The organism is Streptomyces sp. NPDC057249 (assembly GCF_042669245.1).
Taxonomy (GTDB): domain Bacteria; phylum Actinomycetota; class Actinomycetes; order Streptomycetales; family Streptomycetaceae; genus Streptomyces.
Window position 1 is genome coordinate 55,858 of the sequence record NZ_JBHUXS010000001.1, and the last position, 450,915, is coordinate 506,772.

Below are 450,915 nucleotides of genomic sequence, written 5' to 3' on the forward strand. Positions count from 1 at the left end.
ACGTCACCATCACCATCACCCGGAGCCGAGCATGACTGCATTTTCCACCGAAGGGCAGAGCGACCCGACCGTACAGCCGGTGCCCGCCTCCGTGGTCGAGCAGGTGGACGCGGCGGACATCACCCTCTCCAACCCCAAACTCGCCGTGCTCTCCCTCGGGGCCAACCTGGGCAACCGCCTGGAGACGCTCCAGGGCGCCATCGACGCCCTGGAGGACACGCCCGGCCTCCGGGTCAAGGCGGTCTCCCCGGTGTACGAGACGGAGCCCTGGGGCGTCGCCCCGGGCTCCCAGCCCTCGTACTTCAACGCGGTGATCGTCGTGAAGACGACGCTGCCCCCGTCCTCGCTCCTGGAGCGCGGCCAGGCCATCGAGGAAGCCTTCGAACGGGTCCGCGAGGAGCGCTGGGGGCCGCGCACCATCGACGTCGACATCGTCTCGTACGCGGACGTCGTCTCCGACGACCCCGTGCTCACCCTCCCCCACCCCCGGGCCCGCGAGCGCGCCTTCGTCCTGGCCCCCTGGCACGACGTGGACCCCGAGGCCCAGCTGCCCGGCGCGGGCCCGGTCGCCGATCTGCTGACCGGTGTGGGGCGCGACGGCGTGCTTCCCCGGGCCGACCTGGAACTCCGGCTGCCCGAGTAGTCGTTAGGCTCACAGGACACAGCACGACGATCACGACGATCACGACGGACACAGGCGGCGAAGGGCGGCTCACCCGGTGAAGCAACTACGGCTCGGGGTCCTGGCCGGCCTCTTCGCCGCCGCCGGAGTCCTGTCCTGGGGCGCCGCCCGCCTCTGGGACTCCCTGGGCACGCTGCCGAGCGTCCCGCTCTTCGCGCCCGTCGTCCTCGCGCTGATCGCCGTCGTCCTGCTGGCCACGGCGCTGTCCATCCGCGCCCGTCTGCGCGCCCAGCGCGAACGCCGCCCCGGCGCCAAGGGCGTCGAGCCCCTGATGGCCGCCCGCGCCCTGGTCTTCGCCCAGGCGAGCGCCCTGGTCGTCGCCCTGGTCTCCGGCATGTACGCCGGCACGGCCGTCTTCCTGCTCGGCTCCCTCGACAACCCGCCCCGCCGCGACCAGGCGATCTACGCCGGCTTCGCGGTCCTGGCCGGCATCGCGGTCATCGCCGCCGCCCTCTTCCTGGAACACGTCTGCAAGCTCCCGGACGACAAGGACGACAACAAGCCGGACGCGGCGGCGGCGTAGGAGGCCGCCACCGGGTCCGGCTCGCGGACGGGCCGGGGGGGTCAGCGCGCCATGATGAGGCTCATGGCCTCGGCACGCGTCGCGGGGTCGCGCAGCTGCCCGCGGACCGCGGAGGTCAGCGTCTTCGCCCCGGGCTTGCGGATGCCGCGCATCGACATGCACATGTGCTCGCACTCGATGACGACGATGACGCCGCGCGGCTCCAGGATCTCCATCAGGGACTCGGCGATCTGCGTGGTCAGCCGCTCCTGCACCTGCGGCCGGCGGGCGTAGACGTCCACCAGACGGGCCAGCTTCGACAGGCCGGTGATCTTGCCGGTGGTTGCCGGGATGTACCCGACGTGCGCCACGCCGCGGAACGGGACCAGGTGGTGTTCACACGTACTGAACACTTCGATGTCCTTGACCAGCACCATCTCGTCGTGGCCCAGGTCGAACGTGGTCGTCAGGACGTCCTCGGGCCGCTGGTACAGGCCGGCGAATATCTCCTTGTACGCCCGCGCCACCCGCCCCGGCGTCTCCTTCAGGCCCTCGCGGTCGGGGTCCTCGCCCACGGCCAGCAGCAGCTCCCGGATGGCGGCCTCGGCACGCTTCTCGTCGAATGCGCCGATCGGCCCCTGGGGGTCCAGCGTCACCGGGTCGGTCATGTGTGCCTCGTTCCTTGAGCTGTCACTGCGGGGGCATCCGCGCAGGTGTACGGAAAATGCCGCGCCCCCAACAGGCTAGAACCTGGGGGGCGCGGCATCCATTCCGGGCCCGGCGGGACCCCCGTGACGGGGGACACACCGGGTCGGTGACTAGCTCTCGGGACGGTCCTCGGGGAGGGCCTCCGTGCTCGGGACGGTGTCCGTGACCGAGCCGGCGGCCGTGCTCGCGCCGTTGGTGAGGGCGAGCTCCTTCGGGGAGAGGACCGGCGGACGGGTGGACGGGGTGCGCCGGGCGGAGCCGGTCCACGCGGGGCGGGCCGGGCGCTTGACGATCGGGGCGAAGATCTCGGCGATCTCCTCCTTGCCCAGCGTCTCCTTCTCCAGGAGGCGGAGGACCAGGGTGTCCAGCACGTCACGGTTCTCGACGAGGATCTCCCACGCGTCGTTGTGGGCGGTCTCGATGAGCTTCTTGACCTCTTCGTCCACCAGCGCGGCGACCTCTTCCGAGTAGTCGCGCTGATGGCCCATCTCGCGGCCCACGAACGGTTCGGTGTTGTCGCCGCCGAACTTGATCGCGCCGAGCCGCTCGGTCATGCCGTACTGCGTGACCATCGCGCGGGCCGTCGCCGTGGCCTTCTCGATGTCGTTCGCGGCGCCGGTGGTCGGGTCGTGGAAGACCAGCTCCTCGGCCGCGCGCCCGCCCAGCATGTACGCGAGCTGGTCGAGCATCTCGTTGCGCGTCGTGGAGTACTTGTCCTCCTCCGGGAGCACCATCGTGTAACCGAGGGCGCGGCCGCGGGAGAGGATCGTGATCTTGTGGACCGGGTCCGACTGGGGGGAGGCCGCCGCGACCAGGGCGTGTCCGCCCTCGTGGTACGCGGTGATCTTCTTCTCCTTCTCGGACATGATCCGGGTCCGCTTCTGCGGGCCCGCCACGACACGGTCGATGGCCTCGTCCAGCATGGCGTTGTCGATGAGCTTCTGGTTGCTGCGCGCCGTCAGGAGCGCGGCCTCGTTCAGCACGTTCGACAGGTCGGCACCGGTGAAGCCGGGCGTGCGGCGGGCGACGGCGCCGAGGTCGACGTCCGGGGCGACCGGCTTGCCCTTCTGGTGGACCTTCAGGATCTCCAGGCGGCCCTGCATGTCCGGCCGGTCGACCGCGATCTGCCGGTCGAAGCGGCCCGGGCGCAGCAGCGCCGGGTCGAGGATGTCCGGGCGGTTCGTGGCGGCGATCAGGATGACGCCGCCCTTCACGTCGAAGCCGTCCATCTCCACGAGCAGCTGGTTGAGCGTCTGCTCGCGCTCGTCGTGACCGCCGCCCATGCCGGCGCCGCGGTGGCGGCCGACGGCGTCGATCTCGTCGACGAAGACGATCGCCGGGGCGTTGGCCTTGGCCTGCTCGAAGAGGTCGCGCACCCGGGAGGCGCCGACACCGACGAACATCTCCACGAAGTCGGAGCCGGAGATCGAGTAGAACGGGACGCCCGCCTCGCCGGCGACGGCGCGCGCGAGCAGGGTCTTGCCCGTACCGGGAGGCCCGTAGAGCAGGACGCCCTTGGGGATCTTGGCGCCGACGGCCTGGAACTTGGCCGGCTCCTGGAGGAACTCCTTGATCTCGTGGAGCTCCTCGACCGCCTCGTCCGAGCCCGCCACGTCGGCGAACGTCGTCTTCGGGGTGTCCTTGGTGATCAGCTTGGCCTTGGACTTGCCGAACTGCATGACCTTGGAGCCGCCGCCCTGCATCTGATTCATCAGGAACAGGAAGACGACCACGATGAGGACGAACGGCAGCAGCGAGAAGAGGATCGAGACGAACGGGGACTGCTTCGAGGGCGAGACGGTGTACCCGTCCTTGATGTCGCCGCTCTCGTACTTCTTCTGGAGCATGTCGGCGAGCTGGACGCCCTGGTTGCCGATGTAGCTCGCCTGGAACTTGCTGCCGGACTCGTCGGCCAGCTTCTGGCCGTCCTTCAGTTCGATCTTGATGATGTGATCGTCACCGGTGGTGAGCTTGGCCTGGTCCACCTGGTTCTTGCTGATCGCCTGGATCACCTGTCCGGTGTCCACCGTCTTGTAGCCGCCGCCCGAGCCGACGACATTCATCAACACGACCACGGCGAGGACGGCCAGCACGATCCACATGACCGGCCCACGGAAGTATCGCTTCACGTCCATCCATACGAGGCGAAGACGCCCCGTCCCTCCTGCCCGTAGGTAAATGCTGCTGTGAGTAAAGACTGTTCTTCGGACGGTACCCCAGCATGGTCACCGGCGTCCGCCTCGGACGTCCGGCAATCCCGCCTCGAAGGCTCAACGGCGGGCGGCCCCCAAGGGTTCCCGGCGGGCCCGGCGGCGGGTCCGCGGGCCCTCAGCCTCCGTATACGTGCGGGGCGAGGGTCCCGACGAAGGGGAGGTTGCGGTACTTCTCCGCGTAGTCCAGCCCGTAACCGACGACGAACTCGTTGGGAATGTCGAAGCCGACCCACTTGCAGTCGAGCGCGACCTTGGCCGCGTCGGGCTTGCGCAGCAGGGTGCAGATCTCCAGCGAGGCGGGCTCGCGCGAGCCCAGGTTCGACATCAGCCAGGACAGCGTCAGGCCGGAGTCGATGATGTCCTCGACGATCAGGACGTGCTTGCCCTTGATGTCGGTGTCCAGGTCCTTGAGAATCCGGACCACACCGGAGGACTGGGTGCCCGCGCCGTACGAGGAGACGGCCATCCAGTCCATGGTGACGGGGGTGGACAGCGCGCGCGCCAGGTCCGCCATGACCATGACGGCGCCCTTGAGGACCCCGACGAGGAGCAGGTCCTTGCCGGCGTACTCCGCGTCGATCTTCGCGGCCAGCTCCACGAGCTTCGCGTCGATCTCTTCCTTGGTGAGGAGCACCGACTGGAGGTCGGTGCCCATGTCCTTCTCGTTCACCCGCGTCTCTTTCTGTGCCTGCCGGGTCCGGGGGTGGAGTCCCGGGCCTGCGCGGCCGCTCGCCCTGCTCGTCAGCCGCTCGTGCGTCAGCTCTGCCGGATGACCAGTCTGCCACCCTGCCGCAGGGCTTCGACGCGGCCGGGGAGGTTGATGGCCTGCTGGCCGCGCCAGCCGGTGACCAGGCGGTCCACTTCCTCGATGTGCCGGGCGAAGAGCGAACCGGCCGGGGACCCCGCCTCTATGGCGGCCCGGCGCAGCACCCGGCGGCGTACGGCGGGGGGCAGCGCGTACAGCTTGGCGCACTCCAGCCGGCCGGCGTCGTCGCGTACGTCACGCTCGGCGGCGGCGGCCCAGGTGTCGAGGGCGTCGGCGTCGTCGCGGGAGAGCTGGGCCGTACGGGCCAGGGCTTCGACCACGCCCTTGCCGAGGGCCTTCTCCAGGGCCGGCAGGCCCTCGTGGCGCAGCCGGGAGCGGGTGTAGGCGGGGTCGATGTTGTGGGGGTCGTCCCAGACGGGCAGGGACTGGGCGAGGCAGGCGGTGCGGGCGGTCTGGCGGTCGAGCTGGAGGAAGGGCCGGCGGTAGCGGCCGGCCGGGCCGGTGGTGGCGGCCATGCCGGACAGGGAGCGGATGCCGGAGCCGCGGGCGAGGCCCAGCAGGACGGTCTCGGCCTGGTCGTCGCGGGTGTGGCCGAGGAGGACGGCGGCGGCGCCGTGGCGTTCGGCGGCGGCGTCCAGCGCGGCGTAGCGGGCGTCGCGGGCGGCGGCCTCGGGACCGCCCTCGCGGCCGACGCGGACGGCGACGGCCTCGGCGGGGCCGAGGTCCATGGCGGCGAGCCGGGCGGCGACCTCGGCGGCGCGGGTGTCGGAGCCGTCCTGGAGGCCGTGGTCGACGGTGATGCCGCCGGCCCGGACGGGGAGTTTGCGGGCCTCGAAGGCGAGGGCGGAGGCGAGCGCCATGGAGTCGGCGCCGCCGGAGCAGGCCACGAGCACCAGCGGGGCGTCGGGGCGGTCGGGGAGCGTGCCGAGGCGGCCGGCCGGGGCGAGCGCGGGGTGCGGGGCGTGCCCGGCGCGTTCGGTCTGTTCGGCGTGTTCGGCGATGACGTCGTGGAGTACGCGGCGGACCGCCAGGCGTATCGCCGCGACCGCAGGATGGGGACCCATGTCCGGTGCCCTTCGTGAGGTTCTTGAGGGGTGTCTCTCGGAGTGCCGGGACGGGAAGGAGTGCCGTCACTCAGAGTGCGTCGATGGTGACAGAGCAATGCCGTTCATCGAGCATTGCACGCCTTCCCATGCCCCTACGGTCCCTCGGATGGGTGATTACCGGCGCGTTGCCTTCGTTCCGGGGTCCTTGATCACGACTCTGCCTTACGGTGCACCCTCGCGATCCAGTCCGCGGGGCGGGCGATCTCCGCCTTGGTGGGGAGGGTGTTGGGCGAGGTCCACACCCGGTTGAAGCCGTCCATGCCGACCTCCTCCACGACGGCGCGCACGAAGCGTTCGCCGTCCCGGTACTGGCGGAGTTTGGCGTCGAGACCGAGCAGCTTGCGCAGGGCCTGGTCGAGGCGGCTCGCGCCGCGGGCGCGGCGCTGCTGGAACTTCTCGCGGATCTCGGCGACGGAGGACACCACCTCGGGGCCGACGCCGTCCATCACGTAGTCGGCGTGGCCTTCGAGGAGGGACATCACGGCGGTGAGGCGGCCGAGGATCTCGCGCTGGGCGGGGGTCTGGACGAGCTCGACCAGGCTGCGACCGCCGTCCTCGCCGGACTCGCCGTCGGGCCGGCCGCCGGCGAGGGACTGGGCGGCCTCGCGCAGCCGCTCCAGGAAGGTCATCGGGTCGACGTCGGTCTCGTCCAGGAAGGACTGGATCTCGCCCTGGAGGTGGTCGCGGAGCCAGGGCACCGCGGTGAACTGGGTGCGGTGGGTCTCCTCGTGGAGGGCGACCCAGAGCCGGAAGTCGTGCGGGTCGGCGTCCAGCTCGCGTTCGACGTGGACGATGTTCGGCGCGACGAGCAGGAGGCGGCCGCCGCCGTCGGCGGAGGCGGGGAGCTCGCGGGTGGCGGGGGCGAAGGTCTCGTACTGGCCGAGGACGCGGGAGGCGAGGAAGGACAGCAGCATCCCGACCTCGACGCCGGTGACCTTGGAGCCGACCGCGCCGAGCACGGCGCCGCCCGCTCCGCCGGTGCGCCGTTCCTCCATCTTCTCCAGGAGGGGGCGCAGCAGTTCGCGGAAGCCGGCCACGTTGGCCTTGATCCAGCCGGCGCGGTCCACGACGAGGACGGGGGTGTCCTCCGGCACCGTTCCCTCGGGGATCATCCGGGTGAAGGCGCGGACGTGCTCCTCCGCCGCCTTGGCGTGCCTGCGCAGCTCCGCGACGACCTCGCGGGCCTCCTCGCGGCTGATCTCGGGACCCGGCCGCACAAGCCGGGTCGCGGTCGCGACCGCGAGGTTCCAGTCGACCATCCCTGCACCACCGATGCTCGTCATGCGTCAACCGTACGTGCTCTGCCCTTGGTGCGGTGAGGTGTTGGCGCGGTCAGCGCCTGCCGGCGCCGAGTGCGGTGGCGAGTGCGTCGAGGGCCTTCTGGGCCTCGGCGGGGGCGGTGGTGCCGGAGGCGAGGAAGGCGAAGGCGAGGAGCCGGCCCCGGGTGTCCACGACCGTGCCGGCCAGGCTGTTGACGCCGGTGAGGGTGCCGGTCTTGGCGCGGATGAAGCCGGTGCCGCCCGTCTTGCTGGTGTAGCGGCTGCTGAGCGTGCCGCTGAAGCCGGCCACGGGGAGGCCGGTGAGGACGGGGCGCAGTTCGGGGTGGGCGGGGTCGGCCGCCCGGGCGAGGAGGCCGGCGAGCAGGGCGGCGGTCACCTTGTCCCGGCGGTCGAGCCCGCTGCCGTCGGCGATGTTCACGCCCTTGAGGGGCAGTCGGAGCTTCTTGAGGCGGGCGGTGACGGCCCGTCGGCCGCCCTTGAAGTCGGCGGGCTGTCCGGCGGCGATGGCGGTCTGCCGGGCCAGGGCCTCGGCGATGTCGTTGTCGCTGTTGGTCAGGGCGCGCTCGACCAGGGCGGAGAGCGGGGCGGAGAGGTGGGTGGCGACCGTGTGGGACTTCTTGGCGGGGTGGCCGGGGGCGGGGGCGCCCTTGGTGGTGACGCCGGCGTCGTCCAGGTATCCGGCGAAGGCGCGGGCGGCGTCGCCGGCCGGGTCCTCGCTGCGCGGGGCGGGGCCCTTGGCGGAGCCGTCCTGGCGGCCCTCGTTCAGCATCAGGGCGCTCATGGGCGCGATGTTCTCGTTGGGGCCGATCGGGTGGTGGGTGGGCCCCGAGTAGGCGGAGGTGTCGTAGCGGAGGCGTACGGAGGGGGCCTTGGCGGTCTTGAGGGCGCGGGCGGTCTCGGTGGCCAGGGCGCGCAGGGCGGCCTTGTCGAGGGTGGGGTCGCCGCCGCCGACGAGGGTGACGGTGCGCAGGTCGTCGGAGGCGCGGACGGTGGTGGGGATGCGGTGGGCGGGGCCGAGGGCGCCGAGGGCGGCGGTGGTGGTGGCGATCTTGACGGTGGAGGCGGGCGTCATGGGGGCGTCGGCGCCCTTGCCGTAGAGCCGTTCGCCGGTGGCGGTGTCGATGACGACGGCTGCGCGGCGGGTGCCCAGCGCGTCGTTCTCCAGCAGCGGGTCCAGGACGGCGCGCAGGTCCCGGGTGGCGCCGGCCGGGGCGTGCTCGGGGCCGGTGCCGGCGGCGGGCAGGGCGGCGAGGACGGCGGGGGCGCTGGGGGCGGGGGCGGGGCCCTCGGGGCGGCCGCCGTCGTGATGTGCGCCACCTGTGCGTTCGGCGGCGGCCGCCCGGTCCCGCTCGGCCTTACGCTGACCCGAGTCCCAGGGTCCGGCGGCAAGGACGGCGCCGGCCGCGAGGGCCAGTCCGACGACGGCGGACACGGCCGTGAACTGCCAGTCGTTCACTCGGCCGCGTACGCCCCGACGGGCCGCGATACTGCCGCCGGGCGTGCCGGGCGGTTCGGTCGACGGTCTTTCCACCGGCTCGGCCACCGTTGACCAGCCCCTTTCGCGAGCACACATCTGCGTGAGGGACACTTAACCACCAGTCGTATGTGTTGATCATGGAGGAGCCACCCGTGGAGTTCGACGTCGTTATCGAGATCCCGAAGGGTTCGCGCAACAAGTACGAGGTGGATCACGAGACCGGCCGGATTCGTCTGGACCGTCGGCTCTTCACCTCGACCAGCTACCCGGCGGACTACGGCTTCGTCGAGGACACCCTCGGTGAGGACGGCGACCCGCTGGACGCGCTGGTGATCCTGGAGGAGCCGACGTTCCCGGGCTGCCTCATCAAGTGCCGCGCGATCGGCATGTTCCGGATGACCGACGAGGCCGGCGGCGACGACAAGCTGCTGTGCGTCCCGGCGTCCGACCCCCGGGTGGAGCACCTGCAGGACATCCAGCACGTGTCGGAGTTCGACCGCCTGGAGATCCAGCACTTCTTCGAGGTCTACAAGGACCTGGAGCCGGGCAAGTCCGTCGAGGGCGCCGACTGGGTCGGCCGCGCCGAGGCCGAGGCCGAGATCGTCGCCTCCCGCAAGCGCCTTGAGGCGCAGGGCGGCGCGCACTGACGTTCCGCTTCGTGTCAGCGGGTCCGAGAACGGGCGGTACACCCAGGTGGGTGTGCCGCCCGTTCCGTGTGCCCTCCCTTGGGCGTGGCCATACTGGGCAGGAGTGCGGCCGAGGACGCGCAGCCGAAGGAGGAGCGAGGTCGAGTGGTGGCGGAACCGGGCGGACCCGATGACGAGAAGCCCCAGTCCGACGAGGCGCACAGCGCCTTCTCGCGGCCTGCCGGGACCGAACCGGCGGCGCCGCCGGAGGAGGACCACCCGACGTCGGAGTTCGCCCTTCCGGAGGGGGTGACGCCCGAGCCGCCGGCCCCGGGCCCGGGTGCCGCCACGGGTTCCGCTTCCGGCTCCGAGACGACCGGTTCGGCGTTCGCCCCGCCGAGCACGTACAGCTTCCGGGACTCCCCGCCGGCGTTCACCCCGGCGTACGGGGTGCCGATGGTCCGGCTGACCAAGGAGGCGCCCTGGCAGGACCGGATGCGCACGATGCTGCGGATGCCGGTCGCCGAGCGCCCGGCGCCGGAGCCGGTCCAGCGGCACGACGAGGCGGGCCCGGCGGTGCCGCGCGTGCTCGACCTGACGCTGCGTATCGGGGAGCTGCTGCTGGCGGGCGGGGAGGGCGCCGAGGACGTCGAGGCGGCCATGTTCGCGGTGATGCGGAGCTACGGGCTCGACCGCTGCGAGCCGACCGTGACGTTCACCCTGCTGTCGATCTCGCACCAGCCGTCGCTGGTGGACGACCCGGTGACGGCGAGCCGTACGGTACGCCGCCGGGGCACCGACTACACACGGCTGGCGGCGGTCTTCCGGCTGATCGACGACATCACCACGGCCGACGACGAGGTGTCGCTGGAGGAGGCGTACCGGCGACTCGCGGAGATCCGGCGCAACCGGCACCCGTATCCCGGCTGGGTGCTCACCCTGGCCGCCGGCGGGCTGGCCGGGGCGGCGTCCGTGCTGGTCGGCGGTGGTCCGCTGGTGTTCGTGGTCGCGGCGCTCGGGGCGATGCTCGGTGACCGGCTGGCCTGGCTCTGTGCGGGGCGCGGGCTGCCGGAGTTCTACCAGTTCGCGATCGCGGCGATGCCGCCCGCCGCGATGGGCGTGGCGCTGACGCTGACGCACTGGTCGGACGTACGGCCGTCCGCGGTGATCACCGGTGGGCTGTTCGCGCTGCTGCCGGGGCGGGCGCTGGTGGCGGGCGTGCAGGACGGCCTGACCGGGTACTACATCACCGCCTCGGCGCGGCTCCTGGAGGTCATGTACTTCTTCATCGCGATCGTCACCGGGGTGCTGCTGGCCCTGTACGGGGGGCTCCAGCTGGGCGCCGAGCTGGACCCGGACGCGCGGCTCATCACGCACGACCGGCCGGTGATCCAGATCCTGGCGTCGATGGTGCTGACCCTGTCCTTCGCGATCCTGCTCCAGCAGGCGCGGGCGACGGTGCTCGCGGTGACCCTGAACGGCGGAGTGGCCTGGATCGTCTTCGGGGCGATGGCCCGGACGGGCGAGCTGTCGGCGGTGGCCGCGACGGCCGCGGCGGCCGGGCTCGTCGGACTGTTCGGGCAGCTGTTCTCGCGGTACCGCTACACGTCGTCGCTGCCGTACATCACGGCGGCGATCGGGCCGCTGCTGCCCGGTTCGGCGACGTACTTCGGTCTGCTGGGCGTCGCGCAGAACCACTTGTCGCAGGGGCTCGCCTCGCTGTCCACGGCGGTGGCGACGGCGCTGGCCATCGCCATCGGGGTGAACCTGGGGAGCGAGATCTCCCGGCTGTTCATGCGGGTGCCGGGTGCGGTCGGCGGGGCGAACCGCCGCGCGGCCAAGCGGACGCGCGGCTTCTGACCAGGCCCCAGGGCGCTCAGCGCTTGGCGTGGCGTCCGCGGCGGCCGGCGGACGGGTCCTGCGGGGGCACTTCGCCGTTCCCGGCGGCGGGGCCCTCCTTCCTGGCCTTGCTCCGGGCGCGCAGGAACTCGATGGCGATCGGGATCACCGAGATCAGCACGATCAGGACGAGCATCGCCTCGATGTTCTTGTGCACGAACTCGACGTTGCCGAGGGCGGCGCCGAGCAGGGTGACGCCGACGCCCCACAGGATGCCGCCGATCACGTTGAACACGATGAACGAGCGGTAGTTCATCCGGCTGACGCCCGCGATGATCGGGGTGAAGGTCCGCACGATCGGCACGAAGCGGGCCAGGATCAGCGACTTCGGGCCGTGCTTCTCGAAGAACTCGTGGGCCTTCTCGACGTTCTCCTGCTTGAAGAGGCGGGAGTCGGGCCGGTTGAAGAGCGAGGGGCCGACCTTGCGGCCGAAGAGGTACCCCACCTGGTCGCCGATGATCGCGGCCAGCGCGACCAGGACGCAGACCAGCCAGAGCGGGGTGTGCAGCTTGTCGGTCGTGACCAGCAGGCCCGTGGTGAACAGCAGGGAGTCACCGGGCAGGAAGAAGCCGATGAGCAGCCCGGATTCGGCGAAGACGATGACGAGCACGCCGATCAGGCCGAACTGCCCGATGAGATGGTCCGGGTCCAGCCAGCTCGGGCCGAGCGCAAGCGAATTCAAGGGTCCGGGCTCCAGGATGAGGTCGATGGGCGGCTGCGTGGCCGCCCCAAGCTATCAACGCCTTGGGACGGCCTCGGGTTCCACCCGCCTCCGGGACCGTTTACGCCCGGCGGCGGGCGTTCGCCTCGATGGCGTCGCGCAGGTGCTCGGCGAGCCCCGGCCGCATGGAGTCGTAGAACGCCTTGAACTGCGGATCGGCGACGTACATCCCGCCGAGGTTCCGGTGCATCTCGTAGCCGCACTCGTAGAACCAGGTGGAGATGTGGAGCCGGTGCTCCTCCGCGAGGTCCGTGGCGCGCTCCCCGCCGGCGGGCTCACCGGCCTCCATCAGCGCCGTGTAGCGCTCGCTCCAGGAGTCGACCTCGGCCTTCATCCGCTGCCAGTCCTCCTTGGTGTACCGGGCGGCCCGGCGCTGCGACTCGGCGTAGCTGTCGGTGGAGCCCCAGCGGCGCTCGGCCTCCTCGGCGTACTGGTCCGGGTCCTTGTCACCGAAGACCTCGAACTTCTCCTCGGGGGTGAGGTTGATGCCCATCCTGCGTGCCTCCATCGCTGTCTCTACGGCGGCGGCCATCCGCTGGAGCTCCGCGATCCGGTGCGACAGCAGCGCGTGCTGGCGGCGCAGGTGCTCCTGCGGGTCCGCGTCCGGGTCGTCGAGCAGGGCCGCGATCTCCTCCAGCGGGAAGCCCAGCTCCCGGTAGAAGAGGATCTGCTGCAGCCGGTCCAGGTCGGCGTCGTCGTAGCGCCGGTGGCCCGCGTGGCTGCGCCCGCCCGGTGAGAGCAGGCCGATGGAGTCGTAGTGGTGCAGGGTGCGCACCGTGACCCCGGCGTAGCCGGCGACCTGTCCCACGGAGTGCTCCATGGCTCCCCGCTCCTTCCTGTGTGGGTACGCGTACGAGCCTCGGCCCTCACGCGGCGTGAGGTGCAAGTCCCGCCTGCCACCCGCACCTTTTGAACGGTTTTGAGGCTTTCGCATCGCTATGGTGTGCCGATGCCGACCGATTCCGCCGTCGCCGCCGAGCCCGCCCCCGCCCGCCGGCTGCTCGCCCTCATCGTGCCCGCCCTGGCCGTGGGCGTGGTCTCGGCCCTGGTCCTGCTCGGGGTCAGCCTGCTCGCGGAGCGGCTCCAGGACGTGCTGTGGGAGACGCTGCCCGACGCGCTGTCGGTGGGGCGGTACTCCTCGCTGTGGATGATCGTGATGCTCACGGCCACCGGCCTGGTGACCGGCCTGGTCCTGCGCGCCGTCCCCGGCCGGGGCGGCCCGGACCCGGCGACCATGGGCCTGGTCGACCCTCCCCTGCCGCCCTACGTGGTGCCCGGCCTCCTCGTGGTCACCGTCCTGGCCCTGGCCGGCGGCGTCAGCCTCGGCCCGGAGAACCCGATCACCGCGGCCAACATCGCCCTGGCCGCCTGGGCGGGCCGCCGGGTCGCGCCCGGCGCACCCGGTGAGCTGTGGCTCGCGCTCGCCGCCGCCGGCACCATCGGCGCCCTCTTCGGCACCCCGGTCGCCGCCGCCCTGATCCTCACCGAGACGCTGGCCGCCGCGCCCGGCTCCGGGGCGCTCTGGGACAAGCTGTTCGGGCCGCTCGCGGCCGGGGCCGCCGGATCGCTCACCATGACGCTGGCCGAGCACCCCAGCTTCGACCTGTCGCTGCCCCCGTATGCGCACACCGGCTGGGGCGACCTGCTCGCCGCCCTCGTGATCGCCTCCGCCGGGGCGGTCCTCGGCCTCGCGGCGGTGTACGCGTTCCCCTTCGTCCACCGCTTCTTCCGGGCCCTGCCGCATCCGGTGCTCGCCCTGACCCTGGGCGGTCTCGCGCTCGGCCTGCTCGGGGCGCTGGGCGGCCACCTCACGCTCTTCAAGGGGCTGGACGAGGTGAAGACGCTCGCCGCCGATCCGGACGGCTGGTCGGCCGCCGAGTTCGGGACGATGGCGGTGGTGAAGGCCGCCGCCCTGGTGATCGCCGCGACCTGCGGGTTCCGGGGCGGCCGGATCTTCCCGGCGGTGTTCGTGGGCGTGGCGCTCGGCCTGTGCGCCCATGCGCTGGTGGACGCGGTGCCGGTGGCGCTCGCGGTGACGTGCGGGGTGCTGGGCGTGGTGCTGGCCGTCACCCGGCAAGGCTGGCTGAGCCTGTTCACGGCGGCGGTCCTGGGCTTCGACACCGCCCTGATCCCGGTGCTGTGCGTGGCCTCGCTGCCCGCCTGGCTGCTGGTGACCGGCCGGCCGCTGATGCAGCTGCGCGAGGACGGCACGCCGCTGCGCTGATCCGTACGGACCAGCACGGGGTGTCGGCCGCCGAGGCCGTCCGTATCGTCGGATTCGTCCGGTCTCGCGGGCGCGAGCCGAGAAGGGCAGGTCCGTGATGCCGCTCCACCGGGGCTCCGCGCACGAGGGCGAACCGTCGGCCGCGCACAGCAAGCTGGCGCTCAACCCGTTCTACGGGGTCGCCGACCCGGTCGCCGGCATGGAGGCCGCACCGCCCCGGCACCGGATGCCGGACGGACCGCTGCCGCCCCACACCGCGTACGGGCTCGTCCACGACGAGCTGATGCTGGACGGCAACTCGCGGCTCAACCTCGCCACCTTCGTCACCACCTGGATGGAACCCCAGGCCGCGGTGCTGATGGGCGAGTGCCGCGACAAGAACATGATCGACAAGGACGAGTACCCGCGCACCGCCGAGCTGGAGCGGCGCTGCGTGTCGATGCTCGCGGACCTCTGGCACGCGCCCGACCCCTCGGCGGCCGTCGGCTGTTCCACGACCGGGTCCAGCGAGGCGTGCATGCTCGCCGCGATGGCGCTGAAACGCCGCTGGGCGGCCAGGAACGCCGACCGCTACCCGGCGAGCGCCAGACCCAATCTCGTGATGGGGGTGAACGTGCAGGTGTGCTGGGAGAAGTTCTGCACGTTCTGGGAGGTCGAACCGCGCCTCGTCCCCATGGAGGGCGACCGCTTCCACCTCGACCCGCAGGCCGCCGTGGAGCTGTGCGACGAGAACACCATCGGTGTCGTCGGCGTCCTCGGCTCCACCTTCGACGGCAGCTACGAGCCGATCGCGGAGCTGTGCGCGGCGCTGGACGGCCTCCAGGAGCGCACCGGTCTCGACATCCCCGTCCACGTCGACGGGGCCTCCGGCGCCATGGTCGCGCCGTTCCTCGACGAGGACCTGGTGTGGGACTTCCGGCTGCCCCGGGTCTCCTCCATCAACACCTCCGGCCACAAGTACGGCCTGGTCTACCCGGGCGTCGGCTGGGCGCTGTGGCGCTCGCCCGCCGAGCTGCCCGAGGAGCTGGTCTTCCGGGTGAACTACCTGGGCGGCGACATGCCCACCTTCGCGCTGAACTTCTCCCGGCCCGGCGCCCAGGTGGTCGCGCAGTACTACACCTTCCTGAGGCTGGGCCGGGACGGCTACCGGGCCGTGCAGCAGGCGGCCCGGGACGTGGCGACCGGGCTGGCCGCGAAGATCGAGGAGCTGGGCGACTTCCGGCTGCTCACCCGGGGCGACCAGCTCCCCGTCTTCGCGCTGACGACCAAGCCGGAGGTGACGGCGTACGACGTCTTCGACGTGTCCCGGCGACTGCGCGAACGCGGCTGGCTGGTGCCCGCGTACACCTTCCCGGCCGACCGGGAGGACCTCTCGGTGCTCCGGATCGTGTGCCGCAACGGCTTCTCATCGGACCTGGCGGAACTGCTCCTGGAGGACCTGCGCCTCCTCATGCCCGAACTCCGTGCCCAGCCGCACCCGCTGACCCGGGACCAGAACGCGGCGACCTCCTTCCACCACTGAGACGGCGGCGGGCCTCAGCGGCTGAGGGCCGCGAACCGCCGTACTGCCAGCGGGAAGAAGACCAGGAGCAGCGCCAGCGGCCACACCACCGCGAGCAGTCCGGCGTGGCCGGCCGCCCAGGAGCCGCCGTCGGCGCCCGGGTTGCCGAGCAGGTCGCGCACCGCCGTCGCGGTGGCCGAGAGCGGATTCCACTCGACGGCGGAGCCCAGCCATCCGGGCATGGTCTCCGGCGCCGCGAACACCGTGGAGAGGAAGCCGACGGGCCAGACCAGGATCTGCACCGCCTGCACCTTCTCCGGCCGCCCGGCGGCCAGCGCCAGCAGGATGCCGAGCCACAGCATCGCGAACCGCAGCAGCAGAAGCAGCCCCGCCGCCCCCAGCACGGCGCCCACCCCCTCGTGCCACCGCCAGCCGACCGCGTAACCCGCCGCCCCCGTCACCAGCAGCCCGGCGGCCGACTGGAGCATGTCCGCGAGGGCCCGGCCGACCAGCACCGCCCCGGACGCCATCGGCATCGAGCGGAACCGGTCCACGACGCCCTTCTCCAGGTCGCGGGTGACCGCGAGCATGGTCGACTCCAGGCCGAAGGCCATGGTCAGCGCCAGCATGCCCGGCACCAGGTACTCGGCCGTGCTGCCCTCGACGCCGCGCCCGCCGCCGACCAGATAGGTGAACATCAGCAGCAGCATCACCGGGAACACCAGGCCCACCACCACCTGCGCCGGCTGCCGGGCCCAGCGGGCCAGTTCGCGCCGGGTCATCGTCCAGGAGTCGGACACCGCCCACATCGCCGCGCTCACGCCGCCACCTTCCTCTCGTCGCCGCTGCCCGTCAGGGCCAGGAAGACCTCGTCCAGCGTCGGCCGGCGCACCGCGATGTCCTCCGCCTCGATGCCCGCGTCCGCCAGCGCCCGCACCGCTCCGGTGAGCGCCGCCATCCGGTCCGCCGCCGGCGCTCCGACCGTCCGCCGGTCCGGGTCCGTCACCCGGCCGCCGTCGAGCAGGGCGGCCGCGCGCGCCAGCTGGGCGGCGTCGCGTACGACGACGTCGATGCGGTCGCCGCCGACCCGGGCCTTCAGCTCGTCGGCCGTGCCCTCGGCGGCGACCCGGCCGCCGTCGACCAGCGAGATCCGGTCCGCGAGCCGGTCGGCCTCCTCCAGATACTGCGTGGTCAGCAGGACGGTCGTGCCGCCGCCGACCAGCGAGCGCACCGCGGCCCACACCTCGGCCCGCCCGCGCGGGTCGAGCCCGGTCGTCGGCTCGTCCAGGAACAGCACCTCGGGATCGGTGATCAGCGAGGCCGCCAGGTCCAGCCGCCGGCGCATGCCCCCGCTGTAGTCGCGTACCGGTTTGCGGCCGGTGTCCGCGAGGCCGAACCGGTCGAGCAGGGCGTCCGCCCGCGCCCCGGCCCGGCGCGCGCCCAGGTGGTACAGCCGGCCGAACATCTCCAGGTTCTGCCGGCCGGACAGCTCCTCGTCGAGGGCCGGGTGCTGGCCGAGCAGCCCGATCCGGCGGCGCACCTCGGCCGGCCGCCGCCGTACGTCGTACCCCGCGACCTCGGCCCGGCCCTCGTCGTACCGCAGCAGCGTCGACAGGATGCGCACCGCCGTCGACTTCCCGGCCCCGTTCGGCCCGAGCACCGCGTGCACGGTCGAGCGGCCGACCGTCAGATCCAGTCCGTCCAGAGCGTAGGTCCCTCCGTAGCGCTTGCGCATTCCCTCGACCACGATCGCGTCCCGCAATCCAACACACCCCCGGCAGTCCAGTAATCAAACTTGACTAGTAGGTCGAAGGTAAACGACCCCGGGTCATTCGTCAAACTTGATTAGCGGGCGTCGCCCGGGTCCTGGACCCCGGTCGCGTACGGGTTCTCCTCACCCTCGGCCAGTACGCCGACGAACGGGTCGCCCTCACCCGCGAAGACGTACGCCCCGCCCTCGATGCGTGCGATGAGACCGCGCGTCCACTCCGCGCCCGCGTCCGCCGAGTGCACCCAGAAGTTCATGACCTCGCCGATGTGGCCCAGCTGCTCCGGGCCGCCCTCGGGGAGGTAGTGCTCGGTGACGGCGTCCCGCCAGGCCGCGAGGTTCTCGAGACGCTCCCGGAGCAGGGCCACCGCCTCCGCGCGCTCCAGGTCCACGATGAAGCCGATGCCCGCCGAGAGGACGTCCATCTTCTGGTCGTAGGAGGTAAGCGAGGCGCGCAGCAGGGCGAAGTACTCCTCGGTGCCGCGCTCCGTGATCTCGTACTCGATGCGCGGCGGGCCGCCCACCGTGCTCGGGGCCACCTCGTGGGCCAGGAGCATCTCCTGCTTCGCGAGCTGCTTCAGCGCGTGGTAGACGGAGCCGGGCTTGGCGTTGGACCACTCATGGGCGCCCCAGTACTCCAGGTCGTTGCGGACCTGGTAGCCGTGGGCCCGGCCGTGCTGGCGCACGGCGCCGAGGACCAGCAGCCGGATCGCGGACATGCCCTCCACCTCTCTGGTCAACCCGACCAGCGTAGCGGGCGGTGCCGGGCGAGGTCAGAAGGGGAAGACGCTGCGGCCGTGCTGGACGGAGATCCACTTCTGGGTGGTGAACGCGTCCACCGCGGCGTCCCCGTTCATCCGCCCCAGACCGGAGTCCTTCTCGCCGCCGAACGCGATGCCCGGGTCGTCGTGCACCGTGGAGTCGTTGACGTGGAACATCCCGCTGCGGATGCGCTGGGCGAACCGGACGCCCCGCCCGGTGCGCGCGGTGTGCACGGCGCCGCTGAGGCCGTACGGGCTGTCGTTGACGATGCGGACGGCCTCGTCCTCGCCGTCGAACGGGACGAGCAGGGCGACCGGGCCGAAGATCTCCTGGTGGAGGAGAGGGGAGCCCGCGGGCAGGCCGGTGAGCACGGTCGGTTCGACCAGGTTGCCGCGCACCCGCCCGTGCACCGGCGCCTCGGCGCCCTCGGCGATCGCCTGGTCCACCAGGGCGGCCAGCGAGTCGGCGTGGAAGGTGTTGATGACCGGGCCGATGCTGGTGTCCGGTTCGCGCGGGTCGCCGGTCTTCAGGCCGGCCACGCGGGCGCAGAACTTCTCCGTGAACTCGGCGGCCACCGGCCGGTCCACCAGGATGCGGTTGGCGGCCATGCAGACCTGGCCGGAGTAGATGAACCGGCTGAAGACGGCGGCGTCGACCGCGTAGTCGACGTCCGCGTCGTCCAGCACCACCAGGGCGCTGTTGCCGCTGAGTTCGAGGACGGTCCGCTTGAAGAGGGCGCCCGCGGTGGCGGCGACGTGGCGGCCGACCCGGTCCGACCCGGCGAAGGAGATCACCTGGGGCACGGGGTGTTCGATGAACGCGTCGCCTATCTCCGCGATGTCGGTGACCACCACGTTGAGCAGCCCGGCCGGAAGCCCCGCCTCCGCGAAGATCCGCGCGACGAGCCCGCCGCCGACGACCGGCGAGTTCTGGTTGGCCTTGACGACGACCGCGTTGCCGAGGGCCAGGGCCGGCGCGACCGACTTCATCGTCACCAGGAGCGGGAAGTTGAAGGGGCTGATGACGCCGACGACCCCGACGGGCAGCCGGTAGAGCAGGTTCTCCCGGCCGTCCGCGGCGGAGGGCAGGATGCGGCCCTCCGGGGAGAGCGCCTGCCGGGCGGCCTCGCGCAGAAACTCCTGGGTGAGGCTCAGCTCGTACGCGGCCTTGGCGCGGGTACCGCCCAGCTCGTCGATGATCGCCTCGGTGATCTCGTCGGCCAGCTCCTCGGTGACCCGCAGCGCGCGCTCCAGGACGTCCCGGCGGCGGTACGGGCTCGTCGCCGCCCACTCCCCCTGCGCACGCTCGGCGGCGCGGTAGGCGCTGTCCACCTCGGCGGCGGTGGCGATGGTGATCGCGGCGAGCTTCTCACCGTTGTACGGATTGAAATCGATGATGTCCCAGGAGCCGGTGCCCGTCCGCCATTCACCGTCGATGTACTGGCCGGCCAGCTCTTGGAAGAAGGACATGCGATCCCTTAACTCAGGTGCAGACTCCTGTAGGAGCGCCATCGTACTGAAAATTCAGGAGAGTTGGAGAAGTCCTCGCAGCAGGTCACGACTCTCCTCCGGGCCCGGACTCTCCGCGTGGAGCCGCGTCATCGCCTTTTCGTACTGGGCGACTTCTTCGTCCTTGTCCAGATAGAGCGCACTTGTCAGCTGCTCCAGATACACGATGTCCGACAGATCGGATTCCGGGAATCGCAGCATGGTGAAGGAGCCGCTCTCGCCGGCGTGCCCGCCGAAACTGAACGGCATCACCTGAAGCGTGACGTTCGGCTGTTCCGACATATCGATCAGATGCCGCAATTGCGCGCGCATCACTTCGCGTCCGCCGTACGGGCGGCGCAGCGCCGCCTCGTCCAGCACGGCGTGGAACCGGGGCGCCCGTTCGGAGACGAGGACCTTCTGCCGCTCCAGGCGCAGGGCGACGCGGCGCTCGATCTCGGCGGACGGCGCGCCGCGCATGCCCCGGGAGACGACCGCGTGGGCGTAGTCCTCGGTCTGGAGCAGCCCGTGCACGAACTGCACCTCGTAGATCCGGATGAGCGAGGCCGCACCCTCCAGGCCGACGTACGTCTGGAACCAGCCGGGCAATACGTCCCCGTAACTGTGCCACCAGCCCGCCACATTGGCCTCACGGGCCAGGGCGAGCAGGGAGTCGCGCTCCGCCTCGTCCGTGACGCCGTAGAGCGTGAGCAGATCCTCGACGTCCCTGGCCTTGAAGCTCACCCGTCCCAACTCCATGCGGCTGATCTTCGATTCGGAGGCCCGGATCGAGTAGCCGGCCGCCTCGCGCGTGATGCCTCGCGAGTCACGCAGTCTCCTGAGCTGAGAGCCCAGCAGGATGCGCCGCACCACGGACCCACTCGACTCGCCTGCCGCCACTGGTCCAACCCTCCCCATCGCTTCCTGGCATCGGAGCTCCCCCTGAACCCCAAGAGCCGGATTCTGCCATCAAAACGCTTCGCCCCGTACTCATTCGATTACGGAAATGGGAAGAGCTTGGGAAGACGCCGAAACCGGGGTGGGGAAGAAATGAGCAAGAACCGGACGGCGTCGGACAGGTCCGGCGCGTGCACGTGCATCTGCCCTTGCATCTGCTGTGCGCATTCGGAACCATGGAGCCCGCGCACCTGCGTTCTCGTTCGTGTTGTGCCGCTGTCGCCGGTACGCAGTACCGGTCCAGCCGCGATTCCCGGGAGTGCCTCGCATGGGGACGAATGGATCGACGATGCTCGAGCCGTTACGGCAGGGGCTTCCCCCCATCGATCCCTCGGCCGTCTCCGGGTCGGCCACCTGCACCCTTCCGCCGCACTACGAAGCGGTCGGCGGCGCGCGGCAGTTCACCCGGGCGACGCTGGGCGGATGGGGTCTGAGCGAGCGTTTCGACGACGTCGCTCTCGTCGTCTCCGAACTGGTCACCAACGCCCTGCGGCACGCCCTGCCGGCCGACGCCCCGCGCGACCCCCAGGAGCCGCCCGTACGGCTGCACCTGATGCGCTGGACCTCGCGGCTGGTGTGCGCGGTGCGCGACCCGAGCCACGCGAGTCCGGTCGCCTCCGAGGCGGCGGACTCCGCCGAGTCGGGGCGGGGGCTGTTCCTGGTGGAGTCGTTCAGCGACTGCTGGGGGTGGCACCCCTCCCCCGCGCTGACCGCCGAGAGCACGCCGGGCGCGACGGCTTCCCGAGGCAAGGTCGTCTGGGCACTGTTCAGACTGACCGACCCGGTGTGACGGGGGCGGTGCGACCGGCCGGCGCACCGCGTGGCACACCGCCCGAGGGCTGAACACCGCTGGATTCCTGCGGTGTTCGGCCCTCTGTGGTGTACGGGGCGAGGTGTACGGGAACGCTCCCGCCGGCCGTCAGCCCACGAGGTGGTCGAACTCGCCGTCCTTGACGCCGAGCAGCAACGCCTCTATCTCGGCCGGCGTGTACACCAGCGCCGGCCCGTCCGGGTGCCGCGAATTACGCATCGCCACATCTCCGTCGGGCAGTTTCGCGAACTCCACACAGGACCCCTGGGAGTTGCTGTGTCTGCTCTTCTGCCAGACGACTCCGCGAAGCTCTGTGGCCGCCATGCCGTTGTACACGTGGTGCACAGGACGCTCCCCGAGTTGCAAGGTGCAAGTGTCAACTGTCCCGGATCATAGCTGTGTTCAATTTCTGGTGCATGAGCGGATGCACGGGCAGATGCACGTGCACGCGGGGTGTCGCCGCGATTACAGCTCCTGTGGTGAGAGACGTGTGAACGGCCTCTCCGGCTCCCGATTCCGGGAGTTGACTTCCCCACATGCCTTGCGACCCACTGGTAGCTTGGATGGCCATTCGTCTTGCAGGGGGAATTCGACATGTACAAACTCGCACGTACCGGCGCAGTCCTCGCCACCGGTCTGCTGACCGCGCTGGCGCTCACCGGTTGCGGAAGCGACGGCGACAAGGGCGACTCGGGCAAGGACACGGAGACGAGCGCGAGCCCCACGGCGGACGCGAGCAGCGACGCGCCCTCGGGGACGGACGGCGGCACCGGCGGCGGCTCCGCCGGCGACGCGAAGGCGCTGGAGGGCGCCTGGGCGGGCAAGACCGACGGCAAGGCGGTGGTGCTGTCGGTCGTCGCCGGGAAGGCCGTCGTCGTCGCCGAGTCCCACGTCTGCACGGGCACCGTGACGGACATGGGCAAGCCGATGCTGGAGCTGAAGTGCGCCGACGGGGACACCGCCCGGACCATGGGGTCCGTCGAGTCCAACGACGGCAAGACCGTCGTGATCTCGTGGGACGCCGGAGCGAAGGACACCCTGGCGAAGACCGACTCGGACTCGCTGGAGGGCATCCCCGACCTCCCCGACCTCGCGGACCTGCCGACGCCGTGACGGCGTGACGCCGTGACGCGGCAGGGTCACGAGGCCAGCCCCCGCGAGAAGTCCTCCAGCGCGTCGAGGAGCAGCGCGACGTTGTTGCGGACGAGTCCGGCACCGGCGGGCGGAGGCGCCCCGGTCTCCGCCTCCGCCGCCTCCGCCTCGCGCGCCCGGCACTCCGCCTCCCAGCGCTCCAGCGCCTCCCGCACCGGCGTCCAGTCCGGCACCCGCCGCTCCCGCACCGCCTTGGCGCCCCGGTCGGTGGCCCGGCGCAGCGCGTCGGCGAGCGCGGCGGCCCCCGGCACGGGCGTGGCGCCGCTGCGCGGGATGTGGGCCTCCAGGAGCATCGCGACCCGGCCCAGCTGGGCCAGGGCGTGCTGGGTGGCGTCGGCGGCGGCGTGCGAGAGGCCCCGGTGCCGCACCGGTTCGTGCCGGGCCGTCGCCACCGCCTCCTGCCAGGCGACCCGGGCCTCGCGGGTGGCGAGCAGGGCCTGCCGCACCTCGCCCGGTCCGCGTTCGGCGGGGTCCGCGTACTGGTCGACGACCGCCGCCGCGTACCGGCCGTCCGCCTTCAGCCAGTCGCCCAGCCGGGTGCGCAGGCGCGGGGTCTCCCAGGCCGGGTAGACGGCGTACGAGATCATCGCCAGCAGCCCGCCGCCGAGGGTCAGGAGCACCCGCTCGAACACGGTCTGGCCCAGGTCGTCGCCGGCCATGCCGAGCAGGAAGACGACGTACGCGCCGACGCACGCCTGGGCGACCGCGTAGCCGGTCCGCATCAGCAGGTACATCAGCAGGGCGCAGACCACGGCGAGGGCGGCGAGCGGTCCGGTGCCCGGGTGCCCGGCCTCCACGATCGCGGAGGCGAGGGACACACCGACCAGGGTGCCGCCGAACCGGGCGACCGCGCGGGAGTACGTCTGGGAGAACTCCGGCCGCATCACCATCACCGCCGCCATGGGCGCCCAGTAGCCGTGGCCGAGCGGCAGCAGGCGGCCCAGGAGGTAGCCGACCCCGGCGACGGCGGCGAGCCGGATCGCGTGCCGCAGGATCGGGGAGCCGCGGTGCGCCTCGCGGCGCATCGCCCTGAGGATGACCGGGGCGAGGCGCAGCAGCCCGGGGCGCGGGTGGTGCTCGGCGGGCAGCCGACTGTCCTTGATGGCGTCGGCGGCCTCCTCGGCCCCGACCCGTTCCCCCTTGGTGCCGTCGCCCTCGGCCGCCTCGATGACGTCGGAGAGCAGGGCGGTGAGCCGGTCGGCGGCGCGCAGCGGCGGGCCGGTGAGCAGGGCCCCGGTGTCGGGGGTCCGCAGCGCGGCGACGGCCGGCGCGGGCAGCTTGACCGGATCGCCCTTGCGGATCGCCCGGGCGGCCGCGTCGAGCAGCGATCCGGCGGCGGCCAGCAGCTCACGGACGCGGTCGCGCTCGGGGCCCTCGGGGGGCACGCCCATGGCCGGGTCGGCGAGCGAGGCCAGCACCGGCCTGATGCGCTCGGCGACCCCGCGTGAGCCGTGCAGTTCGGCGGGGCGGCGGCGGGCCTCGCGGGCGGTGACGGCGGCGGCCCGGCGGGCGAGCATCAGCGGCACCGGGTCGAAGTGGGCGACCGGGTCGTGGCGCAGCCGTCGGGCGTAGTCGGCCTCGGCGGCCAGCGCGTCGGCGAGCGCGTCGCGCTGGGCGCCCCATCTGCGGATCGGGAAGAGCACGATCAGCGCCGCCTGGACGACCCCGCCGAACATGATCATCGCGCCGTGCAGGGCCGCCTGCGCGACGGAGGTCGGCAGCGTGATCGTGACGAGCATGATCGCGACGTTGGACGCGGCGATGATGCCCCCGGTCGGGCCCGCCGCCCAGGCGAGCCCGGCGAGGAAGGTCCAGGCGACCAGGAGGAGCAGGAAGAGCGGGAGATGGGAGCCCGTCACATAGCCGAGGAAGGTGGAGACGCCGAGGCTGACGCCGGATACCAGGGCGAGCACGGGGCGCGGGCGCCAGCTGCGCTGGAAGGTGGCGATCGCCGCCTGGAACGCGCCGAACGCGGAGCTGGCGGCGACCACCGGACCGAACAGCGCCAGGCCGACCCCGATGACCAGGGCCAGCCCGGCCGCGCCGCGCACCGCGATCAGCGGTTCGAGGCGCCGCCGCTCGATCTTCAGGCCGGAGCGGGCGGTCTCCTTCAGCGCCCGGAGCCAGCTCATGTGCCGAGCCTAACCGGAATCGCCGTTTTGCCCGACTTGTGGGGGATGAGGGTCTGCCCGGTGGTCACTCAGCCCCTGATGCCCCGCGTCTCCCCGCTCATCCGGGCCCGGTCCGCCGCCGCCGTGCCGTGCGTCCAGCCGTCCAGGTCCGTCGCGCCCCTGACCCGGGTGGTCGTGGTGCGGGGGAACATCTGCTCGGCGGTCTCGGTGACCGCCAGGTCACGGGCGGCCAGCACCGGGAGCAGCCCGGCACCGACGGCCGCGCCGGCCTCCGCGCCGCTCTCCGCGTCGGCCTCGGCGGTGGCGCGGGCGGTGCCGTCGGCGAGGCGGCTGCCCAGGCGCTGGGCGTAGGCCATCAGGAAGGACTGCCGGAACGTCTTGGTCCGCTTGCGTCCGCCGGCCCGCTGGCCCGCCTCGGCGCGGGTCATCGCGGCCGTGCCCTGCACGAGGAGCGAGGTGTGGAGGAGTTCGACGGCCTCCAGGTCCGCCTCGAAGCCGACGACCGTGGTGAAGCCCAGGTCGCTGTTCCACACCGCCCGGCACCGGTTGGCCGAGGCCACCGCGTCGAGCAGGATCGCCTTGGCCGTCTCGTACGGGGCGTCCACGCCGATCCGGCAGGCGCCGGGGGTGCGGTCGCCGTGCGTACGGGCGGCGAGCAGGGCCTCGTCGATGCTGTGCCGGGCCATCAGCTCCTGCGCCTTGGTGGTCAGCGCCTCCGCCTCCTCCGGGTAGCCGGTCGCCTCGGCCTTCGCGAGCAGGGCGCGGATGCGGGTCAGCATCCGGGGCTCCCCCGCGGCGGGCGGCCGGGTCAGGGCCTCGCGCGCCGCGCCCGGCGGGGGCCCGACGGGCTCGACGGCCGGGAGGGTGAGCAGCAGGCGGTAGAGGGCGAGGAGCGCGGAGGCGTACGAGAACCGGTCGGGCCGGCCCGTGGGCGGCACCGCCGGCAGCTCGTCCAGCTGGGACCGCCAGCGCGGTGGCAGCTGCGGGTAGCGGCGGACCTCCGAGGCGATGAGCCCGGCGGCCAGGCCGGCCGCGTGCTCGTCCAGCTCGCGGCGGACGAGGCGGACGACGTCGGCGGGCAGCCAGCCCCGCTCCCAGGCGCGGCGGACGAACTCCTCGCCCCGGCGCACCAGCTCCGCGTCGGCCTGCGGGGCGGCGGCGAGCAGCGAGGCGCCGGTGTCGAGACCGGCGTCGCCCTCCGTGTAGAGGGCGGCCGCGAACGCCTGGTCGATCACCGATTCCATGGGGCCAGGGTAGGCGTGCGCCGCCTGCGGACCGCCGTCCACAGGCTGTGGATATCGAACGCGCGCACGAACCACCGGTCCCCGGCCACTGTCAGTGCCGGGTGCCAGACTCGGCCGTATGACCGAACGCTGGGCGCTGGCCGTCACGGAGGGCGGGGGCGCGCGCCTCGCCCCGCTGGACCGCTCCGGCCGGCCGGCGGGCCCGGTCCTGACCGAGCCGGACCTCGCGGAGGCGATCCGCTCCCGGCCGGACGTCGCCCGCTGGGTGTGGCGCTCGACGGCCGAGGTCTACCCCCGACTGCTGGCCGCCGGGGTGCGGGTCGAGCGGGCCTACGACGTGGAGGCCGCCGAATCCCTGCTCCTCGGCCATGAGGGCCGGCTCGGCGAGCCCCGCTCGGCCGCCGCCGCGCTCGCCCGGCTGCGGGGCGGCCCGGTGCCGCCCGATCCGCCGCCCCGGTCGGCGGAGCCCGGCTCCCAGTCCTCCCTGTTCGAGCCGCCCTCCGGCCCGGAGCTGCCGTTCGACGCGCTGACCGAGGTGTACGCGGCGCAGCTCGCGCGCCACGACGCGACGGACCGGCCGGACCGGATGCGGCTGCTGACGGCCGCCGAGTCGGCGGGGATGCTGGTCGCCGCCGAGATGAACCGGACGGGCCTGCCCTGGCGGGCCGGCGTCCACCGCGAGGTGCTGCGCGAACTGCTCGGCGAGCGGTACGCGGGCGGCGGCGAGCCCCGTCGCCTCGCCGAGCTGGCCGACGAGGTGTCCGCCGCCTTCGGCCGCCGGGTGCGCCCGGACCTGCCGGCCGATGTGGTGCGGGCGTTCGCCCAGGCCGGGATCAAGGTCCGCTCGACGCGCCGCTGGGAACTGGAGTCGCTGGACCACCCGGCGGTCCGGCCGCTCGTCCAGTACAAGAAGCTGTACCGGATCTGGACCGCGCACGGGTGGAGCTGGCTCCAGGACTGGGTGCGCGACGGCCGCTTCCGCCCCGAGTACCAGCCGGGCGGCACGGTCACCGGGCGCTGGACGACCAACGGCGGCGGGGCGCTCCAGATCCCCAAGGTGATCCGGCGGGCCGTCGTCGCGGACGACGGGTGGCGGCTCGTCGTCGCGGACGCCGCCCAGATGGAGCCGAGGGTGCTGGCCGCGATCTCCCGCGACCCGGGCCTGATGGAGGTCGCGGGCCACGACGGCGACCTCTACACCGCGCTGTCCGACCGCGCCTTCCACGGCGACCGCGACCACGCCAAGATCGCGCTGCTCGGTGCCGTCTACGGGCAGACGTCCGGGGACGGCCTGAAGAATCTGGCGGCCCTGCGCCGCAGGTTCCCGCGCGCGGTCGCCTATGTGGACGACGCCGCGAAGGCGGGCGAGGAGGGGCGTCTCGTACGGACGTGGCTCGGCCGGACCAGTCCGCCGGCGGCCGGGCACGGGGAGGACGGGGAGGCGGGCATCCCGCAGGAGGAGGACGGGGCCCGGGCGGAGTACACGCCCGGATACGCCTCGTCGGACGCACGGGCGCGCGGCCGGTTCACCCGGAACTTCGTGGTGCAGGGCAGCGCGGCGGAGTGGGCGCTGCTGCTCCTGGCCGCCCTGCGCCGGGCGGTCGCCGCCGCCGGGCTCCGGGCCGAGCTGGTCTTCTTCCAGCACGACGAGGTGATCGTGCACTGCCCGCTCGCGGAGACGGACGCGGTCGTGGCGGCGATCCGGGAGGCCGCCGAGGTGGCCGGGCGGACGGCTTTCGGGGACACACCGGTGCGCTTCCCGTTCACCACGGCGGTGGTGGAGCGCTACTCGGACGCGAAGTGACGGCCTCGGAACGGCGGCCGGAACGGCCCGAGCCGAACCCCCTCCGGCCCGGGCCGTGCGCCGCACGCGCCCCGGGGAGAGAGCCCGGGGCGCGTGGGCGCGGCGGTTACGGCCGCTCCGCCGGTCTGCTGTCTACCCGCGTTCCCACAACGCGGGGACATTCGGCGGCTCCCAGCCGGTCAGGGCGGTGTGAGCCTGCAGACAGCGGTAGGCGACCCCGCCGTATGTGACGCGGTCTCCCGCGGTGTAGGACGTCCCGGCCGCCCAGGTGCCGCCCGGTTCGGTCGGCGGGTCGGTCGGGTCGGTGGGGGGATCGGTCGGGTCCGTGGGGTCCTGGGCGACGTCGAGGACGAAGTCGAAGGTGCCCTCCTTGCCGGAGCCGACCGCCCGGACGTTCATCAGGAGCGCCGCGTCGTACAGCATGTCGGTGTTGTTGCGCGGCTCACCCGGGAAGTACAGCTGGGTGGTGAGGATGCCCGAGCCGGGGGCCTGGGCCTTCACGTGGATGTGCCGGGTACGGCCGGGGTAGAGGCCGGGCACGATCGTGGTGAGCGTGAACGCGCCGTTCCGGTCGGTGAACTGGTGGCCGCGGAAGGCATAACCGCTCATGTCGTACTCACCGTTGGTGTCGGCCTGCCAGAAGTCGAGCAGCACGCCGGGGATGGGGCGGCACTCGCGCCCGAAGACGTAACCGCTGACGGTGAGCGGGACGCCGGGCGTCGACGCGGTCACCAGGCTGGTGCGGAGCGGCGAGTTGGGCTTGAAGTACGGGCCCTCCATCTGGTCGTGCGTCGGCTCGTCGCCGTCGTCGCAGTCCGGGGTCGGGGCGAGCGGCCGGCCGGTGTTCCCGGCGTCGCGCGCCAGCGCCACCCCGCCGCCGGCGAACAGCGGTACGGCGGTGGCCACGAGCGCCGCCTTGAGGAGGGACTTGCGGCTGATCGCCGGGCCGCCGGCGGCTTCGGCGGTGGGCTCGGGTGCGGAGGACTCGGGGGTCGCGGGGGGCATGGCTGACGGACTCCTCGGGATGGTGGGGAAGGGCACGTGCGCGGTGCGGGGGCCCGGGGCGGCGTCGCCCCGGGCCCGTTCCTCGATCGCCTGAGGGGCGGGGGGTGTTCCGGTGTTACACGGCCTGCCAGAGGGCCGGGACGTTCGGCGGGGTCCAGCCGGGCTGCGCCAGGTGGCCCTGCAGGCAGCGGTAGCTCGCCGAGCCGTACGTCACGACGTCACCGGCCGCGTAGGCGGTGCCGGCCGCCCAGGTGCCGCCGGGGTTGGTCGGCGGGTCGGTCGGGTCGGGCGGGGTGGTGGAGCCGTTGGTGACCAGGGTCAGCCCGTACGCCTGGAGCGCCGGGTTCAGCGGCTGGAAGTACGTCACACCACCCTGCGAGCAGTTGCCGGTGCCGCCGGAGGTGACGCCCTGGGCCTGGCTGCCCGAGATGAACGAGCCGCCGGAGTCGCCGGGTTCGGCGCAGACGTTGGTCCGGGTCACCCCGGAGACGGTGCCCTCCTGGTAGGTGACGCTGCTGTTGCGCTGCTGGACCGTGCCGCAGTGCCAGCCGGTGGTGGAGCCGGACCGGCAGACCGACGAGCCCTCGATCGCCTCGGTGGAGCCGGTGACCGTCACGTCGCCGTTGCCGTAGCCGTTGACCAGCGGGCGCGGGGTCCAGTTGGTGTTGGTGGCGACCCAGGAGTAGTCGCGGCCGGGGAAGGTGGAGCCCTGGAAGGAGCCCTGGGCCTGCTGGTTGTAGCCGCTGGTGGAGACGCCCGGCGTGCCGCAGTGCCCGGCGCTGACGAAGCCGCCCTGGGTGCCGCGTTTGACGGGGAAGCCGATGGAGCAGCGGCCCGAGCCGTTCATGTAGTACGCGTCACCGCCGCGCAGGTCCGTGAAGGTGCGGGGCTGCTCGGTGGAGTGCGCGATCTTCACCAGGCTGCGGGAGACGCCTGCCTCGGCGAGCAGGGCCTCGGCGGCGGACGCCTTCGCGGCCTGGACCACGACGCGGTTGGCACTGACGTCCACGTACCAGGCGGGGACGTCCTTCGGAGCGGTGCGCAGTGCGACCCGGTCCAGCGCGGCCTTGGCGTCGTCCAGCTCGGCCAGGCTGTGGTCGACGACCTCGGCGCGGGCGCCGGCCTTCGCGATGCGGGCGGCGTCCGAGGCGTCGGTGGTGGAGACCGTCAGCGTGCCGACGTCACCGGAGATGCGGGCGCCGGCGAAGTCGTCGCCGAGCGAGTACCGCAGCCCGGCGGTGACGGCGGTGGCCCGCGCCTCGTTGGCTATGCGGTCGCGGGCCTCGGAGGCGGTCAGCCCGAGGTCGCGCTGCATGGCCTTCAGCAGTCCGGGCGAGAGCTGCGCGGCGTCCGTCGTGACGGCGGGGGCGTGGGAGGCGGGGTCGGCCGACGCGGTGCCGGTCAGCCCGGCGAGGGCGAGCGCGCCGACGGCCGCGGTGGCGGTACACGCGGCGAGGGCCCGCCTGCGGAGCATGGATCTCTCCACGGAACTCTCCTTGTTCTGGGGATCGCTTCGGGGGAAGCGGTGCGGGGGAATTCGCCGCCAAGGTAGCCGCGTACACGTCAGCTCCAGGAGATCCCGTCCGCCCCATCGCACCGCGTTATGGGGCACCGCGCCCGGGCCCGAACTCCCCCTGCGCACGGGGCCCGAGTAGGTTCCCCTCATGCGAATAGGCCGACTGCTGGGCAGTGGACGCAACGCGGACGTGTACGAGCTGGACGAGGCGTGGGTGCTGCGGCGTTACCGCGACGGGATGGACGCCTCACGGGAACTGCCCGTCATGTCCTACCTGTCCGCCTCCGGCTATCCGGTGCCCCGGCTGGGTCCGCAGCCCCCGTCGGCCGGCCCCGGCGATCTGGTCCTCCAGCGCCTGCACGGTCCGACCATGCTGGAGTCCCTGATGTCCGGGGCGACGGGCGCCGAGGAGGGCGCCGGCCTCCTGGCGGGACTCCTCGCCGAACTGCACTCCGTCCCGGCCCGGCTCTCGCCCGACCCCGAGGACCGGGTGCTCCACCTGGACCTCCACCCGGACAACGTGGTGCTGACGGCGGACGGGCCCGTGGTCATCGACTGGAGCAACACCGAGGAGGGCCCGCCCGCCCTGGACCGGGCCATGTCGGCGCTGATCCTGGCGCAGGTGGCGGTGGACGGGGCCCACCCGGCGGCGGACGGGGCCCGGGAACTGGTGACCGCCCTGGTGCCGCGCCTGGCCGCCGACGACGGCATCCCCGGCCCCCGCCTCGCCGACGCGGCCGCCCGGCGCACCCTCAACCCGACCATGAGCCCGGCCGAGACGGCCCTGGTCGGCGAGGCGGCGGCCCTGGTCACCGCGCTGGCGGGGCGGTGACCGGCCCGGTGGATCAGAGCGCCCGGGTGCGCAGGGCGAGCCGGGCGGGCAGCACGGCGCAGACCACCGCGAGCGCCGCGCTCACCGCCACCACGAGCCCGACCGCCTCCCACGGCACGACGACCACCGCCGGTACGTCGAGCCGGCCGAGCGCGGCCCGCACGCCCAGCAGGTTCAGCGCGGCCACCGCCGCGCCGAGCACCGCACCCACCGCGACCACGGCCAGCGCCTCCGCCCCGGCCAGCCGCAGCACCTGCGCCTCGGTCGCCCCGGCGAGGCGCAGCACGGTGAAGTCGCGGACCCGGTCCGCCGTGGCCATGACCTGGGTGTTGGCAAGGGTGATGCCCGTGTAGACCAGGGCGATCGCGAGGATCATCAGGAGGCCGGTCCGGGTGCTGCCGCCGCCCGGCCCGGGTATCGCGGCCCACTCCTCCCGGGTCAGCACCTCGGTGCCGGTCGCCCGCCCGGCCGCGCGCAGCCCACGCTCGACGGCCTGCCGGTCGGCCCCGGCGCGTACGGCGATCCCGACGCGGTCGACGGGGGCTCCGGCCGCGTTGCGCGGGGTGAGGTAGACGCCGTTGTCGCCGGTGCCGACGGCGAGCACGGCCGCGACGCGGAGGGTGACCTCGCGGCCGTCGCCGAGCCGGACCCGGACGCGGGAGCCGACCTCGTGGGTCTCCCACTCCTCGTTGACGACGATCGAGCGGTCGTCCAGGTCGGCGAACCGGCCGGCGACCACGGGCAGCGCGGACACCGCGGCGAAGTCGGCCGGGTCGACGGCCCGGGCGTCGGAGCGGATGAGGGCGGTGCCCTCTTCCAGCACGGTGACGGAGGTGGCACGCGAGGCGCTGACCCGGACGCCCGGGAGGCGGCGGGCCCGGTCCGTGAACTCCTCGGACACACCCGCGCGTTCGTCCTCGGCCACGAAGTCCGCCGTGACCTGGCCGCGCGCCTCCGCCGCCTTGGCCGCGTCGATCGTCGCCTTGGTGCCCATCAGCGACGCGGCCAGGGCGACGGTGACGAGCACGGGCGCGGCGACGGCGGCCGTCCGGCGCAGCCCGGCCGAGGCGTTCTCCCGGACCAGGAGGCCGGTGGCGCCCGGCAGCCGGGCGGGCAGCCACGCCAGGAGGCGGATCGCGGGGCGCACGAGGACGGGCGCGAACAGGGCGCACCCGGTGATCAGGAGCATCGGCTGCGTGGTGTACGTCTTGCGCTTGAGGAGCCCCGCCGGGTCCTGGACGAGCCCGAGCACCACCAGCACCGCCCCGGTGAGCAGGACGGCGGCGCCCAGCACCACCCGCACCGGCGGCATCGTGCCGCTGTCCACGGCGGCCTCGCGCAGGGCCTCGGCCGGGCGCACCCGTCCGGCGCGGTGCGCGGCGGCGACCGCTCCGGCGAGGGCGACGGCGAGGCCCGTCCAGAAGGCGGTGTGCAGCGGCCAGTTCAGGTCCCCGATGGCGAACCAGGCCGGGGCGAGGCCCTGTCGGACCATCCAGGACGCGAGCCGGGGCGCCCCGGAGAGGCCCAGCCGGCAGCCTGCCGCCGAGGCGAGGGCGCCGACGAGCGCGGCCTCCGCGTACACCAGGCGGCGTACCTGGCCGGGCGTCGCGCCCGCCATGCGCAGCAGGCCGAACTCGCGGCGGCGCTGGGCCACGGCGAAGGAGAACGTCGAGGCGACGACGAACACGGAGACGAAGGTGGTGATGCCGGCGGCCGTGCCCAGCAGGGCGTTGACCGAGACCAGGGCCTCGGCGTCCCGGTCCGGGTCGGGGTCGGCGCGGCGCCGGTCGTCGCCGGTGAGAACGTCCAGGCCGGAGCCGGCGCCCACGGCCGCGCGGACCTTCGCCGGGTCGGCGTGCACCACGACGGCGTCGATGTCCGGGGAGAGCCGGGCGGCGTCCGCCCCGGTGAAGAACACGGCGCGCTCGAAGGAGACGGGGCGCACGGTCCCGGTCACCGTCCAACGCCCCTTGCCCGCAGGTGTGGTGAGGGCGATCCGGTCCCCGACGGCCCCCGCGCCCGCCGCGACCACGACCTCGCCGGACGCGGCGGGCGGACGGCCGGAGAGCAGCCGGTACGGGGTCGCGGCGGCGACGGCCCAGGGGTGCCCGGCCGCCTCACCGGACCCGCTCCCCGCCGACACCGGGAACGTGCGGTCCACCGCCGTGCGCCCCAGCCCCGCCAGCCGCTCGGCCACCTCCGCCGGGACGGGCCGGGGATCGGTGAGCTTCTGCGTACGGACGCCGATCGACGTGCGTACCCGCACCTGGTCCGCGCCCCGCACCACCACCGGCGCGGCGGCGAACCGCTCCGGCGCCTCGTCCGGGCCAGCGAAGGTGGCGGCGAGGGCCAGCCCGGTGGTGGCGATGATCCCCACGCCGAGGGCCAGCGCGAGGAAGGAGCCGGCGAGGGTGACCCAGCGGGTCCGGAGGCCCTGGAGCACGAGCTTCAGCATGGGACGGCCCCCAGTCGCGTCATCCGGGCCGCGATCTCCTCGGCCGCCGGGGCGTGCAGCTCGTCGCGCACTCGGCCGTCCGCGAGGAACAGGACCCGGTCCGCGTAGGAGGCGGCGACCGGGTCGTGCGTCACCATGATCACGGTCTGGCCGTCGTCCGCCATGCTCCGGAGCAGCGTCAGCACCTCGCGGCCGGTCGCGGAGTCCAGCGCGCCGGTCGGCTCGTCGCCGAACAGCACGTCGGGCCGGGTGACCAGGGCGCGGGCCAGCGCCACCCGCTGCTGCTGCCCGCCCGACAGCTCGCCGGGGCGGTGCCCGGCGCGCCCGCCGAGACCCACCCGGTCCAGGACCGTGAGGACGTCGGCGCGCTTCGGGCGGCGGCCCGCGAGCCTGAGCGGCAGCGCCACGTTCTGCTCGGCGGTCAGGGCGGGGAGGAGGTTGAACGCCTGGAAGACGAAGCCGATGCGGCTGCGCCGGAGCAGGGTCAGCCGCCGCTCGCTCAGCCCGGTCAGCTCCGTGTCGCCGAGGAAGACCTGGCCGGCGGTGGGCCGGTCGAGGCCGGCGGTGCACTGGAGCAGGGTGGACTTGCCGGAGCCGGAGGGGCCCATGACGGCGGTGAAGGAGCCCCGGGGGATGTCCAGGCTGACCGCGTCGAGCGCGGTGACGGCACCGGATCTGCCGGCGTAGGACCGGGTGACCGAGCGGAGTCGTACGGCTGCGTGATTCATGCTCCCAGCCAACCGCCGCCGCCCGTCCGGCACATCGCAGCGGTTTCCACTTCTGAGGTGGAGACAGCTCCACCTCAGAAGTGGAAACCGCTGGGTGGTCCGGGTCCGCGCGCGCCGCCTACCTTTTCCCCATGTTCTCGTCCCCCGACCTCCACCAGGCCATGCGGCAGCGGCGGTACGTGTGCGGCCCCTGGCCGTGGCGGGCGGCGCTCTATCTGCTGACGGGCGCGTTCACCGGCGTCCTGACGCTCGTCGTCCTCCTGCTGCTCGCGGTCGCCGGTGGCGCGCTCGCCGTGGTGCTCGTCGGACTCCCGCTCCTGCTCACCCTGGCCCTCTCCGGCATCCCGCTCGCCGCCCTGGAGCGCCGCAGGCTGCGGCTGGTGGACCCCCGCCCGCTCGAGCCGGTCCACGGCGAACCGGACGGCACCGGGCTCATAGCCTGGCTGCGGACCCGGCTGCGGGAGTGGGCGACCTGGCGGGAGCTGGCGTACGCGCTGCTCACCGCGGTCGTCCTGTGGCCGCTCGAAGCGGTGACCGTGGGCGCGGCGCTCACGATATGCGGCGGGCTGATCTCGACGCCCGTGGTGCTGGCCGTGAGCGGCGGCGAGGAGGTCCGGGTGCTGAAGCTGTGGCTCGCCCACTCCTATCCGGCCGCCTTCGGGGCGCTGCTCGCCGGGCTGGTGCTGCTCCCGGTGTTCGCGTATCCGGTGGGGGTGCTGGCGGCCTGGCGCGCGGCGCTGACCCGGGCGCTGCTCTCGGACTCCGGGGCCGGGGCACGGCTGCGAGAGCTGGACCGGTCGCGCAGCCGGCTGGTGGACGCCTTCGAGGCGGAGCGGCGGCGCATCGAGCGCGATCTGCACGACGGGGCGCAGCAACGGCTGGTGGCCCTGTCGATGACGCTCGGGCTGGCCCGGCTGGAGGGCCCGGACGAGCCCCTGGACGGGCTGCTGGCGAAGGCGCACGGCGAGGCGGACACCGCGCTGGTGGAGATCCGCGAGCTGATCCGGGGCATACACCCCCAGGTCCTCACCGACCGGGGGCTCAGCGCGGCCGTGGAGGACGTCGCGGACCGCTCGGTGGTGCCGGTCGATGTGGAGCTGGACCTGCCGGAGCGGCTGCCGGGCGCCGTGGAGAGCGGGGTGTACTTCGCGGTGTGCGAGGCGCTGGCGAACGCGGCCAAGCACAGCGGGGCGGAGCGGGTCCGGGTGTCCGGGCGGGTGGCGCGAGGGCGGCTGGTGGTGGAGGTGGCGGACGACGGGCGGGGCGGCGCTTCGGCCGGGGCCGGGACGGGGCTCCAGGGGGTGGCCGACCGTCTCTCGGTGCTGGACGGCCGTTTGGTACTGTCCAGTCCCCCCGGCGGGCCCACGGTGTTCCGCCTGGAAGTCCCCGTGCCGGGTGCGAGCGAGAGGCCCTGAACGTGCGGATCGTACTGGCCGAGGACAGCGTGCTCCTGCGGGAAGGACTCGTCGGTCTCCTCGAACGCTTCGGCCACCAGGTGGTGGCGGGTGCGGGCACGGCGGACGAGCTGATCGCGGCCGTCGCCGAGCACGGCCCGGACATCGTGGTGACCGATGTCCGCATGCCGCCCGGCTTCTCCGACGAGGGCCTGCGCGCCGCGCTCGTACTGCGCGCGGAGCGGCCCGGGTTGCCGGTGCTCGTGCTCAGCCAGTACGTGCAGCGCGCCTACGCGGAGGAGCTGCTCGACTCGGCGGACGGGAGGGGCGTCGGCTACCTCCTCAAGGAACGCATCGGCCACGTCGAGGAGTTCGTGGACGCCCTCGCCCGGGTCGCCGCCGGGGACACCGTCGTCGACCCGGAGGTGGTCCGGCAGCTGATCCGGCACCGGCGGGACCCGCTGTCCCGGCTGACCGCGCGCGAGCTGGAGGTGCTGGCCCTGATGGCGGAGGGCAAGTCCAACGCCTCGGTGGCGGCGGCCCTTTCGGTGAGCGAGGGCACGGTCAGCAAGCACTTCGGCTCCATCCTCGGCAAGCTGGACCTGTCCGTGGACGACACCACCAATCGCCGGGTGCTCGCGGTGCTGGCGTACCTCAGGGGCTGACGGGGGCGGACCTCCCGGAGACTCCCGGGGCCCGCGCTTCCGGCAGTGGGCCCCGCCCCCCGCGCGCCCGTCAACGGGCCGCCGGCACGTCCGAGAGCGCCTGGCGGGCGAAGGCCACCACGTGGGCGCGCAGGTCGAGCCCTCCGGCCTCCTCCGCGTCGGGGCCGATGATCAGGCGGGCCAGCTGCGGCACCGCGTTGGGCCAGGCGGCGAGGCCGATCAGGCTCAGCAGGCAGGCCGCGACCTGCGGCGACGCCTCGGTGCCGAAGCTCTCCGCGAGGGCGGCGATCTTCTCCTCGTAACGGCCCCGGCGGCCCTCCTCGTTGGGCAGGACGCCGTCGCGGTAGTGCAGGCCCTCCCAGAAGAAGAGGCGGACGAGGACCGGGTTGTCGCGGTGGAAGTCGTACACCCGGCCCACGTACTCGGCGGGATCGTCACCGCCCTTGAGCGGGACGGCCGCGGCCAGTTCGTCCAGCGCGCGTCCCACGACGGCGTCGAACAGCTTCTGCTTGTTGCCGAAGTAGCCGTAGATCCGTTCCTTGTTCACGCCGGCCAGCTCCGCGATGCGGTCGACGCGGGCTCCGGCAATGCCGTGAGCCGCGAATTCCTCCTTCGCCGCAGCGAGGAGCCGTTCCTTGGTGGAGGTCGTGTCCGAGGCCATGGCCCCAGCGTAGAACGGCTCACCACCGATGCCAACCAACTGGATGGTTGACATCCAACTGGTTGGTTGGGAAGGTGGGTAACGCCACCGAGGGCGGCACCGCCCTCCCGCCTCCGCACCGGCCCGGAAGGGACTCCCATGACCACCGCCACCCGCCCCGCCACCGCCGCGCAGCCGGCCGCGCTCCCCTCCGTCCACATGCGCGCACTGCTCACCTGGATCGCGGTGTTCGCCGCCCTGACCGTGGTGCAGTTGCTCGTCGGCCCGTACGTCAAGGGGTTCCCGATGCTCCTGCGCACCCTGGTGATCACCGGGATCGTCGTTCCGGCGGTCGTCTACGCGCTGGTGCCGAACCTCCTGAAGGCCCGCGCCGCCGTTCTGCGCCGCCGCGGCTGAGGCGCGGAGCGGTGGGGCGATACCGGCTCGCCGCCCGCAGGTCGTAGCCGTACGGGCAGCACGGCGGGCTCGACAGAGACGTCGCAGGCAGAGGTCGCCGAACCGGGCGACCCGGAAGCCCACGGCGTCCGGAGGGGCGAAGAGCGCGAAGCCGGGCACCGCCTCAACCTCCGCAAGCGCTTCGAATGGGGGCGCCCCGTCGCTGGGCCTGCTCGCTGCGCCGGCCGGCGTGGGGAGTGCCGAGGCCGTGGCGCTCGTCGCCTGCCACCCCACCCGGTACGCACCCACCCGGCGGCCCTGGGCCCGGCCCGGGAGCGGCCCGAACTCCATTGCGGGGACGGAAGTCCGTCCAGCATGATCACCCCCGTGACCGCCACCGAAACGCCGTCCGCCGCCCCGTCCCGCCCTCTCGCACTGATCACCGGAGTCGGCCGCACAGTGGGCATCGGCGCCGGCATCGCGCGTCAACTCGCCTCTTCCGGCTGGGACATCGCGTTCACCTACTGGACGCCCTACGACCGGCGCATGACCTGGGGCGAGGAGCGCGGCGCGACCGCGGCCATCGAGGCATCGCTCTCCGCGCACGGCGCCCGCACCGCCGCGATCGAGGCCGACCTGATCGATCCGGACACCCCCGCCCACGTCTTCGACGAGGCGGAACGGCGGATCGGGCCGGTCACCGCGCTGGTGCTGAGCCACGCCGAATCGGTGGACTCCGGACTCCTCGACACCACCCTCGCGAGTTTCGACCGCCACTTCGCGGTGAACGCGCGCGCCACCTGGCTGCTCATCCGGGAGTACGCGCTGCGCTTCCGCGCCCCCGTCGGGACGGGCCGGATCATCGCCCTCACCAGCGACCACACCGTCGGCAACCTGCCGTACGGGGCCAGCAAGGGCGCCCTGGACCGCATCACCCTGGCCGCCGCGCGCGAACTGGCGCACCTCGGGGTCACCGCCAACGTCATCAACCCGGGTCCCGTGGACACCGGGTGGATGAACGAGGAGCTGGCGGAGCTGATCCGGCGGGACACCCCACTGGGCCGCCTGGGCACCCCGCAGGACACCGCGCACCTGGTCGACTTCCTGTGCTCACCGCAGGGCCAGTGGGTCAACGGCCAGCTGCTCAAGAGCAACGGCGGCTCGGCGTAGGCCCCTTCCCCCTCCGGACTCCCCCTTGTCGCGCGCCCACCCGGTTACTAGGGTCGCCTCCGTATCGAAGCGCTTCGACAGACGTGCCTCGACGCCTCCCTCCGGCAGCACGCGCGACGTACAGGAACGGATGCCATGCCAGTCCGAGACCAGACGGGCACGACCGTCAGCAACCCGGTGATCCCCGGGTTCCACCCCGACCCCAGCGTCTGCCGCGTGGGCGACGACTACTACCTGGTGTGCTCCAGCTTCGAGTACTTCCCGGGCATCCCGCTCTTCCACAGCCGCGACCTGGTCCACTGGACGCAGATCGGCAACGTCCTCGACCGCCCCGAGCAGCTTCACCTCACCCCGGGGACCCGGGCCTCCGGCGGCATCTACGCGCCGACGCTCCGGCACCACGACGGCCGGTTCTGGCTCGTCGTCACCAATGTCGAGGTGGGCAACCTGCTGTTCACCGCCACCGACCCGGCCGGCCCCTGGTCCGACCCGGTGCCGCTGCCCGGTGTGCCCGGCATCGACCCGGACCTGGCCTGGGACGAGGACGGCAGCTGCTGGTGCACGGTGGCCGGGGTCTCCCAGGTCCGCATCGACCCGCACACCGGCGAGACCTTCGGCGAACCGCGCCGCGTCTGGTCCGGGGCGCCCGGGGCGAAGGCGCCGGAGGCCCCGCACCTCTACCGGATCGGCGACCACTGGTACCTGGTCATCGCGGAGGGCGGCACCGAGCGGGGCCACGCGGTCTCCGTCGCGCGCGGACCCTCGCCCGCCGGGCCGTTCGAGCCCTGCCCGGACAACCCGGTCCTCACCCACCGGGGCCGCGAGCACCCCGTCCAGAACACCGGCCACGGCGACCTGGTGCAGGGGCCGGACGGCACCTGGTGGCTGGTGCTCCTCGGCGTGCGGCCGGGCGGCGGCACCCCCGGCTGGCACGTCCTCGGCCGGGAGACCTTCCTCGCCCCGGTGACCTGGGTCGACGGGTGGCCGGTCGTCGGCGAGGTCGGCACCGAACTCCCCGCTCCGCCCTGGCCGCTGGTGCCCGCGCCCCCGGCCCCGGCCCGGGACGACTTCGACCTGGCCGAGCCGCGCCCGTACTGGATCTCGCCGCGCCGCTCCACCGCCGGGCGGGCCGGGACGCAGGAGCGGCCCGGCTGGCTGACCCTGCACGGGAGCGGCTCGACGCTGGACGACCCGGACGCGGTGTTCACCGGCCGCCGCCAGCAGCACCTGGCGTGCCGGGCGCGCACGCTGGCGGACGCGGCGGACGGCCGCGGCGGACTCGCGGTCCGGCTCGACGAGGCGCACCACTACGCGGTCGAGGCGGGCGGTGGCGAGATCCGGCTCATCGCCCGGATCGGCCCGCTCCGCACGGTGGTCGCGTCCCGCCCGGCGCCCGCCGGACCGGTGGTGCTCGGGATCGACATCGTGCCCACCCGCGCCCCGCTCGACCCGTGCACGGGACCGGACACGGTGTCCCTGGGCTTCGAGGAGCCGGACGGCACGTTCACCGTGCTCGGCTCCCTCGACGGGCGCTACCTCTCCACGGAGGTGACCGGCGGCTTCACGGGCCGGGTGATCGGCCTGTACGCGGCGAGCGGCACGGTCCACTTCGACTGGTTCGCGTACGAGCCCCTGGACGGCTAGGCCGCCGAGGTGGCCCCCACGACGGGCGCCTCCGGCAGGGCGTTCAGGAGGTCCCGGAGCAGGTCGATCGTCTCGTCCTCCGCGTCGGTCCCCAGCTCCTCGTTCAGCCGGTTCAGCCGGTCCGCCGCCTCGATGACGGCGGACCGGTCGCCGCGTGCCGCGTGCGCCCGGAAGAGGTCCCGGGTGAGCAGTTCGCTCTCCGGGGACGCGACCAGGCCGCGGGTGGCCGCCGCGACCGCGCCGGTGAGGTCACCGGCCGCCAGGCACCGCTCCGCCAGCTCGTGGGCGACGTCCACGACCGACGACACGATGTCGTGGAACATGGTGTCCGCCCAGAGGTAGTTGCGCGGGTTGGTCCCCGCGAACGGGGTGCCCCGGACCAGCGAGAGCGCCCGCGCCAGCGCGGTGTCGGCGGCGGCGCCCCGGGCGTGCATGCCCTCCTGGTACAGCTCCTGGAAGTCCAGCCAGTCGCACCGCACGTACGGGGCGAAGGCGTACCGCCCGTCCGTCACGAACGGCAGGTAGGACTGGCCGCCCGTCCAGGCGCGCAGCTTGCTCACGTTGGAGTTGCGCAGCGAGTGCCCGACCTCCCGGCCCGGCCAGATCGCCTCGTCCAGGGCCCGGTGCTCCAGGCCCGGGTGCAGGACGAGCCAGGCGGCCATCTCGGTCAGCCGGCCACGGCGGTTGGACTCGACGGGGCCTTCGGCCGACTCCATCTCGACCGGCCCGAGCACCCGGATGTACGGGTGGGCGGGCGTCGGTGCCGGAGCGGTGATCGTTTCCTCCACGGGGACGGCGTGCATCGGATTCCCGTCCTTCCCGGCGGCCTCCGGTTCCGGGGCGGCCATGACGGCGAGCGTGAGTCGTGGGTCCTGCGGCCGGGCCCAGTCGGGCGTCGGCTCGTCCATGGGCCGCTCGGTGACCGCCATCAGTTCCAGCAGGGCCGCGTACTGGGCGGGTTCGAGGCGTTGCAGCATCACTTCGAGGTCCGTCCCCGGGATCGTGACGACGACGCCGGGCGCGGCGTCGACGCTCCAGGTCTCCGGCAGTCCGAGTCCGGCGTCGGCGCTCGTCACGGCGGCCAGCGAGGTGCGCGGCTGCGCCGCCGTCAGTTCGAGCAGGTCGAGCGCGGCCGGGTCCGAGCCGGTGAGCGGCAGGGCGCACAGCACGATCTGCGGCGCCCAGGCGTCGGCCCCGGTCCCCAGGAGCCGTGCCTGGCGCAGGCTCTCCGCCCCGCTCTCCGCCAGCGCCCGCCGCTGCGCCTCGTCGTGGCCGCGGAGGCCGGTGACGGCGGCGGCCAGGGTCGCGTGGTGCACGACGCGGCCCGGGAACGCCTCCGTCAGCTCCTCTCCGAAGCCGACCAGCCGGACCGTGTGCTCGGCGTGCAGCGAGTCGGACGCCAGCTCCACGGCCAGCGCCAGCAGCACGGCCCGTACGTCCTCCGTCTCGCCGTCGAGCCGGAGCATCCCGATCCGCTCCAGGTCGACCAGCACCGGGAACCCCTCGAAGCTGGTGCCCAGGCTGATCAGCGCGGGATACGGGAGGGCGGTGGCCGACGCCCCCTCGGCCGGCAGCAGCGCGTCCGAGCCCTTCGGGCACCACCAGATCTCGTCCCCGCTCACCACGGGGACGAACGGCGCCACGGGGGCGGCCGGTTCGCACAGGTGGAGTGCGGCCCCGTCCGGCGTGACGACGACGGCGTCCAGCTGCGGCAGCGGGGTCCCGTCGGGTGCCAGCGCGGTGGAGAGCGTGCGCAGGGCGCGGTCCAGCAGACCGAGGCCCTCCGGCACGTCCGCCGAGGCGGCCCGCATGTCCCTTTCCAGTACGGCGGCATCGCCCTCGGGCAACGCGATGCGGCGCCGGGGGCGCCGGCGACGCTGCTGCACGATGCGGCGGGTACCGAGGACACCGAGGACCCCGGCGGCGAGCAGGGCGCCGATTCCGGCGCCGGTACGGGCGGAGAACCCGGTGTCCTCCTCGCCGGAGGCGGTACCGGCCGGGCCGGCCGTCTCGGGCTTCTCCTGCCCGGGCCCGGGCGCCGGCTTCGCCGACTCGGCGGGGGCGGGCTTGGCACTCTCGGCCGGCTCGGCGGGCTTGGGCTTCGCCGTCTCGGCGGGCTTCGCGGGCTTGGCGGGCGCGGGCTCGGCGCTCTCGGCCGGCTGCGGTTTGGCCGACTCGGCGGGCTTGGCAGGCGCGGGCTTCGCCGACTCGGCGGGCTTGGCGGGTGTGGCGGGCGCGGGCTTCGCCGACTCCGCCGGCTTCGCGGGCGCGGGCTTCGCCGGCTCGGCGGGCTTGGGCGGTGCGGGGCGGGCCGTCTCCGCCGGGTCCGGCTTACCGGTCTCCGCGGGCTTCGGCTTGGCCGGCTCCGCTGGCCGGGGCTGCGCCGGGTCCGTGTCCTGCGGTCCCGACGCGGGCAGCTTCAGCTGCTGGCCCGGGATGATCAGGTCCGGGTTGGTGAACGTGCCGCCGCCCGGCAGCTCCGCACCCCGGTTGAGGTCGAAGATCTCCCCGTAGCGCGCCGGGTCGCCGAGTTCGCGGTCCGCGATGGCGCCCAGCGAGTCGCCGGGGCGCACGGTCGCCGTCTCGCCGGAGGACGCCGCCGCCTCGTGGACGGCCCCCGTGCCGGCCGGCATCCGCAGCTTCCAGCCGGGCTGGAGGAAGCCCTGGGCGTGGAAGACCGTGCCGTCCGTCATCACCCGGCCCTCGTTGAGCGTGGCGATCTCCTGCCAGCGGTTGCCGTCGCCCAGCCGGTCCTCCGCGATGCTCCACAGGCTCTCGGCGGGCCGCACGTCCCGCACGGTGTACGAGTCGGCCGAGGCGGTCTGCCGCGTGGTGCGGGCGTCGGAGGCGTGCGCGGTGTCCGTGCTGCCGGTGTGGGCGTACGACTGGGTGACGGAGACCGGCGCGGCGGCCGGTGCGGCGAGGGCCGATCCGGCCGTCGGCAGGAGCACCAGGATGGAACCGATCAGCGTCGCGGCGGCCCGCCGGCTCGCCCCGAGACCGCTCAGCGGGCGGACCGTACGGCCGCGCAGCTGGGCCGGGAGCTCGAGGAGGACGGAGAAGGCGAAGCCCGCCCAGCCCACCCAGCCGGCGGCGGCGAGCAGGAGCAGGAAGGCTCCCCCGGTGTCCTGCCGGGAGAACAGGTGGGTCAGGTCCTCGATCCCGTTGTCGAGGACGACGCCGGTCGCCCACCAGAGCAGCACCGGCAGCCCGGCGAGCAGCGCCGCCAGGACGACGAGGCTCAGCAGGGCCCGTATCAGATTGCCAACCGTACGCACCGCGATCACGACCCTTCGGGGGCGACGACACCGTGGATGAGCGTGGCGTGCCCCTCCCCGTGGACGGACATGGAGGAAATGCCGACGACCGTGAGGAAGCGCGTCTCGTACGTGTCGGTCACGGTGACCGTCACCCGCTTCCCGTCGGCCGACACCGTCGCGCTGCCCTGCGCCCCGGCCGCCGAGAGGTACGCCGCGGCGGCGGCCCGGGCGGCGGCGGGCTGGGCGACGACGGCCTTGCCCGGAATGGCCTGGGCCGGATCGATGGCCTGGCCGCCGGCCCGGGCGGCCTCCATCGCGATGGCGTCGGCCCGCTCCGTGGCGCGCAGCTTGCCGCCGCCGTCCACGGTGATCCCGATGACGGCGAGGAGCGCCACGGTGATGATGGCGCTGTAGACGGCGATGCCGCCCCGGTCGTCGTACGTACGCATCAGTCGCGCTCCCGGTACGCGTCGACCGCCGAGGTGAACGTCGACGTGAGGGTGTGGCTGCCGGGGGCGCCCGGCAGCATCAGGTCGGACAGCGGAACGGTGCACGCGACCGTCACGCGGACCGTTCCGACGGTGCCCAGGGGGGCGTTGAGCCCCGACGCGTCCACGCTGACGCGCGTACCGGAGCAGGTGAGGCCCTGGTCCGCCAGCGTCTCCTGCGCGGCGGCGAGGGCGTTGCTCCGCGCGGCCCCGGCGGTGCGCGAGATGGACGCCTCGCGGGCCGCGTCCTCGGCGGCGGCGTCCACCTTGTTCCCGGCGGTCACCACCCGGCCGCCCGCGAGGGCCAGGCAGAGGAAGATAATCATCAACGGCGTGACGATCGCGGCCTGGATCGCCTCGCTCCCCCGGTCGTCCCAGTTCACTTCATCCCCCGGTCGTCCAGCGCTCCACGGGCCCGGACGCGCTCTGTGTGATCGTCAGCCCGGGCACCCCGGGCAGCAGCGACGGCGCGCGCCCGGTGACCTGGACGCGGATGCGCTCCGCCGTACTGCCGCCCGTGGAGACGGACGGGCCGAGCAGCGTGTTGCCCGCGATCCGGCCGAGCACGGCCTGCGCGCGCTCCGCACCGGCGCCCGGGCCCGACTCGTAGACCCGGGCGGCCGCCACACCCTCGCGCGCGGCGGTCAGCGCCACGTTGCGCGCGTAGTACCAGAGCGACACCTGCACCACGGCGATCGTCAGCAGGATGATGAAAGGGAAGACGATCGCCATCTGGACCGAGGTGTCGCCGCGGTCGTCCAGCCGGCGGCGCGCGACGACCGCGGGCTTCATCAGATGCCCGCCAGCTTGCCGTTGTACCTGGAGATGACCGTCGCGATGGTGCCGGCGATGAGCAGCGCGCCCGTCACGGCGGCGACCCAGATGATCACCGTGGTGATGGAGACGTCACCGCGGTCCGGGTCCTTGGCGCCCTGCTCCACGCGGTCCGCCAGTACGGCCAGGACCATGGTCAGGGACACAGCGGCCCGGTTCGTGAGCTTGCTGATCGCGTTCATGCTGCGAGCCTCCTCGTTCCTTCTCTTCGTGTGCGTCGACTCCCTTGTGGGGAGACGCGGTTGGGGGTGACGGCGGTTCGGTCCGTAGGCGGTTGTTACCGCTGTTACGTGGCCATGATGTTGATCACCGCGGGGAAGGCGACCATCAGCATCACGAGCACGGCGAGGAGCGCCCCGGGGGCGGTCATCTTCTCGCTGTTCTCGTTCGCCTCGGCGGCCTGCTTGGCGAGCAGTTCGGTCCGCAGGGACTTGGACCGGGCCCGCAGCGTCGTGTAGACGGCGGCGCCGTCGTGCGCCGACATCCGCATGATCTCGGCGACGTCCTCCAGGACCGGCAGGTCCAGCTCCTGGGTCAGCCGGACCAGCGCCTCCCACGGCGGGACCTTGTCCACGCGGGCCCGCATCATCGCCTCCTGGAGCCGGGTGAAGGCCCAGCCCCGGCCTACGGCGGCGGCCCGCTCCAGGGCCTCCGTCGGCCCGGAGTCGGCGGCCCGCTTGAGCGCGACCAGGTCCAGATAGGCGGCGATCGCGTGCGAGAACTCCTCGCGCGCCCGCGCCGCCTGGTCCCGTACGGACAGGTCCGGGATGAACCAGAGCAGCACGCCGAGCACCAGACCCACCACGACCGGCAGGTAGAACGGCACGCCGAGCCCCATCAGCGACCAGGCGCCGACGACGAACGGCGGGATGAGCAGCCCCCCGCCCGCCAGCGCCGCCTTGAGCAGCAGGAACCGCTCGGGCGTCTGTCCGACCAGCGCCAGGTCCTTGCGCGGGACAGTGACCCCGGGCACGCCCTGGAGGTGTTCCAGCAGCCAGGCGCCCCACGCGTCGTCGCGGCTGGCCGGGCCCGCCTCCTCCGCCTGTTCCGGGGCGGTGGCGTTCAGGCGGCGCAGGCTGGACGCCAGGTCGGGCTGCGGGCCGACCAGTTCACGGATGAGCAGGGCGAGGCCACCGCCCACGGCGAGGCCCGCGAAGATCGCGGCCGGGGGTATCACGACTGGGCCTCCTGGAGCGGTTCGGGCGGTTCCGGCAGCTTGACCCGGCTGCGCGGATCGGCGATCAGGAACCGGGCCACCGGACGGTGGTCGGCCAGCGCGCGCATCCAGATCAGCACCCCGGCGAACGCCGCCGTCAGCAGACCCAGGACGAGCTGGCCGAGAAGGGTGCCGTAGGGCGCGGTGTAGCTGGGGACGAGGAAGCCCGCGCCGACCACGCAGAGCGTGATGATGGTCATCCACCGCACGGTGGTGCGCGGCTTGGCCCGGTCCGCCTCGATCTGACGGCGCTTGCCGACCTCTTCGCGTACCGCTTCGGACAGGTCCTCCAGTGCCTGCGCGAGGCCGGGGCCCCGGTCCGACGCGCAGAGCATCAGCGCGGCGAGGACCTTGTCCGCGGTGACGTCGTCCAGCGCGTCGGCGAACGACTCCAGCGCCTCGGCGGGGCGCCAGCCCACCTGGAGGCGGTCGGCGAGGTCGGCGATCTCGTGCTCCAGCTCGGCGGGCGCGCCGCGCCGGCTGGCGATCATCGCCTGCTCCAGGCCCATGCCGAGCCGCAGCACATCGGACAGGCGCTGGGTCCACTCGCCGAGCGCCTCCAGCTTGTCGATGCGCACGGTGGCGTTCTTCGTGGGCGAGAGCAGCCAGGGCACCCCGACCACGGCGGCGCCGACGAGCAGCCCGCCGGTGAAGACGCCGGTGATCACCCAGACGGCCAGGCCGACGACACCGCCCGCCGCCCAGCGGGTCCGGCGCCGCATGGCCGCGTCGTGCTCCACGCCGCCGCCGAGCCCCTTGCGCGAGCGGCGGACCGGGCGCGGGGCCGTCGTACCGACCAGTCCCACGACCAGGCCCACCAGGCCGCCGGCGACGGCGAGTCCGGCGAGCACCCACATCAGCATCAGGTTCATCCGGCCATCACCTGGAGATCCAGCGGGCGCTGCCAGGAGCCGCGCGGGTTGTCCAGCAGGTGTACGGGGAAGCCGACCCGGACCAGGTCCTCCAGGCAGGAGGGGTGCATGTGCGGGACGGCCCTCGGCTCGCCGGGGCGCGGTGCGAAGATCCGGTTGGTGGCGGGGCGGCCGTTCTCGCCCATGCCGGTGACCTCCAGGACGTGCGAGACGAAGCGGTGGCGCTTGCCCTCGATGCGGGTCTCGTCGCGCATCGAGACGAAGACGATGAAGTCGAGCCCGTTGGCGGCCTGACGGTAGGCCAGCTGCTCGGTCATGTTGTCCTGGGCCAGCAGGTACAGCTCGGCGATGCGGTCGAAGACGATCTCGGGGCGGCGGGCGTGGATGGTGCAGAGGTTGCCGCCCTTGCCGTTGGTCATCGCCTGCATCATGGCGACGATCTCCTGGCCGCGGACCTCGCCGACGACGACGCGGGACAGCGACATGCGCAGCGCGCGGTGGATGAGGTCGAGCAGGGTGATCTCGCCCGCGCCCCGGCCGTCGGCGCCGCGTTCGCCGTTGGACTCCCGGGACTCCATCGGCACGACCTGGCGGTGGAAGCCGTTCGTGTGCGCGAAGAGCTCGAACTCGGTCTCGATGGTGGCGAAGCGCTCGTCCGGGTCGATCTCCTTGAGCAGGGCGCGCAGCAGCGAGGTCTTCCCGACCGCCTGCTCGCCCGTGATCATGATGTTCTTCTCGGCGCGCACGGCGGCGGCGAGGAAGGCCGCCAGGGTCTCGTCGATGGCGCCGAGCCGGATCATGCCGTCGAGGTCCACGTCCTTGACGCGGTGCCTGCGGATGGTCACGAACGTCTTCGGGGTGACCCCGGTGACGGCCTGGAGGCGGGAGCCGTCGGCGAGGCGCAGCGCGAGGAACGGGTCGGCGGTGGAGAGGGTGCGTTCGCTCTGGCCGGTGCGGCGCGCCAGGTCCCGCAGCATCTCCTGGAGTTCCTCGTCGGAGTCGGCGACCGGCGCGACCCGGACCCGCCCGCTGTCCCCGTAGTCGAGCCAGACCTCGTCGTACCCGTTGATCAGGATGTTCTCGACGCGCTCGTCGTCCAGGTAGGGCTGGAGCCGGCCGGCCCGGAAGAGCATGTCGTACACGGCGGAGGCGAGGGCGGCGTCCTCGGCCTGGGTGGTGCTCGCCCCGCGCTCGACGGCGATGGCGTCGGACCAGACGGCGACGGCCTCGTTGATCAGCGCCCGGCCACGCTGGGCCTGGGACTCCGGGCTCATCCGGGCCGACGCCTTGATCTCCTGGGCGAGCCGGTCCGCGACCCGCTTCTTGATCTCGCCGGCGACCCGGTGGTCCACGGTGGCCTGCGGGAGGCGCGCCTCGCCGATCGCCCGGACCGAGGAGACTCCGGCGGCGGACCGCTGCCCGTCGCGGGGGTCGGTCCGGGGCGGCACGGGCGGGCCGAACTCGCCGCGCTTGAACGCGACGGTGGGCTCGGCGGCCGGGCCGGGACGCATCACGGGGTCGGGGTGCAGCGGGTTAGCGCGCATGGGCCATGTCCCCCTCTCCGTACGGTCCCTGCGGGTTGTACGGGCCCTGGTTGTACGGGCCCGGCGCGCGGGGTGCGAGGCGGTCGCGGCGCAGGGCCACCCGCTCGCGCAGCGGTCCGGAGGCCGCGCGGGCGGCGCGCATCAGGTCGGAGCGGTCGAATCGGCTGCCGCCGTCCACCCCGTCGGACAGCACCTCGGCCTGCTTGGGCCGCCAGGGGATGGTGGCGAGCACCGGCACTCCGAGCGCCTTCTCGACCTCGCCCGACTTGTAGGGCCCGCCCTCGACCAGCAGGACGGCGAGCGCGTCGGCGCCCGTGCCGCCGGGCCCGGCCAGCGACTTGCGCAGCGCCTCCACGCGGACCTGGGCGCTCTGGACCCCGCGCAGGGTGTTGCGGACGACCATCACCACGACGTCCGCCCGCTTGGCGAGCACCGCCGAGGCGCCGAACGCGCCGCGCCGGCCGAGGTCGACCAGGACGTCGTGCTGGTGGTCCTCGATCCGGGCGAACAGTTCGGCGAGGCTCCCCCAGGCGGGGTCGAGCCCGGCGGCCTGCGCGGGGTCGGTGATCCCGGGCAGCAGGAGCCGGCTGCTGCTGTTGTCCTCGGAGATGTCGACCAGCTGCCGCCAGAACGCCTCGACCAGTTCGTCCTTCCGCTGCGCCACCGCGAGGTTGCGCAGCCCGTAGCGGGCGTCCATCCGGCCCTGGAGGGCGCCCGCGAGGACGGCCCCGCCGTCGGGGTCGCACTCGGCGAGGATCAGCCGGCGCCCGGGGTCCAGGGGCCAGGCGAGCAGCAGGGCGAGCGCCGCACTGGTCACCCCCGGCGCCCCGGTCCCGCCGGCCAGCGCGATCACGGACATCAGGAACCGCTCCCGGTCTTCACGACGATCGCCACCCGGCCGGTGGCGGCCCGCGCCGCGAGGGCCGGTCCGTCGGTCGCCGGGACGGCCACGTCGATGGTGGCGACCCCGGTGGCGTCGGCCGGGTCGCCGACCGCGACGACGGTGGCCGCGATGGTCTGCGGCGGGGCGTCGGACATCTCGTCGTTCTCGCCCGGGGTGCTGACGATGAGCACCTTGCGCCCGGGGTACAGCCCGGAGGTGGGCCGCTGGGAGGGCTTCGTGGCGACGCCGACGAGGGTGTCCCCCTGCTTGAGGAGGCTGGTGCCGGTGTACTGGTCGCGGGCGAGGAGGGCGCCCGGGGTGAGCGCGACCGCCGCCCGCTTGCCGACGACGCTGCCCCGGTCCGCCGCCTTGACGGGCTTGAGGGCCGGGTCGAGGGATATGGAGACCTCGGTGAGGTCGCCGTCCTCGATGACCTCGCCGGCCGCCACCTCGTGGCTGACGGCGAGCACGTCGGTGCGCTCCCCGGTCGCCGTGAACAGCAGGGCGCCGGAGAGCCCGCCGACCGCGATCAGGGCGAGGGACAGCGCGATGAGCGCCGGGCGGCGCCGTCGCTGCTTCAGTGCCCGCGGGGGTGCCACCGGGGTGGGGCCGGGGGTGCCGGGCGCACCGCCCAGGTGGGGCGGTGCGGCGGTCTTGGTCCTGCTCAATGGGTGCCTCCAGCAGTGCTTTCGCTGAGCGCGCTCGTCATCGGGCGGTGGTGCGTCCCGGTCGTCAGCCGACGACCTGGAGTTCGCCGATGGCCACGGTGGTGGCGGACTCCCGGGTCTCGGTCAGGTCGCCGCTCTCACCGCCGCCCTCCCAGTGGATGGTCCACGTGGACGTGGCGGTGACCTTGAACTTGTTTCCGGCCTCGCCGCGCGAGGTGTGGCGGTAGACGTGCCCGCAGTCGGGGGACTCCCGCTTGCCGTACGACGCCCGGTAGGGCTCGCCGGGCTTCGTGCAGGTGACGGAGGAGCCGTCGCCCATGTTCCACACGACCTTGGACACCTTGGCGGTGGCGGTGACCGTGACGGACCCGGCGGTGACGGTCTTGACCTGCGGGCCGGTGGTGTTCGGGTGCGGCTTGTTCCACATCCAGACCGGCAGGCCGACCAGCCCGGTGCGGCCCGGCTCCGGCGCGATGCCGATGTCGGCGCCCTTGAGGGTCATCTGGGCGACGGCGCGCTCGGCCAGCTCGGCCGGGGTCGGCCCGGCGTCCTCGCCGATCTCGCCGTTGGGGAAGAACGTGTCCCGGGGGACGAAGGTGCCGGCGCCCTCGTACGGGAAGTCCGGGCAGGACGTGGGGTGGTAGATGTCGCCCTCGTCGGGCTTGTGGTTGCCCCACATCATGTAGTCGTCGGCCGGCGGCTGCGGGTCGAGCAGGACCCAGTAGCACGCCTCGTTCCAGAAGCCGAGCCCCGGCACGTAGCAGGGGATCTCCTGGCCGCTCTCCCGGTGGCACTTCCGGCCGCCCCCGGAACCGCCGCCCGTGCCACCGGAACCGCCGTCGTCCCCGGGCTCGCCCGGGTCCTCGGCCGTGATGTCGCAGACCTGGGTACCGGGCGGGCACTTCACGCCACCGTCGGCCACGGCGGCCTGTGTCCCGGCCAGGGCCAGGGCCCCGGCGGCCAGGGCGACGAGCACGCCGCGCGCGTACCGCGCCGGGGTCAGCATGTCCGGTCCTTGTCGATCGTGTAGTCGTTGATCCGCCAGCCGCCCTTGCCGCCCTTGGCGGTGGTGGCCCGGACGGTCCAGGGGCGGCGGTTGTCCTCCTTCGCCCCTGCAATCGGCTTGCCCGTCGAACGCCGCACCACGATGCCCGTCATGTCGACGCAGTCGGTGATCGTCGCGGTGTGGACCGGGGAGGTCACATCGACGGCCGAGACCTTCGGTGACGTGTCGGGCCCGCCCTTGAAGGCGATGCCCGTCTCCTTGTAGTACGTGAAGGAGTCGATGATCTTCGCGGAGGCGTCGCCGGTCGTGTAGTCGCTCAGCTTCACGTCCTTCATGCTGCCCGTGGAGTACGCCTTGACCTGCGCGTCCCACATCCCCCGGTACGCCGCCAGGGCGCCGCGCTCGGCCGCCGCGCGCTGCTTCGCGCCGTCGTCCGCGGTGGCGCTCGCCGTCGGCCCGGCGGGCTTCTCGTCGTCCTTCGCGCCACAGCCCGTGGCCAGTACGAGGAGGCAGGCCGCCATCCCCGAACAGGCCATCAGGCCGGTCTTCTTCCCGCGTGCCATCGGACCCCCCTGGTCATGCGCCGTGGTGCCGCATCGTCGTCTGCGTCCGGAAAGTGATGTGCCGTCATTCTGCATCACGACTTCGGCTCGAAAGGGCGCCGTTCTGTCACAGCTGTGTCCGACTGCCGTGACAGGACGACCGGTTGACGGTCCAGGTGTGAGCAGAATCTGATCACTTCACCCGTCACACACGTAACGACCCGCCAACGGCCCGCCGTGCGCGCCGAGTCGGCCGGCCAAGACCTTGTCCGCGTCGCCGCCGGGGCGGCACCCACCCTTGTCCCGGCCGCGCCGCCGCGCGGTCAAGGGGGTGGACAAGGGGTGAGGCGCACCATCAGCCGTGTTCCACAGCACGTCCAGGGGGAGACGATCCAATGCACACTGACGCACCACCGCGTAACAGAAGCGAAGGGCTTGTGGGCCGCCTCAACACCGAGTGGGCGGACCTGAGCCACGACGAGACGCTCCGGGCCCATCTGCGCCACTGGTACGGCGACCCGGCGCTCACCGGCCCGCAGTCCGTGCTCGACACGCTGCGCGCCTGCCGGACCTCCGACGCCCAGGACCGCGTCCTGCTGCCGCTGCTCAGGGCGGCCGTCACGGGCGGCCCCGGCGCCCAGCTCGCCGCCCGCACCGTGGTGCAGACGATGCTCCCGAAGGCGATCCGCATCGCCCGCAGCCAGCTGCGCCCGCAGTACGACTGGGAGGAGACGGTCTCCCTCACGGTCGGCGCGCTCTACGAGGTCGTCCGGACCTACCCCGTCCACCGCCGCCCCCGGCGCATCGCGGCCAACCTCTCCCTGGAGACCCTGCGCCTCACGCGCCGCCTGATCGGGCACGACACGTCCGCCGTGCCCCTGGACCCGGACAGCGCGGCCGGGATCTCCGCGACCGGCCCCTGCCCCGCGTCCCAGGCCGAACTGACCCTGCTCCTCGCGCGGGCCGCCGACCTCCGGCTGCTCGCCGAGGACGAACCGGGGCGCGCGGCGGGCTGGGACGCCCGGGCCGAACTGGTCGAACTCCTCGTCTGGGCGCTGGAGTCGGGCGCCCTCGATGTGGAGGACGCCCGCCTCATCACCGGCTACTACCGGGACCGCCCGGCCGGCCGGCCGGTCACCCCGCGCCCTTCCGCGCGGGACGGCGCCCGGCAGCGTCAGCGGCGCAGCAGGGCGGTCCGCCGGCTCGCGGTCGCCGCCTCCGGAAGGCTCGCGGCGCCCGACGGGTTCGCCCCCTCCGGCAGGCCTGCGGCCTCTGACAGGTTCGCGACAGCGAAGTGACGATCCAGTGACACAAGTCACCCAGGATGGTGGCTCGTTGACGTCACATCCGTACGGCCGGATCCACCTGCCCCATGCACACCCGATGCTGCGGACCGCTCAGGGAGACATGCGATGAAGCGCGGCCTCAGGCTGGCGAACAAGAAGCAGAAGACCACCGGACAGGCACCGGCGAAGCCGAGGGCCACGCGTACCTCGCGTTATGCCCCGGCGCCCCAGGCGGTGCCCGCCGAGACCACCGGTGAGGAGGAGACCGACGAGCTGGACGAGGCGGCCACCGGCTGGCAGCAGACCACCGTCAAGATGGCGGGGCTGACCAAGCTGGTCACCGTCGGTGTCTGGATGCTGGTCATCGCCGGACCGCTGCTGGGCTTCTTCGCGGTCGCGCTGGCCAGCTCCTCGCAGGCGACGACGTCGACCGGCAAACAGGGCCGGACCGAGTCCGCCCCGTCGGCCACCGGCCCCTCGGGGTTCGCCGAGCTGTACGTGGCGGCGTACCTGGCGGCGGGCGAAGGCACGGAGGAGGACCTGCTTCCGTACTACTCCGAGCCCGTGACCCTCGCCAACGAGCCCGGCTCGCGCTCCGCGTCGAACGTCGTCACCGTGGCGGCCCGGCAGGCCGAGCGGGGCTACTGGTCGGTGACGGTCGCGGCCCGGATCTCGGCGAAGGACAAGGCCGGCAAGATGACGGACCGGGGCATGCATTACTACCGGGTCGGCGTGCAGGTCTCGGGTACGCCGGACGCGGGCGGCACGATCGATCCGTCGGAGGCCGCCGCGACGCCGGCCGCCCCGGCTGCCTCCGGGCCGGCCTCGTCCCCGGCGCCGTCCTCGCCCGCCGCCCAGGCGTCGCCGCGGCCGAGCGGCTCGGCGACGGCGCCGGCCCCCCGGGGCCCGGCCGCGCTCTACGCGGCGACCTCGCTGCCCGCCGAGGTCAACGCACCGGCCTCCGCCCAGCACGGCGACCTGGCCTACGGATCGGACCGGGGCGTCAGCGCCGACAACCCCGTGACCGACACCGTGAGCCGCTTCCTCGCGGCCTACCTGACCGGACAGGGCGAGCTCAACCGCTACGTGTCCCCCGGCCTCCAGGTCGCGGCGATCACGCCCGCCCCGTACGAGTCCACGCTGGTCACCGCAGTCCGGGACGACCAGGCGGCCGACGACGACGAAGCGGACGCGGTCCCCGAGGACGGCACGCAGCGGCACGTACTGGTCTCCGTGAGCGCCACGACCGGCGGCCAGGACTACCTGCTGAGCTACGCACTCACCCTGACCACCCGGGACGGGCGCTGGGAGGTGGCGTCGATCGACACCGCCCCGGTGCTGTCCCCGGACCAGACCGGACCGGTCGCCGACGACGCCGGACCCGCACCGGACGCCTCGTCGGACGAGTCCTGAGACGCCTCGACGGACGCCGTCGGGGAGCGACGCACCACCCAGCTGATCACACGAGGGGAAAAGACAGTGAGTTACGCAGAGCACACCGACATGGTGCAACTGGCCGTGGACGGCGACGTCTTCGACTGGGTCAAGGGCACCCTCCGCAACGTCAAGACCCTGGCCGTCACGGCCGCCACCGTCATGGCGATCGTCGGCACGGTCATGGCGTACGTGAAGACGAAGTCCTGGGCGGGCACCCTGACCGCCGCCATCCTGGGGGCCGTCGTCGTCTTCGCCGTCGGCAACATGGACGCGCTCAGCAACATGGTCGACAGCGAGGTGCCCGACGCCCCGAAGGACGCGATCTCGGTGGTCCAGCCCTATGAGCAGCCGGACACCGCGGTGAGCCGGGCCGACCTGCTGTGAGCAACGGGCAGCCGTCCGACGGGAAGCCGCTGATCGGGCGTTCGTACACCCGAGCACGCAAACACCCTCTCGTCATCGGCAAGCTCCCCGGCGGCGGACGGATACCCGGCGGCCCGTACACGATCACCCAGATCGTGACCATGGTGGGGGTCTTCGCACTCCTGCTGGGCCTGCGGGATCTGTGGGCGTTCTTCGGACTCGGGAACGCCCTGGTGCTGGTCGTCGTCCCGTGGGGACTCGCGTGGCTGATGCGGTACGCCCGGATGGACGGCCGTGACCCCGCGCGGGCCCTGCTCGGACTGCTGGCCTACGGCACCTCGCCACCGGGGGGCCGGCTGGCCGGCCGCCCGCAACGGACCTTCAAGACCAAGCTGGTGACGGGACGGGTGACCGTCAACGTGCGGCTTCCCGAGGAGCCCGCGCCGGTCCCCGCCCCCGAGGCCCGCCCGGTACGGCTCGTCACCCCGACGGGCCGTACCGGTGGGCCCACTGCCGAGGCGGCACCGCCCGCGACCGGCACCGCGCCGGCCCGGCCCCGCACCCGCCTCCAGGAACTGCTCGACGAAGCAGAGCGGCAGCACTGAACCGAAGGATGGATGAACTGCCATGCGTCTTCCCGTGCGCCACATCAGCGGCCATCTGATCTGGACCACCAACGCGACGGTGTGGGCCGTGTGGCGGGTCGATTCCGACAACTACAGCCACGCCTCCAAGGCCGCCAAGCACGAACGGCTCAACGCCCTGGAGTCCCTGTTCAAGGCGATCAAGGGCGAGGCCCTGCTGCTCAGCCTCTGCCCGCAGGTGGACGCGGCCAGCGTGGTCACCCGCATGACGGCGGGTGTCGACCTGGACGCGTCCCCGGAGTACGTGGACCTGTCCCTGCGGGTCCTGGACGAGCTGGAGGAGATGGAACTCTCGGGGCGGGTCGACTTCCTGGCCGTCCCGATGAAGCACACCGACTTCAAGCAGGGCGCGTTCGCGGTCCTGTCGTCCGCCCACTACGAGGTCATGAACACCCTCGGGCTGCCCACCACCCCGGTCGGCAAGGCCGAGGAGGAGCGCCGCCTCGAACAGGCCCGGCACCTCGCGGCGACCTGGCCGACCGCCATCCGGCTCCGGCCCGCCACCGAGGGCGAGATCCTGTGGATATACGGCCACTGCGCCCGCCGGGGCCTGGCCGAGCCGCTGCTCCCGGAGCACGACGAGCCGCGCTCGGTGGTGGGCCGCGGACGCCCCGTGGCCGCGTACAGCGAGGTGATCCTGGACGAGGGCGGTCGCGGCGACGGCATCCAGGAGCGGCGCGGCGTCCCGCTCAACCCCTTCCGGCACCGGTACGTGAAGTCGAGCACCGAATTCGGCGACAGCTACCAGTCGTTCTCGATCCTGGCCGAGATGCCGGACTCCTTCGCGTTCCCCGGCAGCGAGTACCTGGCCGCCCTGGACGACTTCGGGTTCCCGGTGGACTGGGCGGTCCGGCTGCACATCGAGCAGGGCGCCAAGGCCGAGCCGAAGTCCCGCCGGCAGGCCCGCGAACTCGCCCACCAGCGCGGTGAGTACGACGGGGAGACGGCGGGCGTCCCGGCCAGCCTGGACAAGGCGAGCACCGCGCTCAACGAGTACCGCTCCCGGCTCACCTCGTCCTCGACGGAGGTCGAGATCAGGGCGAGCGTCGTCACCTGCGTGTGGGGCGGGACCCCGGAGGAGACCGAGGAGAAGGCCGCCGCGCTGATCAACCACTTCGGCGGCAACGACTACACGCTCGTCCGCCCGATCGGTGAGCAGACGTCCCTCTTCCACAGCATGCTCCCGGGCACGCCCACGCCCCGGGTGATGAACGACTACGCCCAGTTCCTGCTGGCCAAGGACTTCGCGATGTCCCTGCCGTTCTGCGGACAGGCGCTCGGCGACGACGGCGGCTCGCTCTTCGGCCTCCAGCTCAACGGCGGCGGCGCCCGCCCGGTCCTGGTCGACTTCAGCCTGGGCCCGCGCATGAACGCCTCGGCGTCCGCCGTCTTCATCGGCGAGCTGGGCTCCGGCAAGTCGGTCGCCATGAAGACCGCGATGTACTCGATCCTGACGACCGGCCGCCGCGTCGGACGCTCCCGCAGCCGCGGCCGGGCGCTGGCCATCGACCGTACGCCGCAACAGGAATGGGCCCGGTTCGCCCGCGCCTGCCCCGGCGAGACCCAGGTGATCACCGTCGACGAGGACGCCTCGGTGTCGCTGGACCCGCTGCGCGTCTTCAAGGGCCCGCGCGCCGCCCGTTACACCGAGTCCTTCCTGACCCCGCTGCTGGACATCGCCTCGATGTCCACTGAGGGCGTGACGCTCGCGGACGCCATCGACGCCACGCACAAGTCGCCCGAGCCCAGCATGCGGCTGCTCCTGGAGACCCTGACGGAGCGCGCCCAGACGCCCGACCCGCAGGACCCGGACGACCACAACGTCCGGGCGTCGGCGAGCGAACTGGCCCGGAAGCTGCGCTCGCTGGCCAAGAAGGACCTGGGCCGGGTGATCTTCGACCCGACCCTGCCGATCGTGGAGATCACCGACGCCGACACGATCATCTTCTCCGCCGCCAACATCGGTCTGCCCAAGAAGACCGAGCTGGAGGGCCACCGGCTGTCCAGCCTGGAGGTCGAGAAGAAGTTCGGCTGGCGCCTGATGTATCTGGTGGCGGCCCTCTGCCGCGAGATCGCCTTCGCCGACCCGGAGGAGTTCGTCGGCGTCTTCCTGGACGAGTGCTGGTGGCTGACCTCGTCCGCCGAAGGCACGGAACTGCTCCTGGAGATCATCAACGACGGCCGCAAGCACGGCTGCGGCGCCTTCGCCGGCTCCCACGACCCGTACGACGTCGGCCCGGCCAACTCCGAGTACGGCGAGAAGATCCGGGGCCTGGTCTCGCACCGGTTCCTCTTCCGCCACCGCAACCGCCAGCTGGCCGCGCGCGGGCTGGAGTTCCTGGGCCTGGACGGCACCGATCCGGAGCTGCTGAAGCTGGTCACCGAGAACCTGTCACCGATCAACGTCTCGGACGACGAACGACTCCTGCGCTCCGGTGAGTGCCTCTACTACGACCTGAAGAAGCGGATCGGCGGCATGAAGGTCCTGATCCCGGCGGACGAGCACGCGGCCGAGGCCATCCACACGACACCGGGCCGCGCCACCCTGGACGAGCCCGCCGAGGCCATCGAGGCGGCCGACGCCATGGAAGCGGTGGAGGCGCAGCGCATATGACCGCACTCACGGGGGTGATCCAGCAGCGCCGCCACTGGCTGCGGCTGCTGGTGCTGGTCGGCGTGCCGATCGTGCTCATGCTGGTGTTCTCGCACCACGCCTGGGCGGACGGCGGCAAGTGCAACCCGAAGGACGAAGTCCCGGACCTCTTCTGCAAGCCGCCGGAGCCGAAGGACAGCGGCAAGGTCCTCGGCATCTTCGACGTCGTCGACAAGAACGGCGTCCCGATCAGCGCCTACGGTCTCAACGTCGACCAGGGCGGCATGCTCGACGTCATCAGCAAGATCATCGCGTTCCTGATCGGCGTCGGCTTCAACGTCCTGCGGACCGTCATCGGCTTCGCCTGCTGGCTGGTCGACTGGGCGCTGGACTTCGGCCTGGCCAAGGATCTGCTCGCCCCGGTCTCCGACGTCGCCGAGACGATCAGGGCGCAGGTGATCGACAGCCTGGGCCTGAAGATCCTCTTCCTGACGATCGTCGCGGTCTACGCCGGCTACCTGATCCTGTTCAAGCAGCGGTCCAAGGGCTGGATCGAGATTTGCACGTCGCTCGTCATCGCCTCCATCGCGACCGTGACCCTGGCCAGCCCGGGCCTCGTCCTGATGGGCCAGAAGGACCAGAACGGCAACCTGGACAACAGCGGTGTCCTCGGCAAGACCAGGCAGTTCTCCCTGTACATCGCGGACGTGATGCTTGAGGACAGGTGCGCGAAGGACGGGGTGTCCCCGGCCGAGAAGGATCCCGGTGCCCCCGTCTCCACGTGCGACGGCCAGGGGGAGGGCAAGTCCGACAGCGATTCGGTGAGCAAGCCCATCACCGACGGCCTCGTCGACGCCTTCATCCAGCGCCCCGTCTGGCTGCTGTACACCCACAAGCCCATCGACGGGGCGTGCAGCGCCGCGTACGGCAGGGCCACGCTCGCCCGTTACAACTTCAACCGGCTCGTGCTGCCTCGGATGATCGAGGAGATGCAGGAGAAGGAGAAGAACAAGGGCTGGCTGAAGAAGCTCGGTGACGCGTTCAGCGACTCGTTCTCCCTCGACGGACTGAAGAACAACCTGCTGCTCGCCACGGGTAACCCCTGGGCGATCTACACCGTGGCCAAGAACGAACAGAAGGAGGCCGTCGAGGAGTTCAAGAAGGAGGCGACGAAGAGCGAGACGTGGAAGACCTACATCAGCGGTGAGAACGGGTCCGACATCGCGACGGACCCCATCGTCAACACGGCGTGCGGCGACAAGGTGCCCATGGACGACCAGCAGATCTCCGCCTCGCTGGACAACCTGATCAGCGTCTGGTTCATCGCACTCGCCGCGATCATCGTCGTGGTGCTGGTGGTGGCGGTCTCCTGCACCTTCCTGGCCTCACAGATCTGGATGGCGCTGGAAGTCATCCGGGCCCAGCCGGCCATGGTCGCCGGCATCCTGCCGGGCGGCGGGCGGCAAGTGATGTGGAAGTGGGTATCGGGGGTCGTACGCGTCATCCTGGCCATCTTCCTGTCGGTGATGTTCCTGGCCTTCTTCCTGATCATGGTCATCGCCCTGCTGAACGCGAACACCGGCGACACCATGACGGTCAAGTTCCTGACCATCGACTTCCTCGCCGTGGCCTTCCTGGTCTTCCGGAAGAAGATCACCGCGGCCGCGAAGAACGTCTCGGCCAACTTCGGCCAGAAGATGGCGGCCAAGACCGGAGGAGAAGCCAGCACCTTCCAAGGGGCCACCAACGGCGCTCCGTCGGCACTGGACCAGTTCAAGAAGGACGGGGCCACGCTCAGCAAGGTCGGCGGAAGGGCGCGTGACCTCTGGAGGGGCAAGGTGCCCGGCGAAGAGGGTGGCAGCGACGGCTCCGTCGGTGACGGCGGCGCGGGTGGCGGCGGCGGAGGAGGCCGCTCCGCCAGGCCGAAGAAGAAGCTCAAGGACCGGGTCCAGGGCGCCGTCAAGCTGGGCACCACCGTCGCGGCGGCCGTCGGCTCCGGCGGTACGAGCGCTGCGGTCCAGGCCACCGCCAAGGCCGCCCTCAAGGCCCGCCTCAAGAAGGCGGCGCAGAACCGGCTCCAGAAGAACCGCGTCGGCCGGGCCACCCTGACGGCCGCCCGCGCCGGCCGGTACCTGAAGAACGACGCCCCGGTCACCCGGAGCAGGTTCCGCAACGCGGTGGCCGCCGAGCGGCGCAACCTCGCGGACAACACCCCGCCGAGCGACGGCGACCGCCGCCGCGACTCGCAGCGGGACGCCGCCCGCCGGATGCGCCGGACCAGGAGCCGGCAGCGCAGCGACAGCCAGCGGCTGAACCGCACGGTCAACGACCGGCGCAACGCGCAGCGCAGCGCGCGGCGCTCCTCCGGCCGGGGCGGACGCCGCACACCACGCGGAGGAGGCGGCGGAGGTAACGGCAGGTGAGCGCAGCCGCCAAGGCCGAGCCGATGAGCAGTGGCAAGAAGTGGGCCATCGGCTTGGCCGTCACCGCCTTCGCCCCCTGGATCTTCTTCATCATCGCCGTCTTCATCGCGGCGAGCATGCTGCCGGGGGGCATGGCGAGCGAGGAACGCGTGCCCATCCAGGTCAGCTGTGTCAAGGTCTCCGGCATCCCCAAGCCGACCTGCGAGGCGTATCTGTCGGCGGAGGAGCAGATCAAGAAGGTCCGCCCCAAGTGCAAGAACCTCAGCTGGACGCTGCTGGCGGGCATCGGCAAGATCGAGTCCCACCACGGCACGTTCATGGGCCGCAAGGTCATCGACGAGTACGGGGACGAGTACGGCAACGTGGAGCCGCCCGTGATCGGCCCGGTCCTGGACGGCAGCAACAACACCCAGCGGATCTACGACACCGACAACGGCAAGTACGACAACGACACCACGTACGACCGGGCCGTCGGCCCCACCCAGTTCATCCCGCAGACCTGGGAGAGCGTCGCCCAGGACGGCGACGACGACGGCGACACCGACCCGCAGAACGTCTTCGACTCGGCGCTGAGCACGGCGGCGCTCCTCTGCGGCAAGGGCGCCGTCGACATGGCCGACCCGAAGACCGAGCACGACGCGGTCTTCCGCTACAACCACTCGGAGCAGTACGTCACCGACGTACTGAACGCCAAGGCGGAGTACGACGCCCTGGGCGACATCTCCGGGCCGATCAACGCCTCCGGAAAGGCCAAGCAGATCATCAAGGCCGCCAAGTCGCAGAAGGGCCAGCCCTATTCGTGGGGCGGCGGGGACACCCTGGGCCCCGGGTACGGCATCTGCTGCTCCCCGGGCGGCTACTCCGGGCGGGGCATCAAGGGCTTCGACTGCTCGGGTCTGACCGAGTACGCCTACGGGAGGGTGGGCATCATGATCGGGACCACCGCACAGGCGCAGCACGACAGCGGGAAGGTGCGGGTCACCCACCAGCGGAACCTGAAGGGCGCGCAGCCGGGCGACCTGCTGTTCTTCTCGGACAACCCGGGGAGCGGGAAAGGGATATTCCACGTGTCCATCTATCTGGGCGGCAACCGGCAGATAGAGGCGCCGAAACCGAACGACGTCGTCAAGGAGTCCGACGTCCGGATGGGTTCGCTCGACAGCATCGGACACCTGAAGTGACCGGCGCGGAGCGCTCCGGCCTGGTGATGCTCGCCATGGCGGCGGTGCTGTCGGTGGTCGGCGTCATACTGCTCTGGCCCGACATGAGCGGAGGCCGGGCCCCGGTGGCGCGCCCCCCGGCCACCTCGCCGGCCCCGTCCCCCACGACGGCCGCCCCCTCGCCCGCGGCCACCGCCACGGCCGGGCCGAAGCCCAGCCCCTCCCGCACCACCGAGGCGCCCTCGGCGTCCCCGTCCCCCTCTGCCTCCGCCTCCAAGGACGGCGACGCCCTGGCGGGGCCGGTCAGCGACGCGGCCCTGCTGAACGCGCTGCGGCTGAGCCGCCGGGCGGACATCCCGCCCAGGCTGGAGGAACGCCTGGTGGACCTCGGCGGGAAGGTCCTGCTCGCCGACGTCACCGGCACGGGCCGCAAGGCGTTCCCGGACTACTTCAAGGGCGCGTCGGCCACGGACCGCTGGCGCGACTGCCGCATCCGCGCGGGCGTCGGGGAACGCTACGACAACCGCGCCGACGCGGCCCTCATCCACCTGGTGTGGGCCGGTACGAGCCCGGAGGGCGAACGCGACGACCGCCGCCCGGCGACGGTCCTGCTGGTGCGGGACGTGGACGGCACGTGGGCACCGCAGGTACGGGAGGAGGAGAGCTGAGGGCGGGGGCAGCAGCCCGCCGCTACCGCGAGAAGCGCCCCATGGCCCGGCGGTACGTGCCCATGCCCAGCAGCAGGGGCTTGGACGGAGCGGACGGGCGGCGCGCGCCTTCGGCCGCGTCGGCGACGGCCGAGGAGGAACGCCCGGCCACGAAGACGGTGGCGGGATGGCCGTTCACCAGGATCTCGTGCGCGGCGTCGACGACGAAGCCCGCCGCGCCCAGCCCGTCACGGTACGCGTCCGCTCCCCGGCGCGAGCTGAGCAGCACCAGTCGCCCGGTCTCCGGGCGCAGGACCCGCGCGAGCGACTTCGCGACGGCGCGGGCGAACTCCTCGGGCGGGAACGGCAGTTCCTCGTGCTCCCCCCAGGGCGGATCGGTCACGACGACGTCGACCGCCCCGTCCGGAATGGACGGGAGAGTCAGGGCGTCCTCGGAGAGAAACCGCACACGCTCGTCCCGTGCCGGCTCGCCCGGAAATCCGCCCCGGTGCGCGTCGATATCCGTATCGGAATAAATGATCTCGCGGGCCGGCATGTCGAGGCGGGCCCATACGAAGGACCCGCTGCCGGCGAATGGGTCGAGATAAACGTCCTGCGGTCCCGGCTGCGAAGCGAGGACGAGCATGGAGGACAGTTCGTGCGAAACGGCCCCGGGGCTCTTCTTCGGCCGCGCCGTTTTCGGGAGCCTTGCGCAGAACAGCAGCTCTCGCATGTCGAGCCGGCCGACCACCCAGTACTCCTGGCACATGCCCCGGGGCTCGACCCGGAGCCCCGTGCGCGAGGAGACCATTCCCTCGATGTCCGCGCGGGCAGCGGGCGCGATGGAGGAGAGCTCGCCGTCGATGTGCGCCATGAGCCGGAACCCGGGGGTGCGCGCGGGCAGCGCGGGGAAAGCCTCCCTGCCCAGCAGGGAGGACAGCCGGCGGGCGCTCTGATCGACATCCTTTCGCGGTGTCGCCGCAATGACGATGAACGCGTTCTTCGCGAACGGAATTTTCGCCACTTGTTCCGCACTCGACGTGGAGTCGAAAATGGCCGCGCTGTCATCCTGATAATGCACGCTGAAGTCGTCGACGAAATTGGAGAGGGCGTCGACGACCAGTTCGCTGGTACCGGCCGGGTACTGAATGAAATAGCGCACCCAGTTACACTACCCGACCCGGGAGAGAGCCGCGCCGCTCGCTCCCTCCCGGGCCGGAGGCGCTCATGAACGGGATTCGGCCTCGTCCTCGGCGAACAGACCACGGGCGGCCGCGACCGCCGCGGCTCCGAGCGCGGCGAAGGTCTGCTCGGCGGACAGGGTGTCGTCGGTCGCGACGAACAGCGCCGCCGCCCGCAGGGAGCGCACATCGGCGAGCGCGAACAGCACCGCCGCCTCCATCTCCGTGGCCAGGACCCCGGCCGCGCGCAGCCCCGCCCATCGGCCGCGCCAGTACTCGGCCAGCGGGAAGCCCTCCGGCTTCTCCGCGTAGTAGGCGTCCTTGCAGTGCGTACGGCCCACGAAGTGCTTGAAGCCGCTCTCCTCCGCGGCGCCCACGATCGCTCTCAGCAGACCGAAGTCGGGCACTGCGGGGTATTCCGCGGGGAGGTACTGGTGACTGGCGCCCTCGTCCCGGACGCAACCGGTGGAGATCACCACGTGTCCGGCGTTGATGTGCCGCTGGATGGAGCCGCACGTCCCCACGCGCACGAACCGGCCGACACCCAGTTGAGCCAGCTCCTCGACCGCGATGGCGGTGCTCGGCCCCCCGATGCCCGTCGAGCACACGAGGAGGGGCCTCCCCTCGAACTCCGTCTCCGCCACGACGTAACCGCGCCGCTGCCACTGCCCGGTGACCTTGCCCAGATGCGCGGCGAGCGGAGGTACCCGGTCGGGGTCGCCCGTGAGGATGGCGGCGTCGGCGACGGAGTCGATCTCTCCCAGATGGTGCAGGTGCATCAGATGCTCCCGGATTCGCGAGGGGTGCCTTCTCCAGGAGAGGCGAAGGGGCTGACCATGGCCAGTGCGGCGTCTTCAAGCGTGCTCCACGGATAGGCGGCCGCGTTGGCGGTACCCGCCTCACGCAGGGCAGAAACCCGCGCCGGGTCGGCCAGGACGTCCGCCAGCGCCTCGCCGATGACCTGAGGAGCCACGTGGTGGAGCCGCTGGCCGAGGCGGCCGATGCCCACATCGGCGGCGGGCAGCAGCACGCCCCCCTTGCCGACCGCGTCACCCATGATCGCCTCGTCGTCGGTGTGCAGCAGCGGCACCCCGCACGCCTGGCCCTCGATGATCACCTGCTCCACGTCGCCGCTGTGCGGCACGTTGAGCAGGACGTCGCAGACGTTGATCCGGTCCACGTACGAGAAGCTCGCGGGGAGGACCGGGAGTCCGCCCGGGCCTTCACCCCGGGAGCCCGGGCCGCTGGTCCGGACCCCGCGTTGTTCGTCGTACCCGTCCGTCGAGGGGAACAGCAGTCGGTCACCGACGCCGTAGCGCCTGCCGAGCTCGCGCAGGTCCCAGTGCCCCTGCGGCAGACAGTGCAGGTAGAGCCGCAGGTCCCGGCCGGGCAGCAGGCGGACCGCCTCGGCGAAGCCGGCCACCGCCCGCGCCACCTGCTTGCGTTCGGTGTTGGTGGCGAACACGCCCACCACCGAGGCGTCGGCCAGCCCCGCGTGGGCGCGCAGCGCCTCGCGGTCGGTGGCGGGCCGGAACTCCTGTGGATCCACGCCCGGGGGGGCGTAGCCGGCCACGGCGATGCCTTCGCTCTCCAGGTAGGCGGCGCCCGTGCGGGACGTGGCCCACACCGCCGCGCAGGAGCGCTGCGCGTCCAGGTAGGTGCTGCTCACCGGCAGGCCGTCGAAGCACACATAGCTGACGGTGGGGCCGGTCCAGCCGGCCTGTCTGAACAGCTCGACGCATTCCAGCGCGTTGTAGGCGTCCATGTTGAGCAGCAGCACGTCCGGCCGGACCGTCCGGAAGAACTCGGGAAGTGTGTCGGTCCACCTCCCGCCCTGCTCGGCGGGCCAGACCGCGTAGGGCAGACCCGCCGGAATGTCGCTGGAACGTGCCTTGATCCCGTAGCAGGCCACGTCGTGACCGCCGCGTACCAGGCCCGCCGCGATGTGCGACGTGGTGCGGCCGAACCCGCTGGTCAGCGTGGGGGAGTCGGCGAAAATCGCGACCGTCATGCCGTCACCACCGGGGGAGGGCGTCGAGGCCCAGCTTGTTCACGACGTACTGCTCGTTCTTCCGCGCGCCGGCTTCCTTCTCCTTGGCGTGGTCAAGCCCTCGCCCCCGGTCATTGACCGGTGTGTGGTTCTGGTGGAAGACCCCGACCGCCGGGTCGTAGACCATGCGCGCGCCCGCCTGTGCCGCGCGGCCGGCGAACTCCACCTCGTGGAACCCCCAGCCCGTCATCCGGGCGTCGAACGGCTGGTCGTGCTCGTCCGTGCTGAGCGTCGTCACGAGCTCACGGCTGTAGCTCAGACTGGCGCCCCAGAACGCCGTCCAGAGCACGCCCTCCCTGGCCCCGCCGTCGGCACCGGCCAGGTGGGCGCGGCGGCAGGTGCTCAGCTCCCAGGTCATCTCGTCACCCTCGAACTTGGCGCCCGCCACCACGGTCGGGCCGGACCCGGTGTGCCAGGCCACGTGGCGCCGTACGAAGTCGGGGCGTACCCGGACGTCGTCCACCTGGATGAAGACGGCGGTTTCCGGGTCGGAGCCCGCGATGCACTCGTTCCAGCGCCGGGCGCTCAGGTAATCGGCCTCGTGCTCACGGCGCAGCACCCGCACGCGGAAGGGAAGCTTCCCGGCCGCCTCCTCCAGCGCCTCCGCGGTGCCGTCCGTGCCGCCGTCGTCCAGGACGGTGAACTCCAGACGGTCCATGGGCCAGTCCTGGGCGCTCAGGTCGTCGGCCAGCGCGAGGATCTTCGCGCGCTGGTTGTAGGTCATCGTGAAGACGGTGACGAGGGGCTGCGTGGTCACAGGCATCAGAGCTTTCCTTGCGTGGTGCTGTCGTTCAGAGCACGGACGAACCGGCGGGCCGCGTGCTCGGCATCGCGTCGCACCGGATGGACGAAGGGGACGTCGCCGCGCTGATGGGCCTTGGCCACGGACGAAGCGGCGTGGTACGGCCGGTAGCGGTTGAACGCGGTCATGTGGGCGGGGTAGTCGGAGCCGCGCAGCCCCAGCGCGTCCACCAGGGTGGGCAGCAGGACCTCTTGCAGCGTGAATGATCTGCCCGGCTCCTGGTTCCGCGCGACGAACTCACGCAGGCGCGGATACCAAGGGCTGTCGAGCAGGGTGTGGACGTACCGGGGCGTGAACACCTGACCGGGGCTGAACGCCTCGTTCGTGTGTTCCATACCGAGGATGTCGAGGAGTTCCGGCAGCTCCGGGCGGAGGCTCCGGTACGGGCGCCAGCGCGAGGTCCGCGGGGTCTTGCGGGCGAATCGCGGGGCCAGGTAGTCGTTGTCGGCCATGGCGGACGCCAGGAAGTCCTCGAAGCCCTCGTTGACGAAGGCCATGTCGGACTCGACGTTGACCACGTGGTCGTAGTCCCGGTCGGCCGCCCACTCGAGCATGTCGAAGAAGAACGGGGTCACCTTGGCGTACAGCAGTGGCCTGCTGCACTCCATCCGCTCGACGTCCACGGGGGCCCGCCGGCCGACGGCACCCGCGGGCCCCGAGTCGTACCAGTAGATGTCGGCGGCGGGGCAGAACCGCCTGATCCCGCGCACCAGATCGTCGGCGTACTCGTCCGGAGCGTGGTCCAGGACCACGAAGCACAGTCGGCCGGCCACGTCAGCCCGCCTCGGGGGACGGCGCCATCAGGCGCGCCGCCGTGACGAGTTCGGCAAGACCGCTGTCGAGCGTGTGGCGGGTGGTGAAACCAAGGCTGCGGATCTTCTCGTAGGACACGCCGTAGTCCCGCTGGTCCGCGTCCTTGCCGAACTCCTCGAACCGGAGGTCGTAGGGCACCATGCGCTGGATGCGCCGGGCCAGTTCGGCCTTGGTGCAGTTCATGCTCTCGTGCCCGACGTTGAAGACCTCGTCCGCCATCGCCTTCCAGGAGTCCAGGGCGAACGCGATGGACAGGGCCATGTCGTGGACATGGATGAAGGTGCGCCGGAACCCGCCCTCGTAGACCGTGATGCCTCCGCCGTGGACGGCCTGCTGGACGAAGTCGTTGGGGAGGAGGTCGAAGCGCATCCGAGGGCTGACACCGAACGCGGTGGCATACCGGTAGACCACGCAGTTCCCCGCGCCCAGCACCAGCTCCTCACCCTCCAGCTTGGTGCTGCCGTACAGACTCAGAGGGGCGGTGGGCGTCGTCTCCGTGCACATCTCGGACGGGATCGCCCCGTAGACGCTGCCGGTCGACGCGAAGACCAGACGCTGGTCGGGCCGGCGCAGATCGAGCAGCAGCTTCGTGCCGTTGACGTTGGTGTTCACCGCGCGCTCCGGCTCGCGCAGGCAAGCCGGATATCCGACCACGGCGGCCAGGTGGACGATGGCGTCCACACCCTCCAGGGCAGACGCGAGAACGGTCGCGTCGCAGGCATCGCCGTGGACGAACTCGAAGCCGGGGCGCGGGACGCACGGCAGCAGACCCTGTCCGCCGACGTGCAGTTCGTCCAGTACGCGCACCTGGTGGCCCTGGTCGAGCAGAACCGGAACCAGTGCGGACCCGACGTACCCGGCTCCCCCCGTGACAAGTATGTGCATGATCTCCTCTTCGGATGAATCCCTACTGGGCCGACAACGGCGCTTCGGGGTGTTCCAGCAACACCGTCCTGATGAGCTCCCCGCTGGGGAGCCCGTACTCGTGCACCACTTCCAGGTCCACGTTGAAGGGCTCCAGTTCCAGGTAGAAGCCGTTGCCGTACAGATCGCGCGGGGTGTGCTTCCCCGTGGGCTTGTCGATGTTGCGCCGCTCCCCGGCGGGGATGTCCGCCTGCCCGTCCGTGATCAGCACGTAGCGGTAGCGGGTGAGCTTGCCCAGGACGGCCGCGACGTGCTCGAAGGACATCAGGTAGAGCGCCATCGAGATCACGCACAGGTCGCCGTCCGGCAGCTCGTCCTCGACGAGGTCCCGGACCATGAACTCGTGGCGCTCGTCCGCGTACTGCGCACGGTTGTGCTCGATCAGGCGGTCGTAGATGTCCACACCGATGTAATGCGTGTCCCCCAGATCGGTCTCCGAGGCCAGCTTGTGGTCACCGCAGGCCAGATCGACGATCCGGCGGATCTCCGGGTGACTGCGGACGAAGGAGGCCAGGAACTCGCGGTACGGCAGGGTGAGTTCCGACGGGGAGTCCGAGTAGTAGCGCGCGCCCTCGGGCGACCGCCCCCACTGGTTGTTCTCGTACACCCACCCGTAGAGCTGCTCCCGGTACGCACGGCTGTTGCCGGGCAGGGGAGCGGGAGGGGTCACCATGTCAGCCATTGAGCACCTCACGCAGGCAGTCGGCCACGTAGGCCGCGTCGTTCGCGGGCATGTCGGGGTAGATCGGCGGGCAGATGTGAGCGGGGCAGATCCGGTCGGCACCGGGGAAGGGACCGGCCGCGTACGAGCGGAAGGCGTCCTGCAGATGGCAGGGCGTCTGGTAGACGTAGCCGCCGAGAGCGATGCCGAACTTCTCGTCGAGACGGCGCTGCACGTCCTGCGGACGGTGCCGCTCCAGCTCGACGATGTACTTGTACCTGTTGTGGACCGCGCCGTCGGGCGGAGTGAGCAGCCGGACCCCTTCGATCCCGGCCAGCCGCTCGTCGTACACCGCGGCCACCGCGTTGCGTCCGGCGATCATCTCGTCCAGCCGGCGCAGCTGGACGCGGCCGACGATGGCCTGCATCTCGGTCAGGCGCCAGTTGTACCCCGTCGTGGACATCGTTCCGTCGGGGTTCTTGGCGTGATCGCGGAGCAGCCGTGCCGTGTCGCGTATCCGCTCGTCGTCGGTGGCGATGAGACCGCCCTCGCCGCTCGTCATGACCTTGGTGCTGAACAGCGAGAAGGCGGCGGCGACGCCGAAGGTACCGGCACGGCGGCCCCGGTAGGAGGCTCCCGCGGCGTGCGCCGCGTCCTCGACGAGCGGCACGCCCCGTTCCTCGCAGAGCCGGGCCAGGTCGACGGTCCGCGGCGACACGAGACCGCCGATGTGCACCGTGACCACGGCACGCGTGCGCGGCCCGATCCTGGCCTCCACGTCCTCCACGCTCACGGACATGTCGTCCGACGTGTCCGCGAAGACGGGCACGGCGCCCGCGCGCAGCACGGACACGACGGTGGCCCCGAACGTATTGGTCGGCACCACCACCTCGCCGCCCTCCACACCGACAGCGCGCAGCGCGATCTCCAGCGCGGCGGTCCCACTGGCGACCGAGACCGCGTGCCGGGTTCCGGTGTACGCGGCGAAATCCGTCTCCAGCGCCTCACCGTGCGCCGACATGGTCAGGTGCCGCTGATCGCGGAAGAGCCGGCCGACCTCATCGGTGATGTACTGGATATCAGCTTCGTGGAAGCTGTAGCTGAAGGACGGTATGCACTTTTCTGACACAGCTGACCGGCCCCCCGGGAACCATGGGTTAGTAGATCTGGATGTATGCGGGTCCCGAATACTCACGGAATATCGAGCATCGTGCCGACCGTGGGATTCACTTGTTCCTGGAGTGACAGGTAGCGATAGAAGACTTCTTCGTCGATACCCCACTCCTTCAGGCGCAGCGGCGAGAACTGGGTGTCGTACCGGTAGTCACCGGACAGGTCGTAGGCCCAGATGGCCACGGGAACGAATTCCGGTTGCAATTGCGCGATGTAGTCCCGGGTCGCCTCGTAGTCCGCCAGCTCGGTCACACCTCCGATGAGGAGGTAGGTGACCACCTTGATGCCGCGGTCGCGGAGCAGGCGGACGGCCTTCTCGATGCGTTGCAGATCGGTGCGCTTGTTGAACGACTTGAGCAGGTCCCGGGTGATGCCCTCGACACCGATCTTCACCCGTTCGACGCCCAGTTCCACGAGCTGGTCGGCGATCTGCGGGGTGATCATGTCGACCCGTGTGTCGATGGTGTAGGACTTGCGCACGCCGGCCTCGCGCAACGCGTCCGAAAGCGCGGCGAGCCGCTTCCGGGGGGCGTAGGTGAAGGTCAGGTCCGTCAGGTAGACGCCCTGCTCGGGGCGGCGCGCGATGTCCGCGACCACGGTGTCGAGGTCCACGAACCTGACCCGTTCGTCGAGTTCGCCGTACAGCTGCTGCACGAGGCAGAAGGAGCACGGGAACCGGCAGCCGAACGAGGTCATGACGAAGTCCGTCTGCTGCTCGGCGGGGTAGAGCCGGCCGAGGTTCGGCACGACGTTCAACGGAATGGGCCGCGGCGGCACGTAGCCGGTGGGGCGCTTCCGGATGATGTCGACGATCTGCTCGGAGGGCTCGCCCCCGAGTACGCAGTCGAAGTCGTCCTGGAACCGCTGCCTGTCCAAGGTGAAGAAATGGCCCACCCCGACCGTGTAGACGCCCAGCTGTCTGAAAAGCTTGGAGTAGTGGGCAGCGATGAAGGGATTGCCCCAGTCCTTGGTGGCGATCAGCGGCTCGCCTCCGAGAATGACGACCGCCTTCGGGTTGAAGGACATGACGATCTCGGCGACCTCGCCGTAGAGGCTTCCCTTTCCGTCCACGGCGTCCACGAACGGCTGGTAGTTCTGGAACATCCACTTCATGGACCAGTACCGCTTGCCGGGTGTGTGGTCGGCGTTGTAGACCACGTGTGAGACACCGGCCTCTTCGAGAAAGGCCGAAAGATAGGTCAGCGAGGGCGCCGCACGATTGTTGTGGCTTCCGCAGAAGCGGTAGTACGGCGGGGCGAGAAGGACAACATCGACCTCGTCCATGCAGGTTCCCTTCGGCCTGGATGGGTTGGATCTAATCGACGAGCTGATTTTCGACGCGCAGCCACTCGGTCATCTCCGCGATGCCGTCACGAGGCGCTCGCTCGGGCTTCCACCCCAGCAGCTTCCGCGCCTTGCGGATGTCGCTGATGTACACGTCCTGGTCACCGGTGCGCCGCGGTTCGTACGTGGCCGGCACGCCCCGGCCCGCCAGTTCGGCGAGCAGCGGGCCGAACTCCCCCCACACCGATACGGAGAACTCGGGGCCCCCGCCGATGTTGAACACCTCGCCGAGGCCCTGCCCGTCTGCCAGCACCCGGCGCATGGCGGCGACCAGGTCGTCGATGTGCAGCAGGTCGCGCACCTGGAGGCCGTCGCCGTAGATGGTGACCGGGTTGCCCAGCAGCGTGGACTTGACCAGCCAGCTGACCCAGCCCTGGTCCACCGTGCCGTTCTGCCACTTGCCGTAGATGCAGGACATGCGGAACACGGTGGTGGCCAGGCCGTAGGTGTACGCGTAGTCCTGTACGTACAGGTCCGCCGCCAGTTTGGACACGCCGTAGGGGGTCGTGGCCAGGGTCGGGAAGTCCTCGGCGATGCCGTCCGGGTGCTCGGGGAGGACGTAGCGGGTCTCGGTCCGCTCCGTACGGAGCCGCTCAAGGCTCCCGTACACCTTGTTGGTGGAGGTGAAGAGGACCCGTGCGTCGGCCGCGTGCTTGCGTACGGCTTCCAGGACGTTGAGGGTGCCCCGGGCATTGATCTCGAAGTCGACCGCCGGATGGGCCACCGAGTCGGTGACGGCCACCTGGGCGGCCAGATGGGCCACGGCCTGCGGGCGGCAGTCGGCCACCACGGCGGCCAGCCCCTCCGCGTCGCGGACGTCCACCGGGCGGAAGTCGACCCGTTCGGCCGCGACGGGGTCCTCCAGCAGCGCCTGGAGGTTACGGAGGCTGCCGCGACGGGAGAGGTTGTCGACCACCGTCACCTCGTGGCCGGCCCGGACCAGCGCCGCCGTCAGGTTGCAGCCGATGAAACCGGCGCCGCCCGTGACAAGTGCCCTCATGACTGCTTCCCCTTCTCCTGGTGAGTCGCGAGGATCAGCTCGCGCTCGAAGAGCACGCCGAAGTCGTTGTCGTCGGTGTGCTGGGCCGCCGCTTCGACGCACGTCTCGGCGCCGCCCTCGACGGCCGCCAGTCGCAAGCTCTGGATGGCCGCGTACCGGACACGTCCCGCGCCGTCGGTGCGCAGGGAGCGGGCGACCTCGCCCAGCGCGGCGGCAGCGCGCCGCTTGCGTGCCTGTGCACCCAGGGCCGCCACGGCCTCGGCGCGCACGACATCCTGCGGGTGCTGGCGTGAGACGGCGACGATGTCCGCGGTCGCCGCGTCGACCCGCTCGCTGTCGTCCCCGTTCTCCGCGAGCATGCCCCAGCACCAGACGGCGGCACGCGCCGTTCGGTAGTCCTCGTGGGCCAGCCGGTCCGTGACGGCGCGCAGCAGCGCGGGGCGGCCTTCGGCGCTGCCGATCTCGCCGAGGAAGTACACCGCGTCGCGTGCCACCGCCTCGTTGCCGTCGGCCACACACTGCTCCAGCAGGTCGAGAGCCCTCTCCCGGCCTTCCCGGGTGCCGGACAGGCCGAGGGCCAGCGCGGCGAACGGAAGCGACTCGTCCGGGATCGCGCCCGGCCGGGCGAGCGTCCGGATCAGCTCCGGGACGGCCGTCCCCCCGAGCCTGGCGAGCGACCAGGCGCACTCGTCCCGCGCGTAGAAGGACGGGTCGGCGAGCCCGCGCACCAGATACGGGACCGACTCCGGGTAGTCCAGGCGGCCCAAGGCCCCGGCCATGCGCCACCGCACGTCGAAGTCCCAGTACTCCAGCAGGTAGCGCCCGAGCAGGGGCACCGTCGCCCGCACCTGCGGCTCGCGCCACAGACTGCCCAGCGTCATGCCGGCCGACATGGCCTCCGGCCATGCGACGAAGTCACCTTCCAGGGCCCGCACGGCCTCGCGCACCCGGTCCTCGGTGCTCCGCCCGTCCGGAGCGAGGAACTGCCGGTCGTTGCGCAGCTCGTGGCCGTAGTGGTAGACCCGCGCTCCCGGCTCGAACCGGATCCAGCGGCTTCCCTCCGGCAGGATCTGCTTGGTCCAGTGGTGGTCCTCGAGCTCGATGACGCTCTCGTCGAACGGCTGCTTCTCCCACGACGCGATGCTGAAGGCGGAGTTCGCGTTCCAGAAGTCGGAGTCCCTCGTCTCGGAACGCGGCTGGATGTCCGAGAAGATGTCCAGGTCGCGCTTGTCGAGGAACTTGGCGTTGACCGGGTAGATCTGTCCGCCGTACACCCCGAGGACGTCCGGGCTCCGCAGCGGCCGGATCAGGTTCTCCAGCCACCGCTCGTCGGACGGAATGGCGTGGGCGCTCACCACCACCACGTGATCCCCAGTGCACGCCTCGATCGACCGGTTGAGCGCCGCACCGGGCTTGTAGTCCGTGATGTCGACCAGCTTGTCGGCGTACGGCGCCGCGATGGCGCGGGAGTCGTCGGTGGAGCTGTTGTCCACGGCAACGATCTCCACGGGCACCGAGCACCGCTGGGCACGGATCGCGCGCAGCACGGCGCCGAGATGTACCGCCTCGTTCCGGAACCGGACGATGACACTGAGCTTCTGCATGGTCGTGCTCACTTCCTGACCGCTTCGGCCAGAGCGTCGGCCACAAGGTCGATGTCGGTGTCGGGCATTCCGGCGTACGTGGGGAGCCAGAAGGCCCGGCTGGCGATTTCCTGGGCGACGGGGCAGTCGGCGGTGTAAGGGGCGAGCACCGGTTGCTCGTGCAGTGGGGGCCAGACGGCACGGGCGTCGACACCGCGCGAGCGCAGGTGGTCCAGGACCGCGGGCCGCCGCTCCGCCGTCGTCGTGACGGTGTGCAACCAGCAGGAATATTCGGCCCAGGACGCGGTCGGACGAGGGGCGTAGACCGACGCATCGATGCGCTCCGTGTAGCGGCGCGCGACGTCCCTCCGGGCTCCGATGAGCTCGTCCCACCGATCGAGCTGTCCCAGTCCCAGCGAGGCGGTGAGGCTGGTCATCCGGAAATTGCGGCCCACGACCTCATGGACGTAGGGCTTCTTCGGCGTCATGCCGTGATTGGCCAATAGGCGCATCACTGACAGGAGTTCGTCCGAGTCGGTGCCGACGCTGCCGCCTTCACCGGTCGTGATCGCCTTGTTCGCGTGAAAGCTGAAGACGGAGGCGTCGCCCTGCCCTCCGACCAGTGAGCCCTTGTACCGCGCGCCGTGTGCCTCGGCGGCGTCCTGGATCACCGGGACGCCGATGTCGCGCAGCGCGTCGTAATCCGCGGGGTGCCCCAGCACGTCCACGGCGATGACCGCCTTGGTACGCCCTGTCAGGGCGGCCCGCACCGCCTGTGGCGAGATCGTCCAGGTCTCCGGGTCGATGTCGACCAGGACCGGCACGGCCCCCACGGCGAGCACGGTGGTCGCCGGGGCCGCGAAGGTGAAGGCGGGGACGATGACCTCGTCACCCGGTCCGACACCGAGGGCGCGCAGAGCGAGTTCGAGAGCCAGAGTCCCGTTGGCGACGGCGATCGTGTGCCGGCGCCCGACCCGGGTGGACAAGCCTTCCTCGAAGCGGCTGACGATGCCACCCGTCCCCGAGATCCATCCGTCCTCGAGTGCTTGCTGTACGTAGGAGCGCTCGAGTGCGCTGAGGTTCGGCCGCGCCAGCGGCACCTTGACGGGCGGGAGGGTTACGGGGCGCATACTCATCCGAGCCGCTCTATTCGCTCGGAGCCGTGCCCATGCTGCTCGGCGAACCAGGCGACCGTGTCCTTCAGACCCACTTCCGCGGATACCCCGGGTGCCCAGTCGAGAAGTTCGGCGGCCCGGGAGATATCGGGCCGGCGCTGCTCGGGATCGTCTTCGGGCCGCTCCACAAAGGTGATCGTCGTGTCGGAACCACAGATCTGGCGCACGAGTTCGGCGAGCTCCAGAACCGTCATCTCCTGCGGGTTGCCCAGATTGACGGGGCCCGCGCTGCCCGAATCGAGCAGCCTGACCAGCCCCTCCACGAGATCGGACACATAGCAGACGGAGCGTGACTGCGCCCCCGTACCGGCGACGGTGATCGGCTCGTTCGCGAGCGCCTGCCGGACGAACGTGGGGATCGCGCGACCGTCGTGGGCGCGCATGTGAGGGCCGTACGTATTGAAGATGCGGGCGATCGCGGTGTCCACGCCCCGGGTGCGGTGGTAGGCCATCACCGCTGCTTCGGCGAACCGCTTCGCCTCGTCGTACACCGAGCGCGGCCCGATGGGGTTGACGTTGCCCCAGTAGCCCTCGTGCTGCGGATGGATCAGCGGGTCACCGTACACCTCACTGGTCGAGGCCAGGAGGTAACGCGCTCCCTTCCGCTCGGCCAGGTCCAGTGTGTTGAACGTGCCCAGTGACCCGGAACGGAGTGTTTCCAGGGGAAGCCGGAGATAGTCGACCGGACTCGCCGGCGAGGCGAAATGCAATACGGCGTGCACGTCGCCGTCGATGTCGAAGGGCTCGCTCACGTCCTGCCTGAGAAGACTGAACTCCGGCAGGGCGGAAAGGCCGGCGACGTTCGCTTCGTTGCCTGTCGAAAAATTGTCCAGACAGATGACTTCACATCCGTCCGCCAGCAGTCGGCGGCACATATGAGAGCCAAGAAAGCCGGCTCCGCCGGCCACGACGATACGTCTCCGCACCTATCCCCCTAAGTACAGACGCTGAACAGACGACAAGTGACGCGGGAATCGACGTCCCGGGCTTCAACCCGCCCGTCGCTTCCGGCGCCACCGCCTATGCCTCCGGACTATCGCACTGGCTCTCAAGAGGTGTCAACGACGTACTTCACACCACCGGTTGCCCCGTCACTGCCGCAACTGTGCCGCTCGGGCGCCATCTTGACTATCCGTCGCCTCGTGGCTCCGGGCGTCGTCCACACACTCCCGGACGTGCGAAGCGCATCAACATCCCATCGCACCAAGGGAATCAAGGGGCTCCCTCTTCCTGCCATCGCAAACGCAATGTCACTCACGCTCCGGCGCGGCGACTCGAACCAAAGCAGCACACGGGGCAGCCGACCGCCACGGGCGCCGCCAGGTGGCGCCCGCCCCGTCCGCGACCGAAGCCGCATCCACGAGCCGGCGGACGGGCCGGAGGAACTATGTCTGGTTTACGGCGATCCACACATGAAATGCACAGGGCCTACTCATCCGGGAACGAGCAGATAGGAGAGAACCCGAAACGTCCGGGCCCGGACCGTTGCACCGCATTGCAGACCCGGATACGACCACGGGAGCGAACGGCCTCGGTATCGATGGGCCGGAAACGCGTCAATAGCACGTGTGCGTGCCGCGCCACCTCGAGATGCGGTTGCAGCGCTATGGGCTGTCCCACGATGCCCGGCGCGAACAGCCCTTAGGGCCACGAAAGAGGAGCTCGTCCGTCGGCCGCGACACCCCCGTAAACCCGGTAGTACAGATCCCCCACGGTGATATTGGCGGTAATGGTACGCGCCTCCAGCCAACGCTCAGATGTGGATGTCCCCTGGGTTATGGCGGCCATTCCGCCCATTCGCGATGCCGCGTCGGCGACCTGGTTGGCGACGTGGGCCGCATGAGTGGCGGCCAGCCGCTGTCTGGCATTCGGTTCCAGTTCGGAGGCCTGCCCGTGACTCGCGCGACGCCAAACGTCGGCGGTGGCCTCATGCAGAAAACTGCGCGCAGCGAGCAGCTGGGCGTAGGAGTGGCCCAGAAGTTGGTGCTTCATCTGTTCGGCGTCGGGCCGCACGTGCCGGGAGGCCAAGGAGTCCAGACAGGCGAATCCGATGCCCAGGCTCACCGCACCCATCGCCCTCGGGATCAGGAAGCGGTAACGCCGCCGGGTGTGACTGCTTTGATCATCGGTGACGTCGAATGTTATCCGCTGTCGCGGTACTGGGACGGCGTCTATCGACACGGGGGCGGTACTGGCTCCGGCCAGACCCACGGGAACCCATGGCGAGCCGAGCTGACATTCCGAGCGGTGCACGAGCGCGACGGCGGTCGCGGCGGGGTGACCGCCTTCCACCGTGCAGCCCAGTGCCACCCAGGTGGCATGGGTCACTCCGCTCGCCATGTCCCAGGAACCGGACAGGATGAACCCATCCCCTGAGGGCGTGAGAGTTCCGCTGTTGGCGCCCGCGTAGGAAATCAGCGGATGCGAGCCAGACCATATCTCGTGCGCACCAGCGGGCGGCAGTTCGAAACTGAACAGTCCTCCGGCCACCCCGACGCATGCGGTCCAGCCCAGAGTGCCGTTGATGTAGGCGAGGTCCTCGATCACGGCGAGGGCAGCGGGCCCCTCCATCTCGAAACCCCCGTACTCCTCGGGGACGAGTGCGGTGAATACACCGGCCTTTTCGAGAAGGTTCAGCTGTTCCTCGAATATCGCACTGCCGCTACCGAATTCGCCCGCAGCGATAAGCTGTGGCCATATTTCGGACCATACGGAGTCAGTAGCAGAAAAAGTGCTTGACCACGGGCGCGCTCGGGTCATCGGAAGTCTCCTGACTCAGTAGCTTTCTGTGGAAGATCAGCAGAGTAGCCGATGCGGGCGGGAGGAGACGCGCCGTTTCGATTGCGCTGGATCCGGGCGTGCCGGAGCCGCAGCACCGCGTCGATGATGCGCCCGCCGCAGGCAATAGAGAGTCGCCCACTGCCACTGCGGCCCGGAGGAATGGATTCCGGTCGTCCGGACTTGACCCACAGAATGCACTTACGTTCCCACTCGCCCCGCCTGCCCAGTTCATTCAAGCCCATTCGGTGCAGGGCGCGAACCACACTCCCGGGCCCTGCACCGGCGGCGGGCTGCCGGCAGGCTGCATGACCGCCCAGTGGATGCCGATGGCCCCCGGCCCGAGCAGGCCCCCAGCACCGGTCCCGGTGCCGAGCCGCCCTGCAGCGCGAGGCAGAGAAAAGGAAAAAGCCCCAGGTCACGGCGAGTGAGTCCTGGGGCTGATCCGAGCCGCCTTCGGGATTCGAACCCGAGACCTACGCATTACGAGACCGAGAGCGATCGTACCGGGTGGTGCCGCGCCATGCTTCCTGATGACGTTTCCCCAAATCAGACCATGTGCGCCAGTCTTCCCCGTACGGCCTCGTACTGGCTCGTCCAAAGGCGTCTGTCCACCGGCCGTCCACCGGAGCGCCCCTTCGGGCAGCTTCCAGTGACCATTCAGTTGCGCATGTGGGACGAGCCGAACCGACGTGGCCCTCCGACCGAAGCGCTTGTCAGAGTCTCACAACTGCTGCTCACGCTCTCGGCGACCTCCTCGCGCGATGACGCGACCCGGCCGATGCGGGTGGTGCGGCACGCGGACGGTGACCTCGTACGGAATCGGGTCAGCGTCCCTCGGGCGCGGTGGACCACAGGCGGTCTGGGTCGTCGCGCCACTCCAACCACTTCGGATCGTTCAGGACTCCGTCGGGGTCAGGGATGCCGAGCGCTTCGAGGAAGACGACCAGATCGTGGTCGGAGTAGGCGGTGCCCAGGATCTCGTCACGGCCTCAGCGGTAAACCGTGACCCGCCGGCCGCCCACCGCCGAGGGACGATGGACGACGACCGGCGCGCTGCGCATGCGCTCCACCCCGCAGTCGGTTTCCATGCCTGGCCATCGTGCGCGCTGGCCGTCGATCACCCCGCCCGCCGGGCGGCCGGGGTCGCGCTGTGGACGTTGCGCTGGGCCAGCTCCTTCAGTTCCATCCGGGCAGCCGGGGTTCCTTCCGATCCTCTCCAGAACGGGTGGTCGGCGATCCGGGCCGACAGCTCCAGCAGACGGCGGCGGCCTTCGGTCGGGCTGGCGGCCGAGGAACCATCCGCGAGCTGCCGGTAGGTGCTGTACCAGGCGGTCTGGTCACGTAGGAGGTCAGGGGGGAAGTCGTACGGGCGCATAGCAACTATTAGATCGGATGTTCGATTACAAGGGCAATCGGCCACGCAGGCGTCTTCCGCTACCCCTCAGCGTGTGTCCCGTGCCACCGATCTTTGGTCTCGTGCCACCGAACTTTGACGGACGCGACTTTGTGTCATCGAAGTTTGATCACGCCTGCTCAGGAGCCAGTGCCGCCTCCAGGAGCTGCACGGAGGTGGCCTGCGTCTGGTCCGGTGAAGTCGTCAGTCGAGCTGGGGCGACAGGCGCCGGCAGTCTTGCCACTTCGGCGGCCGTCGCCCCGGCGTGTCCGCCCCGGAGGTCCGGAGGGGATGGTGCGGGGTCAGTCCCAGGCGGAATCGGCCAGGTTGAACTTGCCGGGCTGAGCATCCTTGTGGAACCGCAGGCCGTCGTCCCAGAGCATCAGGGGCCGGCCGGTTTCGCGGTCCTTCTGCCAGATCTCGTAGTAGTTGCCCATGTCGTAGAAGGTGACCGGTTCGGCCTTGGAGGCGATCGGGGTGAGCCAGCCGTTCTTCGAGTCGAGCCATTTACCCTTCTCGGTAGCACAGGTGACCTGGAGGTAGCCGCCCCAGTCACCATCCTTGGACCACGCCCCGTCGGCGACCCTCACCCACAACGTGGTGCCCTGGCCGTGCCACCGCTCGCCCTCGGTCAGCAGGACGTGCTCGCCCTTGCTCTCGTCCCACCGCGCAGTGGGAGCGACCTCCCGGATGCCCAGGCGGCCGCCGTCCTTGAAGCGCACTGTGGTCTCGGAGGACCGCCGGGGACGGTAGCGGGTGTCGGGCAGCTCGGCTTTGGACGTCTCGATCTCGAAGACGCTCCACGCGAACTTCCGCAGGGACTCGTTGCCCTGCTCGCTGACCTCCCGGTCGGTGCGCACGAACTCCTTGAACGCCTCCTCGTCACCGGCGGCGTCCTGGACCCGCGCCACGATCCGGCGGAGACGCTCCCCCTCGGAGCCGGCCGCGTGCACCTTCGCCGTCTCCCGCCCCTTCTCCTGCGCGGCGGGGTCGAACCCGATGCGGGGCCCCCTGTCCCCCTTGTTTCGCTGCGGCGTGAGGTAGGTCAGGATCTGCTCGTCGACGCGCCGCTTCTTCTCCTCCTGGTGGGTCGCCTCGATCTCAGCCACCTTCTGCGGGTCCAGCTCCTTCACCTCTGTCGGTGCGTTCTCGTCGGAGAAGATCATGAAGCTGCGCTTGCGCGGGTATCCCATGAAAGCCCCAATCGGTTACGAAGTGGCACGAGTCGTTACGTTACGTGTGAACAATAGGGCCGGGTTCGCGGCGCGAGCGGGGCCCGGGCGCCACCCGATCGAGTGCCCGGAGTCCAAGGTCGAGCCCGACTCGACGCGCGCCTCGGAGCGCCGCGCTGGGGGCCGAGGGGACCAGCATCGCTCAGACTTCGATGGCACGAGCTCAAGGTTCGTTGGCACAGGACACTGTCCCCTGACAGATAATCTTGACCGATTAGCAAGCGATCTTGACCGACCGTGGCGAAGCGATGGCACGCACCCTTGTTCGCCAGGAGGTACGGCCGCTCGCGAGTGCCCGATTGCGAATGAGCGACCGTACCTCTTGGCGGTCAGGCGTTCGGAGCCCGGAACGCGGTGAGACGGGCGATGCCTTCCTCGACCGACTTCCAGGAGCCGGTGAAGGTGAGGATGGCGACTGCGCTGTTGGGGAAGCCCGAGCGGTTCATGCGAGACATGAGATCGCCTTCGGCCTCACCCGCGAGCGCCTCAGCCAGACCCTGTAGACCGGGGTTGTGGCCGACCACCACGAGTTCGGCCACGTCCTCCGAGGTCTCGTTGAGGACAGCGATGATCTCACCGACGCTGGCCTCGTACAGGCGCTCCTCGTAAACGGTCCGGGGACGCTCGGCGAGTTCGGGAACGATGAGTTTCCAGGTCTCCTTGGTGCACGCCGCGGTCGACACGACGGCGAGATCGGGGGTGGCGCCGCTGCCGACGAGCCATCGACCGGTCTCCGGGGCCTCCTTCCGACCCTGATGCGACAGCGGACGCTCGTGATCGTCCCCGTCGTTCTCCTCCGACTTGGCGTGACGAACGAGCACGATCCTGCGCGTCGGATCCGTGGACACGGCGCTCTCCCTCCATGCGACAACCCGGTCGATTCGACGCTAATGAAGCCCACCCTCCAACAAGGACAGAACTCGCTCCCATCATCCGAAAGAGCTCGGATCACGAGTCGCTAGGGGAAGCCTCATCTGACGCAACACCCCCCGCGGGTCAATGGCACGTGTCAATCGGTCAAGATCGGATGACAGAGGACACCCTCAGCGTGAACCAGCCCCACCAGATGGTCCGGCGCACACTAGAGGTGGAATAACCAGGGCGTTCGTTCGATTGGCTTCCTTGCAGAGATCGCGGGAGGGGGCGCTGGTGGCTGAGCTGATGATGTTCCGGCAGGACGCGGAGGGACGGGATGTCGAGCTGGCCGGCTCGACGGTTGCGCTGGAGGTGGAGCTGCAGCGGCGGGTCGAGGCCGGCCTGGAGCAGATGCTGGGCGTCCGTTTCCTGGCCTCGGAGTATCCGACCGGGCCTTGGCACCGGGGGCGGATCGACACCCTGGGGCTCGATGAGAACGGCAGCCCGGTGGTGATCGAGTTCAAGAAGGGCTCGGACAGCGGGGTGATGTCCCAGGCTGTCTCCTACCTGTCCTGGCTGGAGTCGGCGCACCACGAGTTCGAGGCGCTCGTGCGGAAGGTGCTGGGGGCGGAGGTGGCCGAGTCCGTCGACTGGCGTCGTCCGCGGATGATCTGCGTCGCGGCGGGCTTCTCGCACCACGACCGGGTGGCGGTGCAGAGGTTGCCCGAGCGGATTGACCTGGTGCGCTACCGGATCTTCGACGGTGGCCTGCTGGGGCTGCTGCTCGTGGACTCCGCGACCGGCTTCCCGAGCGCTGCCTCGCCTCGCCGGGGCCGGGAGCGGGCCCCCGTCGTGGACAGCGTGCCGACGGCTTCGGTGGTCTCTCCGCCTGCGGGTGGAGGAGCGGTGCCGGAGTGCCTGCGGGACCTGTACGCGGAACTGGACGAGGCGCTCACGGCATGGGGCGAGGTGGAGGTGGCGTCCCTGCGGCACTACATCGCCTATCGGCGGTTGGTGAACGTGGCGTCGGTGATCTTCCGTCCGAAGCACGAGGCGATACTGGTGTACCTCAGACTCGACCCGGACACGGTCGAGTTGGAGGAGGGCTTCACCCGGGACATGCGCGGTATCGGGCACCTCGGGACCGGCGACTTGGAGGTGCGCGTCGTCTCGGCAGCCGACTTGGAGAAGGCGGCGCCGCTGATCCGGCGGGCGTTCGAGGCGGCCTGACGTAACAGGAGGGGCGGCTGGTGCATCGGTTAGTCGATGCTCCAGCCGCCCCTTTGGCGTCTGTGGGCCGCCGGCCCTGGCCTCTCTTCGCTCTCACGCTCATGCCTCCGGTCCGGCCAGCTCGAAGTCGTCCTTCGTCAGTTCGGCCCGCAGCCGCTCCTCCGCGACGTCGGCGTAGTGCGCGGACAGCTCGACGCCCACGAAGCGGCGTCCCTCGCGCAGGGCCGCGACCCCGGTGGAGCCGCTGCCGGTGAACGGGTCGAGGACGGTGCCGCCCTCGGGGCAGACCTGGACGAGCTGCTGCATGACCTCGACCGGCTTCTGGGTGATGTGAACCCGGCCCTTGCGGGGCTGGGAGGCGATGTAGTGGCCGGGCAGGTAGAGATCGCGGGTGTTGTCGAGGGAGCCCTTGACGCCCCAGATGATGAACTCCGAGTCCTGCTTCGGCCCGCCCTTGCGGGGCCGGCTGGACGGCTTGATCCACGGAATCGTGCCGCTCCAGGTCCATCCCGCCATCTGCAGGGCGTCGGAGGTGGTCGGCTCCTGTCGCCAGTCGGTGAAGACCATCGCGACCGCGTGCTCGGTCGAGGCCCGGTACGCCTCGGTGAGCAGTTCGGTGAGCCAGGAGCGGTAGGAGCGCTGGTCACGGTTCTCACCCGGGAAGTTGGCGAGGTCGTGCGCCGAGTTGCTCGTGACGTACTTGGCACGTGCGGTACGGCCGGTCCGGTCGGAGCTGGTGCGGCCCCCGGAGTTGTACGGCGGATCGGTGATCACCGCCTGGACGCTCTCGTCCGGGAGGGACTTCAGGACGATCAGGGCGTCGCCTCGGTGCAGCGTGTAGCTCATGGGGAGGGCCTCTCTTCGGGCGCGGCGGAGTCTGGACCTGCTCCGGACAGCGCTCAACGGCGTGCATCCGGTGCGAGGTTGCAGCGGAGGTTAACGGCGAATTCCGGCCGCGCCTAACGAGGTGGCTCCCTGCTTCGGGCCCCTGAATGGCAGTCGTTTGGCGCGGCCGGAATCCCGGTCTACTGTCTCGCCGTGCCACCGGGAAGGAGCACTGCTCCACCCCCGTTGAGCTGTGCTTATCCGTGCTGTCTCGTCCAATCGAGCAGCGTCGGAGGCATGTTGCCCATCGTCCGCGAGTGCCGTGAGGAGGCTCCTGTGCATTGCCTGAGATTACGAGCGCGGCTGGCTGCCGCGCGTGACCTGAAACCGGCGTCCTGGAGCTACCAACTCCTCTGACGCGGGCCCGCCGAGAGGCGGATGCACATCGGCGCGGTGCCGACGGCTTTGCACGAGAGGTCGGCACCGCGTCTCCTTCGAACACCGAGGAGCCGCTGCGATGCAGCATGCCCTGACACACCCGCGCCCCGACCCACCTCCGTCGTCTGGTCCGCACCGCCGTCGCGCTGAACGGCGGCGGCCGTGAAGAAGACGACGGGAGCCCTCGTCGGTCTGTGCGCCACCGGACCGCTCCTGCTGGCACTGCCGATCCTCGGCATCGGCGCCGGGACCGCCTCGGCCTCGTGCTCGACCGACAGTGCACAGGGTGTGGACGCCTCCGCCGTCGCCAAGCAGGTGAAGGCCATCCTGGACGGCGGCGACAAGGGCTCGGTCTCCGTACCGGGTCTGGACGCGCCAGCCGACCAAGTGCCCAACGCCAAGACGATCCAGGCCACGGGTGTCGCGATGAACCTCCCCGCCCGAGGGCAGGTCGTCGCCCTGGCGACCGCGCTGCAGGAGAGCGGCCTGCGGAACCTGACCTACGGCGACCGCGATTCGCTGGGCCTCTTCCAGCAGCGGCCGTCGATGGGCTGGGGCACAGCCAGCCAGATCCTCGACCCGGTGCACGCCTCGACGAAGTTCTACGAGGGGCTCAAGAAGGTCTCCGGCTGGCAGTCCCTCTCTGTCACCCAGGCCGCGCAGGCGGTACAGAAGTCGGGCTTCCCGGAGGCGTACGCCAAATGGGAGCCGCTGGCCACCGCCCTGCAGAAGGCCATCGAGCCCCTGCTGCAGAAGGCCGGCGGCGCATCGCCGAGCCCGTCGCCGTCCGGCTCTGCCGACACCGGCAGCCCCTCTCCCGATTCCGCGGGGGGTTGTTCGGCGGACGGCGACGGGACGGACTTCGGCACCATCCCGGCGGGCGCCCTGCCGGACGAGTACAAGATTCCCGCCTCCGCGCCGCCGAAGGTACAGACGGCGATCCGGTGGGCGCTCGGCCAGCTCGGCACCCCGTATCAGTGGGGCGGCACGTGCACCGACTCCCACGGCAAGAACCCGATGGGCCGCTGCGACTGCTCCTCCCTGATGCAGGGCGCGTACAAGGCCGCCGGGGTCACCCTGACGCGGACCACGTACACGCAGGTCAAGGACGGCAAGGCCGTCTCGGTCGATGCCCTCAAGCCGGGCGACCTCCTCTTCACCGAGGGGACGGCCGCCGTACCGGAACACGTCGGGATGGCGATCGGGCAGGGCCTGATCGTCCACGCCCCGCACACCGGTGACGTCGTACGGATCACCACCGTCGCGTCCTGGAAATCGCGGATTCTCGCGGCCCGCCGAGTCGTCTGACCGGCGCTCCTCCCCCTCCTCACCTCCCCTCGCACCGCTGGTTCGCCCCTCCGGGCTTTGGCGTGCGCTCATTCGAACTGGAGTTCCCGTGTATCTCGCTGAACAGGTCATACAGCTCGCCTACGACCCCGGAATCAAGCCCAACGAGGGCGGGCTCCCTGGCCTCAACGTCCTCAAGCAGGTGATGGGCTCGATCAACTTGTTCGGACTCATCGCCGTGGTCGGAGCCCTCGCCGTCAGTGCGGGCGTGTGGGCCTGGGGTCACCACTCCGGTGGTCACCAGGCCGAGGCGAACGGGAAGAAGGGCGTGCTGGTCAGCGCGGGCGCGGCCCTGCTGCTCGGTGCGGCCAACGGTGTAGTGGCGTTCTTCTCGACGCTCGGGACGCAGGTCCACTGATGGCTCAGCACTCCACCCACCCCGGCGGCGCATCTCGCGTGCGCCGCCGGGCGCTGCTCGGCACTGCCGTCCTGGCGGTGCTCGTCGCCCTCGCCGGCCTGGCCGCCTACCTCACCCGCGAGGGCCGAAGCCCCTCCGATACTGCGGCGCCACCGCCGAGTTCGCCCACGGCATCCTCGTCGACCGCGGCGCCGTCCGGGCCGCACACCCGGCCCCGCGCTCTGCCCGTTCCGCCGAAAACCCACGACCCGATCACGTACGGGAAGGCCGCCGCCGCAGCGCTGTGGTCGTACGACACCCGTGCGTACGCGCAGCCCGAGCTGCGCAAGGCGCTGCGCGGCTGGCTGACCACGGAGTCGAAGTACGCCGACCCGGCCTCCGTCGACCAGGCGGTCCCCTCGGCCGTGCTGTGGAAGGAGATGGCGGCCAACAAGCAGGTCGCCACCGCCAAGATCAACGAGGGGCACTTCCCGCACGCCTTCACCCAGGCCCTCCAGGACGACCCCGGGGCGATCACCCAGGCGTACGTCTACGCCGTCACGGTCTCCGGCAAGCAGTCGATTCGCTGGAAGGGCTCGGCTGCCGGCGGCGCGGAGAGCCGGTCCACCACCCTCGCGGTCCAGTGCCGGCCCAACCACTCCTGCGCCCTGGTCGGCGTCATGCCGTCCGTCGCGCCCTGACCCTCGCCCCAGAACGGAGGTACGACCCATGGGAGTCTGCGACTTCCCGCTGATGGACAAGGTGTGCGGCGCTGTCGACTTCGCCACCAACCCCGCCGGCACCGTCACCGACGGTCTCGGCGCGTGGATCGCGAAGTCGGCGGGCGAGCTGGCGTCCAGCGCGGCCGACCTTGCCGCCAAGGCCGTCAACAAGACGACGGCCATCGACCTCAACGCCGGGTGGTTCCGCGACAACTACGAGCTGCTGCTGCCCATCGGCCTCGCCCTGACCGTCGGCATCTTCTGCATCCAGCTCATGACCGCGGCCTGGCGCCGAGACGAACGTGCCCTCGCCAAGGCGGCGTTCGGCACCATGACCGGAGTCCTGTTCAGCTTCTCCGCCATCGCTTTCACGACCGTCGCCATCACCGTGGTGGACGCGCTGTCCGACGGCCTCTTCAAAGCCGCCAACACCTCGATCGACGACGCGATCCGTCGTGTGATCAAGGTTGATCAGATGGGGGCCATGTACGGCCTCGGCTGGGGTGTGCCCGCGCTGGTGGCCTTCGGGTGCGCGATCGGGGCCTTCCTCTACTGGGGCGTGATGGTGGCCCGCAAGGTCGGCGTCCTGATCATGGTCGCGCTCGCGGTGTTCGCCGGGGCGGGCGGCGGCTGGGAAGTCGCCAAACGGTGGCGGCGCGGCTGGATCGAGGCCACCGGCACCCTGATCGTCTCCAAGCTGTTGATGACCGTGGTCTTCCTCATCGGCGTCTCCGCCATGGGCAAGACCGACGCCAGCGACGGAATGGCGGCCCTGTCCGACGCGATGGCCGGCATCGTCGTGATGGTCCTGGTGTTGCTCTGCCCCTACGCGACGTACAAGTTCGTCCACTGGGCCAGCGACGGCGGCGGCCACGACGACATGCACCGCACCGGTGTCGCCGGCATGGCGGTCGCCGCAGGAGCCGCGAAGACCGCAGGCAGCCTCGCGCTGCGGGCCGGTACCGGCGCCCCCGCTCCGCAGGGTCCGAACCAGGTCCCCGGCGCGGGCACCGATGGCGTCGCCTCCGGCATCAACCCCTCCGGCGGCAACCTCAGCAAGGAGGGCATCGACGCCGGGCCGCCCAAGCAGCAGACCCGCTTCCGGTACGGCGAAGACCCGGACGCGAGCGGCGACAAGGGCCGGGCTCTGATCCAGCGTCCCGGGATCCCGCCGCTGATCACACGTCCTGGCGAGGACGAACCGGAAGGGTCCGAATCGGCTGCCCAAGGCGTTGCGGGCGGCTCCGGTCACCTCGCAGCCGCATCGGCTCCGGGCGGCGACATGACCTCCATGCCGCCGGCCGACCCCGGACCTTCGGCCTCGGGCACTCCGGCTTCCGGGTCCGGTCCGTCGGCCACCGGCTCCGCGACGCCGACGAACTGGGTGTATCCCACCCAGCCGCCGTCGGGTTCCTGACCCACATCCCCGGGGGCGGGCCGCACTCCACGGCCCGCCCCCGCCCCCACCAGCAGGAAGGTTTCGCCATGACGTCCAGAAGAGCGCCGCGCGCCCCGTCCTCCGCCCGCTCTCACCGTCTGGAACCACCATGTCCGGCAAGCACCAGTCCTCCACGCCCACCGTGAAGTTCCCGCACCGCAGCAGGCGCGGCGTCCTGCTCGGCCTGTCCGTCCCGCAGTTGGCCGTCGCCGGGCTCACCGGCCTTCTCCTTCTCGCCGTGATCCTCGCCCGCGGTGTGGTCGGCGCCCTCCAGCTCATCCCGCTGTGGGCCGTGATCGCCCTGCTCGTCTTCGTCCGCCACCGAGGCCGTGCTCTGGCGGACTGGGCCCCGATCGTCGTCCGGTACGCGCTGCGCCGGATGCGAGGCCAGCTCGTCTGGCTCACCCGGCCCTCTCGCCGGCCGACCCGCGAGGGCCTGCTCCACCTTCCCGGCACCGCTGCCAGCCTGCGCGTGACCACTGCTCCCGACGGCAAGTACGGCGCCGTCCACAACCCGCACACCGGGACGCTGACCGCGGTGGTCAAGGTCTCCTCCCGCGCCTACGCCCTGCTCGACCCCGGCACCCAGCAGGCCAACGTCGGCGGCTGGGGACGCGCGCTGGCAGCTCTCGCCCGTACCGGGCAGATCGCCCGCATCCAGGTGATCGAGCGCACCGTCCCCGACTCCGGCGACGCGCTGCGCCGCTACTGGGAAGAGCACGGCCGCCCCGACACCCCGATGGCCGGCGCGATCTACAACGAGCTGATCCAGAGCGCCGGTCCCGCAGCCGCCCCGCACGAGGCGTACGTCGCGGTGTCCCTGGACACCAAGGCGGCCCGTCGGCTGATCAACCAGGCTGGCGGCGGTCTCACCGGTGCCTTCAGCGTCCTCGCCCAGCTCACCTCCACGTTCGACCAGGCGGCGCGGACCGCCGGTCTCACCCCGACGGGCTGGCTCACCGCCCGCGAGATCGCCGCCGTGGTGCGCACCTCCTACGACCCGAAGGCGCTGGCGACACTCGACCGCTGGTCCACGGCCGGTCGCCCCGAGGCCGAGCCCGCCGCCGCCGGCCCCGTCGTGGTCGTCGAGAAGGCGGACCACATCGCAACCGACTCCGCCGTGCACGCCACCTACTGGGTGGAGAACTGGCCGCGCACCGAGACCAGCGCCGGCTTCCTGCACCAGCTCCTGTTCACCGGCGGGGTGCGGCGCACGCTGTCGCTCTCCTACGAGCCGAAGAACCTCGACGCCGCCCTGCGCGACGTGCAGCGCAAGAAGTCCAGCGTGATCGCCGACGCCGCCGAACGGGCCCGGCGCGGCCAGGTCGACTCCGAGGCGGACTCGATCGAGTACCAGGACATCAAGTCCCGCGAACGCCAGCTCATCGCCGGGCACGCCGACGTCGCCCTGACCGGTCTGCTGACCGTCTCGGCCGACACCGAGGACGAGCTGCGCACCGCCTGCGCCGTCGTGGAGACCGCCGCTGTCGGCGCCCAGCTCGATCTGAGGCCGCTGACCTGGCAGCAGGCCGAGGCGTTCACCGCCGCCGCCCTGCCGCTCGCGCTCGCTGCCTGACCCTTCCCTTCGAAAGAGCACCCTCATGTCCCGCACCGCCAGCCCGACCGCGCAGGACTTCGTGCCCTTCGCCACCGCCGCGCTCGACTTCCACCGGGCGCTCAACATCCCGGGCGGCCCGCTGGTCACCACCCGGGCCGAGCTGGACGCCCTGCACGCCCACCTCGTCTCGCTGTACGGGCTGCTCGACGCCCACACCGGTCGCACCGGGCAGCTCGTCGCGGTCGAGGGCGACCAGCTCCGTACCGCCCGCACCCGCATCTGGCAGGCCGCCGAGCACCTCCACGCCGCCTACCACGCGGCGCCCCGGCCGGACTCCGGCGAGATCCCCGCACCAGAGGCGTGCCAGGCCAACCTTCCGGAGGGAGCACCGGAACTGACCATCTGCCAGCGCCACCAGCGCACCGCTCATCTCGTCCGGCGGCGCACCACCCCGGCCGACCTGCACGCACCGTTCACCGGCCTCGTCCGCCGCTGACCCACCCCTCATCTGGAGAAACGCTCATGCCCCGTACCCGCGCCAGCGCCTCCCCCCTGTTCGTGCCCCGTAAGACGACACGCGCCGAACAGCGAGCCGCCCGAGCCGGTTTCACCGAAGCCCGCCGCCAGGCACGCCTCGCCGGAAACCCGCCCAAGCACCGCGCCGAGCAGACCCTCGACCCGGATCTGCGGCCCACCTACCCGCCCGCCGGTCGTCCCGGTCCGGCCTCCGCCCGCGGCGGCAAGCTCGCCCTGCCCGCCCACCGGATGACCACCGCCACAGCCAGCGGCGCGTACCCGTTCGTCGCCGAGGGCGGCCTGGGCGCCGAAGGGGTGTTCATCGGCCGCGATGTGCACGCGGAGGCGGCCTTCTGCTTCGACCCGTTCTCGCTCTACAACAGCGGCAGGGTGGAGGGCTTCACCAACCCCAACGCGGTCCTGGCCGGGATCATCGGCATGGGCAAGTCGGCGCTGGCGAAGTCGATCGCCACCCGGTCGATCGCCCACGGCTACCGGATCTACATCCCCTGCGATCCCAAGGGGGAGTGGACCGGCGTTTCGCATGCCCTCGGCGGCTACAGCATCGCCCTGGGCCCGGGGCTCCCCGGCCGGTTGAACCCGCTGGACGCTCCGGCCCGTCCCGCCTCCGTGAGCGAGGAGGACTGGTTCACGGAGGTTCGCAAGCGCCGTCTGCTGCTGCTGGCCAGCCTCGCCCGCACCGTGCTGAAGCGCGACCTGCTGCCGATGGAGCACACCGCCCTCGACCTGGCCCTGGATCTGGTCGTCGCTGACGCCGTCGCCCGGGGCACGGTGCCGCTGCTCGGCGAGATCGCGCACGTACTCGGCTCCCCCGAACGCCTCGACCACGCCCTCGGCCACCAGGCGGGGCACCTCGGTTCAGCCGCCCAGGACCTCGCCCACGCCCTGCGACGGCTCGTGCACGGCGACTTGAGCGGCATGTTCGACGCGCCGAGCACCGTGTCGTTCGACCCGACCACACCGATGCTGTCCATCGATCTCTCCCGTCTCGGCGGCTCCGGTGACGACACGGCACTGGTGCTCGCGATGACGTGCGCGAGCGCGTGGATGGAGTCAGCCCTCAGTGATCCCGATGGTGGTCGGCGCTGGGTGATCTACGACGAGGCGTGGCGGCTGATGCGGCACGTCGGGCTGCTGGAGCGGATGCAGAGCCAGTGGAAGCTCTCCCGAGGGCTGGGCATCGCGAACCTGATGGTGATCCACCGGCTCAGCGACTTGCTCTCGGCGGGCGACGCCGGTTCACGCGGCCGGGTCCTGGCCGAGGGGCTCCTCGCGGACTGCAGCACGCGCATCATCTACCGCCAGGAGCCCGACCAGCTCGCCGCCGCTGCCTCTCTGCTCGGCCTGACCGGCGTCGAGACCCAGGCGGTGTCCGCCCTGACCAAGGGCCGAGGTCTGTGGAAGGTCGCAGGCCGCTCGTTCATCACCCAGCACATCCTCCACCCGGCCGAGCGGGAGCTGTTCGACACAGACGCCCGCATGGCCGCCTAGCCCAACGACCAGCACAGCAACGGGAATCGATCATGTCTGCTTCTTCCACTCCTTCCTCCGGTGACAACCAGCCGTCGCAGGCCACCGACCCTTTGGCGTGGCGACGGCACCTCCCGGCACTGGCCTCGGCCGCCGCCGGGATCAACGAGGCGTGCGACGCCTGGGACGCGGTTTCGGACTCCCTCTGCGACGCGGACGGCTGGCCGCTGGACGACAAGGTCTACGGGGACGGGAAGGTCAAGCGGGACGCCGAAGCGTGGAAGCACGCCGAGGTGTTCCTCGACCACGGACCCGAGGTGCTGGCCGGGGTCCGCGCCGCCGCCGACGGCCCCGACTACGTCGAGGGGCCGATCAGTGACGACCTCCGTCGGATACGCGGGATCGACACCATCCTGTTCCGGGCGGAGGAACTGCGGCACGAATGGGCCGACGTCATGGCGCTTATGGACGGTTCGCAGCCGAGCGTGCTCCACCTCTACAAGGAGCATGCCGAGGAGCACCGCAACACCGAAGGCTGGCACTACTCACACGAACTCGGCTCCAAGGGACCGGCGTTGGTGCGCGTCGGCGAATACCTCGCTCACCGAGCGGACACCGAACGGCCGGCGCAGACCGAGCGGGCTCGCGTCGCCCTGACCCGCTCGACGCACAACGCCCCTGCCGGATCACCTGCTTCGCCCCAGCTCCCGCCGGCATCGCAACCGCCGGCTCCCGGTCGCTCGCGGTGATCCCTAGCACGCAGTCACGGCAGCGCCAAACTGCCCGATCACCAGATCCTCGTGGTCCACCGCGCTCCTTCAAGCTCCACGCCCCGTCGGCTCCCGCCGTGCGGCGGGACGTTCGCAACGGAGAACTCCATGCACCTCGAAACCTCGCTCCCGACCGCCGTGTCCGATCCGCGTCGCATTCAGGCTGCCCTCTGTTCCGCGCTCGGGCAGCGCGGCCTGGAGGGCACCGTCGAGTACGGCCTCAGCGACTACATCGTCCACGCCGAGCTTCCCGACGGCAGTTCGCTGATCATCTCGCCCCCGCAGGAGCCACCCTCCGAGCACCCCGAGACCCCGGAAAGCTGGATGGTCACCCGGCACCGGTCCGCCGAGCCCGCCGTCTACGAGGTGATCTACGACTCCGAGCCGGACGGTCCGCATGCGCGTCACGGCGGCAGCGTGCCGGATCTCCTCTCCGCTGTCGACGCCCGCCTGGACCAGCTTGGCGTACCGACACGCCAGGAGCAGGAACGTTCCGGCGAGGCGCGCGCCGCCACCGTGCTCCCGCCCGACTCCGCTCCATCCCGGGCGAGGGTCGCTCTCGCCTCTTCGCCGTCGGTCGGCCAGCGCGTGCTCCCGACCGGTCCGCCGCCGGAGTCTTCCGCGCGGGCCGCGCCGCCGCCGGCCAGTTCCTCATCCGCTCCCCGGCTCTGACCGACCGCGATCCAGGAGTCCTCCGTGCACCGCACCCTCAGAACTGATCCGCCCGTCGCCCGCACCTGTAACCGCACCCGCCTCGGATGGATCTGCCATGCCCAGCCACTACGACGTGCTGCCCGACCTGGCCTTCGGCCACCACCCCGTCCACGGCATCGTCGCCGCGAACCCGAAGAACCTCGCGGCCAGCACCTGGATGCTCAGGGGATTCGACTTCCATCCCGTCCCCGACCAGCCGACGTTGTACGCGCTAGCCGACCAGAACCGTGACGGACACGGCCGTACGAGCCGGGCCATCGAGCTGCTGCGCAAGGCCGGCTACCAGGTCGACGTGGACGTCGCCCTTGACCCTGCGCTGGCGCCCGAAACGGCACAGGTACGCGACCGCGGTCCGCTCGGTGAACCAGACGTCGCCTTCGCCGATCACCCGCAGCTCGGCATCGTCGCAGCCTTCGACGACCGTGTCTCCGGCCTCAGCGGGCTGGCGCTGGTGGAGGACGGCTGGCGGCACAACTCGAGCCTGGACATCTACACGCTCCCCGCGACCACCGATCGCGTCGAGGCGCTGGAGAAAGTCGCCGCCGCCACGGTGGCCCTGCACCGTTCGGGGCTCCAGGTCGCAGTGCAGCCCCGCCTCGCTCAGGAGGTGACGGCTCGGCCCCGCCCTGCTGCCACGCCGACCACCGGCCGTGAGCGCGGTCGTGGTCCCGCCCGCGCGTCTCCGTTGAGCGCCGCCGCACTCGCCGCCAGCCCGGCCCGTGCCGGAATCCCGGGCAGGGCGCCGGTCCCCGCCGCCGTCTCCACACCGGCGGTCCGGCCGGTTGACCCCCGCGTCGCGTACTCCCGCGACCGCTGATCCGACTCCTCAAGGAGGCCCTTCCATGGCAGTGAAGACGATCTGGCCTATCGACCACACCTGCGGTCACCATGCCGACCGCGACCTGTCCGACCGACCGGCTGACCGACGCGCCGGCTTCGCCGAGTGGCTCGCCAGGCAGGAGTGCACGGACTGCTGGCGCGCCTCGAACGAGGGCGACGAGCAGGACAAGGCCGCCTGGCTCAAAGCGAAGCGCGCCGAGGAGCAGACGGCGTCCGAAGCCTGGTCCGAGCAGTACCGGATGCCTCCCCTGGAGGGAACCGAGCGGGCCGTTCCCTGGGGCGTGCGCTGTCGTCACCAGATCCTGACCAACGCCTACACCGCACTGGTCACCGAAGGCACAACCAGCGAAGCGGAGTGGGCGGAGATCGAGGAGAACGCCCGTACGGTGACCCGTGCCGGGTGGTGGATAGACCAGAGGTCGTCCGAGCCCGAAGACCTCACCGAACTGCTCCGAGCCGCCACCGGGGCCGACCGGCCGACAGAGAATCCCTTCTTCTGACCGACCGGGTGCCCTGCTGCGGCGGGGCACCCGGCTGACCGCCACCGTGCGGCCTCTACCAGCGAATCTCGGCCGGACCAAACCCCGGATTTGCCGGACGCTCTGCCCACTGGCCCACCTCCAACGGGTCCTTCGCTCCCTCTGCCCCGGAGACTTCCGTGCCTACCTCGATCACCATCACGTCCGAGTTCAGCGGCAGCGTCGTTGCCAAGGGCGCTACTGATGACCTCTCCGCGCAGCTCCTCCGTCACGCCGGTTTCAAGCAGATCGACGACTGGCACGGCCGACGCCATCGCCTGCCCACCACCACTCCGCTCGCCGACCAGGTCGCCATCGCCAGCCACGCGGCCGAGATGCTTCGAGCTGCTCGCTATGACGTCACCCTTCCGCCGTCCCTCGACACGGCCCGGATGAGCCCTCCGGTGCATGCGCTGGGGCCCTACGCCGCCGGAGCCGAACTCCTCAGCATCACGGACCAGATCCGTGCGGCCGAAGACGGAGCCAGCCTTCAGCGGGCAGTCGACCACCTCCTTCACCCCGAGCACGGTGCGCTGGAGCGTGTCCGGGAGGCGCTGGAAGCAGCGGGAGAACAGGTCAACGACCTGGACGACGACGCGTATGCGCTCGCCGACCGGTTCGGCTTCGCCTCGGAGTTCGTCAGCTCGGCCCAGTCCGAACTCGTCGACTCCGAGGCCGAGCTACGCCGCGTCGGCGCCGCTTCGACGAGCTACTCCCCAGCACCGACCGCCCGTGATCACCGTGGTGCCGCTCTCGCCACTTCTCCTGCGGCGAACCAGGCCAAGGTCTCCTCGGCGTCCAGTTCCCCGTCGGCGCCTTGCTCTGCGACGGGTCACCCACCACGCGCCTCACCCCCCCGACGGTGACCCCGGCCGCCCTCTCCGCCGTCGGCCTCCAGTACGTCGCGCGCCCCCGCTCGACTCACCCGTCAAGGACCACTCACCCGAAGAGGCAAACGTGCCCGAGTACTACTCCAGCATCGGCGAGGCCGTCGGTGCGGCCATGCAGCACAACATCCGGCTCGCCCACCGCAGCGCGGCACCGGGCTCCGACAAGCCGCTGCAGGTCAGGCGCCTGCCCAGCGCTTCCGCCGATCCGTACTCGGTTCGCGGGATGATTTCTCGCCTCCACGAGGACGCCTCGCCCGATGAGGTGGCGGGCATCATCGAGGAGGTCAACGGCGCACTGGTCGGGGCTCTGCCCGAGCTGACCGAACTCGTCGCCTCTGCCGCCGACTGGACTCGCGCCCGTCTCGACTTCGACGACCCGCATCACAATCCGACTTTCGAGACGTGGACCCGACTGGCAGCCGCGTACGGGATGCTCCAAGACGTCCGTGAGCAGTTGGAAGTCGCCGAGGACGGTCTCGCTGCCTGTCCCGCAGAGCGCACGGACCCCCGGCACCATCAGATGGTCAACGTCTTGCGCAGCCGGGAGTTGCTCGACGATGTCCTCGGTGCCGAGGCTGCTCCTGTGCCGTCCGCTGCCCAGAACGTCGATTCAGACCGGCAGCGGGCGGCCCGCGCCTCGTCGCCGCACGCCGGAACATCGCCGTCGACCGGCAGCCCGCCGGCCACCGCAGCACCTCCGCCCGCGCCTCGTTCCGCCGGCCGACCCCGCTGAATCGTTCCACCTCAGACGTCCAGGAGTACCCCCATGATCTGCACGAGAGCCGAGCGCGCCCCGCCCCTGCCCGCTCGCACACCCAAGGAACCGCCGTGCCTTCCCCGCGCACCAGCGCGCCCTCGACCACCACCGGGTCGGACGCGCTCCTCTACCTCCTGTTCGGCATCCTCGGCGCCGCCATGGCCTTCGGCTCCCTGGCCTGGCTGACCGGAAATCTCACCAACACCTTGGTCGGGAGCGGGACATGGTCCCCCTTCCGCATAACGGACGCGCTGCTGCACCCGGAGGTGCTGTGGCCGGCCCTGAGCACCAGCATGCTGATGGTCGGCGCCCGCGTCGTCCCCGCCCTGTTCACCGTTGCCCTGGTCGTCACCGCTGCCGTGCTGTGGATGCGGTGGCGGGCCGGGTCCAAGTCCGGCCTCGCCCGGAAGGCGGACCTGGCGCCGCTGCTGGAAAAGGAAATCGTCGCCAAGGCGAAGAGCCTGCGCCCGAGCCTGGGCGGCCGGGAGAGTAAAAGAGGTCCTGCCCGCTGACCGCGGCATCCTGCTCGGCACCCTCGATCCCGGCCGTGCGGAGGTCCGCGCGTCCTGGGAGGACGTGATCGTTGCGATCATGGCCCCCCGTTCCGGCAAGACGTCCGGGCTGGCGATTCCCGCGATCCTCTCGGCACCGGGCCCGGTCCTGCTCACCAGTAACAAAGCCGCGAACGACGCCTTCACCACCACGGTGGACGCCCGTGCCGAGGTCGGCACGATCTGGACCCTCGATCCGCAGCAGATCGCCCACCACCCGCGTGAGATGTGGTGGGACATCCTCGCTGACGCCCGCGATCTCGCCGGGGCTAAGAGGTTGGCGGGGCACTTCGTGACCGCGAGCGTGGACGAGTCGAGCGGCTCCGACTTCTGGTCCACCGCCGCCAGCAACACCCTCGGTGCCCTCTTCCTCGCCGCCGCGTCCCACCGGCGGCCGATCACCGACGTCCTGGCCTGGCTCGCGATGCCGGCCGACCGCACCCCGGTGGACCTGCTCACCGACGCCGGCCACCATGCGGTCGCCGCCCAGCTCCAGGGCACCGTCTCCGGCGCGACCGAAACGCGCGACGGCATCTATGAGACCGCGAGGCAGTACGCGAGCTGCCTGCTCGACCCGGACGTCGCCGCCTGGGTCACTCCCAACGACGACCTTCCCGAGTTCCAGCCGTTCGCCTTCGCCACGTCCCGCGACACCTTGTACCTGCTGAGCAAGGACGGCGGCGGCAGCGCGTCCGCGATCATCGCTGCAGCGGCCGACGCCGTGATGCGCGCGGCCGTGATCGTGGCCGAGCGCTCCGGCGGGCGACTCGACCCGCCCGCCCTGTGCGTCCTCGACGAGGCAGCGAACGTCTGCCGCATCTCGGACCTCCCTGATCTCTACAGCCACCTGGGCAGCCGAGGCGTCATCCCGATGACGATCCTGCAGTCCTATCGTCAGGGCCAGCGGTGCTGGGGCGAGGCCGGTATGGATGCCCTGTACTCCGCCGCCACCATCAAGATCATCGGATCTGGCATCGACGACGCGGACTTCGCCGACCGGCTCAGCCGTCAGGTCGGCGATCACGACGTCCAGACCACCTCGGTGTCGACCAGCGAGGGCGGGAAGTCCACCTCGGTGAGCATGCGCACGGAACGGATCCTTCCGCCGGACGCCATCCGCGCCCTGCCCAAGGGCAAGGTTCTGCTGCTGGCCACCGGCATCCGGGTCGCCATGCTCAACCTCAAGCCCTGGTACAAGGAGCCCTCCGCCAAGGTGGTCGGCCCGGCTTCCGCTCGCGCCACGAAGGCCATCACCGAGCGTGCCCTCGCGAAGAGCATCGGCCAAGACGATCTTGGACTGTCGGCATGAGCGCGCCCACACCACAGCAGGGGCGGTTGGCCCACGCTCCGGTCGTCCTGCGCGGTGGCCGGTGGTGGCTTGACGGCGAGGCAGGCTCGGTCCCTGCCTCCGATCCCGCCTTCACTGCCGTCTTGGACGACTTCGCGCTGTCGATGGCCGCTGCCGACCAGGCAGTCGCCAACCTCCGCATCCGGCAGGACAAGGCGTCCTGCGCTGATCCCGGAGGCCGGTGGTGAACCCGCTGATGAGTGCCGAGCAGGCGGTCCTCGGTGCCGCACTCCTCGACCCCGAGCAGCTCACGCACCTGGAGTGGCTCGCTGCGGACCACTTCTATCGGCCCGTCCACCAGGCGCTGTTCGCCGCGCTCCGCAAGCTGCGCAACGACGGGCATCCTGCGCTCTCGGCCGCTGGTCCGTTGCCGCTGTCGTGGGTGACCGACGCGGTCGAGGAGGCCGGACAGCACGTGCGCGGGCTGACCGCGGCGTACGCCCACACCCTGATCCAGGCGTGTCCCCGAACCGAGCACGCCCCGGTGTACGGACGCATGGTGCTGGAGGGGGCGATTCACCGCACCGTCGCCCAGCACGCGATCCGTCTCCACCAGGCGGCTCGGGCCGACGCCGTCCAGGGCGAGGTCGAGGGAGCGTTGCGCACGGCGGACGTCCTGACCGGCGTACTCACCGACCTTGCGCGACGCTGGGGAACCGACCCTCGACCGGTCCCACCCACCGCTGGCCCCTCTGCCGCCACGCACATCCCGCCTCCGGCGCAGAGCGGCCAGGTCGCCGAGGACGAGCAATTCCTCCTGGCCGTCCTCGCCGAACAGCCGGGGGCCATGGGCGAGGTGGTGGCCTGGCTGCGGCCGGGAGACTTCGCCGACCCGACCCACGGGCAGCTCTACCGGTGCCTGGGCGCGCTGCACCACCGGGGCGAACCCATCGACCGGATCACCCTGCTCTGGGAGGCCCAGCGACGCGGTCTGCTGGCCGACGGCACTGTGTCGAGCGAGCAGCTGACCGCCGTCTGCGAAGGCATGGTCCCCGGAAGCGCTGACTGGTTCGGACAGCGGGTGATGCGCTCCTCCGTCACGCGCACCGCCGCCGCCTCCGCGCGAGCCATCCGGATCCTGGCCCAGGACGAGGCTCTGGGGCCCGGCCGGCTGATCAACCACGCTCTGCACGAACTCGGTCCGCTCGACGAGGTACGTGCCCGCTGGGTCACCGCGAACAGCAGTCCGGCTCCGAAGACCACGGCATCCGCTCCGTCGGCGGCCGAGCCGCCGCCCGACCGAGTGAAGGCCGCCCGCGCCCGCAGCACACCCCGCCCAGGTGCGTCACCCCCAGCCCCGGCCAGCCATCTCCCCACGCTGTCGACGGCCCGACCACCCTCGCGCGGCCACCCGTGAGGCCCCCTCCCCACCAGCCTCTTCTGCCCCTGGAACTCGTCTTGATCTATCCCATCTCCGCGCCCGCGCTGGACCTACGTCCCACGGCCCCGAGTCTCGCCGCCCCGTTGATCGGGTCTCTCTGCTCGGGGTACGGCGGCCTCGACCTGGGCGTGCAGTCCGCGCTCGGCGGCACGCTCGCCTGGCACGCCGAGGTAGACCCGAACGCCTCACGCATCCTGGCCCGCCACTGGCCCGGCGTCCCGAACCTGGGCGATATCACCGCCGTCGACTGGTCCACCGTCCCCCGGGTGTGCGTCCTGACGGCCGGCTTCCCCTGTCAAAGACGTCTCGGTCGCCGGCCGCCGGGCCGGACTCAGCGCCCAGACCCGCTCCGGGCTCTGGCTGCACGTCGCCCGTGCGGTCGCAGCCCTCCGACCCTGCCTGGTTGTGATCGAGAATGTGCGCGGCCTCCTCACCTCCCCCGCCGGTTCCCCTGGCGACGTGGAACCCTGCCCGTGGTGTCTGGGAGACACCGCAGGTCAGCCTGCTCTGCGGGCACTCGGTGCCGTACTCGGATCCCTGGCCGACCTCGGGTACGACGCGAAGTGGCTCGTGCTTCGTGCCTCCGACGTCGGGGCCCCACACCGCCGCGAGCGGACCTTCCTCGCCGCATGGCCCGCCGGGCACCCTGCTGAAGACGCCGACCAGCAACATCGGGAAGAACGGCGGCAGCCAGCATCCATCGAAGCGGAAGAGCGGGGGGCACGGTCCGAACCTGGCCGACGAGGTCGAGTGGCTGCTGCTGCCGACGCCGAAGGCGTCGGACGGGATCAAGGGCTCGCCGAACCAGCGGCACGGCAATGGCGACATGACGCTGCCCAGCGCGGCTGCGTCTCTGTTGCCGACGCCGAGGGCGAGCGACACGGGCACCCCGGGCCGCCGCCCCGGGAAGGGATGGCGGCCTCCCTTGTCGGCGGTGGTCCTGCCCCTTTGGGCGGAGGAGACGCCGGAGGCGGGGACGCGGACCGGCGATGGGGAGCGTACGGATCCGCCATCACCCGATGGGAGAGCCTCACCCGCCCGGCCCCGGCTCCCACGGACGCGGCCGGTCGGCTCCGCGCGGACTTCGTGGAGTGGATGCAGGGCCTCGACGCCGGCTGGGTCACCGCGACTCCGGGGCTCGGCCGTCCAGCGCAGCTCACCGCGCTCGGCAACGGCGTAGTCCCACAACAGGCTTTGCGCGCCTTGCAGTTGCTGGCACCACCCTTCCCCCGCTGTCCCCGCTGCGCCGACCGATAGCGCTCCACTACCGCGTTTTTCCGGCCGGACCAAACCGCTGATTCTCCGGATCCTCTCGGGCATGTCGCCGTCTCACAGATGGAGCACACCCCCATGGCCGACACCAGCCCGACCTCCCCCGGCCCCGAGCCGTACCGCGTCCCCGACGCAGACCTCGACGACCTCGCCAGCACCCTCGCCAAGACCATGGCCGAGGTCAGGCAGCACGGCGTCATCCTCGACCGCCTCGGCTCCGAGCCCGACCTCGGCGCCATCCAGCCGCCGGACGGCGCTCCGGAAGCCGAGGCGGCTGACGGGAAGAAGCTCGACGGCCCCGCCTCGGTGTTCATCCTCGCCCTGGGCGGCAAGGAGTACGCCGTCGAACTCGCTGCCCTCAGCGACTGGGTGAACTACCTCTTCCTGCCGGTGTACGGCCGGGAGATCAGCACGAGCCGTCCCTGGTGCGCGCACTGGCACGAACACCCCGAGGCCGTCGCCCGGCTCCACGCACTCTGGCTCGCCTGGCAGCAGTTCACCGACACGGAGGCCGGCCTGTCCGGCCCCTCGACCTGGCACCGCGACCACCTGGACCAGACCCTGGCGCACCTGCGTGCGCCCGACGGACCGTTCGCGGCCTGCACGACCAGCGCAACTCGCCCCAATCACCGGGTGCTGGCCACCCCGGCGCCCGAGCAGGCGGGGGTGGCGGCGTGAACGACACTCTCGACTTCGGCCTCGACGATCTCTCGCCGGTCGACGACGACTCCGAGGAAGCGATGGAGGCTCTCTGGGCTGGCGACCTGACGGTGCTGTCCCAGCACCACACCACGCCCAACGGTTCGCACAGCTTCGTCCTCGCCCACGACCGATCGGTCACCTGGGGGATACCCGGCGAGCCACAGCTTGTTGCGATCGCGGTCGCTCGGGATCTGCGGCAGTCCACGTTCACGTTCGAGACGAGTCACCACGCCACGGCGTCCTTCGCGCAGAACTGGCTGGCAGAACGCGGCTGCCCGCTCGAACGGATCGCACTGCACGGTGGCGACTACATCGAGCCCGCCGACGACCTCACCCTCCAGGTGGAACAGCAGATCCAGAAGTCGGGCACCCGCTACGAGGTCCTCGACACCTACACCTCTGACGACAACCCCAGCGAGGCGTGGACACTCGTCAACGACTCCCAGGCCACCCAGGCACCGGTTCGCCTCTTCTACGAGGAGTGGAACCACGGTGCCGGCACGTACACGATGCGCGAAGGCGCCTTCCCCGAGGTCGGCGTCGCCCAGACCTGGCTGGACGAGCGCAGCGAACCGCTGCCCGAGCCTCCGGAGTACAGCGACCACAACGGTGCTGTCGTCCGGGCCCGCATCGCCCGCATCGCCCTTTCCCGGTCCGCCGGCACCTCTCCGACACCGCAGACCGGGCTCGACGCGCCCCGCGCGTCAGCGGCGGTACCGGTCCAGCGCGCGGTCCAGGGGAGGCTGCTGTGAGCCGCGCCCGCTTCGCCTTCGCCGCGCACCCTGACGCCATCGCCGACCTGCGGGAACTCCCCTCCGAGATACGCGATTTGGCCTTGCTGGAGCTGCAGAACCTGGTCCACGGAAGCGACGACTGCTTGCCGTTGAAGGGCCGCCTGGCCGGCTTCCACAAGGTGTACGTCGACCCGGAGGTCTCTTACCGGCTGGTCATCCAGTTCCGTCAAGCGCCACCGACCTCGACCCACAAGCGCGAGATCTACCTCGTGGCGGCTGGCAGCCGGAAGGACTACGCGGTCTACCGCGCGGCCCACCTACGAACCGAGCCCCAGCAAGGGATCGGCCCGGACTCCGCCACGGAGGCCCGCGTGCAGGCCGCCCGGTCTCGCTCGACGCTCACCACCGAACGGCCGGCAACGGGCCGCGCGGCTGCCCCGTCACCAGCGCCGCCCTCGGCCACTGCTTCTCGAAAGGTCGCCCAGCGATGACCAACGACCGTACTGCGCTCACCCGTTCAGAGCTGGCGGATCTCCTCACCGAGGCCGCTCAGAACGTCGGCGGCATCCCTGCCGCCGAGTACCCGACGGCCGCCGCCCACTCCTACCTGCATCCCGTCTTGGGTCCGCTGGCCGCTGGGCCCCGCGTGATCACCGAGCTGAACGACCGGTTCGAGGGCTTCGTGGCCACCGAGCCCCGCCCTGCTGGTTCGGCGGGCCTGTTCGCTCTGGCCTCCTACGCCTCCGCGCTGGGGTGGCTCACCGAGTCGTTCGCCGAGCTGACCTCCTCGGTCGATGAGATCTGTACCCGCGTGGGCATACCCACGGAGCCACGCGCCCCGATCGTCGCTGCGCCCGGTGGTACTGAGCGGGACGACGAGTTCGACTTCGCCTTCAAAGCACTTGAGTTGGAGGCGGTCCGCAACGCAGCCGAGGCCGCCGGTCTCGCGCCGGACGACTACGTCGAGGTTCTCTCCCAGTCGCTGCTCGCCGCCGCCCGGATCACCGACGCCTGCATGGAGATCTCCAGCGGCCTGCTCGATGACGCCGATCTCCTCAGCGAAGTGAGCGACCGCCCTCGGCTCGACAACGATCCCGGGAGCCTGCCCGCTCTGGTTCGCTCCCTGCTCGCCCGGATGGAGACGACGGAGTGAACCCGTACGACGCAGACACACACCCTGGGCCTTATCTCGTCGTCGAAGTGCTCGGTGTCGGGGATGTCAGCGTGCACGCCCTCGCACATGGTCCGGAGGAGCCGCTGCACCAGGCCGCTGCACGCGTCATCGAAGCCGCAGCGGCGCTGGACGAGCGACACGAGAGCGTGCTCAACGGGGTCCAGCGCGCTCAGCGCCTACTCGAAGGCACTGGTCGCGGTGAAGTCGGCCGAGCCCAGGTCTCGTACGCGCTGCTGCGGACAGCTCTCCCGGACCTCGGAGACGGCCTGGCCCAGCAGGACCGGGCATACAGCCAGCTCGTCGAGTCCCTGTCCGCCTACCGCCAGCTTCTTTCCTCGCCCGAGCCTGCTCAACACGCGAGCAACAAGAGCCACGGTCCGGGCCAGAAGACGAGGCCCCACCGGGACGACGACTGGGCCGTCGCCGGGGAGCGCGGGCTGGTAGCCCTCGAAGCGGTTGCGGCCGGAGGTGTTCGCTTTCGCCGCAACGCGATCGGCGAGGACCCGTACATCTCGCGGGAGAAGGCCCAGTGGCAGGACCCGGCGATCTTCCCGCAGACCGTGCAGCGGCTGGTCGCCGACGGGCTACTGCATCAGGACATCACCGAGAACGTGTACCGGCCCGGCCAGCTCCTCTCACTCACTGCGCAGGGGGAAGCCGCCCTGCGGGATGGTCGCGCGACGACCTCCCGGGTGTCCGCCGCCCTCGGCCGCACCACCACGCGGACCACGTCAGGCGCGCCCTCCGACCCGGCCGCCGTGCCCATCGCCAGGACCTCCCTCGCGACCCCCCGCTCACGCTGACCTCATCCCGATAAGGACCCCGCCATGGCTACCCCCGGCCTGCCTCCCACCTTCTCCATCGCTTCCATCGACGCCCAGCGCGTCGAGGAGGCTCTCGCCCGGATCGGGCCCAAGTGGACCACCTGGACCGCGATGACCCTGGCCCAGGTAAGGGGCCCCGTGCGCGTCCGCGACGTTGCTGCGCAGCTCCCCTTCGTCAGTGAGCAGTTCGTCGGCAAAAGGCTGGCCACGATGCACGCTGACGGATTGGTGATCCGCGAGGACGACCGGCGGGGTGCGCCGTACCGGCTCAGCGCGCTCGGCACGTCTCTGGCCCCCGTCCTCCGCAGGGTCTCGGACTGGTCCCGCACCCACCTGACAAAGGAACCGATGGCCGAAGCCGAGCGTGTCGAGGACGCGCTGCGCCGCCTGCATCTTCGGCACTCAACTGCCGTGATTCAGGCCCTCGACTCGGCTGACGGCCAGATGCGGTTCGTCCACATCGCCGAGGCGGCCGGTCTGGACTACGGCCTCGCACGGCAGCGACTTGTCCGGCTTCAGGCCGATGGCCTGGTCACGCGAACGGGCTCCCGGCACGGAGACCCGTACGTGCTCACCGATGCCGGCCAGGCGTTGGGGGCCGTCTACGCGAGTGTCGAGCACTGGAGCCAGCCCTGCTCGCTGCGAGGTGGAACAGCGGCACCGCGTCCGACAGCGGCAGCCACGCGGACCCACGTCGGCATTCCGCTGGGGGCGGGAGCCGACAGCGCCCGGACCGCGGCGGCCCTACGACGGAGCGCCGCCGCGTCGAACGTCATGTTCAGCCACGCGCCTCAGCCGGAACCGCGGGTGCCGGCGGCCGTGACCGCTCAGTCGGCACCGGGCCTGGGCCGGTGACGGGGGTGAGAACTAGAGGCCACCCGCCGCCACTACGGCATCCGCGTGCGCTCCGGCGGCTCCCGCCGCTGCTGCATACGCGGATCCGTTCTCCTCCTTCGCTTCCGGAGACTCGACCATGTACGCCCCTGATGACCCGACGCGGTACCAAGAGGTACTGGTCAGCCCCATGTATCTGGCTGGTTCCAACGGGACCGGCGAGGCTGGCTTCGCGCCCGTCGCCCACTGGCCCCATCAGTACCTCGATGAGGGCCCCTGCCAGCTCCTCGTGACCTCTCCCGACCAACGGATTCGGATCGGCTGGTTCGGCGACGACTTCGAACTGTGGAAGATCAGCGCAGCCGAGGACGCCTTCTCGGCGCCTCGCTGGACGGCGACGTTCAACCACGTCACCCCGGCCGAGATGGTCGCCGGTCTCACCGCCGCACTGGTCCAGGACTACGACGAAGCCCTCGCCTCCGACACCCCCGGCCGCTTCCTGACAGGGCCAACCGTCCCCTGGAGGGACACCGTCCGGCCGCTGACCGATGCCGGCTGGAACCTTGACGGAGCTGCTGAACTCGGCACCGTCGAGATCATCGCTCCTGACGACCAAGCGGGCATCCTTGTCGATCGGCGCGGCTACGGCTTCGACCGCACGACCGTTGAGCTGTGGGCTGGCCCGCCGGGCTGGGGCACTCGTGCCGAAGCGACGTTCACGGCCCGCACCCCGTCCCACTTGATCGCCGCAACCGCCGCTGTGATGGCGGAGTCGACGCCGGTGGTCCGCGAGCGCCACCAAGTCGACCGGCGGATGCAGCACTTGGTCACCATGACTCCTGTCGCTTCGGCCACGCCGATCGCCGAGGCTCAGGTCCCGCGCGCTCCGACTCCGCTGGACGTACGCCGCACCGCGGTCACCCAGGCCGTACACCGTGCCGCGCGGGCACCACGCACGGCAGCCGACCTCCGGGTGATGGCCGCGCAGAGCCGCTCCACGGGGGCGGCGCAGAAACGGACGGGACACTCGGCGCCCGCGCCCTCTGCCCGGCTGCCGGCCAGCTCGCCGACGCCCCGGCGCGGACGCTGACTCCCACCCCAGGCCGCACTCCACTCGCGACCGTCCCCGCCCAACAGGGAGTTCCACCATGCCCACCACCACCATGCTCGACCAGGCCACGGCCATGATCGAGAACGCCTGGGGCCAACCCATCGAAGCTCTTGAGGTCCTAGGGGTCCCCGCCCCAGCGAGGACCCGCTCCTGCGCTGCGCCATGCACACCCGCGCGGCCCTGGCCATCACGGACAGCGCGGTAACCGTTCACCAGGACCGTCTTCACGCCCTGTCCCGGCGTGGGTACGTGCCTGACTTCTACGAACTCGACCGGATCACCGAAACGGCGGTCAAGCTCCGCGTCGCCCACGCGGAGAGCCGTGCGTACCTCCAGGCGATCCGGCGCGTGGTGGAGGCCCGGGAGGCCGCCGCACCCGAGGTTGCGGCACCGGCGGTTCGGCTGGCTCAGGCCGCTGTCGCCCGCTCCGGGCAGACGCGGCACGCCCCGGGGGCCGTGCCCGAACCGCCCTCTCCGGCGGCGGTCGTAGGGCCGTCAGCGCCCACAACGGGGCCCCGACGTTGAACGCTTAGCTCCAATTCTCGTCGCGGGGGCCCTCTTCGGCCCGGGGGCCCACCGCGCGGGCCAGCTCCTCCACCGTCAGCTCCACGCGCCGGCCTTCGGCGACCCGGCGCTCCACCGTCTCCTCCTCCGGCCGCCGGTCGGGCTGTGCGCCGACTCCCCACTGGCCGTCGGCGACCATCGCGATGTCGCCCACGGTCCAGGGCCGTCCGGCGGCGCGGATCTTGCGTTCCAGTCCGGCGCCGTCCCAGTGTCTGCTCGCCTCGGCCATCCCCTGCTCCCCTTCCCCGACGTGCGGTCCCTCACCGCAACCCAGGTACGACAACCGCGGTCGCAGATCCATTCCCGTCCCGCCGCCCGCTCGCTGGGTGGCCTCCAGTTCGCCCCCGGCAGACGGCATCCCCGGGAAACGACTACGCACTTCGGCATGCCGCATGCCAACGTACAGGTGTTGGGAAAAACCGCAGGTCAACGAAGGGATCGTCCAACCGTGAACACCTCCGCCACCCTCCTGCCTGCCGTCGTCCGCCCCGCCGTGGAAGACCGCCACTGGCTCTCCTCCGACCACTGCGCCGCTCCGGTGCTCGACCTCCTGGACGCTCTCGGCTGGACGATCGCCGAGACCCCGGAGGCCAACGTCCACGCGACCAGCCCGGACGGCGGCGTCTACGTCGGCTGGCTCCCCGAAGACCCCTCCGCCTGGGCGCGCGAGATCGTCTGGCGCGTCCAGGTGCTGCCCGCCGACGGCGAGGTGTGGGTCCAGGAGTTCGGCGTCCACACCCCTTCCGAGGCTGTCGCCGGATTTCTCGCTGCCCTCGTCACCCACTCCTCGCGCTGACCGCCGGACCACGGGGGCGGGCCGACGACGGCCCGCCCCCGTGCACCGCGCTCGTTCCGGCCCGTCTCGGCGGACCTGCCGCGCCCCTCTTCCTGACCGAAAGGCATAGCAATGACCATCCACTCCTACGACCTCACGAGAATCGCGAACCACATCGTCGGCTCGGGCATCGCCATGTTCGCGGCCTACGACGCCATCACGGGTTCCGGCATGGCCTCGCGCGGTATCCCCCAGGTTTGCCGCGGGGTGCTGCTGGTGTGAAGCGCCGGGATCTTCCAGGACTACCTCCGCCGCCGCGACACCCGTGTCGTCGCCTACCTGTCGGCCAACCCGAACACGCACCTCTCCAAGATCAGCGCCGCCACGGGACTGAGCCAGGAACGGGTCGCCAGCTCGCTGCAGCGTCTGCGCACCGACGGCCTGGTCGTCTCGAAGGAAGGCGCGGTTCCCCTCCCACCTCGCTACCGGCTGACCTAGTGGCTCCACCATCGGCAGCATCTCGCAGACCACACCAAGGGCCCGAAGGCCCTACGCGACCTGCTCCGCCTCGACGCCCTCTGACGATGTCCCCGCCAGTCCGGCCCCGACCGCCCATACCGCTCTCGGAGGATTCCGTGCCCCAGTATCTGACCGTCGGCCACCTGCTTCGCCAGCTCCTGGAACTCGACCCCAACCTGCCGGTCCGTCTCGCCGTCAACCCGGACTTCCCCTTCGCCCACTTCGTGGGGGCCGAGGTCGTCGTCCGCGACGGCAAGGCGTACATCGCCGATGACGGCCAGGAGGACTACCTCCCTATGGGGGCGCGCGATGCCCTCACCTGGGCCTGATCGCTCCACGGAGGCATCCATCTCGTCCCTCTCGCGCCCCGCGCCTCGTCTCGCGCTGCACGATGTCGCCGTGCGCCCCATGCCGTACGGCGTGCACAGCGCGCTTCTCCAGCGCATCTCCGCCCGCCCCGACGGCCCCCTCGACATCACCTGGCTCGCTGCCGAAACCCCCCAACTTCCCCTCGGGCGCATCCGGCTGCGCTGGGAGCCCGCCTCGCGCAGCGGCTGGGACGTCACGGCGTACCTGGGGCTGACCACGGCCGAGGTGCTCCTCGGTTCCTGGCCCGCCGCCCCGGACGACTGGCCACGCCTGGTCCGTCCGACCCTGTACGAGGTGACCGGCCTGTGCGCCGCCCTCTCATTCGCGACCGACGCCCTCGACCTCTCCAACCGGCTCTCCGGAGTCTGACCGAGGACCGCCGAAGGCCGCCCCACCACCGCTCAGGCAGGGGCGGCCTCGTCGTGCTTCGACCCGTTCGTTGCGTACGCTCGACCTGACGAAGGAGAACACCCATAGCCGACGACCAGAGGCTCTGGGGATACCCGGAGGTCGCCGCCCACCTGGGTATCAGCGTCGGCGCGACCCGCAGCCGCAAGAGCCGGGGCAGCCTGCCCTCGCCCGACGACGACAGCGTTCCGGACCGTCCCCGCTGGAGGCCGTCCACGTTCCAGAACTGGAGGCCGGTCGGCCGGGGATTTCGCAGCGACCTGCACAGCTCCGCCCGGCAGGAGACCACGCCGACCGACTGACCGAGCGGATGCTCGCCCGTAGGCTGCGGGCATGACACCCGACTCGCAGATGCCCTCGCCCCCATTCCCCTCGACCGACAACGCCGTACTCGGGTTGATCGTCGGCGGAGCCATCGAGTCGGTCCGTAGCGGCGAGGCCACCGTGGAGGAGGCCGTCCTGCATGCGGCGGTCCACGGCTGGTACGAGGGACACGTCCAGGGTGAAGACGAATGCCCGGGGTGCGACTTCCGGGGTGGGCTGGCGAAGGACAGCGCACGCGGCTGACCCTCAACTGCGCGCCGGGGGCGCCACCAATATGTCGGACGCTGTTGGTTAAGCGCCGTCTCTGACGTACAAGACCTCTTCGATCTCCGCCTCGCCCCCCTCGCCCGATGGCGTGATGTACTTGACGACGTCTCCCGCCTTGCGACCGATCAGGGTCCTGCCGAGCGGTGACGTCATTGAGATGCGGCCTTGCTGCTCGTCGGCTTCTTCCTGACCGACGATCTGGACGCGCCAGGTCTTGCCGCTGTCTGGATCAATCAGTTCGACCGTCGCGCCGAACACCACCATGTCTCCGGTCATCTGCGTCGGATCGACGATCTTCGCACGTTCAAGGGTCTGTTCGATAAAGGAGATCCTGGCGTTGATCATGCCTTTCCTCTCCTTCTCCTCATAGCTGGTGGCGTTGTTGAGGCGCGGCAGCTCTTCCTCGCGCAGGTGCTGCAGCTCTTCGCGCAGGCGCTGCGCACCCTGGGACGTCATGGGGACTTTTTCTGACATACCGCCAGCACAGACGGTCGGTTACTCCATGCACTTATGCGATTACGTGGCGAGATTGCCGCACGTGCGCAGGGCGGCACTGGCAGGAGGCGGGAGCAGCCACTTCGCCGACCTCGCGCCCTGGCGGCGTCGCACTGAGGGCCGTTGCGGCGGTGACGCAGCCGAAGTGAGCCGAGTGCGGTGAGGCCGGCGCCTCGGAACGGGAAGCAGGGCGCCGATGAGTGTCGGGGCCCGATTCACCCCATAGGGGTGAAAAGATGCGGTTATGACGAGTTCTCAGGTCTTTTTCGACATGACCGCGGACGGGGCCCCTATCGGCCGGATCAGGTTCGAGCTGTTCGCCGACGTCGTTCCCAAGACGGCGGAGAACTTCCGCGCACTGTGCACCGGCGAGAAGGGGGGCGGGGAGGACGGCAGGCACCTGCACCTCAAGGGAAGCGTTTTCCACAGCGTCGTCCCCGATTATGGGTGCCAGGGCGGAGATTTCATCCGGGGCGACGGCAGCCGCGGCGAGAGCATCTACGGGGAGAACTTCGAGGACGAGAACTTCGAGCTCAAGCACGACGCGCCCGGCATCCTGTCGATGGCCGCTCCCGGCCGGAACACCAACGACTCCCGGTTCTTCATCAGTCTCGCGCCGGCCTCGTGGCTGGACGGCAAGCAGGTCGTGTTCGGCAAAGTCGTCGGCGGCATGGAAGTGCTCAGGACCATCGAGAAATACGGCTCTTTGGGCGGCAGGACCTCTCAGAAGATCATGATCGCCGACTGCGGACAGTCCTTGTAGATCGGCCTGAAGCCGTCCCGGCCGACCGACGTATGTGCGACTGCGGCGGCGGGGGACGAATGGCAGCCCAGGCGTCCACCGGTCCAGGGCCTGCCCTGGACCGGTGGACCGGCCCTGATCCATCTCAGCGCGAAGCGATGACATGGGTGGGCCGGCTGAACGGCGGCGCGGTGCTCTCACCCCGGGGGAGAGCACCTTGCACGCGACACGCGCTTCACTGGGCGTGGTAGAAGGCGTACATGCGGCCCTTGTAGGTGATGATGCCGGGCGTGTCGAGAACCGTGGGCTGTGTCTGGCCGCCGATCGGTGCGGGCGCGCTCCAGGGGTTGAACGAGGAGTTCATTTCGGTGTCGCGCCGGCTCAGGTAGGGCTTGCCGTCCAGGTCGGTGTGCGCGCACCACAGGTCCTGGCCGTCGAAGTGCAGGACGGGACCGTTCCTGGTCTCCCCTCTCGGGCCCGGAGCCGTCTGCCATGCCGCCTCAAGCGGGTCGTGTCCCTGGGGGCTCCAGTAGGTGTGGAGTTCTGCATTGTTCTTCAGCACCGCCACCCACAGCTGGTCGCGGCTGCGGGCGATCGAGGGGGTGCCCAGGGGGTTCGCGGAGGTCACCAGACGGCGCTCGTCATCGAAGGTGCCGCTGTCGGCGCCCGCGTCCTTGCGGTGGATGTACAGCTCGTGCCCGTCCTTGAAGCAGCTCACGGCGGCCCAGAGATGATTGTGGTAATCGTCTTCGGTGTTGCTGTCGCACAGGGCCGGGCCGCGGGCACTGATCTGCCCCATTCCCCAATTGCTCCCGTTCCACCTGCCGACATCAGAGAAGGTGAAGTGGACCTGGCCGTTGCCCGAAGCGGTGGCCATGCAGTACATCATGCCTCTGCGGGCGGCCAGCGCTGGGGGCTGGTCGGTCACGGACATGGGGCCGATCCTGATCGGAGGCGTCCACGCGATGCCGTCGTAACAGCTCCACATCAAAGAACCGAACGCGGATTCGGCGTAGACGAGGTGCATCTTGTCCTCGTAGACCGTGAGGCGGGGCGCGGCCCTCGTCGTCCAGCCGAGAGGGATCGGCAGGCTCCAGGCCCCGCTTTCCTCCGGGGCATCGCCCAGAGGGCGGACGAGGCAGGAGATGCTGCCGGTGGGGTAGACGGGGGGTTCGCCGGTGTAGCGGATCCGGAGCTTGTGGTGGCCGTCGCCGTTGAAGTCCCACTCCATGTCCCGCCGCAGAGACAGAATCGCCATGTCCTCGCGGGTCAGAACGAAGGTGCGCGAGCAGGAGAGGTCGTCGTGGTTGCGCAGGGTGTCCATCAAGCCGATGAAGATCTTGGCGACCTCCCAGGCCAGGGAGAGCGAGTCGGGCACCGGGATCAGAGGGCTCATGGGGTGCTTCTCCAGCACCTCGTCGATGATGTAGACGGCGCTCTCCAGCGCGAGCTGAAGCTTGTCGTACCAGGCGGCGTTGGACTGGTCGGCCTCCCACACCTGGATGCCCGCAACGACCGTGCCGCTGGCCGGCTTGTCCAGGAACACCTTCTTGTCCCGGGAGAACTGGCGGGTCTGGCCCTTCTTGACCGCTCCGAACTCCTCGGAGACGAATGTCTGCCCCTGCCCTTCGCCGACGCCCGAGGAGGCGGCGAAGTAGATCTCGTCGCGGCCCCCGCCCTGGTCGCCGACCGCGCGTTCGACGTAGAAGCTCTCCATCTCCAACCGCACCCGCCAAGGCTCCTGCACCGCCTGGACGTCAGGCACGTCTTGGGCACCGGCAGTGTTGTTGGTGGAGGCGGGGTAGCGGGCGACGCCGGTGACGGCGAAACCGGTCTCCCGCATCGCCTCCACGAACGCCTCGTCCTCCTCCACCCGGCCTGCCGCCCAGTCCTCCCACCACAGCAGCGACACGTTCGGCGCCTCCCACGCCTCCTGCGCCAGCTTCGGCATAGCCCGCGCCAGATCAGCGATGGAATACCCCCACACGGAGGGCCGCGAAGTGATCGTAAAGGGCACGATCAGCTTCCACGGAGGAGCGCTGGTCACCGTCTCCCGGTAGGCCAGGCCCCATGCCTTGACCTCCTCGGTGTCCACGACCGTCTCCAGCGCGTCCACCAGCAGCCGCTCCAGATCGGTCAGCTCCCGGCCCTCCCGCAGCCGGTTCGCGCCGTGCAGCATCACCGCCAGCAGCAGATTCCGGGGCCGGTCGGGGGCAGCCGCGGCCAGCGCCACCCCCGCCCGCCGGCTCGAACTCTCACCCACCAGCAGTGCTTTCAGCCGGTCGATCCGCTCCTGCGACGTCGTCGTCACCGCCATGCCCGCTCCACTCCTCATACACGCACCAGCCGCCCGGACCAGCCGGACTCCGAGCCGGCGCGCAGCATCACCGCGATCTCACACACAGCCCTACCAGAAAAGCGACAAGAAGCCGCAAAGCGTGCGAATGTAATGAGCCACCATCTGCGCCACCCGTCCCAGGCCCCGGGCATCTGTGCCATGCCCCTTGATCGGGACCGGTCTGGGAGGGCGCGGGACCGGGTGGGGGATTTACTGTCGGGCGTGCGTGACAGCGCACCGCCGTGCTCGTTGCACCCCCCGCAGAGTGATCGGTCAAGTGAAAGGCAGGGCGGGCCATGAGTACGACCCACGACGAGTTCGCTGAACGGCTCGGATTCGCTTCCGGCCAGGTGGTGCAGGAGATCGGCCGGGGCGAGGACAGTGACGCCGCGCTGCGCGAGGCCATCGAGACCCGGACCGGCACCAAACTCGTCGATGACGAGCACGACGGCCTGGTCGACGCCGTCCTGTACTGGTGGCGCGCGCAAAACGGCGACCTCGCCGAGGAGCTGAACACCGCGGCCCTCTCCCTCCACGACGGCGGATTCATCTGGCTGCTCACGCCGAAGCCCGACCGCCACGGGCACATCGCGCCCAGCGACTTGGGGGAAGAGATCGTCCACGCGGGGCTCAAGCACGACACCCCTGTCTCGGCCGCACCGGACTGGACCGGAACCCGCGTCACCAGCGGGTAGTCGGCAGCCCCTCATGCCGGCGCCTCGCACGTTTCCCCGTGCCACTCCTGGCCGCTGATCATTCACCAAGCTCCGCATCTGCAACGGGGACTCTGGCAGACCCCTGGCGTCCCACACCTTCTTGTCGTTCTCGTCGCGCAGCGAGGCCGCTGCGCGACGCACCCATGCTGCCGAGCGGCCGGGCAGCATACATGGCCAGAGCGGCCCCGCCCTCACGTCCGGGACGCTTGAGACTCCGCCGTCCTGGCCCTGCCCGGCATGGTCGGTCGGCCGCCGTGTGGGTGACCCTCGAACGAGTGGTCCTCAAGCCCTTCGCCTTGATCCTCCAGCGCACCGGGAGGGGGCCTTTCACCGTGCAGCCGGTAGCGGGCGAGGCGAAACGCGCAGCCGTGCACCGCGTCAACCTGTCTCCGCGTGCACGTCATGACCCCGCAAGAGCGTGATCGACTGAGGGCCCTGGGGCAGCCCGCGAGGGTCTCGCCCTGTCTGCGACCAGAGGAGCGACCGATGCCGTTCACACTCCCCGAGCTGCCCTACCCGCAGTACGCCCTGGACCCCCACCTCTCGGCTGAGACGGTTACCTTTCACTGGGGTAGGCACCACAAGGCATATGTGGATGACTTGAACAAGGGGATCGAAGGCACGGAGTGGGAAGACGCTCCGCTTGAGGACATCGTCAAGCAGGCTTCGGGATCCCTCGCCGAGAACGCCGCGCAGCACTGGAACCACACCTTCTACTGGCACAGCCTCTCCCCGAACGGCGGAGGCGACCCCCACGGCACCCTCCAGGACGTCATCGTCACCACATGGGGGTCCTTCGAGGCGTTCAAGGAAGACTTCACCAAGGCCGCTGTCGGCCTCGCCGGCCCGGGCTGGACATGGCTGGTCCTGACACCCGAAAAGACGGTGGAGATCACCACCACCGGCGAGACCCAGACGCCGCTCACCGCGGGCGCGCACCCCCTCCTGGTGGCCGACATGTCGGAGCACGCCTACAGCACCGACTACGGCGACGCGCCCGCGAAGTACATCGACGCCTTCTTCCACCTGGCGAACTGGCGCTTCGCCAACGAAGTCCTCACCAGCAAGCGGTAAAAGGTTCACCAGCCACATCTGTTCCGGGGCCTGCGCCTGCCGTGCCCCTCACATCCCCCCAGGACGAACGGAAAGAAGCGATGCACCTCGACTCCGGTGTGTACAAGATCCACAATGGCGGCGACATGGTCGGCCGCGCCCGTAACGAGACGATGGATCTCTCGCCCAAGCCGGTCTTCAACAAGACCGATGACGAGGACGCCACCTGGACCGTCGAACCGCTTCCCAACGGGCGGTACATGCTGTACGTCAAGGAGGGGCCAGCCGCCGTCGGGGACGGGCGCCCCACCAAGGACGTGGTCTCCCTCGTCCAGGGCGGGCAGGACGCTGTGGAGTGGGAACTCCACCCCGTGGACGGCACGGATGGCCGCTACCGCATCATGAGCCCCGAAGGTGGGGTGTGGGCCGTCTCGGAACCCGGCAAGCACTGCAGGATCGGGGTGCTGCCCGCCGGAAGCGAAAACGGTGATTCCACCACGTTCACCTTCACCAGCGTCGAGTCCTAGGGCCTGTCCGGTAGGTCAGGTGACCCACATCCTTGAAGGTCACCGTACGAGCTTTCGAACCACTACCTGCGCTTAGTTCACTCTGGGTGCGCCGCCACGACTGCACTCGCTCGGCCTGCACCTGAGCACCGCCGATCACGGAGGGGCGGGCCTTCCGCTGGCGCACGGATGAGCGGTGCATACCCCAAAACAGTGAAAGACGTCCGCGGTCGTAATCGAGCTGCCTCGTTCGGGCAAAAGGATCTTTGCGCGTAGTGATCCCCGCTGACGGAGAGAGATGGGCTCGGTGAACGAAACACAGACAGCGACGGGCAAGTTTGCCAGTAGCGACCCAACCACCGTACGGACAATTTCCATCCTGGCGGAGACGCTGGGATGCGACGTCAACACCTTGCAGCCCGAGATGCTCCTGGCTGATGACCTCAACGCCGACGAGGAGAGCCTCGCCAACGTGGCGTCCATGCTGGAGATGGAGCTCGGCATTGACGAACTCTATGAGGACGTCGACGACTGGGAGACCGTCGGCGATGTCCTCGACAGCGTTCACGACCAGACAGCCTGACCACCCCGCAGCCGTGCTGTTTCGAGAACCGGAGAGTCGATGAGCCCCCGAGACACCAAGACCGCCGAAAGTATGCGCACCAGGCGAGGCAAGGCCGAAGACGGAGACCGCGCCCACCGCTCACGCCGGAAGAAGGACACCAACGCCCCCAAGCGCCCCCTGTCCGCCTACATGCTCTACTCCCAGGCGAACCGCGTGCGGGCGAAGAAGGAGAACCCGGACGCATCATTTGGGCTGATCGGGAAGATCCTGGGGAAAGAGTGGTCGGAGCTGCCCGAACAAGCTAAAGCGCAGTACCTGAAGAAGGCAGAGGACGACAAGAGGCGGTACGAGGCCGAGAAGGCGCACTACGACGTGGGGGAAAACGACGAGTGACGTGAACCCAGCGCCCACCGCGCTGGGACAAGCCGCCTCACATGAGTCCTCCGCCGCCTGAACTGCCCGGCCTCGCCACGTCAAGCCCGTGGCACGTCTGGAGTCGCGTTAGCGGAGCCAGAGTCGGATCGCTCCGATGGTGACGGTCCCCTGGAAGACATAGGCCCGCTTGTCGAACCGTGTCGCTATCGCACGGAACCTCTTGAGGGCATACACAGTGCGCTCGACTTCGTTCCTGCGCGCGTAAAGATCCCGCTTGAAACCGGCGGGTCTGCCGCCCGCACTGCCACGGCGCAGGCGGTGGGCCCGCTGGTCCCGGCGCTCGGGAATCGTGTGCCGGATCTGCCGTCGCCGCAGGTATTGTCGGTTTCGGCGGGAACTGTACGCCTTATCGCCACAGAGATAGTCCGGCCGCGTCCGTGGGCGTCCACCATCCGGTCGCGGGACACGGACGCGGTCCAGGACCGGGATCAGCTGAGGGGCGTCACCCCACTGACCCGGAGTGATCAGGACGACCAGCGGTCGGCAGCCGCCGTCGCTCGCCAGGTGGATCTTCGTCGTCAGCCCGCCGCGTGAACGGCCGAGAGCTTCGTCCGGGCGGTGTTGAGCGGGCCAGCTGTGGTTGCCAGCTTTCTGCGGCACCTGCTTTCGTGCGCCGGCGGCATGCTGTGAGCACGGCACACCGTGTAGTCCACGCTTACCACCGACCAATCGATGCGGCCTTGCGCGTCCGCATCGGCCTGGACTGCTCGCAGAATCCTGTCCCACGTTCCATCCGCCGACCACCGGCGATGCCTGTCGTATACCGTCTTCCACTTGCCGAATCGAGTCGGAAGATCCCGCCACGGGATGCCGGTTCTAAGGCGGAAAAGGATCCCATCGATCACTTGACGATGATTCTTCCAACGTCCGCCCCGGCCAACGTTCCTCGGCAAGGAGGGCCCCAGTCGATCCCATTCTTCGTTCGACAAGTCGCCCCGCCCCATGTCGACCGGAACGAACAGCACGAACAGCAGTCACGCGACTCGTCGGACAGGCCCTAGGGTGCCCTGCCCGGTTCAGCCGGCCGCCGCACGGTGAGCGCGGATTGGGCCGTGGCTGCCGGAGTGCGCACCGAAGCAGGGAAGCCGCTGCCGGTCTCCGACCGGTAGATGGAACCCCGTGCTCCGAATGCGCCCGCAGCCCCGAGCTTAGTCAGCGCATCCTCGTAGTCGGCGCCGGATGCCCGGCCGTACTCCCTATTCACCGCGCAGGCGGCCGGTGGGCCGTGGGACGTCGCTGCCGCGTGCTGTCACCGTCATGTGCCCCGTGGGGCAGCAGCCCTTTCTCCCGGCTGGCGGCCAAGATGCCGTCCAGCACCCGCCGCCCGCGTCCGCCCCGGCCAGACAGTCCCGGAACTCCGACAGCACCGAGAAATCGAACCCAGGATCCCCCCAGTTCAAGCCCGAGCGCGTACTTGTAGTCGATCCTGGCCCGCACCGCCTCCGCGGCCTGCCGGTCGGTCAGCCTCTCCACGAACTGCAACACCAGCACCAGCACCAGCCGCCCTGGCGACCAAGCCGGTTTCCCCCGCATCGGGAACAGGTCCGTGAACTGCTCGTCAGTGAACAACCGCCCCAGCTCGTCCCTGACCCGGATCGCCAGACTCCCGTTCGGGAACGCGGCCCGCGCCACCCGCACCGTCTCCGCCGGAATCTCCCCCGACCCTTCGGCTGCATCGACATCCGCACCCACCCCACACCCCAACGTCGGCGTTCAAGACCACAACCGGGGTCTCGAAGGCCGACGTCACGCGAGGGGCGGAATTAACCGACAGTGTCCGATATGCCGGTGGCGCCCCTCGCGTTCCGTCTGGTGCTCGCTTACTCCAGGTAGATGCCGGCGAATACGCCGTCGAACCCGAGCGCAGCCAAGCCTGCCTCGACACTCGGGTAGGTCGTCCCGTGCGGGCCGCCGACCAGGGCATCGAAGTCGGCGCGACTGATCTCGGGCTCGAGCCACTGGTTGCCGCACCGGCAGCGGACCCAGACGTTGCGCCCGTGGTTGATGAGCAGCCAGTCGCGTCGGGCACGGCAGGCGGAGCACATCACGGGGATGCCGCCGAGAGCGAGTTCGCGTGAGTGGCCGACGCAGCGAATTGCCCCGGGGCCTTCGGCCGACCGCGTCTCGGCCTGGAGCTGCAGCAGGGGGTCGGTACCAGTGGGGACGACGGGCAGGACGGGTGCCGGCTCCGTGATGCGGGTGGTGGTTCTGAGCACGAGCGTCATCTCCCGGTTGTCGGTCCTGTCTTCATCCGTAACAGCCGGTGGAACCGGCTGTCCATACATTTCGCGGCGTCCGCTCGGACGGTGGTCTACGTCCGGTTCGACGTGGTCAGCGACGTGGCGAGCGGCGGTTGGGGTCTTGAGCAGTCCCGAGCCGTACGGCTGCCGTCGCGTTTCGTTCACTGGTGCGGCCGCTCGGCGTGGTGGCCTGGCGGGTGGCGGCCTGCGGACGACGGGCACCGTCCCCCGGGTGTGCCGAGAGCTGGGCGATGCGCCGCAGGCGCCAGACCAGGACGTCGTTCACGTCGTCGGCGCTGTCGAGTTCGCGCATGTCGATGGCCTGGCGCAGGAGGGCTTCGGAGTCATGGCCTGCCCGCTCGGCCTGGGCGAGGGTGGCGACCAAGGCGTCGGTCCTCGCTTCCATGCCCCCTGCCCGTACGGCCTTCTCCGGCAGGACGGCGCGAAGGGTGGCTTCGTGCGTGCGGCGCTGGGCTTCTGGAAGGGCCCGACCTTGGTCATGCAGCACTCGCATCGGCGTGGCGGCGGCCTGCCGGTAGGCGGTGCGCAGGTGCGCGGCGGCTTGTCGGGAGGCGTGGGCCTGCTGGGCGTGTCCGCGGGCGGAGTGCCAGCGGGCGGCGGCGAGGGTGACGAGGACGAGGGTGGAGACGAGCATGGCGGTGGTGCCGCCGTCCTCGCCTCGGCCGAGCGCCCCGCCGGCCTGGACAATGCCTCGGGCGGCCGAGCGGAGGGCCCGGGTGTCGGCGCGTTCGGCGCGGACATGACTGCGGGTTGCCCGTTCGAAGGCGCGAGCTGCGGCGGCCAGCTCGGTGCGGGTGGTGGCCGGTGAGGTCTGGGCCACTGCGTCGAGGAGTTCTCCGACGCCGACGAGCTGGGCGGCGGCCTCGCCGTCCTCGTCGCGTTCCAGGAGAGTGACCGAGCGCTCGGCGATGACGACTGCGTTGCGTCGTTGACGGGCGGGCGATGACCAGTTCGTCCGGTCAGCGGCGACCGCGGGCGCGCTGGGCTCGGCGGCCCCGTCGGTGAGGAGTAGGCGGATCTTCGGAAGGGAGAGGCCGGGGGCCAGTTTTGAGCCGGGGTACCAGACCGGGTCTCCATCGCGGTTGCGGTCGCCAGGCAGGGCCACGTTGTAGCCGAGCGCGTCACCGGACGGTGCGTGCCGCAGCTTCACCCGTACCCCCGCTTCTCGGAGCCGCGTGAAGAACTCCTCTTCCGAATCCGCTCCCGCCACGGCTCGACGAACGGCCTCGCGGAGCGTCTCGCGCGAGGTCTCCGGGCGGCCGGTGCGCTCGGCCTTGAACTTCTCGGCGCTGCTGGGGTTCTTCGCTGCGGTTCCGTCGCCCGCGTTCAGGCGCCGCAGGCCCATCTCCTTCTCGATGCGGCGGCATTCGGCCTGGGCCTTGTTGAAGTCGTAGTTCAGGCGCGGGTTGCGCAGGTCGCCGCGTACGAGGGTGGCGACGATGTGGATGTGGTCTTCCGCATGGCGGACGGCGATCCACCGGCAGCCGTCGGGGTCTCCATCCGGGGCGATGCCGGTGGCGTGGACGATGCGCTGGGCGACGGTGTTCCACTCCTCGTCGTCCAGCCGCCGGTCCCCGGGGGCGGTGCGGACCGAGCAGTGCCAGACGTGCTTGGCGGGTGCGCGGTCGCCGACCTGCTTGACCCGCAAATCCAGGGCGGCGGTGAGCCGGGCGAGGGTGACCTTCGGGTCGGGGCCGAGGCCGGTGTCGCGGCCGGGGTCGGGAGCGAAGCCGTCCCAGGAGCCGACGAGGTGCGCGTCGGTGTGCTCCTCGCGCCGTCCGGGGCCGTACAGGTAGACGAGGAGGCCGTGGGTGCGGGAGCCGCGTCCGATGTCGGGAACCATCACAGCCGCCGGGTCACCAGGTCGTTCGCCGCGTCATCGACGCGGGCGAGAAGTCCGGTCAGCGCGCCCAGCGCGTGTTCGAGTTCACCGGCGCGCGGGTGGCCACCGCTGTTGAGGACGAAGGCGATCTGGTTGATGTTGTTGCCGATCCGGGCCAGCGCGGTGCGTAGAGCGGCGAGTTCGTCGATGGCGGTGTCGAGCTGGTCGTTGCTGTGCACGGCGGCGCGTCCGCGGGCGGCGCTCAGGCCGGCGGTGGCGAGGAAGCGGGCGACGGTGACGCCGCGCTGGGTGGCGGCGTCGGTGATCTCCGCTTTCTCGGTGTCGGAGAGGCGGGTGGTCGTCTTGCGGGCGCGCTCGCTCGAGTTGCGGCTACGGCGGCGCGGTTTGCGGTCGGGGTAGGCGGGCGTGCTCGGGCTCGGCTGCTCGCGGTGGTCGTCGCGGTCGGCTTCTCCCCCGGTGACCGGCTCCCCCTGGTGCCGGTTGCCCGGCTGGTCCCCGTGCGCCCTCGCTCGGGGACCAGCCGGGCTTCCCCCGCCCTCCTGGGCGGGGGCAAGTGCGTACGTCGGGCCGTAGGACCGTCGTACGCGATAGCTTGCTCCGCCAGGAGCCGTGGTGGGGTCACGCTGCTGTCCAGCGGAAGTGGCCGCCGGGTTGTTGGTGTTCACCGGCTCGTCTCCGGGTCCTGCTGCTGGATTTCGCGGACGAGTTCCTCGATCCAGTCCATGGCCAGGACGGGGTGGTGCAGGGTCCAGGGCCGGTCATGCTGCTCGCGTTGCACGATCCAGGTGGTGTCGGGGCCGGACTGGGCGCGGTGGAGGTGTCCGTGCTGGTGCAGGACGGTCAGCCAGGAGTCGACTTCGGTGGGCGTGGCCGGGTGAGTGCGCATCGGGTGCTCTCCGCTTCTGCTGTGGCGGGGTGTGTCGGTGACATGCGGAGTGGGTGACCGGCCGGGTTGACCGGTTCGGTCACCCACTCCGTGGAGGTTCGGTCAGGGCCGGGAGGAAGTGACCGGCTGGCGGTGCTGCTCGCGCAGCTGAGCCATCAGCGCGGTCAGGGTGTCGCTGGACAGCGGGATCTGCTGACCTCGGATCGCCTGGGCGACCACCTTGCGGGTCAGTTTGTCCTCGGCCCTGACCGCCGACCGGGCGATCGCCAGCAGCTCCTCGGTGTCCGGGTCAGGACGCCGGTCACCAGTCGACCGAGCGGCCCGGTCAGTGACCGGCGGCGAGGTGACCGGCCGGGCACTGACCGCCGCCGGGCTGTCCTGGTCATCACCGACCGGGGCCGTACTGCTGGGGCGGTCAGTGACCGTCCGGCCCTTGTCCGCCTGTCCCGACAGGTCAGGGTCACCGTGGCTGCGGTGGTGGTGGTCGGTGACCGACTGGCCGCTGGTCGCCGGGGTCGAGTCTCCGGTCACTGACCGGGCGGCGGTGTCCTCGTCGGTCGGGGACAGCGGCAGCCGGTCGGTCAGAGCGGTGACCGCCTGACCGGACTTGACCTGACCGGCCGCTGACCGCTGCTGACCGGCTCGGTCGGTCCGGGTGACCTCGATAGCGTCGCTGCGGTCGGTCTCACCGAGGTGACCGGGCTGACCGAGGTTCTGCCGGCCAGAGTCCTCGACCGGGCCCCGGGCAATGAGGATGTAGAGGTGGACCGCTCCGGCCAGTGCGAGCGGGGCGATGGTGGAGAGCACCGCGACCACCGCGTCCCCGAGCCGGAGACCGGTGCCGGCGACCGCGTCCTGGTTGATCCGCACCGCGTGGAGCGCGTTGGCCCAGATGCTGGCGGCGGTGGCCGTGCCGAAGAGCGTCCAGACGTAGAGCCGGGCGCGCAGTGGTGCGTTGCGCAGGACCAGGAGGGCTCGGATGCCGTAGGCGATGAACCCGTCGATCACCAGGGGGAACAGGTAGGTAAGGAAGCCTCGGATGTGGATGGCCACGGCCATCTGCTGCAGGGCGTCGTACGACAGCGCGCACCCCGCGCCCCCGAGCGCCACGACAGCCGCGCGGTCCCACCCGGATATGTGCGCCGTCTCCGGCGCGCTTGCGATGTTCATGCCGCCGTCCCGAAGTCGTCGCGGATCAGGCGCTCGCCGCTGGTTTCGGGGGGTGTGGTGTTCGTGGTGGGCTGGTTCAGGGTTCGGTTGCGCTCGGCCCGGCGGATCTCGCGGTACCGCTTTTTGGCGTGCTCCTCGGTGACCTTCAGAAGCCAGGCCAGGCGCTGCTCGCTCACCCCGTGGCGGTAGGCCGCGTACTCGACCGCGCGGCGTTCCGTATGGGTGAGGTGCACGTCGCGTCCGGCGATGGTGGCATTGACGCGGCTGTAGTCGAGGCGGCTGGCGAGCTTGTCGTGCAGCGGCCCGCGCTCCTCTTCCGTCAGGCCGCCACGGATCCCGTCGGTGTCACCCCCTTCGAGAGCGGCGTCCAGGCAGGTGCGCCGGACCGGGCACTGGTCGCACAGGGCCTTGGCCGTGGCGATCTTGGCGGTCTCGTCGGGTTCGGGAAAGAAGACTTCGGGGTCCACCGGGTTGTACTCGGTGCTCTGGCAGACGGCGTCGGCCTGCCAGGTCTGGTCGCCGAGCTGACGGTGCTGGGCGGGGCCGTTCATCGTGCTGGTCATGCGGGGTGCTCCGATCGCTCTCCGCGCGCAGGGGCGTCGGCGGAGAGGTGCGCTGGCGGTAGGTGCCCGGGGGGCGGCGGTGCGAGGGCGCGGTCCGGCGGGCTGGCCTGGGGAGGGTCAGGCGGCGGCGCTGTGGCGTCTGCGGTCGACGGCCTCGAACTCGACTCGGGTGGTCATCTGCGCGAGCCTGCTGGCGACTCGGTCCCCGAGGTAGGAACGCAGGTCCTTGATCGCCAGGTTGGTCGTGATCAGCGTGGGGAGTTCGTAGTTGTACCGCCGGTTGATCAGCCGGTAGGTGATCTCCTCGACCCACTCGCTGGCCTTGGCCGCGCCGAGGTCGTCGATGATCAGCAGCGGGCACCGGCTGACGGCCGCCAGCTCCCGCTCACTGTCCACCCCGGGCCGGGGGCGGAGATCGGCGTAGAGGTCGGCGGCGGTGGTCGCCCGCCAGCGCGCGCCGACCCCGCTCTGCACCAGCGCTCGGACTGCGCCGTACGCCTGGTGTGTCTTGCCCGCGCCGACGACCCCGGCCATCAGCAAGCTAGGGCCGGTGGTGACCTGTCGTCGGGCTCCTCGGCTGGGGGCAACGGCCGCGTCGGTGACCTTCCGGACCCACTCCAGGACCGTGGGGTGGTCGGCGACAGCCGCTTGATAGCGCGGGGGCACCCCGGCAAGCAGAGCGTCCAGCGGTGAGAAGGGCTCGGCGTCGTCCGGCAGCGCGGCGTCCGCCGGGTCGATGTTGCGGGCGGCCAGGATCCGGGCCATGCGCTCCAGCGTGGCTTCGTTGCCGAGGAGCTGGGGTTCGCGGTGACGGGTGTGCATCACAGCTCCTCGGCGTAGGCGGCGGAAGCGTTGGCCGGGTTGGTCCACGCCTGGTGGGCGGGCACGTTAGGCCGGATTCCCGGCCGCGCAAAACCGCCGGGGCGAGCGTTCATCGCCTCGTTGACCATGCTGGTCAGCACGCTCGGGTGCTTGGGGTTGGCCGTGAAGTTCGCCAGCCCGGCTCGGATGTGCGCCGGTGCGATGCCCTCGTCCAGGAGCTTCTTGATGATCCGGCCGAGGTGCCCGATCACGTCGCTCGGGGGGCGCTGGTCGCACCCGGCGACGTACTCCCCGACGAGGTCCTTGGCGGAGATGCCGGCTGCGGGCGCTGTGCGCCCCGTAGGGACAAGAGATCCAGGATCCAAGATCCTAGATCCAGGCGCCGAGCCTTCGGGGAGGCTTCGGGGAAGGTTCGGGGAGCCGCCAGAGGCAACCCTCTGACCTGCACTTTTAACTCCGGTCCGCCCGGGTGCGCTGCTGGCTCCATCAGCGGCGTTCTGCCGGTCGGCGCTTGGCCCGTCTGCCTGTTCCGACACCGTCGAGGAGGGTGCGGCGGGCAGATCGAGGGCTCGGGGTGCCCTCGCCGAGGTCTCAGCGAGTCCTCGGGAAGTGGTGGGCGAGCCGTTCCCCCGCCGGGAGCAGGAGCCCTTGCAGGGGGCGCACCGGTCGGCAGCCTGGTGCTGCGGGCACGAGGGCAGGCGCGACTGGCTCGGCTTGTCGATCTTCTGATGCTCGGCCCAGGTCACGATGTGGAGGTAGAGGCGGCCGTCGCATCCGGTGTATCGGCAGATCAGACCGGCATTCGCGAGCTGGTGGAGGTCGTCTTCGACGTGGACCGAGGTGTGCTCGGCGCGCAGGGGCCAGAGAAGCCCCGCGATGATCGCGGCGTTGTCCCGGTGGCGGCCATGGTCGTCGGCCTGGGTGAGCAGGCCGAAGAAGGTCCGCTCGGCCGCCACGGTCACTTCGGCGAGCGACTCGGACGTGAACGCCTCCGGCTTGACGGTTCGGATCCGGGCCATCTCAGCGGCCCCGCTCAGCGGCGACCAGGTCGCTGCGGGTCAGGGTGGCGTCGGCGAGGCAGAAGGTGTGCGGGCGCATCCAGTCCACCTCCGGCCAGACCCGCAGGATCCAGCGTGCCGCGACCCTGGCGGTCGGGCGCCCCAGCTCCAGGGTCCTTCCGGCCTCGTCCTTGACGACGGCGTGCAGATGAGGCCACGTCTGTGTCGGGTCTGTGAGGCTGACCCGGATCGTGGCCGCCCCCGGGATCATGTCGGCGAGCTGTGCGGCGAGGCGGCACGGACGGCCGTCGTCCGCGCAGGCCGGGCTTCCGCTCGGCGTGGCGAGCATGCGATACTCCGTTGTTCGAAGGAGCGCGGTGCGGCGGTCTCGTGCAAGAAGCCCTGCCGCCCGCGTGATGTGTAATTGGCACCCTCGGGGTGCCAGCCCGGCGCTTGGGAGTTGGTAGCTCCTCGGCGCCGGTTTCAGTTTCGGGGTCAGATCACGGGTCGTATGCCGGCATCCGTCCCGCCTCCTTTTCGCTGGTCATCGGCCCCATTCCGGGGCGCTGCCCGGCGTGGGACGACGAACATACGTAGACCCCGCGGACAAGTCCATCCCGTTGTCCGGAAGATCGTTTGCGGTCGTCTTACTCCGTGTCGGCCGCTCTCAGGAGGGCGATGCCGACGTGGATCCGTGCCGCCCGGCAAGCACTGCAAGCGCTTGTCGCGTGAGCGGTTATGGCATACGAATATGCACAGAGGTCCCCCAGGGCTCGGCACCGTAGAATCGGGCCTGATCAACAGGTGCGATACGGAAACGTACGTCAGTTTCGAAAATGCATCAACCCTGGCTTACAGTTGACCCCGACACCGAGCCCATCGCCATCTCGCACCAGGAGTCCCCGTGCCCCCTCGTCAGTTCGACGGCAGCCGCGTGCGTGCTGTCCGCCGACGCAGGGACATGCACCAGAGGCAGCTGGGTGAACTGGTGGGCGTCAGCGGTGCCACCGTCGCACGGTGGGAATCCGGGAAGGATTTTCCCAAGGGCGAGAAGCTGCCGGCGATCGCCAAGGCGCTCAACGAACGGCTCGACGAACTGTTCCCCCACGACGGGCCGCCGGACCTACAGCTCCTACGCTGTGACGCCGGTCTCAGCGTGGCGGAGGCCACCGAAATCATCGGGGCAAGCCGGGGGCCGGTGAGCAACGCCGAGTCCGGGCGGCGCAGGCTCAACGACAGCTATGTGAAGCCGCTGGCGGCGGCGTACAGGGTGACCGAGGAGGAGCTGCTCGCGGCGCAGGATCGCTCGTTCGGCATTCGCACCACCGCCCCACAGGGCGATCAAGAGGCCGCGCCTCGCACGATCGGAGAAAAGATCAACTTTCTCCTGCAGTACGGTTCCACCGGCGAGGAGGCGCTTTCCGACGCGGAGATCGCGCGACTCGTCAACGAGCATGCGCCGACCGCAGCCGTCACCGCCGAGGGCATCGGCGAGCTGCGCGACGGAACCGAGACCGCGGCATCGGATGAAGTGCGCGCCGGCCTGGCACACGCCTTCCAGGTCCCGGCCTGGCTGTTCGGCGATGACGCCGAACTAAGCCCCATGGTCCAGGAGTTCCTAGAGGCTGTTCGCTTCATCGGCTCGATTCACCAGGGACACATCCTCGGCCTGGCCGCACGCGGCAGCGAGATCCTCTCCCGGAGATCGATGGCCGACATCAACAGGCTCGTAGGAGAGCTGCGACACGCTCTGTCCGAGGTTCAGGACAAAGAGTAACCTCGCTAGCTAGTAACGGGCGGGTGGAAATCAGTTGCGGTACCGCCGCCTTGCGGGCGCGACCGAGGACCCCTGACCGCCTATCGCCCCTCGGCTCTGACCGGGCCAGCCCACTTCTCGGACCGGATGCACGAAGGGACTACGGCTCGGCCTCCCTGGAGGCCGAGCCGTAGTCCCTTCATACGGACGGAATCGACGCCGATCTACGAAGCGGTCAGGTCGACGTCGAACAGCTCGGACAGGGCTGCGACCGTCTGCTTCGGATCCTGGTTGTGCACTCCCGCGAGGCCGAGCTGCTCCGCTGCCTGGACGTACGCCTCGGTGTCATCGACGAAGACGCACTCTTCGGCAGGCAGGCTCATCAGCTTCAGCGTGGCCTCGAAGAGCTGTGCGTCGGGCTTACGCATCATGTGGTGCTCGCTGATGACGACGACGTCGTACAGCTTCTCCAACTCGTAGCCGGCATACAGGTCCCACGGCTCCAGGCCCACGGAATTCGACAGGATGCCGACCTTGATCCCGGCCCGGCGGGCTGCGGCGGCAGCGTCGATCAGCAGCGGCTCAGGTCGGAGGTCGCCGAAGATCCTCCCCATCAGCCCGTCCGCAGGCACATTCAGCATCCTGCCGGCGAACTCGTTCCACTCGCGCTGGGACACCACTCCGCGTTCCAGATCGCTGGTGATCCGGACGCCCTCCGGGTCCTTGTACAGGGCAGTGAGGCAGGCCCCCTGGGGAAGACCTTCACGCTGCTCGAACGCCAACACAGCGGGCAGCAGGGGGGTGGTGAGAACGCCTCCGAAATCAAGAATGAGGCCGGTACGGCGGTTGGACATGCGGGGAACTCCATTGCTGAGATTTCGGACGCCTATCCAGACCGGACAGCGTCACGGACCCGGCGTACATGGCGGTCGCAGAAGCTGCGCATCGCAGGCCAGGAAGTGCACTTACGGGGCGGAGCAAAACCTCTTTTTCCGCCTTGCCCACGGTACCAGTCGCGACCGCACGCCCGGTGGTGCCGAATCTCACGCAAGCCTTACAAGATCGCACCTCTGTGTGACAGGGCGCACACGCCGGAAACACGGATACGGCAACCCGACGCATCCCGTGCTCCAGAACTACCGCCGAGATTCCGATTCCAACTTCTGGGAGTCAAGAAGAACTTCTCGCGCTTGGTCACCGGTGATCTGCGTGTAGACCGTGCTGACTCGCACGTACCACGCAGCTTCACTTTCGGTGTCCACGAACGGCTTGTCTCTCATCAGGGTGGCCGAAGACGGCCTGACGCATTCCGCGTTAGCGGCAAGAAGGCCAGCCTTTATCCAGTACGCCTCCGCAGCAGGCTCGGGATCGGAGTGTGGGGACGCCTTGTCCTCCGCAGCAAACATCAAGTCGCATGGCACGTAGTAGCGCAGTTTCTCGCAGGCGTCTGATATATCCTGCGTCCATCGGTCCAAGCGAACATCAATGGGGACGCGAAACTGCAAAAGTTCCGTGATCCGTCGGCCGGGCGGGTACAGACTTGTTCCGGGAAAAGCTTCGACTAGATCGAACCAGAGCGGATAGATCAAGTTCAGGGTTCGGAACGTCTTCCATCGCGCAGCAGCCGCGCGGGTCGTCGGGATGCTTGCACCTACTGCGACGATAACAAAAAGAAGATTCATCCAGATCGCAGTGGCATCGACCAGAAATCGCACCGTCGATTGCCTGAGAGGGAATACTACGGCACTCCACAAGATGGCAATTCTGGCTATCGTGTGAACGAGTCCCATCCACATCGCGAAACCCATCAGACCGAGCCCGATGCGCATGCTCGTGCTCTCAGCTCGGTGTGCCGCCCTCGTCCACTGATAGCCGCATACGGCGGTGGTGACTAGCGGAAAGAAATAGAACACGGTCATGTAGACCGCGACGCCCCATTCTCCCGCATGGTCAACGAGGAAGTCCTCACTCGGCCGATCGCGTTGGACAACGGTAAAGAAGAGGATCGCGAGCAGCACCACGCCGACGGCTCCGGCCTTGTACGACGCTCGGGCGATCCACCGCGAGAACGCCACGTGCCTGGGTACGACCGCCTCAGCGGTCTTGCCGTAGCTGGTGGCGACATAGGTCAGAGCCGCCATGATCGCCGCCGTGCTGGCAAAGTGCCGGAGCAGGGCGCTGAGGTCGACCACCGGAATGCGATCGACCGCGTCCATCGCTGCTGGTGTGTATAGACACAGGGCCACTGCAAATCCTGCATAGCCGCCCCAGAGCGCCCTACGATGTGCATCGCCATATCTGACAGCCGGGAAACGCCAGATGGAGATCAGCGTCATTACTGCCGCAGTGAAGTATTTGAAGAAGTCGAACACGGAATCAGTCGATCTATAGGCGCCACACCTGTCGCCGCTCACGGGCCCTGCAGAGTGCAGACTTGGTCAGTGCGAGATTGCGGATCGTGTGGTGCTAGCGCCGACGCCGCGGCGGGGCAACCGGATGCGCCAACGAATACTCCAACAGGCTGATCACATCGTCTCCGGTAGCAGACTGGCGACGCGCCAGGCGCTTGATCAATGACGCTGAAAGCTCAGCTTGCTTCTCCTCGTGACTGTCGAAATCGACGCGCGCTTGAATGAGGGCTGATGGGTAGCGCCGAAGCACTTCTTGCCGGATGCGCTCAGGGACGTAGCGCTCGATTTCAACGGCCGTTAGAGAGGTGCCGTGATCCATCCACTCATGCGCGATCTCATGGAGGATTATGTGTTCTGTTTGATTTCTGCTTGATCGGCGACGATAGAGAATGATGGTTACCTCGGGAGTTTTCACCCGAAGGCCGCACGCTGTCCCCAGTCCCCCGTCGGGGTCGTCCAGTGGGACCAGCTGGATCTGACGCCCCAGCGCGCTTTCCATATTGCTCACCAGGGTCTCGACACTGAAGGGGGATGGTATAGGGAGATCAGCGAGCTTTTTCTCGCATTCCCTCACAAGGGCGCGACGTGAAGGGTCCCTACGCCAACGCATAGTCGCTCCATTCATGCTCACTGCGGACCCCATACCTCAACGCGCGTACGCGAGGCGCTGGCAGGCCGGATCCTGTATTCGATGCGCACGACGCCAGTACCGGCACGCGCTTTGCGCACCTAAGCGTACAAGGGGTATTACGTGATCTTGCCGGAAGGGCATGTTGCGAAGGTCACCCCCGCACCATTCGACACATTATCGTTTCAAGATCAAAGGCGGCGGGCGCACGTAACAATCCAACTTGGATTCATTCTCTGGGATGATGCGCTCCGCGCATGGTGAGCGCATCCCATCACGCGTGGCTCTGCCCAATCGAGTTGGTGTCCCGTCGCTAAGAACCCGCCTCAATCACCTAGTTGAAGGGAGAGAGGGTGAACAGAGCGCTCCGCATTGCCTATTGCGGGCTTCGCCCGTGGGACATGGACCGTCTGTACGGCGTATCCGGGTTCCACTTGCGGCCCGGGCCGTGCACAGAAGGGGCAGCGTCACTGCTCGTCAGCCACCCTTCGCAGCCAGCGGCGCGTCTGGCGCCGGTTTGCCAGCAGCACCACGTCGGTACCCGAGTTGAACTCGTTGATCTTCGCCATCACGCGGGGTCGCATCATGCGCCGGTACGTGGCGACGTACTTGATCACGCCCCAGTGAATGCGGTTATGCACCCCGTTGCCCTTGTGCCCGGCTCCGTGCCGGACCTGCCGGGAGAAGATCCCGTACAGCGCCGCCACGGTCGACACGTCCATCAAGACCACTGTGTCGCAGGCTTCGAGCCGTACCTGCAGCGTCGAGTTGTAGTTGCCGTCGATCACCCACCGCGGCTCCGCGACCAGCTCGCTCTGCACTCGGGTGAACTCGTCCATGGGCAGCGCGTTCCACTCGTCGTCGTAAAACGCGGCATCCAGGTGCGTCACCGAGGCATTGAGGATCCTCCCGAGCTGGCGGGCCACGTGGGACTTGCCGCTGCCTGCGCAGCCGACGATGGCGACCTTCTTCATGGTGCTCCAGCGTAGAGACAACAAGTGCTGGGTCGCCCGACTGTCGATGCGCACGTCGACGGGCCGGGCAGCGGGCTCTCGGCGCGCAGGCCAGCGGGGAGGCGTGAAGCGTCCAGGCCGTCGCACCGTGCGATGAGAACGCCGAGTTCATGGCGGCTGAGGGCATCTGCCCGCGGCGTGTTGTACTGCTGCGGTGCCGCGCTCCGCGAGCTCCAGCAGCGCGGCGGCCAGATCCGAGACGTGGATCGGGCAGCGGACGTCGTCGGTGAACAGGTTCCGTTGGCGGGGCCGTCGACGAGCTGGTGCACTAGGCACTCGTGCACGGAACGCGCGTCCCCGATGATCATGGATGTGCGGACGACGGCGGATGATGAGCGTTGTCACACTCCCTGGCTCCCCTGGTGATCGACGCCGTGCAGGATGGCCGCCCGGGCCGCCCAGGCCAGGATGCTCTGCCCCCGCATGGACAGGCCCAGCCGGTTCCAGTGGAAGATCACGTGGTAGCTGAGCACCTGCCGTAGGCCACGGTCCAGCGTCCCGACCTGTACGGCATGGTGAAGTTCTTGCCCTGTGCCTCGGAAGGCGCCGACCCACTCGGAGACGGGCTCCAGCAGTCCGCCGGGGCGCAGCAGGACGTCGCTGTCGGCGATGAGCAGGGGCCGGATCTCTTGGGCGCGAGTGTCGAGCCGGTCTGCTGGGACGTCGCCGACTGCCGAGCGGTGCTCTTCCGTGATGACGCGATGCCAGACGTCTCCCTGCTCGTACCACTCCAGGCCGGCGGCGCGCATCATGATCGTGCAGAGGAGGACGGACAGCTCGCGCGGCCCCACGGCCAGGTCCGCGCGGTGCCTGAGCTGCGGCGCCTCTCGGCTGTCGGTGATGAACAGGGCGTGCGCGGCCGTCATGCTCGCCTCGCCCCCGAACGCTGCGGTCTCGGGCTCGTAGATCCCGGGCCACCAGCGCACGAGGTGGCCGTCGGCCACAAGGCGGTGCAAGCCGAGTCGGTCCAGTCCCTCCGCGGTTCCGATCTTGGCGCCGATCCCCGGCCGGACGCGGAGACGCAGGCGCCAGCAGGGGTGCTTCCTGGTGTACCACCAGCCGACGATGAGGCCGGCGGTCTCCGCCTCTTGGAGCAGGGGCAGGACGTGCGCGGTGAAGGTCTCGTCGGCTTTCGTCCAGTCGGTGAAGTGGAGGTACACCTGCCACCAGTCGTCCGTGGAGGCGTGCCGGGCCAGGGCCTCCCGGCCCGCCTGGTCGTAGACCGCTAGGGCGTCGGACAGGGTCGTCGGTTCCATCCCGTGCCGGGCTGCGACTTCGGGGATCGGCGGGCCGGTGAGGGCGGCCGTGACCGCGCGGTGGATCGGGCTCGGCTCCGTCGAGATCAGTTGATCAGGAGACATGCGTCCCATCCGGTGATCGGGGCCTGCTGTGAGGCGTGGGTGGTCAGGGCGAGCGCGGTGCCGGCGGCACCGTTGATCAGGCCGGGCTCGGGAAGGCCGGGCCGGGCGCTCGCGGCGAGGGTGTCACCGAGGCTTCTCGGGAGGGCCTGGAGGCGGGGGTCGACGGCATCGGCGGCGGCGCGGGTGGCGGTCTGGTAGATGCCCGCCCAGCCGTGGCACAGGCCCGAGTCGGTGACCTGGGCGAGCTGTTCGGGGTCGGTCAACGCCCGGTACAGGGCGTCCTCGTAGAACGCCTGGACGTCGGGGGCGTGCAGGGCGAGCCCGGCGAGTTGCCCGGCTCGTGCGATTCCGGTGGTTCCGTAGCACCAGCTCGGCCGGGCGGGAGCGTCGTGGTGGGGACGCCCGAGGTCGAGGTCGCGGCGCGAGATGTGCTCGGGCCACCAGGGACCGGAGGGGCTGAGCTGGCACCAGGTGTCGAGGTGTTCGCAGATGCTCCAGATGGCTTCGCGGTGGCCGCTGACGGTGATGCCGCGGCGCATGGCCTGGGCCAGCAGAAGGAGCGGGCCGGTGATGCCGTGGGCTGCGCCGAAGTTGCCGTGGCCGCCCGGGAAGTGGGGGGATTCGCCCCGGGCCGGGTCGTGGCGGACCCACCAGCCCGGCAGGCCGCGGCCGTCGGGTGCGAGGGGGCGGGTCAGGGCGACGAGGTACTTCAGGACTCGTTCGAGGGGAAGCCCTTCGGGGTCGGTGCGCAGGAGGTAGGCCCCGATGCCGGTGAGGCCGTAGAACAGGTCGTACTCGGCGAACGTGGGCAGGTCGCCCACGCGGATGCGGGTGAGCGCGGCGTCCACGCGGCGGTGGGTCAGGTCGGTGATGTGCTGGTGCAGGGTCCGCCGCGCCGGTTCGTACAGGTGCTGGAAGGGCGGCGGGACGGTGGTGAGGACGAAGCCGAGGGCCGGGGCTCCGAGGAACAGTCCCGCGGTGTCGGCCGCGCTGATGTGGCCGGCCGCCGCGGCGGTGATCCACCGGTGGGCGGGGCGCCAGGAGCCGCCGTGACGGCTGACCGTCTCGATGTGCAGCAGGCTGATCCCGGCGGCGCCGTCGGCGAGGGACTGCACTACCCACGGCTCGTCCGGAGGCGGGGGAGCGGGTTGGGCGAGGTGGGCGGTGTACTGCTCCAGGATCGTCGCGGTGGTAGCGGCCGGCGCGGTCATCGAGCCGCCCTCCGGTGCTGGAGGGCCGCGGTTCGGACGAGCCGGATCGTGGTTTCCTCGGCGCGCGGGTCGACGCCCAGGGCCCGGACGTGGTGCTGGTGCAGGAGCGACCGGGCGACGTCGAGCGGGTCGCGCTGGTCGGTCAAGGCCGTCCGGTAGGTGTCGACGGCGGCGGCGCGAGCCCGCCACGCTTCGACAACCGCAGGGCCGCCGGGGAAGGCCGCGAGCACGGAGTTGCCGTTCGGCGCGGCGAGTTCGAGTACCTGGGCACGCAGGGCCCGGTTCAGCCGCCCCGTGCCCTGGGGGAGGTTGCGCACCAGCCACTCTTCGGCCGCCGCGGTGTCCGGCGCCAGGGGGGTGACGAGGTGCAGGGCGCTGGCCGCGGCGAGGGCCTGCGGGGCGAGCGCGTCGGTGCGCTCGGTGAGCTGAATCTGCGCGAGGGCGACGGCGGAGTCCGCGGCGAACACCCGGTGCGCGGCGTCCATGGCCGGCCCGTGGCCGAAGCGCCCGGTCTGCGGCTGGTAGGGAGCCAGGACGAGCCCGGCCGCCAGACCGGTCCCGTGCAAGCTGTCCGCCCACCTGCGGACGTGCTGGGCTGCTGCCCCGTACGCGCCGAGCGGCAGATGCAGCGTGAGGACGAGGTGCTGGTCAGCGTCCGGGCGGGCCATCTCCCGGTGCCGGGTGAACCACCAGAGGGGCGGGACGTCGCCGAACGCGGCGAGGAGGCTGGGCAGGTGGCGGCTCAGGATCTCGTCGTAGCGGCGCGGGTGGGCGTGGAGCTGCGCGAGGAGGACGTCGCCGGCGCCCGGAAGGTGCCGATCGGGGGCCGCTGACGGAGCGGTGCGCGGCCGGGGTACCTCGGCGGCCGGCTCCGAGCGGCCCAGGGAGAGCCAGATCTCGTGTGCCCGCCCGATCCAGTCGTGGGCATCTGCGTCCGGGACCTCGCGCAACTCCAGGCGCCGAACGTTGTCGAGGTGCGCGCGCAGCGCCCGGCGGTGGACCGGGTGGGACAGGTCGAGGGGGAGGCGCTGGTCGTACTCGATGATGGCGACCTGCACCGGGACCCGCAGCCGGTTCCGCCAGACGGTGAGGGCGTTCTCCCACTCCTCGGTCGTGGCTTTGCGGCCGGGCAGGTCGTCGGCCATCAGCAGCCATCGGGCCTGCGTGAGTATGGTGCGGCGGTAGCGCACCCGCGGGAGGAACGGAAGCCGGGAGCCGGCGCCGAAGTCGAACGGCTTGTAGGCGGCGAACCGTCCGTTGGCTACTTCGGCGAGAAACCGGGCGAGCGGCGGGGTCTGCGTGCCACCTTCCAGGGCGTGTAGGACCCGGACGTCGATGCGTCGGCCGGTGGAGAGCTGTACGAGGTGGAAGCTGCGCGGGTTGGCGGTGACGGCGATGTCGGCGAGCGGGATCGTCGTCTCGTCTGTCTCCTGGTGGCCGGACAGCTCGATGACGTGGGGCAGCAGCCGCGGCGTGCGGGTGACGTTCTCGTTGCGGTGGCGGCGCGGTGGGAAGACGAGCTGCGCCGTGAGGCTGTTCGGCGCTCCGTAGTACGTGGCGGCGAGCGCGTCCTGGTGCTCGGGCGGCAGGGCGTGGGCGAACCGGCCGGCCATGCTGCTGCCGGGCCGGGGGACCGCGGTGAGGAGGACGTCGAAGGCGCCGCTGGAGAGTGCCCGGGTGCTGGGGGAATGGACTTCGAAGGCGACCTCCACCCGGGGTACGAACAGCCGCTCGTCCTTCCCGGCGGCCTTCTCCAGGGCGTCGACCATGTCGTCCGTTAGCCGCAGTTCACGGCCGCCGTCGAGGAGGACTTGCTGCATCAGCGCGAGCAGCAGTTCGTCGCGGTCGGTGCGCACCTTCAGGGCGGCGCCGCGTTCGGAGCCGACGTATCCGGCGGGCAGGCCCAGGCCGCTGTCGGCGACCAGGTCCATCACCGGCACCAGGGCGCCGACGCCGTACCGGGCCCGGAAGCGGCGGTGGTAGTCGCGCCAGTGCTGGTAGCCGTAGGGCTGCGGGGTGGTGCGGTAGAGGGCCGAGACGGCTGCTTGCGCTTCCGCGATCACGGCCTGCGGGAGCTGGGTCTCGCAGTCGAGGGCGGTGTCAATGAGCAGCGGTGTCGGCGTGACGGGGGTGAGGGCGCGCATCCGCGTGGCGACGATGCTCACGCTGGTGTCGGAGAGGGTCGGCTGGTGCGCGGACAGCTCGTCGCGCAGGGCGTACAGCTCGTGGACCAGGCCCCGCACTTCGGGGATGCTGCCCGCTTGGAGCCGGTCCAGTTCGCGGCACAGGTGCTGGAAGGCGTCCACGGTGGTCATGGGCGCCCACAGGCTGGTGATGAGGAACTGCTGCTCGACCAGGCTGGCGAGAAGTGCGTCGATCTTCTCCGGAGTGGCCTGCGGAAAGCGGGCGCGCAGGTCGCCGTGGAGGCCGCTGTAGGGGACGGGGGTGCAGGCCGCGGCCATGGCGGCGGCCACCGGCCGGGCGTTGCGGACGGATATCTCGACCGGGGCCAGGAGGACGGCGTGGCCGTCGGAGGGCGGGCCCGGCGCCACGAGCCGGTCACCGCGAGCGCGGGCGGCGTTGTTGGCGACGACCGGTAACCGCTTCAGCAACGCCGGGGTGCGCTGGAGCCGGAGGACCATGTCGGTGACCCATTCGGCATCCGGCCGGATCAGCGTGCGGTGCTTGTCGCGCCATCGCGCGCTCGCGCGGGGCCCGACGGACACTGGGGCGGTGCCGGCGAACAGGCCGAGCGGGGTGGGCCGGTGCTGCCACCGAAGGAGGTAGGAGACGGTCGACAGTGCGGTGCGGCGCACCTGACGGGGCTCGGTCTGCCGGCCCCGGACGACGGCCTCGATGGCGTCGGACAGGACGGGGGTGGCCAGCTCGAGCGCGCTGCGGAAGTCCTCGCGCTGCCAGATGCGGTTCAGCCATCCGCGGGTGACGGCCACGTTGTCCAGGTCGAGGGTGCGGGGGATGTCTGCCGGCCCGGGGCTGGTGGTGGCGCGCAGCATCGCAACGCCTTGCCACAGGTATCCGGCGGCTGCTCGGGAAGCCATGAGGCCCTTCCATGAGGCGGCGCGGGAGGGGAGAGGGGCCTGTGGGCCGGGCGAAGCGCTTCGCCCGGCCCACAGGTGAGAGGGTCGGCCTGGATCAGGCCGGGTCCTCGGTGAAGGAACCGCAGGCGGAGGCACCGGTCGCGCAGGTGGTGCCGCAGCCGTCGCCCGTCGAGCACATGAGGTGGCCGTACGAGTGCTCGGCGATGACGACCTTCACGTCCAGGGGCGCGAAGTCGTCGTCCAGGTCCGCCGACGCCGCGGGCGCGACCGGGGGCGGGGCGAGAGTGGCGCTCGTCATGTTGGTGCCCTTCTTCTCGTTGGGGTGGTGCGGGATGACCTGGCTCCCGGTGTTACGCCGAGGGCCAGGAGAGCGAGACCCGGCTGTGCACCTTGTCGATGACCCGGTCCGCCGGGATCTGCTCATCGGGGGTGCCGGCCGGATAGACCCGGATGACCGGGCTGGGACCGCCGCGCCGGTTGGCCTCCCAGTCGCGGAGCACCCCGGCGACCTTGTCGGCGAACTGCTCCGCGTGCGGGCCGAGGGCGTGCACCCCGTACTCCAGGTGCTTGTTGTCCTCGGTGCGACGGGTGACGAGATAGGCGAAGGTGTCGTCCTCGACGGCCGCGAGCGCGAACCGCTTGTTCACGGGAGCGACCAGGCCCGAGTCCGAGTTCTCATCGACGGCCATGGTGCAGAAACCCGGCAGGCTGATCGCCATCGCCATCTGCAGGGTGTCGATGAGTTCCTGGATGCGGACGGAGACGCCGGTCCACAGCTCATGGCGCGGGAACGTGACGGCGTTGTCGAGCCGGTGCGGGTCGGCCGGCAGGCCGTCATCGAACTTGAGACCGATCTCCGGGGTGCCGTTGACGAGGAGGAGTTCTTCCCGGTGGGCGGTCGAGCCCTGCATCGGGACGAAGCCGCAGATCTTCGCCGACTCGCTCTCCAGGAAGAGGCCGTGCTCGCCCTTGACCTGGATGAAGGAGACCGACCGGGTCAGGCCGCGCATCCGCAGCGGGACGACGAGCCGGCCGCCCTCCTTGAGCTGCGCGGTCCAGGCCGGGGAGATGTCCCAGGCGCCAGCGGTCACCATCACGACGTCGACCTCGCCGAGGTCCGGGACGGGCTCGGCGGCGTCGGCGGTGACGACGTGCACCCGGCCGTAGCCGTGCTCGTCCAGGAGACGGCGCGCGCGGTCGGTGACGACGGGGTCGATGTCCACGGTGACGACTTCACCGTCCTCGCCGACGAGTTCGGCGAGGTAGGCCGCGTTCAGCCCGCCCGAGCCGATCTCCAGGACCCGCATCCCGGGCTTCACCTGGCCTTGCTCCAGCATCATGGCCTGGATCTGCGGGGCGGAGACGGAGCTGAGCTGCACACCGTGCTCGTCCGTCTTGGTGATCACGGCGGCGTAGGTGTCGTACGCCTTGTCCAGCGGCGTGTCGGCGGGGGTGAACTCGTGCCGGGGCACCTTGCGCATCACCGCTTCGATCTCCGGGGAGGAGATGTTGCCGTCCGCGCGCAGCTCGTCCACCACCTTGTTCCGCAGGCGGGTCGCCTCGTCGGGCTCGACGGTCGTGTTCGTCATGGACTTCCTTCGGTCGTTCGTGTTCAGGGGAGGAGGTAGGTCGGCACGGTGTGCCGGTGGGCCGGGAGGCTATTGGCGAACGCTCTCCGTTCTTGCCGGACCGCCGAAGGTTGGCGGTTTCGTGCCGGACGGCGCGCGAAGGGCTCGGCGCCGGTGGTGAGCCGCCCAGGAGTCCCGTCCGTATCACTCAGGGCCCCCGGGCGGCCCTCTAGGCGGCGTGTACAAGATCGTCCAGATTGACGACCTCGAAGTCCCGCAGTTCGCGTATGAGCTGGCTCGCCAGGAACCAGCCCAACTGGGGGTGTCCGTACGCCACGGGCGCGTCATCGTCGTCGGCGGGAAGGGGTTCCAGGCCACTGGCGGTGAGGCGGTACCGGGTGCCGACGACGCCCCAGGGCGACGTCGCCCGCGCGCGGAAGGCGATGTGCCCCCTCCGCAGGTGCGGGCACAGCTCTATGGCCGGCCGCAGGTGCTTCATGCACACCGGCGGCTGGGCCGTCCTCACCGGCTCACCAGCACGGTGGGAAGCACCTTCGGCATCCCCGGCGAGGAAGATGTAGCCCTGGTCGGTCTCGGCCGGGCAGAAGCTGACCTGGCACCGAAGCTGCTCCATCGCTTTCCGCTGCCGGGCGGGGTTGACCATGCGCCACTGCGGCTTGCCCGTCGGCTTCCCGGCCGCGTTCAGCGACTGGGAGCACCGGGCCCACAGCTCACCGCGGGGCCCGCGGTCAGCCGGGGTCTCGTCCTGGTAGGCGAGACGCACGGCGCCGAAGGCGTTCATGCTCAGCGTGAGTTCCGACTCCAGTCCGCCGTACTCGCCCTCGCGCTGGGTGATGTACGGGACGAGCCGGGGCGCCGCGCTGGTCCGCTTCACGCGGCTGCCCTCGCCACGTTGAGGGTCCGGTGCGGGGCGATGACCTGGCCGTCCGGCAGCAACTCACCGGTGTCCTCGAAGAGGAGCACTCCGTTGCACAGCAGGCTCCAGCCCTGCTCAGGCCGGTGCGCGAGGGGCCGCGCGGCCTCCCTGTCGGGAGCCTCAGCCGTGGGGCACGGCGGGTTGTGCGCACACATGGTGCTCGTCCTCTCGGGTGGGAAGTTGGGCCCTCTTCGGCGAGCTACGGTGCCGTGGGGGAACACGGTTCGGGCGCGGCCGAAGAGGGAGTCCGGTGGTGCCGCCGCGTGAAGGCGGCTATCGCTGCTTCGCTGTAGCCGTAGAAGCGTCCGAACACCGCGTCGTCCTCCCGCCAGTCGGGAGCGGGGTCGCCCCACTCGACGGTGTGGCAGGTGTCGCGGTACGGCGACCATCGAACGCGCAGGAGCGGGAAGCCGGGGTGCTCCGCGAGGAGGGCGTGCGTCTCCGTCGCGTGGGTCAAGAGGTCGAAGGACATGTATCCGCCGCGGCGCGGCCCGCCGACGGGAACCGCGAGGAGCGGCGCCCGGAAAACACGGACTGCTACGGCGTCCGCGAGGAGAGCAGGTTCGGCGAGACGGCTACGGAAGTGCTCGTAGTCGTACGCTTCGGCAGCCGGCCGAAGGGAGACGGCGGCGGAGTGGCGCGGCAGCGTTGCGGCGGCGGTCAGCATTCGACCTGCCCCTTGATGTAGCGAGCTTCGATCAGCGCTTCGATCAGGTCGGACGTCACGAAGGCCAGGCGGCGAGCGAGACCGACGGCTCGCTGGTAGTCGGCCGGCGTGCGCTCATCCCGGATGGGGCGTCCTCGCTCAACGAGCTGGACCATCTCCACGGTGGGCGGGTATCGCCCGTCCGCGACGGCGATGTCGCTGAGCTGCTTCAGGTGGCCGCGGAGGCGGTCGATGAGGGCGTCGGTCGTCGCGACGGGCGGCGGCTGGTTGCCGATCGTCGTGTCGAGGTCGTCAAAGACCGCCTCCACGTCGAGCGGCTTCCATTCCTTGATCCGTTCCAGGACGGACCTCAAACCCTCTGCATCGAGTGGGGGTGTCCACTGCGGTGTGCGGGGCTCGTCGGCTGGCGGGGGAACCACGTCGTTCTCCGGAACCAGAACGGTGAGGGACATCGGGAACTCCTGGAGAGGCCAAGCGCCGGCCGTGGGGGGTTAGAAGTGCTCGGTGGGTTCCGGGGTCCCTATGAAGACCCACACGTCCTTGCCCGCCGGGCTCACGGACACGGACGTGTCGTCGGCCAGGGCGCGCAGCAGCATCAGACCGCGCCCCTCTTCGGCCAGGGGGTCCGGAGACGCAAACACAGGCGGGCACGGGTCCTGGTCGCGGACGATGGCGGTGACACCGTCCGGCACCTTCTGGAGGAGCAGGCTGGCCATCCGGCACCCGTCGGCGTCCGCGGAGGTGTGCTGCAAGACGTTGGTGAGGAGTTCGTTGACCACGGTCAGCATGCGGTGCGCGGTGCCGGTGTCGATGCGCCACCAGCACAGGTGCGCCGCGACGATGTCCCGGACGGTTCCCAGGTCTTCGGCCCGGACGTTGAAACTCATGTCGAGTTGGCCGTCCACACTTCTGGACGTGGCTCGAACAGAAGCATCCCGCTCACGGGTGTCGACGAGTAGTTCCATCGCTGCTCCCTCCGTTCTGCCAGAACCCCTTCAGCAGGGGTGGGTTGCGGTGTGTACTGGTCTAGAACCGATCAGCAACCATTTAGGCAGAGCGCACCGAGAACGTGCAGAGCCTGATGCCGAGAGGTGAAGAGTTCGGCATCGACGACTTCGGGGACAGAACATGCCGCAGCCAATGAAGCAGCTCGATCCGGGAGCGTCCCCCCAGGAGTGGTTCGGCAGCGAGCTGCGCAGACTGCGCCTGGAACAAGGGCTGTCGGCCAAAGCGCTTGGTCGGTTAGTGCAGGTCAGCGACGACATGATCTTGTCGATCGAGAAGGGCAAGTACCCGAGCTGTCGTCGCGACGTGGTGCAGCGGCTCGATGATGCCCTCGGCACGGGTGGGCTCCTAGACCGGGCGTGGCCGATGGTCTTCGGCGACGGCGATGCCGATAAAAAGCGGGCTGATGCCGATAAGGCTTCCGCGCGCCGGGGGGAGGTGCGCGTTCAGGCGCCCACAGGCCGCATCCTGGGCAGAGACGAACCGACTCTTCGCCCTGGGAGCCATGAGCCCGTGATTCGACGCTCGTTCCTCGGAATCGGCGGCCTCGCCGCCATAGCCCCTCTCAACTTCACCAATGTCTTCGCGCCCGCCGAGCTGTCTCTCCCATCCCACATCAACCCGAGCCACGTCGACCAGGTCTTGGCCGTGGCCAACGCCCTCAGCGGCATGGACAACGAGCTGGGCGGCGGGGGCGTGGTACGTGACGTGGCCGCCCGAGCGATGCAGTGGTCGGCCGGCCTGCTGCAAGCGCAGTTCCCCGAGCACCTACGAACCGACCTGTTCGCCGCCGTATCGCGCCTCGGCATCGTGGTCGGCGCCTCTGCCTTCGACGCCTACCACCACGACGAAGCCACCAAGACGTTTCGATTCGCAGCGGATTGCGCCGAGGAGGCCGGCGACTGGCATCTGCGAGCCAAGACGTACTCGTTCCTCGCACGGCAAGCCGTATGGATCGGAGCCCCCGATGACGGCCTCACCTACGCCGAGAAGGGGCTCGTGCGCTCCGACCGCTTGACGGCGACAGAGCAGGCGATGCTTCACACGGCGCGGGCCAGGGCCTTCGGGAAGATGGGGAATGTCCGCGACACCATGGCGGCCGTCGGCGCCGCGGACGAAGCGTTCACCCGGGCCCGGCCAGCCGAGGACCCGTCGTGGATGGCCTACTACGACGAGGCGCAGCACAACGGGGACACGGCTCACGCCCTGTTCGATCTCGCGATCCTGGCCGGGCAGGACCCGGGCCGGGCCGCGCGCCGATTCGACACAGCGGTGAAGGGACACACAGACGCCTACAAGCGGTCCCGGGCGATCTCGCGGACCAAGCTGGCCTCTCTGCTCATGGCCAAGGGCGACCCGCGCAAGGCGGCGGCGCTCGGCCACGACGCCCTCGACGAGGTAGGCCGGCTCACCTCCCGGCGAGCTGCCGACGACCTGCGGCAACTCGGCCGCTTCGCCTCGAAGCATCGGAGCGTCCAGGAGGCTTCGGCGCTGCGAGATCGGATCGCCGCTACGGTTTCGGCATGACTTCTTCGGCAGCCGCACCGGCGCGTCACGTCCTGAAGCAGGCATGTTCCGCAGTCGGATTGGACTCCGACGGAGCGGAACCTCTTCGCCTGGCCGAGAACCAGATATGGCGGCTGCCTCATCAACGGGTGATCGTGCGGATCGCCAGGGAAGGACAGAGTGCTGCGGCAGCCCGCGAGGTGCGCGTCGCACGCTGGCTCGACCAGGAGAACGTCCCCGCCGTTCGTCTGGTCGACGTGGAGCAGCCGGTCGAGGCAGGCGGCAGACCCGTCACCTTCTGGGCAGAACTCCCCCCGCAGGAGCACGGCTCCGTTGAAGACGTCGCTCAGCTCCTCGCACAACTCCACTCCTTGCCCACACCAGACATCGAGTTGGGGTACCTCGACCCCTTCATCCGGGTCGACGAACGGCTGCAAGCGGCCACCACGATCTGCGTTGATGACAAGGAGTGGTTGCGCGCTCTTCACCGCGACCTCGTAGCAGCCTGGGCCGAGCGGCCGGCCGGTCTCCCCGACCGGGCTGTGCACGGCGACGCATGGCCCGGCAACATCGTCCGCACGGCCGACGGGGTCCTGATGATGGACCTGGAGCGCTTCTCGGTGGGGCCTCCGGAATGGGATCTCGTATCCACCGCCGTGCGCGCGAAGACCACTGGAGCCGTCAGCAGCCGCGAGTACGACCGATTCTGTGCGGTGTACGGACATGACGTGACTGCGTGGGAGGGCTACCCCATCCTCGCGCGTGCCCGTGAGCTGCGGATGGTGACGTACGCGGCGCAACACGCAGCCAGCAATGCGGAGTGGCGGAGCCAGGCGCAGTATCGGATCGACTGTCTGCGTGGTCGATCCGGACTGCGGCCGTGGTCGTGGAAGGGCATCCTCTGATCAAGGTGTTCGTGCACCTCATCCCTGCAAGCTCCCTGCCCTTACGAGACTGGCCGGAAGGCGCTGCGCCATCCTGCGCGGCGTACGGACTACGCAGCGAGGCCGTGCCGCTCGCTGCCGCTCGCCTCCTGGCCTCCCCCAGAGTGCCGGTGCTCCAAGCCCAGCAGCTTCAGCAGGTCGGCCGTGACCACTCGGTAGGCGTTCCCTAGGCGCAGCACCCTGACCGGGTACTCCCCCTGCTTGGCGAGCCCATACCCGGTGGACCGTCCGATCATCAGCGCCTTGTTCGAGGTGTCGAGATCGATCACCGCCGGAAGAGCGAGCAGCTCGTCGCTCGTCAGCCCCCGCCCCGCTCCTGCCGTCTTAGGTGCTGCCATGACGCTCTCCTGATGTTTACGCGTGCCGCAGTGACGCGAAAGGTGTATCACGGAGTTGCGGCAGCACCTTTTTGCTTCTTAGGGTGCCACCATGACACCTGATCAATGGGCGACAGCGTTCACCGGTCGGATCGCTCAGCGCCTACGAGACTCGCGCCGGGCCGCCGGCCTCACGATGGCCGAGGTCGCGCAGGAGTGCGCGGCCCGCGGCATGCCGGAAATCACCGAGCACTCGATCAAGAACCTGGAGTCCGGACGCAAGACGAGCGTCAGCGTGGCGGACGTCGTCATGCTTGCCGACGTACTGGACGTCCCGCCGGTCACCCTGCTGTTCCCGCTCGGTTCTTCGGCGGCGGTCGAGGTTCTGCCGGGCCGCGAGCTGTCCACCTGGGACGCGGTCGCGTGGTTCACCGGTGAGACACCTCTGGATGATGCGGCCCCCGAGGGCTCGCCCCGGGACGTGCTCGACAGCTTCCGACACCATGGCGACCTCGTTGCCGCGTCGATGTCGTCGTACGACTTGGCGCAGGAGCGGCGACGTGTGGCCAGCACCACTCTGGACCGCAGTCGCCGAGCCACGCTTCTTGAGCGGGCCGAGGGATACGAGGCGCACGCTTTCGAGGACGCCCAAGAGCTGCGCGCGTACCGAGAGCGGATGCGTCAGCGCGGCCTCACCCCTCCGGCCCTTCCTGACCGACTCGCCTTTGTCGACGAGACCGACATACGTCCCGAGGCCGGGGAGCGTGGATGAAGAAGGGCACCATCACGCGGCGGTGCCGGTGCACTGACCCCGAGACCGGCAAGGACCTCGGGGCGTCGTGCCCGAAGCTCCAGTCGCGACGGCACGGGACCTTCGGGGTGTTCCAGGAGCTGGACCCCGCCCAGGACGGCCGACGACGGCGGTTTCGTCGTGGTGGCTTCGAGACCTCCACCAAGGCCCAGGAGGAGCTGGGCAAGGTCCGCGCCCTCATGGCGATTCCCGAAGAGGACGACGCGTGGGGCAGGACGCAGATCAGCGACCTGCTGGAGGACTGCGTCAAGGAGAAGACCCCTCTGCCGGACTACGACGAGACCCGTCGCCGGTTCCAGACGGGTCAGTCGCTCAACTCGAAGACCACCGTCGGGGAGTGGCTCGACACCTGGCTGGCCGGGCGGAAACGTCTGCGCCGTGGCGGTGCGTCGCGCTACGAATGCGACATCCGCGTCCACCTCAAGCCGCACCTCGGGCACCTTCGCCTCGACAAGCTCCGAGTCCACCACATCGACAAGATGTTCGACGCCATCAACGAGCGGAACATCGAGATCCAGGAGCAGAACGCCCAGCGACGCGCGGTCGCCGACGAGCTGAAGGCCACCCCGAACAAGGGAGCCGAGAACCGGGCGCGCCGGAAGTGGTTCCGCGCACAGCTCGACGCGATGCCGCCGTTCCGTCGAGTCACCGGGCTGAACACCCAGCCTCACATCCGCGACACGCTCCGGGCCGCGCTCAACGTTGCCATCGCTCAGCAGGTCATGCCCGCCTTCAACCCGGCCGCTCACGTCGAACTGCTGCCCGGTACCAAGCCGAAGGCCCTTGTCTGGACCGAGGAGCGCATCACTCGTTGGCAGGAGACCGGTAAGCGGCCGTCGCCGGTCATGGTCTGGACCCCGGAGCAGACCGCCGTCTTCCTCGACTTCGTCGCGGGAGACCGGCTGTACTTGCTCTGGCGACTCATTGCGTTTCGCGGTACTCGGCGAGGAGAGGCGTGCGGTGTCCGCTGGGAGGACTACTCCGCGAAGCACTGCTCGCTGGCCATCGCCACGCAGCTCGTCCAAGACGGCTGGGAGGTCCACGAGGGTGCGCCCAAGACCGACAGCGGCCTCCGACTGATCGCCCTGGACGGCGAGACCAACGAGGGCCTCCTCACGCACAAGGCGCGCCAGCAGACCGAGCGCGAGGCATGGGGTGAGGGCTGGCAGAACACCGGTCGGATCTTCACCCAGGAGGACGGCTCTCTCCTCCACCCGGGCAAGGTCAGCGATCTGTTCGAGCGCCTCGTGGAGGCGGCTGGCCTTCCGCCGATCCGCCTTCATGACCTCCGGCACGTCGCTGCGACGCTGATGCTCGCGGCGGGCGTCGACATCAAGGTCGTCTCGGAGACCCTCGGCCATTCGGACACGCGGATCACGCGGGACATCTACCAGTCGGTCCTCGACGACCTGGCGCGTGACGCCGCCGAGAAGGTCGTGCAGCTCGTCCCTCATGCGCGTAAGGCGCTGGCGGCTGTTCCGGACGTCGTGCCGCAGGTAGACCCCGCGTCTCGCCTGCCGAGGATGGCGCCACCACGTAAGGACGACGCGACCCAGCAGAATCGTTCCGCCTGACGGTGGACGGAGAAGGAGCCCCGGTCAGAGGGAAGCTGACCGGGGCTCCGGCTTGTGCGCGAAGCCGCTTCACGGCCTCGCTGGGCTGCTCAGAGAGGGTCATCCACGACCGTCAACAGCGCTGCGGCGATGGCGATCAGCGCTTTCGCCTCGTCCCTGCTGTAACTGAACGCCGACGTCACCGCGTCCTTGTGAACCGCTGCGCTCGTCTGGTCCTCGACGGCGAGACGGATCCAAGCCCAGCGTTCGTCTTGCGTGCGCTGCAACCTGTCCTTACCGCCGGGCCACTTCCAGCCGCTGTGGTCCTTGATCCATTCAAGCGCGCGACGGGCCTCCAGGATCGCGCCTTCGATGTCGTCGTCCAGGAGTCGGCGCTGGGCTGCGCGCAGGAACCGGGCGGGCGTCGCGCGGGGGTCGTCCTCCAACGGGAACGGGACCTGCATCTCGAACGCGACCGCGGGGCCGAGGGCGGAGACCTGTTCGATCCAGCGGCTCTTTGCCACGCTGAAGTGCAGGACCTCCGTCGTGCTACCGGGGTAGCCGGGGGCCTGCGGAAGCGTGCCGGTGACCTCCAGTTCCATTCGGAGGTCGCCGTCGCGAGCCTCGTTGATGGCGTGGAGTTGGGCCGAGGTGAGGAGGAACTTGAGGACGGGCCGCTCGACTCCGGTCTCCGGCGTGAACGCGAGCACTTCCGTCCCCCGTCCGACGAGCGTCCGCTGGTAGGGGTTCGCGATCCCGTACAGGTCGGTCTGGAGAGCCAGGAACCTGCCGGCCTTCGTCGCACTGGGTGCCTTCACATCCAGCCCGACCTGCAGACAGATCGTGCCCATGCCCCGAAGGAGCTGGACGCTCTCCTCCCGGACGCCGAGGACGAATTCGCCGGCCTCCGCGTCGAAGCGCATCACGTTCACGACCGCCCCCTCCACCGTGATCTTCCGACCGACCGATTCTCTACCAGGTGGCGCGGTGACGACGTCGGTTTATAGGAACCCCCCAAGAGCACTCACGACGGATTACGGCCCGTGGACCGCAGATGCGCTCTTGAAGTCGCCTCCCCGTTGCCGGTCGGCCGGCCCCCGCCTGTCCACCGCTTTGCACGCCCGCTGCACGCCTGTCCACCGGTTGTCCACCGGTGGCGATCATGGTGCCCCGAGCGGGACACATCACCGCCGAGAATGGATCAAGAAAAGCACAAAGGCCCAGGTCAGAGGCTATCTGTCCTGGGCCTTTACTGAGCCGCCTTCGGGATTCGAACCCGAGACCTACGCATTACGAGTGCGTTGCTCTGGCCAACTGAGCTAAGGCGGCGCGCCCTGTTCGCACCATGATGCGATCAGCAGCGACGCCAAGTCTACACAGTTTCCGGGGGTGCTCCGAACCAGCCCGCCCCGGCACCGTTCGCGCAGGTCAGCGGCACTTCTTGCCCGCGGCCGGAGGGGCGCCCTCCAGGAGGTACGTGTTGATCGCCGTGTCGATGCAGTCGCTGCCGCGTCCGTACGCGGTGTGGCCGTCGCCCTCGTAGGTGAGCAGCGTGCCCGAGGAGAGCTGGCCGGCCAGGGACTCGGCCCAGGCGTACGGGGTGGCCGGGTCGCGGGTGGTGCCGACGACGACGATGGGGGCGGCGCCCTTCGCCTCGATGCGGTGGGCGGTGCCGGTGGCGGGGACGGGCCAGTGGGCGCAGTTCAGGGCCGCCCAGGCGAAGCCCCTGCCGAAGACCGGGGACGCCTTCTCGAAGGAGGGGAGGGCCTTCTCGACGGCCTCGGGGCCGGTGAAGGCGGGCGGGAGGTCGAGGCAGTTCACCGCGGCGTTGGCGAACATCAGATTGGTGTACTTACCGCTCGGCTCCCGCTCGTAGTAGCTGTCGGCCAGGGCCAGCAGCCCGGAGCCGTCGCCCGACTCCGCGCCGGTCAGCGCCTCGCGCAACTGGGGCCACGCCGACTCGTCGTACATCGCGGCGATGACGCCCGTCGTCGCGAGCGATTCGCCCAGCTCGCGGGACTCGCCCGTCGGGATCGGGTCCGCGTCCAGGTCGGCGAAGAGCTTCTTCAGCCGGTCCGCCGCGTCGGAGGCGGACGTGCTCCCGAGCGGGCAGTCCGCCTGCTTCACGCAGTCCTTCGCGAACGACTGGAACGCCGTCTCGAACCCCGCCGTCTGCGCCCGGTTCATCTCCACCGACGAGAGCGAGGGGTCCATCGCCCCGTCGAGGACCAGGCGGCCGGTGCGGCCCGGGAACAGCTCGGCGTAGGTCGCGCCCAGGAACGTCCCGTACGACGCCCCCACGTAGTTCAGGCGCTCGTCGCCGAGCAGGGCGCGCAGCATGTCCATGTCGCGTGCCGTCTCCACGGTCGAGACGTGCGGCAGCACCTCGCCCGAGCGCTTCTCGCAGCCCGAGGCGAACTTCTCGAAGGCGTCACCCAGCTTCGTGACCTCGCCGTCGTCGTCCGGGGTCTGGTCCACCTGCGTGTACGCGTCCATCTGCGGCCCGGTCAGGCACTCGACGGGCTCGCTGCGCGCCACCCCGCGCGGGTCGATGGCCACCATGTCGTAGCGGGCCCGCACCTGGGCGGGGTAGCCGATCCCCGCATAGCCCTGGAGGTAGCCGATGGCCGATCCGCCGGGGCCGCCCGGGTTCACCAGGAGGGAGCCGATGCGCTTGCCGGGGCCGGTCGCCTTCTTGCGCGAGACGGCCAGCTTGATCTCGCCGCCGTCCGGCTTCGCGTAGTCCAGCGGCGCCTTCATCGTCGCGCACTGGAAGCCGCTGACACCGCAGTCCCGCCAGCTGAGGCGCTGCGCGTAGTACGACTTCAGGCCGGCCGGGACGGCCGAGGGCGACGCGGAGGCCGTACCGGCGGAGGAGGCTTCCGACGACGCGTCTCCGCCGCCGCACCCGGAGACGAGCAGGCCGGCAGTGCCGAGCACGAGGGCAAGAGTGCGGAACGGGCGCCTGGTGTCCATGCCCGGAGCGTAGCCGCAGCCCCGCCGTTCACCCGATTCCTTGCTCTTTCGGGTGATTGGCTGGGGATACGGGCACCTCTCAGCCCGCGCGCAGCGCCATCGTCATCGCCTCCACCGCCAGCAGCGGCGCAACGTTCCGGTCCAGGGCGCGGCGGCAGGCCGACACCGCCTCGATCCGGCGCAGCGTGCGCTCCGGGGTGGACGCGCGTGCGACGCGGTCCAGGGCGTCCTCGGCGTCGGCGTTGGCTATCGCGATCCGCGAACCGAACTGCAGGGCGAGCACATCGCGGTAGAAGCCGGTCAGCTCGGTGAGCGCCAGATCGAGGCTGTCGCGCTGGGTGCGGGTCTTGCGGCGCTTCTGCTTGTCCTCCAGCTCCTTCATCACCCCGGCCGTGCCGCGCGGCATCCGGCCTCCGGCGGCGGCACCGAGCGCCGCCTTCATGTCCTCCGTCTCCTTCGCGTCCACCTCCTCGGACGCCTGCTTCGCGTCCTCGGTCGCGGTGTCGATCAGCTCCTGCGCCGCCTTGAGGCATCCCCCGATGTCCTCGACGCGCAGCGGCAGCTTCAGCACCGCGGCCCGGCGCGCCCTGGCCCGCTCGTCCGTGGCGAGGCGGCGCGCCCTGCCGATGTGCCCCTGGGTGGCGCGGGCGGCGGCGGCGGCCCGCTCCGGGTCGATGCCGTCCCGGCGGACCAGGACGTCGGCGACCGCGTCGACCGGCGGCGTCCGCAGGGTGAGGTGGCGGCACCGCGACCGGATGGTCGGCAGCACGTCCTCCAGCGAGGGGGCGCACAGCAGCCACACCGTGCGCGGGGCGGGCTCCTCGACCGCCTTCAGCAGAACATTGCCCGCGCCCTCGGTGAGGCGGTCGGCGTCCTCCATGACGATGACCTGCCAACGCCCGACCGCCGGCGAGAGCTGCGCGCGGCGCACCAGCTCACGGGTCTCCTTGACACCGATGGAGAGCAGGTCGGTGCGGATCACGTCGACGTCCGCGTGCGTCCCGATCAGGCTGGTGTGGCAGCCGTCGCAGAAGCCGCAGCCCGGCGCCCCGCCCAGCGCGCGGTCGGGGCTGGTGCACTGGAGCGCGGCGGCGAAGGCCCGGGCGGCGGTGGAGCGCCCGGAGCCCGGCGGTCCGGTGAACAGCCAGGCGTGCGTCATCTTGGAGCCGGGCGGCACCGGCTCCCCCGCCGCGTCGGCGGTGACCAGCACATCGGCGTCCCGGGCGGCGGCGCCCAGCTGCTCCTGCACCCGGTCCTGGCCGACCAGGTCGTCCCACACGGACATGGGGCACCGCCTTCCGCTTCGCTCGACGTGTGGCTCGCGTCGATCCGGTCTCCCATTGTGAGGGACGGGTCTGACAACGCGGACGCCGATGGCCCCGCACCCGTGGAGGGCGCGGGGCCATCGGCGTACTTCCGTCGGCGCCGGACCGGTCAGCGGCGCGGGCGTCGTCCCCGGCCGCCCGACGACTCCGGGCCCTCGTCGTCGTAACCGCCCAGCAGCTCGTCGGCCAGGCTGGGCAGGTCGTCCAGCGGGGTCTCCTCCGCCCAGTCGGGCCGGGGGCGCCGGGGCCGCTGCTGCTGCGCGTGCGGGTCGGTGATCTGCGGCAGCTCACGGGTGCGCTCGTTGTCGCCCTCCGCCGGCCGCTCGTCCCGGAAGATGCCGCGCGGCACGCGGTCGGACGGGTCGGACTCCCGTGCACCGCCACCGCGCCCGGTGTCCGGGACGGCGGGCAGCACGGTCGTCTCCTCGGAGTCCGAGAACTTCGGGATCACGGTCGTCTCGTCCTGGTCGGACGGCCACGGCCCGCCGCGACCCCGGTCGGAACCGGAGGCCGGGTCCGCAGGCGCGGGAACGGGCTGGGTGATCTCGTTCGGGTCGACGATCGGCGTGGGCACGGTCAACTCGTTGTCGGGCCCGGAGGGCTCGTCACCGCTACCGGAACCGTCGGCTTCCGAGGAACCTCCGGAGTCCTGCCGCAGCCGGGACTCCTCCTCACGGGCGGCCCGGGCGCGGGCTTCCTGCCGTGCGGCCAGCGCGCGGGCCTCCTCCTCGCGGGCGGCCCGCTCACGGGCACGCTCCTCGGCGGCCTCCGTTTCGGCCCGGGCCTTGGCCTCCGCCTCCGCCTCGGCCTGGCGACGGGCGGCCTCGGCCCGGAGCAGGGCCTCCTCGGCCTTGCGCTGCTTCTCCAGCCGCGCGGCCTCGGCCTCCTTGCGCAGGCGGGACTCCTCCTCCGCCTGCCGGCGCAGTCGAGCCTGCTCCGCTTCGTAGGCCGCTTCCTCGGCCTCGCGGCGCGCGCGCTCGGCCTCGGCGGCGCGGCGTGCCTCCTCGGCACGCTGCCGCTCCTCCTCGGCCTTGCGGGCGGCCTCCTCCTCGGCACGGCGCCTGGCCTCCTCCGCGCGCTGCCGGGCCTCCTCCGCCTGGCGTTCGGCCTCGCGGCGGCGCGCTTCCTCCTCCTCGCGCCGCTTGCGCTCCTCCTCCTCGGCGCGGAGCTTGGCGAGCTGTTCCTGCCGCTCGCGCTCCAGGCGTTCCTCCTCGGCCTTGCGCGCGGCCTCTTCCTCGGCCCTCCGCCTGGCCTCTTCCTCGGCGGCCTTGCGGGCCTCCTCGCGGGCCTTGATCTCGGCCTCCGAGAGCGGCAGGACCTGGTCGAGACGGTGGCGTACGACCGTGGTGACGGCCTCCGGTTCCTGACCGGCGTCCACCACGAGGTAGCGGGTCGGGTCGGCGGCGGCCAGGGTCAGGAAGCCGGAACGCACCCGGGCGTGGAACTCGGGCGGCTCGGACTCCAGCCGGTCGGGCGCCTCGGTGAACCGTTCCCTCGCGGTCTCGGGCGCCACGTCCAGGAGCACGGTCAGGTGCGGTACGAGGCCACTCGTCGCCCAGCGCGAGATGCGGGCGATCTCGGTGGGGGCCAGATCGCGGCCCGCGCCCTGGTAGGCGACGGACGAGTCGATGTAGCGGTCGGAGATGACGACGGCACCGCGCTCCAGGGCCGGGCGGACGACCGAGTCGACGTGCTCGGCGCGGTCGGCGGCGTACAGCAGGGCCTCGGCCCGGTTGGAGAGCCCGGCCGACGACACGTCGAGCAGGATGGACCGCAGCCGCTTCCCGATCGGGGTCGCGCCCGGCTCACGGGTGACGACGACCTCGTGGCCCTTGGCCCGGATCCACGCGGCGAGCGCCTCGACCTGGGTGGACTTGCCGGCTCCGTCGCCGCCCTCCAGGGCGATGAAGAAGCCGTTCCCGGCGGGCGCGACGGCCGGGTCGCCGCCGCGCAGCGCCTCGCGCAGATCGCGTCGCAGCGGTACGCCGGAGCGGTCGTCCGTCTTCGCGAGGACGATGACCGCGACGGGCAGCAGCAGGGCGCCGACCAGCATCAGGGTGAACGCGGCGCCGCCGTGCGCGAAGACGAAGTCGCCGATGGTCAGCCGGTGGGTGCCGATGGCCGCGGCGACCAGCGGACCGCCGACCGCGCCGAGGGCGATGAGGACCCGGACGACGGCCTGGAGGTGCTCGCCGAGCCTCGTCCGGCGGGCCTCCTCGGTCTCCTGGTCGACGAGGACATGACCGGTGTTCGCTGCGACGCCCGCCGCGTATCCGGCGAGTACGGCGAGCAGGACGACGGTCGCGGTGTCCGGGACGAGGCCCATCGCCAGGAGGGCGACGCCCGTGACGGCGGTGGCGAACGAGAGCATCCGCCGCCGCGACAGGGTGGGCAGCACCTTCCCCGCCGTACGGATGCCCACACCCGTACCGCCGGTGAGGGCGAGGACCAGCAGGGAGAGGGTGACGGGCCCGCCGCCGAGGTCGCTGGCGTGCAGCACGGCGACGGCGGCAGCGGCCGCGACGGCACCGGCGACCGCCGCGCAGGTGGCGACGATCAGCGGGACGGAACCGGTGCGCCCCTTGTCGGGGCCGTTCCCCGCCGACGGCCGGCGCAACCCCTCCAGGGGCGAACGCGGGCGAGGCGTCTGCGTACCCGGCAGTTGCAGGAAGTACAGGGTGGAGATGGAGGCGGAGAACAGCCCGGCCGCGACGTACGAGCCGAGGGCCGCCTGATGGAAGGAGAACCAGTCCAGGCCGGAACCCAGCAGGCTGCCGATCACCGTGGCGACCAGCAGGACGGCCGCGGCGAGGGGAACGGCCGCGAAGTCCGTACGCAGGGACAGCCGGCGCAGCGCGTCGAGGTGGTCCGGCAGCGGGCGCACGGCGGCGCCCTCGATCGGCGGGGCGGGCAGCAGCGCGGGCGCCGCGCTCTCCTTGGCGACGGTCCAGAGCCGTTCGGCCGCCCCGGACACGAAGACGGTGACGAGGATCATCGTGAGCGCGTTGGAGGGCGTCCAGTCGATCCACAGGGGCGCGACGACGAGCAGCAGGAGCCGCAGCCCGTCGGCGCCGATCATCAGCCACCGCCGGTCGACCGGCCCGCCCGGCGCCGTGAGCGACGTCAACGGCCCGAGGAGTACGGCTCCGAAGAGCAGGGTGGAAATGATCCGGGCCCCGAACACGGCGGCGACGGCAAAGGCCGCCCCTCGGTATCCGGTCCCGAATGAGCCCTCGAGAACCGCCGCTTGCAGCGACAGCAGCACCAGCACGAGAAGGGCGAGTGCATCGCCGGTACCGCCGACGAGCTGGGCGCTCCACAACCGCTTCAGCGGCGGAACACGCAACAGGGCTCGTACGGCGCGCTCGCGTGAGTCTGCGGCAAGTGCGTCGGAGGTGGGGCTCACGACCGTAGGCTGCTCGGCTCGCGTCATCCGCCCAGCCTAACGGGACACCCACGCCCCCCGTGCCCCCACCCGATCAAACACCCAGCCCCGCCGACGTTCGAGGCGCGGGGCCCGGGCCGGAGCCCCCGAAACCCAGCCTCGCCGGCGTTTGAGGCGCGGGGCCCGGGGCGGAGCCCCGGTTTCGGGAAGGGGCGGGTAGGGGAACAGGCCCGCCGCAGGCGCACCCACCCCACCCGAACACCCGGAAGCGCCTACTCCTCCGCCGCAGCCTTCTTGGCCGCCACAGCCTTCTTCGCCGGAGCCTTCTTCGCCGTGGTCTTCTTGGCCGCAGCCTTCTTCGTCGCCGCGGCCTTCTTCGCCGGCGCCTTCTTCGCCGCAGACTTCTTCGCCGTCTTCTTCTTCGCCGGCCCCTTCGCCCGCTTCTCCGCCAGCAACTCGTACCCCCGCTCCGGCGTGATGTCCTCGACACTGTCCCCGGTGCGCAGCGTCGCGTTCGTCTCCCCGTCGGTGACGTAAGGACCGAACCGCCCGTCCTTCACCACGACCGGAGAACCGCTCACCGGGTCCGTGCCCAGCTCCTTCAGCGGCGGCTTCGCCGCGGCGCGCCCCCGCTGCTTCGGCTGCGCGTAGATCGCGAGGGCCTCTTCGAGCGTGATGTCGAAGATCTGGTCCTCCGAGGTCAGCGACCGCGAGTCCGTGCCCTTCTTCAGGTACGGCCCGTAGCGCCCGTTCTGCGCCGTGATCTCGACGCCTTCGGCGTCCACGCCGACCACGCGCGGCAGCGACATCAGCTTGAGCGCGTCGTCCAGCGTCACCGTGTCGAGCGACATCGACTTGAACAGCGAGGCCGTCCGCGGCTTCACCGCGTTCTTGCCGGTCTTCGGCGTGCCCTCGGGCAGCACCTCGGTGACGTACGGCCCGTACCGCCCGTGCTTGGCGACGATCTGGTTCCCGCTCACGGGATCCGCGCCGAGCTCGAAGTCGCCGCTCGGCTTGGCCAGCAGTTCCTCCGCGTACTCGACGGTCAGCTCGTCGGGCGCCAGGTCGTCGGGGATGTCCCCCTTCTGATAACCCTCCGCGTCCTTCTCACCGCGCTCGATGTACGGCCCGTACTTCCCGACGCGAAGCTTGATGTCGTTGCCGACGGGGAAGGACGAGATCTCCCGGGCGTCGATCGCGCCGAGGTCGGTGACGAGCTCCTTGAGTCCGCCGAGGTGGTCGCCGTCGCCGTTGCCCGCGTCGGAGGCCGCTCCCGCCCCGGCCGCGTCGTCGCCCTCCTGCGTACCGAAGTAGAACCGCTTCAGCCACGGCACGGACTGGGCCTCACCGCGTGCGATGCGGTCGAGGTCGTCCTCCATGCGGGCCGTGAAGTCGTAGTCGACGAGCCGGCCGAAGTGCTTCTCCAGCAGGTTGACCACGGCGAACGAGAGGAACGACGGCACCAGGGCCGTGCCCTTCTTGAACACGTAGCCGCGGTCGAGGATCGTGCCGATGATCGAGGCGTACGTCGACGGGCGGCCGATCTCGCGCTCTTCGAGCTCCTTGACCAGCGACGCCTCGGTGTACCGGGCGGGCGGCTTCGTCGCGTGGCCGTCGACCGACATCTCGTCGGCGGACAGCGCGTCGCCCTCGGTGACCTGCGGCAGCCGCCGCTCGCGGTCGTCCAGCTCGGCGTTCGGGTCGTCGGCGCCCTCGACGTACGCCTTCATGAAGCCGTGGAAGGTGATCGTCTTGCCGGACGCGGAGAACTCGGCGTCCCGCCCGTCGCTCGCCCGGCCGCCGATCTTGACGGTGACCGAGTTGCCGGTCGCGTCCTTCATCTGGGAGGCGACGGTCCGCTTCCAGATCAGCTCGTACAGCCGGAACTGGTCGCCGGTGAGACCCGTCTCGGCAGGGGTGCGGAAGCGGTCGCCGGAGGGGCGGATCGCCTCGTGCGCCTCCTGCGCGTTCTTGACCTTGCCCGCGTACGTACGCGGCTTCTCGGGCAGGTAGTCGGCGCCGTACAGCTGGGTGACCTGCGCCCGGGCCGCGGCGACCGCGGTGTCCGAGAGGGTCGTGGAGTCCGTACGCATATAGGTGATGAAGCCGTTCTCGTACAGCTTCTGCGCCACCTGCATGGTGGCCTTCGCCCCGAAGCCCAGCTTCCGGCTCGCCTCCTGCTGGAGGGTCGTCGTACGGAAGGGGGCGTACGGGGAGCGGCGGTACGGCTTCGACTCGACGGACCGCACGGCGAACGCGGAGTCCGCGAGCGCGGCGGCCAGAGCCCGGGCGTTCGCCTCGTCCAGGTGCAGCGTCTGGCCGGAGGCGGACTTCAGCTGCCCGTCGGCGCCGAAGTCGCGGCCCTGGGCGATGCGGCGCCCGTCGACCGCGCTGAGCCGGGCGGTGAAGGTCGAGGGGTCCGAGGCGCCCTCCCGTCGCCCACCACCACCCTCAAGCGAAGTCGCTGCGCTCCCGCCGGCTACGCCCCGCCCGGTGGCGAAGGTCCCGGTCAGGTCCCAGTACTCGGCGGAGCGGAAGGCGATGCGCTCGCGCTCCCGCTCGACGACGAGCCGGGTGGCGACGGACTGGACGCGGCCCGCCGAGAGCTTCGGCATGACCTTCTTCCACAGGACCGGCGAGACCTCGTAGCCGTAGAGGCGGTCGAGGATGCGGCGGGTCTCCTGGGCGTCGACCATGCGCTGGTTCAGTTCGCGCGGGTTGGCGACGGCGGCGCGGATCGCGTCCTTGGTGATCTCGTGGAAGACCATCCGGTGGACGGGGACCTTGGGCCGCAGGACTTCCTGGAGGTGCCACGCGATGGCTTCGCCCTCGCGGTCCTCATCGGTGGCGAGGAAGAGTTCGTCGGACTCGGCCAGCAGCTGCTTCAGCTTCCTGACCTGGGCCTTCTTGTCGGCGTTGACGACGTAGATCGGCTCGAAGTCGTTCTCGACGTCGACGCCGAGGCGGCGCACCTCGCCGGTGTACTCGTCGGGCACCTCGGCGGCGCCGTTCGGGAGGTCGCGGATGTGCCCGACGCTCGCCTCGACAACGTATCCGGGGCCGAGATAGCCCTTGATCGTCTTCGCCTTGGCAGGGGACTCGACAATGACGAGTCGGCGGCCGCCCTGTGCGGTCTCGCTGGTCGGGGACAACTTCGCTCTTCTCTCCGGTCGACGCTCGGTGGGCATCCGGGGCAGCGCGAGGGCGCTGCCGACAGTGCTGTCGCTGCGGAGTGTGACGGTACAACCCGCCCCCGTGTCAAACGGCAAAAGCCCGCAACGGCCACTCGAACGGTAACCCGACTTCCGGCATTCCTGCCGCCCGGCCCGCTCGGTCCGCCCCGCACACGGCCGCCGCCTGCGGGTTTCGGGACCGCCCGGACCGCCCCGCGGGCGCCGGGCGCGGGGGCCGGCCGGCCCGGGCGTGTTCCCGGCCTCACCACCGGGCCCCGGAGCGACCCGCCCTCGTACACCTGTCAGGCGGACGCACTCACACGCGACCGAAGCACCACACCCCGAGGACGAGGAAAAGTACGCCGAACACAGTGACGAGTGCGGTGGAGACGACGGGGCGCACCCCGTACACCACCGGCGCACGGTTCAACACGCACGCCCCCGTCCACAGCAGCAGCGCCGCACCGAACAGTGCGAACGTCGTTCCGGCCAGGACAGCGGGCCCGCTCTCCATTCCGTACGCCTCCCTCTTCCCCTGCCACGTCTCCGATACGCGGGGAGGCTCCCACCACGGAACGTCGCGGGCGCCAACACGGGGTGAACAGCAGGACCGTCACATCACGTCGAGCGTCGCGCGCCGCCTGCTCCCCCGTTCGAACAGAGCGAGCAGTACGACGGCGAGCAGGGCGTACCCGGCGCCCGTCAGCAGCTCCGCGGCGATCCCCCGGCCGTCGAGTCCGGCCCCCACGGACAACTGACGCGCCGCGTCGGCGGCGTGAGTGAGCGGCAGTACGTCCCCGACGGCCCGCATCCAGGCCGGCAGGGTCTCCCGCGGCACGTTCGCCCCGGTCAGGAGCAGCAGGACGGAAGCGGCCACGTTCGATACGAGGAAGACGTCCCGGAACCGCAGCCCCAGCGCCCCCAGCGCCAGTCCGAAGGCGGAGCATCCGGCAGCGGCGGCGAGCAGGACCGCGCCAAGCCCCGGGAGCGCCCCAAGCGGAATGCGCAGACCGAGCAGGAGGCAGGCGGCGGAGAGCGTGAAGACGCTGATGACGAGACCGTTCAGCACATACGGGAGGGCCCGGCCGAACCAGAGCGGAGCACGGCGGCGGGGGCTGAGCAGGACCGCGCCGAGCGTCCCGTACCGCCGCTCGTTGGCGACGGCCATCGTGCCGCCGTACACACAGGCTGTGGACGAGGAGATCACGGCGTTGCCGAGCAGGTAGAAGCGGTCGTCGGCGACGCCCAGCTGCCGTCCCAGGAAGACGAAGAAGAGGAGTTGCAGCAGCGGACCGACGAGCAGGGTGCCGATGAACATGGGCGGCGTCGTCCAGTTGAAGAGCGCCCGGTACGAGAGGGCGCCACCGATCATCACGAGCCGTGCCGCGGAAACGATCCGGCGGCGCAGGCCGGGGGCGGAACCGGAATCCGGGTGGGGGACATGGGCGGGCATGCGGGCACCTCCTGGGGTGGGGCGGAAGGGAGCGCGGGCGCCGGCTCCGGCGCGCCGGGTCAGGCGAGGGCGAGGGTCGCGGCGGCCCGCGCCCGCTGTTCGACGCGTCCCAGCACGAGGACGGCGATCAGGGCGTAGAACGCCCCGAGTCCGAGGGCGGCGCCCATCGGGAGCAGCACTTCGCCCGAGCCCGCCCCGCCGGAGGTCGCCGCGTGCACCGCGCGGGAACCCCAGGTGGTGGGCAGCGCCCAGGAGACCGGACGCGTCCAGTCCGGCAGCACGGTGATGGGCACGAGCATCCCGGACAGCAGCCACACGGGGGCGTCCAGCGGGTTGGCCAGCGCGTTCGCGTTGCGCAGCAGGACGAAGGTGGCGGCGAGCAGCAGACCCATCATCCCGAGCGAGAACACACAGGCGGGGACGGCGGCCAGGAAGAGCACCGGATGCGCGAAGTCCAGCGGCACGCCGAAGAGCACCGCGCCCCAGAGCACCGTCGCGCCCATGGAGTAGGTGCCGATGACGGCGGTGGCCAGGGTGATGGGCAGCAGGACGAGGGGCAGCGGGGTGGGCGAGGCGACGAGCGTCTCCAGGGTGCCCAGCCAGCGTTGGTTCTGCACGGCCCCGCCGGACCCGAAGAGGACCGAGGACCAGATGCCCATCAACCCGGCCCCGACGGCCGCGGTCAACAGCCGGTCGGGGTCGTCGGCGGCGCGGAAGAGGTAGACGGAAAGCGTCGCGTAGACCAGGGGCACGAGGACGGCGAAGGTGACCTCCAGCGGCGAACGGCTCATGTACGACACGTGTGTCCGCACGCCGACGGCGGTCAGGCGCAGGGCCCGGGCGGCCGTCATGCGGCGACCTCGCCTTCGAGGTGGCGGTCCGTCCCGGGGCCCGGAACAACAGGTGCGGGCTCCGGGCCGGAGGGCTCGTCCGCCTCTTCCACGATCGCGATGTAGGCGTCCTCCAGCGTGGGCTCCCTGGTGACGACCCGTCCGAGGCGGACTCCGTCGAGCGCTGCCAGGACCTGGCCGTGCAGGTCGGCGCCGTGCTCCGTCTGCACGATGACGGCCTGTCGGGCACCCCGGTCCTCGGCCGCCACACCGTGCACACCGGCCACGGCGCGGATGCGTTCGAGGTGGTCCTCGCCCGCCCCGTACGCCTCGATCTCCAGGATGCCGCGTTCCCGGACACGCGACTTGAGGCGGTCCGGCGTGCCGAGTGCCCTGATCGTGCCGCCCGCGATGACGGCGATCCGGTCGCACAGCTCGTCGGCCTCCGCCATGTAATGCGTGGTCAGCAGCACCGTGGTGCCACCGGTGCGGAGGTCGGCGACGGTGCGGCGGAGGTCGCGCGCCGCCACCGGGTCCACACCGATGGACGGCTCGTCCAGGAACAGGACATCGGGGCTGTGCAGCAGGCCGCGAGCGATGTGCAGCCGCTGCCGCATGCCCCGGGAGTACCCCTCGACGCGCTCCTTCTCGCGCCCGGCGAGGCCGACCAGGTCGAGCAGCCCGGCGATCCGCCGCTTCTGGTCCCGGGGTTCGACTCCGTACAGCTCGGCGAAGTAGCGCAGGTTGTCGAGCGCGGAGAGCCGGTCGTACAGGCCCCGGTCGCCGCCGAAGACGTAGCCGATCCGGCGGCGTACGGCGACCGGGTCGGACGCCACGTCGTGCCCCAGGACCCGGGCCGTGCCGGAGGTGGGCAGCAGCAGGGTGTTGAGCATCTTGATGGTGGTCGTCTTGCCCGCGCCGTTCGGCCCGAGGAGCCCGAAGAGCTCGCCGCGTGCCACCTCGAAGGTGACCCCCCGCACGGCTTCGGTCTCGGTGCGGCGCGGACGCAGGAAGCCGGTCCGGCTGGTGTAGGTGCGGCGCAGGTTCGTCGCCTCGATCGCAAGCATGGCCCGGACGCTAGGTCCGCCGCTCCCACCCCTGCCATCGATTCGGAACCCCCCGAATCGTCCGCGCCCGCTGCTACGACACCGCGCGCAGCACGTCCTCTCCGGAGAGCAGCGCCAGAAGGGCCCGGCCGGTGTCGGTGAGCTGGTAGTAAACACTGCGGCCGATCCGGTGCCGGGTGACGACATCGGCTTCGGCGAGGGCCGACAGATGCTCGGAGACCGTGCTCGGCGCGAGCCCCAGCCGGTCGGCTATCCCGGCGGTGGTGAGCGGTCCGCCGAGCTGGCGCAGGACCGAGGCCCGGCCCCGGCCGAGCAGCAGCCCGAGCCGGTCGCCGCTGTCGCCGCGCTCCGCCGGCCGCTCGCGCAGGGCGCCCGCGCCGCGCGCCTGGAAGGACAGCGTCAGGACCTCGGGGTCGTCGGTGGAGTAGAGCCGGCAGCCCTCCGCGAAGACGAGTGGCACGAGCAGCAGCCGCCGCTCGCCGGCCCGGTACTCCGCGTCGATGTGCTTCGTCAGCTCCAGGACCGGCGGCTGCCACGTGGCCCGGCTCTCCAGACCGGTGAAGAGCGCGTCGACGCCCTCGGTGGCGAAGGTCCGCGCCCGGATCAGCACTTCGTCCTCGACCAGGCGGCGCATGACGGGCCAGTGGGCGGCCATCGCGCCCTCCCAATAGGCCGCGTACGCGTCGGCGAGCGCCGCACACGCCCCTTCGGGATCGGCGAGATACGGGCGTACGTACGGGTGGTCCTCAAGGCCCGTGTAGTGCTCGGCGATCCCCGCGCGGACGACCTCGGCCGGCGTGGCCCGGACGGCGTCGAGCTCCGCCTCGACGGCGGTGGCCCCGACCGGCCGGGGCAGCATGAAGTCGGGGAACTGGAGCGGGCCGTCGATCAGCAGCCGCAGCGCATGCGTCCGGTCGTCCTCGCGCAGCACCTCACGGGCCCGCACCACCCACTCCTCGTACGGGCGGGAGGGGTGGCGGTGCGGCATCGCGAGGTGGAGGCTGCAGAAGGCGTCCCACAGCGGGCTGATCGCGATGCGGGTGGCGCCGAGCGACGCCTCGTCCAGCTCGATCCGGATCATCCGGTCACCGCCCGCCCGGAGGCAGCGGCTCCAGGAAGCCCTCCTCGACCAGCAGCCGGATGGCCTGCGGGGTGCGGTCCCTCAGCAGCACCGGGTCCTCGTTCATCAGCTGGGCGATGGCGTCGAGGATGCGCCCGGCGGGCAGCGAGCCGTCGCAGACACCGGCGAACCCGGCACCGACCGCGTCGACCTTGGTGGCCCGGCGCATGCCACGGTTCTGACGGAGCACCACGTGCTCCGGGTCCTCCGCCCCGGGGAGCCCCACCTGCTCCTGCACCACCTCGGCGGCCAGGGTGAAGTGGGCGGCCAGGAGCGCGGCGTCGTCCTGCTCGCGCAGATAGTCCTGGCGGGCGAAGTGCGCCTCGACCGCGGGGCCGAGCGGCTGCTCCACCGCGTGCGGCCACTCCTCGATCACCACGGAGGGATTCCCGGCGGCGGCCGGGGCGGACTTCCTCAGCGTGATCCAGCCGAAGCCGACGCCCTTCGTCCGCCGCGCCTCGAACTCGTCCAGCCAGGCGTCGTACCGCGCCTCGTACTCCGCCGGGTCCGTGCGGTGGTCGCCGCTGTCGCGGAGCCACAACTCGGCGTACTGCGTGACGTCCTGCACCTCGCGCTGCACGATCCAGGCGTCGCACCCCTCCGGGACCCAGGCGCGCAGCCGGTCCTGCCACTCCTCGCCCTCGGTGTGCTCCCAGTTGGCCAGGAAGTGCGCGAAACCGCCCTCGTTGAGCCGGTCGCCGGTCTGCCGCACCAGGGTCCGGCACAGGTCGTCACCGGCCATTCCACCGTCGCGGTAGGTGAGCCGGGTGCCCGGCGAGATGACGAACGGGGGGTTGGAGACGATCAGGTCGAAGGTCTCGGCGCCGACCGGCTCGTACAGCGAGCCCTCGCGCAGATCGGCCGGGGCGGCGCCGGACAGGGCGAGGGTGAGCCGGGTGAAGGCGAGGGCACGCGGATTGAGGTCGGTCGCCGTGACCCTGGTGGCGTGCTGCGCGGCGTGCAGCGCCTGGATGCCGGAGCCCGTGCCGACGTCGAGGGCGGAGCCGACGGGCTTGCGGACGGTGATCCCGGCCAGGGTGGTGGAGGCCCCGCCGATGCCGAGGACGACGCCCTTCTCGCGCGAGCCGATCCCGCCGGCGCCCCCGACCGCGCAGCCCAGGTCGGAGACGATGAACCAGTCCTCGCCGTCCGGGCCGCCGTACGGCCGGACATCGACGGTCGCCCGCACCTCGCCGGCCGTCTCGGTCAGCCAGCCGTCCGCCACGCACTCCTTGAGCGGGAGCACCGCCGCCGCCCGCTCGGCAGGCACGGGCCGCTGGAGGAGGAAAAGGCGCACCAGCGTGGCGAGCGGCGTGTCGCCACGCGTGGCCCGCGATGCCGGCACCGTCTCGCTGCGGGCCAGCGCGGCGTAGGCGGGCGCGCCGAGCAGGTCGAGGAGCCCGTCGGCCGTGAACGCGGCCGCGAGCAGGGCCTCGCGGAGTCGGTGCGCGTGGTCCGCTGCGGGAAGGTCTGCTGCGAAGAGGCTGGTCTTACTCACGTGCCCCATTGTGACGGCTCCCACTGACAACGGCAGCGGCCCGGCCACCGCGCCGGGCGCCCCCGGGGTGGCCGGGCCGCTCACCCGGATTCCGTCCGATCCCGGCGAGCCGTGCAGACGGCCGCCCGGCTACGCCTTCTTGTCGGCGGACGCGGAGGGCGACGCTTCCTTCGACGGCTTGGCCGAGGGCTCGGAGTCGTCCGACGCGCCGGCCGAGGGAGACGCCGAGGCGGTCGGCTTCTGGCAGCCCTCCTGCTTGGCCATCGCGGTGCCGACCTCGCCGGACTGGAGCTTCTGCAGCGCCTGGTCACCGCTGGTGCTGATCTTGTTCAGCTCCTCCGCGACGCCCTTGAGGCCGTCGGCGAACTTGCCCTGGTCCTTCGTTTCCAGGTCGTCGACCTTCTCCTGAAGTTTCGCGTAGGCCGCGGAGGAGGCGTTGAGTTCCTTCACGGCCTCCTTCTGGGTGGTCTCGCCGTCGTCCACCGGCGGCGGACCCGCCGAATCGACGGCCGAGCCCAGCGCCTTGTACGCCTGCGAGATCTGCTGGAAGGCAGCGGAGTCGGTCTTCTGGACGTCGGCGGGCTTGCTGTTGTCGGAGGTCTGCTGCTGGATGGACGCGTTGGCGTTCGCGATCTTCTGCAGCTGGGGCTGAACCTGGTCGCAGACCTTCTTCGCCCAGTCGTTCACCTTGTCGTCGCTGTCGTCGCTGCAGCCCGACAGTGCCAGTACGAGTACCGCACCGCCGGACAGCGCGGCTGCAAGCTTCTTGTTCACCGGTTTGGTCCCTTCCAAGGCTCTCGGCCCCGGAACTTACACGCCGAACGCCCTCCATCCGGGTGCCAGGCGTCCGTTAAGCAGGCTTTTGCAGCCATTTGCACCAAGGGAAATGAGGGATACGCAACTCACCCGGACAGCCCTCACCGAGGGGAACGCGTGAACGATTCCTCACCCTCGCGAAAAGGCACACCGGGCGGGCGTGGCGTCAGGACGCCGTAGGGGTAAGGAAACTGACCGCGCGTCGCCCACCACCGGCACCGCCACCGCCACCGCTCAGGGAAGGACGGCGACCGGCGTCTTCGGCCAGCTCATCCGGATCACCCCGCCGTCCGCACCGGAGCGGACCTCCACGTCGTCGACGAGACCGCTGATGACCGCGAGGCCCATCTCGTCCTCGTCGTCGGCCTCGGACTCGGGCGCGTCGGGCCCTCCGCCGGAGGTGGCACCGCGCCCGGAGACGCTGCCTGGCACGGAGCCGTCAGCGCCGGGGCCCGGCACCTCGTCCCCGACCTCGATGGCGAACGTCTTCTCCTCCTCGATCAGGCGGACCATGACGGGAGCCGTGATGCCGTGGCTGCGGTGCAGCCCGACGGCACGGCTGCACGCCTCGCCCACGGCGAGGCGGACCTCGTCGAGCACGGCCTCGTCGACTCCGGCCCTGCGCGCCACGGCCGCCGCCACGAGACGGGCGGTCCTGACGTGTTCGGGCTGGGCGCTGAAGCGGAGTTCAACGGTGGCCATGCGATCCCCCTCGAACGTACGTATGTGCATGCCCGGGACGGGCCGCGGCCCGAAGCCCGGCTCGGTCTGCGAGCGTCGGCTCCCGGTCTCGGAGCGGGTCCTCCCGGACGGGTCGGAATGACCGGCCAAATAATCCGGCCACGGGCCGCCGACCGGGTGATCCCGGCGACCCGGGCACGCCCCACCGGCCACGGGGGACGGAGGCCGCCACTCGGCAGGCTCCCTGTGGAGCCGCCGCGGGCCGCCCGCCGCCGGACCGGCGCGAACCGGCCCGGCGCTGACCGGACCGGTGCCGGACCGGATGTCAGTCGGTGGCCGCGACGGCCTCGTCGACCGTGGTGTGGATCGGGAACACCTTGGTCAGGCCGGTGATCCGGAAAATCTTGAGAATGCGCTCCTGGTTGCAGACCAGGCGCAGCGAGCCCTCATGGGCCCGCACACGCTTCAGGCCGCCCACGAGCACGCCGAGGCCGGTGGAGTCGAGGAAGTCGACGCCTTCCATGTCGACAACCAGGTGGTAGCTGCCGTCATTCACCAACTCGACCAACTGCTCGCGCAGCTTGGGCGCGGTATACACATCAATCTCGCCACCGACCTCGACGACCGTACGGTCGCCACCAGGGCCGGACACATTGCGAGTCGACAAGGACAGGTCCACGGATCCTCCAGCACCTTGCTATCGAGCGGTCGCCCCTCGGTCTCCCCGACGGAGCCGGGGGACGGATCGCCAGCCGCGATGGCATTCAATCACTTACCGGCAGCCATGCACGACGCCTTCGGACCATTGTCCGCCTCGCCAGTGACACACTCGGTGCCGATGGCCAAGAATCAACGCCCCAGTCGACCCCCGGGGAGTGGGGGCTCCCGCCCCTCTCCCGACATGGTCCTCGACCGGCTCGCCGCAGGGGCGGGCCGGTCCGCGCGCATCACTCATACGGAGCACTTGCCCCCGCGAGCGGGAACCCATGCAGTCTGGCCCGACCGCATCCGTCCGGAAGTGATCGCCGCCATCCAGAAGGCCGGCATCGACCATCCCTGGGCCCATCAGGCGGCCGCCGCGGAGCACGCGCTGGACGGAACGTCCGTCGTGATCGCGACCGGAACGGCCTCCGGCAAGTCCCTGGCCTACCTCGCCCCCGTCCTCAGTGCCCTCCTGGACGGCTCCGAGGCCCCCAACGGGCGCGGCGCCACCGCTCTCTACCTCTCCCCCACGAAGGCCCTGGCGGCCGACCAGCGGCGATCGGTCAAGGCGCTCGCGGCCCCCCTGGGCAACGGGATCCGACCCGCCGTCTTCGACGGCGACACGCCGGTCGAGGAACGCGAGTGGGTGCGCCAGTACGCCAACTACGTCCTCACCAACCCCGACATGCTGCACCGGGGCATCCTCCCCTCACACCCCCGCTGGTCCTCCTTCCTGCGCTCCCTGCGCTACGTCGTCATCGACGAGTGCCACACCTACCGGGGCGTCTTCGGCTCCCACGTCGCCCAGGTGGTACGCCGGCTACGCCGCCTCTGCGCCCGCTACGGCTCCGACCCCGTCTTCCTCCTCGCGTCCGCCACCTCCGCCGAGCCCGCCCTCGCGGCCGGCCGCCTCACCGGCCTCCCCGTCACGGAGGTGGCCGACGACGCCTCCCCGCGCGGCGAACTCGTCTTCGCCCTGTGGGAGCCCCCGCTGACCGAGCTGCACGGCGAGAAGGGTGCCCCCGTACGCCGTACCGCCACGGCCGAGACCGCCGACCTGCTCACCGACCTCACCGTCCAGGGCGTCCGCTCGGTCGCCTTCGTACGCTCCCGGCGCGGCGCCGAGCTGATCTCCGTCATCGCCAAGGAACGCCTCGCCGAGGTCGACCGCACCCTGCCGTCCCGGGTCGCCGCCTACCGCGGTGGGTACCTCCCCGAGGAACGCCGCGCCCTGGAACGCGCCCTGCACTCCGGCAGCCTCCTGGGCCTCGCCGCCACCACCGCCCTCGAACTGGGCATCGACGTGTCCGGGCTGGACGCCGTCGTCATATCCGGCTACCCGGGAACGAGGGCGTCCCTCTGGCAGCAGGCGGGCCGGGCCGGGCGGGCGGGCCAGGGCGCCCTCGCCATCCTGGTGGCCCGCGACGATCCGCTGGACACCTTCCTCGTCCACCACCCCGAGGCCCTGTTCGAGCAGCCCGTGGAGTCGACCGTCCTGGACCCGGACAACCCGTACGTCCTCGCCCCCCATCTCTGCGCCGCGGCCGCGGAGCTGCCGCTCACCGAGAACGACCTCCAGCTCTTCGGCCCGGCCGCACCCGGGCTCCTCCCCCAGCTGGAGACCGCCAGGCTGCTCCGCAAACGGCCGTCCGGATGGCACTGGACCCGGCGCGAGCGAGCCGCCGACCTCACCGACATCCGGGGCGAGGGCGGCCGGCCCGTCCAGATCGTCGAGGAAGGCACCGGCCGGCTGCTGGGCACCGTGGACGAGTCCGCCGCCCACAGCGCCGTCCACGAGGGCGCCGTCCACCTCCACCAGGGCCGCTCGTACCTGGTCCGGAAGCTCGATCTGGAGGACTCCGTCGCCCTGGTCGAGCAGGCCGACCCGCCGTACTCGACCACCGCCCGCGACACCACCTCCATCGCCGTCCTGGACACCGACACCGAGATCCCCTGGGGGGACGGCCGCCTCTGCTACGGGTCCGTCGAGGTCACCAACCAGGTCGTCTCCTTCCTCCGCCGCCGGCTGATCACCGGCGAGGTCCTCGGCGAGAGCAAACTGGACCTGCCGCCCCGCACCCTGCGCACCCGCGCCGTCTGGTGGACGGTGACCGAGGACCAGCTCGACGCCGCCCGGATCAACCCCGAGATCCTCGGCGGCGCACTCCACGCCGCCGAGCACGCCTCGATCGGCATGCTGCCGCTCTTCGCCACCTGCGACCGCTGGGACATCGGCGGGGTGTCCGTCCCGCTGCACCCCGACACCCTGCTGCCCACGGTCTTCGTCTACGACGGCCACCCGGGCGGCGCCGGGTTCGCCGAGCGCGCCTTCCACACCGCCCGCGAGTGGCTTTCGGCCACCCGCCTGGCCATCGCGTCCTGCGAGTGCGACGCGGGCTGCCCGTCCTGCATCCAGTCCCCCAAGTGCGGCAACGGCAACGACCCCCTGCACAAACGAGGCGCCGTCCGACTCCTCACGGAACTCCTCCGGTCGGCGCCGGGCGAGCCGGCCGAGGACGACGGCCCGGGCCGGGGCTCAGGCTCAGGCCCACGGACGGGTACCTGAGCGCCACGGCCGGGGGGCGGGTGCCGGGACGTCTGAGGGGCGGGGCGCCATGCGGGCAACCGGGGCGCTACGGGAGCGAGGCGCTACAGGGAGCGGGGCCCTGCCGGGGCTGGCCGGGGCGCCATGGCGAAGGACCGGGCGCTGCGTCGGCAGGCTCAGGAGTAGCACCAGCAGGCTCGGGCGCTACGTCGGCGGGTCCGAGCGCTACACCGGCGGACTCGGGCGCTACACCGGCGGGCCCGAGCGCTACGGCTGCCCCCCGTCCGGGCCGCCCGGCTGGTCCTGGCCCGCCCGGCCCGGCGGCGCGCCCGCCGGTGGAACCCCCTCCGGCGGCCCCACCCGGGCCCTGGGCGGCCCTGCCCGGGACCTGACCTCCGGCGCATACGGCCCGAACCGCACCCGGGCCGTCACATCCGCGACCTCTCCCAGGACCGCGCAGCGCACCACCTCCGCCCCCTGCGCCCTGGCCACCTCCTCGGCCGACGCGCAGGCCGGTCCCACGCCTTCCAGCGCCCGGTCCGCCGCCGCCAGCGCCGCCAGGTCTGCCGCGCCCCCGGCCCGGTGCCGGGCGGCCACCACCTGTCCGAGCGCCAGAACCACCGCGAACACGGTGCACAGCGTCACCGCGGTCACCGCCGCCCACACGGTCGCCAACCCCTGATCCCCCACCGGCGCCCGAGGCCGGCCCCGCCATCGGACCGGGACTCCGATCCACCGACGCCGGCTCCGCCCCCTCACCGGTCACCCCGGCCCACCGACGGCTCCGCCCCGTCCTCGGCGGCAATGGCGGCAGCGGTGGCAGGAACCGGCGCATCCTCGGCCGCTGCCGCCGCTTCCGCCCTCAGCGTCACGGCGAGGCGCCCGGGCCCGGGCGTCGGGGCGGTCACCCTCACCCGCCACAGCGTCCCGGCCCGCTCCACCTCGACCGAAGCCCCGCCCGGCGCCGCGGAAAGAGCGGCCTCCCGTACCTGGGGCGCCGGCTCCGAACGTGCCGCGGCACGCGCGCCGGCCCGGGCCGCGTCCACACAGCGGATCTGGGCCGACGCAGCCATCAGCCCCCAGAGCAGGGCCAGGGCGAACACCGCCAGCACCGGGATCACCATGGCGGCTTCCGCCGTCACCGCTCCCCGATCGCCGGACCTCCTGCCGCCCGGCACGACACCTCGGCACCGTCCGTTCCCCCCTCGCCTCTGCCGGCCTCGCGGCCCGGCCCCCGCAGCCCTCGCCCCAGTCTCAGAACTTCGCATCGAGCGCCCCCTTCAGCAGCGACTGCAACTGGGACATCACCGCCGCACTGGTGACGACCTTGTAGAGCACGGCGGCAAACGCGCAGGCCGCGATCGTGCCCACCGCGTACTCCGACGTCGTCATTCCGCTGTCTGCCCGCGACCGTGCGAGACGGACCACGGACCGCGTCCACTTCTTGATCCTGCGCATCACTTCGAACCCCCGACACATCGGTTACATACAGAACGGCTGAACTGGTCTTACTTCCACGCTTTCCGGACTACGCCGACTGGAGCAGGCCGCCGGCCAGCCCGACGACCACGGGGGCCACCCCCACCGCCAGGAACGCGGGGAGGAAGCAGAGCCCCACAGGCGCGGTGACCAACACAGTGGCCCGCTGCGCACGCGCCACGGCCGCCCTCGCCCGCTCGGCCCGCAGTGCCTCGGCGATCCTGGCCACCGGCTCCGCCGCCGGAGCACCGGTCGAGCCCGCCCGGTCCAGGCAGCCGGCCAGGGCGGCGGCCCCCGATATCTCGCCGAACCTCCCCCAGGCGACAGTCGGGTCTCCGCCCAGCCGGATCTCCGCCACCGTCCGGGCGAGCTGATCGCCCACCGGACCCCCCAGGGACTCCCCCACCGCCTCGGCCGCCTCCACCGGCCCGGCACCGGCGGAGAGGCAGGCCGCCAGTAGGTCCGCCGCCATGGGCAGTTGTCGTGCGACCTCCGCCGTTCGGGCCCTTGCCTCGGCGGCGAGGCGCGAGGCGTCTGCGAGCCTCCTCCGCTGCCATCGCCGGGCGCCGTAGGCCGAGGCCAGTCCGACCACCCATCCCGTCGGACCGCCCACGAGGAACCACCCGGCCAGCGCGACCGCCGCCAGCACCAGCCACTCCCTGACCGGGGCGGCGAAGACGGTCCGGCCCACCCGAGGTCCGGAAGGCCGGAAGGGGCCCGTCCAGACACCGGGAACCGCCTGCCCAACCGCCAGAAGGCTCTCGCCCCGGCGCCGCACCCGCCGACCGGCCTGCCGCCGCGCCAACGGAACAACCACTCGGGCATACAGGCACAACGCCACCCCGACGGCCTCCGCCCCCTGGACGACCCCCTCGGCCGAGGGACTCATCCCGCTTCCCCCGCCCGGACGATCCGGGCGGCCCAGAGGAGACCGCACACCTCCAGCAGGCCACCGGTCACCAGGCAGACGAGGCCGGCGGTGCTGTGCAGCAACACCCGCAACGGGTCCGCGCCCAGCGCCGCACCGAGCGCCAGACCGATCACGGGAAGCAGGGCCAGCACCGTGACCGTCGACCGCGCCCCCGCGAGTTGCGCGCGCAGTTCGTCCCGCTGACGGCGTTCGGCGCGCAGGGCTCTTTCCAGCCGGTTCAGGCCCTCCGCGAGCCCGGCCCCGCTGCCCACCGCCACCCGCCAGCAGGCGGCGACTCCGGCCAGCCCGTCCAGCCCCGGTTCAACCGCCGCCTGGACGAGTGCTCGCGGCACATCGCCCCCGAACCGCGCGGCGGCCGACACCCGGATTCCGGCTTCGCCCATGACATCCGTGCCGCGCACCGCGACGAGCAGGGCCTCCCCCGGCTCGCGACCCGCCCTCAACTCGCCGACCACCGCACCGCACAGGTCCACCACTCCGTTCGCCCGGGCCTCCTCCTCCTTGCGCGACCGCATCTTCAGCAGCCATCTCCGTGCCAGGGGAACGGCGGCGGACCCCGCCAGCAGCGGCAGTACGGACTCCCCGAGCACCGCCGGCACCGCAGCCACCGGAAGACACAGCCACTCCCACCGCCCTCTCAGCCGCCCCTCGATCCGGCTGCGAGTCCTCCGCCACCTCTCCCCGCCCGGCGGCCGCTCGCCCCCGTCGGTCAGCAGCGCTCGCGCCCGGCGCAGCGGCCGTCCACGTCCGCTCACCACCAGCCACGCGGCCATCGCCGCGCACAGCGCTGCGGCATGCACCACATCCGGTACGCCGACGTCCGCCGACTCCCCGGTCACCACGCACTCCCGATGAGATCGTGCAGCCGCTCCCAGCCCCGCTCCCGCTCGAAGCCCATGGCGCCCCACCGCAGCGCCGGAACGGTCACTACCAGCCCGGCCGCATCCCGCTCCAGCACATGGATGTCCGCAATCCGCCTGCGCCCCGCCCGGTCCCGTACCAGGTGGACCACGACCGACAGAGCCGCCGCCAGCTGGCTGTGCAGCGCCAGCCGGTCCAGCCCCGCCGCGGTTCCCAGCGCCTCCAACCGGGCCGGAACGTGCCCGGCGGCATTGGCATGGACAGTCCCTGAGCCTCCCTCGTGTCCCGTGTTGAGAGCGGCCAGGAGCTCGGTGACCTCGCTTCCGCGTACCTCACCGACCACCAGCCGGTCGGGTCGCATTCGCAGGGCTTGGCGCACCAGGTCCCGAAGGGTCACCCGTCCGGCACCCTCCTGATTCGCGGGGCGCGACTCCAGCCGTACGACGTGCGGGTGGTCCGGCCGCAGCTCCGCCGAGTCCTCGGCGAGCACGATCCGCTCTCGCTCCCCCACCGCCCCCAGCAGGCTCGAAAGCAGAGTCGTCTTCCCCGCCCCCGTCCCACCGCTGATCAGGTAGGAGACCCGCGCCTCCACCAGCGCCCTCAGCACCCGGTCGCCTCCGGGCGGCACGGTCCCGGCCTCGACCAGCTCCGCCAGCGAGAAGGCCCGGGGTCTGACCACCCGCAGCGACAGGCACGTCGACCCGACCGACACCGGGGGCAGCACGGCGTGCATGCGAGTACCGTCCGGCAGCCTCGCGTCCACCCAGGGCCGGGCGTCGTCGAGCCGGCGTCCCGCCACGGCCGCGAGCCGCTGGGCCAGTCTGCGGACCGCGGCCGCGTCCGCGAAGGACACCTCGGTGAGTTCGAGTCCACCACCCCGGTCCACCCAGACCCGGTCGGGTGCGGACACCAGAACGTCCGTGACATCGGGGTCGGCGAGGAGCGGCTCCAGCACCCCGGTCCCGATCAACTCCCCTCTCAGCTCGTCCGCACGACCGAGCACCTCAGCCGTGCCGAGCAGACGTCCCTGCGCCCGCAGCGCGGCGGCGACTCCGGCCGGGGTCGGCGCAGTACCGCTGGAGGCGAGCCGTTGCCTGACCGCGTCGAGCAGCGCCTCGGTCATGGAGCGCCCCCGGCGACCGAGCCGCTGACGCTCTCCCCCGCAAGCGCCTGTTCCCAGAAGGCGGCGCAGAAACCGGCCAGCGGGCCGCGCACGTTGCCGCCGGGCGGTTCGCCGATGTCCTGCTCGGCCGACAAGCCTCTTTCCAGCGGAACCTCGCCGGCCAGCGGCAGACGCATGGCTCGGGCCACCCATGGGGCGTCGAGACCTGGGGCGTACGGGCCCCGCGCCACCACCCGCAGATCGCCGAGCACCATCCCGGCCATCGATGCCACCCGCTTCGCCGCCGCGACCGCGCGCAGCTCTCCGGGAACGACCACGAGCCCGAGGTCGAGCTGGGCCAGGGCCTCAGCCACCGCTTCGTCCACCCGGCGCGGCAGATCGACCACCACCACCCCGCCGAGCCTTCGCGCGGCGGCCAGCACCGCCCTCATGGCGGGTGGCGGGATCACCACCCAGTCGTCTCGGCCCCAGCTGAGCACCCGGAGCCCATGCAGTGAGGGCAGCGACTCCTCCAGCGCGCCCCCGCCGACCCGCCCTTTGGAATGGGCGAAATCCGGCCACCGCATGCCCTCCGCCCGCTCGCCGCCGAGCAGCACGTCGATGCCGCCGCCCAGCGGGTCCCCGTCGATGAGCATGGTCCGCTGCCCCGCTCTCGCCGCGGTCACCGCGAGGGCGCAGGCCAGTGTGGACGCACCCGCGCCGCCCCGGCCCCCGACCACCCCGACCGTGACTGCGGGCCGGCCGACGCCTTCCGACGCGTTGGCGATCTGGTCGACGAGCCAGGTCTCGGAGTCAGGCAGCCGGATCACGTACTCGGCGCCGATTTCGACGGCTCGGCGCCACACGTCCGGCGCGTCCTGGCCCCGGCCCACCACCATGACGCCCCGCCTGCGGGCCGCTCCACGGCACCGTGCGGCCGCGTCGTCGCCGACGAGGACCATGGGCGCCTGCTCCCAGCCCTCTCGATGGTCCGGCAGCGCGTGATGCACCTCCGGTTCCGCACCGGCGGCGGCACACAGCCTCAGCAGGTCGTCGAGCAGGTCCACGTCCTCGGTCACGATCAGCGGCCCGCCCCGCCGTGCGGTGACGGCCGCCCATCGGTCCTGCGCACTGGATTCAGCCACACTCTCCCCCTCCATCACTCACCTTCGCCGCGTTCGCGGCGATCTCGGAGCTCGCCCGAGAACGGCGATTCCGGTACCCGTGGAGTTCACGGGTGGAATCAAGGTGCAGCGCTTCCGGAAATGATGTGGATCTCGCTCAAAAACTGTGGACAACTCAGCGGTTGTGAATAACTTCGTAGCTCATACCGGTGACTTCCCGGTGCGACTCTTTCGCTACCCAGCGTCACAGTGCACGCTCAGGAGAGTCGGGCGCCGAGATGGCCCGGCAGAGAACAGAAGGGGGAGAAATGCCGATTCCACGCGACAAACCGCGTCCGGACATGCGACGACCCCCGCCGGGGGGGAGAGCGGGGGTCGTCCCCACGGCCGACTCGGGGGGGGGAGGAGCCGGACCGGGTTAGCACGGTCGCGAACGATCCGTGACTTCCATGGTGTACCCGAGGCCCTTCTCAGGCAAACCCACGCGCCGGGGTTTACGCCGAATGGCGGGCCCCTATGCTCTGCCGTGTGGAAAACCGCTTCTTGCCGCGCACGGCCGCCTTCTTCGACCTGGACAAGACGGTCATTGCGAAGTCCTCGACACTGACCTTCAGCAAGTCCTTCTACCACGGCGGGCTGATCAACCGCCGCGCGGTGCTGCGTACCGCGTACACACAGTTCGTGTTCCTTGCCGGGGGCGCCGATCACGACCAGATGGAGCGGATGCGCGAATATCTCTCGGCGCTCTGCAAGGGCTGGAACGTGCAGCAGGTCAAGGAACTCGTGGCCGAGACCCTGCACGAGCTGATCGACCCGATCATCTACGACGAAGCGGCAACCCTGATCGAGGAGCACCACACCGCCGGCCGCGACGTCGTGATCGTCTCGACCTCGGGCGCCGAGGTGGTCGAGCCGATCGGTGAACTGCTCGGCGCCGACCGCGTCGTCGCCACCCGCATGGTCGTCGGTGACGACGGCTGCTACACGGGCGAGGTGGAATACTACGCGTACGGCCCCACGAAAGCCGAGGCCATCAAGGCCCTCGCGGCCTCCGAGGGATACGACCTGGCGCGCTGCTACGCGTACAGCGACTCGGCCACCGACGTCCCGATGCTGGAGTCCGTCGGCCACCCCCACGCGGTCAACCCGGACCGCGCACTGCGACGGGAGGCCGCGCTGCGGGAGTGGCCGATTCTCACTTTCGACCGGCCGGTCCGCCTCAAGCAGCGTCTTTCGGCGTTCTCGCTGCCACCGCGCCCGGCCCTCATGGCCGCGGCAGCCGTGAGTGCCGCCGCGCTCACGGCAGGAGCTGTCTGGTACGCCGCCCGCCGACGAGCCGGCACGGCTTCCGCCTGACCATCCGATTGGACCAACTCGTCCGTAATTGAACGCAAAAGTAAAGAAGTGCGGCCGGCACTACCGCTGCACGGGCCCCTGGAGTACAAAGGATTCAACGGCCCGCGAGACCAAGGACATCCGCGAGGATGACCTGAATGACGCAGCAAGGCCCCACGGACCGCGCATGAAAACCCGGCACCCACGCGACGTCGACCCGTCGATTACGGGCCAGCCACACCAGGAGCGGGCAAAGACTCCGACCTGATGGGCACATATCGAGGACGCTTGGTAACTGGGCGGACGTGCCAGCGGCGGTACCGAGACCGGTACCGCCGCAACCATGCGCGCCCCCGCACGTCGACGTCGGGCCGACGTCGGGGACACAAGGCCTGCTCGCGTTACGCCGCGCCCCGCTGCAGCGCCTCGCACACCGCCGTCGATTCCCTGACGCCGAGTTCGGCGGAGCGTCCGCAGTGCCTGATCCAGGCGGCCATGCCCTCCGGTGTGCCGGACAGGTAGCCGTTGAAGGCGGTCGCGTAAGCCGCCCACCCCTGCTCGGCGTGCCCGACTTCGGCCGGGCAGATCGACTTGGGGTCGAGCCCGCTTCCGATCAGCACGATCCGCTCCGCGGTCCGTGCCACCAGGCCGTTGTGCGAACCGAAGGGGCGCAGTGCCAGCAACTCTCCGTGGACGACGGCGGCGGTCACCAGAGCGGGTGCCTCACTCCCCGAAAGGATGATCCTGCTGAGACCGTCCAGCCGGCCGGCGACCTCGTCCGCGTCCGGCAACGGGGCTTCGATCAGGGGCTCGTCCACCGGCTCCCCCGCGAGCCGGGGCCGCCCGACCGAGTCCTCCGGGGCGGCACTGCCCGCGGCCACCAGGTGAAGCCGAGCCAGTACCCGCAACGGCGACTGCCGCCAGATGGAGAGAAGCTGTCCCGCCTCCGCCGTCAGGCGAAGCGCGGCACCGACCACACGCGCCTCGTCGTCACCGCTGAAGTCGGTGCGCCGGCGCACCTCTTCGAGGTTCCAGTCGGCACCGGACAGAGCGGCCGACCCGCGCGCGCCCCGCAGAGCGGCCTCCGCGGTGACTTCGTTGCTGCGCCGGCGCATCACACGGTGGCCGTAGACGCGGTCCACGGCCTTGCGTACGGAGTCCACCGCGTCGGTCACACCCGGCAGAGCGCCGAGAGCGACGAGCGGGTCCGAGGGAGTCGTACTCATAAGTAGCGAGGCTACGCGCCTCCTGCCCGCCTACCGGCCGTGAGTGGCCTTCTTCACGAAACGATTCAACCCACAGCGATCGATCGACTACCCTAGGTGAACATGAAGATCGCTTTCGTAGGGAAGGGCGGCAGCGGAAAGACCACGCTGTCCTCGCTCTTCATCCGCCACCTCGCAGCCAATGAAGCCCACGTCGTCGCGGTGGACGCCGACATCAACCAGCACCTCGGAGCCGCACTCGGCCTCGACGAGGACGAATCAGCGGCGCTGCCCGCGATGGGCGCCCAGCTGCCTCTGATCAAGGAGTACCTGCGCGGCAGCAATCCGCGCATCGCTTCCGTCGAGACGATGATCAAGACGACACCGCCGGGCGAGGGCTCCCGCCTCCTGCGTGTGCGCGAGGACAATCCGATCTTCGACGCCTGTGCCCGTACGGTCCGGCTCGACGACGGGGACATTCGCCTGATGGCCACGGGACCGTTCACCGAATCGGACCTGGGCGTGGCGTGCTACCACTCGAAGGTCGGCGCGGTCGAGCTCTGCCTCAACCACCTCGTGGACGGCCCCGACGAGTATGTGGTGGTCGACATGACCGCCGGTTCGGACTCCTTCGCCTCGGGGATGTTCACCCGCTTCGACATGACGTTCCTCATCGCCGAGCCGACCCGCAAGGGCGTCTCCGTCTACCGCCAGTACAAGGAGTACGCGCGGGACTTCGGCGTGGATCTGAAGGTTGTCGGAAACAAGGTGCAGGGCGAGGACGACCTGGACTTCCTGCGCTCCGAGGTGGGCGACGACCTGCTGGTGACCGTCGGCCATTCCGACTGGGTGCGAGCCATGGAGAAGGGCCGCCCCGCACGCTTCGAGCTGCTCGAGGCGGACAACCGGATGGCCCTGCAGGCCCTGCAGAACGCCGCGGAGGACTCGTACGTGCGACGGGACTGGAGCCGTTACACGCGCCAGATGGTGCACTTCCACCTGCGGAACGCGGAGAGCTGGGGGAACGAGAAGACCGGCGCCGACCTCGCCGCACAGGTCGACCCCGGCTTCGTACTGGACGAGCGCTTCTTGCACGCCGAAGCCACCCAGCCCGCGTGAACGACTGAACTCCCGGGCGGGACGGCCACGGCGCCGCCGTGCCCCCGACAGGCGGACGGCGCCGGGCATGCGTCCCGCCCGGCGCCCGCAGCCACCGGATCTATCGACCGGCCGGGTTGCCCGCGGCGGCCGGGGCCTTCGAGGCCGACGGCTCCCGGCCCACGCCCGCCTCGAGGAACGCGGGCCAGCCCGCCTCGGGCGCTTGCCCGACCTTCAGCGTCCGGAGCTTCGCCAGGGTCGCCGGGTCCTGGGCGTCGAGCCAGTCCGCCAGCTGCCGGAACGAGACGCAGCGCACATCCTTCTTGGTGCAGACCGCAGCGATCGTCTGCTCGATGGCGCGCATGTACGTGCCACCGTTCCAGGACTCGAAGTGGTTGCCGATGATCAGTGGCGCGCGGTTGCCGTCATACGCGCGGTCGAACGCCTGGAGCAGGCCGTCACGCATCTGGTTTCCCCAGTACTCGTGCTTGGCGGGGTCCCCCTGAGTCGTTCCGGACTGGTTGAACATGAAGTTGTAGTCCATCGACAGCGTCTCGAAGTCGCGCCCCGGGACCGGGACCAGCTGCATGGAGAGGTCCCAGACCCCGTTCTTCTTCCGGGGCCACACCTGATCGTTGACACCACTGGAGTCATAGCGGAACCCCATGGTGCGTGCCGCCTCCACCATGTTCTTCTGCCCCTCCAAGCAGGGGGTGCGGCCGCCGACGAGTTCCTTGTCGTAGTCGAAGGGCAGTGCCTTCTCGTTCTTGAGGACCGGGTCGTTCGTCTTCCAGCCCTTCACGAATGATTTGGCCTGTCTAATCTCGCTCTTCCACTCCTCGACGGACCAGGTGCCGACACCGCCGTCCTTGCCGCAGAAGTGTCCGTTGAAGTGGGTGCCGATCTCGTTGCCGTCCTGCCAGGCCCCGCGGAGCTGGGTCAGGGTGTCGCGGATGCCCTTGGTGTCGTTGAACCCGATGTCGGAAGCGCCGGCGTTGTGCTTGGGCGGGTCGTACTCGGTCCGCTTCCCCTCCGGCAGGAGATATACGCCGCTGAGGAAGTACGTCATCGCGGCGTTGTACTTCTTGCCCACCTCGCGGAAGTGCGAGAAGAGCCGCTGACTGTCCTCACCGGCCCCGTCCCACGAGAACACCACGAACTGCGGGGGCTTCTGGCCTGTCGTCAGGCGCTCCACAGCGGGCTGCTTGGGCTGAACACCCGTGAAGGCAGTGGATCCGTCGCCGATGGCCCGGAACACACGCTTGGGCGCGGCCTCAGCACCCTTCTTCTTCTCTCCCGCAGCACCGTTCACGGCTCCGAGGCCGGAACGCTCCGCTCCGGGGCCGGCCCCCGCACACCCGGCCGCCCCCGCGACCAGTACGACGGCCATGAGACCCAGGCCGATTCCCCTCCTGGCGTCCATCGCCTTCTTCGCGGCGGCCATCATCCGCCCACCTCTTTCTCGCGGCTCAGCCTGCGCCGGGTGCCGACACGGCGCGGCCAAAGTCGCACGCACTGTCCAAGAACCAGCACGACAGGCCGAATGAAAAGCTGACTATTCACCGGAATGGGTGGCTAGAAGGCCCATTTGCTCTCAATCCTGGACACGGCTCTTTACTCTCCATTACTGTCTGTTTACCGAGAGTTGAGATATCCCGCCGCTGCATGCCATGACCCACGGCCGCGTCCTCGAATTCCACGACCGCGCTGCCCAGGAGGAGACGGGAAATATGTCTGCCTGCGTACCCACTCGCCACGAACACTCGTCCCGCAGTTCGCGCCCTTCCCGGTCCTCGGGAGTCAAGCGACCACACAGCCCGCCCCCGCCGCCGCGCGGCGGACGGTTCCGCATCTCGGGCGCCGATGTCTCCGCGTCCATCACTGTCTTCCTGCTCGCCATCCCCATGTCGCTCGGCCTTGCTGTGGCCATGGGAGCCCCTCTGGAGGCGGGCCTCATCTCCGCCGCGGTCGGCGGCATCGTCGCCGGCCTCCTCGGCGGCACCCCGCTGCAGGTCTCCGGCCCGTCCGCCGGCCTGACCGTGGTCACCGCGGAGACGATCCAGGTCTACGGCTGGCGCACCACCTGCGCCATCACGATCGGGGCCGGCCTGCTTCAGCTCGCGCTCGGCTCACTGCGGGCGGCCCGCAGCGCACTCGCCGTCAGCCCCGCCATCGTCCACGGCACGCTCGCAGGCATCGGCGTGGCCATCGCGCTCGCTCAACTGCACATCGTGCTGGGCGGTTCACCGCAGAGCTCGGCGATCTCCAACGTGCTGCACCTTCCCGATCAACTGGCACGTGTCAGTCCCGCCGCCCCGGTGATCGGCGTGCTCACCGTAGCCGTCCTCGTCCTGTGGCCGCTGCTGCCCGGACGGACCGGACGGTTCCTGCGCCGGGTTCCGGCGGCCCTGGCCTCCGTGGGTCTGGCCACAGCCGTGGCCGCGTGGGCGGCACCGTCGATCGCCCGGGTCGATCTGCCCTCCTGGAGTTCCCACGCCCTGCCCGAGATGCCGCAGGGACCGGTGCTCGGCCTGGCTACAGCCGTGTTCACGATGATGCTCGTGGCCAGCCTGGAGTCGCTGCTCGCCGCTGTCGCCGTGGACAAGCTGGCCGCCGACCGGAACCGTGCGCACTCGGCGAATGCCCCGGCGAGGTCCGAAGGGGCACCGGGCGACAAGACGGACGAGACCCGCGAGAACGGCGACCGGCCGGCCACTCCCGGGCCCCCCGCCACCGGAGCCACCACCGCCGACACCGGCTCGGACAGCACCGAGCGGCCCGCTCCACCTCTGCTCAAACGCTCCGACCTCGACCGAGAGCTACGCGCTCAAGGCATCGCCAACGCGGTATCGGGCCTGCTCGGAGGGCTCGCGGTCTCCGGTGGAGCTGTGCGCAGTTCGGCGAACGTGAGAGCCGGGGCGACCGGCCGCGCGTCCACCGTGCTGCACGGCGTATGGATCCTGGTCGCGTCCGGCCTGCTCGTCACGTTGCTGGAGCGCATCCCACTGGCCGCGCTGGGAGCGCTGGTGATGATGGTCGGCCTCAAGATGGTGAGCCTGGCCCATATCCGCAACGTCCATAAGCACCGGGAGTTCCTGGTGTACGGCGCGACCATCGCCGGGGTGCTCGTCGTCGGCGTACTCAAGGGCGTGGTCATCGGCATCGCCGTGGCAGTGGCCGTCGCCCTGCACCGCCTGGGCCGGACCCGGATCTCGGTGTCCGAACAGAACGGCCAACATCTCGTCGTCGTACGCGGCCAGTTGACCTTTCTGGCCGTCCCGCGCCTGAGCCGGGTCCTGGGGCGGCTCCCCCAGGACGCCGATGCGGTCGTGGAGCTGGACGGCTCGTTCATGGATCACGCCGCCTACGAGACGATCCAGGACTGGAGCAACGCCCATACGGCCCACGGCGGCCGGGTGGCGTTCGCCGGGAGGTCGGGCGGCAGGATCGCCGAGCCCGCCGCGGCAGCCCACTCCTGCTGCCGGCCATGGACCCCCTGGCGCAACCACCACTGCCACGACCAGCCCGAACACGCCCCTCCCACGGCAGTCGACAGCGGCGCGGACACCACCGAGCCCGAGGCCGTGGAGCGCACGTCGAGCGCCCCGGGCGTGGTCCACCCGCCGAGTGCCGCACGCACCGCCGGCACCGCCGAAGCCGCCACCGGGATCGCCGCCACCATCAGCCCGGCCCCGGGCAGTCCCGCCCCCGTCCCCGCCCCGCCTCACACCGGCCCCGGCCCCGAGATCGGCCCCGGCACCGGCGCCGGGCCCGCCGCACCGCCTGAGCCCGCCCCGGCCCTCCAGCAGCCCCCCTCTCGCACGCGGACCGAGCCACTCGCGCCCACCGCCACCGCCCCCTCCGCTCAGGCACCCCCCACCCCGCACGCCGAGCGCCCCTCTCGAACCGCCTCCGCGCAGCAGCGCGCATCCGCCGGCCGCCCCTCGCCCACAGCCCGCGATCACCGGCTGGTCAGAGGTCTCAGCTCGTTCCAGCGGGACACGGCGCCCCTGGTCCGGGGAGAGCTGGCACGACTCGCCAGGGAGGGCCAGCGCCCCTCGCAGCTCTTCATCACCTGCGCCGACTCACGCCTGGTGACGAGCATGATCACGGCCAGCGGCCCGGGTGACCTGTTCACCGTGCGGAACATCGGCAACCTGGTACCACCCCCCGACGCCGAGGAGGGCGACCACTCGGTGGGAGCCGCGATCGAGTACGCGGTGGACGTGCTCGGCGTCGAGTCCATCACCGTCTGCGGCCATTCGGACTGCGGCGCGATGAACGCGCTGCTGGACGCCCCGCCGGAAGCCCCGGACACATCGCTGTGGCGGTGGCTCCGACACGGGCTCCCCAGCCTGGCCCGGGTGGCCTCGGCCGGCGACACGCCGGTCCGGCTCTCGGGGCGGCTGCCGGCCGACGCGGTGGAGCAGCTCTGCCTGACCAACGTGGTCCAGCAGCTCGACCACCTCCGGGCCCACCCCTCGGTGGCGCGCCGGGTCGCCGGTGGCGCCCTTCAGCTCCACGGCATGTACTTCCACGTCGCCGAGGCCCAGTCGTACCTGCTGGACGAGGGAGCGAGCGCGGAGAGCGCTACGGCCGAGGTGTTCGACCCGATCGCACCGGCGCGCCCGGCCGAGCCGGCCCGTACCGACGTCTGAACCGCAGGCGCCTCGGATCCGTAAGACCAGGTGATCCCGCTTCCGTGTCGGAAGCGCCCGCACCCACGGTGTGCTCCACCGTGCCGCCGCGGCGTGGAGGCGGGATCATGCCTCTATACACGAGACACAGGTCTAAACCAATTCCCGGCAGACACTTGTCACCCGGCCTCGGGACTGATGAGCTATGCCCCGGGACACAACGGACACCCTGGGACTGGGAGAAGTCGTGAGCAACGAGAGCCTGGCCAACCTGCTTCGGGAAGAGCGGAAGTTCGCTCCGCCTGCCGAGCTGGCCGCCAACGCCAACGTCACCGCAGAGGCGTACGAGCAGGCCGAAGCGGACCGGCTGGGATTCTGGGCCGAGCAGGCCCGCCGCCTGACCTGGGCCACCGAGCCGACCGAGACCCTCGACTGGAGCAACCCGCCCTTCGCGAAGTGGTTCGCGGACGGCGAGCTCAACGTCGCGTACAACTGCGTGGACCGCCACGTCGAGGCGGGCAACGGTGACCGGGTCGCCATCCACTTCGAGGGCGAGCCCGGCGACAGCCGCGCCATCACCTACGCGGAGTTGAAGGACGAGGTCTCCCGCGCCGCCAACGCCCTCACCGAGCTCGGTGTCGGCAAGGGCGACCGGGTCGCCGTCTACCTCCCGATGATCCCCGAGGCCGCCGTCGCGATGCTGGCCTGCGCCCGCATCGGCGCCGCGCACTCGGTCGTCTTCGGCGGGTTCTCCGCCGACGCCATCGCCGCCCGCATCCAGGACGCGGACGCCAAGGTCGTCATCACGGCGGACGGCGGGTACCGCCGCGGCAAGCCCTCCGCGCTCAAGCCCGCCGTCGACGACGCCGTCTCCCGCATCGACAGCGTGGAGCACGTCCTGGTGGTCCGCCGTACGGGCCAGGACACCGCGTGGAACGAGGCCCGCGACGTCTGGTGGCACGAGATCACGGGCCGCCAGTCCGCCGAGCACACGCCCGAGGCGTTCGAGGCGGAGCAGCCGCTCTTCATCCTGTACACGTCGGGCACCACCGGGAAGCCCAAGGGCATCCTGCACACCTCCGGGGGCTACCTCACCCAGGCGGCGTACACCCACCACGCGGTCTTCGACCTCAAGCCGGAGACCGACGTCTACTGGTGCACCGCCGACATCGGCTGGGTGACCGGGCACTCCTACATCGTCTACGGCCCGCTGGCCAACGGCGCCACGCAGGTGATGTACGAGGGCACCCCCGACACCCCGCACCAGGGGCGCTTCTGGGAGATCGTCCAGAAGTACGGGGTCACGATCCTCTACACCGCGCCGACCGCGATCCGTACGTTCATGAAGTGGGGGGACGACATCCCCGCCAAGTTCGACCTGTCGTCCCTGCGCGTCCTCGGTTCGGTCGGTGAGCCGATCAACCCCGAGGCGTGGGTCTGGTACCGCAAGCACATCGGCGCCGACAAGTGCCCGATCGTGGACACCTGGTGGCAGACCGAGACCGGCACGATGATGATCTCGCCGCTGCCCGGCGTCACCGAGACCAAGCCGGGAAGCGCCCAGCGCGCCCTGCCGGGCATCTCCGCGACCGTCGTGGACGACGAGGCCAACGAGGTCCCGAACGGCGGAGGCGGATACCTGGTCCTCACCGAGCCGTGGCCGTCGATGCTCCGCACCATCTGGCGCGACGACCAGCGCTTCCTCGACACCTACTGGTCGCGCTTCGAGGGCAAGTACTTCGCCGGCGACGGTGCCAAGAAGGACGAGGACGGCGACATCTGGCTGCTCGGCCGGGTGGACGACGTCATGCTGGTGTCCGGGCACAACATCTCGACCACCGAGGTCGAGTCGGCGCTCGTCTCGCACCCGTCGGTCGCCGAGGCCGCCGTGGTCGGCGCCGCCGACGAGACGACCGGCCAGGCCATCGTCGCCTTCGTCATCCTGCGGGGCACCGCGACCGCCTCCGACGAGCTGGTGGCCCAGCTGCGCAACCACGTCGGGGCGACGCTCGGCCCCATCGCCAAGCCGAAGCGCATCATGCCGGTGGCCGAGCTGCCGAAGACCCGTTCCGGCAAGATCATGCGCCGCCTGCTGCGCGACGTGGCGGAGAACAGGGCCCTGGGCGACGTCACGACCCTGACCGACTCCTCGGTCATGGACCTGATCCAGAGCCAGCTGCCGTCGGCCCCCTCCGAGGACTGACAGCGACGGAGGACGGACAGCGACGCACGATCCGAAGGGCACCCGGCACCGCGCCGGGTGCCCTTCGGGCCCTTACGGTGAGATCACCGCTCCCAAGCATCCTTGCCTCCCCGCCCCGCGGGTACAGTGGCAGCTGATCGACAACACGATAGGAAAATCTCCACAGGGGTGCCGGGAAGTCTGGTCGGCAAGTGCATCAGCCATGCCATCGCTGCCGTACCGACCCGGAGGTCCCTCCCGTGGCCACGCCCACCCCCACGCCCCCAGGCCCGCGCCGCACCTTCCTGGGGCGGCTCCCGCTCCCCGAGCGCAACTACGTCGCCGACGCCCTCCGTACGGAGACGGTCGGGGGCGTCATCCTGCTGGTCGCCGCCGTGGCCGCGCTGGTGTGGGCCAACACCGCGGGTTCGAGCTACTCGGCCGTCAGCCACTTCCACATCGGGCCCGAGGCCCTCGGTCTGCACCTCTCCGTGGCGCACTGGGCCGCCGACGGGCTGCTCGCGATCTTCTTCTTCGTGGCGGGCGTCGAGCTCAAACGCGAACTCGTGGCAGGAGAACTGCGCGATCCCAAGGCCGCGGCGCTCCCCGTGGCCGCCGCCCTCTGCGGCATGGTGGTCCCGGCGGTGGTCTACACCCTGGTGAACGTGTTCGGCGACGGCTCGAAGGACGGCTGGGCGGTCCCCACCGCCACGGACATCGCCTTCGCGCTCGCCGTTCTCGCCGTCATCGGCACCTCGCTGCCCGCCGCGCTCCGGGCCTTCCTGCTGACGCTCGCCGTCGTGGACGACCTCTTCGCGATCCTCGTCATCGCCATCTTCTTCACCGACGACATCAACTTCCTCGCCCTCGGTGGCGCCTTCCTCGGCCTGGGCCTCTTCTATCTGCTGCTGCGCCTCGGCGTGCGCGGCTGGTACGTCTACGTGCCGCTGGCCCTGGTCATCTGGGGGCTGATGTACAACAGCGGCATCCACGCCACCATCGCCGGCGTCACCATGGGGCTGATGCTGCGCTGCACCCGGCGTGAGGGCGAGAAGCACTCCCCCGGTGAGCACATCGAGCACCTGGTGCACCCGCTGTCGGCGGGCTTCGCCGTGCCGGTCTTCGCGCTCTTCTCCGCCGGGGTCTCGCTCTCCGGGGGCGCGCTGGCCTCCGTGTTCGACCAGCCGGAGACCCTCGGGGTCGTCCTCGGCCTGGTCGCCGGCAAGACCATCGGCGTCTTCGGCGGTACCTGGCTGACCACCCGGCTCACCAGGGCCGAGCTGAACAAGGACCTGGCCTGGGCGGACGTCTTCGCGATCGCCACCCTCGCCGGTATCGGCTTCACCGTGTCCCTGCTGATCGGTGAGCTCGCGTTCGCCGGGGACGACGACATGATCAACGGGATCAAGGCGTCGGTTCTGCTCGGCTCCCTCATCGCCGCCGTACTCTCCGGTGTACTGCTCAAACTCCGGGTACGCAGATACAGGGCACTGTCCGACGCCGAGGAACTCGACGAGGACGGTTCCGGAGTGCCGGACGTCTACGAGCAGGACGATCCGGCGTACCACCTGAGGATGGCCGCGATCCATGAGGAGAAGGCGGCCGAGCACCGCCGCCGTGCCCGACTGGCGGGGGCAGCGAGCGACAGGCCGGACAGTCCGGCATGATCTGACATCGGACGTGTTGAACAGGAGAGGGAGTCAGGGATGAGCGACCCCGGCAATTACGCGGGCAGCGCCGACCGCAGTCTCGGCCAGCTGGTCGCGTCGGCGACGGCCGAACTGTCGGCGCTGGTGCACGACGAAATCGCCCTGGCCAAGGCCGAGGTGCGGCAGGACGTCAAGCGCGGCGTCATCGGCAGTGTGGCGTTCATCGTCACGGGCGTGCTGATCCTGTTCGCGATCCCGGTACTGAGCTTCGCGGCCGCGTACGGCATCCACAACCTGGGGCTGGGCCTCGCCTGGTCGTTCCTGATCGTGGGCGGCGCGTTCATCCTGCTGGGCGTTCTGCTCGCCCTCTTCGGCTACGCGAAGATCAAGAAGGTCAAGCCGCCGGAGAAGTCCATCGCCTCCGCCAAGCAAACCGCCGCCGTCCTCCAGGGCGTCAAGCCGCACCCGCGTCCCGAGCCCGCGGCCGACGCGTTCCTCCCGGTGGGCGGAAGCACCCGCTCCGACCGGGCCGTCGAAAGCGCACCGGTCCAGGACAAGGCGTCGGCTGTGGCACGCTCATCCACATGAGCGCTCCCGCACCGTCCGCCCCGGCCGGCGGCCCCGTCCGTCTCGACGGCCCCTGGACCCACCGGGACGTCGCGGCGAACGGCGCCCGCTTCCACATCGCCGAAATGGGCGAAGGGCCGCTGGTCCTCCTCCTGCACGGCTTCCCGCAGTTCTGGTGGACCTGGCGCCACCAGCTGCCCGCGCTCGCCGAGGCCGGTTTCCGGGCCGTGGCAATGGACCTGCGCGGCGTGGGCGGCAGCGACCGCACCCCCCGCGGTTACGACCCCGCCAACCTGGCGCTCGACATCACGGGCGTGGTCAGGTCCCTCGGCGAACCGGACGCCGCCCTCGTCGGCCACGACATGGGCGGCTACCTGGCCTGGACGGCCGCCGTGATGCGCCCGAAGCTGGTGCGCCGGCTGGTCGTCTCCTCGATGCCCCACCCACGGCGGTGGCGGTCCTCGATGCTCTCCGACTTCGCGCAGTCCCGGGCCGGCTCGTACATCTGGGGCTTCCAGCGGCCCTGGGTGCCGGAGCGTCAGCTCGTCGCCGACGACGCCGCCCTGGTGGGAAGGCTGATCAGTGACTGGTCGGGCCCGGGCAGGACGGAGTTCCCCGACGAGGCGACGCTTGGCGTCTACCGGCGGGCCATGACGATTCCCTCGACGGCGCACTGCTCGATCGAGCCGTACCGCTGGATGGTGCGCTCGCTGGCGCGCCCGGACGGCATCCAGTTCAACCGGCGCATGAAGCGGCCCGTTCGGGTGCCGACGCTGCACCTGCACGGTTCACTCGATCCGGCGGTCCGCACCCGCAGCTCGGCCGGGTCCGGCGAGTACGTCGAGGCGCCCTACCGTTGGCGACTTTTCGACGGTCTGGGTCACTTCCCGCACGAGGAGGACCCGGCGGGGTTCTCGGCCGAACTCATCAACTGGCTCAAGGATTCCGAGCCGGACCGCTAGCCGTTCCGGCACTTACGTCCTACGAACGGCCACGTGCCCGGCGCATAAGCCAATTGGCTGACGGATGGGCGGTTACGGACCATGAGGCACGGGCAGACGTCCGGGTATGGGCTGGACGCACGACTTCGGTGACGCAGCACGCAACCGTCGCTCGACCGCCACGGCGGTTCCGGGCATTCATGAGGGGGACGGCCTTCAGGGCCGGGTGCACGCTTTGCACGTCATGCATGATCCTCGGCTCGGCATCTCACGCATCCTCCGCCGCAGGGCCCGCTGGGTCTCGGCACGGCTGCGCCATCCCCGTAACTGACGCGCCGACGGTCCCGCGCGGGCCGTTCGGAGAACGTCAGAGCGCGCATCCCTGGCTGTCGACCTGCTGGTTGGCGGTACGGCCCCGCGTGATGTCGTCGCGGATCTCGTCCGCCGTCAGCGCGTAGCCCGTGTCCGGGTCGTCGAGCGACTTCGCGAACACGACTCCGTACACCTTGCCGTCGGGGGTCAGCAGCGGGCCGCCGGAGTTGCCCTGGCGGACCGTGGTGTAGAGCGAGTACACATCACGGCGGACCGTGCCCCGGTGGTAGATGTCGGGGCCGTTGGCGTCGATGCGGGCGCGGACCCGTGCGGAGCGCACGTCGTACGAGCCGTTCTCCGGGAAGCCCGCGACGATGGCGCTGTCGCCCGACTCCGCGTCGCTTTCGGGATCGGTGAACCGCAGGGGCTTCACATCGAGGTCCGGGACGTCCAGTACGGCGATGTCGCGCTGCCAGTCGTAGAGGACGACCTTCGCGTCGTACAGGCGTCCCTGGCCGCCGATCTGCACGGTCGGCTCGTCGACGCCGCCGACGACGTGGGCGTTGGTCATCACCCGGCGGTCGGAGAACACGAACCCGGTGCCTTCGAGGACCTTGCCGCAACTCGGGGCCGTCCCCACGACCTTCACGATGGACTGCTTGGCGCGCGCGGCGACGGGGCTGCCGACGAGCGCCGGATCGGGGGCCCTGACCTCGGTGATCGGTTCGTTGGCGAACGGGCTGAAGACCTGGGGAAAGCCGTTCTGCGCGAGGACCGAGGAAAAGTCCGTGAACCAGGTGGACGCCTGGGGCGGCATCACCCGGGAGACACCCAGCAGGACCGAGGAGTTGCGGACCTCCTTGCCCAGCGTCGGCAGCGAGGTGCCCGCCAGGGCCGAGCCGATCAGCCAGGCGACGAGCAGCATCGCCACCACGTTGACGAGGGCGCCGCCGGTCGCGTCCAGGGCGCGCGCGGGCGACCACGTGATGTGCCGGCGGAGTTTGTTCCCCAGATGGGTGGTGAACGCCTGGCCGACCGACGCGCACACGATCACGATGACGACCGCGACGACGGCCGCGGTGGAGGAGACCTCCGATCCGTCCGTCATCTGGTCCCACAGGACCGGCAGGAGGTAGACGGCGACGAGACCGCCGCCCAGGAACCCGATCACCGACAGGATGCCGACGACGAACCCCTGGCGGTAGCCGATGACCGCGAACCACACGGCTCCGGCCAGCAGCAGGATGTCCAGCACGTTCACCGTCTATAGCCTCGCAGATTCGTCACCGGGCCCGTACGTCTCCGTGGTCCGGGCGGCCCCGGTCCGGCGGAGTACGGAAGTCAGCCTGTCATGCGCGCCAGTCGAGCGGCACCTGCCTGGCTCTGTCCCACGGGCGTTCCCAGCCCGCGAAGTGCAGAATGCGGTCGATCACGCCGGCCGTGAACCCCCAGACGAGTGCCGATTCGACCAGGAATGCCGGGCCCCGGTGGCCGCTGGGGTGGACGGCCGTCGCCCGGTTGGCCGGGTCCGTGAGATCCGCCACGGGGACCGTGAAGACCCGCGCCGTCTCCCCCGGGTCGACCACACCGACCGGGCTGGGCGTCCGCCACCAGCCGAGGACCGGCGTCACCACGAAGCTGCTCACCGGGATGTAGAGACGGGGCAGCACGCCGAAGATCTGCACCCCGCGCGGATCGAGGCCGGTCTCCTCCTCGGCCTCGCGCAGAGCGGCCCTGAGCGGTCCGGTCGTCGCCTGGTCGCCGTCCTCCGGGTCGAGCGAGCCGCCGGGGAACGACGGCTGGCCGGGATGGGAGCGCAGGCTTCCGGCGCGTTCCATCAGCAGCAGCTCGGGGCCCCGCGCGCCCTCGCCGAAGAGGACGAGCACGGCCGACTGACGCCCCGCCCCGTCCTCCGGCGGCAGGAAGCGGCTGAGCTGCTGCGGCCGCACCGTGCGCGCGGCACGGGCCACGGGGTCGAGCCAGTCGGGCAGTCCCTCCTCCGAAACCGTGACCCCAGGGCCGTCCGCCCCACCGCGCTCCGTACCGGTCTCATACGTCTTCATAGGCACCCCTCCGTCTCACAACGCCCGTCGTCCCGCGATTCGTTCCGCAGCGGCGGTCCGTGTCAGTCGGCGCCCAGGGGAGGTGCCGGGCTTCCGGGATAGTCCGGCGGCGGGTTCAGCCGCTGGCCCGGCCGGCCGCCCATCTCGTACTTCAGGAGCTTGCGGGCCTTGTCCGGATCCGTCTCGCCCTCACCGTACGACGGGCACAACGGGGCGATCGGGCAGGCGCCGCAGGCGGGCTTGCGGGCATGGCAGACGCGGCGGCCGTGGAAGATGACGCGGTGCGAGAGCATGGTCCACTCGCTCTTGGGGAAGATCGCCGCGATCTCCGCCTCGACCTTCTCCGGGTCCTCCTGCTCCGTCCACTTCCAGCGCCGCACCAGACGGCCGAAGTGCGTGTCGACAGTGATTCCAGGGACCCCGAAAGCGTTGCCCAGGACGACGTTGGCCGTCTTGCGGCCGACGCCCGGCAGCTTGACGAGATCCGCGAGCCTCCCCGGCACCTCGCCGCCGAAGTCGTCGCGGAGCGCGGCGGACAGGCCGAGCAGAGACTTCGCCTTGGCCCGGAAGAAGCCGGTCGGCCGGATGAGCTCCTCCAGCCTCTCCGGAACGGCGGCGGCCATGTCCTCAGGGGTGGGGTAGGCGGCGAAGAGGGCGGGCGTGGTCTGGTTGACCCTCAGGTCGGTGGTCTGGGCGGAGAGGACCGTCGCCACGAGCAGTTCGAACGGATTCCGGAAGTCCAGCTCGGGATGGGCGTACGGGTAGACCTCGGCGAGCTCGCGGTTGATCCGGCGGGCGCGGCGGACCATGGCCAGGTGCGATTCCGGCCGGCCCGGCTTCTTCTTCGGCGCTGCGGCCCCGGGCGCCCCGGCCTCCTCCGGCTTCGCCCGCCTGGCCGATCCCGAGCCGGCGGCCCCGCCGGACCGGCTCTTCGCCGCCCCGGAGCCGCTTTCCGCCGTTTTCTTCAGCTTCTTCCCCTTGCCCGGGCCCTGTTCGCCCACAGCGGAATCACGCCCCTCCGACACCCCATCAACCCCCTTGGCCTGCGCTCTCACCGGCAATCCGGACACCCGGCCAGCCTAGAGCGCGGCACTGACATCCGCCCCGGACGCGGGTGATCCGCCCCCAATCGGCCCCCTGCCGTACCCCTCGGCACGCACGTGCGTCAAACTGGTTTGTGATTGATCGCACTGTTTTACCGTCCGGCATGATGGGGACCACGGTTCCCTGAACAGGCCGACAAGGAGAGAACTCGTGGACGACGTTCTGCGGCGCGCCCCGCTTTTCGCGGCGCTCGATGACGAGCAGGCCGCGGAGCTCCGCGCCTCGATGAGTGAGGTGACCCTCGCGCGCGGTGACGCGCTGTTCCACGAGGGTGACCCGGGCGACCGCCTCTACGTGGTCACCGAGGGCAAGGTGAAGCTCCACCGCACCTCCCCCGACGGTCGCGAGAACATGCTGGCGGTCCTCGGCCCCGGCGAGCTGATCGGTGAGCTCTCGCTCTTCGACCCGGGCCCCCGCACCGCCACCGCCACCGCGCTGACCGAGGTCAAGCTCCTCGGCCTCGGCCACGGCGACCTGCAGCCCTGGCTCAACGCGCGCCCCGAGGTGGCCACCGCCCTCCTGCGCGCCGTCGCCCGGCGCCTGCGCAAGACCAACGACCAGATGTCCGACCTGGTCTTCTCCGACGTGCCCGGCCGCGTCGCCCGCGCCCTCCTGGACCTGTCGCGCCGCTTCGGCGTCCAGTCCGAGGAAGGCATCCACGTGGTGCACGACCTGACGCAGGAGGAGCTGGCCCAGCTGGTCGGCGCGTCCCGCGAGACGGTCAACAAGGCCCTCGCCGACTTCGCCGGCCGTGGCTGGCTCCGGCTGGAGGCCCGCGCGGTGATCCTCCTGGACGTGGAGCGGCTGGCCAAGCGGTCGCGCTGATCCGCCGCCGTGAGGGGCCCCACCGGGACCGGCGGGGCCCCTCACGCATGTCAGATCAGCCCGTGCTCGGCCAGGTAGTCCAGCTGCGCCCGCACCGACAGCTCCGCGGCCGGCCACAGCGAACGGTCCACGTCCGCGTAGACATGGGCCACCACCTCGGACGAGGTCCGGTAGCCCGACTCCACCGCGGTCTCCACCTGGGCCAGCCGGTGCGCCCGGTGGGCGAGGTAGAACTCGACCGCCCCCTGCGCGTCGTCCAGCACGGGTCCGTGCCCGGGCAGCACCGTGTGGACCCCGTCGTCCACCGTCAGCGAGCGCAGCCGCCGCAGCGAGTCGAGGTAGTCCCCGAGCCGCCCGTCCGGGTGCGCCACCAGCGTCGTCCCGCGTCCGAGGATCGTGTCCCCGGTCAGCACCGCCTGATCGGCCGGCAGGTGGAACGACAGCGAGTCCGCCGTGTGGCCCGGCGTCGGCACCACGTACATCTCCAGGCCGCCGGTCGTGATGACGTCGCCCGTGCCCAGGCCCTCGTCGCCGAGCCGCAGCTCCGGGTCGAGCGCGCGCACCTTGGTCCGGGTCAGCTCGGCGAACCGCGCCGCGCCCTCCGCGTGGTCGGGGTGGCCGTGGGTGAGCAGCGTCAGCGCGACCCTGCGGCCCGCACGCTCGACGGTGTCGACGACGGCCCGCAGATGAGCCTCGTCCAGCGGGCCGGGGTCGATGACGACCGCCAGGTCCGAGTCGGGCTCGGCGACGATCCACGTGTTGGTCCCGTCCAGCGTCATGGCCGAGGGGTTCGGCGCCAGGACGTTGACCGTACGGGCCGTGGCGGGACCGGACAGCACACCGCCGCGCGGCTGTCCGGGCAGCGCCGCCGCGTCACTCATGCCGCACCGCCTTCCGTGCCGGGCGCCTCGGTGCCGTCGGACGTCTCCCCGCCGGATGCCACCCCTGCGGGTGTTCCGTCCGTGCCCTTGGTGGACACGTGCTTGGTGAATTCCTCGTGCCCGGGCCAGCTCAGCACCAGCTCGTCACCGTCCAGACGGGCCTGCGCGAGTACGGGGGTGAGGTCCTGGTCCGACGCCGCCTCCAGCGCCTGCGCGGCGGTGGCGTACGGCCGCAGCGTCCGCAGCGTCGCCACGGTCGGCGGCATCATCAGCAGCTCGCCCCGGTCGTATCCGTCGGCCGCGTCGCCCGGCGTGATCCACACCGTGCGGTCGGCCTCCGTCGAGGCGTTCCGGGTGCGCTGGCCCGCCGGGAGCGCGGCGACGAAGAACCACGTGTCGTAGCGGCGCGGCTCGAACTCCGGCGTGATCCAGCGCGCCCACGCACCGAGCAGATCCGAGCGCAGCACCAGCCCGCGCCCCTCCAGGAACGCGGCGAACGACAGCTCCCGCGCGACCAGTGCCGCGCGGTCCGCCTCCCAGTCGTCACCGGTGGTGTCGGTGACGACGGTCTCCGGCGTCGGACCGGCCAGCAGGACCCCGGCCTCCTCGTACGTCTCGCGCACCGCCGCGCAGACGATGGCCTGCGCCTCGGCCCGCGTGCCGACGCCCAGCCGGCCCGCCCAGGTCTCCAGCGCGGGCCCGGCCCAGCGGACGAGCCGGTCGTCGTCGCGCGGGTCGACGCCGCCACCCGGATAGGCGTACGCCCCTCCGGCGAAGGCCATCGAGGTGCGCCGGCGCAGCATGTGGACGGCGGGCGCGCCCGTGGTGCCGGTGGCCTCGTCCCGGAGCAGCATCACGGTGGCGGCCCGGCGGGGCACGGCGGCCGTCAGTTCGCCGGCGGCGAGGGCCCTGATCCGGCCGGGCCATTCCGGGGGGTACCACTGACCATTGGACATGGCCGGAGGCTATCCGGAACCGCGTCGATGTTCGAGGGGTCCCCGACCCGTAGGTGCCCTGTACACACGAGATCCCGCCCGGTCGCCGGGACCGGACGGGATCGGAGGACGGGGCGGATCAGGCTCCGGTCAGCTCGACCTGGATCTCGACCTCGACCGGCGCGTCCAGCGGCAGCACGGCGACACCCACGGCGCTGCGGGCGTGCACACCTTTGTCCCCGAGGACCTCGCCCAGCAGCTCGCTCGCACCGTTGATCACACCGGGCTGGCCGGTGAAGTCGGTGGCCGAGGCGACGAAGCCGACGACCTTCACGACCCGGGCGATCCGGTCCAGGTCGCCCGCGACCGACTTCACGGCGGCGAGGGCGTTCAGGGCGCAGGTCTTCGCCAGCTCCTTGGCCTCGTCGGGCGTGACCTCGGCGCCGACCTTGCCGGTCACGGCGAGCTTGCCGTCGACCATGGGCAGCTGACCGGACGTGTAGACGTACACCCCGGACTGCACGGCCGGCTGGTACGCGGCCAGCGGCGGTACGACCGCCGGGAGCGGCAGTCCGAGCTCGGCCAGCCTCGCCTCGACGGTGCCCGCCACTACTGCTTCTCCCGCTTCAGGTACGCCACGAGCTGCTCGGGGTTGTTCGGGCCGGGAACGACCTGGACCAGCTCCCAGCCGTCCTCGCCCCAGGTGTCCAGAATCTGCTTGGTCGCGTGCACGAGAAGGGGCACGGTCGCGTATTCCCACTTGGTCATGGCCCGACTGTAATGCCTGCGCGATCCAGGGCACGCGCAGCCTCGTGCGTAGCCTGCGGTGCGACTGGTTAGGCTCGAATACGTGAGCAGGTTCCAGGTCGTCAGCGGCAAGGGCGGTACCGGTAAGACCACGGTCGCCGCCGCCCTCGCGCTCGCCCTCGCGGCCGAGGGCAGGCGCACCCTCCTCGTGGAGGTCGAGGGCAGACAGGGCATCGCCCAGCTCTTCGAGGCGGATTCCCTCCCGTACGAGGAGCGCAGGATCGCCGTCGCTCCGGGCGGGGGTGAGGTCCACGCGCTCGCGATCGACGCGGAGCTGGCGCTCCTCGACTACCTCCAGATGTTCTACAAGCTCGGCAGCGCGGGCCGGGCGCTCAAGAAGCTCGGCGCGATCGACTTCGCCACCACCATCGCGCCCGGGGTGCGGGACGTCCTGCTGACGGGCAAGGCGTGCGAGGCGGTCCGCCGCAAGGACCGGCAGAACCGGTTCGTCTACGACTACGTGATCATGGACGCCCCGCCGACCGGCCGGATCACCCGCTTCCTCAACGTGAACGACGAGGTGGCCGGGCTCGCCCGGATCGGCCCGATACACAATCAGGCGCAGGCCGTGATGCGGGTGCTGAAGTCGCCGGAGACCGCGGTGCACCTGGTGACGCTGCTGGAGGAGATGCCCGTCCAGGAGACCGCGGACGGCATCGCGGAGCTGCGCGCCGCCGAGCTGCCGGTGGGCCGGGTCATCGTGAACATGGTGCGCCCCCAGCTGCTGGACGGGGACGCGCTGAACGCCACGGTGGGCGGACGGCGCAAGGAGATCGCCAAGACGCTGACATGGGCGGGCGTGACCGGCGCGGCGGGGCTCGTACGCCCGCTGGTCGAACAGGCCGCCGAGCACACCCAGCGGGTCACCCTGGAACGTGAGCAGCGCAGCGTGCTGGCCGGGCTCGGCCTGCCGGGCTACGAGCTGCCGCTGATCGGCGAGGGGGTGGACCGGGCCGGACTCGACCAGCTGGCGGCCGCACTCCGCGAGCAGGGCGCGGGCCGAGCGGCATCCGGACGAGGGGCGGGTTCATGACAGCGCGCACGAAGGCGGGGGCGGGCACGGGTGCCTCCGGCCGTACGGAGGAGTCCGCGGCGGCCCCCGTACCGGCCCTGGACACCGACGCCCTGATCGATGATCCGGACATCCGCATCATCGTCTGCTGCGGTTCCGGCGGCGTCGGGAAGACGACCACCGCCGCGGCGCTCGGGGTGCGGGCGGCGGAGCGCGGCCGCAAGGTCGTCGTCCTCACCATCGACCCGGCCCGCAGACTCGCCCAGTCCATGGGCATCGACTCGCTGGACAACGTCCCGCGCCGGGTGAAGGGCATCGAGGGCTCCGGCGAGCTGCACGCCATGATGCTCGACATGAAGCGGACGTTCGACGAGATCGTCGAGGCGCACGCGGACGGCGAGCGGGCCCGCGCGATCCTGGAGAACCCCTTCTACCAGTCCCTGTCGGCCGGCTTCGCGGGCACGCAGGAGTACATGGCCATGGAGAAGCTGGGGCAGCTCCGGGCGCGGGACGAGTGGGACCTGATCGTCGTGGACACTCCGCCGTCGCGGTCCGCGCTGGACTTCCTGGACGCCCCGAAGCGTTTGGGGTCGTTCCTGGACGGGAAGTTCATCAAGCTGCTGATGGCCCCGGCGAAGATGGGCGGCCGCGCGGGGATGAAGTTCCTCAACGTGGGCATGTCGATGATGACCGGGACGCTGGGCAAGCTGCTGGGCGGTCAGTTCCTGCGCGACGTACAGACGTTCGTCTCCGCGATGGACACCATGTTCGGGGGCTTCCGCACCCGGGCGGATGCCACGTACAAGCTCCTCCAGGCACCCGGTACGGCGTTTCTCGTCGTCGCCACGCCGGAGCGGGACGCCCTGCGCGAGGCGGCGTACTTCGTGGAACGGCTGGCCGCGGAGGACATGCCGCTGGCGGGGCTGGTGCTCAACCGGGTCCACGGCAGCGATGCCGCGCGCCTCTCGGCCGAGCAGGCGCTCGACGCCGCGGAGAAACTTGACGCGGAAAATCTTGAAACCGACGGCATTGTGGATCAGGCGGCAGGGAAGGCTGGACTTCGTGAGCCCGCCGACTCCCCCACGGACGGGCACGCACCCACCACGCACCCCGGACCCCGGCCCGACAGCACGGCGGCCGTCACAACCGAAGAACTGACCGCGGGCCTGCTCCGTCTGCATGCCGAGCGGATGCAGGTGGTCGCGCGCGAACAGGACACACGCGACCGCTTCACCGCACTGCACCCCGAGGTGGCCGTGACCGCCGTGGCCGCGCTGCCCGGAGACGTCCATGACCTCTCGGGCCTGCGAGCCATCGGGGACCGCCTCGCGACCGTTTCCGCACCGGCCGGAGCTGCCTAGCCCCTCGTCCCACGCAAGCCGTACAACGTACGAACCGACGTACAACGTACGGACCGACAGGGGCTAACCGACGGCGGCGAACGTCTCGTGCAGCTCCTCGCTGTCCTCCAGCCCGATCGCCACGGGCAGGATGCCCGAGGAGCGCTCGTACTCGCTGCGGGCGGTCTCCAGCAGCCGGCGCCAGGACGTCACCGTCGGCCGCCTGCGCAGCAGCGCGCGGCGCTCCCGCTCGGTCATCCCGCCCCACACGCCGAATTCGACGCGGTTGTCCAAGGCATCGGCCAGGCACTCGGTCCGCACCGGGCATCCGGTGCACACCGCCTTGGCCCTGTTCTGCGCTGCCCCTTGTACGAACAGTTCATCCGGATCAGTAGTGCGGCAGGCTGCCTGCGCACTCCAGTCGGTTACCCAGCCCATCCCGGCGCCGTCCTCTCCCGAATCGAGGCTCCCCCACGGCGGCAGCGGCATATTCACCGCTGCCAGTTGAGGACGTTACGGAAGGTGGCGACAGCACAACACCCCCTTCGGGCCCAATCTTGAATGGCCCGAACGGACTATGCGTATACGGCAGATCACCCAGGGGAGTGAGGTGGGGACATGCGGGACTATCCCGTCGGAATCGGGACAGTCTGCCAGAACCACATCGGACGTTCGGTGACACACGGGGCGAATTCGGGAGCGCCGGGCGTGTGGCCGGATCGTGCACGGGGGTTGATACGGAACCGGACTGCTGTGACAGTTGAGAGCAGCTTAGGCCAAGGCATATCCGTGTGTCCGGCGAATGGGAACGTAGCCGCCGCACACCGCCATGCCACCAGGTCCAGCAGCCGCGACGCGGCAACCACGCCGGATCCGAATGTCACGGTCCGGTACGCGAACGCCCCGATGGACCCCGGTTCCTTCGGAACGCTCATATCTACGGATTAGGCTGCCCCCATGCCAAAGAAGCGCTCGGGCGGGGGTCTCACCACGACCCAGCAGGCCGCCAAGTTCCTCGGTGTCGCCGCACTCTCCGGAGTCGTCCTGGCGGGCATCGCGCTGCCGGCGGCCGGAGCACTGGGCCTCGCGGCCAAGGGGACGGTCGACGGGTTCGACGAGATCCCGGCCAACCTGAAGACCCCGCCGCTGAGCCAGCGCACCAAGATCCTCGACAGCAAGGGCGGCCTGATCGCCACGGTCTACTCGCGTGACCGCACGGTGGTGCCGCTCACGAGCATCTCCCCGTACATGCAGAACGCGATCATCGCGATCGAGGACGCCCGCTTCTACGAGCACGGCGCGGTCGACCTCAAGGGCATCCTGCGCGCGCTGAACCGCAACGTGCAGGCGGGCGGTACGGCGGAAGGCGCCTCGACCCTCACCCAGCAGTACGTGAAGAACGTCTTCGTGGAGGAGGCCGGCGACGACCCGGCCAAGGTCGCCGAGGCCACCCAGCAGACGCTGGGCCGCAAGGTCCAGGAGCTGAAGTACGCGATCCAGGTCGAGGAAGAGCTCGGCAAGCGGAAGATCCTGGAGAACTACCTCAACATCACCTTCTTCGGGCAGCAGGCGTACGGCGTCGAGGCGGCCTCCCAGCGCTACTTCTCCAAGTCGGCGAAGGACCTGAAGCTGGAGGAGGCGGCGCTGCTGGCCGGGATCGTGCAGTCGCCCAGCCGCTACGACCCCATCAACGACACGGAGGAAGCGACCAAGCGCCGCAACACCGTGCTCCAGCGGATGGCGGACATCGGCAAGATCTCGCAGGAGCAGGCGGACAAGGCCAAGGACACCCCGATCAAGCTGAAGGTCAAGCGCCCGCAGAACGGCTGCATCACCGCCGTCAGCGGCGCCGGATTCTTCTGCGACTACGTCTCGAAGATCGTCAAGAGCGATCCGGCCTTCGGCAAGACCGCGAAGGACCGCGCCAAGCTCTGGGCGACCGGCGGCCTGACCATCAAGACGACCCTGGACCCGAGGTCGCAGGCCGCGTCCAACGAGGCCGCCGTCTCCCGGGTCAACAAGGACGACAAGGTCGCCGACGCGGTCGTCCAGGTCCAGCCCGGCACCGGCCGCATCCTGGCGATGGCCCAGTCCAGGCCGTACGGTCTCGACCCCTCCAAGCACCAGACCATGCTGAACCTCTCCGTCGACCACGCCATGGGCGGCAGTTACGCAGGCTTCCAGGTCGGGTCCACGTTCAAGCCGATCACCGCGGCGGCGGCGCTGGAGAAGGGCATCAGCCCGGCGCAGAGCTTCGACACGCCCTCCTCGATAACGCTCCCCGCGGACGCCTTCCGCACCTGCGAGGGCGCCCCCGCCGACAACAAGGCGTGGAGTGTGGAGAACGAGACGGAGTCCGAGAAGGGCATGTTCGACATGACCAGCGCGCTGGGCAAGTCGATCAACACCTACTTCGCCAAGCTGGAGCAGAAGACCGGTCTCTGCGAGACGCTCACGATGGCCAAGAAGGTCGGCTACGAGCGCGGCGACAACAAGCCGCTCCTGCAGATCCCCACCACCACCCTCGGCAGCCAGGAGTCGACCCCGCTGGCCATGGCCTCGGTGTACGCGACCTTCGCCAACCGCGGCACGTACTGCTCGCCGATCGCCCTCCTCTCGGTCACCAAGCCGGACGGCAAACCGATCGACGTACCGAAGTCGCAGTGCAACCGCGCGATGAGCGAGCACACGGCCGACACGATCAACCAGATGCTCAAGGGCGTCGTCGAGGACGGAACCGGTACGCAGGCCGGCCTCAGCGACCGGGACAACGCGGGCAAGACCGGCACCACCGACGAGCGCAAGAACGTCTGGTTCGTCGGCTACACGCCGAACCTGTCCACGGCGGTATGGGTCGGCAGCGACGGCGCCCGCCAGAACCAGATGACCAACATCGTCATCGGCGGCCAGTACTACGACAAGGTCTGCGGTGGCTGCCTGCCCGGTCCGATCTGGAAGACGGCGATGACCGGCGCCCTCAGTTCGTCCGAGACCCCGTCCTTCAACCCGGTCGACGTGCCGCGGGCGAAGGAGAAGGAGGACAAGGACAAGAACAAGGACCGGGACAAGAAGAAGCCGGGCGACAACAAGCCCGGCGGCGACGACAACCCGTTCCCCGGCATCAGCATCCCGCCGGACATCCTCGGCGGGAACAACGGCCACGGCCGGGGCCAGAACGACGGCGGTACCAACGGCCCCTGACCGGCCGGTACACAGACGAGGGCGGGGCGCTCCGGATCATCCGGGGCGCCCCGCCCTCGTACGTACGCGGCCCGTCCCGGCCGGCTCCGGCTTCGCTCAGCCCGCGAGGAGCTTCTTCACCGTGGCGGCCACCCGGCCGCCCTCGGCGCGCCCCGCGACCTTCGGGTTGACGATCTTCATGACGGCGCCCATCGCCCGCGGCCCCTCGGCCCCGGCGGCCTTCGCCTCGTCGACGGCGGAGGCCACGATCGCGGTCAGCTCCTCGTCGCTCAGCTGCTGCGGGAGGTACGCGTCGAGGATCGCGCCCTCCTTCTTCTCCCGCTCGGCCTGCTCGGTCCGGCCGCCCTTGGCGAAGGCGTCAGCGGCCTCACGGCGCTTCTTGGCCTCCTTGGCGATCACCTTCTGCACCTCGTCGTCGGAGAGTTCGCGGGCGGTCTTGCCGCCGACCTCTTCCTTCGTGATCGCGGTGAGGGTCAGCCGGAGCGTGGACGAGGTCAGCTCGTCACGCGCCTTCATGGCCGTGGTGAGGTCTTCCTTGAGCTTGGACTTGAGCGTGGTCATGAGGTGATTGTGGCAGGTGCGGGGCGCCCGGCGCCCGCCTGTTTTCCTGCGGGCGTACGACGTCTGCGACGATGGGCGCATGCGCGCACGCTACGGAGTACCCCTGAAAATCACGGCGGTCACCGCCGCGGCCGGCGCCGCCGGTCTCGTCTACGCGGCCGGCTTCGAGGTCCGCTCGTTCCGCCTGCGCAGGGTCACGGTCCCGGTCCTTCCGCGAGGGGCGCGACCGCTGCGCGTCCTCCAGGTTTCCGACGTGCACATGGTCAGCGGGCAGCGCAAGAAGCGCGCCTGGCTCCAGTCCCTGGCAGGTTTGCGCCCCGACTTCGTGGTGAACACCGGCGACAACCTCTCCGACCCCGAGGCCGTACCGGAGCTGCTGGACGCGCTCGGCCCGCTGATGGAGCTGCCGGGCGTATACGTGTTCGGCTCCAACGACTACTACGGCCCCAAGCCGCGCAACCCGGTCCGCTACCTCTTGGAGAAGGCGTCGGGCAAGCACGGCCTCAACGGCAATGCCCCGGCGGTCGGCGCCGTCCACAACCCGTGGGAGCCGATGCGCGACGCCTTCGACGAGGCGGGCTGGCTCAACCTGTCCAACACCCGCGGCCGCCTCAAGCTGGACGGCCTGGAGCTCGCCTTCACCGGCCTGGACGACCCGCACATCAAGCGCGACCGCTACGCCGAGGTGGCCGGCGGCCCCGAGACGGGCGCCGACCTCTCGATCGGCGTCGTCCACGCCCCCTACCTGCGCTCCCTGGACGCCTTCACCACGGACGGTTACCCCCTGATCCTCGCCGGTCACACCCACGGCGGCCAGGTCTGCATCCCCTTCTACGGCGCCCTGGTCACCAACTGCGACCTGGACACGGACCGTGTGAAGGGCCTGTCCACCCACTATTCCGGCGGCAACCGCGCCTACCTCCACGTCTCCGCGGGCTGCGGCACGAGCCGCTACGCCCCGGTCCGCGTGGCCTGCCCCCCGGAGGCGACCCTGCTCACGCTGACCCCCCGGGACGCCTGACCAGGCCGCCCCCGCCGATCACGACAAAAACCGGATTTCGTCTCCGGGCGCCAGTGGGCTAGAGTTGTCGATGTCGCCGGGAGACCGGCGGCGATCGGGGTGTAGCGCAGCTTGGCAGCGCGCTTCGTTCGGGACGAAGAGGTCGTGGGTTCAAATCCCGCCACCCCGACAGCTGAAACAACAGGTCACGGGCCTGATCCGGATTCCGGGTCAGGCCCTTCCCGTGTCTCCGGTGATCGTTTGGGAGAAATCCGGGAGAAGATCTTGGCCGGGGCTCTCCCAGAGCGTCACCGGACCCAGCCGGCTTCTGGTCGAGCGACCTACGGTCACACCGAACGCGTGCAAACGGATCGAGCGGAACGGGCTGGCCTCGTCTGCCCGTCACCCGCTCGTACGTTGTCCCCGGGCCTCGTTACCCTCGACGCCCCCCAGGGCCCCTCAGCTCGGAAAGGGCAGGATCTCCGCCGAGGTCACCGGGGACACCGATGATCCCAGCGACCTCGAGACTCTACTGACTCGCATGTACACCGAGGTACGCCCGGCAGGCCGCAACATTGCCGCATCGGACCTGGCCGGCATCGGGCCCAGCGTCACCAACGCCCTGTCGAGCCACCTGACGGCGGAGGTGCGGCACGAAGGTGCCCGGTGGGTTCAGGAGTACCGGTGCGGCGTTCCCGTAGCTCCGCCCACCGCCATGGGTCCGGCATCCGGCAGTGGGACCACCCTCACCTTCTGGCCCGACTCCGGCATCTTCGAGACCGTGGAGTGCTCGTTCACCGTGCTGGCGGAACGATTCAGGGAACTGGCCTTCCTGAACCGGGGCCTGAGCATCTCGCTGACGGATGCCCGCCGTCCGGGCGAACTCGGGTCGGACCACTTTCTCGGCGAGATACGGGACTTCGTCGTCTCCCTTGATGCCTCAGTGGGATCACCCATTCACCTGGACACCATTGCCTTCGCCTGGGAGGACTCGCGGATGGCAGGCACGGCGGAGGTGGCCCTGCGGTGGTGCACCTCCCCCGAGGAGCAGGTCCGCAGCTTCGCCAACAGCCAGCCCACCCCCTATGGCGGGACCCACGTGGTGGGCTTCCGCAAAGGGGTGGCGGACGCGATCAACGCCTACGCCCGGAAGCGGCGACTGCTGAAAGCGGCGGTCCCGATCTCACCTCGGACCGGATCGGCGAGGGACTGACGGCGGTCGTGTCAGTGAAGCTGGACCATCCCCAGTTCGAAGGCGCCACCCACGGCGTACTGGGCAACGCAGAAGTGCACACCTGCCTGCGCGAGGCCGTCCGCGGGAACCTGGGCAAGTGGCTGGAGGGACACCCGGAGCAGGCCGCAGCCATCGTCGGCAGGATGTGAGCGTCAGCGCACCACCAGCGCCGGGCATGGGTTCGAATCCCGCCACCCCGACAACCGGTAAGCGCCGGCATCTTCCTGACATGTCAGGTTCACCTGTCTGCGGCTTCCAGACGTCCACCGAGAGCGCCCAACGCCCGACGGGCCACCTCCTGCGAAGCGACGGGCCGATCGCCTTAGAACCTTTGGTTCAGGGGTGATTGGGGGTTTATCTACGCGCGGAGCTATGCCTACCGACCGATCATTCGGGCAATTCAGGCGGGTTCTCGCAGAGCTATTACCGACTGGTACCGCGAGCTGCTACAACAGGGACCGCTCACCCAACCCCCCACCCACCCCCCACACTTCGGAGGGCTGACAGGTATGTCAGTACGGAGATTCTGGGCGTCCGCATCCACTCTGCTCCTCGCCGCCGCTGCCGCTCTGGGAATCGCCCAGCCGGCTTCGGCAACCTCCTCGGCCGCCGCCGGCGGGTACGTCGCCCTGGGCGACTCGTACTCGTCCGGTGTCGGCGCGGGAAGCTATCTGTCCGACAGCGGTGACTGCCGGCGCAGCACCAAGGCGTATCCGTACCTCTGGGCGGCGGCGAACTCGCCGTCCTCGTTCACGTTCGTCGCCTGTTCGGGCGCCACCACGAGCACGGTGACCAGTGGTCAGCTCGGGGCGCTCAGTTCGTCCACCTCGCTGGTGAGCGTCACCGCCGGCGGCAATGACGTCGGGTTCGCCGATGTCATGCAGGACTGCGTGCTGTCCGGCGAGTCCGCCTGCATCTCGGCCGTGAACACGGCCGTCGGGAAGATGAACAACACCCTCCCGTCCAAGCTGGGTTCGCTGTACGCCTCCATCCACTCCAAGGCCCCGCAGGCCCATGTCGTGGTGCTGGGCTACCCGCGCTTCTACAAGATCGGCGGAAGCTGTCTCCTCGGCCTGTCCGACAAGGCGCGTACGGCCATCAACAACGCGTCCGACGTGCTGAACGGGGTCATCGCCAAGCAGGCGGCGAATGCCGGGTTCAGCTTCTCCGGGGTCGCCGACGAGTTCACCGGACACGAGCTGTGCTCCGGAGATCCGTGGCTGCACAGCGTCTCGATCCCCGTCTACAACTCGTACCACCCCAAGGCCGAGGGGCAGTCCGGCGGGTATCTGCCGGCGTTCCGCTCCGCGGCGTGACACGGGAGCGGCGCCCCGGTGCGGAACCGGGGCGCCGCTCCTCCGTCAGACCGCCGGGCGGGTGGCCTTGAGGGAGTACATCAAAGGCAGCCGCGGACGGTCCGGCGGGAAGCGGAAGAAGTCGTCCGCTCCGCGTTCCAGAACCGGGAATCGCGCGAAGAGCGAGACGTCGTGCTCATGGAGGAATTCGATCCGCAGACCGGCGGCGGCCAGCGCCGACACCACGCTGCCCACCGGATGCTGCCACTCGACACTTCGGTTGTGAACGGTCCGGGCGTCGAAGTCCGCGTACGTACCCGGCGTCTCGTCCACCCATGCCTCGCGGCTGAAGTAGTCGTGCACGATCCGCGAACCGGTCTCGTCGTCCAGGCAGTCCGTGAGCGGATGGAACTCCGCGAGGTAGAGGAAGCCACCGGGCGCCACCAGTGACGCCGCCGTCTCGGCCCAGCGGTCGATGTCGGGCAGCCAGTTCAGCGCGCCGACGCCCGTGTAGACGATGTCGTACGAGGAGTCCGGTACGGCCTGGGCCGCGTCGTACACGTCGGCGGCGACGAAGGCCGCGCGGTCGGGTCCGAGCCCCAGGTCCTGGGCGAGGGCCCGGGCGGTCTCGACGGCCGGTTCGGAGAAGTCGAGGCCGACGACCTGAGCCGCGCCGTGCCGCGCCCAGGAGAGCGTGTCGAGCCCGATGTGGCACTGCAGGTGCAGAAGCGTCCGGCCGGTCACCTCACCTACCTCGGCCAGCTCGAAGGGCCGCAGGGCGTCCTTCCCCGCGCGGAAGGAGCCCAGGTCGTAGAAGTCACTGCCTGCGTGGATGGGCACCCGTTCATCCCACATCCTGCGGTTGGCCTCGCGCCAGTCGGGCGGTATCGGAGCGGTGGACATGTGCGCGAGGTTATCCACAGGCTGCGGACGAAGCGAACGGATTGCCGGGCGTCCGGCGCAGAATGGGGTCATGACTGAGGCCACTGGTTCGCCGACGACCGCATCCGTCCCGCTGTGGGAGCAGCGCTTCCGCGCTCCCCGGGTGTCGCTGCCCGACTGGGCCGAGGACGCGCCGGACCGCGCGTTGTTCGTCTCCAACGCGACGGGGACCTACGAGCTGTACGCGTGGGACCGGGCGACCGGAGAGCAGTGCCGGGTGACCGACCGGCCGAACGGGACGACGGACGGCGTGCTGACGCCGGACGGCGATTTCGTGTGGTGGTTCGACGACACCGACGGAGACGAGTTCGGGGTGTGGATGCGCCGGCCGTTCCACGGCGGGCTGGACGCCGCGTCCGCGCCGGCCGCTCCCGGCCTCGGGCCGTCCTATCCGGCCGGGCTCGCGATCGGCCGGGACGAGACGGCGGTGATCGGCCGTTCGACGGACGAGGACGGTACGACGGTCCATGTCGTACGGCCGGGCGCGGCCCCGGTGGAGATCTACCGCCATCGCGAATCGGCCGGGGTCGGCGACCTGAGTCACGACGGGACGCTGATCGCCCTGGAGCACACCGAGCACGGGGACGCGATGCACTCCGCGCTGCGCGTGGTCCGGCCGGACGGGACGACGGTCGCGGAGCTGGACGACACCGAGGGCGGTACGAAGGAGCTGGGCCTCGCGGTCCTCGGCTTCGCGCCGGTCGACGGGGACACCCGGCTGCTGGTCGGGCACCAGCGGCGCGGACGCTGGGAGCCGATGATCTGGGACCCGGTGACGGGCACGGAGACGGACCTGGCGATCGACCTGCCGGGCGATGTGGGCGCCCAGTGGTACGCGGACGGCTCCGCGCTGCTCGTCGAGCACGGCTTCGAGGCCCGCAGCGAGCTCTGGCGGTACGAGCCCGCCGCGGCCGACGGAAAGCTGGTCCGGGTGGAGACACCGGCCGGCACGGTCTCCGGCGCCACGGCCCGCCCGGACGGGACGGTCGAATACCTCTGGTCGTCGGCGGCCGAGCCGCCCGTCGTCCGCTCCACGACCGGCGCGGTGGTGCTCGACCCGCCGGGGGCCGGGGCGCCGGGTTCGGTGCCCGTCGAGGACGTGTGGGTGGACGGACCCGGTGGTCGCATCCACGCGCTCGTCCAGCGTCCGGCCGCCCCCGCCGAGGGGCCGTTCCCGACGGTCTTCGAGATCCACGGCGGCCCCACCTGGCACGACAGCGACGCCTTCGCGGCCGGCCCGGCGGCCTGGGTCGACCACGGGTACGCGGTCGTCCGGGTCAACTACCGCGGCTCGACCGGTTACGGACGGGCGTGGACGGACGCGCTCAAGCACCGGGTCGGGCTGATCGAGCTGGAGGACATCGCGGCGGTACGGGAGTGGGCGGTGAAGTCCGGCCTCGCGGACCCGGCGAAGCTCGTCCTGGCCGGCGGCTCCTGGGGCGGCTATCTCACACTGCTCGGCCTCGGCACGCAGCCCGGCGACTGGGCCCTCGGACTGGCCGCCGTACCCGTCGCGGACTACGTCACGGCGTATCACGACGAGATGGAGGCCCTGAAGGCGATGGACCGCACGCTGCTGGGCGGGACCCCGGAGGAGGTGCCCGAGCGGTTCGAGGCGTCGTCTCCCCTGACGTACGTCGACGCGGTGCGCGCCCCGGTCTACATCTCCGCCGGGGTCAACGACCCGCGCTGCCCGATCCGCCAGGTGGAGAACTACGTGGACCGGCTGAAGGACCGGGACGCCGTGCACGAGGTCTACCGCTACGACGCGGGGCACGGCTCGCTCGTCGTGGAGGAGCGGATCAAGCAGGTGCGGCTGGAGCTCGACTTCGCCCGCCGGCACCTGTCCGGGGCACCGGCCGGGCCTGCGTAGGGGCCGGATAAAAGGCCGCCTTCCGGGTGCCCCCGCTCCGGCCGGCCGGAGCGGGGACCGTACCGTGGAGGGGTGTACCGGTTCCTGCTGACCCCGCGATGGTGGGGGATCAACCTCTTCGTCGTGCTGGCCATCCCGTTCTGCGTGTTCATGGGCACCTGGCAGCTCGGCCGCTTCGAGGACCGCGTGCACACGCACGAGGCCGCCGAGAAGCAGCCCGCGCCGGGCACCCGGTCCGCCGAACCGCTCGACGAGCTGCTGCCCGTCGACACGGAGACCTCCGGCCGGCCCGCCGTCGCGACCGGGCGGTACGCGGACCGCTTCCTGGTGCCCGGCCGCGAGCTGGACGACCGGCAGGGCTTCTACGTTCTGGACATGCTGCGGACCGACGGCGGCAAGGCCCTGCCGGTGGTGCGCGGCTGGCTGCCCGGGAAGCCCGGACAGACCCGCGTACCGCCCGCTCCGGCCGGCCGGGTCACGGTGACCGGCGACCTCCAGGCGTCGGAGAGCGCGGGCAGCGCGGGGGTCGGTGCGACGGGCGGGCTGCCGGACGGCCAGGTGGGCATCATCAGCGCTGCGTCGCTCGTCAACCTGGTGCCGTACGACGTGTACGACGCCTGGGTGACGCTTCCGAAGAGCGGGGCGGGCGGCTCCGAGAAGGCCGTGGGCGCCCCGGGGGACGCGACGACGAGCGGTGCCGCCCGGTCCGAGGCGACCGCGCTGCGCCCGGTACCGGCCGCCGCGCCGGAGGGCGGCGGGCTGGACCTCAAGGCTTTCCAGAACCTCGGCTACACGGGTGAGTGGTTCGTCTTCGCCGGGTTCGTGGTCTTCATGTGGTTCCGGCTGCTCCGGCGCGAGGCCGAGGCGGCCCGGGACGTGCGGCTCGGCCTGGTCCCCGAGGCGGAGACCTCCGCCCCGCCCGCCCCCGAGGCGGAGGCCCGCTCCAAGGCGTGAGCGGGCGGCCCGGCGGCCGCCCCGTACCCGCTCCTAGGAAGAGGGCTCCAGGACGCCCGTCCGGTAAATCGTTCCCGCGCAGGCGTTGTCGATCTTCGTCGCGGCGACCGGGGCCCCGGGCTCCGGGGTGTGCTGCACGGAGATGCTGCCCTGGGCGGGGACGGCCCCGTCGCTGCCGAACTGCGTCTCCGTACCCGTCTCGCTCTCCCCGGTACCGCCGGCCGCCACGGACCCGGCCGAACCGCCGCTGCCTGCGCCCGCCGCCCCGTCCGTCGGCGTCGGGGAGGGCGAACCACCGGTGGACGGACAGGTGTCCTTGGGGACCCAGGCGAACTGCACCTCGTAGACCGCGTCCGGCGTCAGCACGACGGTGGTCTCCTCGGTGGCGGGGTCGGGCAGACCGGACGCGGGGTCGCCCTCGGTGTGCCGGACGACCTCGATCCGGGCCGGGTCGGCAGCGCCCATCGCCTCGAAGCCCACGGTGCCGCCACTGCTCACCACGCAGTTGTCACCGGACACGTTGGCGATGCGGAACGCTCCGTACACCGTGCCGTCGGCACCCGCCGCGCCGGTGCTGGCCGACCTCACGCCGAGCTGTCCGGGGTCGCACGGGGGCATCGCGTCCACCGCGCTCCTGGAGGGATCGGCGGACGCGCCGGACGGGGCGCCGTCCTGGCCCTGGCCGCTGCTGTCGGACGGGGTCGCGGTGTCCTGCGGAATCCCCTGGCCGCCGTTCGGGTGTCCGCCGCCGCTCTCGCCGCTCCCCCCGTTGCCGGTGTCCGCGCCGCGGTCGTCGCCGTTGCCGCCCTGCGCCTGCTCGCCGTGGCCGGCGATGGCGGGGCTGGCCGTGCTGGAGCCCTCCGAGTTGGCGACGTGGACGAACGCGGGGATCGCGGTGCCGATGAGCAGCGCCGCCGCGGCGGCGCCGACTAGGGCCTGCCGCCGGCGCGCCCGGCGGGCGGGCACCGCGCGCTGCAGCCGGTCGAGGCTGCCGTCACTCGGTTCCAGGCCCTGCACGACACCGTGCATCATGCGGCGCAGCGCGTCCTCGGCGCCGTCGTCACCGCCGTCGCCGAAGGGCGAGCCCCCGCCGGACGAGTTGCCTCCGCCGAACCGTCCGGCCGGGGCCTCAAGGCCCTGGGTGTCGCCGTCGCGGTCCGCGTCCGGGGCGTTCTCCGGCCCGTGGTTCACAGTTCCGTTCCCAGTCCGGTCCAGCGGGAACCCGCGGGTGGAGCCACGCCGGTATCCGTTGCGGCCCGCGGGCCGCGGGTCCTGTTCGTGGTCGTGCTCGTGGCGGTCACCGCGCCGGTTCATACCTGCGCCTCCATCACCACGCGCAGGGCCGCGATACCGCGTGACCCGTACGCCTTCACCGAGCCCAGGGATATGCCCAGCGTCTCGGCGACCTGAGCCTCGGTCATGTCCGCGAAGTAGCGCAGGACCAGCACCTCGCGCTGGCGCCTCTGCAGGCCGCGCATCGCCTTGATCAGCGCGTCCCGCTCCAGCTGGTCGTACGCCCCCTCCTCCGCGCTCGCCATGTCCGGCATCGGCTTCGAAAGCAGCTTGAGCCCGAGGATGCGGCGGCGCAGCGCGGAGCGGGAGAGGTTGACGACGGTCTGGCGCAGATACGCGAGGGTCTTCTCGGGCTCGCGCACCCGGTTGCGCGCGGAGTGCACGCGGATGAACGCCTCCTGCACGACGTCCTCGCAGGACGCCGTGTCGTCCAGCAGCAGGGCCGCGAGGCCGAGCAGCGAACGGTAGTGGGCGCGGTAGGTTTCGGTGAGATGGTCGACGGTGGTTCCGGCTGCCACGCCCTCTTCAGCACCCTCGCGCTGCGTCGGCAGCCCCGTCTGGCGCGCGGCGGGCATGGGCGCGATCACCGGCATGCCACCGGCTGCGCGGGGCCGTCGGAGCGGTCGCACCGAAGCGCCGCGCAAGGGGCCCACCACTGTGATATCGAGAACCTCTGCCACGCCAGTTGGACACGCTTCCCCCCGTCAGGGTTGTACGCATACGGCACCGCGTTTGAGACCCTGCGACATGCCCTCATACGTACCCGTTCTTCCCCAGATGCCCCGCACATGCGCCCCGCCGCGCAAGAAGTGACCGCTTAGACGCCTGGCGCCCGACCCGCGGTTGCAACGAACCGAAAGGTCATCGTCGGTCACGGCGACTGCCCAGCTCAAGAGGTTCAGACCAGAGAGTTGCTCACAGATCGTTCACAGAAAGTACAAAACAGGTTCGATCCGGACCTCGCAACCACGTTCGGTCAGGACCGGGGGAACTCCGCGGCGACGGATTCGGCGATCTGGGCCACGTTGAGGGCGGCCCCCTTCCGGAGGTTGTCGCCGCAGACGAAGAGCTCCAGCGCCTGCGGGTCGTCCAGCGAGCGGCGGACCCGGCCGACCCAGGTCGGGTCGGTGCCGACCACGTCGGACGGGGTGGGGAAGTCACCGGCGCCCGGACTGTCGTAGAGCACCACGCCGGGAGCGGTGGCCAGGATCTCGTGGGCCCGGTCGACCGCGACGTCGTTCTCGAAGCGGGCGTGCACGGACATCGAGTGCGTGGCGACGACGGGCACGTACACGCAGGTCGCCGACACACGCAGGCTCGGCAGACCGAGGATCTTGCGGCACTCCTCGCGGATGGCCAGCTCCTCCGACGACCAGCCGTCCCCGGCGTCCGTCCCGGCCCACGGGACGACGTTGAGCGCGACCGGCGCGGCGAACGGGCCGCCGTGCGTGTCGCCCACCACGCGGCGCACGTCGCCCGGTTTCGTGCCGAGTTCGGTACCGGCGACCATCGACAGCTGTTCGCGCAGTACGGCGACCCCGTCGCGGCCGGCGCCGCTGACGGCCTGGTACGAGGAGACGACGAGCTCCCGCAGGCCGAACTCGGCGTGCAGGGCGCCGATGGCCACGATCAGCGCCAGCGTGGTGCAGTTCGGGTTCGCGACGATGCCGCGCGGTCTCATCCGTACGGCATGCGGGTTGATCTCGGGCACGACGAGCGGAACGTCGTCGTCGGCCCGGAAGGCGGCGGAGTCGTCGATGACGACGGCGCCCTTGGACGCCGCGAGCGGGGCCCAGCGCGCGGAGACGTCGGCGGGCACCAGGAACAGCGCCACGTCGATGCCCTCGAAGACGTCCTCGGTGAGTTCGAGGACCTCGCTCTCCTCACCGCGTACGACCAGCTTGCGGCCGGCCGAGCGCGGTGAGGCGACGAGTCTGACCTCGCCCCAGACGTCCGCGTGCTGCGAGAGGATCTGGAGCATGACGCCGCCGATCGCCCCGGTCGCGCCGACGACCGCGAGCGAAGGGCGGCGTGCGGTCATCGGCCGGTGCCCCCGTACACGACGGCCTCGTCGGAGTCGCTGTCGAGGCCGAAGGCGGTGTGCACGGCGCGCACGGCCTCGTTGACGTCGTCGGCGCGGGTGACCACCGAGATGCGGATCTCGGACGTCGAGATCAGCTCGATGTTGACGCCCGCGTCGGACAGCGCCTCGAAGAAGCCCGCGGTGACCCCGGGGTTCGTCTTCATACCCGCGCCGACCAGGGAGATCTTGGCGATCTGGTCGTCGTAGCGCAGCGAGTCGAAGCCGATCACGCCGCGGTTGCGCTCCAGGGCGTCGATGGCCTTGCGGCCCTCCGCCTTCGGGAGCGTGAACGAGATGTCCGTCAGGCCGGTCGACGCGGCGGAGACGTTCTGCACCACCATGTCGATGTTGACCTCGGCGTTCGCGATCGTACGGAAGATCGCGGCGGCCTCGCCCGGCTTGTCGGGCACGCCGACGACGGTGATCTTGGCCTCGGAGACGTCATGGGCGACTCCGGAGATGATCGCGTGCTCCACCTTCTGGTCCCCTTGCGGCTCGTTGCTGACCCAGGTGCCGCGCAGTCCGGAGAAGGACGAGCGGACGTGGATCGGGATGTTGTATCGGCGTGCGTACTCGACGCAGCGGTGCAGCAGCACCTTGGAGCCGGACGCGGCCAGCTCCAGCATGTCCTCGAAGGAGATCCAGTCGATCTTACGGGCCTTCTTGACGACCCGCGGGTCGGCGGTGAACACGCCGTCCACGTCGGTGTAGATCTCGCAGACCTCGGCGTCCAGCGCGGCCGCGAGCGCGACGGCCGTGGTGTCGGACCCGCCGCGGCCGAGGGTGGTGATGTCCTTCTTGTCCTGGGACACACCCTGGAACCCCGCGACGATGGCGATGTTCCCCTCGTCCAGCGCCGTGCGGATACGGCCCGGCGTCACATCGATGATGCGCGCTTTGTTGTGGACCGAGTCGGTGATGACGCCCGCCTGGCTGCCGGTGAACGACTGGGCCTCGTGGCCCAGGTTTTTGATCGCCATGGCCAGCAGCGCCATGGAGATCCGCTCTCCCGCGGTCAGCAGCATGTCGAACTCACGCCCGGCCGGTATCGGGGATACCTGCTCGGCGAGATCGATCAACTCGTCCGTCGTGTCGCCCATCGCGGACACCACGACAACCACCTGGTTGCCGTTCTTCTTGGCATCGACGATTCGCTTGGCGACGCGCTTGATGCCCTCGGCATCGGCTACGGAGGAGCCTCCGTACTTCTGCACGACAAGGCCCACGTGCGCTCCTCGCTCAGTCCATTACTGCGGTCGGCTCAGTTTAACGAGCAGTCCGGAAACGCCCCGCTGATACCACATGGTGAGATGTCCCGCTCACCACGTGATCATCGGCGTGTCGCTCCGAACCGCTCGTACCGCCCTGCTGCCCACCGGACGCGTACGCATTCCCCTTTGTGGCCCAGCCCACACATGGACCGGGCCATCGGATGGCCCGCCGTCCCGCTATTTCGCCGGGCGCAGGCCCAGCGGCCCCGCGATCTCCTCGAACATGACGCGGCCCGCCTCCTCGGCGAGGTCGTCGTCGCCGGCGTCCTGGTCGGTGTCCAGGCCGTCCAGCTCCTGGAGGGGCTGGTTGAGGCGGATGTGGGCGATCAGGGACTGGAGGGCGCGCAGGGCGGCGGAAGCGGTGGAGCCCCAGTTGGAGAAGTAGGAGAACTGCCACCACCACAGGGCCTCGGTGGTGCGGCCCTCCTCGTAGTGGGCCAGGCCGTGGCGCAGGTCGGTGACGAGGTCGGCCAGATCGTCGGAAATGCGGGCCGCGACCGGGGCCTTGCGGGGCTCGTACGGGTCGAAGACCTCGGAGTAGACGTCGATCGGCTCCAGGAGGGCCGCGAAGCGCTCGCGCAGGCCGTCCGCGTCCGGTTCGGCGCCCAGGTCGGGCTCGTAGCGCTCGTCGGGGACGATGTCCTCGTACGCGCCGAGCCGGCCGCCGGCCAGCAGGAGCTGGGAGACCTGGAGCAGGAGGACCGGAACGGCCTCTTCCGGCTCCTCGACCTTGGACACCTCGGTGACCGCGACGATGAACGTCTTGATCTGGTCGGCGATCTGGACCGCGAAATCGCCGGGGTCCTGTGTGACGGTGTTCAACGTGGCGTCAGACATCGAGGAGACCTCCCGTGTGACCGGTCGGAGACGTTGAGTAGAAGATAACCGCGCTGAACGTAAAGCCGTCGTGAGATGCGGGAACGCGAGCGTCAGACATCGAGCAGCCGCCTCCCCTCGAAGGCGCGGCCGAGCGTGACCTCGTCCGCGTACTCCAGGTCGCCGCCCACCGGCAGGCCGCTGGCGAGCCGGGTGACACGCAGGCCCATCGGCTTGACCATCCGCGCCAGATACGTCGCGGTGGCCTCGCCCTCCAGGTTGGGGTCGGTCGCCAGGATCAGCTCGGTGATGGAGCCGTCGGCGAGGCGGGCGAGGAGCTCGCGGATACGCAGGTCGTCCGGACCGACGCCCTCGATGGGGCTGATGGCCCCGCCCAGCACGTGGTAGCGCCCCCGGAACTCACGGGTCCGCTCGATCGCGACGACGTCCTTGGGCTCCTCGACCACACAGATGACCGAACGGTCGCGCCGCTGGTCGCGGCAGATCCCGCACTCCTCCTCCTGGGCCACATTGCCGCAGACCGCGCAGAAGCGGACCTTGTCCTTGACCTCCAGGAGGGCGTGCGCCAGGCGCCGCACGTCCGTCGGCTCCGCCTGCAGCACGTGGAAGGCGATCCGCTGCGCGCTCTTGGGACCGACGCCGGGCAGTCTGCCCAGTTCGTCGATGAGGTCCTGAACCACGCCTTCGTACAACGGAACGCCTTCCTGACTGAGTCGGCTGAGTCGTGGTACGTACCGTAGGAGGTACGCGCCGTCTTGGGTATGCGGCCGGTCAGAACGGCAGGCCGGGCATGCCGCCGCCCAGCCCCTGGGTCAGCGGGCCCAGCTTCTGCTGCTGGAGCTGCTGGGCGTTCTCGTTGGCCGCCTGGACCGCCGCGACGACGAGGTCCGCGAGGGTCTCGGTGTCCTCCGGGTCCACCGCCTTCGGATCGATCACCAGGGCGCGCAGCTCGCCCGAGCCGTTGACCGTCGCCTTGACCAGGCCGCCGCCCGCCTGGCCGTCGACCTCGGTCCTGGCAAGCTCTTCCTGGGCCTGGGCGAGCTCCTGCTGCATCTTCTGGGCCTGCTGCAGCAGCTGCTGCATATTGGGCTGACCACCACCGGGAATCACGGTCACTCCAGGCATTTCGACGACAAATGTTTCGGTAGGCCGAGCCTACGTGGTCCCCGGGCGGCGCGCCCCACCCGCCGAGGAGCAACTCTTTCGAGTGAGATCGGGAGAGCCGTGCCGCGGTTCCTATACCTGACCAGAGGCCGTGTACACCCGGGAATACCGCGATTTCGACCCCACGGCCCACCATTCGGCGGTAGGAAGGGCATGCGTCCCGGCACGCACGCGCCTACCCCTCCTCACGCATGGTTACGCATGGGGGACTGCCCGTCGCGTCCAGGGACCGGGAGCAGAGCAGGAATCCGCCCCGTCGTCGAGTACGCGGTCGAGAGCACGCGTCGCTATGCAGCATGCAGAGGAGTACCCCGGTGAGTCAGCCGGAGATGCAGCCCGAAGTGCCGCCCCGCAAGTCCGGCACGTCCGGCCCGGCGGGTGCGGCCGCTCCCTCCGGTACGGACTCCGAGGACCGTGCGGGACGAGCCCGTGACCTGACCGGGGCGCCGTTCCCGTTGGGCGACTGGGGAGAACCCTCCCAGCGGCTGGACGAGCTCTACCGGTGGCTGGAGGCGGACGCGCTGCGCACCGCGGACTGGTATCTGAACGACCGGATGTGGAAGCGGCGCTGCGCCAGGGCGCTGCGGATGGGCACCGCCGCCGGGGCGGTCGCGGGCGCCGCCCTGCCGCTGCTCGACCTGACCGGCGCGCTGCACGGCGCGGCCGGCTGGGGCTACCTGTCGCTGCTCCTCGGCGCCGCGTGCATGGCGTGCGACCGCTACTTCGGCCTGACCTCGGGCTGGATAAGGAACCTCGCGACCGCGCAGGCGGTGCAGCGCCGGCTTCAGGTGCTCCGGTTCGACTGGGCGTCGGAATGCGTACGGGAGGTGCTCGGCCCGACCGAGGGCACGGCGAGCGAGGCGACCGAGCGGTGCCTCGGCGTGCTGCGGCGCTTCTCCGAGGACATCACGGAGCTCGTACGGTCGGAGACCGCCGACTGGATGGTGGAGTTCCGGGCCGGGCCCGCGCCGCTGGGGATGCAGGCCCTGGTCTCCGGCGGTGCCGGGAACGGGCGCCCGGAGCCGGGTGCCGCGCCCGGACGCTTCCCGCTCCAGTCGATGGGCCGGCCGAACATGCCCCGGCAGCGGCCGCCGGAGTCCCCGCGCTGACCGTCCAACGGCCCGTGCGGGAATCCGGCGCGGCGCACCGGGACCGCGTCAGCTGAAGACGATCATCGATCCCTGGGCGAGGCTGCGGGTGGCCGCGGCGTGCAGGCCGAGCCAGACGTGGCGCTCCCGGGCGAACGGGTTGTCGTCGTACGGGACGGAGGTCGCCGGTTCCTCCAGGTCGGTGGGGGCGGCGGGCGGCAGGGGGGCGGCCGGCGGGTTCGCCGGGTCGATTCCGATGGCCGGGGCGACGAACTCCAGCTCCCGCAGCAGCCCGTGCGCGGAACCGAGCGGGCCGCCCGCCACCAACAGGTCGTCGGTGGAGACCGGCGCGGCGAAGTCGAGGGGGACGTACGCCCCCGCGTGGTCGAAGTGCCACACCAGGTGCGACTGCCGGGCCGTGGCCTCGAACATCTCCAGCAACTGCTCGTAGTCCCCGCCCAGCTCACCGACCGGCGTGACGGCGAGGCCACTGAGCTGGAGGAGGTAGGCGCGGCGCAGGAAGTGCAGGGCGTCGTAGTCGAAGCCGGCGACCGGGGCGACGTCTCCGGTCAGTCCCGGCATGTAGGCGTACACGGGGACGGGCGGCAGTCCGGCCTCGCCCAGGGCCTTGTCGTAGAGGGCGATCTCATCGGCGAAGGGGTTGTCGGGGCTGTGGCACAGCACATCGACGAGGGGGACCAGCCACAGGTCACAGGCCACGAAGTCTCGCTCTCCAACGGGGGCGTGCGGTGGTCGGGACAGCGTAATGCGACCGGCACCGCGCGCACAGTGGTCGCTCACGACCGGCCGGCGACGCGGCGGGACGGCGACGGCACCGGGGATTCAGGCGTGCCCCTCGGTCTCCCCCGCGGACGGTTCCATCCCGGCCAGGCGGTCGGCCCAGCTCAGCGCATGGCCGTTGTACCCGTCTATCGCCGCACGCAGGGCTTCGCGGTCCCGGTGCGTGATGGCGGCGACCAATTCGGCGTGGCCGTTCCACAGCCAGTCCCGCAGGTCGGCGTCGCCCCGCAGGTACGGCACGGCGAACACCCATGCCTGGACGCGCAGCCGGTGCAGGAAGTCGCTGATGTAGCCGTTGCCGATGAGCCCGCCGAGCTCGCGCCAGAAGCGCAGGTCGTAGCCGATGAGGATGTCCAGGTCACCGCTGCGCGCCGCGCGGGCGGCCTCCTCGGCCCGGCGGCGCACGGAGACGAGCGCGTCCCGGTAGTCGGTACGCCGGTCCGGAACCGGCTCGTGGAAGACGCCCCGGATGACCCCGTCCATGACCAGGGCGCGGGCCTCCACCATCGCCCGGTAGTCCTCGACCGTGAACTGGTGCACCCGAAATCCGCGGTGCTGGTCGGATTCGAGCAGGCCCTGCGCGGACAGGTCGAACAGCGCCTCGCGGACGGGCGTCGCGGACACCCCGTACTGCTCGGCGATCTGCTTGACGGTGAACTCCCGCCCCGGCAGCAGACGCCCGGCGAGCACCTCGTCGCGCAGCGCGTCCGCGATCTGCTGTCGCAGGGTGCTGCGGGTGACGGCTCCGCTCGCGCACATGGCGCCCCTCCCCCATTCGGTTCCGGGTCACCTTAGACCGGGGTCGCACCGGTCCTGCGCCCCGGAGGGCCCCGGCCGGGCGGCCCACGCCGCTATTCTCGTCCCCGTCCGGCGTGTTGTCGTACGGGGGAGGCCGCACACCATGGAGAAGCTCGGGTCCACCGATCCACAGCGCATCGGCGCCTACCGCCTGCTGGGGCGCCTCGGCGCGGGCGGGATGGGCCAGGTGTATCTGGCCCGGTCCGACCGCGGCCGTACCGTCGCGCTCAAGCTGGTACGTGAGGAACTGGCCGCACAGCAGGAATTCCGCGACCGGTTCCGCCAGGAGGTGCGGGCCGCCCGCCGGGTGGGTTCCACCTGGACCGCGCCCGTCCTGGACGCCGACACCGAGGCCGACGTCCCGTGGGTCGCCACCGGGTATGTGGCGGGGCCCTCCCTCCACGCCACCGTCTCGGGCGGCCCGGTCTCCGGCGCCTACGGCCCCCTGCCGGAGCGGTCCGTCCGTGTTCTCGGCTCGGGTCTGGCTCACGCCCTGAAGGCCATCCATACGGCCGGCCTGATCCACCGGGACCTGAAGCCCTCCAACATCCTGCTCACGATCGACGGCCCGCGCGTCATCGACTTCGGGATAGCGAGGGCCCTGGACACCGTCACCGACGGCGGTCTCACCCGCACCGGCGCCCTGGTCGGCACGCCCGGCTTCATGTCGCCGGAGCAGGTGCGGGGCGAGCGGGTGAGCGCGGCCAGCGACGTGTTCTGCCTGGGGTCGGTGCTGACGTACGCCCTGACCGGCCGGCTCCCCTTCGGCGCCGCGGCCAACGAGATGCACGCCCTGCTGTTCCGCATCGCGCAGGAGGACCCGGACCTGACCGGGGTCACGCCCGGCCTCGACGACCTGATTCGCGGGTGCCTCCACAAGGACCCGCAGGCCCGGCCGTCGACGGACGACATCCTGGCGCTCCTGGCCGACGGCGACAACAGCACGGAGCCGTGGCTTCCCGGTGCGCTCCTCGCCCAACTCGGCCGCCACGCCGTCGAACTGCTCGACTCGGAGGACCCCGAGGACGCGGTACCGGCCGACGCGGCGAGGTCGGGCAGCGGGGCCGGGCCGGCCGACGCGGCTGTGCCGGGCGGCGGGGGGCCGGCCGACGCGGCGGAACCCGGTGACGTACCGAACGACGCGGTGCCGGCCGGCGGCGCACCGACGGACGCCGTGCCGGACCCGGCCCGGGCCACGGGTCCCGCCCCGATTCCCGGAGTCGGGCAGCCGCAGGGCGCGGTCCCCCTCACCAAGCCGGGCTCCCCGGCCGACGCGGTGAGCGGCGCCCCGGCCGACGCCCCCTCCGGCGCCCCGGGTGCCCCGGCCGCCCCGGGTGCCGAGCCTGTCGCCGAGCCGGCGACCGAGGTCCTCGACGCCCCCACCGGCCCGACCGCCCCGCTCCCGTCCCCCGGGCAGCCCGAGCCCGGTTCCGTCCACGCGCTCCCCGCCACGGCCGCCGCCACGCCGCCGAGCGGGCCGCCCCCGGTCACCCCACCGCCCGGCTACGGCTACCCGCACCAGGCCGCCCAGCCGCAGCAGGTCCAGGGCTACGGCCACCCGGTGCAGCCCGGCCCCGGCCAGGGGTACGGCTATCCACAGCATCCCGGCCAGGGCCAGTCCTACGGCTACCGCCAGCAGCCGGGTCCGGACCACGGCTACCCGTACGGCTACCCGCAGCAGCCCGGCCAGGTCGCCACTCCCCCGTACGGCCCCGGCTACCCCACCGGCGCCCAGCATCCAGCCCCCGCTCCCGAGCCGGCCCGCAGGAGCAGCGGCTCGACCATCGCGCTGATCCTCGTCGCCGTCCTGGTGGCCGTTGGCGCCGGCGGGTCCGTCTACGCCCTCATGAACGACAAGGGCGGGACCCCCACGGCCAAGCCCAGCCACTCGGCCGGGCCCACCCCGTCGCAGGCCATCGACGAGTCCCCCTCTCCCGACGTCTCCCCGGACCCCTCGCCCGACGACGGCGACAACGGCGAGGCGGGCGGCGTCCCCGACGGCTACCTGGGCTCGTGGTCCGGCAGCATCGACAACAACACCGGCCACTCCACCCGTGAACTCGTCATCCGCCAGGGCGAGGTGGGCGACACGGTCCTCACCCTGACCGCCGAGGGCCCCCTCGCCGGCGGCGGCACCTACCACTGCGTCTTCGAAGCGTCCCTGACCGCCGAGGCCGTCGAAGGCGAGTCCGTCAGCATCGGCCCCTCCATCGTGACCGAGGGAGAACCTGCGGCTTCCTGCTCCCCGGGCGCTCCGACGACGCTCACCCTGCTCCCGGACGGCGGTCTGAGCCGTGAGAACACGTCGAGCGGCGAGAAGCTCACCTACACGAAGTCCGGCTGAGGCATGCGGCCCGGCGAGGTCACCGGTGCGCTCGCACTGTCGCCCCCAGCCCGGCCCCGCCGCCGGTTTCACTGGATCAGCGGCCGGAGTGACATGAGCAGGTGCTGGTGGCCCGTGTCCCCCGGCCCGTCCACCGCTGCCGCCGCTTCCTCATGGTCCTGGTGCCCGGTGATCATGGCGCGCTGGCCCTGGCCCATGAGCTGGAACCGGACCACCGGGCTGTCGAATGTGGCCAGCGCGTCCATCAGATAGGCGGGGTTGAAGCCCACGGCGATCTCGTCGGCGCCCAGGAGCGCGGCGGGCAGGCGCTGGGAGGCCACGTCGTCCTCGTACCCGGCCTGGAGCAGGACGGAGTCCCCGGTGAACGCGAACTGGAGCGGGCTGTCGCCGTCCGCCACGACGGCGACCCGCTTCACCGCCTCGACCAGCGGTTCGCGCTCGGTCACCGCCTTGACCGGTCCGCTCAGCACGAACAGCTTGTCGTGGCGCGGGAGCCGGCCGTCGAGCAGCCGGACCGTGGTGCGCATGCCTTCCCGTTCGAAGCCCGCCGAACCGCTGTCCAGGGCGAGGCGGACCGTACCGGGGCGGGTGCCGACCGAGCGGGCGATCTCGCTGAGCCGCCGGGCCGAGACGACGACGTCGGCGGTGGTGCCGTGGCCCGTGGGGCGCCAGTCGAGCGTACGGACGGCGAATCGGTAGCGGTCGGTGGCCGCGAGGGTCATCCGCTCGCCGTCGAGCGCCAGGCGGATTCCGGTGAGCGTGGGGAGGGTGTCGTCCCGGCCGGCGGCCACCGACACGTCGGCGACGGCCGCCGCGAACTCCTGCCCGTCCACCTCACCGAGTATCTCGGGCAGCGGCGGCAGCGCGGGGTAGTCGTCCAGCGGCAGGACGGACAGACCGAATCCGGCGCCGCCGCCCGTCACCGTGAACCGTGAGCCCTCGACCGCGCACTCCACCGGCCCTTCGGGCAGCACCTTGCACACGTCGAGCAGCCGGCGGCCCATGACCAGGACCTTGCCGGGCCGCTCGGTCCGCGCCGCGACCTCGATGCGGGCGGACGCCTCGTAGTCCAGGCCGGAGATGCTCAGTCTGTCGTTCGTCGCCTCCAGCAACAGCCCGCCCAGCACGGGCACGGGCGACCTGGTGGGCAGCACGCGGGCGGCCCAGGCGACGGCGTCCGCCAGCTCGCCTCGTTCGATCCGGAACTCCATCGTGCTGACCTCTCCTCGCGCGCCGACCGCCTGCGGTCCCGACACTTGCGACGTTAGAGGCGACCACTGACAACGAGGCGGGGGACGCCTCCGCCGGCACGGCCGGAGGCGCCCCCCACACGAGTGAAGTTGCCGGTGAAAGCGCTGGTCAGCAGCTCAAGTTGGAACCGGGCGTGGTGCCGAGGATCTGCACGAACGCCTGGTACTTGTCGATGCGGCTCTGGACCTGGGCGGGGTTGCCGCCGTTGCACTCGATGGAGCCGTTGATGGAGCGGATGGTCTCACCGAAGCCGGCGCCGTTCACCATGGCGTTGTGGGCGGTCATGGTGCCGGGGCCGTTCTGGGTGTTCCAGTACCAGAGGCCGGTCTTCCAGGCCACGGCGGCGTCGGTCTGTACCAGGTTCGGGTTGTGCAGCAGGTCGATGCCCAGCGCGTCGCCCGCGGCCTTGTAGTTGAAGTTCCAGCTGAGCTGGATCGGGCCGCGCCCGTAGTACGCGGCCTGGCCCGCCGGGCAGCCGTAGGGCTGGCTGCTGTCGCAGTAGTGCGGGTAGTTGGCGGTGTTCTGCTCGACGATGTACACCAGTCCGCCGGTCTCGTGGCTGACGTTGGCGAGGAAGGCCGCGGCCTCCTGCTTCTTCACGGTGTCGCTGCCGCTGTTGGCGAAGCCCGGATAGGCATCCAGCGCGGCGACCAGCCCGCTGTACGTGTAGAAGGAACTGCGGCCGGGGAACATCTGGTTGAACTGCGCCTCGCTCACCACGAAGCCCGAGGACGAGCCCGGGTCGCCCGGGTCCGTGCCGCCGCCGCTTCCGCAGGCGCCCTGGTCGGCCCAGACGTCCGAGCTGCCCGGCTTCTCGTTCTGCGTCCACCACTTGGCGGTCCAGTTGTGCCCGTTGTACGAGGCGGCGGCGCCGCCGGTGTACACGGACGAGGCGTTCCAGGCGGCCGCGCAGTCGGCGGCCGATGCGGTGGTGGCGGGGAGTACGACGAGCCCTGCGACGACCGCGCCCAGCGCGGCGAGCAGGCCCATGAGGCGTCGGAACATCTGCACACTCCTTCGGCGCGGCGCACCGGTCGTCGCGGCGCACCGCTGTGGGGGGTTGCCGCCACTCAAGCGCGGCTGGTCTGGACCTGTCAAGGTCTAGACCAAAAGACGGAACCCCTTCGACCGCAGGGCCCCGGGGACTGTCCACGATGCGCGGATCGCGCCGCCCCCGGGGCCCGCAAGGCGTCAGCAGGTCAGATGTGAACCCGGGTTGACGCCGATGACATCCGTGATGTGCTCGTACTTGGCCGCTCGGGCCTGCACCGAGCCGGGGTTGCCGCCGTTGCACTCCAGCGAGCCGTTGAGCGAGCGGATGGTCTCACCGAAGCCGGCCCCGCCGACCATGGCGTCGTGGGAGGTCATGGTTCCGGGACCGTTCTGGGTGTTCCAGTACCAGAGCGCGGTCTGCCAGGCGACGGACGGATCGCGCTCCACCAGCCAGGGGTCGTTGAGCAGATCGAGGCCCAGCGCGTCTCCGGCCGCCTTGTAGTTGAAGTTCCAGCTGAACATGATGGGCCCGCGCCCGTAGTAGGCGGACTGCCCGGCCGGACAGCCGAACGGCTGGCTGTAGTCGCACTTGATCCAGTAATTGGCCTCGTTGATCTCCTTCACATACCGCAGGCCGACCGACTCGAAGTCGGCGTGTGTCAGGAATGCCGCGGCTTCCCTGCTCCGCGTCTCCTCGGTCCCGGTGTTGGCGAAGCGGGGATACGCGTGCAGCGCGTCGATCAGGCCCTGGTAGGTGTAGAAGGGGTCACGCTCGGGGAAGATCTCGTCGAACTCCGCCTCGCTGATGACGAAGTCGGAAACCCCTCCCGTGCAGGCGCCCGCGTCCGTCCAGACGGTGGTGGCGCCCGGGTTCTCGTTCTGCGTCCACCACTTGGCCGTCCAGTTGCGGCCGTGGTGCGAGACCGTGCCGCCTGCCGTGTAGGCGGTCGAGGAGTTCCACAGGGGTGCGCACGACGTGGAGCCCGTGGTGTCCGATGCGGCCGGTGCGGCGGTGGCGGCGCCGGGCAGGAAGGCCGCCGTGGCGACGACCGCGCTCAGTACGGTCAGGATGCTCTTGATGCGGTTCAGCGCTGCTCACTCCTTCGACGAGGACGGGCATGGTGCGCCGCACACCTCGGCGGGCAGGCCGTGCGGGCATCCCTGCACCCAACCGCCGCTGGTCTGGACCTGTCAAGGTCTAGACCAGACGATCGCCTCGGGCGCGCACACGCCGGAGGGCCGGGGCTCAACCGCCGCCCCGGCCCTCCCGTGCACCCGTACGCCTAGAGGAACGAGTTGATCTCGATGGTCTCGGTACGGCCGGGGCCGACGCCGATCGCGGAGATCGGGGCGCCGGACATCTCCTCCAGCGCCTTCACGTACGCCTGCGCGTTCTTCGGCAGGTCGGCGAACGTCTTCGCCTTGGTGATGTCCTCGGACCAGCCCGGAAGCATCTCGTACACCGGCTTCGCGTGGTGGAAGTCGGTCTGGCTGTACGGGAGCTCCTCGACGCGCTTGCCGTCGATCTCGTACGCGACGCACACCGGGATCTGCTCCCAGCCGGTCAGCACGTCCAGCTTGGTGAGGAAGAAGTCGGTGAGGCCGTTGACCCGGGTCGCGTACCGCGCGATGACCGCGTCGAACCAGCCGCACCGGCGGTCACGGCCGGTGGTGACACCGCGCTCGCCGCCGATCCGCCGCAGCGCCTCGCCGTCCTCGTCGTGCAGCTCCGTCGGGAACGGGCCGGCACCGACGCGAGTCGTGTACGCCTTGAGGATGCCGATGACCCGGCTGATCTTGGTCGGACCGACGCCGGCACCGGTGCAGGCGCCGCCCGCGGTCGGATTCGAGGAGGTCACGAACGGGTACGTGCCGTGGTCGACGTCGAGCAGCGTGCCCTGGCCGCCCTCGAACAGGACGACCTTGCCCGCGTCGATGGCGTTGTTCAGGACGAGCGTCGTGTCGGCCACGTAGGGCTTGAGCTGCTCCGCGTACTGGAGCATGTCCTCGACGACCTTGCCGGCCTCGATGGCGCGCCGGTTGAAGACCTTGGCCAGAAGCTGGTTCTTCTGCTCCAGGGCCGCCTCGACCTTCTGCTCCAGGATCGACTCGTCGTAGAGGTCCTGGACGCGGATGCCGACCCGGTTGATCTTGTCGGCGTACGTCGGGCCGATACCGCGCCCGGTGGTACCGATCTTGCGCTTCCCGAGGAACCGTTCCGTCACCTTGTCGACGGTGACGTTGTACGGGGTGATCAAATGAGCGTTGCCGCTGATCAGCAGCTTCGACGTGTCCACGCCGCGGTCGTTCAGCCCACTCAGCTCGGAGAGCAGGACCGCCGGGTCGACGACGACACCATTACCGATGACCGGGGTACATCCCGGTGACAGGATGCCGGAGGGGAGGAGATGCAGTGCGTACTTCTGGTCACCGACGACCACCGTGTGGCCGGCGTTGTTGCCGCCCTGGTAGCGCACCACATAGTCCACGGATCCACCGAGGAGGTCGGTGGCCTTTCCCTTGCCCTCGTCACCCCACTGAGCACCGAGCAGCACAAGTGCGGGCACAGGCGTACACCCCTTCCGGGCGGGGCATGTCCAAGGTCAGGGGGCGTACGAAAACGCCGTACATGCCGTACGTCGTTGTACGGCACAGTCCGAACCGTCGAACCGGGTGCCCCGGAATAGACGAAACCCCTGGCGCAATAGCGCAAGGGGCTCTTGCACCAAGATGCTACCCGAGGAAGGACCGAGGTGTCGGCTGCCCAGCCCCCCGGTAACGGTGCGCCCCACCTGCTGGTGGTGATCGATCCGGTCGCCCGCCGGACGGACGGCGAGTCCGTCCGCATCGCGAAGGACGTGCTGAGCGCGGGCTCGCACGCCAAGATCTGCCTCCCGGACAGCCCCGGGGAATTCGCCCGGGCCCTGTCCCGCCGGGGCGGCCGGCGGCCGGTGGTGATCGGCGACGACCGGGCGCTGCGGCGCGCCGTGTCGCTGCTGCACCGGGAGCGGGAGCCCGCCATGAGCGCGCTGTCGCTCGTCCCCGTCGGCGCGGCGGGCGCGCTGGAACTCGCCCACTCGCTCGGCGTGCCGAACGGCGCCGTGGCGGCGGCGCGCACGGCGCTGGACGGGGCGGTGCGCCGTCTCGACCTGCTCGTCGACGACAGCGACGGCGTGGTCCTCGGCGCACTGCGCATCCCCGCGCTGAACGGAGCCCCGGGGACCGGGGCCGACCGCTCGGGCGTGTCCGCCGTCTGGGACGCCTGCCGCTCGCTGGTCCGCACCCTGGTGCGCCCCGCGCCTCCGGAACCGCCTGCCGTGCCGCCGACGCACCGGCTGCGCGTGGAGGCCGACGGCGTCGTGCTGAACGACCTCGACCGTCCGGTCGCCTCCGTGACGGTGACGTCGGGCTGCGGCGACGACGGCTTGGCCGCCGTGACGATCGACGCCCCGGACACCGCCCCGGTCACCACGGAGGCGAAGGCGGTCACCGTCTCGGGGGCGGACTTCCGCTACCGGGCGGACCTACAGGTCGCGGGACCGGTGCGGACCCGGACGTGGACGGTCCGGGCGGGGGCCTGGGGGCTCATGCTCCCGACGGGGTAGCGGGCACGGGGGCTCAGGTGCCCGCGCCGGTGCTGCCCGCCGGCAGGTCGAGGGTCTTGCGGTGCTCCTTCCAGCGGCCCATCAGCCCCTCCAGCTCCGCCTGCAGGAATTCGAAGAACGCCGCCGTCTCGGCGATCCGGGCGCCGGCCGGGGTGTGCTCGCCGAGGGTGCGCGCGCCTTCCTTGAGGGTGCGCTCCCAGCGGGTGAGGACCTGGTCCCGGCTGGCGAAGGTGGTGTACCAGATCTCGTTGTGCAGGCGGTACCGGTCGCGGCGCGAGCCCGGTTCGCGTTCGCGGCCGACCATGCTGACCTGCGTGAGGTAGTTGATCGCGCCGGATACGGCGGCGGGGCTGATCTGGAGGGCCAGGGCGAGCTCCGCCGAGGTCATGGAGGCGTCGTCGTCCGCGAGCAGGGCCGCGAAGACGCGTGAGGCCATGCGCTGCATCCCCGCCTCGGTCATCTCGGACGCGAACCGCTCCACGAACCGCGCGACCGCCTCGGCGTCCCGGTCCCCGGGGCCCCGGACCGCACCCTCGCCCGCGCTCTCCTCCGCGTTTTCGCCGCTCATCCCGCTCCTGTCCCTCCGTACGCCACCGCGTGTCACTCCTTCGAGTTTATACGGTTCCTTAACTTCACAAAGTTGTGAAAGTAGCGTACGTTCAAAATCATGACGAAGGCAATCACCGTGGCCGGACTGCGCAAGTCGTTCGGCCGGACTCAAGCGCTGGACGGGCTCGACCTGACCGTCGAGACCGGTGAGGTCCACGGCTTCCTCGGCCCGAACGGGTCGGGGAAGTCCACCACCATCCGGGTCCTGCTGGGGCTGCTCAGAGCCGACTCCGGTGCGGCCCAGCTGCTCGGCCGCGACCCCTGGCACGACGCGGTCGAGCTGCACCGGCGCGTGGCGTACGTCCCCGGGGACGTCACGCTGTGGCGCAATCTCTCCGGCGGTGAGGTGATCGACCTGTACGGGCGGCTGCGCGGCGGCCTCGACGGGGCCCGGCGCGCGGACCTCGTGGACCGCTTCGAGCTCGACCCGACGAAAAAGGGGCGGACGTACTCCAAGGGCAACCGCCAGAAGGTGGCCCTGGTCGCCGCCTTCGCGTCGGACGTCGACCTGCTGATCCTGGACGAGCCGACCAGCGGGCTCGACCCGCTGATGGAGGAGGTCTTCCAGAGCTGCGTGGCCGAAGAGCGCGAGCGCGGCCGGACGGTGCTGCTCTCCAGCCACATCCTGAGCGAGGTCGAATCGCTCTGCGACCGGGTCAGCATCATCCGCCAGGGCCGGACGGTGGAGACCGGTTCACTGACGGACATGCGTCATCTGACGCGGACGCACATCAGCGCCGAGCTGATACGCGATCCGGACGGCCTGACACGGCTCGCCGGGGTCCATGACCTCGATGTCGAAGGGCGACGGATCTCGCTCCAGGTGGACACGGACCGGCTGGACGCCGTCCTCAAGTCCCTCTCCGCGTCCGGCGTCCGCTCGCTGACGTGCACCCCGCCCACGCTGGAGGAGCTCTTCCTCCGCCACTACGCGGCGGACGCCGGGCAGTCGTCGGAGGTGGTGACGCGATGACCGCCGTGCCCCTCGCGGCGAAGGCCGGGGCGCGGCCCCGGGCGTCCACCGGGCAGCTCACCGGGACCTGGCCCCTGCTGAGGCTCGCCCTGCGGCGCGACCGCATCGTCATCCCCGTCTGGGTGCTCGTCCTCGGCGGGTCCTTCTCCTCGGTCGGTACGTCCATCTCGTCGCTCTACGAAACGCCGGCCCAGCGAGCCGAACTCGCCGCGTCGATGAACGGCAACAGCTCGGTGCGCGCGATGTACGGGCCCGTGCTCGACGACTCCGTCGGCGGGCTGGTCAGCTGGCGCATGCTCGCCTTCGGCGCGGCGCTGGCAGCGGTGATGAGTCTGGTCGTCGTCGTGCGCCATACACGCGAGGAGGAGGAGACGGGCCGCCAGGAAATGCTTTCCTCGGCGATGGTCGGGCGCCGTGCCCCGCTCACCGCCGCACTGCTCGCGGCGGTGATCGCCCAAGCCGGTCTGGCCCTGGTGATCACGGCCGGAATGGCCGGCTCGGGCGCGGGGGGCACGGGGGCGGTGGCGCTCGCGTCGGCCGTCGCCGGGGTCGGTGTGCTGTTCGCCTGCACGGCCGCGATCGCCGCACAGTTCACGGAGAGCGGGCGCCTCGCCAAGGGGGTCGCGGCGGCGGTGGTGGGTGCTGCGTTCGTCCTGAGGGCGGCGGGCGACTCGGCCACGGACGACGGCTCCTCCCTCCTCACCTGGCTCTCCCCGCTCGGCTGGGCGGAGAACGTCCGGCCGTACGCGGACGAGCGGTGGTGGGTGCTCCTGGTGATCGTCGGCGCGGCGGCGGTGCAGTGCCTCGTGGCGTACGTGCTGACCGGGCGCCGGGATGTCGGCATGAGCTTCCTGGCCGCGCGTCCGGGACCGGCGCGAGGGCGGATGTCCACCGCCTGGGGCCTCGCGATACGTCTGCAACGCGGCGCGCTCCTGGGGTGGACGGTGTCCTTCGCCGTGGTCGGCTTCGTCTTCGGTGGGCTGGCCGGCGGGGCGGCCGACCTGGTCGGGGACAACGAGAAGGCCCGGGAGATCTTCGAGCGGATGGGCGGGCAGTCCGGCCTCACCGATGCCTTCCTCGCCTCGATGGTCTCCGTGCTCGGCACGGTCGCCACTCTGTACATCGCCGCGTCGGTGCTCCGGCTGCACGGTGAGGAGACCGCCGGCCGCGCGGAACCGGTGCTCGCGGGCGGGGTCGGCCGGCTCCGGTGGGCGGGTGGCCATCTGCTCATCGCCTTCGGCGGGGCGGCCCTGATCATGGTGGTCGGCGGTTTGGGTCTGGCAGCGGGATACGGTCACGCGCTCCCGGCCGTGCTCGGCGCCTGCCTGGTGCAACTGCCCGCCGTCTGGCTGCTCGGCGGGGTCACGGCCCTGCTCCACGGGGCGATACCGAAGGCCGCGCCGGCGAGCTGGGGCGTGGTGGGGCTCTGCCTGGCGCTCGGCTGGATCGGGCCCGCCCTGGACCTGCCGCAGCCGGTGATGGACGCGTCGCCGTTCACGCACCTGCCGAAGCTGCCCGGAGCGGGGATGGAGTGGGGGCCGGTGACGCTCCTCACCGTGATGTCGGCGGCGCTGGTGGCCGCGGCCCTGGCGGCGCTGCGCCGCCGGGACCTGGTGACCTGACGCGGTGGCGGGCGAGCACGCGGGGAGGCCCGCCCGCCCACAGCCTCACACCTCGACCCGCAGCTCCTTCAGGCCCCTGATGACGTAGCCCGGGTTCCACTCGGGCTCGGCAGCCAGTCGCAGTCCGGGTGCCTTGCGCAGCAGCTCACCGAAGGAGGCGGCCAGCTCGACCCGGGCGAGCGGGGCGCCCAGGCAGAAGTGGATGCCGGCGCCGAAGGTGATGTGCGGGTTGTCCCGCCGGGCGAGGTCCAGGGTGTCCGGGGCCGCGAAGCGAGCGGGGTCCCGGTTGGCGGAGCCGAAGAGCAGCGCCACCTCGGAGCCCCGTGGGATGACCGTGCCGTCGATCTCGATGTCGTCCAGGACCCAGCGCTCGAACATCTGGAGGGGGGTGTCGTACCGCATCAGTTCTTCCAGCGCCGTGGGCAGGAGCCCGTGATCGGCGCGGAGGGCGGCCAGTTGCCCGGGGTGGCGCAGCAGCGTCCACCAGCCGTTGACCGTGGTGTTGACGGTCGCCTCGTGCCCGGCGTTCAGGAGGAGGACGCAGGTGGAGACCATCTCCTGCTCGGTCAGCCGCTCGCCCTCGTCGTGGGCGGCGACGAGGGCGGAGATGAGGTCGGTACCCGGGTGCGCGCGTCGCTCGGCGATCAGCTCGCGCAGATACGCGGAGAATTCGAGGGAGGCGCGGACGGCGGCGCGGGCGGTGTCCTCGGACGGGTTGAGCTCGAACATCCCGCAGATCGCCGCGGACCACGGCCGCAGCGGGGCCCGGTCCGACTCCGGGATACCGAGCATCTCGGCGATCACGGCGACGGGCAGCGGCTCGGCGACGGCCGCCAGCAGGTCGCCTCCGCCCTGCTCGACGAAGTCGTCCACGAGTCCGGCGGCCAGCCGCTGGACGGTGGGGACGAGCTGTTCGACGGTGCGCGGGGTGAACGCCTTGGACACCAGACGCCTGATGCGGGTGTGGTCCGGCGGTTCGAGGTCCAGCAGCCCTTGCCCGTTGAGGGTCTCGAACGGCTCGTGCTCCGGGGGCGGCGGCGTCCGGCCGAACTCCTCGTGCGTGAACCGGTGGAGGTAGGTGCGCCCCAGCCGCCGGTCACGCAGCAGGGCCGACACGTCGGCGTGGTGCGGGACGAGCCACTGGTCGGTGGCTTCGAAGTAGTGCGCCCGGCCGGTGGCCCGCAGCTCGGCGTAGGCGGGGTACGGGTCGGCGACGAACGCCGCCGACCAGGGGTCGAACGGGGCGGGGGAGGTACTGGGCTGTTCCATGGGCCGACGCTAGACCACGACGCTGAGGAAGGAGTGCTGAGGAAGGGGTGCTTTCGAAGGAGTGCTCAGGAAGGGGTGCTCAGGAAGGGGTGCTCAGGAAGGGGTGACCAGGCGGGCCTCGTAGGCGAAGACGGCGGCCTGGGTGCGGTCGCGGAGGCCGAGTTTGACGAGGATGCGGCTCACATGGGTCTTGATGGTCGACTCGGCGACGACCAGGTGCCCGGCGATCTCCGCGTTCGACAGGCCCTGGGCGATGAGGACGAGCACCTCCGTCTCGCGCTCGGTGAGGTCGCCGACCCGGGCCAGGGCCGGAGGGCGGGGAGCGGCGGCGAGTCTGGAGAACTCGGTGATCAGGCGCCGGGTCACGGTGGGGGCCAGCAGGGCCTCGCCGGCGGCGACCACACGTACGCCGTCGGCGAGCTGGCGGGCCGAGGCGTCCTTGAGGAGGAAGCCGGAGGCCCCCGCGCGCAGGGCCTGGTAGACGTATTCGTCGAGATCGAAGGTGGTGAGGACCAGGACCTTCGCGTCCTCGTCGGCGGTGACGATCTCGCGGGTCGCCTCGATGCCGTTGAGCTCCGGCATGCGGATGTCCATCAGCACCACGTCGGGGCGGAGCGCGGCGACCTGGGAGACGGCCTCGCGGCCGTTCACCGCCTCGCCGACGACCTCGATGCCCGGCATGGCGTTGAGCAGGACGGAGAAGCCCTCGCGGACCATCATCTGATCGTCGACGATCAGGACCCGGATCGGCGGGGCGGGGGGCTGCGTCGTCATACCTGCTCCTTGAAGGCACCGGGCGCACCCGGCTCCGTCCGCTGGGCCGGGATGAAGGCCGTGACCTCGTAACCGCCCTCCGCGGTGGCCTCGGCGGTCATCTCGCCGTTCAGCATCGCGACCCGTTCCCGCATCCCGGTGATGCCGTGACCGGCACCCGGCGACGGCTTCACCGGTGCGGTCGGCGGGCCGTTGACCACGCGCAGGCCCAGCCCGCCGAGGACGTAGCCGATCTCGACCCTGGCCGTGGCGCCCGGGGCGTGCCGCAGGCTGTTGCTGAGGGCTTCCTGGATGATCCGGTATGCCGACAGTTCGACGCCCTGGGGCAGTTCGCGGACCGCGCCGGTCACCGCCTTCTCGGTCACCAGGCCCGCGTCCCCGACGTTGGCGAGCAGCCGGTCGAGGTCGGCGAGGGTGGGCTGCGGCGCGTCCGGTGCCTCGTAGTCGTCGGCCCGGACGACGCCGAGGACCCGGCGCAGTTCGGTGAGCGCGGCCACGGCGTTCTCCCGGATCGTGACGAACGCCTGCTCCAGCTCCGGCGGCGGGTTCTCCACCCGGTACGGGGCCGCCTCGGCCTGGATGGCGACCACGGACATGTGGTGGGCGACCACGTCGTGGAGTTCGCGGGCGATCGTGGTGCGCTCCTCCAGCAGCGTGCGCCGGTCGCGCTCGACGGCGGTGACGGTGCGCTGCACGGTGACCTCGCGCTGCGCCTCCCGCCGGACCTGGACCATGCTCACCAGGAGCAGCGCGAATGCCGAGACGACCGTCATGCCCGCGGTGTTCGGCCCGCCGGCCCCGCCGGTGACGACGCCCTCCACGACGAGGCCGAGCAGCAGCGTGAGTGCCCACATCCAGGCGGCGGTGCGCGGCCGGGTCCTGGCCGCGACGACGAACAGCACCACCAGGTGGGAGATGAACACGCTCGGCGCCCACGGTTCGTAGCCGCCTACCACCACGTTCACCGGTACCTGGGCCATCGACATCCAGAACGCCCCGACCGGCCTGATCAGCGTCATCGCCACACAGACGGCGGGCAGCAGCCCGGACAGCAGGACGCCGGCGTTGCCGGTCACGGTGAACCCCGCCATGAAGGTGATCAGCGCGGCGCCCAGCACGGCCGCGTGCGGGGTCCACGCGGCCAGTGCCGCGAGGCGCTCCGGCAACCGCCCGGTCAGGGAGCCGTCCGTGCGCATCGGTGCCATCGGCCGGTAGGCGAAGGCGTCCTCGAAGAGGTCGTCCCAGAGGTCGTTCATCGCACGCGCGGCGAACAAAAGCTCGGGGCTTCTGGTCTTGGTCTCGGTCACGCTTCCACGGTAGGCGGGGCGGCGGACCGGGTCGTCAGCAGTGATGCGGATTCCCGGCCGTCCGTCGCAAGTACTACGCGCGCCCGCCGCGACGCCCTACCAGGCGAGCTGGGCGATCTCCTCCGCGACCACCGCGCACGCGTCGGCGGCGGGGTCGATCAAGGGGAAGTGGCCGACGTCCGGCAGCAGGGTCAGTCCCACCGTCTCGCCCTCCTTCGCCGCCGCGTCCACGAACGCCTCGGAGACGGCCGCCGGGACCGTGAGGTCCGTCGTGCCCTGGACGACCACGGTCGCGATGCCCGTGGGCAGCAGCCGCGACGGGTCCGCGTGCGCGCTCCGCTCGGCGAAGTCCGCCGCGGGCCCCAGGAGCTGCCCGATCGCCCCCGAGCACACGTCGAGCGCGACCGCCGAGCCGAAGTCCGCGATCGGTGCCAGCGCCACCACGCCCCGCAGTGCGGGCGGCCTCGGGAGCCGCCACGGGGACCCCTCCGGCAGTACGTGCCGGGCGGCGGCCCACAGGGCCAACTGCCCTCCCGCCGAGTGCCCGGTGACCACGATCCGGCGGGCGTCCGCGGCCGGCAGCTCCCGCGCCAGCAGCTCCGGCAGCGCGTCCATCGCGGCGGCCACGTCGTCGAAGGTCTCCGGCCAGCGCCCCGCGACCGGGCCGGTCCCGCGCTGCTGCGGAAGCTCGCTGCCGCGCCGGTACTCCACACTGGCCACGGCGAACCCGCGCCGCGCCAGGTAGTCCGCGAACGGCGACACATGCGCCCGGTCGTAAGGAGCCCGCCACGCGCCGCCGTGCAGCACGACCACGACCGGTGCGCCGGTGCGGCCCCCGCGCGGGGCGTAGAAGTCGACGATCTGGTCGGGATGGCCGCCGTAGGAGGCGGACGCGTCGGGGGCGACGGCCGGATGCGAGAACGCCGACTCGGTCTCGGCGGCGTCCCGCTCGCGCGCGGCAGAGTCCGACATCCTGCTCCCACCCTCCCTGTCGTCCGGCCCAACTGGCCTGACCTGCGGGGACGGTACCAGTACGGCGAACGGCCGCGCGCACCGGGAATCGGCGCCCCGGGACTCCGCGCGGGCCGGCCCCGGCACGACGGCCGGCCCGCACCACGGCGCCGTCCGGTGACCGGGGCGAGCCGGTCACCGGACGGATGCGGCAGCCTACGCCGCCGGAGCGCCCAGAACCTCCGCGAGCACCCGCGCCGCGCGTTCCGCGTCCGCGAACCCCACGTACAGCGGTGTGAAACCGAACCGCAGCACGTCGGGCCGGCGCAGATCCCCGACGACCCCGCGCGCGATCAGCTCGGCCATCACGGGCTCCGCGTCGTCGCACCGCAGCGCGACCTGGCTGCCCCGTTCCGCGTGGGCGGCCGGGGTGACCGAGGCGACCCGGCCCTCGGGGGCATACGCCTCGACGCACTCCAGGAAGAAGTCCGTCAGGGCCAGCGACTTGGCCCGGACCGCCTCGATCCCGACCCCGTCCCAGACGTCCAGGGACGCCTCCAGGGTCAGCATGGACAGGATGTCGGGCGTACCGACCCGGCCCCGCACCGCACCGTCCGCCGGGGTGTAACCGGGCGTCATCGCGAACGGGTCGGCATGCGACGTCCACCCCGGAAGGGGCGAGTCGAAGGACGCCTGGTGGCGCTCGGCGACGTAGAGGTAGGCGGGCGAGCCGGGGCCGCCGTTGAGGTACTTGTACGTGCAGCCGACCGCGAGGTCCACGCCGTGCTCGTCCAGGCCGACCGGGAGCGCCCCCGCGCTGTGGCACAGGTCCCAGACGGCGATCGCGCCCGCTGCCCGCACCGCGGCGGTCAGCCCCGGCAGGTCGTGCAGCCGGCCCGAGCGGTAGTCGACGTGGTTGAGCAGGACGGCGGCGGTCCGCGGACCGAGCGCGTCCGGCACGTCCGAGGGTGCGACCGGCACGATCCGGTGGCCGGTCATCCGGGCCGCCGAGGCGGCGATGTAGCCGTCGGTGGGGAACGTCCGCGCGTCGACCAGGATCTCGTCGCGGCCCGCCGGTGCCAGCCGGGTCGCGGCGACGAGGGCCTTGAAGACGTTCACGCTGGTCGAGTCGCCGACGACGATCTGGCCGGCCGCCGCGCCGACGATCGGGGCGATGCGGTCGCCGATCCGTTCCGGCGCCGTCCACCAGCCGCTCTCGCCCCAGGACCGGATGCGCAGCTCGCCCCACTCGCGGGTGAGGACCTCCTGCACCCGGGCGGGCACGTGGCGCGGCAGCGCGCCGAGCGAATTGCCGTCCAGGTAGACGGTCTCGTCGAGGGTGAACAGCTCGCGCAGCGGCGCGAGGGGATCGGAGGTGTCGAGCGCCTGCGCGCGCTCTCGCAGGTCAGACATGGCTGCGGGCCGTCCAGAGCTCGGGGAACACGTTCTTCGTGGCGCGCTTCTCCAGCCAGGCCACGCCGGCCGAGCCGCCGGTGCCGGTCTTGGAGCCCATGGCCCGCCGGGTCGCGAGGAGATGGTCGTTGCGCCATCGCCACACCAGCTCGCCCACATCGGTGAGCACCTCGCCGAGGCGGACCAGCTCGTCGTTCTGGTCCGGGTTGGCGTAGATCTCCGCCCAGACGGCCTCGACCTCGGGCGACGGCTCGTACTTCTGGGTCAGGTCCCGGCCGAGCACGGCCTCCGGGATCGCGTGCCCGCGCCGGGCGAGCAGGGCGAGGGCCTCGTCGTACAGGCCGGGTTCCGCGAGGGCCTTCTCCAGTTCCGCGTGGACGCGGGGCGCGCCCCGGTGCGGCACCAGCATGGACGCGGACTTGTCGCCGAGCAGGAACTCCATTCGCCGGTACATCGCCGACTGGAAACCGGAGCCCTCGCCGAGCGAGGACCGGTAGGAGTTGAACTGGGCGGGGGTGAGCTGGGCGAGCGGTGTCCAGGAGGCGTTCAGGGCCTCCAGCTCGCGCAGCGAACGCTTCAGCGCGTCCTGCGCGACGTCCAGGCGGTCCTCGCGCATCGCGTGCGCGGCGGTCTCCCACTCATGGACGATGACGGTGAACCACAGCTCCATGACCTGGGTGGTGACCAGGAAGACCATCTCGCCGGGATCGTCCGAGCGGAGGTGCTGGAGGTGGGTCAGGACATCCGCCTGGACATAGTCCTCGTACGGAGTCGTGCCCGCGAAGTCGAGGTGCGGGGTCGCCGCACCGGTGGCTTCGGGGTCGGGGTGAATCGTCGACATCGCTGTCTCCTCGACACGAGCTTCCGGGTAGCGGTCCGCCCCTTCCCTGCGGAAGTGGAGCCCCGGTCCCCTGTTCGCATACTAAACGCCTGCTCCGGACACGCGCAGGCCCCGCAGCCGCGGATGCGGAGCTGCGGGGCCTGCGGTGCGGCGTCGGCTATCCGAGGGTCTCGGCGGCGGTCGGCGAGGAATCGCGCAGGAACGTCGAGCAGCGCTCGTACTCCTCCTGCTCGCCGATGGCCTGCGCGGCCCGGGCGAGGGCGTGCAGGGCGCGGAGGAAGCCACGGTTCGGCTCGTGCTCGAACGGCACGGGGCCGTGGCCCTTCCAGCCGGCCCGGCGCAGCGCGTCGAGGCCGCGGTGGTAGCCGGTGCGGGCGTAGGCGTACGACTCGATGACCCGGCCGCCCTCGAACGCCTCGTCGGCGAGCTGCGCCCAGGCCAGCGAGGAGGTCGGGTACTTCGCGGCGACGTCGGCGGGGGCCGTGCCGGCGGCGAGCAGTTCGCGCGGCTCCGGGTCGTCGGGCAGGTGGGTCGGGGGCGGGCCCCCGAGCAGGTTCTCGTGGATCGACATGCTCCCAGTGTGCCTGGCACGGGCCCGCCGAGGACCCGGTGGGCACGAATCCCGCCCGGTCGGTGCGGCTTCGGGGCCGCCGCGGCCGTCAGCCCGCGGTGTCCGGCGGCCCGGTCTCCGGTTCGGGCTCCAGGGGCGGGCTGGTGACGCCGCAGTGGACCGCGCACTCGGGCCGCGCGGTGTCGTCCACGGGGGCGGGGGTGCGCACGGTCGCCCAGGCGATCAGCGCGCCGAGCACCAGCAGTCCGGCGCACATCGGCATCGCCCGCCGGAACGTCGCGGCGAACTCCCCGGCGTCCCGGTACGCCTCCGGCCCCATGCCGGCGAGCAGCGGCAGCGCGGCCACCGCGATGAGGCCGGCGGCGCGTGCGGCGGCGTTGTTGATGCCGCTGGCGAGCCCGGCCCGGCCCGTCTCCACGGAGGCCAGGACGGTCGCGGTGAGGGGCGCCACGACGGTGACGAGACCGGCGCCCAGGACGGCGACGGCGGGCAGTACGTCGGTCAGGTAGCCCGTGACGGAGTTCGAGCCCGGTCCCACGCGCAGCATCAGCAGCATGCCGGCGGCGGCGATCAGCGGCCCGACGGTGAGCGGTACGCGCGGCCCGATGCGCTGGCCCAGCTCACCCGAGGCGGCCGAGAACAGCAGCATCAGGAGGGTGGTCGGCAGCAGCGCGGTGCCGGCGCCCAGCGCCGAGTACCCGGCGACGACCTGGAGCTGGATCGCGGACAGGAAGAAGTAGCCGCCGAGCGCCGCGTACACGCACAGGGTGACGACGTTGACGGCGGTGAACTGGCGGGACGCGAACACCGAGGGCGGCAGCATCGGGTGGGCCCGCCGCCGTTCGAGCTGGACGAAGGCGGCGCCGAGGAGCACCCCGCCCGCCGCCGACCCGATCACGGCCGGGGAGGCGCCCTGCCCCGGCGCGTCGATCAGCGCGTACGTCACCAGGGCCAGCGCGACCGCGCCGAGGGCGGCACCCGCGACATCGAACCGCCCCTGGGCCTCCGGGTCCCGGGACTCCGGTACGTGGCGCAGCGCGACCGGCACGCAGACGGCGGCGAGCGGCAGGTTGAGCAGGAACACCCAGCGCCAGCCCGGCCCGTCGACGAGCCAGCCGCCCAGGAACGGCCCCACGGCCGCGCCGACCCCGCCGAACCCGGACCACAGCCCCACCGCGCGGGCCCGGTCGTCGGGATGGAAGCTCGCCTGGATCAGGGCCAGCGAGCCGGGTGTCAGCAGAGCGCCGCCGACCCCTTGGAGAGCGCGGGCGGCGATGAGTACGGGGGCGTTCGGGGCGAGGCCGCAGACCAGCGAGGCGGCGGCGAACCAGATGACGCCGACCACGAAGACCCGCCGCCGCCCGTAGCGGTCGCCGAGCGCCCCGCCCAGCAGGATCAGCCCCGCCAGGGTCAGCATGTAGGCGTTGACGGTCCACTGGAGCGCGGCCAGGTCGGTGCCCAGGTCGTCGCCGATGCGGGGCAGGGCGACGTTGATGACGGTGGAGTCGAGCATGGCCATGCTCGACCCGAGCACCGTCGTCAGGACGACCCACCGCCCGACGGGCGAGGCCACCCGGATCGCGGGCCCGTCCGCCTCACTCTTCTCCATGGCCTCAGCATCGTCGGCACCCGGCCGAAAGGCCACCGGGAAGACCACCGGAAAGACCTTGCCCGGCCGTTCCGTCGTCCGCCCGGAGCCCGGCGGACGACGCGAACGGCCGGACAGGGCCCGGCCCTCAGACGTCGGCCCGTACCGCCTCGACACCCCGGATCAGCGCGTCGAGCCCGGCCTCGACCTTGCTCCGCGCGCACCCCACGTTCAGCCGGACGAAGCCCTCGGCCCCGTACGTACTGCCCGGCATCACCGCGACGCGCTCCCGCTCGATCAGGACGCGCTGCAACGCCTCGTCGTCCTGGACGCCCGCGCGCCGCAGATCGATCCAGGCCAGGTACCCGGCCTGCGGCGGCTCCCACTCCAGGGCGGGGAACGCGGCGTTCAGCCGCTCGGCGACCAGGGCCAGGTTCTCCGCGACGTACGCGCGCACCGCGTCCAGCCAGGGCCCACCCTTCCGGTACGCGGCGATGTGCGCGGTCAGCGAGAGCACCGCCGGTGAGGCGAGGCCCTCCGCCGTCTCCATCCGGCGCAGGTACTCGGCCCGGTCCTCCGGCCGCCCGATCAGTCCGTACGAACCGGTCAGCGCGGGAAAGTTGAACGACTTCGAGGCCGAGCTGATCACCGCCCAGCGTGCGTCGCCGCCCACCCGGGTCCACGGCACGTGCGGACGTCCGTCGTGCACGAAGTCCGCGTGGATCTCGTCGCTGATCACGGCCACGCCATGGCGTGCGGCGAGCTCGGCCATCCCGGCGAGCTCCGCCTCCGTCCACACCCGTCCGGACGGGTTGTGCGGGGAGCAGACCACGAGGACCTTGCTGTCCGGCCGCGCGAGCTCCCGCTCCAGCGCGTCCGTGTCCCCCAGTGGTACGCCCCGCAGCTCCCGCCCGAGTCCGTGGACCGCCTTGCGGAAGCCGTCGTACGTGGGCGTGTGCAGGACCACCCCGTCGCCCTCCGCCGTCCACATCTGGAGCAGCTGCGAGAACTGGCTGAGCACGGACGGCCCGTAGACCAGGCTCCCGGTGTCGATCGCGGTGCCGTACCGCGTCGCGTACCAGTGGGCGACGGCCGACCGGAAGTCGCCCAGCCGCCAGTCCGTGTAGCCGAGGACGCCGTGTTCGAGCCGGGCCCGCAGCGCGGCCAGCACCTCGGGGGCGGTCTCGAAGTCCATGTCGGAGATGGTGAACGGCAGCAGCCCGTCCACGCCGAAGCGGTCCGCGACCCCGTCCCACTGGACGCACCAGGTGCCGCGGCGGTCGATCACGGTGTCGAAGTCGTAGGACGTACTCACAGCTGTTCCCTCGGGTCGTGCGTGACGGGTCCGGACATGCCGTGGGCCCGACACCCCGAGGGGTGACGGGCCCACGCCACACATCCGTGCCGGATTACTTCAGCTTGGTGCCGGTGGAGCGCAGGGCGGCGCACGCCTCCGTGACGCGCTTGGCCATGCCGCCCTCGGCAGACTTGCCCCAGCTGCGCGGGTCGTAGACCTTCTTGTTGCCGACCTCGCCGTCGACCTTCAGCACACCGTCGTAGTTGCGGAACACGTGGTCCACGATCGGGCGGGTGAAGGCGTACTGGGTGTCGGTGTCGAGGTTCATCTTCACGACGCCGTTCTCCAGCGCGGTGGTGATCTCCTCGACGGTGGAGCCGGAGCCGCCGTGGAAGACGAAGTCGAACGGCGACGTCTTGCCGTACTTGGCGCCGACGCCCTCCTGGAGGTCCTTGAGGAGCTCCGGGCGCAGGACGACGTTGCCCGGCTTGTAGACGCCGTGCACGTTGCCGAACGAGGCGGCCAGCAGGTAACGGCCCTTCTCGCCCAGGCCCAGCGCCTCGGCGGTGCGGAGCGCGTCGTCCACGGTCGTGTAGAGCTCGTCGTTGATCTCGTGGGTGACGCCGTCCTCCTCGCCACCGGTCGGGGTGATCTCGACCTCAAGGATGATCTTGGCGGCGGCGGCCTTGGCCAGCAGCTCCTGGCCGATGGCCAGGTTGTCGGCCAGCGTCTCGGCCGAGCCGTCCCACATGTGCGACTGGAACAGCGGGTTCAGGCCCTTGGCGACGCGCTCGGCGGAGATGTCGAGCAGCGGCCGGACGTAGCCGTCCAGCTTGTCCTTGGGGCAGTGGTCGGTGTGCAGCGCGACGGTGACGTCGTACTTGGCGGCGACGATGTGCGCGAACTCGGCGAGGGCGACGGCGCCCGTGACCATGTCCTTGTTGTACTGGCCGCCCAGGAACTCCGCGCCGCCGGTCGAGATCTGCACGATGCCGTCGCTCTCGGCCTCCGCGAAGCCGCGCAGGGCGGCGTGCAGGGTCTGGGTCGACGTCACGTTGATGGCCGGGTAGGCGAACTTGCCTGCCTTCGCCCGGTCGAGCATCTCGGCGTATGCCTCGGGGGTTGCGATGGGCATCTGTCCGCTCCTTGGGATGTGCGGGTGTGCGTTGCTGGGTCCCTGACCTGGGGGCGACGTCATCGTCGCCCCCATCTTCCCAGACTCTGGTCCCGGCTCCACCCGGCGGTGCCTCCCAGCCCGGGCGACTCCCGCGCGCAGGCGTACGCCGAAGGGTGGTCGGTTTCACGTGAAACCGACCGCCTTCGGGCAAACTGCCAGGTCAGGCGAGGCCGAGGTCCGGGACCGTGTACACGTGGACGTACGGGAGGCCCGCCTCGGCGATGGCCGGAGCGGCACCGCGCTCGACGATCACCGCCACCGCCACGACCTCGCCGCCGGCCTCGCGCACGGCCTCGACGGCGGTCAGCGGCGAGCCGCCGGTGGTCGAGGTGTCCTCGACGACGAGGCAGCGACGGCCCTTCACGTCCGCGCCCTCGATCCGGCGCTGCATCCCGTGGGCCTTCTGCGCCTTGCGGACGACAAAGGCGTCCAGCTCCTGGCCACGGGCCGCGGAGGCGTGCAGCATCGACGTGGCGACCGGGTCGGCGCCGAGCGTCAGACCGCCCACGCAGTCGTAGTCCAGCTCGGCCGTCGCGTCGAGCATGACCTGACCGACCATCGGGGCGGCCTTGCCGTCCAGCGTGATGCGGCGCAGATCGATGTACCAGTCGGCTTCCAGGCCGGAGGAGAGCGTCACCTTGCCGTGAACCACGGCCTTGTCCTTGATCTGCTGGAGCAGCTCAGCACGTACGTCAGTCATGGCTACGAGGATAAGGCGCGCGTTTTCCGCGACGGCCCGCCCGAGCCCGCCCGAGTGCCAAGCCCGCCCGAGCCCGGAGCCCGCCCGCCGGCGCCCCGCGCTCAGAGCCGGCGCCAGCTCCAGGTGGTGGCGATCTCCAGCGGCTCGATCGGGGTGACGTAGCGCGGGTCGGTGTTCAGCCCGTTCGGCGGACCCGACTGCGGCTCCACACAGACCGCCTCGTCCTGTTCGTCGTAGATCACGACCCACTCGGACCGGCTCTTCACCGTCAGCTCCAGCCGCTCCGGCCAGGTGAGGGTGACGTCGACACCGTCCGGCATCCCGAAGCAGTCGTCCCACGGGCCGGGCCGGGGCGGAATCCGGCGGCCGGTCGGCAGGTGGTTCTCGCCGCGCTCCTCCTGCCAGGCGGCGTCGAAGTCGATGCGGACCTCCTCACCGGTGTCGAGGCGGCGGCGGAACCACGGGTGCCAGCCCGCCTGGGCCGGAAAGGAGTCCCCGTACGTCTCGATGCCGAAGGCCAACGTGAGGGAGTCCTCGGCCAGTTCGAAGGTCTGGGTCACCCGGCCCGGGTACGGCCAGGGGTCGGCCAGGTCGTAATAGAACGACGCCTGCGTCCCGCTCTCCAGGGCGGTGTGCCACGCCGTGTCGCGGCCGGTGCCGTGAATGGCGTGCGGCGGAGCCGTCAGCGGCAACTGGTGGAGGACGCCGCCGTCGCGGAACTGCCCGTTCTCGGTCCGCCCGCACCACGGCACCATCGGGAAGCAGCCGTACCGCTCCCCCTGCCTCAGCAGTTCGGTACGGCCGATCCGCAGGCTGCTGATACGGCAGCCGTTGGCGGGGTTCACGGTCAACTCTGTGTCGCCGACGGAGAGCCGGACGTCCTTCTCGCTACTGCTCACGGAACGACCCTACTGGCGCCGCTACCTCCGGCGCCGCAACGCCCGGCTGACGACCACCGCCGAGGCGAGGGCCAGCGCCGCCGCCGGGGCGACCCAGCGCAGCGCCGCACCCGCCCCGCCCGGATCCGGCGAGGGGACGGGGGCGTAGCGGCCGCGCGGCGGGGCGTGGTCGACCTCCTCCGCACTGCGCCCGATCATGGTGCGCCGGGCATGCGCGGCCTCGGCCGGAGGCCCGTCCGGCACGGTGAACTCGATCCCGGCGACCGGGTCCAGCGACGACGGCGGAATCGGCGCGTCGAACAGGGACTCCCCGTCCCGCGACTCGTCCCGCGACCCGTCCCGCGACGGCTCCCCGTCCTGTTCCGCACCCCGCTCCCCCGGCTGGTCCGCACCCGGCGCCTCGTCGGGGGCCGCCTCGTGCGTCGGCAGCGACTCGTCGGCGCCGCTCACGGGACCGGAGCCGCTGAGCGGGGAGCCGGCCGAGGGCTCGGGGCCGCTCTGGTCCGCCTCCTCGGCGGCCTCTTCGAGCGCCTTCTCCACGGCCTCCCCGACCGCCAGCTCATCGGCGACGGCCTCGGCGGCACCGGGTGTCTCCGGCGTACCGGCAAAAGCCCCGTCGGCCGGGGCACCACCGCCGGACGTCCCGTCCCCCGGAACCCCGTCGCCGGCGGCCCCGCCGCCCCACGCCTCGTCGGCCGCGCCCTCGCCCTGAGCCGCCAGCGACTCCGTCACGAGCTGCTGGACGAACCGGTCGAGCAGGCGGTGCGCCGTCGACAGCGCCGCCGCCGGCTCCAGGTCCCGGAGGCGGCCGTCGCCGCTCGCCCCGCCCTCGAAGGCGATCGACGTGCCCTCGTCGCCCTCCGCCAGCCGGAGGGTCAGCGACAGCTGCGCCGAACCGCCGCCCCGGGCCTCCACGCCCTCGCCCTCCACCAGGACCGCGTGCACGGAGTCCACGTCCGGGTCGCCCGGCAACGGCGTGAGCCGCAGCGTGCCCCGGTACGTGATGGTGTGGCCGCCGGCCCGGATTCTGAGCCGGCCCGCCAGGGGGCCCGCCGACGCGTCGGCGTCCTGCTGGAACCCCGGTACGCACCGGGCGACCCGGACGGGGTCGCCCAGCGTCCGCCGCAGGGCCGGGACCGGAACCGGAACGAACACCTCATGCTCCATGGTGAACGAGCCTACTCAGCCCCGGCCGTCCCGTCAGCGCTTCCGCACCCGTGACCGCCCCCGCACCCGTGACCGCGGCCACCGCGACCAGCCGCCGCCGCACTCACCGCCCCTCCCAGTAGCGCGGGTGCACCAGCGTCGACGGCGCGAGGCCGGACAGCCGCCCGGCCTCCGCCCTGCGCCCCGCGTCCAGCAGCTCCGGCACGCTCAGGGAGCGCAGGGCCGGTGCGTCCGGGGCCAGGCCGAGCGTGGGCGTCGCGCCCGTCCCGGCCAGCAGGAAGCCCCAGCCGTGTTCCGCGTCCGCGTCGCCGCCCGCCCGGTCGGGGCCGGCCGCGAAGCCCGACTGGCGCCCGCTGATCCGATAGGGGCGCGGACGCAGCCCGGCGGCCCGCATGGAGGCGTCGACCGTCCAGTAGGTGCGCGGCCGGCCGACGGGCGGTCCCGCGTGCACGGCGAGCCGTCCGTCCGGTGCGAGGGCCTCGGCAACCAGGCCGTAGAACTCCGCCGAGTACAGCTTCGTGCCGTCGGAGATCCCGGGGTCGGGGAGGTCGGAGATCACCACGTCGTAGCGGCTGCGGGCGGTCCGCAGCCAGGTGAACGCGTCGCCGGTCACCGTCGTCACGCGGGGATCGTCCAGCGCGTGCGCGTTCAGCGCGGAGAGCGCCGGGTCCGTACGGGCCAGTCGGGTGACGGTGGGGTCCAGCTCCACCAGGGTCACGCTCCGCACGTCCGGATAGCGCAGCACCTCCCGCGCCGCCAGCCCGTCCCCGCCGCCCAGGATCAGGACCCGGGCGTGCGCCCCGTTCATCGCCGGGTGCACCAGCGCCTCGTGGTACCGGTACTCGTCGCGGGAGCTGACCCGCAGCCGCCCGTCCAGATAGAGGTCCAGGGAGCTGCGGCCGGCCCCGGTCAGCACGACCTCCTGCACATCGGTCCGTACGGCGACCCGCACCTGGTCCCCGTACACCGCGCGCCGCGCCGCCCGCTCGAAGTCGTCGGCCAGCAGCGCGGCCGTGGCCAGCACGGCGATCACCGTGACGTTGGCGGCGATCAGCAGCCACCGCGCCCTGGGGGTCACGTCCCGCCGGAAGACCCACAGCACCAATGCCCCGCCCGCCGCCGCGTTCACCGCACCGGTCAGCAGGGCGCCGGTGAGCTGGCCGAGCATCGGCAGCAGCAGGAACGGAAAGGCGAGGCCGCCGACGAGCGCGCCCACGTAGTCCGCCGCGAACAGGTCGGCGACGGCGCCGTCAGCGTCCTGCCGGTCCACCCGCTGGATCAGCGTCATCAGCAGGGGGATCTCCGCGCCGATCAGGATGCCGATCGTCAGCGAGAACCCGACCAGCGCGTACCTCGACTCGCCGAACCAGGCGAACGACGCGTAGAGCACCAGCGCCGAGAAGCCGCCCACCAGGGCGAGCGCCGCCTCGATCAGCCCGAAGCCCACCGCCGCCCGGCTGCGTAAACGTTTCGCGAGCAGCGAGCCGATCCCCATCGCGAACACCATCACGGAGAGCACGACGGATGCCTGGGTGACCGAATCGCCGATCAAGTAGGAGGCCAGCGCCACCAGTTCGAGCTCGTACACCAGTCCGCAGGCGGCACAGACGAAGACGGCGGCCAGCACGAGGTACCGGCCGGTCCTCGGACGGACGGGAAGCCGCGCCGCGCCCCCTCGCAGCGACACCTGCTGGTCGATCATGCCGCGAACGCTACGTCACCGATCGCCTGCCGCCTGTCACCCACAAGGGTGTAACTGGCGCACCTGCGGCGCGGCAGGTGTGCGTCACAGCGCCACCGCGGGTGTCCGCACGCCCACCCGGGTCCGCGTCACGACGAGCTGGCCCTCCTGCGGGTACGCGTGCCAGGTGCGCCACCGCACCTGGCCCTCGGTCCGCTGGGCGAGCATGGCGGTGAAGGCGTGCGGGCTGCCCGGAAACGTTCCGGCCAGGCCGTGCGGGTGGTCGGCGACGAGCGCCAGCAACTCCTGCGCGCGCCCGGCGAAGGAGCCCGCGTTCAGCGTCTCCACGCGGGCCGCGAACTCGTACTCCCAGCCGCCGATCCGCTTGGCGACGCCCAGCGGCAGCGGGGTGCTGCTGCCGGGCATACAGGCGACGGTCTCGGAACAGCTGCCCTGCTCCTCCTCCAGGAGCACCTGGTGGGAGGCGCCGAGCAGCCGCAGCTGCATGGTGGCGCCGGCGAGTTCGAGGTCGAGGACGGCCAGCGCCGGGAGCGGTTCGCGCCCCAGCGCCCAGGCCAGATCGGCGGCACGGGTATCGGAATAGGCCGTATGAAGGGTCGTGAGCATGGGTCGGCTCCGCAAACACGCATGGACACATGGACAGGGGACGCCCCCGCGTCGTGCGCGTGGGAGGTGGGAAGCGCCCGATCAGGTCCAACTGGGGTCCGAGGGCTGGATGTTCTCTCCACCGAGGGAATCACGAACCACGGTGCACTCACAGCGTTTTTGCCCAACTTGCCGGGGTTTCCATCCCCCTCGGGGGGCCATCCGCTCACCTGTTCACCGCAGACCCGCGGGAATCCCCAACAAAAAGGAGCCCGGCGGGACTTGGCGCGTGCACCGCGCGTCCCGCCGGGCCCCGGGGCGTGTTCGCGAACCCGCCCTCGCGGACCAACTGCCCCGTGTCAGCTGCCTCCGCCGCATCCGCCGCCGCCTCCGCCGCAGGAGGAACCCCCGCCGCACGAGGACCCCCCGCCGCAGGAGTGGCCGCCCGAGTGCCCACCGCTGCCGCAGGACGAGCCGCCGCCGCTGTCCCCGGCCCACCAGCTGCCCCCGGCGGCCGAGCCGCCCGCCGTGCCCCGCCGCCCGCTGCGCGCCGGCGCACGCCCCCGGCCGCCGGCCCCCGCCAGCATCGCGACGAGACCCGCGACCAGCACGATCAGAATCACCCCGACCAGCACACCGCCCATGACCTCACGTCCTTCCGTCCCCCGAAGCGAGACCCCCCGCTCCGCGCCCTTCCGGCGTGCAGGGGAGATGCCCCCGGCGCCGTACGGCCAAAGCAGACTTGAGCAAGTCCAGAGCTTGCGCGCAGGATGGCGGCCATGACACACGGACGACCGCTGCTCAACCGCCGCCTCGCCGAGTTCGGCACGACGATCTTCGCGGAGATGTCCGCGCTGGCCGTCCGCACCGGAGCCATCAACCTCGGCCAGGGCTTCCCGGACACCGACGGCCCCGAGGAAGTCCGCGAGGCCGCGGTGCGCGCCCTGCGGGAGGGCAAGGGCAACCAGTACCCGCCCGGCCCCGGCGTCCCCGAGCTGCGCACCGCGATCACCGGCCACCAGCAGCGGCGCTACGGCCTCGGGTACGACCCGGACACGGAGGTGCTGGTCACCGCAGGCGCCACCGAGGCCATCGCCGCCTCGCTCCTGGCGCTCCTGGAGCCCGGTGACGAGGTCATCGCGCTGGAGCCGTACTACGACTCGTACGCCGCCTGCGTCGCGATGGCGGGCGCGACGCGCGTTCCCGTCACGCTGCGGCCCGACACCTCGGCGGGCACCTACCGGCTGGATCTCGACGAACTGCGCGCGGCGGTCACCCGGCGTACCCGGCTGCTGCTGATCAACACCCCGCACAACCCCACCGGCACGGTCCTCAGCCGCGAGGAACTGCACGCGATCGCGGAGCTCGCCTGCGAGCACGACCTGCTCGTCGTCACCGACGAGGTCTACGAGCACCTGGTCTTCGAGGGCGAACACCTGCCGCTGGCCGGCTTCCCCGGCATGCGCGACCGCACGGTCACCATCTCCTCGGCCGGCAAGACGTTCTCGTACACCGGCTGGAAGATCGGCTGGGTCACCGGCAGCGCCGAGCTGGTGACGGCGGTGCGCTCAGCAAAGCAGTATCTGACGTACGTCTCCGGCGGCCCCCTCCAGTACGCCGTCGCCGAGGCGCTGCGGCTGCCCGACGGCTTCTACGAGGACCTGCGCGCGGACCTGCGCGCCAAGCGGGACCTGCTGTGCGCGGGCCTCGCCGAGGCCGGATTCGCGGTCTACCGCCCGGCCGGCACCTACTTCGTCACCACGGACATCCGCCCGCTCGACGCGACCGGCGACGGCATCGCGTTCTGCCGGGCACTGCCCGAGCGCTGCGGCGTGGTGGCCGTCCCCAACGCCGTCTTCTACGACCACCGCGACCAGGGCGCGCCCTTCGTCCGCTTCACCTTCTGCAAACGAACGGACGTGCTCCAGGAGGCCGTTTCCCGGCTGAAGCAGCTCTGACACGTCAAGAGGCCCGGCGCGAGTTCCCCCGGCCGGGCCTCTTCATGCGCGCGGAGAGGACTCAGGCGTCCGGAGCGGACTGCTCCGTGCCGTCCTCGGCCTTCTGCTCGGCCGGGGCCAGGCCCAGGCGCTCCAGCAGCCACTTGTCGAACTCGATGGAGGCGCGCACCCAGCTGACCGTCGAGGAGACGAAGTGCTCCAGGGAGACACCGGTGCCGATGAGCATCTGCGCCTCACCGATCAGGCGGACCGAGGGGCCGGCCTCCTCGCCCTCCTCGGGCTCGTGGGTGTGCGTGTAGACCTTGGGCCACAGGGTGCGGCGGTTCCAGTCGTCGATCGCGTCGAGGAGGACCGGGCGCTGGTCCGTGGCGTGCGGGCGGTCGTAGAACGTACGGACCGAGAAGACCTGCTGCTCGCCCTCGCCGCGGAACATGAAGTACGTGCGGAATTCCTCCCACGGCGCGGCGAGGTCGCCCTCGTCGTCGACGACGTACTTCAGCTCCATCTGGTCCAGCAGCTGCTTGACGAGGTCCTGGTCAGGGACGACGGGGCCCTCCGGTCCTGCCGCCTGCGGTTCGGGCTGAGCCCCGAAGTTAGGAATCGAGGACGGATCGATGCTCACCGTTACTTCCCTTCGTGCGGTTGGCTGCCATCCTCTCTTATGCCGGGCGGGGCATGGCAAGCCCGGAAGGCCCCGATCCGCCACGAGCTGATATTCAGCCGGTGGGGAACGGGGCCGGGGCGTTCCGATTACGCCGTACGGGTTCCGTTTACGGCGCCGGCGGCCTGTCTCAGCTCGCCGCGCCGACGATCAGGCCGTCCTCGAAGCGGTCCACGCGGACCGTGTCGCCGTCCTTGATCTCGCCCGCCAGGATCTCCTTGGCGAGCCGGTCGCCGATGGCCGTCTGGATGAGGCGGCGCAGCGGCCGGGCGCCGTACGCCGGGTCGTTGCCCTCCTCGGCCAGCCAGGCCAGGGCCTCCGGGGTGACGTCCAGGGTGAGCCGCCGGTCGGCCAGGCGCTTGGCGAGCCGGTCGATCTGGAGGCCCGCGATGTGCGCCAGCTCGTCGCCGGACAGCGCGGAGAAGACCACGAGGTCGTCCAGCCGGTTCAGGAACTCCGGCTTGAAGGAGGCTCGGACGACGTCCAGGACCTGGCTCTTCTTCTCCTCCGGTTTGGTCAGCGGATCGGTCAGGAACTGGCTGCCGAGGTTGGACGTCAGGATGAGGATGGTGTTCCGGAAGTCCACCGTCCGGCCCTGCCCGTCGGTGAGCCGGCCGTCGTCCAGGACCTGGAGCAGGATGTCGAAGACCTCGGGGTGGGCCTTCTCGACCTCGTCCAGCAGGACGACGGTGTACGGGCGGCGGCGGACCGCCTCGGTGAGCTGGCCGCCCTCCTCGTAACCGACGTAACCGGGCGGGGCGCCGACCAGGCGGGCGACGCTGTGCTTCTCGCTGTACTCGCTCATGTCGATGCGGACCATGGCCCGCTCGTCGTCGAAGAGGAAGTCCGCGAGAGCCTTCGCCAGCTCGGTCTTGCCGACCCCGGTCGGGCCGAGGAACAGGAACGAGCCGGTCGGGCGGTCGGGGTCGGCGATGCCGGCCCGGGTGCGGCGCACCGCGTCCGAGACGGCCTGCACGGCCTCGGTCTGCCCGATCAGGCGCTTGCCCAGCTCTGATTCCATGCGCAGCAGCTTCTGCGTCTCGCCCTCCAGGAGGCGGCCGGCCGGGATGCCGGTCCAGGCGCCCACGACATCGGCGATGTCGTCCGGCCCGACCTCTTCCTTGACCAGGGTCTCCTTGGGCTCGCGGGCGGCCTCCTGCTCGGCCTCGTCGGCCTCGGCCAGCTCGCGTTCCAGGCCGGGGATCTCCCCGTACAGCAGCTTCGACGCGGTGTCGAAGTCTCCGTCGCGCTGGGCGCGTTCGGCCTGGCCGCGCAGGTCGTCCAGGCGCTCCTTCAGCTCACCGACCCGGTTGAGGCCCTGCTTCTCCTTCTCCCAGCGGGCGTTCAGTCCGCGCAGCTCCTCCTCCTTGTCGGCGAGGTCGCGGCGCAGCTTCTCCAGGCGCTGCTTGGAGGCGGCGTCGGTCTCGTTCCTGAGGGCCAGCTCCTCCATGTGCAGGCGGTCCACGGAGCGCTGGAGCTCGTCGATCTCGACGGGCGAGGAGTCGATCTCCATGCGCAGCCGGGAGGCCGCCTCGTCCACGAGGTCGATGGCCTTGTCGGGCAGGAAGCGGGAGGTGATGTAGCGGTCGGACAGGGTCGCGGCGGCGACCAGGGACGCGTCCGCGATCTGGACCTTGTGGTGGGCCTCGTACCGCCCCTTGAGGCCGCGGAGGATCGCGATGGTGTCCTCGACGGACGGCTCGGCGACCAGCACCTGCTGGAAGCGCCGCTCCAGGGCCGGGTCCTTCTCGATCCGCTCGCGGTACTCGTCCAGCGTGGTCGCGCCGACCATCCGCAGCTCGCCGCGGGCCAGCATCGGCTTGAGCATGTTGCCCGCGTCCATCGCGGAGTCGCCGCCGGCGCCCGCGCCCACGACGGTGTGCAGCTCGTCGATGAACGTGATGATCTGGCCGTCGCTCTCCTTGATCTCGGAGAGGACGGTCTTCAGGCGCTCCTCGAACTCGCCGCGGTACTTCGCGCCCGCGACCATCGCCCCCAGGTCGAGCGAGACGAGCCGTTTGTCCTTGAGGGATTCGGGAACGTCGCCCTTCACGATGCGCTGGGCGAGCCCTTCGACCACGGCGGTCTTGCCGACCCCCGGCTCACCGATGAGCACCGGGTTGTTCTTGGTGCGCCGCGAGAGCACCTGGACGACGCGGCGGATCTCCTGGTCCCGGCCGATGACCGGGTCGAGCTTGCCCTCGCGCGCGGCGGCGGTGAAGTCCGTGCCGAATTTCTCCAGGGCCTTGTACTGGCCCTCCGGGTCGGGAGTGGTCACCCGGCGCCCTCCCCTGCTCTTCTCGAACGCGTCCAGCAGCTTCTTCGCACTGGCCCCCTGCCCGTCGAGGATCTCACCGGCCCGGCCGCCCTTCGCGGCGATCCCGATCAGCAGGTGCTCGGTGGAGACGTAGTCGTCGCCCAGCTCCTTGGCGCGCTGCGCGGCGTCCGCGATGACGGCCAGCAGCTCGCGGTTGGGCTGGGGCGGTGCGACGGTCGACCCGGTCACGCTGGGCTGCGCGGCCAGCAGCCGTTCCGTCTCGGTGCGTACGGCGATCTGGTCGGCCTCGACGGCGGCCAGCAGATCGACCAGGTTCTCGTTGTCCTCGCCCGCGAGCAGCGCCAGCAGCAGATGCCCCGGGGTCAGATCGGGGTGCCCGTCCTTCACGGCCCTGCTGGTGGCCGCGTTGATGGCGTCCCGGCTCCTGTTGGTCAGCTCGGCGTCCACGTGCGCTGTCTCCTCCTTGCGATGACGAGTCCGTTCTCACTACTGACACGATCAACGTGCACAAAGTTGAGTCTATTCCACTCAAGGTCGCGCACGCCCAGAGTTGAGCGCATTCCACTCAAGGCGAAATCGGGCCCTGGCCCCTCCTCCGAGTGAAGCGGCCACCCCTCGTACCCGCCACCGCAGCGCACATGGCCCCGCATACGCTGGGGCCATGGCAGTCGACGTACACCAGCCGAGCCCCGAGTACCTCGCGTTCTGGCGCGAGAGCCACGTGTGCACGCTCACCACGCCCCGCCCCGACGGCACGCCGCACGTGGTCCCGGTGTGCGTGACGTACGACCCCGAGGCCGGCCTCGCCCGGGTCATCACCAACAAGCACAGCCGCAAGGTGGCCAACATCCTGGCCGCGGGCCCGGAGGGCGCCCGCGTCGCGGCGTGCCAGGTGCACCGCCGCCGCTGGGCGACCCTGGAGGGCGTGGCCCGGATCAGCACGGACCCGGAGCGCGTCGCGGAGGCCGTACGCCGCCACACGGAGCGCTACGACCGGGTGCCGTCGCCCAACCCGGACCGGGTCGTCATCGAGATCACCCTGGACCGGGCGCTCGGCCGCGGCTGAACCCGCCGCCCGGCGGGAAAGCACAACGGCGCCACCGTGTTCAGGTCACGGTGGCGCCGTTGTGTGGGGGAAGTGACTGAGCGACGTGGAACGACGGGGGATCGCTCAGGCACTGTGGGGGGTGGCGGCAATGGTTTCGGGCTCGAACAGCTGATGGTCACGCTGTGCGAGGTTCACAAAGATCATGTCGTACCGGATGGCACAGCGCACCGGCTGCGGCGCGCCCCTCGGCTTGCGCAGGCAACGGTAGGCACGGACCTCACCGTCGTCCTCGCGGGCGACGACGACCGGGTCGCCGAACAGAGTGACCATCAACGAGTCACCACGGTGGGGCAGCGCCGTGACGAGATCGATGAAATGCCACCCTGACCGGTAGGCGGTCGCCATCTCACGCCGGAAGGTCCGGTCGTCCGGGGGGGTGGTCATGTCAGGCGCCCACGGTCGACACGGTGTCCGCTCCGGCGGGCGCGACGGTCCAGCCGATGTCCGACTTGGCAGGCGAGACAGTCCAGCCGATGTCCGCGGCAGAGGCGGCGCTGGTGCTGACCTGCTCAAAGCCGCTGCCGCCCAGCAAGCCTATGCCCAGGGCCGCAACGAACGATGCGGCAAGCGCCGAGCGAAGCATTCGCTTATACATAGTCGGCTTCGTCCTCACTTGTGGATTCCTCTCCCCCGCATCAAAACGATGTCTCACGGGGGCACGCGCGCACCACTGAGGAGATGCATCATGTTCCTGTATGTTCATGAACCTGGGGGGTGAAGATATGGCCACAATGAACGCGAAACCGGCACATCCTCATGGGATCACCGAACTCTGCCAGGCCGGGGAGCACCTTTACGCCAGCGCGTTGCGCCTGGGACGCATAGCGCGGGCGGACATCGGCCCCGCGCCCTGCCTCGTGGATTTCGCTCTGCTTCACCCCGACCCCGATGACCCGTCATGGCTCCGCCCAGTCCCGCCTTCGGTCGCGCTGGCCCAGCACCTTCAGCCTCTGGAACGGGAGATCCTCGAGCGCCGCAGGCATACGGTCCAGCTGACCGAGTCATTCGAGCCATTCATGGACATCAGCACGCAGGGCCCTCCCGTCACCCACGCGATCACCGTGCTGGAGGGCGTCAACCGGATCAACGCCGCACTCGACCAAGCCACGGCAGAGTGCCGCACGGAAGTTCTCACAGTCCAACCCGGTGGCGGACGCATCGAGGACCGCCTCAGCAAGTCGCTGGACCGCGGCCTCTCGGTGGTTCAGCGAGGTGTCCGGATGCGCACCCTCTACCAGCACACCGTGCGGCACAGCCCCAGCACACTCGCGTACGCGGAGCGCATGGCGGACAGCGACGTGGAGATCCGGACACTCGAGGAGCTCATCGAGCGTCTGATCGTGTTCGACCGGACGGTGGCCTTCATCCCTGCCCAGGACGACCGCCAAGTCGCCCTGGAACTGCGCCATCCCGGACTCGTCGAGTATCTGGCCAACGTGTTCGAGCAGCTCTGGACGAGGGCGGCTCCCTTGCGGGAGGAGATCAGATACGAACCGACCCGCCTGGGGATCAGCGGTGTCCAACGTTCCATAGCCCAACTGCTCGTCGAGGGTCATGTCGACGACTCGATCGCGCGGCGTCTGGGAATGAACGTGCGCACCTGCCGGGCCCATGTCGCCAAGCTCGCCGCCGCGCTCGGCAGCACCAGCCGCGCCCAACTCGGCTATCTGATCGCCCGGTCAGGAATCCTGGACCAGGATTCCTGACCGGTCGGCCCCAAAGATCCCCACCCCCCGGGCCGGGCGGGCGGGCCACGCAACGGGGGAGAGCATGGCCACGCCCTTGATCAGCCGGGGGAGTTCCCGGCTCCCCCGACACCTCCACACTGACCCGGGAACTAGGCTGACACCACCGTCATCTTGCTGCATTGCCAAAAGTGGGGGGTCACGAATGGGCAAGGACGAGGGCATATCGCACCAGGCGCACGGTGCTCTGGAACTGTGCGACGCCGGCGTCGGGACGTACACCGAAGCACTCAGAGTCGGCCGGCTGCCCCGCTCCGCTCTCGAACCCGCCCCATGCCTCATCGAGTTGGCCCTTGTCCACCCCGACCCCCAGGACGATGGCTGGATCCGGCCGGTGCCTCCGTCCGCGGCACTCGCCCATCTGCTCCAACCCGTCACGCGGGAGATCCACGAGCGCCTACGGCTCTCCGCCGCTCTGGCCGACTCCCTGGCGCCCCTGGCCTCCGTCGCCAGCACCGACCCGAACCTCGCCATCACCGTCCTCGAAGGCATCCCGCTCATCGAGGCGGCCATCCAGAACGCCACGGACGGCGCACGGAACGAGGCCCTGACCCTGCAGCCCAGCGGCACCCGGCCCGTGGACCAGCTCAAGAAGGCACTGAGCCGAGGGCTGTCCATGGCCGAACGCGGCGTGACACTGCGCCACATCTATCAGCACCCGGCCCGCTACAGCCCGGCCATCAAGACCTATCTGGACGACATGCCGTCGGCCGCCCTCCAGGTGCGCACCATCGAGCAGACGGTCGAGCGCCTTTTCGTCTTCGACCGCACCGTCGCCTTCATCCCGGCCAGCCCCAAACGCGACGTCGCCCTGGAGATCCGCCACCCCGCACTCGTCCGCTACCTGATCCAGGTGTACGAGGTGCTGTGGGCCCAGGCCAAACCGCTGACCTCCCCCCTCCAGGCGCCCGCGCACGACACCCCGATCACCGCCACTCAGCTGAGCATCGCCCGCCTCCTCATCGAGGGGAACACCGACCAGGTCGTGGCCCGCAAGCTGGCGATCAGCGTCCGCACCTGCCGCGCCCACATCGCCAAACTCATGCACACCCTCAACGCCACCAGCCGCACCCACCTCGGCGCCCTCCTCATCCAGTCCGGCGTCATGGAACCGACTCGGTGACGGCATCCCACAAACACAGCCATGACGCGGACGAACTGTGCGACGCGGCAGTGGACCTCTATGCACAGGCCCTGGCACAGGGCCGCATATCCCGGTCCGCCGCCGAGGAAGTCCCTTGCCTGGCGGCCGAGCACGCCCTGCTCACCGCCGACCCCCGCGACGACGCGTGGCTGCGCCCCGTACCGCCCACCGCGGCCCTGGCTCGGCTGCTGCATCCGCTGGCCCGGGAGATCCTGGACCAGGTGCGCACCGCTGACCGCCTCGGCAGGACCCTGGGCGCACTGAGCGCGCTCGCCCACGAGCCCCCGGATCTCGCCATCAGGGTCGTCGCCGGGCAGTCCTCCATCCAGGCGGCCATCGACGCTGCCTTGCGCGAGGCGAACGACGAAGTCCTCACCGCCCAGCCCGGCAGCACCCGCTCACCGGAGATCATCCGGGTGGCCCTGGCCAGCACGCTGCCAATCGTCAAGCGGAACGTCCGGCTGCGCCACATCTACCAGCACTCGGCGCGTTACGGCCCTGTACTCAAGGGGTATCTGGCCCAACTGCCCGGCAACCTCCTCCAGGTCCGCACGACGGAGCGCGCGATCGACCGCCTGATGATCTTCGACCGCAAGGTCGCGTACCTCCCGGCCAACCCCGACCGCAGCGCCGCCCTGGAGATCCGCCATCCTGCCCTCGTGCTCTACCTGGCGCAGCTGTACGACGTGCTCTGGGCCCTCTCCACACCCTTGGACGCCCCCCTCCCCACCGCGCTCCCCGGCGCCCCCGTCACCGCCGTCCAGCAGAGCGTCGCCCGCCTCCTGGCCGACGGCTGCACCGACCAGGCCGCCGCCGAGAAACTCGGCATCAGCGTCCGCACCTGCCGCGCCCACATCGCCAAACTCATGCACGCCCTCAACGCCACCAGCCGCACCCACCTCGGCGCCCTCCTCATCCAGTCCGGCGTCGTGGAAGGCCCCGCCGGCCCCGTGCCACCGGAATACGCGAAACGGCCCGCCACGCCGGGGGAACCGGGGTGACGGGCCGCGTGGCGCGGGGTCAGTCCTTGGGGCGCTTGGGGCGCCAGACCACCAGGGCGCTGGTCTGCTGCACGTCCTGGTACGGGACCAGGTCGCGCCGGTACGACGCGTGGACCTGGGCCTCGCGCTGCTGCATGGCCGCCGCCGCTCCGTCCACGGCCGCCGAGAGTTCGGCGACGCGCTGCTGGAGCGCCGCGACCTGGTTCTCCAGCTCGATGATGCGCTTGATGCCGGCGAGGTTGATGCCCTCGTCCTGCGACAGCTGCTGCACCGTACGCAGCAGCTCGATGTCGCGGGCCGAGTAGCGCCGGCCGCGTCCGGCCGTGCGGTCCGGGGAGACCAGGCCGAGGCGGTCGTACTGGCGCAGTGTCTGCGGATGCAGGCCCGAGAGCTGGGCCGCGATCGAGATCACGTACACCGGGGACTCGTCGGTCAGTTCGTAAGGATTACGCCGTCGGCCGTCCACCTCAAGCTCCCTTCGCCGCCTGGAACAGCTCCGCCCTCGGGTCATGCCCCGCGGTCGCCTTGCGGTATGCCTCCAGTGCGTCCCTGGCCTCGGTACCGAGGTCGGTGGGCACGGTCACCTCGACGGTGACCAAGAGGTCGCCCCGGGTGCCGTCCTTGCGGACCGCGCCCTTGCCGCGGGCCCGCATCGTACGCCCATTCGGCGTACCGGCCGGTAGCTTGAGCGTCACGGACGGGCCGCCGAGCGTCGGTACCTTCACCTCGCCGCCGAGCGCCGCCTCCGTGAAGGTGACGGGCACTGTGACGGTGAGGTTGTCGCCCTTGCGGCCGAAGACCGGGTGGGCGTCGACGTGGACCACGACGTACAGGTCGCCGGCCGGGCCGCCGCGCTCGCCCGGGGCGCCCTTGCCGCGCAGCCGGATGCGCTGCCCGTCCGAGACGCCCGCCGGGATGCGCACCTGCATGGTGTTCGAGGAGCGGGCCCGGCCGCTGCCCTTGCAGACCTCGCAGGGGTCCTGGGCGATGAGGCCGCGGCCCTTGCAGTCCACGCACGGGTCGGTGAGCGAGAAGCCGCCGCCGCTGCCGCGCGAGACCTGGCCGGTGCCGACACAGGTCGGGCACACCCTGGGCGTGCCGTTCTTGTCGCCGGTGCCGGAGCACGCCTTGCAGGGGGCCTGGCTGGACATCCGGAGCGGGACCGTGGCCCCGTCGACCGCCTCGGTGAAGCTCAGCGTCACCTCGGACTCGATGTCCTGGCCGCGCCGCGGCTGCACCCTCGTACCGGCGCCGCCGCCGCGGTTGAAGAGGCCGCCGAACACGTCGCCGAGGCCGCCGCCGCCGAAACCGCCGGCGCCGCCCTGGCCGCCGCCCGGGGCGCCTCCGAAGAGGTCCCCCAGGTCGAAGTTGAAGTTGCCCTGGGCGCCGCCGGGGCCGGCGCGGAAGCCGCCGTTGCCGAAGAGGGCGCGCGCCTCGTCGTACTCCTTGCGCCTCTTGGCGTCACCGAGGACGTCATTCGCCTCGGAGATCTCCTTGAAGCGCTCCTCCGCCTTGTCGTCGCCCTTGTTGGCGTCCGGGTGGAACTCGCGGGCGAGCTTCCGGTACGCCTTCTTGATCTCGGCGTCGGTGGCGTCCTTGGGGACGCCGAGAACCTTGTAGTAGTCCTTCTCGACGAAGTCCTTCGTACTCATCGACGTCCCTCCTTCCGGACGACCGGCCGGGAGCCCCCCGTCCGGCCGGCGCCGGGCCCGCAGGCCCTGCTGCCGACCGGACGGGAGGCCCGGGTGGCCGGGCGGTGTGCTGCCAGGTGATCGGACGGAATGTCAGACCTCCTCGCCGCCACCGCTCTCCTCGTCGTCTGCCTTCTCTTCCTTCGCGGCGGCGGGAGCCGCCCCCGGCTGGGGTTCGGCGACCGCGACCCGCGCGGGGCGGATGGTGCGCTCGCCGATCCGGTAACCGGGCTGCAGGATCGCCACGCAGGTCGTCTCCGTGACGTCCGGCGCGTAGCTGTGCATCAGGGCCTCGTGGACCGTCGGGTCGAAGGGCTCGCCCTCCTTGCCGAACTGCTGGAGGCCCAGCTTCGCGACGACCGTCTCCAGCGATTCGGCCACCGACTTGAACCCGCCCACGAGCTCGCCGTGCTCCCGGGCCCGGCCGACGTCGTCGAGGACGGGCAGCAGCTCGGACAGGAGGTTCGCGACGGCGATCTCCTTGACCGTGACCCGGTCCCGCTCCACGCGGCGGCGGTAGTTCTGGTATTCGGCCTGGAGCCGCTGGAGGTCGCCGGTGCGCTCGTTGAGCGCGCTGCGTGCCTGGTCCAGCTGCGCGGTCAGGGCCGTGGTCTCGTTCGCGTCCCCGGCCGGGGCCGCCGCCTCCTCCTCGGAGGGGGTGGCGGCCTTCGGCTCGGCGTCGTCAGAGGTGGCGCCGGAGGGGACGTCGGGCTCCTCCTCGAAGCCCGGAGTCTCCTCGGTCACGCCGCACCGCCCTTGGAGTCCTTCTCGTCGTCCACGATCTCGGCGTCGACGACGTCGTCCTGGGCCTGCTCGGCACCCGGCTGCGCGTCGGCCTGCGGGCCGCCCTCGGCCTGGGCGTTGGCGTACATCGCCTGGCCCAGCTTCTGGGAGACGGCCGCGACCTTCTCGGTGGCCGTGCGGATCTCGGCGGAGTCCTCGCCCTTGAGCTTCTCCTTCAGCTCGGTGACCGCGGTCTCCACCTCCGTCTTCACGTCGGCCGGGACCTTGTCCTCGTTGTCCTTGAGGAACTTCTCGGTCTGGTAGACGAGCTGCTCGCCCTGGTTGCGCGACTCGGCGGCCTCGCGGCGGGCGTGGTCCTCCTCCGCGTACTTCTCGGCCTCCTCACGCATCCGGTTGACCTCGTCCTTCGGCAGCGAGGAGCCGCCGGTGACGGTCATCTTCTGCTCCTTGCCGGTGCCGAGGTCCTTGGCCGTCACGTGCATGATGCCGTTGGCGTCGATGTCGAAGGAGACCTCGATCTGCGGGACCCCGCGCGGGGCCGGCGGCAGACCGGTCAGCTCGAACATCCCGAGCTTCTTGTTGTACGCCGCGATCTCGCGCTCGCCCTGGTAGACCTGGATCTGCACGGACGGCTGGTTGTCCTCGGCCGTCGTGAAGATCTCGGACCGCTTGGTCGGGATCGTGGTGTTGCGCTCGATGAGCTTGGTCATGATGCCGCCCTTGGTCTCGATACCGAGGGACAGCGGGGTGACGTCGAGGAGCAGGACGTCCTTGACCTCGCCCTTGAGGACACCGGCCTGGAGCGAGGCGCCGATGGCGACGACCTCGTCCGGGTTCACGCTCTTGTTGGCCTCCTGGCCACCGGTCAGCTCCTTGACGAGCTCGGTGACGGCCGGCATACGGGTCGAGCCACCGACGAGAACGACGTGGTCGATCTCCGAGAGCTGGATGCCCGCATCCTTGATGACGTTGTGGAACGGGGTCTTGCAGCGGTCCAGGAGGTCCGCGGTGAGCTGCTGGAACTGCGACCGCGTGAGCTTCTCGTCCAGGTGCAGCGGGCCCTCGGCCGACGCCGTGATGTACGGCAGGTTGATCGTGGTCTCCGTCGAGGAGGACAGCTCGATCTTCGCCTTCTCCGCGGCCTCGCGGAGACGCTGGAGAGCCATCTTGTCCTTGGACAGGTCCACGCCGTGGCCGTTGGCGAACTGCTTCACCAGGTAGTCGACGACGCGCTGGTCCCAGTCGTCACCACCGAGCTGGTTGTCACCATTGGTGGCCTTCACCTCGACGACGCCGTCGCCGATCTCCAGGAGGGACACGTCGAAGGTGCCGCCACCGAGGTCGAAGACGAGGATCGTCTGGTCGTCCTTGTCGAGCCCGTACGCCAGCGCGGCGGCGGTCGGCTCGTTGACGATGCGCAGGACGTTGAGGCCCGCGATCTCGCCGGCCTCCTTCGTCGCCTGGCGCTCGGAGTCGTTGAAGTACGCCGGGACGGTGATCACCGCGTCGGTGACCTTCTCGCCCAGGTACGACTCGGCGTCACGCTTGAGCTTCTGCAGGATGAAGGCGCTCATCTGCTGCGGGTTGAAGCTCTTGCCGTCGAGGTCGACCTTCCAGTCGGTGCCCATGTGGCGCTTGACGGAGCGGATGGTCCTGTCGACGTTGGTCACTGCCTGGCGCTTGGCGACCTCGCCGACCAGCACCTCGCCGTTCTTCGCGAAGGCGACGACGGACGGCGTGGTCCTGGCGCCCTCTGCGTTGGTGATGACGGTGGGCTCGCCGCCTTCGAGAACGCTGACGACGGAGTTAGTCGTGCCCAGGTCGATGCCGACCGCACGTGCCATTTTCGATTCCTCCAACTGACTACTTGAGTGGATCTGACTCAAGGATGCACGACTCCCCCGACTGAGTCAACAGACCTGAGCCTCCATGACTCAACTTAGGTGCACCCGCCCCGCGCCATCGGCGACACCTGGCGCCTCACGCGCCGCACAGCCCTCCCCCATCATGGCCGCATGGGATCGTTCTGTCACAAAATGCCGCGAGCAGCACCAAATGCGGCATTCGATCCACAGAATGCAGGCAGGTGCGAACGATGCGTACGCAGGAACAGTGGGGAAGGGGTCCCCGGCCGCGCCCCTGGCGCCCGCCCCGGCCCTCCCGCCCGGCGGCCGCGCGCGCCGCCCTGCGGGCCCTGCTGCCCGCGCCCCCTCCCCGCCCGACCGTCAAGCGCACCCTCGACCTGGCCCTCGGTTCGGCCCTGCTGCTCCTCGCCTCCCCTTTACTGGCGGCCGCCGCCCTGGCGCTGGCCGTACGCGGCCGCCGCGTGACGAGGTGCTCCACGCGCACCGGTCTGCACGGCAGCCCCTTCGTCCTGCGCTCCCTGAACACCCGGCGGCTGAAGCTGGACGCGGTCTCGCGCCTCCACCACGTAGTACGCGGCGAGCTCTCCCTCGTCGGCCCCGCGCCGCTCGCTCCGGGCGACGCACGGGCCGGCGCCGGGGGCGCCCGGCGCTGGCGCCAGGAACTGAAGCCCGGCCTGACCGGCCTGGCCCAGGTGCGGCACCGCTCGGGGATGCCGTGGGACGAGGCGGACCTCCTGGACCAGCACTACGCCGAGCACCAGGGACTGCGACTGGACCTCGCGGTCCTCGCCGAGGCCGTACGCGTACCCCTGCGCGCGGCGGCCCACACCCTCCCGTGGCCCGGCAAGGCACGCCTGAGCGACACAGATCACCGCCTGCCCGGCTACAGGACGGCGGAATAAGTGGGTAGTGTCGGCTCAGACTGATTAAGTTACTGCTTAGTAGTAGCGATACTCGTAGTCCAGGCGGTCACCGGACGACGCAGTACTCGCTGGTAACGCTGGATCGATCCCACCCTCGCAGGCCCGAGGAGCCCCCAATGCAACTCGCCGCGATCATCGTGTCGCTGGTGCTGACCGTGATCGGCGTTGCGCTCATCGCCCGAGCCGTCGCGCAGATCTACCGGTTCGTCACGCTCGGACAGCCGGTCCCGGCCGGCAGCCGCACCGACAACCCCAAGCAGCGCACGATCACCCTGGTCAGGGAATTCCTCGGCCACACCCGGATGAACCGGTGGGGGATCGTCGGCTTCGCCCACTGGTTCGTCGCCATCGGCTTCCTGACCCTGCCGCCGACGCTGCTCCAGGCGTACGGGCAGTTGTTCAAGGCCGACTGGGTGCTGCCGGTCATCGGCGCATGGCTGCCGTTCGAGCTGTACATCGAGTTCATCGGCCTGATGACGACGGTCGGCATTCTGGTGCTGATCGCCATCCGGCTGCTGAACCTCCCGTCCCGGGCAGGCCGCAAGTCCCGCTTCGCGGGCTCCAAGGCCTGGCAGGCGTACTTCGTGGAGTACGTCATCCTGATCATCGGCCTGGCGATCCTCTCCCTGCGCGGTCTCGAGGGCGCGATCCACCACGTCGACGGCTACGAGGCCGCGTACTTCGTCTCGTACCCGCTGGTCCTCGCCTTCAAGGGACTGGCCCTCGGCACCCTCCAGAACCTCATCTACTTCGTCGCCATGATCAAGATCGGCACCTCGCTGATCTGGATGATCACGGTGTCGCTCAACACCAACATGGGTGTCGCCTGGCACCGCTTCCTCGGCTTCCCGAACATCTGGTTCAAGCGGAACGCCGACGGCGCGGTGGCGCTGGGCGCGCTGCAGCCGATGACCACCGGCGGCAAGGAGATCGACTGGGAGGACCCGGCCGACGACGCCGTGTTCGGTGTCTCCCAGGTCGAGCAGTTCTCCTGGAAGGGCATCCTCGACTTCTCGACCTGCACCGAGTGCGGTCGCTGCCAGTCGCAGTGCCCCGCCTGGAACACCGGCAAGCCGCTCTCCCCGAAGCTCCTGATCATGTCCCTGCGCGACCACGCGCACGCCAAGGCCCCGTACCTGCTGGCCGGCGGCGGCAAGGACATGGAGGGCGAGGAGAAGGCGACCGAGGAGCAGCTGAAGGACGTTCCCGCCGCCGCCCTCGCGGAGGCCGAGCGCCCGCTGATCGGCACCGTCGAGGAGAACGGCGTCATCGACCCGGACGTCCTCTGGTCCTGCACCACCTGCGGTGCGTGCGTGGAGCAGTGCCCGGTCGACATCGAGCACGTCGACCACATCGTCGACATGCGCCGCTACCAGGTGATGATCGAGTCCGCGTTCCCGTCCGAGGCGGGGACCATGCTCAAAAACCTGGAGAAGAAGGGCAACCCCTGGGGGCTCGCCAAGAAGCAGCGCGTCGAGTGGACCAAGGAGGTCGACTTCGAGGTCCCGATCGTCGGCAAGGACGTCGAGGACCTCACCGAGGTCGACTACCTCTACTGGGTCGGCTGCGCCGGCGCCCTGGAGGACCGCGCCAAGAAGACCACCAAGGCCTTCGCGGAGCTGCTGCACATCGCGGGCGTCAAGTTCGCGATCATGGGCGGCGACGAGAAGTGCACCGGTGACTCGGCCCGCCGTCTCGGCAACGAGCCGCTGTTCCAGCAGCTCGGCGCGGAGAACGTGGCGATGCTGAACATGGCCTTCGGCGAGGACGACGAGGACGACTCGACCAAGAAGGCCAAGTCCGCGAAGAAGATCGTCGCGACCTGCCCGCACTGCTTCAACACGATCGCGAACGAGTACCCGCAGCTCGGCGGCGAGTACGAGGTCATCCACCACACCCAGCTGCTCCAGCACCTCGTCGACGAGGGCAAGCTGATCCCGGTGACCCCGGTCGAGGGCCTGATCACGTACCACGACCCCTGCTACCTGGGCCGTCACAACAAGATCTACACGCCCCCGCGCGAGATCATCGCGAAGGTCCCGGGCCTCCGGAACGAGGAGATGCACCGCCACAAGGAGCGCGGCTTCTGCTGCGGCGCCGGTGGTGCCCGGATGTGGATGGAGGAGCGGATCGGCAAGCGCATCAACAACGAGCGCGTCGACGAGGCCCTCTCCCTCAACCCGGACATCGTCTCCACCGCCTGCCCGTTCTGCCTGGTCATGCTGACCGACTCGGTCAACGGCAAGAAGAACGACGGCAAGGCGAAGGAGTCCGTCCAGGTGGTGGACGTGTCGCAGCTGCTGCTCGACTCCGTGAAGACCCCGGCCGACCCGGCGGGCGACCCGGAGCCGGCGGACGAACCGGAGCCGGAACCGGCGAAGTAGCCGGACCGGCGTCACGGCGCGGCGAAGCGGTCGGACCTGCCTCGGGGGCAGGACCGGCCGCTTCCGCGTTGCCCCTCCGCATGCGGGGGAAAACCCCCCGGGGTTCCCTTAGGGGATGTCACATCTACGCGTCAAAGGCCGGTACTTCCCCGGCCCCGGGCCCCCGCAACCTGCGGACCGGGTACGTTCGATGACGTGGCTGGATTCAGGATCGGACGCGGCCGGGACAACCGCACCCCGCAGCAAGGGCAACAGCAACCGCGGCAGCAGCCGTACGGCAATCAGGCACCGCCGCCGTACGGGCAGCAGCCCTGGCCGCCGTCGGGAGGACAGGGCGCCCCGCACCACGCCGCACCGGGTCACCACGCCGGCGGTGCGTACCCCGCCGGCAGCGGCTACACGGGCGCCGGCCCCGACGAGCCGGAGTACTTCACCGACCCGACGCCGTACCCGTACCCCCAGGGCCCCGACCCCGGTGACCCGTACGCGAACAACCCGGGCCACACGCAGGCGTTCCGCATCGACGAGGAGCCGTACAGCGACGGCAGCGCCTACCGCGCCGGCCACGCGCCCGCGGCACCGGCAGGCCCGCGCCTGCACTGGAAGCAGCTGCTGAGCGGCATCGTGACGCGCCCCGGCCCGACCTTCTGGCAGATGCGCGACTACGCGGTCTGGGGCCCCGCCCTGACCGTGACGTTCCTCTACGGCCTGCTGGCGCTCTTCGGCTTCGACCAGGCCCGCGAGGACGCGATCCACGCCCCGGTCTCCAGCGCCGTACCCTTCGTCATCATCACGGGCGTCTGCTTCGTGCTCGGCGGCCTCGTGCTGGGCGCGGTCACCCACACGCTGGCCCGCCAGCTCGGCGGCGACGGCGCGTGGCAGCCGACTGTGGGCCTGTCCATGCTGATCATGTCGGTCACGGACATCCCGCGCCTGGTCTTCGCGATGTTCCTGGGCGGCGAGAACTCGCTGGTCGTCATCCTCGGCTGGGTCACCTGGCTGGCCGCGGCGGCGCTCCTCACCTCGATGGTGAGCAAGTCGCACGACCTGCCGTGGCCGAAGGCCCTGGGCGCCTCGGCGATCCAGCTGCTGGCCCTGGTCTCGATCCTGAAGCTGGGAACGATCTAGACGGCCGCGCCGCACACACGTGAAAGGGCCCCGGTCACCCGGGGCCCTTTCCCACGCCGGCAGACGCCGTTCAGGAGTCGAGAACCTGCCCGCTCCGCCGTACGACGGGCTTCTCCACGCTCCACGGGAAGTTGATCCAGCGGTCGGTCTTCTTCCACACGTACTCGCACTTCACGAGCGAGTGGGACTTCTCGTAGATGACCGCGGACCGCACCTCGGCGACGTGGTCGATGCAGAAGTCGCGCACCAGCTTCAGCGTCTTGCCGGTGTCGGCGACGTCGTCCGCGATCAGGACCTTCTTGTCCGAGAAGTCGATCACGTTGGGCACGGGCGCCAGCATGACCGGCATCTCCAGGGTGGTGCCCACGCCGGTGTAGAACTCCACGTTCACCAGGTGGATGTTCTTGCAGTCCAGCGCGTACGCCAGACCGCCCGCGACGAACACCCCGCCGCGCGCGATGCTCAGCACCACGTCCGGCTCGTACCCGTCGTCGGCCACGGCCTGCGCCAGCTCCCGCACGGCGTGCCCGAAGCCGTCGTACGTCAGGTTCTCCCGCACATCGTCGGTCATCGGGACCTCACACCTGCGTCCGGTGGAAATTCATGAAGGAGCGCGACGCGGTGGGACCGCGCTGCCCCTGATATCGCGACCCGTACCGCTCGGAGCCGTAAGGGAACTCCGACGGAGAACTCAGCCGGAACATGCACAGCTGGCCGATCTTCATACCGGGCCAGAGCTTTATCGGCAGCGTCGCGAGATTCGACAGCTCCAGCGTCACGTGCCCGGAGAAGCCCGGGTCGATGAAGCCCGCCGTGGAATGCGTGACCAGCCCGAGCCGGCCGAGCGAGCTCTTCCCCTCCAGCCGCGACGCGAGATCGTCCGGCAGCGAGATGACCTCGTACGTCGACGCCAGCACGAACTCCCCGGGGTGCAGGATGAACGCGTCATCCCCCTCCGGTTCGACGGTGCGGGTCAGGTCCACCTGCTCGACGGCGGGGTCGATGTGCGGGTAGCGGTGGTTCTCGAACACCCGGAAGTAGCGGTCGAGCCGCACGTCGATACTCGACGGCTGCACCATCGACGCGTCGAATGGATCAATGCGTACGCGTCCGGCGTCGATCTCGGCGCGGATGTCCTTGTCTGAGAGAAGCACCCACCGAGGATACGCAGAACGCGCGGGCCCGCCCTCATCGGGCCGCCCGCGCGCCTGTCGTCCGTCACCCGCCGTCGCTACCGCTGCTCAAACACCACGGGCACGGCGTGCCGCAACCGCGCACACCGGGGACACCGGATGAGCCGCCCGGGCCCGATCCGCCCTGCCCCGAGCTGCTGCATCGGAAACGAGCTGGTAGCGAAAACGTGCCCTTCGGCACAGCGGACGACGGTGCGCTCCATAGAGTCCATCAAGTCCCTTCCCCATCAAGCCGTGGACGAGACCGCCACATTAGGGGATGAACAGGACCCGCCTCCACGCGGCACTCCGGACCCCCACGCTACGCCCCCAACTCCCGCCACACACACAGCCGATCGGAGACGTCTCCGCGAGGCGATCGCGATGGGGTACAGTATGCGAGGATGCGCCGCTGGATACAGCGTCCGCTCTTTTCGCGGGTGTAGTTTAATGGTAGAACATGAGCTTCCCAAGCTCAGAGCGCGAGTTCGATTCTCGTCACCCGCTCTTTTCTCAAGCCCCAGGTCAACAGCCTGGGGCTTCATTGTTGTCTAGCCCTCTCATGGTCTGTCGTGCCCTCCGCGTGCCCCAACTCGGGGATATGCCCTGCCGACAGGGCTGCCCCTGCACCACGCAGGTGGTGCAGGGGCAGCCCTGACACAGAAGGCGAGCACAACTTCGCTGTGACTCGCGCCACTTCCAACGGACGATCACTCCGCTCATGTAGCGGTGAGTGTCAGCGCACGATGGAGAGCTGCGGCCTGCGGGAGGCAGTCGTAAGAGCGGCACCGCGCCCGCCCTCCTGGGCGACGACCACCAAGCCGAAGATCAGGTCGCTGAGGTCCGCCGGCCTCAGGTCGAGATCACGAGCGACTTCCGCCAGTGGGGTGCCCTCCGCTCGAAGGGCGGCGAAGACCTTGCCCAACACCTGGGAGGTCTCCCGCGTGAGTGTGCTCTGGGGTTCCGACTTCCGGTAGCCCATGCGGCTGAGCTCGACGCAGTGCGTGCGGTACTGCCATTCGGTGGTGAGGTTGAGTTCGTGCAGGCGGTGGGCGAGTGCCATGGCGGCAACTTTCCAGCGGCGCTTCGCCTGCAGGATCCAGGCGGTGCTCGGGTTGCGAGGGGCGTGCGCCAAGACGTCTGCGGCCGGCATGAGCAGGGCGGCCGCGAAGCGGTGCGCTTCCCCTTCGGCCTGGGGCCCATGGGGGACCTGTTCCTCGCCATGCAGAACAAGGTGGCCCAGCTCGTGTGCGGCGTCGAAGCGTCCGCGTTCGGCAGTCTTCCCGGTATTCAGCAGTACGAACGGAATGCCGCGGTCCCAGAAGGAGAAGGCGTCCACTTCCGGGCAGTCCCGGGACAACGAGAACACGCGCGTGCCGTGCGCTTCGAGCAGGTGAACCATGTTGGGGATCGGGACCACTCCCAATCCCCATCGAGTGCGAACCAGTTCGGCTGCGCGCTCGGCGGGACAGTTCTCGGCACCTGCCTCGCCGGGGAACACCGGTTCATCGTCGCTGCCGAGACGACTGAATGAGGTCAGCGACGGGAGGTCTGACGCCGGTAGCTTGAAATGAGCCCGGATCCAGTCCTGCAGAATCCGGGCGAGACGACCACTACTCAGTGCGATGTCCCGTTGTGAGGCCGTCATCTTACTGAGCGCCCTGAAGCTGACCGACTCGACGGGCAGGTCGGCAACCTCTTCAGCAACGAAGAAGGACTCTGGGAACTCCAGAGCCTCGGCAAGGCTGGCCAGGGAGGCCGGGGGAGGGTAGGCCCGGCCGTTCTCGTAGTCGGACAACCGGCGGGCGGTGAGTCCGACCATCTGGGCAAGACGGGTGACGGTGAGCCCGCGGCGCTTGCGCGCCAGGACAAGCCGGGATGCGGTGGTCATGGGAGTGCCAATGGGTTGTGGGGTAGACGATCAGCGGCCCAGACGCTCGATCGGAATGTCGATACCGTCTTCGCCGTCGTCGTCGTTCGGGAACGGATTGAAGCCCTCGAAGTCGATGTAGGGGAAGATGATCCGCTCGTGCCAGCTGTCGATCTTGCCACGGCTCCCCGGGTTGGTCGGCAGCGACAGCTCGTAGTAGAGCCGCGTGCCCGTCAGGGTGTTCACATGCTGGTACAGGAGGAACCAGGTCGGGATCCCCTCGCCGACTCCCTTAGGCTCAGATTCAGCCTCGTAGCCAGGGAACATCAGCTGCCGGTTGGTCTCAACTCGACGGATGACCGCCGTGCCCTTCGAGTAGCGGGTGGCAGGGGTGAGCGCGGCGTAGCCGGTGGCCTTGTTACCGCTGGAGGCGGTGATGGCGAAGTCCTCTTCCGGCGACAGCAGGAGCGAGACGTTCTGAGGGCTCACGCTGCGCCATCCGTCAGGGATGTACGCCTCGCGCAGGAAGCGGATAGTCCTACCCCAGAAGATGTTGCCCGGGAGCGAGACCGGGTCGAGGGGCGTGCAGAAGTTGCGTTCCGCCTCAGCGCGCCGCAGCACGTTCTCGATGGTTTCGGCCGAGAGCCCCAAGTCTGCGAGACGGCTCTGGCCGCGTGAGTCCTCAACGTGCATGACTGCCATATTCAGCCCCTGACCACGGAGTACGATTTCCGGAAATCCTCCCTCATTCGAGGGAGAAAATCAAGAAGCACTGCTGGTCAGTCGACTGTCGTGCTTCGGCCATCCCCGGTCAGAGCTGATCGTGAATCGCTCTGACCGGGGACGTAACGGATCTCAGTCAGACTCGACGCGAGTCGCACGTACTCGCAGCTCACGGACCTTGGCGTCGATGCCTCCGGCGACCTCCTGCTGGCGGGCGTCGTCGGAGTGCTGGTAGATCATCGCGGCCTTCTCCGAGGACTGGCCGGCGCGGACCATCGTGTCCTTGAGCGTCGCGCCCGACTGGGTGGACAGGGTGTGGCCGGTGTGGCGGAGGTCGTAGAAGCGGAAGCCCTCCGGCAGGCCGACCTTGGTCCGAGCCCTGCGCCACTTGCGGCCGAAGGTGGACCGGCGGAAGGGGGCACCCCTCTCCCCGATGAACAGGAGTCCGTCGGGTTCCTTCTCGGCGTACCAATCGAGGTGTCGCTTCACCTCGATGTACAGGAAGGCCGGGAGGAAGACAGTTCGCCTTCCCGCGGCCGACTTGGTGTCGCCTTCAACGCGGCGACCGGTGGTCAGTTCGGGTGCAGCGTCCCGGATCTTGACCGCGAGCGGTTCGAGCGTGACGTCGGGCCGCCGAAGGGCGGCCTGCTCCTCCGGGCGCATCGGCCCGTAGGCGCCGAGGTAGACCATCAGCCGCCACCTCGGCCCCATGGCGTTGGCGAGCGCGTCGACCTGCTCGACGGTGGCCGTCGGGCGCTCCCTGGCCTTCTCGCTGCCGGCGCCCCTGATCCGGCAGGGGTTGCGGCGGATCAGCTCGTCGTCGGTCGCCGTCTCCATGATGGCCTTGAGAAGGCGATAGGACTTGGCGACGGTCGTCGCACCGGTGGCTCCCAGGCGCTCGACCCGCCACGTGCGCACCGTCGGCGGCGTAATGGCGTCCAGGTTCACCGAGGCGAATGCGGGCAGCAGGTGCAGGCGCAGGAGCCTGCGGTACAGCTCCTCCGTGGTGGCGGAGAGTCCGCGCTCCTCGATCCACTTCATGGCGTACGTCTCGAAGTTGATCGAGCCCGCGTCGGGGTCGACCCAGTGCCTGCGCTCGATGTCGGCCTGGGTGAGCGTGAGCCAGGTCTGGGCCTCGGTGCGTGTCTCGAAGGTCTCCGGGGCGGTGCGACGGCTCCCGTCCGGAGCCCAGTAGCGCGTCTGCCACCGCCCGGACGGGAGCTGACGAACGGTGCCGAATTCACGCCGCCGCTGCGGCTTGCGGGCGGCCATCAGGCGGCCTTCCCGAAGCGGGAACGCGCGTCGCCGAGAGTCGGAACGGTGCGCTCCTCGATGTACGTGGCGATGGCGCTCTCGGGGATTCGAACGGGCTTACCGAGCTTGACGTAGCGGATGCGGCGCTCCTGGATGAGTCGCCGGATGAAGCGGACGCCGGTGCCGAGGCGTTCGGCGGCCTGCTCCACGGTGAGGAGGGTGTCGGTTGTGGTCACCTCCTCCTGCGGTCGCGGGTGCTGGGCGTGGGCGTGCGGTATCGCCGAAGGGCGCAAGTGAGTGCTCCGGTTCCGGCCGGCGGATGGGGCGGCAACCCCGCGCCTGACCTCGTGTCGTTCAGGGATGGGATGGGCAGGACGGCAGCAGCGAGGGTTTGCTTCCCGCTGTGCCGGATGGAGTGGGCTGTTACGCCTCGGCGGCAGGCCCGTACTCTTCGTTGTTCTTCATGAGTTCGGTGGCGATGGCGTTGGAGACCATCACGTCAGCTTCCCGACGGATGTCCGGGTGGTCGGCGAGATAGGCGTCGAGCTGGTCGCGGGCTTTCCGCGCCTCGTGGTTGGCACGGTTGGAGGCTCTGTAGGCAGCGACGACGTTGTCGATCAGTTCCATGGCCCGGCCCATGGTCGCCAGACTGGGCGGTCCGACGAAGTTGCTGAGCGGAACGCCGAAGATCTCGGCGAAGCCGATCGCCTCGTCGAGGTTGATCCGGCGCTTGCGGTTCTCGATGCGCCAGACCGCAGACGGGTTCATGTCGAAGCCCACGTCGTTCATGTGGTCAGACAGCGTGGTGGTGCTCCAGCCGCGCTTCTCGCGTTCCAGCTTTACCCGCACAGCGGCGTTCTCCTCGCCGCTGAGGAGCACCCCCTCGGGGTTTTCCTCGTCATCCGGCATCGCTCCTCCTCCCGTTCACTTCGTGTGCCGCCGGTTGCGCGGCAGGGACAAGATTAACATCCGTTCTGCGAATCGCATAGATCTCTGCCATACGCAGAAGTCGTGGTACCGTAAAGCACCCCAGCAGACCGCACAGATCCGCTGAGGCATGCCTTCAACCACCCTCGACATGCAGAAAGCCCCCCGGTGACCCAACACCGAGGGGCTCAGCGCAAACCTCATGCCGCCCATCCCTGAACGACTGACCTGCGAGGCCGGGATTGCCGTCCCATTGGCCCGCAAGCGGAGGAGCTACGTGTCCAGTATGGACGATGCCACCCAGAGCACGCCATCCCTTCCGAACAGCACCGCCGCGTGGCCGCCGGTGGCCGTACCCGGCCGCCCCGCCAAGTCCGTGGCCCCACCCACGGAGGAACCCGATCCCGCTCCCGTGTCCGAAGGTGAGCAGGTCCTGGTGGATCTGCGGGAGCAGATTCGCCGCTACGTCGTGCTGCCGAGCGGGGAAGCGTTCACGGCGGTGACCCTGTGGGTTGCGGCAACCCATCTGCAGACGGCGTGGCAGCACGCGCCTCGGCTGGCCGTCGTGGGGCCGGCGAAGCGGTGCGGCAAGTCACGACTGCTGGACGTGATCACCGAGAGCGTTCACGATCCCCTCATCACGGTCAACGCTTCCGCCGCCGCGGTGTTCCGGTCGATCACCGATACCCCGCCCACCCTGCTGGTCGACGAGGCCGACACGCTCTTCGGCTCCGCGAAGGTCGCGGAGAAGAACGAGGAGATGCGTGGTCTGCTGAACGCGGGGCACCAGCGCAACCGCCCCACCCTCCGGGTCTCCGGACCCAACCATGAGGTCGCGAAGTTCCCCACGTTCGCCATGGCGGCCCTCGCCGGCATCGGTGACCTGCCGGACACGATCATGGACCGGTCGATCGTGATCCGTATGCGCCGCCGCAGGCCCGGCGAGAAGGTGGCGGAGTTCCGTACCTTCCGCGACACCCCTCCCCTCCACGCGCTGCGTCAGCGGCTCGTCGCCTGGCTGGCCCCGCTGCACACCGAGGCGATGGAACTGACACCAGCCATGCCGGTCGAGGACCGCGCGGCCGACACCTGGCAGCCGCTGGTAACCGTCGCCGATCTCGCCGGCGGAGCGTGGCCCGATCTTGCCCGCACAGCCTGCCGCCTCATGGCCCAACACGAAGCCGAGCACGACCAGGACCGCAGCAGCCTGGGCATCCGCCTTCTGGCAGACATCCGGCGCGCCTTCACCACCGAAGGCAACCCGCCGGCCATTCGCACCAGCCGTCTCCTCGACATCCTCAACCAGGACGACGAGACGCCTTGGGCGGAGTACACCGCCAACGGTCTGACTCCTCGGGGGCTGCAACTCCTGCTGCGGGAGTACGGCATCAGCTCGGCCACCCGTCGCTTCCACGGCAACGTCCAGGCCAAGGGCTTCGCCCGCATGCAGTTCGCCGACTCCTGGGCCCGCTACTGCCCCGAGCCCGCACTCGAGACGACGACCGGGGCCTGACCCGGCACGACCCGTCGCGACTCGTCTCCCCGCAGGTCAGCGCGGCGACGAGTCCTGGTCCGGTGACGAGTCGACTCGTCACCAGGGCCGCACTCGTACCAGTGCTGACCAGGCACGCGACGAGTTGCGACGGGTCGCCCCGCCCTCAAGGCCGCCTCGCCACATCTTGCATCCCTGGAGCATCCCCTCTTGTCCACCCCCACCCTCGCCGTAGAACCACCTGCCCCGATGCCGCTGGCCACCGCGATCAGAACCGGTGTGTCGCTGCTGGCGGTGGCTGCCTTCGCGCTGTCCTACGACGCCCTGCGTCAGATGGCCGCCGCCAGCCACATACACCGGGTGCTCACGTACGCCTTCCCGCTCGTCATCGACGGCTTCATCGCCATCGGAATCGGCGCCCTGCTCGTCCTGCGGGCCGCACCCCTGTCCGCCCGCCTCTACGTCTCCGCCCTGGTCGGAGTCGCGACCGCCACAAGCATCTGGGCCAACGTCCTGCATGCCATCCGCCTCAACCAGCAGACCCGACACACCAGCCTCGCACTGGACGACATCACCGTCGGAGTCATCTCCGCCATCGCTCCGCTCGCCCTGGCCGGGGCCGTCCACTTCTACCTCCTCGTGGCCCGGCGCCCCACAGCCACCGACCGCCACATTGACGACCGCCACGAACACGCTGCCGAGCACACGATCGCCGAGCTCACTGCGCCACCCGCCAGCAGCACCGACGACGCGCCGCAGGCACCCGCGAAGCGAGCGGCGGAGCCCCCGCAGCAGCCCTACAAGCAGGGAAGCAAGCAGCCGAGCGTTCCGCTGGAGCAGGCCGTGGCCATCGGTCACACGGCTCCCCTCGGGCGGGCCGGCCGAGCCTCGCGCCGCAACATCGAGAAGGCCATCAGGGACCAGGGATTCGGGATCTCGCGCAGCCGCCTGGACGAGGTCAAGAACCTGCTGCAGGCAGAACTCGACGACGCAGACACCGGCGCTGGCTGACCGGCTGGCCCCGCATCCCACATCGCCCCAGCCCGCTCCTCCAGCGCTTTCGCAAGGGAGGAGCGGGCCCCTTCCCTCTACTTGTAGGAGCCCACATGCACAGGCCCGTCCAGCAACCCTCGTCAGCGCACCAGCAGCCGACATCCACCCCGGCCCCAGGCGGAGCAAGGTATGGCGTTGGACCGTCCAGGGGCCGGTCCAACGCAGGTGCCTCCGCCCCGGGGGTGGCGGAGGGCATCGGACGCCAGGGGGCGCCCGAGCAGGATCAGCCCCTCGACGCCTCCAGCGCTGCCGTGTCGCCGACGCGTGCCGCCGAAACCGCCGCGCTCCACCGCGTCGCCCGCCGCCGCGACCGCAACGAGACCCAGCGCACCGCGCGCGTCGATGTCCGCTACAGCACCGAGGAGAAGGCGGACATCGTCGCCAAGGCCCGCTCGCTGAACATCGCCGCCGCCCACTACGTCGGCGCCGTCGTCATGGCCCACCTCAACGGGGACCTCGCCCTGCCCGGTCAGCGCACCTCGCTCGACGACTACGTCGACGAACTCACCGCCCTTCGTGGCGAGGTCGCCAAGATCGGCCACAACATCAACCAGATAGCCAAGAAGCTCAACTCCGGCGACCTCCCTCACTCCGGCGACACCGCCACCTTGGCCCAGGCCGAACGCACCCTCACCTCCGTCGGCACAGCCGTCCGCCACATCGCGGAGGCCACCAACCGGGCCGTCGCCACAAAGAGCCACCGATGATCGCCAAGATCAGCAGCGGCAAGAGCACGGCCGGCCTCATCCGCTACCTCTACGGACCAGGCCGCGCCAACGAACACACCGATCCCCACCTCGTCGCCTCCTGGGACGGCTACGCCCCCGACCCCGGCCGCGCCGACGACATCACGGCGACCAGGAAACAGCTCGTCGAGGACCTCGACCTACGCGTCAAGCAGGCTGACCGACTGGGCCGCGCCCCGAAGCAGCACGTGTGGCACTGCTCCCTCCGTGCGGCACCCGGCGACCGCATCCTCGACGACGCCGAGTGGGCGGACATCGCCCGCCGCGTCGTCACGGCCACCGGCATCGCACCGGCGGACGACCCGGACGGCTGCCGCTGGATCGCCGTACGCCATGCGCCCGATCACATCCACATCGCCGCCACGAAGGTCCGAGGCGACTTGCGCCCCGCGCGTCACTGGAACGACTACCTCACAGCCGACCGCGAACTCGTTTCCATCGAGAAGGAGTACGGGCTGCAGCAGGTCATCCGTGGCGACCGCACGGCCGCCAAACGGCCTCACCGCGCCGAACAGGAGAAGGCCGTGCGAAACGGCCAGGCCAAGGCTGCCCGCGAGCGCCTGCGCACCGTGGTCCGTACAGCGGCGGCTGCCGCCACCGACACCGACGAGTTCCTGGGTCTTCTCACCCGCACCAAGAACGTGCTCATCGAGGTCCTGTACTTCCCGTCGGGAGAACCACGCGGCTACAAGGTCGCCTTGGAGAACGACCGGAACGCCAAAGCCGAGCCGGTGTGGTTCTCCGGTTCCACCCTGGCGCCGGACCTCTCCCTCCCGAAGATTCAGAGCCGTCTCGCCGCAGTGGAGGTTCCAGCATCCGCCATCGAGGAGCGACACGGTCCGCACGCATGGCATCAAGCCACCGCAGCCACCGAGCGCATCCCCCACCACCTCGACCAGCCGGACGCCGAGGCCGCCCAGGCTCACTTGGCCGCCTTCGGCGAAGCGCTCGACGCCGTAGCTCTCACCGCGCCGCCGTCGATTCGTACCGAACTCCGCTCGGCAGCCTCAGCGTTCGAGCGGGCGACCCGTTCGCGCGTTCGTGCCGAGCACTACCACGCTCGTGCACTACGCGGCGCGGTCAAGGCGATGCTGCGTGAGCCGGCGCCCAAGGACGGAGCCACTTTGGCGATGTTCCTCGACGCCGCGCTCCTCGTCGTCATCGCCGCCGCACGCTGGCACGACCGACGACAGCATGAGCAACAGGTCGCCGCAGCCCACGAGAGCCTGCTCCACCTCCAGGCCGCATACGACCACTCGGCAGCCACGCCCCTACTGGTCCTCGGCCAACGGCGACCGCCCCAGACTCCTGCGGACCAATACGCCCGGCTGATTCGACAGGCTGCCCCTGCCCAAGCCGACCAGGTCCTCGCCGACCCTGCCGCGCAGGCACTCATCGCCGCGATGGCCGATGCAGAAGCTACGGGCCACGACCCCAAACGCCTGCTGCAGCAGGCAGCGGACGAGCGCGCTCTCGACGACGCCCGGTCTCCGGCCAGGACCCTGGCCTGGCGCGTTCACCGACTCTCGCAGAGGCCCGCTCCCAGTCAGCGAGCTCTGGCGGCACAGGCTCGCAGCACCGTTCTGCACTCCATGCCTCCGCCGACACCCGTGACAGCGACCCCACCCGCCGCTCCTACGTCTCGCTCTCGGCGGAGGTGACCGCCCTCGACATGAGGAGATCAGATCCTCTCTGACCGGAGCTGGGAGAGGACATGCGCAACCGGCAAGTCGTACTGGCCCCTGTCCTTCTCCCAGTGGGTGAGCACGCCAGCGGTGGCCTCCGCCAGGTCCGTGGGCAGGTCAGCCGCACGAAGCGCATCGGCGACCTCCTCCATCTCGGGTGCCCACCGCCAGGCCCGAGCCGCCACGCTCGGCAGGTACTCCGGATCCGACAGAATCGCGGAGACCATGACCTCCGCTTCGGCCGTCAGCTGCTCGCCGACCCCATGGGCGTCGGCGAGCGCGTGCGCGACGCCGGCGAGCGTACGAGCGGCCTTCTGGTAACTGGCAAAGGCCATCTTCAGAGCAGAAGCGGAACCGACCATGTCACCGACCCGGCACACGTGCAGGGCCGTGTCCGTGAGCAACGACGCGACCAGGTCAACAGCGGATCCGGGCCCTGCGATGTAGAAGCGCGCCGTACGCCCGCCGCCCGGCGGCTGACCGAAAACGGAACCGTCCACGACTACGGAGCCGGGGTGGATTCCCTCGGCGATCCGCTGTACGCGCTGAGGGCTGATGGCGTTCACATCGACGTACACCCCGTCGAAACCGTGCGCAGCTACCGCCGCGGCCACGTCCTCCGCCGCCTGCGGTGGGCAGACCGAGAGAACGACCGCGCTACGGGACAGAGCTTCCGCAAGCGAGTCACAGGCTGTTGCGCCGGCCTCCCTGGCGCGGCGCCGCGTCTCCGCGCTGCGCTCCTTCGGCACCCACAGCACCTCGTGTCCGCCGCCGACAAGCTCGGCGCTGACCGCCGCGCCCATGGCCCCAGGGTGCAAGACGGTCACGACGGTCACTGGCTGCCTCCGGCGGAATGTGATGAGGGGTGGCTCATCGACATGATCCTCTGCCGTGGGGCAGCACAGCGGAGGACTCGGCGCCTGGCTCGGACGAGCGCCCGGTCGCCGGTACGGCACGAGTTCTCTCTCACGCGGAGGCCGCGTCATGGGTACCGTGCAGAAGACGAACTCTGTACGGACAGGCTGGCGATCGCGCGCCGGAACGTCCGGCGGCCGGGAGGTGCCCAGATGCTGGAGGAAGCCGAGGAGATCGGCAAGCGCGCTCGCAGGGCGAGGCTGCGGTTGGGCATGCCGCAGGCCGACCTGGCAACGGCCCTGGGGAAGTCTCAGGGCTGGGTCTCGAAGATGGAGCGTGGCCTGATCGAGCTGGACCGGGTCGGGCTCCTCAACCAGGTGGCCGCCGAGCTGCACGTCCATCCGAACGACCTGATCGGGCGCCCGTACAGCAACTCCCCCGACGACAACCAGTGGCAGGTCGCCGCATCATCGATTCTGCGCGAACTGCGCCGCTACGACCTCGTCCCCGTCTTCGACGGGACTCCGCGACCCTCGTCGCAGCTGTGGCGTGAGGTGACCCGGCTGCACCGCCTACGGGACACCGCTTCCAACGTGGCGATTCTCCGGGTTCTCCCCGACCTGTTCCGCGAGGCGCGTGCCCTGGCAGAGGAGTCGGAGGGGCACGAACGGGAGGAGGCGTACGCCGTCTACGCCGTGTGCTGCAAGTTCGCGCACACAGCCGCCCATGCCCTCGGGCATCCCGAACTGGTCGCCATGGCGTGCGAGCGGGCCGCGTGGTCAGCCAGGCTGTCGGGGGACCCCGTGTTGCCCGCGGTCGCCGACTGGATGCGGGTCTGGGACATGTGGGCGACGGCTGACTGGACCGACGCCCTGACGCTCTCGGACAAGGCGATCACCTCGGTGGAGCAGGAGTACGACCGTGGCGAACCGCTGGCCGTACGAGCCTGGGGCACGCTGCAGCTGCGAGCTGCGGTCTCCGCCGCCCGAGCCGGCCGCGCCTCGGAGGCCGAGGACCGGATCGGTCACGCGAAAGCTGCTGCCGAGCGCATGGACGCGTACGTCGGAGCGCCGGTGTACGACAGGCATTCGCTGACCTTCTCCGCCGGGAACGTGCAGATCCACGCGATCAGCGTGGCTCTGGAGATGGGCAAGCAGGGCAAGGCCCTTGAGATAAACCGTCGTACCAGCCCAGATCTGGTCGGGTCGCTGCCCAACTCCCGTCAGGGGCACCACCACATGGATGTCGCGCGTGCCTGGCTGTGGGACGGGAACCGGATAAGGGCCCTGGCCGAGCTGGAGGCAGCCGAGCGGATCGCGCCCCAGCTCGTGCGGAATCATCCCATCGCCCGTTCGACGCTACGCAGCATCGTCTACGCGGAACGAGCAGTGACGCGGGAGAAGTTGCGACGCATGTCCGACCGCTTCCACCTGGACGGATAGGGGTCGTATTCCTCCGGCTCATATTCGAGGGTCGTCGTGTCCCTAACTTCAGAGCATGACGCGACAACCCTCTCCCCATCTCCCTTCGCAGGGAGTCGAGTTAGGTACGGCATCCCCCTTCGTTCCACGGCTCGGCGACCTCGCCACCGACAGTGCCCGTGAGGGTCGTGTCGGTGTCGTGGTCGCCCTCCCCGGTGAGGGCTCCGCCACGACCTACCACTTGCGTCCGCCCGGAGGCGGAACCCAGTGGTCCGCGCCCGCCGACGGGACGACGCTCAGGCCCGTGCCGGCGAAGGCCACGCACGCGACGCTGGCCGACCGGGACGCGGTCTACGACCGGAGGGCCCGGCAGGGCTCGGTCCCCGTCGAGTTCCACTTCGACGACGGCTCGACCCTTGACGGCGCACTCATCCTCACCACGGCGGAGCTGGAGCGGCTGTACGCGCAGACCAGCCGCCTCCTGGATGCGCACGAACGCGCTCTCGGCGGCACCCCGTGACCGGGGCTCGGCACCGCCGCGCCCGAAGCGCCGCATCCATCGCCCCGCGGCCCGACGGCGGGGACCGGCTCGCGCTCGTGTTCCTGACCGTCGTCGGCCTGGTCGGTCCGGCATGGGCGCTGCACGAGCAGGCCACTCCGCTTCTCGACGGAGCCGGCCACCGCCCCTCTGTCATCGCAGCGGACGCGAGCCCGCCCTCCGACCGCTAAGACCGCTCCGGCTCCAGAGCGATCCGTCTGCCGCGCAGCCACACCCTGTCAGCCATCTGGAACATCCACGCGTGATTCTTCAGGGAGGAATCGTGGACATCCCGTACATCGTCATCGACCAGCTCGTCCCCGAGCAGCAGCGAGTCTGGAACACCTACTTCGGTGACGCCGACCGGCCCCGCTACATCGAGGAGGGCATCTGGCGCCGCACCCAGGAGAAGGACACCGCCGGCCAGTCCGGCTGGGCAACCTCCGACGACGCCCGGCGGCGGATCATTCACTACCGCTACCGGTACGGCCTGGTGCCCACCACAGCGGCACCGGCCATCGGCTTGACCGACCTGTACCTCTACCACTCCACGTCCGCCCCGGCCGACGAGATCGACGCGCACCATGACGCGCTCCTGGACTCGCTCGCCGCCGGCGGTTGGAGAGAAGCACCTGGCGGCTTCTTGTGGACCCGCCGAGACCTGAAGTGCCGCATCACCGAACACGACGTCCATCCCCAGGACGCGGCTGTCGGCCGCACGCTGCCCCCTGGCTACCAGAGTCTGGACGTGCAGATCGCCTCAGTGGCCTATGCCCCTCCGCCCGCAGTCCGGCAACTCCCGTGGAACGTGCTGTCCACCGGCATCCGGCACAAAGACCGCCCAGGCACGCCGACGCGCATCCCGGACCTGTCCGTGCTGGCGGACCTGCGACCGTTCCAGGTGGAGATCGGCTGCGGTACGTCGGTGGAGGCGGGGATCCCGCCCCTGCACCGGCTCCACGAGATCTACCGGGTCACCGACCGCCAGGGGCACGAACCTCGCGAGCACCGCTTCACGCTCTCGCCGACGGCCGACACGCTCCTCCACGAGGTCCTGACTGAGCCGGAGGAGAAGGCGGCGGAGTTCGTCGAGATGTTCCGCGCCTGCTTCCTCGCCGAGCCCACCCCAGCGATGCGGGCACTCAAGGAGCTGAAGGACGTCGGCCACCTCGTCGGGCCTGTCATCACCAACAACTTCGATGTTCTCGCCGCCCGTGCCGGGCTCGACGAGTGCTTCATGCGCCGGTACGACCAGGCGGTGCCCGATGTCGAATGGGTCGACGGCGCCAAGGCCCTCCTCGTCGTTGGTCTGCATGCCGACCGACGCAAGGTGCAGGCTCGCGCCCGCGAGCGAGGCATGCAGGTCGTCTACCTCGACCCGGAGGGCTTCTGGCACGACGGCGAGTTCATGCCGTACCCGCTGGAAGGGCCCCAGGACGGAGACCTGGTGTGCCGCGCCACCGCCGCCGAAGCGCTACCTGCCCTCGTCAACGTCCTGAAGCAGCAGCGAGGTTGACCCACCTGCACGAAGAGGGTCGCGCCGGGTGCGGGCGCTAGCGTGACGCACCCAGCCGGCCCGGACTCACCGGGCAGGCGAGAACAGGGAAAGGAGCGTCGACCATGCGCGTATCCGTCATCGGCTGCGGTCACCTGGGCATCCCCCACGCCGCCGCCATGGCCGAGATCGGCCACGAGGTCATCGGCGTGGACCTGGACCAGGCCAAGATCGACCGCCTCAACACCGGCGAGTGCCCCATCTACGAGGAGGGCCTGCCGGAACTCCTGGCTACGCACACCGCGTCCGGGCGGCTGCGGTTCACCACCAGCCTCGCCGAGGCGGGCGAGTTCGCGGACGTCCACTTCCTCGCCGTGGGCACGCCGATCGACGCGGACGGCCGGAGCTACGACACCGGGCAGGTCTTCGGCGCCGCCCGCGCGCTGGCCCCGCACCTGACTCGCCCGACGGTGATCATCGGCAAGTCAACGGTCACCGTCGGCACCTCCCGCGACCTCGGCGCGCTTCTCGCCCGGCTCTCCCCGGCTGGGGAGGACGTGGAGGTCGTCTGGAACCCGGAGTTCCTGCGCGAGGGCCACGCCATCGATGACACCCTGCGCCCCGACCGGATCGTGGTCGGCGTCCCCTCGGCCCGTGCGGAGGACGTCGTACGCCAGGTGTACGCGCCGCTCCTGGCCGACGGCATCCCGCTGTTCGTCACCGACCCGGCTACCGCCGAGCTGATCAAGGGCGCCGCGAACGCGTATCTCGGCATGAAGATCTCGTTCATCAACGGCGTCGCCGACATGTGTGCCGCGGCGGGGGCCGACGTCCAGCAGCTGACCGAGGCCATCGGCGTGGACCCGCGCATCGGCCGCGGTGGCCTGAACGCCGGGCCGGGTTACGGCGGCGGCTGTCTCCCCAAGGACGTCCGCGCCTTCACCGCTTCCGCCCGCACCTTGGGCGCCGCCGAGGCCGCGACCCTGCTGCGCGCGGCGGAAGAGGTCAACGAATCACGCCCCACCGCCGCGCTGAAGCTCATCGAGCAGACCCTCGGCCGCCCGGTTGACGGCGTACGCGTCACCGTCTGGGGCGCCTCCTTCAAGGCCGGCACCAATGACGTACGCGAATCCCCGGCCCTGGCGATCGCCGCGCTGATGCACCAGCGCGGCGCGACCGTCACCGTCCACGACCCGCACGCCGTGCCCAGTGCGCTGCGCCGTAACCCCGAACTCGACTACGCCGACACCCTCGACGCCTCCGTCCAGGGCACCGAACTGATCGTCCTGGCCACGGAATGGCCCCACTTCCGCGAGGCCGACCCCAAGGCCCTCGCCCCATTGGTCGCGGCCCCGGTCCTCGTCGACCTCCGCAACCTCATCGACGCCGACGCCTGGCGCATGGCCGGATGGACCGTACGCCAGCTCGGACGCCCCGCACAGGAATAACCGAACCCATCGATCGGAGGTCCGACGTGGACACCCTGTGGGACAACATCGAGAAGCTCTCCGCCGTCTGCCGAGCGGCAGGCGCCCATATCCCCGACGAGGAGCTCAAGGCCCTCCAGGTCGGCAAGGTCGCCGAGGAAGCCGGCGAGGCCATGCACGCCCTCCACGGCCTGAAGGGACTCACCACCTGCGACGACGCCCACACCTGGTCCGAGGTCCAGAACGACCTGGTCGGCGCCGTCATCGCCGCCCTCCTGGCGATGCACTACATCGACCCCACAGGCGCCCGCGCCACCTTCGATGAGATCCTCCACCGCCGAACGCGAAGGGGCCGCGAGGCCGCCACTGCGGCCTGACGGCCTCCGGACGTGGCCGTCGACCGATCCAGGTGAGCGCGGTCGACGGCCACATCAGACGCACAAGTTGCGGCAGGCACGTGCTCCCAGCGCGGTAGAACTCTCCCTACTCCATCAAGGCGCCTCGCTCCGCTCGCCGTGCGCTCCCCGGCTACGCCGGTCGCGCGGTTGGAGCGAGCATTGTGGTGGGGAGAAACTCGCTGTGGCTGGGGCGGTCGGCTCCCCGGGGCCAAGGCGATGCCTCCGGCGGGAGCCCTCAGACTCCGGGATGGGAGGGGCGCCGTTCGCGGGTGCCGGTCGGAGCATGGTGAGCGTCGTGGGCTCCCATCCCGACCAAGGCACAAGCGCCAGGAGCGCCGGGGCTCCCCCCGAAGATCACTCGAAACTGTCCCCGCGGGCAGTTGCGCGTGACTGCCCCGAAAAGTGGTCGGTTCGGCCGCTCATGCGCCGCTGCTTGAGGTCAGCCGTGGACGAACTCGTTCGTGCAAGCGTGAAGGCAACTTTGACTGGAGTAGGAGTGCTGGCACTTTACTGGTGGCATCAACGCAACTAGCTGGACGCCGCTACGAGAACTGCCTCGACTCGCTGCACACTCCAACCCCCATCCTGGCCGTCCTCGCCCCAAGCACCAGATTTGCTCGGTGCCGCCTGGGCAGTGCGCGGCCGGGGCGGGCTCTGCGAACCACAGCAACGGGCCCGCAGCCGAAAACCACACCCGGACGACCCCCAGATGTCTACTATGAAGTAAACAGGTTGAGAGGCTTAGGGGCAACGATGGAAGAATCCGCTTCGGAGGATGAATTGAACGCTCTCCGTCTTCCGCATTCTGGGGAGTGCTGGTGGTGCGGGGGCAAGGCAAATACACGCGAACACAAGTTCAAGCTAAGCGACTTGAAGAGAATGTCCATTGGAACCTCAGAGCCTCTCGTTTGGGGGGACGACAAGACGCTCGTCAACGTTCGGTCACTTAGAAAATCGGATCGCGTAAAATTCTCACCAAACCTTTGCTCGAGCTGCAATAATGCACGCAGCCAGAAATTTGACTACGCATACGACAAATTCAGCAATTACGTATGGTCGAAACGCGGAGCACTCTGGAATTCGCGCTATATGGACATGCGGGAAGTCTACGGGGAAGAATGGCAGAGCGAATCCCTTCACCTCGCCCGATACATCGTCAAGCATGCCGGGTGCAGGATCGCTGACGACGGGTTTGCAGTCCCTCAGGGATTTGGAAACTTCCTCGACGGCGGAGAATCGCTAAGCAACTTTCACGTATGCATGTTCAAGCACCCTGAAATATACAGAGCGCAGAAAAAGTTTTCGGGGCGGAACGGCGACCCTCTAGGTCTCTGGATCGGCCCCATGGCGGGCCGGATAAGCCGTCAGCAGCCAGCCCTCACGGCGTTCGGGAGCACGCTATCCGTCGGATATATAGGTTTCGCCTATCGCTGGTATATGCACATTCCGGAAACTGACCCTTTTTACAATTACCGCAAAGCGCGCATTCACCGACTCGACCGCATTCCGGAATTTTAGTTCGATTCTAAATTAGGTGCCTGGATGGAGCGCCATAGACGGCGCAGCGGCACGACTGCGGTGACCGATATACCTTCGGGTCAGAATGCCTGCGTGCCAGAACCCTGCCAATGGGTGCGGTAAACAGCGGTCACCGACAGAAGCTGGCGCCACATCGACCAAGGGATGCCCACTCGGTCTTCCCGCGTCATCGGCCCATTCGGGGCTAGATCACCGGTGATTCCCAAGCTCGGAGAGCGAGTTCGATTCTCGTCACCCGCTCCACGATTGAGGCCCTGGTCAATGACTGGGGCCTTCTTGTTTGCCGTTCAACAGCACTGGCCCGGAGCGTCACTCGCCAGAGACAGCCAGTGAGTGATCGCCCCGTTGTTTTCACCCGGAGCATACGACCGCAGGCGTCAAGGCTGGGTACCAGAGAGCCGAGGCAGCGCGTGCATACTCCAGTATGCTTAGACTCATGTCCTCAACGACTCGCATCACCGTCACGCTCCCCAGCGACCAGGTGGCGGAACTCCGCAAGCTCACGGACAACGTCTCCGGGTACGTGGCGGAAGCCGTAGCCCGCCAGATCCGGCACCAGCTCTTGGGCGACGACCTTCGCCGGCATGAAGAGGAGCACGGAGGCTTCAGCGACGAGGAGCTCGCCGAGGCCCGTGCGAAGATCTTCGGTGCCGTCGGCGCCTCCAAGGACGCGGACGCCGCGTGAGCGAGCGCGTCGAAACCGTCGTCCTGGACTCAGAAGGGCTCTCAGCCTGGATCGCGCAAGACCGCAAGCTCCTCGCGATGCTGCAGGTCTTCCACGACATGGGAGCCGACCTGGTGACCGGGGCGAACACCATCGTGGAAGTGACCCACTTCCGTAGCGACATGCCCCGTCTGAACTGGGCCCTGTCCCGCATCAAGGTGGTGCCGGTCACCGAGCAGGCGGCGAAAGCGGCGGCTGAGCTCCTCAAAGGCGCCGGGCTGCACGGGCACAAGTACGCCATCGCCGCCACCGTCGCCGAGGTCGCGCTCCGCCAGCCGAAACCCGTCGCCCTGCTGACCTCCGACAGCGACGACATGACCAAGCTCTGCAACAGCCAGGTTCGCATCATCCCTCTCTGATCAGCCCGCCCAGACCACGCGGCGCACTGCCGGCCCTCGTGCCCCATCCGTGCCCAGCAGAGCGGACAATAGCGGTCAGATACGGCTCCCAGAGACCGGAAGTCATCCACCTGCCCGTTCCGAAATAGCAGGTCAGAGCCCCTCCAACAGCGTAAGAACCGCTGATTCCCAAGCTCAGAGCGCGAGTTCGATTCTCGTCACCCGCTCCACGCAGTACCTACGAAAGCCCCAGGCCAGCGGCCGGGGGCTTCTTTGTTGCCGTAAGTCCCATCAGGCACCCCGCGCCCCCTCCGCACCCGACGTGCCCGTTGGCTTCCTCCAGCCGTCGCACCCCACGGGCATGTATGTCAACTATGATAGTTGCTATATACTTCAGCATATGGAGACGAAGACGTACACAACCATCGACCTGCGCAAGGGGATGGGCGAGATCCTGGACCGGACCCGGATCGCCGGCGAGGCCGCCGCCATCACCCGAAAGGGCAAGACGGTCGCCTACCTGGTGCCGGCCGAGTGGTTCGAGCAGATGGCCCGCGGGCGCGAGCCACACGAGGACCGACACGAGGCGGCCTGACCCACCCCCCACCAAGGAGCACGAACCATGCCCGCCCACGCACTCCACTTCGATGGTTACGAGGGGGAACCCCTGCGGTTGCCGCCCATGCCCGAACGCACGCCTCAGGCACTTCGGTTGGCGATTCAGGAACACACTCCGCACCTCCTCCCGGACTTTGAGGCGCACTGGAAGCGCGTCATCGGCGATGCCTTCAACATCACGCCCGTGCCGGCCTTCATGCGTCTGTGGTGGACGCAGTACGCCATCGCCCGGAATCCCGTCCTCGACTCGCACCTTCGCGATCTCGAAGCCCGGGCCGCCAAGTCCGAGGACCCCGAGGAGTCCATCCGGCTTCTGGAGGAGTACAGCCGCCTTCGGCACGAAGCCGCTGAGAGGAAGCCCGGAGAGTGATCGACGAACCACTCCGGCCGCCTTGGCAAATGGACTGGACGAAGCAGGCGCAGCACGACTTCCAGAACATGCCCGCCGAAGGCAGTGGCCTGGTCATGAGTGCCCGTGCAGAACTGATCACGGCCGAAGACCCGTACTTCCGGGGAATCGAGGCCGATGCCTCGCTCCCGCACTGGATGACCGTCCGACCTCTGGCCTCTACAAGCCCCGGCGGACCCCACATCGTGGACCTGGCCGGCGGACGGGGCTGGCTCATCTACACCTTCATGCGGCGCCACGCCGATCCCCAGATCGTCGTCACCGAAGCCTTCTGGGCCTGACGTCTGCCCACCGGAGCATCTGCAGCACAGGTGGTCCCGTTCCGTTTCCGTCACCCGCTCCAGCGCAGAACCTCAGACTGATGACCCGCCGCCGACGTGCCCCATCCGTGCCCAGCAGAGCGGACAACAGCGGTCAGATACGGCTCTCAGAGACACGGGCTCATCCACCTGCCCGCTGCAAAACCCCAGCTCAGGCGCCGTCTGGCAGCTCAAGAACCGTTGATTCCCAAACTCAGAGCGCGAGTTCGATTCTCGTCACCCGCTCTTGCATGAAGCCCCAGGCCAGTGACCCGGGGCTTCTTTGTTTGGGTCACCTTGGATGCGTCCGGTCGGCTTCGGTGGCCTCTCCCTGGATAATCGACGTATGGCATCACAGCCCAGCCTTTCCGATCTCCGTCGTGCCAAGTTCGCCCGGCGCATGCCCGCAGCGCTGTCCGAGCTCACCGGCCCCGAGCACGGCACGGTGAGCCTGCCGCTTCCCCTTGCGTGGTCGGGACTGACCACGTTCGACCTCGACCAGCCACGGCTGCGGATGAGCTACTACCGCATCGTCCTGGCCGAGGGCCAGCACGACGACCTGGTGCGGTACCTCAATCGCAGCCTCCTCGTCAGCCTGTGGCCAACACTGCGCACGCTGATCAGCCGTGATGTCCGTGAAGTCTGGGAACGCGCCTTCGACGAGCTGGCTCACAGTGCCCAGGCTGCTGCGTGAACCTCACCGACCTGCACCGTCGCCTGCTGGCTGATGTACTCGCCGTAGGTGGCGAATATCCTCTGGCGCTTACCGGTGGCTACGCTGTCCAGGCGCACGGCCTGGTCGATCGGCTTAGCCAGGACCTCGATGTCGCGACCGAAAATCCCCGGCGCATGGAGGACATCGCGACCGCCGTACGCATCGGCTTGGAGCACCGCGGGTGGCAGGTTAGTGCTCTGGAAACAGACCCGCTGTCCGCGCGCCTGATCGTCACCGACCCTGTCAGCCGTGAAGAGTGCGAGGTCGACATCCTTAAGGAAGCACTCTGGCGGCCCCCCGTACACACAGAGCACGGCTTGGTGCTCTCCCTCGAAGACGTCGTCGGCACCAAGGTCCGCGCACTGGCCGACCGGGGTCTCGCCAGGGACCTGATCGACGTACAGGCCGCCACGAACCGCTGGAGCCACGTCGAACTCGAAGAGCTCGGACGGCGTCACGCCCGCGACTCCTTCGACCTGAGCGAGCTCCAAGCGCGACTGAGTGGGGCCGACTGGATCGACGACACGGAATTCGCCGCCTACGGACTCGACGAACAAGCAATCATCGGGCTGCGCCAGTGGGCACAGGCATGGGCCACCGACATCGGCGAACGACTCCAAGAGCTGGAGACTCCGCACGAAGACTGATGGCAGCGTGGAAAACCGGACATGCTCAGCGAGATGCACGTCCGGCCCCCACCAGCGACCGTGCCCCATCCGTGCCCTTCAGAGCGGGCAACAGCGGTCACGTGCGGCATCCATAGACCACACCGACCTCGCACACCCCGGCCGAACCTGCGGGTCAGAACCACTTGCACGGCCCGAGAACCGTTGATGCCCAAGCTCAGAGCGCGAGTTCGATTCTCGTCACCCGCTCTTCGAAGGAGGGCCCCGGTCACCGGCCGGGGCCCTCCTTATGGCGAGCGCACGAGCGGCCTTCTGATAACTGCTCAAAGGACCGACCACGTCACCGACCCGGCGCACATGCAGGGCCGTGTCCGTGAACAACGACGCGACCAGGTCAACGGCGGAGCCGGACCCTGCGACATAGAACCGCGCCGTACGCCCCTCCCCCGGAGGCTGACCGAAGACGACGCCGTCGACAACTGCGGCGCCGGAACGGATTCCCTCGGCGATCCGCTGCACGCGCTGAGGACTCCCATCGCCTCGGCCCGAGCAGCAGGAGCGGCATGGCCGGGTCAGGCGACTGCGGTTCCTTCGAGTTCGACCATCTGACCGGGTAGCGCGAGTCGGGTGACCCCCAGCATCGTGGTCGTCGGGGCAGCGCCTGAAGCGCCCAGCCGTCCGGCGAGGGTGCCGTAATGCGGGAACAGCGCGTCCACGTCGGTGGTGTAGACGTTGAGGCGGACGAGGTTCGCCAACGACATGCCGGCCGCGGCGAGGACGGCTTCCAGGTTCTCCAGCGCGAGCCGGAGTTGCGCGGCGATGTCCCCGTCGTGCTCGGGCCTGCCCTCCTTGCTCATCGCGGTCTGTCCCGAGATGTACAGGGTCCGGGTCTCCCCGGAGACGACCTCGCCCTGGTTGAAGCCCATCTCGAGTGACCAGGCCACCGGGTTGACTGCTGTTCGTTCCATTGCCGCTCCATCCGTTGTCTCCGCGTGCACCGGCGACCGGGAAGCCACCGCCTGAACGCCCTTGATGCGCAAGCCTCTCGGGGAAACACGACACCTTGTGTCATGTTTTTGTAGAGTCGACACATGCGCGCGGACCGGCTGGTCTCCCTGGTGCTGCTGCTGCGGCAGCGGGGCCGGATGACTGCGGACGAACTGGCCGGTGAGCTGGAGGTCTCCGCCCGCACCGTGCTGCGTGACATCGAGGCGCTGTCCACCGCGGGAGTCCCCGTGTACGCCGACCGCGGTCGGCATGGCGGCTTCTCCCTGCTACCCGGCTTCCGCACCGAACTGACCGGTCTGAACCATGACGAGGCCCTCGCACTGCTCACCGCCGGATCGAGGCACGGCCAGAAGGTCTTCGGTCTCAGCGCCCCGCTCGCCTCCGCGATGCGCAAGGTCGTCGACGCGCTGCCCGAGGGTCATCGAGCCGCCCTGGACGACGCCGCCAAACGGTTCCTCGTCGAGCCCGAGACCGATATGCTCTCCCGCCGACTCGTGGCCGAGGACGTGGTGGGCGCGGTGATGAGCGAGGTCCGTGGCGCCGTGCTCACGGGTCGCAGGCTGCGGTTTCACTACGCCGCACCGGACAGGCAGCCTCGTTGGCACACCGTCGACCCGATCGGCATGGTCACCGTCCGCGACCGGACCTATCTGCTGGCCACCAAGTCCGGAGAGGACCGCACCTACCGACTGTCGCGGATGCTGGCAGCCGAAGAACTCTCCGAACCCGCTCAGCGTCCGGCGCAGGTCGATCTCGACCGCATCTGGCCCGAGCGCAGCGCACAGTTCCTCTCCGACGTCCATTTCTCTGTGACGGTCCGGGTCAGGCCCTCACGGCGAGAGGAACTGCTGAACACCGCTCGGGCTGTTCGCGCTGAGGAACCGGACGGCGAGAACTGGGTGCGCCTGGACGTGGTCTTCGAGGACCTGCGGCACGCGATCTGGGCGGTGTGGCAGCTCGACACCGATGCCGAAGTCCTCGCCCCCGACGCCCTGCGCACGGCCTTGCGCGACCGCATCGCCACCCTCGCCGCTCGATACGACGATCCGGAGTGAGAAGGGCCGTCTCGGCCGGCCCATCGGTTCTCCGCGCGGGATCGCTTACTCTTCATGCGCGGCGGCGGACTTCGGCTATGCGAGCATCACGAGTGCCGTGATGACGTGGAGACCCGCCGAGATGAGCGGGGCAGCGCCCAGCGCATTGCTGTAGTCGATCAGGTTGCGGTCGCCCGGTAGTCGATCCGGGCGCATGGGTGAAAATGCCCGGTTCAGGGCCCCTCCGGCAGCCCAGGAACCGCTGATTCCCGAGCTCGGAGCGCGAGTTCGACCTCGTCACCCGCTCCGTCGCAGAGGCCCAGGTCTGCGACCTGGGCCTCTGCCATCGTCCAGACCCGTTCAGAAACCGCGCACCACCTCTGCGCCGTGGACCCTTCTGCTGCGGGTCGCACTGCTCCTTCGCGGTAGCCCGCACCACCCGGTCCAGCCCACCGGCAACCTCCCGCTGACGCTCGTGGTCCGGGTGCCACTCGTTCGGCGCTGCTGGAGTGCCGACGCGTGCTTTTGGGTCCGTGCTCCGGTGATGGTTGCGCCTCAGGTCAGAACGCCGACGTGTAGGCGGCGAAGAAGGGCGTCTTCACCGGCGCACCGCCGGGGTCGAAGCACGCCACGTAGAGCCGGACGGAACCGCTGGTCCTGTCCCACGGCTTGTACAGGCCGCAATAGTCGGCGCTGCGGCCGTAAGCGGTGACGTGCGCGGTGTCCGACGGCACGGCCACCGACGGCATGGTGACGGTGAAGGGCGCTCCCGAGCCACTCAGGCTGTTGGTGGCTCCGCTGGAGTTGTAGTTGGTCAGGGCGGGCAGCGACCCGTTGTACCAGAGATACCCGAAGGACTTCGGCGGAAAGGCGGGCCCGTAGACCGCTCGCAGATAGGAGTAACTCAGCGTCCACTCGGTGTCGTACGATTTGTTGGACGCGTCGTAGCAGGCAACGATCACGGTCTGGCCCGCTGACCCCGGTGTCCAGTCGGACACCTTGCACCGTGCGCCCTGCCGCGGATCGACAGCGGTGACCTGGAGATCACCCGCGTAGCCGGACAGCCCGAGGGACGGAAGCCACGCCTTCCAGATGCCCGTCGAGCCCTTGCTCACCGCGTTGGTGGAGCCCGACGAGTTGTACTGGGTGAGTACGGTGCCGCTGCTGTCCGAGTTCAGGTAGCCGTACGAACCGGAGGGCGTGGCGGGCAGGCCGCTGCTGCTCGTGTAGAGGACCGTGAAGGTGGAGTTGTCCGGTGCACCGCTGGGGAGGTAGCAGTTCACGTACACGTCCTGACCGGAGCCCGCGGTTTTCCAGTCGGCGATCTGACACCAGTGGGCAACGCTGTTCACCGCGGTGGCGTGGGCGATGCCACCCGGTCCGCCGATCAGCGGGAAGTGCACCACGTACGAACCGAGGCCGATCTGGTCGACCTTGACGGGGTTGGCGGACGGTGAGGCCCAACTGCCCCACTGCCGGGAGGGGTCGGGCGCGTAGCCGGGGGGTGGCGTCGCGTTGTCGAGGTACGCGAAGCCCCAGCGGTCGGGTATGGCGGCGTGTGCCGGGCCGGCTGCGGGAAGGGCTGCGGCCAGAAGAGCGGCCACCATCCCCAGAACGAGCATCACGGCCCGGCCGGGTCTGCTCGACAGATGTGAGGTGCGGACGTGCATGGGCGTGCCTCCTGTTGACGAGGTCGGTACTGCCTGTGCGATCCGGTACTTGAGAGTGCGATTGCTGTCCACGTGCCGCGCAGGCTCGGGCTCAGCCCTCCTGCGGCTCCGCAGAACGCCTGTGCTTGCGCCCCGAAGGCGTGGCGGGTTCGAAATCCGATGCCCACTGTCCCAGAAGTACAGCCCGCCGGAACGCTGTCGGTCAGCCGTTTCGGTGCCCGCCTCACCTGCCGCCGGGCACAAGGGCTCGCGTAGTACGCAGCGCTAAACCAGCAGCTGCAGCCGCAGCCATGCCGACTGCTGTCCCCTCTCACCCCTTCCACCTCAGCTGCCTCTGCGCACACCGCAGCCGCCCCTGTCCGGAACTCGCCTGCACCTGGTCGACGACACATCGCCCGGCCATCGACCGGACAACCCGGAACGGCCCGGTAGCCAGTACTGCCGGCTGCCGAGCCGCACGGTCGAGGGTCTCCTCTCGGGGCGACGTCTCGTCCATCAGCGGCGCTCTTCTTGCTTGTTTAGCCAATTGGCGCAGCGAGACGCGAATGCCCTAGGGAACTACCCTTGACGTTCTTCATCCACAATGAACGGCGCCGGTGTCGCGGTTCGCGGACACCGTGGAGTTGTTCGGATTGGTAACCGATCCAGAAAGGCGGACACAGCGCCCACTCATCGACGTGACCGAGACCGGACCGGCATACGTGTAGTATTCGTCCCAATCATCCATGCTTCCAGCCGCCGCGCAGTAACTTCCGGCCGAGGCGGACGCCTCACAGCGAATGATGTTGATACGGATAGGCTTCTTCACGGAAGAGCCGAAATATGTATCGACAGTCACCGCACAATTGGTCCCACCATTGGCGGTGCTGTAATAGAGCTTGATTTCTCCGTACTTCGTCCCGCTCGAGGTGTTGACGTTGTACGTGTCGATCAGAGACCCACTACATCCGTAACCAGCCGCGCTTGCCGCTGGTGCGGTTACAATCCCTCCCCCGAGAACCACCACGAGAGATGCGAGAAAAACCCAGATTCTTTTCATTGTCGATCATTTCCTTTCCATGTATGGCGTCATGATCATTGACAACACAAGGCCACTTGTCAAGCCATGGTTTGACGCTTTTGCAGCACTTATCGATGATTTCTGCACCTGCGTTACGCAAACAAAGCAACGCTGCCCCAGATATCATTTTTATGATCTGAAATGGATGTTTTTCCGGCCCGCGAGCAACGCCCACAGAGCGTCCAGCAGCTCAGCGTCGAGACCGGGGTGCCAGTCGCCTGTCTCGCAGACGGGGACGCCCTTTCGCGCGGCTGGCGCACAACGCGCGCTTTGCCCGTGAGACTCGGCACTGTCGAATCGGCCGAAGAATCGGATGCCGGAACCCTTGACGCCGGAATCCCGGAACAATGGCGAACTCTTCGTCGCTGCCGATGGACTGATGAACCGCCGTCGCGATGAGTCCGAGGAGTTGGATACGCTTCTCCATCACGTCTGCGTCCGCTCTCCCGGCTCCTGGGGTCTGCTCTACGCACGGTCCCCCGTCATGGCCCGGGGGCGGCTGCACGTGCGCCTGGAGCCGTTCCTTTCGCCGGTCCAGCCGGTTATCGAGGACTGGCACCGATTCGACGCGGACGGCGCGTTCTCGTCGGCCTGGTTGGCCGATGGTCCCAAGTCCCTTGTTCCGGTGCCTGCCGGCTCGTGTCTGGACGCGGCTCTGGTCCGACGTGTCACCGAAGGCTGCCGGATGGGAGGGGCGGACGCCGTACTGGTGCAGGCGGGCGGGTCCGGAACCGCCAGCACCGCCTGGCGGCCGGTTGCGCCGGGCGCAGCGGCATCGGAACTGGTCGGGGTCTGTCCTCTCGTCGTCCTCGCCGCGTCGGACCGGCAGGGTGCGGTCTTGTTCTCCCGTCCCGGATACGCGCTGGTGGCGGGAACCGCAGGGTTTCTCGAGGGCGCTGTCCCGGAAGGGGTGGACGGAGGGCGAGCCCGGTTCGGGCGGTATGCCCGTGTCGTGGGCAAGTGGTGGCCGGAGGTCATGGGCATCGCGCGGTCGTTCTCCGCCCGACACATCTCCTGGGCCCGTGCGCGGGACGTTCCCGCCGGAACCGGCGTCGCTCGACAGGTGCATCTGATGCGGGGGCTCACCACGGGGTCCATCGGTGGAGCGGACTTCGCGCGCGGCTGGCCGGCCGCCCGCCGCACATCCCAGAACGACGGTGAGAGGCTGCGCGACCCGCTCCGCACCGCCCTCGATGCGGTGTTCTCACTGCTGGAGGACTACTCCATCGACCCGGATCTCAAGAGCCCCGGTGATCTGTCTGATCGGGAACTGACGGATGCGGTACGGGAGATCGTGGAGCGCACCGAGGGATTCTGATCCGTTCCAGCACGATGGGGTGGCATCGGCTCGGGTCTCAGCCCCGCAGGGTGGCGATGGCCTTCTCGATGCGCCGTTGGCGGGTTTCGGGCTTCTTCGCGCTCTCGATGGCGCGTACGTGCTCGCGCTTGCGGCTGTGGGTGAGGTCGTCGTACGCGGCGCGGGCGGCCGGGTCGTCGTCCAGGGCCCGGGCGAAGTCCGGGGGCTCGACGACGACGCGCGGCTCGGTGTCGAGCTCCAGGTCGACCTCGACCTCCTCGCCGATCTCGACACCGGCGGCCTTCCGGTTGGCGTGGCTGAGACCGAGCAGGTGGCGGCCGCGCAGGAGGGCGACCCGGCTCTTCCAGGTATGCCCGTTGAGCGTGATGGTCACCGGAGGCCGCGCGCCTCCGCCGAGCGCCGCTACCACCTCGGGCGGAACTTCCAGGCCCCGCATGGGCTCAGGTGGCTCGACGTGTGAACGGAACTTCATGGTGCTCCTCCTGTTGTACGGCCGGTCGTCCTGCCGGTTCACCGCGGTTCCGGTCCGCCCGGTTCCGCGGTGAGCCGCTCCCGCTGCCCCGCACCGGGACCATCGCCGAGTCCCGGGCGGCCGCGCCACGCGCCACGCCGTCCTGGGCGGCGGCCGGGCGGGAGGGCGGGGCTACTCGGCGTAGGGCTACTCGGCGTAGGGCTGATCGGTTCCCTGGGCGCTGTAGCCGAGGCTCCAGATGTAGCCGTCCGGGTCGGCGAAGGTGCCGCCGTACCCGCCCCACGGCAGCGCGCCGGCTGGCTTGAGGACCGTGGCCCCGGCCTGCCGGGCCTCCGCCATGATCTCGTCCACCCGCGTCTCGCTGCGCACGACGTAGGTCAGCACCAGTCCGCTGAAGCCGCTGCCTTCCTGGTCCGTGCCCACTTGCTCGGCCAGGCCCTCGCGGCTGTAGAAACCGACCGGCGACGCGCCGTCCGACGCGAAGAACACCGAGACGCCGAAGTCGCTCTGGATCTTCCAGCCGAGCCCTTCGGTGTAGAACCGCTTGGCCCGGTCCATGTCCCGGACACCGAGAAGGATCGAGCTGACGTGTGCCTTCATGTCTTACTCCTTGGGTTGCAGATGCCAGAGGGGAGAGGGCAGATGTACCGGGGGCGGTTCGGGGACGCGCTACGCGGCGGACTCCCAGGCGAACCCGTCCGGGTCGGTGAAGGCGTCGGCGGTGCTGCCGAGGACGAGGCGGTGCGAGCCGGTGCCGTCGACGGGTACGCCGAGGTCCTTCGCCAGGGCGCGGCGCTTGTACAACGCGAGCTTGACGGAGCCGGCCGGGCCGGCGGCGAACTCGGCGTACTTGCCGCCGAAGCTCTTGGCCGCGGTCAGGCCCCGGCCGACGTAGAACTGCTTGGTGGCCTTCACGTCCTCGACGCCGATCAGCAGGACGATCTGGTCGATCTCGCGGGTGTCCGGGCCGGTGTCCTTCTTCTCCGAGGTCGCGATCTTCCAGATCGTCCCGTCGGGGGCCTGGACGACGCCGCTGTAGCCCCACAGCGACTTCGCGGCGGGCTTCAGGACGGTGGCGCCGGCGTCGACGGCGGCGCCGAGGAAGCCGTCGACGATGGCCGGGCGGGACACCGTGAGCGCGAGGGTGAAGCCGCGGAATCCGGTGGAGTGGGCCTCGGACGCCCTCAGGGTGACGTACGTGTCCACGCCGAACGCGCTGTAGAAGCGGCGAGCGGCATCGAGGTCGGCCACCTCGAGGGTGACGGATGCGAGGGACGTGACGGCTGCGGTGGAAGCGGTGGTTGCCATGTCCCTCACGCTAGGGGCCGGGCCGCGGCCGGGGCTTCTCGATTCCTGACCGGACGTGCGAGCCGCTTCGCCGCGCGGGCCGGCCGGCGTTCGAACCCCCGGGTGGGAGACCCGGGGGTTCGAGGGGGTCGGGCGGCGCGCACCGTGACCGCGCGGCCGGGAGCGCTCAGGCGGCCTCCGCCTCAGTGGGCCGTCGTAGCCGGTTCCCGGTCCTCCGCGCCCGGTTCCGTCCCCGTGGCGTCGGGGGTGGTCGCCCCGATCGCCGGGACCTGCCGCAGCAGCGTCATCACCAGGACCGCCGTCACGACGATGAGAGCCGCACTCACGACGGCCGCCGTCTGGAGCCCGGTGGTGAACGCGTCCTTCGCCGTGGCCAGCAGCGAGGCACCGTCCGGGAGGCGTTCGGCGGCGGCGATCGCGGCGCCCACGGTGTCCTTGGCCTCGGCGGGTGCGTCGTCGGGGATCTCTCCGCGGTAGGCCGCGACCGCGAGCGTGCCGGTGACCGCGATGCCCAGGGCGAGGCCCAGGTCGTACGCGGTCTGGCCGGTCGCCGCGGCGGCACCCGCCTTCTCCGCGGGCGCGGCGCCGACCGCCAGGGCCGTGCCGAGGACGCTGATCGGGGCGACGCCGAACATGATCACGGTCAGGCCCAGTGAAGCGGTCAGGACGCCGTCGTACGAAGCGATCGCCACGTAGCCGGTGAGGGAGAGCAGCAGGCCGCCGGCCAGGACGTACGCCGGACGGAACCGGTGGGCGAGGACCGGGGTGAGCTGGGAGCCGGCGATCAGCCCCCCGGCTCCCGGCAACAGCCACAGTCCGGCCTCCAGCGGCGACTGTCCGGCCACGGCCTGCAGATACTGCGGAACGAGATACTCGACGCCGTTCAGGGCCGTCATCCCCACCAGCAGGGTGAGCAGCGCCCCCGTGAAGGCCCGGTCGCGGAAGAGCCGCAGGTCCAGCAGCGGTGTGGCGAGCCGGTTCTGCCGGCGTACGAACGCGGCGGTGCCGACCGTCCCGGCCGCGAGGGCGGCGGCGGGCTGCCAGGCGGAGGCGCCCGAGGCCAGGCTCTTGACGGCGTACACCAAGGGCAGGACGGCCAGCAGGAACAGGGCGACGCTCACCAGGTCGAGCCGTCCAGGGGCCGGGTCACGGTACTCGGGCAGCAGCGCGCGGGCCGTGACCAGTGCGAGCAGCATGACGGGTACGCCCATGAGGAAGACCGATCCCCACCACCAGCTCGCCAGCATCACGCCGCCGATGACCGGTCCGACGGCCAGGCCGGCCGAGAGCGCGGTCACCCACATCGCGATGGCCCTCGCGCGCTGACGCGGGTCGGTGAACATGTGGCTGATCAGGGCGAGCGTGGACGGAAGCACGGCCGAGCCGGCGATGCCGAGAAGCGCGCGGGCCGTGATCAGCACCTCCGGGTTCGGGGCGTACGCGGCGAGCAGCGAAGCCACGACGAAGCCGGCCGAGCCGGCCATCAGGAGCTTGCGACGGCCGATGCGGTCGCCGAGCGTGCCCATGATCACCAGGGTTCCGGCGGTCAGGAACCCGTAGATGTCGGTGATCCAGAGGAGTTGGGCGCCGCTGGGCCGCAGATCGGCGGTGAGGTGGGGCGTGGCCAGCCACAGTACGCCCAGGTCGGCGGTCATCAGGGTCACGGGGAGCAGCAGGACGGCCAGCCCGAGCCACTGCCGGGCACCTGCGCTTTCGGACGTTCGGGATGCGGTGTCGAAGGTCATGGGAGGACTCTGCGAGACGGTGTTTCGGGTCCGGCTCGGACGGTGTTGCGGTGGTGTTCGGGAGGGCGCGCGCGGTGCGTTCGCGGGGGGGTGCGGGGTGGCTGGGCGGTGCGGGTCGGTGGCCCGTCGGGGGCTGAGCGCGGGCCTCGGTCGGCTGGGGCACTCGCTCCCCCACGCCCCGCAGGGCACCTGCGCCTGCGCGTCCCGCCCCACGCCCGCGAGCGGGGGCGCGGGAACGACGAACACCGCAGCCACCCGGTGGGGACCGGGTGGCTGCGGTGTCTGACGGAGAGGTCAGGGCCTGCTGGGCCGATCGCGTCGGCCGAGTGCGCGGAACGGGTTCTCCGGTCGAGTCGGCCGGCCGCCCCGCGCCCGTCAGCGCGGCGGCAGGCGCGTGGTCAGGGCCTCGCCCGCTGCCGCGAGTACCGCTCGTACCCGTGCCGGGCGCTGCGCTCGTGGGACGCCGGACAGTTGGGTGGCGTGCAGCAGGTGCACCGACGCGTCGGCGATTCCGCAGAATTCGGAGACGCCGACCCGTAGTTGGACGTCCATCGCGGCGTCGAGTCCGGCCTTCGCGTACTCCGGTTCGGAGCCGCCCGCGAGGCCCAGCCAGAGCATTCGCTTCCCGGCGAGCCGGGGTCTGCTGCGGCCGTACGCGAACCCGTAGTTCCACACCCGGTCGATCCAGCCCTTCAGGACGGCCGGCGGTGCGAACCACCACACCGGGAAGACGACGAGGATGTCGTCCGCGGCGGCGATGCGGTCCATGTGGGCGTGGACTTCCGGTGAGTACTTCTTCTCCCGGTCCTCCCAGTCCGGTTCGTCGGCGGGGGTCAGCCGGGGGTCGAAGTCCTCGGCGTACAGGTCGAGCACGTCGACCGTGCCCTCCGCCTCCTCGATGCGCGCCCGCAGATGGGCGGCCACCTGGGCGGTCAGCGAATCGGGCCGGGGGTGGGCCAGGACCAGCAGGGTGTGGGGCATGGGTGTCTCCGATCTTCTCCCGTGGCCGGGTGGGTGGTCAGACGCCGAGGCCGGAGCCTCCGCTCACGTCGATGTTCTGGCCGGTCACCCAGCGGGCGTCGTCGGAGGCGAGGAAGGAGACGACGTCGGCGACATCGGCGGGCCGGCCGACCCGGTTGAAGACGGAGAAGCCGGCGGCGTGCGCCTTGGCGGCCGGGTCGGCCATCCAGGGGTGGATATCGGTCTCGATGGTGCCCGGGGAGACGGCGTTGACGGTGATGCCCCGCGAGCCGAGGGTCTGTGCCAGGGTGAGGGTCAGCACCTCGACGGCGCCCTTGGAGGCGGCGTAGGAGGTCATGCCGGGGAAGGCGACCTTGGTGACGCCGGAGGACACGTTGATGATCCGGCCCCCGTCGCGCAGGCGTTCCAGGCCCTTCTGGATGATGAAGAAGGGGGCCTTGGCATTGACCGCGAAGACCTGGTCGTAGTCGGCCTCGGAGACCTCGTGGATCCGGCCGGGTCCGGCGATGCCCGCGTTGTTGACCAAGATGTCGAGGCCGTCCGCGTGCGCGTCGAACGCCCGCCACAGCGCCTCCGCGTCACCGGGGACGCCCAGTTCGGTGCGGATCGCGAACGCGGTGCCGCCGGCGGCCTCGATGGTGGCCACGGTCTCCTTGGCGGCCGCCTCGTTGCTCGCGTAGTGGACGCCGACACGGGCTCCTTCGGAGGCCAGGCGCAGGGCGATGGCACGGCCGATGCCGCGGCTGGCGCCGGTGACGAGAGCGGTGGAGCCGGTGAGCTTGCTCATGGTGGGTTCCCTTCGGCGGAGTCGGTGACTCGTTGGTGTCGGGGACCACCGTCGGACGCGGTGCTTCGGATCGGGTTCGGGTGGTGTTACGGCCTTGTTCGGGGCGGAGTCGGCGGCGGAGTTCCCGGCGCAGCCACGACGGATTCCGCGGCGGAAACACCGCTGAACCGCGGCGGGTTACCGTGGCCCCATGCGATTCGGGGTGCTGGGGGAGACGGCCGTCTGGACCGATGCCGGGAAGCCCGTCCGCGTTCCGGAACTCAAGGTGCGGGCCCTGCTCGCGTCCCTGCTCGTCGCGCCGGGGCGGCCCGTGGCCGTGCACCGGCTCATCGACGACCTGTGGGGCGACGAGCCGCCCGGCAACCCGGCCAGGGCGCTTCAGGCCAAGGTCTCCCAGCTGCGCCGGGTCCTGGAGGAGGCCGAGCCGGGCGGGCGCGGGCTGGTGGTGTCCCGGGCCCCCGGCTACCAGCTGACCGTGACGGACGGGGCCCTCGACGCGGACCGGTTCGCCGGGCTGGCGGCCCGGGCGAGGTCCGAGCGGGACGCGCGCGCACGGGCCGGGCTCCTCGCCGACGCGCTCGCCCTGTGGCGGGGACCCGCGTTCGCGGACTTCTCCGAGGAAACGTTCACCCGGGCCGCTGCGAACCGGCTGGAGGAGGACCGGCTGACCGTCCTGGAGGACCACGCCGAGGCCCGGCTCGACAGCGGTGAACACGCCGGACTCGCCGGGGAACTGGCGGAGTTGGTCGAGCGGCACCCCCTGCGGGAACGGCTGCGGTCGGTGCAGTTGCGGGCGCTGTACCGGTCCGGGCGGCAGAGCGAGGCGCTCGCCGGGTACGAAGAGCTGCGCAGCCGGCTCGCGGAGGAGCTCGGTCTCGACACGAGCCCCGAACTGGCCGCACTGCACCAGGCGATGCTCCGGCAGGACCCGGCCCTGGGCGCCGTCCGACAGGCAACCGCGCCCGCCCCCGCCAGGACGAACATCCTCGCCCCGTTCAGCGGCCTGATCGGCCGGGAAGGCGAGGTCGCCGACCTCCGTGGACTCCTCGGCACCCGGCGGCTGGTCACCCTCACCGGCCCCGGCGGCGTCGGCAAGAGCCGGCTCGCCGTCGCCGTCGCCGAGCAGCTGCGGGGCGGCTTCCCGGACGGGGAGTGGCTGGTCGAACTCGCCGGCTCCGGTGGTGACCTGGCCGACGTCGTCGCCGCCGCCATGAAGCTGCGGGACGACGGGATCTGGGGCGTACGCCCCGAGGGGGAGCGGCGGCTCGACGCGGCGGACCGGCTCGCCGAGGTGCTGCGGGACAAGCGGATGCTGCTCGTCCTCGACAACTGCGAGCATGTGATCGACGAGGCCGCGGCGCTGGCGGAACTGCTGCTGCGGTCGGCCCACGGGCTGGTCCTGCTGACGACCAGTCAGGAGCCCTTGGCGCTCGCCGGGGAGACCCTGTGGGCCGTGCCGCCGCTCGCCCCGCGGGACGCGGTCGACCTGTTCACGGCACGGGCCGCAGCCGCCTCCCCCGGCTTCGCGCTCGGCCCGCACAACGCGGAGGCCGTCGGCGCCGTCTGCCGTCGGCTGGACGGCATTCCGCTGGCTCTGGAGCTGGCCGCGACCCGGGTGCGGGCGCTCGGTGTGCACCGGCTGCTGGAACGGCTGGACGACCGGTTCCGGCTGCTCAGCGCCGGACAGCGGGGTGCGCCCGCCCGGCAGCAGACGCTGCGCGCGGTGATCGACTGGAGCTGGGAGTTGCTGAGCGAGCCCGAGCGGGCCGTGCTGCGGCGGCTCGCCGTGGCCGCCGAGGGGTGCACGCTGGAGGCGGCCGAGGAGGTGTGCGCGGGCGACGGGGTCGACGCCGCAGACGTACCGAATCTGCTGGTGAGGCTGGTGGACCGGTCACTCGTGGCCGCCGCCGAGGCGGCCGAGGGCCCCCGGTACCGGCTGCTGGAGTCCGTCTCCGCGTACGGTGCCGAGCGGATGCGGGACGCGGGCGAGACGGAGCCGGTACGCAGGCGGCACCTCGCGTACTTCACGGCCCTGGCCGAGACCGCGGAGCCGGAACTGCGCGGACACGGGCAGGGTGCGTGGCTGGCGCGGCTGGACACCGAGAGCGCCAATCTGCGTGCGGCCCTGGACGGCGCGGTCGAGCGGCGTGAGACGGAACCCGCGCTCCGACTCGTCCACGCGCTCTCCTGGTACTGGGTCCTGCGCGGCCGGCTCGGCGAGGCCCGGCGCTCGCTGACCTCGGCGCTCGCGCTGCCCGGCGGTGACCCGGCGCTGCGGGCGAAGGCCGGCGCGTGGCGGACCGGCATCGCCATCCTGACCGGTGACGGGACGGACCGTACGGCCCGGATCGAGGCGGCCCTCGAGGCGTGCGAGCAGGTCGGTGACCCGGCGGGGACGGCGTGGGCGCGGTGGTTCCTGGCGCACGCGCTGTGCGTGACGGGCGATCTCCCGAAGGGCGAGGCGCTCACCGAGGCGGCGCTGGACGGCTTCCGGGTGAGCGGTGAACGCTGGGGCGAGGCGGCGGCGCTGGCGGACCGGTCCGTCCAGCGGCTGCTGCGGGGCGACCTGGCCGGTGCGCGGGAGGACGCGGAGCGCAGCAAGGATCTCTTCGGGGACGTCGGGGACGCGTGCGGCCGGTTGTGGTCGGTGTATCCGCTGGCGTCCGTGGCCGAGATCCACGGCGACTACGCGCGCTCGGCCCGGCTCCGGCAGGCCGGGCTGGACGACGCCGAGAAGTTCGGCCTCTCCACCCAGGCCGCGGACCTGCTGTCCGGGCTCGGGCGGACGGCGCTGCTGACCGGCGACCTCGGCAGGGCGCGGGAGTACCACGAGCGGTCCCGGCGCCTCGCCGCCGAACTGGGTTTCCGCGCGGGCGAGATCAACGCGGAGCTGGGGCTCGGTCTCGGCGCCCGCCGCGAGGGGCTCCTCGACGAGGCGGAGGCCCGGATGCGTACGGTCCTGGAGTGGCATCGCCAGGTCGGCCTCGACGGGGCGAACGCGCTGATCCTGGCCGAGCTGGGCTTCATCGCGGAGCTGCGCGGCGACGCGCGGAGCGCATCGGCCCTCCATGAGGAGGGGTACGAGACCGCCCGCGCCACCGACGACCCCCGGGCCGTCGCCCTGGCACTGGAGGGCCTCGCCGCCGCCCAAGCCCTGGCGGACCGCCCCGGGACCGCGGCGCTCCTCCTCGGCGCCGCGTCCGCCGCGCGCGCGGCCACGGGCGCACCCCTTCCGGCCGCGGAACGACTGGACGTGGACCGCACCACGGCCGCGGCGACCGCCGCGCTGGGGGCGGCGGCCTTCGCGGACGCCTTCGCGAAGGGGGAGGCGCTGTCGCCGGAGGCGGCCCACGCGCGGGCCCGGGAGTCGGGGCGAGTGCGTCGGGCCGACTGCGGCCCACAGCAACTCCCTTGATCCACAAGGCGGATGGGGTTATGGTCTACGGCAACATCGCGTGTCGGTCACCGGCTGGGTGAGGCATGGAGGTGTCGGGACATGCCTTCGGAGGCATTCCTTGTCAGTCGAGTTGAATCACACGATCGTCCACGCCCGGAACAACCGGGAATCCGCAGAGTTCTTCGCGAACCTGCTCAACCTCGAGATCACCGCCGAGTGGGGCCCCTTCATCGCGGTCGGTCTGGGTAACGGCGTCACGCTGGACTTCGCCACCGTTCCGGTGGACAGCATCACGCCGCAGCACTACGCCTTCCTGATCTCCGAGGAGGAGTTCGACGCGGCGTACGCGCAGATCAGCGAGCGCGGCATCGAGCACTACGCCGACCCCCAGCGGAAGCAGCCGGGCACGGTCAATCACAACGACGGTGGTCGCGGCGTGTACTTCATGGACCCGGCGGGTCACGCCATGGAGCTCATCACCATGCCGTACGGCGGCTGGGCCTCGTAACCGCCCGTACGGAGGACCGCGCCCCCGTGCGGGGCGCGGTCCTCGGCCGGTGCCCGTGGCACGGCCCCGTCAGACACCCCTCAACCAGCATCAGCACTGGCCGCGTGCCCGCAGGCCGGAAGGGAACCACCATGAAGTACGCACTCGTGATCTTCGAGACGGACGAGTCGCGCCGCCGCATCCAGGCCGACCGGGTCGCCTACCGCAAGGAGTACGAAGGGTGGATCGGCACGCTGGCGGCGGCCGGGAAGCTCGTCGGCGGCGACGCCCTGGAGACCGAGCACACGCGCCCCGCGACGGTGCGCACGGCGGCCGACGGGACGTCGACGGTCACCGACGGCCCCGCGCACACCGGTGAGGAGACCCTCGGCGGCTGGTTCGTGGTCGACGTGGCCGACCGCGAGGAGGCCGTCGAACTGGCCAGGAGCCTCCCCACCCCGGAGACCGTCGAGATCCGCCCGATCCTCGAATCCGCCTGACCGACACCGCGCGGTCCTCGGCCGAGGAGCGCTCCGTGACAGCCGGAGCCGTCGCACCGCCGGGGCCGGACGGCCGTGGGGCCGTGCCCCGGCGGGCGCGGTGCGTCAGCTCCGGGAGTCGTCGTCCGTCTGCCCGGCGCTCCCGGCCGCCTGCGTCTTCTCGCGCATCTTGCGCACCAGCTCCGCCTTGCGGTCGGCGGCGCCCTGGCGGTCGAGGTTGCGGTGCGGTCCGTTGTTCTGCCGTTCGGCGCGGGACAGCTTCTTGCGCTGGCCGCCGCCCTGGCCCACGGGGTTGTTGATGTTCTTGCTGTCGGTCACGGGTTCTCCCGGTGCTCTGGTGAAGTGATCTACGGATTCACGGTGGGGGACGGGGGCGGCGACGAGGCACGTCGGCCGGGCCCGTCGCACTCTCACCCGTAAACCGGTGCCTGGAAGAACATGCCGAAGACGTTACCCGGTCCGGTCGGCCCCGTACGCCATGCCTTTCGCCGCCCCGGGCGCCGCCGGCCCTCGGCGGCGCATGCCCGGGCGGCGGCGGTGTGACCGGCCCGGGTGAACGTGCTCCCGGTGCGGCGGTCGGGCTGCTTCGTTTCCGGGAAACGTTCCGCCCGGGGTCATGGAATACCTCTTCTGGCCGTCTCAGAATTTAGCGATCCGCGCCGGGAAGGTTTTTGCCGCGCCATGTGCGGGAAAATGCTGGACGCACATAATCACTCCCGGCGTGCTACTGTCGGAGTCAGTTGCAGTTTTGGTACCCAAAAACTTCAGGCGCCTCGGGCCGGCCGCAAGCCGCAGAGGGGCGCTTCGTATTTCCGGTCATTTCCGGGCAGGGCATCATCGCGGCGACACGGGGTCCGCAAAGTGCGGATTCCGGTGTACTGCCCAAAGGAGATTGACATGGCTACTGGCACCGTGAAGTGGTTCAACGCGGAAAAGGGTTTCGGCTTCATCGAGCAGGACGGTGGCGGCGCTGACGTGTTCGCCCACTTCTCGAACATCGCCGCCCAGGGCTTCCGCGAGCTGCAGGAGGGCCAGAAGGTGTCCTTCGACATCGCGCAGGGCCAGAAGGGCCCGACGGCCGAGAACATCGTTTCCGCCTGACGCTGAAGCGTACGTGCAGCTGGGGCCCGCATCCTTCGGGGTGCGGGCCCCAGCTGCTTGCTTTTCCAGAATTCCTCTCGCGCCCCACTCTCATTCTCGCCGACGCCGCCACGGATTTTTCGCAGGCCGCGTTCGCATGCCATTCGGTCCGTGCCTGTGATTCCCGCGCCGCTTTTTCGCTGCGGAATTCCTTGATGCGTGCCGTATCGAGGAAGGTTCGCCATGAACCCCACGCGCACGAACAGCCGGTCCTCCCGTACCGCCCTCCGCGGTGACGGCCGTGGGGGCCACCCCACCGCCGGGCCGATCCGCGCCCGCCGCTCCGGCCCGTCCGCCCCGGACCGCTCGGGCGGGCGGCGGCCCGCCCCCGTGCGGGGTGAGTTCGCCCTGCCCCGGACGGTCACCCCGGCGCTGCCCGCGGTCGAGGTGTTCAGCGGTCTCGACCTGCCGCGGAGCCTGCTGTCCGCGCTCACCGCGCAGGGCCTGACCACGCCGTTCCCGATCCAGGGGGCGACGCTGCCGAACTCCCTGGCGGGCCGTGACGTCCTGGGCCGCGGGCGGACCGGCTCCGGCAAGACGCTCGCCTTCGGCCTGGCCCTGCTGGCCCGCACCGCCGGTCAGCGCGCCGAGCCGCGTCAGCCGCTGGCGCTGGTCCTGGTTCCCACCCGGGAGCTCGCTCAGCAGGTCACCGACGCCCTCGCCCCGTACGCCCGGGCCGCGAAGCTGCGGATGGCCACGGTCGTCGGCGGGATGTCGATCGGCCGCCAGGCGCAGGCGCTGCGGGGCGGTACGGAGGTCGTCGTGGCCACCCCCGGCCGCCTCAAGGACCTGATCGAGCGCGGTGACTGCCGGCTGGACCGGGTCGCGATCACCGTCCTGGACGAGGCCGACCAGATGACCGACATGGGATTCATGCCGCAGGTCACCGCCCTCCTGGACCAGGTCCGGCCCGAGGGCCAGCGCATGCTCTTCTCCGCGACTCTGGACCGCAACGTCGACCGTCTGGTCCGGCGGTACCTCACCGACCCCGTCGTCCACTCGGTGGACCCGTCCCAGGGGGCGGTCACCACCATGGAGCACCACGTCCTGCACGTGCACGGAGCCGACAAGCACCGGCTGACGACGGAGATCGCGGCGCGCGAGGGCCGGGTGATCATGTTCCTGGACACCAAGCACGCGGTGGACCGCCTCACCCGGCACCTCCTCGCCAGCGGGGTCCGTGCCGCCGCGCTGCACGGCGGCAAGTCACAGCCGCAGCGCACCCGCACCCTCGCCCAGTTCAAGACCGGGGACGTCTCGGTCCTGGTGGCGACGAACGTCGCGGCGCGGGGCATCCACGTCGACCACCTGGACCTGGTCGTCAACGTCGATCCGCCGGCCGACCACAAGGACTACCTGCACCGGGGCGGGCGCACCGCCCGGGCCGGCGAGTCCGGCCGCGTCGTCACCCTCGTCACCAGCGACCAGCGCCGCGAGATGACCCGCCTCATGGCGGCCGCCGGCATCGTGCCCCGGACCACCCAGGTCCGCTCCGGCGAGGCGGCGCTCAGCCGGATCACCGGCGCCCGGACCCCCTCCGGCGTCCCGGTGACGATCACGGCGCCGGTGCCCGAGCGGCGCAAGCGCGGCACGTCCCCCGGCGGCCGGCGCAACCCGGGCACGGCGGTCCGGCGCGGGGGCGGGCGACAGTCCGTCACGAACGCGGCGGCCTGAGCAGCGCGCGATCCGAAGGCCCGCCCATCTCCGCAGGAGGCATGTTGTGACATCGGACCAGGACCAGCCCGACCCCTCGTACATCGACCCCGTCGCCGCGGCGGTGCTCGACGCCATGGACGCCGCCGGGCCACAGGTCTGCGACGACATGACGGTGGAGGTGGCCCTCTCCGTCATGGCCAGTGCCCGGACCGGCCGGCTGAGGGTCTGCGACAACGACGGCCTGCCCACCGGCCTGGTCACCCTGGCCCGGCTCTCCGTCGTCCGCGACGGCCCCGGCTACTCGGACCGGGTCCAGCTGCGCGACATCCTCGGCGAGCGGGGGACGCACGCTCCGGCGGGCGGGCAGACCACGTACCGGCGGCCGTCCGCCCTCGTCCGGGCCCTCTGAAGCGTCTCCCCGCAACCGTCCCCTTCTCCCTGTGAGGCACCGTGCGCTGTGTCATCGCCCGTTTCCCGTTCGAGCTCACCAGGAGCGGCGTCCTGGACTCCATGAAGGGCGTCAAACCCGAGGAGGTCGTCGGCGACTCCGTGACCGTCGGCCGCCGCGCCTACCCCGTCAAGCAGGTCGGTGAGGTCGTCACCCGCCAGGACCGCCGCGACTTCAGCGCCGGCGAAGTCCTCCGGGCGATGACCAGGCTCGGCTTCACCTGCCGCAGCGTCCCCCGGCCCGCCGCGACGGCCCCGGCCGTCAGCCCGCTCCAGCACGCCTCCGCGATGCTCGGCGGCCCGCCGGCCGTCTGACGGCAGGAAGCGAACCCGGGAAGGGCCCGACCGCCACGTGCCGGTCGGGCCCTTCCCGCGTGGCGGTGGGTCCCCGCGCGCGAGGTCAGCTCTCGGAGTAGGTGAAGTCGCCCATGGTCCAGGCGCTGACATCCGCGATCGCGACGCGGTACATCCCGCCCGTCTCCGGAATCCCCACCGTGCCCTGGAGAATCCGCGCCATGTGGAAGTGCAGGTACTCGGGCGGCCCCTCCCTCAGGGGCGTAGCGGTGAACACGGCGGAGAACTCGCCCAGCCGGGCCGAGTCCGTCAGGACCTCCGACACCCTTTGCCGCCACACGGCTTCGGGCGCCAGCCGGCCGGTGATGACAGCGCCACCGGCGACCACGGTCAGAGACATCTGGTTGCTGTGCTCGGACTCCACCCGCGTGGCGACGTCAACGAGCAGCTCGTCAGGCTTCGACATGAGAGCCGATCTTATGCGCGAGTCGCCCCGCCGTTCCCTGGCCGGTCGTCCTCCCGGGAGTCCGGCTCACCCTTCCCGGGGGCCGGCGTGACCGCGGAGCCTCGGCTGGCCGGTGGGGCCCTGCTCAGCCGATGCCCTCGGCAGGGTCGATTACCTCATTGGAGGGAAGCTGAAAATCTATGCTGGCCGGCGTAGACATTGCATGCCAGCGCGGTTAAGGTTTTTCTTGTACCCAGAGAGAAAGTGATCCCCGGCAGAGACGGACTGCCGGTGCTGGACGTAGTCGCAGGACGGGTAAGCAGTTGTTCACCGCAAGAGGAACGGAGGAGCCGCGCCATCAGGATCGCCCGGGGGGCGGCCTTCGGCCCGCCCGGGTACCGCAGGACATCGACAGTGAGGTGGTCTCCGGTCAAGCAACCGCGATCCCCGCACCTCCGACAGCAGCCGGGTCGGAGACGCGGATACAGAAGGCCGGTGCCGTGTTCGGGCCGGCAGGTGGTGTAGTAGTTCCTTCGGGGCCTTGGTGCCAGGTGGCGCCAAGGCCCCTCAACGCGTTCCACAAGAGAGGTGCAAGTGACAGCAGACGACTCGTACGGCCGTCTTGACGACGACGACTACCCCGCCTACACGATGGGCCGGGCCGCCGAGATGCTCGGCACGAGCCAAGGCTTCCTCCGCGCCATCGGCGAAGCCCGTCTGATCACCCCGCTGCGTTCGGAAGGCGGCCACCGCCGCTACTCCCGCTACCAGCTGCGCATCGCCGCCCGCGCCCGCGAACTGGTCGACCAGGGCACGCCCATCGAGGCCGCCTGCCGCATCGTCGTCCTGGAAGACCAGCTGGAAGAGGCGCAGCGCATCAACGCCGAGTACCGCCGCGCGGCGGAGGCGAAGGAAGCGCCGCCCGAGGACTGAGGCGGCGGGCCGCACAGACCCACGTCGAGGGCGCCCCGGCCGGGACCCCGTGGCTGAGGGCGGGCGCGGGCCGCGTCGTCACCTCGCGTCCATGCACAGCAGCCTGACGGCACACGCGCGGTGCCTGTACGGGGACGAGTACCGGCCCGCCCCCCGTGCGCGGTGGAACACCGCGAGCACTACTTCGTTCCAGCCGACGCCCGGCTGACGTCCCCTCATGACCCGTACAGGCCGACGGCGTTCGTATCTGGTCATGATCACACAAGGCGTTTAGCCTACGGACATGGTGTTCAAGCGCCTGCGGCGCATAGGCGGGGGCGGCTCTGTGCCGCTGGAGGTCGACACTCAGGTGGCGGCCGGTTTCGTACGGCCCGGCGGGCTGCTGGAGGGTGAGATCCTTCTGCGCGCCCTCGATCGCGGTGCCGAGGTGCGCGGCGTCGAGCTGAAGCTGTTCGCCGAGGTGAGGCCCTCCTACGAGGGAGGCGACACCCAGGAGACCATCTGCTGGCCCAGCGCCTCCGCGTACTTCACGCTGGCCGAGGGCGAGGAGCGCCGGGTGCCCTTCGAGCACCGGCTTCCCTGGGACGTCCCGGTGACCGAGGTCTCCGGACAGGCCGTCGGTGCCGTCCTCGGGCTCAGCACGAAGGTGCGGATCGGGGAGGACGAGGCCGTCGGCGACCACGACCTCGTCCACGTCGCCGCGCTCCCCCTGCACGAGGCGGTCTTCGACGCGTTCGCCGCCGAGGGGTACCTGTGCGACGCCTGCGAGGTCACGGACGACCGCATCCCCACGGTGGAGTACGGGCTGTATCTGACGCAGACCTTCCTGCTCGCCGACCGCGTCGGCACCGGGGGCCGGCCGGCCCGGCTGGAGCTGAGCTTCGTCACCAACCGGGTCGGCTGCGAGATCTATCTGCGCCGGGCGGCGCCCGCCCAGGACGACTGGGAGGACAAGCCGCCGGCCGGCAGCTGGGTCGCGGCCCACCACGACCTCGGGCGCGTGGACTTCGCGGCCGAGGCCCGGACGTGGATCGACCTGGTCACGAAGATGCCCGCCTCCTGACGAGTCGCGGACGGAAGGCGACCTACGGGCACTTCTCCTCGAACTTCACCGCTGTGATCTCCACCGGCTGCCCGTTCAGCTTCGTGCCCGGTGCCGGCACCTGGGTGCAGACCTTCCAGTTGCTCTCCAGCAGTACCATGCGGCCTTCGGCGGCGTCTTTCACCGTGAACGAGGTCCCGGAGTCGAACGCGTCGCGCGCGGTGTTCACCGACGTGCCCGCGAGGTCCGGCATCCGGCCGCCCGCCGCCTTCATGGGCTCCCGGTCCTCGGCCGGGCAGCTCTCCTCGGTCTTCACGGCGCCGAAGTCCAGCTCGGTGGTGGTGGGCACCGACTTGCCCGCCGCCACGTTCTGGGAGCAGACCTTCCAGTTCCGGTCGAGCAGTTGCATCCGGTCCCGGCCCGCGCTGTCGTGCGAGGTCAGCGCGTAGAAGCCCTTGGCCTGGGCCGCGTCCTGGGCGGACTGGAGGCCCATGCCGACGAAGTCGGGCACGGAGACCTTCGCGCCGGAGTCGTCATCGGCCGGCCGGGTCGTGGCCTTCGGCGCGGGCGGCTCGGCGACGGCCTTCGGCGACGCCGTCACGGTGACCGTCGCGCGGGGTGCGGGCGTGGCGCGGCCGGCGTTCTCCGTCCCGGTGCCGTCGGCGCCCGCGCTCCCCGCGACGGCTCCGGCGACGAACAGGCCGACGGCCGCCGGGACGAGGACGCGCTTGCGGGCCCAGGCCGGCAGGCCCGAGGCCGGTCCGGCCGGCTTCTCCGGGGCGGGGCCCCAGGGTTGTTGGGTGCTGTTGTTCCAGTTCATTCGTCCCCCCAAGGTGCGATTGGTGGAGGCATGACCGTATACGCGCGCTCCGACGCAAGGGGAGGCAGGGGCTCCGTAAGTGATGCATTCGTGACGGTCCATGAGCCTCTACGATCAGGGCCCTGTCGATCAGTGAGGTGAGCCGCAGTGCCCATGCCGCGTATCGGGGTCGTCATCGTGACCATGGGGACCCGCCCCCGGGAACTGGAGGCGTTGCTCGCGTCCGTGGCGAAGCAGGACGTCCCGGCCGCCCGCGTGGTGCTGGTGGGCAACGCGACCTCGCTGGACGACGTCGCGACCGATGTCGTCGGCGCGGCGGGCGTCCCCGGCGCGACCACGGTCACCAAGGTGCCGCTCACGGAGAATCTGGGCTGCCCCGGCGGCCGGAACGTCGGCCTTGAGCTGCTGCGCGACGCGGACGAGGTCGATGTGGTGGTCGAACTGGACGACGACGGGCTGCTCATCGCGACGGACGTGTTCCGCGAGGTGGGGCGGCTGTTCGCCGAGGACCCGGGGCTGGGGATCATCGGGTTCCGGGTCGCCGACGAGCACGGCAGGACCGAGCGGCGGTGGGTGCCCCGGCTGCGGGCGGGTGATCCGATGCGCGGGGGCCCGGTGACGGCGTTCCTGGGCGGCGGTCACGCGTTCTCGATGGCGATGCTCCGGCAGATCGGGCTGTGGCCCGGGGAGTTCTTCTTCGGCCACGAGGAGTCGGACCTCGCCTGGCGGGCGCTGGACGGCGGGTGGGAGATCCGCTACGTGCCGACGCTCGTCCTCCAGCATCCCCGGACGTCACCGGCCCGGCACGCCGTCTACTACCGGTTCACCGCGCGGAACCGGGTGTGGCTGGCGCGCAGACGGCTCCCGGCGCCGCTGATCCCGGTCTATCTCGGCGTGTGGATCACGCTGGCCATGCTGCGGATGCGCTCGGTGACCGGGCTGAAGGCGTGGTGGGGCGGGTTCGCCGAGGGGGTCGGGGGGCCGGCCGGGGAGCGGGCGCCGATGCGCTGGCGGACGGTGTGGCGGATGACCCGGCTGGGACGCCCGCCGGTTCTGTGAGCCGGACGGACGGTGCGCTCCGGACCGGCCGCCGCCGCTCCGGAGCGCACCGCACGGTCAGCCCGTGGTGCAGGAGACCGACGGCCAGGTCCAGGTGCCGTTGGTCTGGATGGTGACGCCGAAGTTGTTGCCGCTGCCGTTGGGCCTGGCGGTCAGCACTTGGGCGCTCGGGTAACTCGCGCTGATGTTCCAGGTGGAGAGGACCTTCTCCGGGGACGGGACGTTCATCGTCACGGTCCAGTTGCTGGAGCCGGAGACCGCCACGTTCAGGTTGTAGCGGTCGCCCCACTTCTCACCGGCGGAGAGGGTCGCGGTGCAGCCGTTGCTGCCGCCGCCCGGGGTGCCGCCGCCGTTGTCACCGCCGCCGGACGAGCTGCCCAGCGTGATGCTGGAGCTGCCGCTGCTCTGGTAGCCCTCGGTGGCCATGATCATGTAGTTGAAGCTGCCGAGGTTCATCCCGTGCTGGGCCCAGGCGTCGAAGTGGTTGCCGGTGGTGATGGTGCCCCCGGTCCGCTTGGACTGGCGGACGCTCCAGTACTGCTTGAACGTCTTGTTGCCCTCGATCGAGGGGGCGTTGGTCCGCGTCGTCTCGTAGATGTCGTACGTGCCGCCGTCGCTGGTGACCGTGCCCTTGAAGCTGCCGGTGGGCCGGTAGGTGCCCCAGTTGTCGACGATGTAGTACTCGACCAGCGGGTTCTGCGACCAGCCGTACAGGGCCAGATAGGCGTTGCCCGAGGGGTTGAACGAGCCGGAGTAGGTCACGGTGCGGCGGCCGCCCGTGCTCCAGCCCTTGCCCGCGACGAAGTTTCCGGTGTTGCGCCACGACGTCCCGTAACTGCCGCCGGAGCCCAGGTTCATGGAGACGGTGCCCTGGCTGTCGGTCCAGAACGAGTAGTAGTAGCCGTTGTTGTTCCCCGTCTGGTTCGAGGTGACGGTCGTGTCGGCGGTGGCCGTGCCGGGGAGGGCGATGGCCGCGACGACCGCGATCACCAGGGCGAAGGCGCTGCGGATGAACAGCCGTACCGGGCTGGGGGGTCTGGTGCGGCTCGTCGGATGTGCGGGGGCTGCGTGCATGGGGGATGTCCTCCTGGTCCCGTGAGCAGGTGGGCGCCGGCGGGGGCCTGCCGACGGCGCTCAGTGTTGGACCGCCCCCTGGGGGTGTCAATAGTTTCGGCATGAGTTGCGAAAGCTTCGACTGCCCCTTGAGACAAGGGAGTTGAAAGTAACCCCAGGTCATTCGATACCTCCTCGCCAGTAGCCGGGCAGAAATTCGAGCGGAAGCGAGCCGTCCTCTGATCTCTCACGCCATCCATTTCGAAAGTTTCGAAGCGTCGGGAGCGCCCTTCCGGTGCCGCCCTCTAAGGTGTGCCGGGTGGTCATCGGTGAGGGTGTACGGGCGGACACGGACAGTTCCAGCCGGGCGCCGGGGCGGCCGCCCCGGTGGCGGGTCCACCGTGTGCCGCTGATCTCCGTCGCGGCCGTGCTGCCGCTGTACGCCGTGTGGGCCGCCGTCCTGGCCACCGGCGCCGGCGACCTCGCCGCGCAGCTCGCCTGGGCCGGGTTCACCGCGCGCCACCCGGGATCGGCGTACAACCTGTCCTGGTACGGGGGGACGCACACCGCCAACTACAGCGTCTTCTCCTCGTACGTCATGGCCTTCGCCGGCGTCCGCACGGTCTCCGTCGTGTCGGGGCTCGCCGCCACCTGGCTGCTGGCCCGCGTCTTCGTCCGTACGGGCATGCACCGCCCGCTCCCGCCCGCGCTGCTCGGCGCGTTCGCCCTGTGGTGCAACGTGGCGTCGGGGCGTACGACCTTCGCGCTCGGCGTGGCCGTCGGGCTCGTCGCCTGCCGGTACGCCCACCGGCCCGTGGTGGCCGCTGCCGCCGGGGCGCTCGCCACCATGGCGAGCCCGGTGGCCGGGCTCTTCCTCGTCGTGGTGGGTGCGGCGTACCTGCTCGACCGGCGGTGGCGCACCGGCGCGGTCCTGATGGTCCCGTTCTTCGGGGTCGTCGGCGCGACGACACTGCTGTTCCCGTTCCGGGGCGAACAGCCCATGCACGCCGACCGGGTGTGGATGCCGGTCCTCGTCTGCGCGGTGCTGGCGTTCGCGGCGCCCCGGACGCGGGAGTGGCGGCTGACGCGGTACGGGGCCGTGGTGTACGCGGTCGGCGTGGTGCTGACGTTCCTCGTCGCGTCCCCGATCGGCACGAACGTCGAGCGGCTGCTCGGCCTGGTCGCCGTGCCCGTGCTGTGCGCGGCGGTCCTCGACACGGTCCGGGCCGGGGCGCGGGTGCGCACCGGGTTCCTGGCCGCCGTCCTCGTGCTCTCCGGGCTCTGGCTCGTCGACAAGACCGTGGACGACCTGCGTGTCTCCACCCCCGTGCCGGCCTGGGCGTCCCGCACCGAGGGCGTCGTCGCCGCGCTCGACCGGCTGGGCGCCGACCGGGTCCGCGTCGAGGTCGTCCCCGCGCGCAACCACCGCGAGGCCGCCGTCCTCGCCCCGCACGTCAACATGGCCCGGGGCTGGAACCGCCAGCTGGACGTCGAGCGCGGGCGCCTCTTCTACGAGGGCGAGCTCACCCCGGACCGCTACCGGGCCTGGCTCGACCGCTGGGCCGTGGGCCTCGTCGTCCTGCACCACGGACGCCCCGACGGGCCGGCCGAGGCCGAAGCCGCCCTGGTCAGGGGCGGGTTGCCGTGGCTGGACGAGGTGTGGGAGGACGACGGGTGGACGGTCTACCGGGTCCGGGAAGCCACCCCGCTCGCGCCCCCGCCCGCCACGGTCACCGGTGGCGGCGACGCGGATCTGGTCCTGCGCGTGGAGCGGGCCGGCTCGGTGACCGTACGGGTGGCGTACTCGCCGTGGCTCCGGGTGCGGGGGCCGGGCGGGGCGTGTCTGGCGCAGGACGGCGAGTGGACGCGGCTGACCGTGCGGAAGGCGGGGACGTACCGGCTGCACTCGGCGTACGGGCTCGCCCGCTTCACGAAGGGCGGCTGCTGACACCGGGCGGTCCGCGAGCCCTCGGGACGGGCCCGCGCCGGCGCCGCCCCGGTGAGATCCCGGCAACACCCGGGCAATGAAATACGGCGGAAACACACGGGGTCCCTCGCCGAAACGCGAGCCGGTCACGCTCGCAGTCGCTCCCACCGCTCCCCGCCCCGAGGAGGGACTCCCCCGTGACCCCCGTGACCGTGGCCGCAGCCGGTCTGGACACCGGCGACACCGCCTGGCTGCTCGCCGCCACCGCACTCGTTCTGCTGATGACGCCCGGGCTCGCGCTGTTCTACGGCGGCATGGTCCGCACGAAGAGCGTCCTCAACATGCTGATGATGAGCTTCGTCTCGATCGCCCTGGTCACCGTGGTCTGGCTGGTCGCGGGCTATGCGCTGGCCTTCGGCGACGACGCGTCCGGCGGGCTGGTGGGGAACCTGGACCACCTGGGCCTGGCGGACATCGGGCCGGACGCGCTGACGGGCGGGGTGCCGACCCTGCTGTTCACCACCTTCCAGCTCACCTTCGCGATCATCACGGCCGCGCTGATCAGCGGTGCGGTGGCGGACCGTACGAAGTTCGCCACGTGGCTCGTCTTCGTACCGGTGTGGACGCTGCTCGTATACGCGCCCGTCGCGCACTGGGTCTGGGGGCCCGGCGGCTGGATCAAGGAGGCGCTGGGCGCCCTGGACTTCGCCGGCGGGCTCGTGGTGGAGATCGCGTCCGGCGCGTCCGGGCTGGCGCTGGCGCTCGTGGTGGGACCGCGCATCGGGTTCCGGAAGGACGCGATGCGCCCGCACAACCTGCCGATGGTGATGCTCGGCGCCGGGCTCCTCTGGTTCGGCTGGCTCGGCTTCAACGGAGGCTCCGCGCTCGCCGCGAACGGGCTCGCCGCCGCCTCGATGCTCAACACGGTCGTCGCGGGCTGCACCGGACTGCTCGGCTGGCTCTTCGTGGAGCAGCGCCGCGACGGACACCCCACCACCTTCGGCGCGGCCTCGGGGGCGGTCGCCGGGCTGGTCGCGATCACCCCGGCCTGCGGCACGGTCTCCCTGGTGGGCGGCGCGGTGGTGGGGCTCGCGGCCGGTGCCGTCTGCTCGTACGCGGTCGCGTGGAAGTTCCGCTTCGGCTACGACGACGCGCTCGACGTCGTCGGGGTGCACTTCGCCGGGGGCGTCGTCGGCACCCTGCTGATCGGCCTGTTCGCGACCGCCACGATGACCGGCGGCCCGGAGGGCCTGCTGTACGGGGGCGGGGCGGCCCTGCTCCTGAAGCAGGCGGTGGCCGTGGTCGCGGTGGCGGCGTACACCTTCCTCGTGACATACGCGATCGGCAAGGCGATCGACCGGCTGATGGGCCTGCGGGCCAGTGCGGAGGAGGAGGTCACGGGCCTCGACCAGACGCTGCACGCGGAGAGCGCCTACGATCACGGCGCGCTGGGTCACGCGGCCCCGCAGTCGGCGCTCCCGAGGGACAGGAAGACCGCTCCATGAAGCTCATCACCGCCGTCATACGCCCGCACCGCCTGGACGAGGTGAAGACCGCGCTCCGGGAGGCCGGAGTCCAGGGGCTGACCGTCACCGAGGCCGGTGGTTACGGCCGCCAGCACGGGCACACCGAGGTGTACCGGGGTGCCGAGTACCGCGTGGACCTGGTGCCCAAGATCCGCGTCGAGGCGGTCGTGGACGACGCGGACGAGGAGGCCGCCGTCGACGCGGTCCTCCGGGCCGCCCGGACCGACCGCATCGGCGACGGGAAGGTGTGGGTCCAGCGGGTGGAGACGGTGATCCGGGTCCGCACCGGCGAGCGGGGGCCGGACGCGCTGTAGGACCCCCTCGGGCGTCAACGGCGTTTCAGCAGGCCCGCGTCCAGGGCCACCACCACCGCGCGCGTGCGGTCGTTGACGTCCAGCTTGGCGAAGACGCGCAGGAGATGGGTCTTCACCGTCGCCTCGCCGATGAACAGCCGGCGGCCGATCTCTGCGTTCGACAGGCCGTCCGCGACCGCTTCGAGCACGTCCGCCTCGCGGGCGGTCAGGGCGACCGGGGCGGGCCGCCGCATCCTGGCGACCAGGCGCTGGGCGACGCGCGGGGCGAGGACCGTCTCGCCGCGTGAGGCCGCGTGGATGGCGTCCACCAGCTGTTCGCGGGTGGCGTCCTTGAGCAGATAGCCGGTGGCGCCCGCCTCCACGCCGCGTTCGATGTCCGCGTCGGTGTCGTACGTGGTGAGGATCAGCACCCGGGTCGGGGCGGGGCCCGCGACGATCTCCGTGGTGGCGCCGACGCCGTCGAGGACCGGCATGCGCAGGTCGAGCAGGGCGACGTCCGGGCGGAGGCGTTCGACCAGGACGACCGCCTCGCGGCCGTCGCTCGCCTCGCCGACGATGTCGAGCGTCGGCTCGGAGCCGAGCAGGGCGACCAGTCCCGCCCGCATCACGGTGTGGTCGTCGGCCAGGATGATGCGCAGGGGCGCGGGGGTGGGCGTCATGGCACCTGGGGCCTCTCGTGCAGCGGGATGGTGGCGAGGACGCGGGTGCCGTCGCCGAGCGAGCTGGTGACCGTGAGCCCGCCGCCGAACTCCGCGAGGCGCCGGCGCATGCCGTCCAGGCCGAAGCCCCGGGAGTCCGCCACGACGAAGCCGCGCCCGTCGTCGGTGATCTCCAGCTCGGCGCCGCCGGGGTGGGCGGTGAGGACGACGCCCACGGTGGTGGCGGCGGCGTGTTTCCGTATGTTGGCCAGGGACTCCTGGGTGCAGCGGAGCAGGGCGACCCGGGTCGGCTGGTCGCAGTCGATGTCCGCGAGTTCGGCGGTGACCGTGAGGCCGGTGTCCTCGGTGAAGCGGTCCAGGGTGCGGCGGAGCGTCGCGGCGACGGAGCCCGCGGCGACCCCGCTGCTGGGGGCGGACCCGACGAGGACCCGGGCCTCGGCCAGGTTCTCCCGGGCCGTCTGCTCGATGGACTGCAGCTGCTGGGCGCTGCGCGCCGGGTCCGCGGTGAGCTGGGACCTGGCCGCCTCGGCGAGCACGATGATCGACGCGAAGCCCTGGGCGAGGGTGTCGTGGATCTCCCGGGCGAGGCGTTCGCGCTCCTCGGCCGCGCCCTGGCGCCGCTGGCTCTCTGCCAGTTCGAGCTGAGTGCTCTGCAACTCGGCGCGGAGGGCGGCCCGTTCGTCGCGCTGGGCCAGGGCCCTCGGGGTGAGCAGGGCCATCAGGACGGCGGCGGCCCAGACGGGGAGCGAGGAGAGGGTGTTGTGGAGGAAGACCTCCGGCTGCCCGCCCTCCCGCAGGCTCCCGCCGACCGTGATCCCCAGCGCGCCGAGCCCCGCGAAGAGGACGGCGCCCCGGGGGCTGTCCACGAAGACGATGAACTGGGCGAGCACCACGGTGTAGAGGGCGCCGAACCCGTCACCCAGCCAGGCGAGGAGCCCGAGCCCCACGACGAGCACCGACAGATAGCCGTACGGGCCCGGCACCCGGCTCCGGGGGCGCAGCCGCACCCGGGCGTAGCAGGCGGCGATGAGGCCCGTCAGCGCCAGGATGCCGAGCTTCCGGTCCCCGGGCGACCCGCCCGCCATCGTGACCAGCGTGACCAGGGCGACGAGGCCCCAGGACAGGGCCTCCCAGCCGTGGAGCACCCAGATCCAGAGCGGGTCACCGCGTCGGGGCCGTTGAAGCATGCCGGTCAGCCTACGGGGAGGGCGGGGGCGGCCTCGGGGGCGGCTGCGGGGTGACGCTTCCGGGGCCAGGCGCGCTCGCCGAGGAGCAGCAGGAGCGACGGGAGGACCATCATCCGGATCACCACGGCGTCCAGGAGGACGGCGACCGCGAGGCAGAAGCCCATCTGCTTCATCTCCGTGAGGTGCAGGAAGACGAAGGCCGCGAAGATCGTGACCATGACGAGGGCGGCGCTCGTGACGACCTTCGCCGAGCGGGCGATGCCTTCGAGGACGGCTTCCCGGGCGGTCATCCCGTGGTCCATGGCTTCCTTGATGCGGCTGACGACGAAGACCTGGTAGTCCATCGAGAGGCCGAAGAGCAGCACGAAGAGGAAGAGCGGTACGCGGGAGGCGATGGCGCCGAGCGAGTCGAAGTCCAGCAGCCCTTCGGCCCAGGTGCCCTGGAAGACCAGGACGAGCGCGCCGAGTGCGGCGGCGGCCGAGAGCAGGTTGAGGACGACGCCGATCAGGCCGATGACCGCCGAGCGGAAGGCGACCGCGGTGGTGACGAAGGTGAACAGCAGCAGGAAGCCGATCACCAGCGGCAGCTTGCCGCGTTCGTGGTGCACGTAGTCCTGCCCGCGTGCCACGTCACCGCTGACCGCCGTGTCGGCGCCGGCCAGCCGGCCGACGGTGGCGGGGATGTAGCGGTCGCGGAGGTGGTCCAGGGACGCGATGGCCTCGTCGGAGGGCGCGGGGTGCGGCACGGCCAGTTCGAGCACGGTGACGCGGCCGTCGGCGGAGGTCCGCAGGACGGGCTTCCCGGTCCGGGCGAAGAGCGGGTCGGCCTGGGCGCGCCGCCCGAGTTCGGTCAGCGCCGCCCTGGCCTCGGCCGCCCGGCCGGGGCTCGTACGGGTCACCACCTCGTGTTTGACGAGGAGTTCGGGGTACGCCGCGGTGAGCCGGTCGTACACCTGCATGGCGGGGATCGAGCGGGAGAAGGTGTCCTTGCCGGGGTCGACGAGCTTGAGGCCCAGGGCGGGTGCGGCGACGGCGAGCATGACCAGGACGGACGCGCACAGGGTGGCCGCGGGGTGGCGCTGAGCGGGGCGCAGCAGGGCGGCGAACATCCGGCCGTTCTCGGGCTTCGGGCGCTTGGCGGTGATCGGCGCCCCGCGCTTGGCCCGTCGGGCGGCCCGGTTCGCGGCGCGGCGTTCCGCGCGGTGGCCCAGCTTGACCAGGAGGGCGGGGAGCACGGTCAGCGAGCTGAGCACGGCCACGGCGACGACGAGGATCGTGCCGGTGGCCAGCGAGGAGAAGATGACGTCCGTGGCGAGGTAGAGGGTCGCGGTGCAGACGATGACCGCGAGCCCGGAGACCACCACGGCCCGGCCGGCGGTCGCCGACGCGAGTTCCACCAGTGCCTCGGGGCCGAGCCGGCCGCCCGCACGGGCCCGTTCCTCGCGTTCGCGCTTGAGGTAGAAGAGGGTGTAGTCGACGCCGACCGCGAGGCCCATGAGCAGCAGCATGTTGGTGCCGACGCCCGGGTCGGGCAGCAGGTGCGAGGCCAGCATGGACAGGCCCATGGCCGCGGCGATCGAGGAGAGCGCGAGGAGCAGCGGCACCCCGGCCATGACCACCGAGCCGAAGACGGCCAGCAGGATGACGAGCGTGACCGGCAGGGAGAGCCGTTCGGAGAGCGCGAGGTCGTCGCCGCGCTGGTCGTTGACGCCCTTGCTGATGGCCGGCGAGCCGGTCTCCTCCACGACGAGCTCCGGGTGGGCGCCGGCCACCTCGGCGGTCTCGGCGAGGAGCGGGACGACGTTCTTCTTGCCGTCCAGCTCGGGGCCCTCCATGACGACGCTCACCCGCAGGGCGGTGCCGTCCTCCGAGGGGACGGGTGCCTCCACTGCGCGTACCTCGTCCAGGGAGCGCATGCGCTCGGTGAGTTCGCGGGCCGCCTGGTCCGCCCGGGCGGTGTCCAGCGGGCCGGAGGCGGAGCGGATGAGGATGTGTTCGGTGGGCCGGCGCTGGAGGCCGCCGTCGGTGGCCATCGACTCGGCGTGACCGGCCTCGCCGACCCAGAAGTCCTTCGTGGTGGCCGCGTTGGAGCCCGCCGCGATGCCGGCGCCGAGGCAGAGGAGGACGAAGAGGAACCATCCGGTGATCGCGCGCCAGGGGTGCCGGGCGCTCCACCGGGCCAGGTGTACGGGTCGAAGTCTCATGTCCTCCATGCTGTTTCGGAGGGGGGTGCGCCCGGCAGCCTCGACCGGTGGAACGGGGGGTCCACCGGTCGGTGGACCCGCGCCGGTCCGGTGTCAGAGCCGGGCGCCGAGGCGCGTCTTCGCCTCCGGCCACTCCTCCGCGAGCAGCGAGAAGTACACCGTGTCGCGCCAACTGCCGTCCGGGCGGCGGCGATGGCGGCGCAGGACGCCCTCGTGGCGGGCGCCGAGGCGGGCGATGGCCCGCTGGGAGCGGTCGTTGAGGTGGTCGGTCTTCAGCTGGACGCGGCCCATGCCCAGGTCCTCGAAGGCGTGGGTGAGCAGGAGGAGCTTGGTCTCCGTGTTGACGGCGGTCCGCCAGTGGGCGCGGCCGTACCAGGTCCAGCCGATCTCCAGGCGCTCGTTCGCCACGTCGATGTCCATGTACGTCGTCCAGCCGACGGCCCGCCCGGTCTCCCGGTGGATCACGGCGAAGGGGAGGTACGCCGGGTCGGCGAGGAGGGCGGTCAGGGTGGCCCCCAGCTCCTCCGGGGTGCGGGGCGTGGGACCGCCCAGCCAGCGCCACACCTCGTCGTCGTCCCCGCCGGCGGCGAACAGGTCGTCCAGATGGGCGGGGGTGAGCGGTTCGACGCGGACGTGGCGGCCGGTCAGGGTCACGGGGAGGGGACGCGTGGCGGTCATGCCCGTCACCCTACCGGCGTACGCACTAGCGTCAAGTCAGTTATGCACTAGTGCGTATTACCGGCGTCCTCCGTGTCCGCCCGGCCCTCGCGCCCGGCCGCCGCGCGCATGGCCGCCGCCATCGACCTGATCTCCGGCAGCTCGTCGTACAGCGCCTGGCCGGGGCAGCGCGTCTGGTACGTGTCGCGGTGGCCGGAGATGACGTTCAGCACGGCCACCTCGCCCTCGGGGTACCGGCTCGCGTCGTTGGTCGACCGCAGCCGCACCTTGCCGCGCGGGTCCTCGCCCGGCCGCAGCTTCCACGCCGCGAGGGTCGCCAGGGCCCGTACGACGGGGGCCGGGACCTTCTCGCCGTCGCGGTAGTCGCCGAGCACCGCGATGCCCACGCTGTCGGCGTTGAAGCCCGTGGTGTGGGCGCCGCGCACCGAGCGCGTGATGCCGCCGGCCCGGCCCTCGTAGATCGTCCCGCACCGGTCGACCAGGAAGTTGTAGCCGATGTCGTCCCAGCCCCGGCCCTTGATGTGGGCCTCCTCGACGTTCCGGATCAGCTCCGGGGCCTCCGCGCAGTCGTAGTCGCTGGTCTCGCCGGTGTGGTGGACGAAGACGGCGCGGACGGCGCCCGTGTAGGCGGCACGCTCCCGGACGATGGACTCGTCCGCGTGCCAGGCCGCCCGGCTGACGATCACCGGCTGCGGCGCGGCGACCGCCCGGGTGCGGGCGGCGGTGGGCGGCGGCTCGGCCAGGACGTGGGGCACCGGGGCGTCCCGCGGCACCAGGAGAGCCAACGGGAGGACCGCGGCACCCAGCCATATTCGGTGGGGCCACATGGCTCCACCCTGCGGCCATCCCGCCCGGCCCGCAGATGAGGTGGCCGATCGGGTGAAACCGCCCCGGACGGGGAATAGCCCGGCCGCGCCCGGGTCGGCCCGCACCGGCGATATCCTGGGGGCAGCGGGCCGGTGACGGCCCCGCGCGGCGATGGGGCCCGCCGTACCCGAACCGCGGACGCGTGACGCGCCGCCAACGGTCCCTACTTGCGCAGACGCGCGCCCGCGCCCGGCGGGCGCCCCGGCAGGTAGGAGACGCATGCCCGGCACCTTCGCGAAGAACCCGCAGACCGCCGTCGTCGCCGTGGTCGCGCTCGGCGGCGCGACCGGCGCCTCCGCGCGCTACGGCGCCTCGCTGCTCTGGCCCACCGCGGCCGGCGGCTTCCCCTGGACGACCCTCGTCGTCAATGTGACCGGCTGCGCGGTCATCGGCGTGTTCATGGTGGTGATCAGCGAGGTGTGGGCGGCGCACCGGCTGGTCCGGCCGTTCTTCGGGACCGGGGTCCTCGGCGGGTTCACCACCTTCTCGACCTACGCGGTGGACGTCGAACAGCTCGTGTCGAAGGACCAAGCCGGCACCGGACTGGTCTATCTCGGAGTGACACTGCTCGCGGCCCTCGCGGCGGTGTGGAGCGCGGTGTGGCTGACGCGCCGCGCACTGGCGTGGAGGCAGGCATGACGACACCCGTGACCGAACCGGGGCTGCGGCTGACCGTGCTGGTCGGCGAGTCCGACAGCTGGCGCCACCGGCCCGTCTACACGGAGATCGTGCACCGGGCGCACGCCGCCGGTCTGGCCGGCGCCAGCGTCTTCCGGGGCATCGAGGGCTTCGGCGCCTCCTCGGTGGTCCACACCCAGCGGCTGCTCTCGCTGAGCGAGGACCTGCCGGTCGCCGTGGTGATCGTGGACGCGGAGGAGGCGGTACGGGCGTTCCTGCCGGAGATCGCCGAGCTGACCGGCGCTTGCCCGGTGACGCTGGACGCCTGCGAGATCGTCCGGAGCCCCGGGATACGGGGGGACCAGGAGTGAACTGGCTGCTCGTGATCGCCGGCGCGGCGGTCGGCGCCCCGCTGCGCTATCTGACCGACCGGGCGGTGCAGTCCCGCCACGACAGCGTCTTCCCGTGGGGCACGTTCGCCGTCAACATGACCGGCTGCCTGATCCTGGGCACGCTGACCGGCGCGGTGGCGGCCGGGGCGGCCTCCTCGCACCTTCAGCTGCTGCTCGGGACCGGGCTGTGCGGGGCGCTGACCACGTACTCCACGTTCAGCTACGAGACGCTGCGGCTCGCGGAGGACGGGGCCCGGTTCTACGCGGCGGCCAACGTCGTGGTGAGCGTCGTCGTGGGCCTCGGCGCGGCCTTCGCCGGCGTCACGCTCGCCGAGGCGCTCTGGGCCTGACCCGGCGCTCGGAGGGCGGCGCGGTGATGGTGACGGGGACGCCGGAGGGTGCCTGCGCGCCGGTGATGCGGCTCAGCTCCTCCCCGCCCGAGCGGACCTCCGCGATCCGCGGGGTGATGCCCGCGTCGGCCATCAGCCGGGTCATGTCGCGGCGCTGGCTGGGCAGCACCAGCGTGACGACGCTGCCGGACTCGCCGGCCCGGGCGGTGCGGCCGCCCCGGTGCAGGTAGTCCTTGGGGTCGGCGGGCGGATCGACGTTGACCACGAGGTCCAGGTGGTCGATGTGGATGCCGCGCGCCGCGACGTTGGTCGCCACCAGGACCGAGACGTGCCCGGTCTTGAAGCGCTCCAGGGTGCGGTTGCGCTCCGGCTGCGACTTTCCGCCGTGCAGGGCCGCCGCCCGGACCCCGCTGTTGAGCAGGTGCGCGGTCAGCTCGTCCACGGCGTGCTTGGTGTCCAGGAACATGAGCACCCGGCCGTCGCGCGCCGCGATCTCGGTCGTGGTGGCGAACTTGTCGGAGGGCCGTACGTAGAGCACGTGGTGCTCCATCGTGGTCACCGCGCCCGCGGCCGGGTCCACCGAGTGGACGACCGGGTCGTCGAGATAGCGCCGGACGAGCAGATCGACGTCGCGGTCCAGGGTCGCCGAGAACAGCATCCGCTGGCCGCCCACCGGGATCTGGTTGAGCAGCTGGGTGACCTGCGGCATGAACCCCATGTCGGCCATCTGGTCCGCCTCGTCCAGCACCGTCACCTCGACCCGGTCCAGGACGCAGTCGCCGCGCTCGATGAGGTCCTTGAGGCGGCCCGGCGTGGCGACGACGACCTCGGTGCCGCCGCGCAGCGCGGCCGTCTGGCGGCCGATCGACATCCCGCCGACCACGGTCGCCAGACGCACCCGCAGCGGCTTCGCGTACGGGGTCAGCGCGGCGGTCACCTGCTGGGCCAGCTCGCGGGTGGGGACCAGGACCAGGGCGCGCGGATGCCGGGCCTCCGCGCGGTGCCCCGCCGTGCGGGCCAGCACCGCCAGGCCGAAGGCGAGGGTCTTCCCGGAGCCGGTGCGGCCCCGGCCCAGCACATCGCGCCCGGCCAGCGAGTTCGGCAGGGTCGCCGCCTGGATCGGGAACGGCTCGGTGACGCCCTGCGCGGTCAGCGCCGCCAGCACGGCGTCGGGCAGGTCCAGGTCGGCGAAGGCCGCGACGGGGGGCAGCGCCGGGGTGACGGTCCGCGGCAGCTCGTACTCGCCCTGCCGCGCGACGGGCTTGCGGCCCTTCCCGCCGAAGCGGCGGTCGGGGGCCCCGGAGCGGCCGGCGCCCCGGGTGCGGAAGCCGCCGCCCGCGCGGGCGCCCGCACCCGGGGCGCCCTGGCCACGGGAACGGGAGGAGCGGTCGTGGGAGCGAGGTGTGCGGTCGCGGTTCAAGCGGAACCTTTTCGTCAGGGAGTGTCCGGCGTCCGCCAGCTCTTTCCGATGGTAGCCGGGGCGGGTGCGGGGCGCCGGGCCCGGAAAACACACCCCTGACAAGGACACTGACCAGCCGGTCAGTTGATGACTGCCCGGGCAGGGGCCATAATGTGCGGGTAGCCCTTCACGCATCCCCCGTCGTGAAGGGCTACACCCCTTTGTGGGCGCGCGAAGGCGGCGCGCACCGGCGTCTTCACGGGCAAGGGACTCCCCTCGTGGCCCCCTGCCCATGTTTTTTCGAGTTAACAGTGACGTAGAGTGTTTGCGCAAGCCCGCTCCGGACACCGGATGAGAATGCTCCGCTTCACGCCACCTCCGGTCGCCCGCCCCCGGGAGCGTGGTCGGGGGTTCGTTACAGTACGAGCCCGTTGACCGAATCGAGCGCCGCCCGGGGCCGGACAGGGGCCTGCGGCGGACGTGAACGTGGGGGCCGGATGGACAACGGGGAAGAGCGCGCGCCGGAGCTGCGGACGCTGCGCCAGAAGGTCGAGTACATGGTCGAGAAGACCTTCCCCGGCCGCAGGATCTCGGGCCGGTTCTTCGCCGACCTGGTCAGGGAGCGCGGCGGGTCGCTCTCCCACAGCTACTTCTCCAACATCCTGGCCGGCAAGGTGACCCAGCCGTCCGAGGAGATCCTGAAGGCGCTCGGCCTGGGCTTCGGCGTGGACTGGCGGTTCTTCAAGGAGGAGTCCGAGGTCGTGGACGACGTCGTGGCCGGCCTCCAGTTCCTCGCCAAGCGCCGGACCGGCGAGATCAGCGGGCTCGCCGGGCGCGGGCTCGACGAGGAGGGGCTGCCGCCGGAGCTGCTGCGGTTCGCGATGTCCCTGCTGCGGGACGCCGAGGAGCGCACGCCCCCGGCCGGCGGCGGACAGCAGGGCTGAGCCGTGTCCATGCGGAAGTTGCGGAGGGAGTGCGAGGAGGGGCTGGCGGAGCTGCCGCTGCCCTCGCCGTTCTCCATACCCGGCCTGGTGGCCAACATGGAGGCGGCCCGGGGCCGGACCATCGTGCTGCACGAGATGCCCGACCGGCTGGCGCGCGTCAACGCCGCCTGCGGGCTGCGCCTGAAGTCCGGGGACACCAGCTTCGTGCTGTACCGCCGGCGCCCCACCGAGTACCAGACCCAGCACGTGATCCTGCACGAGCTGTGCCACGAGTGGTTCGACCACGGCACCTCGCTCGACGCGGAACAGCTCCAGCGGCTCCTGCCCGTCTTCGACACCTCGCTCATCTCCCGGATGGTCGGCCCGGACGCGGTGATCGCCCCGGACGCCGTGCAGGCGCGCGCGCAGTACGACACCCACGACGAACGCATGGCCGAATTCGGTGCCTCGCTGATCCCCCGGATGGCCCGGGACGTCACCAGCGATGACATGGTGGGGCGGCTCGCCAACTCGCTCTCGCGTCCGGTCGCCCACCGCCGCGGCGGCCTGTTCCGGCGTACGTAGCATCCCAACCGTCCGACCGCCCTCCCCCCACCCCGAGGACTTTCCGCCGTGACCCCGCTCGACCTCGCCGGCTATCTCGTAGCGGGCCTGATGACCGCCGTCGCCCTGTGGCGCATGCCGGCCGCCCTGTGGGGTGACGAGGAGGACCGGCGCCGCCGGGCGCTGTGGGGGTGCTACGCGGGCTTCGCGCTGGCGCTCTGGACGAAGACCCGGTTCGTACGCGTCGGGCTCAACGACAGCCCGGTGACCGACCTGTCGGTCCTCATCAAGCACTACACGGCGACCATCGCGATTCTGGCCATTCTCAGTTACATCGTGGCGATCTACGGCCGGTACGCGGACGAGGGCGACATCCCCCGGCACGTGCGGTTCGCCCGGCTCATCCAGCAGGTCGCGGCCAAGGCGTCGGTCGCCACGCTGGTGCTGCTCACCGTGCTGTTCTTCACCGTGGTCGACCGCTCCACGCCCTCGGACCGCTTCGTCGCGGACCACGCCGGGCAGTGGGGCGCCACGCTGTACATGAGCGTGTTCTACCTCTACCTGGGCGCCGCGTCCGCCGTCTGCGCGTACCAGTGGGCGCTGGCCACCGGGAGCGCCCGGATGCGCCATCTGCGCGTCGGGCTCGGGATGATGACGTTCGCCATGTTCATCGGCGTCGGATACACCGTCAGCCGGACGCTGTTCCTCTGGGTCAGCGTCGTGGACCGGCCGAGCGAGTCCTTCGCGCTGGACTTCGACGAGGCCACCGAGGCCGCCCAGGTCGTCCTGTTCCTCTTCTTCGCGGTCGGCGCCTCCATCCCGGCCCTGAGCAACGTCCGCCGCCGGGCCAAGCTCTGGCGGGCGCAGGCCAGGCTGCACGGCCTCTGGTACGAGCTGATGACCGCCTTCCCGGACCAGCCCTTCGAGCCCCCGCGCCCGCTGCGGCGCGAGCTGACCCGCTTCGACACGCCCGCCGACCTGCGCGTCGACCGCTGGGCGGCGGACATCGCGGACGCGGTCGAGAAGCTGCGCCACTACGTGCCGGACACCCTGCTGCCCGCCGCGGAGGCCGCCGCCGGGGCCGGTACCGGCTCGCCGCTCGCCGACGCGTACTGGATCAAGGCGGCGCTGGCCGCCCGGGCCGCCGGGGCGCCGGCCGGGAAGGCGGCGGCCGTCTCCGCCCAGCACGCCACCGACCAGGACGGCGAGGTCGCCTGGCTGGTCCGGGTCGCCGCGGCGTACCGCACGGTCACCCCGGAACAGGCGCGCCGGGTCCTGGAGGACTCGTCCGCGGCGGGCAAGGAGCAGCCGGCATGACCACCGACACCACCGGCACCACGGCCGCCCCGGACCACGCCCTGGCACGGAGGGTGACCGACGTCCTCCAGCCCCGCAACCTGCTGCTCGTCGGCATGCTCGCCATCGGCCTCGCGGCGGCCGGCGACTGGACCGGCGTGCCCTGGGGGCTGCTCGGCGCGCTCTGCGCCGGCATCGTGCCCGCCGGGTACATCGAGTGGGAGCGGGGGCGCGGCACCTGGGGCGACCGCCATGTCGTGGACCGCACCAAGCGGGCGCCGATCTTCTTCGTGATCCTGGGCTCCATCGGCGCCGGGTCGGCGGTCATGCTGCTGGGCGGGGCGCCCACCGGCATCCTGGCCGCGATGCTCGCGCTGTGGGCGATGACGGTCGTCCTGCTCGCGGTCAACACGGTGTGGAAGATCTCCGTCGACGCCTCCGTGGCCTCGGCCGTGGTCGCCCTGCTCGCCGCCGTCCACTCGCCGTGGTGGCTCTTCGGGTACGCGATGACCGCCGCCGTCTCCTGGTCGCGGGTGGCGCTCGGCTACCACACCGTCGGCCAGGTCACGGCGGGGACGGCCCTGGGCGCGGCGACGGCCGGGGCGTTCCTGTTCGGGTGACCCCGCTCAGGGCTCCGGGTCCACGGCGTCCGGGTCGTCCCGGGTCCGCGAGGCCATGACCGCGATGTCGTCCTCGGCGTTGGGTCCGAAGCGTTCGAGCACCCGGTCCAGGAAGGTCTCCAGATCGCCGTTGTCCGGCAGGACCAGCTCCCCCAGCCGGGCGACGCACGTGTCGATGTCCTCGCCGCGCCGCTCCACGAGCCCGTCGGTGTACATGAACAGCACCGTGCCCGGGCCGCACTCCATCACCGTGGACCGGTAGCCGCCGAACCCGGTGCCGAGCGGCGGCGCCGCCGGTACGTCGCAGATCCGGGTGCCCGCCGAGCCCGGGTCCAGGAAGACCGGCGGCAGGTGGCCCGCGCTCGCCACCTCGCACAGCCCGCCGTCCGCGTTCACCACGGCGAGCAGACAGGTCGCCGCCCGGTCGATCCCGGACCGCTCCACCATCCGGTCCAGCTGTTCCAGGATGCGGTGCGGGGGCAGTTCCTCGTCGGCCAGGAGGCGCAGCAGCGAGCGGTAGTGGCTCATCGCGACGGCCGCCTCCACCCCGTGCCCCATGACGTCGCCCATCGCCTTCAGGTGGCGCCCGTCGGGCAGCGGGATGACGTCGAACCAGTCGCCGCCCACCAGGACGCTGCGGTCGGCCGGCAGATAGCGGGTGGCGACCTCGATGTGCGGGTGGGGCGGCCGAGGCTCGGAGAGCAGGGAGCGCTGGAGTTCCAGGGCGATGGTGTGCTCGTGGGTGAAGCGGCGGGCGTGGTCGAGATGGACGGCGGCCCGCCCGGCGAGCTCCCGGGCCACCACCACGTCGTCGTCCGCGAAGACGGGCGAGCCGCCGGCCCGGAGCAGGCCGAGCACACCGATCGGGGCCCCGCGCACGGAGATGGGTACCGCGACGGCCGAGTGCAGGCCCAGGTCCCGGTAGGCGTCGGCCCACTCGGCGGTGGGGGCGGAACGGTTCACCTGTTCGTCGTCCGTGAGGTTCTCGACGATGGGCTGGTTGGCCGCCAGGCAGCGCGGTACGGCGGCCTCCTCCTCGTGGTCGACGTAGTCGCCGACCGCGCCGAACCGCAGGACGCCCGGACTCAGCCCCCGTACCGCCGACATCGCCGCACGCCTCAGCCGGACGACCCCGGGCGGGCCGGGGCGGACCGGCGGGGCGACGTCCCGGGGGAAGATCTCCACGATGGCGACGTCGGCGAGCCCCGGGACGACGAGGTCGGCCAGCTCGGCGCAGGTGGTGTCCATGTCGAGGGTGGTGCCGATGCGGGTGTTCGCGCTGTCGAGGAGCGAGAGGTGGCGCTGGGCCTGGGCGAGCCGGCGCTGTTCGTCGTCGGCCATCACCTCCAGCACGATCCCGACGACGCCGGCGACCCGGCCGTCCACCTCCAGGCGGTGGTAGGCCCCGTGCCAGTAGACCCGGGCGGTCCCGGACTCGGCGGGCAGCCGGCCGCTGGAGGTGACCTCGCGGGCCCGGCCGTCCGCGAGCACGGCGCGCATCAGGTCCTCGCGGGCGTCGATGTCGGGCATGACCTCGCCGGGGCGGCGGCCGATGTGGGCGGCGGGCGGGATGCCGTTGTGGCGTACGAGGGACGGGTTGACGTACACGTAGCGCAGCTCGGTGTCGAACACGGCCACGCCCGCCGTCGTGCCGTCGAGCACGGCGGCGAGCGCCCTGACGTCGATGGACGGCGGATGGTCGGCGTGCACCGGCAAGGCGAACCTCCTGGGGGCAGGGCACGGGCCGCCTGCTGCCCGGCCCTTCATCCTCGGTCGCCCCGCCCGCTCCCGCATCCGCAGCACCGCCGGGTGGCGGGTGTCAGGGCGCGCCCGAGGCGTAGGAGCCCGGAGTGGTGCCGAACGCGTGGCGGAAGGACTGGATGAAGGCGCTCGGTCCGCTGTAGCCGCAGGCAACGGCCACCGAGGTGACCGAGCCGCCCGAGGCGAGCAGGGTCAGCGCGTGGTGCAGGCGGAGCTGGGTGCGCCACTGCGGGAAGGACATCCCGGTCTCGGCGCGGAAGAGCCGGCTCAGGGTGCGGGGCGCCGCGCCGACGGCCGCGCCCAGCTCGGTGAGGGTCCGCCCGTCCGCCGGGTCGGCCTGGAGAATACGGGCGATGTCGCGCAGCCGGGCGTCGGCCGGGGTGGGCAGGCAGACCCCGAGCGGTTCGACCCGGCGGAGCTGGTCGAGCGCGACGCGCTCCAGGTTGCGCCGGCGGCGCGCGTCGCCGGTCAGTTCGGTGTCGTCGGTCAGGCAGGCCACGACCTCGCGCAGCAGCGGGGTGACGGCGAGGACGGTCGGCCGGTCGAGCCGGAGCGGGTTGTCGGCCGGGGCGAAGCTGAGCGCCCGCAGCTCGGTCGGCCCGTACGCGAGGTGCGCGTGGACGACGCCGGCCGGAATCCAGACGGCCCGGTGCGGGGGCACCGCCCAGACGCCGAGCGGGGTGGCGACCTCCAGGACCCCGCGGGAGGGGCACACGAGCTGGTGCTCCAGGTGGTGGTGGCTCCCGATGCGCTCCTGGTGCGCGAGCGGGACCCGGGCGGGTCCGTGCAGAGTGCGGCAGGTTGGCGACACAAGGAGGCAGATTATCGCTAGCCCGCTCCGGTGCGCGGCCGGAATCCTCGAAGGGACCTTCAGCGAGGAGCGCCTTCATGACCACCCACGACGCCGCACCGGCGGGCTCCCCGCCCGCCTCAGCCGCGCCCGCCGCAGCCCCGCACGCCGCAGCCCCGCCCGTCTCCGTCGCGCCCGGCTCCGCCTGGCGGCGGATGCGGATGTGGGGCGCCGCGCACGCCGTGGACGACCTCTACCAGGGCCTGGTGCCCGCCTGCGTCCCGTACTTCGTGCTCGACCGGGGCTACAGCTACGTCGCCGCCTCCGGGCTGACCCTCGCGGCGGCCCTCGGCAGTTCGGTGCCGCAGCCGCTCATCGGGCTGGCGGTGGACCGCTACCGGCTGCCCCGGCTGGCGCCCGCCGGGCTCGCCGTCGCCGGGATCGGGCTCGGCCTGTCCGGTCTGGTGCGGCCGTACGCCGCCGTCTGGCTGCTGATCCTGCTCTCCGGGCTCGGCGTGGCGATGTTCCACCCGGCGGCGGGCAAGGCGGCCCGGGAGGCGGCGGGCGACAGCGCGTCCGCGATGAGCGTCTTCGCGGCGGGCGGCAGCGTCGGCTTCTTCCTGGCCCCGGTCCTGGCGACCCCGGCGCTCGTCGCGATGGGGGTCGGGGCCACGGCGCTGTTCATCCCGCCCGCCGTCCTGATGGCGTTCGTCCTGCTCCGGCACCGCCCGGCCGCCGCGCCGGTGCGCAGGACGGGCCGGGCGGGGCGCGACCGGTGGCGGCCGTTCCTCTTCCTCACCGGGATCGAGGTGGTGCGCTCGGTGGCGTTCTTCGGCGCGATCACCTTCATCGAGCTGTTCTGGATTCGCCACCTCCACTCCGGCCGGGGCGTCGCCGGCGCCGCGCTCGCCTGCTTCCTGGTCGGCGGGGTGGCCGGCACGCTGCTCGGCGGCCGGATCGCGGACCGCGTCGGCATGGTCCGTACGGTGCAGCTGGGCGGTCTCGCCGCCGTTCCGGCCCTGCTCGCCCTGCGGTTCACCCCGGGCACCCTGCTGCCGCTGGTCTTCGCGGTCCTGGCGGGGCTGGTGCTCAACGTGCCGTTCGCCGTCCTGGTGAAGCTGGGTCAGGACTACCTGCCGGGGCGTCCGGGTACGGCGGCCGGGGTCACGCTGGGCCTCGCCGTCAGCATCGGGGGCCTGATCGCCCCGGCGCTGGGTGCGGCGGCGCAGGCGTACGGGCCGCAGGGCGTGTTCACGATCCTGTGCGCGATCCCCGTACCGGCCGTGCTCCTCGGGCTGTTCCTCACCGAACCGGAACCGTCCCCGGGTGGCTGACCGTCCCCAGTGACGGAGGCATGCTGTACGCGACACGGGCGGCACCACCGCCGCCCGGGCGCAGCACACCGAAGGGCACCCCATGGGATCGTCACCGCAACTCGGCTCATCCGTACCGGACTTCACCCTCGCGGGCGGTGTCCTCGCCGGGGACGCCTTCGAGCGGCGCGACTACTCGCCCGCCCAGGCGCGCGGCCGGGCCCTGGTCCTCGCCTTCTACCCGGGCGACAACACCACCGTGTGCACGAAGCAGTTGTGCTCGTACTCCTCGGGCATGGAGACCTTCGAGGCACTGGACGCGGAGGTGTGGGGGATCAGTCCACAGGGTGTGGACAGCCACGAGTCGTTCGCCCGCGCCCACGGGCTGCGCATGCCGCTGCTGGCGGACCCGGGCCGGGAGACCGCCCGGGCCTTCGGCGTCGCGGCGCCCGGCATCGGGGTGCGGCGCGCGGTCTTCCTGATCGACGGCGAGGGGGTGCTGCGCTGGAAGCACGTGGCGCTGCTGGGGGCCACCTTCCAGTCCCTGGACTCCCTGGCCGACCGTCTCTCCGGCATCGTCAACACATAGAAGACTGCCGGGTTCCGGCAATGTCGCCTCGGGGGTGCGTATGGGATCATCCAGCCAGTTCTACGGAAAAGCAGCACAGGGGCCGGGGCCGGGAAGGGTGATGACGAGATGACCTTGTTTCTCGGTCTCGGCATCGTGGGGATCGCTCTGCTCGCCCTGTCGCTGATCTTCGACGGAATCCTGGAGGGCCTCTTCGGGGGCCTGCTGGAGGGCCTGTTCGGCGGGCTCGTCTCCCTTCCGGTGATCGCGGGCTTCCTGTCGATGCTGGGCTTCGGCGGCGCCATCGTGCTCGGCACGACCGGTGCGGGCACCGTCGTCGCCACCGCGGCGGGGGTCGCGGCCGGGCTGGTCGCCGCCCTGCTCACCTGGAAGTTCAGCCGCGCCCTGATGCGGGACCAGACCGACGCGACACCGCGCGGCGAGGACCTGGTCGGCACGTCGGGGTCGGTGGTCACCGCGATCCCGGTCGACGGTTACGGCGAGGTCCTGCTCCGCCTCGGCGGCCAGCTCGTGAAGCTGTCCGCGAGAAGCACGGTGCCGGTCGCGCGCGGCGCCGAGGTCTGGGTCGAGGCGTCGCTCTCCAGTACCTCGGTGTCGGTCCGTCCCGTCGAACGCTGACCGGCACGCCCGGCCCCATCACCGCTCGTCTCACGACTGCCCCCGTCAGGAGGCAGAGGGGGAAACCGCATGAGTCCCGTAATGATCGCGATCGCCGGAGTCGTCGTACTCCTCTTCCTGCTCGCCCTCGCCGTGATCACCCGTTACAAGGTGGCCGGCCCCAGCCAGGCGTTCATCATCACCGGCCGCCGCGGCAAGAAGTCCGTCGACCCGGTGACCGGCCGGACCAGCATCGACAACAGCGGCCAGAAGGTCGTCGTCGGCGGCGGCGTCTTCGTCGTGCCGTTCGTGCAGCAGAAGTTCACCCTGGACCTGTCCAGCCGGCACATCCCGGTCGCCGTGCGCGGCGCCGTCACCCTGCGCGGCGTCAAGGCGCACCTCGAAGGCGTCGCGATCGTCAAGGTCGGCGGCAGCGAGGACTCCATCCGGGCCGCCGCCCAGCGCTTCCTGCGCCAGCAGGACGGCATCGTCGGCTTCACCCAGGAAGTGCTGTCCGGCGCGCTGCGCGCCATCGTCGGCCGGATGTCCGTGGAGGACATCATCCGCGACCGCGCCGCCTTCGCGAGCCAGGTGGCGGAGGAGGCCGAGGCCAGCCTGTCCGGCCAGGGCCTGATCCTGGACGCCTTCCAGATCCAGGACATCACCACCGAGGGCTCCTACCTGGAGGACCTGGGCCGCCCCGAGGCCGCCCGCGCCAAGCAGGAGGCCGACATCGCGGAGGCCATCGCCCGCCGCGCCTCGGAGCAGGCCAGGCTGAAGGCCGCCGAGGAGATCGCGATCGCCGAGCGGACGTTCTACCTGAAGCAGGCCGAGATCAAGGCCGAGACCGAGGCGGCCGCCGCCCAGGCCGACGCCGCCGGTCCGCTCGCCGAGGCCGCCCGCCGCCAGGAGATCCTGACCGAGCAGGAGAAGGTCGCCGAGCGCCAGGCCGCGCTGACCGACCGCGAGCTCGACACCAAGGTCCGCAAGCCCGCCGACGCCGCGCGCTACCAGGCCGAGCAGGAGGCGGAGGCCCGCCGCATCGCCCAGGTCAAGGAGGCCGAGGCGGCCGCCGAGCGCGCCCGGCTCACCGGTCAGGGCGAGAAGCTGCACCGCTCCGCGCTCGCCGAGGCGGTCCGCATCGAGGGTGAGGCGGAGGCCGCCGCCATCGCGGCGCGCGGTGCGGCCGAGGCCGAGGCCATGCAGAAGAAGGCCGACGCCTTCGCGCAGTACGGCGACGCGGCCGTGCTCCAGATGCTCGTCGAGGTGCTGCCCCAGGTCGTCGCCAAGGCCGCCGAGCCGATGAGCGCGATCGACAAGATGACCGTCATCTCCACGGACGGCGCGAGCCAACTGTCCCGTACGGTCACGGACAACGTCGCCCAGGGCATGGAGCTGCTCAGCTCCACCACCGGCGTCGACCTCGCCGCGCTGCTCCAGAACCTCAAGGGCGCGGTGCCGAAGCCGGCCGCCGCCGAACCGGTGGTCCCGGCCCCGTCGGCGCCGGCCGAGAAGAACGGGAAGATCGAGATCGGCGACTGATCCGCCGCACACCCGGACTCGCGTGCCCGGCCGGTTGCGCAACCGGCCGGGCATCCGTGTGCCGGGGCCCGGGACCTCGCGGGACGGTGGCCGGAAAACGCCCCTCAGGGGTGGCGCATACCTCCGGATAAGGTAATGCGGGTCTAAAGAGATGACCAAGTGCCTCGCGCGTACCGCGCCCTCGGGAGGAAGCCATGGGAACCCACCGCACCACGCTGCCCGGAGTCGGCGTCCAGTACGACTACACGACCGAGTCGGGGCAGCACATCTCCGTGGTGGTCCACCACGACGGGCGGCGGTTCATCGGCTTCTACGACCAGGACGACCCTGATTCGTGCCTGCTCTCCGTCCCCCTGACTCCACAGGAGGCGACCGGGCTCGCGCACCTCATCGACGCGGCGCCCATCGACGCCGTACGGACCGAGGGAATCGACCTGGTCACCGAGCACATCCCGCTCGGCACCCGCTCGCCGTACGGCGGCCGGCTGCTCGGCGACACCAAGGCGCGGACCCGGACCGGCGCCTCGATCGTGGCGGTGCTGCGCACCCACAGCGCGCACCCGTCACCCGGGCCGGACTTCCGGCTGGCCATCGGCGACACGCTCGTCGCCGTCGGAACACGCGAGGGCGTCGACACGCTCTCCGAGATCATCGCGGAGGGCTGACCGTGCACGACACGACCGCACTGCTGGTGGAGCTCGGCTCCGTCATCCTGGGACTCGGCATCATCGGGCGGTTCGCCGGCCGGATAGGGCTCTCGCCGATCCCCCTCTACCTGCTGGCCGGGCTGGCCTTCGGCGAGGGCGGGCTGCTGCCGCTCGGGGCCAGCGAGGAGTTCACCGCCGTCGGCGCCGAGATCGGCGTCATCCTGCTGCTGCTCCTGCTCGGCCTCGAATACAGCGCCTCCGAGCTGGTGACCAGCCTGAAGACCCAGTACCCGTCCGGGGCCGTGGACTTCGTGCTCAACGCGACCCCGGGCGCGGTCGCCGCGCTGCTGCTCGGCTGGGGCCCGGTCGGGGCCGTCGCGCTCGCCGGTGTCACCTGGATCTCCTCCTCCGGGGTGATCGCGAAGGTCCTCGCCGACCTCGGACGCCTCGGCAACCGGGAGACCCCGGTCATCCTCGGGGTGCTCGTCATCGAGGACCTGTCGATGGCGGTCTACCTGCCGCTGCTCACCGCGATGCTCGCGGGCGTCGGGTTCGCCGGCGGCAGCATCGCCCTGCTCATCGCGCTCGGCACGGTCGGTCTGGTGCTCTACCTGGCGCTGCGGCACGGCCGGCTGATCAGCCGGGCGGTCTCCTCCGACAATCCGGAGATGCTGCTGCTCGTCGTGCTCGGGCTGACCGTCCTGGTCGCCGGGGTGGCCCAGCAGCTCCAGGTGTCGGCCGCCGTGGGCGCGTTCCTCGTCGGCATCGCGCTCTCCGGTGAGGTCGCGGAGGGCGCGCGCAAGCTGCTGACCCCGCTGCGGGACCTGTTCGCCGCCGTCTTCTTCGTGTTCTTCGGGCTCTCCACCAACCCGGCCGAGATCCCGCCGGTGCTGCTGCCGGCCGCGCTGCTCGCCGTCGTCACCGTCTTCACGAAGATCGGCACCGGCTGGTACGCGGCCCGGCGCGCCGGCATCGGACCGCGCGGGCGCTGGCGGGCGGGCGGCACGCTCGTCGCGCGCGGCGAGTTCTCCATCGTCATCGCCGGCCTGGCCGTGGCGACGGAGCCCCGCATCGGCCCCATCGCCACCGCGTACGTCCTGATCCTGGTCATCGTCGGCCCGCTCACCGCGCGCTGGACCCAGCCGGTGGTCGAACGCGTCCGGAAGTGGCGCGGCAAGGACGGGGCGTCCGCCGCCCCCGTGGGCAGCGCCCAGGTCCCCCCGGCCCGGGAAGAGGTCTCCGCCTCGTCCGAATAGGGCCGCCGCCCCGCCCGGGGCAGCCGTGCCCGCGGGGCGTCAGGACCCGCCTCGTGGGGGCGGCGTGGGGTGTCAGGCCCCCGCCTCGTCCGGACAGCGCGGGGTGTCAGGCCCCCGCCGGCAGGTCCTGCGTCCAGCCCAGCGGGTAGGCGTCGGTGCCCTCCGCCGGGGCCGCCGCCTCGCCGCCCGCGTCGGTGAACGCCCGCAGCGCGTCGATGAGTGCGGCGCGCTGCTCGGGCGCGATGCGCTCCACGATCGAGGCGACCTCCCGGCGGCGGCCGGCCGTGACCTCCTCGACCAGCCGGTGGCCCTCGGGCGTCACCCGCAGCACCGTCTCGCGGCGGTTGGCCGGGTTGACCTGGCGCTCCGCGAGGCCCGCCGCGATCAGCCGGTCCAGCATCCGCATCGCGGTCGAGGGGTTCACGCCGAGGCGTTCGGCGAGGGTGACGAGCTTGGCCTCCCCGTGCGTGGAGAGCACCACGAGCAACCGGAACTGGGGCAGCGTCACCCGGTCCTCGACCGCCGCGAGCGACCGGGCGGACACCGCGACCAGCAGCCTCGACGCGGTCAGCACCGCGCGCGTCACCGCGTCGACGTCGTCCCGGTCCGGGGCGGTCGGGGGGTCATCGGGTGCCTGTCCGTGCGCGGCCATGCCCCTTTCTACCGCGCCCGGCGCGGTTACTCGAACCGGCGGTCATCCGATACGGAAACGCCGCCCAACCGGTACCGGACCGACAGCGTCGCGCACTGGCCCCGACGTTTGGATTGTGCAACGTTTGCATAGTGACACATGAATCCGCGGCTTCGCCCGCTCCCCGGCGCCCGGCCCCGCCGACCGGCTGGCGGCGCACCGCCTTCCGGCTGCCCGTCCACATGTTCCGCATGGGGCTCGGGCCGCTCTTCGGAGGCCGGCTGCTGCTGCTCGTCCACACCGGCCGCGTCTCCGGCCTCCCCCGCCGGACCGCCATCGAGGTGGTGGAGGCGGGCACCCACGAGGGCCGGGCCTGCTGGACCGTCGCCTCGGGCTTCGGCCCCGGCGCGGACTGGTTCCGCAACCTGGAGCGCACCCCGCAGGCCACGGTGCAGGTCGGCCGCCGGTTCCACGCGGTGACCGCGCACGTGCTGACGCCCGAGGAGGGCGGCGAGCTGATGACGCGGTACGCGCCCCGCCACCCCCGGGTGGCCCGCCGGCTCTGCGCGTACATGGGCTTCGAGGTGGACGGCAGCGCGGAGGACTACCGGCGGGTCGGCGAGTCGATCCCGTTCGTCCGGCTCACCGAGGGCGCGAAGCGCTGACCCTCACGCTCGCGCCGGCTCCTCCGCGAGGTGCGGGCGGGGTGCGCCGGGCCGGTACAGGAACAGGGTGACGACGAGCCCGAGGGCGAAGAAGCCCGCGGACCACCAGTACGCGGTGGCGTAGCTCTCCAGCTGGGCCCGGGCGACGACCGGCGGGGTCGGCCGGCGGCCCACCAGGTAGTTCGTGGCGGCGCTGGTGGCGAGGGTGTTCAGCAGCGCCGTGCCGATGGAGCCGCCGACCTGCTGGCTGGTGTTGACCATCGCCGAGGCCACCCCGGCGTCCCGCGCCCCGACGCCCGCGGTGGCCAGGTTCATGGCCGTGGCGAAGACCATGCCGAGGCCGATGCCCAAACAGAGCGTCGGCGGCAGCACATGGGCGGCGTAACCGCTCGACAGGTCCAGGGCGGTGAGCCACACCATCGCGGCGGCGGCGATGCCCATCCCGGTCGGCACGATCGGTTTCGGGCCCAGCCGGGGCACCAGCACATTCGTCGTGACCATGGACGAGGCGATCATGCAGGCGACCATCGGCAGGAAGGCGAGCCCGGTGGAGACCGGCGAATAGCCCAGGCTCTTCTGCAGGTAGTACGTGAGGAAGAGGAAGACGCCGAACATCCCGCCGCCCGAGATGAACATCGCGAGGAACGACGCCGCCCGGTCCCGGTCCAGCACCACCCGCATCGGCAGCAGCGGATGCGCCGCCCTGGTCTGCCACCACGCGAACGCCGTCACCAGCACCGCGCCCGCCACCAGGAACCCCCAGGTCAGCGGCGAACTCCAGGCGTGCGACTCGGCCTGGGAGAAGCCGTAGACGATGCAGAAGAGACCGGCCGAGACCAGCAGCGTCCCCGGGATGTCGAGCCGGGGACGGTCGGCCGGCGCGCCCGCGCTCAGCAGCCGCCAGCCGCCCGTGAACGCGAGGAACGCGAAGATCAGGTTGACGTAGAGGCACCAGCGCCAGTCCAGGTACTCCGTGAGCACCCCGCCGAGCAGCAGCCCGACCGCACCGCCCGCCCCCGCGATGGCACCGTAGATCCCGAACGCCTTGGCCCGCTCCTTGGGCACGGTGAACGTCGTGGTGAGCAGGGACAGCGCCGCCGGGGCGAGCAGCGCGCCGAACAGGCCCTGGAGGGCGCGGGCCAGCACCAGGATTTCGAAGCTCGGGGCGGCGCCGCCGATCGCGGAGGCGACCGCGAAGCCGACGAGACCGGTCAGGAAGACCACCCTGCGGCCCACCAGGTCGGCGACGCGTCCGCCGAGCAGCAGCAGCGAGCCGAAGGCGAGGGCGTACGCCGTGACGATCCACTGCCGGTTGCCGTCGCTGAAACCGAGGTCCTGCTGGGCGGAGGGCAGCGCGATGTTCACGATCGTCGCGTCGAGCACCACCATCAGCTGGGCCAGGCCGATCACCCCGAGCACCCACCAGCGGTGGGAGGGGTGCTCCTCGCGGGGGTTCGCCCCGCGGGCCGCTGCTTCGCGGGAACCTGCTTCACGGGCCATGGGGCGGAACTCCCTCGCTGCGCACACCGCCGGTCCCCCGGCTGATCACGCTAGGCGGAGCCCGCCCGTCCCGCACGCGGAGCGGGGCTCAGAGCTCCTTGGCGGGCCAGTCGAGGAGCCGGGCGCCGATCACCGCGGTCTGGAGCGTGTAGCGGTGCTGGGGATCGGCCGGGTCGGAGCCGGTCAGCTGGTGGATGCGTTCCAGCCGGTACGTGAGGGCCCGGACGCTCAGCGAGAGGCGGCGGGCGGTCTCGGCGGCGACACAGCCCGCGTCGAAGTACACCGACAGCGTCCTGAGGAGCGGTTCGGCGCCGCCCCGGGCCTGCCGGAGCGGACCCAGCTCACTGCGTACGAGATCGGCCATGGCCTGCCGGTCCCGGGTCAGCACCGGATAGACCAGCAGGTCGGCGGCGTAGAGCACGGGGTCGTCCAGGTCCATCCGGTCGGCCAGGTCCAGCGCGTCCAGCGCCTCGTCGTACGACTGGACGACGCCACCGGGGCCCCGGTGGGGACGGCCGACGGCGACCCGGCCGCCGTCCGTCGCCGCGTGCGCCTGCTTCGCGAAGTAGCGCAGGACGTCGGGCTGGCTGCCGGGCGCGACGCACACCATGCGCCCGTCCTTCGTGGTGAGCAGGATCTTGCGCCCGCTGAACCGGGCCACCATCGCCGACTCCACCTGCCGGGGCACCACCTCCGTCTCGGTGTACGCCTCCGGGCCCGTCGCCACCGCCACCGCGTGGGCGCGCGAGAGGCGCAGCCCGAAGCGGGTGGCCCGCTCGGCGAGCCGGCCCAGATCGCTGCGCCCGTAGAGGAGGTCGTCGATGAACTCGCGCCGGGCGGCCTCCTCGCGGCGCACGGTGAGGCGCTGGGCGCGCTCGAAGCCGTCGGCGAAGGCGTCCACCGCCTGCTCCACCGCGGCCAGCACGCTGTCGGCGGAGGCCGCCGCGGCGGCGGGGGACGCACCGGGGGCGGGGGCGGGCCAGGCGGCGCGGGTCTCGGCGAGGTGCATGCGGACGAGGGCGCGGAGCTGGTGACCGGCCTCGGCGGCCTCCCGGCCCAGGGTGCGGCGGGCGTCCAGCTCCTCGCGGGTGAGCCGCCGGCCCGAGACGGCCGCCTCCCCGAGTATCCGTGCGTAACCCTCCAGAAAGCTGTCGGGAATCACCGGTTCCGCCACGCGTCCGCCTCCGTTTCCTGTTCCGTACGTACATCAGCCCAACGCACGGAGCCCGGTGCCGGTGCCCGGCATCGGAGACCGGCGAACGTTGCCGTGTTCCGGCAATGCGTCCGGGCGTCCCCGGATGACACGATCCTTTCAGCACCAACCGGGGGACCACGGGGGAAAACGGGGGAATCACGGGGGTGCACGGGGGATCGGGGGAAGGCCCGGATGCCGCGGTGTCATCGAGGGTGACACCGCGGCACCGGGGTCACCGACCGGTCCGCGCGGACACCGGCTCCAACGCCGGCGGAACGGACGGGGGTCGGGATCGATGCGGGAGTTCATGGACGCGACGCTGTCCTTCCCCACTGTGCTCTTCGCCGCCGCGCTGGTCGTCGTCATCGCCTTCTGGCTGCTCGTCCTGGTCGGCGCGGCCGACCACCACTCCTTCGACGCGGACCTGGACACCGATCTCGCGGGCGTCGGGGGCGTCCCGGTCACCGTCTCGGTGTCCCTGATGATCGCCGTCGGCTGGTTCTCCGCCCTGACCGGTTCGGTCCTGGTGCACCGCTCGGGCGCCACCGGACCGCTGCGCGCCGTGCTGGCCTGCGCGGTCCTCGCCGGGGCACTGCTGCTCGCCTGGGGGGCGGTGCGGCTGCTCGTCCACCACTTCCGGCGCTTGTTCCCCGACCAGCCTCCGCCATCGCGCCAGGACTTCCTGGGCCGCGTCTGCACGATCCGTACCGGCTCGGTCTCCACGGACTTCGGCCAGGCCGAGGTCACCGCGGACGACGGGACCACCGCCACCGTCCAGGTGCGCCAACTGGAGCCCGTCGACGCGGAGCTGACCTCCGGACGCTCCGGACTGCTGTACGCGTACGACGAGGCCGGGGAGTTCTTCTGGGTCTCGGCCTACGACAAGGCGCTCGACCCGGGTCCGCCGCACGGCCGTACGGCCTCCGGCCCCGCCGTCTGAGTCACCGCTCCGGCCGGCGCGGTGCGCCCGTCCGGCCTGCCCGGACGCCGTCTGCCGCCACGCCGTGTTTCACGTGAAACCGCTCATTTCCGCACCACCTGCCGCCAAGGACTGTCATGGATGCCATCTCCTTGGGCCTCGGCCTGCTCGTCGCCGTGGTCCTGCTCATCGCCGTAGCCGTGCTGCTGATCATCACCCGGCTCTTCCGCAAGGTGGAGCAGGGCAAGGCACTGATCATCTCCAAGACCAAGAAGGTCGACGTGACCTTCACCGGTGCCGTCGTCCTGCCGGTGCTGCACAAGGCCGAGTCCATGGACATCTCGGTCAAGACCATCGACATCCGGCGCACCGGGCGCGAGGGCCTGATCTGCCAGGACAACATCCGCGCCGACATCCACATCACGTTCTTCGTGCGGGTCAACAAGACCGTCGAGGACGTCAAGAAGGTCGCCCAGTCCATCGGCACCGAGCGCGCCAGCGACAAGGCCGCCATCCAGGAGTTCTTCGCGGCGAAGTTCTCCGAGGCGCTGAAGACCGTCGGCAAGCAGCTGGACTTCGTGGACCTGTACACGAAGCGCGAGGAGTTCCGCGACCGGATCATCCAGGTCATCGGTACCGACCTGAACGGCTACCACCTGGACGACGCGGCGATCGACTTCCTGGAGCAGACCCCGATGGCGCAGCTCGACGGCGCCAACATCCTGGATGCCCAGGGCATCCGGAAGATCACCGAGCTGACCGCGATCGAGCACGTCCGCACCAACGAGTTCCAGCGCACCGAGCAGAAGGAGATCACCCGGCAGGATGTCGACGCCCGGGAGACCATCCTGGAGCTGGAGCGCCGGCAGGCCGAGGCGGAGATCAAGCAGCGCCGCGAGGTCGAGACGCTGCGGGCCCGCGAGGAGGCCGTGACCGCCCGGGTCCAGGAGGAGGAGCGCCTGGGCGCCCAGGCCGCGTTCATCAGGACCGAGGAGCAGCTGGGCATCCAGCGGGAGAACCAGGCCCGGGAGATCGCCGTCGCGCAGAAGAACCGCGAGCGGGTCATCGCCGTGGAGAACGAGCGCATCGAGAAGGACCGGCTGCTGGAGGTCATCGGGCGTGAGCGCGAGACCGAGCTGAACCGCATCGCCGCGACGAAGGAGGTCGAGGCGGAGCGCCGCGAGGTCGCCGACGTCATCCGCGAGCGGATCGCGGTGGACCGTACGGTCGCCGAGCAGGAGGAGTCCATCAAGACGCTCCGGTCCGTCGAGGAGTCCGAGCGCACCCGCAAGTCGGTCATCATCGCCGCCGAGGCGGAGGCGCAGGAGCGGCTGGTCAAGGACATCAAGGCGGCCGAGGCGGCGGAGGCGGCGGCCACCCACCGGGCGGCCGAGCAGCTGACGCTCGCGGAGGCCCGGCTGAAGACCGCCGATCTGGACGCGCAGGCCAAGCTGCGGCTGGCCGAGGGCATCCAGGCGGAGACGGCGGCGCCCGGCCTCGCGGACATCCAGGTGCGGGACGCGGCAGCGGAGGTGATCGAGAAGACGGGACGCGCCGAGGCCGGGGCCACCTCCGCGCGGCTCAAGGCCGAGGCCGAAGGCGCCCGTCTCAAGGCCCTCGCGGACGCGGAAGGCACCCAGGCACAGGCATCGGCCGACGCGGCGATGATCGGCGAGAAGCTCAAGGCCGAGGCCGAGGGCGCCCGTCTCAAGGCCCTCGCGGACGCGGAGGGCACCCAGGCACAGGCATCGGCCGACGCGGCGATGATCGGCGAGAAGCTCAAGGCCGAGGCCGAAGGCGCCCGCCTCAAGGCCCTCGCGGACGCGGAAGGCACCCAGGCACAGGCGTCCGCCGACGCGGCGATGATCGGCGAGAAGCTCAAGGCCGAGGCGGCGGGGCTCACGGAGAAGGCCGCCGCGATGGCGGCGCTGGACGACGCCTCGCGCGGGCACGAGGAGTACCGGCTGCGGCTGGCCGCCGAGAAGGAGATCCGGCTCGCCGGGCTCGACGTCCAGCGGCAGGTCGCCGAGGCGCAGGCGACGGTGCTCGCCACGGGTCTGGAGAACGCGGACATCGACATCGTCGGCGGCGAGTCGGTGTTCTTCGACCGGCTGGTGTCGTCCATCTCGATGGGCAAGAGCCTGGACGGGTTCGTCTCGCACTCGGACACGGCGAAGACCCTGGCCGGTCCGTGGCTGAACGGCGACTCCTCGTTCACGGAGGACCTGACGCGGGTGCTGTCGTCGGTGTCCACGGGCGACGTGCAGAACCTGACGGTGTCGGCGCTGCTGATGCGGATGATGGCCGCGCCGTCGGCGGGGGTCGGTGCGGACCAGCTCCGCGCGCTGCTGGACCACGCGCGCTCGCTGGGCCTGGCGGACGTCCCGGTCAGCGGCCTGGCCCCGGTGGGCCTGAACGGTACGCCGGTGTCCTGAGGGGTCCGTCGCCCGAACGCCCCACCGGGCCCCGTCCGTCCTCGGTCGCCGGACGGGCCGGGTGGGGCGGACCCCTCCAGCCCGTCCGGCGGTCGAGCGCCGCACGCCACACCGCAAGGAGCCTCCAGTGGACAACGTGACCACCCCCACCGCCGGGGACTACGACGTCCTGCGGCGCCGCCTCCGCGCCCACGCCACCGAGCTCACCCGCCGGGCCACCGCCCTCAACGCCCGCCGCACCGAGGCATTCGGCGCCACCGGCCTCCAGCTCCTGGGCAGTGAGCAGATCAGGACGGACCGCCCGTCCGTCCCCCGCGACCTCGTCGCGCTCGGCGGCGAGCTGCTGTTCGGCTTCGAACGCGGCCCGGGCCGGCAGGACGCACCCGCCGTGGACGAGGCGCTCGCCCTGTACGCCGCCGACCTCGCCCCCGGCACCGGCACCCCGCTCACCGACGCCGCCTTCGTCCGCGAATTCGACGGCCTGCACCGCTACTTCCGCGCCGCCCGCCTGCTGCGGCTGCGCCGGACCGAGGGCCGCCTGCTGGCGGTCTTCCGTACCGGCGACACCGCGAAGGACATCCGGGTCCTGCGCTGGGCGCTGAACCCGGACGGCTCCCCCGGCGCGTTCCTCGACGCGCGCGGCGAGCGCGACCACGTCTTCCCGCCGTCGCACGACTTCACCTGGACGACGGCGGGCCGGGAGGCCCACGTCGCGGGCCGCCACCCGCACATCGCCATCGGCTGCGAGGCCGAGCTGTACGTGGACACGCTGGGCGGCACGCTCACCGTGAAGACCGTCAACGACACGGAGACCCCGGAGGGGATCTACGAGGAGCCGGTCACCGAACCGCTTCAGTCGCTCGCGGACGCCGAGGTCGAGTACGCGGAGCTGGGCCCGCTCGTGCTGCTGCGGGTCCGCCCGTACAAGGAGGAGGCGCCGCGCCACCTCGTCTTCAACGCGCTCCTCGGGACGGTGACCCGCCTCGACGGCATCGGTCCGGCCTGCCGGCGACTCCCCGAGGACCAGGGGATCATCTTCCCGGGCGGGTTCTACCTGACCACCGGCGAGGCCCGGACGTTCGACATCGCGCAGCCGCTCACCGACCCGGTCTTCGAAGAGGCCGTGCGCTCCCCGAACGGCGAGGACGTGCTGTACGTCTTCCGGGACCGCCAGGACGGCCGCAGCCTGCTCCTTCCGTACAACGTGATCCGCCAGGAGGTGGCCACCCCGCTCCAGGGCCGGGGCCACGCGCTGCTGGACGACGGCACGCTCGTCGTGCTGCGCGACCCGGTGGAGGGCGGCGAGGGCGGCGCGGCGCGCGTCCACCCGTTGCAGCGCTGGCGGACGCCGTACGTCTCCGACACCTACGCCGCGTCCCGCCCGGCCGGCGAAGGCCCGCTGGCCCGGGTCGGCAACGCCGACCTCGTGCGCGGGATCTCCGACTGCCTGGCCCTCGCACACGCCGCGTCCGAGACGGCGCCGACCGCCGCCGTGTACGACCGGCTGGTCGCCGACTGCGTACGGGCCGGCGACCGCTACCACTGGCTGGACGACGCCGAACTGGGCGGACTGGCCGAGCCGCTGGGCGAGCTTCGGGAGACCGCGCGCCAGGTCGTCGCGGAGTTCGAGGCGGTCCAGGCGCTGACCCGGCAGGCCGCCGACGCGCTCACCGAGACCGCCGACCGCATCACCGCCCTGGTCCGCCGGGTGCGCGGCGAGGCCCCGCGCACGGCCGCCGAGTGGGTGGACCGGCTCACCGACCTGCGCGGCGCGCACGGCCACCTGGCCACCCTCGCGGAGATGCGGTACGCGGACACCGAGCGCATCGCGGAGCTGGCCGCCGCCACCGCCGAGGACATCGAGGCGGCCGCCCGCCGCGCGGTCGCCTTCCTGGCCAGGAACGACGCGTTCGCCGGCTACCACGAGGACATCGCCCGCCTCACCGAGGAGGCCGCCGGGCTCGCCACGGTCACCGACGCCGCCGCGCTCGGGGACCGGCTGGCCGCCATGACCGACGGCCTGAGCACCGTCACGGACGTCGTCGCCGGACTCGACATCGGCGACGGGGTGGTCCGTACGTCGATCCTGGAGCGCATCGCGGAGGTCCTGGGCGCCGTCAACCGGGCCCGCGCCACGCTCGACGCCCGCCGCCGCGCCCTGGCCGACCACGAGGGGCGGGCCGAGTTCGCCGCCGAGTCCGCGCTGCTCGGACAGGCCGTCACGGCCGCGCTGGCCGCCGCCGGGACCCCGGAGTCCTGCGACGAGCAGCTGGCGAGGCTGCTGCTCCAGCTGGAGAACCTGGAGGCGCGGTTCGCGGAGTACGAGGACTTCCTGGCCGAGCTGGGCGAGCGCCGGACGGAGGTGTACGAGGCGTTCTCGGCGCGCAAACAGGGCCTTCAGGACGAGCTGGCCCGCCGCACCGAACGCCTCGCGGACTCGGCGGCGCGCGTCCTGGAGACGGTCGCCCGGCGCAGCGCCGCCCTGCCCGACGCGGACGCCGTCCACACCTACTTCGCCTCCGACCCGATGGTCGCCAAGGTCCGCCGGACCGCCGAGGAGCTGCGGGCGCTCGGGGACACCGTGCGCGCGGAGGAGCTGGACGGGCAGCTGCTCGCCGCCCGCCAGGGGGCGGGCCGGGCCCTGCGCGACCGGGACGAGCTGTACGCGGACGGCGGGTCCGTGATCCGCCTCGGCCGGCACCGGTTCGCGGTGAACACCCAGCCGTTCGAGCTGACCCTCGTGCCGCAGGACGGCACGCTCGCGTTCGCCGTCACCGGGACCGACTACCGGATGCCGGTGACCGACCCGGAGTTCGCCGCGACCCGCCCGTACTGGGACCGGACGCTCCCCTCCGAGTCCCCGGCCGTCTACCGGGGCGAATTCCTGGCCGCCCGGCTCCTCGACGAGCACGGCGCGGACCGGCTGGCCTCCCTGGACGACGGCGAACTCGCCGCGCTCGTCCGGGAGTCCGCTGCCGCCGCGTACGACGAGGGATATCAGCGCGGGGTCCACGACGAGGACGCGACGGCGATCCTGGCCGCGCTGCTGCGGCTGCACGCGGGTGCCGGGCTGCTGCGCTTCCCGCCGGCCGTCCGGGCCGCCGCCCAGCTGTACTGGGTCCATGAGGCGGACGCAGCCCGCCGGGTCTCCTGGGCGCGCCGGGCCCGCTCGCTGGCCCGCGCCCGGGAGACGTTCGGGCTCGCCCCGGCGGTCGCCGCGCTCCAGGAGGAGTGGGCGTCGGTGATCGGCACCGAGGGGGCCCGGTCCGTCGCCGCGTACCTCTTCGAGGAGCTGACCGGCGGCCCCGAGGGCTTCGTGACGGGCGCCTCCGTCCGTGCGTTCCTGGACAAGTTCCGCCACGCCACCGGCACGTCGGCGTACGACGACGACCTCGCCGCCCTCGCCGACGACCTGCCGGCCCGGCGCCAGCTCGTGGAGGGCTGGCTCACCTCGTACGCCGGGGCGAGCGGCACGGACATCGACCCGAGCGACCTCGCGGAGGCCGTCGCCGTGGAGCTGTGCCCCGAACCGCTGCTCGCCCGGTACGAGGCCGACGCGCCGCTCACCGAGACCGTCGACGGGCTCCTCGGCGTCCACCCGCGCGTCGAACGCGGCCGGCTCACCGTCCGCATCGACGAACTCCTCGCCCGCACCGAGGAGTTCCGGACCGTCGCCGTGCCCGGATTCCGCGCCTACCAGCGCCGGCGCACCGCCCTGGTCGCCGCCGAGCGGACCCGGCTGCGCCTCGACGACCACCGGCCGCGCGTGATGCCGGCGTTCGTACGCAACCGGCTGCTCGACGAGGTCTACCTGCCGCTGATCGGGGACAGCCTCGCCAAGCAGCTCTCCACCGCCGACGCCGACCGCCGTACCGACTCGCAGGGCCTGCTGCTGCTCGTATCGCCGCCCGGCTACGGCAAGACGACGCTCATGGAGTACGTCGCCGACCGGCTCGGGCTCGTCCTCGTCAAGGTCAGCGGCCCGAACCTGGGCCACGACGTGACCTCGCTCGACCCCGCGCAGGCGGGCAGCGCCACCGCACGCCAGGAGATCGAGAAGATCAACTTCGCGCTCGAAGCGGGCAACAACACGCTGCTCTACCTGGACGACATCCAGCACACCTCGCCGGAACTCCTCCAGAAGTTCATCCCGCTCTGCGACGCCACGCGCCGCGTCGAGGGGGTGCGGGACGGTGAGCCGCGCACGTACGACCTGCGGGGCAAGCGGTTCGCGGTGTGCATGGCGGGCAACCCGTACACCGAGTCCGGCGCGCGCTTCCAGGTGCCCGACATGCTCGCCAACCGGGCGGACGTGTGGAACCTGGGCGAGGTGCTGTCCGGCCGCGAGGACGTCTTCGCGCTGAGCTTCGTGGAGAACGCGCTGACCGCGAATCCGGTGCTGGCGCCGCTCGCCGGCCGCTCCCGCGAGGACCTGGCGCTGCTGCTGCGGCTCGCCGCCGACGACCCCACGGCGCGACCGGAGCAGCTCGAACACCCCTACGCACCCGCCGAGGTGGACCGGATCACCGCCGTCCTGCGCCATCTGCTGCGGGCCCGGGACACGGTCCTCGCGGTCAACGCCGCGTACATCGCCTCGGCCGCGCAGACCGACGCCACCCGCACCGAGCCGCCGTTCCGGCTCCAGGGTTCGTACCGCAACATGAACCGGATCGCGGAGCGGATCGCGCCCGTGATGAACGACGCCGAGCTGTCCGCCGTCGTGGACGACCACTACGCGGGCGAGGCGCAGACCCTGACCAGCGGCGCGGAGGCCGCGCTCCTGAAGCTCGCCGCGCTGCGGGGCACGCTCACGCCCGCGCAGGCCGAGCGGTGGGCGGCGCTCTGCGCCTCGTACGTCCGCACCCAGGCGCTCGGCGGGCCCGAGGGCGATCCGATGACCCGCGCGGTGGCCGCGCTGGGGCTGCTCGCGGACCGGATCGCGGCCGTGGAGACGGCGATCGGGCGCGCCGCCGACCCCCGCCACCTGCTGGCCAGGCCGCACGACGACCGCTGACCGTCCTCGATCAACGGAAGGGAGCAAGGCATGCTGGGACACGTGTCCTCCTTCCCCCAGCAACCCCAACCCTCTCCGTTCTCCGGCCACATGGTCGTCTGCGGAGACGACGCGCTGGCCCAGCGGCTCGCCGTGGAGCTGCGGTACGTCTACGGGGAGCGCGTCACCCTCGTCGTGCCGCCGGAGCCGGGCGCGGTCAGGCCGGACGAACCGCTGAGCGGGCGCGGGCGGGCCGCCGCGCTGTTCGGACGGATGGCGTCCGCGATGAACCGCAACGGCGGTGGGCTGCCGCACGGTTCGGACGGGGACACCAATGCCGGCGTCGAGGCGGTGCGCATCCTCCAGGCCGCCGAACCGTCCGACGAAGCGCTGGCCGAGGCGGGCATCGCCCGGGCCTCGGCGGTCGCCCTCGTCTACGACGACGACGAGCGCAACATCCGGGCCGCGCTCACCGCCCGCCGGCTCAACCCCCGTGTCCGGCTGGTGATCCGCCTCTACAACCGCAAGCTGGGCCAGCATCTGGAGACCCTGCTCGACCAGGCGGCGGCCGTCGCGTCCCCCGGGCTCGACCCGGCCGCGATCGACGCCTCCACCACGGTGCTGTCCGACGCCGACACCGCCGCGCCCGCGCTCGCGGCCACCGCGCTCGCCGGTTCGACCCGGGTGGTCCGGGCCGAGGGCCTGTTCCTGCGCGCCGCCGAGCGCACCCCGCCCCGGGGCGGCCAGGTCGCCGACCCCGGCCTGTGCACCCTGGCCCTGCTCTCCTCCACCACCCACGACCCGGCGGGCGCGGAGGGCTCCGACAGCAGCGGCGCCGAGGGGCCGCAGCTGCTGCCCGGGCCGGCGGAGATCGCCGCCGCGACCGGGCGCGGCGCGGTCGTCCTGGAGGCCGTCACCCAGTCGGGTGCGGCCGCCCCGAAGCCCCGGATGAGCGGCCGGAGCGCGCCGCTGAGCCAGTTCTTCTCGCGGCGGCTGCGCTGGTCGGCGCTGGGGGTCGGGCTCGCCGTGCTCGGGCTGGCGGTGGCGTCCTCGGTCACCACCGGCGACCATCCGCTGCACGCGGCCTACCTCACCCTGCTCGACCTGTTCGCGATGGGCGACCCGGCGATCGGTGAGCCGACCGCCCGCCAGGTGATCCAGATCCTCTCCGGCATCGCGGGCCTGATGCTGCTGCCGCTGCTGGTGGCGGGGGTCCTGGAGGCGTTCGGCTCGCTGCGCAGCGCCTCCTCGCTGCGGCGGCCCCCGCGCGGGCTCTCCGGGCACGTGGTGCTGCTCGGGCTGGGCAAGATCGGCACCCGGGTCCTGGTGCACCTGCGGGAGCTGGGCATCCCGGTGGTGTGCGTGGAGGAGGACCCGGACGCGCGCGGCATCCCCGTCGCCCGGCGGCTGCACGTGCCGGTGGTGCTCGGTGACGTCACGGACGAAGGGGTGCTCGAAGCGGCCAAGATCGGCCGCTCACGCGGGCTCCTCGCGCTGACCAGCGCCGACACGACGAACCTGGAGGCGGCGCTGTACGCGCGCTCGCTCAAGCCGAGCCTGCGGGTGACGGTGCGCCTCTTCGACGACGAGTTCGCCACGGTGGTCTACCGCACGCTGCGCACGGCGCACCCGCAGGCGATCACCCGCTCCCGCTCGGTCTCCCACCTGGCGGGCCCCTCCTTCGCGGCCGCCATGATGGGCCGGCAGATCCTGGGCGCGATCCCGGTCGAACGCAAGGTGCTGCTGTTCGCGGCGGTGGAGGTCGGCGGCCACCCCCAGCTGGAGGGCCGCACCGTGGACCAGGCGTTCCGCGAGGGCGCCTGGCGCGTCCTGGCCCTGGACGTGGCCCCGGGCTCCCTCGTCTGGAACATCCACCCCGGCTACGTGCTCCGCCCGACGGACCGCGTGATCATCGCCGCGACGCGCAGGGGGCTGGCGGAGCTGCTGGGGCGCCGCCGCCGTTCCAGCCCGACCGGCGTCTGAGGAGGGGCCGTAGGCCGTGTCCTACGGCCGCCAGCCCCGGCGGCAGAGCACCAGCCGGTACCCGTCCGGGTCCGCCACCGTGACCCCCCACTCGTTCCAGTAGGGGTTCGGCGAGGCCACCCTCGTACCGCCGCAGGTGAGCAGCCGGGCCACCAGCTCGTCCGGTACCGGGCCGTCCAGGTACAGGACGAGCAGGTCCTCCTCGGTGGGCCGGGGGTCCACGGGCCCCCGCGTGAGCTCCAGATGCCAGGAGGCGTCGGGATGCCCCACCATGAGAAGGTCATGCGTTCCGGGCTCCCGCTCCGCGTCGGCGCGGAAGAGGACCTTCAGCCCCAGCCCGTCCACCCAGAACCGCTCGGCGGCGGCGAGATCCCGGGAGGGCCGGGCGAGGCGGACGTGCGTCTCGGCGGTGAATGACACGGGTGCCCTTTCGTCGGGGCGGCGCCCTCGGCCGCGTAGCCGCAGCGTATGAGCCCGCCGGGACGCACACATCGGCCATCGGTCCTGGTCCCCGGGTCCGAGGACGAAGGAATACCGCGCCCCCGCCCTCCGTTGTACGATGCGTCCAGTTAGTTCAACGTTCAACCAATACCGACCAGGAGGCGGACGCCATGCAGTTCGGGATCTTCACCGTCGGGGACGTCACCACCGACCCCACCACCGGTACGACGCCGAGCGAGCACGAGCGGATCAAGGCCACCGTCGCCATCGCGCGGAAGGCCGAGGAGGTCGGGCTCGACGTCTTCGCGACCGGTGAGCACCACAACCCGCCGTTCGTCCCCTCGTCCCCGACCACCACGCTCGCCTACATCGCGGCGCAGACGAAGAGCATCGTCCTGTCGACCTCGACCACGCTGATCACCACCAACGACCCGGTGAAGATCGCCGAGGATTACGCGACGCTCCAGCACCTCACGGACGGCCGCATGGACCTGATGATGGGGCGCGGGAACACCGGCCCGGTGTACCCGTGGTTCGGCAAGGACATCCGCCAGGGCATCCCGCTCGCCATCGAGAACTACGCCCTGCTGCACAAGCTGTGGCGGGAGGACGTCGTGGACTGGGAGGGCAAGTTCCGCACGCCGCTCCAGTCGTTCACCGCGACCCCGCGCCCCCTGGACGGCGTGCCGCCGTTCGTCTGGCACGGCTCCATCCGCTCGCCGGAGATCGCCGAGCAGGCCGCGTACTACGGCGACGGCTTCTTCCACAACAACATCTTCTGGCCCATGGAGCACACGAAGAAGATGGTGCGGCTGTACCGGCAGCGGTACGCGCACTACGGCCACGGCACCGCCGAGCAGGCGATCGTCGGCCTCGGCGGCCAGGTGTTCATGCGGAAGAACTCGCAGGACGCGGTACGCGAGTTCCGCCCGTACTTCGACAACGCGCCGGTCTACGGCCACGGGCCCTCACTGGAGGACTTCACCCGGCAGACGCCCCTGACCGTGGGCTCCCCGCAGGAGGTCATCGAGCGGACGCTGACCTTCCGCGACGCCGTCGGCGACTACCAGCGCCAGCTGTTCCTGATGGACCACGCGGGGCTGCCGCTGAAGACCGTCCTCGAACAGCTCGACATCCTCGGCGAGGAGGTCGTCCCCGTGCTGCGCAAGGAGTTCGCCGCCCTGCGCCCGGTCGGCGTCCCCGAGACCGCCCCGCTGCACCCCGCCTACGCCGCCACGAAGGAGAGCTGACCGTGTTCGCCACCGAACCCGTGAGGATCGTCGCCGTATCGGCCGGCCTCAGCAGCCCGTCCTCGACCCGGCTGCTGGCCGACCGGCTGTCCGCCGCCGCCCGGGAGCGGATCGAGGCCGCGCAGGACCGCCCGGTCGACGTCCGGGTGATCGAGCTCCGCGACCTGGCCGCGGACATCGCGAGCCACCTGGTGTCCGGCTTCCCGCCGCCCGCCCTGGAGGACGCGCTCGCCGCGGTGACGGGCGCCGACGGGCTGATCGCGGTCACGCCGGTGTTCACCGCCTCGTACAGCGGCCTGTTCAAGTCCTTCTTCGACCTGGTCGAGAACACCGCGCTGACCGGCAAGCCCGTGCTCGTCGCCGCCACCGGCGGCACGCCCCGGCACTCGCTGGTCCTGGAGCACGCGATGCGCCCGCTCTTCGCCTACCTGCGCGCCGTCACCCTGCCGACCTCGGTCTACGCGGCGTCGGAGGACTGGGGCGCGAGCGGTGACGAGTACACCGAGGGGCTGCCCGCCCGCATCCGGCGCGCGGGCGGGGAGCTGGCCGACGCCGTCACCGGCGGCCGTGCGGTCTCCGGTGCGACCAGGACGCCCGGTCTGGACGACGAGGTCGTCCCGTTCGAACAGCAGCTCGCGGCCCTGCGCCCGGCCTGACTGTCCGGACCACCGCAAATCGCCATTTCGCCCGTTTTGACTAGAGTCGTACGGGAAGACGTGTGCGAGCGGGACCGAGCACAGCCGCAGAACCCAGCTGGAGGCAGAGATGGGCAGGATCGTGGTGGGCGTCGACGGCTCCGAGTCGTCGGTCAAGGCACTGCACTGGGCCGTGCGCCAGGCGGAGCTGACCGGTGACACGGTGGAGGCCGTCAACAGCTGGGAGTACCCCGCCACCAGCTGGGCGTCGATGATGCCGGGCCTCCCGGAGGACTTCGACCCCCAGGCCATGGCCACGGTGTCGCTCACCGAGACGCTGGAGGAGGCGCTGGGCGCCGAGGGCGCCGCCGCCGTCAGCAAGGTCGTCGTGATCGGCAACCCGGCGCAGGCCCTGCTGGACCGGTCGGAGGGCGCGAACCTGCTGGTGGTGGGTGCGCGCGGGTACAGCGGCTTCAAGGCGACCCTGCTCGGCTCGGTCAGCCTGCACGTCACCCAGCACGCCTCGTGCCCGGTGACCGTCGTCCGCGCCTGACCCCGTACGGCTGTGGGCCCCGCACCACACGTGGTGCGGGGCCCACCCGCGTCCTCACAGCTCCACGACGTCCGCCACCGCACACGCCACGTTGTCCGGCGCGCCGGCCGCCTCCGCGAGCCCGATCAGCGCGCCCACGGCGGCCTCGGGCCCGTCCGCCGCCGCCAGCACCCGCGCCAGCTCCCCGCCGTCCACGACCGCCGAGAGCCCGTCCGAGCACAGCAGGTAGCGGTCGCCGGGCAGCGCGTCCCGGACGTCCACATCGGGCCCGCCGTACGGGCCGTCACCGGAGAGCGCCCTGAGGAGCATCGCCCGCTGCGGGTGCGAGAACGCCTCCTCCTCCGTCAGCGAACCGTCGTCGACCATCGACTGGACCAGGCTGTGGTCGTGCGTGATCCGGAACAGCTCGCCCCCGCGCAGCAGGTACGCCCGCGAGTCCCCGATGTGCACCAGGCCCAGCCGCGAGCCCGTCCACATCATCGCCGTGAGCGTCGTTCCCGACTCCTCCGGCGCCCCGCCGCCCCCGCTCCCCGCCACCGCGTCCCGCACCGCGAGCGCCACCCGCTCCGCCGCGTCGTGCAGGCTGTTCAGCAGCTCGGCCGCCGGCACCGCGCCCGGTGCGAACGGCTTCAGGGCCTCGATCGCCGCCGTGCTGGCCCCCGCCCCGCCCGCGCCGAACCCGTCGGCGACCGCGAGCAGCCGGGCCCCGGCATGGACCGCGTCCTGGTTGGTCTCGCGCACCGCCCCCGTGTCGGTGCGGGCCGCGTAGCGGAAGCCGAGTGTGCCCACCGATGTCATGACGTCCTCCGTCGACAGCTGGTCGATGAGGAAGGCCGCGAGATCACGGCGGGCCGCCGTCTCCGCCTCGACCCGCGCCCAGTACGCCCGGATCGCCGCGGCGGCCGCACCGGACTCCAGCGCGATCACCTCCCTGATCCGGGCGAGCGGCATCCCGATCCGGCGCAGCCAGGCCACCAGCCGGGCCGCCCGCACCTGCGCCGGGTCGTAATACCGGTAGCCGTTCACCGGGTCGACCAGGGCCGGCGGGAGCAGGCCGAGCTCGTCGTAACGGCGCAGCGCCTTCGCGGACAGCCGGGACAGCCGGGCGAACGCCCCGATCGTCACCAGCTCCGCTCCGGGGCCCCGCCCCTGCCCGTCCTCCGTCACCGCACGCCTCCTCATACCGGGCGGACTTCCCGCCCCGGCACACCCGATCCTTGGCCTTCCCCCATGGAGAAGGTCAAGGACCGAGGACGCGCGGGCGGGCGCGGGCGTCACTCCCGCGTGTAGAAGTAGTAGTACGCGGCGAGCAGTCCGCCGAGTCCGAGGATCAGCCCGATCACCGACGCCGACAGGATGCTCGCGCCGGAGAGGCTGTAGAGGAAGCCGATCGAACCGCCGGTCAGCACCCCGTACGCGGCGGCCCGCAGCTCGCGCGGCAGCCGGTTCTGCATCCGGCCGAGGCCGAAGCAGAGCACCGCGAGAACGGCGCCGGAGACCAGTCCGAGGGCGAGCCTGGTGCCCGTGAGCACCCCGCCGCCACGGACGATGGCGGTCGCGTAGCAGCCCATGATCAGGCCGAGCGCGGCCGGGATCGCCCAGCTGAGGACCGGGCGGTGCCGGGCGGGTGTCGCATGCCTCCCGCGTGCCGGCACCGAAGCGTGTGCGGCCATGGCAGAGAGCTCCTTCCGTCACCCCCGCTTTCCCTCCAGAGCACACCTGGTCGGGCCGCCCGGCAACTCGGATGGCCCACGGCCCGGGGCGCCGCGGCGCCATCCGGGATTCCCTGGAGGGGTGCGGACGTACTTCTCGGTGGCCCTGTCGGCGGTACTGCTGGTGCTGCTGGCCGTCCTGGTGCCGCTGAGCGCGCTGTCCGCCTGGGTCGACCTGGAGATCGACGACACGGACCGTTACGTGGCCGCCGTCGCCCCGCTCGCCGACGACCCGGAGGTGCGGAGCACCGTCGCCGACCTGATCACCGACGGCGCCATGAAGCAGATCGACGTGGGGCCGCTCCAGGACACCGTCCGCGACTTCCTGCACCAGGCCGTGGAGTCCTTCACCACCACGGACGCGTTCCAGGACGCCTGGACCGCCGCCAACCGCACCGCCCACGAGACGGTCACCGCCGCGCTGGACGGGCAGAGCGGCGAGAGCGTCACGATCGACCTGGCCCCCGTCACGGAGCAGGTGAAGCGGAACCTGGTGGACAACGGGGTGCCGTTCGCCGATCAGATCCCCGTCCAGCACACCGACATCCAGCTGGTCTCCGCCGACCGCGCGGACCAGCTGCGGCAGAGCTTCCAGTGGCTGCGGACCGCGAGCGTGTGGCCGGCCGTCGGCACGGTCGTCTTCGCGCTGCTCGCCGTCGCGCTCGCCTGGATGCGCGGCGGACCCGGCCGCCGGGCCCGCGCCCTGGCCGCGCTGGCCGGCACCGCCGTGACGGGCGCGGGCTTCGCACTCGGCGCGCTGGTGCTGCGCGGGGCGCTGGCGCTGGCCCGTGACCGGGTGCTCGACGAGGTCCCGGACAGCGACACCGGCGCCGCCGCGGCCGTGTACGACGCGCTGACCTCCTCGCTGCGCACCACGGTGTGGATCGTCTTCGGCCTGGGCCTGGCCGTCGCGGTGTGCGCGGTGGCGGCCCGGATCTGGGCCCAGCGGGTGCTGCCGGCACCGGCGCCGGCGGAATGACGCGGCCGCTCCCGCCGGAGCGGCACGACTGGGAGGTGTACGGATGCGAGCCATCGCCGTCAGCGCGCTGCGGGCCGACCCGGTGCTGGTCGAACTGCCCAAGCCGGAGCCACGGCCCGGCGAGGTCCGGGTGCGGATCGAATACGCGTCGCTCAACCCGCTGGACTGGCAGGTCGCGGACGGCTCGGCCGGGGGACTCGCCCCGGCGCCCCGGGCCTTCCCGTTCGTCGTCGGCGTGGACTACGCGGGCCGCGTCGACATGATCGGCGGCGGCGACAACCGCTTCCGGGTGGGGGACCCGGTCTTCGGACGGGCGGACGTGGCCGACACGTACGGTGCCTACGGGGAGTACCTGTGCGTGCGTCAGGACTCCGCCATCACCCTCGTTCCGCGTGGCCTCGACGCCCGGGCCGCCGCCGCACTGCCGTCCGCCGGGACGGCCGCCGCGCAGATCCTGGAGGCGGTGGCGCTGCGCGGCCACGAGACCCTGCTGGTCGTCGGGGCGGCGGGCGGGATCGGCTGCTGTCTGACCCAGCTCGCCCGGGCCCGCGACGTCCGCGTCATCGCGGCGGTGCGCGGTGACGAACGGTCCAGGATGGGGTCGTTGGGCGCCGCCGCCTCGGTGGACCTCACGGCCGGCCCGCCCGCCGACGCGCTCCGGAGGGCCTGCCCGGACGGCATCGACGCGCTGGCCGACCTGGCGTCGGCGGCGCCGGACGCGTTCGCGGCGCACGCGGCGGGGGTCCGGCCGGGCGGCATCGCGCTCTCCACCCGGGGCGCCGCCGCCGGGGCCCGGCTGCCCGAGGGCGTCAGGGGCGTCGACTTCCGTCTCGACCCGAGCCCGGTCCTGCTCGACGTGCTGGCGGCGGGCGCGGCGGACGGCATCCTGCGCGTGCCGGTCGACGCCGAAGTGCCGTTGGCGGAGGCGCCGTCGGCCCTGGCGCGCAACCGGGCGGGCGGGGCGCGCGGCAAGACGGTGATCGCGCTGCACGGCTGAGACCGGCCGCCGGATGCGCGCCGGCTACTCCGCCGGGCCGGGGCCCGTTCCGCGCAGCCGGTCCATCTCGCGGCGGTCCCGCTTCGTGGGCCTCCCCGCGCCCCGGTCGCGTACCGGGACCTGGATCGCGGTCTCACGCGGTGGCGGGGGCGGGCTGTTGTCGAGGAAGCACTCGGCGGCCACGGGCGGGCCCACCCGCTTCTTCACCAGCTTCGACACGACGACGATCCGGTCCCGGCCCGCATGGCGGAGCCGTACCTCGTCACCGACCCGCACCGACTGCGCGGGCTTGGCACGTTCGCCCGCGACCTTCACATGACCCGCACGGCAGGCGGCAGCGGCCTGCGCCCGGGTCTTCGTGAGCCGGACCGACCAGATCCAGACATCGACCCGGACACTGCCCGCCGTCTGCGGAGCCTCACCCGAAACCATGCGTCCGACTGTAGGCGGTGGGCCCGGACGGTACGTCCCCGCGTCAACTCGACGCCCACGCGGTGCAGGTGACGTGGGAGGTCGGTGAACGCCCGTGCGGGGCCTCAGGACTCGGTCCGGGCTCGGTTCGCTCTCGGTTGTCCCACATGCGGGCCGTGCCGCCGAACGCCCTTATCCGGCCGCTAACCTTACGTATCCGCCCTGGCCAGGGATCAATTCCCGCAGTACGGACATTCATCGCACCCAACTCATGCGAAAGGCTCGCCCATGGGCATTCGGAGCTTGCTGCGCAAGGTGTTCGGCCGTGACCGCACGGAACAGGACGACCCGACGACGGCCACGGTCCCGCCCCAGGGCGAGCACGCGAGTGCCACGGCGCCGGAGCCGGAGCCGGACGAGGCACCCGTCAGGATCTCGGTGCCCGCCCCCGCGTCGTCCGACGAGACCACGAAGGCGTCGGACGAGGACGCCAAGGCGTCGGACCTGGTGGCCGCGGCCTTCGACAAGCCGTCCACGCCCACGGTCCCGGCCCAGGGCAAGGGCCCGGACACGGCGGCGCCGGAGGCCGAGGCCCCGGCGGCGGCCACCGCGGCGGAGGCGCCCGAGGCGGAGCCGGAGGCGCCCGCGCCCGCGCCGGCGGCCGAGGCCCCTGAGCCCGTCGCAGAGCCGGAGGCCCGCGAGGCGGCGGCGAAGGCCGAGACCCCCGAGCCCATCGCGGACCCCGAGCCTGTCGCGGCCACGGAGACCCCCGAGCCGGAGCCGGTCATCGCGAGCGAGACCCCGGAGCCGGCGCCGGTCGCCGAGCCGGAGCCCGTCGCGGCGCCCGAGCCGAAGGCGTCCGCCGAGCCGGAGGCCGAACCGGCCCCCGTCGCGACACCCGAGCCGGCCGCCGAGGCCCCCGCGCCGATCACCATCGACATGGACCCGGAGCCCGAGGCGGCCACGGCCGCCCCCGCCGCCCCCGGCAAGCCCGCGCTCACCCTCGCCAAGGTCAAGGCGCGGGCGCCCGAGCTGGCCGGGGCGTACAAGGCGGCGCAGGCCGGGCTGAAGGCGCACGGGCTGACCGGGCTGCGCGCCACCGTCTACCTGGTCCTGGACCGCTCCGGCTCCATGCGCCCGTTCTACAAGGACGGCAGCGCCCAGCACCTCGGCGACCGCACGCTCGCGCTCGCCGCGCACCTGGACGAGAGCGCCACCGTGCAGGTCGTGTTCTTCTCGACCGACATCGACGGCACCGGCACGGTGGAGCTGGACGGCCACGAGGGCCGGATCGACGCCCTCAACGCGGAGCTCGGCCGGCTCGGCCGCACGAACTACCACCGCGCGGTCGAGGAGGTCGTCGCGCACTACGAGAAGTCCGGAGCGACCGGCCCCGCACTGGTGGTCTTCCAGACGGACGGGCCCCCGGACGTCCGGCAGGCCGCCCGCCAGGCGCTCGACGCGGCGGCCCGGCTGCCGCTGTTCTTCCAGTTCGTCGCGTTCGGCGAGAAGGACGCCAAGGGCTTCGACTTCCTGCGGAAGCTGGACGCCCCGAACACCGGCTTCTTCCACGCCGGCCCCACCCCCGGCAAGGTACCGGACACCACGTTCTACCGGGAACTGCTGGCCGCGCTCCCCGCCTGGGTGGCCACGCGTTCCTGAGACGCCGGCAGACGTACGGTCACGGCGAGCCCGCCCTTGGGCCCCGGCACCGCCGTGACCGTACCGTCGTGGGCCAGCGCGATGGACCGCACGATCGACAGGCCGAGGCCCGAGCCCGGCCCCATCCGGTCCCGGCCCTCCCCCCGGCGGAACGGCTCGAACAGCCCGGGGATGTCCGCCGCGTCCACCACGGGGCCGGTGTTGCGGACCTCCAGCAGGACCCCGCCGCCGGCCGGGACCACCGAGACCCCGACGCTTCCGCCGGGCACGTTGTACGTCACCGCGTTGGCCAGCAGGTTCGCCACCAGCTGGGCCAGCAGCAGCCGGTTCCCGCGCACCGGGCAGGGCCGGGTGTCCAGCCGGACGTCCGGGCGCCGGGCCGCCTCCTCCGCCACCACCCGGGCCAGGTCCACCGGTTCCCGCTCGCTCTTGTCGAGCCCCCGCTCGCTGCGGGCCAGGACGAGCAGCCCGTCGATGAGCCGTTCGCTGCGCCGGTTGTTGTCCAGGAGCGTCTGCCGGGTGCGGACGAGGTCCTCCGGCGTGGGGTCGTCCAGGCCGACCTGGATCGCCGCGCGCTGGGTGGCCAGCGGGGTGCGCAGCTCGTGCGAGGCGTTGGCGATGAACCGCCGCTGGCTGTCGAAGGCCCGCTCCAGCCGGGCCAGCAGCGCGTCGAGGGTGTCGCCCAGCTCCTTCAGCTCGTCGTCGGGGCCACTGGAGGCGATCCGCTCGTGGAGCGTGTGGGCGGAGAGCTTGCGCGCCTTGGCGGTCATGGTGTGCACGGGCCGCAGCACCCGGCCCGCCGTCCACCAGCCGACGCCCACCGCACAGGCCGTCATCATCAGCAGCGCGGCGGCGGACCAGATGAGCAGCTGGTGGCCGGCCGCGTCGCTGACGTGGTCGGTGAGGTCGTAGACGCTCGGCGGACCGAGGCGGCGGCGGCTGACGAGCGGACCGTTGACCGCGTAGCCGGGCTGGACCACGACGGCGGTGTCCGCGATGGCGCGCGCCTGCGAGTTCGTACCGGCGCGGGAGGCCAGATTGACCGTGGCCAGCAGGGCTGTGCCGAGGACCAGGAAGACCCCGCCGTAGACGAGGGCGATCCGGGTCCTGATCGTGGAGTGCGGCAGGCGCGCCGGGCGCTTCACAGTGCGTACCCCACGCCCTGCACGGTGCGGATCACGGCCGGCTCACCGAGCTTGCTCCGCAGTTTGCTCATGCAGACCCGGACGGCACCGGAATGGGGCATCTCCCTGCTCGAACGCAGTTGAGAGCTTGGGGAAGGGTCGGCGTTGGCGTCCCAGGCCCGTTCCAGCAGCTCCTCCGCGCTGACCGTCCCGCCGTCCGCCTCAAGGAGCAGCTGGAGCACCGTGAACTCCTTCGGGGACAGGTCCAGGTCCCGCCCGTCCCGGGTCGCCGACCGCCGTACGGTGTCGAGCCGGATGCCGTACCGCTCCAGCTGCGGCGGTACGGGGCGGGCGCTGCGCCGCCGCAGGGCGCGTACGCGGGAAACCAGTTCCGGGAACTCGAACGGCTTGCCCAGATAGTCATCGGCGCCCAGGTCGAGCCCGGCGACCCGGTCCTCCATGGAACCGGCGGCCGTCAGCATCAGAATCCTGGTCCGGGAGCCGGAGGCGACGAGCCCGCGGGCCACGTCGTCACCGTGCACCCGGGGCAGATCGCGGTCCAGCACGACCACGTCGTAGTCGTGCAGCCCCAGGTACGCCTGGGCGGCATCACCGCTGTACACCGTGTCGACGGCGAAGCCCGCCCGCCGCAGCCCGGTGGCGACCAGCTCCGCGAGGATCTCCTCGTCCTCGGCGACCAGTACCCGCATCGTGATGTCCCTCGCCTCGTGCCTGCGTGTCCACTCCCTCTCAGGATGCCTTCTCGATACGTGAAGCGGAGCTCTCCGGCCGGGAAGGATCAGCGGCCCAGCGACTCCGCGTCCCCCATCACGATGACGGGCGCCATGGCCGGGTCGAGGGTGCCCAGGAGTTCCTTCATCCGGTCCTCGGTGACCGAGACACAGCCCTGGGTCGGCCCTCCGTGGTCCACGTGCACCCAGATCCCGCCGCCGCGCTCCTCGCCGAGGGGACGGGTGTGGTCGAGCGGGGAGGTGCCGGGCAGGCGGTTGTAGTCGATGGCGACGACGTAGTCGAAGGACCCCTCCAGCGGCTCACCGTGGAACCCCTCGCCCGTCACGGCGAAGTCCGGGCTCAGGTCGTACGGGAGCGCCGTGTCCGGGGGCGCGAGGCGGCCCCCCGCCGCGGTGAGCGTGAAGACCCCGACGGGTGAGCGCAGGTCGCCCTCCCAGTGCTCCCCGGTCCAGCCGTTGAGGGCGTTGTGGGCGGGCCAGGGGCCCAGCGTGGCGCGCCAGCCCGGCCCGGCGGGCCCGTCCCGGGTGTAGAGGACGGCGGTCGACCGGTTGGAGTCCACCGAGTCCCCGGTCACCACGAACGCCTGCCGCGCCGTGGCCGGGACCGCCGCCCGGGTCTTCGGTCCGAGGCCGGGCAGTTCCGTGGGCTGCGGCGAGGCCGCCGGGGCCGACGGCACGGGCGGCACCTCTCGCGAGGGCCCCCCGGCGGCGGCCCCGGGCGGCCCGGGTACGCCGTCGATCCGCGCCCGCTCGGTGGCGGCACCGCTCATGTCCGTACCGGCGAAGCCACCCGCCCCGCAGCCGGTGAGCAGCGCGAGCAGGACCAGGGAGCAGACGACGTGCGGCAGGCGCAGGGGCAGGGGTGCGCGCGAAGGGGGCACGGGCACGGAGGGCTCCTCAGCAGTGGGTGCGCCGGTGTCGGCCCAGCCAGTCATTGCCGCCCGCGTCACCGCCCAATCCGGGGCGGGGCCCATCCGGCCGTAGCCGTTCAGGTGATTCCTGTGCTTCATCGGAACCGCTCGAAGCCCTCTCGGCGTCCGTCACGCGAACAGCCCCCGGCCAGTGGCGGCCGGGGGCTGTTTCACGTGAAACAGGCCGAGCTACTTCTGCGCGTCCTTCGTCGGCGCGGCCGGCTTGCGGAGCTGGATGTTGAGCTCGCGGAGGCGGGTCTCCTCCAGGACGGTGGGCGCGCCCATCATCAGGTCCTGGGCGTTGCCGTTCAGCGGGAAGGCGATCGTCTCGCGGATGTTCGGCTCGTCGGCGAGCAGCATCACGATGCGGTCGACGCCCGGGGCGATGCCGCCGTGCGGCGGAGCGCCGAGGCGGAACGCCTTGAGCATGCCCGCGAACTCCTTCTCGACCGTCTCGCGGTCGTAGCCGGCGATCTCGAACGCCTTGATCATCAGCTCGGGCTCGTGGTTCCGGATGGCGCCGGAGGACAGCTCGATGCCGTTGCAGACGATGTCGTACTGCCAGGCGAGGATGTCCAGCGGGTCCTTCTCCTCCAGGTCCTTCAGGCCGCCCTGGGGCATCGAGAAGGGGTTGTGGGAGAAGTCGATCCGGCCGGTCTCCTCGTCCTTCTCGTACATCGGGAAGTCGACGACCCAGCAGAACCGGAAGACGCCCTCCTCGAAGTGGCCGGCCCGCTTGGCGGCCTCGACGCGGACGGCGGACATGATCTTGGAGACCTCGTCGAACTCGCCGGCGCCGAAGAAGACGGCGTGGCCCGGGACGAGCGCGAGCCGCTCGGTGAGCGTCTTGACGTCGGTCTCGGTGAGGAACTTGGCGATCGGCCCGGCCAGCGTGCCGTCCTCGCCGACGCGGACCCAGGCGAGGCCCTTGGCACCGTGCTCCACGGCGTACTCGCCGAGTCCGTCGAAGAACTTGCGGGACTGGCCCGCCGTGTCCGGCACCGGGAGGGCGCGGACGTGCTTGCCGGCGAACGCCTTGAACTCCGAGTCCGCGAAGACGTCGGAGATGTCGACCAGCTCCAGCTTGGCGCGCAGGTCCGGCTTGTCGTTGCCGTACTTCAGCATCGACTCGCGGAACGGGATGCGCGGGAACGGCGAGGTGACGTGGCGGCCGTTGCCGAACTCCTCGAAGAGCTCGGTCATCAGCTTCTCGATCGGCTGGAAGACGTCCTCCTGCTCCACGAACGACATCTCGACGTCGAGCTGGTAGAACTCGCCGGGCGAGCGGTCGGCGCGGGCGTCCTCGTCGCGGAAGCAGGGCGCGATCTGGAAGTAGCGGTCGAAGCCGGAGATCATCAGCAGCTGCTTGAACTGCTGCGGGGCCTGCGGCAGCGCGTAGAACTTGCCGGGGTTCAGCCGGGACGGGACGACGAAGTCACGGGCGCCCTCGGGGGAGGTCGCGGTGAGGATCGGGGTCGCCATCTCGTTGAAGCCGAGGGCCACCATCTTGGAGCGGATCGAGGCGATCACGGCGGAGCGCAGCATGATGTTGCGGTGCATGCGCTCGCGGCGCAGGTCCAGGAAGCGGTACTCCAGGCGCCGCTCCTCGTTCACACCGTCCTCGGCGTTGATCGTGAAGGGCAGCGGGCCGGCCTCGCCCAGCACCTCGACCTCGGAGACCTCGATCTCGATCTCGCCGGTCGGCAGGTCCGGGTTGACGTTCTCGGCGCCGCGCGCGGAGACCTTGCCGTCGATGCGGACGACGGTCTCCTTGGTGAGCTTCGCCAGGGCCTCGTTGCCCGGCGTGCCGGGGCGGGCGACGAGCTGCACGAGACCGTAGTGGTCGCGCAGATCGATGAAGAGGATGCCGCCCAGGTCTCGGCGATTGTGCAGCCAGCCGCTCAGCCGGACGTCGGTGCCGACGTCAGAGGCGCGGAGCTCGCCGCAGGTGTGGGACCTGTACCGATGCATCGTCGTTCATCCAGTCTTCGCGGTTGGGGGAGATTCAGCCCTCCCAGGCTACCGCCCGCGACCTGAGCGCTTCATTGTCATGGTCCGCATCGAGATCGTCCGTGACCCCGCACCCGCGCCCCAGGCTCGCATGCCGGTTTAAAGTGGGGCAATGCGCACCGAGGACGTGCTGGCCGCGACCGCGACCGGGCTGTGGCGCTGGGACAACGGAGCCGGGACGGTCACGCTCGACGCGGAGGCCGCCCGTCTCCTTGAGCTGCCCGCCGAGCCCGGCGTCTTCCGCGAGTCGGAGGTCCGCTCCCGCTTCCACCCCGTCGACTGGAACGAGATCGCCGGGGTGATCAGCCTCGCCGTGGCCGAGGGCACCCTGGCGGAGGCCCGGCTGCGCATCGTGGACGGCAGCGGCCGGGTCCTGCGCACCGTGCGCAGCCGCTCCAAGCCGGTCCCGGCCGGCGAGGGTCGCGAGGACTACGTGCTCATCGGCACGCTCCAGGAGGTCGCCGAGCCCCCGCCGGGCACCGTCGGGACGCACACCGCCATCACCGGCGACTGGCGGCGCTCCCGCGAGGCGTTCCTGCTGGACGCGGGTCGGGCCCTGGCGGAGGCCGGGTCCACCACGGAGGTGCTGCGGGTCGCGTACTCGCTCTCCATGCCCGGGTTCTCGCCGGACGGCCTCGCGGTCTTCGGCGTCGAGGGCGAGCGGCTGACCGTCGTCGGGCAGCACGGGCACTCCCTCAGCGACGAGGGGCCGTTCACCGAGATGCCGCTGGACACGGACTACCCGGCCGCCGAGGTCGTCCGGACGGGCCGGGCGATCTATCTGCCCACGCCCGAGGACTACCGGGCCCGCTACCCCGCCACCTGGCCGCTGGCCCAGCGGTTCGGGCGCCGCTCCTGGGCCTTCCTGCCGCTGATCGTGTCCGGCCGCACGATGGGCACCTGGATGGCCGGCTTCCGGCACCCGGTGGCGTTCTCGCCGGACGAGCGGTCGGTGCTGACGACCGTGGCCCGGATGCTCGCCCAGGCGCTGGCCCGGGCGGGCGCCGCGGACACGGAGCGGGAGCTGTCGCTGGGCCTCCAGCGCACGATGATGCCCTCGCTCGGCCCGGACATCCCCGGCATGACCGTGGCGGCGCGCTATGTGCCGACCGGCGGCGGCCTCCAGGTCGGCGGCGACTGGTACGACCTGATCCCGCTGCCCAGCGGTCGCATCGCCCTCGTGATCGGCGACGTCCAGGGCCACGACGTGCGGGCGGCGGGCCTCATGGGCCAGCTCCGGATCGCGCTGCGCGCCTACGCCTCCGAGGGCCACCGTCCCGACGCGGTGCTGGCGCGCGCCTCGCGCTTCCTCTCCGGCCTCACCGACCCCGGCGAGGACGACGAGGCCACGGCCGCGCGGTTCGCGACCTGCCTGTACGCGGAGGCCGACCCGGAGTCCGGGGTGCTGGACATCGCACGGGCCGGCCACCCCGACCCCGTGATGATGACCGCCGACGGCACCGCCGTCATCCGGCAGACCGAGGGCGGGCTGCCCCTGGGCGTGGAGGCGGACGCGGACTACCCGACAACGCGGATCGTCCTGGAGGCCGGGGAGACGATCATGCTCTGCACGGACGGGCTGATCGAGACCGGCGGCCACGACCTCTCCTCCGGCTGGACCCGGCTCCGGCCGATCCTGGAGCGGCACACCGGGGACCTGGAGAAGCTGGCGGACGCCCTGGTGCAGGCGGTGCACGGGCCCGGCTCGCACTACACGACCGGGCCGCTCGCGGACCGGCGCGAGGACGACGTCGCGGTCCTGCTGCTGCGCCGCGAGGGCACCGTCACCTCCCCGGCGGCGCCCCGGCGGACCGCGCTCTCCATCGCCCAGGCCGAACCGGAGCGGATCTCGACGGCCCGGCAGCTGCTGCGGGAGCTGCTGCACGACTGGGCGGACCCCGATCAGGTCGACGCGGCGGTGCTGCTGCTCTCCGAGGTCGCCACGAACGTCCTGGTGCACACGGACGGGGACGCGCTGATGGTCGCCCAGGCGACCGGGACGCCGGGGGAACGGTGTCTGCGGGTGGACGTGTCCGACGGCAGCGACGAGCTGCCGCACAAGCGGCGGCCGGGCGAGATGGCCTCCAGCGGCCGGGGCCTGGTGCTGATGGAGATGCTCGCGCACAAGTGGGGGGTCGATCCGCGCGGTGCGGGCAAGTCGATCTGGTTCGAGCTGAACGAGGCCGAGCACCCGGAACCGGCGTTCCCCGACCTGGACCTGGACTAGGGCCTCCCGCGCCCGTCCGGCGCGACGCGACCACCGGCGCGGAGTTCGCCGATGATGCCGAAGGCCGCCGCGCAGAGCGGGACGGCGAGCAGCATGCCGAGGATGCCCGCGACGCTCGCGCCCGCCGTCAGGGCGACGAGGATCATCGCGGGGTGCATCTGGACCGTTCGGCTCTGGATCATCGGCTGGAGGATGTGGCCCTCCAGCACCTGGACGGCGAGCACCACGCCGAGCGCCCAGAGCGCGATCGCGAACCCCCGGTCCGCGAGGGCCACCAGCACGGCCACCGCACCGGAGATGAACGCGCCGAGGTACGGGATGTAGGCGCCGACGAGCACCAGCGCGCCGAGCCCCACCGCGCCCGGCACCCGCAGGATCAGCAGCCCGACCGTGATGCAGACGGCGTCGATCAAGGCGATGAGCGTCGTCCCGCGCATGAAGCCCTCGACGGCCTCGAAGGCCCGCCGGCCCATCGCCTCGACCATGTCGCCGGTGCCGCGCGGGGCGACGGTGTGGGCGAGGTGCGCGGCCCGGTCCGCGTCGCGCAGGAAGAAGAAGGTCAGCAGCAGGGCCAGGACGCTGGTCGCGACGAGGGAGCCGATGACGCTGATGCCGGTGAGGAGCCCGCCCGCCGCGGTGGCGCCGAACTTCTCGACGAGTTTGCGGCCGCTGGTCTCCAGGTCGTTCACGTCGATGTCGTCCGCGACCTGGAAGTGGTCGACCACCCACTGCCCGGCGTCCTTCAGCGACTGGACGATCTGGTCACCGGTCTCCACGAGCGCGGCGACGACGATGTAGCCCGCACCGCCGACCACGGCGAGCAGCACCACGCAGGTGACCGCGGCGGCCAGCGAACGGTTCACCCCGTGGGCGGTCATCCGGCGGTGGACGGGCCCGAGCAGCGCCGTACCGAGCAGGGCGAGCAGCACGGGGGTGACGGCGGTCTTGAGGGCGATGCACAGCCAGACGGCGACGGCGGCGACACCGGCGACCAGCAGGACGACACCGCACCAGGCGGCGGTCCGCCGGGCACCGTCGGGCAGGAGTGGCTTCGGGGTCTGCACCCTGCCAGCCGATCACGGCCCGGCAGCCGTGTCCCGCCCGCGCCGCCGTACGAGTGACGGAGCGTCACACGGCGGCGGCGGGGGCGGAAGCGAGGGTCACATGCCGTGGACGGCCGGCACGGTGCCGAGGCGGCCGGCCTGGAAGTCCTCGAACGCCTGCTTGAGTTCGGCCTGGCTGTTCATCACGAACGGCCCGTAGTGCGCCATCGGCTCGCGGATGGGACGCCCGCCGAGCAGGACGACCTCCAGGTCCGGGGTGTGCCCGTCCTGCTTCTCGTCGGCCCGCACGGTCAGCGAGGAGCCGGCGCCGAAGACGGCGGTCTGGCCCATGTGGACCGGCCGGCGCTCCGCACCGGCGGAGCCGCGTCCGGCGAGCACGTACGCCAGGCCGTTGAAGTCCTCGCGCCACGGCAGCGTCACCTCGGCGCCGGGGCGCACGGTGGCGTGGATCATCGTGATCGGGGTGTGCGTGATGCCGGGGCCCTCGTGGCCGTCCAGCTCACCGGCGATCACGCGGAGCAGCGCGCCGCCGTCCGGGGAGGCCAGCAGTTGGACCTGGCCGCCGCGGATGTCCTGGTAGCGCGGGGCCATCATCTTGTCGGCCTTAGGCAGGTTCACCCAGAGCTGGAGGCCGTGGAACAGGCCGCCGGACATGACCAGGGACTCCGGCGGCGCCTCGATGTGGAGGAGACCCGAGCCTGCGGTCATCCACTGGGTGTCGCCGTTGCCGATGGTGCCGCCACCGCCGTGGGAGTCCTGGTGGATGAAGCTGCCGTCGATCAGGTAAGTCACGGTCTCGAAGCCGCGGTGCGGGTGCCAGGGCGTGCCCTTCGGCTCGCCCGCCGCGTACTCCACCTCACCCATCTGGTCCATCATGATGAACGGGTCAAGGTACTTGTAGTTGATGCCCGCGAAGGCGCGGCGGACGGGGAAGCCCTCCCCCTCGAAACCGCTCGGCGCCGTGGTGACGGCGAGCACGGGGCGGGCCGCGGCGTCGCCGGAAGCGGCCACCTTGGGCAGGGTCAGCGGGTTCTCGACGGTCACTGCGGGCATGGGAGCCACCTCCGGGGGACTGTTCTGCCACCAATTTAGTTGAACGGTGAACATCCTGCAAGGCGCCCGCCATTCCCGCGCGCCCCCGGACAGCCGGAAAGGGGCCCGTACCGAGAGCGGTACGGGCCCCTTTCCGGAAGCCTTCGGGCCGGTGGATCAGCCGTACATGCGGCGCATCGCGAAGTCGACCATCTGCTCGACGGCCTTCGCGTCGAAGACCATCCGGTGCTCGCCCTCCATGTCCAGGACGAAGCCGTAGCCGGTGGGCAGCAGGTCGATCACCTCGGCGCCGGTGATCACGAAGTACTTGGACTCCTTGCCCGCGTACAGCCGCAGCTCCTTGAGCGTGGTGAACATCGGGATCACGGGCTGCTGGGTGTTGTGCAGCGCGAGGAAGCCGGGATTGTCGCCCCGCGGGCAGTAGACCTTCGAGGTCGCGAAGATCTGCTGGAAGTCCTCGGCGGACAGCGAGCCGGTCGTGAAGGCCCGTACCGCGTCACCCAGCGACGGCGGCGAGGGTTCGGGGTACAGCGGCTGCTCGCCGTAGCCGCCCCCCATCGGCTGCTGCGCGCCCTGGTTCTGGTCGTAGCCGTACATGGAACAAAGAGTAATCGGCCACATCCGGGGCTCAGGGGGTTGCGTCTTATTACTGGCGGGTAGCATCATCGGAGAGGTCACCTGATAGGTCCGGGCCACCCCTCCACGGGGCGCTGCGCGCCACTGCTATTGATTACGGAGCCTTCCCATGGGGCACTACAAGTCGAATCTCCGCGACATCGAGTTCAACCTCTTCGAGGTCCTCGGGCGCGACAAGCTGTACGGCACCGGACCGTTCACGGAGATGGACGTCGACACGGCGAAGAGCATCCTCGAGGAGGTCGCCCGCCTCGCCGAGAACGAGCTCGCCGACTCCTACGCGGACGCCGACCGCAACCCGCCGGTCTTCGACCCGGAGACCAACACCGCGCCGGTCCCCGACACGTTCAAGAAGTCGTACCAGGCGTTCATGGACTCCGAGTACTGGCGCCTGGGCCTGCCGGAGGAGATCGGCGGCACCACCTCGCCGCGCTCCCTGATCTGGGGCTACGCGGAGCTGCTGCTCGGCTCGAACCCGGCCGTCTGGATGTACTCCTCGGGCCCGGCGTTCGCCGGCATCCTCTTCGAGGAGGGCAACGAGGCGCAGAAGAAGGTCGCCGAGATCGCCGTCGAGAAGCAGTGGGGCTCGACGATGGTGCTGACCGAGCCGGACGCCGGCTCCGACGTCGGCGCCGGCCGCACGAAGGCCGTCGAGCAGGAGGACGGCTCCTGGCACATCGAGGGTGTGAAGCGCTTCATCACCTCGGGCGAGCACGACATGTCGGAGAACATCCTCCACTACGTGCTGGCGCGTCCCGAGGGCGCGGGCCCGGGCACCAAGGGCCTCTCCCTCTTCCTGGTCCCGAAGTACCACTTCGACTGGACCACCGGCGAGCTGGGCGAGCGCAACGGCGTGTACGCGACGAACGTCGAGCACAAGATGGGCCTCAAGGCGTCCAACACCTGCGAGATGACGTTCGGCGACCGCCACCCCGCCAAGGGCTGGCTCATCGGCGACAAGCACGACGGCATCCGCCAGATGTTCCGCATCATCGAGTTCGCCCGCATGATGGTCGGCACGAAGGCCATCGCCACCCTCTCCACCGGCTACCTGAACGCGCTGGAGTACGCCAAGGAGCGGGTCCAGGGCACCGACCTGTCGCAGTTCATGGACAAGGCCGCGCCGAAGGTCACCATCACGCACCACCCCGACGTGCGCCGCTCGCTGATGACGCAGAAGGCGTACGCGGAGGGCATGCGCGCCCTCGTCCTCTACACCGCCTCCGTCCAGGACGCGATCCAGGAGAAGGAGGCCGCGGGCGAGGACGCCAAGGCGCTGCACGGCCTCAACGACCTGCTCCTCCCGATCGTCAAGGGCTACGGCTCCGAGAAGTCGTACGAGCAGCTGGCGCAGTCGCTCCAGACGTTCGGCGGCTCCGGGTACCTCCAGGAGTACCCGGTCGAGCAGTACATCCGCGACGCCAAGATCGACACCCTGTACGAGGGCACGACGGCCATCCAGGGCCAGGACTTCTTCTTCCGGAAGATCGTCCGCGACCAGGGCGCCTCGCTCAACGCGCTCTCCGAGGAGATCAAGAAGTTCCTCGCGGGCGCCCAGGACAACGAGGAGCTGTCCGGTGCGCTGGACAGCCTCGCGAAGGCCGCGGTGGACCTGGAGGCGATCGTCGGCACGATGATCACCGACCTCACCGCGACCGGCGAGGACGTCAAGAACATCTACAAGGTGGGCCTCAACACCACCCGCCTGCTGCTGGCCTCCGGCGACGTCGTCGTCGGGTACCTGCTGCTCAAGGGCGCGGCAGTGGCCGCCGAGAAGCTGCCGACGGCCTCCGCGAAGGACGTCGCCTTCTACCAGGGCAAGATCGCCGCGGCGAAGTTCTTCGCCGCGAACGTCCTGCCGGGCGTCGGCGCCGAGCGCGCGCTCGCCGAGTCCGTCGACAACTCCCTGATGGAGCTGGACGAGGCCGCGTTCTAGGACGCTGCGCACGATCGACGGCTGCCGCCGCCCGGACCCGCGTCCGGGCGGCGGCAGCCGCACGATGAGCCGTTCGGGCCGGGGGGCGACGGGGAATCCTTTCGGCCACGTCTGGCTACAGTGAAGAACATGAGTTCCTCCCCCCGCTTCGACCGCGGGCACACCGACGATCTGATGGCCTTCCTGATGGCCTCCCCCTCCCCGTACCACGCCGTGGCGACCGCCGCCGCGCGACTGGAGAAGGCCGGATTCCGGCAGGTGGAGGAGACCGCGGCCTGGGACGGGACCACGGGCGGCAAGTACGTCCTGCGTGGTGGGGCGATCGTCGCCTGGTACGTGCCGGAGGGCGCCGGGCCGCACACGCCGTTCCGGATCGCCGGCGCGCACACCGACTCGCCGAACCTCCGGGTCAAGCCGCTGCCCGACACCGGCGCGTACGGCTGGCGCCAGATCGCCGTCGAGATCTACGGGGGCACCCTGCTCAACACCTGGCTGGATCGCGACCTCGGTCTCGCTGGCCGGATCTCGCTCCGAGGGGGCACGGACCGGCTGGTTTCGGTCGACCGCCCGCTGCTGCGGGTGCCGCAGCTCGCCGTCCACCTGGACCGGTCGGCCAACACCGACGGGCTCAAGCTGGACCGGCAGAAGCACATGCAGCCGATCTGGGGGCTCGGGGACGTGGAGGAGGGCGACCTCATCCGGTTCGTCGCCGAGGAGGCGGGCGTCGACGCCGAGGACATCACCGGCTGGGACCTGATGCCGCACCCCGTCGAGCCGCCGGCCTACCTGGGCCGCGACCGCGAGCTGGTGGCCGGCCCGCGCATGGACAACCTGCTCTCCGTGCACGCGGCGACCGCCGCGCTGGCCGCCGTCGCCGGACAGCCCGACGCCGAGCTGCCGTACATCCCGGTGATGGCCGCCTTCGACCACGAGGAGAACGGCTCGCAGTCGGACACCGGCGCGGACGGGCCGCTGCTCGGCACGGTCCTGGAGCGCTCGGTCTTCGCCCGCGGCGGCGGTTACGAGGACCGCGCCCGCGCCTTCGCCGGCACGGTCTGCCTCTCCTCCGACACCGGCCACGCGGTCCACCCGAACTACGCGGAGCGCCACGACCCCACGCACCACCCGGTCGTCAACGGCGGACCGATCCTGAAGGTCAACGTCAACATGCGGTACGCCACCGACGGCGGCGGCCGTGCCGTGTTCGCCGCGGCCTGCGAGAAGGCGGGCGTGCCGTGGCAGACGTTCGTCTCCAACAACGCGATGCCCTGCGGCACGACGATCGGCCCGATCACCGCCGCCCGGCACGGCATCAAGACCGTCGACATCGGCGTCGCCATCCTGTCCATGCACAGCGCCCGCGAACTGTGCGGCGCGGACGACCCGTACCACCTCGCGAACGCGCTGGCCGCCTTCCTGGCCGGCTGACCGCCCGGGCGGGAGCCCGGTCACAACCTCCCGCCCGCGCATGCTCGTTACCGGGCCGGGTACGCGCTCCGTACACGGCCCGGAGGTCCCGGGCCGCCGAGGAGGCGGAACTCATGGGACTCGGAGGATGCATCATCCTCATCGGCGCGGGGGCGATCCTCGCCTTCGCGACCGACTGGCAGCTGGACACCGTCAATGTCGACCTGGTCGGCTGGATCATGATGATCGTCGGCATCATCGGCGTGCTCGTCTACGCGAGCGTCATCCGGCGCCGCCGCATGGTCGTGCCGCCCACCACGACGGTGGTCTCCGACGACGAACGGCACCTGTGACCGGGGGCGATCCGGCCACACCCCCGGAACACCACGGCGGAATCCCCGATATTCTGGGCACTTGTCCGTGACCCGGAACCGGGCGCGTCCGACCCGGAAGGGGAGCCGCTCGTGGAGTTCCGGCTGCTCGGCACCGTCTGCGTCGACACGCTGACCGGGCCGCTGCCCCTCGGCCCCGCCAAGCGCCGCAGCCTGCTCGCGGCCCTGCTGCTGCACGCCAACACCCCCGTGTCCATGGCGCGGCTGACCGACTGTCTGTGGGACGACGAGCCTCCGCTCCACGCCCGCACGGTCATCCAGGGCCATGTCTCCCGGCTGCGCGCCCTGCTGGTCGGCGCGGACGCGCAGGCGTACGGGGTGGAGCTGGCGACGCTCGGCGACGCGTACGTGCTCCGGGCGCCCGAAACCCTGCTGGACTCCCAGCGGTTCGAGGAACTGCTGATGCTGGCCCGCGAGCAGCGGGACCCCGCCGACACGGTGCTGATGCTGAAGGAGGCCCTGTCGCTCTGGCAGGGTCCCGCGCTCACCGGCACCTTCGCGAGCGCCCCGCTCCAGGCGGCCGCCCACGCGCTGGAGGAGTCCCGCCTCTCGACGGTCGAGCAGCTGGCCCGGGCGTACGGGGAGCTGGGCGAACACCACCGCGCCGCGGCGGCCCTCCGTGCGGAGGCCGTCGCCCACCCCATGCGCGAATCCCTGGCGGCGGCCCTGATGACCGCCCTCCACCGCTCCGGCCGCCAGTCCGAGGCGCTGGACTGCTTCCACCGCACCCGCCGCCTGCTCGCGGACGAACTGGGCATCGACCCCGGCCGCGAACTGGCGGACGCGTACGCGCGCATCCTGCGCGGGGAGGGGGACGCGGGCGGGCCGGTCACCGACGCCCCGCAGACCGGTCGTCCGCCGCACGGCGGGACGCCAAGCGGGAGGCAGGCGCACGGCGGGGCCGACGGGACCGCCGCGCCGCAGGCCGGTCCGCTGCTGCTTCCCGAGGCGTCCGCCTACGACGGGACCGGTGAGGCGCGGGCCGCCGCCGGGCCGGCGGCCATGGCCCCCGGCCCGTACACCGTCGCCGGCGTACCCGCGCCCGTCGCCGATCTGCTGCCGCGCGCGCCGCGCGGCTTCCACGGGCGGGGGGCCGAGCTGACCGCGCTGTCACGGGCGGCGGCCGGGGAGGCGCCCGTCTGCCTGGTCACCGGACCGGCCGGGGTCGGCAAGACCGCGCTGGCGCTGCACTGGGCGCGCCGGACCCCCGCCGCCTTCCCGGACGGGCGGCTCTTCGCGGATCTGCGCGGATTCGGGGAGGCCGCCGAGCCGACCCCGCTCGAAGTGCTGCGGGAGTTCCTGCTCGCGCTCGGCGTCGCGCCCCGCCGGGTCCCGGAGTCCGTGGCCGGCGCGGCGGCGCTGTTCCGCTCGCTCACCGACCGGCTCAGCCTGCTCGTGGTGCTGGACAACGCCCGCGACTCCGCGCAGGTCAGGCCGTTGCTGCCGGGCGGTGCGGACTGCGTCACGCTGGTCACCAGCCGGCACCGGCTCGACGGGCTGATCGCCTCCGAGGCCGCCGTGCCGGTCCCGGTGGACATACTCGAACCGCCGGACGGCACCGCGCTGCTGGCCGGGGTGCTCGGCGAGGAACGGGTCCTCGCGGAACCGGTGGCGGCCCGGCGGCTCGCCGAGCTGTGCGGCGGACTGCCCCTCGCGCTGCGGGTGACGGCGGCCCGACTGGCGGGCCGTCCGCAGTGGACGCTGGCCGCCATGGCGGGCGAACTCGCGGACGAGCGCAGCCGGCTGTCCTACCTGGACGTGGAGGACACCGGCGTGTCCGCCGCCCTGCGGCTCACGGTGCAGCAGCTGCCGCCGGACGCCGTCCACCACCTCGGCCGGCTCGGCCACCACCCGGGCAGCCACTTCGACCCGTACACCACGGCCGCGCTCGCCGGCAGCGACCCGGTCACCGCCGGGGCGGCGCTGGAACGGCTCGCCGCCGCCCATCTGGTCACGGAGGCGGGCCCCGGGCGCTGGATACTGCACGACCTGGTGCGGCTGTACGCACGGGGCCTCGACCCGGCGGCGGCGCCGGACGCGCTGACCGGCGTGCTGGACCACTACATCGCCACCGCGCTCGCCGCCGCCGACACGGCGGAACCGGGCGGCGAGCCCTGCTTCGTGCTGCCCGACGACTTCCACCCGCCCGCCGCGATCCGGGACTTCACGGACCGGGCCGAGGCGATGGGCTGGCTGGCCGCCGAGCGCGAGGACCTGACCCTGGCGGCCACGGCAGCCCGGGCCGCCGGGCTCGACGACCGCGCGTGGCGGATCATCCTGCTCCAGTGGCCGCACGTGGTGTGGCGGGTGCGGGACGGCTGGACCCCGATGCTGGACATCGCTCTGGCGGCGGCCGTCGCCCGCGAGGACCCGTACGCCGAGTCCCGAGTCCGCAACCTGCTCGGCTGGGTGCTGACGGAGGAGGGCAGGACCGGTGAGGCCGTCGCCATGCTGGAACCCTCGCCCGGACTCGCCCGGCAGGCTGGGGACCGGCTCGGCGAGGCGACGGCACTGATCAACCTGGCCATCGTGCAGGCCGAGCAGGGCGGCCTGGACCTGGCGATGGAGGGCTGCGAGCGGGCCCTCCGGCTGGCCCGGGAGGAGCCCGACGCGCACACGGAGATGCTCGCGCTCCAGCACCTGGCCCGGATGCAGCTGACGGCGGGCCGCCCGCAGGACGCCCTGGACTCCGCCCGGACCGCCTTCGGCCTGGGCCCCGAGCACGAGGAGGCGGCCCGCCGGGTACTGCTGCTGTCCGTCAGCGGCGAGGCCCACCTCGCCCTGGGCGCGGAGGAGGAGGGCGTCCGGCTCCTGGACGAGGCGGCCACGGAGGCGGAGCGCGCCGGCTACGACGAGGGCGCGCTCCGGGCCCTGGCGGCGCTGCTCCGGGTGACGGCGAGCCCGGACCACGTACGCCGCCACACCGAGGCGGCCCGCCGCCTGACCGCCGACGGATGACCCCTAGGGCCTGTCCGCGCCCTCGTCCATCCCCGCGAGGACCAGCGGCAGCCGGGCCGCTCCGCCCTCCGTGACGCGGACGGGGACGCCCCAGTCCTGCTGGTGGACGTGACAGGCCGGGTACTCGTTGGCGGGGTCGTCGTCGCAGGACGCGGCCATCGCGGAGACGTGCAGGACACCCTCGGTGACGCCGTCCGCGAGGACGAGGTCGCGGAAGAGGTCGGTGCCCGCGCCCTCGCCCTCGGCCAGCAGCCCGGGCGGGGTCGAGGAGACCAGCAGCCGCGTCGAAGGACCGTACCGGGTGTCCAGCTTCTGCCCGGCCGGCGCCTGGAAGACGACGTCGAGGCGGAGCGCACCGGGGGCGACCTCGGTGGCGGACCGCTGCGTGCGGTGGGCCCGGTCGGCGACGCGTACCGCCTCCTCGGGCAGCCGCAGCCGGGTCAGCCGGTGCCGGGCGGACTCCACGACGACGAGGTCGCCGTCCACCAGTACGGCGTCGCTGGGCTCCCGCAGGTCCGTGGCCAGGGTGGTGACCTCACCGCTCGCCGGGTCGTACCGGCGCAGGGCGTGGTTGTACGTGTCGCAGACGGCCACGGACCCGTCGGGCAGGGCGGTGACGCCGAGGGGGTGCTGGAGCAGGGCCTGCCCGGCGGCGCCGTCCCGGTGGCCGAAGTCGAAGAGGCCGGTGCCGACGGCGGTGTGCACGGCGCCCTCGCGGTCGACCCAGCGCAGTGCGGACGTCTCCGAGTCGGCGACCCACAGCCGCTCCTCGGTCGCCGCGAGCCCGGACGGCTGGGCGAACCACGCCTCCGCGCCGGGTCCGTCGACCAGACCCTCGTTGGTGGTCCCGGCGGCGACGCGTACGGTGCCGTCCTCGGGGTCGTACGTCCACAGCTGGTGCACGCCGGCCATGGCGATCCAGAGCCGGCCGCCGAACCAGGCGACGTCCCACGGCGAGGAGAGGTCCACCTCGCGGGCCGGGCCGCTGGTGGGCGCCCCCTGCCACCACTGGCGGCCGGTGCCGGCGAGGGTGGTCGTGGTCCCGGTCGTGAGGTCCAGGGCGCGGACGGCGTGGTTGACGGTGTCGGCGACCGCGATCCGCCCGTCGGGCAGCAGGGCGAGCCCCTGCGGCTCGCTGAAGCGGACCTGGTCGGGCCCGCCGTCCGCGAAGCCGCGGTCGCCGGTCCCGAAGTGCCGGCGCACGGTCTCGCCGTCCGGGTCCAGCTCGACCAGCCGGTGCCGGGTGGTGTCGGAGACCAGGAAGCCGCCGTCCGCGAGCAGCAGCGCCTTACCGGGGAACCGCAGGTGCGTGGCCACCGGCTCCGGCGCCACGTACGGCCCGTCCCCGCGCCGCAGGGTCCCCTTCGCCGCGTGCTCCGCCTCCAGCTCCTCGACCAGCTTCTCGATGGCGTGGGCGTGGCCCTCACCGGCGTGCTGGGCGACGACATAGCCCTCGGGGTCGATGACGACGAGCGTGGGCCAGGCGCGTACGGCGTACTGCTTCCAGGTGGCCAGCTCGGGGTCGTCGAGGACCGGGTGGTGGACCTCGTAGCGCTCGACCGCGTCCACGACGGCCTGGTGCTCCGCCTCGTGCACGAACTTCGGCGAGTGCACGCCGATGATCACGACGGTGTCGCGGTGCTTCTCCTCCAGCTCGCGCAGCTCGTCGAGGACATGCAGGCAGTTCACACAGCAGAAGGTCCAGAAATCGAGGATGACGATACGTCCCCGCAGGTCAGCGAGGGTGTACTGCCGGTCGCCTGTATTGAGCCAGCCGCCCTTGCCGATGAGTTCGGGGGCCCTGACGCGTGCACGTGTTGCCATGAGAACAGTCAACATCACCGTGGCGTTCCCGCATTCCACAGGTGGCTCCGGGAACCTGTGAGCCATGAGACTTCTCGTACGTGAGCGGCTGTTCGGCATCGGTGACGACTACTGGATCGAGGACACGGACGGCCGCAAGGTCTTCCTGGTCGACGGCAAGGCCATGCGGGTGCGCGACACCTTCGAGCTGAAGGACCCGCAGGGCCGCGTCCTCGTGGAGATCCGCCAGAAGCTGCTGAGTCTGCGCGACACGATGCTGATCGAGCGGGACGGCGAGCAGCTCGCCAAGGTCAAGAAGAAGCATCTGTCGCTGCTCCGCAACCACTACCGCGTGACCCTCGCGGACGGCACCGAGCTGGACGTCAGCGGCAAGATCCTGGACCGCGAGTTCGCCGTGGACTACGACGGCGAGCTGCTGGCGCAGATCTCCCGCCGCTGGCTGTCCGTCCGGGACACGTACGGCATCGACATCGTGCGGGACGACGCCGACGCGTCGCTGCTGATCGCGGTGGCGGTCTGCGTGATCGTGCTCGCGGAGAAGGAACAGGACGACTGACCGCATGCCGGCGCCCTGAGGGCCCTGTTTCACGTGAAACCGTGAAGCAGGGCCCTTCGCGTGTCAGACGGTCGGCGCGGCGAGCCCGAGCCGCCGGTCCTTCAGCGCCGGGAACTGCTCCCGGGTCGCCGCGACCCTGGCCGTGTCCAGCTCCACGGTCAGCACCTCCTCGTCCGCCCCCGCCTCCGCGAGCACCTCGCCCCAGGGGTCCACGACGAGGGAGTGGCCGGCCTGCTGGATGCCCGCGTGGGTGCCGGCGGAGCCGACGGCGAGGACGTACGACTGGTTCTCGACGGCGCGGGCCTGCGCGAGCAGCGTCCAGTGGGCGCGGCGGCGCTCCGGCCAGCCGGCCGCGACGACCAGGGTTTCGGCGCCGGCGTCGACCAGGCCCCGGAAGAGCTCCGGGAAGCGGAGGTCGTAGCAGGTGGCCAGACCGAGCGTGGTCTCCGGGAGGGAGACGGTGACCAGCTCCTCGCCGGCGCCCATCATGACCGCCTCGCCCTGGTCGAAGCCGAAGCGGTGGATCTTGCGGTAGGCGGCGGCCCGCTCACCCTCGGGGGAGAAGACGAGCGTGGTGTTGTAGAGAGTGCCGTCCTCGGCCCGTTCCACGAAAGAGCCGGCGTGCAGCCATACCCCGGCCGCGGCGGCGGCCTTGGCCATCACCTCGTGCGTCGGGCCCGCCAGCGGCTCGGCCTCCTTCTCGAAGGCCGTGTAGGCGAAGGCCCCGACCGGCCACAGTTCGGGGAGGACCACCAGGTCCGCGCCCCGTTGCGCGGCGATCAGGGATGCGGCACGTTCCCTGCGCGCATCGGCGGGTTCGTCCGGGTCTACTGCGATCTGGATGAGGGAGGCGCGCACACTACCACCGTCCTGGCATTCGAGCCGTCAACACCGGCCTACGATCGTCACACGAAAGCACTGCCGGGGTGCCTGCTCGCAGCGTAACTTAGCCACCGAACCTCATCGCCGCCGCAGCCCGCAGCCCGACCGTCCGCGCCCAGTTGCCCATGCACCGCAGAACCGCACGAGGGGTCCCGTGACCGTCCATCCCAGCCTCCAGACCTACGCCGACGCCTGGACCCACTCCATCGAGTCGATAGCCGAGCTGGTGAACCCGCTCACCGAGGGGGAGTGGAACGGCCGCACGCCCTGCCCCAACTGGTCCGTGCGCGACATCGTCTCGCACATCATCGGGGTGGAGTGCGAACAGCTCGGCGACCCGCGCCCGATCCACACCCTGCCGCGCGACCTGTTCCACGTGCAGAGCGAGTTCGCCCGCTACATGGAGATGCAGGTCGACGTCAGGCGCCACCACACCGCCCCGGAGATGACCTCCGAGCTGGAGTACACGATCATCCGCCGTTCCCGGCAGCTGCGGAACGAGACCCGGGACCCGGAGACCATGGTGCGGGCGCCGCTGGGCGCCGAACAGACCCTGGAGACGGCGCTGCGGACGCGCGCGTTCGATGTCTGGGTGCACGAACAGGACCTGCGGACGGCCCTGGGCAAGCCCGGCAACCTGGACTCCCCCGGCGCCCTGGTCGCCCGCGACCTCCTGCTGCTGGGGCTGCCGAAGGTGGTGGCCAAGCTCGCCGGCGCACCGGCCAACTCCGCCGTGGTGCTGGACGTGCACGGGCCACTGGAGTTCATGCGCACCGTGCGGATCGACGCCGAGGGGCGCGGTGCGCTGGACGTCGCCCCGTCGCTCGGGCCGGCCGTGACGCTGTCCATGGACTGGGAGACGTACGTACGGCTGGCCTGCGGCCGGGTGCGGCCCGCCGCCGTCGCGGACCGGGTCAAGGCCGAGGGCGACCAGGAGCTGGCCGACGCCATCCTGCAGCACTTCGCCGTCACCCCGTAACACCACAAGAGCCCGGCACACAGCGGCGCCCGCCCCCACGACGGGGGACGGGCGCGCCGCCGTCCGGGGCCGGGTCACGCCGGCACGTGCACCGCCTCCACCCGGCTGATCACGTGGTGATCGCGCTCGCGGCGCGCGGCCCTCGCGCGCAGCCGCAGGATCTGCGTGACGCCCAGCGCCTCCAGGACGAAGACCGACGAGAACGCCACCCGGTAGTTGTCACCGGTCGCGTCCAGCAGCACGCCGACCGCCAGCAGCGTGGTCATCGAGGCGATGAAGCCGCCCATGTTGACGATGCCGGACGCGGTGCCCTGGCGCTCCGGCGGGTTGGCCGGGCGGGAGAAGTCGAAGCCGATCATCGAGGCCGGGCCGCACGCCCCGAGCACCACGCACAGGACGACCAGCAGCCACATCGGCGCATGGTCCCCGGGGTGGAAGATCGTCGCCGCCCACAGCGCGGCCGTCGTGCCGACCGTGCCGAGGGCGAGCGGGACGCGGGCCGCGTGGTGACGGGCGATCACCTGCCCGTAGACGAGCCCCAGCGCCATGTTCGAGAGCACCACCAGGGTCAGCAGCTCACCGGCGGTCCCCCGGCCGAGCCCCTGGTCCTCGACCAGGAACGGCATGCCCCACAGCAGCAGGAACACCATCGCCGGGAACTGCGTGGTGAAGTGCACCCACATACCGAGCCGGGTCCCGGGCTCCCGCCAGGCGGCGGCGATCTGCTTGCGCACGTACGCCCCGCCGGCGTGCTGGACGGGAGGCGGCTCGTAGCCCTCGGGGTGGTCCTTGAGGAAGAGGAGGAGCAGCACCAGGACCACGACCCCGGCCAGCGAGCTGCCGACGAAGGTGGTCGTCCAGCCGAAGCCGTGCAGGGCACGGGCGATCACCAGCGTGGAGACGAGGTTGCCCGCCATCCCGAAGAGGGCGGCGACCTGGCCGATCAGCGGCCCGCGCCGGGCCGGGAACCAGCGCGTCCCCAGCCGGAGCACGCTGATGAACGTCATCGCGTCGCCGCACCCCAGCAGCGCACGGGACGCGAGCGCCGTGCCGTACGAGGGGGAGAGCGCGAAGCCGAGCTGGCCGAGGGTGAACAGGACGGCCCCGAGGGTCAGCACCCGCTTGGTGCCGAGCCGGTCGACCATCAGGCCGACGGGTATCTGCATGCCCGCGTACACGAGCAGCTGGAGGATCGAGAAGGTGGAGAGCGCCGAGGCGTTGACGTCGAACCGGTCGGCGGCGTCGAGTCCGGCGACCCCGAGGCTGGTCCGGAAGATGATGGCGACGAAGTAGACGGCGACGCCGATGCCCCAGATCCTGACGGCACGCCGGCCGCCGGGCGGGTCACCGGGCAGGGGCAGGGTGGGCGCGGCGGCGGAACTCACCGGTCCTCACCCCGGACCAACACCTTGACCCGGCCGACGTGGCGGCGCACGACCTGGGCGGCGAACTCCGCGTCACCGGACCTGATCGCGTCCAGCAGCTCGCCGTGCTCCGCGATGTTGGCGGCGATCCGGTCCGGGTGGGCCTCCATCACGGCGACGCCCATCCGCAGCTGGCGGTCGCGCAGCTGGTCGTAGAGGCGGGACAGGATCTCGTTGCCCGCGTGGCGAACGATCTCGGCGTGGAAGCAGCGGTCCTTGACCGAGACGGTGGCCAGGTCGCCGGCGTCGGAGTAGTGGCGCTGCTCCTCCAGGAGCGCTTCCAGCCGGCTGATCAGCTGCGGGGACGCGGGCACCGCCTTGCGGGCGGCGAACTCCTCGACCAGCAGCCGGGTCTCCACCACGTCCGCGATCTCCTGGGCGGAGACGGCGAGCACCAGGGCGCCCTTCTTCGGATAGAGCTTGATCAGCCCCTCGACCTCAAGGCGCAGCAGTGCCTCGCGCACCGGCGTGCGCGAGACCCCCACGGCCTCGGCGAGGCCGCCCTCGGTCAACAGGGTGCCGCCCTCGTAGCGGCGGTCCAGGACGGCGTCCTTGACGTGCGTGTAGACGCGCTCGGCGGCCGGGGGCTGCTTCGCGGGCGGGGTGAGGGGGGCGGGGCCGGGGGATGTGGAGGGTGCGGGGGCTGGCATGCGTACAGCATAGATACAACATGCACGCAAGCGTCCCGCCGTCCCACCCTGTGGACGGGGGACCGGCCGCTACCGCCCGCGCGCCAGCAGCAGCGTGGTGCTCCCGTCCTCCTCGGCGATGTCCCTGACGTGCCGGAACCCCACCTTGCGCAGGGCCGCCAGGGAGGCCGCGTTCGGTTCGGCCACGGTCGCGTACACCTGGTCCAGGTCCAGCACCTCGAAGCCGTACCCGACGATCGTCCGCGCCAGTTCGGTGCCGAGACCCCGGCCCCACACCTCGGGCGCGAGGCCGTAGATCAGCTCGTACCCCTCCACGGCCTCGGCCGGCTTGATCTCCGCGTGGCCGACCGTCCGGCCGTCCTGGCGCACGGCCCAGACGTCGAAGCCCTCGCTGCCGTAGGCGTGCGTGAAGATGCGGGAGAACGTGGTCCGGTACCGCTCCTCGGGCCAGGGCCCGTCGCCCATCCACCGGGAGACCCGGGGGTCCAGGAAGAGGGCGACGAACGCCTCCTCGTCGGCGGGCACATACGGTTCGAGGACCAGGCGTTCGCTGCGCAGGGAAGGTGTCATGCCGGGGGACGCTATCCCAGCCGCTATGCGGACGACCCGTCGTTTTCCACCAGCCGCAGCGTCGGGCGCTGGGGCGCGAACTCGCCGAGGCCGAGTGCCGCCTCGCGCCAGTGCGCGGCCAGTTCGAGCAGGCGCTCCTCGTCCTGCCGGTAGGCCGGCTCCGGCACGTCCGGCACGGTCCGCCACAGGATCGTCGCGGCGAAGCGCACCGCGTGCAGCGCGGCCGTCGTATGCGCCTCGACCCCGTCCTCGCCCAGCTGCCGCAGCGCCTCCAGGCGCTCGGCGAGGGCGAGGAGCTCGCCGTATGCCCTGACGGACTCCTGCGCACGCACGACATCGTCCACGGTTGCCTCCGGCCTCTGGGGCGCTCGGATATGACGCCGATCGTAGTCCCTGGCCGCCACGCGCCTGCGCCGCGCGAACGCCCCGCCGCCCCTGGATGTCGTAAAAAATCACCCGCGCACGGGCCCAACCAAGCGGCGCGGTCGTTCGTCTTATCAGCGCGGCGGCACCCTCATGTGGCCGCCTCCCAGGGGCATTTGGAGCGTTCAACTTGAAACTCGGCATTAAGGGCATAAGGCGCGGTCCGGTGACCGTCACGGTGGCCCTCACCACGGGCGCCCTGATCGCGGGCGGCGCGTTCGCCTCCACGGCACAGGCCACCGCGCCCAAGGCGCCCTACTTCGCCAAGGCACGGGCCGCCGCGCCCAAGGCGCCCTCGATCGTCGCCAAGGGCGGCTTCGTGATGAACAACGGCACCGGAAAGACGCTGTTCACCAAGTCCGCGGACACCCGCCGCTCCACCGGCTCGACGACGAAGATCATGACCGCGCGCGTGGTGCTGGCCCAGAAGGGCCTGAACCTGGACTCCAAGGTCACGATCCAGAAGGCGTACAGCGACTACATCGTCTCCAAGGGCGCGTCCTCGGCGCGGCTGATCGTGGGCGACAAGGTCACCGTGCGCCAGCTGCTCTACGGCCTCATGCTGCCGTCGGGCTGCGACGCCGCGTACGCGCTGGCGGACAAGTTCGGCTCCGGCAAGACGCGGGCGGCGCGGGTGAAGTCGTTCATCGGCAAGATGAACAGCACCGCCAAGGCCCTCGGTCTGAAGAACACGCACTTCGACTCGTTCGACGGCATCGGGAACGGGTCCAACTACTCGACCCCGCGCGACCTGACGAAGCTCGCCAGCAGCGCGATGAAGTACTCCACCTTCCGCACGGTCGTGAAGACGAAGTCGACCAAGCAGAAGGTCACGACGAAGAGCGGCGGCTACCGCTACATGTCGTGGACCAACACCAACAAGCTGCTGGGCACGTACAGCGGTGCGATCGGCGTGAAGACGGGCTCCGGCCCGGCGTCCAAGTACTGCCTGGTCTTCGCCGCGACCCGCAAGGGCAAGACGGTGATCGGCACGGTCCTGACCTCCTCGTCGGAGACGAACCGCACCTCGGACGCGAAGAAGCTGATGGACTACGGCTTCAAGAAGTAGCCCGCCCGGTACGCGTAGGGGCCCTGCACACCGTCGTGTGCGGGGCCCTGCGACGTCAGCCCACGGCCGGGATGAACCGCGTCCCCTCCACCCCGCCGTACCGGTCGATCTCGATCGGTGCCGCGTTCGGCTCGGTCTCGCGGTCCTTGCCCGTGGTGCCGTCCAGGACGACCGGCCGCCCGCCCACCTTCCCGTACAGGGCGCCGTGCCAGAACCCGGTGACCTTCGGCACCGACCGTCCGGAGTGGTCGGGCAGCACCCACGTGTGCCGGAACGTGGTGGCGTCGAAGACCACGATTCCGCGGTCCGCCGCCCTGTACCCGTCCTTGGAGCAGGCGACCAGCGTCCGCGCGTCGTCCAGGCACCGCCAGTCCCGGCTGTCGAAGCTCACCCGCGTCTCGCCGCTCACCGCGTCCACCACGACCGTCCGGTCGTCGAGGTTCGCACTCAGCAACGCGGGCGCGGCGTGGGCGGGCTGCCGGGCGTCGGCCACGGTCCACCGCTGCTTCCCCGTCTCCGCGTCGACGCCCAGCAGCCGGCCCTTGCCGTACCCGGTCTCCTCGCCGCCGGCGACGACGCCCTCGGCGAGGTTCAGCGCGCGGTAGTCGCCCTTCTTCCAGCGGACGGCCCCGGTGGCGGGGTCGAGGGCGTACGTGGTGTCCGCGGAGGTGACGATCGCGGTACCGGCGTCCACCCCGACGACCTGCGGCGCGAGGTTCCCGTCGGCACCGATGGCGGTGGCGGCGAGCCCGGTGGAGCTGGGATCGGGCGGGATCTCGGCCGACCACGTCTTCCTGCCGGTGCCCGTGTCGACGGCCAGCACCTCGATGACGGACCGGTCCGGCATGGTGCCCTCGCCCGGCACCTGGCGCCACCACGCGGCGTAGACGGTCCGGCCGTCGTCCGACACCAGGGGCGCGACCCGCTTGGTCCCGAAGCCGCCCATATCCGGCTCGTACTTCGTCTCCGCGTACCACCGGGAGTCGCCGGTACGGGTGTCGATCGCGACGATCCCGCCCTCGTTGTCGACGTACGCGACCCCGTCCACCAGCGTCACCGCGGGCCGCAGGGCCTCCCCGCTCGACGTGCTCGGCTGCCCGGAACCCGACAGGACGACCGCTTTCCCCTCGAAGCGCAGGGGCGGGTCGTACGCGCGCCGCGCCGACTTCTTCGCGTCCCCACCGCCCTTGGCCCCCTCGGTCGCCTTCGCGCCGGGCGCGTCCTCGCCGCCGCCGCTCCCGCAGCCGGTCAGCGACACCGCCGCCAGCACGGCCCCGGCCGCGGCGGCGCCCCACCGGCGTGCCGTCGCCGTTCCTCTCCCACTCATCGCTCCCCCTGACCCGCTCTTCACACTCTTTGCGATCACAACGACCTTAGCGGCCACGGAGTCGGGGGTCCTGGGCTCGGCGGAAAACCGGTGGAAGTCCCCCGGCCCGCCCCGCTACCGTCCAGCCGGGCCCGGCCGTTCGCGGCGCGGGCCCTCATCTGCCGTCCCCCGGAAGGGCGTTCCGTTGTACATCGCGTGAGACCTCTCCACCGCTGATCTGTCGCGCGTCGCGCCCTGTGCGCCGCGCTGCTTCCCGCTGCGGATTTCTCACACGGAAACCGGTGTACACCTGTGCTCATCCATTGGGCCGTCATGCCCACACGCCTGCCCCTCGTCCTGCGCCGCTGCCACGCCTGCGGGTCCGGCACCTTCCGGGCGCACGGCAAGTTCCGCGTCAACGCGCACCACAAGCTGCTCGACGCCTGGCTCCTCGCGCTCTGCACGGGGTGCGGCGACACCACCAAGGTCACGGTCCTGGAGCGCGCGCACGTCCGCTCCGTACGCCCTGAACTGCTGGACCGGATGCACGCCAACGATCCGGCGCTCGCGGGCGAACTGCTCCAGGACGGCGTCGTGCGGCGCCGCAACCGCATCGCCCTCGACTGGACGGGCGCGTGGCGCCTGGACACCGGGGACGCGGATCACCCGGACCGCGAGGTGGCGGAGGTGTCCGTCCGCTTCGACGCCCCCGTCCCCGTCCGACCACTGCGCCTAATCGCGGACGGTTTCGGCCTCTCCCGGGCCGAGGCGGAACGCCTGCTGGCCGAGGGCAACCTCGTCTCGCCGGCGCGCCTGACCGGGCGGACGACGACGGACTTCGGCTTTCTGCTGAAACGGTGAGGCCGCGAGGGCCGGTCTCCGCGAGGACGCCGGCCCCCGCCCTCAGTGCGCCGCCAGCCGTCCGACGAGCCCGATCGCGCGCGCCAGCAACGCGCGCTCCTCCTCGCTCAGTTCCGCGTCGATCGCGCGGGCCAGCCAGTCGGCCCGGCGGTCCCGCTCCTCCTCCAGGAGGGCGCGCCCGGCCTCCGACAGCTCGACCAGGCTCTTGCGGCCGTCGGTGGGGTGGGCGCGGCGCGTGATCAGCCCCTGGTCCATCAGCAGCCCGACCGCGCGCGCCATGGACTGCGGGCGCACCCGCTGGTGGGCGGCCAGCTCGCTGGTGGTCAGGGCGCCGTTACGGTCCAGCTCGCCGAGCACGGCCACCTGGCCGAGCGGCATCTGGTCCTCAAGCTTCACGCGGCGGGTGAGCTTGCCCATCGCTGTGCGCAGCTCGGCGGCGATGGAGGCGGATTCCGGGAGGGGCATACCGCACTTTAGCGCGGGGGTGGAATCCGGACAGAAGTCTGCACAGCAGAGCTGTTCAGCACAGCTGAACAGCAGTACTGAACAGCATTGCTGTAGAGTTTCCTTCCGCCGGGTCCCGCGCCACCGTCGTCGCAGCCGGACCGCGGCACGCGACAAGGGAAGGACTCCCATGACCGCCATCACCTCCGTCACCGGCCGCCGCGTCCTGGACAGCCGGGGCAACCCCACCGTCGAGGTGGACGTGGAACTGTCGGACGGCTCGCTCGGCCGGGCCGCGGTCCCCTCCGGGGCGTCGACCGGCGCCCGCGAGGCCGTGGAACTGCGCGACGGCGACCCGGCCCGCTGGCACGGCAAGGGCGTCGACCGGGCCGTGCGCCACGTCAACACCGAGCTCACCGAGGCCGTGACCGGCCGGGACGCGGAGGACCAGGCCGGGCTCGACGCCGCGCTCGTCGCGGCCGACGGCACCGCCACGAAGTCCCGGCTCGGCGCCAACGCGATCCTGGGCGTCTCGCTGGCCGCCGCCAAGGCCGCGGCGGCGGCGCACCGCCTGCCGCTGTACCGGTACCTGGGCGGGCCGGAGGCCCGGCTGCTGCCCGTCCCGATGATGAACATCGTCAACGGAGGCGCCCACGCCGACAATCCGCTGGACTTCCAGGAGTTCATGATCGCCCCGATCGGTGCGGAGACCTTCGCCGAGGCCGTCCGCATGGGCTCGGAGGTCTTCCACACCCTGCGCCGCGACCTGCTCGCCGCCGGCCACTCCACGGGCGTCGGTGACGAGGGCGGCTTCGCGCCTTCCCTCCGTACCGCCGAGGAGGCGCTGGACTTCGTCGTGGCGGCCGTCGAGCGCACGGGGTACCGGCCGGGGACGGACATCGGCCTGGTCATGGACCCGGCGACGTCGGAGTTCTTCCGCGACGGGGTGTACGACTACGCGGGCGAGGGCGTACGCCGCACCCCGGCCGAGCACGCGGACTACCTGGTGAAGCTGATCGACGCCTACCCCGTGGTGTCGGTCGAGGACGCGATGGCCGAGGACGACCTCGACGGCTGGCGCGAGCTGACCACCCGCGTCGGCGACCGCTGCCAGCTCACCGGCGACGACGTGTTCTGCACGAACGACGCCCTGCTCCGCGAGGGCATCGCCTCCGGGGTCGCCAACTCGATCCTGGTGAAGGTCAATCAGATCGGCACCCTGACGGAGGCGATGACCACGGTGTCCACCGCGCACCGGGCCGGCTACACCGTCGTGATGTCGCACCGCTCGGGCGAGACGGAGGACACCACGATCGCGGACCTGGCGGTCGCCACGGGATGCGGCCAGATCAAGACGGGCTCCCTGTCCCGGTCCGACCGCACCGCGAAGTACAACCAGCTGATCCGCATCGAGGAGGAGCTGGGCGCGAGCGCCCGGTACGCCGGCACGGAGGCGCTGCGCCGCCGGTAGGCCGTGCCGGAACCCTGGCGACCCCCGCCGCGGGCGCGTAGCATCCGGTCGATCCCGCCCCCATGGGCCCCATGGGGCACCGGAGTTACGCTCACACGAGCCCGCGGGGGACCAGGGTGTCAGCGCTTCCCACGATCATCGTCGTCGTCTTTCTGGCCCTGCTGGTGATCTGGATCATCTCGGCGTTCACCGGCGGGCGCGGGGGCCGCAGTTGACACACGTGCCGGTGGAGCACCTCGGCCCCACGGTCACCTGAGCCGTAAGCCCCCGCTTCCGGGGCACACGCCTCGCATGACCTCATCGCGGAGCGAAGCGAAGGGCCGGGCGGCCGTCCTGGCCGGATGCGCGCTGCTGGTGCTGACCGCCTGCGGCGGCAGCGGCGACGCGGACGCGCGGAGAGAGGGCTTCCGGACGGCCGCCCTCGCCCAGGACACCCGGCTCGTCATCACCACCCAGGGCGGCGTGCGCGTCGTCGGGGCGGACGGCGACCACGTCACGGTGGACGACTCGGTCCTCGCGCACGGCGACGACGGGGACGGGCGTACGTACACCCTCGACCTGCCGTGCGACGAGGGCGATGGGCGCGACGACCGGGCCCGGGACAACTGCGGCGGCATGCCCCTCGTACGCGTCCCCGCCGGCGTCACGCTCACCGTCCGGGCGCGCAACGCCGGGATCGACGTGAGCGATGTACGGGGCGGACTCAGCCTGAGCACCGTCAACGGCGATGTCACCGTCCAGGACTCCGGCGCGAAGGGTGCCCGCCAGCACCTGGTGACCCGGAACGGCTCGGTCCGCGCGACCGGCCTCCGGGGCACCGGCATCGACGCCGAGACGGTCAACGGCGACGTGGACGTGCGGTGCGCCACCGCCCCGGACACGCTCAGCGGCATCACCCGCAACGGCTCCGCCCGCGTCACCCTCCCGGCCGGCGCACCCGCGTACGCGACCGACGCGCACACCGTCAACGGGCGCTCGGCCACGGACGTCCCGGCGGCCGAGCCCACGGACCACGCGCACCGCCTGACCTTGCGCACCGTGAACGGCGACACGGAGGTCCGTCGGGGGTAGGGGCGCCGCTTCCGGTCAGGACAACGCGGACTTTCCCTCTTATATTTGTAAAATGCGTTGTGTGGGCATCGCGCCGTTCCTCCCCGCCCGGACGGAGGCCCCGGGGTGAGGGACCCCGGAAGGCTTGAGGCGCTGCGGCTGGCCGGGCTGACCGCGGCGGCCGATCCCGGCATGGACCGGTTCGCGCGGCTGGTCTCGCGGCTGCTGCACGTCCCGGTGTCCCTGGTCTCGCTGCTGGAGCCCGACCGGCAGGTCTTCCCCGGCATGGTCGGGCTGTCCGGCCACTGGGCGGCCCGGCGCGAGACCCCCCTCAGCCACTCCTTCTGCCAGCACGTCGTCGCGGATGCCGGCCCGCTCGTCCTCAGCGACACCCGGACGCACCCCCGTACCTGCGCCAGCCTCGCCATCCCCGATCTCGCGGTGGTCGCGTACGCCGGTATGCCGCTCACCGACGCCGACGGACGGGTACTCGGATCGCTCTGCGCCATCGACCACGAGCCCCGGGAGTGGACGGCGGACGAGCTGCACGACCTCGAAGACCTCACCGCCGCCTGCTCGATGGAGCTGCGGCTGAGGATCGCGTCGGAGCTGATCCAGCGGGACCGCGACCATGCCGGTCTGCTGCTGCGCGCCTCGGTCGAACTCGCCCACGCCCATGATCCGACCGACCTGACCCGCCGCCTCCGCCAGCTGTTCCGCGGGCCCGCCGAGCCCGCGTTCGTGGGCCTGCTGCTGGCCGACGGCCAAGGGCTGTGGCGGGTCATCGACCCGGACGACGTGCGCCCGGTGGAGAGCGCCATCGACCGTCTCGACCGGGACGCGCCCTTCCCCAGCACGCGGGCCCTGCGCGAACAACGCACCGTCTTCGTGCCGGACCGCGCGGCGCTGGTGGCCGGCTTCGGGGCCGAGGCCGTCGCCGGGTACGACTCGCTGGGCCTCCAGTCCGTCCTGTGCGTCCCGCTGCCGGACGGCCACGGCGTGCTGACGTGGTGCTGGTCCCGCCCGCACGTGATGGCACCGACCGAGGAGGCGGTCCTCACCACCGTGGCCGGATACGTGAGCCAGGCCGTGGAACGCACCCGCTTCGTCGCCAACCGGCTCAGCACCGCGGAACAGCTCCAGACCGCGATGCTGACCGAGCTGCCGGACGTGCCCGGCCTGGACATGGCCGCCCTGTACCTGCCCGCCGCCGACCAGGACATGGTGGGCGGCGACTGGTACGACGCCTATCCGCTGCCCACGGCCCTCATGCTCTCCATCGGCGACGTGATCGGCCACGACGTCCGGGCCGCCGCCGTGATGGGCCAGATCCGCAGCATGCTCCGCCAGGCGAGCCTGGACGACCCGGCCCACTCACCCGCCGCAGCCCTGCACGCCATCGACCAGGCGATCGACGTCCTGCCCCTGGGCGTGGGGGCGACGGCGGTGCACGCCCGCCTCGACCTGGACGACAACCGATGGCGCCTGACCTGGTCCAACGCCGGACACCCCGCGCCGCTGCTGTACGTCCCCGGGGCGGGCGTCACACCCCTGCCCGACCACGACCTCCTCCTGCTCGGTCTGCCGGACGCCCCGCCCCGCGAGAACCACACCCACGACCTGCCCCCGGGCAGCGTGCTCCTCCTGTACACGGACGGCCTGGTCGAACGCCGCGACGAGGACATCGACGCGTGCACCGCGCACACGGCGGCCACCCTCGCCCGCCACGCCGACAAGCCCTTGCCCCGCCTCCTCCAGGCCCTCTCCGCGGGCCTCGCGGAGATCCCGCACAGGGACGACGTGGCGGTACTCGCGTTGCGGGTCGACGGGCCCGGTGGGTGACGGTCCCGTCAGGGGCTGCCGGGGCCGGCCGCCGCCAGGGCCTCCGCCACCGCCTGCTCCAGTGACCCGTCGGTGACCCAGCGGTTCTTCCCGCCGGCCAGGGACGCGGCGGCCCGCCCGACCCATTCCGGGTCGCCGAGGAGCCGCAGCCTCCCCTCTTCGGTGAGCCGCCGCAGCAGGGCCTCCAGCCGGAGAGCGTCCACCGCCCGGTAGGGACGCGCGTGCTGGTCGAAGCGCAGCTGGTGGTCCTCGTACGGGTCGCGCAGGGTCAGGTGGAGCCACCCCCCGTCGCGGTCGGCGACCATGCCCTTCAGCGTGTACTTGCCCCTGCTGGCCGTGTTCCGGGCGTGCTTGCCCCAGGTGATCCTGATACCGGTCATGACCCTGGACCAGGGCACCAACTGCCCCTCGGCGTCGGGCTCATGCTGATGGAGCCCATCGGGACGCAATTCCACCCAATGGGTGCCGGGCCGGGTGGCGTCCCCGATCCCCCACCGCCCGTCGGTGAGTTCCAGTGGTCCCAGGTCTGCGCGGTTCACCGTCATGCGGCCATTGCATCATTCGTTCGATGCGTGCTCACGATGAACCGTTACGGGACAGTCAGCCCAGATACGGGTGCTCGCGGCCTTCCAGGTAGTGGCCGAGGCGCAGCCGCTGTGTGTGGTGCATCGGCAGCGCGTCCAGATCTCCGGGCGCGACGAAGCGCAGCTCCGTCGACTCGTCCGACAGCGTCAGCCGGCCACCGGTGACCCGGGCCGTGAAACACACGTTGAACTGCCGGCGCACCTCGCCGTCGCTGTACGCGATGACGTGCCTCGGGTCGGTGTACGTACCGACGAGCCCGGTGATCTCCACATCGAGCCCGGTCTCCTCCTTTACCTCGCGCACCGCCGTTCCGGGCAGCGAGTCCGCCATGTCCATCCCGCCCCCGGGCAGCGCCCACAATCCGTTGTCGCAACGGCGCTGAAGCAGGACGCGGCCGACATCGTCGGTGACGACCGCCGAGGCGGCGACGACGAGGCTGTTGGGCTCCGGCGCGTCCGGGTCGTCGTAGTACTCCGTACGGCCTGCCATGCGCTCAGCCTTCCTGGACGGGGGTGGCGGTGGACCAGATGGCGTCGAAAGACACCGCGTACGTCGTGAACATGCCCCCGACGCTCTGACGGCGTAGATGCCACAGGGGCGCGGCGTAGGCGCTTACACCCCAGACGTGTGCGTTGACCAAGAGCTGGTCATCCACCCGGTACAGCGAGTTGTAAAGGGTCGTCGCGTGCGTACGCACATCGATGCCGGGGACGCCGACGAGGGGGCGAAAGTGCATCAGGGCGAGGCGGCAGCGCGACTCGATGCCGTGTCCGTACCGTTCCTCCCGGCCGCGCTGACTGACGTGGTCGCTGTCCGCATCACCCAGCGCGATTCGTACGGTACAGCCGGCGGCTGCGCGCTCGCTGAGGAGATCGTTCAGCCTGGGGTACGCCTCGTGCAGATGCACGGCAGCGTAGACAAGGATGTCGATGTGCTCGCGGGCCCGGGCGAACAGTTCGATGAAGGCAGAGACAGGCACATCCGCGCGCTGATCGTAGACGGCAATGAGTTCAGGACTGGCGGCGCGGGCTGGGCGCGCCTGTCGTAACGCCGGCCAGAGCGCGTGCACGTCCTCCCCCAACTTCTCAGCCGCCTTCAGGGCGGTCCTGCGGCGCGGGACCCGGCCGAGGTTGACCCACCGTTCGACGGACTTCGGGTCGACGCCGACCGTCTCGGCGAGGCTGCCGTGGGTGAAACCGGCCGCAGCCATCGCTTCGCGTAATCGCTCGTTCCGCATGGACAGTCTCCCCCTGGGTGCCGGGACGGCGCCACGGACGTTGCCAGGGACGCTCTACCCGACGCGGGACGTCCCGATGTGGTGTTTTAGCGAGGTTTCACCGTCCCACCGACGGGTTTCAGCATCGGGGTCCGCACCTTCAACGAAGGAGGAATCCGAATGTCCCCACAACAGGCGCGCACCGAGGCGGCCACCGCTGCGGCGGAGCGCTTCGACATCCGACCACTGACTGAGGTCATGGCGCGCACGCTGCCGCAGGCCGGACTGGACCGCATGACCTCGGAGCAGGTCGAGGAAGTCATGGCCGTCACAGCGCTGACCGCGCACATCTAGAAACAGCGGCCCCGCCCCTGTTCGCCCGGCGGGGCGGGGCCGACTGCGCACAGCCACCGCGCATATCCGACGACACTGGAGACGCACATGGTCACGCTCGATCAGGTCACGATGCTGTTCTCGCAAGGCGCCCGGAGCCCGAAATCCCAGGATCTGCTGACGCTGGCCGACGTCCTTCTCGCCCACCGGCTTCCCCCCAGCCTCTTCCAGGCATACGAGGTACCCGGTGACGGCAGCCTCAAGCCGATTCCCATTTCGGCGACCTTGGCGGAGGTGCAGGACGACCGGCAGGTCATTCTTCAGTGCATCCGCAATACCGACATCGATGCGATCGATCCCGGCAAGGTGGAGACCGTGGAACATGGCCGGAATCCGGCCGTTGCGATGTACGACTTCCAGTGGGCCGATGATGCGAAACGACCCACTCATCGCGTCCACGCCCTGGATGCCGAGCAGGCACAGGAGATCGTCTTCTCCAGGATCTGCGACTTCCTCACCGACCACGCCGCGACTCCCCCTCTGGTGGCCGGCATCTCCGGCGGCGGTGACTCCAACACCCTCGTGCAGGGCACCCACCGCTACGTGGCCAAGCACGGTCTGGACCCGTCGGAAGTGGTGTGCTTCACGCTGACAATGAAGCCGATCTGGCCTGAAGCGGCTACCGAGCGGGCAGCAGCACTTTGTGCGGAGGCAGGCTTCGCGCATCGGGTGCTTCATCCCGACGAGATCGCGACGTTGCTGGGGATGAGCAAAGGCCCGGACGAGCTGTGGCGCGAACTCTCCAGCCGTTACAGTCCCGATCTGGCACATTTCTTCGCCACGTTCTTGATCAACCTCGCCGGCCGGGCGCTCTGCGAGGAGATCGGCGGGTCTCGGCTGATGGTCGGTTACAACCGCGAGGACGTCGCGGCGGAACTGTTGTTCTGCCTGATCAACGGCCGCCGTCCCATGCCGTTCCCGGTCCGCCGCACCGGTAGCACGGACGTCCTGATGCCCGTATGGGACGTCCCCAAGGGCATGCTCGACGCCTGCTACCCGCGCTTCTCGGAGGAGAATTACAGCGAACGGGTGGACTCCTCCGCCGTACGGCGGTCATCGATCTACTACATGGCCCACGGCATCGACGCCCTCGTACCCTCCATGTCGCTGTCGCTGATGACCGGCGTGAAGAAGCTGATGGACCAGTTGAGCGGCTGGGAACAGCTCACCGAGATCGAAGGAACTCCGTTGATGCACACCGGCTACGGCGACCAGGAGCACGTGAACGAGCTACTGTCGACGCTGGCGCGATACTTCCCCAGCTGGCGCCTCGACCGCTCAACGGCGAAGTAGGCTACGCGCATTCAACCGACCTAGACGCCAACGGAGTACACCGCGCATGGGCAAGGCCGCTCAGCCCCCGTCCGGAACCCGCGACTTCCTCGCAGACGATCTCCGTCGCCGTAAGCATGCGTTCGACACTCTGGCCGAGATCTTCGAACGCTACGGCTTCGACCCGCTGGAAACTCCGGCGTTCGAGAACCTTTCGGTGATCACCGGAAAGTACGGAGAGGAGGCCGCCCGCCTGATCTTCAAGATCCTCAAGCGCGGCATCCACGAGTCCAGCGGGCAGGCGGACCTTGCCCTGCGCTACGACCACACGGTTCCCCTGGCCCGCGTCATCGCGACCCATGGATCGAAGCTGCCGCAGCCCTACAAGCGCTACGCCATCGGCCCGGTGTGGCGGGCGGACCGTCCGCAGGACGGCCGCTTTCGAGAATTCGTTCAGTGCGACATCGACACGGTCGGCTCCCATTCGCCCCTGGCGGACGCCGAAATCGTCCTCGCGCTCGCGGACGGCCTCGACGCGCTCGGCGTGGAGGGCTTCACCTTCAACGTCAACTCGCGACGGGCGCTGCACGCGCTGCTAGATGTCTACGGTGTCACCCCGCAGGCGGGGACGACCGTGCTGGCCATTCTGGACAAGCTCGACAAGGTGAGCCCGGACGCCGTCGCCAAGGAGCTGGCGACCGGCGCGGCCGGGCTGCCGACGGAGACTGCCGACAGCCTCGTCACCGACGTCACCGCCGACGACCGCGACGTCATCCGTGAGCGGTTGTCCTCCACCGAGGGCGGAACAGCGGGTCTTGCCGAGATCGACACTCTCATCCAACTGGTGACCGATGCCGGCCTCCCGGCCGACCGGATCGCCTACAACCCGAGCATGGTCCGTGGGCTGGACTACTACACGGGCGTGATCTACGAAGCGACCGCCCCCTCCTACCCGGGGTCCATTTGCGCGGGTGGCCGCTACGACAAACTGGTCGCCACGCTCGGCGGCCCGGACATGCCCGCGTGCGGCGGTTCCATCGGTGTCGAGCGCATCCTCGCCATCCAGAGCCACGAGACCGCCACCCCTCGCGGACTGGACGTCGCCGTTCCCGCACTCGTCGATGAAGCCTCCGTGGCAACCCTGGCCGCGCAGTTGCGCCGAGAGGGCCTGCGCACCGGTGTCTTCCTCGGTACATCGAAGAAGCTGGCCCGCCAACTGAAGTGGGCGGCCGATCAGCACGCCCGCGTCGTCGCGATCTTGGGGCCTGACGAGATGGCTGCCGGAAACGTCACGGTACGGAACATGACGACTGGCGAGCAGACCACCGTCGCCCAAGCGGCAGTGGCAGACCATGTGCGCCGACTGCTGGCGGACCGCTAGAAGGACCCTCCATGGCGGGTCCCTCGCTCCGGGCACCGGTTCGCCGGCGCCCGGAGGTTTCGGGGCTGAAAGCCCAACGACACCCGGACGGGCACCCTGTGGTTCGCGATCGCCTCTGAACAGGCGCCCCTAAACTCCCGTCACGTCCAGAGCCGTTCCGTACAGCCGGTCCACCTTCAGCCGGATGACCACCCGGCGCTCGGCCACCAGCTGCTCAAGGAACACGCCCTCGTCCTCTGGTCGCGCGGCCGGCGGGACCATGGCGAGCAGCTCCCGCCCGACCGCGTCCCCCGGAGTGGTCGTGACCTCGGAGACCTCGGCCGTGCCCTCCGCCACGGCAAACGACCACACGTCGTCGCCCCGTACGTGCAGCGCCGCGTGCGGGTCGCGGCGCAGGTGCGAGACCTTGACCCGTTCCACGGTCGTGGAGAACCGCGCGACGCGGGCCGCCGCGTCCCAGCTGTAGAGCATGGTCGTCAGGTGCGGGTGGCCGCTGCGCTTGACGGTGGCGAGCGTGCCGAACTGCTGTTGGCTCAGCAGTTCGGACAGGGACGCGTCGGACAGGGGGCGCGGCGCGGGTCCTTGAGTCATGAACAGCTCAACGCCCGTACGCACAACGGGATTCCCCGGTCTCCGTAAGCCCCCTACAGCCGCTCGGACAGGGACGCACGAAACGCGGACCACGCGGCGGGGGTGAGTACGAGGACGGGGCCGGCTGCGCGCTTGGAGTCGCGGACGGCAACCACGCCGGGGGCATTGCGGGCGACCTCAACGCACTCCTGACCGTTGTTCCCGCCGCTGTAGCTGGACTTGACGAACTCATACGCGGGCACGCGGTCTACAGCTCCTTGAGGATTCCGTCGATAAGCACCAGCGAGTTGCGCTGTGCAAGCGCGACACGCGTCATGCGGTCGAAGAGCCGGTCGTGGCGCTCGGCATCAGTATCGCTCTCCAGCCACAGAGTGCTCGAGGTGGTATCCATGTGGACCACGTCAAGCGCCCCGGGTTCGGCAAAGGACACGATGGTGAACGCGCTCGTCATGCCCGGGTGTGCGCCCGCGAGGTATGGCATCACCTGGAGTTTCACGTTGGGGCGGTGGGCCATGTCCAGCAGGTGGCCCAGCTGCTCCCTCATCACCTGGCGGCCGCCGACGAGTTGGCGCAGCGCGCTCTCCTGCACGAGGGCCCACAGCTCCAGGGGGCGGTCGCCAGTCAGACGGGCCTGCCGGGCCATGCGGGCCTCGACGAAGGGTTCGATCTCATCCGGGTCCGCCCAGGAACCGTTGCCCACAGCCAGCGCCCGCGCGTAGTCGGCGGTTTGCAGGAGGCCGGGCACGATGGCCAGTTGCCAGGTGCGCAAGCCCGTGGCGATGTCCTCAAGCGCCACGTACTCGACCATCGCGTCGAGCCCCGGGTACTGGTTCCACCAACCGCTGGCCTTGCGGCGTTCGCGGTCGGTCTTGGCGAGTGCCAGCAGTTTGCCGACCGTGGTTTCGTCGGTCTCACCGTAGAGATGGCAGAGGGCCCTGACATCCGGGTCCCGCATGGGCACGAGTCCGCGCTCGATCTTCGCCACCTTGGCGACCGAAGCGGTAAGGGCCTCCGCCGCGTGCGCCTGGCGCAGCGAACACGCCTCCCGCATACGCAGCAGCTCGCCGCCCAAACGGCGTCCGAGCACGGTGGAGACCGTACGGCCCCGATCCGGGTTGCTACCCGCCACAGCCCACTCCCTCCCACATGGTCCGCCTCAGTCTGAAGCTCCGGTCCCTCGAACACCAATTAGGGCAGAGAATTCTCTGCGGGAAGTAGTTGCTGCCCGCGGCCAAGTTCCACTACTTTCAGTGGCGCCAACATCACGCAGAGATATCTGGCGGAAGCGCACCACCCTGCCCGCATGGGCACGGACCGGCAATGCCACCGCCCCCCCACCCCAGAGAGGCCCACCCATGTCCACACCCGCCGAGGCCCCCCAGGACAATGCCCCGCTCCACGAGGACCGCCTCGACTACGCCCCCACCGCCCGCAGCGTCACCCTCGCCCGCCGACGCGCCGCGCGGCTCGTCACCGCCTGGGGGCACCCCCACCGCGCCGCGGAAGCAGCCCTCCTCGTCTCCGAGTTGGCGACCAACGCGCTCATCCACGGCAGCCTGCGCGGGCGGCTCTTCCGGGTCCACCTCACCGTCACCGGCACTGCCACAGGCACCGCCCTCCGTATCGAGGTCAGCGACCCCCGAGGGGAACGGCTGCCCGGGCTCCGCGAGGCGGACCCGGACGAGTGCTACGGGCGCGGGCTCGTCCTCGTGGACGCCGTCGCCGATCGGTGGGGGGTCGAGCCGCGCACCGTCGGGAAGACCGTGTTCGCCGAACTCGCGCTACGGACGGCGGAGGCGGCACCGAAGGGCCCCCAGCGGCTCGGACCGGAGGCCGGTGCGGGCCCCGGTCAGGCGGCGGGCCCGACGACGATGACCCGCCGCCCACGCGTGTGACCCGCCCGGCTGTCCGCGTGCGCCTGGGCCGCCTCCTCGAGGGTGTACGACTTCTCGACGGGGATGTGGAGCCGCCCCCGCGTGATCAGGCCCACCGCCTCCGCGAGCGCGTCCGGCACGCTCCCGGCCACGCCGGAGAAGCGGACGCCGTACTCCGGCGCACCGAGATCGGCGATGGTGATCACCCTGTCCGGGTCCCCCGTCAGCCCGACGAGTTCGGGGAGCACGCCCGCGCCGGCCAAGTCGAGAGCCGCATCGACGCGGCCGAGCCCGCGCACCCGCTCCACCCAGCCCTTCCCGTACGTCGTGGCGAGCGCGCCCAGGCCGCGCAGGTAGTCCTGGTTCGCGGCGCCGCCGGTGCCGATCACCGTGATGCCGCGGTCGCGGGCGATCTGGAGCACCGCCGACCCGACTCCCCCGGAGGCCCCGCTCACCAGCAGCGTCTCGCCCGGGCGCACGCCGACCTGGCCGATGACGCGCAGAGCGGTCTCCACCACGGACGGATACCCGGCCGCCTCCTCGAACGTCAGCCCCTCGGGCATCCGGGCCCACGCCGACAGCACGGCGAACTCCGCGTAGGTGTCCGCGCCTTCGCCGAACACGCGGTCGCCGATCGCCACGCCCTCGACGCCCTCACCCACCTCGTCCACGACCCCGGCGGCATCCAGCCCGACGCCGGAGGGCAGCACGGTCGGATGGGCGCCCAGCACCTGGCCCTCACGGACCCGCCAGTCGACGGGGTTCACTCCTGCCGCCCGCACGGCGATACGTATCCGGCCGGGGCCCGCGTGGGGCTCCTCGGCATCGACGAGGCGCAGGACATCGGGGCCGCCGAACTCGGCGAAGCTCACTTTCTTCATACCGGGGACGTTAGCACTACCGGTTAGTGTTTTGAAACGGTTACGGATACGTACCTGATAGCGTGAGCGCATGACCGTGCAGTCCGGGCGCCGCGAGCGCAAGAAGGCCGCGACCCGCCAGAAGATCGCCGACACCGCCCTGCGGCTCTTCCTGGAACGCGGATACGAGGCGGTGGGCATCCGGGACATCGCCGCCGAGGCGGACGTGGCCGTCACCACGCTCTTCTCCCACTTCGCCTCGAAAGAGGCCCTGGTCTTCGAGCAGGACGCCGACTTCGAGCACCGGCTTGCGCAGGCGGTCACCGGCCGCGCACCGGACGAACCGCTCGTGGCCGCACTGCGCCGCGAGATGCACGCCATGGTGCGGCACTGCACGGCGGAGGGCGCCGCCCCCATCTGGCGGATGATCGACGGGTCGCCCTCGCTGCGGGAGTACGAGGAGTCGATGAAGCTGCGGCACGCGGAGTCACTGGCGACGGCCATCGCCGCCGACCCCCAGCTGTCCCGGACCCCGACGGCCTGCCGGACTGTCGCCAGGTTCGTGGTCGACGCGCACGCGCTGGCCCGCGAGGCGGCCGATCCGGAGGCCGCGGTGGACGAGATCTTCGGGATGATCGAGGCGGCCTGGGAGTCCACGGCCGCCCCCTGAGGGCCCTGGCCGGCGTACGGACGAGGGGCCCCGCAAGCGTCACGGGACCCCTCGTCGGTGTGCCCGCAGGCACGGAACGTACGACTCAGCCGCCCTGCCCCGCGCTGCCGATCGGGCCGACCGTCACCGGGGCGCCGGACCCGTCCGTAACGGGCAGCGAGGGCTTGCCCGGCCAGGCCAGGGTGACCGGCTTCGTCTCGTTCGGCGGGGTCACCACGAGCCCTTCGATCTTGACGCCGGAGCCGCCCGTCTCGTTGAGCGGGTAGGTGACGGCGAAGGCGATCGTCTTGCCGTTCTTGAGGACGTACGGGTCTGCGGGCGCCCCCTTGCGCTCGGCGGAGATCGTGCCCGCGTCGGTCTTGAGATCGACGCCGGCGAACCCCGCGACCATGCAGTCCCGGCCGCTGGTGTTCTTCATCTCCACCGCGACGGACCCGTCCGGATCGCCGTCGATGAAGGTGTCCTTCGCGGTGATCTCCAGCCCGGCGGTGCGGCACTCGGCGGTCCTGCCGGACTGGTCGGCTCCGGCCCCGGCGGCGGTGTCCTTCCCGCTGTCCGAACCGCCCGAAGCCGTACCGCTTGAGCCCGAACCGCCGCCGGAGGCGGACGCGGTCGCGGCCGACGACGGGTCGGTCTGCGCCGCGTCGTCGCCGTCGTTCTGGCAGGCCGTGAGCGAGAGGCCCGCGACGACGGCCAGGGCGGCGAGGGTGATCTTGTGAGCGCGCATCGTTGGGTCCTCGTATCCGTTGACAGTTCCGATCAGCAAGAACTGTCCGGGGCGGGTACCCGTTGCGCCCAACCAGTGGCTAATACGCCCTTGTTACACATGCCGAGGGGCCCGCGCAGCCTGCACGCGGGCCCCTCGTCGACGCACACCTACGCCCAGGTGATCAGCCGCTTCGGCTGCTCCAGGATCGCGGCGATGTCCGCCAGGAACTTGGAGCCCAGCTCGCCGTCGATCAGGCGGTGGTCGAACGACAGGGCCAGCGTGGTCACCTGACGGGGCTTCACCTTGCCCTTGTGGACCCAGGGCTGGAGCTTGATCGCGCCGACCGCGAGGATCGCGGACTCGCCCGGGTTGATGATCGGCGTACCGGTGTCGACGCCGAAGACGCCCACGTTGGTGATGGTCACCGTGCCGCCCGCCATCGCGGCCGGGGACGTCTTGCCGTCCCGGGCCGTGGCGACCAGCTCGCCCAGGGACGCGGCCAGCTGCGGCAGCGTCTGGTCGTGGGCGTCCTTGATGTTCGGGACGATCAGGCCGCGCGGGGTGGCGGCGGCGATGCCCAGGTTCACGTAGTGCTTCTGGACGATCTCCTGGTTCGCCTCGTCCCAGACCGCGTTGACCCCGGGGTTCCGCTTGATCGCGACCAGGAGGGCCTTGGCGATGACGAGGAGCGGGTTGACCCGCACCCCCGCCATGTCCTTGTCCTCCTTCAGCTCCGCCACGAGCTTCATCGTGCGCGTGACGTCGACGGTCACGAACTCGGTGACGTGCGGAGCGGTGAACGCGCTGCCGACCATGGCCTGCGCGATCGCCTTGCGGACGCCCTTGACCGGGATACGCGTCTCGCGGGCACCGGCCGGGACGGGAGCGGGAGCCTGGGCCGGAGCCTCGACGGACGGCTCGGGCACCGAGGGCGCTGCGGACACCGAGGGCTCCGCGGGCGTCGCCGCCGCGTGCACGTCCTCGCGGGTGATGACCCCGCCCGCGCCGGTCGGGGTGACCGTCGCCAGGTCGATGCCCAGGTCCTTCGCGAGCTTGCGGACCGGCGGCTTGGCCAGCGGACGGGCCTCCGGGAGCGCCGCCGTGCCCTGGCCGTTCAGCTCGGCCTGGACGGCGGCGGGCGCGGCGGCCGGCGGCGCGGTCTCGGCGCCCTTGCGGGCCCGCCGCTTCGTGGAGGACTCGGACACGCCGTACCCCACCAGGACGGGCTGGCGGCCCTTGGGCGCCTCGGCCTCGGGGGCGGGGGCCTCGGGCTCCGAGGGTGCGGAAGCGGCACCGGAGTCCGACCTCGGCGCCACGTCCACCGCGATGATCACCTGGCCCACGTCGACCGTGGTGCCCTCGGGGAAGCGCAGTTCGTGGACGACGCCGTCGAACGGGATCGGCAGCTCGACGGCGGCCTTCGCGGTCTCGACCTCGCAGACGACCTGGCCGTCGGTGACGGTGTCGCCGGGCTGGACGTACCACTTGAGGATCTCGGCCTCGGTCAGTCCCTCGCCCACGTCGGGCATCTTGAACTCACGGAAGCGAGCAGCGTTGGAAGTGTCGGTCATCGTGGTCACGCTCCTCTCTCCTCAGTACGCCAGCGAGCGGTCGACGGCGTCGAGCACCCGGTCCAGGCCCGGCAGGTACTCCTCCTCCAGCCGCGCCGGCGGGTACGGGGCGTGGTAGCCGCCGACCCGCAGCACGGGCGCCTCCAGGTGGTAGAAGCACCGCTCCGTGATGCGAGCGGCGATCTCGGCCCCGGAGCCGTAGAAGACGGGCGCCTCGTGGACGACGACCAGGCGGCGGGTCTTCTCGACGGACGCCTGGATGGTGTCGAAGTCGATCGGGGACATCGAGCGCAGGTCCACGACCTCGACCGACTTGCCCTCCTCCTGGGCGGCCGCGGCGGCCTCCAGGCAGACCTTGACCATCGGGCCGTACGCGGCGAGCGTGAGGTCCGTGCCGGTGCGGGCGACGGCCGCCGCGTGCAGGGCGCCCGGGATGGACTCGGTGTCGACCTCGCCCTTGTCCCAGTAGCGCCGCTTCGGCTCGAAGAAGATGACCGGGTCGTCGCTCTGGACGGCCTGCTGCATCATCCAGTACGCGTCCGACGCGTTGGACGGCGAGACCACCTTCAACCCCGCGACGTGCGCGAACAGCGCCTCGGGCGACTCGCTGTGGTGCTCGACGGCACCGATGCCGCCGCCGTACGGGATGCGCACGACGACGGGCATCTTGACCTTGCCGAGCGCGCGGGCGTGCATCTTCGCCAGCTGCGTGACGATCTGGTCGTACGCGGGGAAGACGAAGCCGTCGAACTGGATCTCGACCACGGGCCGGTAGCCGCGCAGCGCGAGGCCGATCGCCGTACCGACGATGCCGGACTCGGCGAGCGGGGTGTCGATGACGCGGTCCTCGCCGAAGTCCTTCTGCAGGCCGTCGGTGATCCGGAAGACGCCGCCGAGCTTGCCGACGTCCTCACCCATGATGAGGACCTTCGGGTCGGTGTCGAGGGCCTTGCGCAGCGACTCGTTGAGCGCCTTCGCGAGGGACATCTTTTCCACGGCCATGGTTACTTGCCCTCCTCGGCGAACGAAGCCTGGTAGGCGGCGAACTCGGCGCGCTCCTCGTCGACGAGCGGGTTCCCGTCGGCGTAGACGTGGTCGAACATCGCCATCCGGTCCGGGTCGGGCATCGCCCGTACGGCCTCGCGGACGCGCTTGCCGAGCGCCTCGCTCTCCTCGTCCAGGGCGGTGAAGAACGCCTCGTCGGCCGCGCCCTGCTTCTCCAGGTACGCGCGCAGGCGCAGGATCGGGTCCTTCGCCTCCCAGGACGCGCGCTCCTCGTCGGCCCGGTACTTCGTCGGGTCGTCCGAGGTGGTGTGCGCGCCCATGCGGTACGTGAACGCCTCGACCAGGGTCGGGCCCTCGCCGCGCCGGGCGCGCTCCAGGGCGGAGCGGGTGACGGCCAGGCAGGCCAGGACGTCGTTGCCGTCGACGCGGACGCCGGGGAAGCCGAAGCCCTGGGCGCGCTGGTAGAGCGGCACCCGGGTCTGCTTCTCGGTGGGCTCGGAGATCGCCCACTGGTTGTTCTGGCAGAAGAAGACGACCGGGGCGTTGTAGACGGCGGAGAAGGTGAACGCCTCCGCGACGTCGCCCTGGCTGGACGCGCCGTCGCCGAAGTACGCGATCACGGCCGAGTCCGCGCCGTCCTTGGCCACGCCCATGGCGTAACCGGTGGCGTGCAGGGTCTGCGAGCCGATGACGATCGTGTACAGGTGGAAGTTGTTGCTGTTCGGGTCCCAGCCGCCGTGGTTCACACCGCGGAACATCCCGAGCAGGTTGGTCGGGTCGACGCCCCGGCACCAGGCCACACCGTGCTCACGGTAGGTCGGGAAGACGTAGTCGTCGTCGCGCAGGGCCCGTCCCGAACCGATCTGGGCGGCCTCCTGGCCCAGCAGCGAGGCCCACAGGCCCAGCTCGCCCTGGCGCTGGAGGGCGGTGGCCTCGGCGTCGAAGCGGCGGGTGAGGACCATGTCCCGGTACAGGCCGCGCAGCTCTTCCGCGCTCAGGTCGATCGAGTAGTCCGGGTGCTCGACGCGTTCGCCCTCGGGCGTCAGCAGCTGTACGAGCTCGGGCGTCGAACCCTCCGGCGTCTTCGCGGGCGTTTTCGCGGCGCTGGTCCGCTTGCTGCTGCGTCGCGGTTTGCGCGCGGCAGCAGTGCTCTCCACGGTCACGTGCGTGCTCCTCCGTCGGTCCGGCCCCCGGGGTCTGCCGGGAGACCAGTGCGGCTCGCCTGTGTCCGTACCCGTGCACGGGGTGGGTGCCGCTCGGTCCGGGAAACAGGCGTGACAGGTGCCCCGGCGAGCGCCCTGTCCAAGGCACGTTACCCAGTGCTTCCCATAACTGCGAAACCCTCCCTGACCTGCGATTTTGCTTGGATATCCAAGTAAATCGAGGAATTCGGGAAGCCTCGCTGGTCACAGCACTGATCACAGCCTCGCAGGCCGCCGGAACAACGGCACGTTATCCCGCCCGGCAGCGGCAGGGAAGGGGTGAGTGTGTGAGACTGCGATTGTGCGCGAAAAAGGAAAAATCACCGTATTCCTACTCGACGATCATGAAGTGGTCCGGCGCGGGGTCCATGAGCTGCTTTCGATGGAGGACGACATCGAGGTGGTCGGCGAGGCGGGCACGGCGGCCGACGCGCTGGTGCGGATTCCGGCGGTACGCCCCGATGTGGCCGTGCTCGACGTACGGCTGCCGGACGGCAGCGGCGTCGAGGTCTGCCGCGAGATCCGGTCCCAGGACGACTCCATCCACTGCCTGATGCTGACCTCGTACGCCGACGACGAGGCCCTGTTCGACGCGATCATGGCGGGCGCGTCCGGCTATGTCCTCAAGGCGATCCGCGGCAGCGAGCTGCTGACGGCGGTACGCGACGTGGCGGAGGGGAAGTCCCTGCTGGACCCGGTCGCGACCGCGCGCGTGCTGGAGCGGCTGCGCGACGGCAAGCGCGGACGGGACGACGAGAAGCTGGCCAACCTCACGGACCAGGAGCGCAAGATCCTGGATCTGATCGGCGAAGGGCTGACCAACCGGGTGATCGGCGAGCGGCTGCACCTCGCGGAGAAGACGATCAAGAACTACGTGTCCAGCCTGCTGTCCAAGCTGGGCATGGAGCGCCGCTCGCAGGCCGCCGCCTACGTGGCCCGGCTCCAGGCCGAGAAGCGCTGAGGGACTTTGGTCCCGGCGAAACGGGGGCTGCGGCCTCTTATCCGGCCCACACGGACTGGCCGACAGTGGAGGGCATGTCCACCGAGGAACTCCACGCGATCGACCTGCTCGGCCGGGTCCCCTACGGCCGGCTGGCGACCAGCATGCGGGCCCTCCCGATGCTGACCGTGGCCCGGCACATCGTCATCGACGGGCGCGTCGTGCTGCGCATGCACAGCGGGCTCGGCCACCACGGCGCCTGCGACGGGGCGGTCGTGGCGTACGGCGCGGACAACTTCAACACCGCACCCGTCGGCACCGAGGACCTGTGGTCCGTGCAGTTCACCGGGCCCGCGCGGGTCGTGGAACCGACCCCCGTTGAGCGCGAGCGCTTCGGACCGCCGCCGGTCGAGGTCAACGGCGAGCCGTTCGCCCCCTCGTACCTCTGGCTCGAACCTCACTTCGTCACGGTGCACACTCTGGACTTCCACGCAAGCCGGCAGATCCGCAACGCAGCGTGATCTAACATCTGACGCGTGTCGCGCTCATCTGTCGCCTCCCCGCCGGTTCCGCCGGTCGGCGAGGTGCTTCGCCGTTACCCGGACGCCGGTGAGCCGCTCACCTGCACCCCGCTCGCCCAGGGCCTGCTCAACCACGGTTACCGGGTGTCCACCACGCGGGGCTCGTACTTCCTCAAGCACCACTCGGACGACACCACCCGCGACCGCGCCACCATCGTCCGCCAGCACCGCGCGACCCGGCGCCTCCAGTCACTCGGAGTGCCCGTCGCCCCGCCCGTCCGGGCCCGCGACGGCGAGACCGTCACCGAGATCGCCGGCCGCTGCTACGCCCTCCACCCCTGGGTCGACGGCCTGCACCGGGGCGGCGCCCAGCTCACCCTCGCCCAGTCGACGCGTCTCGGGACGCTCCTCGGAGCCGTACACACGGGTCTGGAGCAGGTCATGGGCGCCGAGCGCGATACGGGGACGGGCGGCGGGCATCCGCCCGGTTACGCGAGCCCCGAGGCGGCCGACACCTACGCGCTGATCGGCGACCTGCTCGCCGCCGCGCGCGGGCGCCGCAGCCGGGACGCCTTCGACGAACTCGCCGAGCACCGGCTGCGCGAGCGGCGCGTGCTGCTGGAACGGTACGCCGACCGCCGGCCGCCCGACCCGGGGGCGCCCGCGACCGGCTGGGTGCACGGCGACTTCCACCCGCTGAACGTGCTCTACCGGGGCGCCGACCCGGTCGCGATCCTCGACTGGGACCGGCTGGCCGTCCAGCCCCGGGCGGAGGAGGCGGTCCGGGCGGCGGCGATCTTCTTCGTGCAGCCGGCCGGCGCGCTGGACCTGGCGAAGGTACGCGCCTACGCCCGGGCCTACCGGCGGGCGGCCGGGGCGGACGCCGGCGAGCTGGCGGCGGCGGTGCACCGGGTCTGGTGGGAGCGGCTCAACGACTTCTGGATACTGCACTGGCGCTACTGCCTGAACGACCGGAGGGCCGACCCGCAGTTCCCCGCGGTGTCGGCCCTGGCGGTCTGGTGGACCCGTGAGTACGAGGCGGTGCGCGCGGCCTTCACGGGGTGAGCGGAGCTCAGTTGCCCTCGGCCGAACCCGCCGCTCCCGTGCCGGTGGTCCCCGCGGAGGCGCCCTGGGCGGCGCCGCCCGGGGCGCCCTCCGAACCCTCGGCCGCGCCCTCGCTGGTGCCGGCGTCGGTGCCCTCGCTCGTGCCGGTGCTGGTGCCGTCGCTGGTCCCGGTGCTGGTGCCGTCGCTGGTACCGGTGTCGCCGTTGGTCCCCGTACCACCGCTGCCGGAACCGCTGTTGCTGTTCCCGCCGGAGCCGTTGCCTCCGCTGTCACCGCCGTCCGCGCCGCCGTTGTCCGTGCCGCCCGTGCCCGGCTGGGGCGAGGAGGCGGACGGGGACTCGGCGGTCTCGCTCGGGGTGGGCGACGGCGACCAGGTGTCGTCGCCCCAGCCGCCGCCGGTGCCGTCGCCCGGCTGCTGGGTGTCGTCCTGGGTCTCGTCGGGGGTCGGCGTGGGGGAATCCTCCGTCGGCGACGGCGTGCTGGAGGTCTCCGTGGGCTGCTTCTCGTGCTTCTGGCCGCCGCTGCTCGCCGCGTTGAGCGCGATGGCCACGCCCGCGCCGATCGCGATCAGGGCGAGCACGACGAACAGCCACAGCTTGCCGCGCCCGCCGCCGCCCTGCTTGGTGCTCCCGCCGACGTAACCCCCGTCGTCCGGGTTCATCGGCGGCAGGATCGGCGCCTGCGAGGTGTCCCCGTGCTGCGGGTAGCCGCCCATGACGTGGGTGGCGCCGGTCATGCCGCCGGGTGGGGTGCCGGGCCCGTCGTTGAGGACGACCGGGCCGGTGTTCCACGTACCGGTGTGGCCGCCCTGCACCTGGAGCATCTGCAGGCCGTACTGGACCAGGCCGCGCATCTCCTCGGCGCTCTGGAAGCGGTCGTCCGGGTCCTTCGCCAGCGAGCGCATGACGAGCCCGTCCAGCTCCGGCGGCACCGAGTCCAGGATGTTCGACGGCGGGACCGGGGTGTCCTGCACGTGCTGGTACACCACGGACAGCGGCGTCTCGCCCGTGAACGGGGGCCGCAGCGCCAGCAGTTCGTACAGCAGGCAGCCGGTGGCGTACAGGTCGGAGCGGTGGTCGACGGCCTTGCCGAGCGCCTGCTCGGGGGAGAGGTACTGCGGCGTGCCCATCACCATGCCGGTCTGCGTCATCGTGGACTGCGCGCCGTGCAGCGCGCGGGCGATGCCGAAGTCCATCACCTTGACCGCGCCGGAGTTGGTGATGATCACGTTGGCGGGCTTGATGTCGCGGTGCACGATGCCGTGCTGGTGCGAGTAGGCCAGCGCCTCCAGGACCCCGGAGACGATGATCAGCGCCTGCTCCGGCGGCGGAGCCTCGGCGCTGATCAGCAGGTCGCGGATGGTGCGGCCCTCGACCAGCTCCATCACGATGTACGGGACGGTCTGGCCGGCGACGGTGTCCTCGCCGGAGTCGTACACCGCGACGACCGCGTGGTGGTTGAGCCCGGCGACCGACTGCGCCTCGCGCGTGAAGCGGGCCTTGGAGACCGGGTCCTCGGCGAGGTCGGAACGCAGCAGCTTCACCGCGACGGTGCGCCCGAGCCGGACGTCCTCCGCCGCGAACACCTCGGCCATGCCGCCCCGGCCGAGCCGGTGGGTCAGCCGGTACCGTCCGTCGCCGACGACCCCGCCGATGCCCCAGGAATCGGTGCCATCCGGAACGCCGCCGCCGTTTGCTTCGGGTTCGGGTGCCATCAGTCCTCGCCGTCGTATCTGTCCGCGTCCGTCCGCGCGTCCGCGGGGTCTCACGGTGTCTTGCTGCGTCGCCGGCTGCGCTGCCGGCCGCATTGCCCCGTCACGCTACAGCCTCGGTGGGACAGGCCGATTCGGCGCCGGACCGGCCATCCAATCGGCTGGCGCGCCGCCGACGCAAATTCCATGCGGGTCCTGTAACGCTTCCGAGACGCTTCCGGCGCGTACGGTCACGGAACGGGCACCCGGCTTGACGTGTCGTACCCCTACGGCAGACTTGGCCAGTAATTACGGATCATCGCGTGAGTCGCGCGCCGAGTTCCCGGGAGTCGCGCGCCGAGGGGGAAGCAAGTCATGAGCCACGACGGCGCACACGGTTCGCAGGGTCGGTACGCGGGCGGTTCCGTCGCTGGCGGCCGCTACCAGCTGCGCGATCTGCTCGGCGAAGGCGGGATGGCGTCCGTATACCTGGCGTACGACTCCGCTCTCGACCGCCAGGTCGCGATCAAGACACTCCACACCGAGCTGGGCCGCGAGCAGTCGTTCCGTGAGCGCTTCCGCCGCGAGGCCCAGGCCGTGGCCAAGCTCCAGCACACCAACATCGTCTCGGTGTTCGACACCGGCGAGGACGAGCTCGGCGGCGCGCTGATGCCGTACATCGTCATGGAGTACGTCGAGGGGCAGCCGCTCGGCTCCGTGCTCGCGGCGGACATCCGCGCCCAGGGCGCGATGCCGGCCGACAAGGCGCTCAAGGTGACCTCGGACGTGCTGGCCGCGCTCGACACCAGCCACGAGATGGGCCTGGTGCACCGCGACATCAAGCCGGGCAACGTCATGGTGACCAAGCGCGGTGTCGTGAAGGTCATGGACTTCGGCATCGCCCGCGCCATGCAGTCGGGCGTGACGTCGATGACGCAGACCGGCATGGTCGTCGGCACCCCGCAGTACCTCTCCCCCGAGCAGGCCCTCGGCCGCGGGGTGGACGCGCGCTCCGACCTGTACTCGGTCGGCATCATGCTCTTCCAGCTGCTCACCGGGCGCCTCCCCTTCGACGCGGACTCCCCGCTCGCCATCGCGTACGCGCATGTGCAGGAGGAGCCGGTCGCCCCGTCCACGATCAACCGCTCGCTGACCCCGGCGATGGACGCCCTCGTCGCCCGCGCGCTCAAGAAGAACCCGAACGAGCGCTTCCCGAGCGCGGCGGCCATGCAGGACGAGATCGCGCGCGTGCTGAGCGCGAGCGGCCACACCGGCGCCCCGGTGATCGTCGGCGACGGCGGCACCCCGGCCAACAGCGGCTCCGGCGTCGGCTCGGCGGTCTTCCCGCCGGTGGACCAGTCCGCACCGGCCCCGCAGAGCGTTCAGACGCCGTACCAGCCGGGCCCGTACCAGCCGCAGCCCGGCCCGTACGGCCCGGCGACCCCGGCCCCCGCCACCAACCCATCGTACGGCTACCCGCAGACGGCCGCCCCGGCGTACCAGAGCCCGGCGCCGATGCAGCACCAGACGCCCGCGCCGTACACGATCTCCCCGCAGACGGCGTCGGGCCCGGCCTCGGGCGGCGGCTCCAAGCGCAACATGCCGGTGATCATCGGCTCGATCGTCGTCGCGCTGGTCGCGATCGGCGGTCTGATCACGGTCATCGCGCTCAACGGCGACGACAAGGGCGGCGCGGAGGCCAAGGCCAGCGAGTCCCCGGCGGGTGAGCACCGCGATCCGGAGCGGAACCGGACGATCGACCCCGAGGACTGCTCGGGCGCGCGGGAGGACACGGACGACCCGAACAAGGTCGATGCCCCCAGCTTCATGTACAAGGACATCCTCTCGGTACGCGCCTGCGCGGACGCGGCGGGCTGGACGCTCAAGGTGAAGAAGGTCCCGGGCAACGCGTACGCGGAGGACCAGGTCGTCAATCAGTTCCCCTCGTCCGGAGCCGCGGTGCCGGAGACCGGCGCGCACTTCGAGCTGGAGATCGCGACGGGCGACCCCGCGTAGTCCGCGTGGTCCGCGCGGTCCGCGTGGTCCGCGCGGTCCGCGGGCGGGCCTCCGCCATCCGTACGCCTCACCCGGGATGCCGGTCGTGCCGCCGCGTGTGACGGTGACCGCATGGTTCTGGGACGGCTCCACGCGCGCTGCTCCCGGGGCGTGGCCTGTCTGGTGCTGACGGCGGCCGCGGCCCTGGGTGCCGCCGCCGCCCCGGGCGCCTCCGGGCCGGCCTCGCCCTCTCCCTCGCCCTCTCCTTCGTCCAGCGGTTCGCCGCGCGCCGGGGAGATGCAGTCGCCGCTCGCCGGGTGGCCCGCCGGGGCCGGGCGGGAGCGGCCCGGGCGGTCGGCCGCCGAGGTGGCGCGCCAGGACGCGCTGGAGGACCGGGAGCCGCGGCCCGCACCCTCCGAGTCCGCCGCCGTGCCGGTCTTCACCCCCGACCCGGACGACTTCCGCGATCCCCCGCCGGGTCGGCAGGCCCTGAGCGGGGCGGCCGTGCGGCGGCTCCAGCAGCTGTCTCTCGGAGCGGGAATCGCCCTGGTCGGGCTGGGTCTCGGCTTCCTCGCACTGCGGATGCGCCGCACCCGCTGACCGTACGCTCTCCCGTACGGCTCTCCCTCCGCCCCACCGAGGCGGAGACTTGCGGTGATCAACATACTCGGTATACATACTCAGTATGTCGATCCGTCACGGGCTTCTCGCCCTCCTGGAGCGCGGGCCGCGTTACGGCTCCCAGCTCCGCACCGAATTCGAGTCGCGCACCGGGTCCACCTGGCCGCTCAACGTCGGGCAGGTGTACACGACGCTGAGCAGGCTGGAGCGCGACGGCCTGGTCGTCCAGGACGGCGAGGACGACCAGGGCCACGCCCTCTACTCGATCAGCGACGCCGGGCGCACCGAGCTGCGCACCTGGTTCGAGACGCCGGTCGACCGCAGCAGCCCGCCCCGTGACGAACTGGCCATCAAGCTGGCCATGGCGGTCGGGGCGCCCGGCGTCGACATCAAGGCCGTCATCCAGTCCCAGCGCCACCACACGCTGAAGGCCATGCAGGACTACACCCGCCTGAAGGCGCGGTCCCTCGCCCAGGTCCCCGCCAACCGCGACGAGGTGGCGTGGCTGCTCGTCGTGGAGCAGCTGATCTTCCAGGCCGAGGCCGAGGCGCGCTGGCTGGACCACTGCGAGGCCCGGCTGATCCGCCTCGCCGAGGCCGCCGCCACGGAGCCCGAGGCGGGCCCGCCCCCGGGCCCGGCCGCCCGCACCACCACCCGGCCCACCGCCCGGTCCCGCACGCGCCGCTGAGTCCGGCGCCCTCTACATCCACCCGTTCCGAGAGGGAACCATGTCCCTGCACGTCCCGTCCCCATCCGCCCCGCCCCTGCCGGTGGACGCCCCGGTACTCGAACTCCGCTCGCTCACCCGCACCCACGGCACCGGCATCGCCGAGGTGCAGGCGCTGCGCGGTATCAGCCTGTCGGTGCACGCCGGTGAACTCGTCGCCGTCATGGGCCCGTCCGGATCGGGCAAGTCCACCCTGCTCACCCTCGCCGGCGGTCTCGACACCGCGAGCGGCGGCCAGGTGATCATCGAGGGCCAGGACATCTCCACGCTCGGCCGCAAGGGCATGGCCGCCCTGCGCCGCCGCAGCGTCGGCTACGTCTTCCAGGACTACAACCTGATCCCCGCCCTGACCGCCGCCGAGAACATCGCCCTGCCCCGCGAGCTCGACGGCGTCTCGGTCCGCAAGGCCCGCAAGGAGGCCCGCGCCGCACTGGAGGAGATGAACCTCCTGGAGATCGCGGACCGCTTCCCGGACGAGATGTCCGGCGGACAGCAGCAGCGCGTCGCCATCGCCCGCGCGCTGGTGGGGGACCGGCGCCTGGTCCTCGCCGACGAGCCGACCGGGGCGCTCGACTCGGAGACCGGCGAGGCCGTCCTCGCGCTCCTGCGCAACCGCTGCGACCAGGGCGCGGCGGGGGTGATGGTCACGCACGAACCGCGTTACGCGGCCTGGGCGGACCGGGTCGTCTTCCTCCGGGACGGCTCGATCGTGGACCAGACGCTGACGGCCGGGGCCGACTCCCTGCTGGCCGCCGGGGGAGCCGAGTGAGCGTCTTCACGGGGTGGCGCGCCGCCCTCCGGATAGCCCGCCGCGACGCGTTGCGGGCCAAGGGCCGCAGCGCCCTGGTGGTCGCGATGATCGCGCTGCCGGTCCTCGGGGTGACGGCCGCCGACATCACGTACCGCAGTGCGGACCTGAGCCCGGCCGAGCAGCTGACGTCCCGGCTCGGCGCGGCCGACGCGCTGTACAGCGACGCGGCCATGGGGCCGATCCAGCAGATGCCCGACGGCAACATGTACGACAGCGCGACCGGCGAGGCGCCCAGCGAGGAACCGGCGCCGATCGACATGCGCCGCGCCTTCCCCGAGGGCGCCCGGGCGATCAGTGAACAGTCCGTGCCCGCCACGGTCACCACCAAGTACGGGATCGCCAGCGTCGAGGTCATCGAGTACAAGACCTCGGACCGGATGGCCCGCGGGAGGATCGACCTCCTGGAGGGCACGTTCCCGCGCGGCAAGGACGAGATGGTGGCCACCGAGCCGTTCCTGGACTCGGCGGGCCTGCACGTGGGCTCCGCGATCACGGTGACGCCGTCCGGCAGGAAGTACACGATCTCCGGCGCGGTCGAACTGCCCGCCGACCTGGCGGCACAGCAGCTGTACGCCGATCCGGGCGCGGTGATCGCCCCCTGGCAGGCGATGGCCGACCACGACAAGAAGGTCCCCGAGCCCAATACGGGCTCGGCGCAGTGGCTGGTCGAGGGGCCGGGGCAGGACGGGATCGTCTGGAAGGACGTGCTGGCGGCCAACAAGGCCGGTGCCGTCGTCACCTCGCGGCAGGTCTTCGAGAACCCGCCGCCCGACTCCGAGATCCCGCTGCTCCGGTCGCACCCGGACTACAACGCGACGGGCACCGGGAGCGAGGAGACCAGCGCCGCCCTCGTCACCGTCGTCGCGATGACGATCCTGGAGATCGTGCTCCTGGCCGGGCCGGCGTTCGCCGTCGGCGCCCGCCGCTCCCGGCGTCAGCTGGGCCTGCTCGGTACGTGCGGCGGCGACCGGAGCCAGGTCCGCGCGGTGGTCCTCGGCGGCGGTCTGGTGCTCGGCGGGGCCGGCGCGGTCGCCGGTGTGGTGGTCGGGCTGCTGCTCACGGTGGTCTGCAGGCCGCTGATCGAGGGCTGGGCCGGGCACCGCTTCGGTTCCCTGGTGATCCGTCCCGGCGAACTCCTGGTCATCGCCGTGCTCGGCCTGATCACCGGAGTCCTGGCGGCGCTCGCCCCGGCGATCGTGGCGGGCCGGCAGTCCGTGCTGGAATCGCTCACCGGCCGGCGCGGGGTGCGCCGCAGCTCCCGGGTGCTGCCCGTCACGGGCGCCTGTGTGCTCGCCCTCGGCATCCTCGTCGCCGTCCTCGGGGGCACCAGCGGCGACTCCACGCTGGTCGCCGGCGGCTCGGTCGTCGCCGAGGTGGGCCTGCTCGCGTGCATTCCGGTGATCGTCGGGCTGCTGGGCCGGCTCGGCCGCAGGTTCCCGCTCTCACCCCGGATGGCACTGCGCGACGCGGCCCGCAACCGGGGCCGCACCGCTCCCGCGGTGGCCGCCGTCATGGCGGCCGTGGCAGGGTCGGTGGCCATCGCCACCTACATGGCCAGCAACCTCGCCGAGTCCGACTACGCCTACACGCCCATGCTCGCCGAGGGGACGATCTCCCTGTCGGCGGGCGACGCGGAGGCCGTCGAGCGCCTTCCGGCGGCCCGGGCCGCCGTGGAGCACAACATGGCGGTGACCGGTGGCCGGGCGGACATCTCCCGGGTGTGGGCGGGCAGCGACTGCAACGTCTACTACGAGGAAGAGGGCAACTGCGGCTCCATGACGCTGGTCAAGCCGACCGGCAAGGGCCACACCTGTCCGCTCGCCGACAAGGGCGCCAGGGCGCTGGCCTCGCGGCTCTCCGCCGATGAGCACCGCGCCATGATGCAGACGCCCGCCTGCGTGGACGTGCGCTTCACCGTCAGCAACTTCAGCTCGGACTCCGACAACATCGTCGTCGGCGACGCGGCCCTCCTCGACACGTACGTGAAGCTGCGCGACCCGGCGGCGGCCGCAGCCCTGAAGGCCGGCACCCCCGTCCTGCTCAACGAGGCGTACGCGGAGAACGGCGAGGTCACCCTCAAGGCCGTGCACCAGTACGACCCCAAGGACACGGAGAACCGCAAGCTGCACCCCGGCAAGGCCCGGAAGACCACCGACCGGCTGAAGGTGTACGTCGCGAAGCCCGAGTACGCCACCACGCCGGGCATCCGCATGATCCTCCCGCAACGGACCGCCGAACGCCTCGGCCTGCACACGCAGCCCTACGCCAGTGTGTACGCGGTAAGCCACCAGCCCACGGACGCGGAGAGCCAGCGGACGTCGGCCGCCATCGACCAGGCCGGCGGCGGACTCTGGGTGCAGTCCAATTCGGGCCCCAATGACCGGGGCAACACCATCCAGCTGATCCTCACCCTGTTCGCCGGGGTGGTCACCATGGGCGCCGCGGCGATCACGACCGGCCTGGCCAAGGCGGACGCGGAGGCCGACCTCACCACACTCAGCGCGGTGGGCGCGCCACCGCGCGTGCGGCGGTCGCTCTCCGGCTTCCAGTGCCTGGTGGTGGCGCTGACCGGGGTGCTGCTCGGAACGGCCGCGGGGCTGGTGCCCGCGGTGGCGCTGCGGCTGGTCGATCTGCGGGACGCGATGGAGCAGATGCGCGCGCAGCCCATGGAGTCCGCGTACACGCCGATCGTGCTTCCCTGGGCGACGATCGGGCTGCTGGCCGTGGCCGTTCCGCTGCTGGCGGGCGGGCTCGCGGCGGCGTTCACCCGCTCGCGGGTGGCCCTGGCGCGGCGGGCCGGCTGAGAACCGCTGAGCTGTTCGGTGCCCCCGGGGCGGTGGATCAACCGTTTCCGGGGGCACCACAGTGTTGAGCGCCGTGTGTGCGAGACAATGACGGCATGGAGATGCCGAGGAATGAACGGTCGCAGGAGCACCCCCAGGTCCTCGTAGTGGGGCAGGACGGAATGGCGATCGGCGGCGGTGACACTGACGACGAGTCGCGGGAGGTCCCGGTGACGGAGATGGTCGAGCAGCCCGCGAAGGTCATGCGGATCGGCAGCATGATCAAGCAGCTCCTGGAGGAGGTCAGGGCCGCTCCTCTCGACGAGGCGAGCCGGGTGCGCCTCAAGGAGATCCACGCCGGTTCCGTCAAGGAGCTGGAGGACGGTCTCGCGCCGGAGCTGGTGGAGGAGCTGGAGCGGCTGTCCCTGCCGTTCACCGAGGACTCGGTCCCCTCCGAGGCGGAGCTGCGGATCGCCCAGGCGCAGCTGGTGGGCTGGCTGGAGGGCCTGTTCCACGGCATCCAGACCGCGCTGTTCGCCCAGCAGATGGCGGCCCGGGCCCAGCTGGAGCAGATGCGCCGCGCCCTGCCGCCCGGCAGCGGCCCGGAGGAGGACGGCGGAATCGACCCGCACGGCCCGGTCCGCTCGGGGCCCTACCTGTAACCGACCATGGATGAGGGGCCCGACACACAGCGGTGTGCCGGGCCCCTCTCGTACGTTCGCGTTCAGGCGGCTGCCGGCGGCTGGAGCAGCACCTTGCCGATGTGGGTGCTGGACTCCATGACACGGTGGCCCTCCGCCGCGTCCGGCATCGGCACCGTACGGTCCACCACGGGCTTCACCAGGCCCTCCTCGACGAGCGGCCAGACGTGCTCGCGGACCGCCGCGACGATGGCCGCCTTCTCGGCGAGCGGGCGCCCGCGCAGCGAGGTCGCCGTGACGGCCGCCCGCTTGTTCAGCAGCATGCCGAGGTTCAGCTCGCCCTTGGCGCCGCCCTGGAGCCCGATGATCGCGAGCCGGCCGTTGACGGCGAGTGCCTGCACGTTCCGGTCGAGGTACTTCGCGCCCATGAGGTCGAGGATGACGTCGGCGCCCGCCCCGGCCGTGGTCTCGCGGATCTCCTCCACGAAGTCCTGCTCGCGGTAGTCGATCAGGATGTCCGCGCCCAGCTCCGCGCAGCGCGCCAGCTTGTCGGGGCTGCCGGCCGTCACGGCGACCCGTGCGCCGACGGCCTTGGCGAGCTGGATCGCCATCGTGCCGATGCCGCTGGACCCGCCGTGCACCAGCAGGGTCTCGGCGGGCCGGAGGTGGGCCACCATGAACACGTTGGACCAGACCGTGGCCGTCACCTCGGGCAGCGCGGCGGCCCGCACGAGGTCGAGGCCCTTGGGTACGGGGAGGAGCTGGCCTGTCGGGACGGCGACCTTCTCCGCGTAACCGCCGCCCGCGAGGAGTGCGCACACCTCGTCGCCGACGGCCCAGCCGGTGACCCCGGGCCCGAGGGCCGAGACCCGGCCGGAGCACTCCAGCCCCGGGTAGGGGGACGCTCCCGGCGGCGGGTCGTAGAAGCCCTGCCGCTGGAGCACATCGGCCCGGTTGACCGCACTGGCCACGACGTCGACGAGGACCTCGCCCTCGCCGGGGACGGGATCGGGCACCTCGGCCCACACGAGCGCCTCGGGGCCACCGGGTTCGGGGATCGTGATCGCATGCATGGCCGCGAGGCTACTCCGTGGGCGGGGCGGTCTCAGGAACGCGGCACGCCCTGGTGCGGCGGCGTCGTGGGCGGCTCGTTCGAGGCCCGGACGATGGTGATCAGTCGGTCCGTCAGCTGCAAGGGGCTCGCCGCCGGGTCGTCGTAGCCGAGGAGCCGGTGGCCCCGCAGCACGTTGACGACGAGGTCGTCGGTCTCCCGCACGTTCTTGCCGACCTCGCTCTTTATCACCGGCCGTTCGACCAGATCGAGGCCGCTGCCCTGCTGGATGAGGTCCTCCATGACCGTGCCCGCGCTGGGGCTGAGCACGGAGAGGCCGAGCAGCCGGCCCGCCGCACTGGCACTGGTGATGACGGCGTCCGCGCCCGACTGCCGCAGCAGCGGGGCGTTCTCCTCCTCGCGGACCGCGGCCACGATCTTCGCGCCCCGGTTGAGCTGGCGTGCGGTCAGCGCGACCAGCACCGCGGTGTCGTCGCGCTGGGTGGCGATGATGACCTGACGGGCCTTCTGGAGCTCGGCCCGCAGCAGCACATCGCTGCGCGTGGCGTCCCCGACGACACCCGTGAAGCCCTCGGCGTTGGCGATCTCGATCACCTTGGACGCCGGGTCCACGATGACGATCTGTTCCTTGCTCAGCCCGGTGGCGCACAGGGTCTGGATGGCCGAGCGGCCCTTCGTGCCGAACCCGACGACGACAGTGTGGTCACGCAAGTTGGTTCTCCAACGCTTCAGCCGGAAGTCCTCCCGGGTCCGCTCCGTGAGGACCTCAAGGGTGGTGCCGACCAGGATGATGAGGAAGAGCACGCGCAGCGGTGTCACGAGCACCACATTGATGAGGCGGGCCCCGTCGCTGTACGGGGTGATGTCGCCGTAGCCGGTGGTGGAGAGGGTGACCGTCGCGTAGTACACCGCGTCCAGCAGGTCGACCTTGCCGTCGGCGGCGTCGTGGTAGCCGTCCCGGTCGATCCAGACGATGAACACCGTGATGGCCAGCACCATCAGAGCCATCATCAGCCGCTTGGCCACCTGGCGGGCCGGCCCGTCCACGACCCGGCGCGGAAGCATCACACGGGTGGGAACGACCTGTTCGTCCGCCCGCCTGGCCATCGCGTCTTGGCCGGGAAGTTTCACGTGAAACACCCTTCAGTCCACGGCGTCGCCGAGGCCCACGGTAGATCGAGGATCTCCACCTCGGTGCCGGACCGTACCCCGCCCGGCTCCACGACGGCCAACCCGTCCGCGGCGGCGATCCCGCGCAGCATGGCGGGACCGTTGTAGTGCAGTGGTACGACGTGCTCCGCCCCGCCTGCGGTTCCGGGTTCTCCGGCCGACCGGTGGACCACGGGCACCAGCCGGGTGTCGTGCGGATGTCCGTGCACATCGTCGCGTACGGCCATCCGGAAGGCGTCGCCGGGGGTGCGGCCGGCCAGTCCGCCGAGCAGCGGCCCGGCCAGGGTGAGCAGTCCGGAGACGGCGGCCAGGGGGTTGCCTGGCAGCCCGACGAGCCAAGGCCCGTCGGAGGGGAGCCGGGCCAGCAGCATCGGATGGCCGGGCCGCACCGCGACCCCGTCGACCAGGAGTTCGGCCCCGATCCGGTCGAGGACGCGGTGGACGTGGTCGACGGGCCCGGCGGCGGTCCCGCCGGTCGTGATGATCAGGTCGGCCTCGGAACCGGTGAGCGCCTTCCACAGGGCCTCCGCGTCGTCACCGAGGCGCCTCGGAGGCGTGACCTCGGCGCCCAGCGCGTGCACCCAGGGGCCGATCATGGGGCCCAGCGCATCGCGGATCAGCCCGTCGTGCGGCAGCCCGGCGGTCAGCAGTTCATCGCCCAGGACCAGGACGTCGACGCGCGGACGGGCCCGGACCGGCAGCTCGTCGTAACCGGCGGCCGCAGCCAGTCCGAGCACGGCGGGCGTGACGACCGTGCCGGCGGGAAGCAGGACCTCCCCCGAGCGGCATTCCTGGCCGCGCGGCCGGATGTCCTGCCCCTGACTCACAGCCCGCTGCGCGTACAGGACGCCCTTGGCCTCGTCGGCCTGCGCGTGCTCGCTGCGGATGACGGCGGTGGCCTCGGCGGGGATACGGGCACCCGTCGCGATGCGCACGGCCGCCCCGTCGGGCAGCGGGGCGGGGGCGTCGTGCCCGGCGAGGACGCCGCCGTCCCGGATGTGCCAGGGACCGGGCCCGGCAACGGCCCACCCGTCCATGGCCGAGGTGTCGAAGGACGGCAAATCGGTGAGCGCGACCAGTGGCTCCCCCAAGATCCGCCCCAGCACCGCGTCGAACCCGATCCGCTCGGTGCGCACGGCACCGCGCCGCCCGGCCCGCGAGGCGACGGCCCGGGCCGCACGCCAGGAGACGTGGTCGCGCCGGGCCGCCCCGGCCCGGGCGCTCGTCCGCCCCCCACCGGGAGAGCCGTCGGTCCGCCCGGCGGCCTCGCCACCACCACGGCTCTCCGCCCGACGCGTGGCACCGGCGCCGCCCAGCGGGTCGTCGGGCCGACGGTCCGTCGACGCGGCGGCGTGGGCGCCCGGGGTGTCGGGGGCGGTCGGGGCGTCGGGGGCGCCCGGGGTGTCGGACCAGTCGTTGTGGAGGCTGGTGAGCCAGTCGCCGGGCTCGGGGGAGGGCTGGTCGCCCGGCGGCCCGGCGGGACTGCCGGACGGCGCGTCCGCCGGGCGGGGCACCGGTCGGCTCACCAGCGCCAGGGCCTGGGCGACAGCCCGCTCCTCGTCGGCCCGCACCTCCGCCTCGGCAGCGGCGCGCGCCTCCGCGGCGGCCCGGGGAGCGGCCCCGGGGCCGGGGTCCCCCGCAGCCCGGACGTCGTCCCCGGCACGTGGGTCGTCCCCGGCACGCGTGCCGCCCCCGGCACGGGAGTCACCCCCGACGCCGGCCTCGTCCGCGTGGGCAACGATCCCACCGGAGTCGCCGGAATCCGCGGACTCCCCGGACCTCCCGCCCCCCGCCGAACACCCGGCGCCACAGGGGCCTCCGGGGGGACCGTCACCTCCGGCGCCCGCGCGCCGGGTCACGTCGTCCCGTTCTCGTCCGCCCACCGGAGCGCGAGCGCGGCCGCCTTGCGGGCAGCCTCCGCCACTGCCTCGGGCCCCCCGCCCTCGCCGGCCGCCTTCCCCGCCGCGTAGCCGACCAGGAAGGTCGTCAGCGGCGCGGCCGGCCGGGCGACGCCATGGGCGGCGTCACGCGCGAGGTCGAGCAGGAGGCCGGTGTCGACGTCGAGGTCGATGCCGAGTTCTTCCTTGACTGCGGTGATCCATTCGTCCAGCACCGTTCCATGTTCTCTGATCCGGGCCCGGGCCGAAACAATGTCCTCCCAGGTGTCGCAATCGAACGAAGCAAGGGGACCCACCGCCACCCGGCACAGCGTCAGCTCCCGCGTGAGCAGCTTCAGCGGCAACCCGCCCAGTCCCCCGTGCTCGGCGGCCAGCAGGGCCAGTTCGCGGCGGAGCGGCTCGCCCCGGTAGACGGCGACGAGCGGCTGGTCGCGCCCGTCCGCGTCGGAGCACAGGGCACCCTCGAAGCCCTCCCGCCCCGCGGCGGCCACCAGTGCCGCGACCGTATCGGCACCCAGGAACGGCAGATCGGCGGAGAGCACGAGCACCCGGTCCGCCGAGGTGTGCCGGACCCCGGCGCCCAACGCGGCCAACGGGCCTCCGCCGGGCGGAACTTCGCGCGCCCAGGTCACCGCCCGCGCGGTGGGCCGCCGGTCCCCCACCACCACGGTGGTCCCGGCGTCGGGGCAGGACGCGAGGACCCGGTCGAGGAGCGGACGGCCGCCCACCCGCACGGCGGGCTTGTCGGCGCCGCCCAGCCGCTTGGCGGCCCCGCCGGCGAGAACGATGGCGTCGAACGCGGTCATGCCCCGAGTATGCGGGCCCGCTCGCCCCTCCGGACGGCCGGGCCCGCGTCGGCGACCGGCCCCTACACGCTCCGCAGCAGCAGCGCCGGCTGCTCCACGCAGTCCGCCACATACCGCAGGAAGCCTCCGGCGGTACCCCCGTCGCAGACCCGGTGATCGAAGGTCAGCGAGAGCTGGACGACCTGGCGCACGGCGAGCCGGCCCTCGTGCACCCACGGCTTGGGGACGATCCGGCCGACGCCCAGCATCGCGGCCTCGGGGTGGTTGATGATCGGCGTCGAGCCGTCGACCCCGAAGACCCCGTAGTTGTTGAGCGTGAACGTGCCGCCGGTCAGCTCGGCCGGTGTCAGCGAGCCCGTTCTGGCCGCCTCGGTCAGCCGGGCGATCTCGGCACCGATCGACTCCGTGGTGCGGGCGTGGGCGTCCCGTACGACGGGGACGACCAGACCCCGGTCGGTCTGCGCCGCGAAGCCGAGGTGGACCTGCGGCAGGCGGACGATCTCGCGCGCCTCCTGGTCCACCGTGGAGTTCAGCTCCGGGTGGCGGGCCAGGGCCGCCGTGCAGATGCGGGCGAGAAGCGCGAGCACCGACACCTTGGGCGCCCCTGCCCCGGCGGCACCGTTCATCGCGGCGCGCGCGGCCATCAGCTCGGTCGCGTCGGCGTCGACCCAGCAGGTGGCGTCGGGGATCTCCCGCCGGCTGCGGGAGAGCTTGTCGGCGACCGCGCCCCGGACACCGCGCAGCGCGACCCGCTCACCGGCGGGCACGGCGGGCGCGGCCTCCGGAGCGGGCGCCTCGGCGGCCGACCGGATCGCGGACTCGACGTCGGCCCGCAGGATCAGCCCGTCGGGCCCGGACCCGGCGAGCTGGCGCAGATCCAGATCGTGCTGGCGCGCGAGTCGGCGGACCAGGGGCGACACGACCGCGACCGGCCCCGGCGCGACCTCGGGCACGGGGACCGGGGCCGGGGCCGTGACCTCGACGGACGACACGGGTGCGGCGGCCGCCGCCTTCAGCCCCTCCGGCCGGACCCGTCGACGCCGCACGGGCGGCGCCCCCGTCCCGTACCCCACCAGGACGTTCCCGGACCCGGAATCCTCCGTACCGGAATCCGCGTCCGCACCGCCCCCGGTGGATTCCACGGGCGATCCGACGGCCACGGTCAGCAGCGGCGCGCCCACCGGCAGCTCGGCGCCCTCGTCGCCGAAGCGGGCGGTCACCACACCCCCGTAAGGGCAGGGCACCTCCACCATCGCCTTGGCCGTCTCGACCTCGACCACCGGCTGGTCGATGGCGACGACGTCCCCGACCTCCACCAGCCAGCGCACGATCTCGGCCTCGGTCAGCCCCTCACCGAGATCCGGAAGCCTGAACTCAAGAACCTGCGGCATCAGTTGTCCGCCTCCCACTGGAGCCGCGCGACGGCGTCGAGCACCCGGTCCACGCCGGGAAGGTGGTGCCGCTCCTGCATCGGCGGCGGGTAGGGGATGTCGAACCCGGTGACCCGCAGCACCGGCGCCTCCAGGTGGTGGAAGCACTGCTCGGTGATCCGGGCCGTGATCTCGCCGCCGGGCCCGCCGAAGCCGGTGGCCTCGTGGACGACGACCGCGCGCCCGGTCCGCCGGACGGAGGCGGCGACGGTCTCGTCGTCGAACGGCACCAGCGAGCGGAGGTCGACCACTTCGAGGTCCCAGCCCTCCTCGACCGCGGCCTGCGCGGCCTCCATGCAGACGGGCAGGGACGGCCCGTACGTGATCAGGGTCGCGCTGCGGCCCGGGCGGCGCACGACGGCCCGGCCGATGGGCTCCACGGCCGCGGGGTGCTCCGGCGACCAGTCCGCCTTCGACCAGTACAGGCGCTTCGGCTCCAGGAAGACCACCGGGTCGTCCGAGGCGATCGAGGCCCGCAGCAGCCCGTACGCGTCCTCGACCGTGGCCGGGGTGACGACATGGAGACCGGGGGTCGCCATGTAATACGCCTCCGAGGAGTCGCTGTGGTGCTCGACGCCCCCGATGCCGCCGCCGTAGGGCACCCGGACGGTGATCGGGAGCGGCATCGCGCCCCCGGTACGGTTCCGCATCTTGGCGACATGGCTGAGGAGCTGCTCGAACGCCGGGTACGCGAACGCGTCGAACTGCATCTCGACCACGGGCCGCAGCCCGTACATCGCCATGCCGACCGCCGCCCCGAGGATGCCCGCCTCGGCGAGCGGGGTGTCCGTACAGCGCTCGTCGCCGAACTCCTTCGCCAGGCCGTCGGTGATCCGGAAGACCCCGCCGAGCGTCCCGACGTCCTCCCCGAGGACGTGCACCGTGGGGTCCTCGGCCATCGAGTCGCGCAGTGCGCGCCCCAGCGCCTGCGCCATGGTGGCGGGCTTGGCCTTCGCCGTCCGCTCCCCGGCCGTCACCGCTGCCGTGGTCATCGCGCCGCTCCCCCGTCTTCCGTGCCGTGCTGGTCGTTCTCCGCGGCCAGCTCCTGCCGCAGCCGGGCCGCCTGCTCCCGCAACTGCGCCGTCTGCTCCGCGTACACATGGGTGAAGAGGTCCATCGGATCGAGCACCGGGTCCGCGTTCATCCGCTCCCGCAGCGCCGCGGCCATCCGCTCGGCGGCCGTCCGTGCCTCTTCCACCCCCTCGTCGTCGAGCAGGCCGCGCCCGGTCAGCTCGCGCTCCATGAGCTGGACGGGGTCGTGGTCCCGCCATGCCTCGACCTCGCTGTCGACGCGGTAGCGGGTGGCGTCGTCGGCATTCGTATGGGCGTCCATGCGGTACGTGACCGCCTCGACGAGCGTCGGGCCGCCGCCGCTCCTGGCCCGGGCGACCGCCTCGGAGAGCACCTGGTGCACCGCCGCCGCGTCGTTGCCGTCGACCAGCCGGCCGGGCATCCCGTACCCCACGGCCTTGTGGGCCAGGGACGGCGCCGCCGTCTGCTTGGCCAGGGGTACGGAGATGGCGAAGCCGTTGTTCTGCACGAGGAAGACCACCGGGGCCTTCCAGACCGCCGCGAAGTTCAGCGCCTCGTGGAAGTCGCCCTCACTGGTGCCGCCGTCGCCGACCATCGCCAGCGCGACCACGTCGTCGCCCTGCAGACGCGCCGCGTGGGCCAGCCCCACCGCGTGCGGCAACTGGGTGGCGAGCGGGGTGCACAGAGGGGCGATGCGGTGCGCGCGCGGGTCGTAGCCGGTGTGCCGGTCGCCCCGCAGCAGCGTCAGCGCCTCGACCGGGTCGAGGCCCCGGGCCACCGCCGCGAGCGTGTCGCGGTAACTGGGGAAGAGCCAGTCCCGCTCCTCCAGGACCAGGGCGGCGGCGACCTCGCACGCCTCCTGCCCGGTGCTCGACGGGTAGACCGCCAGCCGCCCCTGCTTCGTCAGGGCCGTCGCCTGGGCGTTGTACCGCCGCCCGCGCACCAGCTCCGCGTAGAGCCGCAGCAGCAGCTCGGGATCGGCGTCGGCCACCGCGTCCGTACCGAGGATCCGGTACGGCTCCGGGTCCGGGAGCAGCGGCGCGGGATCGGTCAGCGGCTTCCAGGCCGGGGGCGGCGTGGGCCGGTAGGCGGCCGCACCGGGCAGCTCTTGGACCGTCATGACAGGCACCTCCGAGCATCGAGGGGTGTCGACATATGGTGATATATCGAAAACGGTGTGAGGCACAGGTGTGGCGTGCCTCACCTACCGATTGTTCGGTCGCGAGCGCATTTTGGCTACAGGCACCGCCAGCCTGTGGACAAACGGTTATCCACAGCCTGGGATAGGGGCAGGTCGTCCAGGACGGGGAGGCGCGGGAACATGCCAGCTGAACAAATGGCCGACGGGGCCGAAGGGCCGGGCCAGATTCCACCGGCACGCCCGCTCGATTCCATCGACCACGCCATCCTGCGACTGCTCCAGACGGACGGACGCGCCTCGATACGGTCGGTGGCCGACCGGGTCCACGTGTCGCGCGCGAACGCGTACGCCCGGATCAACCGGCTCATCGAGGACGGGGTGATCCGGGGCTTCGGCGCACGCGTGAACCACGAGCGGGCGGGGCAGGGCGCCTCCGCTTACATCACGCTCAAGATCGTCCAGAATTCCTGGCGGACCGTCCGCGAACAGCTCCAGGCGCTGCCGGGAGCCACCCACATCGCGCTGGTCAGCGGCGATTTCGACGTTCTGCTCCTGGTGCACACACCGGACAACCGCACGCTGCGCGAGCTGGTGCTGACCCGCATCCAGTCCATTCCGGAAGTGCTGTCCACGCGCACGCTGCTGGTGTTCGAGGAAACGGACCTGGCCCCCGGCCCGGACCGCCCCACGGAGCTCGCCTGAGCGGATACGGGCAAGTCAGGACCCGTACTTCGCGAGGAAGCCGCGCACAGTGGCCCAGCGCGTGTCGTCATAGAGCAGCGCCACCCCGTGGGCGCTCTCGTCCCGCACGTAGACCAGCTTGTGCTCGGACGACTTCACGCTCTTCTCGTTCATCTCCTTCACCTCGGCGCCGAAGTCGCCGTCCAGTTCTCCGACCATGTACAGCACGGGCGAGGTCAGCTGGGGCACGGCTGCCACGGCGTTCATGTTGGAGTACTGCTCCGGGGCGGAGAGTGCGACGACGGCGTCGGGCTGCGGGTTCAGCCGGGGCGCCGCGGCGAGCACCGCGGTACCGCCCTTGGAGGCACCCATGAGCAGGAGCTTCTCGGCACCCTTGTCCCGCAGGTAGCCGGCGGCGCCGATGATCTCCGCGACCTCCGGCCCGGTCGAGTTGACCGCGAGCACGCGATAACCGGCCTTGCTCAGCTCGTCGGCCTTGTCCTTCCACTGGCAGGCCGTGCCGTCGGACTGATGCGCGAGCACGATCCCGGCGCCCGAGCCGCCGCGCGGCGCGTACGCGCCGGTTTCGGAGCCGTCCTCGCTGGTGAAGGTGATCGACGCCCGCTCGGCCTCCTCCGGCGTCAGACAGCCGAAGTCGTCCGGCTTCGCGGCCGATACGCCCCCGCCGTCGCCGTCGCCCTTGTCGCCCCCGCCGTCCGACGAACAGCCCGCCAGCGAGGCCGTGAGCAACAGTGCGGCGGCGGCACAGAGGAGTCCGGGCACCCGGAGCACAGCGGTCATGGGCGCGATCGTCGTCCGGGCCCCTGCCGTAGTCAACGGCGTTCGGGACCGGCCTTCATGCCGTCGAAGGCCAGCCGCACCACCGTGTCGGCGAGACGGTCCCCATCCGCGCCGCCGTCGGGGAGCGGGCGATACCACTCCACGAGCGAGTTCACCATCCCGAACAGCAGCCGTGTCGCGAGCCGTATGTCCACGTCAGAGCGGAGATCGCCGTCCGCGACGGCCGCCTTCAGCAGTTCGGCGACCCGCTGGTCGAACTCGCGCCGCCGCTCCAGGGCCCAGCGCTCGGTCTTCGTGTTGCCCCGCACCCGCAGCAGCAGCGTGACGTAGGGGAGTTCGGCCGTCAGCACCGCGACGGTACGGCGAGTGACGTACTCGACCCGCTCGATGGCGCGGCCCCGCGTCGCCCCCGACTCGTCGAGGATGCCGAACAGTCCGTCGAGAGCCCGGCTGACCGCCCGGCGCAGCAGCTCCTCCTTGCCCGCGACGTGGTGGTAGATGGACGACTTGGAGATTCCGGCGGCCTTGGACAGGTGCTCCATGGACGTGCCGTCGTAGCCGCGCTCGTTGAACACACGGACGGCGACGGTCAGCAGAGTCTCCGGTGTGTACGTGTCCCGCTTGGCCGTGGTCATGTCCGCGATCCTCCCCTACGAGTTGTCCACAGGTTTCGTGGGCCCCCTTGTACCGACCGATCGTTCGGTTACTCTAACTCTGTCCGCCCGTCCCTGCCCAGCTCGATGAGGAGTTGGTCCGTCATGGCCGCCGAGCTCTCCCCGCACCTGCTGTCCGAGAAGCACCGCCCCACGCTGGACCGGGCCCTCGAAGCGATCCGCACGCGTGACTACTGGTCCCCGCACCCCGAGCACCCGAAGGCGTACGGCGAGGGCGGCGCTCCGGGAAGTCTCGGCGCCGCCGAGGGCAAGGCCGCCTTCGACGCCCTCCTGGGCGGCCGGCTCGACCTGGAACAGCCGGGCACCGACGGCTGGACGGGCGGGGAGGTCTCTCCGTACGGCCCCGAGCTCGGCGTCGAGTACCCGCACGCGGATCTGGACGTGCTGCTTCCGGCGATGCGCGCGGGCATGCCGGCCTGGCGCGAGGCGGGTCCCGAGACCCGGGCCCTGGTCTGTCTGGAGATCCTTGCGCGCATCAGCGCCCGCACCCATGAGCTCGCCCACGCCGTGATGCACACCAGCGGCCAGGCGTTCATGATGGCGTTCCAGGCCGGCGGCCCGCACGCCCAGGACCGCGGCCTCGAAGCCGTCGCCTACGCCTACGAGGAACAGCTCCGCGCGCCCCGGACGGCCGACTGGTCGAAGCCGCAGGGCAAGCGCGATCCGCTCGCGCTGCACAAGACGTTCATCCCGGCGGGCCGCGGGATCTCGCTGCTCATCGGCTGCAACACCTTCCCCACGTGGAACGGTTACCCGGGCCTCTTCGCCTCGCTCGCCACGGGCAACCCGGTCCTGGTCAAGCCCCACCCCCGCGCGGTCCTCCCGCTGGCCCTCACGGTCCAGCTGGCGCGCGAGGTCCTCGCCGAGGCCGGCTTCGACCCCAACCTGGTCGCCCTGGCCGCCGAGCGCCCGGGCGAGGGCATCGCCAAGACGCTGGCGGTCCGCCCCGAGATCAAGATCATCGACTACACGGGCTCCACGGAGTTCGGCGACTGGCTGGAGACCCACGCCCGCCAGGCCCAGGTCTACACGGAGAAGGCCGGCGTCAACACGGTCGTCGTGGACTCCACGGACGACTACCGCGGCATGCTCGCCAACCTGGCGTTCTCGTTCTCCCTGTACAGCGGCCAGATGTGCACCACCCCGCAGAACGTGCTCATCCCCCGCTCCGGCATCACCACGGACGCCGGCGACAAGTCGTACGACGACGTGGTCGGTGACATCGCCGCCGCCGTCACCGGTCTCCTGGGCGACGACGCCAGGGCGAACGGCCTGCTGGGCGCCCTGGTCAACCCGGATGTGAAGGCCCGCCTGGAGTCGGCGGCCCAGCTGGGCGAGGTCGCCCTCCCGTCGCGCGAGGTGGCCAACCCGGACTTCCCGGAGGCCACCGTCCGCACCCCCGTGATCGTCAAGCTCGACGCCGCCAAGGCGGACGGCGATGCCCCCTACCTCGCGGAGTGCTTCGGCCCGGTCTCCTTCGCGGTCGCGGTCGACTCGACGGCGGACGCCCTGGAGCTGCTGCGCCGCACGATCCGCGAGAAGGGCGCGATGACGGTCGGCGCGTACACGACCTCCCCGGAGGTGGAGCGCGCGGTGGAGGACGTCTGCCTGGACGAGTCCGCCCAGCTCTCCCTGAACCTCACCGGCGGCGTGTACGTCAACCAGACGGCGGCGTTCTCCGACTACCACGGCTCAGGCGGCAACCCGGCGGCCAACGCGGCCCTCTGCGACGGCGCCTTCGTCTCCAACCGCTTCCGCACCATCGAGGTACGCCGCCAGAACTGAAACCGCCGGAAAACCCGACCTCGCCGGCGCGCATCCCTGTCTCGCCGGCGCGCACTCGTCTCGCCGGCGTGCATCCCCCTCTCGCCGGCGCGGATCCGAGCCTTCGCTTGCGTGCATCCCAGCCTCGCGGGCGCGAATCCGAGCCCTCGGCTCGCGTCCATCCCACCCTCGCGGGCACGGATCGGAGCCCTCGGCTCGCGTGCATCCCAGCCTCGCCGGCGTTTGAGGCGCGGGGTCGGGGGCGGAGCCCCGGTTTCGGGAAGGGGCGGGGAGGGGACAAGGCCCGCCGCAGGCGCCTCAACTCGCCCCGCCCCGCCCCCACCTCACCCAGGAATCACCGCATACCGCGCCACCCACGCGTGCATGGCAATCGCCGCAGCCGCCCCCGCGTTGATCGACCGCGTGGACCCGAACTGCGCGACGGAGCACACCATCTCCGCGCACCGCCGAGCCTCCTCCGTCAGCCCGGGCCCCTCCTGCCCGAACAGAAGGACACACCGCCGAGGCAGGACCGTCCGCTCCAGCGGCACCGCCCCCGGCAGGTTGTCGATCCCGACGATCGGCAGGCCCTCGGCCGCCGCCCAGGCGGTCAGACTCGCGGTGTCCGGGTGGTGCCGGACATGCTGGTAGCGGTCGGTGACCATCGCCCCGCGCCGGTTCCAGCGCCGCCGCCCGACGATGTGCACCTCCTTGGCCAGGAACGCGTTCGCGGTCCGCACGACGGACCCGATGTTGAAGTCGTGGCCCCAGTTCTCCACGGCAACGTGGAAGTCGTGGCGGCGCAGATCGAGGTCGGCGACGATCGCCTCCCGGGTCCAGTACCGGTACTGGTCGCCCACGTTGCGCCGGTCGCCGCCGGCCAGCAGCTCGGGGTCGTACCGCTCGCCCTCGGGCCAGGGCAGCGGATGCGGCCCGACACCGATCTCCGTCCCGAACCCCTCGTCGTACTGCGCGGGCTCGTCGCTCACGGGCGCGCCGTTGCCACTGGTCTCACCGGTGCTGCCGGTCTCACTGCTCACCCGACGAGGGTATGGCTCCCGTCGCCGTCGGGTTCCGGAGCCTCCCGGCCGTCGGCGGCGCCACGCGGCGCGGGCACCCGTCCCCGCCGCCGGAACAACCGCTCACGCCCGGCGCCCGCCCGCCCGCCGAGCCACACCAGGAAGGCGGTCGGCAGGAAGACGGCGTCCGCGGCGATCATGGCCATCGAGAAGAACGGCAGTCCCAGCAGGAGCGCGATCCCCGCGTGCTCACAGAGCATCGCGCCGAGCAGGAAGTTCTTCACACGCCGGTTGAAGAGGGTGAACGGGAAGGCCACCTGCACGATGACCGTGGCGTACGACAGCACCATCACCATGACGCCGCTGGAGGCCAGGAAGTCCGACAGCGCGGGCCACGGCGTGAAGTACTCCAGCTTGAGCGGGTAGTACAACGCGGTCCCGTCCTGCCAGCGCGAACCCTGGATCTTGTACCAGCCGGCCGTCGCGTAGATCAGGCAGACCTCGGCCATGATGACGACGAGGGTGGCGTTGTGGGCGAGGTTGGCGACGACATCGAGCAGGGTACGGAGCTCGTTGCGCGGCGTGTACCGGTTCACGGCCCACCACGCGCCCTGGCCGACCCACAGGCACCACAGGAGCAGCGGCAGCCATACGGTGCCGCCCAGACCGCCCGCCCCGGAAGCCCCTGCCAGGACGACCCCGAGCACCACCCACAGCGCGATCCCGGCCGGCTCCCCGGGCTCCCACCGCCCACCGGCCTCCTGGCCGGCGTCCCTCGCGGATTCGCGGCGCCTCGCCCGCCGGGCGTCCAGCGACCAGACCTGTCCGCAGCGGGTCAGCACCAGGTAGATGGCCATCAGGTGGATGACGTTGTCGCCGCCGTCACCCATGAAGATGCTGCGGTTCTGCAGCGAGAGCACTCCGGCCATGAAGACCACGGAGACGGCCCGGGTGTGCCAGCCGAGCATCAGCAGGAGGGACGAGAGCAGCGCCAGCGCGTAGACGATCTCGAACCAGAGGGCGCTGTCCGACCACATGAGGGCCGTGAACGCCTGGTTCCCGGATATCAGCTGTCGCGCCAGGTCCCAGCGCCAGGGCGCGTCGGGACCGTACATCTCGTGCCGGTGGGGCAGCTCACGGAGCAGGAACAGCAGGAAGGTGGCCGAGAAACCGATCCGGATGACGGCGCTCTGGTAAGGGCCGAGGGCCGACGCCGTGACGCGCTGGACGGCACCGGCGAGGCCGCGGGCCGGGTGGGGCGTGCTCACTGTCCCGCCTCCTCGGGCAGGTCGTCGGCGGTGACCGTCCACCAGGGCAGGACCCGGTGGGACGGGCCGGTGCTGATCTTCTCGTCGCTCCACTCGGGTGCCGCCACGGCCCGTACCTCGGACCTGACCTGGATCCTCAGGATGGTCTCGCCGTCGTCCCGGCCGCCGAGGCGCAGCATCACCAGGCGGCGGACGTACTTCTCGGACAGGGTGCCGCGCAGGCCGTTGGCCCGGTTCTTGTCGTCGTGCGATCCGACGTAGAAGTCCCAGGCGCGGCGGAGTTCGTTCTGCTGGACGTGGCTGGGCAAGAGGTTGCCGCGTATCGCCCGGCCGTCCTCGGCGGAGAGATCCCGCCACGCCGTCGTGCGGGGGCCGCTGGGGCCGGCCGTCTCGGTGCGCACCTGAACGGCCACGTTCTGTTGCAGCGGGTTGGGTGCGAAGAGCTTCCAGTTCTGTTCGAACTCGGGGTACACCCACTCGTCCACCGCCGCGCCGTGCTGCTTGGTCAGCGTGTTCGAGGGGGCGACGTGCAGGAAGACCATGGCCAGCTGCATGCAGGCGAGCACCCCGAAGGCGGCGAGCGCCACCGCGGCGACGATCTGGTACGGAAACGAGAGCCCGGCCATTCCGCCCGGCGCCGCGGGCGCCTCGACGGCGGGAACGGGTCCGCCCCCGCTGCGGGCGTCCCTGTCGTCGTCCGAATCCATCCCGCCCCGATCGCGTCGGTTATCCACAGGGTTGACACCCTACGGGCCCCGGACTCACCATTGAAGACATTGAACCGAACGATCGGTCGGTAGGGAGTCCGGGATGGCGGCAGGGACTGCGAGCCAGACAGCGCAGACGGCAGCAGGCGGCGGAGAAGGGCCCGACGCGGCCCTCCAGGCCGCTTTCGACGCGGCGGTGGCAGCCGACGAGCGCATCGAGCCGCGCGACTGGATGCCTGACGCGTACCGCGCCTCGCTGGTCAGGCAGATGGCCCAGCACGCCCACTCCGAGATCATCGGCATGCAGCCGGAGGCCAACTGGATCACCCGGGCCCCCTCGCTGCGCCGCAAGGCGATCCTCATGGCCAAGGTGCAGGACGAGGCGGGCCACGGCCTGTATCTGTACAGCGCGGCCGAGACCCTGGGCACCGGCCGCGAGGAGCTGCTCGACAAGCTCCACGCGGGTCGGCAGCGCTATTCGTCGATCTTCAACTACCCGACGCTGACCTGGGCGGACGTGGGCGCCATCGGCTGGCTCGTGGACGGCGCCGCGATCACCAACCAGGTGCCCCTCTGCCGCTGCTCCTACGGCCCCTACGCCCGCGCGATGGTCCGCATCTGCAAGGAGGAGTCGTTCCACCAGCGCCAGGGGTACGAACTGCTCCTCGCGCTGAGCAACGGCACCGCCGCACAGCACGAGATGGCCCAGGACGCGGTGAACCGCTGGTGGTGGCCCTCCCTGATGATGTTCGGCCCGCCGGACGACGCATCGGCGCACTCGGCGCAGTCGATGGCCTGGAAGATCAAGCGGCACTCCAACGACGAACTGCGGCAGCGGTTCGTGGACATCTGCGTCCCCCAGGCCGAGGCGCTCGGCCTGACCCTCCCCGACCCGGACCTCCGGTGGAACGAGGAGCGCGGCAGGCACGACTTCGGCGCCATCGACTGGACCGAGTTCCAGGAGGTCCTGAAGGGCAACGGCCCCTGCAACGAGCAGCGACTCACCCAGCGCCGCCGCGCGCACGAGGAAGGCGCCTGGGTCCGCGAAGCCGCCGCCGCCTACGCCCGCAAGCACACGCCCGGCGCGGACCCGGCCGTACGGAACGGAAAGGCGACAGCATGAGCAGCTCGACGGACTGGCCGCTGTGGGAGGTGTTCGTCCGCTCGCGGCGCGGGCTCTCCCACACCCACGCCGGCAGCCTCCACGCACCGGACGCCGAAATGGCCCTGCGCAACGCGCGCGACCTCTACACCCGGCGGTCCGAGGGGGTCTCCCTGTGGGTCGTGCCCTCCGCCCAGATCACGGCGTCCTCGCCGGACGAGAAGGACTCGTTCTTCGAACCGGCCGGTGACAAGCCCTACCGGCACCCCACGTTCTACGAGATCCCGGACGGGGTGAAGCACCTGTGACCGCGGCCCTCGCCCTGGGCGACGACGCGCTGGTGCTGTCGCACCGGCTGGGGGAGTGGGCGGGCCACGCCCCGGTGCTGGAGGAGGAGGTCGCCCTCGCCAACATCGCCCTCGACCTGCTGGGCCAGGCCCGGCTGCTGCTCTCCCTCGTGGGCGACGAGGACGAACTGGCCTACCTCCGCGAGGAGCGCGCCTTCCGCAACGTCCAGCTGGTCGAGCAGCCGAACGGCGACTTCGCCCACACCATCGCCCGGCAGCTCTACTTCTCGGTCCACCAGCAAGGGCTGTACGAACAGCTGGCGGCCGGCGACAGCCCGTTCGCGGGGATGGCGGCCAAGGCGGTCAAAGAGGTCGCCTACCACCGGGACCACGCCGAGCAGTGGACGCTGCGCCTCGGTGACGGAACGGACGAGAGCCACGAGCGGATGCAGCGGGCGGTGGACGCGCTGTGGCGCTTCACCGGTGAGCTGTTCCAGCCGGTCGAAGGGGTCGACGTCGACTGGCAGGCGCTGCACAGCCGTTGGCTGGAGACCGTCACCGACGTCCTCGGCCGGGCCGCCCTGACCGTGCCGACGGGCCCGCAGTCCGGCGCCTGGACGGCCGGCGCGGGCCGGCAGGGCATCCACACCGAGTCCTTCGGCCGGATGCTCGCCGAGATGCAGCACCTGCACCGCAGCCACCCGGGGGCGTCATGGTGACCTGGACCTCCGTCGAGGAGGAGCTGCTGAGCCTCGCGGGCTCCGTCCCCGACCCGGAGCTGCCCGTGCTGACCCTGGAGGACCTGGGTGTGGTCCGGGGCGTGGAGGTGCACGACCCGGACCACGTCACGGTCAGGCTCACGCCGACGTACACCGGCTGCCCGGCGATCGAGGCCATGTCCGCGGACATCGAGCGCGTGCTGCACGCCCACGGCGTGGCGGAGGTGGCCGTGGAGACGGTCCTGTCGCCCGCCTGGTCGACGGACGACATGAGCGCCGAAGGGCGCCGGAAGCTGGCGGAATTCGGCATAGCCCCGCCCAGGCCGCACGACACCGCGTCCAGCGGGCCGGTGCCGCTGGCCCTGTCCGTGCGCTGCCCGCACTGCGGCTCCACCGAGACGGAGCTGCTGAGCCGGTTCTCCTCCACGGCGTGCAAGGCGCTCCGGCGCTGCGTCGCCTGCCAGGAGCCGTTCGACCACTTCAAGGAGTTGTAGATGTTCCATCCGCTCCGGGTCAGCGGGATCGAGCGGCTCACGGACGATTCGGTGGCCGTCACCCTCGCCGTCCCGCCCGGCCTGCACGACACCTTCCGGCACAAACCCGGCCAGCATCTCAACGTCCGTTACACCGTGGACGGCGAGGAGGTCCGCCGCTCGTACTCGATCTGCGCGCCGGCCCCCGCGCCCTCGGCCGGTCCGGCGCTGCGGGTGGGCATCCGCCTGGTGGACGGCGGCGCGTTCTCCACCTACGCGCTCAAGGAACTGCTGGTCGGGGACACGATCGAGGCGATGCCCCCGATGGGGCGCTTTGTCCTGACGCCGCGCGCCGGCCGGTTCGCGGCGATCGTCGGCGGAAGCGGCATCACGCCGGTGCTGTCCATGGTGGCCACCCTGCTCGCCCAGGAGCCGAACGCCACGTTCTGCCTGGTCCGCAGCGACCGGACAGCCGCCTCGACGATGTTCCTGGACGAGGTCGCCGACCTGAAGGACCGCTATCCGGACCGGTTCCAGCTGGTCACCGCCCTGTCCCGGGAGGAGCAGCAGGCGGGTCTGCCCTCGGGCCGGCTGGACGGCGAACGGCTCTCCGGACTGCTGCCGGCCCTGCTGCCGGTGGCGGAGATCGACGGCTGGTTCCTGTGCGGGCCGCTGGGCCTGGTCCGGGCCGCCGAGGTCGCGCTGCACGGGCTGGGAGTGGACCGCTCCCGCGTCCACCAGGAGATCTTCCACGTCGAGGACACCCCCGCCGCTCCCACGGGACCCCGGGTCGAGACGCCCGTCGGCGGCACCCTGACGGCGACGCTCGACGGCCGCTCCGGCACCTGGCCGGTGGAAGGGGGCGAATCGCTGCTGGAGACGGTGCTGCGCAGCCGCTCGGACGCGCCGTACGCGTGCAAGGGCGGCGTCTGCGGTACCTGCCGGGCGTTCCTGGTCTCCGGCGAGGTGCGGATGGACCGCAACTACGCCTTGGAGCCGGAGGAGACGGACGCGGGCTACGTGCTGGCCTGTCAGTCCCGTCCGGTCACCGAGGAGGTGGAGCTCGACTTCGACCGCTGACGCCCCGGCGCCGGAGGGCCGGGGCGGGTCGCGTCAGGCGACGAAGGCCGGGGTGCCGTTGTCGGTGACCATCGGGCGGCCCGCGCCGTCCCAGGCGAGCATGCCGCCGTCGATGTTGACGGCGTCGATCCCCTGCTGCACCAGGTACTGGGTGACCTGGGCGGACCGGCCGCCGACCCGGCACATCACGTGCACGCGCCGGCCGTCCTCCACCGCCTCGGTCAGCTCACCGACGCGGCCCACGAAGTCGCTCATGGGGATGTGCAGGGCGCCCTCGACGTGTCCGGCCGCCCACTCGTCGTTCTCCCGGACGTCCAGTACGAGGCCGTCCGCCGGAACGGAGGCGACATCGACCGTAGGAAGCGGGCCGAAATTCATGGGTCATGCCTTCTCTCGTCAGTGCGCTCGGGGTCACCGAACCGGTGCGCTCGGAGCCACCGAAAACGCTACTGCACCAGAGCCGCGAGCTCAGCCTCCCGCTGCGAAACCTCGCCCAGCAGCTGTTCGGCGATCTGCTCCAGCAGCTGGTCCGGGTCGTCCGGGGCCATCCGCAGCATGGCGCCGATCGCGCTCTCCTCCAGTTCCTGGGCCCACTCCGTCAGGAGTTCCTTGCGCCGGGTCAGCCAGTCCAGCCGGGCGTAGAGCTCGTCGGCCTCGCTCAGCTCCTGCCGCGGCGCGGCCGGTCCCGCCGCCCACTCCTCGGCCAGTTCGTTGAGCAGGGCCTCGTCCCCGCGCCCGTAGGCGGCGTTGACGCGTGCGATGAACTCGTCCCGCCTGACCCGCTCCGCCTCGTCCTGGGCCAGGTCCGGGTGGGCCTTGCGGACCAGGTCGCGGTACAGCTTGCGGGCCTCGTCGGTGGGCCGGACCCGCTTGGGCGGGCGCACCCTCTGATCGGTCAGCATGGCCGACGCCTCGGGCGACAGGCCCTCGGAGTCCATCCAGTCGTGGAACAGCTCGTCCACGCCGGGCATGGGCATCACGACCGACCGCGCCTCCGCCGCCCTGCGCAGGTCCTCGGGGTCACCGGTCTTCGCCGCCCGCGCCTCGGCGATCTGCGCGTCGAGCTCGTCCAGCCGCGCGTACATCGGGCCCAGCCGCTGGTGGTGGAGCCGGGAGAAGTTCTCCACCTCGACCCGGAACGTCTCCACCGCGATCTCGAACTCGATCAGCGCCTGTTCGGCCGCCCGCACCGCCTGCGCGAGCCGCGCCTCGGGCCGTTGCTCTGCCCCGGACGCACCGGACTCGTCGTCCCCCGGCGCCCCGAGACCGGGCTCACCGCCCCCGGGCTCTCCGGCGTCGGGCCGTGCCTCGTCCTGCGGGTCATCGTCGTTCCGGGAGGGCACCCCGGCGGCTTCGTGGGTCACCTGCCCAGCGTATGGCCCCGGCCCGCCACCGAGGACACACGGGCACCGCCGCGGGCACCCCGCACCGGCCTCGCCGCGCCCTGCCGGACGCCACGCCCCGCTACACGCCCCGCTCGGCCGCGATCCGCCCCGCCCCGATCGCCCGCACCAGCTCCCCGTGGTCGGCCTCCGTGCGGTCCGCGTAGGTCACCGCGAAGGCCGCCACCGCCTCGTCCAACTCGTCGTTCTTGCCGCAGTAGCCCGCCAGCAGCCTCGGGTCGGCGCTGTGGGCGTGGGCGCGCGCCAGCAGCGCCCCGGTCATCCGGCCGTAGTCGTCGACCTGGTCGGCGGCCAGGGCGGCGGGGTCGACGCTGCCCTTGCGGTTCCTGAACTGCCGCACCTGGAAAGGTCGGCCTTCCACCGTCGTCCAGCCCAGCAGATGGTCACTGACGACCTGCATCCGCTTCTGCCCGAGCACCACGCGCCGGCCCTCGTGCACGGCTGCCGGCACCCCGAACCCCACGGCGGCCAGATGAGGCCCGAGCGCCGACGGCCTGGCCTCCTTCACCTGGAGCACCAGCGCCTCCCCCCGGTGGTCCAGCAGCAGCACCACGTACGAGCGGGTGCCCACGCTGCCGGTGCCGACCACCCGGAACGCCACGTCATGGATCGCGTACCGGGCCAGCAGCGGCAGCCGGTCCTCGGAGACGGTCCCCAGATAGTCCCCCAGCCCCGCCGCCACGGCCGCGGCCTCCTCGTCCGGGACCCGGCGCAGCACCGGCGGCGCGTCCACGAAACGGCGGCCACCGTCCTCGCAGTCCTCCGTGGACTTCGCCGCGAAACGGGCACTGGTGTTGTTGCGGGCCTTCTCGGAGACCCGCTCCAGGGTGCCGAGCAGATCCCGCGCGTCGGTGTGGGAGACCAGCTCCTCGTCCGCGATGGCGTTCCACGCGTCGAGCGCGGGCATCCGGGCCAGCAGCCGCACCGTCCGCCGGTAGGCCCCCACGGTGTCGTACGCGGCCTTGCGGCAGGTGTCCTCGTCGGCACCGGCCTCCCGCCCCGCGAGCACCAGCGAGGTCGCCAGGCGCTTGAGGTCCCACTCCCAGGGTCCGGGCACGGTCTCGTCGAAGTCGTTCAGGTCGATGACGAGCCCGCCCCGCGCATCGCCGTACAGCCCGAAGTTGGCCGCGTGCGCGTCGCCGCAGAGCTGGGCGGCGACCCCGGTGACCGGGGTGCCCACCAGGTCATGGGCCATCAGCCCGGCGGAGCCGCGCAGGAAGGCGAAGGGGGTGGCGGCCATCCGGCCCACCCGGATCGGCGTCAGCTCCGCCACCCGGCCCCGGTTGGATTCCTCGACCGCGCGCACCGCGTCCGGCCGCCCGGCCGGCAGGTCCAGCGTCGCGTGTGCGGACCGGGGGACCCGCGCCCGCAGCGCCTTGCCCTTCTCCTTGGGGCGCCCCTCGGCCTCCGCGTAAGCCCTGCCCGTACGGCGTGCGAAACCCGGCACGGCCGGTATGCGCGGCTCATCCGCGTCGGCGGCGAGCCCGTCCCCGGTGACCGCACCCCCACCGCCGGGTTCGACGAGTCCTACCGATGGCAGTCCCGTCCCGGTCGTTTCCATGGTGCGCAGCCTCCCCCGCCCCGCCCGGCGCAGCCGCCGAACACCTGCCCGAACATCAACTGCCGCCGACCGTACCGCCGTACCCCGGCCGCCGTCTGCCCCCGGTGGACGGCTCCGCCGGCCGGGCGCTCGGACCCTCCACGCCCCGTCACGTGAAACGGGCGTTTCACGTGAAACCAAACACACAGGAAAGGGGTCGCCCCCAACGGAAGAAGCCCCCCAGGACGATGCCTGGGGGGCTTCCTACTTGTGCGCGAGGGGGGATTTGAACCCCCACGTCCCTAAGGACACTGGCACCTGAAGCCAGCGCGTCTGCCGTTCCGCCACTCGCGCAAGAGTGGTGTTTCCAGACTCTCTCACTTTTCGGTGCGAGCGCCTGGCGACATCCGGAAGATTAGCACGCTGGACAGGGTGGATTCACATCCGTTGTTTCGCCGCCCGATCACCGGGCACTCGCCGCACGCTCGGCGGACGTCCGCGGAACGTCCGACAGGAACCGGGAACCCCCAGGGGCCGCCCCCCACTCCTCCTGAGTGCGTCCAAGGTGCGGGACACTGTGAGGAGGCCACCTCTACGATCCGTGTGAGGGGGGACACTCCTCCACAGGGCAGACAAGGGGAACCAGCCGATTTCCCGACGCGTGGATACGATCAGTAAGCAGTACAGGGACGATGACACCGGAGGAGGTGCCCCATGGGAGTGATGAAGCGTTTCGAGCAGCGTCTCGAAGGTCTGGTCAACGGCACTTTCGCCAAGGTCTTCAAGTCCGAGGTCCAGCCGGTCGAGATCGCGGGTGCCCTCCAGCGGGAGTGCGACAACAACGCCACCATCTGGAACCGTGAGCGCACCGTCGTCCCCAACGACTTCATCGTCGAGCTCAGCGCCCCCGACTACGAGCGCCTGAGCCCGTACTCCGGCCAGCTGGGCGACGAGCTCTCCGGCCTCGTCCGGGACTACGCGAAGCAGCAGCGGTACACCTTCATGGGCCCGATCAAGGTGCACCTGGAGAAGGCCGAGGACCTCGACACCGGTCTCTACCGGGTCCGCAGCCGCACGCTGGCGTCCAGCTCGTCACAGGGCCAGGCGCCGGCACAGGGCCAGAGCTACGGCGGCCAGTCGCCCCAGCAGGGGTACCCCGGCCGCGCCGCTCCGCAGAGCCCCGGCGGCGGTTACGGCTACCCTCCCACCTCCCCTCCGCCCATGCCCCCCGGCCCGCCGCCGGGCGCCGGGCGCCACGGCGGTCCCGACCGGCGTCCGCCGACGCCCACCTCCCCGCCGAACGCGCAGGTGCGGCGCTGGATCGAGATCAACGGCACCCGCCACCAGATCTCGCGCCCGACGCTGGTCATGGGCCGCAGCACCGACGCCGATGTGCGGATCGACGACCCCGGCGTCTCCCGTCGGCACTGTGAGATCAGGACCGGAACGCCCTCGACGATCCAGGATCTCGGGTCTACCAACGGCATCGTGGTAGACGGGCAGCACACCACCCGCGCTACGCTCCGCGACGGCTCGCGGATCGTCGTGGGCAGCACCACCATCGTTTACCGGCAAGCCGAAGGGTGAAGCGGGGGCAATGTCAGAGCTGACCCTGACGGTCATGCGGCTAGGTTTCCTGGCTGTTCTGTGGCTGTTCGTGATCGTGGCCGTCCAGGTCATTCGCAGCGACCTGTTCGGAACGCGCGTCACGCAGCGCGGCTCACGCCGCACCGCGACCGACGCGCGTCCGCCCCAGGGACGCCAGAACGCGGCACCGCCGCCACAGCGCCAGCAGCCCGGCCGCCAGCGCCGGGGTGCGCCGACCAAGCTGGTCGTCTCCGAGGGCACGCTCACCGGCACCACGGTGGCGCTCCAGGGGCAGACCATCACGCTGGGCCGTGCCCATGATTCAACGATCGTGCTGGACGACGACTACGCGTCCAGCAGGCATGCCAGGATCTACCCCGACCGTGACGGCCAGTGGATCGTCGAGGATCTCGGGTCCACCAACGGCACGTACCTGGACCGGACCCGCCTCACCACCCCGACGCCCGTTCCGCTGGGCGCGCCGATCCGGATCGGCAAGACCGTCATCGAGCTGCGGAAGTAGTACGACAATGAGCGAGCGGAGCGAGCGAGCCGCGGGGGTCCGGGCAACGGACCCGGCCAGGCTCCCGACCGGAGGGTGGGCAGTGTGGCTCGAGACCGGCTGTACCCCGAACCGACGGGTGAGGTGCGCATGAGTCTGTCCCTGCGCTTCGCCGCCGGATCGCACAAGGGCATGATCCGCGAGGGCAACGAGGACTCCGGCTACGCCGGCCCGCGCCTTCTCGCGATCGCCGACGGCATGGGCGGCCAGGCGGCCGGTGAGGTCGCCAGTTCCGAGGTGATCTCCACCCTCGTCCAGCTCGATGACGACGTCCCGGGCTCCGACATCCTCACCTCGCTCGGCACGGCGGTCCAGCGGGCCAACGACCAGCTGCGGATGATGGTCGAGGAGGACCCCCAGCTGGAGGGCATGGGCACCACGCTCACCGCCCTGCTGTGGACCGGCCAGCGCCTCGGCCTGGTGCACGTCGGCGACTCGCGCGCGTACCTGCTGCGCGACGGCGTGCTCACCCAGATCACGCAGGACCACACCTGGGTCCAGCGGCTGGTGGACGAGGGCCGGATCACCGAGGAGGAGGCCACCACCCACCCGCAGCGCTCCCTGCTGATGCGCGCGCTGGGCAGTGGCGACCACGTCGAACCCGACCTCTCCATCCGTGAGGTCCGGGCCGGCGACCGCTACCTGATCTGCTCCGACGGGCTCTCCGGCGTCGTCTCCCACCAGACGATGGAGGAGACGCTCGCCAGCTACCAGGGCCCGCAGGAGACCATCCAGGACCTGATCCAGCTCGCCCTGCGCGGCGGCGGACCGGACAACATCACCTGCATCGTCGCCGATGTCTTCGACGTCGACGGCAACGACACCCTGGCCGGGCAGCTCAATGACACCCCGGTCGTCGTCGGCGCGGTCGCCGAGAACCAGGCGGCCCAGCTGAACGACGGCGGTGCGATGCAGACGCCCGCGGGCCGTGCGGCCGGCCTCGGCCGTCCCGTACCGCCGCCCGCAGGCAGCTTCGGCCCGCCCGGCAGCGGCGACGACTCCGGCTACGACGGGATGCCCGAGGGGGCCTTCGGCTCGTACTCGGACGACGACTTCGTCAAGCAGGGCGGCGGCCGCAAGTGGCTCAAGCGGTCCCTGTACGTGGTGCTCGCGCTGGCCGTCGTCGGCGGCGGGCTCTACGGCGGCTACCGCTGGACCCAGACCCAGTTCTACGTCGGCGCGAAGAACGACAACGTCGCGCTGTACCGGGGCATCAGCCAGGATCTCGGCTGGCTCTCGCTCTCGAAGGTCGAGACCGACCATCCCGAGATCGAACTCAAGTACCTCCCGCCCTACCAGCGCAAGAAGGTCGAGGCGACGATCGCCGAGGGCAGCCTCGCCGACGCCCGCGAGAAGATCTCCGAGCTCTCCGTCCAGGCGTCCGCCTGCAAGAAGGACGCGGCACGTCGCGCGGCGGAGAAGGAGCACAGCGACGAGGGCCAGGCGCAGGGCACGGACACCGACGCCACCAAGGCGTCCAAGTCCGGCAAGACATCCGGTGGCGACACCAAGTCCGAGCAGACTTCCACGACTCCCACTCCTGGGCCCAGCCTCTCGGAGGAAGAGAAGAAGCTGGTCCCGCAGTGCGGTAAGAAGTAGAGCCGTAGGGGGCCTTCAGCACCATGAGCGTTGTCACCAACACGACCACGATCGGCGCGATCGACGCACCGAGCAGGCGCAACACCGAACTGATGATGATGGTCTTCGCCATCGCCATCTCGGTGTTCGCCTACGCCAACGTGGGCCTGGCCATGGACGGCACGCTGCCCTCCGGCATGTTCGGCTACGGAGCGGGGCTCATCCTGCTCGGCGGTGTGGCCCACCTCGTGGTCCGCAAGTTCGCCCGGTACGCCGACCCGCTGCTGCTGCCGCTGGCCACCCTGCTCAACGGGCTCGGGCTGGTGCTGATCTGGCGGCTCGACCAGTCGCCGAAGCTGATCAGGGACGCCGAGAGCGCCTTCGGGGTGTTCACCCCGTCCGCCCCCCGGCAGCTGATGTACTCGGCGGTCGGTGTGGCGCTGTTCGTCGGCGTACTGCTGCTGCTGAAGGACCATCGCATCCTGCAGCGCTACACGTACATCTCGATGGCGGTCGCGCTGTTCCTGCTGATCCTTCCGATGTTCTTTCCGGCCAAGTTCGGCGCGAGGATCTGGATCAACATCGCCGGCTTCTCCATCCAGCCGGGGGAGTTCGCGAAAATCATCATCGCGGTCTTCTTCGCCGGCTATCTCATGGTCAAACGGGACGCGCTGGCGCTCGCCAGCCGCCGCTTCATGGGGCTCTACCTGCCGCGCGGACGCGACCTGGGCCCCATCCTGGTCATCTGGGCGCTGTCGATCCTGATCCTGGTCTTCGAGACCGACCTCGGTACGTCGCTGCTGTTCTTCGGCCTCTTCGTGATCATGCTGTACGTCGCCACCGAGCGGACCAGCTGGATCGTCTTCGGCCTCCTGATGTCGGCGGCCGGAGCCGTGGGCGTCGCGACCTTCGAACCGCACGTCGAAGCCCGTGTGACCGCCTGGCAGGACCCGTTCAAGTGCTTCCAGACGGACGGCGCCTGCGAGCAGATCGGCAACGCCATCATGTCCTTCGGGTCGGGCGGCACGCTCGGCTCCGGCTGGGGCCAGGGCCACTCCGACCTGATCGGGTTCGCCGCCAACGCCGACTTCATCCTCGCCACCGTCGGTGACGAGCTCGGCCTGGCCGGGATGATGGCCGTCCTGCTCCTCTACGGCCTCATCGTCGAACGCGGTATCCGCACGGCGCTCGCCGCCCGCGACCCGTTCGGCAAGCTCCTGGCGGTCGGCCTCTCCGGCGCCTTCGCGATCCAGGTCTTCGTCGTCGCCGGCGGCGTCATGGGCCTGATCCCGCTCACCGGTATGACGATGCCGTTCCTCGCGGCCGGTGGTTCGTCCGTGATCGCCAACTGGGCTCTCATCGGCATCCTCATCCGCATCAGCGACACCGCCCGCCGCCCCGCGCCCGCCCCCGCGCCCTCGACCGACGCCGAGATGACCCAGGTGGTCCGCCCGTGAACAAGCCCCTGCGCCGGATCGCGATCTTCTGCGGCGTCCTGATCTTCGCCCTGCTCGCACGGACCAACTACCTGCAGTACGTGAAGGCCGACGCCCTCAACACCCGCGACGAGAACCGCCGCGTCCGCATCGAGCGGTACGCCCACGAGCGCGGCAACATCATCGTGGACGGAAAGTCGGTCACCGGGTCCGTCGAGACGAAGGGCAGCGACTTCAAGTACAAGCGGGTCTGGAAGAACGGCCCCATGTGGGCCCCCGTCACCGGCTACTCCTCGCAGGCGTTCGACGCCTCGCAGCTGGAGAAGCTGGAGGACGGCATCCTCACCGGCAACGACGACCAGCTCTTCTTCAACCGGACGATGTCGATGTTCACCGGTGAGGAGAAGACGGGTGGCAACGTCGTCACGACGCTCAACGGGGCGGCGCAGAAGGCCGCCTTCGAGGGCCTCGGCAAGAAGAAGGGCGCCGTCGCCGCCCTCGACCCGCGGACCGGCGCCATCCTGGCCCTCGCCAGCACCCCCTCGTACGACCCCTCGACCTTCGCGGGCAACAGCAAGGCCGACACCAAGGCGTGGCAGTCCCTGTTGAACGACAAGGACAAGCCGATGCTCAACCGGGCGCTGCGCGAGACCTACCCGCCCGGCTCGACGTTCAAGGTCGTCACCGCGGCCGCCGCGCTGGAGAACGGCCTCTACGACGACATCGACGAGGACACGAAGTCGCCGCTGCCCTGGCGCCTGCCGCAGTCGACCGACGACCTGCCCAACGAGGGCAACATCCCCTGCAAGAACGCCTCGCTCCGCGTGGCGCTGCGGTACTCCTGCAACACCGTCTTCGGCAAGATCAGCGATGACCTGGGCAACCAGAAGATGATCGACGAAGCCGGCAAGTTCGGCTTCAACAAGGAGATCTTCACCCCGGTCCGCTCGAACGCCAGCGTGTACCCCGAGGACAACCGCCCGCAGAACGCCATGGCTGGCATCGGCCAGGCGTCCAATCGCGCCACTCCCCTCCAGATGGCGATGGTCGCCTCCGCCGTCGCCAACGACGGCAAGCTCATGCAGCCGTACATGGTCGCCGAGCGCAAGGCGCCCAACCTGGACGTGATCTACACGCACGAGAAGGAGGAGTTCAGCAGGCCCCTCTCGGCGGAGAACGCCCAGAAGCTCCAGAAGATGATGGAGACCGTCGTCGAGGAGGGCACGGGCACGAACGCCCAGATCCCGGGCGTCAAGGTCGGCGGCAAGACCGGTACCGCCCAGAACGGTCTGAACAACAAGGGGAACCCGTACGCGTGGTTCATCTCGTACGCGATGACCGACAGCGGTTCTCCGGTGGCCGTGGCCGTCGTCGTCGAGGACAGCGGCGCCACCCGCGAGAACATCTCCGGTGGTGGCCTGGCCGCCCCGATCGCGAAGGCGGTCATGAAGGCGGTCATCGACAGCGAGAAGTGACTCCGCTCACACCCGGCCGCGAAAGCGCCTCTGCGGATACCGGTCGGATATCAGGTACCGCCTCCGGGCCGATCAGCTGATGCGCGGCCGGTAGCGTATGCGCGAACAGCACACCGCCGGACCGCACACCGGTGCGGTCAGGACTGACGGAGAGGGCTGGAACAGTTATGGAAGAGCCGCGTCGCCTCGGCGGCCGGTACGAGCTGGGCTCGGTGCTCGGCCGTGGTGGCATGGCCGAGGTCTACCTCGCCCACGACACCCGGCTCGGCCGCACCGTCGCCGTGAAGACGCTCCGGGCGGACCTCGCCCGCGACCCGTCCTTCCAGGCCCGGTTCCGCCGTGAGGCCCAGTCCGCCGCCTCGCTCAACCATCCGGCGATCGTCGCGGTGTACGACACCGGCGAGGACTACGTCGACGGGGTCTCCATCCCGTACATCGTCATGGAGTACGTCGACGGCTCGACGCTCCGCGAGCTGCTGCACTCGGGGCGCAGACTGCTGCCCGAGCGGACGCTCGAAATGACGGTGGGCATCCTCCAGGCGCTGGAGTACTCGCACCGCGCGGGCATCGTCCACCGGGACATCAAGCCGGCCAACGTCATGCTGACCCGGACGGGACAGGTCAAGGTCATGGACTTCGGCATCGCCCGTGCCATGGGCGACTCCGGCATGACGATGACCCAGACCGCGGCCGTCATCGGCACCGCCCAGTACCTCTCCCCGGAGCAGGCCAAGGGCGAGCAGGTCGACGCGCGGTCCGACCTCTACTCGACCGGCTGCCTGCTCTACGAGCTGCTGACCGTCCGGCCCCCGTTCGTCGGGGACTCCCCGGTGGCGGTGGCGTACCAGCACGTACGGGAAGAGCCGCAGCCGCCGAGCAACTTCGACCCCGAGATCACGCCCGCGATGGACGCGATCGTGCTCAAGGCCCTCACCAAGGACCCCGACTACCGCTACCAGTCGGCCGACGAGATGCGCGCCGACATCGAGGCGTGCCTCGACGGCCAGCCGGTCGCCGCGACCGCCGCGATGGGTGCGGCGGGCTACGGCGGCGGCTACCCCGGCGGGTACGACAACGACCAGCCCACCACCGCCCTGCGCGCCGCCGACCAGAACGGCGAGCGCACGTCGATGCTGCCGCCGGTCAACCCGGACGACGGCGGTTACGGCTACGACGACCGCCCCGACCGCCGCCGGCAGAAGAAGAACAACACCTCGACGATCCTCCTGGTCGTCGCGGGCATCCTGGTGCTGATCGGCGCGATCCTCATCGGCAAGGCGGTCTTCCCCGGCGACGGCGGCGACGACGGTGCGTTCGACGTGCCCAACGTGGTCGGCACCACGGTCAAGGACGCTCAGAAACTGGCCGACAACACGAACATCATTCTCAAGGTCGGCCCGAAGGAAGAGTGCAAGGAGCAGCCCAAGGGCAAGATCTGCCGCCAGACGCCTGAGGACGGGAAGATGAAGGAGCAGGAGACCCTCACGGTCTTCGTCTCCAGCGGTCCGCCGAAGGTCGAGGTGCCCGATGTGACGAACCAGTCCGAGGAGGACGCCCGCAAGAACCTGGAGGCCAAGGGCTTCACGGTCAACGTCACCTCGGTCGAGTCCGACCAGGCGGAACCCGACACCGTCCTGGAGCAGTCCCCCAAGGGCGGCGCGAAGGCCGAGGAGAACTCCGAGGTCACGCTCAAGATCGCCACGGAGAAGCTGCTCACCATGCCTCCCGTGACCGGCCGCTCCTACGACGACGCGGTGAACCAGCTGAAGGGCCTCGGCTTCACCAACATCGGCAAGGCCGAGGAGGACTCCGACAAGCCGGCGAACGAGGTGATCGGCCAGACCCCCGAGGCGAACCAGAAGGTCGGCAAGAACACCACGATCCTGCTCAAGGTGTCCAAGGGCCCGACCCAGCCCCCGACGGTCGCCGTCCCTGAGGTGCGGACGAAGAAGGTGTCCGAGGCCAAGCAGCTCCTGAACCAGGCCGGCTTCACGCAGATCCAGTTCGCCCCGAACAGCCCTCAGGACGACAACGCCACCGTCATCAACATCGACCCGCAGCCGAACACCCAGGCCGACCCGGCCACCACGGTCATCACGCTCACCACGGTGGGCGGCGGCGGCAACATCTTCGGCGGACCCAACGGCGGCGGCGGGGGCCACTGACCCGTTCCGCACCCGGTACGAACAGAGGGCCCCAGCCACCGCGAAGGCGGCCGGGGCCCTCTGCCGTGACCGCTCAGCGCAGCTCCGCCGGCTTCGTGCGGTCGCGGTCGACCTTCTCCGTACGGACCAGCTCGCCCCACACGATGTAGCGGTACTTGGACGTGTAGACCGGAGTGCAGGTCGTGAGCGTGATGTAACGGCCGGCCTTCGTCACTCCGGCGTCCTTCGGGACCGCGCCCAGCACGTCGACGTTGTACTTGGACGTCTGCGGCAGCTCGCTGAAGACCTTGTAGACGTACCAGGTGTCCTTCGTCTCGAAGACGATCGCGTCCCCGGTGCGCACCTTGTCGATGTTGTGGAACTTCGCCCCGTGCCCGTCCCGGTGGGCGGCCAGCGCGAAGTTGCCCTCCTTGGCGGAGGGGAGCGCGGATTTCACCGGATCGGTGTAGTAGCCGGCGACGCCGTCGTTGAGCGTCTCGGTGTCGGTGCCCTTCTTGACGAGCACCTCGCCGTTCTTCATCGACGGGACGTGGAGGAAGCCGATGCCGTCCTTGGTGTCCAGCGCACCGGGGCCGTCGGCCCACTTATCGCGGACGGTGTGGCCCTGCTTGGCCGCCTCGCGGTCGGCGAGCACATTCGTCCACCACAGCGAGTAGATGACGAAGAGACCGAGCACCAGACCTGCGGTGATGAGCAGTTCACCGAAGACGCTGACGGCGGTCGCGACGGGATGACGGCCGCCCTTCCGCGCGGGTGGCGCGGACTCGTCGGCCCGCTCCTGGTCCTCGGTCGTCGCTGTCATAGCACCGCCCTGTCGTCATGGCGTCCGGCCCGTTCAGTCCGCGAGCACGTCGGGTTTTCCCTCGCTGCGCGGCCGTTCGTCGACCATCTTGCCCCAGACGATCAAACGGTACGTACTCGTGAATTCCGGCGTACACGTCGTCAAGGTGATGTACCGGCCGGGTTCGGTGAAGCCGGACTGCTTCGGCACCGGCGCGATCACGGAGACGTTGGACGGCGAGGTCTGCGGCAGCACGCTCGTCATCTCGTACGTGTAGTACGCCTCCCGGGTCTCGACCACGATCGGGTCGCCGGGCTTCAGCCGGTTGATGTAGCGGAACGGTTCGCCGTGGGTGTTGCGGTGCCCGGCCAGCGCGAAGTTGCCCTCCTTGGCGGAGGGCATCGCCGTCTTCAGCGGCTTCTCGCTGTAGTGGCCGACCATGCCCCGGTCGAGGACCTTGTCCTTGCTGGTGCCCTCGGCGATCGGCGTGACGACGTCCAGCTTGGGGATGTGGATGATGGCGAAGCCCTGCCCCGGCTCGAACGCCCCCTGTTTCTCGGGGGTCTTCTCGCTCTTCGCCCAGTCGTCCTGGATCTTGTGGGTCTCCCGGCCGGCGATCCGGTCGGCGCGCACGTTCGTCCACCAGAGCTGGTAGGTGACGAACAACAGCATCAGGACGCCCAAGGTGATGAAGAGTTCGCCGATGCCCCGGCTGATGACGATCGCGGGGCTGTCCTTGGCGGCCTTGGCCGCCCGGCGCGCCTCCATGCGGGTCATGGGCTTCGCGGGCGCCGCGCTCTCCGGACCGGGGCGCGGTGCCGGGCGCCGCCGGCCGCGCCCCTTGGCGGCACGCCTGCGCTCGGCACGGCCGCCGGTGGGCGGTGGCGCGGGCGGTGGCGCAGCCGCGTCGGGTTCGCCTGCGAACTCGTCGGCGCCGGCGGTCGGCTCCGTCTCCGGGCGCGGCAGCGGCACGACCGGGTCGCCCGCATCCATGCGGGCGAAGACCTCGGTGGCCGGCTCCGCGGCCTCGGCGGCCGGGGACCGGTAAGAGGCGGCGGGGCCCGGGTCGGCCGGGAGGTACGGGTCGGGCGCGGACGGCGGTGCCGCCAGGGGCTGCTGTACGGGCTCCTGCAGGCCGTACCAGTCCCGTTGGTACCCGCCGGGGTCGTACCACTCCTGCGGCGCCTGCTGGGGGCTCTGCGGGTCGTAGGGCGCCTGCTGCCGCGGGGCCCCGGGCTCCGCCCCCGGCAAAGGGTCGTTCAACGGGTCCGCCAGCCGGTGGACCGCCGCCTCGAACGCGCCCGGGTCCTCGTACGCCCGCGGATCGTGCGGGTCGTCCTGCCCGGCCCCGGCTCCGTGGCGGGGTGGGGTCACGCGACGGCCTTGCCCACCACCGGAGCGAGCCCCGCCGACCTCTCGACGGCGCCGGTGTCCCCGCAGCGCACCAGCCAGTTGGCCAGCATCAGGTGGCCGTGCTCGGTGAGCACCGACTCCGGGTGGAACTGCACGCCCTCGACGGCCAGCTCCCGGTGGCGGAGGCCCATGATGATGCCGTCGGCGGTCCGCGCGGTGACCTCCAGCTCGGCGGGCACGGTGTCCGGTTCGGCGGCGAGCGAGTGGTAACGGGTCGCGGTGAACGGCGAGGGCAGACCGGCGAACACGCCCGTGCCCTCGTGGAGCACCGGAGACGTCTTGCCGTGCAGCAGCTCGGGGGCGCGGCCCACGACGCCGCCGTACGCCACCGCCATGGACTGCATGCCCAGGCAGACCCCGAAGACCGGGACGCCGGTCGCCGCGCAGTGCCGCACCATGTCGACGCAGACGCCCGCGTGCTCCGGGGTGCCGGGGCCGGGGGAGAGCAGGACGCCGTCGAAGCCGTCCTGCGCGTGGGCCGTGGTCACCTCGTCGTTGCGCAGCACCTCGCACTCGGCACCGAGCTGGTAGAGGTACTGGACGAGGTTGAAGACGAAGCTGTCGTAGTTGTCCACGACCAGGATGCGGGCGCTCATCGGGCGGCCCCCGCCGGCGCGCTCGCTCCGTCGACCGTCACGTCGCCGAACGGGAGCAGCGGCTCCGCCCACGGGAAGACGTACTGGAACAGCACATAGACGACCGCCAGGGCGAGCACGAGCGAAATGAACGCACGCACCCACACGTTGCCCGGCAGATGCCGCCAGATCCAGCTGTACATCCAGACCCTCCATTCGGTACCGGGTCCAGACTAAAGGGCCCGGGGCCCGGCGTGGGATGCCTGTGGAAAGCTGTGCGGCGCCTGTCGCCGTCCGCTACTTCACCGGCTCCGCGTAGTGCAGGTCCACCGTGCCCGAGTAGCCGGGAAGGGTCACCGCCTCCCGCTCGTCCACCTTCCAGCCGAGCCCGTACGCCTTCACGTACAGCAGGTAGTTCTGGATCGCCGGCGAGGCGTCGAGCGCCCGTCGCAGCGCACCGGGGTCGCCCACCGCGGTGATCTTGTACGGGGGTGAGTAGACCCGGCCCTGGAGGATCAGGGTGTTGCCGACGCAGCGCACGGCGCTGGTGGAGATCAGCCGCTGGTCCATGACCTTGACGCCCTTGGCGCCGCCCTGCCACAGGGCGTTGACGACCGCCTGGAGGTCCTGCTGGTGGATGACCAGGTCGTTGGGCTGCGGGTCGGGGTAGCCGGGGCTGGCGGTGGCGTTGGGCGGGGCGTCGTCGAGCGTGACGGAGACGGCCCGGCCGGACAGCTCGGTGGTCCCCGCGGTCCGCTCCAGTACCTTGAGCCGGGCGGCCTCCGCCTTGGTGCTGCCGTTGTCGCGCTGGGCGAGGCTGTCGATGTCCCCGCGCACGGATGCGGCGGACTCCTCCAGGGCGGCGTTCTTCTCGCTGCGCTGCTGGATGAGGTCGGAGAGCTTCAGCAGTGAGGCGTCGGTGCGGATATTGGTGCCCTTCGCCGTATTCGCGCTGGTCACGAAGATGATTCCGGCAAGGGCGAAAACGGCAGCCGTGAGCACTCTGACCGGGTGCCGGAAGGTGCGGCGGACCGGTCCGGGGGGAGAGTCGGCAGAATTGCTCAACGTACCCTTATCTCCTTCGGTGCCACGGAAGGACTACGCTAACGGACGCCCGGGGGAGGCCACATTCCCCCTCGCGCCCCGCCCCGGCGCCAGCCACCGTTCCCTGCGCGGTCACGCAGCGCATCGACAGGAGAGTTCCTCGTGCCGAAGTCACGGATCCGCAAGAAGGCCGACTTCACGCCGCCCCCGGCGAAGCAGGCGACCAACATAAAGCTGACCAGCCGGAGCTGGGTGGCGCCCGTGATGCTGGCGCTCTTCCTGATCGGGCTGGCCTGGATCGTCGTTTTCTACGTGACCGACGGCGATCTGCCGGTGGACTCGCTGGGCAACTGGAACATCGTCGTCGGCTTCGGTTTCATCGCCGGCGGCTTCGGTGTCTCCACTCAGTGGAAGTAGCCCGCGCGCCGCTTGGAACCACACGCCGGCCCCGCTCCGCAACCCCTGCCCTGAGTTACCCACAGCGTTATCCACAGGTGGGGGAAAAGGTCAGACGATCTGTGGATAACTCTCAGGCCGTTGACGCCGGTGTGACCGCGGCCGCCCCCGCCCCGAGGCGGGAAGCCCCTTGTCCCGACTGGAAAAACCCAGCTCAGGGACAAGGGGCTCAGCTGTGCCCGCGATATGCACAAGATCCGGATCATGCTGTGGAACCCTGTGGACAACTTCGGTCACAAATGGTCCACACTCGCCCGTCAGACACCCGCTAGGTGAGGGCGGCCGTTCTCGTCATCACGATCAGGACGACGGCCGCCAGCACCAGGGCGCAGGTCCCGAACTGCACCAGATCGCGCCGGTTCCGTGGGGCGTGCACCATCCCGATCCCGATCAGGACTCCGGCGATCAGTCCCCCGACGTGCGCCTGCCAGGCGATCCCGCCCCAGGGGTTGAAGGTGATGATCAGATTGAGCACGAAGATCGCGATGACCGGCCGCATGTCGTAGTTCAGCCGGCGCATCAGCACGGCGGTGGCACCCAGCAGGCCGTAGATGGCTCCCGAGGCTCCGAGCGACGGCTGGTTCGGCTCGGCGAGCCAGTACGTCAGGGCGCCGCCCGCCAGTCCGGAGAGCAGATAGAGCGCGAGGAAGCGGATACGGCCCAGCTTCGCTTCCAGCGGTCCGCCCAGCCACCAGAGGCCCAGCATGTTGAAGGCGATGTGCAACACCTCCTGGTGCAGGAACATCGACGTCACCAGCCGGTACCACTGGCCTTCCGCGATGCCTTCGGGCGGTCCTCCGAAGTAGAAGTTGGCCCGGCCGAGCAGCATCAGGCGGTCGAGCAGCGAGTCGTCGGCCAGCACGGCGACGAACACCGCGAGGTTGATCCCCAGCAGGATCTTGGTGATCAGCCGGGGGTCCGCCGCGACGACGCCCCCGGCCAGGGTGCGCGGCCGGGCGGCGGACGCGCCGTGCCCCGTACCGGACCCCTGGCGGACACAGGCCGGGCACTGGAAGCCGACCGACGCGTCGACCATGCAGTCCGGACAGATGGGCCGGTCGCAGCGGACGCACCGGACCGCCGTCTCCCGGTCCGGGTGGCGGTAGCAACGGACCGGCCCCTCCGGGGGCGGGGGCGGCCCGGACGCACCCGGCGGCTGCTGGTCCATCGGTCCCATGGCTTCCCGGTCCCCTCGGTCCTCGTCGTCGCGCGGGTGCGCACGACACCGCCCCGCGCGTCCGTTCTGTCATGAGATACGGACGGGCGGGGCGGTTGGTTCCCCGAACGTGGAATCGGAGAGTGAGCGAAGGAAAGCAGAGGGCGATCAGCGCGTCTCGATGACGACCGACTCGATGATCACGTCGTTCACCGGCCGGTCGGTACGGGCGTTGGTCGGGGTCGCCGCGATGGCGTCGACGACCTTCTTGCCGGCTTCGCCGGACACCTCGCCGAAGATCGTGTGCTTGCCGGTCAGCCAGGCCGTCGGCGCGACCGTGATGAAGAACTGCGAGCCGTTGGTGCCCGGTCCGGCGTTGGCCATGGCGAGCAGGTAGGGCTTGTTGAAGGCGAGGTCCGGGTGGAACTCGTCCTTGAACTCGTACCCCGGCCCGCCGGTGCCGTTCCCCAGCGGGTCGCCGCCCTGAATCATGAAGCCGCTGATCACGCGGTGGAAGACGGTCCCGTCGTACAGCCGGTCCGTGGACTTCGCGCCGGTCGCGGGGTGCGTCCACTCGCGCTCCCCGTTGGCGAGCTCGACGAAGTTCTTGACCGTCTTGGGAGCGTGGTTCGGCAGGAGCCGGATCTCGATGTCGCCCTGGTTGGTCTTCAAGGTGGCGTAAAGCTGCTCGGCCACGATCTGCCTTCCGTGAGTCTGCACGTGTGCTCTGCGCGTCTGCGCTGCGCGCCGGCCCGGTCCTGTCCGCGGACGGCCCGGCGTTCCGATCCTTGCACGGTCGGCGCCCACGGCGTCCGAGGCGGGAGCCGGTGGCCTCCGCGCCCCGCGGCACGGACGATGCGGCCAAGTGCGTGACGAACCGGCGCGGTCCCTGACGAACCGTGGCATGGTCGTCGGAAGGTAACGAATGACCCGGATGCCCGCCCCACATGCCGCACAGGGCCCACGCAGGCATGATCTCGAATGGGGCGGAAAGGCGGAGTACCTACCCGCCACCAAGGAGGAGGATCCCGTGACCCGCATCGACAGCGTGCGTGCCGCAACCGACTCGGCGAGGGACAGCGTGCAGCACGCCGCGGAAGTGGTGGCGCCCTACGCCGACTCGGCCAAGGACCAGGCCGTTCACTATGCGCACGAGGCCCGCACGCTGCTCGCACCGAAGGTGTCGAAGGCAGCCAAGCAGGCCCGTGTGCAGTACGGCGCGCACGTCGCCCCGCGCATCGAGCTCGCCCGCACGCACGTACCCCCCAAGGTCGACGAGGTCGCCCAGCGCGCCGCGCTCCGCACCCGTCGGGCGGCCCGCAGCGCCGCGGACTACACCGCCCCGCGCATCGAGAGCGCCCGGGCCGCCGCCCAGCCGGTGGCGGAGGAGGCCGCCGCCCGCAGCGCCGCCGCGGTGGCCGCCCTGCGCGGCCAGGTCACGGCGAAGCAGATCCGCAAGCTGGCCCGGAAGCACGAGCGGCGGACCAGGGCGGGCAAGGCGTTCAAGGGCCTAGCCGTGACCGGTGTCCTCGCGGGCGCCGGCTACGCGGTGTGGCGCTGGTGGGACAAGCAGGCCAACCCCGAGTGGCTGGTGGAACCGCCCGCCCCCACCGAGGTTGACGACCGCGCCCCGCTCTCCTCCGTCGACGGGAGCCCGCACGCCTCGACGCTCCTGGACCCCGAGGTGGAGGCCAAGCAGGCCGACGCCGAGGCGGCCGGCGAGGACGGCCCGGACGCCGGCGGCACGGACCTGGACGACCGCCCCTGACCCGCGCAGACGGGAGAGCACGCGCACCAGGACGGGCGCCGGAGGACCACGAGGTCTCCGGCGCCCGCCCGCGTATCCGGGACGCTCCCCCCGCACCCGGCTCCGTACGGTCGTTCTGTACTACCGTTCGGGCACCGGCACAGGCCGTGGAGGGGGAACGTGAGCGCGCGCATTCTGGTCGCCGAGGACGACGTGAAGCAGTCCCGTCTGATCCGGATCTATCTCGAAAGAGAAGGACACGCCGTCCAAGTGGTCGCGGATGGGCGGGCGGCGCTGGAACGGGCGCGCTCGGCCCGGCCCGACCTCATCGTCCTCGACGTGATGCTCCCCCTCGTCGACGGCCTCGACGTGTGCCGCATCCTGCGCACCGAGTCCGATGTGCCGATCCTGCTGCTCACCGCCCGGGTCGCCGAGGAGGACATGCTCCTCGGCCTCGACCTCGGCGCCGACGACTACCTCACCAAGCCGTACAGCCCGCGCGAGCTGACCGCCCGGGTGCGGGCCCTGCTCCGCCGCTCGGGCAGGGCCGCCGGTGG

The 450,915-nt window shown here is 71.3% G+C and carries 429 protein-coding genes, 4 tRNA genes and 4 pseudogenes (2 of these 437 cut by a window edge); 198 read left to right on the top strand and 239 right to left on the bottom strand.

Translation table 11 applies throughout. The annotated features are described in order from the left end of the window. The 3 genes from folB to ACFUJY_RS00270 form a co-directional block, all read left to right on the top strand. On the top strand, positions 1-35 hold the final stretch of the coding sequence (folB, locus tag ACFUJY_RS00260; protein ID WP_073966343.1) for a dihydroneopterin aldolase. The gene continues 325 nt to the left of window position 1, outside the view; only the last 35 of its 360 coding nucleotides appear in the window; its start codon lies off the left edge, out of view; the stop codon is at positions 33-35. Beyond that, positions 32-643 carry a 2-amino-4-hydroxy-6-hydroxymethyldihydropteridine diphosphokinase gene (folK, locus tag ACFUJY_RS00265; RefSeq protein ID WP_383292257.1) on the top strand — a complete coding sequence of 204 codons (612 nt, stop codon included), beginning with the start codon at positions 32-34 and terminating at the stop codon, positions 641-643. The genes folB and folK overlap by 4 nt, the downstream gene beginning before the upstream one ends. A gap of 76 nt (positions 644-719) precedes the next feature. Next, a complete protein-coding gene (locus ACFUJY_RS00270) occupies positions 720-1,205 on the top strand; it encodes a DUF3180 domain-containing protein (protein ID WP_383292260.1) in 486 nt (161 codons plus the stop codon). A 41-nt stretch (positions 1,206-1,246) separates the two neighbouring features. Here the strand turns inward: ACFUJY_RS00270 and folE are convergent, their stop codons facing one another. From folE to dacB, 6 genes are all read right to left on the bottom strand, one after another. Further along, positions 1,247-1,852: a GTP cyclohydrolase I FolE gene (folE, locus tag ACFUJY_RS00275; protein ID WP_383292263.1), complete on the bottom strand. Its 606-nt coding sequence runs from the start codon at positions 1,850-1,852 to the stop codon at positions 1,247-1,249. Positions 1,853-2,002: 150 nt separating this feature from the next. Then, entirely contained in the window at positions 2,003-4,027 is a 2,025-nt protein-coding gene (ftsH, locus tag ACFUJY_RS00280) for an ATP-dependent zinc metalloprotease FtsH (RefSeq protein WP_164403118.1), read from the bottom strand. 193 nt (positions 4,028-4,220) lie between these two features. After that, positions 4,221-4,760 (bottom strand): hypoxanthine phosphoribosyltransferase, encoded by a 540-nt coding sequence (gene hpt / locus ACFUJY_RS00285; protein WP_037777945.1) that lies wholly within the window; start codon positions 4,758-4,760, stop codon positions 4,221-4,223. Between the two features lie 101 nt (positions 4,761-4,861). Further along, complete coding sequence (gene tilS, locus ACFUJY_RS00290) at positions 4,862-5,935, bottom strand: tRNA lysidine(34) synthetase TilS (protein WP_383292266.1); 1,074 nt, start codon at positions 5,933-5,935, stop codon at positions 4,862-4,864. A 191-nt stretch (positions 5,936-6,126) separates the two neighbouring features. Next, positions 6,127-7,260: a zinc-dependent metalloprotease gene (locus ACFUJY_RS00295; RefSeq protein ID WP_383292269.1), complete on the bottom strand. Its 1,134-nt coding sequence runs from the start codon at positions 7,258-7,260 to the stop codon at positions 6,127-6,129. 49 nt (positions 7,261-7,309) lie between these two features. Beyond that, on the bottom strand, positions 7,310-8,800 hold the full coding sequence (gene dacB / locus ACFUJY_RS00300) for a D-alanyl-D-alanine carboxypeptidase/D-alanyl-D-alanine-endopeptidase (protein WP_383292272.1): 1,491 nt from the start codon (positions 8,798-8,800) through the stop codon (positions 7,310-7,312). Between the two features lie 86 nt (positions 8,801-8,886). Here dacB and ACFUJY_RS00305 point away from each other — a divergent pair, with 86 nt between their 5' ends. Both ACFUJY_RS00305 and ACFUJY_RS00310 read left to right on the top strand, forming a co-directional pair. Then, on the top strand, positions 8,887-9,381 hold the full coding sequence (locus ACFUJY_RS00305; protein ID WP_018520452.1) for an inorganic diphosphatase: 495 nt from the start codon (positions 8,887-8,889) through the stop codon (positions 9,379-9,381). Positions 9,382-9,525: 144 nt separating this feature from the next. Further along, positions 9,526-11,220, top strand: a complete 1,695-nt coding sequence (locus ACFUJY_RS00310; RefSeq protein ID WP_383292275.1) for a threonine/serine exporter ThrE family protein — start codon at positions 9,526-9,528, stop codon at positions 11,218-11,220. A 16-nt stretch (positions 11,221-11,236) separates the two neighbouring features. Here ACFUJY_RS00310 and ACFUJY_RS00315 read toward each other — a convergent pair whose 3' ends face one another. Next, positions 11,237-11,941 (bottom strand): DedA family protein, encoded by a 705-nt coding sequence (locus ACFUJY_RS00315; RefSeq protein ID WP_383292278.1) that lies wholly within the window; start codon positions 11,939-11,941, stop codon positions 11,237-11,239. Positions 11,942-12,041: 100 nt separating this feature from the next. Then, positions 12,042-12,800, bottom strand: a complete 759-nt coding sequence (locus tag ACFUJY_RS00320) for a MerR family transcriptional regulator (protein ID WP_383292281.1) — start codon at positions 12,798-12,800, stop codon at positions 12,042-12,044. Between the two features lie 129 nt (positions 12,801-12,929). Here ACFUJY_RS00320 and ACFUJY_RS00325 point away from each other — a divergent pair, with 129 nt between their 5' ends. Together ACFUJY_RS00325 and ACFUJY_RS00330 are read left to right on the top strand one after the other, a co-directional pair. Further along, entirely contained in the window at positions 12,930-14,204 is a 1,275-nt protein-coding gene (locus ACFUJY_RS00325) for an ion channel protein (RefSeq protein WP_383292284.1), read from the top strand. 97 nt (positions 14,205-14,301) lie between these two features. Next, positions 14,302-15,726 carry a glutamate decarboxylase gene (locus ACFUJY_RS00330; protein ID WP_383293828.1) on the top strand — a complete coding sequence of 475 codons (1,425 nt, stop codon included), beginning with the start codon at positions 14,302-14,304 and terminating at the stop codon, positions 15,724-15,726. A 14-nt stretch (positions 15,727-15,740) separates the two neighbouring features. Here ACFUJY_RS00330 and ACFUJY_RS00335 read toward each other — a convergent pair whose 3' ends face one another. The 5 genes from ACFUJY_RS00335 to ACFUJY_RS00355 all read right to left on the bottom strand — a co-directional run bounded on the left by ACFUJY_RS00335 (position 15,741) and on the right by ACFUJY_RS00355 (position 20,640). Beyond that, complete coding sequence (locus tag ACFUJY_RS00335) at positions 15,741-16,514, bottom strand: ABC transporter permease (RefSeq protein WP_383293831.1); 774 nt, start codon at positions 16,512-16,514, stop codon at positions 15,741-15,743. A gap of 8 nt (positions 16,515-16,522) precedes the next feature. After that, the gene (locus ACFUJY_RS00340) at positions 16,523-17,467 is read right to left on the bottom strand and encodes an ATP-binding cassette domain-containing protein (protein ID WP_383292287.1); all 945 of its coding nucleotides are present in this window, start codon (positions 17,465-17,467) and stop codon (positions 16,523-16,525) included. Between the two features lie 83 nt (positions 17,468-17,550). Continuing rightward, positions 17,551-18,192: a PadR family transcriptional regulator gene (locus ACFUJY_RS00345; protein WP_383293834.1), complete on the bottom strand. Its 642-nt coding sequence runs from the start codon at positions 18,190-18,192 to the stop codon at positions 17,551-17,553. A gap of 54 nt (positions 18,193-18,246) precedes the next feature. Further along, entirely contained in the window at positions 18,247-19,704 is a 1,458-nt protein-coding gene (locus ACFUJY_RS00350) for an aldehyde dehydrogenase family protein (protein ID WP_383292289.1), read from the bottom strand. Positions 19,705-19,758: 54 nt separating this feature from the next. Beyond that, positions 19,759-20,640, bottom strand: a complete 882-nt coding sequence (locus ACFUJY_RS00355) for a helix-turn-helix domain-containing protein (protein WP_383292292.1) — start codon at positions 20,638-20,640, stop codon at positions 19,759-19,761. 328 nt (positions 20,641-20,968) lie between these two features. Here ACFUJY_RS00355 and ACFUJY_RS00360 point away from each other — a divergent pair, with 328 nt between their 5' ends. Next, positions 20,969-21,469, top strand: coding sequence for an ATP-binding protein (locus ACFUJY_RS00360; RefSeq protein WP_383292295.1), 501 nt, complete (start codon positions 20,969-20,971; stop codon positions 21,467-21,469). Between the two features lie 129 nt (positions 21,470-21,598). On the opposite strand, the gene ACFUJY_RS00365 is transcribed toward ACFUJY_RS00360, so the two are convergent. Beyond that, the gene (locus ACFUJY_RS00365) at positions 21,599-21,835 is read right to left on the bottom strand and encodes a DUF397 domain-containing protein (RefSeq protein ID WP_018102227.1); all 237 of its coding nucleotides are present in this window, start codon (positions 21,833-21,835) and stop codon (positions 21,599-21,601) included. A 249-nt stretch (positions 21,836-22,084) separates the two neighbouring features. Here ACFUJY_RS00365 and ACFUJY_RS00370 point away from each other — a divergent pair, with 249 nt between their 5' ends. Continuing rightward, positions 22,085-22,603, top strand: a complete 519-nt coding sequence (locus ACFUJY_RS00370) for a hypothetical protein (RefSeq protein ID WP_383292299.1) — start codon at positions 22,085-22,087, stop codon at positions 22,601-22,603. 26 nt (positions 22,604-22,629) lie between these two features. On the opposite strand, the gene ACFUJY_RS00375 is transcribed toward ACFUJY_RS00370, so the two are convergent. Together ACFUJY_RS00375 and ACFUJY_RS00380 are read right to left on the bottom strand one after the other, a co-directional pair. Next, positions 22,630-24,774 (bottom strand): FUSC family protein, encoded by a 2,145-nt coding sequence (locus tag ACFUJY_RS00375; RefSeq protein ID WP_383292302.1) that lies wholly within the window; start codon positions 24,772-24,774, stop codon positions 22,630-22,632. Positions 24,775-24,842: 68 nt separating this feature from the next. Then, a complete protein-coding gene (locus tag ACFUJY_RS00380; RefSeq protein WP_383292305.1) occupies positions 24,843-26,018 on the bottom strand; it encodes a DUF2786 domain-containing protein in 1,176 nt (391 codons plus the stop codon). Between the two features lie 118 nt (positions 26,019-26,136). On the opposite strand from ACFUJY_RS00380, the gene ACFUJY_RS00385 reads away from it, so the two are divergent. Then, a complete protein-coding gene (locus ACFUJY_RS00385) occupies positions 26,137-27,822 on the top strand; it encodes a bifunctional 3'-5' exonuclease/DNA polymerase (protein WP_383292307.1) in 1,686 nt (561 codons plus the stop codon). 132 nt (positions 27,823-27,954) lie between these two features. On the opposite strand, the gene ACFUJY_RS00390 is transcribed toward ACFUJY_RS00385, so the two are convergent. Both ACFUJY_RS00390 and ACFUJY_RS00395 read right to left on the bottom strand, forming a co-directional pair. Then, positions 27,955-28,827, bottom strand: a complete 873-nt coding sequence (locus ACFUJY_RS00390) for a carbohydrate-binding protein (RefSeq protein ID WP_383292311.1) — start codon at positions 28,825-28,827, stop codon at positions 27,955-27,957. Between the two features lie 115 nt (positions 28,828-28,942). Beyond that, positions 28,943-30,301 (bottom strand): alpha-lytic protease prodomain-containing protein, encoded by a 1,359-nt coding sequence (locus tag ACFUJY_RS00395; RefSeq protein WP_383293837.1) that lies wholly within the window; start codon positions 30,299-30,301, stop codon positions 28,943-28,945. Positions 30,302-30,491: 190 nt separating this feature from the next. On the opposite strand from ACFUJY_RS00395, the gene ACFUJY_RS00400 reads away from it, so the two are divergent. Then, on the top strand, positions 30,492-31,175 hold the full coding sequence (locus tag ACFUJY_RS00400; protein WP_383292314.1) for a phosphotransferase family protein: 684 nt from the start codon (positions 30,492-30,494) through the stop codon (positions 31,173-31,175). Positions 31,176-31,188: 13 nt separating this feature from the next. On the opposite strand, the gene ACFUJY_RS00405 is transcribed toward ACFUJY_RS00400, so the two are convergent. Together ACFUJY_RS00405 and ACFUJY_RS00410 are read right to left on the bottom strand one after the other, a co-directional pair. Beyond that, positions 31,189-33,630 carry an FtsX-like permease family protein gene (locus tag ACFUJY_RS00405; protein WP_383292317.1) on the bottom strand — a complete coding sequence of 814 codons (2,442 nt, stop codon included), beginning with the start codon at positions 33,628-33,630 and terminating at the stop codon, positions 31,189-31,191. After that, entirely contained in the window at positions 33,624-34,358 is a 735-nt protein-coding gene (locus tag ACFUJY_RS00410; RefSeq protein WP_383292320.1) for an ABC transporter ATP-binding protein, read from the bottom strand. The genes ACFUJY_RS00405 and ACFUJY_RS00410 overlap by 7 nt, the downstream gene beginning before the upstream one ends. 131 nt (positions 34,359-34,489) lie before the next feature. Here ACFUJY_RS00410 and ACFUJY_RS00415 point away from each other — a divergent pair, with 131 nt between their 5' ends. Further along, a complete protein-coding gene (locus tag ACFUJY_RS00415; RefSeq protein WP_383292323.1) occupies positions 34,490-35,773 on the top strand; it encodes a sensor histidine kinase in 1,284 nt (427 codons plus the stop codon). A gap of 2 nt (positions 35,774-35,775) precedes the next feature. Next, positions 35,776-36,417 (top strand): response regulator, encoded by a 642-nt coding sequence (locus ACFUJY_RS00420; RefSeq protein ID WP_383292326.1) that lies wholly within the window; start codon positions 35,776-35,778, stop codon positions 36,415-36,417. 70 nt (positions 36,418-36,487) lie between these two features. On the opposite strand, the gene ACFUJY_RS00425 is transcribed toward ACFUJY_RS00420, so the two are convergent. After that, complete coding sequence (locus tag ACFUJY_RS00425; protein WP_383292330.1) at positions 36,488-37,078, bottom strand: TetR family transcriptional regulator; 591 nt, start codon at positions 37,076-37,078, stop codon at positions 36,488-36,490. A gap of 138 nt (positions 37,079-37,216) precedes the next feature. Between ACFUJY_RS00425 and ACFUJY_RS00430 the strand changes: the two genes are divergently transcribed. The 3 genes from ACFUJY_RS00430 to ACFUJY_RS00440 all read left to right on the top strand — a co-directional run bounded on the left by ACFUJY_RS00430 (position 37,217) and on the right by ACFUJY_RS00440 (position 40,267). Further along, a complete protein-coding gene (locus tag ACFUJY_RS00430; RefSeq protein WP_383292332.1) occupies positions 37,217-37,474 on the top strand; it encodes a hypothetical protein in 258 nt (85 codons plus the stop codon). 354 nt (positions 37,475-37,828) lie between these two features. Beyond that, positions 37,829-38,623, top strand: coding sequence for an SDR family oxidoreductase (locus ACFUJY_RS00435; protein ID WP_383292334.1), 795 nt, complete (start codon positions 37,829-37,831; stop codon positions 38,621-38,623). A 135-nt stretch (positions 38,624-38,758) separates the two neighbouring features. Beyond that, complete coding sequence (locus ACFUJY_RS00440) at positions 38,759-40,267, top strand: glycoside hydrolase family 43 protein (protein WP_383292336.1); 1,509 nt, start codon at positions 38,759-38,761, stop codon at positions 40,265-40,267. On the opposite strand, the gene ACFUJY_RS00445 is transcribed toward ACFUJY_RS00440, so the two are convergent. The 12 genes from ACFUJY_RS00445 to ACFUJY_RS00500 form a co-directional block, all read right to left on the bottom strand. Then, entirely contained in the window at positions 40,264-43,545 is a 3,282-nt protein-coding gene (locus ACFUJY_RS00445; protein WP_383292339.1) for a BTAD domain-containing putative transcriptional regulator, read from the bottom strand. The two genes, ACFUJY_RS00440 and ACFUJY_RS00445, sit on opposite strands and share 4 nt — an antisense overlap. A 5-nt stretch (positions 43,546-43,550) precedes the next feature. Beyond that, positions 43,551-43,976, bottom strand: a complete 426-nt coding sequence (locus tag ACFUJY_RS00450) for a hypothetical protein (protein WP_383292342.1) — start codon at positions 43,974-43,976, stop codon at positions 43,551-43,553. Beyond that, positions 43,976-44,398 (bottom strand): TadE/TadG family type IV pilus assembly protein, encoded by a 423-nt coding sequence (locus tag ACFUJY_RS00455; RefSeq protein WP_073966377.1) that lies wholly within the window; start codon positions 44,396-44,398, stop codon positions 43,976-43,978. Before ACFUJY_RS00455 ends, ACFUJY_RS00450 begins: the two co-directional genes overlap by 1 nt. A gap of 1 nt (position 44,399) precedes the next feature. Continuing rightward, positions 44,400-44,807: a TadE family protein gene (locus ACFUJY_RS00460; RefSeq protein ID WP_383292345.1), complete on the bottom strand. Its 408-nt coding sequence runs from the start codon at positions 44,805-44,807 to the stop codon at positions 44,400-44,402. Further along, a complete protein-coding gene (locus tag ACFUJY_RS00465) occupies positions 44,807-45,031 on the bottom strand; it encodes a hypothetical protein (protein WP_143615623.1) in 225 nt (74 codons plus the stop codon). Before ACFUJY_RS00465 ends, ACFUJY_RS00460 begins: the two co-directional genes overlap by 1 nt. 104 nt (positions 45,032-45,135) lie before the next feature. After that, the gene (locus ACFUJY_RS00470; RefSeq protein WP_383292349.1) at positions 45,136-46,026 is read right to left on the bottom strand and encodes a hypothetical protein; all 891 of its coding nucleotides are present in this window, start codon (positions 46,024-46,026) and stop codon (positions 45,136-45,138) included. Then, positions 46,023-46,937 (bottom strand): type II secretion system F family protein, encoded by a 915-nt coding sequence (locus tag ACFUJY_RS00475; protein ID WP_383292352.1) that lies wholly within the window; start codon positions 46,935-46,937, stop codon positions 46,023-46,025. Before ACFUJY_RS00475 ends, ACFUJY_RS00470 begins: the two co-directional genes overlap by 4 nt. Further along, positions 46,934-48,481, bottom strand: coding sequence for a CpaF family protein (locus ACFUJY_RS00480; protein WP_383292355.1), 1,548 nt, complete (start codon positions 48,479-48,481; stop codon positions 46,934-46,936). The genes ACFUJY_RS00475 and ACFUJY_RS00480 overlap by 4 nt, the downstream gene beginning before the upstream one ends. Beyond that, complete coding sequence (locus ACFUJY_RS00485) at positions 48,471-49,340, bottom strand: hypothetical protein (RefSeq protein WP_383292358.1); 870 nt, start codon at positions 49,338-49,340, stop codon at positions 48,471-48,473. Before ACFUJY_RS00485 ends, ACFUJY_RS00480 begins: the two co-directional genes overlap by 11 nt. Beyond that, on the bottom strand, positions 49,340-50,032 hold the full coding sequence (locus tag ACFUJY_RS00490; RefSeq protein ID WP_383292361.1) for an SAF domain-containing protein: 693 nt from the start codon (positions 50,030-50,032) through the stop codon (positions 49,340-49,342). Before ACFUJY_RS00490 ends, ACFUJY_RS00485 begins: the two co-directional genes overlap by 1 nt. A gap of 64 nt (positions 50,033-50,096) precedes the next feature. Beyond that, positions 50,097-51,038 (bottom strand): hypothetical protein, encoded by a 942-nt coding sequence (locus ACFUJY_RS00495; protein WP_383292363.1) that lies wholly within the window; start codon positions 51,036-51,038, stop codon positions 50,097-50,099. Continuing rightward, on the bottom strand, positions 51,032-51,601 hold the full coding sequence (locus tag ACFUJY_RS00500) for a hypothetical protein (protein WP_383292366.1): 570 nt from the start codon (positions 51,599-51,601) through the stop codon (positions 51,032-51,034). Before ACFUJY_RS00500 ends, ACFUJY_RS00495 begins: the two co-directional genes overlap by 7 nt. 416 nt (positions 51,602-52,017) lie before the next feature. Here ACFUJY_RS00500 and ACFUJY_RS00505 point away from each other — a divergent pair, with 416 nt between their 5' ends. The 8 genes from ACFUJY_RS00505 (at position 52,018) to ACFUJY_RS00540 (ending at position 62,154) form a co-directional block, all read left to right on the top strand. Beyond that, positions 52,018-52,878, top strand: coding sequence for a hypothetical protein (locus ACFUJY_RS00505; protein WP_383292369.1), 861 nt, complete (start codon positions 52,018-52,020; stop codon positions 52,876-52,878). A 114-nt stretch (positions 52,879-52,992) separates the two neighbouring features. Beyond that, a complete protein-coding gene (locus ACFUJY_RS00510; RefSeq protein WP_383292371.1) occupies positions 52,993-54,279 on the top strand; it encodes a conjugal transfer protein in 1,287 nt (428 codons plus the stop codon). 66 nt (positions 54,280-54,345) lie between these two features. Continuing rightward, a complete protein-coding gene (locus ACFUJY_RS00515; RefSeq protein WP_383292374.1) occupies positions 54,346-54,687 on the top strand; it encodes a hypothetical protein in 342 nt (113 codons plus the stop codon). Continuing rightward, positions 54,684-55,271 (top strand): hypothetical protein, encoded by a 588-nt coding sequence (locus tag ACFUJY_RS00520; protein WP_383292377.1) that lies wholly within the window; start codon positions 54,684-54,686, stop codon positions 55,269-55,271. Before ACFUJY_RS00515 ends, ACFUJY_RS00520 begins: the two co-directional genes overlap by 4 nt. Before the next feature lie 22 nt (positions 55,272-55,293). Further along, a complete protein-coding gene (locus ACFUJY_RS00525; RefSeq protein WP_383292380.1) occupies positions 55,294-57,924 on the top strand; it encodes an ATP-binding protein in 2,631 nt (876 codons plus the stop codon). Beyond that, positions 57,921-60,326 (top strand): hypothetical protein, encoded by a 2,406-nt coding sequence (locus tag ACFUJY_RS00530; RefSeq protein WP_383292383.1) that lies wholly within the window; start codon positions 57,921-57,923, stop codon positions 60,324-60,326. The genes ACFUJY_RS00525 and ACFUJY_RS00530 overlap by 4 nt, the downstream gene beginning before the upstream one ends. Then, positions 60,323-61,507 (top strand): C40 family peptidase, encoded by a 1,185-nt coding sequence (locus ACFUJY_RS00535; RefSeq protein ID WP_383292387.1) that lies wholly within the window; start codon positions 60,323-60,325, stop codon positions 61,505-61,507. The genes ACFUJY_RS00530 and ACFUJY_RS00535 overlap by 4 nt, the downstream gene beginning before the upstream one ends. Next, the gene (locus tag ACFUJY_RS00540; protein WP_383292390.1) at positions 61,504-62,154 is read left to right on the top strand and encodes a hypothetical protein; all 651 of its coding nucleotides are present in this window, start codon (positions 61,504-61,506) and stop codon (positions 62,152-62,154) included. The genes ACFUJY_RS00535 and ACFUJY_RS00540 overlap by 4 nt, the downstream gene beginning before the upstream one ends. 22 nt (positions 62,155-62,176) lie before the next feature. Here ACFUJY_RS00540 and ACFUJY_RS00545 read toward each other — a convergent pair whose 3' ends face one another. From ACFUJY_RS00545 to ACFUJY_RS00625, 17 genes are all read right to left on the bottom strand, one after another. Next, positions 62,177-63,295: a TRM11 family SAM-dependent methyltransferase gene (locus ACFUJY_RS00545; protein ID WP_383292392.1), complete on the bottom strand. Its 1,119-nt coding sequence runs from the start codon at positions 63,293-63,295 to the stop codon at positions 62,177-62,179. Positions 63,296-63,358: 63 nt separating this feature from the next. After that, positions 63,359-64,093, bottom strand: a complete 735-nt coding sequence (locus ACFUJY_RS00550) for a nucleoside phosphorylase (RefSeq protein WP_383292395.1) — start codon at positions 64,091-64,093, stop codon at positions 63,359-63,361. Further along, a complete protein-coding gene (locus tag ACFUJY_RS00555) occupies positions 64,093-65,325 on the bottom strand; it encodes a hypothetical protein (protein WP_383292398.1) in 1,233 nt (410 codons plus the stop codon). The genes ACFUJY_RS00550 and ACFUJY_RS00555 overlap by 1 nt, the downstream gene beginning before the upstream one ends. Positions 65,326-65,329: 4 nt before the next feature. Next, entirely contained in the window at positions 65,330-66,127 is a 798-nt protein-coding gene (locus ACFUJY_RS00560; RefSeq protein ID WP_383292401.1) for a glycosyltransferase, read from the bottom strand. Continuing rightward, positions 66,127-66,939, bottom strand: coding sequence for a hypothetical protein (locus ACFUJY_RS00565; protein ID WP_383292403.1), 813 nt, complete (start codon positions 66,937-66,939; stop codon positions 66,127-66,129). The genes ACFUJY_RS00560 and ACFUJY_RS00565 overlap by 1 nt, the downstream gene beginning before the upstream one ends. Before the next feature lies 1 nt (position 66,940). Then, complete coding sequence (locus ACFUJY_RS00570; protein ID WP_365677246.1) at positions 66,941-67,864, bottom strand: NAD(P)-dependent oxidoreductase; 924 nt, start codon at positions 67,862-67,864, stop codon at positions 66,941-66,943. Between the two features lie 22 nt (positions 67,865-67,886). Further along, positions 67,887-68,576, bottom strand: coding sequence for a hypothetical protein (locus ACFUJY_RS00575; RefSeq protein WP_383292406.1), 690 nt, complete (start codon positions 68,574-68,576; stop codon positions 67,887-67,889). Between the two features lies 1 nt (position 68,577). Beyond that, a complete protein-coding gene (locus tag ACFUJY_RS00580) occupies positions 68,578-69,693 on the bottom strand; it encodes a DegT/DnrJ/EryC1/StrS family aminotransferase (protein ID WP_383292409.1) in 1,116 nt (371 codons plus the stop codon). A gap of 62 nt (positions 69,694-69,755) precedes the next feature. After that, the gene (locus ACFUJY_RS00585; RefSeq protein ID WP_383292411.1) at positions 69,756-71,021 is read right to left on the bottom strand and encodes a B12-binding domain-containing radical SAM protein; all 1,266 of its coding nucleotides are present in this window, start codon (positions 71,019-71,021) and stop codon (positions 69,756-69,758) included. A 31-nt stretch (positions 71,022-71,052) separates the two neighbouring features. Next, positions 71,053-72,081 (bottom strand): GDP-mannose 4,6-dehydratase, encoded by a 1,029-nt coding sequence (locus tag ACFUJY_RS00590; protein ID WP_383292414.1) that lies wholly within the window; start codon positions 72,079-72,081, stop codon positions 71,053-71,055. Then, positions 72,078-73,685 (bottom strand): HEAT repeat domain-containing protein, encoded by a 1,608-nt coding sequence (locus ACFUJY_RS00595; protein WP_383292416.1) that lies wholly within the window; start codon positions 73,683-73,685, stop codon positions 72,078-72,080. Before ACFUJY_RS00595 ends, ACFUJY_RS00590 begins: the two co-directional genes overlap by 4 nt. Before the next feature lie 8 nt (positions 73,686-73,693). Continuing rightward, positions 73,694-74,800: a DegT/DnrJ/EryC1/StrS family aminotransferase gene (locus ACFUJY_RS00600; protein ID WP_383292419.1), complete on the bottom strand. Its 1,107-nt coding sequence runs from the start codon at positions 74,798-74,800 to the stop codon at positions 73,694-73,696. After that, positions 74,797-75,753, bottom strand: coding sequence for a UDP-glucuronic acid decarboxylase family protein (locus tag ACFUJY_RS00605; protein WP_383293840.1), 957 nt, complete (start codon positions 75,751-75,753; stop codon positions 74,797-74,799). The genes ACFUJY_RS00600 and ACFUJY_RS00605 overlap by 4 nt, the downstream gene beginning before the upstream one ends. Positions 75,754-76,480: 727 nt before the next feature. Then, positions 76,481-77,599 (bottom strand): hypothetical protein, encoded by a 1,119-nt coding sequence (locus tag ACFUJY_RS00610; protein ID WP_383292422.1) that lies wholly within the window; start codon positions 77,597-77,599, stop codon positions 76,481-76,483. A 1,138-nt stretch (positions 77,600-78,737) separates the two neighbouring features. After that, positions 78,738-78,995: a hypothetical protein gene (locus ACFUJY_RS00615; protein ID WP_383292425.1), complete on the bottom strand. Its 258-nt coding sequence runs from the start codon at positions 78,993-78,995 to the stop codon at positions 78,738-78,740. Positions 78,996-79,315: 320 nt separating this feature from the next. Then, positions 79,316-80,206 carry a hypothetical protein gene (locus tag ACFUJY_RS00620; protein ID WP_383292427.1) on the bottom strand — a complete coding sequence of 297 codons (891 nt, stop codon included), beginning with the start codon at positions 80,204-80,206 and terminating at the stop codon, positions 79,316-79,318. A gap of 368 nt (positions 80,207-80,574) precedes the next feature. After that, complete coding sequence (locus tag ACFUJY_RS00625) at positions 80,575-81,093, bottom strand: SixA phosphatase family protein (protein WP_383292429.1); 519 nt, start codon at positions 81,091-81,093, stop codon at positions 80,575-80,577. 301 nt (positions 81,094-81,394) lie between these two features. Between ACFUJY_RS00625 and ACFUJY_RS00630 the strand changes: the two genes are divergently transcribed. Next, positions 81,395-82,330 carry a DUF5655 domain-containing protein gene (locus ACFUJY_RS00630; RefSeq protein ID WP_383292432.1) on the top strand — a complete coding sequence of 312 codons (936 nt, stop codon included), beginning with the start codon at positions 81,395-81,397 and terminating at the stop codon, positions 82,328-82,330. Between the two features lie 99 nt (positions 82,331-82,429). On the opposite strand, the gene ACFUJY_RS00635 is transcribed toward ACFUJY_RS00630, so the two are convergent. Then, positions 82,430-83,176: a DNA-methyltransferase gene (locus ACFUJY_RS00635; protein ID WP_383292434.1), complete on the bottom strand. Its 747-nt coding sequence runs from the start codon at positions 83,174-83,176 to the stop codon at positions 82,430-82,432. 579 nt (positions 83,177-83,755) lie between these two features. Between ACFUJY_RS00635 and ACFUJY_RS00640 the strand changes: the two genes are divergently transcribed. The 25 genes and pseudogenes from ACFUJY_RS00640 (at position 83,756) to ACFUJY_RS00760 (ending at position 105,401) form a co-directional block, all read left to right on the top strand. Further along, on the top strand, positions 83,756-84,901 hold the full coding sequence (locus ACFUJY_RS00640; protein WP_376639657.1) for a C40 family peptidase: 1,146 nt from the start codon (positions 83,756-83,758) through the stop codon (positions 84,899-84,901). Positions 84,902-84,989: 88 nt separating this feature from the next. Beyond that, the gene (locus tag ACFUJY_RS00645) at positions 84,990-85,298 is read left to right on the top strand and encodes a DUF6112 family protein (RefSeq protein WP_011029048.1); all 309 of its coding nucleotides are present in this window, start codon (positions 84,990-84,992) and stop codon (positions 85,296-85,298) included. Continuing rightward, positions 85,298-85,978: a hypothetical protein gene (locus tag ACFUJY_RS00650; protein WP_383292436.1), complete on the top strand. Its 681-nt coding sequence runs from the start codon at positions 85,298-85,300 to the stop codon at positions 85,976-85,978. Before ACFUJY_RS00645 ends, ACFUJY_RS00650 begins: the two co-directional genes overlap by 1 nt. 28 nt (positions 85,979-86,006) lie before the next feature. Beyond that, on the top strand, positions 86,007-87,416 hold the full coding sequence (locus ACFUJY_RS00655) for an ATP-binding protein (protein ID WP_363202051.1): 1,410 nt from the start codon (positions 86,007-86,009) through the stop codon (positions 87,414-87,416). A 130-nt stretch (positions 87,417-87,546) separates the two neighbouring features. Then, positions 87,547-89,013, top strand: coding sequence for an SCO6880 family protein (locus ACFUJY_RS00660; protein WP_383292439.1), 1,467 nt, complete (start codon positions 87,547-87,549; stop codon positions 89,011-89,013). A gap of 25 nt (positions 89,014-89,038) precedes the next feature. Next, the gene (locus tag ACFUJY_RS00665) at positions 89,039-89,491 is read left to right on the top strand and encodes a DUF6238 family protein (RefSeq protein WP_383292442.1); all 453 of its coding nucleotides are present in this window, start codon (positions 89,039-89,041) and stop codon (positions 89,489-89,491) included. Between the two features lie 26 nt (positions 89,492-89,517). Next, positions 89,518-91,023 carry an ATP-binding protein gene (locus tag ACFUJY_RS00670; RefSeq protein ID WP_383292444.1) on the top strand — a complete coding sequence of 502 codons (1,506 nt, stop codon included), beginning with the start codon at positions 89,518-89,520 and terminating at the stop codon, positions 91,021-91,023. Between the two features lie 32 nt (positions 91,024-91,055). Next, positions 91,056-91,751, top strand: a complete 696-nt coding sequence (locus ACFUJY_RS00675; RefSeq protein ID WP_383292447.1) for a hypothetical protein — start codon at positions 91,056-91,058, stop codon at positions 91,749-91,751. 129 nt (positions 91,752-91,880) lie between these two features. Further along, positions 91,881-92,444: a hypothetical protein gene (locus tag ACFUJY_RS00680; RefSeq protein ID WP_383292450.1), complete on the top strand. Its 564-nt coding sequence runs from the start codon at positions 91,881-91,883 to the stop codon at positions 92,442-92,444. A 97-nt stretch (positions 92,445-92,541) separates the two neighbouring features. Next, positions 92,542-93,303, top strand: a complete 762-nt coding sequence (locus tag ACFUJY_RS00685; protein ID WP_383292453.1) for a hypothetical protein — start codon at positions 92,542-92,544, stop codon at positions 93,301-93,303. A 25-nt stretch (positions 93,304-93,328) separates the two neighbouring features. Continuing rightward, complete coding sequence (locus ACFUJY_RS00690; RefSeq protein WP_200717982.1) at positions 93,329-93,826, top strand: hypothetical protein; 498 nt, start codon at positions 93,329-93,331, stop codon at positions 93,824-93,826. A 158-nt stretch (positions 93,827-93,984) separates the two neighbouring features. Then, positions 93,985-94,710, top strand: coding sequence for a hypothetical protein (locus ACFUJY_RS00695; RefSeq protein ID WP_383292455.1), 726 nt, complete (start codon positions 93,985-93,987; stop codon positions 94,708-94,710). A 91-nt stretch (positions 94,711-94,801) separates the two neighbouring features. Next, positions 94,802-95,467: a hypothetical protein gene (locus ACFUJY_RS00700; RefSeq protein WP_354824963.1), complete on the top strand. Its 666-nt coding sequence runs from the start codon at positions 94,802-94,804 to the stop codon at positions 95,465-95,467. A gap of 95 nt (positions 95,468-95,562) precedes the next feature. Continuing rightward, a complete protein-coding gene (locus tag ACFUJY_RS00705; RefSeq protein ID WP_383292457.1) occupies positions 95,563-96,003 on the top strand; it encodes a hypothetical protein in 441 nt (146 codons plus the stop codon). A 79-nt stretch (positions 96,004-96,082) separates the two neighbouring features. Continuing rightward, positions 96,083-97,351 carry a type IV secretory system conjugative DNA transfer family protein gene (locus tag ACFUJY_RS00710; RefSeq protein WP_202432747.1) on the top strand — a complete coding sequence of 423 codons (1,269 nt, stop codon included), beginning with the start codon at positions 96,083-96,085 and terminating at the stop codon, positions 97,349-97,351. A gap of 223 nt (positions 97,352-97,574) precedes the next feature. Next, the gene (locus tag ACFUJY_RS00715) at positions 97,575-98,747 is read left to right on the top strand and encodes a DnaB-like helicase N-terminal domain-containing protein (RefSeq protein ID WP_383292461.1); all 1,173 of its coding nucleotides are present in this window, start codon (positions 97,575-97,577) and stop codon (positions 98,745-98,747) included. Positions 98,748-98,899: 152 nt separating this feature from the next. Further along, positions 98,900-99,001, top strand: a pseudogene (locus ACFUJY_RS00720) (DNA methyltransferase); the annotation flags it as partial. A gap of 121 nt (positions 99,002-99,122) precedes the next feature. Continuing rightward, a pseudogene (locus ACFUJY_RS00725) lies at positions 99,123-100,028 on the top strand (DNA cytosine methyltransferase); the annotation flags it as partial. 93 nt (positions 100,029-100,121) lie between these two features. After that, positions 100,122-100,721: a DUF4913 domain-containing protein gene (locus ACFUJY_RS00730; RefSeq protein ID WP_383292464.1), complete on the top strand. Its 600-nt coding sequence runs from the start codon at positions 100,122-100,124 to the stop codon at positions 100,719-100,721. After that, on the top strand, positions 100,718-101,497 hold the full coding sequence (locus ACFUJY_RS00735) for a glycosyl hydrolase (RefSeq protein WP_383292467.1): 780 nt from the start codon (positions 100,718-100,720) through the stop codon (positions 101,495-101,497). Before ACFUJY_RS00730 ends, ACFUJY_RS00735 begins: the two co-directional genes overlap by 4 nt. Continuing rightward, positions 101,494-101,970: a hypothetical protein gene (locus ACFUJY_RS00740; RefSeq protein ID WP_088576577.1), complete on the top strand. Its 477-nt coding sequence runs from the start codon at positions 101,494-101,496 to the stop codon at positions 101,968-101,970. Before ACFUJY_RS00735 ends, ACFUJY_RS00740 begins: the two co-directional genes overlap by 4 nt. Continuing rightward, entirely contained in the window at positions 101,967-102,632 is a 666-nt protein-coding gene (locus ACFUJY_RS00745) for a hypothetical protein (RefSeq protein WP_383292470.1), read from the top strand. Before ACFUJY_RS00740 ends, ACFUJY_RS00745 begins: the two co-directional genes overlap by 4 nt. 71 nt (positions 102,633-102,703) lie before the next feature. After that, a complete protein-coding gene (locus tag ACFUJY_RS00750; RefSeq protein WP_383292473.1) occupies positions 102,704-103,456 on the top strand; it encodes a large ATP-binding protein in 753 nt (250 codons plus the stop codon). A 24-nt stretch (positions 103,457-103,480) separates the two neighbouring features. Then, complete coding sequence (locus ACFUJY_RS00755; protein ID WP_383292475.1) at positions 103,481-104,332, top strand: winged helix-turn-helix transcriptional regulator; 852 nt, start codon at positions 103,481-103,483, stop codon at positions 104,330-104,332. Positions 104,333-104,450: 118 nt separating this feature from the next. Continuing rightward, entirely contained in the window at positions 104,451-105,401 is a 951-nt protein-coding gene (locus ACFUJY_RS00760) for a DUF317 domain-containing protein (protein ID WP_383292478.1), read from the top strand. A gap of 550 nt (positions 105,402-105,951) precedes the next feature. On the opposite strand, the gene ACFUJY_RS00765 is transcribed toward ACFUJY_RS00760, so the two are convergent. Further along, positions 105,952-106,215 (bottom strand): hypothetical protein, encoded by a 264-nt coding sequence (locus tag ACFUJY_RS00765; RefSeq protein ID WP_383292480.1) that lies wholly within the window; start codon positions 106,213-106,215, stop codon positions 105,952-105,954. A 219-nt stretch (positions 106,216-106,434) separates the two neighbouring features. Here ACFUJY_RS00765 and ACFUJY_RS00770 point away from each other — a divergent pair, with 219 nt between their 5' ends. The 6 genes from ACFUJY_RS00770 to ACFUJY_RS00795 all read left to right on the top strand — a co-directional run bounded on the left by ACFUJY_RS00770 (position 106,435) and on the right by ACFUJY_RS00795 (position 108,624). Beyond that, positions 106,435-106,782, top strand: a complete 348-nt coding sequence (locus ACFUJY_RS00770; RefSeq protein WP_311309655.1) for a DUF317 domain-containing protein — start codon at positions 106,435-106,437, stop codon at positions 106,780-106,782. 111 nt (positions 106,783-106,893) lie between these two features. Beyond that, entirely contained in the window at positions 106,894-107,043 is a 150-nt protein-coding gene (locus tag ACFUJY_RS00775; protein WP_383292483.1) for a hypothetical protein, read from the top strand. Between the two features lie 9 nt (positions 107,044-107,052). Beyond that, positions 107,053-107,259 carry a winged helix-turn-helix domain-containing protein gene (locus tag ACFUJY_RS00780; RefSeq protein ID WP_383293842.1) on the top strand — a complete coding sequence of 69 codons (207 nt, stop codon included), beginning with the start codon at positions 107,053-107,055 and terminating at the stop codon, positions 107,257-107,259. Between the two features lie 137 nt (positions 107,260-107,396). Further along, positions 107,397-107,609 carry a hypothetical protein gene (locus ACFUJY_RS00785; protein ID WP_383292486.1) on the top strand — a complete coding sequence of 71 codons (213 nt, stop codon included), beginning with the start codon at positions 107,397-107,399 and terminating at the stop codon, positions 107,607-107,609. 79 nt (positions 107,610-107,688) lie between these two features. Beyond that, a complete protein-coding gene (locus ACFUJY_RS00790) occupies positions 107,689-108,018 on the top strand; it encodes an esterase (protein WP_383293845.1) in 330 nt (109 codons plus the stop codon). A gap of 372 nt (positions 108,019-108,390) precedes the next feature. Next, positions 108,391-108,624 (top strand): hypothetical protein, encoded by a 234-nt coding sequence (locus ACFUJY_RS00795; RefSeq protein ID WP_383292489.1) that lies wholly within the window; start codon positions 108,391-108,393, stop codon positions 108,622-108,624. 48 nt (positions 108,625-108,672) lie between these two features. Here ACFUJY_RS00795 and ACFUJY_RS00800 read toward each other — a convergent pair whose 3' ends face one another. Further along, the gene (locus ACFUJY_RS00800; protein ID WP_383292492.1) at positions 108,673-109,104 is read right to left on the bottom strand and encodes a GreA/GreB family elongation factor; all 432 of its coding nucleotides are present in this window, start codon (positions 109,102-109,104) and stop codon (positions 108,673-108,675) included. Positions 109,105-109,387: 283 nt separating this feature from the next. On the opposite strand from ACFUJY_RS00800, the gene ACFUJY_RS00805 reads away from it, so the two are divergent. Beyond that, on the top strand, positions 109,388-109,906 hold the full coding sequence (locus tag ACFUJY_RS00805) for a peptidylprolyl isomerase (RefSeq protein WP_383292494.1): 519 nt from the start codon (positions 109,388-109,390) through the stop codon (positions 109,904-109,906). 214 nt (positions 109,907-110,120) lie between these two features. Here the strand turns inward: ACFUJY_RS00805 and ACFUJY_RS00810 are convergent, their stop codons facing one another. After that, positions 110,121-112,202: a hypothetical protein gene (locus ACFUJY_RS00810; protein ID WP_383292496.1), complete on the bottom strand. Its 2,082-nt coding sequence runs from the start codon at positions 112,200-112,202 to the stop codon at positions 110,121-110,123. Between the two features lie 317 nt (positions 112,203-112,519). On the opposite strand from ACFUJY_RS00810, the gene ACFUJY_RS00815 reads away from it, so the two are divergent. The 5 genes from ACFUJY_RS00815 to ACFUJY_RS00835 all read left to right on the top strand — a co-directional run bounded on the left by ACFUJY_RS00815 (position 112,520) and on the right by ACFUJY_RS00835 (position 115,456). Next, positions 112,520-112,918 carry a DUF3052 domain-containing protein gene (locus ACFUJY_RS00815; protein ID WP_383292499.1) on the top strand — a complete coding sequence of 133 codons (399 nt, stop codon included), beginning with the start codon at positions 112,520-112,522 and terminating at the stop codon, positions 112,916-112,918. Positions 112,919-113,425: 507 nt separating this feature from the next. Then, positions 113,426-114,013, top strand: coding sequence for a superoxide dismutase (locus ACFUJY_RS00820; protein WP_383292502.1), 588 nt, complete (start codon positions 113,426-113,428; stop codon positions 114,011-114,013). A gap of 80 nt (positions 114,014-114,093) precedes the next feature. Beyond that, on the top strand, positions 114,094-114,519 hold the full coding sequence (locus ACFUJY_RS00825; RefSeq protein WP_383292505.1) for an I66 family serine proteinase inhibitor: 426 nt from the start codon (positions 114,094-114,096) through the stop codon (positions 114,517-114,519). 286 nt (positions 114,520-114,805) lie between these two features. Further along, a complete protein-coding gene (locus ACFUJY_RS00830; protein WP_383292507.1) occupies positions 114,806-115,081 on the top strand; it encodes an acyl carrier protein in 276 nt (91 codons plus the stop codon). A gap of 72 nt (positions 115,082-115,153) precedes the next feature. Beyond that, positions 115,154-115,456, top strand: coding sequence for a non-histone chromosomal protein 6 (locus tag ACFUJY_RS00835; RefSeq protein ID WP_383292509.1), 303 nt, complete (start codon positions 115,154-115,156; stop codon positions 115,454-115,456). Between the two features lie 108 nt (positions 115,457-115,564). Here the strand turns inward: ACFUJY_RS00835 and ACFUJY_RS00840 are convergent. The 11 genes and pseudogenes from ACFUJY_RS00840 to ACFUJY_RS00890 form a co-directional block, all read right to left on the bottom strand. Next, positions 115,565-116,442 (bottom strand): IS5 family transposase gene (locus ACFUJY_RS00840; RefSeq protein ID WP_383293847.1). Its coding sequence is split into 2 segments (ribosomal slippage): positions 115,565-116,124 and positions 116,124-116,442, totalling 879 coding nucleotides; the frame shifts between segments, so codons are not numbered across the junction. Positions 116,443-116,770: 328 nt separating this feature from the next. Further along, positions 116,771-117,180, bottom strand: a pseudogene (locus ACFUJY_RS00845) (transposase); the annotation flags it as partial. Positions 117,181-117,318: 138 nt separating this feature from the next. Then, entirely contained in the window at positions 117,319-117,723 is a 405-nt protein-coding gene (locus ACFUJY_RS00850) for a hypothetical protein (RefSeq protein ID WP_383292512.1), read from the bottom strand. A gap of 106 nt (positions 117,724-117,829) precedes the next feature. Continuing rightward, on the bottom strand, positions 117,830-119,602 hold the full coding sequence (locus tag ACFUJY_RS00855) for a relaxase/mobilization nuclease domain-containing protein (RefSeq protein WP_383293850.1): 1,773 nt from the start codon (positions 119,600-119,602) through the stop codon (positions 117,830-117,832). Further along, positions 119,602-120,267, bottom strand: coding sequence for a plasmid mobilization protein (locus tag ACFUJY_RS00860; protein ID WP_383292514.1), 666 nt, complete (start codon positions 120,265-120,267; stop codon positions 119,602-119,604). The genes ACFUJY_RS00855 and ACFUJY_RS00860 overlap by 1 nt, the downstream gene beginning before the upstream one ends. Continuing rightward, positions 120,264-120,488 carry a hypothetical protein gene (locus tag ACFUJY_RS00865; RefSeq protein WP_383292517.1) on the bottom strand — a complete coding sequence of 75 codons (225 nt, stop codon included), beginning with the start codon at positions 120,486-120,488 and terminating at the stop codon, positions 120,264-120,266. Before ACFUJY_RS00865 ends, ACFUJY_RS00860 begins: the two co-directional genes overlap by 4 nt. 102 nt (positions 120,489-120,590) lie before the next feature. After that, positions 120,591-121,658, bottom strand: coding sequence for a DUF2637 domain-containing protein (locus ACFUJY_RS00870; protein ID WP_383292520.1), 1,068 nt, complete (start codon positions 121,656-121,658; stop codon positions 120,591-120,593). Further along, positions 121,655-122,221: a WhiB family transcriptional regulator gene (locus tag ACFUJY_RS00875; protein WP_383292523.1), complete on the bottom strand. Its 567-nt coding sequence runs from the start codon at positions 122,219-122,221 to the stop codon at positions 121,655-121,657. Before ACFUJY_RS00875 ends, ACFUJY_RS00870 begins: the two co-directional genes overlap by 4 nt. Positions 122,222-122,338: 117 nt before the next feature. Then, entirely contained in the window at positions 122,339-123,043 is a 705-nt protein-coding gene (locus tag ACFUJY_RS00880; RefSeq protein ID WP_383292526.1) for an ATP-binding protein, read from the bottom strand. After that, the gene (locus tag ACFUJY_RS00885; RefSeq protein WP_383292529.1) at positions 123,043-124,062 is read right to left on the bottom strand and encodes a hypothetical protein; all 1,020 of its coding nucleotides are present in this window, start codon (positions 124,060-124,062) and stop codon (positions 123,043-123,045) included. Before ACFUJY_RS00885 ends, ACFUJY_RS00880 begins: the two co-directional genes overlap by 1 nt. A 1-nt stretch (position 124,063) precedes the next feature. Beyond that, positions 124,064-124,390, bottom strand: coding sequence for a transcriptional regulator (locus tag ACFUJY_RS00890; RefSeq protein ID WP_383292532.1), 327 nt, complete (start codon positions 124,388-124,390; stop codon positions 124,064-124,066). 555 nt (positions 124,391-124,945) lie between these two features. Here ACFUJY_RS00890 and ACFUJY_RS00895 point away from each other — a divergent pair. Continuing rightward, the gene (locus ACFUJY_RS00895; protein ID WP_383292534.1) at positions 124,946-125,818 is read left to right on the top strand and encodes a helix-turn-helix domain-containing protein; all 873 of its coding nucleotides are present in this window, start codon (positions 124,946-124,948) and stop codon (positions 125,816-125,818) included. A gap of 203 nt (positions 125,819-126,021) precedes the next feature. Here ACFUJY_RS00895 and ACFUJY_RS00900 read toward each other — a convergent pair whose 3' ends face one another. From ACFUJY_RS00900 to ACFUJY_RS00970, 15 genes and pseudogenes are all read right to left on the bottom strand, one after another. Next, positions 126,022-126,651 (bottom strand): HAD-IA family hydrolase, encoded by a 630-nt coding sequence (locus ACFUJY_RS00900; RefSeq protein WP_383292537.1) that lies wholly within the window; start codon positions 126,649-126,651, stop codon positions 126,022-126,024. 282 nt (positions 126,652-126,933) lie between these two features. Further along, the gene (locus tag ACFUJY_RS00905) at positions 126,934-128,169 is read right to left on the bottom strand and encodes an MAB_1171c family putative transporter (RefSeq protein ID WP_383292539.1); all 1,236 of its coding nucleotides are present in this window, start codon (positions 128,167-128,169) and stop codon (positions 126,934-126,936) included. 94 nt (positions 128,170-128,263) lie between these two features. Further along, positions 128,264-128,707, bottom strand: coding sequence for a hypothetical protein (locus ACFUJY_RS00910; RefSeq protein WP_239105447.1), 444 nt, complete (start codon positions 128,705-128,707; stop codon positions 128,264-128,266). 596 nt (positions 128,708-129,303) lie between these two features. Further along, positions 129,304-129,810, bottom strand: coding sequence for a topology modulation protein (locus tag ACFUJY_RS00915; RefSeq protein ID WP_383293853.1), 507 nt, complete (start codon positions 129,808-129,810; stop codon positions 129,304-129,306). A gap of 9 nt (positions 129,811-129,819) precedes the next feature. Beyond that, a pseudogene (locus tag ACFUJY_RS00920) lies at positions 129,820-130,181 on the bottom strand (sugar nucleotide-binding protein); the annotation flags it as partial. 9 nt (positions 130,182-130,190) lie between these two features. Further along, positions 130,191-131,210, bottom strand: a complete 1,020-nt coding sequence (locus ACFUJY_RS00925) for a thiopeptide-type bacteriocin biosynthesis protein (protein WP_383292542.1) — start codon at positions 131,208-131,210, stop codon at positions 130,191-130,193. Continuing rightward, on the bottom strand, positions 131,192-132,421 hold the full coding sequence (locus ACFUJY_RS00930; protein ID WP_383292545.1) for a lanthionine synthetase C family protein: 1,230 nt from the start codon (positions 132,419-132,421) through the stop codon (positions 131,192-131,194). Before ACFUJY_RS00930 ends, ACFUJY_RS00925 begins: the two co-directional genes overlap by 19 nt. Continuing rightward, a complete protein-coding gene (locus ACFUJY_RS00935; RefSeq protein ID WP_383292548.1) occupies positions 132,418-135,480 on the bottom strand; it encodes a lantibiotic dehydratase in 3,063 nt (1,020 codons plus the stop codon). The genes ACFUJY_RS00930 and ACFUJY_RS00935 overlap by 4 nt, the downstream gene beginning before the upstream one ends. 94 nt (positions 135,481-135,574) lie before the next feature. Continuing rightward, entirely contained in the window at positions 135,575-135,778 is a 204-nt protein-coding gene (gene fxlA / locus ACFUJY_RS00940; RefSeq protein WP_161254880.1) for an FxLD family lanthipeptide, read from the bottom strand. 52 nt (positions 135,779-135,830) lie between these two features. Then, a complete protein-coding gene (gene fxlM, locus ACFUJY_RS00945; RefSeq protein WP_383292551.1) occupies positions 135,831-137,069 on the bottom strand; it encodes a methyltransferase, FxLD system in 1,239 nt (412 codons plus the stop codon). A 208-nt stretch (positions 137,070-137,277) separates the two neighbouring features. Beyond that, positions 137,278-137,943 (bottom strand): hypothetical protein, encoded by a 666-nt coding sequence (locus ACFUJY_RS00950; RefSeq protein ID WP_383292554.1) that lies wholly within the window; start codon positions 137,941-137,943, stop codon positions 137,278-137,280. Then, the gene (locus ACFUJY_RS00955) at positions 137,940-138,140 is read right to left on the bottom strand and encodes a DUF5999 family protein (RefSeq protein WP_317435386.1); all 201 of its coding nucleotides are present in this window, start codon (positions 138,138-138,140) and stop codon (positions 137,940-137,942) included. The genes ACFUJY_RS00950 and ACFUJY_RS00955 overlap by 4 nt, the downstream gene beginning before the upstream one ends. A 44-nt stretch (positions 138,141-138,184) precedes the next feature. Then, positions 138,185-138,652, bottom strand: coding sequence for a DUF6302 family protein (locus ACFUJY_RS00960; protein WP_383292557.1), 468 nt, complete (start codon positions 138,650-138,652; stop codon positions 138,185-138,187). Continuing rightward, positions 138,646-139,104, bottom strand: coding sequence for a DUF6415 family natural product biosynthesis protein (locus ACFUJY_RS00965; protein WP_383292560.1), 459 nt, complete (start codon positions 139,102-139,104; stop codon positions 138,646-138,648). The genes ACFUJY_RS00960 and ACFUJY_RS00965 overlap by 7 nt, the downstream gene beginning before the upstream one ends. A gap of 39 nt (positions 139,105-139,143) precedes the next feature. Beyond that, positions 139,144-139,539, bottom strand: coding sequence for an ATP-binding protein (locus ACFUJY_RS00970; RefSeq protein WP_383292563.1), 396 nt, complete (start codon positions 139,537-139,539; stop codon positions 139,144-139,146). Between the two features lie 253 nt (positions 139,540-139,792). Here ACFUJY_RS00970 and ACFUJY_RS00975 point away from each other — a divergent pair, with 253 nt between their 5' ends. Continuing rightward, positions 139,793-141,184 carry a helix-turn-helix domain-containing protein gene (locus ACFUJY_RS00975; protein WP_383292566.1) on the top strand — a complete coding sequence of 464 codons (1,392 nt, stop codon included), beginning with the start codon at positions 139,793-139,795 and terminating at the stop codon, positions 141,182-141,184. Then, complete coding sequence (locus tag ACFUJY_RS00980; RefSeq protein WP_383292569.1) at positions 141,181-142,068, top strand: phosphotransferase family protein; 888 nt, start codon at positions 141,181-141,183, stop codon at positions 142,066-142,068. Before ACFUJY_RS00975 ends, ACFUJY_RS00980 begins: the two co-directional genes overlap by 4 nt. A gap of 89 nt (positions 142,069-142,157) precedes the next feature. Here the strand turns inward: ACFUJY_RS00980 and ACFUJY_RS00985 are convergent, their stop codons facing one another. Then, the gene (locus ACFUJY_RS00985; RefSeq protein WP_383292572.1) at positions 142,158-142,445 is read right to left on the bottom strand and encodes a hypothetical protein; all 288 of its coding nucleotides are present in this window, start codon (positions 142,443-142,445) and stop codon (positions 142,158-142,160) included. Between the two features lie 91 nt (positions 142,446-142,536). Between ACFUJY_RS00985 and ACFUJY_RS00990 the strand changes: the two genes are divergently transcribed. Together ACFUJY_RS00990 and ACFUJY_RS00995 are read left to right on the top strand one after the other, a co-directional pair. After that, complete coding sequence (locus tag ACFUJY_RS00990; RefSeq protein WP_383292575.1) at positions 142,537-143,196, top strand: helix-turn-helix domain-containing protein; 660 nt, start codon at positions 142,537-142,539, stop codon at positions 143,194-143,196. Continuing rightward, entirely contained in the window at positions 143,193-144,809 is a 1,617-nt protein-coding gene (locus tag ACFUJY_RS00995) for a tyrosine-type recombinase/integrase (protein ID WP_383292578.1), read from the top strand. The genes ACFUJY_RS00990 and ACFUJY_RS00995 overlap by 4 nt, the downstream gene beginning before the upstream one ends. Positions 144,810-144,898: 89 nt before the next feature. Here ACFUJY_RS00995 and ACFUJY_RS01000 read toward each other — a convergent pair whose 3' ends face one another. The 15 genes from ACFUJY_RS01000 to ACFUJY_RS01070 form a co-directional block, all read right to left on the bottom strand. After that, on the bottom strand, positions 144,899-145,720 hold the full coding sequence (locus ACFUJY_RS01000) for a hypothetical protein (protein WP_383292580.1): 822 nt from the start codon (positions 145,718-145,720) through the stop codon (positions 144,899-144,901). A gap of 323 nt (positions 145,721-146,043) precedes the next feature. Beyond that, positions 146,044-146,117: transfer RNA gene (locus tag ACFUJY_RS01005), tRNA-Thr, on the bottom strand. A gap of 99 nt (positions 146,118-146,216) precedes the next feature. Continuing rightward, the gene (locus ACFUJY_RS01010; RefSeq protein WP_383292583.1) at positions 146,217-147,764 is read right to left on the bottom strand and encodes an alpha/beta hydrolase; all 1,548 of its coding nucleotides are present in this window, start codon (positions 147,762-147,764) and stop codon (positions 146,217-146,219) included. Positions 147,765-147,843: 79 nt separating this feature from the next. After that, complete coding sequence (locus ACFUJY_RS01015) at positions 147,844-149,049, bottom strand: DNA polymerase III subunit delta' (protein WP_018102166.1); 1,206 nt, start codon at positions 149,047-149,049, stop codon at positions 147,844-147,846. A 149-nt stretch (positions 149,050-149,198) separates the two neighbouring features. Next, positions 149,199-152,522 carry a dTMP kinase gene (gene tmk, locus ACFUJY_RS01020; protein WP_383292587.1) on the bottom strand — a complete coding sequence of 1,108 codons (3,324 nt, stop codon included), beginning with the start codon at positions 152,520-152,522 and terminating at the stop codon, positions 149,199-149,201. Positions 152,523-152,746: 224 nt separating this feature from the next. Further along, complete coding sequence (gene topA, locus ACFUJY_RS01025) at positions 152,747-155,626, bottom strand: type I DNA topoisomerase (RefSeq protein ID WP_383292590.1); 2,880 nt, start codon at positions 155,624-155,626, stop codon at positions 152,747-152,749. Between the two features lie 337 nt (positions 155,627-155,963). After that, the gene (locus tag ACFUJY_RS01030) at positions 155,964-156,161 is read right to left on the bottom strand and encodes a hypothetical protein (RefSeq protein WP_383292593.1); all 198 of its coding nucleotides are present in this window, start codon (positions 156,159-156,161) and stop codon (positions 155,964-155,966) included. A gap of 99 nt (positions 156,162-156,260) precedes the next feature. Next, positions 156,261-157,100 carry an ABC transporter permease gene (locus ACFUJY_RS01035; RefSeq protein WP_383292596.1) on the bottom strand — a complete coding sequence of 280 codons (840 nt, stop codon included), beginning with the start codon at positions 157,098-157,100 and terminating at the stop codon, positions 156,261-156,263. A gap of 59 nt (positions 157,101-157,159) precedes the next feature. Next, entirely contained in the window at positions 157,160-157,951 is a 792-nt protein-coding gene (locus ACFUJY_RS01040; RefSeq protein ID WP_383292599.1) for an ABC transporter permease, read from the bottom strand. Next, the gene (locus ACFUJY_RS01045) at positions 157,948-158,997 is read right to left on the bottom strand and encodes an ATP-binding cassette domain-containing protein (RefSeq protein WP_383292602.1); all 1,050 of its coding nucleotides are present in this window, start codon (positions 158,995-158,997) and stop codon (positions 157,948-157,950) included. The genes ACFUJY_RS01040 and ACFUJY_RS01045 overlap by 4 nt, the downstream gene beginning before the upstream one ends. 73 nt (positions 158,998-159,070) lie before the next feature. After that, the gene (locus tag ACFUJY_RS01050) at positions 159,071-160,078 is read right to left on the bottom strand and encodes a winged helix-turn-helix domain-containing protein (protein WP_383292605.1); all 1,008 of its coding nucleotides are present in this window, start codon (positions 160,076-160,078) and stop codon (positions 159,071-159,073) included. A gap of 4 nt (positions 160,079-160,082) precedes the next feature. Then, on the bottom strand, positions 160,083-161,624 hold the full coding sequence (locus ACFUJY_RS01055; RefSeq protein WP_383292608.1) for a methyltransferase: 1,542 nt from the start codon (positions 161,622-161,624) through the stop codon (positions 160,083-160,085). A gap of 120 nt (positions 161,625-161,744) precedes the next feature. Continuing rightward, positions 161,745-162,389, bottom strand: a complete 645-nt coding sequence (locus tag ACFUJY_RS01060) for a small secreted protein (RefSeq protein ID WP_383292611.1) — start codon at positions 162,387-162,389, stop codon at positions 161,745-161,747. A 276-nt stretch (positions 162,390-162,665) separates the two neighbouring features. Next, complete coding sequence (locus tag ACFUJY_RS01065) at positions 162,666-163,133, bottom strand: ATP-binding protein (protein WP_383292614.1); 468 nt, start codon at positions 163,131-163,133, stop codon at positions 162,666-162,668. Between the two features lie 304 nt (positions 163,134-163,437). Beyond that, a complete protein-coding gene (locus tag ACFUJY_RS01070; protein WP_003967428.1) occupies positions 163,438-163,791 on the bottom strand; it encodes an STAS domain-containing protein in 354 nt (117 codons plus the stop codon). Between the two features lie 78 nt (positions 163,792-163,869). Between ACFUJY_RS01070 and ACFUJY_RS01075 the strand changes: the two genes are divergently transcribed. Continuing rightward, a complete protein-coding gene (locus ACFUJY_RS01075) occupies positions 163,870-166,380 on the top strand; it encodes a DEAD/DEAH box helicase (protein WP_383292617.1) in 2,511 nt (836 codons plus the stop codon). A gap of 246 nt (positions 166,381-166,626) precedes the next feature. Here ACFUJY_RS01075 and ACFUJY_RS01080 read toward each other — a convergent pair whose 3' ends face one another. The 7 genes from ACFUJY_RS01080 to ssd form a co-directional block, all read right to left on the bottom strand. Then, entirely contained in the window at positions 166,627-167,025 is a 399-nt protein-coding gene (locus ACFUJY_RS01080) for an Rv3654c family TadE-like protein (RefSeq protein ID WP_383293856.1), read from the bottom strand. A gap of 89 nt (positions 167,026-167,114) precedes the next feature. After that, the gene (locus tag ACFUJY_RS01085; protein ID WP_383292620.1) at positions 167,115-167,501 is read right to left on the bottom strand and encodes a TadE family type IV pilus minor pilin; all 387 of its coding nucleotides are present in this window, start codon (positions 167,499-167,501) and stop codon (positions 167,115-167,117) included. A gap of 112 nt (positions 167,502-167,613) precedes the next feature. Continuing rightward, positions 167,614-167,817, bottom strand: a complete 204-nt coding sequence (locus tag ACFUJY_RS01090) for a DUF4244 domain-containing protein (protein ID WP_383292623.1) — start codon at positions 167,815-167,817, stop codon at positions 167,614-167,616. Positions 167,818-167,887: 70 nt separating this feature from the next. After that, positions 167,888-168,727 (bottom strand): type II secretion system F family protein, encoded by an 840-nt coding sequence (locus ACFUJY_RS01095; RefSeq protein ID WP_383292626.1) that lies wholly within the window; start codon positions 168,725-168,727, stop codon positions 167,888-167,890. Continuing rightward, complete coding sequence (locus tag ACFUJY_RS01100; protein ID WP_383292629.1) at positions 168,724-169,608, bottom strand: type II secretion system F family protein; 885 nt, start codon at positions 169,606-169,608, stop codon at positions 168,724-168,726. The genes ACFUJY_RS01095 and ACFUJY_RS01100 overlap by 4 nt, the downstream gene beginning before the upstream one ends. Continuing rightward, a complete protein-coding gene (locus ACFUJY_RS01105; protein WP_383292633.1) occupies positions 169,605-170,753 on the bottom strand; it encodes a TadA family conjugal transfer-associated ATPase in 1,149 nt (382 codons plus the stop codon). Before ACFUJY_RS01105 ends, ACFUJY_RS01100 begins: the two co-directional genes overlap by 4 nt. Beyond that, positions 170,750-171,811, bottom strand: coding sequence for a septum site-determining protein Ssd (gene ssd, locus ACFUJY_RS01110; RefSeq protein ID WP_383293859.1), 1,062 nt, complete (start codon positions 171,809-171,811; stop codon positions 170,750-170,752). The genes ACFUJY_RS01105 and ssd overlap by 4 nt, the downstream gene beginning before the upstream one ends. Before the next feature lie 561 nt (positions 171,812-172,372). On the opposite strand from ssd, the gene ACFUJY_RS01115 reads away from it, so the two are divergent. Next, on the top strand, positions 172,373-173,212 hold the full coding sequence (locus tag ACFUJY_RS01115; protein ID WP_383292636.1) for an HAD family hydrolase: 840 nt from the start codon (positions 172,373-172,375) through the stop codon (positions 173,210-173,212). Positions 173,213-173,592: 380 nt separating this feature from the next. Here the strand turns inward: ACFUJY_RS01115 and ACFUJY_RS01120 are convergent, their stop codons facing one another. Next, on the bottom strand, positions 173,593-174,417 hold the full coding sequence (locus tag ACFUJY_RS01120) for an oxidoreductase (protein WP_383292639.1): 825 nt from the start codon (positions 174,415-174,417) through the stop codon (positions 173,593-173,595). Between the two features lie 102 nt (positions 174,418-174,519). On the opposite strand from ACFUJY_RS01120, the gene ACFUJY_RS01125 reads away from it, so the two are divergent. Continuing rightward, entirely contained in the window at positions 174,520-175,515 is a 996-nt protein-coding gene (locus tag ACFUJY_RS01125; protein ID WP_383292642.1) for an ATP-binding protein, read from the top strand. 100 nt (positions 175,516-175,615) lie between these two features. Here ACFUJY_RS01125 and ACFUJY_RS01130 read toward each other — a convergent pair whose 3' ends face one another. Next, positions 175,616-176,941: a hypothetical protein gene (locus tag ACFUJY_RS01130; protein ID WP_383292645.1), complete on the bottom strand. Its 1,326-nt coding sequence runs from the start codon at positions 176,939-176,941 to the stop codon at positions 175,616-175,618. A 283-nt stretch (positions 176,942-177,224) separates the two neighbouring features. Here ACFUJY_RS01130 and ACFUJY_RS01135 point away from each other — a divergent pair, with 283 nt between their 5' ends. From ACFUJY_RS01135 to ACFUJY_RS01160, 6 genes are all read left to right on the top strand, one after another. Continuing rightward, positions 177,225-180,152, top strand: a complete 2,928-nt coding sequence (locus ACFUJY_RS01135; RefSeq protein WP_383292648.1) for a SulP family inorganic anion transporter — start codon at positions 177,225-177,227, stop codon at positions 180,150-180,152. A 184-nt stretch (positions 180,153-180,336) separates the two neighbouring features. Then, a complete protein-coding gene (acs, locus tag ACFUJY_RS01140; RefSeq protein ID WP_383292651.1) occupies positions 180,337-182,334 on the top strand; it encodes an acetate--CoA ligase in 1,998 nt (665 codons plus the stop codon). Positions 182,335-182,573: 239 nt separating this feature from the next. Then, positions 182,574-183,980, top strand: a complete 1,407-nt coding sequence (gene nhaA / locus ACFUJY_RS01145) for a Na+/H+ antiporter NhaA (protein WP_383292654.1) — start codon at positions 182,574-182,576, stop codon at positions 183,978-183,980. Positions 183,981-184,019: 39 nt separating this feature from the next. Then, positions 184,020-184,550 (top strand): phage holin family protein, encoded by a 531-nt coding sequence (locus ACFUJY_RS01150; RefSeq protein WP_383292657.1) that lies wholly within the window; start codon positions 184,020-184,022, stop codon positions 184,548-184,550. Further along, positions 184,547-185,491 carry an alpha/beta fold hydrolase gene (locus tag ACFUJY_RS01155; RefSeq protein WP_383292660.1) on the top strand — a complete coding sequence of 315 codons (945 nt, stop codon included), beginning with the start codon at positions 184,547-184,549 and terminating at the stop codon, positions 185,489-185,491. Before ACFUJY_RS01150 ends, ACFUJY_RS01155 begins: the two co-directional genes overlap by 4 nt. Before the next feature lie 106 nt (positions 185,492-185,597). After that, positions 185,598-185,801, top strand: coding sequence for a hypothetical protein (locus ACFUJY_RS01160; protein ID WP_073966437.1), 204 nt, complete (start codon positions 185,598-185,600; stop codon positions 185,799-185,801). 36 nt (positions 185,802-185,837) lie between these two features. On the opposite strand, the gene ACFUJY_RS01165 is transcribed toward ACFUJY_RS01160, so the two are convergent. The 3 genes from ACFUJY_RS01165 to nth form a co-directional block, all read right to left on the bottom strand. Beyond that, complete coding sequence (locus tag ACFUJY_RS01165; protein WP_383292663.1) at positions 185,838-187,043, bottom strand: MarP family serine protease; 1,206 nt, start codon at positions 187,041-187,043, stop codon at positions 185,838-185,840. Positions 187,044-187,131: 88 nt separating this feature from the next. Then, positions 187,132-187,845, bottom strand: coding sequence for an NUDIX hydrolase (locus ACFUJY_RS01170; protein ID WP_383292666.1), 714 nt, complete (start codon positions 187,843-187,845; stop codon positions 187,132-187,134). 62 nt (positions 187,846-187,907) lie between these two features. After that, a complete protein-coding gene (gene nth, locus ACFUJY_RS01175) occupies positions 187,908-188,846 on the bottom strand; it encodes an endonuclease III (RefSeq protein WP_383292668.1) in 939 nt (312 codons plus the stop codon). Positions 188,847-189,099: 253 nt separating this feature from the next. On the opposite strand from nth, the gene ACFUJY_RS01180 reads away from it, so the two are divergent. Continuing rightward, a complete protein-coding gene (locus ACFUJY_RS01180; RefSeq protein ID WP_014046869.1) occupies positions 189,100-189,774 on the top strand; it encodes a Crp/Fnr family transcriptional regulator in 675 nt (224 codons plus the stop codon). Between the two features lie 50 nt (positions 189,775-189,824). Here the strand turns inward: ACFUJY_RS01180 and ACFUJY_RS01185 are convergent, their stop codons facing one another. From ACFUJY_RS01185 to ACFUJY_RS01200, 4 genes are all read right to left on the bottom strand, one after another. Then, entirely contained in the window at positions 189,825-190,655 is an 831-nt protein-coding gene (locus ACFUJY_RS01185) for an MBL fold metallo-hydrolase (protein ID WP_383292672.1), read from the bottom strand. Next, positions 190,652-191,611, bottom strand: coding sequence for an NUDIX hydrolase (locus ACFUJY_RS01190; RefSeq protein ID WP_383292674.1), 960 nt, complete (start codon positions 191,609-191,611; stop codon positions 190,652-190,654). The genes ACFUJY_RS01185 and ACFUJY_RS01190 overlap by 4 nt, the downstream gene beginning before the upstream one ends. A gap of 118 nt (positions 191,612-191,729) precedes the next feature. Then, a complete protein-coding gene (locus tag ACFUJY_RS01195) occupies positions 191,730-192,200 on the bottom strand; it encodes a RidA family protein (RefSeq protein WP_383292676.1) in 471 nt (156 codons plus the stop codon). Beyond that, positions 192,200-192,358: a DUF4177 domain-containing protein gene (locus tag ACFUJY_RS01200; RefSeq protein WP_003991873.1), complete on the bottom strand. Its 159-nt coding sequence runs from the start codon at positions 192,356-192,358 to the stop codon at positions 192,200-192,202. Before ACFUJY_RS01200 ends, ACFUJY_RS01195 begins: the two co-directional genes overlap by 1 nt. An 82-nt stretch (positions 192,359-192,440) precedes the next feature. Here ACFUJY_RS01200 and ACFUJY_RS01205 point away from each other — a divergent pair, with 82 nt between their 5' ends. Next, on the top strand, positions 192,441-193,430 hold the full coding sequence (locus ACFUJY_RS01205; protein ID WP_383292679.1) for an ArsA family ATPase: 990 nt from the start codon (positions 192,441-192,443) through the stop codon (positions 193,428-193,430). After that, entirely contained in the window at positions 193,427-194,770 is a 1,344-nt protein-coding gene (locus ACFUJY_RS01210; RefSeq protein ID WP_383292682.1) for an ArsA family ATPase, read from the top strand. The genes ACFUJY_RS01205 and ACFUJY_RS01210 overlap by 4 nt, the downstream gene beginning before the upstream one ends. Before the next feature lie 63 nt (positions 194,771-194,833). On the opposite strand, the gene ACFUJY_RS01215 is transcribed toward ACFUJY_RS01210, so the two are convergent. Further along, positions 194,834-195,187, bottom strand: coding sequence for a WhiB family transcriptional regulator (locus ACFUJY_RS01215; protein WP_203601634.1), 354 nt, complete (start codon positions 195,185-195,187; stop codon positions 194,834-194,836). Positions 195,188-195,706: 519 nt separating this feature from the next. Here ACFUJY_RS01215 and ACFUJY_RS01220 point away from each other — a divergent pair. Continuing rightward, the gene (locus tag ACFUJY_RS01220) at positions 195,707-197,950 is read left to right on the top strand and encodes a transglycosylase domain-containing protein (RefSeq protein ID WP_383292685.1); all 2,244 of its coding nucleotides are present in this window, start codon (positions 195,707-195,709) and stop codon (positions 197,948-197,950) included. Positions 197,951-198,046: 96 nt separating this feature from the next. Here the strand turns inward: ACFUJY_RS01220 and ACFUJY_RS01225 are convergent, their stop codons facing one another. Then, the gene (locus ACFUJY_RS01225) at positions 198,047-198,511 is read right to left on the bottom strand and encodes a GatB/YqeY domain-containing protein (RefSeq protein WP_383292687.1); all 465 of its coding nucleotides are present in this window, start codon (positions 198,509-198,511) and stop codon (positions 198,047-198,049) included. A 79-nt stretch (positions 198,512-198,590) separates the two neighbouring features. Between ACFUJY_RS01225 and ACFUJY_RS01230 the strand changes: the two genes are divergently transcribed. From ACFUJY_RS01230 to ACFUJY_RS01250, 5 genes are all read left to right on the top strand, one after another. Next, a complete protein-coding gene (locus ACFUJY_RS01230; protein ID WP_383292690.1) occupies positions 198,591-199,532 on the top strand; it encodes a metallophosphoesterase in 942 nt (313 codons plus the stop codon). 95 nt (positions 199,533-199,627) lie between these two features. Next, positions 199,628-199,701, top strand: a tRNA-Pro gene (locus tag ACFUJY_RS01235). 351 nt (positions 199,702-200,052) lie between these two features. Then, positions 200,053-200,724, top strand: coding sequence for a hypothetical protein (locus tag ACFUJY_RS01240; RefSeq protein ID WP_383292693.1), 672 nt, complete (start codon positions 200,053-200,055; stop codon positions 200,722-200,724). 8 nt (positions 200,725-200,732) lie between these two features. Next, positions 200,733-200,894, top strand: a complete 162-nt coding sequence (locus ACFUJY_RS01245) for a hypothetical protein (RefSeq protein WP_383292696.1) — start codon at positions 200,733-200,735, stop codon at positions 200,892-200,894. Positions 200,895-201,254: 360 nt separating this feature from the next. Next, on the top strand, positions 201,255-202,061 hold the full coding sequence (locus ACFUJY_RS01250; RefSeq protein ID WP_383292698.1) for an SGNH/GDSL hydrolase family protein: 807 nt from the start codon (positions 201,255-201,257) through the stop codon (positions 202,059-202,061). Positions 202,062-202,106: 45 nt separating this feature from the next. On the opposite strand, the gene ACFUJY_RS01255 is transcribed toward ACFUJY_RS01250, so the two are convergent. After that, entirely contained in the window at positions 202,107-202,943 is an 837-nt protein-coding gene (locus tag ACFUJY_RS01255; RefSeq protein ID WP_383292701.1) for a class I SAM-dependent methyltransferase, read from the bottom strand. Positions 202,944-203,013: 70 nt separating this feature from the next. Between ACFUJY_RS01255 and ACFUJY_RS01260 the strand changes: the two genes are divergently transcribed. Together ACFUJY_RS01260 and ACFUJY_RS01265 are read left to right on the top strand one after the other, a co-directional pair. Then, positions 203,014-204,855, top strand: coding sequence for a prolyl oligopeptidase family serine peptidase (locus tag ACFUJY_RS01260; RefSeq protein WP_383292703.1), 1,842 nt, complete (start codon positions 203,014-203,016; stop codon positions 204,853-204,855). Between the two features lie 72 nt (positions 204,856-204,927). Beyond that, positions 204,928-205,809, top strand: a complete 882-nt coding sequence (locus tag ACFUJY_RS01265; RefSeq protein WP_383292705.1) for an SURF1 family protein — start codon at positions 204,928-204,930, stop codon at positions 205,807-205,809. A gap of 33 nt (positions 205,810-205,842) precedes the next feature. On the opposite strand, the gene ACFUJY_RS01270 is transcribed toward ACFUJY_RS01265, so the two are convergent. The 7 genes from ACFUJY_RS01270 to ACFUJY_RS01300 all read right to left on the bottom strand — a co-directional run bounded on the left by ACFUJY_RS01270 (position 205,843) and on the right by ACFUJY_RS01300 (position 212,403). After that, positions 205,843-207,000, bottom strand: coding sequence for a hypothetical protein (locus tag ACFUJY_RS01270; protein ID WP_383292708.1), 1,158 nt, complete (start codon positions 206,998-207,000; stop codon positions 205,843-205,845). A gap of 119 nt (positions 207,001-207,119) precedes the next feature. Further along, positions 207,120-207,695: a SigE family RNA polymerase sigma factor gene (locus tag ACFUJY_RS01275; RefSeq protein WP_383292711.1), complete on the bottom strand. Its 576-nt coding sequence runs from the start codon at positions 207,693-207,695 to the stop codon at positions 207,120-207,122. A 383-nt stretch (positions 207,696-208,078) separates the two neighbouring features. Continuing rightward, a complete protein-coding gene (locus ACFUJY_RS01280) occupies positions 208,079-209,143 on the bottom strand; it encodes an aspartate-semialdehyde dehydrogenase (protein ID WP_383292714.1) in 1,065 nt (354 codons plus the stop codon). Beyond that, positions 209,140-210,411, bottom strand: a complete 1,272-nt coding sequence (locus ACFUJY_RS01285) for an aspartate kinase (RefSeq protein WP_018102119.1) — start codon at positions 210,409-210,411, stop codon at positions 209,140-209,142. Before ACFUJY_RS01285 ends, ACFUJY_RS01280 begins: the two co-directional genes overlap by 4 nt. A gap of 222 nt (positions 210,412-210,633) precedes the next feature. Further along, complete coding sequence (locus ACFUJY_RS01290) at positions 210,634-211,293, bottom strand: DUF5063 domain-containing protein (RefSeq protein WP_383292718.1); 660 nt, start codon at positions 211,291-211,293, stop codon at positions 210,634-210,636. 92 nt (positions 211,294-211,385) lie between these two features. Continuing rightward, entirely contained in the window at positions 211,386-211,985 is a 600-nt protein-coding gene (recR, locus tag ACFUJY_RS01295; RefSeq protein WP_018102117.1) for a recombination mediator RecR, read from the bottom strand. A 79-nt stretch (positions 211,986-212,064) separates the two neighbouring features. Further along, on the bottom strand, positions 212,065-212,403 hold the full coding sequence (locus ACFUJY_RS01300) for a YbaB/EbfC family nucleoid-associated protein (RefSeq protein ID WP_164402752.1): 339 nt from the start codon (positions 212,401-212,403) through the stop codon (positions 212,065-212,067). Between the two features lie 383 nt (positions 212,404-212,786). Between ACFUJY_RS01300 and ACFUJY_RS01305 the strand changes: the two genes are divergently transcribed. Then, positions 212,787-213,566 carry an SLATT domain-containing protein gene (locus tag ACFUJY_RS01305; protein WP_383293861.1) on the top strand — a complete coding sequence of 260 codons (780 nt, stop codon included), beginning with the start codon at positions 212,787-212,789 and terminating at the stop codon, positions 213,564-213,566. 48 nt (positions 213,567-213,614) lie between these two features. On the opposite strand, the gene ACFUJY_RS01310 is transcribed toward ACFUJY_RS01305, so the two are convergent. Together ACFUJY_RS01310 and ACFUJY_RS01315 are read right to left on the bottom strand one after the other, a co-directional pair. Continuing rightward, a complete protein-coding gene (locus ACFUJY_RS01310) occupies positions 213,615-214,265 on the bottom strand; it encodes a hypothetical protein (protein WP_383292722.1) in 651 nt (216 codons plus the stop codon). Positions 214,266-214,388: 123 nt separating this feature from the next. Next, complete coding sequence (locus tag ACFUJY_RS01315; RefSeq protein ID WP_383292724.1) at positions 214,389-215,105, bottom strand: GntR family transcriptional regulator; 717 nt, start codon at positions 215,103-215,105, stop codon at positions 214,389-214,391. A gap of 142 nt (positions 215,106-215,247) precedes the next feature. Between ACFUJY_RS01315 and ACFUJY_RS01320 the strand changes: the two genes are divergently transcribed. Further along, entirely contained in the window at positions 215,248-217,488 is a 2,241-nt protein-coding gene (locus ACFUJY_RS01320) for a protein kinase (RefSeq protein ID WP_383292727.1), read from the top strand. A 68-nt stretch (positions 217,489-217,556) separates the two neighbouring features. On the opposite strand, the gene dnaN is transcribed toward ACFUJY_RS01320, so the two are convergent. The 4 genes from dnaN to ACFUJY_RS01340 all read right to left on the bottom strand — a co-directional run bounded on the left by dnaN (position 217,557) and on the right by ACFUJY_RS01340 (position 222,299). Further along, the gene (gene dnaN / locus ACFUJY_RS01325) at positions 217,557-218,699 is read right to left on the bottom strand and encodes a DNA polymerase III subunit beta (protein WP_383292730.1); all 1,143 of its coding nucleotides are present in this window, start codon (positions 218,697-218,699) and stop codon (positions 217,557-217,559) included. Positions 218,700-218,847: 148 nt separating this feature from the next. After that, positions 218,848-219,744, bottom strand: a complete 897-nt coding sequence (locus tag ACFUJY_RS01330) for a glycoside hydrolase family 19 protein (RefSeq protein WP_383292732.1) — start codon at positions 219,742-219,744, stop codon at positions 218,848-218,850. A gap of 186 nt (positions 219,745-219,930) precedes the next feature. Next, the gene (locus ACFUJY_RS01335) at positions 219,931-220,821 is read right to left on the bottom strand and encodes a glycoside hydrolase family 19 protein (protein WP_383293864.1); all 891 of its coding nucleotides are present in this window, start codon (positions 220,819-220,821) and stop codon (positions 219,931-219,933) included. A gap of 194 nt (positions 220,822-221,015) precedes the next feature. Next, the gene (locus tag ACFUJY_RS01340) at positions 221,016-222,299 is read right to left on the bottom strand and encodes an adenylosuccinate synthase (protein ID WP_073966464.1); all 1,284 of its coding nucleotides are present in this window, start codon (positions 222,297-222,299) and stop codon (positions 221,016-221,018) included. 186 nt (positions 222,300-222,485) lie between these two features. Here ACFUJY_RS01340 and ACFUJY_RS01345 point away from each other — a divergent pair, with 186 nt between their 5' ends. Then, the gene (locus ACFUJY_RS01345; RefSeq protein WP_383292736.1) at positions 222,486-223,337 is read left to right on the top strand and encodes a diacylglycerol kinase; all 852 of its coding nucleotides are present in this window, start codon (positions 222,486-222,488) and stop codon (positions 223,335-223,337) included. 13 nt (positions 223,338-223,350) lie between these two features. On the opposite strand, the gene ACFUJY_RS01350 is transcribed toward ACFUJY_RS01345, so the two are convergent. Next, positions 223,351-223,905, bottom strand: a complete 555-nt coding sequence (locus ACFUJY_RS01350) for a GbsR/MarR family transcriptional regulator (protein ID WP_383292739.1) — start codon at positions 223,903-223,905, stop codon at positions 223,351-223,353. A 99-nt stretch (positions 223,906-224,004) separates the two neighbouring features. On the opposite strand from ACFUJY_RS01350, the gene ACFUJY_RS01355 reads away from it, so the two are divergent. Both ACFUJY_RS01355 and ACFUJY_RS01360 read left to right on the top strand, forming a co-directional pair. Further along, positions 224,005-224,919, top strand: coding sequence for an ATP-binding cassette domain-containing protein (locus tag ACFUJY_RS01355; RefSeq protein ID WP_383292742.1), 915 nt, complete (start codon positions 224,005-224,007; stop codon positions 224,917-224,919). Next, entirely contained in the window at positions 224,916-226,541 is a 1,626-nt protein-coding gene (locus tag ACFUJY_RS01360; protein WP_383292745.1) for an ABC transporter permease, read from the top strand. The genes ACFUJY_RS01355 and ACFUJY_RS01360 overlap by 4 nt, the downstream gene beginning before the upstream one ends. 45 nt (positions 226,542-226,586) lie before the next feature. On the opposite strand, the gene ACFUJY_RS01365 is transcribed toward ACFUJY_RS01360, so the two are convergent. The 16 genes from ACFUJY_RS01365 to ACFUJY_RS01440 form a co-directional block, all read right to left on the bottom strand. Further along, the gene (locus ACFUJY_RS01365) at positions 226,587-227,810 is read right to left on the bottom strand and encodes a cytochrome P450 (protein WP_383292748.1); all 1,224 of its coding nucleotides are present in this window, start codon (positions 227,808-227,810) and stop codon (positions 226,587-226,589) included. A 93-nt stretch (positions 227,811-227,903) separates the two neighbouring features. Next, entirely contained in the window at positions 227,904-228,584 is a 681-nt protein-coding gene (locus ACFUJY_RS01370) for a response regulator (RefSeq protein ID WP_383292751.1), read from the bottom strand. Next, positions 228,581-229,840 carry a sensor histidine kinase gene (locus ACFUJY_RS01375; RefSeq protein WP_383293866.1) on the bottom strand — a complete coding sequence of 420 codons (1,260 nt, stop codon included), beginning with the start codon at positions 229,838-229,840 and terminating at the stop codon, positions 228,581-228,583. Before ACFUJY_RS01375 ends, ACFUJY_RS01370 begins: the two co-directional genes overlap by 4 nt. A gap of 147 nt (positions 229,841-229,987) precedes the next feature. Continuing rightward, the gene (locus tag ACFUJY_RS01380; protein WP_383292754.1) at positions 229,988-230,863 is read right to left on the bottom strand and encodes an alpha/beta hydrolase family protein; all 876 of its coding nucleotides are present in this window, start codon (positions 230,861-230,863) and stop codon (positions 229,988-229,990) included. Positions 230,864-231,058: 195 nt separating this feature from the next. Further along, positions 231,059-232,255, bottom strand: coding sequence for a kynureninase (gene kynU, locus ACFUJY_RS01385; RefSeq protein ID WP_383292757.1), 1,197 nt, complete (start codon positions 232,253-232,255; stop codon positions 231,059-231,061). Further along, on the bottom strand, positions 232,248-233,096 hold the full coding sequence (locus ACFUJY_RS01390) for a tryptophan 2,3-dioxygenase family protein (protein WP_383292760.1): 849 nt from the start codon (positions 233,094-233,096) through the stop codon (positions 232,248-232,250). The genes kynU and ACFUJY_RS01390 overlap by 8 nt, the downstream gene beginning before the upstream one ends. Positions 233,097-233,253: 157 nt before the next feature. After that, positions 233,254-233,667: a DUF3151 domain-containing protein gene (locus ACFUJY_RS01395; protein ID WP_073966474.1), complete on the bottom strand. Its 414-nt coding sequence runs from the start codon at positions 233,665-233,667 to the stop codon at positions 233,254-233,256. A gap of 88 nt (positions 233,668-233,755) precedes the next feature. After that, on the bottom strand, positions 233,756-235,276 hold the full coding sequence (locus tag ACFUJY_RS01400) for an MFS transporter (RefSeq protein WP_383292763.1): 1,521 nt from the start codon (positions 235,274-235,276) through the stop codon (positions 233,756-233,758). A gap of 127 nt (positions 235,277-235,403) precedes the next feature. After that, complete coding sequence (locus ACFUJY_RS01405) at positions 235,404-236,570, bottom strand: MalY/PatB family protein (RefSeq protein WP_383292766.1); 1,167 nt, start codon at positions 236,568-236,570, stop codon at positions 235,404-235,406. 94 nt (positions 236,571-236,664) lie between these two features. Next, entirely contained in the window at positions 236,665-237,687 is a 1,023-nt protein-coding gene (gene fbaA / locus ACFUJY_RS01410) for a class II fructose-bisphosphate aldolase (RefSeq protein WP_383292769.1), read from the bottom strand. Between the two features lie 202 nt (positions 237,688-237,889). Beyond that, positions 237,890-238,429 (bottom strand): orotate phosphoribosyltransferase, encoded by a 540-nt coding sequence (gene pyrE / locus ACFUJY_RS01415; RefSeq protein WP_383292772.1) that lies wholly within the window; start codon positions 238,427-238,429, stop codon positions 237,890-237,892. Positions 238,430-238,530: 101 nt separating this feature from the next. Continuing rightward, positions 238,531-239,328, bottom strand: a complete 798-nt coding sequence (locus tag ACFUJY_RS01420) for an aldose 1-epimerase (protein WP_383292775.1) — start codon at positions 239,326-239,328, stop codon at positions 238,531-238,533. A gap of 21 nt (positions 239,329-239,349) precedes the next feature. After that, positions 239,350-240,483, bottom strand: coding sequence for an SRPBCC domain-containing protein (locus ACFUJY_RS01425; protein WP_383293869.1), 1,134 nt, complete (start codon positions 240,481-240,483; stop codon positions 239,350-239,352). A 115-nt stretch (positions 240,484-240,598) separates the two neighbouring features. Beyond that, entirely contained in the window at positions 240,599-242,197 is a 1,599-nt protein-coding gene (locus ACFUJY_RS01430; protein WP_383292778.1) for a polyamine aminopropyltransferase, read from the bottom strand. Positions 242,198-242,281: 84 nt separating this feature from the next. Then, the gene (locus ACFUJY_RS01435) at positions 242,282-242,803 is read right to left on the bottom strand and encodes a DUF2617 family protein (protein WP_383292781.1); all 522 of its coding nucleotides are present in this window, start codon (positions 242,801-242,803) and stop codon (positions 242,282-242,284) included. Positions 242,804-243,141: 338 nt separating this feature from the next. After that, complete coding sequence (locus ACFUJY_RS01440; protein WP_383292784.1) at positions 243,142-243,426, bottom strand: hypothetical protein; 285 nt, start codon at positions 243,424-243,426, stop codon at positions 243,142-243,144. A 135-nt stretch (positions 243,427-243,561) separates the two neighbouring features. Between ACFUJY_RS01440 and ACFUJY_RS01445 the strand changes: the two genes are divergently transcribed. Continuing rightward, a complete protein-coding gene (locus ACFUJY_RS01445) occupies positions 243,562-244,740 on the top strand; it encodes a pyridoxal phosphate-dependent aminotransferase (protein WP_383292787.1) in 1,179 nt (392 codons plus the stop codon). Between the two features lie 61 nt (positions 244,741-244,801). Here ACFUJY_RS01445 and ACFUJY_RS01450 read toward each other — a convergent pair whose 3' ends face one another. After that, positions 244,802-245,362, bottom strand: a complete 561-nt coding sequence (locus ACFUJY_RS01450) for a YbjN domain-containing protein (RefSeq protein WP_383292790.1) — start codon at positions 245,360-245,362, stop codon at positions 244,802-244,804. 169 nt (positions 245,363-245,531) lie between these two features. Continuing rightward, the gene (gene clpB, locus ACFUJY_RS01455) at positions 245,532-248,126 is read right to left on the bottom strand and encodes an ATP-dependent chaperone ClpB (RefSeq protein ID WP_383292793.1); all 2,595 of its coding nucleotides are present in this window, start codon (positions 248,124-248,126) and stop codon (positions 245,532-245,534) included. A gap of 214 nt (positions 248,127-248,340) precedes the next feature. On the opposite strand from clpB, the gene ACFUJY_RS01460 reads away from it, so the two are divergent. After that, on the top strand, positions 248,341-248,745 hold the full coding sequence (locus tag ACFUJY_RS01460; protein WP_383292796.1) for a pyridoxamine 5'-phosphate oxidase family protein: 405 nt from the start codon (positions 248,341-248,343) through the stop codon (positions 248,743-248,745). 105 nt (positions 248,746-248,850) lie between these two features. Here the strand turns inward: ACFUJY_RS01460 and ACFUJY_RS01465 are convergent, their stop codons facing one another. Next, positions 248,851-249,171, bottom strand: a complete 321-nt coding sequence (locus ACFUJY_RS01465; RefSeq protein WP_018102083.1) for a hypothetical protein — start codon at positions 249,169-249,171, stop codon at positions 248,851-248,853. A gap of 1 nt (position 249,172) precedes the next feature. Continuing rightward, positions 249,173-249,382, bottom strand: a complete 210-nt coding sequence (locus ACFUJY_RS01470) for a hypothetical protein (RefSeq protein ID WP_383292800.1) — start codon at positions 249,380-249,382, stop codon at positions 249,173-249,175. 100 nt (positions 249,383-249,482) lie between these two features. Between ACFUJY_RS01470 and ACFUJY_RS01475 the strand changes: the two genes are divergently transcribed. The 3 genes from ACFUJY_RS01475 to ACFUJY_RS01485 all read left to right on the top strand — a co-directional run bounded on the left by ACFUJY_RS01475 (position 249,483) and on the right by ACFUJY_RS01485 (position 252,677). Beyond that, positions 249,483-250,493: a helix-turn-helix transcriptional regulator gene (locus ACFUJY_RS01475; protein ID WP_383292803.1), complete on the top strand. Its 1,011-nt coding sequence runs from the start codon at positions 249,483-249,485 to the stop codon at positions 250,491-250,493. Positions 250,494-250,677: 184 nt separating this feature from the next. Further along, the gene (locus ACFUJY_RS01480; RefSeq protein WP_383292806.1) at positions 250,678-251,655 is read left to right on the top strand and encodes a LuxR C-terminal-related transcriptional regulator; all 978 of its coding nucleotides are present in this window, start codon (positions 250,678-250,680) and stop codon (positions 251,653-251,655) included. Next, positions 251,652-252,677 carry a LuxR C-terminal-related transcriptional regulator gene (locus ACFUJY_RS01485; protein ID WP_383292809.1) on the top strand — a complete coding sequence of 342 codons (1,026 nt, stop codon included), beginning with the start codon at positions 251,652-251,654 and terminating at the stop codon, positions 252,675-252,677. Before ACFUJY_RS01480 ends, ACFUJY_RS01485 begins: the two co-directional genes overlap by 4 nt. Before the next feature lie 19 nt (positions 252,678-252,696). Here ACFUJY_RS01485 and ACFUJY_RS01490 read toward each other — a convergent pair whose 3' ends face one another. The 4 genes from ACFUJY_RS01490 to dnaK form a co-directional block, all read right to left on the bottom strand. Then, positions 252,697-253,143: a heat shock protein transcriptional repressor HspR gene (locus tag ACFUJY_RS01490; RefSeq protein ID WP_018522258.1), complete on the bottom strand. Its 447-nt coding sequence runs from the start codon at positions 253,141-253,143 to the stop codon at positions 252,697-252,699. Between the two features lies 1 nt (position 253,144). Then, positions 253,145-254,329, bottom strand: a complete 1,185-nt coding sequence (dnaJ, locus tag ACFUJY_RS01495) for a molecular chaperone DnaJ (RefSeq protein WP_383292813.1) — start codon at positions 254,327-254,329, stop codon at positions 253,145-253,147. A 132-nt stretch (positions 254,330-254,461) separates the two neighbouring features. Further along, on the bottom strand, positions 254,462-255,112 hold the full coding sequence (grpE, locus tag ACFUJY_RS01500) for a nucleotide exchange factor GrpE (RefSeq protein WP_383292816.1): 651 nt from the start codon (positions 255,110-255,112) through the stop codon (positions 254,462-254,464). Further along, positions 255,109-256,956: a molecular chaperone DnaK gene (dnaK, locus tag ACFUJY_RS01505; protein WP_164402816.1), complete on the bottom strand. Its 1,848-nt coding sequence runs from the start codon at positions 256,954-256,956 to the stop codon at positions 255,109-255,111. Before dnaK ends, grpE begins: the two co-directional genes overlap by 4 nt. A 251-nt stretch (positions 256,957-257,207) precedes the next feature. Between dnaK and ACFUJY_RS01510 the strand changes: the two genes are divergently transcribed. The 3 genes from ACFUJY_RS01510 (at position 257,208) to ACFUJY_RS01520 (ending at position 261,412) form a co-directional block, all read left to right on the top strand. Next, complete coding sequence (locus tag ACFUJY_RS01510; protein WP_383292819.1) at positions 257,208-257,879, top strand: sugar transferase; 672 nt, start codon at positions 257,208-257,210, stop codon at positions 257,877-257,879. A gap of 137 nt (positions 257,880-258,016) precedes the next feature. After that, positions 258,017-260,284 carry a (Fe-S)-binding protein gene (locus ACFUJY_RS01515; protein ID WP_383292822.1) on the top strand — a complete coding sequence of 756 codons (2,268 nt, stop codon included), beginning with the start codon at positions 258,017-258,019 and terminating at the stop codon, positions 260,282-260,284. 195 nt (positions 260,285-260,479) lie between these two features. After that, positions 260,480-261,412 carry a YIP1 family protein gene (locus ACFUJY_RS01520; RefSeq protein WP_383292825.1) on the top strand — a complete coding sequence of 311 codons (933 nt, stop codon included), beginning with the start codon at positions 260,480-260,482 and terminating at the stop codon, positions 261,410-261,412. Positions 261,413-261,482: 70 nt separating this feature from the next. On the opposite strand, the gene ACFUJY_RS01525 is transcribed toward ACFUJY_RS01520, so the two are convergent. After that, complete coding sequence (locus ACFUJY_RS01525) at positions 261,483-261,983, bottom strand: phosphoribosyltransferase (RefSeq protein WP_383292828.1); 501 nt, start codon at positions 261,981-261,983, stop codon at positions 261,483-261,485. Positions 261,984-261,990: 7 nt separating this feature from the next. Next, positions 261,991-262,566, bottom strand: a complete 576-nt coding sequence (dcd, locus tag ACFUJY_RS01530) for a dCTP deaminase (RefSeq protein ID WP_018102070.1) — start codon at positions 262,564-262,566, stop codon at positions 261,991-261,993. 454 nt (positions 262,567-263,020) lie between these two features. On the opposite strand from dcd, the gene ACFUJY_RS01535 reads away from it, so the two are divergent. Beyond that, positions 263,021-263,091: transfer RNA gene (locus ACFUJY_RS01535), tRNA-Gly, on the top strand. Positions 263,092-263,320: 229 nt separating this feature from the next. On the opposite strand, the gene ACFUJY_RS01540 is transcribed toward ACFUJY_RS01535, so the two are convergent. The 5 genes from ACFUJY_RS01540 to ACFUJY_RS01560 form a co-directional block, all read right to left on the bottom strand. Beyond that, positions 263,321-264,475 (bottom strand): helix-turn-helix domain-containing protein, encoded by a 1,155-nt coding sequence (locus ACFUJY_RS01540; protein ID WP_383292831.1) that lies wholly within the window; start codon positions 264,473-264,475, stop codon positions 263,321-263,323. A 30-nt stretch (positions 264,476-264,505) separates the two neighbouring features. Then, positions 264,506-265,147 carry a hypothetical protein gene (locus ACFUJY_RS01545; protein WP_383292834.1) on the bottom strand — a complete coding sequence of 214 codons (642 nt, stop codon included), beginning with the start codon at positions 265,145-265,147 and terminating at the stop codon, positions 264,506-264,508. A 162-nt stretch (positions 265,148-265,309) separates the two neighbouring features. Beyond that, positions 265,310-266,449, bottom strand: coding sequence for a tyrosine-type recombinase/integrase (locus tag ACFUJY_RS01550; protein WP_383292837.1), 1,140 nt, complete (start codon positions 266,447-266,449; stop codon positions 265,310-265,312). Beyond that, a complete protein-coding gene (locus ACFUJY_RS01555; RefSeq protein WP_383292839.1) occupies positions 266,449-266,667 on the bottom strand; it encodes a helix-turn-helix domain-containing protein in 219 nt (72 codons plus the stop codon). Before ACFUJY_RS01555 ends, ACFUJY_RS01550 begins: the two co-directional genes overlap by 1 nt. Before the next feature lie 187 nt (positions 266,668-266,854). Next, on the bottom strand, positions 266,855-267,340 hold the full coding sequence (locus tag ACFUJY_RS01560) for a helix-turn-helix domain-containing protein (protein WP_383292841.1): 486 nt from the start codon (positions 267,338-267,340) through the stop codon (positions 266,855-266,857). Positions 267,341-267,644: 304 nt separating this feature from the next. On the opposite strand from ACFUJY_RS01560, the gene ACFUJY_RS01565 reads away from it, so the two are divergent. The 4 genes from ACFUJY_RS01565 to ACFUJY_RS01580 all read left to right on the top strand — a co-directional run bounded on the left by ACFUJY_RS01565 (position 267,645) and on the right by ACFUJY_RS01580 (position 272,310). Next, positions 267,645-268,871, top strand: a complete 1,227-nt coding sequence (locus ACFUJY_RS01565) for a DUF3631 domain-containing protein (RefSeq protein ID WP_383292844.1) — start codon at positions 267,645-267,647, stop codon at positions 268,869-268,871. A gap of 189 nt (positions 268,872-269,060) precedes the next feature. After that, the gene (locus tag ACFUJY_RS01570; protein ID WP_383292847.1) at positions 269,061-269,861 is read left to right on the top strand and encodes a DUF2637 domain-containing protein; all 801 of its coding nucleotides are present in this window, start codon (positions 269,061-269,063) and stop codon (positions 269,859-269,861) included. A gap of 224 nt (positions 269,862-270,085) precedes the next feature. Further along, positions 270,086-270,610 (top strand): MobC family plasmid mobilization relaxosome protein, encoded by a 525-nt coding sequence (locus ACFUJY_RS01575; protein WP_383292850.1) that lies wholly within the window; start codon positions 270,086-270,088, stop codon positions 270,608-270,610. Further along, positions 270,607-272,310 carry a relaxase/mobilization nuclease domain-containing protein gene (locus ACFUJY_RS01580; RefSeq protein ID WP_383292853.1) on the top strand — a complete coding sequence of 568 codons (1,704 nt, stop codon included), beginning with the start codon at positions 270,607-270,609 and terminating at the stop codon, positions 272,308-272,310. Before ACFUJY_RS01575 ends, ACFUJY_RS01580 begins: the two co-directional genes overlap by 4 nt. 20 nt (positions 272,311-272,330) lie before the next feature. Here the strand turns inward: ACFUJY_RS01580 and ACFUJY_RS01585 are convergent, their stop codons facing one another. Next, a complete protein-coding gene (locus tag ACFUJY_RS01585) occupies positions 272,331-273,170 on the bottom strand; it encodes a DUF1932 domain-containing protein (protein WP_383292856.1) in 840 nt (279 codons plus the stop codon). Between the two features lie 231 nt (positions 273,171-273,401). Between ACFUJY_RS01585 and ACFUJY_RS01590 the strand changes: the two genes are divergently transcribed. The 12 genes from ACFUJY_RS01590 to ACFUJY_RS01645 all read left to right on the top strand — a co-directional run bounded on the left by ACFUJY_RS01590 (position 273,402) and on the right by ACFUJY_RS01645 (position 283,757). Further along, entirely contained in the window at positions 273,402-274,631 is a 1,230-nt protein-coding gene (locus ACFUJY_RS01590; protein ID WP_383292859.1) for a helix-turn-helix domain-containing protein, read from the top strand. A 283-nt stretch (positions 274,632-274,914) separates the two neighbouring features. Then, positions 274,915-275,130: a hypothetical protein gene (locus ACFUJY_RS01595; RefSeq protein WP_383292862.1), complete on the top strand. Its 216-nt coding sequence runs from the start codon at positions 274,915-274,917 to the stop codon at positions 275,128-275,130. A gap of 301 nt (positions 275,131-275,431) precedes the next feature. Beyond that, entirely contained in the window at positions 275,432-276,664 is a 1,233-nt protein-coding gene (locus ACFUJY_RS01600; RefSeq protein ID WP_383293872.1) for a hypothetical protein, read from the top strand. Between the two features lie 104 nt (positions 276,665-276,768). Continuing rightward, positions 276,769-278,091: a UDP-glucose dehydrogenase family protein gene (locus tag ACFUJY_RS01605; RefSeq protein ID WP_383292864.1), complete on the top strand. Its 1,323-nt coding sequence runs from the start codon at positions 276,769-276,771 to the stop codon at positions 278,089-278,091. 26 nt (positions 278,092-278,117) lie between these two features. Continuing rightward, positions 278,118-278,447: a MazG-like family protein gene (locus ACFUJY_RS01610; RefSeq protein ID WP_383292867.1), complete on the top strand. Its 330-nt coding sequence runs from the start codon at positions 278,118-278,120 to the stop codon at positions 278,445-278,447. Positions 278,448-280,443: 1,996 nt separating this feature from the next. Next, the gene (locus ACFUJY_RS01615; protein WP_383292870.1) at positions 280,444-280,692 is read left to right on the top strand and encodes a hypothetical protein; all 249 of its coding nucleotides are present in this window, start codon (positions 280,444-280,446) and stop codon (positions 280,690-280,692) included. Then, on the top strand, positions 280,689-281,090 hold the full coding sequence (locus ACFUJY_RS01620; protein ID WP_383292872.1) for a DNA-binding protein: 402 nt from the start codon (positions 280,689-280,691) through the stop codon (positions 281,088-281,090). The genes ACFUJY_RS01615 and ACFUJY_RS01620 overlap by 4 nt, the downstream gene beginning before the upstream one ends. Before the next feature lie 379 nt (positions 281,091-281,469). After that, positions 281,470-281,664: a type II toxin-antitoxin system Phd/YefM family antitoxin gene (locus tag ACFUJY_RS01625; RefSeq protein WP_383292875.1), complete on the top strand. Its 195-nt coding sequence runs from the start codon at positions 281,470-281,472 to the stop codon at positions 281,662-281,664. A gap of 27 nt (positions 281,665-281,691) precedes the next feature. After that, complete coding sequence (locus tag ACFUJY_RS01630; protein WP_326737202.1) at positions 281,692-282,057, top strand: hypothetical protein; 366 nt, start codon at positions 281,692-281,694, stop codon at positions 282,055-282,057. Next, positions 282,054-282,377: a hypothetical protein gene (locus ACFUJY_RS01635; protein WP_383292878.1), complete on the top strand. Its 324-nt coding sequence runs from the start codon at positions 282,054-282,056 to the stop codon at positions 282,375-282,377. The genes ACFUJY_RS01630 and ACFUJY_RS01635 overlap by 4 nt, the downstream gene beginning before the upstream one ends. A gap of 364 nt (positions 282,378-282,741) precedes the next feature. After that, the gene (locus ACFUJY_RS01640; RefSeq protein WP_383292881.1) at positions 282,742-283,089 is read left to right on the top strand and encodes a transcriptional regulator; all 348 of its coding nucleotides are present in this window, start codon (positions 282,742-282,744) and stop codon (positions 283,087-283,089) included. Beyond that, positions 283,086-283,757: a nucleotidyl transferase AbiEii/AbiGii toxin family protein gene (locus ACFUJY_RS01645; RefSeq protein WP_383292884.1), complete on the top strand. Its 672-nt coding sequence runs from the start codon at positions 283,086-283,088 to the stop codon at positions 283,755-283,757. Before ACFUJY_RS01640 ends, ACFUJY_RS01645 begins: the two co-directional genes overlap by 4 nt. Positions 283,758-284,308: 551 nt before the next feature. Here ACFUJY_RS01645 and ACFUJY_RS01650 read toward each other — a convergent pair. Beyond that, positions 284,309-284,704 (bottom strand): RidA family protein, encoded by a 396-nt coding sequence (locus ACFUJY_RS01650; RefSeq protein WP_383292886.1) that lies wholly within the window; start codon positions 284,702-284,704, stop codon positions 284,309-284,311. A gap of 123 nt (positions 284,705-284,827) precedes the next feature. Here ACFUJY_RS01650 and ACFUJY_RS01655 point away from each other — a divergent pair, with 123 nt between their 5' ends. Continuing rightward, positions 284,828-285,799, top strand: a complete 972-nt coding sequence (locus tag ACFUJY_RS01655; RefSeq protein ID WP_383292888.1) for a helix-turn-helix transcriptional regulator — start codon at positions 284,828-284,830, stop codon at positions 285,797-285,799. Between the two features lie 539 nt (positions 285,800-286,338). Here ACFUJY_RS01655 and ACFUJY_RS01660 read toward each other — a convergent pair. After that, complete coding sequence (locus ACFUJY_RS01660; protein ID WP_383292891.1) at positions 286,339-287,448, bottom strand: hypothetical protein; 1,110 nt, start codon at positions 287,446-287,448, stop codon at positions 286,339-286,341. Positions 287,449-288,022: 574 nt separating this feature from the next. Beyond that, positions 288,023-288,487, bottom strand: a complete 465-nt coding sequence (locus ACFUJY_RS01665; protein WP_383292893.1) for a hypothetical protein — start codon at positions 288,485-288,487, stop codon at positions 288,023-288,025. A 334-nt stretch (positions 288,488-288,821) separates the two neighbouring features. On the opposite strand from ACFUJY_RS01665, the gene ACFUJY_RS01670 reads away from it, so the two are divergent. Further along, positions 288,822-289,826, top strand: a complete 1,005-nt coding sequence (locus ACFUJY_RS01670; protein WP_383292896.1) for an Imm7 family immunity protein — start codon at positions 288,822-288,824, stop codon at positions 289,824-289,826. Between the two features lie 37 nt (positions 289,827-289,863). Here the strand turns inward: ACFUJY_RS01670 and ACFUJY_RS01675 are convergent, their stop codons facing one another. The 6 genes from ACFUJY_RS01675 to ACFUJY_RS01700 form a co-directional block, all read right to left on the bottom strand. Beyond that, positions 289,864-290,298 carry a YdeI/OmpD-associated family protein gene (locus ACFUJY_RS01675; RefSeq protein WP_383292899.1) on the bottom strand — a complete coding sequence of 145 codons (435 nt, stop codon included), beginning with the start codon at positions 290,296-290,298 and terminating at the stop codon, positions 289,864-289,866. A 186-nt stretch (positions 290,299-290,484) separates the two neighbouring features. Beyond that, positions 290,485-290,898, bottom strand: coding sequence for a VOC family protein (locus tag ACFUJY_RS01680; protein ID WP_383292902.1), 414 nt, complete (start codon positions 290,896-290,898; stop codon positions 290,485-290,487). A 69-nt stretch (positions 290,899-290,967) separates the two neighbouring features. After that, the gene (locus ACFUJY_RS01685; RefSeq protein ID WP_383292904.1) at positions 290,968-291,606 is read right to left on the bottom strand and encodes a glyoxalase; all 639 of its coding nucleotides are present in this window, start codon (positions 291,604-291,606) and stop codon (positions 290,968-290,970) included. 182 nt (positions 291,607-291,788) lie between these two features. Continuing rightward, positions 291,789-293,351 carry an MFS transporter gene (locus ACFUJY_RS01690; protein ID WP_383292907.1) on the bottom strand — a complete coding sequence of 521 codons (1,563 nt, stop codon included), beginning with the start codon at positions 293,349-293,351 and terminating at the stop codon, positions 291,789-291,791. A 375-nt stretch (positions 293,352-293,726) separates the two neighbouring features. Further along, positions 293,727-294,332 (bottom strand): NAD(P)H oxidoreductase, encoded by a 606-nt coding sequence (locus tag ACFUJY_RS01695; RefSeq protein WP_383292910.1) that lies wholly within the window; start codon positions 294,330-294,332, stop codon positions 293,727-293,729. A 37-nt stretch (positions 294,333-294,369) separates the two neighbouring features. Further along, complete coding sequence (locus ACFUJY_RS01700; RefSeq protein ID WP_383292913.1) at positions 294,370-295,119, bottom strand: SDR family oxidoreductase; 750 nt, start codon at positions 295,117-295,119, stop codon at positions 294,370-294,372. 190 nt (positions 295,120-295,309) lie between these two features. Here ACFUJY_RS01700 and ACFUJY_RS01705 point away from each other — a divergent pair, with 190 nt between their 5' ends. The 3 genes from ACFUJY_RS01705 (at position 295,310) to ACFUJY_RS01715 (ending at position 299,503) form a co-directional block, all read left to right on the top strand. Then, on the top strand, positions 295,310-298,534 hold the full coding sequence (locus tag ACFUJY_RS01705; RefSeq protein WP_383292915.1) for a BTAD domain-containing putative transcriptional regulator: 3,225 nt from the start codon (positions 295,310-295,312) through the stop codon (positions 298,532-298,534). 100 nt (positions 298,535-298,634) lie between these two features. Further along, entirely contained in the window at positions 298,635-299,024 is a 390-nt protein-coding gene (locus ACFUJY_RS01710) for a VOC family protein (protein WP_383292918.1), read from the top strand. Positions 299,025-299,155: 131 nt separating this feature from the next. After that, positions 299,156-299,503, top strand: a complete 348-nt coding sequence (locus tag ACFUJY_RS01715) for a YciI family protein (protein WP_383292920.1) — start codon at positions 299,156-299,158, stop codon at positions 299,501-299,503. Between the two features lie 105 nt (positions 299,504-299,608). Here ACFUJY_RS01715 and ACFUJY_RS01720 read toward each other — a convergent pair whose 3' ends face one another. After that, positions 299,609-299,821, bottom strand: coding sequence for a DUF6243 family protein (locus tag ACFUJY_RS01720; protein ID WP_383292922.1), 213 nt, complete (start codon positions 299,819-299,821; stop codon positions 299,609-299,611). A gap of 579 nt (positions 299,822-300,400) precedes the next feature. Between ACFUJY_RS01720 and ACFUJY_RS01725 the strand changes: the two genes are divergently transcribed. The 4 genes from ACFUJY_RS01725 (at position 300,401) to ACFUJY_RS01740 (ending at position 303,061) form a co-directional block, all read left to right on the top strand. Continuing rightward, a complete protein-coding gene (locus ACFUJY_RS01725) occupies positions 300,401-300,604 on the top strand; it encodes a cold-shock protein (protein ID WP_072489439.1) in 204 nt (67 codons plus the stop codon). A 222-nt stretch (positions 300,605-300,826) separates the two neighbouring features. Further along, on the top strand, positions 300,827-302,317 hold the full coding sequence (locus ACFUJY_RS01730) for a DEAD/DEAH box helicase (protein WP_383292926.1): 1,491 nt from the start codon (positions 300,827-300,829) through the stop codon (positions 302,315-302,317). 46 nt (positions 302,318-302,363) lie between these two features. After that, positions 302,364-302,708 (top strand): hypothetical protein, encoded by a 345-nt coding sequence (locus tag ACFUJY_RS01735; RefSeq protein WP_383292929.1) that lies wholly within the window; start codon positions 302,364-302,366, stop codon positions 302,706-302,708. Between the two features lie 41 nt (positions 302,709-302,749). Continuing rightward, positions 302,750-303,061: an SCO5918 family protein gene (locus ACFUJY_RS01740; RefSeq protein WP_383292932.1), complete on the top strand. Its 312-nt coding sequence runs from the start codon at positions 302,750-302,752 to the stop codon at positions 303,059-303,061. A gap of 85 nt (positions 303,062-303,146) precedes the next feature. On the opposite strand, the gene ACFUJY_RS01745 is transcribed toward ACFUJY_RS01740, so the two are convergent. After that, a complete protein-coding gene (locus ACFUJY_RS01745) occupies positions 303,147-303,506 on the bottom strand; it encodes a hypothetical protein (protein ID WP_383292935.1) in 360 nt (119 codons plus the stop codon). A 573-nt stretch (positions 303,507-304,079) separates the two neighbouring features. On the opposite strand from ACFUJY_RS01745, the gene ACFUJY_RS01750 reads away from it, so the two are divergent. Together ACFUJY_RS01750 and ACFUJY_RS01755 are read left to right on the top strand one after the other, a co-directional pair. Next, entirely contained in the window at positions 304,080-304,418 is a 339-nt protein-coding gene (locus tag ACFUJY_RS01750) for a MerR family transcriptional regulator (RefSeq protein ID WP_383292937.1), read from the top strand. 283 nt (positions 304,419-304,701) lie between these two features. Next, on the top strand, positions 304,702-305,481 hold the full coding sequence (locus tag ACFUJY_RS01755; protein WP_383292940.1) for a sporulation protein: 780 nt from the start codon (positions 304,702-304,704) through the stop codon (positions 305,479-305,481). 22 nt (positions 305,482-305,503) lie between these two features. Here ACFUJY_RS01755 and ACFUJY_RS01760 read toward each other — a convergent pair whose 3' ends face one another. After that, positions 305,504-306,280 carry a hypothetical protein gene (locus ACFUJY_RS01760; protein ID WP_383292942.1) on the bottom strand — a complete coding sequence of 259 codons (777 nt, stop codon included), beginning with the start codon at positions 306,278-306,280 and terminating at the stop codon, positions 305,504-305,506. Positions 306,281-306,427: 147 nt separating this feature from the next. Here ACFUJY_RS01760 and ACFUJY_RS01765 point away from each other — a divergent pair, with 147 nt between their 5' ends. After that, the gene (locus ACFUJY_RS01765; RefSeq protein WP_383292946.1) at positions 306,428-307,339 is read left to right on the top strand and encodes a glycosyltransferase family 2 protein; all 912 of its coding nucleotides are present in this window, start codon (positions 306,428-306,430) and stop codon (positions 307,337-307,339) included. A gap of 57 nt (positions 307,340-307,396) precedes the next feature. Here ACFUJY_RS01765 and ACFUJY_RS01770 read toward each other — a convergent pair whose 3' ends face one another. Next, on the bottom strand, positions 307,397-308,413 hold the full coding sequence (locus ACFUJY_RS01770; RefSeq protein ID WP_383292947.1) for a glycoside hydrolase family 11 protein: 1,017 nt from the start codon (positions 308,411-308,413) through the stop codon (positions 307,397-307,399). A gap of 382 nt (positions 308,414-308,795) precedes the next feature. On the opposite strand from ACFUJY_RS01770, the gene ACFUJY_RS01775 reads away from it, so the two are divergent. From ACFUJY_RS01775 to ACFUJY_RS01785, 3 genes are all read left to right on the top strand, one after another. Then, entirely contained in the window at positions 308,796-310,340 is a 1,545-nt protein-coding gene (locus tag ACFUJY_RS01775) for a hypothetical protein (protein ID WP_383293875.1), read from the top strand. A 176-nt stretch (positions 310,341-310,516) separates the two neighbouring features. Continuing rightward, positions 310,517-311,824, top strand: coding sequence for an ammonium transporter (locus ACFUJY_RS01780; protein WP_383292949.1), 1,308 nt, complete (start codon positions 310,517-310,519; stop codon positions 311,822-311,824). Then, positions 311,821-312,159, top strand: coding sequence for a P-II family nitrogen regulator (locus ACFUJY_RS01785; RefSeq protein WP_383292951.1), 339 nt, complete (start codon positions 311,821-311,823; stop codon positions 312,157-312,159). Before ACFUJY_RS01780 ends, ACFUJY_RS01785 begins: the two co-directional genes overlap by 4 nt. A gap of 14 nt (positions 312,160-312,173) precedes the next feature. On the opposite strand, the gene ACFUJY_RS01790 is transcribed toward ACFUJY_RS01785, so the two are convergent. From ACFUJY_RS01790 to ACFUJY_RS01810, 5 genes are all read right to left on the bottom strand, one after another. Then, positions 312,174-312,818, bottom strand: a complete 645-nt coding sequence (locus tag ACFUJY_RS01790; protein ID WP_383292954.1) for a response regulator — start codon at positions 312,816-312,818, stop codon at positions 312,174-312,176. Next, complete coding sequence (locus tag ACFUJY_RS01795) at positions 312,815-314,005, bottom strand: sensor histidine kinase (RefSeq protein ID WP_383292957.1); 1,191 nt, start codon at positions 314,003-314,005, stop codon at positions 312,815-312,817. Before ACFUJY_RS01795 ends, ACFUJY_RS01790 begins: the two co-directional genes overlap by 4 nt. A 5-nt stretch (positions 314,006-314,010) precedes the next feature. After that, positions 314,011-316,209, bottom strand: a complete 2,199-nt coding sequence (locus ACFUJY_RS01800; protein ID WP_383292960.1) for an MMPL family transporter — start codon at positions 316,207-316,209, stop codon at positions 314,011-314,013. Between the two features lie 93 nt (positions 316,210-316,302). Beyond that, complete coding sequence (locus ACFUJY_RS01805; RefSeq protein WP_383292962.1) at positions 316,303-316,887, bottom strand: GNAT family N-acetyltransferase; 585 nt, start codon at positions 316,885-316,887, stop codon at positions 316,303-316,305. Between the two features lie 47 nt (positions 316,888-316,934). Beyond that, on the bottom strand, positions 316,935-317,714 hold the full coding sequence (locus tag ACFUJY_RS01810) for a peptidoglycan recognition protein (RefSeq protein ID WP_383292965.1): 780 nt from the start codon (positions 317,712-317,714) through the stop codon (positions 316,935-316,937). Positions 317,715-317,973: 259 nt separating this feature from the next. On the opposite strand from ACFUJY_RS01810, the gene crcB (ACFUJY_RS01815) reads away from it, so the two are divergent. From crcB (ACFUJY_RS01815) to crcB (ACFUJY_RS01825), 3 genes are read left to right on the top strand one after another with little or no spacing between them, the layout of a single operon-like run. Further along, on the top strand, positions 317,974-318,393 hold the full coding sequence (gene crcB, locus ACFUJY_RS01815; protein ID WP_383292968.1) for a fluoride efflux transporter CrcB: 420 nt from the start codon (positions 317,974-317,976) through the stop codon (positions 318,391-318,393). Beyond that, on the top strand, positions 318,390-318,743 hold the full coding sequence (locus ACFUJY_RS01820; RefSeq protein ID WP_383292971.1) for a DUF190 domain-containing protein: 354 nt from the start codon (positions 318,390-318,392) through the stop codon (positions 318,741-318,743). The genes crcB (ACFUJY_RS01815) and ACFUJY_RS01820 overlap by 4 nt, the downstream gene beginning before the upstream one ends. Continuing rightward, entirely contained in the window at positions 318,740-319,114 is a 375-nt protein-coding gene (gene crcB, locus ACFUJY_RS01825; protein WP_383292974.1) for a fluoride efflux transporter CrcB, read from the top strand. Before ACFUJY_RS01820 ends, crcB (ACFUJY_RS01825) begins: the two co-directional genes overlap by 4 nt. Here the strand turns inward: crcB (ACFUJY_RS01825) and ACFUJY_RS01830 are convergent. After that, positions 319,086-320,534 carry a DEAD/DEAH box helicase gene (locus ACFUJY_RS01830; RefSeq protein ID WP_383292977.1) on the bottom strand — a complete coding sequence of 483 codons (1,449 nt, stop codon included), beginning with the start codon at positions 320,532-320,534 and terminating at the stop codon, positions 319,086-319,088. The genes crcB (ACFUJY_RS01825) and ACFUJY_RS01830 overlap by 29 nt on opposite strands. Positions 320,535-321,010: 476 nt before the next feature. On the opposite strand from ACFUJY_RS01830, the gene ACFUJY_RS01835 reads away from it, so the two are divergent. From ACFUJY_RS01835 to ACFUJY_RS01850, 4 genes are read left to right on the top strand one after another with little or no spacing between them, the layout of a single operon-like run. Continuing rightward, the gene (locus tag ACFUJY_RS01835; RefSeq protein WP_383292980.1) at positions 321,011-321,457 is read left to right on the top strand and encodes a hypothetical protein; all 447 of its coding nucleotides are present in this window, start codon (positions 321,011-321,013) and stop codon (positions 321,455-321,457) included. Positions 321,458-321,460: 3 nt separating this feature from the next. Beyond that, on the top strand, positions 321,461-322,021 hold the full coding sequence (locus ACFUJY_RS01840) for a toxin (RefSeq protein ID WP_383292983.1): 561 nt from the start codon (positions 321,461-321,463) through the stop codon (positions 322,019-322,021). A 48-nt stretch (positions 322,022-322,069) separates the two neighbouring features. Further along, entirely contained in the window at positions 322,070-323,317 is a 1,248-nt protein-coding gene (locus tag ACFUJY_RS01845; RefSeq protein ID WP_383292985.1) for an MAB_1171c family putative transporter, read from the top strand. Then, entirely contained in the window at positions 323,314-323,916 is a 603-nt protein-coding gene (locus ACFUJY_RS01850; protein WP_383292988.1) for a hypothetical protein, read from the top strand. The genes ACFUJY_RS01845 and ACFUJY_RS01850 overlap by 4 nt, the downstream gene beginning before the upstream one ends. Before the next feature lie 6 nt (positions 323,917-323,922). Here the strand turns inward: ACFUJY_RS01850 and ACFUJY_RS01855 are convergent, their stop codons facing one another. Together ACFUJY_RS01855 and ACFUJY_RS01860 are read right to left on the bottom strand one after the other, a co-directional pair. After that, complete coding sequence (locus ACFUJY_RS01855; protein ID WP_383292990.1) at positions 323,923-325,632, bottom strand: SpoIIE family protein phosphatase; 1,710 nt, start codon at positions 325,630-325,632, stop codon at positions 323,923-323,925. 103 nt (positions 325,633-325,735) lie between these two features. After that, positions 325,736-326,488 carry an AraC family transcriptional regulator gene (locus ACFUJY_RS01860; RefSeq protein ID WP_383292993.1) on the bottom strand — a complete coding sequence of 251 codons (753 nt, stop codon included), beginning with the start codon at positions 326,486-326,488 and terminating at the stop codon, positions 325,736-325,738. A gap of 77 nt (positions 326,489-326,565) precedes the next feature. Here ACFUJY_RS01860 and ACFUJY_RS01865 point away from each other — a divergent pair, with 77 nt between their 5' ends. The 6 genes from ACFUJY_RS01865 to ACFUJY_RS01890 all read left to right on the top strand — a co-directional run bounded on the left by ACFUJY_RS01865 (position 326,566) and on the right by ACFUJY_RS01890 (position 332,411). Further along, positions 326,566-327,801 carry an MFS transporter gene (locus ACFUJY_RS01865; protein WP_383292996.1) on the top strand — a complete coding sequence of 412 codons (1,236 nt, stop codon included), beginning with the start codon at positions 326,566-326,568 and terminating at the stop codon, positions 327,799-327,801. A gap of 82 nt (positions 327,802-327,883) precedes the next feature. Further along, on the top strand, positions 327,884-328,369 hold the full coding sequence (locus ACFUJY_RS01870) for a peroxiredoxin (protein WP_383292999.1): 486 nt from the start codon (positions 327,884-327,886) through the stop codon (positions 328,367-328,369). 108 nt (positions 328,370-328,477) lie between these two features. Then, a complete protein-coding gene (locus ACFUJY_RS01875) occupies positions 328,478-328,987 on the top strand; it encodes a hypothetical protein (RefSeq protein WP_383293002.1) in 510 nt (169 codons plus the stop codon). Between the two features lie 69 nt (positions 328,988-329,056). After that, complete coding sequence (locus ACFUJY_RS01880) at positions 329,057-330,508, top strand: flotillin family protein (RefSeq protein ID WP_383293005.1); 1,452 nt, start codon at positions 329,057-329,059, stop codon at positions 330,506-330,508. A 194-nt stretch (positions 330,509-330,702) separates the two neighbouring features. Further along, positions 330,703-331,173 (top strand): cation:proton antiporter regulatory subunit, encoded by a 471-nt coding sequence (locus tag ACFUJY_RS01885; protein ID WP_124719734.1) that lies wholly within the window; start codon positions 330,703-330,705, stop codon positions 331,171-331,173. Between the two features lie 2 nt (positions 331,174-331,175). Further along, entirely contained in the window at positions 331,176-332,411 is a 1,236-nt protein-coding gene (locus ACFUJY_RS01890) for a cation:proton antiporter (protein WP_383293008.1), read from the top strand. A 106-nt stretch (positions 332,412-332,517) separates the two neighbouring features. On the opposite strand, the gene ACFUJY_RS01895 is transcribed toward ACFUJY_RS01890, so the two are convergent. Further along, positions 332,518-333,063 carry a MarR family winged helix-turn-helix transcriptional regulator gene (locus ACFUJY_RS01895; protein ID WP_383293010.1) on the bottom strand — a complete coding sequence of 182 codons (546 nt, stop codon included), beginning with the start codon at positions 333,061-333,063 and terminating at the stop codon, positions 332,518-332,520. 131 nt (positions 333,064-333,194) lie between these two features. Here ACFUJY_RS01895 and ACFUJY_RS01900 point away from each other — a divergent pair, with 131 nt between their 5' ends. Then, a complete protein-coding gene (locus ACFUJY_RS01900) occupies positions 333,195-333,707 on the top strand; it encodes a nitroreductase family deazaflavin-dependent oxidoreductase (protein WP_383293013.1) in 513 nt (170 codons plus the stop codon). Positions 333,708-333,710: 3 nt separating this feature from the next. Here the strand turns inward: ACFUJY_RS01900 and ACFUJY_RS01905 are convergent, their stop codons facing one another. Beyond that, a complete protein-coding gene (locus ACFUJY_RS01905; RefSeq protein WP_383293015.1) occupies positions 333,711-335,207 on the bottom strand; it encodes an MFS transporter in 1,497 nt (498 codons plus the stop codon). Between the two features lie 88 nt (positions 335,208-335,295). Further along, entirely contained in the window at positions 335,296-336,381 is a 1,086-nt protein-coding gene (locus ACFUJY_RS01910; RefSeq protein WP_383293018.1) for a PucR family transcriptional regulator, read from the bottom strand. A gap of 316 nt (positions 336,382-336,697) precedes the next feature. Between ACFUJY_RS01910 and ACFUJY_RS01915 the strand changes: the two genes are divergently transcribed. The 4 genes from ACFUJY_RS01915 (at position 336,698) to ACFUJY_RS01930 (ending at position 346,732) form a co-directional block, all read left to right on the top strand. Then, on the top strand, positions 336,698-337,342 hold the full coding sequence (locus tag ACFUJY_RS01915; RefSeq protein ID WP_383293020.1) for a hypothetical protein: 645 nt from the start codon (positions 336,698-336,700) through the stop codon (positions 337,340-337,342). 116 nt (positions 337,343-337,458) lie between these two features. Continuing rightward, the gene (locus tag ACFUJY_RS01920; RefSeq protein WP_383293023.1) at positions 337,459-339,756 is read left to right on the top strand and encodes a flotillin family protein; all 2,298 of its coding nucleotides are present in this window, start codon (positions 337,459-337,461) and stop codon (positions 339,754-339,756) included. Positions 339,757-339,883: 127 nt separating this feature from the next. Then, entirely contained in the window at positions 339,884-344,770 is a 4,887-nt protein-coding gene (locus tag ACFUJY_RS01925; protein ID WP_383293026.1) for a DNA repair ATPase, read from the top strand. Positions 344,771-344,800: 30 nt separating this feature from the next. Next, positions 344,801-346,732: an NAD-binding protein gene (locus tag ACFUJY_RS01930; RefSeq protein WP_383293028.1), complete on the top strand. Its 1,932-nt coding sequence runs from the start codon at positions 344,801-344,803 to the stop codon at positions 346,730-346,732. A 21-nt stretch (positions 346,733-346,753) separates the two neighbouring features. On the opposite strand, the gene ACFUJY_RS01935 is transcribed toward ACFUJY_RS01930, so the two are convergent. Then, positions 346,754-347,152, bottom strand: coding sequence for a VOC family protein (locus ACFUJY_RS01935; RefSeq protein WP_383293031.1), 399 nt, complete (start codon positions 347,150-347,152; stop codon positions 346,754-346,756). A 191-nt stretch (positions 347,153-347,343) separates the two neighbouring features. On the opposite strand from ACFUJY_RS01935, the gene ACFUJY_RS01940 reads away from it, so the two are divergent. From ACFUJY_RS01940 to ACFUJY_RS01950, 3 genes are all read left to right on the top strand, one after another. Continuing rightward, complete coding sequence (locus ACFUJY_RS01940) at positions 347,344-348,423, top strand: LLM class flavin-dependent oxidoreductase (RefSeq protein ID WP_383293034.1); 1,080 nt, start codon at positions 347,344-347,346, stop codon at positions 348,421-348,423. Positions 348,424-348,425: 2 nt separating this feature from the next. After that, on the top strand, positions 348,426-349,079 hold the full coding sequence (locus ACFUJY_RS01945; RefSeq protein WP_383293037.1) for an FMN reductase: 654 nt from the start codon (positions 348,426-348,428) through the stop codon (positions 349,077-349,079). Between the two features lie 109 nt (positions 349,080-349,188). Beyond that, on the top strand, positions 349,189-349,611 hold the full coding sequence (locus ACFUJY_RS01950) for a universal stress protein (protein WP_383293040.1): 423 nt from the start codon (positions 349,189-349,191) through the stop codon (positions 349,609-349,611). A gap of 54 nt (positions 349,612-349,665) precedes the next feature. On the opposite strand, the gene ACFUJY_RS01955 is transcribed toward ACFUJY_RS01950, so the two are convergent. Both ACFUJY_RS01955 and ACFUJY_RS01960 read right to left on the bottom strand, forming a co-directional pair. Further along, a complete protein-coding gene (locus ACFUJY_RS01955; protein WP_383293043.1) occupies positions 349,666-350,793 on the bottom strand; it encodes a MerR family transcriptional regulator in 1,128 nt (375 codons plus the stop codon). Between the two features lie 92 nt (positions 350,794-350,885). Then, positions 350,886-351,284 carry a hypothetical protein gene (locus ACFUJY_RS01960; protein ID WP_383293046.1) on the bottom strand — a complete coding sequence of 133 codons (399 nt, stop codon included), beginning with the start codon at positions 351,282-351,284 and terminating at the stop codon, positions 350,886-350,888. A 121-nt stretch (positions 351,285-351,405) separates the two neighbouring features. On the opposite strand from ACFUJY_RS01960, the gene ACFUJY_RS01965 reads away from it, so the two are divergent. Further along, entirely contained in the window at positions 351,406-352,302 is an 897-nt protein-coding gene (locus tag ACFUJY_RS01965; RefSeq protein WP_383293048.1) for a hypothetical protein, read from the top strand. Positions 352,303-352,345: 43 nt separating this feature from the next. After that, positions 352,346-353,299, top strand: coding sequence for an NADP-dependent oxidoreductase (locus ACFUJY_RS01970; protein WP_383293051.1), 954 nt, complete (start codon positions 352,346-352,348; stop codon positions 353,297-353,299). A gap of 24 nt (positions 353,300-353,323) precedes the next feature. On the opposite strand, the gene ACFUJY_RS01975 is transcribed toward ACFUJY_RS01970, so the two are convergent. After that, positions 353,324-353,731, bottom strand: a complete 408-nt coding sequence (locus ACFUJY_RS01975; protein WP_383293054.1) for an RNA-binding S4 domain-containing protein — start codon at positions 353,729-353,731, stop codon at positions 353,324-353,326. A gap of 267 nt (positions 353,732-353,998) precedes the next feature. Here ACFUJY_RS01975 and ACFUJY_RS01980 point away from each other — a divergent pair, with 267 nt between their 5' ends. Then, entirely contained in the window at positions 353,999-355,372 is a 1,374-nt protein-coding gene (locus ACFUJY_RS01980) for a VWA domain-containing protein (protein WP_383293057.1), read from the top strand. On the opposite strand, the gene ACFUJY_RS01985 is transcribed toward ACFUJY_RS01980, so the two are convergent. The 4 genes from ACFUJY_RS01985 to aspS form a co-directional block, all read right to left on the bottom strand. Next, complete coding sequence (locus ACFUJY_RS01985) at positions 355,321-356,517, bottom strand: sensor histidine kinase (protein ID WP_383293060.1); 1,197 nt, start codon at positions 356,515-356,517, stop codon at positions 355,321-355,323. The genes ACFUJY_RS01980 and ACFUJY_RS01985 overlap by 52 nt on opposite strands. Further along, entirely contained in the window at positions 356,514-357,206 is a 693-nt protein-coding gene (locus ACFUJY_RS01990) for a response regulator transcription factor (RefSeq protein WP_383293062.1), read from the bottom strand. The genes ACFUJY_RS01985 and ACFUJY_RS01990 overlap by 4 nt, the downstream gene beginning before the upstream one ends. Positions 357,207-357,295: 89 nt before the next feature. Next, positions 357,296-358,135 carry a L,D-transpeptidase family protein gene (locus ACFUJY_RS01995; protein ID WP_383293064.1) on the bottom strand — a complete coding sequence of 280 codons (840 nt, stop codon included), beginning with the start codon at positions 358,133-358,135 and terminating at the stop codon, positions 357,296-357,298. Between the two features lie 213 nt (positions 358,136-358,348). Beyond that, on the bottom strand, positions 358,349-360,130 hold the full coding sequence (aspS, locus tag ACFUJY_RS02000) for an aspartate--tRNA ligase (protein ID WP_383293067.1): 1,782 nt from the start codon (positions 360,128-360,130) through the stop codon (positions 358,349-358,351). A 151-nt stretch (positions 360,131-360,281) separates the two neighbouring features. On the opposite strand from aspS, the gene ACFUJY_RS02005 reads away from it, so the two are divergent. Beyond that, on the top strand, positions 360,282-362,396 hold the full coding sequence (locus ACFUJY_RS02005; protein ID WP_383293070.1) for a SpoIIE family protein phosphatase: 2,115 nt from the start codon (positions 360,282-360,284) through the stop codon (positions 362,394-362,396). Here the strand turns inward: ACFUJY_RS02005 and ACFUJY_RS02010 are convergent. From ACFUJY_RS02010 to ACFUJY_RS02020, 3 genes are all read right to left on the bottom strand, one after another. Further along, positions 362,393-363,460, bottom strand: a complete 1,068-nt coding sequence (locus ACFUJY_RS02010; RefSeq protein WP_383293073.1) for an AI-2E family transporter — start codon at positions 363,458-363,460, stop codon at positions 362,393-362,395. The two genes, ACFUJY_RS02005 and ACFUJY_RS02010, sit on opposite strands and share 4 nt — an antisense overlap. Before the next feature lie 96 nt (positions 363,461-363,556). Next, positions 363,557-364,513 carry a pirin family protein gene (locus tag ACFUJY_RS02015; RefSeq protein WP_164402146.1) on the bottom strand — a complete coding sequence of 319 codons (957 nt, stop codon included), beginning with the start codon at positions 364,511-364,513 and terminating at the stop codon, positions 363,557-363,559. A gap of 156 nt (positions 364,514-364,669) precedes the next feature. Next, positions 364,670-365,110, bottom strand: coding sequence for an SseB family protein (locus ACFUJY_RS02020; RefSeq protein ID WP_136207169.1), 441 nt, complete (start codon positions 365,108-365,110; stop codon positions 364,670-364,672). Between the two features lie 148 nt (positions 365,111-365,258). On the opposite strand from ACFUJY_RS02020, the gene ACFUJY_RS02025 reads away from it, so the two are divergent. From ACFUJY_RS02025 to ACFUJY_RS02040, 4 genes are all read left to right on the top strand, one after another. Continuing rightward, complete coding sequence (locus ACFUJY_RS02025) at positions 365,259-367,085, top strand: acyl-CoA dehydrogenase (protein WP_383293077.1); 1,827 nt, start codon at positions 365,259-365,261, stop codon at positions 367,083-367,085. Positions 367,086-367,214: 129 nt separating this feature from the next. Next, on the top strand, positions 367,215-368,513 hold the full coding sequence (locus ACFUJY_RS02030) for a M18 family aminopeptidase (protein ID WP_383293080.1): 1,299 nt from the start codon (positions 367,215-367,217) through the stop codon (positions 368,511-368,513). Between the two features lie 113 nt (positions 368,514-368,626). Further along, positions 368,627-368,845: a DUF6458 family protein gene (locus ACFUJY_RS02035; RefSeq protein WP_383293082.1), complete on the top strand. Its 219-nt coding sequence runs from the start codon at positions 368,627-368,629 to the stop codon at positions 368,843-368,845. Between the two features lie 111 nt (positions 368,846-368,956). Then, a complete protein-coding gene (locus ACFUJY_RS02040) occupies positions 368,957-371,842 on the top strand; it encodes a BTAD domain-containing putative transcriptional regulator (RefSeq protein ID WP_383293085.1) in 2,886 nt (961 codons plus the stop codon). 3 nt (positions 371,843-371,845) lie between these two features. Here the strand turns inward: ACFUJY_RS02040 and ACFUJY_RS02045 are convergent, their stop codons facing one another. Continuing rightward, positions 371,846-373,666, bottom strand: a complete 1,821-nt coding sequence (locus ACFUJY_RS02045; protein ID WP_383293088.1) for an NHL domain-containing thioredoxin family protein — start codon at positions 373,664-373,666, stop codon at positions 371,846-371,848. A 64-nt stretch (positions 373,667-373,730) separates the two neighbouring features. On the opposite strand from ACFUJY_RS02045, the gene ACFUJY_RS02050 reads away from it, so the two are divergent. Then, entirely contained in the window at positions 373,731-374,222 is a 492-nt protein-coding gene (locus ACFUJY_RS02050; RefSeq protein ID WP_383293091.1) for an LURP-one-related/scramblase family protein, read from the top strand. Positions 374,223-374,285: 63 nt separating this feature from the next. On the opposite strand, the gene ACFUJY_RS02055 is transcribed toward ACFUJY_RS02050, so the two are convergent. Next, on the bottom strand, positions 374,286-375,080 hold the full coding sequence (locus ACFUJY_RS02055) for a carbon-nitrogen family hydrolase (protein WP_383293094.1): 795 nt from the start codon (positions 375,078-375,080) through the stop codon (positions 374,286-374,288). 178 nt (positions 375,081-375,258) lie between these two features. Here ACFUJY_RS02055 and ACFUJY_RS02060 point away from each other — a divergent pair, with 178 nt between their 5' ends. After that, the gene (locus tag ACFUJY_RS02060) at positions 375,259-376,083 is read left to right on the top strand and encodes a maleylpyruvate isomerase family mycothiol-dependent enzyme (RefSeq protein ID WP_383293097.1); all 825 of its coding nucleotides are present in this window, start codon (positions 375,259-375,261) and stop codon (positions 376,081-376,083) included. Positions 376,084-376,157: 74 nt separating this feature from the next. Here the strand turns inward: ACFUJY_RS02060 and ACFUJY_RS02065 are convergent, their stop codons facing one another. From ACFUJY_RS02065 to ACFUJY_RS02080, 4 genes are all read right to left on the bottom strand, one after another. Further along, entirely contained in the window at positions 376,158-377,468 is a 1,311-nt protein-coding gene (locus tag ACFUJY_RS02065; RefSeq protein ID WP_383293099.1) for a nitrate/nitrite transporter, read from the bottom strand. Next, a complete protein-coding gene (locus tag ACFUJY_RS02070) occupies positions 377,465-378,157 on the bottom strand; it encodes a GntR family transcriptional regulator (protein ID WP_383293102.1) in 693 nt (230 codons plus the stop codon). The genes ACFUJY_RS02065 and ACFUJY_RS02070 overlap by 4 nt, the downstream gene beginning before the upstream one ends. 69 nt (positions 378,158-378,226) lie before the next feature. Continuing rightward, positions 378,227-378,727, bottom strand: coding sequence for a GNAT family N-acetyltransferase (locus ACFUJY_RS02075; protein WP_383293105.1), 501 nt, complete (start codon positions 378,725-378,727; stop codon positions 378,227-378,229). Positions 378,728-378,750: 23 nt separating this feature from the next. Next, a complete protein-coding gene (locus ACFUJY_RS02080) occupies positions 378,751-379,071 on the bottom strand; it encodes a hypothetical protein (RefSeq protein WP_383293108.1) in 321 nt (106 codons plus the stop codon). A 209-nt stretch (positions 379,072-379,280) separates the two neighbouring features. On the opposite strand from ACFUJY_RS02080, the gene ACFUJY_RS02085 reads away from it, so the two are divergent. After that, positions 379,281-380,219, top strand: a complete 939-nt coding sequence (locus ACFUJY_RS02085) for a D-alanyl-D-alanine carboxypeptidase family protein (RefSeq protein ID WP_383293110.1) — start codon at positions 379,281-379,283, stop codon at positions 380,217-380,219. 55 nt (positions 380,220-380,274) lie between these two features. Here ACFUJY_RS02085 and ACFUJY_RS02090 read toward each other — a convergent pair whose 3' ends face one another. Beyond that, complete coding sequence (locus ACFUJY_RS02090; RefSeq protein WP_383293113.1) at positions 380,275-381,546, bottom strand: PQQ-binding-like beta-propeller repeat protein; 1,272 nt, start codon at positions 381,544-381,546, stop codon at positions 380,275-380,277. Between the two features lie 291 nt (positions 381,547-381,837). Between ACFUJY_RS02090 and ACFUJY_RS02095 the strand changes: the two genes are divergently transcribed. Next, positions 381,838-382,386: a DUF1062 domain-containing protein gene (locus tag ACFUJY_RS02095; protein WP_383293115.1), complete on the top strand. Its 549-nt coding sequence runs from the start codon at positions 381,838-381,840 to the stop codon at positions 382,384-382,386. A gap of 42 nt (positions 382,387-382,428) precedes the next feature. Here ACFUJY_RS02095 and ACFUJY_RS02100 read toward each other — a convergent pair whose 3' ends face one another. After that, positions 382,429-382,851, bottom strand: coding sequence for a MarR family winged helix-turn-helix transcriptional regulator (locus tag ACFUJY_RS02100; RefSeq protein WP_383293118.1), 423 nt, complete (start codon positions 382,849-382,851; stop codon positions 382,429-382,431). A 169-nt stretch (positions 382,852-383,020) separates the two neighbouring features. Between ACFUJY_RS02100 and eno the strand changes: the two genes are divergently transcribed. The 3 genes from eno (at position 383,021) to ACFUJY_RS02115 (ending at position 387,193) form a co-directional block, all read left to right on the top strand. Next, entirely contained in the window at positions 383,021-384,301 is a 1,281-nt protein-coding gene (gene eno, locus ACFUJY_RS02105) for a phosphopyruvate hydratase (RefSeq protein ID WP_383293121.1), read from the top strand. Between the two features lie 291 nt (positions 384,302-384,592). Next, positions 384,593-385,372 carry a DUF4097 family beta strand repeat-containing protein gene (locus ACFUJY_RS02110; RefSeq protein ID WP_383293124.1) on the top strand — a complete coding sequence of 260 codons (780 nt, stop codon included), beginning with the start codon at positions 384,593-384,595 and terminating at the stop codon, positions 385,370-385,372. Positions 385,373-385,477: 105 nt separating this feature from the next. Beyond that, a complete protein-coding gene (locus ACFUJY_RS02115; RefSeq protein WP_383293126.1) occupies positions 385,478-387,193 on the top strand; it encodes a GAF domain-containing SpoIIE family protein phosphatase in 1,716 nt (571 codons plus the stop codon). An 8-nt stretch (positions 387,194-387,201) separates the two neighbouring features. Here the strand turns inward: ACFUJY_RS02115 and ACFUJY_RS02120 are convergent, their stop codons facing one another. Genes ACFUJY_RS02120 through ACFUJY_RS02130 form a run of 3 tightly spaced genes read right to left on the bottom strand, consistent with a single transcriptional unit; the run spans position 387,202 to position 389,015 of the window. Next, the gene (locus ACFUJY_RS02120; RefSeq protein WP_383293129.1) at positions 387,202-387,738 is read right to left on the bottom strand and encodes a hypothetical protein; all 537 of its coding nucleotides are present in this window, start codon (positions 387,736-387,738) and stop codon (positions 387,202-387,204) included. Positions 387,739-387,793: 55 nt separating this feature from the next. Then, positions 387,794-388,267 (bottom strand): NUDIX domain-containing protein, encoded by a 474-nt coding sequence (locus ACFUJY_RS02125; protein WP_383293132.1) that lies wholly within the window; start codon positions 388,265-388,267, stop codon positions 387,794-387,796. A gap of 4 nt (positions 388,268-388,271) precedes the next feature. Further along, positions 388,272-389,015: a helix-turn-helix domain-containing protein gene (locus tag ACFUJY_RS02130; RefSeq protein WP_383293135.1), complete on the bottom strand. Its 744-nt coding sequence runs from the start codon at positions 389,013-389,015 to the stop codon at positions 388,272-388,274. 159 nt (positions 389,016-389,174) lie between these two features. On the opposite strand from ACFUJY_RS02130, the gene ACFUJY_RS02135 reads away from it, so the two are divergent. The 3 genes from ACFUJY_RS02135 to hisS all read left to right on the top strand — a co-directional run bounded on the left by ACFUJY_RS02135 (position 389,175) and on the right by hisS (position 392,040). Next, positions 389,175-389,348, top strand: a complete 174-nt coding sequence (locus tag ACFUJY_RS02135; RefSeq protein WP_383293137.1) for a hypothetical protein — start codon at positions 389,175-389,177, stop codon at positions 389,346-389,348. A gap of 87 nt (positions 389,349-389,435) precedes the next feature. Then, positions 389,436-390,680 (top strand): hypothetical protein, encoded by a 1,245-nt coding sequence (locus ACFUJY_RS02140; protein ID WP_383293139.1) that lies wholly within the window; start codon positions 389,436-389,438, stop codon positions 390,678-390,680. A gap of 46 nt (positions 390,681-390,726) precedes the next feature. After that, positions 390,727-392,040, top strand: a complete 1,314-nt coding sequence (hisS, locus tag ACFUJY_RS02145) for a histidine--tRNA ligase (protein ID WP_383293141.1) — start codon at positions 390,727-390,729, stop codon at positions 392,038-392,040. A 129-nt stretch (positions 392,041-392,169) separates the two neighbouring features. Here the strand turns inward: hisS and ACFUJY_RS02150 are convergent, their stop codons facing one another. The 3 genes from ACFUJY_RS02150 to ACFUJY_RS02160 are packed head-to-tail and all read right to left on the bottom strand — an operon-like array spanning position 392,170 to position 393,760. After that, positions 392,170-392,631 (bottom strand): TIGR03618 family F420-dependent PPOX class oxidoreductase, encoded by a 462-nt coding sequence (locus ACFUJY_RS02150; RefSeq protein WP_383293144.1) that lies wholly within the window; start codon positions 392,629-392,631, stop codon positions 392,170-392,172. 53 nt (positions 392,632-392,684) lie between these two features. Then, positions 392,685-392,873, bottom strand: coding sequence for a DUF397 domain-containing protein (locus ACFUJY_RS02155; RefSeq protein WP_383293147.1), 189 nt, complete (start codon positions 392,871-392,873; stop codon positions 392,685-392,687). Positions 392,874-392,878: 5 nt separating this feature from the next. Continuing rightward, positions 392,879-393,760 (bottom strand): helix-turn-helix domain-containing protein, encoded by an 882-nt coding sequence (locus ACFUJY_RS02160; RefSeq protein WP_383293150.1) that lies wholly within the window; start codon positions 393,758-393,760, stop codon positions 392,879-392,881. A gap of 226 nt (positions 393,761-393,986) precedes the next feature. Here ACFUJY_RS02160 and ACFUJY_RS02165 point away from each other — a divergent pair, with 226 nt between their 5' ends. Beyond that, positions 393,987-394,526 (top strand): ATP-binding protein, encoded by a 540-nt coding sequence (locus tag ACFUJY_RS02165; RefSeq protein WP_383293153.1) that lies wholly within the window; start codon positions 393,987-393,989, stop codon positions 394,524-394,526. On the opposite strand, the gene ACFUJY_RS02170 is transcribed toward ACFUJY_RS02165, so the two are convergent. Continuing rightward, the gene (locus tag ACFUJY_RS02170; RefSeq protein ID WP_383293156.1) at positions 394,481-395,386 is read right to left on the bottom strand and encodes an NADP-dependent oxidoreductase; all 906 of its coding nucleotides are present in this window, start codon (positions 395,384-395,386) and stop codon (positions 394,481-394,483) included. The genes ACFUJY_RS02165 and ACFUJY_RS02170 overlap by 46 nt on opposite strands. 70 nt (positions 395,387-395,456) lie before the next feature. Between ACFUJY_RS02170 and ACFUJY_RS02175 the strand changes: the two genes are divergently transcribed. Further along, on the top strand, positions 395,457-396,035 hold the full coding sequence (locus ACFUJY_RS02175; protein ID WP_383293159.1) for a TetR/AcrR family transcriptional regulator: 579 nt from the start codon (positions 395,457-395,459) through the stop codon (positions 396,033-396,035). Positions 396,036-396,120: 85 nt separating this feature from the next. Here the strand turns inward: ACFUJY_RS02175 and ACFUJY_RS02180 are convergent, their stop codons facing one another. The 4 genes from ACFUJY_RS02180 to pdhA (ACFUJY_RS02195) form a co-directional block, all read right to left on the bottom strand. Then, on the bottom strand, positions 396,121-396,762 hold the full coding sequence (locus ACFUJY_RS02180; RefSeq protein WP_383293162.1) for a DUF4232 domain-containing protein: 642 nt from the start codon (positions 396,760-396,762) through the stop codon (positions 396,121-396,123). A gap of 149 nt (positions 396,763-396,911) precedes the next feature. Continuing rightward, the gene (locus tag ACFUJY_RS02185; protein ID WP_383293165.1) at positions 396,912-398,324 is read right to left on the bottom strand and encodes a dihydrolipoamide acetyltransferase family protein; all 1,413 of its coding nucleotides are present in this window, start codon (positions 398,322-398,324) and stop codon (positions 396,912-396,914) included. A 12-nt stretch (positions 398,325-398,336) separates the two neighbouring features. Continuing rightward, complete coding sequence (locus tag ACFUJY_RS02190) at positions 398,337-399,317, bottom strand: alpha-ketoacid dehydrogenase subunit beta (protein WP_164400911.1); 981 nt, start codon at positions 399,315-399,317, stop codon at positions 398,337-398,339. Between the two features lie 2 nt (positions 399,318-399,319). Further along, the gene (gene pdhA, locus ACFUJY_RS02195; protein WP_365677023.1) at positions 399,320-400,483 is read right to left on the bottom strand and encodes a pyruvate dehydrogenase (acetyl-transferring) E1 component subunit alpha; all 1,164 of its coding nucleotides are present in this window, start codon (positions 400,481-400,483) and stop codon (positions 399,320-399,322) included. A gap of 340 nt (positions 400,484-400,823) precedes the next feature. Between pdhA (ACFUJY_RS02195) and ACFUJY_RS02200 the strand changes: the two genes are divergently transcribed. The 3 genes from ACFUJY_RS02200 (at position 400,824) to ACFUJY_RS02210 (ending at position 403,048) form a co-directional block, all read left to right on the top strand. After that, positions 400,824-401,483 carry a response regulator gene (locus tag ACFUJY_RS02200; protein ID WP_383293168.1) on the top strand — a complete coding sequence of 220 codons (660 nt, stop codon included), beginning with the start codon at positions 400,824-400,826 and terminating at the stop codon, positions 401,481-401,483. A gap of 74 nt (positions 401,484-401,557) precedes the next feature. Beyond that, entirely contained in the window at positions 401,558-401,983 is a 426-nt protein-coding gene (locus ACFUJY_RS02205; RefSeq protein WP_383293171.1) for a pyridoxamine 5'-phosphate oxidase family protein, read from the top strand. Positions 401,984-402,046: 63 nt separating this feature from the next. Then, a complete protein-coding gene (locus tag ACFUJY_RS02210) occupies positions 402,047-403,048 on the top strand; it encodes a phosphotransferase (protein WP_383293878.1) in 1,002 nt (333 codons plus the stop codon). A 7-nt stretch (positions 403,049-403,055) separates the two neighbouring features. Here ACFUJY_RS02210 and ACFUJY_RS02215 read toward each other — a convergent pair whose 3' ends face one another. Next, positions 403,056-404,762 carry a protein kinase gene (locus ACFUJY_RS02215; RefSeq protein WP_383293173.1) on the bottom strand — a complete coding sequence of 569 codons (1,707 nt, stop codon included), beginning with the start codon at positions 404,760-404,762 and terminating at the stop codon, positions 403,056-403,058. A 351-nt stretch (positions 404,763-405,113) separates the two neighbouring features. Here ACFUJY_RS02215 and ACFUJY_RS02220 point away from each other — a divergent pair, with 351 nt between their 5' ends. From ACFUJY_RS02220 to ACFUJY_RS02245, 6 genes are all read left to right on the top strand, one after another. Next, on the top strand, positions 405,114-406,754 hold the full coding sequence (locus tag ACFUJY_RS02220) for a protein kinase (protein ID WP_383293176.1): 1,641 nt from the start codon (positions 405,114-405,116) through the stop codon (positions 406,752-406,754). Positions 406,755-406,865: 111 nt separating this feature from the next. Continuing rightward, the gene (locus ACFUJY_RS02225) at positions 406,866-407,333 is read left to right on the top strand and encodes a hypothetical protein (protein WP_383293178.1); all 468 of its coding nucleotides are present in this window, start codon (positions 406,866-406,868) and stop codon (positions 407,331-407,333) included. 85 nt (positions 407,334-407,418) lie between these two features. Then, positions 407,419-408,042, top strand: a complete 624-nt coding sequence (locus ACFUJY_RS02230) for a PadR family transcriptional regulator (protein WP_383293181.1) — start codon at positions 407,419-407,421, stop codon at positions 408,040-408,042. A 40-nt stretch (positions 408,043-408,082) separates the two neighbouring features. Then, the gene (locus ACFUJY_RS02235) at positions 408,083-408,850 is read left to right on the top strand and encodes an ABC transporter ATP-binding protein (protein WP_383293183.1); all 768 of its coding nucleotides are present in this window, start codon (positions 408,083-408,085) and stop codon (positions 408,848-408,850) included. Further along, complete coding sequence (locus ACFUJY_RS02240) at positions 408,847-411,696, top strand: FtsX-like permease family protein (RefSeq protein WP_383293186.1); 2,850 nt, start codon at positions 408,847-408,849, stop codon at positions 411,694-411,696. The genes ACFUJY_RS02235 and ACFUJY_RS02240 overlap by 4 nt, the downstream gene beginning before the upstream one ends. Before the next feature lie 95 nt (positions 411,697-411,791). Then, a complete protein-coding gene (locus tag ACFUJY_RS02245) occupies positions 411,792-412,337 on the top strand; it encodes a bacterial proteasome activator family protein (protein ID WP_383293189.1) in 546 nt (181 codons plus the stop codon). Between the two features lie 62 nt (positions 412,338-412,399). On the opposite strand, the gene ACFUJY_RS02250 is transcribed toward ACFUJY_RS02245, so the two are convergent. The 7 genes from ACFUJY_RS02250 to pdhA (ACFUJY_RS02280) form a co-directional block, all read right to left on the bottom strand. Continuing rightward, a complete protein-coding gene (locus ACFUJY_RS02250; RefSeq protein WP_383293192.1) occupies positions 412,400-413,389 on the bottom strand; it encodes an NAD(P)H-quinone oxidoreductase in 990 nt (329 codons plus the stop codon). Between the two features lie 32 nt (positions 413,390-413,421). Further along, on the bottom strand, positions 413,422-414,495 hold the full coding sequence (locus ACFUJY_RS02255; RefSeq protein ID WP_383293880.1) for a potassium channel family protein: 1,074 nt from the start codon (positions 414,493-414,495) through the stop codon (positions 413,422-413,424). 20 nt (positions 414,496-414,515) lie between these two features. Then, a complete protein-coding gene (locus tag ACFUJY_RS02260; RefSeq protein ID WP_383293194.1) occupies positions 414,516-416,129 on the bottom strand; it encodes a molybdopterin-binding protein in 1,614 nt (537 codons plus the stop codon). A 284-nt stretch (positions 416,130-416,413) separates the two neighbouring features. Further along, positions 416,414-417,262, bottom strand: coding sequence for an NTP transferase domain-containing protein (locus tag ACFUJY_RS02265; RefSeq protein WP_383293196.1), 849 nt, complete (start codon positions 417,260-417,262; stop codon positions 416,414-416,416). 62 nt (positions 417,263-417,324) lie between these two features. Further along, positions 417,325-418,653 (bottom strand): dihydrolipoamide acetyltransferase family protein, encoded by a 1,329-nt coding sequence (locus tag ACFUJY_RS02270; protein WP_383293199.1) that lies wholly within the window; start codon positions 418,651-418,653, stop codon positions 417,325-417,327. After that, positions 418,653-419,684 carry an alpha-ketoacid dehydrogenase subunit beta gene (locus ACFUJY_RS02275; RefSeq protein WP_383293201.1) on the bottom strand — a complete coding sequence of 344 codons (1,032 nt, stop codon included), beginning with the start codon at positions 419,682-419,684 and terminating at the stop codon, positions 418,653-418,655. Before ACFUJY_RS02275 ends, ACFUJY_RS02270 begins: the two co-directional genes overlap by 1 nt. Then, positions 419,681-420,844, bottom strand: coding sequence for a pyruvate dehydrogenase (acetyl-transferring) E1 component subunit alpha (pdhA, locus tag ACFUJY_RS02280; protein ID WP_383293204.1), 1,164 nt, complete (start codon positions 420,842-420,844; stop codon positions 419,681-419,683). The genes ACFUJY_RS02275 and pdhA (ACFUJY_RS02280) overlap by 4 nt, the downstream gene beginning before the upstream one ends. Positions 420,845-421,060: 216 nt before the next feature. On the opposite strand from pdhA (ACFUJY_RS02280), the gene ACFUJY_RS02285 reads away from it, so the two are divergent. Beyond that, positions 421,061-421,567, top strand: a complete 507-nt coding sequence (locus ACFUJY_RS02285; protein ID WP_383293883.1) for an Lrp/AsnC family transcriptional regulator — start codon at positions 421,061-421,063, stop codon at positions 421,565-421,567. 15 nt (positions 421,568-421,582) lie between these two features. On the opposite strand, the gene ACFUJY_RS02290 is transcribed toward ACFUJY_RS02285, so the two are convergent. Both ACFUJY_RS02290 and ACFUJY_RS02295 read right to left on the bottom strand, forming a co-directional pair. Then, positions 421,583-422,347, bottom strand: a complete 765-nt coding sequence (locus tag ACFUJY_RS02290) for an alpha/beta hydrolase family protein (protein WP_383293207.1) — start codon at positions 422,345-422,347, stop codon at positions 421,583-421,585. Positions 422,348-422,379: 32 nt separating this feature from the next. Beyond that, entirely contained in the window at positions 422,380-422,982 is a 603-nt protein-coding gene (locus ACFUJY_RS02295) for a TetR/AcrR family transcriptional regulator (protein ID WP_383293209.1), read from the bottom strand. A 123-nt stretch (positions 422,983-423,105) separates the two neighbouring features. On the opposite strand from ACFUJY_RS02295, the gene paaN reads away from it, so the two are divergent. Continuing rightward, positions 423,106-424,806: a phenylacetic acid degradation protein PaaN gene (paaN, locus tag ACFUJY_RS02300; RefSeq protein WP_383293212.1), complete on the top strand. Its 1,701-nt coding sequence runs from the start codon at positions 423,106-423,108 to the stop codon at positions 424,804-424,806. A gap of 323 nt (positions 424,807-425,129) precedes the next feature. On the opposite strand, the gene ACFUJY_RS02305 is transcribed toward paaN, so the two are convergent. From ACFUJY_RS02305 to ACFUJY_RS02315, 3 genes are read right to left on the bottom strand one after another with little or no spacing between them, the layout of a single operon-like run. Next, the gene (locus ACFUJY_RS02305) at positions 425,130-425,825 is read right to left on the bottom strand and encodes a TrmH family RNA methyltransferase (RefSeq protein ID WP_383293215.1); all 696 of its coding nucleotides are present in this window, start codon (positions 425,823-425,825) and stop codon (positions 425,130-425,132) included. After that, on the bottom strand, positions 425,822-427,072 hold the full coding sequence (locus tag ACFUJY_RS02310) for an HTTM domain-containing protein (RefSeq protein ID WP_383293218.1): 1,251 nt from the start codon (positions 427,070-427,072) through the stop codon (positions 425,822-425,824). The genes ACFUJY_RS02305 and ACFUJY_RS02310 overlap by 4 nt, the downstream gene beginning before the upstream one ends. Further along, a complete protein-coding gene (locus tag ACFUJY_RS02315) occupies positions 427,069-427,779 on the bottom strand; it encodes a DUF5819 family protein (protein WP_383293220.1) in 711 nt (236 codons plus the stop codon). The genes ACFUJY_RS02310 and ACFUJY_RS02315 overlap by 4 nt, the downstream gene beginning before the upstream one ends. 103 nt (positions 427,780-427,882) lie before the next feature. Here ACFUJY_RS02315 and paaA point away from each other — a divergent pair, with 103 nt between their 5' ends. From paaA to ACFUJY_RS02340, 5 genes are read left to right on the top strand one after another with little or no spacing between them, the layout of a single operon-like run. Beyond that, the gene (paaA, locus tag ACFUJY_RS02320; protein ID WP_383293223.1) at positions 427,883-428,902 is read left to right on the top strand and encodes a 1,2-phenylacetyl-CoA epoxidase subunit PaaA; all 1,020 of its coding nucleotides are present in this window, start codon (positions 427,883-427,885) and stop codon (positions 428,900-428,902) included. Then, entirely contained in the window at positions 428,899-429,189 is a 291-nt protein-coding gene (paaB, locus tag ACFUJY_RS02325) for a 1,2-phenylacetyl-CoA epoxidase subunit PaaB (RefSeq protein ID WP_018101933.1), read from the top strand. Before paaA ends, paaB begins: the two co-directional genes overlap by 4 nt. Then, complete coding sequence (paaC, locus tag ACFUJY_RS02330) at positions 429,186-429,887, top strand: 1,2-phenylacetyl-CoA epoxidase subunit PaaC (protein WP_383293226.1); 702 nt, start codon at positions 429,186-429,188, stop codon at positions 429,885-429,887. Before paaB ends, paaC begins: the two co-directional genes overlap by 4 nt. Next, positions 429,881-430,381, top strand: coding sequence for a 1,2-phenylacetyl-CoA epoxidase subunit PaaD (gene paaD / locus ACFUJY_RS02335; protein ID WP_383293229.1), 501 nt, complete (start codon positions 429,881-429,883; stop codon positions 430,379-430,381). The genes paaC and paaD overlap by 7 nt, the downstream gene beginning before the upstream one ends. Continuing rightward, positions 430,382-431,440, top strand: a complete 1,059-nt coding sequence (locus ACFUJY_RS02340) for a 2Fe-2S iron-sulfur cluster-binding protein (RefSeq protein WP_383293231.1) — start codon at positions 430,382-430,384, stop codon at positions 431,438-431,440. 33 nt (positions 431,441-431,473) lie between these two features. Here ACFUJY_RS02340 and ACFUJY_RS02345 read toward each other — a convergent pair whose 3' ends face one another. The 4 genes from ACFUJY_RS02345 to ACFUJY_RS02360 all read right to left on the bottom strand — a co-directional run bounded on the left by ACFUJY_RS02345 (position 431,474) and on the right by ACFUJY_RS02360 (position 434,737). Then, entirely contained in the window at positions 431,474-431,818 is a 345-nt protein-coding gene (locus ACFUJY_RS02345) for a rhodanese-like domain-containing protein (protein WP_383293233.1), read from the bottom strand. A gap of 68 nt (positions 431,819-431,886) precedes the next feature. Next, positions 431,887-432,804 carry a hypothetical protein gene (locus tag ACFUJY_RS02350; RefSeq protein ID WP_383293236.1) on the bottom strand — a complete coding sequence of 306 codons (918 nt, stop codon included), beginning with the start codon at positions 432,802-432,804 and terminating at the stop codon, positions 431,887-431,889. 100 nt (positions 432,805-432,904) lie between these two features. Continuing rightward, on the bottom strand, positions 432,905-434,404 hold the full coding sequence (locus ACFUJY_RS02355) for a DUF2252 domain-containing protein (RefSeq protein WP_383293239.1): 1,500 nt from the start codon (positions 434,402-434,404) through the stop codon (positions 432,905-432,907). A 250-nt stretch (positions 434,405-434,654) separates the two neighbouring features. Beyond that, positions 434,655-434,737: transfer RNA gene (locus ACFUJY_RS02360), tRNA-Leu, on the bottom strand. Positions 434,738-435,097: 360 nt separating this feature from the next. On the opposite strand from ACFUJY_RS02360, the gene ACFUJY_RS02365 reads away from it, so the two are divergent. From ACFUJY_RS02365 to pknB, 6 genes are all read left to right on the top strand, one after another. Then, complete coding sequence (locus tag ACFUJY_RS02365; protein WP_383293242.1) at positions 435,098-435,970, top strand: FhaA domain-containing protein; 873 nt, start codon at positions 435,098-435,100, stop codon at positions 435,968-435,970. A 10-nt stretch (positions 435,971-435,980) separates the two neighbouring features. Further along, positions 435,981-436,493 (top strand): FHA domain-containing protein, encoded by a 513-nt coding sequence (locus ACFUJY_RS02370; protein WP_383293245.1) that lies wholly within the window; start codon positions 435,981-435,983, stop codon positions 436,491-436,493. A gap of 129 nt (positions 436,494-436,622) precedes the next feature. Next, positions 436,623-438,131: a Stp1/IreP family PP2C-type Ser/Thr phosphatase gene (locus tag ACFUJY_RS02375; RefSeq protein ID WP_383293248.1), complete on the top strand. Its 1,509-nt coding sequence runs from the start codon at positions 436,623-436,625 to the stop codon at positions 438,129-438,131. A gap of 23 nt (positions 438,132-438,154) precedes the next feature. Continuing rightward, positions 438,155-439,567 (top strand): FtsW/RodA/SpoVE family cell cycle protein, encoded by a 1,413-nt coding sequence (locus tag ACFUJY_RS02380; protein WP_383293251.1) that lies wholly within the window; start codon positions 438,155-438,157, stop codon positions 439,565-439,567. Next, complete coding sequence (locus ACFUJY_RS02385) at positions 439,564-441,021, top strand: peptidoglycan D,D-transpeptidase FtsI family protein (RefSeq protein ID WP_383293254.1); 1,458 nt, start codon at positions 439,564-439,566, stop codon at positions 441,019-441,021. Before ACFUJY_RS02380 ends, ACFUJY_RS02385 begins: the two co-directional genes overlap by 4 nt. Positions 441,022-441,188: 167 nt before the next feature. Then, complete coding sequence (pknB, locus tag ACFUJY_RS02390) at positions 441,189-443,186, top strand: Stk1 family PASTA domain-containing Ser/Thr kinase (RefSeq protein WP_383293257.1); 1,998 nt, start codon at positions 441,189-441,191, stop codon at positions 443,184-443,186. A 73-nt stretch (positions 443,187-443,259) separates the two neighbouring features. On the opposite strand, the gene ACFUJY_RS02395 is transcribed toward pknB, so the two are convergent. The 5 genes from ACFUJY_RS02395 to ACFUJY_RS02415 form a co-directional block, all read right to left on the bottom strand. Beyond that, complete coding sequence (locus ACFUJY_RS02395; protein ID WP_383293260.1) at positions 443,260-443,988, bottom strand: class E sortase; 729 nt, start codon at positions 443,986-443,988, stop codon at positions 443,260-443,262. A 33-nt stretch (positions 443,989-444,021) separates the two neighbouring features. Next, positions 444,022-445,341, bottom strand: a complete 1,320-nt coding sequence (locus tag ACFUJY_RS02400; RefSeq protein ID WP_383293262.1) for a class E sortase — start codon at positions 445,339-445,341, stop codon at positions 444,022-444,024. Continuing rightward, a complete protein-coding gene (locus ACFUJY_RS02405) occupies positions 445,338-445,976 on the bottom strand; it encodes an aminodeoxychorismate/anthranilate synthase component II (protein ID WP_383293265.1) in 639 nt (212 codons plus the stop codon). Before ACFUJY_RS02405 ends, ACFUJY_RS02400 begins: the two co-directional genes overlap by 4 nt. Further along, complete coding sequence (locus ACFUJY_RS02410; protein ID WP_073966629.1) at positions 445,973-446,158, bottom strand: hypothetical protein; 186 nt, start codon at positions 446,156-446,158, stop codon at positions 445,973-445,975. The genes ACFUJY_RS02405 and ACFUJY_RS02410 overlap by 4 nt, the downstream gene beginning before the upstream one ends. Positions 446,159-446,252: 94 nt before the next feature. Beyond that, the gene (locus tag ACFUJY_RS02415) at positions 446,253-447,020 is read right to left on the bottom strand and encodes a DUF881 domain-containing protein (protein WP_383293267.1); all 768 of its coding nucleotides are present in this window, start codon (positions 447,018-447,020) and stop codon (positions 446,253-446,255) included. 141 nt (positions 447,021-447,161) lie between these two features. Here ACFUJY_RS02415 and crgA point away from each other — a divergent pair, with 141 nt between their 5' ends. Continuing rightward, the gene (gene crgA / locus ACFUJY_RS02420; protein ID WP_164399257.1) at positions 447,162-447,416 is read left to right on the top strand and encodes a cell division protein CrgA; all 255 of its coding nucleotides are present in this window, start codon (positions 447,162-447,164) and stop codon (positions 447,414-447,416) included. A gap of 307 nt (positions 447,417-447,723) precedes the next feature. On the opposite strand, the gene ACFUJY_RS02425 is transcribed toward crgA, so the two are convergent. Both ACFUJY_RS02425 and ACFUJY_RS02430 read right to left on the bottom strand, forming a co-directional pair. Continuing rightward, complete coding sequence (locus ACFUJY_RS02425; RefSeq protein ID WP_383293886.1) at positions 447,724-448,623, bottom strand: rhomboid family intramembrane serine protease; 900 nt, start codon at positions 448,621-448,623, stop codon at positions 447,724-447,726. A gap of 156 nt (positions 448,624-448,779) precedes the next feature. Beyond that, the gene (locus ACFUJY_RS02430) at positions 448,780-449,307 is read right to left on the bottom strand and encodes a peptidylprolyl isomerase (protein ID WP_383293271.1); all 528 of its coding nucleotides are present in this window, start codon (positions 449,305-449,307) and stop codon (positions 448,780-448,782) included. A 334-nt stretch (positions 449,308-449,641) separates the two neighbouring features. Between ACFUJY_RS02430 and ACFUJY_RS02435 the strand changes: the two genes are divergently transcribed. Beyond that, positions 449,642-450,379 carry a DUF5324 family protein gene (locus tag ACFUJY_RS02435; RefSeq protein WP_383293273.1) on the top strand — a complete coding sequence of 246 codons (738 nt, stop codon included), beginning with the start codon at positions 449,642-449,644 and terminating at the stop codon, positions 450,377-450,379. A 159-nt stretch (positions 450,380-450,538) separates the two neighbouring features. Continuing rightward, positions 450,539-450,915 carry the 5' portion of a response regulator transcription factor gene (locus tag ACFUJY_RS02440; RefSeq protein ID WP_383293275.1) on the top strand. The gene runs 331 nt beyond the window's last position, so the window shows 377 of its 708 coding nt (coding positions 1-377); its start codon is at positions 450,539-450,541; its stop codon lies off the right edge, out of view.

Excerpts from the sequence above, each read along its gene's own strand:
- ACFUJY_RS02175 (WP_383293159.1), top strand. The coding sequence starts at position 395,457 with ATGACCGTGCAGTCCGGGCGCCGCGAGCGCAAGAAGGCCGCGACCCGC.
- ACFUJY_RS00460 (WP_383292345.1), bottom strand. The coding sequence starts at position 44,807 with ATGAAGCCCGCGGTCGTCGCGCGCCGCCGGCTGGACGACCGCGGCGAC.
- ACFUJY_RS01170 (WP_383292666.1), bottom strand. The coding sequence starts at position 187,845 with ATGAAGACGTATGAGACCGGTACGGAGCGCGGTGGGGCGGACGGCCCT.
- ACFUJY_RS00615 (WP_383292425.1), bottom strand. The coding sequence starts at position 78,995 with ATGCGCCCGTACGACTTCCCCCCTGACCTCCTACGTGACCAGACCGCC.
- ACFUJY_RS00955 (WP_317435386.1), bottom strand. The coding sequence starts at position 138,140 with ATGTGTGCGCACAACCCGCCGTGCCCCACGGCTGAGGCTCCCGACAGG.
- ACFUJY_RS00500 (WP_383292366.1), bottom strand. The coding sequence starts at position 51,601 with ATGGCACGCGGGAAGAAGACCGGCCTGATGGCCTGTTCGGGGATGGCG.
- ACFUJY_RS00980 (WP_383292569.1), top strand. The coding sequence starts at position 141,181 with ATGACTTCTTCGGCAGCCGCACCGGCGCGTCACGTCCTGAAGCAGGCA.
- ACFUJY_RS00985 (WP_383292572.1), bottom strand. The coding sequence starts at position 142,445 with ATGGCAGCACCTAAGACGGCAGGAGCGGGGCGGGGGCTGACGAGCGAC.
- ACFUJY_RS01045 (WP_383292602.1), bottom strand. The coding sequence starts at position 158,997 with ATGCTTGCGATCGAGGCGACGAACCTGCGCCGCACCTACACCAGCCGG.
- ACFUJY_RS02345 (WP_383293233.1), bottom strand. The coding sequence starts at position 431,818 with ATGAATTTCGGCCCGCTTCCTACGGTCGATGTCGCCTCCGTTCCGGCG.
- ACFUJY_RS00890 (WP_383292532.1), bottom strand. The coding sequence starts at position 124,390 with ATGCTCGCCACGCCGAGCGGAAGCCCGGCCTGCGCGGACGACGGCCGT.
- ACFUJY_RS02100 (WP_383293118.1), bottom strand. The coding sequence starts at position 382,851 with ATGCCCCTCCCGGAATCCGCCTCCATCGCCGCCGAGCTGCGCACAGCG.
- ACFUJY_RS01690 (WP_383292907.1), bottom strand. The coding sequence starts at position 293,351 with ATGACCTTCGACACCGCATCCCGAACGTCCGAAAGCGCAGGTGCCCGG.
- ACFUJY_RS02050 (WP_383293091.1), top strand. The coding sequence starts at position 373,731 with ATGAGACTTCTCGTACGTGAGCGGCTGTTCGGCATCGGTGACGACTAC.
- acs (WP_383292651.1), top strand. The coding sequence starts at position 180,337 with ATGCCCCGGGACACAACGGACACCCTGGGACTGGGAGAAGTCGTGAGC.
- hpt (WP_037777945.1), bottom strand. The coding sequence starts at position 4,760 with ATGGGCACCGACCTCCAGTCGGTGCTCCTCACCAAGGAAGAGATCGAC.
- ACFUJY_RS00395 (WP_383293837.1), bottom strand. The coding sequence starts at position 30,301 with ATGCTCCGCAGGCGGGCCCTCGCCGCGTGTACCGCCACCGCGGCCGTC.
- ACFUJY_RS00375 (WP_383292302.1), bottom strand. The coding sequence starts at position 24,774 with ATGAGCTGGCTCCGGGCGCTGAAGGAGACCGCCCGCTCCGGCCTGAAG.
- ACFUJY_RS01885 (WP_124719734.1), top strand. The coding sequence starts at position 330,703 with ATGGGAACCCACCGCACCACGCTGCCCGGAGTCGGCGTCCAGTACGAC.
- paaA (WP_383293223.1), top strand. The coding sequence starts at position 427,883 with ATGGCGGCAGGGACTGCGAGCCAGACAGCGCAGACGGCAGCAGGCGGC.
- ACFUJY_RS01545 (WP_383292834.1), bottom strand. The coding sequence starts at position 265,147 with ATGCACGTTGAGGACTCACGCGGCCAGAGCCGTCTCGCAGACTTGGGG.
- ACFUJY_RS01730 (WP_383292926.1), top strand. The coding sequence starts at position 300,827 with ATGAACCCCACGCGCACGAACAGCCGGTCCTCCCGTACCGCCCTCCGC.
- ACFUJY_RS00355 (WP_383292292.1), bottom strand. The coding sequence starts at position 20,640 with ATGGGGAGGGTTGGACCAGTGGCGGCAGGCGAGTCGAGTGGGTCCGTG.
- ACFUJY_RS00745 (WP_383292470.1), top strand. The coding sequence starts at position 101,967 with ATGACCAACGACCGTACTGCGCTCACCCGTTCAGAGCTGGCGGATCTC.
- ACFUJY_RS01115 (WP_383292636.1), top strand. The coding sequence starts at position 172,373 with ATGCTCTGCCGTGTGGAAAACCGCTTCTTGCCGCGCACGGCCGCCTTC.
- ACFUJY_RS00690 (WP_200717982.1), top strand. The coding sequence starts at position 93,329 with ATGGCAGTGAAGACGATCTGGCCTATCGACCACACCTGCGGTCACCAT.
- aspS (WP_383293067.1), bottom strand. The coding sequence starts at position 360,130 with ATGCATCGGTACAGGTCCCACACCTGCGGCGAGCTCCGCGCCTCTGAC.
- ACFUJY_RS00530 (WP_383292383.1), top strand. The coding sequence starts at position 57,921 with ATGACCGCACTCACGGGGGTGATCCAGCAGCGCCGCCACTGGCTGCGG.
- hisS (WP_383293141.1), top strand. The coding sequence starts at position 390,727 with ATGGGCAAGGCCGCTCAGCCCCCGTCCGGAACCCGCGACTTCCTCGCA.
- ACFUJY_RS01210 (WP_383292682.1), top strand. The coding sequence starts at position 193,427 with ATGACAGCGCGCACGAAGGCGGGGGCGGGCACGGGTGCCTCCGGCCGT.
- ACFUJY_RS00935 (WP_383292548.1), bottom strand. The coding sequence starts at position 135,480 with ATGGCTTCCCGAGCAGCCGCCGGATACCTGTGGCAAGGCGTTGCGATG.
- ACFUJY_RS01790 (WP_383292954.1), bottom strand. The coding sequence starts at position 312,818 with ATGACGCCCACCCCCGCGCCCCTGCGCATCATCCTGGCCGACGACCAC.
- ACFUJY_RS01370 (WP_383292751.1), bottom strand. The coding sequence starts at position 228,584 with ATGACGACGCAGCCCCCCGCCCCGCCGATCCGGGTCCTGATCGTCGAC.
- ACFUJY_RS02110 (WP_383293124.1), top strand. The coding sequence starts at position 384,593 with ATGACCTCATCGCGGAGCGAAGCGAAGGGCCGGGCGGCCGTCCTGGCC.
- dnaN (WP_383292730.1), bottom strand. The coding sequence starts at position 218,699 with ATGGAGTTCCGGATCGAACGAGGCGAGCTGGCGGACGCCGTCGCCTGG.
- ACFUJY_RS02165 (WP_383293153.1), top strand. The coding sequence starts at position 393,987 with ATGTCCACACCCGCCGAGGCCCCCCAGGACAATGCCCCGCTCCACGAG.
- ACFUJY_RS01760 (WP_383292942.1), bottom strand. The coding sequence starts at position 306,280 with ATGAACTGGAACAACAGCACCCAACAACCCTGGGGCCCCGCCCCGGAG.
- ACFUJY_RS01785 (WP_383292951.1), top strand. The coding sequence starts at position 311,821 with ATGAAGCTCATCACCGCCGTCATACGCCCGCACCGCCTGGACGAGGTG.
- tmk (WP_383292587.1), bottom strand. The coding sequence starts at position 152,522 with ATGACGCGAGCCGAGCAGCCTACGGTCGTGAGCCCCACCTCCGACGCA.
- ACFUJY_RS00325 (WP_383292284.1), top strand. The coding sequence starts at position 12,930 with ATGCCGACCGATTCCGCCGTCGCCGCCGAGCCCGCCCCCGCCCGCCGG.
- ACFUJY_RS02045 (WP_383293088.1), bottom strand. The coding sequence starts at position 373,666 with ATGGCAACACGTGCACGCGTCAGGGCCCCCGAACTCATCGGCAAGGGC.
- ACFUJY_RS02190 (WP_164400911.1), bottom strand. The coding sequence starts at position 399,317 with ATGGCCGTGGAAAAGATGTCCCTCGCGAAGGCGCTCAACGAGTCGCTG.
- ACFUJY_RS00810 (WP_383292496.1), bottom strand. The coding sequence starts at position 112,202 with ATGGCGGTGACGACGACGTCGCAGGAGCGGATCGACCGGCTGAAAGCA.
- ACFUJY_RS01705 (WP_383292915.1), top strand. The coding sequence starts at position 295,310 with ATGCGATTCGGGGTGCTGGGGGAGACGGCCGTCTGGACCGATGCCGGG.
- ACFUJY_RS01015 (WP_018102166.1), bottom strand. The coding sequence starts at position 149,049 with ATGTCCGTGTGGGACGACCTGGTCGGCCAGGACCGGGTGCAGGAGCAG.
- ACFUJY_RS01685 (WP_383292904.1), bottom strand. The coding sequence starts at position 291,606 with ATGGCAACCACCGCTTCCACCGCAGCCGTCACGTCCCTCGCATCCGTC.
- ACFUJY_RS01155 (WP_383292660.1), top strand. The coding sequence starts at position 184,547 with ATGAGCGCTCCCGCACCGTCCGCCCCGGCCGGCGGCCCCGTCCGTCTC.
- ACFUJY_RS01290 (WP_383292718.1), bottom strand. The coding sequence starts at position 211,293 with ATGTCTGACGCCACGTTGAACACCGTCACACAGGACCCCGGCGATTTC.
- ACFUJY_RS02315 (WP_383293220.1), bottom strand. The coding sequence starts at position 427,779 with ATGGATTCGGACGACGACAGGGACGCCCGCAGCGGGGGCGGACCCGTT.
- ACFUJY_RS01930 (WP_383293028.1), top strand. The coding sequence starts at position 344,801 with ATGCTGGGACACGTGTCCTCCTTCCCCCAGCAACCCCAACCCTCTCCG.
- ACFUJY_RS00765 (WP_383292480.1), bottom strand. The coding sequence starts at position 106,215 with ATGGCCGAGGCGAGCAGACACTGGGACGGCGCCGGACTGGAACGCAAG.
- ACFUJY_RS01605 (WP_383292864.1), top strand. The coding sequence starts at position 276,769 with ATGCGCGTATCCGTCATCGGCTGCGGTCACCTGGGCATCCCCCACGCC.
- ACFUJY_RS01565 (WP_383292844.1), top strand. The coding sequence starts at position 267,645 with ATGGACGATGCCACCCAGAGCACGCCATCCCTTCCGAACAGCACCGCC.
- ACFUJY_RS01650 (WP_383292886.1), bottom strand. The coding sequence starts at position 284,704 with ATGGAACGAACAGCAGTCAACCCGGTGGCCTGGTCACTCGAGATGGGC.
- ACFUJY_RS00350 (WP_383292289.1), bottom strand. The coding sequence starts at position 19,704 with ATGTCCTTCTTCCAAGAGCTGGCCGGCCAGTACATCGACGGTGAATGG.
- ACFUJY_RS00685 (WP_383292453.1), top strand. The coding sequence starts at position 92,542 with ATGCCCAGCCACTACGACGTGCTGCCCGACCTGGCCTTCGGCCACCAC.
- ACFUJY_RS01470 (WP_383292800.1), bottom strand. The coding sequence starts at position 249,382 with ATGTATAAGCGAATGCTTCGCTCGGCGCTTGCCGCATCGTTCGTTGCG.
- ACFUJY_RS00900 (WP_383292537.1), bottom strand. The coding sequence starts at position 126,651 with ATGTCCAACCGCCGTACCGGCCTCATTCTTGATTTCGGAGGCGTTCTC.
- ACFUJY_RS00435 (WP_383292334.1), top strand. The coding sequence starts at position 37,829 with ATGATCACCCCCGTGACCGCCACCGAAACGCCGTCCGCCGCCCCGTCC.
- ACFUJY_RS00825 (WP_383292505.1), top strand. The coding sequence starts at position 114,094 with ATGCACCTCGACTCCGGTGTGTACAAGATCCACAATGGCGGCGACATG.
- ACFUJY_RS01920 (WP_383293023.1), top strand. The coding sequence starts at position 337,459 with ATGGATGCCATCTCCTTGGGCCTCGGCCTGCTCGTCGCCGTGGTCCTG.
- ACFUJY_RS00865 (WP_383292517.1), bottom strand. The coding sequence starts at position 120,488 with ATGCGCACTCACCCGGCCACGCCCACCGAAGTCGACTCCTGGCTGACC.
- ACFUJY_RS01120 (WP_383292639.1), bottom strand. The coding sequence starts at position 174,417 with ATGAGTACGACTCCCTCGGACCCGCTCGTCGCTCTCGGCGCTCTGCCG.
- ACFUJY_RS02075 (WP_383293105.1), bottom strand. The coding sequence starts at position 378,727 with ATGACACCTTCCCTGCGCAGCGAACGCCTGGTCCTCGAACCGTATGTG.
- ACFUJY_RS00595 (WP_383292416.1), bottom strand. The coding sequence starts at position 73,685 with ATGCAGAAGCTCAGTGTCATCGTCCGGTTCCGGAACGAGGCGGTACAT.
- ACFUJY_RS02410 (WP_073966629.1), bottom strand. The coding sequence starts at position 446,158 with ATGTACAGCTGGATCTGGCGGCATCTGCCGGGCAACGTGTGGGTGCGT.
- ACFUJY_RS01040 (WP_383292599.1), bottom strand. The coding sequence starts at position 157,951 with ATGACGGCCGCCCGGGCCCTGCGCCTGACCGCCGTCGGCGTGCGGACA.
- ACFUJY_RS01035 (WP_383292596.1), bottom strand. The coding sequence starts at position 157,100 with ATGCCCGCCCATGTCCCCCACCCGGATTCCGGTTCCGCCCCCGGCCTG.
- ACFUJY_RS02375 (WP_383293248.1), top strand. The coding sequence starts at position 436,623 with ATGAGTCTGTCCCTGCGCTTCGCCGCCGGATCGCACAAGGGCATGATC.
- ACFUJY_RS01185 (WP_383292672.1), bottom strand. The coding sequence starts at position 190,655 with ATGAGTGACGCGGCGGCGCTGCCCGGACAGCCGCGCGGCGGTGTGCTG.
- ACFUJY_RS00965 (WP_383292560.1), bottom strand. The coding sequence starts at position 139,104 with ATGTCCCTCACCGTTCTGGTTCCGGAGAACGACGTGGTTCCCCCGCCA.
- ACFUJY_RS02290 (WP_383293207.1), bottom strand. The coding sequence starts at position 422,347 with ATGACCGCTGTGCTCCGGGTGCCCGGACTCCTCTGTGCCGCCGCCGCA.
- pknB (WP_383293257.1), top strand. The coding sequence starts at position 441,189 with ATGGAAGAGCCGCGTCGCCTCGGCGGCCGGTACGAGCTGGGCTCGGTG.
- ACFUJY_RS00430 (WP_383292332.1), top strand. The coding sequence starts at position 37,217 with ATGACCACCGCCACCCGCCCCGCCACCGCCGCGCAGCCGGCCGCGCTC.
- ACFUJY_RS01725 (WP_072489439.1), top strand. The coding sequence starts at position 300,401 with ATGGCTACTGGCACCGTGAAGTGGTTCAACGCGGAAAAGGGTTTCGGC.
- ACFUJY_RS00910 (WP_239105447.1), bottom strand. The coding sequence starts at position 128,707 with ATGGAAAGCGCGCTGGGGCGTCAGATCCAGCTGGTCCCACTGGACGAC.
- ACFUJY_RS01715 (WP_383292920.1), top strand. The coding sequence starts at position 299,156 with ATGAAGTACGCACTCGTGATCTTCGAGACGGACGAGTCGCGCCGCCGC.
- ACFUJY_RS01515 (WP_383292822.1), top strand. The coding sequence starts at position 258,017 with ATGCAACTCGCCGCGATCATCGTGTCGCTGGTGCTGACCGTGATCGGC.
- ACFUJY_RS00790 (WP_383293845.1), top strand. The coding sequence starts at position 107,689 with ATGCCGTACGGCGTGCACAGCGCGCTTCTCCAGCGCATCTCCGCCCGC.
- ACFUJY_RS02340 (WP_383293231.1), top strand. The coding sequence starts at position 430,382 with ATGTTCCATCCGCTCCGGGTCAGCGGGATCGAGCGGCTCACGGACGAT.
- ACFUJY_RS01460 (WP_383292796.1), top strand. The coding sequence starts at position 248,341 with ATGGCAGTCGACGTACACCAGCCGAGCCCCGAGTACCTCGCGTTCTGG.
- ACFUJY_RS01250 (WP_383292698.1), top strand. The coding sequence starts at position 201,255 with ATGTCAGTACGGAGATTCTGGGCGTCCGCATCCACTCTGCTCCTCGCC.
- kynU (WP_383292757.1), bottom strand. The coding sequence starts at position 232,255 with ATGTCTGACCTGCGAGAGCGCGCGCAGGCGCTCGACACCTCCGATCCC.
- eno (WP_383293121.1), top strand. The coding sequence starts at position 383,021 with ATGACCGCCATCACCTCCGTCACCGGCCGCCGCGTCCTGGACAGCCGG.
- ACFUJY_RS00550 (WP_383292395.1), bottom strand. The coding sequence starts at position 64,093 with ATGCACCTGCACCATCTGGGAGAGATCGACTCCGTCGCCGACGCCGCC.
- ACFUJY_RS01850 (WP_383292988.1), top strand. The coding sequence starts at position 323,314 with ATGACCACCGACACCACCGGCACCACGGCCGCCCCGGACCACGCCCTG.
- ACFUJY_RS00730 (WP_383292464.1), top strand. The coding sequence starts at position 100,122 with ATGGCCGACACCAGCCCGACCTCCCCCGGCCCCGAGCCGTACCGCGTC.
- ACFUJY_RS02255 (WP_383293880.1), bottom strand. The coding sequence starts at position 414,495 with ATGGCCAGGCGGGCGGACGAACAGGTCGTTCCCACCCGTGTGATGCTT.
- ACFUJY_RS02230 (WP_383293181.1), top strand. The coding sequence starts at position 407,419 with ATGTCGATCCGTCACGGGCTTCTCGCCCTCCTGGAGCGCGGGCCGCGT.
- ACFUJY_RS01680 (WP_383292902.1), bottom strand. The coding sequence starts at position 290,898 with ATGAAGGCACACGTCAGCTCGATCCTTCTCGGTGTCCGGGACATGGAC.
- ACFUJY_RS02270 (WP_383293199.1), bottom strand. The coding sequence starts at position 418,653 with ATGCCGCAGGTTCTTGAGTTCAGGCTTCCGGATCTCGGTGAGGGGCTG.
- ACFUJY_RS01065 (WP_383292614.1), bottom strand. The coding sequence starts at position 163,133 with ATGGCCACCGTTGAACTCCGCTTCAGCGCCCAGCCCGAACACGTCAGG.
- ACFUJY_RS00875 (WP_383292523.1), bottom strand. The coding sequence starts at position 122,221 with ATGACCAGCACGATGAACGGCCCCGCCCAGCACCGTCAGCTCGGCGAC.
- ACFUJY_RS01580 (WP_383292853.1), top strand. The coding sequence starts at position 270,607 with ATGATCGCCAAGATCAGCAGCGGCAAGAGCACGGCCGGCCTCATCCGC.
- ACFUJY_RS02170 (WP_383293156.1), bottom strand. The coding sequence starts at position 395,386 with ATGAAGAAAGTGAGCTTCGCCGAGTTCGGCGGCCCCGATGTCCTGCGC.
- ACFUJY_RS01200 (WP_003991873.1), bottom strand. The coding sequence starts at position 192,358 with ATGACCAAGTGGGAATACGCGACCGTGCCCCTTCTCGTGCACGCGACC.
- ACFUJY_RS00475 (WP_383292352.1), bottom strand. The coding sequence starts at position 46,937 with ATGAACCTGATGCTGATGTGGGTGCTCGCCGGACTCGCCGTCGCCGGC.
- ACFUJY_RS01745 (WP_383292935.1), bottom strand. The coding sequence starts at position 303,506 with ATGTCGAAGCCTGACGAGCTGCTCGTTGACGTCGCCACGCGGGTGGAG.
- ACFUJY_RS02395 (WP_383293260.1), bottom strand. The coding sequence starts at position 443,988 with ATGACAGCGACGACCGAGGACCAGGAGCGGGCCGACGAGTCCGCGCCA.
- ACFUJY_RS00370 (WP_383292299.1), top strand. The coding sequence starts at position 22,085 with ATGTACAAACTCGCACGTACCGGCGCAGTCCTCGCCACCGGTCTGCTG.
- ACFUJY_RS01390 (WP_383292760.1), bottom strand. The coding sequence starts at position 233,096 with ATGTCGACGATTCACCCCGACCCCGAAGCCACCGGTGCGGCGACCCCG.
- ACFUJY_RS01550 (WP_383292837.1), bottom strand. The coding sequence starts at position 266,449 with ATGGCCGCCCGCAAGCCGCAGCGGCGGCGTGAATTCGGCACCGTTCGT.
- ACFUJY_RS01475 (WP_383292803.1), top strand. The coding sequence starts at position 249,483 with ATGTTCATGAACCTGGGGGGTGAAGATATGGCCACAATGAACGCGAAA.
- ACFUJY_RS01980 (WP_383293057.1), top strand. The coding sequence starts at position 353,999 with ATGGGCATTCGGAGCTTGCTGCGCAAGGTGTTCGGCCGTGACCGCACG.
- ACFUJY_RS02205 (WP_383293171.1), top strand. The coding sequence starts at position 401,558 with ATGTCCACCGAGGAACTCCACGCGATCGACCTGCTCGGCCGGGTCCCC.
- ACFUJY_RS00510 (WP_383292371.1), top strand. The coding sequence starts at position 52,993 with ATGAAGCGCGGCCTCAGGCTGGCGAACAAGAAGCAGAAGACCACCGGA.
- ACFUJY_RS00425 (WP_383292330.1), bottom strand. The coding sequence starts at position 37,078 with ATGGCCTCGGACACGACCTCCACCAAGGAACGGCTCCTCGCTGCGGCG.
- ACFUJY_RS01960 (WP_383293046.1), bottom strand. The coding sequence starts at position 351,284 with ATGGCCGCACACGCTTCGGTGCCGGCACGCGGGAGGCATGCGACACCC.
- crcB (WP_383292968.1), top strand. The coding sequence starts at position 317,974 with ATGCCCGGCACCTTCGCGAAGAACCCGCAGACCGCCGTCGTCGCCGTG.
- ACFUJY_RS01630 (WP_326737202.1), top strand. The coding sequence starts at position 281,692 with ATGCCCGCCCACGCACTCCACTTCGATGGTTACGAGGGGGAACCCCTG.
- ACFUJY_RS00960 (WP_383292557.1), bottom strand. The coding sequence starts at position 138,652 with ATGCTGACCGCCGCCGCAACGCTGCCGCGCCACTCCGCCGCCGTCTCC.
- ACFUJY_RS00345 (WP_383293834.1), bottom strand. The coding sequence starts at position 18,192 with ATGTCCGCGATCCGGCTGCTGGTCCTCGGCGCCGTGCGCCAGCACGGC.
- ACFUJY_RS01915 (WP_383293020.1), top strand. The coding sequence starts at position 336,698 with ATGCGGGAGTTCATGGACGCGACGCTGTCCTTCCCCACTGTGCTCTTC.
- ACFUJY_RS01360 (WP_383292745.1), top strand. The coding sequence starts at position 224,916 with ATGACCGCCGTGCCCCTCGCGGCGAAGGCCGGGGCGCGGCCCCGGGCG.
- ACFUJY_RS02035 (WP_383293082.1), top strand. The coding sequence starts at position 368,627 with ATGGGACTCGGAGGATGCATCATCCTCATCGGCGCGGGGGCGATCCTC.
- ACFUJY_RS00885 (WP_383292529.1), bottom strand. The coding sequence starts at position 124,062 with ATGGCCCGGATCCGAACCGTCAAGCCGGAGGCGTTCACGTCCGAGTCG.
- ACFUJY_RS00820 (WP_383292502.1), top strand. The coding sequence starts at position 113,426 with ATGCCGTTCACACTCCCCGAGCTGCCCTACCCGCAGTACGCCCTGGAC.
- ACFUJY_RS00360 (WP_383292295.1), top strand. The coding sequence starts at position 20,969 with ATGCTCGAGCCGTTACGGCAGGGGCTTCCCCCCATCGATCCCTCGGCC.
- ACFUJY_RS02380 (WP_383293251.1), top strand. The coding sequence starts at position 438,155 with ATGAGCGTTGTCACCAACACGACCACGATCGGCGCGATCGACGCACCG.
- ACFUJY_RS02215 (WP_383293173.1), bottom strand. The coding sequence starts at position 404,762 with ATGGCACCCGAACCCGAAGCAAACGGCGGCGGCGTTCCGGATGGCACC.
- ACFUJY_RS01670 (WP_383292896.1), top strand. The coding sequence starts at position 288,822 with ATGCCGGAACCCTTGACGCCGGAATCCCGGAACAATGGCGAACTCTTC.
- ACFUJY_RS01305 (WP_383293861.1), top strand. The coding sequence starts at position 212,787 with ATGCAGCCCGAAGTGCCGCCCCGCAAGTCCGGCACGTCCGGCCCGGCG.
- ACFUJY_RS00670 (WP_383292444.1), top strand. The coding sequence starts at position 89,518 with ATGCCCCGTACCCGCGCCAGCGCCTCCCCCCTGTTCGTGCCCCGTAAG.
- ACFUJY_RS01105 (WP_383292633.1), bottom strand. The coding sequence starts at position 170,753 with ATGACCGAGGCGCTGCTCGACGCGGTCAGGCAACGGCTCGCCTCCAGC.
- ACFUJY_RS01590 (WP_383292859.1), top strand. The coding sequence starts at position 273,402 with ATGCTGGAGGAAGCCGAGGAGATCGGCAAGCGCGCTCGCAGGGCGAGG.
- ACFUJY_RS02275 (WP_383293201.1), bottom strand. The coding sequence starts at position 419,684 with ATGACCACGGCAGCGGTGACGGCCGGGGAGCGGACGGCGAAGGCCAAG.
- ACFUJY_RS01820 (WP_383292971.1), top strand. The coding sequence starts at position 318,390 with ATGACGACACCCGTGACCGAACCGGGGCTGCGGCTGACCGTGCTGGTC.
- ACFUJY_RS02005 (WP_383293070.1), top strand. The coding sequence starts at position 360,282 with ATGCGCACCGAGGACGTGCTGGCCGCGACCGCGACCGGGCTGTGGCGC.
- ACFUJY_RS01125 (WP_383292642.1), top strand. The coding sequence starts at position 174,520 with ATGAAGATCGCTTTCGTAGGGAAGGGCGGCAGCGGAAAGACCACGCTG.
- ACFUJY_RS00970 (WP_383292563.1), bottom strand. The coding sequence starts at position 139,539 with ATGAGTTTCAACGTCCGGGCCGAAGACCTGGGAACCGTCCGGGACATC.
- ACFUJY_RS01625 (WP_383292875.1), top strand. The coding sequence starts at position 281,470 with ATGGAGACGAAGACGTACACAACCATCGACCTGCGCAAGGGGATGGGC.
- ACFUJY_RS02235 (WP_383293183.1), top strand. The coding sequence starts at position 408,083 with ATGTCCCTGCACGTCCCGTCCCCATCCGCCCCGCCCCTGCCGGTGGAC.
- ACFUJY_RS00855 (WP_383293850.1), bottom strand. The coding sequence starts at position 119,602 with ATGGTTCCCGACATCGGACGCGGCTCCCGCACCCACGGCCTCCTCGTC.
- ACFUJY_RS01695 (WP_383292910.1), bottom strand. The coding sequence starts at position 294,332 with ATGCCCCACACCCTGCTGGTCCTGGCCCACCCCCGGCCCGATTCGCTG.
- ACFUJY_RS01055 (WP_383292608.1), bottom strand. The coding sequence starts at position 161,624 with ATGGGGCACGTGAGTAAGACCAGCCTCTTCGCAGCAGACCTTCCCGCA.
- ACFUJY_RS01665 (WP_383292893.1), bottom strand. The coding sequence starts at position 288,487 with ATGAAAAGAATCTGGGTTTTTCTCGCATCTCTCGTGGTGGTTCTCGGG.
- ACFUJY_RS00610 (WP_383292422.1), bottom strand. The coding sequence starts at position 77,599 with ATGACCCGAGCGCGCCCGTGGTCAAGCACTTTTTCTGCTACTGACTCC.
- ACFUJY_RS01865 (WP_383292996.1), top strand. The coding sequence starts at position 326,566 with ATGACCACCCACGACGCCGCACCGGCGGGCTCCCCGCCCGCCTCAGCC.
- ACFUJY_RS02025 (WP_383293077.1), top strand. The coding sequence starts at position 365,259 with ATGGGGCACTACAAGTCGAATCTCCGCGACATCGAGTTCAACCTCTTC.
- ACFUJY_RS00660 (WP_383292439.1), top strand. The coding sequence starts at position 87,547 with ATGTCCGGCAAGCACCAGTCCTCCACGCCCACCGTGAAGTTCCCGCAC.
- ACFUJY_RS02220 (WP_383293176.1), top strand. The coding sequence starts at position 405,114 with ATGAGCCACGACGGCGCACACGGTTCGCAGGGTCGGTACGCGGGCGGT.
- ACFUJY_RS00665 (WP_383292442.1), top strand. The coding sequence starts at position 89,039 with ATGTCCCGCACCGCCAGCCCGACCGCGCAGGACTTCGTGCCCTTCGCC.
- ACFUJY_RS00600 (WP_383292419.1), bottom strand. The coding sequence starts at position 74,800 with ATGAGTATGCGCCCCGTAACCCTCCCGCCCGTCAAGGTGCCGCTGGCG.
- ACFUJY_RS02135 (WP_383293137.1), top strand. The coding sequence starts at position 389,175 with ATGTCCCCACAACAGGCGCGCACCGAGGCGGCCACCGCTGCGGCGGAG.
- ACFUJY_RS01150 (WP_383292657.1), top strand. The coding sequence starts at position 184,020 with ATGAGCGACCCCGGCAATTACGCGGGCAGCGCCGACCGCAGTCTCGGC.
- ACFUJY_RS00390 (WP_383292311.1), bottom strand. The coding sequence starts at position 28,827 with ATGCCCCCCGCGACCCCCGAGTCCTCCGCACCCGAGCCCACCGCCGAA.
- ACFUJY_RS00755 (WP_383292475.1), top strand. The coding sequence starts at position 103,481 with ATGGCTACCCCCGGCCTGCCTCCCACCTTCTCCATCGCTTCCATCGAC.
- ACFUJY_RS01160 (WP_073966437.1), top strand. The coding sequence starts at position 185,598 with ATGGGCTGGACGCACGACTTCGGTGACGCAGCACGCAACCGTCGCTCG.
- ACFUJY_RS01615 (WP_383292870.1), top strand. The coding sequence starts at position 280,444 with ATGTCCTCAACGACTCGCATCACCGTCACGCTCCCCAGCGACCAGGTG.
- ACFUJY_RS02120 (WP_383293129.1), bottom strand. The coding sequence starts at position 387,738 with ATGACGGTGAACCGCGCAGACCTGGGACCACTGGAACTCACCGACGGG.
- ACFUJY_RS01380 (WP_383292754.1), bottom strand. The coding sequence starts at position 230,863 with ATGTCGGACTCTGCCGCGCGCGAGCGGGACGCCGCCGAGACCGAGTCG.
- ACFUJY_RS00880 (WP_383292526.1), bottom strand. The coding sequence starts at position 123,043 with ATGCACACCCGTCACCGCGAACCCCAGCTCCTCGGCAACGAAGCCACG.
- ACFUJY_RS02150 (WP_383293144.1), bottom strand. The coding sequence starts at position 392,631 with ATGACTCAAGGACCCGCGCCGCGCCCCCTGTCCGACGCGTCCCTGTCC.
- ACFUJY_RS00990 (WP_383292575.1), top strand. The coding sequence starts at position 142,537 with ATGACACCTGATCAATGGGCGACAGCGTTCACCGGTCGGATCGCTCAG.
- ACFUJY_RS00975 (WP_383292566.1), top strand. The coding sequence starts at position 139,793 with ATGAAGCAGCTCGATCCGGGAGCGTCCCCCCAGGAGTGGTTCGGCAGC.
- ACFUJY_RS02285 (WP_383293883.1), top strand. The coding sequence starts at position 421,061 with ATGGCCGACGGGGCCGAAGGGCCGGGCCAGATTCCACCGGCACGCCCG.
- ACFUJY_RS01435 (WP_383292781.1), bottom strand. The coding sequence starts at position 242,803 with ATGCTCACGACCCTTCATACGGCCTATTCCGATACCCGTGCCGCCGAT.
- ACFUJY_RS01130 (WP_383292645.1), bottom strand. The coding sequence starts at position 176,941 with ATGATGGCCGCCGCGAAGAAGGCGATGGACGCCAGGAGGGGAATCGGC.
- ACFUJY_RS01280 (WP_383292714.1), bottom strand. The coding sequence starts at position 209,143 with ATGACCGCACGCCGCCCTTCGCTCGCGGTCGTCGGCGCGACCGGGGCG.
- ACFUJY_RS00835 (WP_383292509.1), top strand. The coding sequence starts at position 115,154 with ATGCGCACCAGGCGAGGCAAGGCCGAAGACGGAGACCGCGCCCACCGC.
- ACFUJY_RS00465 (WP_143615623.1), bottom strand. The coding sequence starts at position 45,031 with ATGAACGCGATCAGCAAGCTCACGAACCGGGCCGCTGTGTCCCTGACC.
- ACFUJY_RS00585 (WP_383292411.1), bottom strand. The coding sequence starts at position 71,021 with ATGGACGAGGTCGATGTTGTCCTTCTCGCCCCGCCGTACTACCGCTTC.
- ACFUJY_RS01940 (WP_383293034.1), top strand. The coding sequence starts at position 347,344 with ATGCAGTTCGGGATCTTCACCGTCGGGGACGTCACCACCGACCCCACC.
- ACFUJY_RS00635 (WP_383292434.1), bottom strand. The coding sequence starts at position 83,176 with ATGAGCTACACGCTGCACCGAGGCGACGCCCTGATCGTCCTGAAGTCC.
- ACFUJY_RS02355 (WP_383293239.1), bottom strand. The coding sequence starts at position 434,404 with ATGGAAACGACCGGGACGGGACTGCCATCGGTAGGACTCGTCGAACCC.
- ACFUJY_RS01445 (WP_383292787.1), top strand. The coding sequence starts at position 243,562 with ATGACACACGGACGACCGCTGCTCAACCGCCGCCTCGCCGAGTTCGGC.
- tilS (WP_383292266.1), bottom strand. The coding sequence starts at position 5,935 with ATGGGTCCCCATCCTGCGGTCGCGGCGATACGCCTGGCGGTCCGCCGC.
- ACFUJY_RS00480 (WP_383292355.1), bottom strand. The coding sequence starts at position 48,481 with ATGCGCGCTAACCCGCTGCACCCCGACCCCGTGATGCGTCCCGGCCCG.
- ACFUJY_RS01330 (WP_383292732.1), bottom strand. The coding sequence starts at position 219,744 with ATGTTCCGACGCCTCATGGGCCTGCTCGCCGCGCTGGGCGCGGTCGTC.
- ACFUJY_RS01640 (WP_383292881.1), top strand. The coding sequence starts at position 282,742 with ATGGCATCACAGCCCAGCCTTTCCGATCTCCGTCGTGCCAAGTTCGCC.
- ACFUJY_RS01755 (WP_383292940.1), top strand. The coding sequence starts at position 304,702 with ATGGTGTTCAAGCGCCTGCGGCGCATAGGCGGGGGCGGCTCTGTGCCG.
- ACFUJY_RS00495 (WP_383292363.1), bottom strand. The coding sequence starts at position 51,038 with ATGCTGACCCCGGCGCGGTACGCGCGCGGCGTGCTCGTCGCCCTGGCC.
- ftsH (WP_164403118.1), bottom strand. The coding sequence starts at position 4,027 with ATGGACGTGAAGCGATACTTCCGTGGGCCGGTCATGTGGATCGTGCTG.
- ACFUJY_RS00560 (WP_383292401.1), bottom strand. The coding sequence starts at position 66,127 with ATGCCTGTGACCACGCAGCCCCTCGTCACCGTCTTCACGATGACCTAC.
- ACFUJY_RS00710 (WP_202432747.1), top strand. The coding sequence starts at position 96,083 with ATGGCCCCCCGTTCCGGCAAGACGTCCGGGCTGGCGATTCCCGCGATC.
- ACFUJY_RS00805 (WP_383292494.1), top strand. The coding sequence starts at position 109,388 with ATGACGAGTTCTCAGGTCTTTTTCGACATGACCGCGGACGGGGCCCCT.
- ACFUJY_RS02405 (WP_383293265.1), bottom strand. The coding sequence starts at position 445,976 with ATGAGCGCCCGCATCCTGGTCGTGGACAACTACGACAGCTTCGTCTTC.
- ACFUJY_RS01255 (WP_383292701.1), bottom strand. The coding sequence starts at position 202,943 with ATGTCCACCGCTCCGATACCGCCCGACTGGCGCGAGGCCAACCGCAGG.
- ACFUJY_RS01805 (WP_383292962.1), bottom strand. The coding sequence starts at position 316,887 with ATGACCGCCACGCGTCCCCTCCCCGTGACCCTGACCGGCCGCCACGTC.
- ACFUJY_RS01955 (WP_383293043.1), bottom strand. The coding sequence starts at position 350,793 with ATGAGGAGGCGTGCGGTGACGGAGGACGGGCAGGGGCGGGGCCCCGGA.
- ACFUJY_RS02015 (WP_164402146.1), bottom strand. The coding sequence starts at position 364,513 with ATGCCCGCAGTGACCGTCGAGAACCCGCTGACCCTGCCCAAGGTGGCC.
- ACFUJY_RS01875 (WP_383293002.1), top strand. The coding sequence starts at position 328,478 with ATGACCTTGTTTCTCGGTCTCGGCATCGTGGGGATCGCTCTGCTCGCC.
- ACFUJY_RS00485 (WP_383292358.1), bottom strand. The coding sequence starts at position 49,340 with ATGTCCGTGATCGCGCTGGCCGGCGGGACCGGGGCGCCGGGGGTGACC.
- ACFUJY_RS01655 (WP_383292888.1), top strand. The coding sequence starts at position 284,828 with ATGCGCGCGGACCGGCTGGTCTCCCTGGTGCTGCTGCTGCGGCAGCGG.
- ACFUJY_RS00295 (WP_383292269.1), bottom strand. The coding sequence starts at position 7,260 with ATGACGAGCATCGGTGGTGCAGGGATGGTCGACTGGAACCTCGCGGTC.
- ACFUJY_RS00995 (WP_383292578.1), top strand. The coding sequence starts at position 143,193 with ATGAAGAAGGGCACCATCACGCGGCGGTGCCGGTGCACTGACCCCGAG.
- ACFUJY_RS01440 (WP_383292784.1), bottom strand. The coding sequence starts at position 243,426 with ATGGGCGGTGTGCTGGTCGGGGTGATTCTGATCGTGCTGGTCGCGGGT.
- paaB (WP_018101933.1), top strand. The coding sequence starts at position 428,899 with ATGAGCAGCTCGACGGACTGGCCGCTGTGGGAGGTGTTCGTCCGCTCG.
- ACFUJY_RS01230 (WP_383292690.1), top strand. The coding sequence starts at position 198,591 with ATGCGCGCACGCTACGGAGTACCCCTGAAAATCACGGCGGTCACCGCC.
- ACFUJY_RS01355 (WP_383292742.1), top strand. The coding sequence starts at position 224,005 with ATGACGAAGGCAATCACCGTGGCCGGACTGCGCAAGTCGTTCGGCCGG.
- ACFUJY_RS00815 (WP_383292499.1), top strand. The coding sequence starts at position 112,520 with ATGAGTACGACCCACGACGAGTTCGCTGAACGGCTCGGATTCGCTTCC.
- ACFUJY_RS02020 (WP_136207169.1), bottom strand. The coding sequence starts at position 365,110 with ATGTACGGCTACGACCAGAACCAGGGCGCGCAGCAGCCGATGGGGGGC.
- ACFUJY_RS00450 (WP_383292342.1), bottom strand. The coding sequence starts at position 43,976 with ATGCGTACGTACGACGACCGGGGCGGCATCGCCGTCTACAGCGCCATC.
- ACFUJY_RS00405 (WP_383292317.1), bottom strand. The coding sequence starts at position 33,630 with ATGCTGAAGCTCGTGCTCCAGGGCCTCCGGACCCGCTGGGTCACCCTC.
- ACFUJY_RS01225 (WP_383292687.1), bottom strand. The coding sequence starts at position 198,511 with ATGACCACGCTCAAGTCCAAGCTCAAGGAAGACCTCACCACGGCCATG.
- ACFUJY_RS01480 (WP_383292806.1), top strand. The coding sequence starts at position 250,678 with ATGGGCAAGGACGAGGGCATATCGCACCAGGCGCACGGTGCTCTGGAA.
- ACFUJY_RS00775 (WP_383292483.1), top strand. The coding sequence starts at position 106,894 with ATGACCATCCACTCCTACGACCTCACGAGAATCGCGAACCACATCGTC.
- ACFUJY_RS00385 (WP_383292307.1), top strand. The coding sequence starts at position 26,137 with ATGACCGAACGCTGGGCGCTGGCCGTCACGGAGGGCGGGGGCGCGCGC.
- ACFUJY_RS00675 (WP_383292447.1), top strand. The coding sequence starts at position 91,056 with ATGTCTGCTTCTTCCACTCCTTCCTCCGGTGACAACCAGCCGTCGCAG.
- ACFUJY_RS01970 (WP_383293051.1), top strand. The coding sequence starts at position 352,346 with ATGCGAGCCATCGCCGTCAGCGCGCTGCGGGCCGACCCGGTGCTGGTC.
- fxlA (WP_161254880.1), bottom strand. The coding sequence starts at position 135,778 with ATGACGAGCGCCACTCTCGCCCCGCCCCCGGTCGCGCCCGCGGCGTCG.
- ACFUJY_RS00570 (WP_365677246.1), bottom strand. The coding sequence starts at position 67,864 with ATGCACATACTTGTCACGGGGGGAGCCGGGTACGTCGGGTCCGCACTG.
- ACFUJY_RS01220 (WP_383292685.1), top strand. The coding sequence starts at position 195,707 with ATGCCAAAGAAGCGCTCGGGCGGGGGTCTCACCACGACCCAGCAGGCC.
- dnaJ (WP_383292813.1), bottom strand. The coding sequence starts at position 254,329 with ATGAGTACGAAGGACTTCGTCGAGAAGGACTACTACAAGGTTCTCGGC.
- ACFUJY_RS01525 (WP_383292828.1), bottom strand. The coding sequence starts at position 261,983 with ATGACCGACGATGTGCGGGAGAACCTGACGTACGACGGCTTCGGGCAC.
- ACFUJY_RS01190 (WP_383292674.1), bottom strand. The coding sequence starts at position 191,611 with ATGTCCAATGGTCAGTGGTACCCCCCGGAATGGCCCGGCCGGATCAGG.
- pyrE (WP_383292772.1), bottom strand. The coding sequence starts at position 238,429 with ATGACTGACGTACGTGCTGAGCTGCTCCAGCAGATCAAGGACAAGGCC.
- ACFUJY_RS01430 (WP_383292778.1), bottom strand. The coding sequence starts at position 242,197 with ATGATCGACCAGCAGGTGTCGCTGCGAGGGGGCGCGGCGCGGCTTCCC.
- ACFUJY_RS01315 (WP_383292724.1), bottom strand. The coding sequence starts at position 215,105 with ATGTGCGCGAGCGGAGCCGTCACCCGCAGCACCCTGCGACAGCAGATC.
- dnaK (WP_164402816.1), bottom strand. The coding sequence starts at position 256,956 with ATGGCACGTGCGGTCGGCATCGACCTGGGCACGACTAACTCCGTCGTC.
- ACFUJY_RS00870 (WP_383292520.1), bottom strand. The coding sequence starts at position 121,658 with ATGAACATCGCAAGCGCGCCGGAGACGGCGCACATATCCGGGTGGGAC.
- ACFUJY_RS02265 (WP_383293196.1), bottom strand. The coding sequence starts at position 417,262 with ATGACCGCGTTCGACGCCATCGTTCTCGCCGGCGGGGCCGCCAAGCGG.
- ACFUJY_RS02125 (WP_383293132.1), bottom strand. The coding sequence starts at position 388,267 with ATGGCAGGCCGTACGGAGTACTACGACGACCCGGACGCGCCGGAGCCC.
- ACFUJY_RS02130 (WP_383293135.1), bottom strand. The coding sequence starts at position 389,015 with ATGCGGAACGAGCGATTACGCGAAGCGATGGCTGCGGCCGGTTTCACC.
- ACFUJY_RS01050 (WP_383292605.1), bottom strand. The coding sequence starts at position 160,078 with ATGATCCGGATCGAGCTGGACGAGGCGTCGCTCGGCGCCACCCGCATC.
- ACFUJY_RS02370 (WP_383293245.1), top strand. The coding sequence starts at position 435,981 with ATGTCAGAGCTGACCCTGACGGTCATGCGGCTAGGTTTCCTGGCTGTT.
- ACFUJY_RS00930 (WP_383292545.1), bottom strand. The coding sequence starts at position 132,421 with ATGACCGCGCCGGCCGCTACCACCGCGACGATCCTGGAGCAGTACACC.
- ACFUJY_RS01090 (WP_383292623.1), bottom strand. The coding sequence starts at position 167,817 with ATGCGCAGGATCAAGAAGTGGACGCGGTCCGTGGTCCGTCTCGCACGG.
- ACFUJY_RS02250 (WP_383293192.1), bottom strand. The coding sequence starts at position 413,389 with ATGCATGCGATCACGATCCCCGAACCCGGTGGCCCCGAGGCGCTCGTG.
- ACFUJY_RS01810 (WP_383292965.1), bottom strand. The coding sequence starts at position 317,714 with ATGTGGCCCCACCGAATATGGCTGGGTGCCGCGGTCCTCCCGTTGGCT.
- ACFUJY_RS01870 (WP_383292999.1), top strand. The coding sequence starts at position 327,884 with ATGGGATCGTCACCGCAACTCGGCTCATCCGTACCGGACTTCACCCTC.
- ACFUJY_RS01465 (WP_018102083.1), bottom strand. The coding sequence starts at position 249,171 with ATGACCACCCCCCCGGACGACCGGACCTTCCGGCGTGAGATGGCGACC.
- ACFUJY_RS02140 (WP_383293139.1), top strand. The coding sequence starts at position 389,436 with ATGGTCACGCTCGATCAGGTCACGATGCTGTTCTCGCAAGGCGCCCGG.
- ACFUJY_RS00850 (WP_383292512.1), bottom strand. The coding sequence starts at position 117,723 with ATGACGCTCGTGCTCAGAACCACCACCCGCATCACGGAGCCGGCACCC.
- ACFUJY_RS00800 (WP_383292492.1), bottom strand. The coding sequence starts at position 109,104 with ATGACGTCCCAGGGTGCGCAGCGCCTGCGCGAAGAGCTGCAGCACCTG.
- ACFUJY_RS00410 (WP_383292320.1), bottom strand. The coding sequence starts at position 34,358 with ATGAATCACGCAGCCGTACGACTCCGCTCGGTCACCCGGTCCTACGCC.
- paaN (WP_383293212.1), top strand. The coding sequence starts at position 423,106 with ATGGCCGCCGAGCTCTCCCCGCACCTGCTGTCCGAGAAGCACCGCCCC.
- ACFUJY_RS02070 (WP_383293102.1), bottom strand. The coding sequence starts at position 378,157 with ATGCCAGCCCCCGCACCCTCCACATCCCCCGGCCCCGCCCCCCTCACC.
- fxlM (WP_383292551.1), bottom strand. The coding sequence starts at position 137,069 with ATGACGAACACGACCGTCGAGCCCGACGAGGCGACCCGCCTGCGGAAC.
- ACFUJY_RS01700 (WP_383292913.1), bottom strand. The coding sequence starts at position 295,119 with ATGAGCAAGCTCACCGGCTCCACCGCTCTCGTCACCGGCGCCAGCCGC.
- fbaA (WP_383292769.1), bottom strand. The coding sequence starts at position 237,687 with ATGCCCATCGCAACCCCCGAGGCATACGCCGAGATGCTCGACCGGGCG.
- ACFUJY_RS01215 (WP_203601634.1), bottom strand. The coding sequence starts at position 195,187 with ATGGGCTGGGTAACCGACTGGAGTGCGCAGGCAGCCTGCCGCACTACT.
- ACFUJY_RS01030 (WP_383292593.1), bottom strand. The coding sequence starts at position 156,161 with ATGGAGAGCGGGCCCGCTGTCCTGGCCGGAACGACGTTCGCACTGTTC.
- ACFUJY_RS01365 (WP_383292748.1), bottom strand. The coding sequence starts at position 227,810 with ATGGAACAGCCCAGTACCTCCCCCGCCCCGTTCGACCCCTGGTCGGCG.
- ACFUJY_RS00650 (WP_383292436.1), top strand. The coding sequence starts at position 85,298 with ATGGCTCAGCACTCCACCCACCCCGGCGGCGCATCTCGCGTGCGCCGC.
- ACFUJY_RS00380 (WP_383292305.1), bottom strand. The coding sequence starts at position 26,018 with ATGGAATCGGTGATCGACCAGGCGTTCGCGGCCGCCCTCTACACGGAG.
- ACFUJY_RS01010 (WP_383292583.1), bottom strand. The coding sequence starts at position 147,764 with ATGGACACCAGGCGCCCGTTCCGCACTCTTGCCCTCGTGCTCGGCACT.
- ACFUJY_RS00620 (WP_383292427.1), bottom strand. The coding sequence starts at position 80,206 with ATGGGATACCCGCGCAAGCGCAGCTTCATGATCTTCTCCGACGAGAAC.
- ACFUJY_RS02090 (WP_383293113.1), bottom strand. The coding sequence starts at position 381,546 with ATGAGTGGGAGAGGAACGGCGACGGCACGCCGGTGGGGCGCCGCCGCG.
- ACFUJY_RS01880 (WP_383293005.1), top strand. The coding sequence starts at position 329,057 with ATGAGTCCCGTAATGATCGCGATCGCCGGAGTCGTCGTACTCCTCTTC.
- ACFUJY_RS00590 (WP_383292414.1), bottom strand. The coding sequence starts at position 72,081 with ATGAGGGCACTTGTCACGGGCGGCGCCGGTTTCATCGGCTGCAACCTG.
- ACFUJY_RS01975 (WP_383293054.1), bottom strand. The coding sequence starts at position 353,731 with ATGGTTTCGGGTGAGGCTCCGCAGACGGCGGGCAGTGTCCGGGTCGAT.
- ACFUJY_RS01560 (WP_383292841.1), bottom strand. The coding sequence starts at position 267,340 with ATGCCGGATGACGAGGAAAACCCCGAGGGGGTGCTCCTCAGCGGCGAG.
- ACFUJY_RS01660 (WP_383292891.1), bottom strand. The coding sequence starts at position 287,448 with ATGCACGTCCGCACCTCACATCTGTCGAGCAGACCCGGCCGGGCCGTG.
- ACFUJY_RS01320 (WP_383292727.1), top strand. The coding sequence starts at position 215,248 with ATGGAGAAGCTCGGGTCCACCGATCCACAGCGCATCGGCGCCTACCGC.
- ACFUJY_RS01395 (WP_073966474.1), bottom strand. The coding sequence starts at position 233,667 with ATGTCGATCCACGAGAACCTGCTCGGGGGCCCGCCCCCGACCCACCTG.
- ACFUJY_RS01095 (WP_383292626.1), bottom strand. The coding sequence starts at position 168,727 with ATGAGTCCCTCGGCCGAGGGGGTCGTCCAGGGGGCGGAGGCCGTCGGG.
- ACFUJY_RS01835 (WP_383292980.1), top strand. The coding sequence starts at position 321,011 with ATGGACAACGGGGAAGAGCGCGCGCCGGAGCTGCGGACGCTGCGCCAG.
- ACFUJY_RS01905 (WP_383293015.1), bottom strand. The coding sequence starts at position 335,207 with ATGGCCCGTGAAGCAGGTTCCCGCGAAGCAGCGGCCCGCGGGGCGAAC.
- ACFUJY_RS01990 (WP_383293062.1), bottom strand. The coding sequence starts at position 357,206 with ATGCGGGTACTGGTCGCCGAGGACGAGGAGATCCTCGCGGAGCTGGTC.
- ACFUJY_RS01350 (WP_383292739.1), bottom strand. The coding sequence starts at position 223,905 with ATGAGCGGCGAAAACGCGGAGGAGAGCGCGGGCGAGGGTGCGGTCCGG.
- ACFUJY_RS02180 (WP_383293162.1), bottom strand. The coding sequence starts at position 396,762 with ATGCGCGCTCACAAGATCACCCTCGCCGCCCTGGCCGTCGTCGCGGGC.
- ACFUJY_RS00440 (WP_383292336.1), top strand. The coding sequence starts at position 38,759 with ATGCCAGTCCGAGACCAGACGGGCACGACCGTCAGCAACCCGGTGATC.
- ACFUJY_RS00525 (WP_383292380.1), top strand. The coding sequence starts at position 55,294 with ATGCGTCTTCCCGTGCGCCACATCAGCGGCCATCTGATCTGGACCACC.
- ACFUJY_RS01075 (WP_383292617.1), top strand. The coding sequence starts at position 163,870 with ATGGCATTCAATCACTTACCGGCAGCCATGCACGACGCCTTCGGACCA.
- paaD (WP_383293229.1), top strand. The coding sequence starts at position 429,881 with ATGGTGACCTGGACCTCCGTCGAGGAGGAGCTGCTGAGCCTCGCGGGC.
- ACFUJY_RS02365 (WP_383293242.1), top strand. The coding sequence starts at position 435,098 with ATGGGAGTGATGAAGCGTTTCGAGCAGCGTCTCGAAGGTCTGGTCAAC.
- ACFUJY_RS01400 (WP_383292763.1), bottom strand. The coding sequence starts at position 235,276 with ATGGAGAAGAGTGAGGCGGACGGGCCCGCGATCCGGGTGGCCTCGCCC.
- ACFUJY_RS01770 (WP_383292947.1), bottom strand. The coding sequence starts at position 308,413 with ATGCACGCAGCCCCCGCACATCCGACGAGCCGCACCAGACCCCCCAGC.
- ACFUJY_RS02245 (WP_383293189.1), top strand. The coding sequence starts at position 411,792 with ATGGAGATGCCGAGGAATGAACGGTCGCAGGAGCACCCCCAGGTCCTC.
- ACFUJY_RS00795 (WP_383292489.1), top strand. The coding sequence starts at position 108,391 with ATGACACCCGACTCGCAGATGCCCTCGCCCCCATTCCCCTCGACCGAC.
- ACFUJY_RS00330 (WP_383293828.1), top strand. The coding sequence starts at position 14,302 with ATGCCGCTCCACCGGGGCTCCGCGCACGAGGGCGAACCGTCGGCCGCG.
- ACFUJY_RS01260 (WP_383292703.1), top strand. The coding sequence starts at position 203,014 with ATGACTGAGGCCACTGGTTCGCCGACGACCGCATCCGTCCCGCTGTGG.
- ACFUJY_RS00575 (WP_383292406.1), bottom strand. The coding sequence starts at position 68,576 with ATGGTGACCCCTCCCGCTCCCCTGCCCGGCAACAGCCGTGCGTACCGG.
- ACFUJY_RS01675 (WP_383292899.1), bottom strand. The coding sequence starts at position 290,298 with ATGAAGTTCCGTTCACACGTCGAGCCACCTGAGCCCATGCGGGGCCTG.
- ACFUJY_RS02295 (WP_383293209.1), bottom strand. The coding sequence starts at position 422,982 with ATGACCACGGCCAAGCGGGACACGTACACACCGGAGACTCTGCTGACC.
- ACFUJY_RS01800 (WP_383292960.1), bottom strand. The coding sequence starts at position 316,209 with ATGAGACTTCGACCCGTACACCTGGCCCGGTGGAGCGCCCGGCACCCC.
- ACFUJY_RS01950 (WP_383293040.1), top strand. The coding sequence starts at position 349,189 with ATGGGCAGGATCGTGGTGGGCGTCGACGGCTCCGAGTCGTCGGTCAAG.
- ACFUJY_RS00925 (WP_383292542.1), bottom strand. The coding sequence starts at position 131,210 with ATGTCTCCTGATCAACTGATCTCGACGGAGCCGAGCCCGATCCACCGC.
- ACFUJY_RS01375 (WP_383293866.1), bottom strand. The coding sequence starts at position 229,840 with ATGAACGACCTCTGGGACGACCTCTTCGAGGACGCCTTCGCCTACCGG.
- ACFUJY_RS00400 (WP_383292314.1), top strand. The coding sequence starts at position 30,492 with ATGCGAATAGGCCGACTGCTGGGCAGTGGACGCAACGCGGACGTGTAC.
- ACFUJY_RS00760 (WP_383292478.1), top strand. The coding sequence starts at position 104,451 with ATGTACGCCCCTGATGACCCGACGCGGTACCAAGAGGTACTGGTCAGC.
- pdhA (WP_383293204.1), bottom strand. The coding sequence starts at position 420,844 with ATGACGGTCCAAGAGCTGCCCGGTGCGGCCGCCTACCGGCCCACGCCG.
- ACFUJY_RS01540 (WP_383292831.1), bottom strand. The coding sequence starts at position 264,475 with ATGACCACCGCATCCCGGCTTGTCCTGGCGCGCAAGCGCCGCGGGCTC.
- ACFUJY_RS01795 (WP_383292957.1), bottom strand. The coding sequence starts at position 314,005 with ATGCTTCAACGGCCCCGACGCGGTGACCCGCTCTGGATCTGGGTGCTC.
- ACFUJY_RS00555 (WP_383292398.1), bottom strand. The coding sequence starts at position 65,325 with ATGACGGTCGCGATTTTCGCCGACTCCCCCACGCTGACCAGCGGGTTC.
- ACFUJY_RS00915 (WP_383293853.1), bottom strand. The coding sequence starts at position 129,810 with ATGAAGAAGGTCGCCATCGTCGGCTGCGCAGGCAGCGGCAAGTCCCAC.
- ACFUJY_RS00335 (WP_383293831.1), bottom strand. The coding sequence starts at position 16,514 with ATGTGGGCGGTGTCCGACTCCTGGACGATGACCCGGCGCGAACTGGCC.
- ACFUJY_RS02425 (WP_383293886.1), bottom strand. The coding sequence starts at position 448,623 with ATGGACCAGCAGCCGCCGGGTGCGTCCGGGCCGCCCCCGCCCCCGGAG.
- ACFUJY_RS00320 (WP_383292281.1), bottom strand. The coding sequence starts at position 12,800 with ATGGAGCACTCCGTGGGACAGGTCGCCGGCTACGCCGGGGTCACGGTG.
- folK (WP_383292257.1), top strand. The coding sequence starts at position 32 with ATGACTGCATTTTCCACCGAAGGGCAGAGCGACCCGACCGTACAGCCG.
- ACFUJY_RS01240 (WP_383292693.1), top strand. The coding sequence starts at position 200,053 with ATGTACACCGAGGTACGCCCGGCAGGCCGCAACATTGCCGCATCGGAC.
- ACFUJY_RS02225 (WP_383293178.1), top strand. The coding sequence starts at position 406,866 with ATGGTTCTGGGACGGCTCCACGCGCGCTGCTCCCGGGGCGTGGCCTGT.
- ACFUJY_RS01895 (WP_383293010.1), bottom strand. The coding sequence starts at position 333,063 with ATGGCCGCGCACGGACAGGCACCCGATGACCCCCCGACCGCCCCGGAC.
- ACFUJY_RS02030 (WP_383293080.1), top strand. The coding sequence starts at position 367,215 with ATGAGTTCCTCCCCCCGCTTCGACCGCGGGCACACCGACGATCTGATG.
- ACFUJY_RS00415 (WP_383292323.1), top strand. The coding sequence starts at position 34,490 with ATGTTCTCGTCCCCCGACCTCCACCAGGCCATGCGGCAGCGGCGGTAC.
- ACFUJY_RS01510 (WP_383292819.1), top strand. The coding sequence starts at position 257,208 with ATGCGTACGCAGGAACAGTGGGGAAGGGGTCCCCGGCCGCGCCCCTGG.
- ACFUJY_RS01275 (WP_383292711.1), bottom strand. The coding sequence starts at position 207,695 with ATGCCGGTGATCGCGCCCATGCCCGCCGCGCGCCAGACGGGGCTGCCG.
- ACFUJY_RS00655 (WP_363202051.1), top strand. The coding sequence starts at position 86,007 with ATGGGAGTCTGCGACTTCCCGCTGATGGACAAGGTGTGCGGCGCTGTC.
- folE (WP_383292263.1), bottom strand. The coding sequence starts at position 1,852 with ATGACCGACCCGGTGACGCTGGACCCCCAGGGGCCGATCGGCGCATTC.
- ACFUJY_RS00680 (WP_383292450.1), top strand. The coding sequence starts at position 91,881 with ATGCACCTCGAAACCTCGCTCCCGACCGCCGTGTCCGATCCGCGTCGC.
- ACFUJY_RS01135 (WP_383292648.1), top strand. The coding sequence starts at position 177,225 with ATGTCTGCCTGCGTACCCACTCGCCACGAACACTCGTCCCGCAGTTCG.